Annotated in this window: 376 protein-coding genes, 10 tRNA genes, 1 other RNA gene, 3 pseudogenes and 1 riboswitch (1 of these 391 only partly in view); of the genes and pseudogenes, 249 read left to right on the top strand and 141 right to left on the bottom strand. The window is 70.6% G+C overall.

Going from position 1 to position 461,373, the window contains the following annotated elements; genetic code table 11:
* From BQ7106_RS10800 to BQ7106_RS04110, 3 genes are all read left to right on the top strand, one after another.
* Nucleotides 1-93: the final stretch of a hypothetical protein gene (locus BQ7106_RS10800; RefSeq protein ID WP_129583784.1), read on the top strand. Its footprint begins 102 nt before the window's first position; the window shows 93 of its 195 coding nt (coding positions 103-195); the start codon falls outside the window, past its left edge; the stop codon is at nucleotides 91-93.
* Nucleotides 94-104: 11 nt separating this feature from the next.
* The gene (locus BQ7106_RS04115; RefSeq protein WP_072371665.1) at nucleotides 105-1,001 is read left to right on the top strand and encodes an ROK family protein; all 897 of its coding nucleotides are present in this window, start codon (nucleotides 105-107) and stop codon (nucleotides 999-1,001) included.
* 147 nt (nucleotides 1,002-1,148) lie between these two features.
* On the top strand, nucleotides 1,149-3,656 hold the full coding sequence (locus BQ7106_RS04110; RefSeq protein ID WP_072371663.1) for an excinuclease ABC subunit UvrA: 2,508 nt from the start codon (nucleotides 1,149-1,151) through the stop codon (nucleotides 3,654-3,656).
* A 37-nt stretch (nucleotides 3,657-3,693) separates the two neighbouring features.
* Here BQ7106_RS04110 and BQ7106_RS04105 read toward each other — a convergent pair whose 3' ends face one another.
* Nucleotides 3,694-5,499: an ABC transporter ATP-binding protein gene (locus BQ7106_RS04105; protein WP_072371661.1), complete on the bottom strand. Its 1,806-nt coding sequence runs from the start codon at nucleotides 5,497-5,499 to the stop codon at nucleotides 3,694-3,696.
* A 164-nt stretch (nucleotides 5,500-5,663) separates the two neighbouring features.
* Here BQ7106_RS04105 and argC point away from each other — a divergent pair, with 164 nt between their 5' ends.
* The 5 genes from argC to BQ7106_RS04080 all read left to right on the top strand — a co-directional run bounded on the left by argC (nucleotide 5,664) and on the right by BQ7106_RS04080 (nucleotide 11,993).
* Complete coding sequence (gene argC, locus BQ7106_RS04100) at nucleotides 5,664-6,740, top strand: N-acetyl-gamma-glutamyl-phosphate reductase (protein WP_072371645.1); 1,077 nt, start codon at nucleotides 5,664-5,666, stop codon at nucleotides 6,738-6,740.
* A 26-nt stretch (nucleotides 6,741-6,766) separates the two neighbouring features.
* Nucleotides 6,767-8,059 (top strand): bifunctional glutamate N-acetyltransferase/amino-acid acetyltransferase ArgJ, encoded by a 1,293-nt coding sequence (gene argJ, locus BQ7106_RS04095; protein ID WP_083526885.1) that lies wholly within the window; start codon nucleotides 6,767-6,769, stop codon nucleotides 8,057-8,059.
* A 189-nt stretch (nucleotides 8,060-8,248) separates the two neighbouring features.
* Entirely contained in the window at nucleotides 8,249-9,133 is an 885-nt protein-coding gene (gene argB, locus BQ7106_RS04090; protein WP_072371642.1) for an acetylglutamate kinase, read from the top strand.
* Between the two features lie 10 nt (nucleotides 9,134-9,143).
* The gene (locus BQ7106_RS04085) at nucleotides 9,144-10,412 is read left to right on the top strand and encodes an aminotransferase class III-fold pyridoxal phosphate-dependent enzyme (RefSeq protein WP_072371639.1); all 1,269 of its coding nucleotides are present in this window, start codon (nucleotides 9,144-9,146) and stop codon (nucleotides 10,410-10,412) included.
* 522 nt (nucleotides 10,413-10,934) lie between these two features.
* A complete protein-coding gene (locus tag BQ7106_RS04080; protein WP_129583783.1) occupies nucleotides 10,935-11,993 on the top strand; it encodes a type IV toxin-antitoxin system AbiEi family antitoxin domain-containing protein in 1,059 nt (352 codons plus the stop codon).
* A gap of 202 nt (nucleotides 11,994-12,195) precedes the next feature.
* Here the strand turns inward: BQ7106_RS04080 and BQ7106_RS04075 are convergent, their stop codons facing one another.
* Nucleotides 12,196-13,425 carry an MFS transporter gene (locus BQ7106_RS04075; RefSeq protein ID WP_072371632.1) on the bottom strand — a complete coding sequence of 410 codons (1,230 nt, stop codon included), beginning with the start codon at nucleotides 13,423-13,425 and terminating at the stop codon, nucleotides 12,196-12,198.
* 203 nt (nucleotides 13,426-13,628) lie between these two features.
* On the opposite strand from BQ7106_RS04075, the gene BQ7106_RS04070 reads away from it, so the two are divergent.
* The 53 genes from BQ7106_RS04070 to BQ7106_RS03810 all read left to right on the top strand — a co-directional run bounded on the left by BQ7106_RS04070 (nucleotide 13,629) and on the right by BQ7106_RS03810 (nucleotide 70,659).
* Nucleotides 13,629-14,594: a hypothetical protein gene (locus BQ7106_RS04070; protein ID WP_072371629.1), complete on the top strand. Its 966-nt coding sequence runs from the start codon at nucleotides 13,629-13,631 to the stop codon at nucleotides 14,592-14,594.
* Complete coding sequence (locus BQ7106_RS04065; protein WP_072371626.1) at nucleotides 14,588-15,118, top strand: very short patch repair endonuclease; 531 nt, start codon at nucleotides 14,588-14,590, stop codon at nucleotides 15,116-15,118. Before BQ7106_RS04070 ends, BQ7106_RS04065 begins: the two co-directional genes overlap by 7 nt.
* 106 nt (nucleotides 15,119-15,224) lie before the next feature.
* Nucleotides 15,225-16,001: a metallophosphoesterase family protein gene (locus BQ7106_RS04060; RefSeq protein WP_072372055.1), complete on the top strand. Its 777-nt coding sequence runs from the start codon at nucleotides 15,225-15,227 to the stop codon at nucleotides 15,999-16,001.
* An 88-nt stretch (nucleotides 16,002-16,089) separates the two neighbouring features.
* The gene (locus tag BQ7106_RS04055) at nucleotides 16,090-17,901 is read left to right on the top strand and encodes a GNAT family N-acetyltransferase (RefSeq protein WP_072371623.1); all 1,812 of its coding nucleotides are present in this window, start codon (nucleotides 16,090-16,092) and stop codon (nucleotides 17,899-17,901) included.
* A 203-nt stretch (nucleotides 17,902-18,104) separates the two neighbouring features.
* On the top strand, nucleotides 18,105-19,493 hold the full coding sequence (locus BQ7106_RS04050; protein ID WP_072371620.1) for a hypothetical protein: 1,389 nt from the start codon (nucleotides 18,105-18,107) through the stop codon (nucleotides 19,491-19,493).
* A 19-nt stretch (nucleotides 19,494-19,512) separates the two neighbouring features.
* Nucleotides 19,513-20,748, top strand: coding sequence for a deoxyguanosinetriphosphate triphosphohydrolase family protein (locus BQ7106_RS04045; protein ID WP_072372052.1), 1,236 nt, complete (start codon nucleotides 19,513-19,515; stop codon nucleotides 20,746-20,748).
* A 483-nt stretch (nucleotides 20,749-21,231) separates the two neighbouring features.
* Entirely contained in the window at nucleotides 21,232-22,242 is a 1,011-nt protein-coding gene (locus tag BQ7106_RS04040) for an alpha/beta hydrolase (RefSeq protein ID WP_072371617.1), read from the top strand.
* Between the two features lie 74 nt (nucleotides 22,243-22,316).
* Nucleotides 22,317-23,684, top strand: a complete 1,368-nt coding sequence (locus BQ7106_RS04035) for a replication-associated recombination protein A (RefSeq protein ID WP_072371614.1) — start codon at nucleotides 22,317-22,319, stop codon at nucleotides 23,682-23,684.
* 66 nt (nucleotides 23,685-23,750) lie between these two features.
* The gene (locus BQ7106_RS04030) at nucleotides 23,751-24,335 is read left to right on the top strand and encodes a hypothetical protein (protein ID WP_072371611.1); all 585 of its coding nucleotides are present in this window, start codon (nucleotides 23,751-23,753) and stop codon (nucleotides 24,333-24,335) included.
* On the top strand, nucleotides 24,335-24,703 hold the full coding sequence (locus tag BQ7106_RS04025) for an ATP-binding protein (protein ID WP_072371608.1): 369 nt from the start codon (nucleotides 24,335-24,337) through the stop codon (nucleotides 24,701-24,703). The genes BQ7106_RS04030 and BQ7106_RS04025 overlap by 1 nt, the downstream gene beginning before the upstream one ends.
* Nucleotides 24,693-25,520 (top strand): SigB/SigF/SigG family RNA polymerase sigma factor, encoded by an 828-nt coding sequence (locus BQ7106_RS04020; protein ID WP_072371605.1) that lies wholly within the window; start codon nucleotides 24,693-24,695, stop codon nucleotides 25,518-25,520. Before BQ7106_RS04025 ends, BQ7106_RS04020 begins: the two co-directional genes overlap by 11 nt.
* Nucleotides 25,521-25,593: 73 nt before the next feature.
* Entirely contained in the window at nucleotides 25,594-26,919 is a 1,326-nt protein-coding gene (locus tag BQ7106_RS04015) for an AI-2E family transporter (protein ID WP_072371602.1), read from the top strand.
* A gap of 131 nt (nucleotides 26,920-27,050) precedes the next feature.
* Entirely contained in the window at nucleotides 27,051-29,711 is a 2,661-nt protein-coding gene (gene alaS, locus BQ7106_RS04010; protein ID WP_072371599.1) for an alanine--tRNA ligase, read from the top strand.
* A gap of 6 nt (nucleotides 29,712-29,717) precedes the next feature.
* Nucleotides 29,718-30,131, top strand: a complete 414-nt coding sequence (ruvX, locus tag BQ7106_RS04005) for a Holliday junction resolvase RuvX (RefSeq protein WP_072371596.1) — start codon at nucleotides 29,718-29,720, stop codon at nucleotides 30,129-30,131.
* 9 nt (nucleotides 30,132-30,140) lie between these two features.
* A complete protein-coding gene (mltG, locus tag BQ7106_RS04000; RefSeq protein ID WP_072371593.1) occupies nucleotides 30,141-31,421 on the top strand; it encodes an endolytic transglycosylase MltG in 1,281 nt (426 codons plus the stop codon).
* A 9-nt stretch (nucleotides 31,422-31,430) separates the two neighbouring features.
* Entirely contained in the window at nucleotides 31,431-31,931 is a 501-nt protein-coding gene (locus BQ7106_RS03995) for a YqeG family HAD IIIA-type phosphatase (RefSeq protein WP_072371590.1), read from the top strand.
* 92 nt (nucleotides 31,932-32,023) lie between these two features.
* Nucleotides 32,024-32,572: a shikimate kinase gene (locus BQ7106_RS03990; protein ID WP_072371587.1), complete on the top strand. Its 549-nt coding sequence runs from the start codon at nucleotides 32,024-32,026 to the stop codon at nucleotides 32,570-32,572.
* Complete coding sequence (locus tag BQ7106_RS03985) at nucleotides 32,569-33,678, top strand: hypothetical protein (protein WP_072371584.1); 1,110 nt, start codon at nucleotides 32,569-32,571, stop codon at nucleotides 33,676-33,678. Before BQ7106_RS03990 ends, BQ7106_RS03985 begins: the two co-directional genes overlap by 4 nt.
* Nucleotides 33,679-33,738: 60 nt before the next feature.
* Nucleotides 33,739-34,863: a M24 family metallopeptidase gene (locus tag BQ7106_RS03980; RefSeq protein ID WP_072371581.1), complete on the top strand. Its 1,125-nt coding sequence runs from the start codon at nucleotides 33,739-33,741 to the stop codon at nucleotides 34,861-34,863.
* Nucleotides 34,864-35,138: 275 nt separating this feature from the next.
* The gene (locus BQ7106_RS03975; protein WP_072371578.1) at nucleotides 35,139-36,131 is read left to right on the top strand and encodes a PTS sugar transporter subunit IIB; all 993 of its coding nucleotides are present in this window, start codon (nucleotides 35,139-35,141) and stop codon (nucleotides 36,129-36,131) included.
* A 13-nt stretch (nucleotides 36,132-36,144) separates the two neighbouring features.
* Entirely contained in the window at nucleotides 36,145-36,960 is an 816-nt protein-coding gene (locus BQ7106_RS03970; RefSeq protein WP_072371574.1) for a PTS mannose/fructose/sorbose transporter subunit IIC, read from the top strand.
* 19 nt (nucleotides 36,961-36,979) lie between these two features.
* Nucleotides 36,980-37,918, top strand: coding sequence for a PTS system mannose/fructose/sorbose family transporter subunit IID (locus BQ7106_RS03965; RefSeq protein WP_072371571.1), 939 nt, complete (start codon nucleotides 36,980-36,982; stop codon nucleotides 37,916-37,918).
* Between the two features lie 201 nt (nucleotides 37,919-38,119).
* Nucleotides 38,120-38,506 (top strand): DUF956 family protein, encoded by a 387-nt coding sequence (locus BQ7106_RS03960; RefSeq protein WP_072371568.1) that lies wholly within the window; start codon nucleotides 38,120-38,122, stop codon nucleotides 38,504-38,506.
* A 630-nt stretch (nucleotides 38,507-39,136) separates the two neighbouring features.
* Nucleotides 39,137-39,700, top strand: a complete 564-nt coding sequence (gene efp / locus BQ7106_RS03955; protein ID WP_072371565.1) for an elongation factor P — start codon at nucleotides 39,137-39,139, stop codon at nucleotides 39,698-39,700.
* 142 nt (nucleotides 39,701-39,842) lie between these two features.
* Nucleotides 39,843-40,205, top strand: coding sequence for an Asp23/Gls24 family envelope stress response protein (locus BQ7106_RS03950; RefSeq protein WP_072371562.1), 363 nt, complete (start codon nucleotides 39,843-39,845; stop codon nucleotides 40,203-40,205).
* Between the two features lies 1 nt (nucleotide 40,206).
* Nucleotides 40,207-40,731, top strand: coding sequence for a transcription antitermination factor NusB (nusB, locus tag BQ7106_RS03945; RefSeq protein WP_072371559.1), 525 nt, complete (start codon nucleotides 40,207-40,209; stop codon nucleotides 40,729-40,731).
* Nucleotides 40,731-41,051 carry an exodeoxyribonuclease VII small subunit gene (locus tag BQ7106_RS03940; RefSeq protein ID WP_072371556.1) on the top strand — a complete coding sequence of 107 codons (321 nt, stop codon included), beginning with the start codon at nucleotides 40,731-40,733 and terminating at the stop codon, nucleotides 41,049-41,051. The genes nusB and BQ7106_RS03940 overlap by 1 nt, the downstream gene beginning before the upstream one ends.
* Nucleotides 41,051-41,788 (top strand): TlyA family RNA methyltransferase, encoded by a 738-nt coding sequence (locus BQ7106_RS03935; protein ID WP_072371553.1) that lies wholly within the window; start codon nucleotides 41,051-41,053, stop codon nucleotides 41,786-41,788. Before BQ7106_RS03940 ends, BQ7106_RS03935 begins: the two co-directional genes overlap by 1 nt.
* Before the next feature lie 109 nt (nucleotides 41,789-41,897).
* The gene (locus BQ7106_RS03930) at nucleotides 41,898-42,755 is read left to right on the top strand and encodes an NAD(+)/NADH kinase (protein WP_072371549.1); all 858 of its coding nucleotides are present in this window, start codon (nucleotides 41,898-41,900) and stop codon (nucleotides 42,753-42,755) included.
* On the top strand, nucleotides 42,756-44,387 hold the full coding sequence (gene recN, locus BQ7106_RS03925) for a DNA repair protein RecN (RefSeq protein ID WP_072371546.1): 1,632 nt from the start codon (nucleotides 42,756-42,758) through the stop codon (nucleotides 44,385-44,387).
* Between the two features lie 291 nt (nucleotides 44,388-44,678).
* The gene (locus BQ7106_RS03920; protein WP_072371542.1) at nucleotides 44,679-45,587 is read left to right on the top strand and encodes a TIGR02452 family protein; all 909 of its coding nucleotides are present in this window, start codon (nucleotides 44,679-44,681) and stop codon (nucleotides 45,585-45,587) included.
* A gap of 193 nt (nucleotides 45,588-45,780) precedes the next feature.
* A complete protein-coding gene (locus BQ7106_RS03915) occupies nucleotides 45,781-47,442 on the top strand; it encodes a CTP synthase (protein ID WP_072371539.1) in 1,662 nt (553 codons plus the stop codon).
* Nucleotides 47,443-47,451: 9 nt separating this feature from the next.
* Nucleotides 47,452-48,348 (top strand): site-specific tyrosine recombinase, encoded by an 897-nt coding sequence (locus tag BQ7106_RS03910; RefSeq protein WP_072371536.1) that lies wholly within the window; start codon nucleotides 47,452-47,454, stop codon nucleotides 48,346-48,348.
* A gap of 525 nt (nucleotides 48,349-48,873) precedes the next feature.
* Nucleotides 48,874-49,332 carry a division/cell wall cluster transcriptional repressor MraZ gene (locus BQ7106_RS03905; protein ID WP_072371533.1) on the top strand — a complete coding sequence of 153 codons (459 nt, stop codon included), beginning with the start codon at nucleotides 48,874-48,876 and terminating at the stop codon, nucleotides 49,330-49,332.
* A gap of 17 nt (nucleotides 49,333-49,349) precedes the next feature.
* Complete coding sequence (gene rsmH / locus BQ7106_RS03900) at nucleotides 49,350-50,312, top strand: 16S rRNA (cytosine(1402)-N(4))-methyltransferase RsmH (RefSeq protein ID WP_072371529.1); 963 nt, start codon at nucleotides 49,350-49,352, stop codon at nucleotides 50,310-50,312.
* 240 nt (nucleotides 50,313-50,552) lie between these two features.
* Nucleotides 50,553-51,047 carry a cell division protein FtsL gene (gene ftsL / locus BQ7106_RS03895; RefSeq protein WP_072371526.1) on the top strand — a complete coding sequence of 165 codons (495 nt, stop codon included), beginning with the start codon at nucleotides 50,553-50,555 and terminating at the stop codon, nucleotides 51,045-51,047.
* A gap of 154 nt (nucleotides 51,048-51,201) precedes the next feature.
* Nucleotides 51,202-52,845: a peptidoglycan D,D-transpeptidase FtsI family protein gene (locus BQ7106_RS03890; protein WP_338064443.1), complete on the top strand. Its 1,644-nt coding sequence runs from the start codon at nucleotides 51,202-51,204 to the stop codon at nucleotides 52,843-52,845.
* Between the two features lie 87 nt (nucleotides 52,846-52,932).
* Nucleotides 52,933-54,372 carry a UDP-N-acetylmuramoyl-tripeptide--D-alanyl-D-alanine ligase gene (locus BQ7106_RS03885; protein WP_072371520.1) on the top strand — a complete coding sequence of 480 codons (1,440 nt, stop codon included), beginning with the start codon at nucleotides 52,933-52,935 and terminating at the stop codon, nucleotides 54,370-54,372.
* A complete protein-coding gene (gene mraY, locus BQ7106_RS03880; protein ID WP_072371516.1) occupies nucleotides 54,369-55,400 on the top strand; it encodes a phospho-N-acetylmuramoyl-pentapeptide-transferase in 1,032 nt (343 codons plus the stop codon). The genes BQ7106_RS03885 and mraY overlap by 4 nt, the downstream gene beginning before the upstream one ends.
* Nucleotides 55,401-55,428: 28 nt before the next feature.
* Nucleotides 55,429-56,856: a UDP-N-acetylmuramoyl-L-alanine--D-glutamate ligase gene (murD, locus tag BQ7106_RS03875; RefSeq protein WP_240307422.1), complete on the top strand. Its 1,428-nt coding sequence runs from the start codon at nucleotides 55,429-55,431 to the stop codon at nucleotides 56,854-56,856.
* A gap of 3 nt (nucleotides 56,857-56,859) precedes the next feature.
* On the top strand, nucleotides 56,860-58,407 hold the full coding sequence (gene ftsW, locus BQ7106_RS03870; protein WP_072371513.1) for a putative lipid II flippase FtsW: 1,548 nt from the start codon (nucleotides 56,860-56,862) through the stop codon (nucleotides 58,405-58,407).
* Nucleotides 58,408-58,416: 9 nt separating this feature from the next.
* A complete protein-coding gene (murG, locus tag BQ7106_RS03865; RefSeq protein WP_072371510.1) occupies nucleotides 58,417-59,544 on the top strand; it encodes an undecaprenyldiphospho-muramoylpentapeptide beta-N-acetylglucosaminyltransferase in 1,128 nt (375 codons plus the stop codon).
* A gap of 310 nt (nucleotides 59,545-59,854) precedes the next feature.
* Nucleotides 59,855-61,282: a UDP-N-acetylmuramate--L-alanine ligase gene (gene murC / locus BQ7106_RS03860; protein ID WP_072371507.1), complete on the top strand. Its 1,428-nt coding sequence runs from the start codon at nucleotides 59,855-59,857 to the stop codon at nucleotides 61,280-61,282.
* On the top strand, nucleotides 61,279-62,193 hold the full coding sequence (gene murB / locus BQ7106_RS03855) for a UDP-N-acetylmuramate dehydrogenase (RefSeq protein ID WP_072371504.1): 915 nt from the start codon (nucleotides 61,279-61,281) through the stop codon (nucleotides 62,191-62,193). The genes murC and murB overlap by 4 nt, the downstream gene beginning before the upstream one ends.
* A gap of 10 nt (nucleotides 62,194-62,203) precedes the next feature.
* Nucleotides 62,204-63,442: a cell division protein FtsQ/DivIB gene (locus BQ7106_RS03850; protein WP_072371501.1), complete on the top strand. Its 1,239-nt coding sequence runs from the start codon at nucleotides 62,204-62,206 to the stop codon at nucleotides 63,440-63,442.
* A gap of 280 nt (nucleotides 63,443-63,722) precedes the next feature.
* Nucleotides 63,723-64,847 carry a cell division protein FtsZ gene (ftsZ, locus tag BQ7106_RS03845; protein WP_205407661.1) on the top strand — a complete coding sequence of 375 codons (1,125 nt, stop codon included), beginning with the start codon at nucleotides 63,723-63,725 and terminating at the stop codon, nucleotides 64,845-64,847.
* Nucleotides 64,848-64,882: 35 nt separating this feature from the next.
* The gene (locus BQ7106_RS03840; protein ID WP_338064442.1) at nucleotides 64,883-65,674 is read left to right on the top strand and encodes a purine nucleoside phosphorylase YfiH/LACC1 family protein; all 792 of its coding nucleotides are present in this window, start codon (nucleotides 64,883-64,885) and stop codon (nucleotides 65,672-65,674) included.
* Complete coding sequence (locus tag BQ7106_RS03835; protein WP_072371494.1) at nucleotides 65,671-66,399, top strand: YggS family pyridoxal phosphate-dependent enzyme; 729 nt, start codon at nucleotides 65,671-65,673, stop codon at nucleotides 66,397-66,399. The genes BQ7106_RS03840 and BQ7106_RS03835 overlap by 4 nt, the downstream gene beginning before the upstream one ends.
* A 45-nt stretch (nucleotides 66,400-66,444) precedes the next feature.
* Nucleotides 66,445-67,104: a cell division protein SepF gene (locus BQ7106_RS03830; RefSeq protein WP_072371491.1), complete on the top strand. Its 660-nt coding sequence runs from the start codon at nucleotides 66,445-66,447 to the stop codon at nucleotides 67,102-67,104.
* Between the two features lie 10 nt (nucleotides 67,105-67,114).
* A complete protein-coding gene (gene proC / locus BQ7106_RS03825; protein WP_072371487.1) occupies nucleotides 67,115-67,924 on the top strand; it encodes a pyrroline-5-carboxylate reductase in 810 nt (269 codons plus the stop codon).
* 68 nt (nucleotides 67,925-67,992) lie between these two features.
* Nucleotides 67,993-68,256 carry a YggT family protein gene (locus BQ7106_RS03820; RefSeq protein WP_072371484.1) on the top strand — a complete coding sequence of 88 codons (264 nt, stop codon included), beginning with the start codon at nucleotides 67,993-67,995 and terminating at the stop codon, nucleotides 68,254-68,256.
* A 57-nt stretch (nucleotides 68,257-68,313) separates the two neighbouring features.
* Nucleotides 68,314-68,976: a DivIVA domain-containing protein gene (locus BQ7106_RS03815; protein WP_072371481.1), complete on the top strand. Its 663-nt coding sequence runs from the start codon at nucleotides 68,314-68,316 to the stop codon at nucleotides 68,974-68,976.
* Between the two features lie 573 nt (nucleotides 68,977-69,549).
* Nucleotides 69,550-70,659, top strand: a complete 1,110-nt coding sequence (locus tag BQ7106_RS03810; RefSeq protein ID WP_072371478.1) for a hypothetical protein — start codon at nucleotides 69,550-69,552, stop codon at nucleotides 70,657-70,659.
* 202 nt (nucleotides 70,660-70,861) lie between these two features.
* Here the strand turns inward: BQ7106_RS03810 and BQ7106_RS03805 are convergent, their stop codons facing one another.
* The 3 genes from BQ7106_RS03805 to rnpB all read right to left on the bottom strand — a co-directional run bounded on the left by BQ7106_RS03805 (nucleotide 70,862) and on the right by rnpB (nucleotide 73,725).
* Entirely contained in the window at nucleotides 70,862-71,782 is a 921-nt protein-coding gene (locus BQ7106_RS03805; RefSeq protein ID WP_072371475.1) for a TIGR03915 family putative DNA repair protein, read from the bottom strand.
* Nucleotides 71,783-71,792: 10 nt separating this feature from the next.
* Nucleotides 71,793-73,229, bottom strand: a complete 1,437-nt coding sequence (locus BQ7106_RS03800; RefSeq protein ID WP_072371471.1) for a putative DNA modification/repair radical SAM protein — start codon at nucleotides 73,227-73,229, stop codon at nucleotides 71,793-71,795.
* A gap of 133 nt (nucleotides 73,230-73,362) precedes the next feature.
* An RNA gene (gene rnpB / locus BQ7106_RS03795) (RNase P RNA component class A) lies at nucleotides 73,363-73,725 on the bottom strand.
* Nucleotides 73,726-73,846: 121 nt separating this feature from the next.
* On the opposite strand from rnpB, the gene BQ7106_RS03790 reads away from it, so the two are divergent.
* Both BQ7106_RS03790 and BQ7106_RS03785 read left to right on the top strand, forming a co-directional pair.
* A complete protein-coding gene (locus tag BQ7106_RS03790; RefSeq protein ID WP_072371468.1) occupies nucleotides 73,847-74,380 on the top strand; it encodes a PTS sugar transporter subunit IIA in 534 nt (177 codons plus the stop codon).
* The gene (locus BQ7106_RS03785) at nucleotides 74,377-75,018 is read left to right on the top strand and encodes an IMPACT family protein (protein WP_072371465.1); all 642 of its coding nucleotides are present in this window, start codon (nucleotides 74,377-74,379) and stop codon (nucleotides 75,016-75,018) included. The genes BQ7106_RS03790 and BQ7106_RS03785 overlap by 4 nt, the downstream gene beginning before the upstream one ends.
* A 120-nt stretch (nucleotides 75,019-75,138) precedes the next feature.
* On the opposite strand, the gene BQ7106_RS03780 is transcribed toward BQ7106_RS03785, so the two are convergent.
* Nucleotides 75,139-76,584: a C1 family peptidase gene (locus BQ7106_RS03780; protein ID WP_072371462.1), complete on the bottom strand. Its 1,446-nt coding sequence runs from the start codon at nucleotides 76,582-76,584 to the stop codon at nucleotides 75,139-75,141.
* Nucleotides 76,585-76,593: 9 nt separating this feature from the next.
* On the bottom strand, nucleotides 76,594-77,952 hold the full coding sequence (locus BQ7106_RS03775) for a C1 family peptidase (protein ID WP_072371458.1): 1,359 nt from the start codon (nucleotides 77,950-77,952) through the stop codon (nucleotides 76,594-76,596).
* A gap of 257 nt (nucleotides 77,953-78,209) precedes the next feature.
* Here BQ7106_RS03775 and BQ7106_RS03770 point away from each other — a divergent pair, with 257 nt between their 5' ends.
* The 4 genes from BQ7106_RS03770 (at nucleotide 78,210) to BQ7106_RS03755 (ending at nucleotide 80,009) form a co-directional block, all read left to right on the top strand.
* Nucleotides 78,210-79,601, top strand: coding sequence for a CCA tRNA nucleotidyltransferase (locus tag BQ7106_RS03770; RefSeq protein ID WP_072371454.1), 1,392 nt, complete (start codon nucleotides 78,210-78,212; stop codon nucleotides 79,599-79,601).
* A 152-nt stretch (nucleotides 79,602-79,753) separates the two neighbouring features.
* Nucleotides 79,754-79,827: transfer RNA gene (locus BQ7106_RS03765), tRNA-Gln, on the top strand.
* A 25-nt stretch (nucleotides 79,828-79,852) separates the two neighbouring features.
* Nucleotides 79,853-79,929 (top strand) — tRNA-Glu (locus BQ7106_RS03760).
* Between the two features lie 3 nt (nucleotides 79,930-79,932).
* A tRNA-Glu gene (locus BQ7106_RS03755) sits at nucleotides 79,933-80,009 on the top strand.
* Nucleotides 80,010-80,566: 557 nt separating this feature from the next.
* Here BQ7106_RS03755 and sdaAA read toward each other — a convergent pair.
* Nucleotides 80,567-82,174, bottom strand: coding sequence for an L-serine ammonia-lyase, iron-sulfur-dependent, subunit alpha (sdaAA, locus tag BQ7106_RS03750; RefSeq protein WP_072371450.1), 1,608 nt, complete (start codon nucleotides 82,172-82,174; stop codon nucleotides 80,567-80,569).
* Nucleotides 82,175-82,329: 155 nt separating this feature from the next.
* On the opposite strand from sdaAA, the gene BQ7106_RS03745 reads away from it, so the two are divergent.
* From BQ7106_RS03745 to pcp, 3 genes are all read left to right on the top strand, one after another.
* Complete coding sequence (locus BQ7106_RS03745) at nucleotides 82,330-83,109, top strand: 5-oxoproline transporter, DUF969 family subunit (protein ID WP_072371447.1); 780 nt, start codon at nucleotides 82,330-82,332, stop codon at nucleotides 83,107-83,109.
* The gene (locus tag BQ7106_RS03740; protein WP_205407660.1) at nucleotides 83,106-84,068 is read left to right on the top strand and encodes a DUF979 domain-containing protein; all 963 of its coding nucleotides are present in this window, start codon (nucleotides 83,106-83,108) and stop codon (nucleotides 84,066-84,068) included. Before BQ7106_RS03745 ends, BQ7106_RS03740 begins: the two co-directional genes overlap by 4 nt.
* 67 nt (nucleotides 84,069-84,135) lie before the next feature.
* Nucleotides 84,136-84,780 (top strand): pyroglutamyl-peptidase I, encoded by a 645-nt coding sequence (pcp, locus tag BQ7106_RS03735; protein WP_072371443.1) that lies wholly within the window; start codon nucleotides 84,136-84,138, stop codon nucleotides 84,778-84,780.
* A 282-nt stretch (nucleotides 84,781-85,062) separates the two neighbouring features.
* On the opposite strand, the gene gltX is transcribed toward pcp, so the two are convergent.
* From gltX to BQ7106_RS03720, 3 genes are all read right to left on the bottom strand, one after another.
* Entirely contained in the window at nucleotides 85,063-86,547 is a 1,485-nt protein-coding gene (gene gltX, locus BQ7106_RS03730; protein ID WP_072371440.1) for a glutamate--tRNA ligase, read from the bottom strand.
* A gap of 388 nt (nucleotides 86,548-86,935) precedes the next feature.
* Nucleotides 86,936-89,164 (bottom strand): YhgE/Pip domain-containing protein, encoded by a 2,229-nt coding sequence (locus BQ7106_RS03725; RefSeq protein WP_072371437.1) that lies wholly within the window; start codon nucleotides 89,162-89,164, stop codon nucleotides 86,936-86,938.
* The gene (locus tag BQ7106_RS03720; RefSeq protein ID WP_072371434.1) at nucleotides 89,161-91,755 is read right to left on the bottom strand and encodes a YhgE/Pip domain-containing protein; all 2,595 of its coding nucleotides are present in this window, start codon (nucleotides 91,753-91,755) and stop codon (nucleotides 89,161-89,163) included. The genes BQ7106_RS03725 and BQ7106_RS03720 overlap by 4 nt, the downstream gene beginning before the upstream one ends.
* A 181-nt stretch (nucleotides 91,756-91,936) precedes the next feature.
* Between BQ7106_RS03720 and BQ7106_RS03715 the strand changes: the two genes are divergently transcribed.
* Nucleotides 91,937-92,566 carry a TetR/AcrR family transcriptional regulator gene (locus BQ7106_RS03715; RefSeq protein WP_072371431.1) on the top strand — a complete coding sequence of 210 codons (630 nt, stop codon included), beginning with the start codon at nucleotides 91,937-91,939 and terminating at the stop codon, nucleotides 92,564-92,566.
* On the opposite strand, the gene BQ7106_RS03710 is transcribed toward BQ7106_RS03715, so the two are convergent.
* Nucleotides 92,563-93,585 (bottom strand): LacI family DNA-binding transcriptional regulator, encoded by a 1,023-nt coding sequence (locus BQ7106_RS03710; protein WP_072371428.1) that lies wholly within the window; start codon nucleotides 93,583-93,585, stop codon nucleotides 92,563-92,565. The two genes, BQ7106_RS03715 and BQ7106_RS03710, sit on opposite strands and share 4 nt — an antisense overlap.
* 314 nt (nucleotides 93,586-93,899) lie before the next feature.
* Here BQ7106_RS03710 and BQ7106_RS03705 point away from each other — a divergent pair, with 314 nt between their 5' ends.
* The 14 genes from BQ7106_RS03705 to BQ7106_RS03640 all read left to right on the top strand — a co-directional run bounded on the left by BQ7106_RS03705 (nucleotide 93,900) and on the right by BQ7106_RS03640 (nucleotide 109,581).
* The gene (locus BQ7106_RS03705) at nucleotides 93,900-94,940 is read left to right on the top strand and encodes a Gfo/Idh/MocA family protein (RefSeq protein WP_072371425.1); all 1,041 of its coding nucleotides are present in this window, start codon (nucleotides 93,900-93,902) and stop codon (nucleotides 94,938-94,940) included.
* Between the two features lie 33 nt (nucleotides 94,941-94,973).
* A complete protein-coding gene (locus BQ7106_RS03700) occupies nucleotides 94,974-95,894 on the top strand; it encodes a sugar phosphate isomerase/epimerase family protein (RefSeq protein ID WP_072371422.1) in 921 nt (306 codons plus the stop codon).
* A 137-nt stretch (nucleotides 95,895-96,031) separates the two neighbouring features.
* A complete protein-coding gene (locus BQ7106_RS03695) occupies nucleotides 96,032-97,138 on the top strand; it encodes a substrate-binding domain-containing protein (protein WP_072371419.1) in 1,107 nt (368 codons plus the stop codon).
* Nucleotides 97,139-97,298: 160 nt separating this feature from the next.
* Entirely contained in the window at nucleotides 97,299-98,810 is a 1,512-nt protein-coding gene (locus BQ7106_RS03690; protein ID WP_072371416.1) for a sugar ABC transporter ATP-binding protein, read from the top strand.
* A gap of 11 nt (nucleotides 98,811-98,821) precedes the next feature.
* Nucleotides 98,822-99,865, top strand: coding sequence for an ABC transporter permease (locus BQ7106_RS03685; protein ID WP_072372041.1), 1,044 nt, complete (start codon nucleotides 98,822-98,824; stop codon nucleotides 99,863-99,865).
* 295 nt (nucleotides 99,866-100,160) lie between these two features.
* Nucleotides 100,161-101,444, top strand: a complete 1,284-nt coding sequence (gene metK / locus BQ7106_RS03680; RefSeq protein WP_072371413.1) for a methionine adenosyltransferase — start codon at nucleotides 100,161-100,163, stop codon at nucleotides 101,442-101,444.
* A gap of 526 nt (nucleotides 101,445-101,970) precedes the next feature.
* Nucleotides 101,971-103,068: a glycosyltransferase gene (locus BQ7106_RS03675; RefSeq protein ID WP_072371410.1), complete on the top strand. Its 1,098-nt coding sequence runs from the start codon at nucleotides 101,971-101,973 to the stop codon at nucleotides 103,066-103,068.
* 8 nt (nucleotides 103,069-103,076) lie between these two features.
* Nucleotides 103,077-104,261 carry a glycosyltransferase family 2 protein gene (locus BQ7106_RS03670; protein WP_083526881.1) on the top strand — a complete coding sequence of 395 codons (1,185 nt, stop codon included), beginning with the start codon at nucleotides 103,077-103,079 and terminating at the stop codon, nucleotides 104,259-104,261.
* Complete coding sequence (locus tag BQ7106_RS03665; protein WP_072371404.1) at nucleotides 104,258-105,319, top strand: glycosyltransferase family 2 protein; 1,062 nt, start codon at nucleotides 104,258-104,260, stop codon at nucleotides 105,317-105,319. Before BQ7106_RS03670 ends, BQ7106_RS03665 begins: the two co-directional genes overlap by 4 nt.
* A gap of 167 nt (nucleotides 105,320-105,486) precedes the next feature.
* The gene (locus BQ7106_RS03660; RefSeq protein WP_072371401.1) at nucleotides 105,487-105,690 is read left to right on the top strand and encodes a cold-shock protein; all 204 of its coding nucleotides are present in this window, start codon (nucleotides 105,487-105,489) and stop codon (nucleotides 105,688-105,690) included.
* Nucleotides 105,691-105,801: 111 nt separating this feature from the next.
* The gene (locus BQ7106_RS03655; protein ID WP_072371397.1) at nucleotides 105,802-106,203 is read left to right on the top strand and encodes a GtrA family protein; all 402 of its coding nucleotides are present in this window, start codon (nucleotides 105,802-105,804) and stop codon (nucleotides 106,201-106,203) included.
* A gap of 123 nt (nucleotides 106,204-106,326) precedes the next feature.
* Nucleotides 106,327-107,229 carry a glucose-1-phosphate thymidylyltransferase RfbA gene (rfbA, locus tag BQ7106_RS03650; protein WP_072371394.1) on the top strand — a complete coding sequence of 301 codons (903 nt, stop codon included), beginning with the start codon at nucleotides 106,327-106,329 and terminating at the stop codon, nucleotides 107,227-107,229.
* A gap of 626 nt (nucleotides 107,230-107,855) precedes the next feature.
* Nucleotides 107,856-108,875, top strand: coding sequence for a dTDP-glucose 4,6-dehydratase (gene rfbB / locus BQ7106_RS03645; RefSeq protein ID WP_072371391.1), 1,020 nt, complete (start codon nucleotides 107,856-107,858; stop codon nucleotides 108,873-108,875).
* Between the two features lie 19 nt (nucleotides 108,876-108,894).
* Nucleotides 108,895-109,581, top strand: coding sequence for an SDR family oxidoreductase (locus tag BQ7106_RS03640; RefSeq protein WP_083526880.1), 687 nt, complete (start codon nucleotides 108,895-108,897; stop codon nucleotides 109,579-109,581).
* Here BQ7106_RS03640 and BQ7106_RS03635 read toward each other — a convergent pair.
* Entirely contained in the window at nucleotides 109,472-109,813 is a 342-nt protein-coding gene (locus BQ7106_RS03635; RefSeq protein ID WP_129583782.1) for a sugar nucleotide-binding protein, read from the bottom strand. The two genes, BQ7106_RS03640 and BQ7106_RS03635, sit on opposite strands and share 110 nt — an antisense overlap.
* A gap of 19 nt (nucleotides 109,814-109,832) precedes the next feature.
* On the bottom strand, nucleotides 109,833-110,852 hold the full coding sequence (gene rfbB / locus BQ7106_RS03630; protein WP_072371391.1) for a dTDP-glucose 4,6-dehydratase: 1,020 nt from the start codon (nucleotides 110,850-110,852) through the stop codon (nucleotides 109,833-109,835).
* Between the two features lie 388 nt (nucleotides 110,853-111,240).
* Here rfbB (BQ7106_RS03630) and BQ7106_RS03620 point away from each other — a divergent pair, with 388 nt between their 5' ends.
* Entirely contained in the window at nucleotides 111,241-112,197 is a 957-nt protein-coding gene (locus tag BQ7106_RS03620; RefSeq protein ID WP_072371383.1) for a glycosyltransferase family 2 protein, read from the top strand.
* Nucleotides 112,198-112,235: 38 nt separating this feature from the next.
* On the opposite strand, the gene BQ7106_RS03615 is transcribed toward BQ7106_RS03620, so the two are convergent.
* Nucleotides 112,236-113,381, bottom strand: a complete 1,146-nt coding sequence (locus BQ7106_RS03615; RefSeq protein ID WP_072371380.1) for a sugar-transfer associated ATP-grasp domain-containing protein — start codon at nucleotides 113,379-113,381, stop codon at nucleotides 112,236-112,238.
* Between the two features lie 312 nt (nucleotides 113,382-113,693).
* Between BQ7106_RS03615 and BQ7106_RS03610 the strand changes: the two genes are divergently transcribed.
* Nucleotides 113,694-115,154, top strand: coding sequence for a lipopolysaccharide biosynthesis protein (locus BQ7106_RS03610; protein ID WP_072371376.1), 1,461 nt, complete (start codon nucleotides 113,694-113,696; stop codon nucleotides 115,152-115,154).
* Between the two features lie 115 nt (nucleotides 115,155-115,269).
* On the top strand, nucleotides 115,270-116,382 hold the full coding sequence (locus tag BQ7106_RS03605; protein ID WP_072371374.1) for a DegT/DnrJ/EryC1/StrS family aminotransferase: 1,113 nt from the start codon (nucleotides 115,270-115,272) through the stop codon (nucleotides 116,380-116,382).
* Between the two features lie 796 nt (nucleotides 116,383-117,178).
* Here BQ7106_RS03605 and BQ7106_RS03600 read toward each other — a convergent pair.
* Together BQ7106_RS03600 and BQ7106_RS03595 are read right to left on the bottom strand one after the other, a co-directional pair.
* On the bottom strand, nucleotides 117,179-118,153 hold the full coding sequence (locus tag BQ7106_RS03600; RefSeq protein ID WP_072371370.1) for a glycosyltransferase: 975 nt from the start codon (nucleotides 118,151-118,153) through the stop codon (nucleotides 117,179-117,181).
* Nucleotides 118,154-118,248: 95 nt separating this feature from the next.
* Nucleotides 118,249-119,313 (bottom strand): glycosyltransferase family 2 protein, encoded by a 1,065-nt coding sequence (locus BQ7106_RS03595; RefSeq protein WP_072371367.1) that lies wholly within the window; start codon nucleotides 119,311-119,313, stop codon nucleotides 118,249-118,251.
* An 86-nt stretch (nucleotides 119,314-119,399) separates the two neighbouring features.
* Between BQ7106_RS03595 and BQ7106_RS03590 the strand changes: the two genes are divergently transcribed.
* Nucleotides 119,400-120,362 (top strand): glycosyltransferase, encoded by a 963-nt coding sequence (locus BQ7106_RS03590; protein WP_159431261.1) that lies wholly within the window; start codon nucleotides 119,400-119,402, stop codon nucleotides 120,360-120,362.
* Between the two features lie 436 nt (nucleotides 120,363-120,798).
* Here the strand turns inward: BQ7106_RS03590 and BQ7106_RS03585 are convergent, their stop codons facing one another.
* The 3 genes from BQ7106_RS03585 to BQ7106_RS03575 form a co-directional block, all read right to left on the bottom strand.
* A complete protein-coding gene (locus BQ7106_RS03585; protein ID WP_072371361.1) occupies nucleotides 120,799-121,188 on the bottom strand; it encodes a DUF2304 domain-containing protein in 390 nt (129 codons plus the stop codon).
* 5 nt (nucleotides 121,189-121,193) lie between these two features.
* Nucleotides 121,194-121,877 (bottom strand): glycosyltransferase family 2 protein, encoded by a 684-nt coding sequence (locus tag BQ7106_RS03580; RefSeq protein WP_072371357.1) that lies wholly within the window; start codon nucleotides 121,875-121,877, stop codon nucleotides 121,194-121,196.
* Between the two features lie 96 nt (nucleotides 121,878-121,973).
* A complete protein-coding gene (locus tag BQ7106_RS03575; RefSeq protein WP_072371354.1) occupies nucleotides 121,974-124,061 on the bottom strand; it encodes a DUF6541 family protein in 2,088 nt (695 codons plus the stop codon).
* Nucleotides 124,062-124,216: 155 nt separating this feature from the next.
* On the opposite strand from BQ7106_RS03575, the gene BQ7106_RS03570 reads away from it, so the two are divergent.
* The gene (locus tag BQ7106_RS03570) at nucleotides 124,217-125,725 is read left to right on the top strand and encodes a hypothetical protein (protein ID WP_159431260.1); all 1,509 of its coding nucleotides are present in this window, start codon (nucleotides 124,217-124,219) and stop codon (nucleotides 125,723-125,725) included.
* Between the two features lie 34 nt (nucleotides 125,726-125,759).
* Nucleotides 125,760-128,489: a L,D-transpeptidase gene (locus BQ7106_RS03565; RefSeq protein WP_129583781.1), complete on the top strand. Its 2,730-nt coding sequence runs from the start codon at nucleotides 125,760-125,762 to the stop codon at nucleotides 128,487-128,489.
* Nucleotides 128,490-128,868: 379 nt separating this feature from the next.
* On the opposite strand, the gene BQ7106_RS03560 is transcribed toward BQ7106_RS03565, so the two are convergent.
* Together BQ7106_RS03560 and BQ7106_RS03555 are read right to left on the bottom strand one after the other, a co-directional pair.
* Nucleotides 128,869-129,189, bottom strand: a complete 321-nt coding sequence (locus BQ7106_RS03560) for a hypothetical protein (RefSeq protein ID WP_072371345.1) — start codon at nucleotides 129,187-129,189, stop codon at nucleotides 128,869-128,871.
* 323 nt (nucleotides 129,190-129,512) lie between these two features.
* A complete protein-coding gene (locus tag BQ7106_RS03555; protein WP_072369833.1) occupies nucleotides 129,513-129,941 on the bottom strand; it encodes a transposase in 429 nt (142 codons plus the stop codon).
* Between the two features lie 511 nt (nucleotides 129,942-130,452).
* Here BQ7106_RS03555 and BQ7106_RS03550 point away from each other — a divergent pair.
* The 4 genes from BQ7106_RS03550 (at nucleotide 130,453) to BQ7106_RS03535 (ending at nucleotide 133,919) form a co-directional block, all read left to right on the top strand.
* A complete protein-coding gene (locus BQ7106_RS03550) occupies nucleotides 130,453-130,686 on the top strand; it encodes an acyl carrier protein (protein ID WP_072371342.1) in 234 nt (77 codons plus the stop codon).
* The gene (locus tag BQ7106_RS03545) at nucleotides 130,679-132,259 is read left to right on the top strand and encodes a class I adenylate-forming enzyme family protein (RefSeq protein WP_072371338.1); all 1,581 of its coding nucleotides are present in this window, start codon (nucleotides 130,679-130,681) and stop codon (nucleotides 132,257-132,259) included. Before BQ7106_RS03550 ends, BQ7106_RS03545 begins: the two co-directional genes overlap by 8 nt.
* The gene (locus BQ7106_RS03540; protein WP_072371335.1) at nucleotides 132,256-132,915 is read left to right on the top strand and encodes a NeuD/PglB/VioB family sugar acetyltransferase; all 660 of its coding nucleotides are present in this window, start codon (nucleotides 132,256-132,258) and stop codon (nucleotides 132,913-132,915) included. Before BQ7106_RS03545 ends, BQ7106_RS03540 begins: the two co-directional genes overlap by 4 nt.
* An 89-nt stretch (nucleotides 132,916-133,004) precedes the next feature.
* Nucleotides 133,005-133,919, top strand: a complete 915-nt coding sequence (locus BQ7106_RS03535; protein ID WP_072371329.1) for a malate dehydrogenase — start codon at nucleotides 133,005-133,007, stop codon at nucleotides 133,917-133,919.
* Between the two features lie 384 nt (nucleotides 133,920-134,303).
* On the opposite strand, the gene BQ7106_RS03530 is transcribed toward BQ7106_RS03535, so the two are convergent.
* A complete protein-coding gene (locus BQ7106_RS03530; RefSeq protein WP_072371326.1) occupies nucleotides 134,304-137,072 on the bottom strand; it encodes an RICIN domain-containing protein in 2,769 nt (922 codons plus the stop codon).
* A gap of 334 nt (nucleotides 137,073-137,406) precedes the next feature.
* Here BQ7106_RS03530 and BQ7106_RS03525 point away from each other — a divergent pair, with 334 nt between their 5' ends.
* Nucleotides 137,407-138,897, top strand: coding sequence for a DUF2142 domain-containing protein (locus tag BQ7106_RS03525; RefSeq protein WP_072371323.1), 1,491 nt, complete (start codon nucleotides 137,407-137,409; stop codon nucleotides 138,895-138,897).
* Nucleotides 138,898-139,090: 193 nt separating this feature from the next.
* Here BQ7106_RS03525 and BQ7106_RS03520 read toward each other — a convergent pair whose 3' ends face one another.
* Together BQ7106_RS03520 and BQ7106_RS03515 are read right to left on the bottom strand one after the other, a co-directional pair.
* Entirely contained in the window at nucleotides 139,091-140,845 is a 1,755-nt protein-coding gene (locus BQ7106_RS03520; RefSeq protein ID WP_072371319.1) for a DUF6020 family protein, read from the bottom strand.
* A gap of 601 nt (nucleotides 140,846-141,446) precedes the next feature.
* Complete coding sequence (locus BQ7106_RS03515) at nucleotides 141,447-142,610, bottom strand: IS110 family RNA-guided transposase (protein ID WP_072371316.1); 1,164 nt, start codon at nucleotides 142,608-142,610, stop codon at nucleotides 141,447-141,449.
* Nucleotides 142,611-142,929: 319 nt separating this feature from the next.
* Here BQ7106_RS03515 and BQ7106_RS03510 point away from each other — a divergent pair, with 319 nt between their 5' ends.
* The 9 genes from BQ7106_RS03510 to BQ7106_RS03475 all read left to right on the top strand — a co-directional run bounded on the left by BQ7106_RS03510 (nucleotide 142,930) and on the right by BQ7106_RS03475 (nucleotide 161,065).
* Nucleotides 142,930-143,241: a helix-turn-helix domain-containing protein gene (locus BQ7106_RS03510; protein WP_072371313.1), complete on the top strand. Its 312-nt coding sequence runs from the start codon at nucleotides 142,930-142,932 to the stop codon at nucleotides 143,239-143,241.
* Between the two features lie 73 nt (nucleotides 143,242-143,314).
* Nucleotides 143,315-147,856, top strand: a complete 4,542-nt coding sequence (locus tag BQ7106_RS03505) for an S-layer homology domain-containing protein (RefSeq protein ID WP_072371309.1) — start codon at nucleotides 143,315-143,317, stop codon at nucleotides 147,854-147,856.
* Between the two features lie 89 nt (nucleotides 147,857-147,945).
* A complete protein-coding gene (locus BQ7106_RS10970) occupies nucleotides 147,946-148,107 on the top strand; it encodes a hypothetical protein (protein WP_159431259.1) in 162 nt (53 codons plus the stop codon).
* A gap of 273 nt (nucleotides 148,108-148,380) precedes the next feature.
* Entirely contained in the window at nucleotides 148,381-148,713 is a 333-nt protein-coding gene (locus BQ7106_RS03500) for a helix-turn-helix domain-containing protein (protein WP_072371306.1), read from the top strand.
* Nucleotides 148,714-148,783: 70 nt separating this feature from the next.
* Nucleotides 148,784-152,956 carry an S-layer homology domain-containing protein gene (locus BQ7106_RS10790; protein ID WP_129583778.1) on the top strand — a complete coding sequence of 1,391 codons (4,173 nt, stop codon included), beginning with the start codon at nucleotides 148,784-148,786 and terminating at the stop codon, nucleotides 152,954-152,956.
* Nucleotides 152,957-153,277: 321 nt separating this feature from the next.
* Entirely contained in the window at nucleotides 153,278-155,602 is a 2,325-nt protein-coding gene (locus BQ7106_RS03490; RefSeq protein WP_072371300.1) for a DUF7657 domain-containing protein, read from the top strand.
* 254 nt (nucleotides 155,603-155,856) lie between these two features.
* Complete coding sequence (gene rfbC, locus BQ7106_RS03485; RefSeq protein ID WP_072371297.1) at nucleotides 155,857-156,444, top strand: dTDP-4-dehydrorhamnose 3,5-epimerase; 588 nt, start codon at nucleotides 155,857-155,859, stop codon at nucleotides 156,442-156,444.
* Between the two features lie 33 nt (nucleotides 156,445-156,477).
* The gene (locus tag BQ7106_RS03480; RefSeq protein WP_072371294.1) at nucleotides 156,478-158,475 is read left to right on the top strand and encodes a glycosyltransferase family 2 protein; all 1,998 of its coding nucleotides are present in this window, start codon (nucleotides 156,478-156,480) and stop codon (nucleotides 158,473-158,475) included.
* Nucleotides 158,476-158,620: 145 nt separating this feature from the next.
* Complete coding sequence (locus tag BQ7106_RS03475; protein ID WP_072371292.1) at nucleotides 158,621-161,065, top strand: glycosyltransferase family 2 protein; 2,445 nt, start codon at nucleotides 158,621-158,623, stop codon at nucleotides 161,063-161,065.
* A 535-nt stretch (nucleotides 161,066-161,600) separates the two neighbouring features.
* Here the strand turns inward: BQ7106_RS03475 and BQ7106_RS03470 are convergent.
* Nucleotides 161,601-164,006 carry a glycosyltransferase gene (locus BQ7106_RS03470; protein ID WP_072371290.1) on the bottom strand — a complete coding sequence of 802 codons (2,406 nt, stop codon included), beginning with the start codon at nucleotides 164,004-164,006 and terminating at the stop codon, nucleotides 161,601-161,603.
* A gap of 433 nt (nucleotides 164,007-164,439) precedes the next feature.
* On the opposite strand from BQ7106_RS03470, the gene BQ7106_RS03465 reads away from it, so the two are divergent.
* Nucleotides 164,440-167,448, top strand: coding sequence for an S-layer homology domain-containing protein (locus tag BQ7106_RS03465; RefSeq protein ID WP_072371287.1), 3,009 nt, complete (start codon nucleotides 164,440-164,442; stop codon nucleotides 167,446-167,448).
* Between the two features lie 217 nt (nucleotides 167,449-167,665).
* On the opposite strand, the gene BQ7106_RS10965 is transcribed toward BQ7106_RS03465, so the two are convergent.
* Nucleotides 167,666-167,866, bottom strand: coding sequence for a hypothetical protein (locus tag BQ7106_RS10965; RefSeq protein ID WP_072371283.1), 201 nt, complete (start codon nucleotides 167,864-167,866; stop codon nucleotides 167,666-167,668).
* 73 nt (nucleotides 167,867-167,939) lie between these two features.
* Between BQ7106_RS10965 and BQ7106_RS03455 the strand changes: the two genes are divergently transcribed.
* The 11 genes from BQ7106_RS03455 to BQ7106_RS03395 all read left to right on the top strand — a co-directional run bounded on the left by BQ7106_RS03455 (nucleotide 167,940) and on the right by BQ7106_RS03395 (nucleotide 186,646).
* Nucleotides 167,940-168,239, top strand: a complete 300-nt coding sequence (locus tag BQ7106_RS03455) for an AbrB/MazE/SpoVT family DNA-binding domain-containing protein (protein ID WP_072371281.1) — start codon at nucleotides 167,940-167,942, stop codon at nucleotides 168,237-168,239.
* Nucleotides 168,220-168,654: a type II toxin-antitoxin system VapC family toxin gene (locus tag BQ7106_RS03450; protein WP_072371279.1), complete on the top strand. Its 435-nt coding sequence runs from the start codon at nucleotides 168,220-168,222 to the stop codon at nucleotides 168,652-168,654. Before BQ7106_RS03455 ends, BQ7106_RS03450 begins: the two co-directional genes overlap by 20 nt.
* Before the next feature lie 378 nt (nucleotides 168,655-169,032).
* Nucleotides 169,033-169,848, top strand: a complete 816-nt coding sequence (locus tag BQ7106_RS03445; RefSeq protein ID WP_072371277.1) for a hypothetical protein — start codon at nucleotides 169,033-169,035, stop codon at nucleotides 169,846-169,848.
* Nucleotides 169,826-170,377 carry a helix-turn-helix transcriptional regulator gene (locus tag BQ7106_RS11140; RefSeq protein ID WP_083526876.1) on the top strand — a complete coding sequence of 184 codons (552 nt, stop codon included), beginning with the start codon at nucleotides 169,826-169,828 and terminating at the stop codon, nucleotides 170,375-170,377. Before BQ7106_RS03445 ends, BQ7106_RS11140 begins: the two co-directional genes overlap by 23 nt.
* A gap of 139 nt (nucleotides 170,378-170,516) precedes the next feature.
* Nucleotides 170,517-173,609, top strand: coding sequence for an S-layer homology domain-containing protein (locus tag BQ7106_RS10610; RefSeq protein WP_083526875.1), 3,093 nt, complete (start codon nucleotides 170,517-170,519; stop codon nucleotides 173,607-173,609).
* A 558-nt stretch (nucleotides 173,610-174,167) separates the two neighbouring features.
* Entirely contained in the window at nucleotides 174,168-176,753 is a 2,586-nt protein-coding gene (locus tag BQ7106_RS10605) for an S-layer homology domain-containing protein (RefSeq protein WP_083526874.1), read from the top strand.
* A 937-nt stretch (nucleotides 176,754-177,690) separates the two neighbouring features.
* Nucleotides 177,691-180,405 (top strand): S-layer homology domain-containing protein, encoded by a 2,715-nt coding sequence (locus tag BQ7106_RS10600; protein WP_129583776.1) that lies wholly within the window; start codon nucleotides 177,691-177,693, stop codon nucleotides 180,403-180,405.
* Between the two features lie 281 nt (nucleotides 180,406-180,686).
* Nucleotides 180,687-181,877: an S-layer homology domain-containing protein gene (locus BQ7106_RS03410; RefSeq protein WP_072371270.1), complete on the top strand. Its 1,191-nt coding sequence runs from the start codon at nucleotides 180,687-180,689 to the stop codon at nucleotides 181,875-181,877.
* Nucleotides 181,878-182,347: 470 nt separating this feature from the next.
* Nucleotides 182,348-182,941: a MarR family winged helix-turn-helix transcriptional regulator gene (locus BQ7106_RS03405; protein ID WP_072371268.1), complete on the top strand. Its 594-nt coding sequence runs from the start codon at nucleotides 182,348-182,350 to the stop codon at nucleotides 182,939-182,941.
* The gene (locus BQ7106_RS03400) at nucleotides 182,938-184,761 is read left to right on the top strand and encodes an ABC transporter ATP-binding protein (protein WP_083526869.1); all 1,824 of its coding nucleotides are present in this window, start codon (nucleotides 182,938-182,940) and stop codon (nucleotides 184,759-184,761) included. Before BQ7106_RS03405 ends, BQ7106_RS03400 begins: the two co-directional genes overlap by 4 nt.
* Nucleotides 184,754-186,646, top strand: coding sequence for an ABC transporter ATP-binding protein (locus BQ7106_RS03395; RefSeq protein ID WP_072371266.1), 1,893 nt, complete (start codon nucleotides 184,754-184,756; stop codon nucleotides 186,644-186,646). Before BQ7106_RS03400 ends, BQ7106_RS03395 begins: the two co-directional genes overlap by 8 nt.
* A gap of 216 nt (nucleotides 186,647-186,862) precedes the next feature.
* Here BQ7106_RS03395 and BQ7106_RS03390 read toward each other — a convergent pair whose 3' ends face one another.
* A complete protein-coding gene (locus tag BQ7106_RS03390; RefSeq protein ID WP_072371264.1) occupies nucleotides 186,863-187,918 on the bottom strand; it encodes a hypothetical protein in 1,056 nt (351 codons plus the stop codon).
* Nucleotides 187,919-188,534: 616 nt separating this feature from the next.
* Here BQ7106_RS03390 and BQ7106_RS03385 point away from each other — a divergent pair.
* Complete coding sequence (locus tag BQ7106_RS03385) at nucleotides 188,535-189,938, top strand: L,D-transpeptidase family protein (protein WP_072371262.1); 1,404 nt, start codon at nucleotides 188,535-188,537, stop codon at nucleotides 189,936-189,938.
* A 111-nt stretch (nucleotides 189,939-190,049) separates the two neighbouring features.
* Here BQ7106_RS03385 and BQ7106_RS03380 read toward each other — a convergent pair whose 3' ends face one another.
* Nucleotides 190,050-190,280, bottom strand: a complete 231-nt coding sequence (locus tag BQ7106_RS03380) for an FmdB family zinc ribbon protein (RefSeq protein ID WP_072371260.1) — start codon at nucleotides 190,278-190,280, stop codon at nucleotides 190,050-190,052.
* Between the two features lie 166 nt (nucleotides 190,281-190,446).
* On the opposite strand from BQ7106_RS03380, the gene BQ7106_RS03375 reads away from it, so the two are divergent.
* The 7 genes from BQ7106_RS03375 (at nucleotide 190,447) to BQ7106_RS03345 (ending at nucleotide 198,456) form a co-directional block, all read left to right on the top strand.
* The gene (locus BQ7106_RS03375; RefSeq protein ID WP_072371258.1) at nucleotides 190,447-191,796 is read left to right on the top strand and encodes a thiamine diphosphokinase; all 1,350 of its coding nucleotides are present in this window, start codon (nucleotides 190,447-190,449) and stop codon (nucleotides 191,794-191,796) included.
* Between the two features lie 185 nt (nucleotides 191,797-191,981).
* Nucleotides 191,982-192,170, top strand: coding sequence for a 50S ribosomal protein L28 (gene rpmB / locus BQ7106_RS03370; RefSeq protein ID WP_072371255.1), 189 nt, complete (start codon nucleotides 191,982-191,984; stop codon nucleotides 192,168-192,170).
* 394 nt (nucleotides 192,171-192,564) lie between these two features.
* A complete protein-coding gene (locus tag BQ7106_RS03365; protein WP_240307421.1) occupies nucleotides 192,565-194,184 on the top strand; it encodes an ABC transporter substrate-binding protein in 1,620 nt (539 codons plus the stop codon).
* Nucleotides 194,185-194,295: 111 nt separating this feature from the next.
* Nucleotides 194,296-195,312, top strand: a complete 1,017-nt coding sequence (locus BQ7106_RS03360) for an ABC transporter permease (RefSeq protein WP_072371250.1) — start codon at nucleotides 194,296-194,298, stop codon at nucleotides 195,310-195,312.
* A gap of 5 nt (nucleotides 195,313-195,317) precedes the next feature.
* Nucleotides 195,318-196,235, top strand: coding sequence for a nickel transporter permease (nikC, locus tag BQ7106_RS03355; RefSeq protein ID WP_072371248.1), 918 nt, complete (start codon nucleotides 195,318-195,320; stop codon nucleotides 196,233-196,235).
* Nucleotides 196,236-196,239: 4 nt separating this feature from the next.
* Nucleotides 196,240-197,352, top strand: coding sequence for an ABC transporter ATP-binding protein (locus BQ7106_RS03350; protein WP_072371246.1), 1,113 nt, complete (start codon nucleotides 196,240-196,242; stop codon nucleotides 197,350-197,352).
* On the top strand, nucleotides 197,353-198,456 hold the full coding sequence (locus tag BQ7106_RS03345) for an ABC transporter ATP-binding protein (RefSeq protein ID WP_072371244.1): 1,104 nt from the start codon (nucleotides 197,353-197,355) through the stop codon (nucleotides 198,454-198,456).
* 722 nt (nucleotides 198,457-199,178) lie between these two features.
* On the opposite strand, the gene BQ7106_RS03340 is transcribed toward BQ7106_RS03345, so the two are convergent.
* Nucleotides 199,179-200,330 (bottom strand): amidohydrolase, encoded by a 1,152-nt coding sequence (locus BQ7106_RS03340; protein ID WP_072371242.1) that lies wholly within the window; start codon nucleotides 200,328-200,330, stop codon nucleotides 199,179-199,181.
* 139 nt (nucleotides 200,331-200,469) lie between these two features.
* Nucleotides 200,470-200,640, top strand: a riboswitch (Lysine riboswitch).
* Between the two features lie 5 nt (nucleotides 200,641-200,645).
* Here BQ7106_RS03340 and BQ7106_RS03335 point away from each other — a divergent pair.
* The 18 genes from BQ7106_RS03335 to ffh all read left to right on the top strand — a co-directional run bounded on the left by BQ7106_RS03335 (nucleotide 200,646) and on the right by ffh (nucleotide 220,236).
* Nucleotides 200,646-201,923, top strand: coding sequence for a diaminopimelate decarboxylase (locus tag BQ7106_RS03335; protein WP_072371239.1), 1,278 nt, complete (start codon nucleotides 200,646-200,648; stop codon nucleotides 201,921-201,923).
* A 41-nt stretch (nucleotides 201,924-201,964) separates the two neighbouring features.
* Nucleotides 201,965-202,855 carry a 4-hydroxy-tetrahydrodipicolinate synthase gene (dapA, locus tag BQ7106_RS03330; protein WP_072371236.1) on the top strand — a complete coding sequence of 297 codons (891 nt, stop codon included), beginning with the start codon at nucleotides 201,965-201,967 and terminating at the stop codon, nucleotides 202,853-202,855.
* Nucleotides 202,848-203,585 (top strand): 4-hydroxy-tetrahydrodipicolinate reductase, encoded by a 738-nt coding sequence (gene dapB, locus BQ7106_RS03325; protein ID WP_240307420.1) that lies wholly within the window; start codon nucleotides 202,848-202,850, stop codon nucleotides 203,583-203,585. The genes dapA and dapB overlap by 8 nt, the downstream gene beginning before the upstream one ends.
* Nucleotides 203,586-203,661: 76 nt before the next feature.
* Nucleotides 203,662-204,363, top strand: coding sequence for a 2,3,4,5-tetrahydropyridine-2,6-dicarboxylate N-acetyltransferase (dapD, locus tag BQ7106_RS03320; protein ID WP_072371233.1), 702 nt, complete (start codon nucleotides 203,662-203,664; stop codon nucleotides 204,361-204,363).
* Nucleotides 204,364-204,758: 395 nt separating this feature from the next.
* Nucleotides 204,759-205,106, top strand: coding sequence for an Asp23/Gls24 family envelope stress response protein (locus BQ7106_RS03315; RefSeq protein WP_072371230.1), 348 nt, complete (start codon nucleotides 204,759-204,761; stop codon nucleotides 205,104-205,106).
* 32 nt (nucleotides 205,107-205,138) lie between these two features.
* Complete coding sequence (locus tag BQ7106_RS03310; RefSeq protein ID WP_072371227.1) at nucleotides 205,139-206,809, top strand: DAK2 domain-containing protein; 1,671 nt, start codon at nucleotides 205,139-205,141, stop codon at nucleotides 206,807-206,809.
* A gap of 42 nt (nucleotides 206,810-206,851) precedes the next feature.
* Nucleotides 206,852-208,972 (top strand): ATP-dependent DNA helicase RecG, encoded by a 2,121-nt coding sequence (locus BQ7106_RS03305; protein ID WP_240307419.1) that lies wholly within the window; start codon nucleotides 206,852-206,854, stop codon nucleotides 208,970-208,972.
* Nucleotides 208,969-209,556 carry an RsmD family RNA methyltransferase gene (locus BQ7106_RS03300; RefSeq protein ID WP_072371221.1) on the top strand — a complete coding sequence of 196 codons (588 nt, stop codon included), beginning with the start codon at nucleotides 208,969-208,971 and terminating at the stop codon, nucleotides 209,554-209,556. Before BQ7106_RS03305 ends, BQ7106_RS03300 begins: the two co-directional genes overlap by 4 nt.
* On the top strand, nucleotides 209,553-210,086 hold the full coding sequence (coaD, locus tag BQ7106_RS03295) for a pantetheine-phosphate adenylyltransferase (RefSeq protein WP_072371218.1): 534 nt from the start codon (nucleotides 209,553-209,555) through the stop codon (nucleotides 210,084-210,086). The genes BQ7106_RS03300 and coaD overlap by 4 nt, the downstream gene beginning before the upstream one ends.
* 168 nt (nucleotides 210,087-210,254) lie before the next feature.
* Nucleotides 210,255-210,752 (top strand): ATPase, encoded by a 498-nt coding sequence (locus BQ7106_RS03290; protein ID WP_072371215.1) that lies wholly within the window; start codon nucleotides 210,255-210,257, stop codon nucleotides 210,750-210,752.
* Between the two features lie 2 nt (nucleotides 210,753-210,754).
* Complete coding sequence (locus BQ7106_RS03285) at nucleotides 210,755-211,327, top strand: YceD family protein (RefSeq protein ID WP_072371212.1); 573 nt, start codon at nucleotides 210,755-210,757, stop codon at nucleotides 211,325-211,327.
* Between the two features lie 179 nt (nucleotides 211,328-211,506).
* Nucleotides 211,507-211,686 carry a 50S ribosomal protein L32 gene (rpmF, locus tag BQ7106_RS03280; protein WP_072371208.1) on the top strand — a complete coding sequence of 60 codons (180 nt, stop codon included), beginning with the start codon at nucleotides 211,507-211,509 and terminating at the stop codon, nucleotides 211,684-211,686.
* A gap of 670 nt (nucleotides 211,687-212,356) precedes the next feature.
* A complete protein-coding gene (plsX, locus tag BQ7106_RS03275; protein WP_072371205.1) occupies nucleotides 212,357-213,340 on the top strand; it encodes a phosphate acyltransferase PlsX in 984 nt (327 codons plus the stop codon).
* A gap of 91 nt (nucleotides 213,341-213,431) precedes the next feature.
* Entirely contained in the window at nucleotides 213,432-213,671 is a 240-nt protein-coding gene (locus BQ7106_RS03270) for an acyl carrier protein (protein WP_072371202.1), read from the top strand.
* Between the two features lie 16 nt (nucleotides 213,672-213,687).
* Nucleotides 213,688-214,416, top strand: a complete 729-nt coding sequence (gene rnc / locus BQ7106_RS03265) for a ribonuclease III (protein ID WP_072371199.1) — start codon at nucleotides 213,688-213,690, stop codon at nucleotides 214,414-214,416.
* A 16-nt stretch (nucleotides 214,417-214,432) separates the two neighbouring features.
* Entirely contained in the window at nucleotides 214,433-217,969 is a 3,537-nt protein-coding gene (gene smc, locus BQ7106_RS03260) for a chromosome segregation protein SMC (protein WP_072371196.1), read from the top strand.
* The gene (gene ftsY, locus BQ7106_RS03255; RefSeq protein WP_072371192.1) at nucleotides 217,970-218,872 is read left to right on the top strand and encodes a signal recognition particle-docking protein FtsY; all 903 of its coding nucleotides are present in this window, start codon (nucleotides 217,970-217,972) and stop codon (nucleotides 218,870-218,872) included.
* A 2-nt stretch (nucleotides 218,873-218,874) separates the two neighbouring features.
* Nucleotides 218,875-220,236: a signal recognition particle protein gene (gene ffh, locus BQ7106_RS03250; RefSeq protein WP_072371190.1), complete on the top strand. Its 1,362-nt coding sequence runs from the start codon at nucleotides 218,875-218,877 to the stop codon at nucleotides 220,234-220,236.
* 248 nt (nucleotides 220,237-220,484) lie between these two features.
* Here the strand turns inward: ffh and BQ7106_RS03245 are convergent, their stop codons facing one another.
* A complete protein-coding gene (locus BQ7106_RS03245; RefSeq protein WP_072372025.1) occupies nucleotides 220,485-222,050 on the bottom strand; it encodes a L,D-transpeptidase in 1,566 nt (521 codons plus the stop codon).
* A gap of 121 nt (nucleotides 222,051-222,171) precedes the next feature.
* Here BQ7106_RS03245 and BQ7106_RS03240 point away from each other — a divergent pair, with 121 nt between their 5' ends.
* On the top strand, nucleotides 222,172-222,990 hold the full coding sequence (locus tag BQ7106_RS03240; protein WP_072371187.1) for a TrmH family RNA methyltransferase: 819 nt from the start codon (nucleotides 222,172-222,174) through the stop codon (nucleotides 222,988-222,990).
* Between the two features lie 121 nt (nucleotides 222,991-223,111).
* On the opposite strand, the gene ftsH is transcribed toward BQ7106_RS03240, so the two are convergent.
* Together ftsH and BQ7106_RS03230 are read right to left on the bottom strand one after the other, a co-directional pair.
* Complete coding sequence (ftsH, locus tag BQ7106_RS03235; protein ID WP_072371179.1) at nucleotides 223,112-225,013, bottom strand: ATP-dependent zinc metalloprotease FtsH; 1,902 nt, start codon at nucleotides 225,011-225,013, stop codon at nucleotides 223,112-223,114.
* Nucleotides 225,014-225,178: 165 nt separating this feature from the next.
* Nucleotides 225,179-227,083: a fructose-1,6-bisphosphatase gene (locus tag BQ7106_RS03230; RefSeq protein ID WP_072371176.1), complete on the bottom strand. Its 1,905-nt coding sequence runs from the start codon at nucleotides 227,081-227,083 to the stop codon at nucleotides 225,179-225,181.
* Between the two features lie 1,220 nt (nucleotides 227,084-228,303).
* Here BQ7106_RS03230 and ileS point away from each other — a divergent pair.
* Together ileS and lspA are read left to right on the top strand one after the other, a co-directional pair.
* The gene (gene ileS / locus BQ7106_RS03225; RefSeq protein ID WP_240307436.1) at nucleotides 228,304-231,087 is read left to right on the top strand and encodes an isoleucine--tRNA ligase; all 2,784 of its coding nucleotides are present in this window, start codon (nucleotides 228,304-228,306) and stop codon (nucleotides 231,085-231,087) included.
* Between the two features lie 30 nt (nucleotides 231,088-231,117).
* Nucleotides 231,118-231,750 carry a signal peptidase II gene (gene lspA / locus BQ7106_RS03220; RefSeq protein ID WP_240307418.1) on the top strand — a complete coding sequence of 211 codons (633 nt, stop codon included), beginning with the start codon at nucleotides 231,118-231,120 and terminating at the stop codon, nucleotides 231,748-231,750.
* An 86-nt stretch (nucleotides 231,751-231,836) separates the two neighbouring features.
* Here lspA and BQ7106_RS03215 read toward each other — a convergent pair whose 3' ends face one another.
* Both BQ7106_RS03215 and BQ7106_RS03210 read right to left on the bottom strand, forming a co-directional pair.
* Nucleotides 231,837-232,457 carry a transposase gene (locus tag BQ7106_RS03215; RefSeq protein WP_072371170.1) on the bottom strand — a complete coding sequence of 207 codons (621 nt, stop codon included), beginning with the start codon at nucleotides 232,455-232,457 and terminating at the stop codon, nucleotides 231,837-231,839.
* A gap of 22 nt (nucleotides 232,458-232,479) precedes the next feature.
* Nucleotides 232,480-232,908: a transposase gene (locus BQ7106_RS03210; protein WP_072369833.1), complete on the bottom strand. Its 429-nt coding sequence runs from the start codon at nucleotides 232,906-232,908 to the stop codon at nucleotides 232,480-232,482.
* A 417-nt stretch (nucleotides 232,909-233,325) separates the two neighbouring features.
* Here BQ7106_RS03210 and BQ7106_RS03205 point away from each other — a divergent pair, with 417 nt between their 5' ends.
* The 4 genes from BQ7106_RS03205 to BQ7106_RS03190 all read left to right on the top strand — a co-directional run bounded on the left by BQ7106_RS03205 (nucleotide 233,326) and on the right by BQ7106_RS03190 (nucleotide 239,180).
* Nucleotides 233,326-234,342 (top strand): RluA family pseudouridine synthase, encoded by a 1,017-nt coding sequence (locus BQ7106_RS03205; RefSeq protein ID WP_072371167.1) that lies wholly within the window; start codon nucleotides 233,326-233,328, stop codon nucleotides 234,340-234,342.
* A gap of 27 nt (nucleotides 234,343-234,369) precedes the next feature.
* On the top strand, nucleotides 234,370-235,674 hold the full coding sequence (locus BQ7106_RS03200) for a glycosyltransferase family 2 protein (RefSeq protein ID WP_072371164.1): 1,305 nt from the start codon (nucleotides 234,370-234,372) through the stop codon (nucleotides 235,672-235,674).
* 169 nt (nucleotides 235,675-235,843) lie between these two features.
* Nucleotides 235,844-237,454, top strand: coding sequence for an ATP-binding cassette domain-containing protein (locus BQ7106_RS03195; protein ID WP_072371161.1), 1,611 nt, complete (start codon nucleotides 235,844-235,846; stop codon nucleotides 237,452-237,454).
* Nucleotides 237,455-237,587: 133 nt separating this feature from the next.
* Nucleotides 237,588-239,180 carry an ATP-binding cassette domain-containing protein gene (locus tag BQ7106_RS03190; RefSeq protein WP_072371158.1) on the top strand — a complete coding sequence of 531 codons (1,593 nt, stop codon included), beginning with the start codon at nucleotides 237,588-237,590 and terminating at the stop codon, nucleotides 239,178-239,180.
* A gap of 86 nt (nucleotides 239,181-239,266) precedes the next feature.
* Here the strand turns inward: BQ7106_RS03190 and BQ7106_RS03185 are convergent, their stop codons facing one another.
* On the bottom strand, nucleotides 239,267-240,100 hold the full coding sequence (locus tag BQ7106_RS03185) for a helix-turn-helix transcriptional regulator (protein ID WP_072371155.1): 834 nt from the start codon (nucleotides 240,098-240,100) through the stop codon (nucleotides 239,267-239,269).
* A gap of 426 nt (nucleotides 240,101-240,526) precedes the next feature.
* Here BQ7106_RS03185 and BQ7106_RS03180 point away from each other — a divergent pair, with 426 nt between their 5' ends.
* Together BQ7106_RS03180 and leuS are read left to right on the top strand one after the other, a co-directional pair.
* Nucleotides 240,527-242,038, top strand: a complete 1,512-nt coding sequence (locus BQ7106_RS03180) for an IMP dehydrogenase (protein ID WP_072371152.1) — start codon at nucleotides 240,527-240,529, stop codon at nucleotides 242,036-242,038.
* Between the two features lie 311 nt (nucleotides 242,039-242,349).
* Nucleotides 242,350-244,917, top strand: a complete 2,568-nt coding sequence (leuS, locus tag BQ7106_RS03175; RefSeq protein ID WP_072371149.1) for a leucine--tRNA ligase — start codon at nucleotides 242,350-242,352, stop codon at nucleotides 244,915-244,917.
* A 208-nt stretch (nucleotides 244,918-245,125) separates the two neighbouring features.
* Here leuS and BQ7106_RS03170 read toward each other — a convergent pair whose 3' ends face one another.
* On the bottom strand, nucleotides 245,126-247,126 hold the full coding sequence (locus BQ7106_RS03170) for a protein kinase domain-containing protein (RefSeq protein WP_072371146.1): 2,001 nt from the start codon (nucleotides 247,124-247,126) through the stop codon (nucleotides 245,126-245,128).
* A 107-nt stretch (nucleotides 247,127-247,233) separates the two neighbouring features.
* On the bottom strand, nucleotides 247,234-248,214 hold the full coding sequence (locus tag BQ7106_RS03165; RefSeq protein WP_159431258.1) for an FHA domain-containing protein: 981 nt from the start codon (nucleotides 248,212-248,214) through the stop codon (nucleotides 247,234-247,236).
* A 270-nt stretch (nucleotides 248,215-248,484) separates the two neighbouring features.
* Here BQ7106_RS03165 and BQ7106_RS03160 point away from each other — a divergent pair, with 270 nt between their 5' ends.
* The 10 genes from BQ7106_RS03160 (at nucleotide 248,485) to rpoD (ending at nucleotide 260,246) form a co-directional block, all read left to right on the top strand.
* The gene (locus tag BQ7106_RS03160) at nucleotides 248,485-248,988 is read left to right on the top strand and encodes a ribosome maturation factor RimP (RefSeq protein ID WP_072371140.1); all 504 of its coding nucleotides are present in this window, start codon (nucleotides 248,485-248,487) and stop codon (nucleotides 248,986-248,988) included.
* Between the two features lie 16 nt (nucleotides 248,989-249,004).
* Nucleotides 249,005-250,249, top strand: coding sequence for a transcription termination factor NusA (gene nusA, locus BQ7106_RS03155; protein ID WP_072371137.1), 1,245 nt, complete (start codon nucleotides 249,005-249,007; stop codon nucleotides 250,247-250,249).
* Between the two features lie 108 nt (nucleotides 250,250-250,357).
* The gene (locus tag BQ7106_RS11250; RefSeq protein WP_240307417.1) at nucleotides 250,358-251,008 is read left to right on the top strand and encodes a hypothetical protein; all 651 of its coding nucleotides are present in this window, start codon (nucleotides 250,358-250,360) and stop codon (nucleotides 251,006-251,008) included.
* Between the two features lie 64 nt (nucleotides 251,009-251,072).
* A complete protein-coding gene (infB, locus tag BQ7106_RS03150; protein WP_129583773.1) occupies nucleotides 251,073-253,010 on the top strand; it encodes a translation initiation factor IF-2 in 1,938 nt (645 codons plus the stop codon).
* Nucleotides 253,011-253,050: 40 nt separating this feature from the next.
* Nucleotides 253,051-253,506, top strand: coding sequence for a 30S ribosome-binding factor RbfA (gene rbfA / locus BQ7106_RS03145; RefSeq protein WP_072371135.1), 456 nt, complete (start codon nucleotides 253,051-253,053; stop codon nucleotides 253,504-253,506).
* Between the two features lie 9 nt (nucleotides 253,507-253,515).
* On the top strand, nucleotides 253,516-254,568 hold the full coding sequence (locus BQ7106_RS03140) for a DHH family phosphoesterase (protein ID WP_072371133.1): 1,053 nt from the start codon (nucleotides 253,516-253,518) through the stop codon (nucleotides 254,566-254,568).
* A complete protein-coding gene (gene truB / locus BQ7106_RS03135; protein WP_240307416.1) occupies nucleotides 254,565-255,482 on the top strand; it encodes a tRNA pseudouridine(55) synthase TruB in 918 nt (305 codons plus the stop codon). The genes BQ7106_RS03140 and truB overlap by 4 nt, the downstream gene beginning before the upstream one ends.
* Entirely contained in the window at nucleotides 255,479-256,711 is a 1,233-nt protein-coding gene (locus BQ7106_RS03130; RefSeq protein WP_072371130.1) for a riboflavin kinase, read from the top strand. The genes truB and BQ7106_RS03130 overlap by 4 nt, the downstream gene beginning before the upstream one ends.
* Nucleotides 256,708-258,843 carry a DNA primase gene (dnaG, locus tag BQ7106_RS03125; protein ID WP_072371127.1) on the top strand — a complete coding sequence of 712 codons (2,136 nt, stop codon included), beginning with the start codon at nucleotides 256,708-256,710 and terminating at the stop codon, nucleotides 258,841-258,843. The genes BQ7106_RS03130 and dnaG overlap by 4 nt, the downstream gene beginning before the upstream one ends.
* Before the next feature lie 44 nt (nucleotides 258,844-258,887).
* On the top strand, nucleotides 258,888-260,246 hold the full coding sequence (gene rpoD / locus BQ7106_RS03120; RefSeq protein WP_072371124.1) for an RNA polymerase sigma factor RpoD: 1,359 nt from the start codon (nucleotides 258,888-258,890) through the stop codon (nucleotides 260,244-260,246).
* A 535-nt stretch (nucleotides 260,247-260,781) separates the two neighbouring features.
* Here rpoD and BQ7106_RS03115 read toward each other — a convergent pair.
* Nucleotides 260,782-260,856, bottom strand: a tRNA-Asn gene (locus BQ7106_RS03115).
* Between the two features lie 271 nt (nucleotides 260,857-261,127).
* Between BQ7106_RS03115 and BQ7106_RS03110 the strand changes: the two genes are divergently transcribed.
* The 16 genes and pseudogenes from BQ7106_RS03110 to holA all read left to right on the top strand — a co-directional run bounded on the left by BQ7106_RS03110 (nucleotide 261,128) and on the right by holA (nucleotide 275,945).
* Nucleotides 261,128-261,952 carry an ABC transporter permease gene (locus BQ7106_RS03110; protein WP_338001492.1) on the top strand — a complete coding sequence of 275 codons (825 nt, stop codon included), beginning with the start codon at nucleotides 261,128-261,130 and terminating at the stop codon, nucleotides 261,950-261,952.
* Between the two features lie 65 nt (nucleotides 261,953-262,017).
* Nucleotides 262,018-262,776 (top strand): annotated as a pseudogene (locus BQ7106_RS11245) (ABC transporter ATP-binding protein); the annotation flags it as partial.
* Between the two features lie 156 nt (nucleotides 262,777-262,932).
* Nucleotides 262,933-263,751, top strand: a complete 819-nt coding sequence (locus tag BQ7106_RS11240) for an S-layer homology domain-containing protein (protein ID WP_240307435.1) — start codon at nucleotides 262,933-262,935, stop codon at nucleotides 263,749-263,751.
* 244 nt (nucleotides 263,752-263,995) lie between these two features.
* Nucleotides 263,996-264,547 (top strand): bifunctional pyr operon transcriptional regulator/uracil phosphoribosyltransferase PyrR, encoded by a 552-nt coding sequence (gene pyrR, locus BQ7106_RS03085; protein WP_072371121.1) that lies wholly within the window; start codon nucleotides 263,996-263,998, stop codon nucleotides 264,545-264,547.
* 35 nt (nucleotides 264,548-264,582) lie between these two features.
* Nucleotides 264,583-265,518 (top strand): aspartate carbamoyltransferase catalytic subunit, encoded by a 936-nt coding sequence (locus tag BQ7106_RS03080; protein ID WP_072371118.1) that lies wholly within the window; start codon nucleotides 264,583-264,585, stop codon nucleotides 265,516-265,518.
* Entirely contained in the window at nucleotides 265,502-266,815 is a 1,314-nt protein-coding gene (locus BQ7106_RS03075; protein WP_072371115.1) for a dihydroorotase, read from the top strand. Before BQ7106_RS03080 ends, BQ7106_RS03075 begins: the two co-directional genes overlap by 17 nt.
* Nucleotides 266,812-267,603, top strand: coding sequence for a dihydroorotate dehydrogenase electron transfer subunit (locus tag BQ7106_RS03070; protein ID WP_205407659.1), 792 nt, complete (start codon nucleotides 266,812-266,814; stop codon nucleotides 267,601-267,603). The genes BQ7106_RS03075 and BQ7106_RS03070 overlap by 4 nt, the downstream gene beginning before the upstream one ends.
* A gap of 26 nt (nucleotides 267,604-267,629) precedes the next feature.
* The gene (locus tag BQ7106_RS03065; protein ID WP_072372011.1) at nucleotides 267,630-268,538 is read left to right on the top strand and encodes a dihydroorotate dehydrogenase; all 909 of its coding nucleotides are present in this window, start codon (nucleotides 267,630-267,632) and stop codon (nucleotides 268,536-268,538) included.
* Nucleotides 268,532-269,254, top strand: coding sequence for an orotidine-5'-phosphate decarboxylase (gene pyrF, locus BQ7106_RS03060; protein WP_072371112.1), 723 nt, complete (start codon nucleotides 268,532-268,534; stop codon nucleotides 269,252-269,254). The genes BQ7106_RS03065 and pyrF overlap by 7 nt, the downstream gene beginning before the upstream one ends.
* Before the next feature lie 254 nt (nucleotides 269,255-269,508).
* Entirely contained in the window at nucleotides 269,509-269,817 is a 309-nt protein-coding gene (gene mihF / locus BQ7106_RS03055; protein WP_072371109.1) for an integration host factor, actinobacterial type, read from the top strand.
* A gap of 1 nt (nucleotide 269,818) precedes the next feature.
* The gene (gene gmk / locus BQ7106_RS03050) at nucleotides 269,819-270,424 is read left to right on the top strand and encodes a guanylate kinase (protein WP_072371105.1); all 606 of its coding nucleotides are present in this window, start codon (nucleotides 269,819-269,821) and stop codon (nucleotides 270,422-270,424) included.
* Nucleotides 270,399-270,683 (top strand): DNA-directed RNA polymerase subunit omega, encoded by a 285-nt coding sequence (locus BQ7106_RS03045; RefSeq protein WP_072371092.1) that lies wholly within the window; start codon nucleotides 270,399-270,401, stop codon nucleotides 270,681-270,683. The genes gmk and BQ7106_RS03045 overlap by 26 nt, the downstream gene beginning before the upstream one ends.
* Nucleotides 270,684-270,691: 8 nt before the next feature.
* Nucleotides 270,692-271,912 (top strand): annotated as a pseudogene (thiI, locus tag BQ7106_RS03040) (tRNA uracil 4-sulfurtransferase ThiI); the annotation flags it as partial.
* A gap of 128 nt (nucleotides 271,913-272,040) precedes the next feature.
* Nucleotides 272,041-272,460 carry a ComEA family DNA-binding protein gene (locus tag BQ7106_RS11135; RefSeq protein ID WP_083526860.1) on the top strand — a complete coding sequence of 140 codons (420 nt, stop codon included), beginning with the start codon at nucleotides 272,041-272,043 and terminating at the stop codon, nucleotides 272,458-272,460.
* Nucleotides 272,453-274,819, top strand: a complete 2,367-nt coding sequence (locus BQ7106_RS03030; RefSeq protein ID WP_072371085.1) for a ComEC/Rec2 family competence protein — start codon at nucleotides 272,453-272,455, stop codon at nucleotides 274,817-274,819. The genes BQ7106_RS11135 and BQ7106_RS03030 overlap by 8 nt, the downstream gene beginning before the upstream one ends.
* Nucleotides 274,820-274,982: 163 nt before the next feature.
* Nucleotides 274,983-275,945 (top strand): DNA polymerase III subunit delta, encoded by a 963-nt coding sequence (gene holA / locus BQ7106_RS03025; protein WP_072371082.1) that lies wholly within the window; start codon nucleotides 274,983-274,985, stop codon nucleotides 275,943-275,945.
* 75 nt (nucleotides 275,946-276,020) lie between these two features.
* Here holA and rpsT read toward each other — a convergent pair whose 3' ends face one another.
* A complete protein-coding gene (gene rpsT, locus BQ7106_RS03020) occupies nucleotides 276,021-276,284 on the bottom strand; it encodes a 30S ribosomal protein S20 (protein WP_072371079.1) in 264 nt (87 codons plus the stop codon).
* Nucleotides 276,285-276,393: 109 nt separating this feature from the next.
* On the opposite strand from rpsT, the gene lepA reads away from it, so the two are divergent.
* The 32 genes from lepA to hflX all read left to right on the top strand — a co-directional run bounded on the left by lepA (nucleotide 276,394) and on the right by hflX (nucleotide 311,918).
* The gene (gene lepA / locus BQ7106_RS03015; protein WP_072371075.1) at nucleotides 276,394-278,205 is read left to right on the top strand and encodes a translation elongation factor 4; all 1,812 of its coding nucleotides are present in this window, start codon (nucleotides 276,394-276,396) and stop codon (nucleotides 278,203-278,205) included.
* Nucleotides 278,202-279,221, top strand: a complete 1,020-nt coding sequence (locus BQ7106_RS03010; protein WP_072371072.1) for a tRNA dihydrouridine synthase — start codon at nucleotides 278,202-278,204, stop codon at nucleotides 279,219-279,221. The genes lepA and BQ7106_RS03010 overlap by 4 nt, the downstream gene beginning before the upstream one ends.
* A 252-nt stretch (nucleotides 279,222-279,473) precedes the next feature.
* Nucleotides 279,474-280,679: a radical SAM family heme chaperone HemW gene (gene hemW, locus BQ7106_RS03005; protein WP_240307415.1), complete on the top strand. Its 1,206-nt coding sequence runs from the start codon at nucleotides 279,474-279,476 to the stop codon at nucleotides 280,677-280,679.
* Nucleotides 280,680-280,880: 201 nt separating this feature from the next.
* On the top strand, nucleotides 280,881-281,351 hold the full coding sequence (locus BQ7106_RS03000; protein ID WP_072371066.1) for a deoxycytidylate deaminase: 471 nt from the start codon (nucleotides 280,881-280,883) through the stop codon (nucleotides 281,349-281,351).
* A gap of 155 nt (nucleotides 281,352-281,506) precedes the next feature.
* Nucleotides 281,507-282,622, top strand: a complete 1,116-nt coding sequence (locus BQ7106_RS02995; protein ID WP_072371063.1) for a DnaJ domain-containing protein — start codon at nucleotides 281,507-281,509, stop codon at nucleotides 282,620-282,622.
* A gap of 141 nt (nucleotides 282,623-282,763) precedes the next feature.
* Nucleotides 282,764-283,993, top strand: coding sequence for a molecular chaperone DnaJ (dnaJ, locus tag BQ7106_RS02990; protein ID WP_083526859.1), 1,230 nt, complete (start codon nucleotides 282,764-282,766; stop codon nucleotides 283,991-283,993).
* Nucleotides 283,990-285,321 (top strand): MiaB/RimO family radical SAM methylthiotransferase, encoded by a 1,332-nt coding sequence (locus BQ7106_RS02985; protein WP_072371060.1) that lies wholly within the window; start codon nucleotides 283,990-283,992, stop codon nucleotides 285,319-285,321. Before dnaJ ends, BQ7106_RS02985 begins: the two co-directional genes overlap by 4 nt.
* Before the next feature lie 105 nt (nucleotides 285,322-285,426).
* A complete protein-coding gene (locus BQ7106_RS02980; RefSeq protein WP_072371057.1) occupies nucleotides 285,427-286,398 on the top strand; it encodes a PhoH family protein in 972 nt (323 codons plus the stop codon).
* Nucleotides 286,391-286,900 (top strand): rRNA maturation RNase YbeY, encoded by a 510-nt coding sequence (gene ybeY / locus BQ7106_RS02975; protein WP_072371054.1) that lies wholly within the window; start codon nucleotides 286,391-286,393, stop codon nucleotides 286,898-286,900. The genes BQ7106_RS02980 and ybeY overlap by 8 nt, the downstream gene beginning before the upstream one ends.
* Complete coding sequence (locus BQ7106_RS02970; protein WP_072371050.1) at nucleotides 286,897-287,271, top strand: diacylglycerol kinase family protein; 375 nt, start codon at nucleotides 286,897-286,899, stop codon at nucleotides 287,269-287,271. The genes ybeY and BQ7106_RS02970 overlap by 4 nt, the downstream gene beginning before the upstream one ends.
* A gap of 25 nt (nucleotides 287,272-287,296) precedes the next feature.
* Entirely contained in the window at nucleotides 287,297-288,241 is a 945-nt protein-coding gene (gene era, locus BQ7106_RS02965) for a GTPase Era (RefSeq protein ID WP_072371048.1), read from the top strand.
* 3 nt (nucleotides 288,242-288,244) lie between these two features.
* A complete protein-coding gene (gene recO, locus BQ7106_RS02960) occupies nucleotides 288,245-288,994 on the top strand; it encodes a DNA repair protein RecO (protein ID WP_072371045.1) in 750 nt (249 codons plus the stop codon).
* Between the two features lie 50 nt (nucleotides 288,995-289,044).
* Complete coding sequence (locus BQ7106_RS02955) at nucleotides 289,045-289,386, top strand: type II toxin-antitoxin system RelB/DinJ family antitoxin (RefSeq protein WP_072371040.1); 342 nt, start codon at nucleotides 289,045-289,047, stop codon at nucleotides 289,384-289,386.
* Nucleotides 289,383-289,886, top strand: coding sequence for a type II toxin-antitoxin system VapC family toxin (locus BQ7106_RS02950; protein ID WP_083526858.1), 504 nt, complete (start codon nucleotides 289,383-289,385; stop codon nucleotides 289,884-289,886). The genes BQ7106_RS02955 and BQ7106_RS02950 overlap by 4 nt, the downstream gene beginning before the upstream one ends.
* 96 nt (nucleotides 289,887-289,982) lie before the next feature.
* Nucleotides 289,983-290,702: a gamma-glutamyl-gamma-aminobutyrate hydrolase family protein gene (locus BQ7106_RS02945; RefSeq protein ID WP_072371034.1), complete on the top strand. Its 720-nt coding sequence runs from the start codon at nucleotides 289,983-289,985 to the stop codon at nucleotides 290,700-290,702.
* Between the two features lie 498 nt (nucleotides 290,703-291,200).
* Entirely contained in the window at nucleotides 291,201-291,479 is a 279-nt protein-coding gene (gene rpsO, locus BQ7106_RS02940; RefSeq protein WP_072371031.1) for a 30S ribosomal protein S15, read from the top strand.
* Between the two features lie 186 nt (nucleotides 291,480-291,665).
* Nucleotides 291,666-293,909, top strand: a complete 2,244-nt coding sequence (locus tag BQ7106_RS02935) for a polyribonucleotide nucleotidyltransferase (protein WP_072371028.1) — start codon at nucleotides 291,666-291,668, stop codon at nucleotides 293,907-293,909.
* Nucleotides 293,910-294,170: 261 nt separating this feature from the next.
* Nucleotides 294,171-295,835, top strand: a complete 1,665-nt coding sequence (locus BQ7106_RS02930; protein ID WP_072371024.1) for a ribonuclease J — start codon at nucleotides 294,171-294,173, stop codon at nucleotides 295,833-295,835.
* Nucleotides 295,836-298,379 carry an FtsK/SpoIIIE family DNA translocase gene (locus BQ7106_RS02925; RefSeq protein ID WP_072371021.1) on the top strand — a complete coding sequence of 848 codons (2,544 nt, stop codon included), beginning with the start codon at nucleotides 295,836-295,838 and terminating at the stop codon, nucleotides 298,377-298,379.
* A 1-nt stretch (nucleotide 298,380) separates the two neighbouring features.
* Nucleotides 298,381-300,009: a RodZ domain-containing protein gene (locus BQ7106_RS02920; RefSeq protein ID WP_072371018.1), complete on the top strand. Its 1,629-nt coding sequence runs from the start codon at nucleotides 298,381-298,383 to the stop codon at nucleotides 300,007-300,009.
* A gap of 24 nt (nucleotides 300,010-300,033) precedes the next feature.
* Nucleotides 300,034-300,531: a YajQ family cyclic di-GMP-binding protein gene (locus BQ7106_RS02915; protein WP_072371015.1), complete on the top strand. Its 498-nt coding sequence runs from the start codon at nucleotides 300,034-300,036 to the stop codon at nucleotides 300,529-300,531.
* A gap of 69 nt (nucleotides 300,532-300,600) precedes the next feature.
* Nucleotides 300,601-301,869 (top strand): 30S ribosomal protein S12 methylthiotransferase RimO, encoded by a 1,269-nt coding sequence (gene rimO / locus BQ7106_RS02910; RefSeq protein WP_240307434.1) that lies wholly within the window; start codon nucleotides 300,601-300,603, stop codon nucleotides 301,867-301,869.
* Nucleotide 301,870: 1 nt separating this feature from the next.
* Entirely contained in the window at nucleotides 301,871-302,464 is a 594-nt protein-coding gene (gene pgsA, locus BQ7106_RS02905) for a CDP-diacylglycerol--glycerol-3-phosphate 3-phosphatidyltransferase (RefSeq protein WP_072371009.1), read from the top strand.
* A gap of 2 nt (nucleotides 302,465-302,466) precedes the next feature.
* Complete coding sequence (locus tag BQ7106_RS02900) at nucleotides 302,467-303,012, top strand: CinA family protein (protein WP_072371006.1); 546 nt, start codon at nucleotides 302,467-302,469, stop codon at nucleotides 303,010-303,012.
* 195 nt (nucleotides 303,013-303,207) lie between these two features.
* Complete coding sequence (gene recA, locus BQ7106_RS02895; RefSeq protein ID WP_072371001.1) at nucleotides 303,208-304,302, top strand: recombinase RecA; 1,095 nt, start codon at nucleotides 303,208-303,210, stop codon at nucleotides 304,300-304,302.
* A gap of 4 nt (nucleotides 304,303-304,306) precedes the next feature.
* The gene (locus BQ7106_RS02890) at nucleotides 304,307-304,990 is read left to right on the top strand and encodes a regulatory protein RecX (protein ID WP_072370998.1); all 684 of its coding nucleotides are present in this window, start codon (nucleotides 304,307-304,309) and stop codon (nucleotides 304,988-304,990) included.
* Nucleotides 304,991-305,231: 241 nt separating this feature from the next.
* Nucleotides 305,232-306,785, top strand: a complete 1,554-nt coding sequence (rny, locus tag BQ7106_RS02885; RefSeq protein ID WP_072370994.1) for a ribonuclease Y — start codon at nucleotides 305,232-305,234, stop codon at nucleotides 306,783-306,785.
* A gap of 43 nt (nucleotides 306,786-306,828) precedes the next feature.
* Nucleotides 306,829-307,872, top strand: coding sequence for an ATP-binding protein (locus BQ7106_RS02880; RefSeq protein ID WP_072372005.1), 1,044 nt, complete (start codon nucleotides 306,829-306,831; stop codon nucleotides 307,870-307,872).
* 105 nt (nucleotides 307,873-307,977) lie between these two features.
* Nucleotides 307,978-308,286, top strand: a complete 309-nt coding sequence (locus tag BQ7106_RS02875) for a stage V sporulation protein S (protein WP_072370991.1) — start codon at nucleotides 307,978-307,980, stop codon at nucleotides 308,284-308,286.
* The gene (miaB, locus tag BQ7106_RS02870; RefSeq protein WP_072370988.1) at nucleotides 308,286-309,653 is read left to right on the top strand and encodes a tRNA (N6-isopentenyl adenosine(37)-C2)-methylthiotransferase MiaB; all 1,368 of its coding nucleotides are present in this window, start codon (nucleotides 308,286-308,288) and stop codon (nucleotides 309,651-309,653) included. Before BQ7106_RS02875 ends, miaB begins: the two co-directional genes overlap by 1 nt.
* Entirely contained in the window at nucleotides 309,650-310,588 is a 939-nt protein-coding gene (miaA, locus tag BQ7106_RS02865) for a tRNA (adenosine(37)-N6)-dimethylallyltransferase MiaA (protein WP_072370985.1), read from the top strand. Before miaB ends, miaA begins: the two co-directional genes overlap by 4 nt.
* Nucleotides 310,581-311,918 carry a GTPase HflX gene (gene hflX, locus BQ7106_RS02860; RefSeq protein WP_072372002.1) on the top strand — a complete coding sequence of 446 codons (1,338 nt, stop codon included), beginning with the start codon at nucleotides 310,581-310,583 and terminating at the stop codon, nucleotides 311,916-311,918. Before miaA ends, hflX begins: the two co-directional genes overlap by 8 nt.
* Nucleotides 311,919-311,955: 37 nt before the next feature.
* Here the strand turns inward: hflX and BQ7106_RS02855 are convergent, their stop codons facing one another.
* Complete coding sequence (locus BQ7106_RS02855; RefSeq protein ID WP_072370982.1) at nucleotides 311,956-312,714, bottom strand: heparan-alpha-glucosaminide N-acetyltransferase; 759 nt, start codon at nucleotides 312,712-312,714, stop codon at nucleotides 311,956-311,958.
* A gap of 4 nt (nucleotides 312,715-312,718) precedes the next feature.
* Nucleotides 312,719-313,366, bottom strand: coding sequence for a transcriptional repressor LexA (lexA, locus tag BQ7106_RS02850; protein WP_072370979.1), 648 nt, complete (start codon nucleotides 313,364-313,366; stop codon nucleotides 312,719-312,721).
* A gap of 188 nt (nucleotides 313,367-313,554) precedes the next feature.
* Here lexA and BQ7106_RS02845 point away from each other — a divergent pair, with 188 nt between their 5' ends.
* The 6 genes from BQ7106_RS02845 to BQ7106_RS02820 all read left to right on the top strand — a co-directional run bounded on the left by BQ7106_RS02845 (nucleotide 313,555) and on the right by BQ7106_RS02820 (nucleotide 318,876).
* Entirely contained in the window at nucleotides 313,555-314,013 is a 459-nt protein-coding gene (locus BQ7106_RS02845) for a LysM peptidoglycan-binding domain-containing protein (RefSeq protein WP_083526857.1), read from the top strand.
* A gap of 98 nt (nucleotides 314,014-314,111) precedes the next feature.
* Nucleotides 314,112-314,561 carry a transcriptional regulator NrdR gene (nrdR, locus tag BQ7106_RS02840; protein WP_072370976.1) on the top strand — a complete coding sequence of 150 codons (450 nt, stop codon included), beginning with the start codon at nucleotides 314,112-314,114 and terminating at the stop codon, nucleotides 314,559-314,561.
* Nucleotides 314,554-315,000, top strand: a complete 447-nt coding sequence (gene dut / locus BQ7106_RS02835) for a dUTP diphosphatase (protein WP_072370973.1) — start codon at nucleotides 314,554-314,556, stop codon at nucleotides 314,998-315,000. The genes nrdR and dut overlap by 8 nt, the downstream gene beginning before the upstream one ends.
* An 80-nt stretch (nucleotides 315,001-315,080) precedes the next feature.
* Nucleotides 315,081-316,394, top strand: coding sequence for an NCS2 family permease (locus tag BQ7106_RS02830; RefSeq protein ID WP_072370969.1), 1,314 nt, complete (start codon nucleotides 315,081-315,083; stop codon nucleotides 316,392-316,394).
* Between the two features lie 72 nt (nucleotides 316,395-316,466).
* A complete protein-coding gene (locus BQ7106_RS02825; protein WP_072370965.1) occupies nucleotides 316,467-317,747 on the top strand; it encodes a uracil-xanthine permease family protein in 1,281 nt (426 codons plus the stop codon).
* A gap of 175 nt (nucleotides 317,748-317,922) precedes the next feature.
* On the top strand, nucleotides 317,923-318,876 hold the full coding sequence (locus tag BQ7106_RS02820) for an NAD(P)/FAD-dependent oxidoreductase (RefSeq protein WP_072370962.1): 954 nt from the start codon (nucleotides 317,923-317,925) through the stop codon (nucleotides 318,874-318,876).
* A gap of 509 nt (nucleotides 318,877-319,385) precedes the next feature.
* Here BQ7106_RS02820 and BQ7106_RS02815 read toward each other — a convergent pair.
* Together BQ7106_RS02815 and BQ7106_RS11235 are read right to left on the bottom strand one after the other, a co-directional pair.
* A complete protein-coding gene (locus BQ7106_RS02815) occupies nucleotides 319,386-320,963 on the bottom strand; it encodes a ClC family H(+)/Cl(-) exchange transporter (RefSeq protein WP_072370959.1) in 1,578 nt (525 codons plus the stop codon).
* 13 nt (nucleotides 320,964-320,976) lie between these two features.
* Nucleotides 320,977-321,219 carry an NlpC/P60 family protein gene (locus tag BQ7106_RS11235; RefSeq protein ID WP_240307433.1) on the bottom strand — a complete coding sequence of 81 codons (243 nt, stop codon included), beginning with the start codon at nucleotides 321,217-321,219 and terminating at the stop codon, nucleotides 320,977-320,979.
* 52 nt (nucleotides 321,220-321,271) lie between these two features.
* On the opposite strand from BQ7106_RS11235, the gene BQ7106_RS10755 reads away from it, so the two are divergent.
* Nucleotides 321,272-322,222 carry a hypothetical protein gene (locus tag BQ7106_RS10755; protein ID WP_072370952.1) on the top strand — a complete coding sequence of 317 codons (951 nt, stop codon included), beginning with the start codon at nucleotides 321,272-321,274 and terminating at the stop codon, nucleotides 322,220-322,222.
* A 75-nt stretch (nucleotides 322,223-322,297) separates the two neighbouring features.
* On the opposite strand, the gene BQ7106_RS02800 is transcribed toward BQ7106_RS10755, so the two are convergent.
* From BQ7106_RS02800 to serC, 8 genes are all read right to left on the bottom strand, one after another.
* Nucleotides 322,298-322,837: an adenine phosphoribosyltransferase gene (locus BQ7106_RS02800; RefSeq protein WP_072370949.1), complete on the bottom strand. Its 540-nt coding sequence runs from the start codon at nucleotides 322,835-322,837 to the stop codon at nucleotides 322,298-322,300.
* On the bottom strand, nucleotides 322,830-323,612 hold the full coding sequence (gene ftsR, locus BQ7106_RS02795; protein WP_072370946.1) for a transcriptional regulator FtsR: 783 nt from the start codon (nucleotides 323,610-323,612) through the stop codon (nucleotides 322,830-322,832). The genes BQ7106_RS02800 and ftsR overlap by 8 nt, the downstream gene beginning before the upstream one ends.
* A 5-nt stretch (nucleotides 323,613-323,617) precedes the next feature.
* Nucleotides 323,618-324,037, bottom strand: a complete 420-nt coding sequence (locus BQ7106_RS02790) for an FHA domain-containing protein (RefSeq protein WP_072370944.1) — start codon at nucleotides 324,035-324,037, stop codon at nucleotides 323,618-323,620.
* A gap of 40 nt (nucleotides 324,038-324,077) precedes the next feature.
* Nucleotides 324,078-324,458, bottom strand: coding sequence for a RidA family protein (locus BQ7106_RS02785; protein ID WP_072370942.1), 381 nt, complete (start codon nucleotides 324,456-324,458; stop codon nucleotides 324,078-324,080).
* Nucleotides 324,459-324,541: 83 nt separating this feature from the next.
* Nucleotides 324,542-325,378, bottom strand: a complete 837-nt coding sequence (locus BQ7106_RS02780; RefSeq protein ID WP_072370940.1) for an aminomethyltransferase family protein — start codon at nucleotides 325,376-325,378, stop codon at nucleotides 324,542-324,544.
* A complete protein-coding gene (locus BQ7106_RS02775; protein ID WP_072370938.1) occupies nucleotides 325,375-326,109 on the bottom strand; it encodes a CDP-alcohol phosphatidyltransferase family protein in 735 nt (244 codons plus the stop codon). The genes BQ7106_RS02780 and BQ7106_RS02775 overlap by 4 nt, the downstream gene beginning before the upstream one ends.
* A gap of 121 nt (nucleotides 326,110-326,230) precedes the next feature.
* A complete protein-coding gene (locus BQ7106_RS02770; RefSeq protein ID WP_072370936.1) occupies nucleotides 326,231-327,403 on the bottom strand; it encodes a 3-phosphoglycerate dehydrogenase family protein in 1,173 nt (390 codons plus the stop codon).
* An 86-nt stretch (nucleotides 327,404-327,489) separates the two neighbouring features.
* Complete coding sequence (gene serC, locus BQ7106_RS02765; RefSeq protein WP_072370934.1) at nucleotides 327,490-328,569, bottom strand: 3-phosphoserine/phosphohydroxythreonine transaminase; 1,080 nt, start codon at nucleotides 328,567-328,569, stop codon at nucleotides 327,490-327,492.
* 1,139 nt (nucleotides 328,570-329,708) lie between these two features.
* Here serC and BQ7106_RS02760 point away from each other — a divergent pair.
* Complete coding sequence (locus tag BQ7106_RS02760) at nucleotides 329,709-330,527, top strand: hypothetical protein (RefSeq protein WP_072370932.1); 819 nt, start codon at nucleotides 329,709-329,711, stop codon at nucleotides 330,525-330,527.
* 65 nt (nucleotides 330,528-330,592) lie between these two features.
* Nucleotides 330,593-331,132, top strand: a complete 540-nt coding sequence (locus BQ7106_RS02755; protein ID WP_072370929.1) for an NYN domain-containing protein — start codon at nucleotides 330,593-330,595, stop codon at nucleotides 331,130-331,132.
* 598 nt (nucleotides 331,133-331,730) lie between these two features.
* Here BQ7106_RS02755 and BQ7106_RS02750 read toward each other — a convergent pair.
* The 3 genes from BQ7106_RS02750 to BQ7106_RS02740 all read right to left on the bottom strand — a co-directional run bounded on the left by BQ7106_RS02750 (nucleotide 331,731) and on the right by BQ7106_RS02740 (nucleotide 333,262).
* Nucleotides 331,731-331,807 (bottom strand) — tRNA-Pro (locus BQ7106_RS02750).
* Nucleotides 331,808-332,130: 323 nt separating this feature from the next.
* A complete protein-coding gene (locus BQ7106_RS02745; RefSeq protein ID WP_072370926.1) occupies nucleotides 332,131-332,994 on the bottom strand; it encodes a DUF3737 family protein in 864 nt (287 codons plus the stop codon).
* Between the two features lie 46 nt (nucleotides 332,995-333,040).
* Entirely contained in the window at nucleotides 333,041-333,262 is a 222-nt protein-coding gene (locus BQ7106_RS02740; RefSeq protein ID WP_240307414.1) for a hypothetical protein, read from the bottom strand.
* 114 nt (nucleotides 333,263-333,376) lie between these two features.
* On the opposite strand from BQ7106_RS02740, the gene BQ7106_RS02735 reads away from it, so the two are divergent.
* Both BQ7106_RS02735 and BQ7106_RS02730 read left to right on the top strand, forming a co-directional pair.
* Nucleotides 333,377-334,252 carry a LysR family transcriptional regulator gene (locus BQ7106_RS02735; RefSeq protein WP_072370923.1) on the top strand — a complete coding sequence of 292 codons (876 nt, stop codon included), beginning with the start codon at nucleotides 333,377-333,379 and terminating at the stop codon, nucleotides 334,250-334,252.
* Between the two features lie 49 nt (nucleotides 334,253-334,301).
* Nucleotides 334,302-334,433: pseudogene (locus tag BQ7106_RS02730) on the top strand (SDR family oxidoreductase); the annotation flags it as partial.
* A 60-nt stretch (nucleotides 334,434-334,493) separates the two neighbouring features.
* On the opposite strand, the gene BQ7106_RS02725 reads toward BQ7106_RS02730, so the two are convergent.
* Nucleotides 334,494-335,051 (bottom strand): cysteine hydrolase family protein, encoded by a 558-nt coding sequence (locus BQ7106_RS02725; RefSeq protein WP_129583772.1) that lies wholly within the window; start codon nucleotides 335,049-335,051, stop codon nucleotides 334,494-334,496.
* Nucleotides 335,052-335,129: 78 nt separating this feature from the next.
* On the opposite strand from BQ7106_RS02725, the gene BQ7106_RS02720 reads away from it, so the two are divergent.
* From BQ7106_RS02720 to BQ7106_RS02695, 6 genes are all read left to right on the top strand, one after another.
* Entirely contained in the window at nucleotides 335,130-335,447 is a 318-nt protein-coding gene (locus BQ7106_RS02720) for an MGMT family protein (protein WP_072370912.1), read from the top strand.
* A gap of 325 nt (nucleotides 335,448-335,772) precedes the next feature.
* Nucleotides 335,773-336,333, top strand: coding sequence for a flavodoxin family protein BilS (bilS, locus tag BQ7106_RS02715; protein ID WP_072370909.1), 561 nt, complete (start codon nucleotides 335,773-335,775; stop codon nucleotides 336,331-336,333).
* Nucleotides 336,317-337,345 (top strand): acyl-CoA dehydratase activase-related protein, encoded by a 1,029-nt coding sequence (locus tag BQ7106_RS02710; RefSeq protein WP_083526856.1) that lies wholly within the window; start codon nucleotides 336,317-336,319, stop codon nucleotides 337,343-337,345. The genes bilS and BQ7106_RS02710 overlap by 17 nt, the downstream gene beginning before the upstream one ends.
* Complete coding sequence (locus BQ7106_RS02705; RefSeq protein WP_205407657.1) at nucleotides 337,338-338,516, top strand: hypothetical protein; 1,179 nt, start codon at nucleotides 337,338-337,340, stop codon at nucleotides 338,514-338,516. The genes BQ7106_RS02710 and BQ7106_RS02705 overlap by 8 nt, the downstream gene beginning before the upstream one ends.
* Nucleotides 338,513-339,502, top strand: a complete 990-nt coding sequence (locus BQ7106_RS02700) for an acyl-CoA dehydratase activase (RefSeq protein WP_072370906.1) — start codon at nucleotides 338,513-338,515, stop codon at nucleotides 339,500-339,502. Before BQ7106_RS02705 ends, BQ7106_RS02700 begins: the two co-directional genes overlap by 4 nt.
* 195 nt (nucleotides 339,503-339,697) lie before the next feature.
* Nucleotides 339,698-341,008 carry an ATP-binding protein gene (locus BQ7106_RS02695; RefSeq protein WP_072370902.1) on the top strand — a complete coding sequence of 437 codons (1,311 nt, stop codon included), beginning with the start codon at nucleotides 339,698-339,700 and terminating at the stop codon, nucleotides 341,006-341,008.
* Here the strand turns inward: BQ7106_RS02695 and BQ7106_RS02690 are convergent.
* On the bottom strand, nucleotides 340,989-341,348 hold the full coding sequence (locus tag BQ7106_RS02690) for a type II toxin-antitoxin system YafQ family toxin (RefSeq protein WP_083526855.1): 360 nt from the start codon (nucleotides 341,346-341,348) through the stop codon (nucleotides 340,989-340,991). The genes BQ7106_RS02695 and BQ7106_RS02690 overlap by 20 nt on opposite strands.
* Nucleotides 341,349-341,689: 341 nt before the next feature.
* On the opposite strand from BQ7106_RS02690, the gene BQ7106_RS02680 reads away from it, so the two are divergent.
* The 5 genes from BQ7106_RS02680 to BQ7106_RS02660 all read left to right on the top strand — a co-directional run bounded on the left by BQ7106_RS02680 (nucleotide 341,690) and on the right by BQ7106_RS02660 (nucleotide 351,143).
* Nucleotides 341,690-342,910 (top strand): LuxR C-terminal-related transcriptional regulator, encoded by a 1,221-nt coding sequence (locus BQ7106_RS02680; RefSeq protein ID WP_083526854.1) that lies wholly within the window; start codon nucleotides 341,690-341,692, stop codon nucleotides 342,908-342,910.
* 855 nt (nucleotides 342,911-343,765) lie between these two features.
* Complete coding sequence (locus tag BQ7106_RS02675) at nucleotides 343,766-346,021, top strand: S-layer homology domain-containing protein (protein ID WP_159431257.1); 2,256 nt, start codon at nucleotides 343,766-343,768, stop codon at nucleotides 346,019-346,021.
* A 359-nt stretch (nucleotides 346,022-346,380) separates the two neighbouring features.
* Nucleotides 346,381-346,893 (top strand): AAA family ATPase, encoded by a 513-nt coding sequence (locus BQ7106_RS02670; protein ID WP_129583771.1) that lies wholly within the window; start codon nucleotides 346,381-346,383, stop codon nucleotides 346,891-346,893.
* 162 nt (nucleotides 346,894-347,055) lie between these two features.
* Complete coding sequence (locus tag BQ7106_RS02665) at nucleotides 347,056-349,950, top strand: S-layer homology domain-containing protein (RefSeq protein ID WP_083526852.1); 2,895 nt, start codon at nucleotides 347,056-347,058, stop codon at nucleotides 349,948-349,950.
* Nucleotides 349,951-350,246: 296 nt separating this feature from the next.
* Nucleotides 350,247-351,143: a pyridoxal phosphate-dependent decarboxylase family protein gene (locus BQ7106_RS02660; protein ID WP_072370886.1), complete on the top strand. Its 897-nt coding sequence runs from the start codon at nucleotides 350,247-350,249 to the stop codon at nucleotides 351,141-351,143.
* A 19-nt stretch (nucleotides 351,144-351,162) separates the two neighbouring features.
* Here the strand turns inward: BQ7106_RS02660 and BQ7106_RS02655 are convergent, their stop codons facing one another.
* From BQ7106_RS02655 to BQ7106_RS02540, 24 genes are all read right to left on the bottom strand, one after another.
* Nucleotides 351,163-351,543: a DUF1667 domain-containing protein gene (locus BQ7106_RS02655; RefSeq protein ID WP_072370882.1), complete on the bottom strand. Its 381-nt coding sequence runs from the start codon at nucleotides 351,541-351,543 to the stop codon at nucleotides 351,163-351,165.
* Nucleotides 351,543-352,865, bottom strand: a complete 1,323-nt coding sequence (locus BQ7106_RS02650; RefSeq protein ID WP_072370878.1) for an NAD(P)/FAD-dependent oxidoreductase — start codon at nucleotides 352,863-352,865, stop codon at nucleotides 351,543-351,545. The genes BQ7106_RS02655 and BQ7106_RS02650 overlap by 1 nt, the downstream gene beginning before the upstream one ends.
* Nucleotides 352,862-354,379: an NAD(P)/FAD-dependent oxidoreductase gene (locus BQ7106_RS02645; RefSeq protein ID WP_072370875.1), complete on the bottom strand. Its 1,518-nt coding sequence runs from the start codon at nucleotides 354,377-354,379 to the stop codon at nucleotides 352,862-352,864. The genes BQ7106_RS02650 and BQ7106_RS02645 overlap by 4 nt, the downstream gene beginning before the upstream one ends.
* Nucleotides 354,380-354,491: 112 nt before the next feature.
* Entirely contained in the window at nucleotides 354,492-356,324 is a 1,833-nt protein-coding gene (locus BQ7106_RS02640) for an ABC-F family ATP-binding cassette domain-containing protein (RefSeq protein ID WP_072370872.1), read from the bottom strand.
* 106 nt (nucleotides 356,325-356,430) lie between these two features.
* Entirely contained in the window at nucleotides 356,431-357,300 is an 870-nt protein-coding gene (locus BQ7106_RS02635; protein ID WP_072371990.1) for a deoxyribonuclease IV, read from the bottom strand.
* A gap of 176 nt (nucleotides 357,301-357,476) precedes the next feature.
* Nucleotides 357,477-358,709: a bifunctional phosphopantothenoylcysteine decarboxylase/phosphopantothenate--cysteine ligase CoaBC gene (gene coaBC / locus BQ7106_RS02630; protein ID WP_072370869.1), complete on the bottom strand. Its 1,233-nt coding sequence runs from the start codon at nucleotides 358,707-358,709 to the stop codon at nucleotides 357,477-357,479.
* Complete coding sequence (locus BQ7106_RS02625; RefSeq protein ID WP_072370866.1) at nucleotides 358,706-359,431, bottom strand: zinc ribbon domain-containing protein; 726 nt, start codon at nucleotides 359,429-359,431, stop codon at nucleotides 358,706-358,708. Before BQ7106_RS02625 ends, coaBC begins: the two co-directional genes overlap by 4 nt.
* Before the next feature lie 21 nt (nucleotides 359,432-359,452).
* Nucleotides 359,453-360,622, bottom strand: coding sequence for a cysteine desulfurase family protein (locus BQ7106_RS02620; protein ID WP_072371987.1), 1,170 nt, complete (start codon nucleotides 360,620-360,622; stop codon nucleotides 359,453-359,455).
* 13 nt (nucleotides 360,623-360,635) lie between these two features.
* Nucleotides 360,636-361,310: a ribulose-phosphate 3-epimerase gene (rpe, locus tag BQ7106_RS02615; RefSeq protein WP_072370863.1), complete on the bottom strand. Its 675-nt coding sequence runs from the start codon at nucleotides 361,308-361,310 to the stop codon at nucleotides 360,636-360,638.
* 7 nt (nucleotides 361,311-361,317) lie between these two features.
* Nucleotides 361,318-362,352: an NAD(P)H-dependent glycerol-3-phosphate dehydrogenase gene (locus BQ7106_RS02610; RefSeq protein WP_240307412.1), complete on the bottom strand. Its 1,035-nt coding sequence runs from the start codon at nucleotides 362,350-362,352 to the stop codon at nucleotides 361,318-361,320.
* A complete protein-coding gene (plsY, locus tag BQ7106_RS02605; protein WP_072370860.1) occupies nucleotides 362,349-363,050 on the bottom strand; it encodes a glycerol-3-phosphate 1-O-acyltransferase PlsY in 702 nt (233 codons plus the stop codon). The genes BQ7106_RS02610 and plsY overlap by 4 nt, the downstream gene beginning before the upstream one ends.
* The gene (gene der, locus BQ7106_RS02600) at nucleotides 363,050-364,381 is read right to left on the bottom strand and encodes a ribosome biogenesis GTPase Der (protein WP_072370857.1); all 1,332 of its coding nucleotides are present in this window, start codon (nucleotides 364,379-364,381) and stop codon (nucleotides 363,050-363,052) included. The genes plsY and der overlap by 1 nt, the downstream gene beginning before the upstream one ends.
* A gap of 174 nt (nucleotides 364,382-364,555) precedes the next feature.
* Nucleotides 364,556-366,220: an S-layer homology domain-containing protein gene (locus BQ7106_RS02595; protein WP_072370853.1), complete on the bottom strand. Its 1,665-nt coding sequence runs from the start codon at nucleotides 366,218-366,220 to the stop codon at nucleotides 364,556-364,558.
* A gap of 331 nt (nucleotides 366,221-366,551) precedes the next feature.
* Complete coding sequence (locus BQ7106_RS02590; RefSeq protein ID WP_072370849.1) at nucleotides 366,552-367,934, bottom strand: DUF512 domain-containing protein; 1,383 nt, start codon at nucleotides 367,932-367,934, stop codon at nucleotides 366,552-366,554.
* Nucleotides 367,935-367,993: 59 nt separating this feature from the next.
* On the bottom strand, nucleotides 367,994-368,836 hold the full coding sequence (gene ispH, locus BQ7106_RS02585; protein WP_072370846.1) for a 4-hydroxy-3-methylbut-2-enyl diphosphate reductase: 843 nt from the start codon (nucleotides 368,834-368,836) through the stop codon (nucleotides 367,994-367,996).
* A gap of 2 nt (nucleotides 368,837-368,838) precedes the next feature.
* Complete coding sequence (locus BQ7106_RS02580) at nucleotides 368,839-369,567, bottom strand: lysophospholipid acyltransferase family protein (protein ID WP_083526851.1); 729 nt, start codon at nucleotides 369,565-369,567, stop codon at nucleotides 368,839-368,841.
* Nucleotides 369,564-370,274: a (d)CMP kinase gene (gene cmk, locus BQ7106_RS02575; RefSeq protein WP_072370843.1), complete on the bottom strand. Its 711-nt coding sequence runs from the start codon at nucleotides 370,272-370,274 to the stop codon at nucleotides 369,564-369,566. The genes BQ7106_RS02580 and cmk overlap by 4 nt, the downstream gene beginning before the upstream one ends.
* Nucleotides 370,271-371,134, bottom strand: a complete 864-nt coding sequence (locus tag BQ7106_RS02570; protein ID WP_072370840.1) for a pseudouridine synthase — start codon at nucleotides 371,132-371,134, stop codon at nucleotides 370,271-370,273. The genes cmk and BQ7106_RS02570 overlap by 4 nt, the downstream gene beginning before the upstream one ends.
* Complete coding sequence (gene scpB / locus BQ7106_RS02565) at nucleotides 371,127-371,852, bottom strand: SMC-Scp complex subunit ScpB (protein WP_072370837.1); 726 nt, start codon at nucleotides 371,850-371,852, stop codon at nucleotides 371,127-371,129. The genes BQ7106_RS02570 and scpB overlap by 8 nt, the downstream gene beginning before the upstream one ends.
* Nucleotides 371,849-372,706: a segregation and condensation protein A gene (locus tag BQ7106_RS02560; protein ID WP_072370833.1), complete on the bottom strand. Its 858-nt coding sequence runs from the start codon at nucleotides 372,704-372,706 to the stop codon at nucleotides 371,849-371,851. Before BQ7106_RS02560 ends, scpB begins: the two co-directional genes overlap by 4 nt.
* 3 nt (nucleotides 372,707-372,709) lie before the next feature.
* A complete protein-coding gene (locus tag BQ7106_RS02555) occupies nucleotides 372,710-373,390 on the bottom strand; it encodes a site-2 protease family protein (RefSeq protein ID WP_240307411.1) in 681 nt (226 codons plus the stop codon).
* A 21-nt stretch (nucleotides 373,391-373,411) separates the two neighbouring features.
* Entirely contained in the window at nucleotides 373,412-373,708 is a 297-nt protein-coding gene (locus tag BQ7106_RS02550) for a hypothetical protein (RefSeq protein WP_072370830.1), read from the bottom strand.
* On the bottom strand, nucleotides 373,701-375,695 hold the full coding sequence (gene abc-f, locus BQ7106_RS02545) for a ribosomal protection-like ABC-F family protein (protein WP_072370827.1): 1,995 nt from the start codon (nucleotides 375,693-375,695) through the stop codon (nucleotides 373,701-373,703). Before abc-f ends, BQ7106_RS02550 begins: the two co-directional genes overlap by 8 nt.
* A gap of 45 nt (nucleotides 375,696-375,740) precedes the next feature.
* The gene (locus tag BQ7106_RS02540; protein ID WP_072370824.1) at nucleotides 375,741-376,127 is read right to left on the bottom strand and encodes a VOC family protein; all 387 of its coding nucleotides are present in this window, start codon (nucleotides 376,125-376,127) and stop codon (nucleotides 375,741-375,743) included.
* Between the two features lie 236 nt (nucleotides 376,128-376,363).
* Here BQ7106_RS02540 and BQ7106_RS02535 point away from each other — a divergent pair, with 236 nt between their 5' ends.
* Nucleotides 376,364-378,184, top strand: coding sequence for an acyltransferase family protein (locus BQ7106_RS02535; RefSeq protein WP_072370821.1), 1,821 nt, complete (start codon nucleotides 376,364-376,366; stop codon nucleotides 378,182-378,184).
* A gap of 775 nt (nucleotides 378,185-378,959) precedes the next feature.
* Here BQ7106_RS02535 and BQ7106_RS02530 read toward each other — a convergent pair.
* The 5 genes from BQ7106_RS02530 to BQ7106_RS10580 form a co-directional block, all read right to left on the bottom strand.
* Nucleotides 378,960-379,238, bottom strand: a complete 279-nt coding sequence (locus tag BQ7106_RS02530) for a hypothetical protein (RefSeq protein ID WP_240307410.1) — start codon at nucleotides 379,236-379,238, stop codon at nucleotides 378,960-378,962.
* A gap of 41 nt (nucleotides 379,239-379,279) precedes the next feature.
* On the bottom strand, nucleotides 379,280-379,597 hold the full coding sequence (locus BQ7106_RS02525; RefSeq protein ID WP_072370815.1) for a type II toxin-antitoxin system RelB/DinJ family antitoxin: 318 nt from the start codon (nucleotides 379,595-379,597) through the stop codon (nucleotides 379,280-379,282).
* 269 nt (nucleotides 379,598-379,866) lie between these two features.
* A tRNA-Ala gene (locus BQ7106_RS02520) sits at nucleotides 379,867-379,942 on the bottom strand.
* A gap of 3 nt (nucleotides 379,943-379,945) precedes the next feature.
* Nucleotides 379,946-380,020: transfer RNA gene (locus BQ7106_RS02515), tRNA-Val, on the bottom strand.
* A gap of 200 nt (nucleotides 380,021-380,220) precedes the next feature.
* A complete protein-coding gene (locus tag BQ7106_RS10580; RefSeq protein WP_083526850.1) occupies nucleotides 380,221-381,171 on the bottom strand; it encodes an S-layer homology domain-containing protein in 951 nt (316 codons plus the stop codon).
* Nucleotides 381,172-381,461: 290 nt separating this feature from the next.
* On the opposite strand from BQ7106_RS10580, the gene BQ7106_RS02495 reads away from it, so the two are divergent.
* Complete coding sequence (locus BQ7106_RS02495) at nucleotides 381,462-383,396, top strand: amylosucrase (RefSeq protein ID WP_072370812.1); 1,935 nt, start codon at nucleotides 381,462-381,464, stop codon at nucleotides 383,394-383,396.
* Nucleotides 383,397-383,457: 61 nt separating this feature from the next.
* Here the strand turns inward: BQ7106_RS02495 and BQ7106_RS02490 are convergent, their stop codons facing one another.
* The 3 genes from BQ7106_RS02490 to BQ7106_RS02480 all read right to left on the bottom strand — a co-directional run bounded on the left by BQ7106_RS02490 (nucleotide 383,458) and on the right by BQ7106_RS02480 (nucleotide 384,555).
* On the bottom strand, nucleotides 383,458-384,123 hold the full coding sequence (locus BQ7106_RS02490) for a biosynthetic peptidoglycan transglycosylase (protein ID WP_072370809.1): 666 nt from the start codon (nucleotides 384,121-384,123) through the stop codon (nucleotides 383,458-383,460).
* Nucleotides 384,124-384,360: 237 nt separating this feature from the next.
* Nucleotides 384,361-384,436: transfer RNA gene (locus BQ7106_RS02485), tRNA-Ile, on the bottom strand.
* 43 nt (nucleotides 384,437-384,479) lie between these two features.
* Nucleotides 384,480-384,555 (bottom strand) — tRNA-Ala (locus BQ7106_RS02480).
* A 125-nt stretch (nucleotides 384,556-384,680) separates the two neighbouring features.
* On the opposite strand from BQ7106_RS02480, the gene BQ7106_RS02475 reads away from it, so the two are divergent.
* Nucleotides 384,681-385,313: a class I SAM-dependent methyltransferase gene (locus tag BQ7106_RS02475; RefSeq protein WP_072370806.1), complete on the top strand. Its 633-nt coding sequence runs from the start codon at nucleotides 384,681-384,683 to the stop codon at nucleotides 385,311-385,313.
* A 325-nt stretch (nucleotides 385,314-385,638) separates the two neighbouring features.
* Here the strand turns inward: BQ7106_RS02475 and BQ7106_RS02470 are convergent, their stop codons facing one another.
* The 9 genes from BQ7106_RS02470 to pyrH all read right to left on the bottom strand — a co-directional run bounded on the left by BQ7106_RS02470 (nucleotide 385,639) and on the right by pyrH (nucleotide 395,227).
* The gene (locus BQ7106_RS02470) at nucleotides 385,639-386,664 is read right to left on the bottom strand and encodes an alpha-hydroxy-acid oxidizing protein (protein WP_072370803.1); all 1,026 of its coding nucleotides are present in this window, start codon (nucleotides 386,662-386,664) and stop codon (nucleotides 385,639-385,641) included.
* 70 nt (nucleotides 386,665-386,734) lie between these two features.
* Nucleotides 386,735-388,450, bottom strand: a complete 1,716-nt coding sequence (locus BQ7106_RS02465) for a proline--tRNA ligase (RefSeq protein ID WP_420855281.1) — start codon at nucleotides 388,448-388,450, stop codon at nucleotides 386,735-386,737.
* Between the two features lie 96 nt (nucleotides 388,451-388,546).
* Nucleotides 388,547-389,626, bottom strand: a complete 1,080-nt coding sequence (ispG, locus tag BQ7106_RS02460; protein ID WP_072370800.1) for a flavodoxin-dependent (E)-4-hydroxy-3-methylbut-2-enyl-diphosphate synthase — start codon at nucleotides 389,624-389,626, stop codon at nucleotides 388,547-388,549.
* An 11-nt stretch (nucleotides 389,627-389,637) separates the two neighbouring features.
* Complete coding sequence (locus BQ7106_RS02455) at nucleotides 389,638-391,020, bottom strand: M50 family metallopeptidase (protein WP_072370798.1); 1,383 nt, start codon at nucleotides 391,018-391,020, stop codon at nucleotides 389,638-389,640.
* Nucleotides 391,017-392,216 (bottom strand): 1-deoxy-D-xylulose-5-phosphate reductoisomerase, encoded by a 1,200-nt coding sequence (dxr, locus tag BQ7106_RS02450; protein WP_205407656.1) that lies wholly within the window; start codon nucleotides 392,214-392,216, stop codon nucleotides 391,017-391,019. Before dxr ends, BQ7106_RS02455 begins: the two co-directional genes overlap by 4 nt.
* Nucleotides 392,213-393,163, bottom strand: coding sequence for a phosphatidate cytidylyltransferase (locus BQ7106_RS11130; RefSeq protein WP_072370795.1), 951 nt, complete (start codon nucleotides 393,161-393,163; stop codon nucleotides 392,213-392,215). The genes dxr and BQ7106_RS11130 overlap by 4 nt, the downstream gene beginning before the upstream one ends.
* The gene (locus BQ7106_RS02440) at nucleotides 393,160-393,945 is read right to left on the bottom strand and encodes an isoprenyl transferase (protein ID WP_072370792.1); all 786 of its coding nucleotides are present in this window, start codon (nucleotides 393,943-393,945) and stop codon (nucleotides 393,160-393,162) included. Before BQ7106_RS02440 ends, BQ7106_RS11130 begins: the two co-directional genes overlap by 4 nt.
* A complete protein-coding gene (frr, locus tag BQ7106_RS02435) occupies nucleotides 393,945-394,490 on the bottom strand; it encodes a ribosome recycling factor (protein WP_072370789.1) in 546 nt (181 codons plus the stop codon). Before frr ends, BQ7106_RS02440 begins: the two co-directional genes overlap by 1 nt.
* Nucleotides 394,491-394,492: 2 nt before the next feature.
* Nucleotides 394,493-395,227, bottom strand: a complete 735-nt coding sequence (pyrH, locus tag BQ7106_RS02430) for a UMP kinase (RefSeq protein ID WP_083526849.1) — start codon at nucleotides 395,225-395,227, stop codon at nucleotides 394,493-394,495.
* A 192-nt stretch (nucleotides 395,228-395,419) separates the two neighbouring features.
* On the opposite strand from pyrH, the gene BQ7106_RS11230 reads away from it, so the two are divergent.
* A complete protein-coding gene (locus tag BQ7106_RS11230) occupies nucleotides 395,420-395,929 on the top strand; it encodes a helix-turn-helix domain-containing protein (RefSeq protein WP_072370045.1) in 510 nt (169 codons plus the stop codon).
* Nucleotides 395,878-396,789, top strand: coding sequence for an IS3 family transposase (locus tag BQ7106_RS02420; protein WP_129583766.1), 912 nt, complete (start codon nucleotides 395,878-395,880; stop codon nucleotides 396,787-396,789). Before BQ7106_RS11230 ends, BQ7106_RS02420 begins: the two co-directional genes overlap by 52 nt.
* Before the next feature lie 77 nt (nucleotides 396,790-396,866).
* Here BQ7106_RS02420 and tsf read toward each other — a convergent pair whose 3' ends face one another.
* The 19 genes from tsf to rpsP all read right to left on the bottom strand — a co-directional run bounded on the left by tsf (nucleotide 396,867) and on the right by rpsP (nucleotide 416,024).
* Entirely contained in the window at nucleotides 396,867-397,736 is an 870-nt protein-coding gene (tsf, locus tag BQ7106_RS02415; protein ID WP_072370783.1) for a translation elongation factor Ts, read from the bottom strand.
* A 42-nt stretch (nucleotides 397,737-397,778) separates the two neighbouring features.
* On the bottom strand, nucleotides 397,779-398,531 hold the full coding sequence (gene rpsB / locus BQ7106_RS02410) for a 30S ribosomal protein S2 (protein WP_072370780.1): 753 nt from the start codon (nucleotides 398,529-398,531) through the stop codon (nucleotides 397,779-397,781).
* A gap of 506 nt (nucleotides 398,532-399,037) precedes the next feature.
* Nucleotides 399,038-399,994 (bottom strand): tyrosine recombinase, encoded by a 957-nt coding sequence (locus BQ7106_RS02405; RefSeq protein WP_072370777.1) that lies wholly within the window; start codon nucleotides 399,992-399,994, stop codon nucleotides 399,038-399,040.
* The gene (gene trmFO, locus BQ7106_RS02400; RefSeq protein WP_072370774.1) at nucleotides 399,991-401,322 is read right to left on the bottom strand and encodes a methylenetetrahydrofolate--tRNA-(uracil(54)-C(5))-methyltransferase (FADH(2)-oxidizing) TrmFO; all 1,332 of its coding nucleotides are present in this window, start codon (nucleotides 401,320-401,322) and stop codon (nucleotides 399,991-399,993) included. Before trmFO ends, BQ7106_RS02405 begins: the two co-directional genes overlap by 4 nt.
* 141 nt (nucleotides 401,323-401,463) lie before the next feature.
* Nucleotides 401,464-402,387 carry a DNA-processing protein DprA gene (dprA, locus tag BQ7106_RS02395; RefSeq protein ID WP_072370772.1) on the bottom strand — a complete coding sequence of 308 codons (924 nt, stop codon included), beginning with the start codon at nucleotides 402,385-402,387 and terminating at the stop codon, nucleotides 401,464-401,466.
* A gap of 13 nt (nucleotides 402,388-402,400) precedes the next feature.
* Nucleotides 402,401-403,888 carry a YifB family Mg chelatase-like AAA ATPase gene (locus tag BQ7106_RS02390; protein WP_072370768.1) on the bottom strand — a complete coding sequence of 496 codons (1,488 nt, stop codon included), beginning with the start codon at nucleotides 403,886-403,888 and terminating at the stop codon, nucleotides 402,401-402,403.
* Nucleotides 403,888-404,358 (bottom strand): YraN family protein, encoded by a 471-nt coding sequence (locus tag BQ7106_RS02385; RefSeq protein WP_083526847.1) that lies wholly within the window; start codon nucleotides 404,356-404,358, stop codon nucleotides 403,888-403,890. Before BQ7106_RS02385 ends, BQ7106_RS02390 begins: the two co-directional genes overlap by 1 nt.
* Before the next feature lie 176 nt (nucleotides 404,359-404,534).
* A complete protein-coding gene (locus BQ7106_RS02380) occupies nucleotides 404,535-405,323 on the bottom strand; it encodes a ribonuclease HII (protein WP_072370765.1) in 789 nt (262 codons plus the stop codon).
* A 67-nt stretch (nucleotides 405,324-405,390) separates the two neighbouring features.
* Nucleotides 405,391-405,735: a 50S ribosomal protein L19 gene (gene rplS / locus BQ7106_RS02375; protein ID WP_072371962.1), complete on the bottom strand. Its 345-nt coding sequence runs from the start codon at nucleotides 405,733-405,735 to the stop codon at nucleotides 405,391-405,393.
* Between the two features lie 140 nt (nucleotides 405,736-405,875).
* Nucleotides 405,876-406,928 (bottom strand): deoxyguanosinetriphosphate triphosphohydrolase, encoded by a 1,053-nt coding sequence (locus BQ7106_RS02370; protein ID WP_072370762.1) that lies wholly within the window; start codon nucleotides 406,926-406,928, stop codon nucleotides 405,876-405,878.
* A 133-nt stretch (nucleotides 406,929-407,061) separates the two neighbouring features.
* Nucleotides 407,062-409,821, bottom strand: coding sequence for a pyruvate, phosphate dikinase (gene ppdK, locus BQ7106_RS02365; protein WP_072370759.1), 2,760 nt, complete (start codon nucleotides 409,819-409,821; stop codon nucleotides 407,062-407,064).
* A gap of 230 nt (nucleotides 409,822-410,051) precedes the next feature.
* The gene (locus BQ7106_RS02360; protein WP_072370756.1) at nucleotides 410,052-410,453 is read right to left on the bottom strand and encodes a kinase/pyrophosphorylase; all 402 of its coding nucleotides are present in this window, start codon (nucleotides 410,451-410,453) and stop codon (nucleotides 410,052-410,054) included.
* A 59-nt stretch (nucleotides 410,454-410,512) separates the two neighbouring features.
* The gene (glyS, locus tag BQ7106_RS02355; RefSeq protein WP_072370753.1) at nucleotides 410,513-412,612 is read right to left on the bottom strand and encodes a glycine--tRNA ligase subunit beta; all 2,100 of its coding nucleotides are present in this window, start codon (nucleotides 412,610-412,612) and stop codon (nucleotides 410,513-410,515) included.
* A gap of 1 nt (nucleotide 412,613) precedes the next feature.
* On the bottom strand, nucleotides 412,614-413,525 hold the full coding sequence (locus tag BQ7106_RS02350) for a glycine--tRNA ligase subunit alpha (RefSeq protein ID WP_072370751.1): 912 nt from the start codon (nucleotides 413,523-413,525) through the stop codon (nucleotides 412,614-412,616).
* A gap of 30 nt (nucleotides 413,526-413,555) precedes the next feature.
* Nucleotides 413,556-414,122: a signal peptidase I gene (gene lepB / locus BQ7106_RS02345; protein ID WP_072370748.1), complete on the bottom strand. Its 567-nt coding sequence runs from the start codon at nucleotides 414,120-414,122 to the stop codon at nucleotides 413,556-413,558.
* Complete coding sequence (gene trmD, locus BQ7106_RS02340; RefSeq protein ID WP_072370744.1) at nucleotides 414,119-414,865, bottom strand: tRNA (guanosine(37)-N1)-methyltransferase TrmD; 747 nt, start codon at nucleotides 414,863-414,865, stop codon at nucleotides 414,119-414,121. The genes lepB and trmD overlap by 4 nt, the downstream gene beginning before the upstream one ends.
* Nucleotides 414,862-415,326, bottom strand: a complete 465-nt coding sequence (locus BQ7106_RS02335; protein ID WP_240307409.1) for a ribosome maturation factor RimM — start codon at nucleotides 415,324-415,326, stop codon at nucleotides 414,862-414,864. Before BQ7106_RS02335 ends, trmD begins: the two co-directional genes overlap by 4 nt.
* 69 nt (nucleotides 415,327-415,395) lie before the next feature.
* On the bottom strand, nucleotides 415,396-415,686 hold the full coding sequence (locus BQ7106_RS02330; RefSeq protein ID WP_072370739.1) for a KH domain-containing protein: 291 nt from the start codon (nucleotides 415,684-415,686) through the stop codon (nucleotides 415,396-415,398).
* An 8-nt stretch (nucleotides 415,687-415,694) separates the two neighbouring features.
* Nucleotides 415,695-416,024, bottom strand: a complete 330-nt coding sequence (gene rpsP, locus BQ7106_RS02325; RefSeq protein ID WP_072370737.1) for a 30S ribosomal protein S16 — start codon at nucleotides 416,022-416,024, stop codon at nucleotides 415,695-415,697.
* Nucleotides 416,025-416,264: 240 nt separating this feature from the next.
* On the opposite strand from rpsP, the gene BQ7106_RS02320 reads away from it, so the two are divergent.
* Both BQ7106_RS02320 and BQ7106_RS02315 read left to right on the top strand, forming a co-directional pair.
* Nucleotides 416,265-416,939: a response regulator transcription factor gene (locus BQ7106_RS02320; RefSeq protein ID WP_072370735.1), complete on the top strand. Its 675-nt coding sequence runs from the start codon at nucleotides 416,265-416,267 to the stop codon at nucleotides 416,937-416,939.
* A gap of 4 nt (nucleotides 416,940-416,943) precedes the next feature.
* On the top strand, nucleotides 416,944-418,200 hold the full coding sequence (locus BQ7106_RS02315; protein ID WP_072370733.1) for a sensor histidine kinase: 1,257 nt from the start codon (nucleotides 416,944-416,946) through the stop codon (nucleotides 418,198-418,200).
* Here BQ7106_RS02315 and dinB read toward each other — a convergent pair.
* From dinB to BQ7106_RS02210, 21 genes are all read right to left on the bottom strand, one after another.
* Entirely contained in the window at nucleotides 418,197-419,480 is a 1,284-nt protein-coding gene (gene dinB, locus BQ7106_RS02310) for a DNA polymerase IV (RefSeq protein ID WP_072370731.1), read from the bottom strand. The genes BQ7106_RS02315 and dinB overlap by 4 nt on opposite strands.
* Nucleotides 419,473-419,829: a ribosome silencing factor gene (rsfS, locus tag BQ7106_RS02305; protein WP_072370727.1), complete on the bottom strand. Its 357-nt coding sequence runs from the start codon at nucleotides 419,827-419,829 to the stop codon at nucleotides 419,473-419,475. Before rsfS ends, dinB begins: the two co-directional genes overlap by 8 nt.
* A complete protein-coding gene (yqeK, locus tag BQ7106_RS02300) occupies nucleotides 419,826-420,479 on the bottom strand; it encodes a bis(5'-nucleosyl)-tetraphosphatase (symmetrical) YqeK (RefSeq protein WP_072370724.1) in 654 nt (217 codons plus the stop codon). Before yqeK ends, rsfS begins: the two co-directional genes overlap by 4 nt.
* Entirely contained in the window at nucleotides 420,480-421,187 is a 708-nt protein-coding gene (gene nadD / locus BQ7106_RS02295) for a nicotinate-nucleotide adenylyltransferase (protein ID WP_072370721.1), read from the bottom strand.
* Nucleotides 421,184-422,443: a glutamate-5-semialdehyde dehydrogenase gene (locus tag BQ7106_RS02290; protein WP_072370718.1), complete on the bottom strand. Its 1,260-nt coding sequence runs from the start codon at nucleotides 422,441-422,443 to the stop codon at nucleotides 421,184-421,186. The genes nadD and BQ7106_RS02290 overlap by 4 nt, the downstream gene beginning before the upstream one ends.
* A gap of 15 nt (nucleotides 422,444-422,458) precedes the next feature.
* The gene (gene proB, locus BQ7106_RS02285; protein WP_240307408.1) at nucleotides 422,459-423,571 is read right to left on the bottom strand and encodes a glutamate 5-kinase; all 1,113 of its coding nucleotides are present in this window, start codon (nucleotides 423,569-423,571) and stop codon (nucleotides 422,459-422,461) included.
* Entirely contained in the window at nucleotides 423,572-424,963 is a 1,392-nt protein-coding gene (obgE, locus tag BQ7106_RS02280) for a GTPase ObgE (RefSeq protein ID WP_129583769.1), read from the bottom strand. It abuts the gene before it with no gap.
* Between the two features lie 380 nt (nucleotides 424,964-425,343).
* Nucleotides 425,344-425,592: a 50S ribosomal protein L27 gene (rpmA, locus tag BQ7106_RS02275; protein WP_072370712.1), complete on the bottom strand. Its 249-nt coding sequence runs from the start codon at nucleotides 425,590-425,592 to the stop codon at nucleotides 425,344-425,346.
* Between the two features lie 36 nt (nucleotides 425,593-425,628).
* Entirely contained in the window at nucleotides 425,629-425,937 is a 309-nt protein-coding gene (gene rplU / locus BQ7106_RS02270) for a 50S ribosomal protein L21 (protein WP_072370710.1), read from the bottom strand.
* Nucleotides 425,938-426,084: 147 nt separating this feature from the next.
* A complete protein-coding gene (locus tag BQ7106_RS02265) occupies nucleotides 426,085-426,855 on the bottom strand; it encodes a TIGR03936 family radical SAM-associated protein (protein ID WP_072370707.1) in 771 nt (256 codons plus the stop codon).
* A complete protein-coding gene (locus BQ7106_RS11395) occupies nucleotides 426,852-429,746 on the bottom strand; it encodes a TIGR03960 family B12-binding radical SAM protein (protein ID WP_338064440.1) in 2,895 nt (964 codons plus the stop codon). The genes BQ7106_RS02265 and BQ7106_RS11395 overlap by 4 nt, the downstream gene beginning before the upstream one ends.
* 42 nt (nucleotides 429,747-429,788) lie before the next feature.
* Nucleotides 429,789-431,003 carry an FtsW/RodA/SpoVE family cell cycle protein gene (locus BQ7106_RS02255; protein ID WP_072370704.1) on the bottom strand — a complete coding sequence of 405 codons (1,215 nt, stop codon included), beginning with the start codon at nucleotides 431,001-431,003 and terminating at the stop codon, nucleotides 429,789-429,791.
* Between the two features lie 9 nt (nucleotides 431,004-431,012).
* On the bottom strand, nucleotides 431,013-433,055 hold the full coding sequence (mrdA, locus tag BQ7106_RS02250) for a penicillin-binding protein 2 (protein ID WP_072370700.1): 2,043 nt from the start codon (nucleotides 433,053-433,055) through the stop codon (nucleotides 431,013-431,015).
* 9 nt (nucleotides 433,056-433,064) lie between these two features.
* On the bottom strand, nucleotides 433,065-433,646 hold the full coding sequence (gene mreD / locus BQ7106_RS02245) for a rod shape-determining protein MreD (protein WP_072370696.1): 582 nt from the start codon (nucleotides 433,644-433,646) through the stop codon (nucleotides 433,065-433,067).
* 13 nt (nucleotides 433,647-433,659) lie between these two features.
* Nucleotides 433,660-434,640: a rod shape-determining protein MreC gene (mreC, locus tag BQ7106_RS02240; RefSeq protein WP_240307407.1), complete on the bottom strand. Its 981-nt coding sequence runs from the start codon at nucleotides 434,638-434,640 to the stop codon at nucleotides 433,660-433,662.
* 8 nt (nucleotides 434,641-434,648) lie between these two features.
* Nucleotides 434,649-435,689: a rod shape-determining protein gene (mreB, locus tag BQ7106_RS02235; protein WP_072370690.1), complete on the bottom strand. Its 1,041-nt coding sequence runs from the start codon at nucleotides 435,687-435,689 to the stop codon at nucleotides 434,649-434,651.
* Nucleotides 435,690-435,697: 8 nt separating this feature from the next.
* Nucleotides 435,698-437,005 (bottom strand): tetratricopeptide repeat protein, encoded by a 1,308-nt coding sequence (locus tag BQ7106_RS02230; RefSeq protein ID WP_072370687.1) that lies wholly within the window; start codon nucleotides 437,003-437,005, stop codon nucleotides 435,698-435,700.
* Between the two features lie 9 nt (nucleotides 437,006-437,014).
* Nucleotides 437,015-437,581, bottom strand: a complete 567-nt coding sequence (locus BQ7106_RS02225) for a peptidylprolyl isomerase (RefSeq protein ID WP_072370684.1) — start codon at nucleotides 437,579-437,581, stop codon at nucleotides 437,015-437,017.
* An 89-nt stretch (nucleotides 437,582-437,670) separates the two neighbouring features.
* On the bottom strand, nucleotides 437,671-438,639 hold the full coding sequence (locus BQ7106_RS02220) for a zinc ribbon domain-containing protein (RefSeq protein ID WP_072370680.1): 969 nt from the start codon (nucleotides 438,637-438,639) through the stop codon (nucleotides 437,671-437,673).
* A complete protein-coding gene (gene acnA, locus BQ7106_RS02215) occupies nucleotides 438,636-441,329 on the bottom strand; it encodes an aconitate hydratase AcnA (RefSeq protein ID WP_072370677.1) in 2,694 nt (897 codons plus the stop codon). The genes BQ7106_RS02220 and acnA overlap by 4 nt, the downstream gene beginning before the upstream one ends.
* Nucleotides 441,319-443,709, bottom strand: a complete 2,391-nt coding sequence (locus tag BQ7106_RS02210; protein ID WP_072370674.1) for an HAD-IC family P-type ATPase — start codon at nucleotides 443,707-443,709, stop codon at nucleotides 441,319-441,321. Before BQ7106_RS02210 ends, acnA begins: the two co-directional genes overlap by 11 nt.
* A gap of 182 nt (nucleotides 443,710-443,891) precedes the next feature.
* On the opposite strand from BQ7106_RS02210, the gene BQ7106_RS02205 reads away from it, so the two are divergent.
* The 9 genes from BQ7106_RS02205 to aroQ all read left to right on the top strand — a co-directional run bounded on the left by BQ7106_RS02205 (nucleotide 443,892) and on the right by aroQ (nucleotide 453,849).
* Nucleotides 443,892-443,968, top strand: a tRNA-Arg gene (locus BQ7106_RS02205).
* A gap of 554 nt (nucleotides 443,969-444,522) precedes the next feature.
* Nucleotides 444,523-445,548, top strand: coding sequence for a 3-deoxy-7-phosphoheptulonate synthase (gene aroF, locus BQ7106_RS02200; RefSeq protein ID WP_072370671.1), 1,026 nt, complete (start codon nucleotides 444,523-444,525; stop codon nucleotides 445,546-445,548).
* On the top strand, nucleotides 445,549-446,436 hold the full coding sequence (locus tag BQ7106_RS02195; protein WP_072370668.1) for a prephenate dehydrogenase: 888 nt from the start codon (nucleotides 445,549-445,551) through the stop codon (nucleotides 446,434-446,436). It begins immediately after the preceding gene.
* Nucleotides 446,433-447,536: a 3-dehydroquinate synthase gene (aroB, locus tag BQ7106_RS02190; protein WP_072370664.1), complete on the top strand. Its 1,104-nt coding sequence runs from the start codon at nucleotides 446,433-446,435 to the stop codon at nucleotides 447,534-447,536. The genes BQ7106_RS02195 and aroB overlap by 4 nt, the downstream gene beginning before the upstream one ends.
* A gap of 80 nt (nucleotides 447,537-447,616) precedes the next feature.
* On the top strand, nucleotides 447,617-448,936 hold the full coding sequence (gene aroA / locus BQ7106_RS02185; protein WP_072370661.1) for a 3-phosphoshikimate 1-carboxyvinyltransferase: 1,320 nt from the start codon (nucleotides 447,617-447,619) through the stop codon (nucleotides 448,934-448,936).
* Nucleotides 448,936-450,054, top strand: coding sequence for a chorismate synthase (gene aroC, locus BQ7106_RS02180; protein WP_072370658.1), 1,119 nt, complete (start codon nucleotides 448,936-448,938; stop codon nucleotides 450,052-450,054). Before aroA ends, aroC begins: the two co-directional genes overlap by 1 nt.
* Nucleotides 450,055-450,232: 178 nt before the next feature.
* Nucleotides 450,233-451,384, top strand: a complete 1,152-nt coding sequence (locus BQ7106_RS02175) for a bifunctional chorismate mutase/prephenate dehydratase (RefSeq protein ID WP_072370653.1) — start codon at nucleotides 450,233-450,235, stop codon at nucleotides 451,382-451,384.
* Complete coding sequence (locus tag BQ7106_RS02170; protein WP_072370649.1) at nucleotides 451,384-452,691, top strand: shikimate kinase; 1,308 nt, start codon at nucleotides 451,384-451,386, stop codon at nucleotides 452,689-452,691. The genes BQ7106_RS02175 and BQ7106_RS02170 overlap by 1 nt, the downstream gene beginning before the upstream one ends.
* Nucleotides 452,692-452,874: 183 nt before the next feature.
* Nucleotides 452,875-453,849, top strand: a complete 975-nt coding sequence (aroQ, locus tag BQ7106_RS02165; RefSeq protein WP_072370646.1) for a type II 3-dehydroquinate dehydratase — start codon at nucleotides 452,875-452,877, stop codon at nucleotides 453,847-453,849.
* Between the two features lie 75 nt (nucleotides 453,850-453,924).
* Here aroQ and BQ7106_RS02160 read toward each other — a convergent pair whose 3' ends face one another.
* Nucleotides 453,925-454,527 (bottom strand): 5-formyltetrahydrofolate cyclo-ligase, encoded by a 603-nt coding sequence (locus BQ7106_RS02160; protein ID WP_072370643.1) that lies wholly within the window; start codon nucleotides 454,525-454,527, stop codon nucleotides 453,925-453,927.
* Nucleotides 454,528-454,672: 145 nt separating this feature from the next.
* Here BQ7106_RS02160 and trpS point away from each other — a divergent pair, with 145 nt between their 5' ends.
* Nucleotides 454,673-455,722, top strand: coding sequence for a tryptophan--tRNA ligase (trpS, locus tag BQ7106_RS02155; RefSeq protein WP_072370640.1), 1,050 nt, complete (start codon nucleotides 454,673-454,675; stop codon nucleotides 455,720-455,722).
* A 297-nt stretch (nucleotides 455,723-456,019) separates the two neighbouring features.
* On the opposite strand, the gene BQ7106_RS02150 is transcribed toward trpS, so the two are convergent.
* Entirely contained in the window at nucleotides 456,020-457,120 is a 1,101-nt protein-coding gene (locus BQ7106_RS02150) for a hypothetical protein (protein ID WP_072370637.1), read from the bottom strand.
* Between the two features lie 507 nt (nucleotides 457,121-457,627).
* The gene (gene argF / locus BQ7106_RS02145) at nucleotides 457,628-458,626 is read right to left on the bottom strand and encodes an ornithine carbamoyltransferase (protein ID WP_072370635.1); all 999 of its coding nucleotides are present in this window, start codon (nucleotides 458,624-458,626) and stop codon (nucleotides 457,628-457,630) included.
* Nucleotides 458,627-461,373: the final 2,747 nt, after the last annotated feature.

The raw sequence follows: 461,373 nt of genomic DNA, 5'->3' as shown, positions 1-461,373 counted from the left end.
AGCGCCCCCGTCGCCCACGACGGCGCCACGATCACCGTCGACCCCATCGGTCACTGCAAGTTCGTCTCGGTGTACGTTGAGATCACGGCGTAAGGAGAAGAGCAATGGCTGACGAGAAGGACAGGGGCGCGCTGCTCGGCGCGCTCGAGGCGGGCGGCACCAAGATGGTGCTTGCGACGGGCTACGCCGACGGAACGGTCGTCGAGCGCTTCGAGACGCCCACCACCGCCCCCGAGGACGTGGTGCCCCGCATGGCGGCCTGGTTCAAGGAGCGCGGCGTCGCCGCCGTGGGCGTGGGCGCCTTCGGCCCGACGGGCGTGAACCCGCGCTCCGCGACCTTCGGCCACGTCCTCGACACGCCCAAGCCGGGCTGGAGGGGCTACGACTTCCGCGGCGAGATGATGCGCGGGACCGGCGTCGCGGTGGGCTACGACACCGACGTCAACGTGGCGTGCCTGGGCGAGGTCACCTTTGGCTCCTCGCGCGGCCTCGACGTGGTGGTCTACCTCACCGTGGGCACCGGCGTGGGCGCCGGCGTCATGATCGACGGTCGGCTGCTGCACGGCATGCTGCACCCCGAGGCCGGCCACGTGCTGCTGACACGCCGCGCCGACGACCAGGCGCCGAGCTCCTGCCCGTTCCACGACAACTGCCTCGAGGGCCTCGCCGCCGGCCCCGCGATCCAGAAGCACTGGGGCGCCCCGGCCGTCGAGCTCGCCGACCGTCCGGAGGTCTGGGACCTCGAGAGCGACTACCTCGCGCAGGCGCTCGCCGGCTACGTCATGTGCTACTCGCCGCAGCGCATCATCCTGGGCGGCGGCGTCATGAAGCAGGAGCAGCTCTTCCCGCTCGTGCGCGAGAAGGTCGCCGCGAACATCGCGGGCTACCTCAAGACCGACGAGCTGGCGGACATGGACTCCTACATCGTGCCCGCCTCGCTCGGCGGCGACCAGGGCATCATGGGCTGCCTCGAGCTCGCCCGCCGCGAGCTGGAGGCGTAGCGCGCGACGCGCCTCGTGCGACATGACCCCCCCCTCAGGGCCCGCCTCGCTCCCTCGGGGCGGGCCCTGGCATGGGTCGCGGCCCCGCGTCCTTCTCGCCCGGGAGTATCATCGGTGGGGGAGGGGAGCCGTCGAGAGGAGCCGCTCATGCCGAGGTCCGACCAGCCCACTCACATAGAGGTGCGCGGCGCGCGCGTGCACAACCTCAGGAGCGTCGACGTGGACGTCCCGCTGGGGTGCCTCGTGGGGGTCGCGGGCGTCTCCGGCTCCGGCAAGAGCTCGCTGGCCCTGGGCACGCTCTACGCCGAGGGCAGCCGCCGCTACCTGGACGCGCTCTCCACCTACACGCGCCGCCGCATCTCCCAGTCCGCGCGCGCCACGGTGGACGAGGTGCGCCACGTGCCCGCCGCGCTCGCGCTGCGCCAGCGCCCCGGCATACCCGGCGTGCACTCGACCTTCGGCACCGCCACCGAGCTGCTCAACTACCTGCGCCTGCTCTTCTCGCGCCTCGGCAGCCACCGGTGCCCGCACTGCGGGGCGCACGCCGAGCCGTCCATGGCCGTGGCGCTCATGCAGCCCATCACCTGCCCCGCCTGCGGCCGGGAGTTCTTTGGCCCCGGCGCCGAGGACCTGGCCTTCAACAGCGCCGGCGCCTGCCCCACCTGCGGCGGGACCGGCATCGTGCGCACGGTTGACGAGGCGAGCCTCGTGCCGGACGAGGGCCTCACCATCGACGAGGGCGCCGTCGCGCCCTGGAACACCCTCATGTGGGACCTCATGAAGCAGGTCTGCCGCGAGATGGGCGTCCGCACCGACGTGCCCTTCCGCGACCTCACGCCCGCCGAGCGCGACATCGTCTTCCACGGGCCGGCGGTCAAGAAGCACATCCTCTACCACGCCAAGAAGGGCGACAACTTCGCGGAGCTCGACTTCACCTACTTCAACGCCACCTACACGGTGGAGAACGCGCTCTCAAAGGCCAAGGACGAGAAGGGCCTCGCGCGCGTGGCGCGGTTCCTGCGCGAGGACGTGTGCCCGGACTGCGGCGGCACGCGCCTCTCGGCCGCGGCGCGCGGTCCCGTGGTGGACGGCATCACGCTCGCCGATGCCACGGCGATGACGCTCGACGAGCTGGCGGCGTGGGTGCCGCGCGTGCCGTCCCGCGTCCCCGACGAGCTGCGGCCGATGGCCGAGACCATCTGCGCCGAGATGGCCGAGCCCATGGAGCGGCTCAAGCAGCTCGGCCTGGGCTACCTCTCCCTCGACCGCGCGAGCTCCACGCTCTCCACGGGCGAGCGCCAGCGCGTGCAGCTGGCCCGCGCCGTGCGCAACCGCACCACCGGCGTGCTCTACGTGCTCGACGAGCCCTCCATCGGGCTGCACCCCTCCAACGTGGACGGGCTGCTCGGCGTCGTGGACGACCTCCTGTCCGACGGCAACTCGGTCGTGCTGGTGGACCACGACGTGCGCGTGCTGCGCCACGCGGACTGGCTCGTGGAGATCGGCCCGGGCTCGGGCGCCGACGGCGGCCGCGTCATCGCGCAGGGACCGCTGCCCAGGGTCGAGAAGGACCCGGGCTCGCGGATCGCGCCGTTTCTGACGGGGGAGCGCCGCGTGCGGGTGCGCGAGCGCGCGGCCGCCGCGGACGTCTTCGCGCGCGGCGCGGTGCGCCTCGAGACGGGGGCCGTCCACACGGTGCGCCCGCTCGCGGTCGAGGTCCCGCGCGGGCGGCTCACGGCGGTGACGGGCGTCTCGGGAAGCGGCAAGACCACGCTCGTGCTCGAGAGCCTCATCCCGGGCCTGCGCGCGGCCATCGCGGGCGAGGCGCTGCCGGCCCACGTGCGCTCGGCGGACGCGGCGGGCCTGGCGCGCGTGAACCTCATCGACGCCACGCCCATCGGCGCCAACGTGCGCTCCACGGTCGCCACCTACTCCGGCGTCCTCGACGACCTTCGCCGCGCCTACGCCAAGACCGACGCCGCGCGCGAGCGCGGCCTCAAGGCGGGCGCGTTCTCCTACAACACCGGCAGCCTGCGCTGCCCCACCTGCGACGGAACGGGCCAGATATCGCTCGACGTGCAGTTCCTGCCGGACGTGGACGTGCCCTGCCCGGACTGCGGCGGCACGCGCTTCTCGCCGGCCGCCTCGGAGGTGCGGCTCGCGGGCGACATCAGCCTGCCCGAGCTTCTGGGCTACACCGTGGACCAGGCGCGCGAGGCGCTCGGGCAGACGCGGCTGCGCACGGCGCGCGCCAAGCTCGAGGTGCTGCACGACCTGGGGCTCGGCTACCTCACGCTGGGGGAGGCCACGCCGGCGCTCTCGGGCGGCGAGGCCCAGCGCCTCAAGCTCGCGAGCGAGCTCACGCGCGACCAGGCCGACGCGCTCTTCGTCTTCGACGAGCCCACGATCGGCCTGCACCCGCTCGACGTGGAGGTGCTCCTGGGCGTGCTGGAGCGGCTCATCCGAAACGGCGCCACGGTGGTGGTGATCGAGCACGACCTGGACATGATCGCCAACGCGGACTGGGTGATCGACATGGGGCCCGGAGGAGGCGAGGCCGGCGGGCGCGTGGTCTGCGCGGGCACGCCCGAGGAGCTGGCCGCGTGCGCCGAGAGCGTCACCGGACGCTACCTGGCCGAGGAGCTCGCCGGATAGGGGGAGCCCGGGCCGCGCGGCCCTTCTCGCCGGCGCGCTACTCGCCCTCGAGGAAGGCGCCGGTCTGGCGGTCCCAGAGGCGCTCGTACTCGCCGCCGGCCTCGGAGAGCTCGGCGTGCGTGCCGTCCTCCACGATCTTCCCGTCGGCGAGGACCACGATGCGGTCGAGCGAGGCGACCGTGGAGAGGCGGTGCGCCACCACGATGCTCGTGCGGCCGGCCATGAGGTTCTCGAGCGCCCCCTGCACGAGCGCCTCGGACTCGCTGTCGAGCGCGGAGGTTGCCTCGTCGAGCACGAGGATCGGGGCGTTGGCCAGGATCGCGCGGGCGATGGCCACGCGCTGGCGCTGCCCGCCTGAGAGCTTCACGCCGCGCTCGCCGACCATCGTGTCGAGCCCCGCGGGGAGCCGCTCGATGAACTCGGCGGCGTTGGCCAGCCGCGCCGCGCGCCAGATCTCTTCGTCGGTGGCGTCGGGCCGGCCGTAGGCGATGTTCTCGCGGATGGAGCGGTGGAACAGCAGCGCCTCCTGCGGCACGTAGGCGATGCTGCGGCGCAGGCTCTGCTGGGTGCAGCGGCTCACGTCCTGGCCGTCCACAAAGACGTGGCCGTCCTGCACGTCGTCAAGGCGCAGCAGCAGCTTGGTGAGCGTGGTCTTGCCCGAGCCCGAGCGGCCGACGAGGCCCACGCGCTGTCCGGAGGGGATGTGGAGGGTGAGGTCCTCGAAGACCCGCTCGCCGGGCGCGGCGTCGTGATAGGCGAAGCCGAGGTGGTCGAAGTCGATGGCGCCGTGCGTGACGGAGAGCTCCGCGGCGAGCGGCTCGTCCTCCACGAGGCGCGGCTCGTCGAGGACGCGCGTCATCTCCGCGGCGTCACCGAGGGCGCGGTTGATGCGCTGCATCATGGAGTTGATGTAGTTGAAGCGCATGGAGAGCTGGTAGGTGTAGGTGAACATCATCACGAGCGTGCCCGCCGAGATGCCGAACCACGCGTTGCCGCCCGCCACGAAGACCGAGACCACGAGCATGATGACGGTGATGAGCGTGCTCGTGGCAAAGCCGCGGCGCATGGTGGCGTGCATGCTGCGCGACTCCGCCTCGCGCGCGGCCCGCGCGGCGTCGTCGAAGAGGCCGCGCTCGTAGTCCTCGCGCCCGCAGGTCTTGACGGCCAGGATGTTGGTCACCGCGTCGGAGAGCACGCCGGAGAGGCGGTTCTGCGCGGCGGCCGTCCGCTGCGAGAGCGGCAAGATCTTGTGGTAGAGGTGGGTGGCAACCGCCACGTAGGCCACCAGGAGCACGGTGAGGATGGCCATGTAGCTCGGCACCACGGGCGCGAGCGCCACGAAGGTGCAGACCACCGATGCGACCGTGGGGATGAGCGAGTAGACCACCACGTCCACGAGGGCAGTGTAGCCGCCGGTGAAGCGCGTGGTCTGGCTCACGAGCGACCCGCCGAAGCGACTCGTGTGGAAGGTCATCGACTGGTTGGAGAGCGTGTCGAAGCACAGGCGCGAGAGGTGGTAGTTGCCGTTGATCTCGAGCTTGTAGACGGTGTAGTCCTGGAGCTTGGAGAGCGCTTGGCCCACGGCGTTCACCACGAGGAGGGCGACCACGTAGGGTCCGAAGACCTCGGCCACCCGGTCGGCGGGGACGGGCGACGCCTGCACCCGGTCCACGATGAGGCCCATCACGTACGTGTTGACGTAGGTGAGCAGCGCGACGTAGCCCGCGGACGTGATCACGGCGAGCGCGGCTATGCCGGGTTGCATCCGCGTGACGTCCCAGAAGCGCCTGAGCGTGCGGCGGACGGTGGGGCGCTGGAGCGGCGCGACGTTTCTCTGTGCCATGGGGCCTCCCTCGTTCTTCTCGCCCTGAGAGGGTAGCACGTTGGCGACGCATCGTCACTTCCGCGGGGCGGCGAAGTGTGTCAGGCAGGTGTCGGCTCGTTGACACCCGTCGGACGGGGTCCTACCGTGTGCCAAAAAAGCAACGGGCGAGAGGGACGTGTGAGATGGGGACCATTCGGGCGTGCGTCGTGGGGGCAACGGGCTATGCGGGCGTCGAGGCCTGCCGGCTCATCTTGGGCCACCCGGACCTCGAGCTCGTCATGGCCACGGACCGCAAGGAGGCCGGGACGCGGCTCGACGCCGTCTACCCATCCCTCGCGGGCGCCTGCGACCTCGAGCTCTCCCTGCCCGACCCCGACGCCATCGCCGCCGCTGCCGACGTGGCCTTCCTCGCCGTCCCGCACACCGCGAGCCTCTCGCTCACCCCGGCGCTGCTCGAGCGCGGCGTGACCGTGCTCGACCTCTCCGCGGACTACCGCCTGCGCGACGCCTCCGTGTACGAGGCGTGGTACGCCACGCCGCACACGAGCCCCGAGCTGCTCTCCCAGACGGTCTACGGGCTGCCCGAGCTCAACCGCGCCGGCCTCGCGGGCCTCGCCGCGCGCCGCGCCGCCGGCGAGGCCGTGCTCGTGGCCGTGCCGGGCTGCTACCCCACGGCGACCGCGCTCGCCGCCGCACCCGCGCTCTCCGCGGGCCTCGCGTCCGGCGACCTCGCGATCGCCGACGCCATCTCGGGCGTCTCCGGCGCGGGTCGCGGGTGCAACGCGCGCACGCACTTCTGCCATGCCAACGAGTCCGTTGAGGCGTACGGCGTGGCCAGGCACCGCCACACGCCCGAGATCGAGCAGACCCTCTCCGACGTGGCGGGCCGCGAGATGTCGGTCGTCTTCACGCCGCACCTCGCCCCGCTCACGCGCGGGCTGCTCTCCACCGTCTACCTCGAGGCTGCGCCGGGGGTGACGGCGGACGACGTCCAGGCCGCCTACGAGCGCGCCTATGCCGACGAGCCGCTGGTCACCGTGCTGGGCGCCGGTCAGATGCCCGCGACCGCGTCCGTCTTCGGCACGGCGCGCGCCCAGGTGGGCGTCGCGCTCGACGCGCGGCGACGACGCACGATCGTCGCGTCCTGCGCGATCGACAACCTCGGGAAGGGGGCGGCCGCGCAGGCCGTCCAGTGCGCCAACGTGGTGCTGGGCCTCCCCGAGACCGCGGGGCTCCTCGCCCCGGCGCCCCTCGTCTAGCCCCAAGACCAACGGAGAAGAGCCTCATGAGTGACTTTGCACCGCTCGAGGTCCCGGTCGCGCCCGACGCGCCCGAGGCCTTCGGCTTCATGCCCTGCGACGGCGGCGTCTGCGCCGCGGCGGGCGTCCGCGCCGCCGGCGTCTCGGCCGGCTTCCGGAAGAACCCCACCCGGTTCGACCTGGCCCTCGTCGTGACCGACGAGGCGTGCCCGGTCGCCGGCACCTTCACCACCAACCGCTTCTGCGCGGCGCCCGTGACCGTGAGCCGCGAGCGCGCCGCGCGCCCGGGCGCCCGGGCGCGCGCGGTGGTCCTCAACTCCGGCAACGCCAACGCGGCGACGGGCGAGCCGGGGCTGGAGGTCGCCCGTCGCTCGTCCGAGATCGTGGCGGCCGAGCTGGGCTGCGACTCCGAGGAGGTCCTCGTGGCCTCGACCGGCGTGATCGGCGTGCCGCTGCCGCTCGCCCCCTTCGAGGCGGGCGTCCCGGCGGCCGTGGCGTCCCTCGGCGCCGACGCCGCGCACGCCCACGACGCCGCGTGCGCGGTCATGACCACCGACACCCGCCCCAAGGAGGTCGCCCTCGAGGGGCGCGTGAGCGACGGGCGCGGCGGGGAGGTCACGGTCCACGTGGGCGGCTTCGTCAAGGGCTCCGGCATGATCCAGCCCAACATGGCCACGATGCTCGCCGTGCTCTCGACCGACGCCCCGCTCACCACCGAGGCCGCTCGCGCCGCCCTCTCGCTCGCCGTCCGCGACAGCTTCAACAAGGTGACCGTCGACTCCGACACCTCCACCAACGACACCGCCCTGCTCCTCGCGACGGGCGCGGCGGGGGGCGAGCCGATAGGCGTGGACTCGCCCGCCTTCCCGGCGGTGGCGGCCGCCGTCAAGGGGTGCTGCGTGGAGCTCGCGCGCAAGATCGCCGCCGACGGCGAGGGCTCGACCAAGCTCGTCACCGTGAGCGTCATGGGCGCCTCCAGCCCCTCCGACGCCGACGCCGTCGCCCGCGCGATCGCGAACTCGCCGCTCGTGAAGACGGCCATCTTCGGCCACGACGCCAACTGGGGCCGCGTCGCGGCCGCGGCGGGCAAGTGCGGCGTCGCCTTCGACCAGGCGCGCGTGGACATCGACTTCATGGGCGTGCCCGTGTGCCGCTCGGGCCTCACCGTCCCCATGGACGAGGAGGACATGCTGCGCCGCTTCGAGGCCCCGGAGATCGACATCGCCGTGGACCTGGGGGCGGGGGCGTGCGCGACGCGCGTCTGGACCTGCGACCTCACGCACGACTACGTGACCATCAACGGCGACTACCGGACGTAGCCGGTAGGGCCGGGACGGGGAGGCCCCGCCGCGAGTTCCTGGCGCGTCCTGGGCGCCAAGCTGTTTGAGCGCCGGGACCTCCCCGTCCCCGCCGTCACGTGGGACAGGGGGACGGAGCGCTGACAGCTCCCCCGTCCCCCTGTCCCACGACCCCACCGTTCTTCTCGCCAGCGCACGTAAGGAGCAGACATGAAGCAGCGTGACCGGCAGCAGCGCCAGGCGGCGGCCTCCAAGGTCGACGTCCTGAACGAGGCGCTCCCGTGGATCCACCGCATGGCCGGCAAGACCTTCGTCATCAAGTACGGCGGCTCCGCCATGGAGGACCCCGAGCTCTGCCGCCAGGTGGTGGCCGACATCGAGATGCTCAAGCTGCTGGGAATCCGCATCGTGCTCGTCCACGGCGGCGGCAAGGCCATCAGCGCGCACGTGAGGGCGCTCGGCCTGCCCGTGAGCTTCAGGGGCGGGCTGCGCGTGACCGACGACGCCACGATGGAGGCGGTGCGCGAGGTGCTCGTGGGCAAGGTCAACCAGGACCTCGTCTGGGCGCTCAACGAGTACGGCCACAACGCGGTGGGGATCTCGGGGGCGGACGGCAAGACCCTCAAGGCCGAGCCCGTCGACCCCGAGCTCGGGCGCGTGGGGCGCATCCGCGAGGTGGACCCGAGCCTCATCGAGACGATCCTCGCCGACGGCTACATCCCTGTCGTCGCCACGGTGGGCTGCGCCCCGGACGGCTTCTACAACATCAACGCCGACGTGGCCGCGGGCAAGATCGCGGAGGCGATGGGCGCGGACAAGCTCATCTACCTGACCGACGTCGACGGGCTCTACGAGGACGTCGACGACGAGGACTCCCTCATCCAGTCCCTCTCGCGCGCCGAGACCCACGAGCTGCTCGAGTCGGGGCGCCTCGACGGCGGCATGCTGCCCAAGATCCGCTCGATCTCGGAGGCGCTCGATGCGGGGGTCTCGGAGGTCGTCATCCTCAACGGGACCTTCCCGCACTCCCTGCTTCTTGAGATCTTCACCGACGCCGGCTGCGGTACCATGTTCACACAGGACGAGTTCGAGTGAGAGGATGGCCATGTCTGACGAGAACACCGTGAGTGAGCCCACCGTCTCGACCGTTGACGCGGAGGTCGTCGACGCCGACGCGGCATTCGTCATGCCCACCTATGCGCGCTACCCGGTCGAGTTCGTCTCGGGTCACGACGCCACGCTCGTGGACTCCACGGGCAGGGAGTACATCGACCTGCTGGGCGGCATCGGCTGCGTGAGCCTGGGCCACTGCAACCCCATCGTCGCCGACGCCGTGCGCGACCAGCTCGGCCGCGTGTGGCAGACGAGCAACTACTTCTACGACGCCACGCGCGCCGAGCTCGCCGCCGCGCTCTCGAGCCTGCTCTCGACCACCACCGACGAGGGCGGTCACGTGATGGGCTCCACGGGCACGCGCTGGAAGACCTTCTTCGCCAACTCGGGCGCCGAGGCAAACGAGGGCGCCTTCAAGCTCGCCCGTCGCTGGGGCGAGAAGAACCTCGACGGCGCCAGCGTCATCGTGTCCGCGCGCCAGAGCTTCCACGGCCGCACGCTCGCCACGCTCGCCGCGACCGGTCAGGACCGGTTCCACCGCAGCTTCCGCCCGCTGCCGGAGGGCTTCGTGGCGCTGCCGCTCAACGACATCTACGCCCTGCGGGAGCGCATCGAGCGCGGCGGGGTGTGCGCCGTGATCCTGGAGTGCGTGCAGGGCGAGGGCGGCGTCTGGAACGCAAACTACGACTACATGCGCGACGTCCGCGAGCTCTGCCGCGAGAAGGGCGTCCTCATGATCGTCGACGAGGTGCAGACCGGCTTCTTCCGCTGCGGATCCCCGTTCTGCTTCCAGCGCTGCGGGATCGAGCCCGACGTCGTGAGCATGGCCAAGGGCATTGCCGACGGCTTCCCCATGGGCGCGGTCGCGGCGCGCGCCGACGTGGCGGACCTGCTCGCCCCGGGCGACCACGGGTCGACCTTCGGCGGCAACCAGCTCGCCTGCGCGGCGGGGCTCGCGTGCGTGAACGCCCTCGTCGACCTGGGCATCGGCGAGCACGTGCTGTCCGTCGGGCGCCACCTGCGCCACCGCCTGAGCGCCATGGACCACGTGGTCGAGGTCCGCGGTCACGGCCTCATGCGCGGCGCGGAGCTCGACGTGCCGGTCGCCGCGCGCGCGGTCGAGGCGGGCCTCGCGGAGGGCCTCGTCCTGAACCACATCGGCGACTCGATCCTGCGCTTCCTCCCGCCGCTCGTGATCACGTGCGCCGAGGTCGACGACGCGTGCGACCGCCTCGAGAGGGTCATCGCGCGCCTGGCGTAGCCCCGCGCCGCGCGGGCCTCGCCGTATGGCGTCCCCGCGCCGCGCTTCTCACGTGCGGGTTGTGGACGGAATCGGGACCCGAACCGTCCGCAACCCGCACGTTCCTCGAACGCGTGCGGGTTGTGGTCGGTTTGCGACCTCATTCCGTCCGCAACCCGCACGCATCTCAATCGCGTGCGTGCTGTGGTCGGTTTGCGACCTCATTCCGTCCACAACCCGCACGCATCTCAATCGCGTGCGGGTTGTGGTCGTTCTGCGTTCAGAAATCGTCCGCAACCCGCACGTTCTTCTCGGCGGTCAACTTAGGCGCGGGACGGATGCCGACCACCCCGGAAAACCTACCGCTCGCGGCATTTCTCGACGCTTACCGCTCTCGATCACGAAGCTTCGCACCATGGTCGAGCTGCAAGAACGCAATGCGTTCAGCTCTCATAACAATCAAAAAATAAATAGAAAAGAAATTGTTGCAAGCGCCGCGCGCCGACTTGTCGGACAATTCGCCCCCACGGGGGAGGGGGAGCCATGAGTCGAGCCGTTGAAGCGATGATCGCGGAGCAATTTCGCCGGGCAGCAGAGGAGCGGAGCTGCTACGTGCCGCTGGGCGACGATGCCGCCCGCGTCAGGCGCGCGCTCTCGCGGCGCGTCGCCGGAGGGTCGGTGGTGTCGCCGGCGCGCGGGCTCTTTGCCGACGCGGGGGAGTGGGACGACCTGCGGCCGGGCGAGCGGTCCCTGTGGATCGCGCGCGGGCTCGAGGCGCTCCACCCCGACTGGGTCTTCTGCGGCCCGACGGCGGCGCTCGCGTACGGGATCGACGTCTCGGACGACCTCGTCGGGCGCGTTCACGTGGCCACCGCCCCCGGGCGGCACGGCTCGAACCCTCGGACGCTGGTGCGCCACCCCGTTCTTGACGGGCGCGACCCCCTCGGCGGTGTGGTGGACGTGGACGGGCTCCGGGTGACCTCGCCCGGGCAGACGGTCTTCGACTGCCTGCGCTGGACAGACTTCCCCCGTGGCCTGGGGGTCATCGACTCGGCCCTGCGACAGGGGGTGACGTGCGCCGACGAGCTCGCCGCGCTCGCGCAGACCTATGCGACGCGCAGGCGCAACGTCGAGCGGGTCCTCGCCGCGCTCGACTGGGCGGACCCGCGCAGCGAGAACGGCGGCGAGTCCATCGCACGCGGTCGCATGCTGCTGCTCGGCTACGTCCGCCCCGAGCTGCAGGTCGAGGTCCCTCGCGTCGTCGAGGACGGGCGCCCCTACCGCGCCGACTACTGCTGGGTGCGCGCCGACGGCCTCGTGATCTTGGGGGAGCTCGACGGCAGGGCGAAGTACGTCGAGGAGGAGCTCATGGGCGGGCGCAGCATCGACGAGGTGCTCTCGGACGAGAACATCCGTGGGTCGCGCTTCACCCTCTACGACGTCTCGCTCATGAGGTTCGGGTTTGGCGTGACGGAGCACCCCGCGGAGTTCGCGCGCGTCCTTGACGAGTACGGCGTGCCCCGGCGCGGCACCCCGCTCGCGCTCCCGGACGGCGCTCCGATGATCCCGGACTGGGACTCTCTGCGCCGCAACCCGCGCTGAGGCGCCCAACCGCCCCGCCGCCCGCTCACGTGGGGGCCACTCGAGAAGAACGTGCGGGTTGCGGACGGTTCCGGCTCAGGTTCCGTCCACAACCCGCACGTACTCAGAACGCGTGCGGGTTGCGGACGGAATCGGGACCCGAACCGTCCACAACCCGCACGTCTTGTGTGGGGCCCGGGCGCGTGCCGGCCTCGACCGGCCCCTATGCGCCGGTGCGCTCCGGTACCCGCAGCATCACGCAGAACCCCACCACGAACAGCACCGCGATGGAGAGCACTCCGATGCTGGAGTTGCCCGTGAGCGCGGTGAACGTGCCCACGAGGAACGTGCCGAGGATGGCGGCGTACTTGCCGAAGATGTCGAAGAAGCCGAAGTACTCGTTGGCGCGCTCCTTGGGGCAGAGCTTGCCGAACTCGGAGCGGCTGAGCGCCTGGATGCCGCCCTGGAACATGCCCACGAGGATGGCCAGGAACCAGAACTCGACGGCCGAGCGCAGGAAGAACGCGGCGAACAGCGTGATGCCGAAGTACGCCGCGATGGCGATGAGCAGCATCCGGCGCGTGCCGTACCGGGAGGAGAGGCGGCCGTAGATGATCGCGGAGGGGAAGGCGACGAACTGCGTCACCAGGAGGGCGAGCACGAGCTGGGTGGAGTCGATGCCGAGGTCGGTCCCGTAGCTCGTGGAGAGCTTGATGATGGTGTGGACGCCGTCGATGTAGAAGAAGTACGCGATCATGTAGTAGCGGATGGCCCGGTTGCCCCAGATCTCGCGCAGGGTGCCGGCGAGGCCGCGGACGGCGCGGCTCACGGCGTGCGGCTCGCGCGGCTTGTAGTGGAGCTGCTGGACGTTCCTGAGCAGGGGGATGGTGAAGATGGCCCACCACGCGCCCGTGATGCAGAACGCGATCTGCATGGCGGTCTGCATGGTGATCCCGAGCGCGTCGGCGCCGAGCACCACGCCCAGGCACGCGATGAACGGAACGCAGCTGCCGATGTAGCCCCAGGCGTAGCCCTGGCTCGAGATCTCGTCCATGCGCTCGTCGGTGGTGGTGTCGACGAGCAGGGCGTCATAGAAGACCATCGACGAGTTGAGCGCCACCGAGGAGATCACGTACACCACCAGAAACGCGAGCGCCGCCGTGACGAAGCCGAGCGCGACCGTGGCGACCACGCCCGTGCCCACGCAGCCGACGATGAACTTCTTCTTCATGCCCTGCATGTCGGCGATCGAGCCCAGGATGGGCATGAGCAGCGCGATGATGAGCGAGGCGACGGTCTCGGCGTAGCTCCACGCCACGACGACCCCTCCCTCGGGTGCGAGCGACGAGAAGTAGATGGGGATGACGCTCGTGGCGAGCAGGACGAGCGCCGAGTTGCCCACGTCGTAGACGATCCAGCTCTTCTCGGCCTTGGTCATTTTCTGTTGGGCCATGGGACTTCCTCTCCTTGGGGTCGCAACGTTTCCATGGTAGGCGAGCGTCATCGGCGGGGCGGTAAGAACTCGGTAAATCGCCGAGAAGGACGTGCGCGCAGCGGGCGAGAAGAACGTGGTGCCGGGGGCGCCCTCGGCCTCCGCCCGTCACGCGCGCGGCGCGCCGTGGCATAATCGGGGGAGGAAACGACGAAAGGGCCGCCATGCCTGCGATTCTCACGCACGATCTCTTCGGTCGGGGCGTCCTGGAGGACGTCTCCGAGGTACTGGGCATGCGCTCCGTTGACGAGCGCGACGCGTTCCGCCTGGGCAACCAGGGTCCCGACCCGCTCTTCTACCTCGTGGTCGACCCGCTCATGCACAAGTGGTCGCCGCTCGGGGGCGCCCTCCACGAGTGCAGCCCCGCCGACCTCATGGTCGCCATGCGCGAGGCCGCGCTGCGCCTCGACGGCCGCGAGCGCCAGGTCGCGCGCGCCTACGTGGCGGGCTTCGCGTGCCACTGGCTGCTCGACTCCACGATGCACCCCTTCGTCTACCACTGGCAAAGCGGCCTCACCTCGGCGGGGGTGCCCGGGCTCGACGGGTCCGCGGCGTCGCGGGTCCACGCCGAGGTCGAGCGCGACTTCGACGAGATGGCCCTCCACGCGCTCACGGGCCGCACCGTCGAGCGCTGGCGCCCGCACGAGCGGACGCTCCAGGGGTCGTCCGCCGTGCTCGCCGCAGTCGACAAGGTCTACTTCTACGTGGCGCTCTGGGTCTTCGAGCGCGCCATCGACCCGAGGACCTTCTCCACGGCCGTCCGCGAGTTCCGCCTGGTCCAGCGCGTCTTCGACTCGCCCTCCGGCCGCAAGCGCGCCGCCCTCGCCGCCGTCGAGCGCGCGGTCACGCGCTCGCCCTTCTCGCTCGTGATGTCGATGTCGCACCGCGCGCGTCCCGAGGACGTCTCCGACTTCGACAACCGCGCGCACGCGCCCTGGGAGAACCCCTTCACCCACGAGGTCTCCACCGCGGGGTTCTGGGACCTCTTCGACGCGGCGCGCGCCCGCGTGCTCCCCACCGTGGACGAGCTCTTCTCGGAGGGGTTCGACGTCGCGGCCGCGCGCGAGCTCACGCGCGACGTCAACTTCGAGGGCGACGTCGCCGAGCCCGGCGAGGCGCCCCGGTGGTAGCGCGCGCCGGCGTGCCGGCCGCCTCCTCGGAGGCGACGCGCCACGTCATGCAGGCGAACCGAAGCAAGAACACCAAGCCCGAGCTCAAGGTCCGCGCCGCCCTGCGCGCCGCCGGGCTCACGGGCTACCGCCTGCACTGGAAGAAGGCCCCCGGGCGCCCCGACATCTGCTTCCCGGGCCGTCGCGTGGCCATCTTCGTGCACGGCTGCTTCTGGCATCGCTGCCCGCACTGCTCCCCCTCGCGCCCCAAGACGCACCCCGAGTTCTGGGAGGCGAAGTTCGAGCGCAATCGGGCGCGCGACGCCCGTGACTGCGCGCTTCTGGTCTCGTCGGGCTGGACCGTCGTGGTGGTGTGGGAGTGCCGCCTCGGCCGCGACCGCTTCGACGCGACGATGTCCGAGGTCGTCGACCAGGTCCGCCGCGCCGCCGACGGCCCCCTGCCGCCGCGCGTCGTGGAGGCGGGGTCCATGAGCGCGTGGCGCATGCGCGAGCTGCGCGTCCGTCGCCGCTCGAGGCGCTCCTAGAGGTCCTTCTCGACCGCTCGCCAGCCGGGCGTGGTCGCTGAGCTGCGCAGGTGCTAGGCTTGAGGCAGGGCGGCGGGAGCCGCGTGACAGGATGGGGGACTCGCACATGGCCACATACGTCTTCTCGGACGTGCACGGTCACCGCGCGCCGCTCGAGCGCGCCCTGATGCGCATCTCGCCCTCCGACGACGACCGGTTCTTCTGCCTGGGCGACATGATCGACCGCGGGCCCGACCCGGTCGGGGTGCTCAGGGTCTGCCGCTCGCTGCCCAACGCGTGCGTGCTCATGGGCAACCACGAGGACCTCATGATGGCGTGCCTGAACGACCCGAGCGACCCGCTCGCGACCATGAACTGGGGCATGAACGGCGGCGCGCGGACCTCGGAGGGGCTGGCTGCCCTCGACGAGGACGAGGCAAACGATCTCGTCGACTGGGTGCGCGGGCTGCCGCGCTGGGCCCAGGCGACGGTGGGGGAGCGCCGCTACGTGCTCGTGCACGCGGGCGTGCGCATGGGCAGGGTGCTGCTGCCCTCGGTCTGGAACGACCGCACGACGGCCGCCTACCTGCGCGCGCAGGACCCCGAGGACCTCTCGTGGATCCGCGAGGAGTTCTGGGGCGCGCCGCGCGGCCTGTCCGGCGAGGACGGCACCGGCCCCGTGGTCGTGGCGGGCCACACCCCGACCCCCTACCTCGAGCGCATGGCCTCCGAGGTCGACCGAGAGCCCCTGGGCCCGGACGGCCTCGCGCGCATGGTGCGCGTGGGCGGCGACCGCTGGGACATCGACTGCTGCGCCGCGGGCGGCGCGGGGCTCGGGCAGGTGCTCGTGCTGTGCCTCGACACGGGCGAGGAGGTCTACGAGCCCGTCGGCGAGGGGGAGTAGGGGCGGGGCGCCGGCCCGGGGCGGTCGCCGCGCGCCGAGCATGTACAATGGTCTGCCAGTCCTGCACCCCTGACACAAGAGGGACCACATGAGCCTCGCCACCGTCGCGCGTGCGGCAGACCTGCTGCACGGCGCCCTCGATACCGTAGCCGAGAAGGACGGCTGGGTCCGACCCCAGCGCTTCGCCCCCGCGCAGCTGCGCGCGCTCGGGAGCGTGCGCGCGTGGCACCCGGGGCTCTACCGCGCCATGGCGTCCTGCACGGCGGGCGTGGCGGTCGAGTTCTCGACGGACGCGACGCGCGCCCGCATCGAGGTGCGCATGGACGAGTTCCCGCGCGGGACCGGGGCGGTGCTCGCCGACGTCGCCGCGTGCGAGGGCGGCCCCACGCCGCCCTACGACGGCGTCTCCGTCGAGATCGACGGCAGGCTCCTGCCGCCCATGGTCCCCGACGAGCGCGGCGTCGTGGAGTTTTCGCTCGACGACCCGCTGAGCGCCCCCGAGCCGGGCCTCGTGCGCCTTCCGCTGCCCGGCATGGGCGAGCCGCACCGCGTGCGCGCGTGGCTGCCGTGCCTGACCTCGTGCGCGGTGCGCGAGGTCTCGGCCGACGGCACCTACCTCGAGCCCGTCGCGCCGCGCGGGACGCTGCTCGTGCTCGGTGACTCCGTCGCCCAGGGCTTCGTGTCGTGCGGGGGCGGCGGGTCGTGGACGGCCCTGCTCGCCGCCCACCTCGGCCTCGACCTCCTGAACCAGGGCGTGGGCGGGCAGGTCTTCCAGCCCGGGTCGCTCGCCGGGCTCTCCGAGCTGGTGCGCCCGGACGCCATCGTCGTGGAGTTCGGCGAGAACTACCGCTACGAGCCGTGCCAGGCGTCCCGCGTCGAGCGCGAGGCGCTCGTCTACCTCTACGAGGTCGCCGAGGCGTGGCCGGACGTGCCCACCTGGGTGCTCACGCCGCTGCCGCACCTGGAGGAGCGCTACCCGACCAACCCGCGCAGCTGCGCGGACGCCGTCGAGGGCATCATCTGCGCCGCCGCGGCGCGCCACCCGCAGATGCGCCTCGTGAACGGGTCCGCCCTGCTCGACGCCGACGACCTCGGGGCGCTTCTCGCCGACGGGTCCGACCACCCCTCGCCCGCGGGCCAGCGCATGCTCGCGGAGCGGCTCTCCTTCGTCGTGGACGCCACGTGGGCCACCCCGGAGCAGCGCCGCACCATAGCGCTCGCGGTGTGCGAGCGTGCGGGGTCGGGGGCGCTGCCGGTCGCCGAGGCGCTGCGCCGCGGCATCGGCGAGGTGCTGCTGGCCGACAAGGGCGCGGTGATCGTGGCGGTCCCCGGCGGCTCGACGCTCGTGTGGGCGTCCCGCCGCGGCGTCGTGGGCCGGGCGCTCACGTGCCTGGGCGCGCGCGGCGTCGTCACCGTGTGCGGCGAGCGCCGCCTGGCCCGCGAGGTCGTCCGCGCCGTCGGGGGGACCGCGCGCCCCTGCCACCTCGTCACGTGGGAGGGCGACGCCCCCGCCGCGGACGCCGCGCGCGACGTCCGCGTGCTCACGAGCGCCTATGCCGGCGCGATCCGCGAGCACTACGCGCACCCCGAGTACCTCGCGCCCGGGGAGCTCGAGGCGCTGCTCGACGCCGGGGCGTTCCTCGGCGGCTTCGAGGAGGGGAGGCTCGTGGGGTTCGTCGGCGAGCACGCCGACGGCTCGATGGGCATGCTCGAGGTCTTCGAGCCCGCGCGCCGCCGCGGGTGGGGCACGACGCTCGCCGCGGCGAAGGTTGCCGCCACGGTCGAGGCGGGCAACGTCGCGTGGGCGGCGGTCTGGCCCGACAACGATGCCTCGCTCGCGCTCGAGCGCTCGATGGGGTTCTCCGTCGCGGACGCCGACGGCCTCTGGTACGTGTCGTAGCGCGCGCCCGCGCGCCGCCGGCTCCGGCGGCGCCGGCCCTCCCGCACGCGTGTCCGCCACTGCGGCGGAGCTCTCCACCAAGGATTCACAAATCAACTATTTTCGTCCGGTCATTTGCGCATGGTGTCACTAACACCTACAATGCACGCCGCGCGCGGGGTTTTGGCCGCGCGCCCCCGCACACCGCGCTCAAGGGAGCAACGATGAACAACCTTCAGAGTCTTGCGCTCGAGAACGAGTTCTGCGACATCGCATGCGAGCTGGGTGGTGACGTCGAGGGCAAGGCCGCCGGCAACGCCTACCTCGAGGCCTCCCACCCGATCTACGACCAGTCCGGCACCTCCACCTGGACCCTCACGCCCAAGGTCTTCACCACCTCCGAGGTGGACGTCCTCGCCGACGCCGCCCAGACCATGGGCCGCATCATGGAGAAGGTCACTCAGCGCTACCTCTCCGACCCCGACTTCCGCGCGCTGTTCCGCCTCTCCCCGGAGGTCGAGGAGCTGACCCTCGTCCCCACCGGCTACGAGCAGCTCATCCCCTTCGCCCGCCTCGACGTGCTCTTTGACGAGGAGAGCGGCGACTTCACCTTCACCGGCGTCACCACCGACAGCGCCAAGGGCACCACGGCAGCCGTCGACGTCACCCGCGCCATCCAGCGAACCGAGACCTACCGTCGCTTCGCCGAGCGCCACCGCTCCATCGAGACCTTCGACATCGCCGACGGCGTCATCGCCGCGCTGCGCGAGACCTACACCTCCTGGGCGAACGCCGACGAGGGCAGCCACCACCCCGACCGCCCGGTCGTGGGCATCGTGGACTACCCGGAGAGCGCCACCCCCGCCGAGTTCGAGGACATCATCGAGCGCATGGCCGACGAGGGCGTCTTCGCGCGCTTCGTCGACATCCGCGACCTGCGCATCGAGGAGGCCGCCGGCGTGCGCCGCCTCGTGGACTCCGAGGGCCCCATCGCCTGCGTCTACCGTCGCGTCCTCGTGAGCGAGATGGTCGAGAAGCCCTGCGACGGCGTCGACGCCCTCGTGGAGGCCGCCCGCCGCGGCCTCGCCTGCGTGATCGGCGGCTTCCGCCCCTGGCCCGCCTCGACCAACGAGCTCTTCTCGGTGCTGTGCTCCGACGCGGCGGAGTCCGTGCTCGACGCCCAGGAGCTCGCCTTCGTGCGCGCCCACGTGATCGAGACCCACTCCCTCGCCCCCGACACCGACCTCGCGCCCTACCTGGCCGACAAGGACTCCTGGCTCGCCCGCCCCGCCGGCGCCTACGACATCGCCCAGGCCGTGGCCGGCGTCGACTGCGAGACCACCGACGACTGGTGGCGCGTCCTGCTCGCCTGCGCCGAGGAGGGCGGCGTCGTCCAGGCCTACAAGCCCGCCTTCGAGACGCCCGTGGTGGTCGGCGGCGACGCCGTCGACGGCGGCTTCGACCCCGCCGAGAAGCTCCGCGCCCGCTCCATCGCCGGCCTCTTCCTCTTCCGCGGCCAGTTCGGCGGCATCTACGCCCGCTGCGGCTTCGAGGGCGCCTCGGGCCTCTGGGAGCGCCGCCTCGACATGGGCTGCATCGTCGCCAACGGCTAGGCGCGCCGTGGCGGAGCTCGTGAACAGACTCGCACCGGGCCTCCCCGGGAGGCTCTCGGCCGACGCCGCGCGCGCCGTGTCCGAGCGCCTCTCGTCGGGGGCCCTCTCTCCGTTCGCCTGCCGCGACGCCTCCGCCATCAGGCGCGACCCCTGCGAGCGCGACCGCGACACCGCGGTCCGCCCCGCCTTCGTGCGCGACGCCGAGAAGGTCGTGCACCTGCCCTCCTACAACCGCCTCGCGGGCAAGACCCAGGTCTTCTCGTTCCGCGCGAACGACGACCTCTGCCGCCGCGGCCTGCACGTGCAGCTCGTGGCGCGCGTGGCGCGCGACATCGGGCGCGCGCTCGGGCTCAACCTCGACCTCATCGAGGCCATCGCGCTCGCGCACGACATCGGCCACACGCCGTTCGGGCACGCGGGGGAGCGCTTCCTGAACGACGTCTTCCACGCCCGCACGGGGCGCTGGTTCTTCCATAACGTGCAGAGCGTGCGTGTGGTGGACGTCCTCGCGGGGCGCAACGTCAGCCTGCAGACGCTCGACGGGGCCCTCTGCCACAACGGCGAGTTCGAGCAGCAGGCGTTCGAGACGAGCGGGCTCGCGGAGTTCGACACCTTCGACCGCGTGGTGGCGTCGTGCTGGGAGTGCGGCGACGAGACCATCTCTCACCTGCGCCCGATGACGCTCGAGGGCTGCGTGGTGCGCGTGTCCGACATCATCGCCTACGTGGGCAAGGACCGGCAGGACGCCATCCGCGCCGGGCTCTGCCGCGAGGACACCTTTGACGACGGGCTCGGCGGCGGCTACAACGCGTGGGCGCTCGCCGCCTTCGTGAGCGACGTCATCGAGCACAGCGTGGGGCGCGACCGCATCGAGATGAGCGCCGAGGGGTTCGCCGAGATGCGCCGCGCCAAGCGCGAGAACTACGAGAAGATCTACGGGGCGGGTGAGGTCAACGGCGACTTCTCGCACGAGGTCGCCGAGCTCTTCGGCGCGCTCTACGAGCACGAGCTCGAGGCGCTCGCCGCAGGCGACGAGTCCGCGGCGATCTTCTCCCATCACGTGCGGCCCACCGAGCGGCGGCTCTCCTACTACGGTCGCTCCTACGACTGGGAGTCCGACCCCGACCAGACCGTCGTCGACTTCATCTCCTCGATGACCGACGACTACTTCGTCGCCACCTGCGAGGCCGTGTTCCCGGAGGCCGCGGGCCTCTTCCCGAGCCGCGGGTACTTCTCCGCCGGCACGCTCGCATAGGGGGCCGGGCCCCCGCCCTGCGAGCCCGCCCGCGCCGGCCGGCCGCCCGCGGGCCCGTGCGCGCCAGCTCGCGCCCCGACGGCCGCCCGCGGGCCCGCGCACGCCAACCCGGCGGTTTCGACAAGAACCCTGGGCGATTGGGTAGCATTTTTGATGTAGTTGGGGTCACTGGAGGGCCGCGTCTCTCTTCCTTGCCACAAAACCGCAGGTAGCGAGAAGGACGAGCTCCCGTGTTCGCGTCCGAAGGCCGCGCGTCTCCCCTCGAGCATCAAACGTTATGCCCAACCGCGGCGAGTTTTTGGCAGGACGGGCCGTCTCGGCGACGCCGGCGGGGCGCACTACCCACTTGCCCGCGCTTCTTGTCGGCACGTCCCCGCCTGCGCCCTCCGGCCGGCCGAACAGCGCTAGAATGGCCGTCCAGGAGCAGGGGCGGTCCCGGGGCGGCCCCGCCACGCAACGGCAGCCCGGGGAAGGGGGAGCCTCATGTCGCTGTCGAGAAGAACCACGAGGGTCGTCGCCGTCGTGGCGGCGGCGGTCGTCGCGCTCGCGATCGCGGGCCTGGGCCTGGCGGGCAACTTCCTCGTGGACTTCGCGCTCAACCCGCGCGCCGAGGTGTCGATGGCGCGCTCCATGGCGTCGGGGGAGGCGGAGGTCTCGGCGGACTACGCCGGCGCGCCCAAGCGCGACGCGGCATACGCCGAGGAGGCGGCGTCCTGGTTCGAGGCCGAGGGCCGCAGCGTGTCCCACCGGGCCGAGGACGGCACGGTGCTCCTGGGCTGGGAGCTCGCGGGCGCGGAGGGCGGCGCCTATGACGACGGCCACACCTGGGCGGTGGTCTGCCACGGCTACGCGGGGGAGCCGGCCGACATGGCCAAGTACGCCTACCACTTCGCGCAGATGGGCATGGACGTGCTCGCCCCCGCCGCGCGCGGGCACGAGCGAAACGCGGACACCGGCCTCATCCAGATGGGCTGGGGGGACGCGCAGGACCTCCTGGGCTGGGTCGACGACATCGTGGCGCGCGACCCCGAGGCGCGCGTGATGCTCTTCGGAACCTCCATGGGCGGCGCGGAGGTGATGATGGCCTCGGGCATGGACGGCCTCTCCGAGAACGTGCGCCTGATCGTCGAGGACTGCGGCTACACGAGCGTCTGGGACGAGTTCGAGCTCCAGCTGGGGGAGGTCTTCGGCCTGCCGAGCTTCCCGATCCTCAACGTCGCGGACGCGGCGTGCCTCATGCGCGCGGGCTACACCTTCGAGGCGGCCTCCTCCGTGGAGAGCCTGCGCCGCGCGAGCGTCCCTATGCTCTTCATCCACGGCGACGAGGACGACTTCGTGCCCTTCTCGATGCTCGACGAGTGCTACGAGGCGTGCGCGAGCGAGCACAAGGAGCGCCTCGTCGTGCCCGGGGCGGGCCACGCCCTCTCCGCGAGCACGGACCCCGAGCTCTACTGGGGGACCGTGGACGACTTCGTGGCGGAGCACCTGGGGTAGCGTGCAAAGGGGACAGTCACTTTTGCACGCCGCCGGCGCCCAGCGCGTCCGGTCGATGGCGTACAATCGTTCCCATGGATACCTTGTTCACGCGCGTCGAGACCGCGCGCAAAAACCAGAACGCGCCGCTCGCGGCCCGCATGCGGCCCACCACGCTCGACGGCTACGTCGGCCAGGAGAAGGCCGTCGGGGCGGGGAGCTGGCTGCGCCGCGCCATCGAGCACGACACCCTCTCGTCGGTCATCCTGTACGGTCCCGCCGGCACGGGGAAGACTACGCTCGCGCGCATCATCGCCAACACCACCCACGCGGAGTTCGTCGAGGTGAGCGCCATCACCGGCACGGTGAAGGACCTTCGCAGGGAGATCGACGCGGCCGAGAGCCGCCTGCTCTCGCTCGGGAGGCGCACCATCCTGTTCGTCGACGAGATCCACCGCTTCAACCGAAGCCAGCAGGACGCGCTGCTGCACGCGGTGGAGGACCGCGTCGTGGTGCTCGTCGGCGCCACGACCGAGAACCCCTACTTCGAGGTCAACTCGGCCCTCATCAGCAGGAGCCGCGTCGTCGAGCTCACCGCCCTCGACGACTCGTCCGTCCGCGAGCTCGTCGAGCGCGCGCTCGCGGCCCCCGAGGGCCTCGCCGGCGCCTACGAGCTCGCCCCCGATGCCGAGGACGAGATCGTGACCCTCGCCGGCGGCGACGGCCGCGCCGCGCTCACCTCGCTCGAGCTCGCGAGCCAGATGGTGGACCCGCCGGAGGGGGACGGGGACGCCGCGCCCGCGACCATCACGCGCGAGCACGTCCTCGAGGCCAACCCGCGCCGCGGCCTGCCCTACGACAAGTCGGGCGACATGCACTACGACGTCATCTCCGCGTTCATCAAGTCCATGCGCGGGAGCGACCCCGACGCGGTGCTCTACTGGCTCGCCCGCATGCTCGACGCGGGGGAGGACCCCAAGTTCATCGCGCGGCGCATCATGATCTGCGCCTCGGAGGACGTTGGCAACGCCGACCCCCAGGCCCTGCTCGTGGCGCACGCGGCGTTCCGCGCCACCGAGGTCATCGGGATGCCCGAGTGCCGCATCAACCTGGCGCAGGCGGCCACGTACGTGGCGCTCGCCCCCAAGTCGAACGCGGCGGAGGCCGGCATCGACGCCGCGCTCGAGGAGGTGCGGCGCGGCCCGCGCCGCGAGGTCCCGAGCTACCTGCGCGACCGGCACCGCCCCGGCTCGGACGAGTACGGCGCCTACCTCTACCCGCACAACTACCCGGGCGGATGGGTTGCGCAGCGCTACCTGCCCGAGGGCCTCGAGCGGGGCTGCTTCTACCACGCGAGCCCGCGCGGCTGGGAGGCGTGGCGCCAGGAGGCCATCGGCCGCGACGTCCTCGAGGCGCAGGGGGGAGGGGCCCCCCGGAAACGGCCCCGCCCGCGGGATCGGTGACGCCGCGGTTGGGTAGAATAGAGGTTCGGGGCGCGCGCCCCGGAGAGGACGCCTAAGGAGGGCGCAATGGACTACCTGCAGATCGCCGTGCTCGTGCTCGTCGTCATAGCCGTGTGGGCCGTCGTCGAGATCGCGCTCACCATGCGCTCCGCGCGCAGGGACATCTCCAAGCTCACGGCATCCGCCACCGAGGCAATCTCCACCGTGACCGAGGTCGTCGAGCAGGCTCAGCCCGTCGTCGCCAAGCTCGACGGCATCGCGGACGAGCTCGAGCCCGCCTCCAAGCGTCTCGTGCCGCTCATCGAGGAGGCCGAGGCGGCCGCCGGCTCGGTCGACGACGCCTTCAAGAGCCTGAACGGCGTCCTCGAGGACGTCTCCACCGTCTCTGGCACCGCGTCGAGCGTCACCGACGCCGTCAACCGCGCGGCGGAGAGCGCCGTGTCGGGGGTGGCGAGCGTGGTCTCGCGCCTCAAGGGGGGCCCGTCGCACGAGGCGGCGCGCCTCGAGGGGGCGCCGCGAGCGCAGGACCAGGAGCGCGCGGACGAAGCGCCCGCGCCGCAGCGGGAGGAGAGCGCCCCCACGCGCTATGTCGAGTACACTACCGTGTCCGCCGGCTCCGCCGACGAGGCACGCGTCACCGAGGAGCTGTGATGGCCGAGAAGAACGTCAGTCTGTGCGTCCCCGCGGAGGCGGACTTCGCCCGTTCGGTCCGCATGACCGCCTCGACGCTCGCCGTCTGCTGCGACATGAGCGTCGAGGACGTCGAGGACGTCCGCATGATCGCCGAGGAGGGCTTCGTCTACGCCTGCGCAACCGCTCCCGAGCGGGTCAGCGTGACCTTCTCGCTCGAGGGCAGCACCATGGGGATCGACTTCGAGCTCGGCGAGCGGGAGCCCGCCGACGAGTCGATCGACCTCGTCGAGGTCCTTCTCTCCGCCGTGTGCGACGTGTTCTCCGTGTCCGAGGACGGTCGCGTCCTGCACCTCGTCAAGCGGGCGGGGGACGCCCATGACGAGTAGGGGATCGGCCGAGCGAGCCGCGGAGCGCGCAGCGCGACGCGCCTCCTCCGGCAGGGAGGCGTGGGACAAGGACCGGACACGGGAGCTCTTCCGCCGCTTCAAGCAGGAGGGCGACGCCGACGCGCGCGACCAGCTCATCGTGAGCCACCTCAACCTGGTGCGCTTCCTCGCGTCGAAGTTCAAGAACCGCGGCGAGTCCCTCGAGGACCTCGTGCAGGTGGGCACCATCGGCCTCATCAAGGCCATCGACCGCTTCGACCCCGAGCGCGGCCTCGAGTTCACCACCTACGCGACGCCCACCATCATGGGCGAGATCAAGCGCCACTTCCGCGACAAGGGCTGGTCGGTGCGCGTGCCGCGCCGCCTTCAGGAGCTCTCCGCCAAGGTCAACCAGGCCACCGACGAGCTCACCAACCGGCTGCAGAGGAGCCCCTCGGTGGCCGAGATCGCCGAGCACCTAGGCTCGACGGTCGACGAGGTCCTCGAGGCCATGGAGTCCTCGAGCGCCTACAGCTCCGTTCCCCTCGAGGGGGGCGGGTCCGGCGAGGACGACGAGGCGCCGTCGGTCATCGACCACTACGCCACGGAGGACCCCGAGCTCGCCGCCTCCGACGACCGGATCGTGCTCGAGCAGGCGATCGCCGACTTCTCCCCGCGCGAGCAGGAGGTCGTCAGGATGCGCTTCGACGAGGGCCTCACGCAGGTGGAGATCGCGGAGCGCCTGGGCATCTCGCAGGTCCAGGTCTCGCGCCTGCTGCGGAGGACCCTGCGCCGGATCCAGGACAAGATCGACCCCGAGGGGCTCATGCGCTCGTGACGGGGCGCCCCGCCCGCCCGTGGCGCCGGGGCGCGAGCGCCCCGGCCCGCCCCGTTGCTTCCTAAGGAGGGACATGACGCGTTACGAGAAGTGGCGCATGCGCGCGACCATAGCCTGGGCCATCGTGGGGGTGGCCCTGCTGTTCCTGCTCGCGGTGCGCGGCCTCGCTATCGTGGGGCAGGCTGTCGAGCTGCTGCTCATCGGCATCATCGTGGGCTTCGTCTGCAGCCCCGTCACCAACTGGCTCGAGGACCGGCACGTGCCGCGCGGCCTCGCGGCGCTCCTGGCGCTCGTGACGGTGGTCGCCGCGATCGTCGTCGTGGTGGCGCTGTTCGTGGGCCCCTTCGCCCGCGAGCTCATGGACCTTCTCAGGAGCGTGCCCACCTACGTCTCCCAGATCCAGGACGCGCTCACGACCTTCTGGGACACCTTCGGCACCTCCGGCAACACCAACGTCCAGAACGTGGTCAACGCGCTCGTGGGCATGCTCACCGAGGCGGGGTCCGACATCGCCTCCGACCTCGCGCGCAACCTCTCCACCGGCCTCGTGGCCAACCTCACCGACCTCGCCGGGCACTTCGTGACCTTCTTCCTCGGGCTGATCCTGGCGTACTGGTTCGCGCTCGACTACCCCAAGATCATGCGCGAGCTCGCCGTCATCGCCGGTCCCGAGCACGACGAGGACATGGTCCTCACCTTCGCCGTCCTCAGCCGCTCGATGGGCGGCTACATGCGCGGCACCCTCATCACCTCGCTCGCCAACGGCGCCATGGTCGCCGCCGGCCTGGCGCTGCTCGGCCACCCCTACGCCGGCCTGCTCGGCATCGCCACCTTCGTGCTGCACTTCGTGCCGGTCATCGGGCCGTTCCTCTCGTCGATCTCGGCCGTGCTGCTCGGCCTCTTCGTGAGCCCGGTCGTGGCGTTCTGGACCCTCGTCATCACCGTGGTGGCGCAAAACGTCACCGACAACGTGCTCTCTCCGCTCGTCATGCGCTCCGCCGTCAAGATCCACCCCGCGCTCTCGCTCGTGGGCATCATCACGGGAGGGGCGCTGGGGGGCGCGGTCGGCATGGTGCTCGCCGTGCCGCTCACGGCCGCCATCAAGGGCTTCTTCGTCTACTACTTTGAGTCCCACACCGGACGCCAGCTGGTCTCGCTCGAGGGCGCGCTCTTCGGGAGCACCCCCTTCAACGACGCCTCCGGGCGCCCCCTGCCCACCTTCGACGCCCTCGACGACGACACCTTCATCGAGCGCTCGCGCCTGCTCGCCGGCCTCGCCCGCCTGCACGACCGCGCGCCCGGTGACGCGGGGGAGGGCCCCGCGGGCCCGGCCGACGGCGGCTCGGGCGCCCCCGGCGGCCCAGCCCCGAAGGGGGAGGGCGCGCAGGGACGTCCCTAGCGCGCACCACTCTCTTGGGCGCCCGCCCCTCGCGTCGAGACTCCGACCTCGCGTCGCGCCCCGCAGCACCCCTGCACGCGCTATAATTCCAGATTTGTATGCGCACAAGATCCCGACCGCAGGGGAGACACATGAGCACCGCCGACTACAAGACCATGACCACCGCGGAGATCCGCGAGGACTTCCTCCGATTCTTCGAGAGCAAGGGCTGCAAGCTGTACCCCTCGTCCTCGCTCGTCCCCGACGACCCGTCGCTTCTGCTCACCAACGCGGGCATGAACCAGTTCAAGGAGTACTACCAGGGCAAGAAGACCATGCCCGAGGTCGGCGCCTGCTCCTGCCAGAAGTGCCTGCGCACCAACGACATCGACAACATCGGCGACGCCACGCACCTCTCCTTCTTCGAGATGCTCGGCAACTTCTCCTTTGGCGGCTACTCCAAGGCCGACGCGATCGCGTGGGCCTATGACTTCATCACCAGCCCCGACCACCTGGGACTGCCGCCCGAGCGCCTCTACATGACCGTCTTCGAGAACGACGACGAGGCCATCGAGCTGTGGCACGAGCAGGGCGTCCCCTACGACCACATCTCCCGCCTCGGCGAGAAGGACAACTTCTGGGCGGCCGGCCCCACCGGCCCCTGTGGCCCGTGCTCCGAGATCTACTTCGACCAGGGCGAGGAGTTCGGCTGCGGCGGCGAGCACTGCGGCCCGGGCTGCGATGACTGCGACCGCTACCTCGAGTTCTGGAACCTCGTTTTCACGCAGTACGACCGCCAGGAGGACGGCTCCATGCCGGAGCTGCCGCACCGCAACATCGACACCGGCATGGGCCTCGAGCGCATCACGGCCATCATGCAGCACAAGTCCACCAACTACGACGGCGACCTGCTCCAGGGGCTCATCGGGGTGGGCGAGCGCCTCTCCGGCAAGACCTACGGCGAGGACGCCCAGCGCGACCGAAGCCTGCGCATCGTGGCCGACCACGCCCGCGCCGTGACCTTCATGATCGGCGACGGCATCCTGCCCTCCAACGAGGGCCGCGGCTACGTCCTGCGCCGCCTGCTGCGCCGCGCGGTCTACCACGGGCGCCTCATGGGCATCGAGGGGGCGTTCCTCGGCGCCTACGTCGAGAAGATCTGCGAGCTCATGGGCGACGTCTATCCCGCGATCCGCGAGAGCCGCTCGCTCATCGACGGCATCGTCGCCGCCGAGGAGGAGCGCTTCGGCGCGACGCTCGACGCCGGCGAGCAGAGCCTCGCGTCCGAGCTCGAGGCGCTGGGGGAGGGTGCGCGCCTCTCCGGCGAGGTCGCCTTCAAGCTCCACGACACCTACGGCTTCCCGATCGACCTCACGCGCGAGATCTGCGAGGCGCGCGGCGTGTCCGTCGACATGGAGGCCTTCGACGCCTGCATGACCGAGCAGCGCGAGCGCGCCCGCGCCTCCGCCAACCGCGACGCCTGGGGCACCTTCAACGACGTCTGGACCGCGCTGTCCGACCGCCTGGCGGCCACGGAGTTCGTCGGCTACGACGCCGACGCCGCGGAGGCCACGGTCCTCGCCATCGTCTCCGACGGCGTCGAGACCGACCGCGCCGAGGCGCCCCAGCGCGTCGAGGTCGTGCTCGACCGCACCCCGTTCTACGCCGAGATGGGCGGCCAGGTGGGCGACACCGGCGTCATCTCCTACGAGGGCGCGCGCCTGCGCGTGACGGACACCAAGGCCAGGGGCGCGCTCTACGCGCACGTGGCCACGGTCGAGGAGGGTGCGCTCGAGGTGGGCGCCGTCGTGTCCGCCGCGATCGACGCCGGGCGCCGCGAGCTCATCCGCCGCAACCACACCGCCACGCACCTGCTCGACGCCGCCCTCAAGCGCGTCCTGGGCGACCACGTGAGCCAGGCCGGCTCGCTCGTCGCGCCCGACCGCCTTCGCTTCGACTTCACCCACTTCGAGGCCGTCACGGCCGACGAGCTCGCCCGCATCGAGGGCATGGTCAACGCCGAGATCTTCGCTGCCGAGCCCGTCGTGACCCGCGTGATGGGCCTGGAGGAGGCCAAGGCCTCCGGTGCCGTCGCCCTCTTCGGCGAGAAGTACGGCGACGTCGTCCGCGTCGTCTCCACCGGCGAGTCCGACGAGCCCTTCTCCCGCGAGCTCTGCGGCGGCACGCACGCGCGCAACACCGCCGACCTCGGCCTCTTCAAGATCGTCTCGGAGGGCTCCGTCGGCTCCAACGCGCGCCGCATCGAGGCCGTGACCTCGATGGGCGCCATCGAGTACGTCGACGAGAGACTGCTGTCCCTCGACGGCGTCGCTCGCGAGCTCAAGTGCCGCCCGGACGACGTGGCCGAGCGCGTGGCCGCGCTCCAGGCCGAGCTGCGCGAGACCCGCAAGGCCCTCGAGGCGGCCACGACCGGCGCGGGCGCCGGCAAGGTCGCCGACGCGTTCAGGGGCGCCGTGGAGCTCGACGGCTACAAGGTCGTCGTCGCGCGCCTGGACGGGCTCTCCGGCAAGGAGATGCGCTCCGCGTGGGACGGCATCCGCGACGCCGCCGGCGGCGAGCCCGTGGCCTGCGTGATCGCCTCCGCCACGCCCGACGGCAAGGTTGCCCTGCTCGCCGGCGGCACGGACGGCGCCGTCGCGAGCGGCTTCTCGGCCGGCTCCATCATCAAGGAGATCGCCTCGCTCGTGGGCGGGCGCGGCGGCGGCAAGCCCGCCATGGCCCAGGCGGGGGGCTCCGACCCCTCCGGCATCGACGCGGCGCTCGACGCGGCCCGCGCCGCGCTCGGGATCTAGGCGCCCATGCGGGTCCTCGCGCTCGACATCGGTGAGGTTCGCGTCGGGATCGCGGTGAGCGACCCCGGCGCGCGCGTCGCCTCGCCGGTGTGCGTCCTGCCCGCGGCGGAGGTCCTCGCGCACGCGGCGAGCTTTCGCCGGGTGCTCGAGGACTGGGAGCCCGAGGTCCTTCTCTGCGGGCGCCCCCTCACGATGGCCGGAGAGGCCGGCCCCCAGGCCCAGCGCATCGTTGAGCAGGCCCGCTCGATTGCGCGTGCCTGCGGACTTCCGCTGGAGTTTGCCGACGAGCGGCTCTCGTCCGCCGAGGCGAAGCGTATCCTGAAAGAGCAGGGCCTCTCCGAGCGCGCCATGCGCGGAAAGGTGGACATGGTCGCTGCTTCCCTGTTCCTTCAGTCCTGGCTCGACGCCAGGCAGAGCTGAGAGGTCACGATGGCCACCCCCGACGACAAGACCCCCAAGCGCCGCGGATCGCACTTCGGTACCGGCGCCTCGCACCCCGAGGCCCCGAGCCAGGAGGCGCCCCGCGCCCCGCGCCCCGCCGCCGGCGCCCGCGCGCCGCGCGCCGCCATGCCCTCCGGCCGCGTCTCGAGCCGCACGGCTGCTGCGACCCGGCGGGCGGGGAGCCACACGGTCGCGCGCGACGATAGCGCCCGCAGGCGCAGCCGCGCGCCCTACTTCGCCCTGGGCCTCGTCGCCGTGGCGATGGTGCTTGGCATCGTGCTCGTGCTCGTCCCGGCGCTCGCGGGCAGCGGCTCCAGCGACACGCAGGACGTCGTGGCCGGCAACGTCGTCTCCGTCACCATCCCCGAGGGCTCCGGCGCGTCCGCCGTCGCCGACGCGCTCTTCGACGCCGGCGTCATCCCCAACAAGAGCGAGTTTCTCTCCCAGGTCAGGCGCATGAGCGCGGAGCAGAGCATCAAGAGCGGCTCGTACGAGTTCACCACCGGGGACGACACGGCCAACATCATCAACCTGCTCACGAGCGGGCCCAACGCGGAGGCGACCCTCACCATCCCCGAGGGCTACACCGTCGCGAGCGTGGCGCAGGCCGTCGAGGAGACGCTCGGCATCCCCGCCGACGAGTTCCTCGCCCAGGCCAAGGCCTCCAACTACGTGGCCGACTTCTCCTTCCTCGAGGGTGCCGGCAACGACTCGCTCGAGGGCTTCCTCTTCCCGAAGACCTACAGCTTCGACGCCGAGGGCGTCACCGCCGACGAGGTCATCCGCACCATGCTCGCGCAGTTCCAGACCGAGCTCTCCACGCTCGACCTGAGCTTCGCCGAGTCCGAGGGGCTCTCGGTCGCCCAGATGGTCAACCTCGCGTCCATCGTCGAGAAGGAGTCCACGTCCAACACCCGCGCGATGGTGGCGGCCGTGTTCTACAACCGCCTCGACAACACCGGGGAGCCCAACTACGGCTTCCTCCAGTCCGACGCCACGACCGCCTACTCGGTGGGCCACGACCCCTCCGCCGAGGAGGTCCACGACGAGTCCGACCCCTACAGCACCTACGCCCACCAGGGCCTGCCGCCCACGCCGATCTGCAACCCCGGCCTCGAGTCGCTCCAGGCCGTCTGCTCCCCCGACCAGAGCGGCATCAGCGAGGGCTACTTCTACTTCTTCTTCTGGACCAACGACGCCGGCGAGACCGAGTACGCGTTCAGCAAGACGTACGAGGAGCACCAGCAGGCCATCGCGGCCAACTCGTAGGAGGGGGGCATGGGGCTCTTCAGGGCCACGCGCTACGTGGCGTCGCTGCCGCTCGTGAGCGTCGACGAGCTCGTCGACGCCGGCATCGAGCTGGTGCTTCTGGACCGCGACAACACCTGCGTCCCGCGCGACGCCCGCGAGGCGCCCGCCGAGGTCACGGAGTGGCTCGCCCGCGTGCGGGCGGCAGGCATGACAGCGTGCCTGGTGTCCAACAACTTCCACACCTCCCAGGTGAGCCGCACCGCGCGCGAGCTCGGCGTCGAGTTCGTGGACCACGCCATGAAGCCGCTCCCGTGGGCGCTGCGCCGCGCCATGCGCCGCGCCGGGGCCTCCGCCGATCGGACCGTGATGTTCGGCGACCAGGTCTTCACCGACGTCGCCGCGGGAAACCTCGCGGGCGTGCGCACCGTGCTCGTGCGGCCGCAGTCTCGCTCCGACCTGTGGTACACGCACGTCTTCCGCGTCTTCGAGCGCCTCGCCCTGCGCGGCGTCTCCTTCGAGGGGGAGTAGCCGGGGGCGCGACCCTCTCGCCCGGCTCGAGCCGCCCGCCCCGCGCCCGCCCCTGCTAGAATCGAGTGCGGATTCGTCGCAAGGGAGGTTCTGTGCCGGAGCAGGGTGGGGGATACGTCGTTCACGAGGGGTGCGACCACATCTTCTTCGTGGGCTTTCTCGGGGCCGGGAAGTCGACCCTGGCGCGTAACCTCGGCTCGCTCTTCCACCGCCCCCACGTCGACACCGACCGCCTCGTCGAGCGCGCGCTCGGCAAGACGGTGGCGGAGGCCTTCGCCCAGGACGGGGAGGACGCCTTCCGCGACGCGGAGACCCGCGAGCTCGCGCGCCTCGCCTCGCGCAAGTCGCTGCTCGTGAGCTGCGGCGGCGGCATCGTCGAGCGACCGGAGAACTGCGCGCTCATGCACGAGATGGGCGCCGTGCTCTTCCTCGACGGGGACCTCGAGGACTCGCTCCGCCAGATCCGCTGCCCGGAGCGCAGGCCCGACCTCGGGACGGCCGAGCACGCCGCGCGGGTGTACCACCGGCGCCGCCCCCTCTACGAGGGCGTCGCCGACCTCACGATCGACATCAGGAACAAGACGTTCGAGCAGGTGGCCCACGAGGCCGGCCAGCTGCTCTGGGAAAGGGGCCTGCTATGACCGAAGCGTCCGGGGCCGCCGCGCCGCGCCGCGCGCGCCAGTGGGTCGCCATGCGCAACGTCTCCATGGACGTTCGCGGCGGCTGGGGAATCAGCGGCAGCGCGGCCAAGGAGCTGCGCACCGCCATCGGCAAGCCGCACGTCGCGGCGCTCGTGGGGGAGGGGGGCGTCGATCCGGCGCTCGTCGAGGCGCTGCACCGCGACCTCTCCTCCTCCGGCTTCGAGGTCCGTCGCATCGAGATGCCGGAGGGGGGCTGCGACCTCCCCCGCGTCGAGGCGCTCGACGAGCTCCTCGCCGACGCCGGCGTCGTCGCCGAGGACATCGTCGTCGCCGTGGGCGGCTACGAGGCCCTCTCGGTGGCGTCGTTCGCGTGCGGGACGTGGTGCGGAGGGGTGTCGCTGCTCGAGGTGCCGACCTCCGCGCCCGCCGCGCTGCTCTGCGGTCCGACCCCGAGGGCGCTCGACCTGCCGGGCGCCCCGCGCATGGTCTCCAACGACGGGGCGGCGCGCTTCTGCGTGGTCGACCCGGGCCTCTTCGACTGCGACCCCTCCCACGAGGAGCTCCTCCACGCCTTCGCCCTCATGGTCGCCACGGCGACGTGCGACTCCAACAAGTCGTTCGGCCGCCTGTGGGACGCCGCTGACGCGCTCGCCGCGGCAGACCCCGACGCCCTGCTCGACGAGCTGCTCGAGAGCATCAAGGGCCGCGGGCGCGTCGTCTCCGCGACCTCCGCGTCCACGCGCCAGTCCATCTCGTTCGGGCACGAGCTCGCGTGCGCGCTGCGGCCGCTCGTGGGCCCGGACGTGCCCGAGTCCGCCCTCCTCGCGGACGGCATGCGCTTCGCGGCGCGCCTCGCCGTGGGGCTCGAGCAGCTCTCCGTCGATGACATGTTCACGCTCGACGAGCTCCTCGAGCGCCTGGGCGTGGGGACGGTCGAGGCGCGGGTCGACCCCGACGCGCTCGTCGCGCAGATCAGGTCGGAGCGCTTCCGCCGCTCCAACCGCTTCATGGTCGCCACCCCCCGCGCGCTCGGCCGCGTCCGCCTGAGCATCGTCTCCGACGAGCTTCTCGCCGAGCACGCCGCCGCGTGGTGCGCCGCGCGCTGACGCGCCCCGCGCGCCGGGCCCCGGCGCATCCGTCCCAACCCCTTCGAGAAAGGAACCACCATGGCAGACAGCTTGGCCTGCGCCGGGCGCGTCGCGCGCCTGCGCGCCCTCATGTCCGAGCGCGGCTACGACGCCGTGATCCTGCGCAACAACCCCGACCTGCGCTGGTTCACCGGCTCCGAGCGCACCTTCGACTTCGAGACCGCGCACACCGCCGTCGTGACGGCCGACGGGCTCTGGCTCCACACCGACTCGCGCTACTACAACACCTTCCGCGAGCGCCTCGGCGAGGACTGCCCCTGGCGGATCGACATGGACCCCGTGGACGCCCCCGCCTGGGCCGCCGCGCGCGTGCGCGAGGCGCGCGCCCGGGTGGTCGCCGTCGAGGACACCTGCACCCTCGCCTTCTTCGACGACTTCCGCGCGGCGTGCGCGTCGTCGTCGATCGCCTGCCTCACCCCGCGCCTCCACGGCGACATCTGCGACCTGCGCAGCGTCAAGGACGCCGAGGAGATCGAGCTCATGCGCCGCGCGCAGGAGGTCACCGACGCGGCCTTCGACCACATCTGCGGCTTCATCCGCGCGGGGCAGACCGAGCAGGAGATCCGCGTCGAGCTCGAGAACTACATGCTCTCCCACGGCGCCGACGAGCTCTCCTTCGGCACCATCGTCGCGGCAGGCCCCAACGGTGCGAACCCCCACGCCCAGCCCGGCCCCTACGTGGTCGGGGAGGGCGACCTCATCGTCATGGACTACGGCGCGGGCTTCCGCGACTACCACTCCGACATGACCCGCACCGTCTGCGTGGGCGAGCCGAGCGACGAGCAGCGCGCGGTCTACGACGTCGTCCGCCGCGCGCACGAGGCCTGCGCCGCCGCCGTCCGCGCCGGCGTCGTCGGGCGCGACATCCACCAGGTGGCGGTCGACGTCATCACCGAGGCGGGGTACGGCGACTACTTCGGGCACGGGCTCGGTCACGGCGTGGGCCTCGAGATTCACGAGCGGCCCAACTTCAACCGCTCCTGGGACAGGCCCGTTCCCGCCGGCGCCGTGGTCACCATCGAGCCGGGCGTCTACCTCCCGGGCAGGTTCGGCATCCGCCTGGAGGATTTCGGCGTGGTGACCGAGGACGGATACGAGCCCTTCACCCGCTCCACGCACGACCTCGTCATCGTGGGCCGCTAGGCCGGCGCACGACGAGAAGAGCCTAGGCGCGACCCCCGCGGGGCCTCTTCGGCGCCCCGCGGGGGTCGTCTGCCTCGAGGTCCTTCTCGCCGTTCGCCCGCCCTGTCGGCGACGTTCAGAAATGCGGACGAAACGCCTTCACCATCTGCTCACAACTTGCTAAAATGTGGACGGTGCGTGGAGCAATGGGGGAGAAAGCGTGTACAGGGGGGAACCTGTCGCTGCGCGTACGTTTGGCAAGGTAAGAGTCCGCGTTTTTGAAAAGGAGGTATGCGGTGGTTAGCATTGTTCTAGCCAGTCACGGCTCGTTCGCCGAGGGCATCAAGATGTCCGGCCAGATGATCTTTGGCCCCCAGGAGAACGTCGCCGCCGTGACGCTCACGCCCGACATGGGGCCAGACGACCTCAGGGCCAAGATTCTCGAGGCTGTCTCCGGCTTCGATGACCAGGAGCAGGTCCTGTTCCTGGTCGACCTCCAGGGTGGCACGCCCTGGAACCAGGTCTCGCTCCTGCTGGAGGAGCACCCGACCTGGGTTGCGGTTGGTGGCATGAACCTGCCTATGCTCATCTCCGCCTACGGTGAGCGCATGGGCAGCGACTCCGCCGCCGACGTCGCCAAGGCCATCTACCCCGAGGCCAAGGCCGGCGTGTGCATCAAGCCCGAGGAGCTCGCTCCCGCGGAGGCCGCCCCTGTCGCCGCCGCGCCTGCCGCCGCTCCCGCCGGCGCGATTCCCGAGGGCACCGTCCTCGGTGACGGACACATCAAGTTCGTCATGTGCCGCGTCGACACCCGTCTGCTCCACGGCCAGGTTGCCACCACGTGGACCAAGCAGACCAACCCCGACCGCATCATCGTGGTCTCCGACGGCGTCGCTCACGACGAGCTGCGCAAGACCATGATCCAGCAGGCGGCGCCTCCTGGAGTCAAGGCCCACGTCATCCCGATCAAGAAGATGATCGAGGTCTCCAAGGACCCGCGCTTCGGCGCCACCAAGGCGATGCTGCTCTTCGAGACCCCGCAGGACCTCCTCGCGTGCGTCGAGGGCGGCGTGGACATCAAGGAGGTCAACCTCGGCTCGATGGCCCACTCCGTGGGCAAGGTCGTCGTCACCCAGGCCATCGCCATGGACCAGGACGACTACGACACGATCGAGAAGCTCGCGGCCAAGGGCATCAAGTTCGACGTCCGCAAGGTCCCCGCTGACTCGCCCGAGAACTTCGACTCCATGATGAAGAAGGCCAAGTCCGAGCTGGCCGCACAGGCATAAGAAGGAGGGAAACATGTCGGTATTCACAATCATCCTGATTGTCATCGTTGCCTTCCTCGCCGGCATGGAAGGCGTTCTTGACCAGTGGCAGTTCCACCAGCCGCTCGTCGCGTGCACGCTCATCGGTCTGGTGAGCGGCCACCTCGACGCCGGCATCATCCTCGGCGGCACCCTGCAGATGATGGCCCTCGGCTGGGCCAACGTCGGCGCCGCCGTCGCCCCTGACGCGGCGCTCGCGTCGGTGGCCTCGGCAATCCTGATGGTCCTCGCGCTCAACTCCGGCGCCGACCAGAGCCAGGCCATCTCAACGGCCATCGCCGTGGCCGTGCCCCTCTCCGTGGCCGGCCTCTTCCTGACGATGATCGTCCGTACCCTCGCCATCCCCGTCGTCCACATCCAGGACGCCGCGGCCGCCAAGGGCAACTTCACCTCGATCGAGATCTGGCAGATCATCGCCATCTGCATGCAGGGCGTCCGCATCGCCATCCCGGCTGCCGCCCTCTGCTTCATCCCGTCCGATGCCGTCATGGGCGCCCTCAACATGATGCCCGCGTGGCTCAACGAGGGCATGACCATCGGCGGCGGCATGGTCGCCGCGGTTGGCTATGCCATGGTCATCAACATGATGGCGACCACCGAGGTCTGGCCGTTCTTCGCGCTCGGCTTCTGCCTCGCCGCCATCTCTCAGCTGACCCTCATCGCCCTCGGCGTCATCGGCATCTCCCTGGCCCTCATCTACCTGGGCCTCAAGGAGGTCGCCAAGTCCGGTGCCGGCGCTGCAGGCGGCTCGGGCGACCCGCTCGGCGACATCCTGGACGACTACGAGTAGGAAAGGGGGAGAGTTACACATGGCAGAGAACAAGATCACGCTGTCCAAGAAGGACCGCATCTCCGTTTGGTGGCGTCACCAGTTCCTGCAGGGCTCCTGGAACTACGAGCGCATGCAGAACGGCGGCTGGTGCTACTCCATGATTCCGGCCATCAAGAAGCTCTACACCAACAAGGATGACCAGATCGCGGCGCTCAAGCGTCACATGGAGTTCTACAACACGCACCCGTACGTCTCCTCGCCCGTCATCGGCGTCACGCTCGCCCTCGAGGAGGACCGCGCCAACGGCGCCCCCGTCGACGACACCGCCATCCAGGGCGTCAAGGTCGGCATGATGGGCCCGCTCGCCGGCGTCGGCGACCCGGTCTTCTGGTTCACCGCCCGCCCGCTGCTCGGCGCGCTCGGCGCCTCGCTCGCGATGGGCGGCTCCATCATGGGCCCGATTCTCTTCTTCGTGGTGTGGAACGCCATGCGCCTGCTGTTCATGTGGTACACGCAGGAGTTCGGCTACAAGCTCGGCACCTCCATCACCAAGGACCTCTCCGGCGGCCTGATGGGCAAGATCACCGAGGGCGCCTCCATCCTCGGCATGTTCGTCATCGGCGGCCTGGTCCAGCGCTGGGTGTCCATCTCCTTCGCGCCGACCGTCTCCACCGTCACGCAGTCTGAGGGCGCCTACATCGACTGGAGCGCCATCCAGGCCACGGCCGACTCCTCGGGCGTTGCCCAGGCCATCCACGACGCCCTGAGCAGCTTCTCCTCCCTCGGCGCCACCGGCCTCGAGGTCGAGAAGGTCACCACGCTCCAGGCCAACCTCGACCAGCTCATCCCGGGCCTTGCCGCCGTGTGCGTCACGCTGCTGTGCTGCTGGCTGCTCAAGAAGAAGGTCTCCCCGATCGTCATCATCATCGGCATGTTCGCCGTGGGCATCCTCGGCCACCTCGCCGGCCTGCTCTAGGACCTGACGTCGGGGTCCGGCCCCGACCACGGTCGCGGCCGACCCGTCTTCTCGGGGCCGCGCTCTCGCAGAAGTGTCACAATGGCATTTCGTGCGGGGCGCGGCCCCTTTGCCGTCCGGGGCGCAGCGCGTCCCGAGGCCCCGCCGCGGGCCGGCACGAGGCCCCGCCGACCGTAGAATCACTCAGAGAGGACGGCCGCAATGGCACAGTCTCAGAACACCTCCGTCGAGTACACCGTCCCCGCGAGCATGTTCGTCGGCCTGTCGACCACGGGCACCATGATGGTGGGCGACCGCGCGCTCGAGTACTACAACGAGCGCAACGTCGAGGACTACATCCAGATCCCCTGGGACCAGATCGACCACATCGCGGCATCGGTGCTCTTCGGGGGGCGCATCATCCCGCGCTTCGCCGTCTTCACCAAGGAGAACGGTCACTTCGCCTTCTCGACGCGCAGAAACCACGCCACCCTGCGCGCCATCCGCGCGCACATAGGTGCCGAGAAGATCGTGCGCTCGGAGACGTTCTTCGGCGTGCTGCGCGCGGGGTGCGTCGGGCTCTTCAACCGGATCTTTCGTCGCGGGTAGGGGCACCTTCGCCCGCGCTTCGGCGCCCTAGGCCGGCGTCGGGCAATCCGGGCCGTCCGGGCTGGGCCGGTCACGATTGACGCCCGTCCCGCGCGCGCCTGCCCCAGCGCCGCGCTCGAACCGCGACCCGTGCGTGCTTGCCCCTGCGCCTCGCTCGCACCGCTTCCCCGTGCACGCCTGCTCCTGCGCCGCGCTCGAACCGCGGCCCGTGCGTGCTTGCCCAAAACGGGCTGCCATTGGGCATTCTGCTGCGTGGGCGTCACTCGGACAGGGCTGATTTGCGAGAAAACCCCGATGATTGGGTAGTGCCCCCTCCGGCGAGGCGCTCCCCGAGGGCGTCGCGCCACCCAATCGCTCGGCAAATGCGTCATATCGTGGGCTCTAACGGCCTTGGGCGTGGACGCGTGGGCGGCCAACATAAAAAATGCTACCCAATCGGTGCGGGTTTTTGCGGGAGCGCGCTTCCGTCCCGCCGGCGCGGCGCGGTCCGGCCTGCGGCCAGGCTCCGGCTGCCCCTGTTTCCGCACGCCGCGCGCTCGTCATGGAATCTGCGCGTAGATGGCGCCGTGGTGCTAAAATCGGTACCCGTATGTACGCGCCCCGAGCGGGCATAGAGGGAAAAGAGCACACGTGGCAACCATCAGCACCGCAGACTTCAAGAACGGCATGGGCCTCAAGATCAACGACAAGTACTACACGATCGTCGAGTTCCAGCACGTCAAGCCCGGCAAGGGCGGCGCCTTCGTCCGCTACAAGATCCGCGACCTCAAGAGCGGCCGCGTGATCGACCAGACCTGCAACGCCGGCACCAAGTTCGAGAACGTGCAGCTCATCACCAAGGAGATGCAGTACCTCTACAACGACGGCGGCACCTACTACTTCATGGACAACGAGACCTACGAGCAGGTCGAGCTGCCCGTCGACTTCATCGGCGACAACGCCAAGTGGTTCAAGGAGAACGACAACGCCCAGCTGCTCTACGCCGACACCGAGCTGCTCGGCGTCGAGCCCCCGATGTTCATCGAGGCCGAGATCACCGAGACCGACCCCGGCTTCAAGGGCGACACCGTCCAGGGCGGCACCAAGCCCGCCACCATCGAGACCGGCGCCGTCATCCAGGTCCCGATGTACCTCAACCAGGGCGAGCACATCAAGGTCGACACCCGCACCGGCAAGTTCGTGAGCCGCGTCTAGGTCCCCCAGGCATCGCCTCGTGGCCCGCGGGCGTCCCCCGCGGGCTTTTTTGTCGGCGGCGCGGCCGCGTCGCCAACGGGTATACTGAACAGAGCAGTGCACGCAGCGGGCCACAGGGCCCGGATTCGACAAGGGGGTCTCCATGGCCGAAAGCGAGCTTCACGTCTCTGGCATCGGCATCTCCAAGGATGTCGTCTCCACCATCGTCTCCATTGCCGCCCGCCGCGTCGAGGGCGTCGCCTCCGTGGGCGGCAACGACATCGCCTCGAGCCTGATCTCGGTCTTCACGAGCAGGTCCGTCGCCCCCGAGAAGGCGGTCGAGTCCTTCGTCGAGGACGATCGCCTGCACGTGACCGTGCACCTCGCCGTCTTCTACGGCTACCCCTTCACCAAGCTCGCCGCCGACGTGCGCGACGAGGTGGCCGCCGCCATCACCGAGCAGATCGGGGTCGGCGTCGCCGCCGTCGACGTGTGCATCGACAGCCTCGTCTTCCCCAAGGAGTAACTTGAGCACTCACATTGGCGGGCGCACGCTCGCACGCAGCCAGGCCCTCCAGCTCCTCTTCCAGGCGGAGGCGAACTCCCGGGCCGTCCTCTCCGTGCTCGACGGCGACTACGTGCTCTGGGACGCCGAGCCGCTCGACGACTACGCGCGCCGGCTCGCGCTCGGCGCCGACGAGATGCGCCCCGACCTCGACGCCATCATCTCCGTGCGCTCGACCGGCTGGTCGCTCGGGCGCCTCAACGCCGTCGACCGCAACCTGCTGCGCCTCGCGCTCTACGAGATGCTCTGCGTCGACGACGTCGACCTCGCCGTCACCATCAACGAGTGCGTTGAGCTCGCCAAGGCGTACGGCACCGACGAGTCCTCCCGCTTCGTCAACGGGGTGCTCGGCCGCGTCTCTGACGACATCGAGGCCGGCGTCGACGTGATCGCCGCCGCCCGCGAGGCCGCCCGCGAGCGCTCGGGGGCCGAGGGCGACGCCGAGTCGCCCGACCCCGACGGGTCCGCCGACGACGAGGCAGAGTAATGCCGCGCGTCGACGTCTCGCGATACCAGACCTTCGGGGAGATCACCGAGCGCCTCGATGACATCGTCGCCCAGGTGCGCGACAAGGACGTGTCGCTCGAGCGCTCGCTCGACCTGTTCGACGAGGCAATCGCCCTCGGTTCGAAGGCGGTGAGCCTCGTCGACGCCACGGACTTCTCGCCCGAGGAGGAGGCGCGCCTCGTCGAGGACCACAGGGACTCTGAGGGACAGGACGCGCCCGCCGGCTCCTACGGGGAGGGTCCCCGGCCCGACGACGCCCCCGGGGACGAGTCCGACGCCCCGGTCGCCGAAGGGCGCTGATGGCCCGTCGCAGGCGCCTCGACGCTGAGCTCGTCGAGCAGGGGTTCTTCTCGACCGCCGACGAGGCGATGCGCGCCGTGATGTCGGGCGAAGTCTCGACGAGCGACCGGCGCCTCACATCGCCCGGCGAGCAGGTGCGTCCCGGCATCGAGCTGCACGTCCGCGGGCGGCTGCCCTACGTGAGCCGCGGCGGCCTCAAGCTCGAGCGGGGGCTCGCCGCCTTTGGCGTCGACCCGACGGGGCTCGACTGCCTCGACGTCGGCTGCTCGACGGGTGGCTTCACCGACTGCCTGCTCAAGCGCGGGGCATCCTCCGTCATCTCGGTCGACGTCGGCTACGCCCAGTTCTCATGGGAGCTCAGGGGCGACCCCCGCGTGCGCCTGCTCGAGCGAACCAACATCGTCGACGTCCCCGCGCTCGTGGGGGCGGGCGTGGTCGACCTCGCCGTCTGCGACGTCTCGTTCACCTCGGTCGTCACCGTGCTGCCCGCCGTCCTCGAGCTGCTGCGGCCGGCGGGGACCTTCCTCACGCTCGTGAAGCCGCAGTTCGAGGCTGCGCGGGAGGACGTGGGGGAGGGGGGCGTCGTGCGCGACGAGGCCGTGCGCCGAGCCGCGCTCGGGCGCGTCGCCGCCGCCTTCGAGGACGCCGGCCTCGCGGTCTCGGGGACTTGCGAGAGCCCCATCACCGGCCACAAGGGAAACGTCGAGTACCTGCTCTGCGGGAGGCGGCGCGCCTAGCCGCGCCGCGGGCGGGTAGAATCTGAGCGTGTGGGCGCGCCCGGAGGCTCCGGCGCAGTGATACACTTGTTCTACTTCCGCTCGGAGACTTCTGACAGGAGATGTTCCCGTGAAGGTCCTCATCGTTCCCAACTACTCTCGCCCCGACGCCCTGGAGGGTGCGCGCCACCTCGAGGAGTGGCTCGACGACCGGGGCATCGAGGCGCGGTGGGCGCACAACAAGAAGCTCTTTCCCGACGCCGAGGACTCCGCGCGGGGCTGCGAGCTCGTGGTGTCGCTCGGCGGCGACGGCACCCTGCTGCGCGCCGCGCGGATCGTGGGCTACGAGGGCGTCCCCATCGTGGGCATCTCATACGGGCACCTCGGCTTTCTCACCGCGGCGGGTCCCGAGGACCTCATCGTGACCGTCGAGGACGCGCTCGCGGGCGAGCTCCACGTCTCGCGCCGCGCCACGCTCGACATCGAGTGCACGTTCGAGGCGAAGGACGGGACCCTCTCCACGAGCCACTGCTTCGCGCTCAACGACTTCGCGGTCTCGCGCGGGGGCGCCGGAAACATGGTCGAGTTCGACGTCTCCGTGTCGGGCAAGCACATCGACCGGCTGCGCGGGGACGGCTTCGTGGTCTCGACGGCGACCGGCTCCACGGGCTACGCGCTCGCGGCGGGCGGCCCCATCGTGACGCCCGAGTTCGCGGGCATGGTCTGCGTGCCCATCGCGCCGCACACCATCATGGCGCGCGCCTTCCTCACCTCGCCCTCGGACGTGGTCGAGATCGAGATGAGCCCCGAGCGCCCGGTGATGCGCCACTTCTTCGCCGACGGCCAGCCCGTGCCCTGCGAGAGGGGGGCGCGGGGGGTGCGCGCGTGCGTGCGGCGCGGGAGCGGCGACGTCGTCCTTCTCGACCGCAGCACCCAGAGCTTCTACGACTCCGTGTCCCGCGTCTTCTACGGGCAGGTGGGGAAGTAGATGATCGACGAGCTTCACGTGCGCGACGTCGCGCTGATTCACGACGCCTCGATCGAGCCCGCGCCGGGGCTCACCGTGCTCACCGGCGAGACGGGCGCGGGCAAGACGGCGCTGCTCTCCTCGATCAAGCTCCTGGTGGGCGAGCGCGCCGACGCCGGCATGGTGCGCGAGGGCGCGGCGCGCCTGGAGGTCGAGGGCAGGCTCTTCTGCCGCGGGGACGGCGAGGACGGCACCGTGGTGCGCCGGCGCGTGGGGTCGGACGGCCGCGGGCGCGTGGAGCTCGACGGCCACATGGCGAGCGTGCGCGAGCTCGCCGAGCGCGTGGGGTCCACGGTCGACCTCTGCGGCCAGCACGAGCACCAGCGCCTGCTCGCCCCCCAGGCCCACGTCGCCGTGCTCGACTCGTGGGCGGGCGCGCGGGCGGCCGAGGCGCTCGAGGCGTACCGCGACGCGCTCGCCGCCGCCCGGGAGGCAGCCGCGGAGCTCGAGCGCGTGCGCGACATGGGCCGCGCGACGGGCGAGCGGCTCGAGGAGGCCGCCTTCGTCCTGCGCCGGATCGACGAGGTCGACCCGCGGGAGGGGGAGCTCGAGGAGCTCGAGGCTCAGCTGCCGCGCGTGGAGCACGGCGAGGCCCTGATGGGCGCCGCCTCCGGCGCGCGCGAGCTGCTCTCGGGCGACGGGGGCGCCTGCGACGCGCTCGGGGACGCCGTGCGCGCGCTGCGCGAGGCCTCCCGCTACGACGCCGCGCTCGACTCGTGGGCCCGCTCGCTCGAGAGCTCGCTGATCGACGTCGAGGACGTCGCCTCCGAGCTGAGGGACTACGCCGACGAGGTCGACTTCGACCCCGAGGAGCTCGAGCGCGTGCAGGGCAGGCTCGCCCAGCTCGAGGGCCTCATGAGGTCCTACGGACCGCGCATGGCCGACGTGCTCGCGCGACGCGACGAGGCGCGCGAGGTCGTGTCGGCGGCGAGCGACGGGGGCGAGCTCGAGCGGCGCGCCGCCGAGGAGCTCGAGCGCCGGGAGGCGGAGCTCTCCCTCGCCGCGGACGCCCTCGACGCGGTGCGCTCCGAGGCGGCGCCGCGGCTGGCCGAGGCGGTCTCCGAGCAGATGAGCTTCCTCGAGATGGGCACGGCGGGGCTGGAGGTCGCCTGCGAGCGGCTCCCGCGCGCCGAGTGGACCCGGTCGGGACCCTCTCGCGTCGAGCTGCTCTACCGGCCCGCGGCGGGGCTCACGGCGCGCCCGCTGCGCAAGATCGCCTCCGGCGGCGAGGTGAGCCGCGTGATGCTGGCGGTCAAGGTGGTCCTCGGTGAGGCGGACGACTGCGAGACGCTCGTCTTTGACGAGGTCGACGCCGGCGTGGGAGGTGCGACGGCCGTGGCGCTCGCGAGCGTGCTCGCCCGACTCGCAAAGACCCACCAGGTCATCGTGGTCACGCACCTCGCGCAGGTCGCCGTGGCGGCAGAGAAGCACTACCTGGTTCGCAAGTCGGGCGGCGAGCTGCCCGAGACCACGCTCGCCGAGATCGCGGGCGAGGAGCGCGTGGCCGAGGTCGCGCGCATGCTCTCCGGGGACACGGGCGCGGCGAGCCGCGACCTCGCCCGCGAGATGCTGGCGTCGCGCGCCGCCCGGTAGCGCCCGCCGCTTCCGGGGTCCGGGGGTACGTGCGGGTTCCGGTCGAAATCCAATCAAAAACCGTCCGCAACCTGCACGTGTTTGGAGAACGTGCGGGTTTCGGACGGAATCCGGCCCCAGAGGGTCCACAACCCGCACGCCCGTGCGTTACGTGCGGGTTCCGGTCGGTCTGGCTCCCGATTTCGTCCACAACCCGCACGCGGCCCGCGGGCCCCGCCGCTCGGCGTTCCGCCCGCCCCGCCGCCGCTCGTTGCGCGATAATGTCCGCAGCACACGACGAGGGGAGCGCGCATGGCCGAGAAGAGCGGGCGCACGGGGCGCGGCGCGAGCCGCGCGGAGCAGGCGAGGCGGCACACCGAGGAGATGGAGCGGCGCTTCTCCGCGGAGGTCTCCCGGGCCGTCGCGGACACGCGGGCCTATGACGGGGCGCCCTCGGTCACCGTCGAGGGGGTCGTGCCGGAGGTGAGCGTGGTCGAGGGCGACACCGTGTCCGCGGTGCTCGAGCGCGGGCGCGGCCTGGCGTCCGCCTGCGACCTCGCCGTCCTGGACTTCGCCTCGTTCACGAGGCCCGGCGGCGGGTACGACCGCGGGGCCTGGGGCCAGGAGCAGGCGCTCTGCTCGGAGAGCTTCCTGTTCAACGTGCTCTCGGAGAAGGGCGGCTGGTACGCCGAGAACCGCCGGCGCAACGTCAACTGCGAGCTCTACCGCAACCGCGCGCTCGTGGTGCCGCGCGTCCGCTTCGAGCGCGACTCCTTCCACTCGTACGCCGACGTGATCGTGGCCGCCGCCCCCAACGCCCGGCGCGCCCGCGAGGAGTACCGCGTCTCCGAGGACGCGCTCCTGACGGCGCTTCGCGACCGCGTCCGCATGGTGATGGCAATCGCCGACGAGCTCGGCCACGACAAGCTCGTCCTGGGGGCCTTCGGCTGCGGCGTGTTCGGCTGGGACGCGGCGACGGTGGCCGAGGCCTTCCGCGCCGAGCTCGCGACCGGCGCCCACGTCGCGCGCGAGGTCACCTTTGCCGTCCCGCGCGGGCGCGCCGACGAGAACCTCGAGGTCTTCGAGCACGCCCTCTCGACGTTTCCCGAGGCCAACGCGGCGCCGTACGTGACGCGCGCCGAGCGCGCCGCGGCCGCGGCCGCCGAGCGCGCCGCCGAGGAGCGCGACGAGGACGAGGACGACTGGCGCAAGTACCTGTAGCGGCCCGGCCGCCGCCGGGCGCCTCCCGCTTCCCGCGCCGCCCCGTCTCAGTGTTTCGGCCTCGCGTCGCACTGTTTCGCTCATGCGTCAGAATCGGCGAGCGGCGCCGCTCTTCTCGCCCGAGCGCGCTACTATGGAGACCCGTAGTTGAAACTGAGCGCCCCGACGCGCCCCCTACGGGAAGGTCCCTCACATGGCCACTCACTCCACCAAGCACATCTTCGTCACCGGCGGCGTCGTGTCGTCGCTCGGCAAGGGCATCACCGCTGCCTCGCTCGGGCGGCTGCTCAAGGCGCGCGGCTACCACGTCATGATGCAGAAGGCCGACCCTTACCTCAACGTCGACCCGGGCACGATGAGCCCCTTCCAGCACGGCGAGGTCTTCGTGACCGAGGACGGCTACGAGTCCGACCTCGACCTCGGCCACTACGAGCGCTTCATCGACGAGAACCTCACGCGCGCCTCCAACTTCACCACGGGCGCCATCTACCAGAGCCTCATCAGCCGCGAGCGCGCCGGGGACTTCCTCGGCGGCACCGTGCAGGTCATCCCTCACGTCACCGACGCCATCAAGGAGCGCTTCTACCGCGTGGAGGAGCAGACGGGCGCCGACGTGGTCATCACCGAGCTCGGCGGCACCACCGGCGACATCGAGAGCCAGGCCTTCGTCGAGGCCATCCGCCAGTTCCGCAACGAGAAGGGCAAGCGCGACTGCATCCTCATCCACGTGAGCCTCGTGCCCTACATCGCCGCCGCGCACGAGCTCAAGTCCAAGCCCACGCAGCACTCCGTCCGCGAGCTGCGCTCCTTCGGCCTCCAGCCTGACTTCATCGTCTGTCGCTCGGACCGCGAGGTCGGCTCCGCCATCCGCGCCAAGATCGCGGGCTTCTGCGACGTCGAGCCCGACTGCGTCTTCGAGAACTCCGACCTGCCCTCGATCTACGACGTGCCGCGCCACCTCGCCGAGCAGGGCTTCGACCTCAAGGTCTGCGAGCGGCTGGGGCTCGAGCCGCGCGAGTGCCACATGGAGGGCTGGTACGACTTCACGAGCACGATGCACAAGGCGAACGGCCGCGAGGACGTGACGCGCATCCGCGTGGTGGGCAAGTACACCCAGCTCCCCGACGCCTACCTCTCCGTCATCGAGGCGCTCCACCACTCGGGCGTGCGCTTCGGGCGCCACGTGGACATCCGCCTGGTCAATGGCGAGGCCCTGAGCGAGGAGAGCGTCGAGGAGGTGCTCGGCGACGCCGACGGCATCCTCGTGCCCGGCGGCTTCGGCGTGCGCGGCATCGAGGGCAAGGTCGCGGCCGTTCGCTACGCGCGCACGCACAAGGTCCCCTACCTGGGCGTCTGCCTGGGTCTGCAGGTGGCGGTGTGCGAGTTCGCGCGTGATGTCTGCGGCATGGAGGGGGCGAGCTCGACCGAGTTCGAGCCGACCTGCGCCTACCCGGTGATCGACCTCATGCCGGAGCAGGCCGGCGTCACCGACAAGGGCGCGACCATGCGCCTCGGCGCCTACCCGTGCAAGGTCGCCGAGGGCACGCTCGCCGCCGAGGCCTACGGCGAGCCCCTCGTCTACGAGCGCCACCGCCACCGCTACGAGGTCAGCAACGCCTACCGCGAGGAGCTCGCGGCCGCGGGGCTCGTGGTGTCGGGCACCTCGCCGGACGGTCGCCTCGTCGAGATGGTCGAGCTTCCCGAGGACGTCCACCCCTGGTTCGTGGCGAGCCAGGCCCACCCCGAGTTCAAGAGCCGGCCGGACCGCCCGGCGCCGCTCTTCCGCGAGTTCGTGCGCGCCGCGATCGCCCGCCACGAGGGCGTGGGGCGCCGCGACGTGACCACGCTCCCGTAGGGGCGGGCCGTGGACCTCGAGGCGGCGCGCAGGGAGTACCTGGGGTACCTCGCCGTCGAGCGCGGGAGCTCCGGCAACACCGTCGCCGCGTACGGGCGCGACCTGCGGCGCTACGTGTCCTGGCTCGCCGAGCTCGGCGTGAGCGACCCCGAGGACGTCACGCGCGAGCTCGTGGAGGCGCACGTGGCTGAGCTTACCGAGACCGGCCTCGCGCCGGCCTCGGTCGAGCGCGCCGTCTCGGCGATCAAGGGGCTCCACCGCTTCATGGTGAGCGACGGGATCTGCTCGGCCCATCCGACCTCCGACCTGCCGCTCCCCGCGAAGCCCGCGCGCCTGCCGGACGTGATCTCCGTGGAGGACGCCGGGAGGCTGCTCGACCAGCCGTTCCCACGGACGCCCACGGGCCTGCGCGACCGAGCTGTCCTGGAGGTGCTCTACGGCTGCGGGCTTCGCGCGAGCGAGCTCACGGGGCTCGACCTGCGCGCGGTCCTGCTCGACGAGGAGCTGCTGAGGGTCTTTGGAAAGGGCGAGAAGGAGCGCGTGGTGCCGATCCTCGGCACCGCGGCCGAGGCGCTCGGCGCCTACCTCGAGCGCGGGCGCGGGGCGCTCGAGGGGCGCAGGCCGACCCAGGCGGTCTTCCTCAACGCGCGCGGGGGCCGGCTCACGCGTCAGTCGGTCCATGCAATCGTGGAGAAGTACGGTCGGGTCGTGGGGATTCGCGGCCTCCACCCGCACACGCTGCGCCACAGCTTCGCCACCCACCTTCTCGAGGGCGGGGCGGACCTGCGCGCGGTGCAGGAGCTGCTCGGCCACGCCAACGTGGCGACGACCCAGCTCTACACGCACGTCGACCGAAGCCACATCCGCCGCGTGTACCTCGCGGCGCATCCCCGCGCGCGGTCGTAGCGCGCGGCACCGGCGACCGTCCCCGCAGCCCCGCTCGCCGGTCCCTCCCGTCACGGGCTTCGTCGTCTTGGTGGGGCGCGGTGTGGGGCACAGTGTGGGGCGCGGTGTGGGGCGGCCGAGGGCCCTTGTCCGCCGCGCGTGGGGCGCGGTGGGGGAGCGCCCCGCCCGAGCGCCCCACCGCGCCGTGCCGAGGCGCCCCGCCCGAGCGCCCTTGTGCCCGCTGCTGCCACTCTGAGCAGTACTTTTTCTGTCGCTCGCGCTACATACCACCCGTGAGCTGCACCTTCATCCCAGCGCCACAAATCGTTTGCCGGCGTCCCGAACACCGTGCGCCCTCTTGTGTCCTCCCTGCCCCAACGACGCTACATCTGGGGGCTCGCGCGGTCGGGACGGACCGTCCAAACCCATATTTCAACCGCAGGGTGTGGCAAAGTGTTTTTTGGTGTCGCAAAGTGTCGCCGATGACGTATAGTATTCGCACGCTCCGTTCGGGGCAGGGTCCTTGTCTCTCGAGGGGAGGGTGACATGCTCGCCGGCACGTATCCGATGTCCGTGGATGCCAAGGCGCGCGTCACCCTGCCGGCCGTCTTCCGCAAGCAGCTCGTGGATGGCGACAAGAAGACGATATACCTTGTGCCCCTGAGCGAGAGCGTGAGCGGCTTCACTCCCGAGGGGTTCACGGCCTACGTCGACGCGCTCTTCGATCACGGCGACGATCGCTTTGATCCCCGCAGTCGCAACGACGTCCGTCTCAAGAGGGCGCTCTGGGCCCGTGCGGTCGAGGTCGACATCGACTCGGCCGGCCGCGTGGCGCTCGGAAAGCTCGACGTCTCCAAGGCGGGGACGCGCGAGCGCTACGGCCTCACGGGCGACGTCACGATCGTGGGTGCCGGGGACCACTTCGAGGTGTGGAACACCGAGCAGTGGAACGCGGCGCAGGAGAGCCTCGACGACGAGCTCGACGCGCTCCTCTATCACGACTGACGAAGGGGGTGGGGTCCATGACAGCAGAATATCGGCACGTACCCGTGATGCTCGCCGAGGTCCTCGCCGAGCTCGACCCCCAGCCGGGGGAGGTGGTGTGCGACTGCACCCTCGGTGGTGCGGGACACTCCGTCGAGCTTGCGCGCCGCGTGGCCCCGGACGGCCTGTCGCTTGGGATCGACCAGGACGACATGGCCCTCGCGGCCGCGACGGAGCGCCTCTCCCGCGAGGTGCCCGAGGCGAGCGTCAAGCCCCTCAAGGGGAACTTCGGCGACCTCGACGACCTGCTCGTCGAGGCTGAGGTACCCGGGGTCGACTGCTTCCTGTTCGACCTCGGCGTCTCGTCGCCGCAGCTTGACATCCCGGAGCGCGGGTTCTCGTATCACGAGGACGCCCCGCTCGACATGCGCATGAATTCGGGCAACCACACCCTAACCGCAGCTGAGGTCGTGAACACCTACAACGAAGCAGACCTCGCCCGAATCCTTCGCGTCTACGGGGACGAGCGCTTTGCGTCGCGCATCGCCCGGCGCATCGTCGAGACCCGCGCCAAGGCGCCGATCGAGACGACCCTGCAGCTCGTCGACGTCGTCAAGGCTGCGATCCCCGCAGCGGCGAGAAGGACGGGCGGGCACCCGGCCCGTCGGACCTTCCAGGCGCTGCGCATCGAGGTCAACCACGAGCTCGACGTCCTCGATCGCGGCCTGCGCGCCGCGGCTCGCTGGGCGAACCCGGGCGGGAGGATCTGCGTCATCTCCTACCACTCGCTCGAGGACCGCATCGTGAAGCACGTCTTCTCGGAGCTGTCCCAGGGGTGCACCTGCCCGCCGGACCTCCCGGTGTGCGTCTGCGGTCACGTGCCGGTGCTCAGGGTCAGGACCAGAAAGCCGCTCGTCGCCTCCGAGGAGGAGGTCGCGACCAACCCGCGGTCGCGGAGCGCCCTCATGCGCGTGGCGGTCAAGCTCGACGCCACCGGATGAGCAACAGGGGGTAGCCGGCATCCGCCGTCTACATAGAATCGCACCACCAACGCACGAAGATCGCAGCTCAAACGCACTACCAACGAAGACTAAACGTACCGTCAACCTACTCTGAAGTAACTCTTAAGGACGCTCAAGCTCTACTCGAGGGGAAGTATCAAGTAACCCTCAAGTCCCCAGCGTACCTGCCATGATGTGCTCACCTAGCGGCATGAGTCGCGCGCAACCGAGGAAAGATGCATGAGGTACCAGGGATCTGAGGCATACAGCATGAGGGCGGCCGAGCGGGAGCTGGAGCGCCCGTACGAGCGTCCCGCGACGTCGTTCGAGGTCGTCTCGGGCGGCGGCCTCGACGCCCAGGCGCGCCGGGGCGTCTCCCACGAGTTCCTCGCCCGCGCGCGCACGGTCGCGGCGGTCGCGCTCTTCCTCTTCGTCCTCGGCCTCGCCCGCGTGGCGCTCTCCGCGGCGACCGTCGCCGTGCTCCAGACCAACTCCGACCTCACGACGCAGATCGAGGAGGCCGAGAAGCTGAGCTCGGACCTCCGCATCGAGCGGTCCGTGCTCTCGAGCAACGCGCGCATCAGCCGCATCGCGACCCAGAACTACGGCATGGTGCTGCCGAGCGACCACGTGACGGTCTCGCTCTCCCAGGGCGACGACGCCTCGGCGGCGACGTCAGATGGTGATGCTGCGCAGGGCGCGGAAGAGGCGGGCGCGCAGGCGGACCTCGGCTAGACTTGCTAGCGTGAGAACGAGAGACAGACAGAGCCGCCCCGTGCGGCGCGAGCGACCGGAGGCCTCGTACGACGAGGCCTCTCGTGCGCGGTACCGTGTTCGAGCGTCGCGCCCCGGGGGGTCGGGGGGCGGCGGCTCGGACCGCGGACTGTCCGTGACGCGCAGGGTCTTTCTCGCCCTCTTCGGGATCGTGGCGCTGCGCCTGGGGTGGCTCCAGGTCGTCGACGCCCCGCGGCTCGCCAAGCGCGCCGAGGAGCAGCGCACCAACACGATCCCGCTCCACGCGCGCCGCGGCACCATCTACGACCGCAACGGCAACGTCCTCGCCATGAGCGAGGAGTGCGAGACCATCTACTGCAACCCCGAGGAGGTCTCCGACCCCTCGGGCGTCGCCGACCTGCTCGTCGACGCGCTCGGCGGGGACAAGCAGGACTACATGGACCTGCTCACCACCCCCGACACCACGTTCGTCTACCTCAGGCGCCAGGTCGACCAGGACGTCGCCGACGCGCTCTCCTCCTCGCTCGACGAGGATGAGCTCACGGGGGTCTACTTCCTCGCCGACACCAAGCGCACCTACCCGTACGGGGCGGTGGGCCAGCAGGTGCTCGGCTTCGTGAACGCCGACGGCGTGGGCACCACGGGCCTCGAGTACCAGTACAACGACCTGCTCACGGGCACCGACGGCGAGATGATCGTCGAGACGGGCCTCACCGGCACGCCCATCGCGGGCGGCGCCTCGCAGGTGACCGAGGCCGTCAACGGCACCGACATCGTGATCTCGCTCGACGTGGACCTCCAGCAGGCGTGCGAGTCCATCATCGAGGCCGCGGTCGACACCTACGAGGCCGAATCCGGCTCCGTCATGGTCACCGACCCGACGACGGGCGAGGTCCTCGCGGCGTGCTCGACCCCGCTCGCGGACTTCGACGACCTGAGTGACTCCGCGGCCCTCAACCTCAAGCTCGTGTCGAGCTCCTTCGAGCCCGGCTCGGTCTTCAAGGTCATCACGACCTCGATAGGGCTCGACCGCGGGCTCTACGGCCCCGAGACGAGCTACTCCGTGCCCGCCGCGTACAAGGTCGGCGACGACTACGTGACCGACGACGACGCGCGCGACTACACCATGGACATGACCGTGCGCGAGATGATGCGGCGCTCCTCGAACGCCGCCATGGCCATGCTCGTGAGCGAGGTGATCGGCCCCGAGGCCTTCGCGGAGGGGGTCGATCGCTTCGGCATCGGGCACGTCACCGGCATCGACTACCCGGGGGAGGCGTCGGGCCTCGTCAAGACCCTCGCCGAGTACGACGGGTCCACGGCGGGCTCGATGGCCTTCGGCCAGGCGCTCGCCATCCCCATGGTCCAGATCGTGCGCGCCTACGGCGCCGTCGCAAACGGCGGCGTCCCCACCACGCCCCACTTCCTCGTGACAAGGGGCGGGGAGGAGGTGGACTGGCCCGCGGGGGACAGGATCATCTCCGCCGAGACAGCCGCGCAGGAGGTCGACATCATGAGGACGGTCGTGGCCGAGGGCACGGGGCGCAACGCCCAGATCGAGGGGTACGACATCGCGGGCAAGACCGGCACGGGCGAGCAGGCCTCCGAGGAGGGGGGCTACCTCGAGGGGTCCTTCGTGGCCTCCCTGTGCGGCTTCGCCAACGCGGACGAGCCGGAGGTCCTCGTCTACGTGGGCCTCAACCACATCCCCCACCTCGCGTCGCAGTCCGCGGCCAACGTGTTCCACGACGTCATGTCCCAGGCGGTGACCATCCTCGGCGTCTCGCCGACGTCGTAGGGGGCGCCCAGGGGCCCCGCGGGCGCCCCGGCGCCCCGAGCCGTAACCACCCGGGCGCCCCGGCGCCCAAGAGCGAAAGGTCGGACGATGATTCACATGTCAGTCGACGATGTCGCGCGCGCGACGGGCGCGGAGGTGCTCCTGCCGGGCTCCGTCGACGTCGCCGGCGAGGTCGTCATAGACTCGCGCCTCGCGGCGCCCGGCGGCCTCTTCGTGGCCTTCGCCGGCGAGCGCGTCGACGGCAACGCCTACCTCGGCGCCGCCGCGCGGCTCGGCGCCGCCGCGGTGGTGGCGTCGGCGGAGCCCGCCCCCGAGGCCCTCGCCGAGGCCCGCGAGTGCGGGTGCGCGGTGCTCCGCGCCGAGGGGGACGACTGCGAGGAGTTCCTGCTGCGCCTGGCGCGGGCCTGGCGCGAGGCGCACCCCGACTGGCTCGTCGTCGCGGTGACCGGGTCCGTGGGCAAGACCACGACCAAGGAGATGCTCGCCGCCGCCTTCGGGTCGCAGCGCCGCTGCCACGCCACGCGCGGCAACCTCAACAACCTCATCGGCGGCCCGCTCACGGTGCTCTCGGCGCCGGACGACACCGAGGTGCTCGTCTGCGAGCTCGGCATGAACCACCCGCACGAGATCGAGCGCCTCGCGGCCGCCTGCCAGCCCGCGCTCGCCGCCATCACCAACGTGGGGACGAGCCACATCGGCATCCTCGGGAGCCGCGAGAACATCGCGCGCGCCAAGGCGGAGATCGTCTCGGGCATGCGCGCCCTCGGCGAGCTCCCGCGGACGCTCGCGCTCACGAGCTCGTGCGACTACACGCCCTTCATCGAGGAGGGCTTCGCCCGCCCCGCCGGGGTCGAGGTCGTGCGCGTGGGCGCCGCGCCCGCAGACGCCGTCCGCGCGGAGTCCGTCTCCCTCGACGACGAGGGTCGCCCGACCGCGCGCGTCCTGTGCTCGGACGGCTGGTCGCGCGAGGTCACGCTGAGCGTCCCGGGCCGCGCCGCCGTCGACGACCTGCTGCTCGCCGTGGCGCTCGTCTGGCGCGCCGGGCTCGACCGCGACGCCGCCCTCGACGCCGTCGCCGCCATGACGGCGACGAGCATGCGGCTCGACGTGCGCGAGGCGCCCTGCGGCGCGCGCGTGATCGACGACTCCTACAACGCCGCCCCCGCGTCGATGGCCTCCTCGCTCGACGTGCTCGCCCAGATGGCCTGCCCGGGACGCCGCGTCGCGGTCCTCGGCGAGATGGGCGAGCTCGGGGGGGAGGCGGTGCGCCTGCACGGGTACGTGGGCGCCTACGCCGCCGCCAAGGGCGTCGACCTGCTCGTCCTCATCGGCGGGGAGCTCGCCGACGCCATGGCCGAGGCGGCGCGCACGATGGGCCTCTCGGAGGACCGCGTCGAGCGGCTCGCCACCGTCGAGGACGCGGTGCGCGTCATCGCGCCCGTGCTCGGCGCGGGCGACCTCGTGCTCGTCAAGGCAAGTCGCGCCGCCGGGCTCGACGGCTTCGTGAGGGGAGTGCTCCAGCGATGATCGGAAACCCCGCATATCCCACCTACCAGGTGTTTCTCGCCGTGGGCCTCGCCGCGATCGTGACCGGCCTGCTCACCGCCCCCTTCATCCGCCTCATGCGCCACGAGGGGGTGGGCCAGCAGGTCCGCGCCGACGGGCCGCAGCGCCACCTCGTCAAGCAGGGGACCCCCACCATGGGGGGCATCGTCATGCTCGTGGGCGTCCTCGTGACCACGGCCCTTCTCGCCGAGTGGACGGCCGGGCTCACGGCCGCCGTCGTCGTCACGCTCGTCACCGGCTCGCTCGGCCTGCTCGACGACATCGAGTCCGTGGCGCACGGGCGCTCGCTCGGCCTCACGCCCTCCCAGAAGATGGCGGGCCTCATCCTGATCTCGGTGGCGTTCTGCCTCGTGGCGGTCAACGCCTGCGGCGTGCCCGCCGAGGTGCGCTTCCCCGGCGGCCTCTCTGTCGACCTCGGGGTGCTCACCACGACCCTCGAGCTCGGCGGCGTCACCGTCGAGGTGCCGTGGCTCTACCTCTTCTTCGTCTTCCTGCTCATGGCGGGCCTCTCCAACGCCGTCAACCTCACCGACGGCCTCGACGGCCTCGCGGGCGGCTGCTCGATGGTCGTCATGCTCGCGATGGCGATGGTCGCCTTCCGCTACGAGGAGGTCAACCTCGCGATCTTCGCCGCCTCGATCGCGGGCGCGTGCGTGGGGTTCCTCTGGCACAACTGCTACCCCGCCTCGATCTTCATGGGCGACACCGGCTCGCTCGCGCTCGGCGCCGCCTTCGCGGCGCTCGCCGTCCTCACCAAGACCGAGGTCACCTCGCTCATCATGGGCGGCCTGTTCATCTGCGAGGCCCTCTCGGTCATCATCCAGGTGGCGAGCTTCAAGCTCACCGGGAGGCGCGTCTTCCCCATGACGCCGATCCACCACAGCTTCGAGAAGATCGGCTGGGCCGAGAACAAGGTCGTCATCCGCTTCTGGATCATCTCGGCGGCCTTCGCCGCGCTCGGGTTCGCGCTCTACTTCCAGCTCGGCTAGCCGCACGTCCGCATTGGGGGGAAAGAACATGGCGGGGGAGAAGAACATGTCATCCGCTCGGCTGCTCGGCGACGTCGTCGTCCTCGGCCTCGGGCGCACCGGGGAGGCCGCGGCGCGCTACCTCGCGTCCCTGGCGCCCGGTCGCGTGCGGTCCGTGACGCTCTACGGGGGCGCGTCCTCGGCCGAGGGCGAGCGCACCCGCGCGCTCGAGGCCGCGGGCGTGCGCGTGGTCACCGGGACCGAGGAGGTGAGCGGCTCGTTCGACCTCGCCGTGACGTCGCCGGGCATCCCCCTCGACGCCCCGTTCGCGCGCTCGGCGGCGGCGTGCTCCCGCGAGCTCGTCGGCGAGGTGGAGCTCGCCTTCCGCGAGAGCCCCGAGCGCTGGGTCGCCGTGACGGGCACCAACGGCAAGACCACCACCACCTCGCTCGTCACGCACCTCCTGCGCGAGGGCGGGCTCGAGGCGAGCTCGGTGGGCAACATCGGCACCCCGCCGACCGAGCTCGTCGCCGGTCGCCCCGCGGGGGGCTGGCTCGTGGCCGAGCTCTCGAGCTTCCAGCTCGCCGCGACGACGAGCTTCCACCCGCGCGTCGCCGTCCTGCTCAACGTGACCCCCGACCACCTCGAGTGGCACCACACCATGGAGGCGTACGCCGCCGCCAAGGAGCGCGCCCTCGCCAACCTCGGCGCCGCCGACCTCGCCGTGGTCTCCGTCGACGACGACTGGTGCCGCGCCGCGGCCAGGCGCTGCGAGGAGCGCGGCCTCAGGGTCTGCCGGCTCTCGACGGCCGGCGACCCCGGCTCCCCGTGCGCGGCGTTCCTGCGCGAGGGGACGCTCGTCGTGCGCCTCGACGGCGCGGAGCACGTCCTGCTCGACGCCTCCGAGCTCAAGATCTTCGGCACGCACAACGCCGAGAACGCCCTCGCGGCCGCCGCGTGCGCCCTCGAGCTCGGCGTCGCCGACGAGCTCGTCCGCTCCGGGCTGAGGTCCTTCTCGCCCATCGAGCACCGCATCGAGCCCGCCGGCGAGGTCGGCGGCGTGCGCTACGTGAACGATTCCAAGGCCACCAACACCGACTCCGTGGAGAAGGCCCTCACGGCGTTCCCCGCGGGGACGGTGGTCCTCATGCTGGGCGGGCACGACAAGATGACCGACCTCTCGTCGCTCGCGTCCGCGGTCTGCGCGCGCTGCCGCGTCGCGGTGTGCTTCGGCGAGGCGGGCGAGCGCATCGCCGCGGCGCTCGAGGCCGCGCGCGCCGCCTCGGGCTCCGGGCTCGCCGTCCTGCGCGCCCCCCACCTGCGCGAGGCCTTCGACGCGGCGGTCGCGTCGGCGCGCCCGGGCGAGACGGTCCTTCTCTCCCCGGCGTGCTCCTCCTTCGACGAGTTCTCCAACATGGCCGAGCGCGGCCGCCTCTTCAAGCGGCTCGTGCGCGAGCTGTCCGGCGAGGGGGCCTAGGCCATGGCGTACCGTCAGGCAGCCCAGGCGGTGGCGGGCCGCCCCGCGCGGCGCGACAGGGGGGCGGGCGGCGAGCGCACGGTGCTCGGCGTGCCCGAGCGCTTCATGCGCCCGCGGATCGTCCTTGCGCTCTGTGTGGGGATCCTCGTCGCCTTCGGCGTGCTCATGGTCTACTCGGCCTCGTCGGTGACCGCGCTCGCGGACACGGGTGACGCCGCCTACTACCTCAAGCGCGAGCTCATGTTCCTCGCGGTGGGCCTCGTGGCGGCCCTCGCGCTCGCCGTGCTCGACTACCACATCTGGGTGCAGCGCTTCCTCGTCCCCATCTGGATCGTCACGGCGCTGCTGCTCGCGCTCGTCATCGTGGCGGGCACCGACAACGACATGGGCGCCACCCGCTGGATCAACCTCGGCTTCTTCGACCTGCAGCCGTCGGAGTTCGCCAAGATCACCATCGTCTTCACGGCGGCCAACCTGGCGGAGAGCTACTTCGAGCGCGGCACGCTCGACTGGTGGGGGTTCCTCAAGCTCCTCGCGGCCGGCGTGGGCCTGCCGCTTTTGCTCATCATCATCCAGCCCGACAAGGGCTCGACGCTCGTCTTGGGCCTCACGATCATCGTGATGGGCTACCTCGCGGGCGTGCCGCGCGCCTACCTGGGAATCGTCCTGTTCCTGGGGGTGGCGGCGTTTCTCGCGCTCTCGCTCAAGGACGACTACTCGCGCCAGCGCCTGCTCACGATGCTCGACCCCGAGTCCGACCCCTTCCGCAGCGGCTACCAGATCCTGCAGGGCTTCTACGCCTTCGGGTCGGGCGGGCTGTTCGGCGTTGGGCTGGGCTTCTCGCGCCAGAAGTACTCCTACCTGCCCATGGCGCACAACGACTTCATCTTCGCCGTGATCGGCGAGGAGTGCGGGCTGGTCGGCACGCTCGGGGTGCTCGCGGGGTTCGCGGTCTTCCTCTGGGCGGGCCTGCAGATCGCGCGCTACGCCCCGGACCTCTCGGGGCGGCTGCTCGCGGCCGGGTGCACCTCGCTCGTGGTCATCCAGATGCTGCTCAACGTCAGCGGCGTGCTCGGGATCTTCCCGCTCTCGGGCAAGCCGATCCCCTTCATCAGCTACGGCGGCTCGTCGATCATCGCGAGCCTCATGCTCGTGGGGCTGATCCTCTCGGTCTCGATCCACTCGAGGCTGCCGGAGACCTCGCACGACGGCATGCGCCGCTCGTGGCAGGTCGCGCCGGGCGAGCCGGGCGGCTACGACGCGGGGCTCTCCTTCGTCGGGGAGCCCGTCGCCCGCTCGCAGCGCCCCCGGCGCGACGACGCGGTCGGCCGGCGTGCGGGGAGCGGCGGGCCGGCCGGGTCCCGCGGCGGCGCGAGAGGGGGCCTCACCGTCATGGAGGGCGGCTCCGGGCGCTCCGGTCGCGGCTCGTCAGGCAGGGGCGCGCCCGGTCGCGGCACGACCGGCAGGGGGCAGCGCGGAAGGATCGACCTCGGGCCGAGCGCGTCGGAGCGGCTGCGCGACCGTCGCGGCGGCCCGAGGGGCAGGAGATAGGGGAGGCACATGGACAAGAGGGACCTCGAGGTCGTCATCGCCGCGGGCGGGACGGCCGGGCACATCAACCCCGCGCTCGCGCTCGCGGAGGAGCTGCGCGACCGCGGCCACCACGTGACGTTCTTCGGGCAGACCGCCAAGCTCGAGGGGAGGCTCGTGCCCGAGGCGGGCTTCGAGCTCGTCCCGGTGGTGGTGAGCGGCTTCGACCGCGCGCGGCCCTGGACGCTCGTGAGCTCGCTCGCCCGCATGCGCCGGGCGCAGTCGCAGATCGCGCGCCGCTTCTGCGCCTCGGGGGCGCCCGACGTGGCGGTGGGCTTTGGCGCCTACGTCGAGATGCCGTTGCTCAACTGCTGTCATCGCATGGGCGTGCCGTACCTGCTGCACGAGCAGAACTCCGTGCCGGGCCTCGCCAACAAGGCGCTCGCCCCGCACGCGGAGGAGGTGTGCATCTCGGTGCCGGCGGCGCGCGACGCGTTCGAGCGCGAGCGGCGCCCCGCGCGCGGCGTGGTGCTCACGGGCAACCCCGTGCGCAGGAGCGTGGTCGCGGCGAGCCGCGAGGCCGGGCGCGCCGCGTTCGGCGTGCGCGAGGGGCAGACGATGCTGCTCGTCTTTGGCGGCTCGCTCGGGGCCGCCCACGTGAACGAGGCGGTCTGCCGCCTCAAGGGGGAGCTGCTCTCCCGCGAGGGGCTCGTCGTGGTGCACTCGACGGGGGCCGACGGCTTCGACGACACGGTCGGCGACCTCGCCCTCACGCCCGAGGAGCAGCTGCGCTGGCGCGTCATGCCCTACATCTCGAACATGGGCGAGGCGCTCGCGGCGGCCGACCTCGTGGTCAGCCGCGCCGGGGCGTCGTCGATCGCCGAGATCGCCGCGCTCGCGGTGCCGAGCCTGCTCGTGCCCTACCCGCGCGCCACCGCCGACCACCAGACCACCAACGCCCGCTTCCTCACCGACGCCGGTGCCGCCGCGCTCGTCGCGGACGACCGGCTCGACGAGCCCGTCTTCGCCGAGACCCTGCTCGGGCTGCTCGACGACCCGGCGCGGCGCGACGAGATGCGCGCCGCGGCCCGGGGGCTCGGCGGCAGCGACGCCGCGGCGGCGCTCGCCGACGAGGTCGAGCGCGCGGCGCGGGCCTAGCCGGCCTGCCTGGGGTACGTGCTGGTTCCGGTCGGAATCGGCCCTCGGACCGTCCGCAACCCGCATGTGTCTGGGGTACGTGCGGGTTCCGGTCGGAACCGGCCCGCAGACCGTCCGCAACCCGCACGTGTCTGGGGTACGTGCTGGCTGCGGACGGAATCCGGCCCAGAACCGTCCGCAACCCGCACGTACTTCTCGCCGCGCCCGACGCGGGGCGGCCTCGCTCGCGGGGGTTTTGGGGAGCCGACGCAGGACGCCTGCTTTTGGGATAGAGTAGGGTGTCATGGAAAATCCCGTCGGAGGCGGTTTCATGGTCGACAAGAACGACGACATCAAGAACGTCACGAGCGCCCACTTCATCGGCATCGGCGGCGCCGGCATGAGCGGCATCGCCCTCGTGCTGCACGAGCGCGGCTGCCGCGTCACCGGCAGCGACCTCAAGAGCTCCCACTACGTCCGCGAGCTCGAGGCCGCCGGCATTCCCGTGCGCGTCGGCCACGACGCGGCCACGATCGACGAGGCCATGCCGCAGGTCGTCGTCACCTCCACCGCCATCCCCGAGACCAACCCCGAGGTCGTGCGCGCCCGCGAGCTCGGCATCCCCATCTGGCCGCGCGCCAAGATGCTCTCGTGGCTCTCGGGCACGCAGCGCACCATCGCGGTGGCGGGCACGCACGGCAAGACCACCACGTCCTCAATGGTCGCCACGATGCTCGACAAGATGGGGCTCGACCCCTCCTTCCTCATCGGCGGGGTCGTGGAGGGCTACGGCACCAACGGCCGCAACGGCTCCGGCGAGCACTTCGTCTGCGAGGCGGACGAGTCCGACGGGTCCTTCCTCTACCTCGACCCGAGCGTCGTCGTGGTCACCAACATCGAGGCCGACCACCTCGACCACTATGGGACGCTCGAGAACATCGAGCGGACCTTCTGCACCTTCATGGGCCTCGTCGGCGAGGAGGGCACCGTCGTCGTGAACGGCGACGTGCCCCGCTACGTCGAGCTCGCCCGCTCCACGGGCCGCCACGTGCTCACCTACGGCTTCGACCCCTCCTGCGACTACGTCTGCCTGCCCGAGGACTCCCACCATGCCCTCGCGAGCACCTTCTCCGTGCGCCTCCCCGGCGGCGAGAAGGACGTGCGCGTGACCATCAGCTCCAACCCCGGCCGCCACAACATGGCCAACGCCACCGCGGCGATCGCCGTCGCCGACGCCCTCGGCCTCGACCCCGTCGCGGCCGCCGCCGCCCTGAGCGAGTTCCGCGGCGCGCGCCGGCGCTTCACGCACGTGGGCGACGTCGCGGGCGTGACCGTGGTCGACGACTACGGCCACCACCCCACCGAGATCTCCGTCACGCTCGGCGCCGCCGCCGACCTCGGCTTCAAGCGAATCGTCTGCGTCTTCCAGCCCCATCGCTACAGCCGCACGCAGGCCCTCGCCAAGGAGTTCGGCCGCGCCTTCGACAGCGCGGACGTCCTGCGCGTCATGGACGTCTTCTCCGCCGGCGAGATGCCCATCCCGGGCGTCTCGGGCAAGACCGTCGCCAACGCCGTGCGCGCCGACGGCCACGTCGCCGACGTCGCGTACGTGCCGAGCCGCCGCGAGCTGATCGAGGGGCTCTGCGAGACCTGCCGCCCCGGCGACCTGCTCATCACGCAGGGGGCCGGCGACGTGACCACCGTGGGCCCCGACTTCATCGCTGCCATGCGCGAGCGCGAGGGCGGTCGCGACAAGTGAGCGTATTCAACGCGTACATGACCCTCTCCGGCGCCATCGACGCGGACGTCCTGCGCGACGAGCGCCTCTCGAGGCGGACCACCTATCGCATCGGCGGCCCGGCGGCGCTGTTCGTCGCCTGCCACAGCTACGCTGCGCTCGCGAGGACGATCTCGGTGCTCGCCGCGGAGCGCGTCGAGTGGGTCATCGTGGGGAAAGGCTCCAACCTGCTCGTGTCGGACGCCGGCTACGAGGGCTGCGTCATCGTGCTCGACGGCGAGTTCTCGCGCATCTCGTTCGGCGACGACGGCTCGGTCACGGCCGGTGCGGGCACGATCTTGTCCCGGCTCGTCAACGAGGCCCTCAAGGCGGGGCTCTCCGGCCTCGAGCCGTGCGTCGGCATTCCCGGCACGTTCGGCGGCGCCGTCTCCATGAACGCGGGCACGCGCGACGAGTGGATCGGCCGGCGCGTCCGCGACCTCGTGGTCCTGCGACCCGGGGAGGGGCTGCACCGCTACGGCGGCGCCGACGTGACGTGGGGCTACCGCGCCACCTCGATCCCCACCTCCGAGATCGTGCTCGAGGCCACCCTCGACCTCGAGCCGCGCCCGAGCGCCGAGATCTCCGCCGACATGGAGGCGCGCCTGCGCAGGCGCCGCGAGGTCCAGCCCCTCGGCGCGCCGAGCTGCGGGTCGGTCTTCCGCAACCCGCCCGGGCGCTCCGCGGGGATCCTCATCGAGTCCTGCGGGCTCAAGGGCGCCACCCACGGCGGCGCGCAGATCTCCCCCGAGCACGCCAACTTCATCGTCAACCGCGGCGGCGCCACGGCCGCCGACGTCATCGCGCTCATCTCGCGCGCCCACGACGCGGTGCGCGAGCGCTACGGCATCGACCTCGCGTGCGAGGTCAAGCTGCTCGGCTTCGGGGCGTAGGGGGCCTCGCATGGCACGCGACGACGGCAGGCGCCCCACCAGGCGCCAGAGGACGCCCCTTTCCGCGCCCCCCTCGGGGCCGGCACCGCGCAACCAGGCGAGAAGGACCCTGCGGGCGGCATCCCGCCCGTCCGCGGCCTCGCCCGCCCGCGCCGCCGCGGTGGGCGGCGTCGCCACGGCTGCGGGCTCGATCGGGCGCGTGCTCGGCCGTGCCCGCGGCGGCGCGCCCGCGCGGGACGGACGCGAGCGCCGGCAGCGCCACCAGCGCGGCCAGGCGCTGCGCCTCGTTCTCGTGGTGGCCGGCGCCGTCGCCGCGCTGCTGCTCGTGGCGGCCGTCGCGCTCTTCGCGCTGCGTGACTCGTCGGTCTTCTCCATCGACTCCGTCGAGGTCGAGCCCACCGCCCACGTGACGGAGCAGGACATCCAGAACCTCGTGAAGGTGCCCGCGGGCTCGACGCTGCTCAACGTCGACCTCTCGTCCATCGAGCAGGCGCTCAAGAGGGACCCGTGGGTCGCGGGGGCCGACTTCGAGCGTGTGTTCCCACACACGCTCCGCATGACGATCAGGGAGCAGGCGGTCGACGCCCTCGTGGTCATGAGCTCGGGGTCGATCGCCTGGTACCTGGGCGACGCGGGCGCCTGGATCCAGCCGACCAGCGTCGAGGCGGCGGAGGGCCAGTCCGTCAACGACGCCGCCCTCGCGCAGGCGCTCTCCGACGGGTGCCTGCTCATCACCGACGTTCCCGCCACCGTCTCGCCGGTCGCCGGCTCCGAGGCGACCGACGGGGTGCTCGCCGCGGTCGAGGCCTTCCGCGAGGGGTTCTCCGACGACTTCGCGTCCCAGATTGTGAGCTTCTCCGCCCCGAGCGAGGACGCCATCACCTGCACGCTGCAGAGCGGGGTCGAGGTCCTTCTCGGCGCGCCGACCGACATCTCCACCAAGCAGGCGCTCGTGGAGCGGATCCTTGCGGAGCAGCCCTCGGGGTCGGTCTTCTACATCGACGTGCACGTCCCCACCGAGAAGGGCGCGTCCTTCCGGTCGGTGGGGTCCGAGACGGTCCAGGAGGGCTCGGGCGTGGTGTCCTCCTCCGGCGCCGACGCGACGTCGGAGGGCTCGGACGTGTCGTCGGCGGACGGGTCGTCCGGCTCCGCCGAGGGTGACGCCTCCGGCGACGGCGCCGCCGGCTCGGACGGCGCATCCGCGGACGGGCAGTCCTCGGACGGCTCGGGGACCCCCTCCGAGGGGTGACCCGCCGCGACTCCCGGGGCGCGGCGAGCGCGCTCGGGAGCGGGCCAGACCCTCGACCCTGACCCTTAGGCTGAGGCTTTTTCGGTAAACGGTAGCCCCTCTGAGCTGGGAACTCCACGAATTCGCCAAACTGTTTGACGGCGGACCCTCAAGTGTGCCAATATACGTCGCTTAATCCAAAGCGTTGAGGTTAACCTGAGCTTTAGGGTTTTGACGCCGCGGCGAGCACAGACACAGAAACGTAGGAGCACTGGAGCCAAGGCCCTTCGAGGAGGACACGATGATCAAGGACACCGACACCCTCAACAACTACCTCGCCGTCATCAAGGTCGTGGGCGTGGGCGGAGGCGGCACCAACGCCGTGAACCGCATGATCGAGGAGGGGATTCGCGGTGTCGAGTTCGTGGCCGTCAACACGGACGCCCAGGCGCTCGCCATCTCCGACGCCGACATCAAGGTCCACATCGGCACGGACATCACCAAGGGCCTCGGCGCCGGCGCCAACCCCGAGGTCGGCAAGGAGGCGGCCGAGGACTCGCGCGACGAGCTCAAGGCGGCGCTCGCCGGCTCCGACATGGTCTTCATCACCGCTGGCGAGGGCGGCGGCACCGGCACCGGCGCCGCGCCGGTCGTCGCGGACATCGCCAAGAACGACGTTGGCGCCCTCACCGTGGGCGTCGTCACCAAGCCCTTCGCCTTCGAGGGCCGCAAGCGCTACGGCTCGGCCATGGAGGGCATCAAGAACCTCTCCGAGAACGTCGACACGCTCATCGTGATCCCCAACGACCGCCTGCTCGACCTCTCCGAGAAGAAGACCACCATGCTTGAGGCCTTCCGCATGGCCGACGACGTGCTGTGCCAGGGCACCCAGGGCATCACCGACCTCATCACGGTCCCGGGCCTCATCAACCTCGACTTCGCCGACGTCTGCACCATCATGAAGGGCGCGGGCACGGCCATGATGGGCATCGGCATCGCCTCCGGCGACAACCGCGCCACCGACGCGGCCGAGGAGGCCATCTCCAGCCGCCTGCTCGAGAGCTCCATCGACGGCGCCACCCGCGTGCTGCTCTCCATCGCCGGCAACAAGGACCTCGGCATCCAGGAGATCAACGACGCCGCGGACCTCGTCGCCAAGAACGTCGACCCCGAGGCCAACATCATCTTCGGCACCGTCGTCGACGAGTCCCTGGGCGACCAGGTGCGCGTGACCGTCATCGCCACGGGCTTCAGCGACGCCAACGTCCAGCAGACGCTGCCGTCCATGTCCATGCCCGTCTCGCGCCCGGCTGCCCAGCCGGCCTCGCGCCCGGCCCCGGCCCCCGCTCCGTCCACGAGCCGCTCCTCGTCCTCCAACGACAAGGAGTTCGACATCCCCGACTTCCTGAAGCGCAGCCGCATCTAGCGATGCCCGCCCTCGAGAGACACCAGGTCGGCGGCGTGACCCTGCTCACCGACGCGCGCGTCGGGGGCGGGGTCTCGTTCGCCTTCACCGAGCGCACGGGCGGCGTGTCGAGGGGAGACTTCGCCTCGCTCAACCTTGGCTCCTCGTGCGGGGACGACCCCGCCGCGGTCGCCGAGAACCGCCGCCGCGCCCTCGCCGCGATCGGCGCCGGCGACCTCGCCGGGCGTCTCGTCTGCCCGCGCCAGGTCCACGGCGCGCGCGTGGTCGGCGTGACCTCCTCCGATGACGCGTCCGTCCGCGCCGCCCAGCGCGAGGCCGAGGCCGGCGCGGACGCCGTGGTGTGCACGGCGCGCGACGTGCCGGTGCTGCTGTGCTTCGCGGACTGCGTCCCGGTGGTGCTCGTCGCGCCGGGCGGCTTCGCCGTGGCGCACTCCGGCTGGCGCGGCACGATGGCGAGGATCTCGGCCGCGACCGTCCGCGCGCTTTGCGAGGCCACGGGGGCGGCAGCCGAGGACGTGCGCGCGTACGTGGGCCCCCACGTCCTCGTGGACGACTACGAGGTCTCCGAGGAGCTCGCCGCGAGCTTCGCGTCCGAGTTCGGCCCGCAGGTCGTCCGCGGGCGCCGGCTCGACCTCTCGCGCGCGATCGCTCTGACGCTCGAGGAGGAGGGGGTCGCCCCCGACGCCGTCGCCTGGTGCGCGGCGTCCACGGCGAGCTCGACCGACAGGTTCTTCTCGTACCGCGCCGAGGGCGGGTCCTGCGGCCGGCACGGGGCGCTCGCGTGCATGCGCGCGGGCGACGTCAACGGGGAGGCGAGGGGTCTATGAGCGACGTTTTCTCCTACGAGTCCTTCCTGGGCGAACGGCGCCGGGAGGTCCTCGAGCGGGTGGCGCGCGCGGCGGCTCGCGCGGGCCGCGACGCGAGCGAGGTCGAGGCGATCGCGGTCTCCAAGACCGTCGGGCCGGAGGAGGTCCTGCTCGCGAAGCGGGCGGGCTGGTCGGCGTTCGGCGAGAACCGCCCCCAGGAGCTGGTCCGCAAGCTCGAGGCGCTCTCCGGCGAGCCCGACATGGCGGGGGCGCGCTTCGACATGATCGGCAACCTCCAGAAGAACAAGATCAACCAGGTCATCGGCCGCGCCGCGCTCATCCACTCCGTGTCCTCGGCCCACCTCGCCGAGGCGATCTCTTCGCGCTGCGTGGCGCGCGGGATCGTGGCCGACGTCCTGCTCGAGGTCAACGTCTCCGGCGAGGCGACCAAGTCCGGCCTCTCGCCCGACGAGGCGCGCACCGGTGCCGAGGGCATCGCGGCGCTGCCGGGCATCCGCGTGCTCGGCCTCATGACGATGGCCCCCGCCCGCGACGCGGACGCGGCGCGCCGGACCTTCTCGGGCCTGCGCGAGCTCGCCGCGGAGCTGCGAGGTCGCACGGGGCTCGCCCTGCCGACCCTCTCGTGCGGCATGAGCGACGACTTCGAGGTCGCGGTGGAGGAGGGCTCGACCCTCATCCGCCTGGGACGATGCGTGTTCGACCAGGGCTACGCCCTGAGCAGGTGAGAGTTCGCGCCGCGCGGCGGCGCATGAGAAGAAGGAGAGAAGAACATGGGCTTTCTCGACTCTATCAAGGACCGCCTGCGCGGCGGGTCGGACGACTACTACGACGATGACTACTACGACGAGGGCGACGGCTACGAGGGCGAGGCCGGCGGGTACGCGCACGACGCGCGCCGCCGCGACCCCGGCTCGAGCCCGCGGCTGCTCGGCAACACCCCGCGCCCCGAGGCGGAGAGCGTCTCGGTCTACACGCGCTCCGGTCGCCCGGTGAGCGCGCGCCCGGCGCCCGCGCCGACGCCGCAGCCGAGCTACCACCCCGCGCCCGAGCCCGGTCCCGCCGCCTCCCACGACGCCACCACGGTCATGCGCCCCGTCTCCGCGCCGACCCCCGGCGACCTCGGGCCGCGCACCATCCCGCGCGTGAGCTCCGGCCAGCTGCCGCCCTACGTCCTGAAGCCCGTCTCCTACGACGACGTCCAGACCGTGGTTCGCCGCGTCCGCACGGGCCAGCCGGTCGTGCTCGTCTTCCGGAACACCAACATCGAGACCGCGAAGCGCATCCTCGACTTCTCGTTCGGCCTCTCCTTCGGCATCGGCGGCGAGGTCAGCGAGCTCGGTGACCGCGTCTTCGCGGTGCTCCCGGCCGGCATCGAGCTGACGCGCGCCGACATCGACAAGCTCGTCGCCGACGGCGACCTCGTCCGCTAGGGGGGAGCGCATGGCACAGCTTGACGTCACCGTCGGCGTCGTCGGCGTCGGCGCCATGGGTGGCTCCATCGCCCGCGGCCTCGTCGAGTCCGGCACCATCGAGGCGGCCCGCCTCCTCGCGTGCGACCCCGACCCGTCGCGCGCCGAGGGGCTCGCGGCGCTGGGCGCCCGCATCGTCGCGAGCGCGCGCGAGCTTCTCGCGGAGGGTCCCGACGTGCTCGTCCTCGCGGTGAAGCCGCAGGTCATCGGGAGCGTCATGGAGGAGGTCGCCGACTGCTGCGAGGGCACGCTCGTCGTGTCGATCGCCGCCGGGGTCACCACCGCCGCAATCGCGGCGTCGCTGCCCGCGGCGCGCGTCGTGCGCGTGATGCCCAACCTGCCGGTGCAGGTGCGCTCCGGCGCCTCGACGGTCTGCGCCGGCCCCCGCGCGACCGGTGCCGACGTCGAGCTCGTCCGCGAGCTCTTCGCGGCCCTCGGCACCGCCTGCGTCGTGAGGGAGGACCAGCTCGACGCCGCGGGCGCCGTGGTGGGCACCGCCCCCGCGTTCTTCTCGCTGTTCGTCGACGCGCTCACGCGGGCGGGCGTCCGCGCCGGCATGCCGGCGCAGGCGTGCCGCGAGCTGCTCGAGACCACGATGCTGGGCTGCGCGGAGCAGCTCCTCTCCGAGGGCGTCCACCCGCGCGCCTACATGGAGCGCGTCACCTCGCCGGGTGGCACGACGGTGGCCGCGCTGCGCGAGCTCGAGCCGCTGCTCGTGGAGGGGACCGAGGAGGCCGTCGACGCGGCGCTCGCCAGGACGCGAGAGCTTGCCGGGGCGTGATGCTGGGTACGATGAGGGTGTCGGCGCTTCGCGCCGTCGCGTCCGAACAACGCTCCGAAAGGTAGGGAATGCTCAACTTCGTCGTCCTTATCCAGCGGCTCTGCGACATCTACGGCTGGCTGATCGTCATCTGGTGCATCCTGTCGTGGGTGCCTCGGACGGGCTCGGGCCTGTTCGAGGACGTCCGCGCGGCCATCGCCACGCTCGTGGAGCCCTACCTCAACCTCTTCAGGCGATTCGTCCCGCCGCTCATGGGCATCGACTTCTCGCCCGTTATTGCAATCTTGGTGCTCAGCCTCGTTGAGCGGGTGCTTCTCACCGCGATTCTGTAGACTAGGGTTTGTATTGCGCGGGCGCGCCCGCGCCCTGCGAAGCGAAAGGGAACAAGAATGGCAATCACAGCCGCAGACATCGAACAGCAGACCTTCTCTCCCTCCAAGCACGGCTACGACACCGAGGAGGTCGACGCCTTCCTCGAGCAGCTCGCGACCGAGGTCGACGCCATGTTCAAGAAGATGGCCGACCTGAAGGGCCGCCTGACCTCCACCGAGCAGCAGCTCTCCGCCGCCCAGGCGCAGATCGCCAGCCTCGAGGAGCGCGGCTCCGTGACCGTGGCCGCCCCCGTCGCCCCGGCGCCCTCCGACTCCATCACCGCCTCCGAGCGCCAGATCTCCCAGGTGCTCATCGTCGCCCAGCAGTCCGCCGACAAGCTCGTGGCCGACGCGCGCGACAACGCCGAGAAGATCCGCAACGACGCCGACGCCAAGGCGCGCGAGGTCATCCGCCAGGCGCTCGCCGAGAAGCAGAACGAGCTCGACGAGATCGACCGCCTCAAGGCCTCCCGCGAGGAGTTCCGCGCCGAGTACAAGAAGCTCCTGCAGCACTTCATGGACGACGCCGAGGCCATGTTCCCGGCGCAGGTGTCCTTCTCGAGCGCTCCCAACGGCTCCTCCGGCACCACGCACGCCGACGCGCCGGTGTCCGCCCCCGCGCCCGTGACGCCGCCCGCCGCCTCCGCCGTCAACCTCGGCGACTTCGGCGACCTCGACTAGGAGCCTCGCACTGCGAGTTCGAGCGGCCTCGTGCCTTCCCGGCGCGGGGCCGCCTTCGTGCGCGGCGGGCGCGCCGCGTCGCGTTGGCGGCCTGCGGGTGATCTGGCGAGCGGCCGGGTGGCCGGGTGGCCGGGCTGCCGGGTGGCCGGGTGGTCGGGTGGCCGAGCTGCCGGGTGGCCGAGCATGCCATATCGTCCAGACTGCCATATTGCACAGAACGGGGTCCCGGAGGGGGCGGAACTGTGTCTCTAGGCATGCTCGACTCGCCCGCCGCGTCGCCGCCTGGCCCTTGCCCCTGCCGCGCCACCCGCAATCCCGTGTTCCCCGCTGCCCCGAGACCCTTCCTGCGCAGGTGCCGTTCGCCGAAATCGCACTGACGTCCCAAACTGACGAGCATGCCATATCGCACGCAATTCTCCCTTTGAGAGGGTTGCGGGAGGACTAGGCCGTGCACTTTGGCATGCTCGACTGAGGGGCGTGTTTTCCCCTCGTGCCGCTGGCCGATGACGTGGTCGTCGGCAGCGGCGCCCGTGAGAGAATCTGTGCATTTTCATCTTCGGGGGAGGGGGTACCATGAGCAAGGAAGTCGAGCGGAGGATAGCCCGGGAGCTTGCCCGTGCCGAGGCGGCCGGATCGTGCCTGTGCCCGACGAGCCGCGCCGACCGCGCCGCTCTCGAGCGGCGGCTGGGTCACGTGCGAGACAATCCCGAGCGGCGAATCATCTCCCCGATGCCCGGCCTCTACGTTCGCTGGGCGCACTGGCGCCTCCTCAAGCAGCCGGCACGGTGCCTGCACCTCATGCGCGGGCTCGCCGCCCTCCACCCCGACTGGGTGTTCTGCGGTCCCTCGGCCGCGATGGTCCACGGCCTGTCGGTCTCGTGGTCAGAGCTGCGCAGGGTGCACGTCATCTGCGGGCCGCGCGATGGCCGCCGCCTCTCCGGGCGGATTGTCCGCCATCAGATCGAAGGGGAGGAGCCGCAGGTCGTGGCTGGCCTGCGCGTCACGTCGGCGCTGAGGGCCGCGTTCGACTGCATGTCCGTCATGGACTTTCCGGACGCGCTCGCCATCGCCGACTCGGTGCTGCGCCTGTCGGGCATGCGCAACACGACGCTCATGAGCCTCATGCGGCGCGACTTTCGAGGGCGTCGAGGCATCGCCCGCGTGCTCGCTACCTGCTGCTGGGCGGACCCGCGTCCCGAGAACGGAGGGGAGTCCGTCGCGCGGGCAATCATGATCGAGCGGGGCGTCGCGCTTCCGGCGCTCCAGGTCGAGCTCGTCGACCCGCTCGACGAGCGCCGCAGGTTTCGCGTTGACTTCTCGTGGCTCGGCAAGGACGGAAGGCCCTCGATTGGTGAGCTCGACGGCCTTATCAAGTACACCGGCGAGCTGTTCTCGGACGCCATGACGCTTGATGACGTTCTGCGCGGCGAGCGTCGGCGCGAGGCGCGGGTAACCGCCTACGACGCGCGGGTCGCGCGCTTCTCGCTCGACGAGGTCCGAAATGACGAGAGCTTCTGGAAGATCATCGAGCTCTATCGGATTCCCTACGGGCCCGCGCCGGAGAAGGTCCACGGCATACCCGTCTTCCGAGCGCATGTCGAGGGGTGGCGGCCGGGCCTGGGGGAGGATGACTTCGTGACGCCCGAGGGGATGCACGTCCGCTATCGCGTCGTCGCCGCGTGAGCCTCCGGTTGTCGCGACGCCACGCCCCGTCGCCCGCCTCCTTGGTTGTCGAGCATGCCACGTCGCACAGTCTGCCATATTGCACAGAACGGGGGGAGAGAGGGGGCCAAACCGTGCATTCTGGCACGCTCGAGCCGGTGGAGCTCCTGAGGGATCGATGCCGCGCCCGCTTGGTCCCGCCACAGGCGCCGCCCGCGGCCGCCTAGGCCCCGCCCCCCGTCCCCGCGAGGCGCCCGGCGCCGCCCGCGTAGCGCTCGGGGGCCGCTCCGCCGGGGTCGGCGGAGCGGGGGTCGAACTCGGCCATGCGGCCGCGCAGCCGAGCGGGGACGTGCCGGGACTGCAGGTCGTAGCCGCGCTCCCCGGGACCGCGCCCGGGCAGCGAGACGTGGTCGAAGAAGCGCCTCCACAGGGCGCGGACGTAGCGCTCGTCCTCTGCGAGGCCCTCGGTCTCGAGCTCGAGCAGGCGCTGGCAGAGCGCCTCGTCGAGGCGCACGACCGCGCAGCGCGGGCTGCGCGCCTCGTGGAAGGCGGCCATGTGGTGCCGCGGGTCCACGAGGCAGAAGCGCTCGGTGCCCATGCGCCGCGCGAAGTGGTCGGCGACGAGGGGCACGGTGCTGGCGGCCGGCTCGAACGCCGCGACCCACGAGCCGTCGGCGAGGTGCGAGAAGCGCACGAACTGGCGGGTGCGCTCCACCTCTCCCAGCACGCGGCGCGCGAGGTCGTCGACGGCGAGCACGCGCTTGTCCGTGGCGCGGGCGTGAAGCTCCCAGGGGCGCGAGAAGCCCAGCCTGAGGTAGCGGTGGACCGCCTCCGGCGCGCACCCCTCGTCCGAGGCGCAGGCGAGCACCGCCCGCCGCGCGCACTCGCGCCCCGCCCTGCGGCGAAACCCCACGAGCACGCGTCGCGAGAGCGCGACGACCTCGTCGCTGGAGTCGTCGAGCGGGCCGAGCGCGACCTGCCCCAGCCGGGGCTGGCACCCGTCGGCGCGACAGAGCTCGAGCTGGGCCTCCCGCACGTGCGCGAGGTAGCCCGCGCCCACCGAGGCGACGATTCCCTCGGCCGTGGGCTCGCAGGCGAGCAGGACGCCGTAGCGCCTCGTCGTCTCGGCGAGCGCCGAGACCATGCGCCCCACCTCAGAAGAGGCGGAGCTGACCTCCCTCGAGCTCGCGTCTCCTGCAGTTGTAGGCACCTGACCTGGCATCGCTCGTCACCCTCTCCCGGATGAGCTCCGCGTCGAGCGGGCTCTGGTCGTCTCGTCGCCCCCCGCACGTGAGGAAGTGGCGCGCCCTCCCGAGCGTGACGCGCAGGGCGCGCAGGTCGTCAAAGGTCACGGGGCCGCGCGCCCGGGCGGCCACGATGCGCCGCGCGCCGACCGGGCCCACCCCCGGCACGCGCAGCAGCAGCTCGAGCGGCGCGTCCATGACCTCGACGGGGAAGCGGTCCAGGTTGCGCAGGGCCCACGCGAGCTTGGGGTCGAGATCGAGGTCGAGCCAGGGCTCCTCGGGCGTGACGAGCTCGGAGGGTTCGAAGCCGTAGTAGCGCATGAGCCAGTCCGCCTGGTAGAGCCGGTGCTCGCGACGGAGCGGAACGGGCGAGCCGCGGTCCGGGAGCCGCGCGTCGTCGAGCATGGGCATGTAGGCCGAGAAGAACACGCGCCTCAGGTCGAAGCGGTCATAGAGCGCCTTCGAGAGCGTGAGGACCCGGTTGTCGTCCTCGGGGGTGGCGCCGACGATGAGCTGCGTGGACTGCCCCGCCGGGGCGAACGAGCGCCCGCGCGGGCCCACGGGGCGCCTCCGCAGGGTGAGGCCGAGCGCCGAGCCCGAGCCCGCCGCGAGCAGCGGCATCGGGCCCCGTGCTCGGCGCGCCCCGCCCCTCCCGGCGTGGCCGGGGAGGCCGGGCTGATCCCCGGGGGCGCGACCCGGGAGCCGCCCTCCCGCGCCGCGCCCCCGCTCCTCGAGAAGGCGCCGCTCCTCGTCGGCGCGTCGCGCGCGGATCTGGGCCATGGGTCGCAGGACCTCGTCGCGGCGCTTCTGGGGGCAGAGTGACTCGAGCGAGGCGGCGCTGGGGAGCTCGATGTTCACGGAGAGGCGGTCCGCCAGCACCCCGAGCTCCCCGACGAGCTCCGGCGAGGTCCCGGGGATGACCTTGGCGTGCACGTAGCCGTTGAAGCGCAGGTCGTTGCGCAGGATGCGCAGGCACGCCAGCATGCGCTCGGTGGTGGCGTCTGGGGTCCCGAGCACGCCGGACGAGAGGAAGAGCCCCTCGACGTAGTTGCGCCGGTAGAAGTCGACCGTGAGCTCGGCGAGCTCGCGCGGGGAGAAGGTGGCCCGCGCGCACGAGGCCGAGCTGCGACTCACGCAGTAGGCGCAGTCGTGGCTGCAGGCGTTGGACATGAGGACCTTGAGCAGGGTGACGCAGCGCCCGTCCGGCGTGAACGCGTGGCAGCAGCCTGCCGGCTGCGCGGTCCCGAGCGCGCCCGCGCGCGGGGCGCGCGACGCCCCCGACGAGGTGCACGCGGCGTCGTAGCGCGCCGCCTCGGCGAGGATCGCGAGCTTGTCGAGCGTGTCCATCGTGCCTCCCAGTCCCGAACACCTGTTTGTGAACAGGGTAGCACAGGGACCGGACACATGTTCGAGCCGAGGTTCTTCTCGCCGGCGGCTGCGGTGACAGGGGCCGCGACGGGCCTGCTCGGGGAGGGTGGAGGTGCGAGGTGGGCCGATAAGCCGGGTTCTGTCGTGGGCGGCCATTTATCTAGGACGACCGTCTCCGGTCGCCTCGAGCGCGCAACCCGAGCGCGGTGCGGGCCACACCATGGCGCTCCTATTTGCGTTTGCTCCGGAAGGGGCTTGCCAAGCCGCCGTGTTGCCACGACGCTGGTGGTCTCTTACACCACCGTTTCAGCTTTTCCCTCAACGGGACGTGCCCGCCAGCGGGAGTCTTCTTTTCTGCGGCGCTTTCCGTCGGGTTACCCCGCCCGGCCGTTAGCCGGCTTCCTGCCCTGTGGAGCCCGGACTTTCCTCATGGCGCCCCGTCTCCGGGGAGCCCCGCGGTCGCCTGGCCCACCTCGCGGACAGGATTCTACCATGAAACGCGGCTCGCCCGCCCCGCTCCGCTTGGACTACAATACGTCGTGGAAAAATGCACGCACGCCGTCCCCCCGGCGGCAAGGCGAGGAAAGGTTTGTCACGTGGGCCTGTTCGACAAGCTGAGCCGCACCCTCCCGGGGGCGCGCAGGCAGGTGCCCGACGCGGTGACGGTGGCACAGGACCCCCAGACCGTCTTTGCCCCGGTGGCAGGCAGCGTGGTGGCGCTCGACGCCGTGGCGGACCCGGCCTTCGCGCAGGGGATGCTCGGGCGCGGCGTGGGGATCAAGGCGGAGGGCGACGTCGCGTTCGCCCCGGTGTCGGGCACGGTGGTTGCCGACGTCAAGACGAAGCACGCGCTGCTCATACGCGCCGAGTGCGGCGCCGAGGTCCTGCTGCACGTGGGGCTCGACTCCGTGCGCCTGCGCGGGGCGGGGTTCAGGACCTACGTCCGCAAGGGCGACGACGTGCGCGCCGGCCAGCCGGTGATGAGCTTCGACCGCTCGCTCATGGCGGAGCGCGGGCTCGACGACACGGTGGTCGTGACCGTGACCAACTCCGACGCGTTCGCCGCGGTGGAGCCGGTGTGCGCGGGCGAGGTCTCGGCGGGGTCCGAGCTGCTCAGGTGCGAGCGGTGACGGGGGAGGGCTACCTGACGCTCGCCCGGGGCGCCGAGGCGCGCGGGGAGTTCGAGGACCGGCGCAGTCGCTTCATCGCGCAGCTCGCGCACGTCGGGGGCGAGGCGGAGGCCGAGGCGTTCGTCGCGGAGGTCCGCTCGCGCCACCACGACGCGCGCCACAACGTCCCCGCATGGGTCCTGGCGGACGGGCGCGAGCGCTGCTCGGACGACGGCGAGCCGAGCCGGACGAGCGGGATGCCCGTGCTCGACGTCCTGCGCGGAGCGGGCCTGGCCGACGTCTGCTGCGTGGTGACGCGCTACTTCGGCGGCACGCTCCTGGGGCCGGGCGGCCTGGTGCGCGCGTACACGGCCGCCGCGCAGGCCGCGGTGGCGGCTGCCGAGCGGGACGGCCTGGTCGTCGAGATGACGCTCGTGACGCCCGTGACCGTGCAGCTGCCCTACGCGCTCTACGACTGCGTGACGCGCCTGTGCGCGGACGCGGGGGGCAAGGTGAGCGACTCGCTCTTCGCGCAGGACGTGCAGCTCACCTGCGCGTTTCGCGCCGGCGACGAGGCGCGCTTCGTGTCCTCGGTGCGCGAGCTGGCGAACGGCGAGGAGCTCGCCCGCGCGGGCGAGCCGCGCTTCGCGCAGTTCTAGCGTGCAAAGGGGTGCAAAGGGGACAGGCACTTTTGCACGACCGTGCAAAAGTGCCTGTCCCCTTTGCACGGGCCGCCGCGCGTCGAGAAGAACGCGCGGCGGCCGGGCTGTCCCCCTGTGTCACACGCGCGGGGCCAGGGCGCAGCCGACGTTGGTCCAGGGCTCGACCTCCACGACGGGGGCGCTGTCCCACAGCTCGAGGTACTCGGCCGGCACGAACTCGCGCCTCACCACGACCTCGCCGCCGTAGGTGCGGTACCAGTCAGCGCTCGCCACGAGGTAGCCGTCCTTGCAGCTGTCCTCGCCCCAGCTGTTCTCGATGCGCCAGGCCACGGGGCACCCGTCGTCGCCGAGCTGCACGCCCTGGAAGGTCATCGCGTGGGTGTTGCGCGTCTCGCGGGCGTCGAGCATGTCCTCGCGGCTCATGGAGAGGTCCACGCCGAAGAGGCCCTCGTAGTCCATCGTGTCGCACGCGAGCACGCCGGGGAAGTCCTCGATGCGCCGCGGGAACTGCTGGCCCACGTCGCAGGCCATCTCGCACGGCACGCCCGCGCGCAGCGACGCCACCGCCGCGTCCTCGAGCACCTCGAACGGCACGTTGAGGAAGCGCACCGGCACGCCGCCGGCCATGGTGTCCGAGAAGCGCCGGTGGTACACGGTGCCGAACGGGCGGCTCTCGCCGGGGAGGTGCTCGAGCTGCACGTAGTCGCTCGGGTCAAAGGGCACGTAGCGCTCGGCGAACTCCCGCGGCGTGATGCCGCGGTCGACGAGCAGGCGGCGCGGGCCGTCCTTCTCGTCCGCCTCTGCGCCCTCCTGCACGACGAGGCGCGCCGGGTCCACCTTGCACGCCTTGCCCACGACGACCTCGACGTCGATCGTCAGCGGCGGCTCGCCCAGGCACACGGCGAGCACCTGGTGGCACTGCGCCACCATCGAGTCCTTGGCCGCGCGCACCGCGTCCATGTCGGCGCCGCCCGCCACCAGGCGGCGCAGCTCCATCGCGCTCTTGCGGAACAGGCGCTCGAGCTGGGCGTTCATCTGGTCCGCGTCCTTGGTGCAGGCGCTCTCGGGCATGGCGTCCTTGGGGACGAGCCCCCACTTCCTGATGATGTTCATCGCGGCGGGGTAGTAGTTGCCGTCGCCCATCGAGTGCTCGAGCAGGTCGGCGACCTCGCGCGAGTCGATGGGCAGGCCGGCGGTCTCGATGACGTACTCGAGGCCGACGTTGAACTTCTCGAGCTTGTCGTAGAAGAAGCCGAAGGCCTGCGAGAACTCGAAGTCGTCGACGTCGAGCAGCTCCATCGTGGCCGCGCGGGCCACGTTGAAGGCCGAGAACATCCAGCAGCGCCCGGAGTGGCGCTGGTTGGTGACCTTGCCCGTGCGCTTGCGCGAGACCCCGAAGGTGTCGTGGTAGGTGCGCATGCGCGCCACGTCGCGCGCGGCGGCGTGGACGTTCATCGAGGTCACGGCGTTTCTCGCCACGCGGTTGGCGCGATCAGCCGAGAAGGACGCGGTGAGCTCGTCGACGGACTGCGGCGCGATGGCGCCCGCGGAGTAGTCTCTCATGCCGCCTCCCTAGCGCACGCGGGCGAGCGAGCCCATGGGGTCCCAGGGCGCGAGCACCGTGGGATCCTCGCCCTCGTAGGTGGCCCGCTCGTCGTCGCTCAGGTACTTCTTGTCAACGACGACCTGGTAGACGTACTCGTCGAACCACGGGTCGGAGAGGGTGTCGAAGCCGTTGCGGCCGTGGTCCTTGCCCCAGCTGTTCTCGACCTTCCAGAGCGTCGGGCGGCCGTCGGCGTCGAGGTTCACGCCCTCGAGGACCATGGCGTGGGTCATGAGCGACTCGCCGTAGTCGAGCCGCTCGGCGCGGTCCATGCAGCCCTCGACCTCGAAGCCGAAGAGGCCGTCGACGTCAAGCGCCGCGGTGTCCATGATGCCCTCCTCGCGGATGAAGCTCTGGCCCACGTCGCAGCCGAACCACACGGGCAGGTCGTCGCGCAGCTGCGCGATCGCGGCGTCCTTGAGGCGCTCGATCGGAAGGTTGAGGTAGCGCACGCCGCCGTCCTCGACGACGTTGCCGAGGCGGCTCACGGTGTAGGTGTGGCCGAAGGGCTTGTCGGCGGTGGGGGCCGAGATGAGGCTCACGTAGTCGTCGACGTTCATGCCCACGGCCTCGGAGAAGAACTCGAGCGGGGTGAAGGTGCCGGAGAGCGCCAGGTTGTCGTCCTTGTCGCGCAGACGGACCTCGAAGGACGCGGGCGGCTCGCCGAGGCAGGTGACGAGCAGGCGGTAGACGTCGCCCATCATCTCCTTCTTCATCTCCTCGAGCTCGTCGCGCCCCACGCCCGCCTCGTGGCTCTGGCGCAGGCGCTTGGCCGCGCCGCGCAGGTAGCGCGTGAGGTAGGCGTGCAGCTCGGAGGTGTTGCGCGAGCAGGCGGTCTCGGGCATGGCCTCCTTGGGGCAGACGCCGTACTTCTTGACGAGGCTCTTGAACATGTCCCACTGCCCGCCGTCGCCGACGGGGTCGCTGAGCAGGTAGGCCACGAGGCGGCCGGAGAGCGGCTCGTCGAGCGTGTCGAGGATGTTCTCGAAGAACCAGTTGCTCTTCTCGAGCTTGTCCCAGAAGAGCGGGTAGGCCTGGGAGAGCTCGAAGCTCTTGAGGCCGTACTTCTTGATGACGCGGTAGCGCATGGTGTTCAGGCTCGCGAACATCCAGCAGCGGCCGGAGCGCTGCTGGTCGCAGCGCTCGCCCTGGCTGACCTCGACGTCGAAGGTCATGGCGTTCGCGGCGACGCCCTCGGGCACGCGCGCGGCCGCGCGGACGCCCACCGAGCTCACGGCGTTCTTGGCGACGACGTTGGCGCGCTCGGAGAAGAACTCCTCGCGTGCGCGGGCAAGGTCGTCGGCGGTGACGCTCGTCATATCGTCCATCTCTGTCCTCCCGTTCGTTCGATGATCCGACAGCGCACTAGGGTAGCACGCTGGCCTGCACGGACGCGCCCGAATTTGGCGCCGCGAAGGGGGCGCCGTGCAAAGGGGACACGTGCAAAGGGGACAGGCACTTTTGCACGGCCGAAGGCGGCGTACAAAAGTGCCTGTCCCCTTTGCACGAAGGGGGCGCCGGCGGCGCGCCGCGCTGCTAGAATTGGCGGGAGTGGAAGGGGAGAAGAACGTCGGGAGGGAGGCGCATGGACGCCACCGAGGAGCGCCTCGCGCGCGAGCTGCCGGCCTACGCCCGGCGCGTCGTCGACGCGCTCGAGGCGGCGGGCTTCGAGGCGTGGGTCGTGGGCGGCTGGGTGCGCGACGCCCTGCTCGGACGCCCCGGCCACGACGTCGACGTGACCACCTCCGCGCCGTGGCCCGAGGCCGAGCGCGTGCTGCGCGCCGCGGGCGCGGACGTCCACGAGACCGGCGTCGCGCACGGCACGCTGACCGCCGTCGTGGACGGCAGGCCGGTCGAGACGACCACCTACCGCGTGGAGGGCGCCTACTCGGACCGCCGTCACCCCGACGAGGTCCGCTTCGTCACGGACGTGCGTGAGGACCTGGCCCGCCGCGACTTCACGGTCAACGCGATGGCCTTCCACCCCAAGCGGGGGCTGCTCGACCCCTTCGGCGGGCGGGGGGACCTCGGGGCGCGCGTCATCCGAGCGGTGGGCGACCCCAGGCGGCGCTTCGAGGAGGACGCGCTGCGCGTCCTGCGCGCGGTGCGCTTCGCCTGCCGGCTCGACGCGAGGATCGAGCCCCGCACGCGGGAGGCGCTCGTCGAGCGCGCCGGGGGGCTCGCCGACATCGCCCGGGAGCGCGTGGGGCAGGAGCTCGACGGCATCCTCGCCACGGGGCGCGTCGCCCGGGCGCTGCGCGGCGAGTTCGCCGTCATGGCAGCCGCGGTCCCCGAGCTCGCCCCGATGGAGGGGTTCGAGCAGCGGAGTCCCTATCACGCCCACGACGTCCTCGAGCACACCGCGCGCGTCTGCGCCGGCGTCGAGGAGTTCACGGGCGGCGCGGCGTCGCAGGCGCTGCGCTGGGCGGCGCTGCTGCACGACGTCGCGAAGCCCGCGTGCTGGAGCGAGGACGTCTCGGGCAGGGGTCACTTCTTCGGTCACCCCGCTGCCGGCGCGCGCGTGCTGCGCGAGGTGATGGGGCGCCTGGCCGTCCCGGGCGAGACCGTGCGGGCCGCCCGCGCGCTCGTCCTTCTCCATGACTTCGAGATCCGCCCCACGCGCGCCTCCATGCGCAGGATGCTCGCCGAGCTCGAGCACGCCTGCCCCGGGCGCGCCCGGGAGCTCTCGTTTGCCCTGCTCGACCTCAAGCGCTCCGACGCCGTCGCCAAGGCGAGCGCGTGCATGGGCTACGCCGTCGAGCTCGACGCCATGACGCGGGCCCTGCGCGAGGAGCTCGCCGCCGGAGGGGTCTGGCGCGTCCGCGACCTCGCCGTGGGCGGCGCCGACGTGATTCGCGAGCGCGGCGTCGAGCCGGGGCCGGGCGTGGGGATGGTGCTCGAGCAGCTGCTGGCCGCGGTGATGGCGGGGGAGCTCGAGAACGACCGCGAGGCCGAGCTCGCGTGGCTGCGCTGGTAGGCGCGCGTCCCGCGCCCGCCCGGGGAGCCGCCTTTTGCGGTCGGCGCCGCCGTCCCGCGGGCGCCACAACTTTTCCAAAAATCACGCTTGCATGGCCGTCGCCTTTCCCGTATAGTGTTTTCCCGCGCTGAGAGGCGCACGGATGGCAACATTGGGGTGTCGTCTAGTGGTAGGACAGCGGATTCTGGTTCCGTCAGCGGGAGTTCGACTCTCTCCACCCCAGCCATTTGCCGTCTGACAATCGTATATGTGGCCCGTTCGTCTAGCGGTTCAGGACGCCGCCCTCTCAAGGCGGAGATCACCAGTTCGAATCTGGTACGGGCTACCATTTGGCCCGTTCGTCTAGCGGTTCAGGACGCCGCCCTCTCAAGGCGGAGATCACCAGTTCGAATCTGGTACGGGCTACCAAACGTTCAGGGCCCCGAGAGGGGCCCTTTTTCATGCGCGAGTATATGTTCATTATGGTTTGGACTGTCAGCTCTCGGGCCGGTTGCGACTCGGGCGCGGCCGGCCAGACGAGCGGCGCAAGAACTCGCCCCTGGCTCGGCTGTCGCGGGCCCTGTCGCGGCTGTCGCGGGCCCTGCGCCACATTCTCTGCGTCGTTGGGTATTATGAGGTCCTCGCGTTTTCGGAAGGGGCGAATTTGTCAGGAGACCCCTCCGATTGGGTACTCTCCCGTGCCGAGAGTGCCGCTCGGGAGAGGTGCGACTACCTCACAGAAGCCTCGTCACAAAATAAGAGGACGAGAAGAACATGTAAGAGGTTAGTCCGTGCTGTAACACGGAATCGCCTGCTCCTGGGAACATCAAAGGTTATACCCAATCGCGGGGGCGAGCGGACAGAATCGCCGCAACGAGGTGACGCGGGGGCGAGCGGACAGAATCGCCGCGTCTGGGCGCGGGGCTCGCCGCACGGCCGCGGCGCCCCGCGCGTCGCACCCGCCCGGCGCCCGCGCGGCGCGCCCGCTACCTCCCGCACCCTCCGCAGGTCGCGCAGGCGCTCGTTGCCGCCGGCGTCGCGGCGAGGCCGCCGCGGGCCGTCTCGCGCAGGCGCGAGGGCAGGGCGTGCCCGACCTCGGCCATCGCCGCGACGACCTGGTCAAAGGGCACGAGCCACTCGACGCCCGAGAGGGCGAGCTGAGCCGCGGAGAAGGCGGCCGCCACGCCGATGGCGTTTCTCGCCTGGCAGGGCACCTCGACGAGGCCCCCCACCGGGTCGCAGACGAGCCCCAGCAGGTTGGAGATCGCGAGCGAGCTCGCCGTCAGCGCCTGCTCGGGGGTCCCGCCGAGCAGCTCCACGAGCGCCGCGGCGGCCATCGCCGCCGCCGACCCCACCTCGGCCTGGCAGCCGCCCTCGGCGCCGGCAACGCACGCGTGCGTCTGGATGTTGAGCCCCACCGCCGCCGCGCACCACAGCGCGGAGGCGACCTCGTCGTCGCCCGCGCCGGTCGCGTCCGCCGCGGCGAGCACGCACCCCGGCACCACGCCTGCCGACCCCGCCGTCGGGGCCGCCACGATCACGCCCATCGCCGCCGAGCGCTCGAGCACCGCCATCGCGCGGGCCACGGCGTCGGTCTGGGTCGCGCCCATGAGCGGTTTCGCCCATCGGGCCTTGCCGGCGTCGACGAGGCGCGCCTCGCCGCCGATGAAGCCGCCGAGCGAGCGCGAGGGCTCCCTGACCGGCGCACTCGTCTCGTCGCGCATGACCTCGATGACGCGCCGCATGGCCTCGTCGGCGCGCCCGGCGCCGGAGAGCCCCTCCTCGCGCAGGCGCATGACGGCGCCGATCGACAGTCCGCGCTCGGCGCAGGCGTCGAGCAGCTGCGCGCCGTCGTCGAAGAGCTCCTCGGCCGTCACGCCCGGGGAGACCGCGGAGGCCGAGCCGGGGACCGAGATGAAGGTCGCGAAGCTCACGTCGCGGATGCGGCGGATCATGGGCAGCACGGAGGCGTCGGGCGCGCCGTCGGTCTCGAAGACGGAGTAGGCGCGGCCGCCCTGCTCGGTGCGATAGGTGCGGCAGAAGGCGATGTTGACCTCCGCCATCGCGAGCAGGTGCGTGAGCGAGGCGAGGATGCCCGGGGCGTCCCGGTGCGCCACGAAGAGCGTGGCGTAGGCGCCGGTGATGTCCACGCCCACGCCGTCGATGCGGCTGATGCGCATCTTGCCGCCGCCGAGGCTCTCGCCGCGCACCTGGCAGCGCGCGCCGCCCTCGGCGACCATGTCGATGTCGACGGTGTTGGGGTGCACCGACGCGTCGTCGCCCGCCTCGACGAAGGCGTAGTCGAGGCCGGCCTCGCGCGCGAGGTCGAAGGCGTCGCGGATGCGCTCGTCGTCGGTGTCGAGCCCGAGGATGCCCGCCACGAGCGCGCGGTCCGTCCCGTGCCCGTGGTAGGTGTGCGAGAACGAGTTCCACAGGGTGAAGCGCACGCCGACGACGCGCCCCTCGAGCAGGGAGGCGGCGACGCGCGCGCAGCGCAGGGCCCCGGCCGTGTGGGAGGAGGAGGGCCCCACCATCACGGGGCCGAGCACCTCGAACGCCGAGGTCGTGGCAAGGGTCTGGGGCTTGGACGCCATGGGGGTCCTTTCCGCTCGCGGCGCGGGGCGCCTCGTTCTTCTCGCGGCCGGCTCGGCCGGGGCGGCGCGCATGTTTCGGTTTGGGCACGGCGCGCGCCGAATCTCTGTCCGGTCGCTACGATACCCTAGTCGCAATGTCAAGAAAAGGAGGACCGATGGACCCCGCAGAGCTGCTCAAGCTCCTGGGAATCGTCATCGTCGTGGTCGGGTTTGCCCTCAAGCTCGACTCCATCCTCATCATCATGGTGGCTGCCGTGGCGACCGCCGTGGTGGGCGGGATGGACGCGGTGTCGTTCCTGGACACACTCGGCACGAGCTTCGTGTCTAACCGGAGCATGTGCATCTTCATCATGACGTTCGTGCTCACCGGCACGCTCGAGCGAAACGGCCTGCGGCAGGCCGCCGCGGCGCTCATCCGCAAGCTCAGGAACGCGACGTCGGGCATCATCATCTCGGCCTACGGCGTGGTGCGCGTGCTGTTCGCTGCGTTCAACATCAACTTCGGCGGCGTGGCGGGCTTCGTGCGCCCCGTCATCATGCCCATGGCGCAGGCCGCCGTCGAGCGCGACGGCAAGCGGATCGGCGAGAAGCACCTCGAGGAGCTCAAGGGCATCTCGTCGGGCATGGACAACGTCGCCTGGTTCTTCGGCCAGGTGCTCTTCGTGGGCGGCTCGGGCGGCCTGCTCGTCCAGGGCACCCTCGCCGGCCTCGGCTACGACGTGAGCCTCGTCGACCTCGCCGCCGTGCAGATCCCCGTTGCCGTGGCGGCCATGCTCGTCGCCGTCGTCTACTACAACGTGATCGACCGGCGCCTCATGGCCCGCCGCGAGCGGCTCATCAAGAAGGCCGGTGCCGCGTCCTACGAGCACGGCGCCGCGCAGGCCGCCGAGGCGGCCGAGGCCGCGGACGAGAAGAGGGGCGGTGACGGGGCGTGACGGAGTTCATCCAGTTCTTCCAGAGCGCCGACGTGACGCTCTCCGACAAGCTCCTCGAGGTGGCCTACATCGTCATGGGCCTCATCGCGGTCTACGCGGGCGTGCGCAACGCCGTCGACCGCACCAACCCCAAGCGCGTGGGGACGGCGATCTTCTGGGTGGTGTGCGGCATGCTCTTCATCGTGGGACGCTGGGTCCCGAGCACCGTCACGGGCGCGCTCGTGATCGTCATGGTGATCCCGGCCATCTGCAAGCAGGTGGGCCGGGGGACGGGCGACGAGCCCACCGCCGAGGAGATGCAGGGCAACTACGAGAGGATCGGCATGAAGCTCTTCGTGCCCGCCCTGTCGCTCGGCGTCATGGCGCTCGTCTTCGCGCTCTTCACCAACATCAGCTCGCTCGTCGGCCTGACCTTCGGCGTGGTCGTGGGCGGCCTCATGCTCTTCGCCTTCTCCCACGCCAACACCCCGAGGGTCTTCCTCAACGACACGCGCCGCATGCTCGACGCGGTGGGCCCGCTGTCCATGCTGCCGATCCTGCTGGCGGCCCTCGGCTCCATCTTCACCGCGGCGGGCGTGGGCGACGTCATCTCACATCTCGTCTCTGGGGTCATCCCCCAGGGCAACCTCGTGGTGGGCATCATCGTCTACGCCATCGGCATGGCGGTGTTCACCATGGTCATGGGCAACGCCTACGGCGCCATCACCGTGCTCACGGTGGGCATCGGCGCCCCGTTCGTCCTGTCGCTCGGCGCCGACCCCGCCCTCGTGGGCTCGGTCGCGCTCACCTGCGGCTTCTGCGGGACGCTCATGACGCCCATGGCGGCCAACTTCAACATCCTACCCGTGGCGATCCTCGAGATGAAGGACTCCTACGGCGTCATCAAGAAGCAGGTCCCCATCGCGCTCATCATGCTCGCGGCGCAGATCGTCTACATGATCGTCATGACCGCGCTGTGACGGCGGCGGGGCGCGCCACCGCCCCGTCCCGCATCACGCCCACGACCCAACGAAAGGAAGCACACCCATGAAGGTACTGGTCACCGGGTTCGAGCCCTTCGGCGGCGCCACCATCAACCCCGCGCTCGAGGCCGTGCAGCGCCTGCCGCGCCAGATCGCCGGCGCCGAGGTCGTCACCGTCCAGATTCCCGTGGTCTTTGGCAAGGACAGCGCCGCCGTCGAGGCGGCCATCGACGAGCACGCGCCCGACGTCGTCGTCTGCGTGGGCCAGGCGGGGGGCCGCTCCCACATCACCCCCGAGTTCGTGGGCATCAACTACGCCAACGCGCGCATTCCCGACAACGAGGGCAACCAGCCCGTGGGCAGGCTCGAGGCCGACGGCCCCGACGCCTACTTCGCCACGCTGCCCGTCTTCGCGATGGTCGACGCCTGCCGCGCCGCGGGCGTGCCGGCCGCCGTCTCGTACACCGCGGGAACCTTCTGCTGCAACGAGGTCCTCTACGAGCTGATGCACTGCCTGGCCACGCGCCACCCCGGCGTTCGCGGCGGGTTCGTGCACGTCCCGTACGCCGCAGAGCAGGCGCTCTCGATGGGCGAGGGCACGGCCTCGATGAGCGTCGACATGATGGTCGCCGGCCTCACGGCCATGATCGGGGCGGCGGTGAGCGGCTCGGACGACGAGGTGCGCGCCGGCGAGGGCACCGAGCAGTAGGCGGTTCCTCCCGTCTTCCGACCGCGCGGCGCCGGCCGCCGCGGGCGCGACGGCCCACGGGAGAGTGTGGGCGCCCGCCGACAGTCTTGCTCCCAGAAGTGTCGTTTGGCTCCTACAGGTTGCGACTTGTAGGAGCCAAACGACGTTTTGGGCCCGCAGACTGTCGGCAGGCGCCTACGCGCGCGGCCCGCGGCCGGAACGCAAAAGACGCCCGGGCCCGCAGGCGCACGGCGTGGCTGCGGGCCCGGGCGTCACGCGGGCGAGAAGAGCGCGTCGCCGGCGCTACAGCGCCATGGCGCGGGCGCGCTCGAGGCGCGCGAGGCAGTCCTCGCGACCGACGAGCGCCATGGTCTCCCCGAGCGGCGGGGACACCAGGTTGCCGCACACGGCGACGCGAACCGCCTGGAAGACGAGGCGCTTCTTGAGGTCGAGCCGCTCGGGCAGCGTCTCGAGTGCGGCGTCGATGGCCCCTGCGGACCAGCCGTCCGCGGGCAGGGCGAGAAGGACCTCGCGCGCCGCGTCGACGACCGCGCCCATGCCCTCCTTGACGAGGCCCTTGGCCACGGACTTCTCGTCGTACTCCAGCGTCTGCGCCGTCGCGAAGACGGGCGCGGCCACCCCCACCACGTCGGCGGGGAACTTGGTGCGCGGCTTCACGATGGCCGCGAGCGCGTCGACCCACTCCTCGTCGGCCTCGAAGTCGCCCCCGATGACGCCGGCCTCGTGGAGCTCGGGAAGCATGACCTCGTCCGCAAACTCCTGGTCGCTCATGGCGTGGATGTACTCCGCCTGGATCCAGTCGAGCTTCTTGGGGTCAAAGGTCGCCGGGTTCTTGGACACGTGGTCGAGCGAGAACTCGCGGGCCAGGACATCGCGCGGGATGATCGTGGTCTCGCCGTCGAGCGACCAGCCCAGAAGCGCCAGGTAGTTGACAAACGCATCCGAAAGATAGCCCGCGTCGCGGTACTCCTCCACGTTGGTGGCGCCGTGGCGCTTGGAGAGCTTCTTGCCGTCCGCGCCCAAGATCATGGAGATGTGCGCGAAGGTGGGCACCGGCGCGCCCAGGGCCTCGTAGACGATGACCTGGCGCGGCGTGTTGGAGAGGTGGTCGTCGCCGCGGATGACGTGGGTGATGCCCATGGCGGCGTCGTCAACGACCGTGGCGAAGTTGTAGGTCGGCGTGCCGTCGGTGCGCTGGATGACAAAGTCATCGAGCTCGCGGGCGGCAAAGGTCACGTCGCCGTGGACCGCGTCGCGCACCACCACGTCGCCGCGGTCCTCGGGCACCTTGATGCGCAGGACGTACGGCTCGCCGGCGGCAATACGGGCGCGCGCCTCCTCGGGGTCGAGGTCGCGGCAGCGGCGCTGGTAGCCCTGGAAGGGGTCCTTGCGCGCCTGCGCGGCCTCGCGGTCGGCGGCCAGCTGCTCGGGCGTGCAGAAGCACGGGTAGGCCTTGCCCTCATCCCAGAGGCGCTGCGCGGCGTCGCGATACATCTGGGCGCGCTCGGTCTGCTTGTAGGGGCCAAAGTCGCCGCCCACCTCCGGGCCCTCGTCCCAGTCGAGACCCAGCCAGCGCATGGCGCGCAGGATGATCTGGGTGTTCTCCTCGGTGGAGCGCTCGGGGTCGGTATCGTCGATGCGCAGGATGAAGGTGCCGTGGTTGGCGCGGGCAAACGCCCAGTTGTAGATTGCGGTGCGCGCGCCGCCAACGTGGAGCTTGCCGGTGGGCGAGGGCGCAAAGCGCACGCGAACGGGGGTCTCGGACATGAGGTTCCTCTCCGTGGTTCTTATCGTCACATACGCGCCTAGTATACAGCGCCGGCGAGAAGGGCGGCGACGTCCCGACGATGTCCGCACGGCAACCACGAGCCCGGAATCGCCGGCGACTGCGACGTGCGGCGACGCGTGCTCCGGCGCCGAGCCCGGTTTTGCCCACGACTGCGACGGTGATGCCCGGTCGTGGCCCGTGATGAGCCTGGAATCCGCCGTGGCTGCGACGCGATCGCCCTGATTTCGTCGCAACCGCGGCCGATTTTGGGCTCGCGTCCAGCGAGCCCGTCGCAACCACGGCCGATTCCGGGCTCGCGCCCGGCGAGTCCGTCGCAACCGAGCGGGTTTCTCGGCTCCACCGGCACCGCGCGTCGCCCGCGCGGCCTCACATGAGTCGCGTGCGCTCCAGGCGGTGCTCAAACCACTCGTTCAGGCGGATCACGGGACGGCGCAGCACCAGGCCCAGGAGCAGCGCCGGCACCAGGTAGGCGAGAAGAACGCCAAGCTCGCGCCAGAAGTCTCCGTCCCAGACCCCAAACATCGCCGCCCGCAGCGCCGCCTCGCTGTGCACAAACGGCAGCCACGAGTAGACCGCCTGGAACGGAGCGGGCAGCATCTCGGGCGGGAACGTGCCGCCCGAGCCGGCCACCTGGACCACCATGAGCACCACGGCAACGGCCTTGCCCACGTCGCCAAAGGACGCCGTGAGCGAGAAGATCAAGTTGACGTAGACGAGCGACGACGCCAGGCACGCAAGCAGCATGAGCCACGGGTGCTCGCACTGAACTCCCAGGTAGAAGAGGTCTCCGCCGCAGATGAGCGCCGCCTGGGCCAGCCCCACGGCAACAAAGAGCGCAAGGCGTCCCACGTAGGCCTGCGCGTGCGAGCAGCCCGTCTCCTCGAGCGCGGCCTCGGAGGGCGTCGCGCGCACCAGCGCCGCGAGCACCACCCCGCCAATCCAGATGGCAAGCGTCGTGTAGAAGGGCGCCATCGCCGAGCCGTTGTTCTCAACGGGAAACACAGCCGTGCGCTCGACCGAGACCGGCGCCGCCACAAACTCGGCGAGCCCCTCCGGGCCAGACGCCAGGACCTCCCTCACCTGCCGCGCGTCGCCCGAGTCAAGTGCGGAGCGCAGCCGCTCGTGCAGGCCATCGAGCTTCTCGGCCGCCGCGTCCAGGCTGTCCGCGGTCTCGTCGAGATCGTCGCGCGCCCCGGCGAGCCCGTCGCGCGCGTCCTTTGCCGCGGAGTCCACGGCCGCAAGGGTCCCGGCGAGGTTCCCTTCGATCGCGTCCGCCTGCTCGGCGGCCTCGGCCACCTGCCCCGCAAGGTTCCCGAGGCTGCCGCGCACCTCGTCGTCGTAGAGCTGCCCCGCGCCGCCCACCGCCGTGCGCGCCTCGTCCACGAGGCCCTTGAGCCGCTCGCGCGCCTCCTCGGCGTCCGCTGCCCCGGCGTCGAGGTCGCCCATCGTCTGGCCCAGCCCGTCAGAGAGGTCGCGCAGCTCAACGAGCGCCTGGTCAACGCGGTCGCGCAGACCGCCCACGCCCGCAATCGCGCTGCCGAGCCCCTCGCGCACGGGGCTGCCCTCGGGAAGCGTCCCCTCGAGCTCGCGCATGAGGTCGAGCTGCTCCCCAAGCGCGCCGTCCAGCCGCTCGAGCGCACCGATCTGCTCGCCCACGGCGTCCCGCGCGGCGGAGAGGCCCTTCTGGATCCTTGCCTCCTGCGCGCCCGCGACGTCGAGTGCGTCGTCTATCGCCGCGTCCACGCCGTCGAGCCCCGCGCCCGCGGACTCGAGCGCGCCTGCCACGGACGTCTCCGCGTCGTCTATCGCCGACCCGGCCCCCGCAAGGCCCGACGCCGTCTCGCGCAGCACCTCGCCGGCGTCCGCCGCGGGGGAGAGCGCCGCGTCTGCCACCCCCGCGCCGCTGCCCAGAAGCCCGCGCGTCGACTCGAGCAGGTCCGCGAAGTCCCTTACGGAGCCCGCCGTTTCGGAGAGTGTGTCGGCGGAGTCCGTCACCGCGGCGTCGAGGCGCGCCGCGAGGCCCGTCACCGCGTCGTCGTCGAGCGCGGAGCCCAGCTCCTTGAGGCCGCCCGCGCCAACGGCGCTCACCGCCTCGGCAAATCCGGAGTCGATCTGCGCCATCACGGCCGAGGACGCCTTGTCGGTGACTATGGTGGCGATGGCGTTTGCCTTCTCGTTCTGGTAGAAGCGCACATCGGCACGGACGGGATCGGCGGAGAAGGTGGTCATCATGTCGCGCGAGAAGTCCGGCGGAATCACCACGGCCGCGTAGTACTCGCCCGAGCGCACGCCCTCGACGGCGTCGGCCTCCGAGGTGACCACGTACCCAATGGAGTCGGAACCCTGCAGCTCGGCCACCACGCGCTCGCCCATGTTGACGGTCAGGGGCACCAGCTCCCCGGAGTAGCCCTCGTCCTCGTTGGCAACGGCCACGCGGATGTTGCCCGTGTTGCCGTACGGGTCCCAGCTGCCCGCGATGTTGAACCACGCGTAGAAGGACGGCACGGCGACGATTCCCACAAAGACCACTAGTGCGATGGCGTTGGCCCGCACGTGACGCGCGTCGCGGCGCACAAGCTCCCAGACCCCTCTCATCGCGCCTCGCCTCCCTTCTCGGCCCGCGCGGCGTCCTCGGCCAGCGCGACCAGCTCGTCTCTGTCCATCCGTGCCAGCCCGGCGCGCTCCGCCAGCCGCTCGTGCACGTACTCCAGCCAGATGAGGTACGCGCTCGCGGCAACCAGGGAGACCACCCACAGGCTCAGCAGCAACAGCTTTGCCGGGTGGGCAAAGAGCAGGGCGAGAAGGACCAGCGGCACGGCCAGCAGCGCCACGACCCCGCGCCGCACGCGGCGCGGGTACGCCAGCTCAAAGCGCGCGGCCCGGGCCAGGAACGCCTCGCGGTGGGCGGGGGAGGAGGCGAGCGCGTCCACCAGGAGCGCCAGGCGCCCGGCGTCCTTCTCGCCGTCACGCTCGGTCACAAGGAGGTCCGTCTGGGCCATCTTGCGGTCAAAGAGCGCGTTTGCCCCAAGGAGCCGCCTTCTGGCGACCACGCCCAGAAGCAGCGCGGGAACGGCAAAGAGCGCAAGGACGGCGAGGTCGCGCGCGTAGTTTGCTCCATAGAAGCCCGCCACCGCCTCGCGCATGGCGCCGATCCCGTAGGTGAAGGGGAGCCACGGCCCCAGGGCCCGGAAGAAGGCGGGCTGCATCTGGATGGGGTAGAGGCCGGACGCCCCGGGGATCTGCAGCACCACCAGCAGCACCGCGAGCGCCTTGCCAACGTGCTTGAGCGCCACGGCGAGCGAGTAGACCACGAGCACGTAGACCAGCGACGCCGCCATGCCCGCGAGCACAAACGCAACGGGGGAGACGCACTGGACGCCAAGCGCCAGGTCGCCCATGCAGCACGTCAGGGCCTGCACCTGGCCGAGGAGGGCGAGCAGGAGCCAGCGCCCAAAGAACGCCTGCGTGGGCGTGACCTCGACGTCGCCCAGCCCCTCGCGGTCCACCTCCAGCTTGTAGATGGCCACGAGCACGAAGCCGCCCACCCACAGCGCGAGGTTGGTGTAGAACGGCGCCACCCCGGAGCCGTAGTTGGCAACGGGGAACACCGGCTCGTCGACCATCTTGACCGGCGAGCCCAGCGCCGCGCCCGTGGAGGCGGGGTCGAGGGAGAGGACGTCGTCCACGGCGGGCAGGGCACGGGCGCTCTGCACGGCGGCGAGGTCGTCTGCCAGCGCGCCCATGCGATCGGCGGAGCCCCTCAGGGAGTCGGCGGTGTCCGCCAGGGTGGACTGGCTCTGGGCGAGAAGCGCGTCGAGCTGGGCGAGCCCGGCGTCCGCCTGCTCGATCATCGGCACGAGCGAGCCCGTGCCGCCGGCAAGGCGACCGCCCGCGTCCGCGAGGGCGTCGAGCGCGGAGGAGAGCTCGGGCGCCGCGCCCGTGGCGAGGTCCGTCCGCAGGGCGTCGATCGAGCCAGCGCCCGCCTGGACGGCGTCGTTCACCGAGGTGGCGAGCCCGTCCACGCTCTTGGCCCCGTCGCTCACCTCGTTGCTTATCCCCTGGAGCTCGTCGAGGGCGGAGGCCTGCCCGCTGGCAAGCCCCTCGAGAAGCGCCACCTGTTCGTCGAGCGCGGAGACCACCTGCTGCTGGAGGGCGCGCTGCGCGTCGTCGGCGGGCTCGAGGGAGGCGACCTCGTCGCGCGCCGCCCCGAGCGACTCCGCCATGCCCGCCACGTCGTCGTTTGCCGCCCGCAGGCGCGAGAGCGCCGCGTCGAGGCGCCCCTGCGCCCAGCCCACGTCCCCGGCGATGCGGCCGATGTCCTGGCTCGCCGTCGAGGACAGCCCGGAGATCGCGGAGGCGCCCTCGCCCAGCCTGTCGTCGAGGCCGCGGGCAAAGGAGCGCAGCCCCTCGCGCGCGCCGGCGAGCGACCCGAGCGCGGAGTCCATCGACGAGGCGAGCCCTCCCGCCGCGTCCGCCGTGGCGGAGAGCGTCTCACGCGCACGGCCCACGGCCTCGCGCGCTGCGTCCACGGTCCCGCCCGCGTCCTCGAGGGAGTCCGCCAGGTCGTCGAGGCGCCCCTGCGTGGCGCGGAGGCTCCTCAGCGCGGACGACCTCGCCCCGTCGACGTCCCCCGCGGCGGACCCCACCGCGCCCTGGAGCCTCTGCGTGACGGTCTTACCGGCGAGCGACACAAACTGCCCGGCGATCTGGTCCTCGAGCGTGGTCGCCCCCGTGTCCGTCACCTTGGGCGCCACCGCGTTGGCCTTCTCGTTGACGTAGTAGCCAATGCGGGCCTGCGTGGGGTGGCCGTCCAGCACGCCCGCGAGGGTCGAGGTGAAGTCGGGCGGTATGACAAAGGCGGCGTAGTAGCGGCCGGCGCGGACGCCTTCGAGCGCCTCGTCCTGGTCCACGAAGGTCCAGCCGAGCTGGTGGTTCTCCTCGAGCCTCTCCCTTACCATGTCGCCGGCGTTGACCTCTCCCATGCCGGGGACCTCGGCGCCTTTGTCCTCCACGACCACGGCCACGGGCACGGTGGAGGTGCTCTGGTACGGGTCCCAGTTGGCAAGGATGTTCACCCACGCGTAGAGCGCGGGGACGAGGCAGACCCCAACCGCCACCACCAGGGCGACGGGGCTTGCCGCCAGGCGCTTGAGGTCGCGGCCGAGGATGCGCGCGATGGTTCCCATGAGAGGCTCCCTTGAGCGAGACGTGTTACGCGTTCAATGGCTCAAGAGGTACCCCGCGGGGCGAGTTTTATTCAGGAGTCCAATGATTTTGAGCCAAGTTCAAAACACCTGAACAGATGCTAAGATTGACGCGTTGGCACGACGGCGCCTGGCGGCGCGGCACGAGGGAACGGAGAAGGACATGGCGGCAAGGCCCGGCACGGCAACGCCCAAGAGCGCGGCCACGCGCGAGAAGATCATGGCGACCGCGACCTCCCTCATGGCGGAGCGCGGCTCGGCGGACTTTCAGATGGCGGAGGTCTCTGCCCGCTGCGGCATGTCCAAGGGCTCGCTCTACTACTACTTCTCCGACCGCGCTGAGCTCGTTCGCGCGGTGCTCGACCGCGCGGTGGACGACCTGGTGGCAAGCGTCGAGAGGATCGTCTCCACGGCGCCCTCAGCAGCGGACTCCATCGCCGGCCTGCTCGACGCCCTCGCCGAGGCCACCCGCCCGGGAGGCCCGCTCATGCTGGCCGTTGCCGGGGCGGGTGCCGGCTCCACTCCGGTCGAGGGGCCGCGCCTCGCGCGCATAGTGGACGTGCTGGAGGCCCAGATCGAGCGCGCAAAGGCGGAGGGGCTCGTGCGCCCCGAGGTCAACGCGCGCCTCGCCGCGGCGGCGGTCGCGGGCGCCTTCCTGGTCTTCGAGCGGGTGGACGTGCGGGCGACCGCTGAGGACGTCCTGGGCCTCGCGCTCTGCGGGATCGGGACCAATGCAGGGCGGGAGAGGTTTGCGGGCGCGGGCTCGACCGCGGCGGCAGGCCCTGACGCCTAGGTGACCGCCTCGCCCGCGGTGGACTCGCGAACGATCAGCTCCGTCTCGAGGACCATCGAGCGCGACCCCAGCTCGTTTCCGGCGAGAAGGTCGATGAGAATCCTGCAGGCGGAGTAGCCCATGCGGTAGCGCGGCTGGTTGACCGTGGTGAGCGTGGGCGTGAGCATCGTGGAGAGCTCGGCGTTGTCAAAGCCCACGACCTTGAGGTCGCGCGGGATCTCTATGCCGGTGGTGTGGGCCGCGCGAACAACCGCCGCGCCAAAGGTGTCCGAGACGGCAAAGATGCCGTCGGGGACCTCGCCGGAGTCAAAGAGGTGCGTGAGCGCGGAGTAGGCGAGCGCGTAGCTGTTGTCCGGGATCTGCAGGATCCAGCCGGGAAGCACGCGCACGTCGCTTCTTGCCGTGGTGTCGAGAAACCCCTCGAGGCGCTCGCGCGAGAACTTGAACTCGTTGGAGCCCGCCACGATGGCGAGCCGCTTGCACCCGCAGGAGATGAGGTGCTCCGTCGCCCTGCTCGCCGCCAGGTGGTCGTCGATGGTGACGTAGGGCGCGTCAACGTCCGGGCGGCTCTCCGCGCACTGCACGAGCGGCACCACGGCCTCGACCGCCTGGATGGCCCTCGCCGAGAGGGGAGAGGTGGTGATGACGCCGCTCGCGCCGCAGCGGCGCAGCATCGAGCAAAACGAGCGGGCGGTCTCGTTGGTGATGTTGTCCCAGGAGATGAGCGTGTCGTAGCCGGCGTTGTTCGCGGCCACGCGCACGCCGTGGACGATCTCGCTGTAGAAGGGGTTGTCGAGCCAGGGGAGGTTGACCACCACGAGCCCGCGGCAGTCCGGGGACCCCTCGCGATACTGATCGACCGGGCCGCCGTAGCCAAGGTTGCGGATGCTTGAGTTGATGCGTCCGAGCGTGCGGTCGTTGACGAGCTCGGGATGGTTGAGCGCGCGCGACACCGTGGCGGGGGAGACCCCGGCGCTCTCGGCGATCTGCGCGATGGTGACCCTTCTGTTGACGGCCATGGGGTCCCTTCCACGTGCTCGCGGGCGCTCCCGCCGGTCCTTCTCATCAGTATATTATGAACGGGCCGTGCCGAAGCGTTCCTAAAACAGCCTCAATGAAAGAATCTTTCATAACAGCGGGTGAGTGCGAGCATACGTCGGCAAGCGGTAGCAAATGCAATTTCACCGGTAAAAACCTAACGTTCGGGGAATGTCCGCGACGCGAAGAATGAAAACCTCATAGCATCGGTGCTGAAAGATATGCGGCATTACGAATGAAAACTCGTTTCAGCCAGCGGGACGGGGCGCCCGGCGCCCCAGACGAGGAGGTCGCAATGGTCAGGATCGGCATCATTGGCTGCGGCAAGATCGCCCAGGTCCGCCACATCCCCGAGTACGAGGCAAACCCCAACGCCCAGCTCGTCGGCCTCTTTGACGTGAACGTCGAGCGCGCCCGCGCCCTTGCGGCCGAGCACGGCTGCCGTGCCTACGACACCCTCGAGGATCTTCTCGCCGACCCCAAGATCGACGCCGTGAGTGTCTGCACCTCCAACGCCACGCACGCCGAGAGCACGATCGCCGCGCTCAAGGCCGGCAAGCACGTGCTGTGTGAGAAGCCCATGGCCATCACGATCGAGGAGTGCGAGGCCATGGTCGCCGCCGCGCGCGAGGCCGGCCTCAAGCTCATGATCGACCAGAACCAGCGCTTCGCCCGCGCGCACGTCCGCGCCAAGGAGCTTCTTGACGCCGGCAAGATCGGCGACGTGCTCACCTTCCGCACCACCTTTGGCCACGGAGGGCCCGAGACCTGGAGCGTCGACCCGGGCACCGGGAGCTGGTTCTTTGACCCCAAGCGCGCCGCGATGGGCGCGATGGCCGACCTCGGTGTTCACAAGACCGACCTCGTGCAGTGGCTCATCGGCCAGAGGGTCGTCTCCGCCACGGCCAGGGTTGCCACGCTTGACAAGCGCGACGCCGAGGGCAACCTCGTGGGCGTCGACGACAACGCCCTGGTCATCTACACGATGGACGGCGGCGCCATGGGCACCATGACCGCGAGCTGGACCTACTACGGCCCCGAGGACAACTCCACGGTCCTCTACGGCACCAAGGGCATCATGCGCATCTACGCCGACCCGGCCCACTCGATCGAGGTCGACCTCAAGTGCGGCGAGACCGAGTACTACGACGTCGAGGCCATCCAGACCAACGACAACCAGACCGCCTCGGGCGTGATCGACGCGTTCGTCGACTGCCTCGAGTGCGATGTCGAGCCAGCGGTCTCCGGCGAGAGCGTGCTCGCCGCCATGCGCGCGGTCTTTGCCAGCGTGGAGTCCAGCAAGACGGGAACGACGATTCAGATCACGCAGGACTAGGCCCTGCCGCCGCAAGAGACAAGGAGCAAGACCATGAAGATGGGATTCATCACGTCGCTGCTCGACGGCTGGACCTACGAGGAGATGATCGACGAGGTCGCCCGCATGGGCATCGAGTGCGTCGAGGTGGCCTGCTGGCCCCGGGGCAAGGCGGAGCGCAAGTACGGTGGGGTGACCCACATCGAGACCGAGCGCGTGCTCGAGGACGAGGCCTACGCCCGTCACGTGCTCGACTATGCCGCCGAGAAGAACGTGGAGATCTGCGCCCTCGCCTACTACCCCAACAACCTCGACCCCGACCTCGAGCGTCGCCGGACCTTCAACGACCACCTCGTCGCCACCATCCGCGCCGCGGCCAGGCTCGGCGTGCCCAAGGTCACCACCTTCATCGGCCGCGTGACGGACATGACCCTCGAGGAGAACCTCGAGATCGTCCCGGAGGTCTGGAACCCCATCCTCGAGGTGGCCGAGGCTGAGGGCGTGCTCGTGTGCATCGAGAACTGCCCGATGCTCTTCGACGCGTCCAACTGGCCCGGCGGCCAGAACATCATGACCACGCCCGCCAACTGGGAGCGCGTCTTCGAGGTCCTGCCGAGCAGGAGCCTGGGACTTGCGCTCGACCCGAGCCACTTCGTCTGGCAGATGGTCGACTGCTCCGCCGCCATCAGGGAGTTCGCCGACAGGATCTACCACGTGCACCTCAAGGACATCAAGCTCAAGCCCGAGCAGCTCGCCCGCCGCGGCGTCATGGCCTACCCGCTCGACATCATGGACCCCAAGATCCCGGGCTACGGGGACGTCGACTGGGCGGAGTTCGTCGCGCAGCTCTCCATGGTCGGCTATGACGGCGACTGCTGCCTCGAGATCGAGGACCGCTTCTTCGAGGACAGCCGCGAGCACCTGATCAAGGGCGTCGAGCTCGCCAAGCGCTACATGGAGCAGTTCATCGTCTAGCTCCCGCGCGCCCGCTCGGTCGGGCGCGCCGACGGCCGGGGCGCCCCGCCCCGCGCGCCACAGGGAAAGGCCCCGTCCGGGAGGGAACGGGTGGGGAAGGGATAGCTGCCGCACAGGCACAGGAGAAGGGAACCATCATGAGCACCATCTCGCGTCGTACGTTCCTCGCCGGTTCGAGCGCCACGCTGCTCAGCGTCTTTCTCGCCGGCTGCGACTCCGGCACCCAGGAGCCCGCTGCCGACGACGCCACCACCGAGGCCGGCGGCAAGCACATCTACGTGCTGACCGCGTCGCCCGACCACGGCTGGACGGGCCAGGTCGGCGTCTTCGCCCAGGAGAAGGTCGACGAGGTCAACGAGGCGGGCACCTACACCGCCGAGCTCCAGACCGCCGGCGCGGCCGCCGACCAGATCGCCCAGGTCGAGGACATCCTCGCCGGCGACCTCTCCGACGTCGCGGGCATCGTCATCCAGCCGCTCGACGACACCGTCCAGTCCGCCATCCAGCAGATCGTCGACGCGGGCGTGCCCTACGTCGCGTTCGACCGCATCATCGAGGCCGTCCAGGACTCCGCCGTCGCCAACGTCAAGGGCGACAACGAGGGCATCGGCGCCGGCTCCGCCGCGTACTTCGTCGCCAACGGCATGAAGCCGGGCGACCCCGTCTACATCTACCAGGGCGACACCTCGTCGGTGACCACCCTGCGCGACAACGGCTTCACCGAGTACCTGCTCGGCAACCTCGAGTTCGACGGCGAGACCGTCCCCGAGGAGTCCAAGTGGACCCAGGAGCAGATCGACTCCGCCATCACCAAGTCCGGCGCCATGAACTGGAGCCGCTCCGACACCAAGGCCGCCTTCGAGGCGCTGCTCGGCGACGAGGCGAACGCGCAGATCAAGTGGTGGTACGCCGAGGACGACGAGCTCGCCATGGGCATCCTCGAGGCCCTCAACGGCGGCGGCATCTCCGACTCCGCCAAGGAGGCCTTCTACGCCACCAAGCCGTTCATCACCGGCTGCGGCGGCCTGCAGGAGTACTACGACGTCATCGGCGGCGAGTCCTACCAGGACATCGTCTCCAACCTCGGCGGCGTCATGTCCGTCACCTACTCGCCGTCCATGATCCAGACCGCCATCCAGGACATGGTCGACTACCTCGACGGCGAGGAGGTCACCCAGGACCACGTCATCGCCTGCGAGAACGTCACGTCCGACAACGTTGCCGACTACGTGGGCTTCGAGTGATCGAGTAGGCAGGCAGGGCGCCCGAGCGCCGCAGCACGCGCTCGGGCGCCCCTCCTATGCGCTTGCCAGACCCGTGCTGCGTCTGGCAAGCGCATACGCACCCCGCGCGGCAGGATGCCCGCCGCGCGGCTGGGCCCGACAACGGCACGGAAGGAGCGCTATGGACCTTCTCACCATGAGCGGCATCCGCAAGTCGTTCAGCGGCGTTCCCGTCCTGAGCGGCGTCGACCTCCACGTGGCGCGCGGCGAGGTTCACGCCCTCCTGGGCGAGAACGGCGCCGGCAAGTCCACCCTCATGAACATCCTCACCGGCTCGTACGCGGCCGACGCCGGCACCGTCACCTTCGACGGGCGCGACATCACCGGCGCCTCGATCAAGGCGGTCGAGAGGGCGGGCATCGCCTTCGTCCACCAGGAGCTCAACCTCTTCAACGACCTTCTCGCGTACGAGAACATCTTCCTGGGGCAGGAGGAGACCGGACCGCTCTTCTCGCTCAGGAAGCGGAGCATGATCGAGAAGGCGCGCGACCTCTTCGACCGGCTGGGCGTCGACATCGACCCCACCGCGCTCGTCGCCGACCTCAAGCAGAGCCAGAAGCAGCTCCTCGAGATCAGCCGCGCGCTCTTCTTCAACGCGCGCCTGCTCATCCTCGACGAGCCCACCACGGCGCTCAACACCGCCGAGGTCGAGCACCTGTTCCGGATCGTCCGCGCCCTGCGCGACCAGGGCACCTCGTTCATCTTCATCTCCCACAAGATGCCCGAGGTCTTCGAGCTCTGCGACACGTACACGGTGCTGCGCAACGGCTCGTTCGTGGCCGAGGGAAAGATCGCCGACACCACGCCGCGCGAGGTCACCGGCATGATGGTCGGCGCCGCCATCTCGGAGCGCGGCGCCTGGGAGCCCCGCGAGACGGGGGAGCGCGTGCTCTTGCTCGACCACCTCAGCGGCCCGGGCTTCTCGGACGTCTCCATGGAGGTCAGGCGCGGCCAGGTCATCGGCCTCACGGGCCTCATGGGCTGCGGCAGCACGGAGCTCATGCAGTGCCTCTTCGGGCTGACGCGCCCCACGTCCGGCTCGGTCGAGGTGTTCGGCAGGAGGCTCTCGGGCGGCTCGATCCACGAGGCCATGAAGGCGGGCGTCGCGATGCTGCCGTCCGACCGCAAGGAGAACTCGGTCGTGCCGGACATGTCGCTGCTCGAGAACATGTACCTCTCCGAGCACGTGCTCTCGGCGAGGCGCCCCGTCATCAACGGGGCCGCCGAGCAGGAGCGCTTCGAGCGCTACCAGAGGCTGCTCAGCATCAAGGCCAACTCGAGCTCCGACAGCGTGCTGTCGCTCTCGGGCGGCAACCAGCAGAAGGTCTTCATGGCGCGCTGGCTCAACACCGAGGCCGAGCTGCTGCTCCTCGACAACCCCACGCAGGGCATCGACGTGGGCGCAAAGGCCGAGATCTACCATCTGATCCTCGAGCTCGCGCGCCAGGGCAAGACCGTGGTCATCAACACGCTCGAGATCCCGGAGCTGCGCGAGGTCGCGGACGTCTGCTACGTGCTCTACGAGGGGCGCATCGTGAAGCGCCTGGAGCACGACGAGATCGACGAGCAGACCGTCATGCTCTACTCGACGAATTCCGTAGCCGACGACCTCCCGGTCGAGACGAATGAGTGAGGTGCATAATCGTGAACGATAACGCGACGACAAAGAGGGCGGGCCTCGCGGGCGCGCTCGGGCTCGTGAAGCGGTACAGCTTCGTGCTCGTCTTCCTCGCGATCCTCATCGTGTACGCCATCGCCAACGGCGGGCTCACGCTCAACGCGGCCATGAACGTCCTGCGCCACAGCGCGGTCATCGGCACGATCGCCATCGGCATGGGCATCGTCTGCCTCACCGGCGAGATCGACCTGTCGGTGGGGTCGATGCTCGCGCTCGTGGCGGGCTTCTCGGTCGTGGTGTTCAACGTGACCGGCTCCATCCCGCTCACGCTGCTGTTCGCCCTGGTGTTCGGCGCCGCGTGCGGCCTCGTGAACGGCCTGCTCGTGGGCGTGGTGCAGATGCCCGCGTTCATCGTGACCCTCGCGACGATGCTCATCTACCGCTCGGTCGCGCAGTACGCCTGCCAGCACCTCCCCGGCGAGCTCATCGGCAACGGGAGCTCCGTGTACCGCATGTCCAACGAGCTCGACGCCTACGACGCGCTCTACACCTTCGGCAACGCGCGCGTGGCGGGCGTGCCGATCGTCGGCATCGTCATGGTGCTCGCGGTCGTGGCCTTCGTCTTCCTCTGCACCTCGACCAAGTTCGGAAAGAAGATCTACGCGGTGGGCTCCAACGCCAGGGCGGCGCACCTCGCCGGAATCAGCGTCCCGCTCATGAAGACCCTCGTCTTCACGATCGCCGGCGCGCTCGTGGGCCTCTCCGCGTTCCTGTGGGTCGCGATGAACGCCTCCGCCGACCCCGCGACGACCGGATCGAGCTACGAGATGTACGCCATCGCCTCGGTGGTGCTCGGCGGCATCAGCATGAGCGGCGGGCGCGGGCGCATGGTCGGCGTGCTCTTCGGCGCCCTGTCCTACGACGTCATCGACAAGATCATCATCGCGCTCAAGATGGACTCGCTCATCCAGGACACCATCAAGGGCATCATCCTGATCGTGGTCATCATGATCCAGGTGGCGGGGCCCCAGATCAAGGAGTTCCTCGCGAGCCGTCGCCGCCGCGCGTAGCGCGCCCCGGCCCCGGCGTCGCATCCTCCCGCCCTCCCCCGCGGCAGCGGGGGAGGGCGCCCGTGCGTCCCGACCCGAGGTTCTTCTCGCCCGTCGGGGCCGTCTCCGAGCCCCGTCCCGGGCTTCGCCCGCGGCGTCGTGGCGGGCGTGTGGCGTTGTCGCGGGGGAGGTCTGACGCCCGTTCCCATGGGGTATCATCTATGCGCCCGAGCCTCGCGCCCCCAGCGCGCCGGCCCGGGCGCATCAGGTTCCGGGCGGAATGGTAACGGCCGCCCCGAGAGCGAAAGAAGGAAACATGTCCCAGCTCGATCGTTCCATCGCGTCCCCCCGCAGCTACCTCTTCACCTCGGAGAGCGTGACGGAGGGCCACCCCGACAAGATCTGCGACCAGGTCTCGGACGCCATCTTGGACGCCCTGCTCGCCAAGGAGGCCGAGCTCCAGGCCGCCGGCTACGTCTCGCCCTCCGGCGTGCCCGCCAACGTCGACAACGTGCGCTGCGCCTGCGAGACCTTCGTGACCACGGGCACGGTCGTCGTGGCCGGAGAGGTCCGGACCGAGGCCTACCTCGACGTCCAGACGATCGCCCGCGACGTCATCCGCCGCATCGGCTACGACCGCGCCAAGTACGGCTTCGACGCGGACACCTGCGGCGTCATCAACATGATCCACGAGCAGAGCCCCGACATTGCGGCCGGCGTCGACGAGTCCTTCGACGCCCAGGCCGGTCGCGCCACCGACCCGATCGACCTCGTGGGCGCCGGCGACCAGGGCATGATGTTCGGCTACGCCACCGACGAGACCCCCGTCCTCATGCCGATGCCGCACTACCTGGCGAGCCGCATGGCGGAGCGCCTCGCCGAGGTGCGCAGGAACGGCCAGGTCCCCTACCTGCGCCCGGACGGCAAGACCCAGGTGACCGTGCGCTACGAGGACGACCGCCCCGTCGAGGTCACCGCCATCGTGGTCTCCACGCAGCACGACGCCGCCATCGAGGACATGTCCACCATCAAGGCGGACATGGTCGACTACGTGATCGCCCCCGTCATGGACGCGGTGGGCATCGAGTGGCACGGCGCCGACGTCTACGTGAACCCCACCGGTCGCTTCGTGGTGGGCGGCCCCATGGGCGACACCGGCCTCACCGGCCGCAAGATCATCGTGGACACCTACGGCGGCATGGGGCGTCACGGCGGCGGGTGCTTCTCCGGCAAGGACTGCACCAAGGTCGACCGCTCCGCGGCCTACGCCGCGCGCTGGGTGGCCAAGAACGTGGTGGCCGCCGGCCTGGCGAGGCGCTGCGAGATACAGCTCGCCTACGCCATCGGCGTGAGCCACCCGCTCTCGGTGATGGTGGACACCTTCGGTACCGGCGCGGTGGCGGACGAGAAGATCGTGGAGGCCGTGACGCGCGTCTTCGACCTGCGTCCGGGCGCCATCATCCGCGACCTCGACCTGCGCCGCCCCATCTACGAGAAGACCGCGGCCTACGGCCACTTCGGCCGCGAGCTCCCCGAGTTCACCTGGGAGCGCTGCGACCGCACCGAGGAGCTGCGCGCCGCGGTGGGGGAGCTGGGCTAGCGCCGGGGGCGCCCGCGCGCCGGGCGCGGAGGCGATGGGCTCGAGTGCGCGCCGGTTAGCGCGCACTCGAGCCTATTTGTGTCCGTTCGGACAGGAATCCCGCCGAGTGCGCGCCGGCCACCGCGCGCTCGAGCCCGTTGTCGTCCGCGCGGACAGGAAACCCGCCGAGTGCGCGCAGGCCACCGCGCACTCGAGCCCTTTCGTGTCCGTGCGGACAAGAACCCCGCCGAGTGCGCGCCCCGCCATGGGAAAGAGCGCGCACTCGAGCCCGTTGTCGTCCTCGCGGACAGGAACCCCGCCGAGTGCGCGCAGGCCACCGCGCACTCGAGCCCGTTGTTGTCCACGCGGACAGGAACCCCGCCGAGTGCGCGCGCCGCCATGGGAAACGCCGCGCACTCGACGACCCCGCCCCCGCGCCCGCACCCCCTGCACCCGCGCCCCGGCAATGCGGGTCTTTTTCTGCACGTCCGCGAGAGGCGCTATTATGGGAGCGCCCCATTCGACCCCTACCTCCGGAGGAAGCTGCATGCGTGACGACTCCCAGGCGCTCGTCTCCGTCATCGTGCCCATCTACAACGTCGAGAAGTTCCTCGACCAGTGTCTCGACAGCATCGAGGTGCAGACGCACCGGGACATCGAGGTCCTCTGCATCAACGACGGCTCGACCGACGGGTCGCGCGAGATCATCTGCGCCCACGCCGCCCGCGACCCCCGGGTGCGCCTGGTCGACAAGCCCAACGGGGGCTACGGCCAGGGCTGCAACCTCGGGCTGAGCCTCGCCCAGGGCCGCTGGGTCTCCATCATCGAGCCCGACGACTGGATTGAGCCGGGGATGTACGCCGACATGCTCGAGCTCGCCTCGCGCTTCGACGAGCCCATCGACATCGTGAAGACGCCCTGGACCGACATCGTCCGCTGGGACGACCCCAAGCGCCAGCACCCCCACGCCTCGAGCCTCAAGGGCAAGCTCGCGACCTCCGAGCGCCCCTTCGCGCTCGCCGAGCACCCCGAGCTCATCGAGCACCACCCCTCGATCTGGTCGGCGATCTACCGGCGCGACTTCCTGTCCGAGCACAACGTCCGCTTCCCGGAGTACCCGGGCGCGGGCTGGGCCGACAACCCCTTCCTCGTCGAGACCATGTGCCAGGCGCGCTCAATCCTCTACCTCGACCGCGCGTACTACAACTACCGCTGCGACCTCCCCGGGTCCACGCGCAACCACAAGACCGCGGACGCCGTCACGCGCCCCTTCGAGCGCTGGGAGACCATGCTCGAGATCATGGGCGAGCTCGGGGTCACCGACGAGGGCATCCTCGCGAGCCACTACGTGCGCGGGTTCAACTACGCCGAGGGCGCCATGTACGACGACGGCGCGACCAACCCGCTCGTGGTCGAGCGCATCGAGCGGATGGTCTCCCTCATGGACCCGGGCGTCGTCGAGCGCGCGCCGCGCATCTCCCCGCACCACAAGCGCTTCTTCGCGCACTGGCGCGGGCTGCCCGAGCCCTCGGGCCTGCCGTACCTGCTCTCTGAGCTGCGCTACTCGCTGGCGGCCGAGGGCCCGGCCTTCGTGCTCGAGAGTGCCTTCAACCACGTGACCGGCCGTCACATGCCCGAGGACTAGGGGGGACGATGGCACAGACCAGCCCGGTCCCTCAGGGGCAGGCGGCCGCCGCCCCTCCGCGCCCCTCCGTGCCCGACGGCGCGCGGGGCGTCCCCGAGGTCTCCGTCCTCGTTCCCATCTACAACGTCGAGAAGTACCTCGAGCGGTGCCTGTCCTCCCTCGCGGGGCAGACCTTCGCCGACTTCGAGGCAATCTGCGTGAACGACGGATCGACCGACGCCTCGCGCGCCATCGTCCAGCGCTTCCTCGACGCCGACGCGCGGTTCCGCGTGATCGACAAGCCCAACTCCGGCTACGGCGCCTCCATGAACCGCGGCCTCGACTCCGCGCGCGGTCGCTACGTGGCCATCCTCGAGTCCGACGACTTCCTCGAGCCCGGCGCGCTCGAGCTGCTCCACGCCGAGGCCGAGCGCACGGGGGCCGACGTCGTGAAGGCCGACTTCTACCTCTTCTGGTCGCGCCCGTCCGAGCGCCGCGAGCGCTTCGGCATCGTCGACGACCGGGAGGCCTCCCGCGTCCTCGCCCCCCTCGACGACCTCGCCGTCTTCTTCCGCAAGCCCTCCATCTGGTCGGCGCTCTACCGGCGCGAGTTCCTCGAGCGCTCCGGGGTCCGCTTCCTGGAGACGCCCGGCGCCTCCTACCAGGACTGCGGCTTCAGCTTCAAGGTCTGGGCGTCCGCCCGCAGCGTCGCGTTCCTCTCGGAGCCCGTCCTGAACTACCGCCAGGACAACGAGCAGTCCTCCGTCAACAGCGCCGGCAAGGCCTTCTGCATCTGCGACGAGTACGCCTCGATGGAGGAGTTCGCGCGCGGCCGCGGGGGAGCGGAGGGGGCCGAGCTGCTGCGGATCCTCGCGCGCATGCGGCTCGACAGCTACCTCTGGAACCTCGACCGCCTGGCTCCCGAGCTGCGCGGGCCCTTCGCCGAGCGCGCGGCGGGGGAGTTCCGCCGCATCCGCTCCGAGGGCCTCGTGGACCCCGCGCTCTTCGAGCCCGCCGCTGCCGCCGAGCTCGACGCGCTCGTGGCCGACCCCGCCGCCTACTGCCGCCTGCGCTACGCCGCGCGGCCCGGCGCCCTCGGCACCCTCGCGCGCTACCTGCGCATGGGCGGCGTGCCGCTCGTCGCGCGCATCGCGTGGTTCAGGCTCTTCGGGCGCTCGGTGCGCCGCATCGACGGGCGGGGCGCCGCCGCATGAGCCGCCTCACCGTCGTCGTCCCCGTCTACAACGTCGAGAAGTACCTCGACGAGTGCCTCTCGTCTGTCGCCAGGCAGGACTTCGGCGACTTCGAGGTCGTCTGCGTCAACGACGGCTCCACGGACGGCTCGCGGGAGATCCTCTCGGCATGGGAGCGCCGCGACGCCCGGGTGCGCGTGGTCGACCAGCGAAACGGCGGTCTCTCGAGCGCGCGCAACGCCGGCATCCGCGCCGCGCGCGGCGACTACGTGTGCTTCCTCGACTCCGACGACCGCCTCGCGCCCGGGGCGTGCGGGCGCATCGTCGAGGTGCTCGACCGCACCGGCGCCGACGCGATGGTCTACGGGGCGCGCTGCTTCCCGGACGAGGCGGCCTGCCCCGCGTGGATGCTCGAGTCGCTGAGCCCGCGCGACGTCATCTACGAGGGCTTCTCGATGGACCTGCTGCTCAGGGAGAGCGCCCGCCCGTTCGCGTGGCGCATCGCGCTGCGCCGCGACTTCCTGGAGGCGAGGGGAGTCCTGTTCGACGAGGGCGTGCGCTTCGGCGAGGACCAGGTCTTCTGCTTCGCGGTGTACCCCCGATCCCGTCGCACCGCGCTCGTGTCCGACCGTCTCTACGAGTACCGCGTCGGCCGGGAGGGGTCCCTCATGAGCGCCCTCTCCGCCGACTTCGGCGCCAAGATGCTCGCGCACAACCGGGTCCTCGAGCGCATCCTCGCCGACTGGGACGGCGAGGGCATCCTCGGCGCGCACGCGCCGGAGATGGTGGGGTTCTGCATGGGCTTCTCGCTGTACGACGCCCTCAAGCTCGATGACGGCGCCTACCTTCCCGTGGCGGAGGGCCTGCGCGAGATCCTCTCGAGGTACTGGTCCCGCGACGAGGTGGCGGCCATGCCCCTGCCGCGGGCGACCCGCCGGATGACGCTTTTTGCCTGCTACCGCACCTGCCGCTCGCGCGCGGCGCGCACGGCCATGGCCGCTGCGTGGCGCGTCCAGGAGAAGGGCGCGGGCTCGCTCGTGCGGCGCCTCGCCGAGCGCGCCGGCTGCCCGCGCGGCTAGGCCTCGGCCCGCGCGCCCGGCGCGGACGGGCGGTGCTGTTTTGTCCCCCAGCGGATTGTCGCGGATGGAGGGGCGGTGTCGGGGTATCATATCCCCTGTGGCAACGCCACGGGTATCGCGCGCGAGCGCAGCTTTTGCCCCGCGGGGCAGAGAAAGAAAGGCACGACATGGCACAGGGTACTGTCAAGTGGTTCAACCCGGACAAGGGCTACGGCTTCATCTCTCGTGAGGACGGCGACGACCTGTTCGTCCACTACTCCGAGATCCAGATGGACGGCTTCAAGACGCTGGACGAGGGCCAGGCTGTCGAGTTCGACATCACCACCGGCCAGAACGGCAAGCTCCAGGCTTCCAACGTCCGCAAGCTCTAGTCCGTTTACTCGGGCGACTTGGGAGGGGCTCGCTCACGCGGGCCCCTCTTGCTGTCTGTCGGCGCGGAGACGTCGCCGGCGTCGCGTCGCCCATCGTGAAAGGTGGCGAAGGTGGGGTTCAGGGCGCTCGTTGAGCAGTTCCTCAAGTTCGGCGTCGTGGGCGCGGTGGCGTTCGTCATCGACTACGGCATCCTCATGCTGCTCTCGCAGGTGGTGGGATGGGACCCGCTGCCCTCGTCGGTGGTCTCGTTCGTCGTGTCGCTACTGTTCAACTACGTCGCGTCGATGCACTTCGTCTTCGAGCGACGCGACGACCTCTCGCGCCGCCGCGAGCTCGTCATCTTCGTGGCCCTCTCGGTCATCGGGCTCGGCATCAACTCGGCGGTGATCTGGGCGGGCACGGCCGCCCTCGGGGACGGGGCCGTGGCGGTGACCGTGACCAAGCTCGTCGCCACCGTCGTGGTGGCGGTGTGGAACTTCGTGAGCCGCAAGCGCTGGCTCGAGGCCAGGTAGGTGCCGCGGGGCGGGCCCGTCGGGCGCGGTCGCGCGACCGGGCGCCGTCACCGCCGCCGCTCCCCGGCGCGCTGTCGTATGATGGACGAGACGTTTTTCTCGGCATCTCCTGGGAGGCAACCCATGAAGGGCATCATCCTCGCCGGCGGGTCCGGCACCCGTCTCTACCCGCTGACCACGGTCACGAGCAAGCAGCTGCTGCCCGTCTACGACAAGCCGATGGTCTACTACCCGCTCTCCACCCTCATGCTGGCGGGCATCCGCGACATCCTGATCATCTCGACGCCGGCCGACCTCCCCAACTTCGAGCGCCTGCTCGGTGACGGCTCCGACTTCGGCGTCTCGCTCTCCTACGCGGAGCAGCCCGTGCCCAACGGCCTCGCCCAGGCCTTCGTCATCGGGCGCGAGTTCGTCGGCGGCGACGCCTGCGCCCTGGTGCTCGGCGACAACATCTTCTACGGCAACGGGCTCTCGCGCCACCTGCGCCGCGCCGCCGCGAACGCGGAGCGCGGGCGCGCCACCGTCTTCGGCTACCGCGTGGACGACCCCGAGCGCTTCGGCGTCGTGGAGTTCGACGAGAACTACAACGCCATCTCCATCGAGGAGAAGCCCGCGCACCCCAAGAGCAGCTACGCGGTCACGGGCCTGTACTTCTACGACGAGCGCGTGAGCGACCTCGCCGCCGCCGTCGAGCCCTCCGCCCGCGGCGAGTACGAGATCACCGACCTCAACCGCATGTACCTCGAGGACGGAAGCCTCGACGTGGTGACGCTCGGGCGCGGCTACGCCTGGCTCGACACCGGCACCATGGAGAGCCTCTTCGAGGCCTCTCAGTTCGTCCGCACGGTGGAGACCGCGCAGGACCTGCCCGTCAGCGTGCCCGAGGAGATTGCCTACGAGAACGGCTGGGTCTCCCGCGAGCGCCTGCTCGAGTGCGCCGAGCGCTACGGGAAGTCCAACTACGGCGCGCATCTGCGCACCGTCGCCGAGGGCAAGATCGCGCCCGACCGCCCCTACCGCGACTAGCCCGGGCGGACGCGGGGCTGTCCGGCGCCCGGCTCCCTGCCGGGGCGCGGGGGCGGCCCCGCGTCCTTCTCTCCCGCCCGTTGCGGGCCGCCCTCCGGCGCCGCGCCCCGGTGCTGGCTCCCCGTTGCGGGCCGCCCTCCGGCGCCGCGCCCCGGTGCTGGCTCCCCGTTGCGGGCCGCCCTCCGGGCGATTTTGGTCGACCGACGTCGGGGGAGGGCGCGAGGTGCCAGGAGGGCGCCGCGATTGGGTACTCGCGTCACTCCGAGAGGCCGTTTTTGCGACGAACCCCCTACGATTGGGTGGTGGCCTTCCTCGGCGCGTGACCTCTCCGAGCCCTGGAGTACCCAGTCGGCCGGGAAACGTGGCATTTTCTGGCTTTGCGCGGGTCTCGGGACGAGGCGTCCCGTGTCCTGCCTGTGAATCAATACCCACTCATTGGGGTTTCCTGCGCGAGAGGCCCCCGCGCAAAGCCAGAAAATGCCACGTACCGCCACATGGGGCGGGGGCGCCGCACGCCGCCCGCGCCGCCCCCGCCCCATGTGGCGGTTGCGTGCGAGCGCCCCGCGTAGGCTAGAATATCTACCTTGAACATGAATGCGCAGGCTCCTTCGGAAGGGGAGAATCACATGGCCGAGACCTTCGAGCCCACCAACATCATCGTGACCGGCGGCTGCGGCTTCATCGGGTCCAACTTCGTCCACCACGTCGTGAACAACCACCCCGGGGTCCACGTGACCGTCCTCGACAAGCTCACGTACGCGGGCAACCCCGAGAACATCGCCGGCCTGCCCGCCGACCGCGTCGAGCTCGTCGTGGGCGACATCTGCGACGCCGAGCTCCTCGACCGCATCGTCCCGGGGCACGACGCCATCGTCCACTACGCGGCCGAGTCCCATAACGACAACTCCATCGCCGACCCCGAGCCCTTCGTCCAGACCAACGTCGTGGGCACGTTCCGCCTGCTCGAGGCCGCGCGCAAGTACGACGTGCGCTACCACCACGTCTCGACCGACGAGGTCTACGGGGACCTCGCCCTCGACGACCCGGCGCGCTTCACCGAGGAGACCCCCTACAGGCCGAGCTCGCCGTACTCCTCCTCCAAGGCCAGCTCCGACATGCTCGTGCGCGCCTGGCACCGCACCTACGGCATCCGCGCCACGATCTCCAACTGCTCCAACAACTACGGCCCCTACCAGCACGTGGAGAAGTTCATCCCGCGTCAGATCACCAACATCATCGACGGGATCCGCCCCAAGCTCTACGGCGACGGCAAGAACGTCCGCGACTGGATCCACACCGAGGACCACTCCTCGGCGGTCTGGACCATCCTCACCAAGGGCCGGCTCGGCGAGACCTACCTCATCGGCGCTGACGGCGAGAAGGACAACATCTCGGTGCTCCGCGCGATCCTGCGCGCCATGGGCCAGCCCGAGGACGCCTTCGACTGGGTCCGCGACCGCCCCGGCCACGACCGCCGCTACGCCATCGACTCGACCAAGCTCCGCCGCGAGCTCGGCTGGCAGCCGCAGCACACCGACTTCGAGAGCGGCCTCGAGGCCACGATCGCGTGGTACCGCGACCACGAGGCGTGGTGGCGCCCGGCCAAGGCCGAGACCGAGGCCAAGTACGCCAAGCAGGGCCAGTAGGACCGAGGGGAGAAGGACCATGAGCTCCAGGCGGACCCTCGTCACCGGCTGCTACGGCCAGCTCGGCCGCGCCGTGCGCGCGCTGGCCGAGGCGCGCGGCGTCGCCGGCGACTTCGACTTCTGCGACATCGACACCTTCGACATGGGCGACGCGGCGGCCTACGACGGCGTCGACTGGGACGCGTACGGCACGGTCATCAACTGCGGCGCGTTCACCGCGGTCGACGCGGCGGAGACCCCCGAGGGCCGCGTCAGCTGCTGGCGCGCCAACGCGACCGGCCCGAGCCTGCTCGCCCGCACGTGCGCGGCGCACGACGCCACCCTCGTGCACGTGAGCTCCGACTACGTCTTCGACGGCACGCGCGAGCTGCACGACGAGGAGGAACCCCTCTCGCCGATCTCCGTCTACGGCCAGTCCAAGGCTGCGGGCGACCTCGCCGTCATGGGCTGCCCGCGCCACTACATCCTGCGCAGCTCCTGGGTCATCGGGGACGGCAGGAACTTCGTGAGGACCATGTGGGGCCTCTCCGACCGCGTGGCCTCCGGCGAGCTCGCGCGGGTCACCGTGGTCGACGACCAGGAGGGCCGCCTCACCTTCACCGACCAGATGGCGGCCGCGATCTTCCACCTGCTGGACGCGGACGCCCCCTACGGCCTCTACGACATGACCGGCTCGGGCCGGTCGCGTTGGCGCGCCAGCAGCTGACGCGGCCCTCGGGGGTCTCCGCCGCGTCGACCGCGGTGAACGCGCCGCAGTTGATGACCGTGCCGTACGCGTCCCAGTCGACGCCGTCGTAGGCCGCCGCGTCGCCCATGTCGAAGGTGTCGATGTCGCAGAAGTCGAAGTCGCCGGCGACGCCGCGCGCCGCGGCCAGCGCGCGCACGGCGCGGCCGAGCTGGCCGTAGCAGCCGGTGACGAGGGTCCGCCTGGAGCTCATGGTCCTTCTCCCCTCGGTCCTACTGGCCCTGCTTGGCGTACTTGGCCTCGGTCTCGGCCTTGGCCGGGCGCCACCACGCCTCGTGGTCGCGGTACCACGCGATCGTGGCCTCGAGGCCGCTCTCGAAGTCGGTGTGCTGCGGCTGCCAGCCGAGCTCGCGGCGGAGCTTGGTCGAGTCGATGGCGTAGCGGCGGTCGTGGCCGGGGCGGTCGCGGACCCAGTCGAAGGCGTCCTCGGGCTGGCCCATGGCGCGCAGGATCGCGCGGAGCACCGAGATGTTGTCCTTCTCGCCGTCAGCGCCGATGAGGTAGGTCTCGCCGAGCCGGCCCTTGGTGAGGATGGTCCAGACCGCCGAGGAGTGGTCCTCGGTGTGGATCCAGTCGCGGACGTTCTTGCCGTCGCCGTAGAGCTTGGGGCGGATCCCGTCGATGATGTTGGTGATCTGACGCGGGATGAACTTCTCCACGTGCTGGTAGGGGCCGTAGTTGTTGGAGCAGTTGGAGATCGTGGCGCGGATGCCGTAGGTGCGGTGCCAGGCGCGCACGAGCATGTCGGAGCTGGCCTTGGAGGAGGAGTACGGCGAGCTCGGCCTGTAGGGGGTCTCCTCGGTGAAGCGCGCCGGGTCGTCGAGGGCGAGGTCCCCGTAGACCTCGTCGGTCGAGACGTGGTGGTAGCGCACGTCGTACTTGCGCGCGGCCTCGAGCAGGCGGAACGTGCCCACGACGTTGGTCTGGACGAAGGGCTCGGGGTCGGCGATGGAGTTGTCGTTATGGGACTCGGCCGCGTAGTGGACGATGGCGTCGTGCCCCGGGACGATGCGGTCGAGGAGCTCGGCGTCGCAGATGTCGCCCACGACGAGCTCGACGCGGTCGGCGGGCAGGCCGGCGATGTTCTCGGGGTTGCCCGCGTACGTGAGCTTGTCGAGGACGGTCACGTGGACCCCGGGGTGGTTGTTCACGACGTGGTGGACGAAGTTGGACCCGATGAAGCCGCAGCCGCCGGTCACGATGATGTTGGTGGGCTCGAAGGTCTCGGCCATGTGATTCTCCCCTTCCGAAGGAGCCTGCGCATTCATGTTCAAGGTAGATATTCTAGCCTACGCGGGGCGCTCGCACGCAACCGCCACATGGGGCGGGGGCGGCGCGGGCGGCGTGCGGCGCCCCCGCCCCATGTGGCGGTNCAACGGGGACGCCGTCGTCCCCGTGACCACGGCGGAGTACTACGCGAGCGCCTCCGGGCCGGTTGCCCCGCGTCCCGAGCACTCCGCCCTCGACCTCGCCAAGCTCGAGGCGACGGGCTTCTCGCCGCGCGACTGGGAGGACGAGCTCGCCGAGTACCTCGGGCGCCTGCGCGAGGAGCTCGGGCGCTAGCCCCGCACCCCTCCCGCCCCGCACGCACCCCAGCCGAAAGGATTGGACCCACGCCCCATGGCACCCAAGCAGACCATCGCCGTCCTCGTGCCCTGCTACAACGAGGAGCTCACCATCGCCCGGGTCGTCGACGACTTCCACCGCTGCCTCCCCGAGGCGACGGTCTACGTCTATGACAACAACTCCTCCGACCGCACGTCCGAGATCGCCCGCGCCCACGGCGCCACGGTCGTCTTCGAGCCGCGCCAGGGCAAGGGCAACGTCGCGCGCCAGATGTTCCGCGACATCGACGCCGACTGCTACCTCATGGTCGACGGCGACGACACCTACCCCGCCGACGCGGCGCGCCAGCTCGTGGACCCGATCCTTGCGGGCGAGGCGGACATGACCGTGGGCGACCGCCTCTCAAACGGGACGTACGGCAAGGAGAACAAGCGCGCCTTCCACGGCTTCGGCAACGACCTCGTGCGCCTCATGATCCGCTGGATCTACGGCTACTCGTTCGACGACGTCATGACGGGGTACCGGGCCTTTTCGCGCGCGTTCGTGAAGACCTTCCCCGTGCTCTCCGAGGGCTTCCAGATCGAGACCGAGCTCTCCATCCACGCCGTCGACCGTCGCATGCGCATCGTTGACGTGCCCATCGTCTACCGCGACCGTCCCGAGGGCAGCGTCTCGAAGCTCTCAACGGTCTCCGACGGCCTCAAGGTCATCGCCATGATCGGGACGCTGTTCAAGAACTACCGGCCGATGAAGTTCTTCGGCCTCATCTCCGCGCTGCTCGCCGTGATCGGCCTCGTGCTCGGCGTCCCCGTGATCGCGGAGTTCCTGGACACGGGGCTCGTCCCGCGGCTGCCGACCGCGCTGCTCGCCGTGGCGTTCGTGTTCCTGGCGAGCCTCTCGCTCGCGTGCGGGCTCATCCTCGACTCCGTGGCCAAGGTCGACCGCAAGCAGTGGGAGCTCGCCGCCTACGCCGCCTACGAGGAGCAGGAGCGCCGCCGGCGCGACGCGTAGGGGCGCGCCGGCGGGCGCGTGGGGGCGCGCCGGCGCGCCTACCGCACGATCGTGCTTCTCGCCCGGCGCTCGTCCTCGCTGAGGGAGTCGAGGCGCGCGAGCCTGCGCTCGAAGTAGGGGCCCGCCACCGGGTCGTCGAAGACGGGGCGGAAGAGCTGCAGGTACTTGATGCCCGTGTGCGAGTTGATCTCCATGATCATGGGTCCGCGCTCGGTCATGCAGGCGTCGAACCCCAGGTACTCGCATGCGCCGACCTTGAGGGCGATGCGACGCACCATCTCGAGCAGCTCGTCCCAGCGCGGGACGACGCCCTCGGCGGCGACGCCGCTCACCGGGTGCTCGCGGCACTCCTCCACGCGGTTGGCGTAGACGAGGCGCCCGTCTCCGTAGGCGCCCGTGGCCACGTCCACGTGGACGTTGAACGAGCAGATGTCGGCCGTGGTGGGCTCCACGTAGTTCGCCCCGGTCCCCGACGCGGGGTCGCCCATGCCGAAGCGCAGGTAGGTCATGGCGGGGACGGGGTCGCAGCCGGTCGGGTCGAGCACGAGGGTGCGGATGGTGTGGATGAGGGGGTTCACGCGCGCGAGGCTCGCCTCGGGGCGGATGAACTCGGTGAAGACGTAGTTGGGGTGGCCGGCGACGAAGGCCTCGACGCCCGCCGCTCCCACCTCCTCGCCGTCGACGAGGTAGGAGCCGCCGTCCCACGCGAGGTGGTGGAAGCCCTTGGCGAGCGACCCGTTGCACGGCTTGCAGGCAAACTCCCCGCGCTCGCGCAGCGTTCGGAGCAGGCCCTCGACGCCCGGGCGCCACGCGCTCCCCGCGAGCGGCAGCAGGCGGTCGGGCTCGGTGTAGTAGAAGTAGGCGGGGACGTAGCGCTCGAGGTCGGTGCCCTGCACGAGGGCGTTCAGGGTGAGCTTGTCGTTGATCCAGATGCGCTGCCAGCCGTTGAGCGGCCAGAGGCGCGCGTAGTCGTAGTCCGAGAGGTAGCTGCCGAGCGTATGATCGGTGAGCCCGTAGGCGCAGGCGGACTCCCCGGTGAAGCCGTGGGCGTGGCACCAGGCGAGGTAGTCGGCGTCGAACAGGCCGCTCTCGCGCTCCCGCTCGAGGGTCCGCAGGTAGCCGGTCGCGAACCTTCGGGTGAAGCCCTCGGAGAGCATGCGCTCGAGGTCGTTGTTCTCGCTCATGTGGTCGCTCCTTGGTCGTCCGTGCGGCTGCGGCCCCTGCGGCGCCGCCCTGCTAGCGATGATACACCGCGCCCCCGCCCCTCCCGCGCGGCGGCGTGGTCAATTCGTGCGCGCCCGCGGCGGCGGGCGCCCGCCCGGCCCGCCGCGGGCGCGCATGTCGTACCATAGCAGGCGCCGCGGCCATGGCGCCGCGGCGGTGTCGGGCAGTCGCCCGCCCCGCGGCCGCGACCGGCGGCCCCGCCGCGGCGAGCTCCGGCGGCCCCGCCGCGCCCGGCCCAGTCCCCAGCAGTCGCGACCCGAGAGGGGCGGCCCGTGCGCGCAGGCGAGCTCAAGTCGGTGACCATACGCTCCCTCTTCTGGAAGCTCTTCGAGCAGGGCGGCTCGTCCGTCGTGACCCTGCTCGTGCAGGTGGTCATGGCGCGCCTGCTCGCGCCGAGCGAGTTCGGCGTGCTCGCGATCATGCTCGTCTTCGTGAACGTGGGCAACGTCATCGTGCAGAGCGGCCTCAACACCGCGATCATCCAGGCGCCCGACGCCACCGAGGAGGACTTCTCGACCGTCTTCTGGATGAGCCTCGCGCTCTCCGTCGCCCTCTACGGCGCGCTCTTTCTCGCCGCGCCGGCCATCGCCGCCTTCTACGCCATCCCGAGCGCCGTGGCTCCGCTGCGCGTGCTGCTGCTCGTCTTCGTGGTCAACGCGTACAACGCCGTCCAGGAGGCCATCGTCGCGCGCGAGCTCGACTTCCGCAAGACCTTCCGCGCCACGGTGAGCGCCGTGCTCGTGTCGGGGACCGTCGGCATCGCGGTGGCCCTCGCCGGCGGCGGGCTCTGGGCGCTCGTCGCGCAGCAGCTCGCGCAGCAGCTCTGCAAGTGCCTCGTGCTCGCGCTGCAGGTGCCCTGGAAGCCGCGCGCCGTCTTCCGCCCCGACCGCGCCCGCCATTTCTTCTCCTTCGGCTGGAAGCTCCTCGCCTCCGGCATGCTCGAGCAGGCCTACCAGGGCCTCTCGGACCTGCTCATCGGCAAGGTCTTCACCACCTCCCAGCTCGGCTTCGTGAGCCAGGGCAAGCGCTACCCCAGCGCCCTGGGAACCCTGCTCGACGGCGCCATCCAGCCCGTCATGCTCTCCGCGACCTCGCGCGTCCAGGACGACCGCGCCATGGTCAAGCGCCTCGCGCGCCGCGCCCTCAAGACGGGCACCTTCCTCGTGGCGCCCGCGATGGTGCTCTTCGCTGTGGTCGCCGAGCCGCTCGTGACGGTGCTCCTGGGCGAGGCGTGGGTTCCCTGCGTGCCGTTCCTCCAGATGTACTGCCTCGTCTACGCGCTGCTGCCCATCCAGTCGACCAACCTCCAGGTCCTCAACGGCATGGGCAGGAGCGACCTGTTCCTGCGCCTCGAGCTCATCAAGAAGGCCCTCGGCGTGAGCGTCATCCTGTTCACGACCTTCGTCCTGCGGGACCTCTATGCCATCGTGGGCGGCTACATCGTCGTTGCCGTGCTGAGCACCTTCATCAACGCGTCCCCCAACCGCGAGGTCATCGGCTACCGCTACTCCGAGCAGGTGCGCGACATCTGCCCCGCCTTCCTGCTCGCCGCGCTCGCCGCCGCGGCGGCGTGGGGCGTCTCGGCGCTCGGGCTGGGGGAGCTCCCGCAGATCGCGCTGCAGGTCGTCGTGATGGCGGTCGTCTACCTCGGCGCGGCGCGCCTGCTGCGCGTCGAGGAGTTCGAGTACCTGCTCTCGACCGCGCGCGGCGTGCTCGGCAGGGGGAGGCGATGAGGGCTAGTATGGCTCTGTGGCTCCCCGGCCCGGCTGAGGCCGCGGGGCCGCGCGGCGGGCGGGGGCGCGTGGCGTCCGCGGCCGCACGACAGGACCGACATCGCTAGGAGCCCCCATGCCCACCACTCCCATCCTCGTCACCCGCTCGTCCATGCCCCCGTTCGAGGAGTACGCGGCCGAGATCGCCCCGCTCTGGGAGTCCCACTGGCTCACCAACATGGGCGAGAAGCACCGTCGGCTCGAGGCCGACCTGCGGGAGTTCCTCGGCGTGGACAACATCGCGCTCTTCGTGAACGGCCACAGCGCGCTCGAGTGCGTGCTCGAGGCCATGGGCCTGCGCGGCAAGGTCATCACGACCCCCTACAGCTTTGCCTCGACGACCCACGCCATCGTGCGCAAGGGGCTGACGCCCGTCTTCGCCGACATCCGTCCCGACGACTACACGCTCGACCCCGAGCGCGTCGAGGAGCTCGTGGACGACGAGACCTGCGCGATCATGCCGGTCCACGTGTACGGCAACCTCTGCGACGTCGAGGCGATCGGCGACATCGCGCGACGCCACGGGCTCAAGGTCATCTACGACGCGGCGCACGCCTTCGCGGTCGAGCGCAACGGCGTGTCGGCGGCGTCGTTCGGAGACGCGTCGATGTTCTCGTTCCACGCCACCAAGGTCTTCAACACCATCGAGGGGGGCGCGGTGTGCTTCGCCGACCCCTCTCTCAAGGACCTCCTCGACCAGTGGAAGAACTTCGGCATCACGGGCACGGAGTCGGTCGAGTACGTGGGCGGGAACGCCAAGATGAACGAGTTCTGCGCCGCCATGGGCATCTGCAACCTGCGCCACGTCCGCGAGGAGATCGCCCGTCGCCGCGTGGTTGCCGAGCGCTACTGGGAGCGGCTCGGCGAGCTTCCCGGGGCGAGGCTGAGCCTGCCGCAGCCCGGGGTCACGCCCAACTACGCCTACCTGCCGGTCGTCTTCGAGGAGGACGAGTTCGGCGCCACGCGCGACGAGGTCTACGACGCCCTCATGGCGCGCGACATCCACCCGCGCAAGTACTTCTACCCGCTGATCAGCGACTACGCGTGCTACGCGGGCCGCTTCGACTCGTCCGCGACGCCGGTGGCCCGCCACGTCGCCGACCGCGTGCTCACGCTTCCCATGTACGCGGACCTCGCGCTCGAGGACGTGGACCTCATCTGCGACGTGGTCGCCGGCTGCCGCGGCTAGCCGTCGCGCGGGGGCGCGGGCCCGCTGCCGCCGCGCGGAGGGCTCGGTCCCGTTGCCGCCGCGCACAATCTCGAGATTGTGCGCGACCCTCTCCGGGCGAGCGATTCCGGAACTGTGCGGGCCGAGGTTGCCGAGGGGAACAAGGTGCCAGCTGGAGGTTCTTCTCGCCCCTGAGGCCGCTCTTTGCGGAGCCCCTCCGTCGCACAAATACAGAGCGGATCGCCAGCTGGGCCCGTCGCACAATCTCGAGATTGTGCGACGCCGTGGTGCGGGCGGGGTGCGCGGGCGCTGAGAGAGACGGGTCCCGGCGTGCGGTGTTGTCCGCGCGGACAGAAAGTCGGTTGAGTGCGCTCAGGCCAGCGCGCATTCGAGCCCGTTCTTGTCCGCGCGGACGGAAATCCGGTTGAGTGCGCTCAGGCCAGTGCGCACTCGAGTCCATTCTTGTCCGCGCGGACGGAAATCCCGCCGAGTGCGCGCTAAGCCACGGGAGAGGGCGCGCACTCGAGCCCGTTCTTGTCCGAACGGACGGAAATCCCGCCGAGTGCGCGCAGGCCAGCGCGCATCCGAGCGCATTCTTGTCCGAGCGGGCGGAAATCCCGCCGAGTGCGCGCTGAGCCACGGGAGAGGGCGCGCACTCGAGCCCGTTCTTGTCCGAGCGGACGGAAATCCCGCCGAGTGCGCGCTGAGCCATGGGAAAGAGCGCGCACTCGAGCCCGTTCTTGTCCGAGCGGACAGAAAGCCCGCCGAGTGCGCCCCCCCGCCCCGCGGCCCCGCGCCCCGCGCCCCCCGCCCTGCGCTAGAGCCGGCAGTACAGGCCGTACGCGAGGCGGTGGAGCGGCCGACAGTACGTGTAGAGCCAGAGGTTCGCGCGCGAGGGGAGCGACTCCGCGCGCAGCCGCTCGGGCCAGCGCCGCCTGAGCTCGCGGTAGTCGCGCAGGTCCTTGCACAGCGCGAAGTCCATGCTGTCGATGCCGCGCTCGACGGCCTCGTGGTGCGCGCCGCCCGTGTGGGCGTCGATGGCGCGCAGCAGCTCAACGCGGCCGTCGTGCTTGCTGCGCACGATCTCGTCGTGGCGCGGGCTGAGCATCATCGTCCGGTTGATGGAGTTCTTGGCGAAGAGGCGGTACGCGCTCATCTCGCGGTCGAGGTAGTACATGCCGTCGCCGCGCGAGGCGAAGAAGAGCGTGAGCTTGTGGTCGCCGTCGGCGGCGAGCGGGCGGATGGGGGAGTCCTGGTAGGCGCGCATGGCGTCGGTGCGGATGAAGAGGCTGTTGGTGGCGAAGCACTGCACCTGCTGGAAGAGGTCCTCGATGTCCACGGGGCGGTCCCGGTCGTAGAAGTGCAGCGACGAGAAGCGCTTGCCGCTCGAGGCGACCACGTTCACGCTCGCGTGGACGCAGGCGGACAGGCGCGGGTTCGCCTCCATGACGTCGAACTGCCGCTGCAGCTTGGTGGGGTCGCACCAGAAGTCGTCGCCCTCGCACAGGGCGACGTAGCGCCCGCGCGCGCGGGGCAGGAGGAACGTCCCCCAGGGGTAGACGCCCTTCGAGTACTGGTTCTCGTCGTGCGTGACGAGGGTGACGCGGTCGGGGTGGCGCCGCTCGTACTCGCGGAGCACCTCGGTGGTGCCGTCCGTCGAGCAGTCGTCGTTCACGAGGATCTCGAACGGGAAGTCGGTCTTCTGCGCGAGGAAGCTGTCGAGCGCGTCGGCGACGTAGTCGACCTGGTTGTAGCAGATGCACATGACGCTCACGGCGATGTCTCGGGTCATGGGTGCCTCTCTCGTGTTGTGCTGGGCGGGGTGCGGCGAGAAGGGCGCGTCAGGCGAGAAGGACCTGCTCTCGCGCCCCTCTCGCCCGACGCGCCTCACCACTTGACGTCGGTGCCGGAGCGCTCGAGGAACATCCGGTAGGCGGCGAGGAACGGGCGCATGAGGTGCGCCTTGTAGAAGAGCCGGGCGACGTAGAGCTTGAGGTAGGCCCCGCCGCGGGTGGCGGCGAGCCGGGCGCTGACGAACGGCGAGCGGCGCCAGGTGGGGAAGTTGGCGTCGAGGTAGGCGGTGGTGCGGCGCAGCTCGCCGGCGAGGTCAACCCCCGGGCTGCACGAGAGCCGAAACGACATCGAGACCCCCAGGTGCAGGAAGGCCGTCGCGTCGAGCTCCTCGAGCAGGGCGTCCGGGGCCCCGTCCTCCTCGAAGTCGCGCCGCACCTCGAGCAGGGCCCGGCGCACGCTCTCGACCTGCTCGACCGTCACGGTGTTGATCATGGAGCCCTCGCGGATGAGGTAGTTGTACGGCGCCGTGCCGGTGAAGGCCACCCTCCCGCGCGCGGCGAGGTAGGCGAGCTGGCTCAGCGTGACGTCCTCGAGGATGCGCGGGGGCTCGGCGAGGCGCCGCATCCGCATGAGCAGGTCGCGGCGGAAGCACTTGTTCCAGGCCGCGGGGTTGATCTCGACGAGGCGGTCCGGCTCGTCGTGGGCCACGAAGGGCGGGCGGGGGTCGGCCATCTCGGTGGAGATGGTCGCGCCGTCCTTCTCGCCCACGCGCCTGAACCCGCAGACCACCACGTCCGCGTCCTCGCGCACGGCGGTCTCGTAGAGGTCGCGGGCAAAGTCGGGATCCACGTAGTCGTCGCTGTCGACGTAGGTGACGTAGGCGCCGCGGGCCACGTCCGTGCCCGACCACCGCGCGTTCCAGAGGCCGGCGTTGGGCTGGTCGACCACGCGCACGACGCCGGGGTGGGCGGCCTCGAGCTCGCGCAGCAGCTCGAGCGAGCCGTCCGGGGAGCCGTCGTTGACGAAGACGACCTCGATGCCCTCGAGCGTCTGCGCGAGCAGCGACGCCGCGCAGCGCGGGAGATAGGCCCGCGTGTTGTAGCAGGGCACGACGATGCTGAGCGCGACGCTGTCCGCCGTCGCCGGGGCGTTGCTCATCGGGGCGATCCTCTCTTGCGCTATCCTAGGCTTGCATGCAACTGACTATGGTACCCCTTGGGGGCAGCTCGCAGAGAGGAGGGCGCGTGGGTGCCGCACGCGCGGTGACAGGAGGGGGGACGCGCGCCGCGCCCCCGGTGGCCGCCGGAGGCGCGCGCCCGGTGGTCGCGGTCGCGATGTCGACCTACAACGGCGCCGACCACGTGGTCGCCCAGCTCGAGAGCGCGCTTTCGCAGGACGGCGTCGACGTGCGCGTCTACGTGCGCGACGACGGCTCCACGGACGGCACGCTCGACGTGCTCTCGCCCTACGAGCGCGCGGGCGAGATCGTGCTCGTGCGCGGGCGCAACCTCGGCGTGGTGGGGTCGTTCATGGAGCTGCTGTCCCTGGTGCCGAGCGACGTCCCCTACGTGGCCCTCTGCGACCAGGACGATGTCTGGCACCCCGACAAGCTCGCGCGGGCGCTCGCCGTGGTGGGCGAGAAGGACCCGCGCGTGCCGCGCGCCTACTGCTCCGAGTACGTGTTCTGCGACGCCGACATGGTGCCGCAGGGCCGCTCGCACCTCAACCGCTCGGGCGTCGACTTCGCCCGGATGCTCTACGAGAACGTGACCTCGGGGAACACTATGGTGCTCAACCGCGCGCTCGTCGACTGCGTGACGGCGGCGGGCCGCGAGGGCGTCTACTGCCACGATTGGTGGATCGCCCTGGTGGCGTGCGCGGTGGGGGAGCTGGTCTACGATGACTTCTGCTCGCTCGAGTACCGGCGCACCGGCTCGAACGCGAGCCCGACCGGATCGTCGGGGCTGGCGCTCCTGCGCTACCGGGTGCGGACGTTCCTCGCGGGCGGGGAGCTCGCGCGCGTGACCGAGCAGCTGCGAAAGCTCGACGCGTGCCTCGGCGGGCGGATGGACGACGAGCGGCGCGCGCTGCTGCGGCGCTTCGTCGACGGCGGGCGGCTCGCCAAGGCGCTCGCCCCGGTGCGCCTGCGCCAGACGCTCGCGGCCGAGGCGGCGCTCAGGGCGATGTTCCTCCTGGGGATGCTGTAGCGCCCCGCCCCGGCGCGCGGCGCCGGGCCGCCTCGTGACGCCGGCCCCGCGTTCTTCTCCCCGCGCGACGTCGCGCGGCGCCGGGCTGCTCTGCCAGACTCGGGCGACGATTGGGCATCAGACGTCCTTGGCGCGCGACAAAAAGGCCGTTTTGTCAGCTCCCCCATGCGATTGGGCATAACTTTTTATGTTTGTCGACCCAAGGACGGGCTCACGGCCTCCCCACAGGCGAGAAGTGCCGCGTTTCTTGGACGATTGGGTGGGCTCCTTGCCTCCCCGCGCGCCGCGCCGGCTGGGGCGGTACCCAATCGCCGGGGCTTTGCGCCGGAGCGCGGCCTTCGCCATGCGCGGCGACGCCGGAGTACCCAATCGCGCGGCATTCGTGCGCCCGCGCGTCGCCGGTCCCGGCCGCTGCGGGTCCGGGTGGCCGCGGCGCCTACGCGTCCCGCTCGGCCTCGCGCGCCCGGGCCTTTGCGGCCCCGTCGGCGCCGGCGTCGTCCTTGTGCGCGAGGGCGACCTCCTGCGCGAGCTCGTTCACGCGCGTCTTGAGCCGGCTGATCTCGCCGGAGTTGGTGAAGACCTTCCAGAGCAGGAGCACGATGATCGCGAGGTAGACGAAGTTGCTCGCGCTCATGAAGCCGAGCGCGTGGGCGAGCTCAATCGCGACGCCCGGGAAGACCGCGAGCACGATGAAGATGGCGGCGAGCACGACCCAGAACACGGCGTCCTCGACGAGGATCTTCTGTCGCCTGACCTGGCGCCCCACGACGACGAGCGCGAGCACGGCGCCCGCAACGAGCAGGATGCGGAGATAGAAGGGGAGCATGGCACCTACCTGAGGAATCGGGACATGAGGATGGAGAGGCACGTCCGGCTCATGTACTTGATGACGTTGCCGAGCTTGAGGTAGCTCTCGCCGCCCTGTCGCTCCTGCATGCGCGCCTGGATCTCGACGACGGGGCCGTACCTGCGCGCGACGAGCGCCACCATGTCCGGCTCGGGGGCGCAGTCGAAGCCGGTGGCGAAGAGGTCGATCATGCGGCGGCTGTACATGCGCAGGCCGCTCGTGGGGTCGGTGATCGTGACGCCGGTGGTGGCCTTGATCAGGAACGTGATGAGGCGCGACCCCGCCCCGCGCGCCCCGCTGGGCCGCACGGTGCCGTCGAGGTAGCGCGAGGCGATCACGATGTCGGCGCCGCGCTCCTCGAGGGTCCTCGCCATCACGGGGATGTACTCCGGGAGGTGCTGACCGTCGGCGTCGAACTGCACGACCGCGTCGTAGCCGTGGCGCAGGGCGTACTTCATGCCCGTGCGGAACGCCGAGGTGAGCCCCGTGTTGATGGGGAGGCTCACGCCGTTCAGGCGCTCGTCGCGCATGACGCGGGCGGTGCCGTCGCGCGAGCCGTCGTTCACGACGAGGTAGTCGACGTCCGGGCACGTCGCGGTGAGCGAGGCGATGGTGCCCGAGAGGCACTCCTGCTCGTTGAAGGCCGGTACGACGGCTAGCACTCTCATGTCACTGGGCTCCCTCTTGCTCTTCAGGCACATTTGGGAATTCTAGCACGTATGCGACGTGAGCCCGGGCGCCGGGGCGCCGCCCCGCCCGCGCGGCTACCGCTCGATGCGGTACAGCGCGAGGTCGCCCTCCCGAGCCACGAGCTCGAAGCCCTCCGTCTCGGGCGTGATCGACGTGATGCCCTCGACCATGGCGGCGTCGTAGTTGCCGCGCATGTTGATGAAGCTCGCCTCGGACTCGTCGCCGTTCATCTGGAGCACGTAGCGCGCGTCGACGGCCTCGACCGCCGCGCGCACCTCCGGGCTCGTGGCGTACTCGCTCAGGTGCAGGCGCAGGGTGCGGCTCTCGTCGGTCTCGGTCTCGAAGCCGATGAAGTTGCGGTAGTACAGGCGCAGCCCGTCCGTCCCGTAGGTGAGGAAGCTGCCGTCCATGGGGTTGTTGACGATGAGCTCGTCGTCCCCCACGAGCTCGGCGACCCGGCCCGCGAAGGAGCGCTCCGCCCCGTCGAGCGGCTGGTCGTAGGAGTAGACCTCCCGGGCGAGCTCCCGGTAGTCGCCGAAGGCGGTGTGGAGGTTCCGCGGCCAGTCGCGCGGCTCGGCGACCTGCGCGTACTCGGCCTTCTCCTGCTCGTCGGGGCGGTAGTGCTGGCCGGGGAGGTTGAAGCTCGGCATGAAGTTCGCGAGAAGGAACGCGGCGCCCGTCACGCCGGCGACGAGGCGCGGGTGCCCGGCGCGGCCGAGCGGCGCGTTGTAGGCGTCGACGAGCCTGCGCGCCATGCCGTAGGCCCACGACAGGCCGAGCGCCGCGAGCGGGACGCCCGCGATGGCGCAGTTCGCGGCGAGGCGCATGGGGTCGGTGTACCAGAACCCCGCGACGAGCTGCTTGAGCTCGCCGGTGAGCGTGGCGCTCGCGAAGAGCACGCCGCACGCGAGCGCGTAGGACGCCACGAGCCAGCGGCGGCCGGGCGAGAAGAGCGCGCTCACGGCACCCGCCGCCACGAGCGCGGCGAGGACGCCCTGCGCGGCGATCTCGACGTTGAAGCCGTAGGTGTAGGAGAGCGTGAGGGTGTTCACGACCTGCTGCCAGGCGCGCGCGAAGGGCTGCCACACGTGGGTCACCGTGCTCTGCAGGAAGGGGAGGTGGAAGCAGACCACCCAGAACGCGACGACGACGAGCGCAAATCCCGCCCCCGCGAGCGCCCGCCGCGCCGGGGCGACCCCGCGCGCGGCGCACGCGTCCAGGATGCGGTGCACCACGTAGGGGCTGAGGAGGAGCACGCAGGTGAAGATCGTGTTGGGGTGGCACAGGGCGAGCCCCGCCGCGCCCACGACCACGGCCCCGAACAGGCGCGCCCGGCCCGAGGGCGACGGGGCGTCGTCGAGCGCGCAGACGAACAGCGCCATGGCGGCGGGCATGAGCGAGAAGCCCGCGACGTTGGGCCACACCGGCCCGAAGGCGAGGAGGTTCCAGGGGAACGCCGCGAAGGCGAGGCACACGAGGGCGCCGCAGCCCTGGGCGCGCCGGCTCCCGGGGAAGAGAGCCGCGAGCAGCGCCGAGAACGCGAGCGGGAGGGCGAGGCAGGGGAGGACGAGCATCGACGCGTTGATCGCGACGACCACGCTCGCGCCCGTGGCCATGACCGAGAGGGCGCACAGGGAGTGCCAGGCCGCCGGGTAGAAGCCGGCGAGGCACACCGGCGCGACGGCCGCGTCCGCGGCGCCCAGGTAGGGGCTCACGCCCAGCGAGGTGAGGCGCGCCGAGTCGGCCATGGAGCGGATGACGCCGAGGTGCTGGGTCACGTCGTACGCCTGGAAGAGCGCGTCGGGCGAGCCGAGGCGCCCGACGTAGAGGTTGCAGCCCAGGGCCACTCCGAGCGCCAGGCTCGCGACCGCGGCGACGGGCCAGATCCGCGGCAGCTCGACCTCGGCGGCCCCGCGGCGCCGCACGAGCGCGAGCGCTACGGCAGGGGCGCCGGCGGCGAGGGCGAGCACCGCCACGGGCGTCGCGGGCAGGCCGGCCAGCGTGAGCGCCTGGGCGAAGCCCGCGACGAGCGCGAGGCCCACGAGCGCCCCGCAGCACAGCGACCACATGCGGGGAAGCCCGAGCGCCCTGAGCGCGAGGTAGCCGGGAACGAGGAGCATGGCGACCTGCAGGAGCGCCACGAGGATGAACTGGAGCCACATGAGACCGCCTCCGGGCTTGCGCAAAAAACGGGACAAAGGGGCCGCCCGCCGCTGACGAGCGGTCCGAACGGGTCGCGCCCCAGGCAAGAGAGTATGATAGTGCAACCGTGCCGCGGCACGCCGCGGCGCTCCGCAGACGACGAGGGGGGCTCCGGATGAGGGAACACAATCGCATGCGCATGACGTCTGCCGTGGGGCTCGCGACGCTGGGGGTCTCCGCCGCGCTTCTCGCCTCGCCCGCCGCGGCGCTCGCGGCGACGGCCGCGCCCGCGCAGGCCGCCGAGGCCGTGTCCCTCCACGCGGCGACCCGCGCCGACGCGGGCTGGGTCCGCTCCGGGGACTCGTGGAGCTACCTCGGCGCCGACGGCGAGCCGATCCGCGGCTGGCTCGTGACCGACGTCCTGCCCGGCGAGAGCGACCCCACGGGGCTCCAGCGCTACTGGCTCAAGGACGACGGCACGCTCGCGTCAGGCGAGCTCGTGCAGAGCGGCGAGTCGAGCTGGGCCTACGCGCGCCCCGAGGGCTACGTGGTCCGCGGCGCGTGGGCAGACCCCGCGACCGGCAACGTCTACCTCGCAAACAACGACGGGCTTCTCGCCTCCCCGGGCTGGGTCGTCTCTGACGCCTACGGGCACGGGCTGCAGCGCTACTACGTCGACCCCGACGCCCACGCCTGCGTGCCCGGCGTCTCGGGTCTCGGCTGGCTCCACTACACCACCGCCGACGGCTACGTCCTGCGCGGCACCGCCTCGACCGAGCACGGCACCCTCATCGCCGACAACGACGGCCTGCTCGCCACCGCCGCGGTCGACCCCGCGCTCGTGGACGCCGAGGGGTGGTACGTCGGCGACCTCGGTCAGGGGCTGCAGCGCTACGCCTTCAACGTCGTCGACGGCGCGCTCTACTTCCGCACGGGCCTCTTCGCCGCCACCATCGGCGGCGCGCCCGCGGAGTTCTACGGCGCGCCCGACGGCGGCTACGTGGTGCGCAACGCCACCGCCGCGAGCCCCGTGAGCGTGAACGGCCGCAGCTACTCCTCCGACAACGAGGGCAGGCTCACGGAGCTCTCCTCGGGCGGCGCCGAGCGGCCCGGCATCGACTCCCCGCGCGAGCGCGACCCCTACATCGCCACGGTGACCTGGGGCGACGACGCCGCCTACATCGAGCGCCTCGCCGAGGTCGCCGCCGAGGTGGGCAGCGACACCGACTACTTCATCAGCTTCGACAACGAGCTCTGCCGCGTGATCGTCTTCGAGCGCGCCGGGGCCGGCTGGGTCGCCACCCACCTCTGGAACTGCCACGGCGCCCGCAAGACCTACAGCGCCGCCAACCAGCACCTCTACGGGTGGGGTGGCGTCTACAAGATCTCCGAGCACCAGATCTGCGCCTGGGACGACTCCTACTTTGGGATCGGCTACAACGACTGGGCGTCGTGCTTCATCGAGTACTACGAGACGTCCAACGTGACGGGCCACTCCCGCTACGTCGAGGGCAAGGGCTGGGAGAACTGCGCCTCGATCCACGCCTCGGCCTACGACTACACCGGCAACACCAACTCCGGCTGCTGCGGCCTCGCCTACGACAACGCCAAGTGGGTCCACGACGTCGTGCCGCTGGGGACCACGGTCATCGAGTTCGACTACAGCGACGGGACCTACTTCTAGCTCCCGCCCGGATATCACGGAGGTAATGATTTCCATGAGTGCACAGGGAAGAAACTCTGCGGTCGTGGCCGGTCTCGCCGCGTCGCTCGGAATCGTCGCCGCCCTCTGCGTCGCGCCCGCGGCGGCGCTTGCCGACGAGGCGGCGGTCGGCGTCGCGCCCCAGGAGGAGCTCATGGCCCTTCCGGCCGCCAGCCCCGCGGCGGGCGGCGGCGAGGCCGTCGCCGACGGAGCCCCCGCGGGGGAGAAGGACGGCGAGGCCGAGGCGGTCGCGCCCGATGCGGGGGCGACCCAGGGCGACGTCGCCGCGCTCGTCCCGGGCGAGGCGACCGACACCGGAGCCGCCGACCCGTCCGCGGACGCCCCCGTCACGGGGGAGGGCGCCGGTGACGTCGCAGGCGACGGCACCGCCATCGCCGGGGACGACGCCGAGGGCGCCGAGGGCTCGACCGAGACCCCCGACGAGGGGACGGTCGACGCGGGCGCCGGGCTCGCCGACGAGGGCGCCGACGGGGACGCGGCGGAGGGTGCCGGGATCGCCTCCGACACCGAGGGGGATGCCGCCGAGGAGGCCTCCGACACCGAGGGGGATGCCGCCGAGGAGGCCTCCGACACCGAGCTCATGACCGCCCCGGAGCACGCCAACTCCTGGGTCAGGGCCGACGACGGCACCTACCAGTGGTACGACGCCTCCGGCGCGCGCGTCGAGAGCGGCTGGGTCGTCACGGACCGGAGGATCGACGGCTCCGCCGGCGACCTCCAGCGCTACTGGATTGACGGGGACAGCGGATCGCTCGCCTTCTCCAAGCTCATCAACGTGATCGAGAACGGGCTCAGCTACTGGTCCTACGCAACGGACCAGGGCTACGTGGTCCGCGGCAAGTACGCGACCACCGACGCCGAGGGGAGGCGCCTCGTCTACCTGGCGGACAACGACGGCCGCCTCGCCGGCCCGGGCTGGGTGGTCTCCGACGCCTACGGCGACGGCATGCAGCGCTACTGGGTCGACGACGAGGCGCACGCCGCCGTGGTCGGCCGCTCGAGCGACGGGTGGGAGCACTACACCACCGAGGCCGGCTACGTCCTGCGCGGCAAGCTCGCCGTGCGCGAGGGCGACCGGGACCTCGTCTACCTCGCCAACAACGATGGTCTTCTCGCTTCCGGCGGCTGGGTGGTCTCCGACGCCTACGGCGACGGCATGCAGCGCTACTGGGTCGACGAGGAGGCCCGCGCGGCCGTGGTGGGCTACTCGCCCGAGGGCTGGGAGCACTACACCACCTCCGCGGGCTACGTCCTGCGCGGCGCCCTGACCGAGGCCGACGGCACCCGTCGCTGGGCCAACAACGACGGCCTGCTTGTCAGCGGCTGGGTCGTGACCGGCGACTTCACGGGCGGCGCGCTGCAGCGCTACTGGCAGCAGGGCGGCCAGGTCGTCCGCGACCAGATTATCGACGCGGGCGGCGGCTGGTTTGCCTACGCGAGCTCCACCGGCGAGGTCGCGCGCGGTGCCGTCGCCGCCGACGGCCGCGTCTACCTGGCGGACAACGACGGCCGCCTCGTCACCGGCGAGGGCTGGCTCGTCACCGACGCCTACGGCGACGGCGTGCAGCGCTACTTCCTCGTGGCGTCCGGCGAGGGGTACTCCTACGCCCAGACCGGCTTCTTCGAGTCCACGATCTACCCGGGCGACTCGCGCGCCTACTGGTTCTACGGCGACCTCGACCGCGGCTACGTGGCGCGCGGCAAGACCCCCACGCCCAACGGCCTCGTGCTCTCCAACAACGACGGCATCCTCGCCGAGTCGCTCATGGACGTGCCCGACGGCATGTGGGTGACCGACGAGTTCGACGACCAGCCGCGGCGTTACTTCTTCGAGCGCATCGACGGGCACCTCTACGCCAGGACCGGCGTCTTCACCATCGACGGCAACCACTACTTCGGCCTGCCCGAGGAGGGGTACCTCGCCGTGGGCAGGACGCCCTACGGCCGCGGCATGATCGTCGCCACGGACGAGGGCGTGCTGCTGTGGCAGGACCACGAGGGCTGGCTCGTCACCGACGCCTTTGACGGAGAGCCGCAGCGCTACTACTTCTGGGACCTCGGGGGCGGCGTCATGGGCGCGCGCACCGGTCTCTTCGAGGTCGACGGCAGCCAGTACTACGGCCGTGACGACACCGGCTACGTCGTGCGCGGCTCCGCGGGATACGTGGCGCCCGACGGCAGGGTCTACTACGCCGACAACGACGGCAAGCTCGCCTACCCGTTCCTCACGCAGGCGGGCTGGAACGCCTGGGAGCGCATCAAGGGGCTCTTCAGCTGGACCAAGTACCTCATCGCCGTCGACCCCGAGGCGCACCGCACGGTGGTCTTCCAGGGCAGCTTCATCGACGAGAAGGGCTGCTTCGGCAACTGGTCGCCCATCTACGACTGGAGCTGCGGCACTGGTCGCAAGATCTACAACGGAGGCCAGGGCACGCTGCGCGGAACCTTCACCATCGGCGGTGACAACGCCGACTACAACTGGGCCGAGGGCGGCTACATCCCGGGCGGCTACCGCACCACCTACTGGGTCAAGAACGACGTCCGCTACTTCACCGGCTTCGTCTGCAACCTCGGCTTCCACTCCACGGTGGGCATCGAGGGCGGCTACAGCGACCTGAGCCAGCTCGGTCGCGACATCTCCCACGGGTGCGTCCGCCTGCTCGAGGCCAACGCGCGCTGGATCTACGACAACGCGCTGCCGGGCACCAAGGTCGTCGTCTTCTAGCGGGGGCGGCGCGGCGACGCGGGCGTGACCCGCGCCGCCGAGCCGCCTTGGCATTCGTCGCGCGCTCCGGCCCCCGCGCCGCCGCGCGCCTCGCCCCCGCGCAGTCGTACACCCCCTCGGCCCCCACGCAGCCGCACAATTTCGAATGTGGCCCCTAACGAGCGGCATAGTTAGCCATCCGCTCCTTCGCCGCCTCGGCGATCGCCGCCGCGACCCCCCCCTCGTTCTCGCGGCGCCCCCGCCNAATGCCGCTGCACCTCGACTCCATCGTGATGGGCTAGGGGAGAGCTGACCCCACGATCCGAGTCGAGCCAGGCGAAGCGATGCGGCGGGCGCCACGCGGCGTCCGCCGCATTACATATATATAAAGATGTGGCCCCTAACGAGCGGCATAGTTAGCCATCCGCTCCTTCGCCGCCTCGGCGATCGCCGCCGCGACCCACTCCTCGTTCTCGCGGCGCTCCCGCCCCGCGTTCCTGAACCTCCTGCCCGGGCCCTGCGCCGAGAACGTCGAGGAGAGCAGGTCGGCCCTCGGCACGTGACCGCGCGCGGCCTCCCCCAGCAGCTCCGAGGCGATCCCGGGCCCTCCCGGGGCGCGGTGCGAGTACCTCCAGCAGAACTCGTCTACGAAGCCCTGCGTCCGCGTCCTCGAGAGCCCGTGGTAGGTCCCCTGGGCGTAAGCGCGCAGGTTGGAGATCACCTTGTGCGCCAGGCGCAGCCACGTCCCCGGCGCCCCGCCCGAGGGCGACCTGCCGGCCTCGGCTGCGCGGCCACGACGCGACCGCGCAGCCTATGGGCAGGAAGCCGTCGAAGCGCACGCGGGCGAGCACGCTGACGCGGGCGCGGAGGAACTCCCGGTAGGAGCCCGCCGTCACGTCGGAGGCGACCCTGGCCGAGCAGCGGCCCGGGCCGCGCGGGCCGGGGGCCTCGACGGCGACGAGCAGGGGCACCTTCTCGCAGCCGCGGCCCACCCTCCCGGCGACCGTCGCCCCGAGGTACATCTCGTCGACCTCGACGGTGCCGTCAAGCCGCTTGAACGGACTCCGATCTGGCCATGGCGCCGCGGAGGCGCAGCAGCACGTAGCCGGCGGTGCGCTCGGAGACCCCGAGGTGCCTCGCGAGCTCGATCGCGGAGACCCCGCGCTTGGAGTGCGTCATCAGGTAGGCGGCGAGGAACCACTTGACCAGCGGCAGCTTGGTGCCCCTCATCGCGGTGCCCGCCGTGACGGAGAACTGCCTGGAGCAGCGCGTGCACTGCCACTTGCGCGCCCGGCCCCTGACCCGGGCGCACCTGGCGTGCCCGCAGGAGGGGCAGCGGAACCCCTCCGGGAACATCCTGCGCAGCAGCTCCTCCTCGCAGGCCTCCTCGGTGCCGAAGCGCGCCATCCAGTCGACCAGCGTCCCGTCCCCGCCGTTCGCCGCCGCCACGTCCCTGCCCGTCATGCTCGCCATCGCGACCTCCCCACGCCGTCGTGCCCTGCGCCGCGAGCGTACTCCGGCGACCGGACAGAAACCCTGGGACTATGCTTCTCGTTAGGGGCCACAANCGCCGCCACGTCCCTGCCCGTCATGCTCGCCATCGCGACCTCCCCACGCCGTCGTGCCCTGCGCCGCGAGCGTACTCCGGCGACCGGACAGAAACCCTGGGACTATGCTTCTCGTTAGGGGCCACAATTTCGAAATTGTGCGGCGGCGCGGGGGCCGAGCGCGACAAAGTGCCTGGTGGCGGTTCTTCTCGCGGTCAAGAAATCCGCCCACTGCGCGTTGCCGCCGCACAATACCGAGATTGTGCGGTGTCGCGAGGCGGCACGGCGGCGCGGCGCGGCGATGCGCCCCCGCGGGCCGGCCCCGCACCCTGCACCGCGTCCGCCGTCTGGGGGGCGCATCCCCTTTGCGCTAAGATGATGGTTCGGGAGACAGTGAGCTGCCGCGCGGCGTCGCGGCATCGTCCGAGGAGTGTCACATGAAGCTTGAGAGCCTGATCGCGTCGACGCTCGGCATCCCGGCCGAGCGCGTGAGCGACGACCTGACGATCGACGACTGCGACGAGTGGACGTCCATGAAGCAGGTCGCCCTCATCTCGGCGCTCGAGGGGGCCTACGCCACCGAGTTCGACATCATGGAGTCCATCGAGATGGACTCGGTCGGTGCCATCCGCGAGGTCCTCGAGTCCAAGGGGATCGATCCCAATGCCTAGCGCCCCCGCGCCGACCGACGCCCCCGCCGGCTCGGTCGTCGAGGCGGTCGCGCGCTGGGCTGCGGAGCGGCCCGACGCCACGGCGCTCGTCGCGGGCGGCGAGGAGGTCTCCTACGCGAGGCTCTGGGCGTGCGCGAGGTCCTTCTCGGCGCTTCTCGGCTCGCGTGGCGTGTCCGCCGGCGACCGTGTCGCCCTGCACGCGACGCACACCCTCTCCTACGTCGCCGCCTACCTGGGGACGACGCTCGCCGGGGCGGTCGCCGTCCCCTACGAGGAGGGCATGCCCGAGGAGGGCGTCGCCGAGCTCGTGCGGCGCGTCGGCGCGGCCTGCGTCGTGGGCCCGCTCGCGCCGGACGTCGCCGCGCTCGCGCTCGCGCCGGACGTCGCCTCGTCCGGCTCGGAGGACGTCGCTCCCGACGGCCCCGCAGCGCCCCTGTTCCCCGCTCCGGGGGACCTCGCCGAGCTGCTGCTCACCACGGGCACCACCGGCCGCTCCAAGGTCGTCGAGCTCACGCACGGCGCCGTGATGGCGGTCATCCGCAACATCTCCGAGGCGACGGGCATCCAGGGCGACAACGTGTCGCTCGTCCCCATGCCGCTCAACCACGTCTTCGCCCTCCGGCGCCTCCAGACGGGCCTCGTCGCGGGCGCAACGGTGGTGCTCGTGAACGGCGTGGCGTCGCTCAAGCGCGTCTTCGGCGCCATCCGCGACCGCCACGTGACCTCGCTCGCCCTGGTGCCCTCCGCGCTCGCGTACATCGAGCGCACCACGAGGGACTTCCTCGGGTCCTTCGACGGGCAGATCCGCTTCGTGGAGTCGAGCTCCGCGCCGCTGCCCGCCGCGACGCGCGCCTGGCTGCGCTCCGTGCTGCCCTCCGCGCGCCTCTACAACTCCTACGGCTGCACCGAGTCCACGGCCTGCTGCATGCTCGAGTACAGCCACCGCGACGACGACGGCGCCTGCGTGGGCGCGCCCTGCGCCACGGCGCGCATCAAGATCCTCGACCCGGCGACGGGCGCCGAGCTCGCTGCCGACGGCGAGGCCGGCCGCGTCGCCATCGGCGGCGGGGCGGTCATGCGCGGCTACTGGGGCGACGCCGAGGCCACGGCGGCGACGCTGCGCGACGGCTACGTCTACACCAACGACCTCGGCTTCATGCGCGACGGCGAGCTCTACGTGCGCGGCCGCATCGACGACGTCGCGATCATCGGCGGGCACAACGTCTCGCCGGTGGAGGTCGAGGACGTCATCGCGCGCTGCCCGCTCGTGGAGGAGTGCGCCTGCGTCAAGGACGCGGACCCCATCACCGGCGACGCGCTCGCGCTCTTCGTGGTCTGGTCGGGCGAGAAGGACGGTCGGGCCGACGACGCGCGGGAGGGGCTGACGCGCTTCATGCGCGAGCACCTCGAGCCGTTCAAGATCCCGGCGACCGTGCGCTCGCTCGACGCGATCCCGCGCACCTACAACGGCAAGGTCGACCGCAAGCCGCTCGTCGCGGCGCTCGCCGGCGACGGGGCGGGGGAGCGCGCCGGCGCGGCCCCCGCGCAGGCCCTTGGGGGAGGCGCGCGATGAGGCTCGCGATCTACGGGACGGGCGGCACCGGTCGCGAGGTGCACGAGATCGTCTCCGCCATGGACCCGGCCCACGAGCGCTGGGAGGGCATCGTCTTCGTCGACGACGTCACGGACGCCCGCGAGCTCTACGGATCGCCGGTCATGAGCTTCGAGGAGCTCGCCGGGCGACTCGGGCCCGACGACGTCGAGTTCGTCGTGGCGGTCGGCGAGCCGACCTCGCGCGAGCTGCTCTTCGACCGCGCGACCGCGCGCGGCTACGACTTCGCGACCATCGTCCACCCGAGCGCCTTCGTCTCGCCGAGCGCGCGGCTCGGGAGGGGCGTCGTCATCAAGATGCAGAGCATCGTCTCCGCGGAGGCGGTGCTCGAGGACAACGTCTTCGTGCAGGCGGACGCCATCATCGGGCACGACGCCCGCATCGGGAGCCACACGCAGGTCTCGGCGTTCTCGCACGTTGCGGGCCATGCGGAGCTCGGGCGGCGCTGCTACCTCGGCGTCCGCGCGTCGGTCCGCGAGGAGTGCCGCATGGGGGACGACGTCGTGCTCGCCATGGGCGCCGTCGTCATGGAGAAGCGCGTGCCCTCGCGGGTGCTCGCGATGGGAAACCCCGCCAGGTACGTCCGCAGGAAGGCCGGGAGCAGGGTCTTCTCGTAGGGGAGGCGCGCCGCCCGACGCGGCGCCGACGCAGGGTCGTGTGACGCCGCGCGCCCCCGGCAGGGGCGCCGCGAGCAAGGAGGAGCCATATGGAGAGGGTCGTCATCGTCGGTGCCGGCAACGTCGGGTCGTGCGTGGCGCAGACCGTAGCGCTGCGGGGGCTCGCCGACGAGGCGGTGCTCGTGGACAAGCGCCCCGCACGCGCCCGCGCCGAGGCCGCGGACCTTATGTGCGCGCTGCCGCGCCTCGGCTCGCGCTGCGTCGTGAGGGCCGGGGCCTACGAGGACTGCGCCGACGCCGGAACGGTCGTGGTCTGCGCCGCGGCGCCGGCGCGCCTCGGGCAGACGCGAAACGACATGTTCCTCAAGAACGCCGCCATCGTCCGCGACGTCGCCGCGGCGGCGGAGGGCGCCGGCTTCGCGGGGCTCTACCTCGTGGTGAGCAACCCCGTCGACCTTCTCGCCCGCCTGCTCACGGCAGAGCTCGGGATCGCGCCCGAGCGCGTAGCGGGGACGGGGACCCTGCTCGACACCCTGCGGCTCGAGGACTGCCTGCGCGCCCGCCCGGGGGCGCAGGGCGGCGCCGAGGCGCGCGCGCTCGCGCTCGGGGAGCACGGCGAGGGCCTCGTGGTCGCGTGGGAGCGCACCACGGTCGGCGGCGAGCCGGTCCCCGAGGCCGACCGCGAGCCGTCTCGCCGCGCCGCGATCGAGGCGGCCTACGACATCATGAAGGGCAAGGGGAGCACGAGCCACGGCATCGCGCTCGCGGCGAGCGAGGCCCTCGCCGCGCGACGGGCGCGCGACGGGAGGGTGCTGCCGCTGTCCGTGGCCGCCGACGGCGCGTACGGCATCGAGGGCATGACGCTCTCGCTGCCCGTCTCCTTCGACGACGGGGGCTGGCCGCGCGTGGCGCCGGTCGAGCTCGCCCCCGAGACCGCGGGCGCCCTGCGCGCCGTCGCGGAGCGGATGCGCGCCGTCGAGGCGGAGCTCTCCGACCGGGGCTAGCGGGCGCCCGGTCGCCGTCCCTCCGCGACGCCCCTTGCCTCGGCGCCTCGCCTCGGGCCCTCGCGCCGTGAGGAGGCCCGCCGCGGGACCTGTGCCACTTCCGCCGAGGTCTGGGTGCCGACCCGTCCGATGTCCCCCTGAGCGGGCCGGCCGCCCGGGAGCCGAGCTGCTCCTTTGCTTCGGGCGAGGCCGCCGAAGGGCCGTCGAGGGGCGGGCGCCCGCCCAGAACCGGCAAAAAGCGGTACAGCTCGGCCGCCGCGCCGCCCCGAGGGAGCGCGAGCCCCGCGCCCGCTCCGAGCCTTCCCGCGCGGGGCCGCAAAAACGACGGGAGGGGCCCGCGCTCCGCGGGCCCCTCCCGTCCCGTGCGCGGCGTCGCGCGACCGGTTACGCCACGGGCTCGATGACCCAGCCCTGCGCGGCGGTTCCGTTGTCGCCGAAGCCGATCACGGCCTGCCCGTTCGCGGCAGAGCCCCCCAGCACGTCGAGCATGAGGCCCGAGGCGACGTTCTGCAGCTCGTAGGTGCCGTCCTCGCGCGCGCGGATCGCCCACTGCTGCGCTGCGGGGGTCTCGCCCTCGGCGCCGCGCTGCTCGATGCCCATGCCCGGCAGGACGCTGCCGTGCGCGACCTGCAGCGCGAGCCCGGAGTGCACGTTGGTGACGCGGTAGAAGCCGCTCTCCAGGCGCTCGATCTCGAACTGCTGGTTGGGCGTCGCCGCGTAGTCCCACAGCTGGATCGCGGCCGCCTTCTGGGTGCTCCAGTCGCGCACGTCGAGCGCCTTGCCCGCGTCGAGCGACGTGGAGATGACGTAGGTGCCGTCCTCGACGTCGGCCTGGCCCTCGGCCGAGACGCCCGCGTCGACGGCGTAGAAGCGGAAGCGCTGCGCGAGCGAGCCGTTGTCTGCGTAGACCTGCAGGTTCGCGCCGCTCTGTGTCGAGCCGCCCGCCACGTCGAGCACGATGCCCTCGTCGAGCGCCGACGCGATGCGGAACGTGCCGTCGCCGGCGTCCGAGATGCGCCACTTCTGCGAGAGCGTGCCGCTCGGCGCGTACTGCCACACGTTGGCGCCGCTCACCGCCGCGGCGTACTGGATGTCGAGCGCGCCGCCCGTGCCCACGTTCGTGATGGTGGCGAGCCCGGCGTCGTCGTAGACGATCTCCCAGCGCTGGGCGTCGGTGCCGTTGTCGGCGTAGGACCACACGTTGGTTCCGTCCTCGCGCGAGCCCCCCGCGACGTCGACGACCCGGTCGCCCGCCACGGCCGACTGGATGACGTAGGTGCCCTGCGGCACGGCGAAGCCGTCGGCGACGCCCTCCTGCTCGCCGACCTTGACGTAGGCGTCGCCCCGCTGGTCGTAGTAGGTGATGAGCGCGGCCGAGGCGTCCCAGACCGCGACGTCGTAGCCCTCGCGCGCGCGGATGGCGTCGGAGAACTCGACGAGGTAGCAGTTGTGGCCGTCCTGGCAGAGCGCGCGCACGGCCTCGGGGCTCTCGGCGGTCACGCGGCTCGACCAGTAGTCCATGTTGGCGTAGAGCGGGTCGGCGAGCCCCTGCTCGCGCGTCATCTCGAACATGCCCTTCGCCATGCCCTCGGGCACGCTCGCGTACGTGCTCGAGCCGTAGCCCGAGAGGTAGATCTCGGGGTTGAAGAAGAGGATGAGCTCGGCAGCGACGGACGAGTCGATGTCGGTCACGCCGAGGCGGTCGAGCTGGGCCTGCTTGTCGGGGTTGAGCTCGGTGGGGGTGCCGGGGTGACCCTTGTAGTAGTAGAGGTAGTCGTTGCCGTAGTAGCTCATCGCGAAGCGCGCGTAGTCGGCGAAGCCCACCTCGCCGGTGACGCGCGTGCCCAGGAAGAGCATGACGTCCCTGCCCTGCTCCTCGGCGGCGCTGAAGTAGCTGTCGTTGAAGTTGTAGAGCGCCTTGAACTCCTCGGTGGCGCGCTCGCTCGGCTGGATGTTGTCGGTGAGCAGGCTCGCGATGTTGACCTGCACGACCTTCTCGCTCGCCTGGACGGCCTGCCCGAAGGCGTTGCCGTCGGCCTCGGTCGCGAGCAGGTCCTTGCGGGCGACCCACCACTGGGCGGCGCCCTCCGCGTCGACGGCCGCCCACAGGCAGCGGTTGGCGTGGCTCCAGTCGAGGTAGTCCTCGCGGACGGCGCCGTGCTCGTAGGCGTAGGCCTTCGCGGCGTTCCAGTCGGCGACGAGCGCGGCGTGGGTCGCCTCGTTGTCGGCCCCGGCGTAGACGTCGGCGAGGTGGGCGTAGGACCACGAGCCGTCCGACATGATCGTGAGGGTGTAGCTGCCCTCGGGGATGCGGTTGGCGTAGATGATGCGCTGGACGAGCCCCACGTAGAAGTCGACGCAGTAGAGGTTCACGTGCGAGGTGGGGTCGAGCTCCATGAGGTCGCGCACGTAGGCGGCCATGGCATCGGTGCGCTCACGGAAGAGGTAGGATGCCTGGTCGAAGTCGGGGTCCTGGTAGGCGATGTCGTCGCGCGTGAGGTAGGGGAGGCCGTAGGCGCCGTACATGCCGTCGCCGGCGGCGGGCAGGGCGTCCCAGTTGTAGGCGTCGGGGCGCTCCATGAGCAGGATGACCGGCCCGTCGGCGCGCATCGAGCCCTCTCCCCACAGGTTGAGCGAGAAGAACGTGGTGGGCAGCGTCGCCGACACGGGCGCGATGTTGTAGGTGTCCGCCGTGACGCCGACGGTCTCGGCGGGGTTCGCGCGGACCTCCTCGCCGTCCTTGAGGAACGACACCGTGACCGAGAACTTTCCGAAGTCCCCGAGGTCGACGGTCGCGGGGCCGCCCGCGAGCTCCGACAGCGCGACGTCGCACGTGACGTCGCGCGTGACCTGGCCGGCGTAGGACATCGTGGCGTGCACGCGCGCGGTGTCGGCGGCCCCCTCGGCGACCAGCTCGGCGGCGCCGGGGACCTCGAGGGTGGCGGTGGTGGTGTTGCGCACGCCGGTGACGGTGGCGGACCAGGTCTCGTCGGTGACGGCGGCGGGCGCCGCGTCGGCCGCGGCGGGCTCGGGCTCGTCGGCGAGCGCGGGCGCGGGCGCCAGCGCGGGTGCCGCGGCGAGCGCGAGCGCGCACGCGAGCGCGGCCACGACGGCGTGCCGCGGGCGTCGCGCGAGCGTGTCTTCGCGGGTCATGGTACTCCCTTCGATCTGACTGAAAACGTGCCGTGAACCAGTGTAGCGTGGCCCCCGCCGCCCGCGCCGGCCCCATCGGCAGGCGGGTTGCTGACAAAGGTGCCGGGGGAAAGTGTCAGGTCCGCGGCGCGGCGCACGGTGCGTGCGGGTTGCGGACGCTCTGGGGCAGGATTCCGTCCATAACCCGCACGTGTTCGAAGTACGTGCGGGCTGCGGACGGTTTCCGGGCGCGGACCGTCCATAACCCGCACGTACCCGGAGGCCCCCGACGCCCCTTCCTTGGGGCGCGGGGGCCTTTGCTACACTGGTGGGGAAGACGTCGAGGGAGGCATGGATGGGCAGGCACAGCAAGGTCCCGGCACCGGGCGAGAAGAACCTCGGGCCGGCAGGCCCCGACGCCGCGCCGCGCGCCCGTCGCCTCGCGCCCACGCTCGCGGCGCTGCGCGAGGCCCGCTGGGCCCTCGTCGTCTTTCTCGTCGTCGCCGTCGTGCAGGGCGCGTACTACATCAACAACATCGGCGCGCTCACGATGCCCGATCCCCTCATGCACAGCCTCGGCTCCTACGCGCTGGCCACAGGCCAGGCGCTCAACCCGTGCGTCGAGGTCACCGACACCGAGGGCAATCCGCGTCGCGTCCAGACGCTCGCGGGGGACTCGCGCTACCTTCTCACCAAGGAGACGCGAAACGACATGATCTCCGCGATCATCGCCGGCCCGTTCCCGACCGACCCCGCCCGCGACGCGCAGATCGCCGCGTGCGCGGAGGAGGGCTTCGGGATGGTGCTCCCGCCGACCGAGGAGGTCGAGCGGGACACGGGCATCACCGTCTTCCACGGCCGCTCCAATCAGTACTTCCCGCTCGCGTGGCTGCCGCAGGCGCTCGGGATCCGCGTGGGCATCTCCCTGGGGTGGCAGCCCTACGACGTGTGGCAGGCGGGCCGCGTCTCGAGCCTCGTGTGCTACCTCGCGCTCTACGGGGCCGCCATCGCGATCGCGCCGCGGATGCGCTGGGTGCTCGTGGCGCTCGGCCTGATACCGACCACGCTCTTCGCGGCGAGCAGCCTCATGTGCGACGCGTTCCTGGTCTCGCTCTGCACGCTCTCGGTGGCGCTGACGCTGCGCCTCGTGTCGCGCGGGCGTCGGGTCCGCACGGGGGAGGCGCTCGCGCTGGGGTGCGTCGCGGCGCTCGCCCTGCTCGGCAAGGTGGTCTACGCGCCCGCGTGCCTGGGCTTCCTCGTGCTGCCCCGCCGGCAGCTCGACGTGCGCGGAAAGGTCGTCGCGGCGGCCCCCGTCGCGCTCGCGCTCGTGGCGTACCTCGCGTGGAGCGCCACGATCGGGGACATGGCCGCCATCGTGAACCTGCGCGACAACATCGCCTACGCGGTTGCGCACCTCGGGACGGTCGCCGCGCGAATCGGCTACATGGTGCTCAACCTGCCGGCGATCCTGCTGAACGGCGACGGCGTCTACCTGGGCTTCGCGCTCGTGGTCGCGGCGCTGCTCGCCTGGGAGGCGCTCAGGGCGCGCCGCGGCGAGAAGGACGGTGCGCTCGCGGGCGCCGACCCGTCTGACGCGGCCCTCGCCCCCGCCGCCCCCACCTGGCGCGACTGGCTCTCTGGCCACCGCTACGTGGTCGGCGCGGTCGTCGCGGGCGCGGCGTCGGTGGCGGGCATCCTGCTCTTCCTGCTGCTTACCTGGAACGACCTCGCCGCCGGCCCCGACATCGCCTACGTCGAGGGGTTCCAGGGCCGCTACCTGCTGCCGCTGTGGCCGCTGCTGCTGTACGCGTCCACGGTGCTGCCCGCCCCCGCCACGCGACGCTAGCGCGTCCCGGCGCACGCATCGCCTCAGCTCGCCGCGACCTCCGGCCGCGGCCGCAATTCCCGTGCCGTCACCGAGACGGAGCATCTGACAAAAATCGCCCCTGCGGAGGCCTCGGTTTCGTCAGATGCTCCGTTTCGGCGCCGGTGCCAGCGCGTCCCCAGCGGTGCCGGCGCCAGTGCGCCCCCAGCGCCCCCTAGCGCGTCTCGCCCGCGCCGCCTCCCCGCTCGTGCCCTCCCGCGAGCGACACCCACACCGTGACCGGCGCGCACAGGTACAGGAACCAGTAGTAGCGGGGGAGGACCGTCGGTCCCAGCAGCAGGGTCGCGCTGAGCAGCGCCAGCAGCCCGGCCGCAGCCACGCCGCGCGCGTTTCTCCGCGCCGCGGCGTACGCCAGGCATGCGAGCGTCAGCCACATGAGCGACGCCGGCGAGCCGAGCGCCGCCAGCCACGGCCTCCCGCCGTAGTCCGCGTCGCGCGAAATGCTCCACAGCAGGTCGTAGAGCGCCGGGAGCTTGCTGTCGGTGTGGGCGGGGTCCTCGGCAAGGCACGCGAAGACCGACGTCTGGGTCTCGCCGTAGGAGGGGTAGCCGGGGAAGTTGTACGACGTGCTCTCGACGGTGGGGTCCCAAGCCGGCTGCGTGAGGATGAGCGCGGAGTCGAGCGCGAGCCCCGGGTGCGCGGCGACGCAGTCGAGCCAGTACAGGACGAACTCGCCCGTCGCGCCCGCCTCGAGCAGCGGGGTGGCGACGTTGCGGTAGTTGTCGGTGTTCTGTCGGCAGAGCTCCCAGCCGTCGGCCATCGCCTGGAGGTCGAGCTCGGAGAGGCCCTCCGGCAGCGGCTCCGCCTCGCCGAGGCTCGCCATGTAGGCAACGTTCGCGGCCGGGACGGAGATCATCTCGCCCACGGAGCTCGGCCTCACGACCCCCAGTTCCGCGGCGACCGGGCCCGTCCACGCGAGGTAGCACGCGAGCCCGACCGTCGTTCCGGCTGCGAGCGCGACCGCGCGCCCGTGCCGCGCCACGGCGACGACCGCCAGCGCCACGAGCGCGACCGCGAGCACGTAGGGGGCGTTGTTGCGGTACGCTCCCATCAGGAACACGAGGACCGCGCACCGAGCTGCCGCGAGGACACCGTCGCGCTTGCGACCGGCCGCCGCGGCACCGTCGCCCCCCTTGCCGCCCGCGCCGCCGCGCAGCCCGGCGAGCTCCATCACGAGCAGCAGCGTCCACACGGCGAAGAGCGTGTCCTTGGTCGAGCACAGCCCGAACATCACGATGAACGGGTTCAGCGAGAAGTACGCGATGCCGCAGACCAGAAACGGCAGGGGCGCCCCCGCGCGCTCGAGCCTGACGAGCGCCCACGCGGCGGACCCCGCGACGACGGCCCCCTGCACGAGCGTGTAGACGGCGACCGCGGCGTTCCAGCTGCCGAGGAGCGCGTGGGCTCCCTGCAGGACCGTGGTCACGAGCAGCGTGTGCAGCACGCTCTGCTGCGCGTTGAGGCGCCCGGTCTCGAGCCGGGAGTTGAACGCCCACGTGTCGTAGCAGAAGAACCCCGGCCACGCCGCCAGCCAGACCACGAGCCAGCAGAGCGCCATGACGACGACCCCCGCCACGAGGACGCGCCGCCGGAGCAGGCGGTCCCGGTCGCCGACGGGGCGGGCCATGATCGGCGAGACCCTGCGGTCAAGAAGCCGGAAGAGCAGCGTCAGCAAGACGGAGGCGACGGCCGCCACGCCGAGCATCGCGCACCACGTGAGCGGGGAGCGCCAGTCGACGGCGTCGTACGCGTGGAGCTGCGCCCCGCACACCGCAAAGAAGCCCACCAGCAGGGCGAGAAGAACGGCGGGGACGGGGGAGGGGTCGCGACGCGCCTGCCCTCCCCGGGTGGGAGCGTCGCCCAGCGCCCCTCGGGCGCCCCGCGTGTCCTGAGCAAAGTGTCGTGCCATGTGACCTCGTGACTCGCGCGTTGTCCTAGGACCCATTATTGCCCGACGCCCGCCCGGGGGCAAACGGGGGTCGCCGCCGTCGGCCCCGGGCCACGGCGCAGTCGTCTACGTCGGTCCCATGCCCCGGCGCTGCCGTCGCCGGTCCCGCTCTGTGCGCCGCCCGCCCGTCTCGCGCCTCCGCGTTTTTTGCGCAAAGTTGCTCACGCCCCCTCCACCGCTTGTTGAAAACATCAGGGGAGTGAAGCTAAATAATCGGCGAACTACCTGCGGTATTGACATTTTCAAAGAGCTGAAATATGGTACCCCCCACATACTATGGCCTATCACAAACGATAGGCTGACAAAAAGTTTTCTGAACGTCAGCCGAGCGCGTCGTGGCGGCGCTCGGCCCGAGGGCAGAGCGACACGGGGGTGCGTCATGGGGATTCCTGACACCGAGCTCAGCGCCGTCGTCCCGACGGGTGACGCCGTGCCCGCCCTCGCGGCTCGGAGGGGCGCGAGCGGGGGGTGTCTCTATGGTTTTGTCAACCCCTCGAGGAGATTTCGGCATGCCGCGGCGCGCCCGGCGGGCGGGCGCTTTTCCAGGTGGTCCTGAGGGGTCCTAGGCCGCCTGGTAGGGGACCCGGTCGCGCATGATGGCGTAGATCACCTTCAGGCGCTTGCGGGCGACCGCCTTGAGCGCCTTGTTGTGCCGCATGCCGCGCCCCCGGCACTCCTCGTAGTACCTGCCGAACTCGTTCTTCGTCCCGACGAGGGAGTTGCACGAGAATACCAGCAGGTTCTTGAGGGGCTTGCTCCCGCCCCGCTTCGGCCTCGTCGACCTGGCGCTCGTGCCCGACTGGCTGTCGGCGGGCGCGATGCCGCAGTAGCTGGCGAGCTCGTCGTGGCTGCGGAACATCGTCACGTCGACCGAGGCCACGAGCGCGGCGGCTGTCCTGGGGCCGACTCCGGGCACCGTGAGCAGGGCCTCGTAGGTCGCGTCCCCCTCGAGCAGCTCCCCGATGGCCGCGTCGAGGGCGGCGACCTCGGCGTCGCGGGCGAGGACCTGGCCCGCGAGCATGGAGGCGAGCGCCCCCTCGGCGCGGACCTCCGGGCGCGACGCCGCGGAGGCGGAGAGCGCCTCCCAGAACGCGTCCTCCCTGCCGCCGCGCGCGCCGGCGAGCTCGCGGTAGCGCTCCACGCCCGCCGCCGCGCAGCCGTGGGCCGACCCGAGGGCGGCGAGCACCTCGAGCTGCCAGCGCCTGGACGGGTCGAGCGCCGCCTCGAGGGCCGGGTCGGCCTCGAGGAGCACGGCCCGGAGCCTGTTGAGCGACTCGGTGCGCCCCTTCACGCAGAACGCGCGCTGCGACGAGAGCATCCTGAGCGACGCGCGCCTCTCGTCCTCCTCGGGGACCTCGCGCAGCGCCCAGGGCATCCCGAGCGCCGTCCGCGCGATCACCTCCGCGTCCAGCTCGTCGGTCTTGGCCGTCGCCGGGAACATCTCGCGGGCCTGCTTCTCCGCCCTCCCGGGCAGGTAGGCGACGCGCATACCCGCGGCGCGCGCCCTGGCGAGCACGAGCGCGCCGATGTTGCGCCGCTGGTCGACGACGACGAGGGCGCCGGCGCCCGCCTCGGCGAGCACGCGGTCGATCGCCGCGGGCCGGTTGTCGACCCGCTCGCTGAGGACGGCCTCGCCGCCGGCGCCGACGCCGAAGGCCCAGTGGAACGACTTGCCGACGTCGAAGCCGACCACGGCGGCGGGGGCCCTCTTCCTGCGTCTTCCCATGGTGTATCCTCCAATCAGGTCGGCCGGCCCGACTCCGCCGCGGGGTCGACAGCCACATTACCCGGCCGTGGCGCCGCGCGCCCGGCACTTCTCTATCAGTCGTCTCCCGCGGCCCCTCCGCCCCGGTGGCAGCACCCCCCGGGCCCTCGCAGGGCAGGGGAAAAGGGCCATCCGGGGCGGTGGGCCGGCGGCCCCGAGGGGCCTGGCACCATGGTATTTCCCAGATCGGAGAGTGAAAAAAGGAGCCGCCCTCGGGACGGCTCAAACTGTAATGGGGGTTGCTCATAGAGCGACCCTTCGCCCGGGGCGCCGTGACGGTATGACGTGCCAGGAGGCCACCCGCGAGCCCGGCCGGGCGGATGAGCGCCGCGGCCCCAAGAAGCGGGAGTTCACCAAGACCCAGGAGCAGCTGCTGCGCGCGATCGGCGCGGAGACCGCCGTGTCGGGCGGGCTCACGTGCACCAAGCGAGAGCTCGCCGAGAGCCTCGGCAGGAGCGTCCAGACCATAGACCGCCTGGTCGCCGACCTGCGCAGCCGAGGCTACATCGAGGTGGAGATGCGCTTCGACGAGCGCGGCGGGCAGCTCGCGAGCGTGTACCGCGCCTCGTCGTGCCGGCGCTCCCCCGACTGAGGGACCGGGCTTCGACGGAGGAATCCATTCCACGTGCAGAGAATGACAGCTTATCGGGGAAAGGAGACTGTCTATGAGAGGGAAGGCGATAAGAACCAGGAAGGTGAGGTGGCTCGCCGCGCTGCTCGGCGCGTTCGTGCTCGCGCTGAGCATCATGCCGGTGACGGCGTGGGCGGCTCCACAGGCGAATTCGCTCGACGCAGTATATGTCTCTGCGGACGGCGATGACGTTAACGGTAGTGGCACGCAGGACAGTCCGCTTGCCACGCTCGCCAAAGCCGTTGAGGTGGCCATTCCGGGAACGGAGGATAATCCGACCGAGATTTACGTGATGAGCGACCTTGAGATGACGGCTCCAGCGCGCTATTGGAACAAGCACATCTCCATCTCCTCGCAGGGGGAGGGCGCTCCTTTTACAGTCGCGCGTGGTAACTCCATGGCGGATGCTGGGGACCCTGCTCGTTTGGGATACAACTCCGCCATGATCGAGGTGAACGGCTCGACTGATCAGGGCGTCGTGTCGACCCTTCTGCTCACAGATATCATCTTTGATGATGGCGGAATCAGTCAGGGTAAGTACTTCATCCAGGCGTCGACCCGCGGCAGCGGAACGACGGATTTTGGTGACCTGAGCGGCGATGAAGCAATTTCGAACAGCGATATCGTTCAGGATTCGATGATTGCCGTATATAACGGTGTTGGCCGGATCACGCTTGGTAACGGTGCTGTACTCAAGAACTACGGTGGCATGTCTGCGGTGCGCCTTTCCAGCGGCGAGCTCGTTATGCAGTCAGGAAGCGTCATTACCGACAACACGGTAATCAACAGGACGCAGGGAGAGGTCATTCCAGGAAAGGACATCTCCGATCTCTATGGCCCCGCCGGAGCAATCTGGATGCAGGGCGGAACGCTCGTCATGGAAAAGGGCTCTGAGATCACCGGTATAGTTGGTCGCTCGATTTTCAACGAGGGTGGGACTGCAACGATTAATGGAACAATCAGCAGTATGGTTGCGGACCCAAAGTCCTCTGGTAATGGTAATAGCGACTTCTGGCATGGCAACAACGGAGCTGCCATCTACCTTCGCTCCGAGGCCTCTGCCACCTTGGGTCCGACGGGCGTTATTGACGGAGAGGATGAGAATCCAGGATGGTCTACCATCTGTGTTTCGGGCTACATTGACGAAAATGGTGCAGTCAGGCACTGCACGTTTGCTGCTGATAAAGGCTCCACAATCAGGAATATCATCGGCGGTTCTTCGGTGATCGACGTGGGCGGAACCGCGTATCTCAATGGTGAGATTACCGGCCTAAAGCGCGATGGAGATGTGGCTGGCCACGCCATCGTTGCCCAAAGCTCGTCGAAACACTACATCCGCATCGGGGAGACCGCTAACATCCACGATAACGTCTGCGCCTATGGCGTTATCTATACCCAGGGCTCTAACGGCGTCATTGACATCTACGGCAAGATCAACGACAACGTCTCAACCGACCGAGGCGGGGCTCTTGTTCTAGCGAACAATGGTACTCATGTTGAAGCCAACATGTATGAAGGCGCTGAGATGTGCAACAACGTGAGCTACCAGACCGGCGGTGCGGTCATGGTCTCCTGCGGCAAGTTCACCATGTATGGGGGAAAGATATCTGGAAACATCTCCGGCGCCGGAACCACGAATGAGGCCGATCAGGTCGGTGGCGGCGTCTACGTCCGTCGCGGCGGTCAGTTCATTATGAATGGCGGAGAGATAACGGATAACTCCGCTTCCGGTCTCGGAGGTAGTCTGGCGATTAATCTTGAAGACTACCGTGGATCGACTCCTTTCGTTGAGCTGAATGGCGGCGAGGTTTCGGGCGGCAACATGGATGTCAACATAACGAGCTCCGAAGAGGGGTATGTGACGTCCAGTGGTGTGGAAAACGACATCACCATCACCCCTTTGCTTGATGATTACGGCAACGAGCTCACATTTGGTAAAACTAATCGGTATTTGAAGATTGACAGTGGCTTTACGCTTGGAAACAAAGACGTTCTCTTCTCAAAGCATAACCTTACACTCGACGGCATTCCGTACGACGTGAAGTTTGGCAATGCTTCGACTGCTGCAGAGACTAAAATCACTCAGGGTCTCGAGAAGTACGAGCTCACTGAGGTGGTCGGCTCCTTCTGGTTCGAGTCCGATCTCACCATGCAGAGCTTTACTGTTTCTGGGCTTACCTATGACGAAGACAAGCCGCTCTTCGCCGCCATGATAAAGACGGACGCCGGCGGATTGCCTGTCGAGGGGGCAGAGGTACTGCTTCAGGCGGTGACGCCAACGGCTGACGGGGTTCGTGTGCTGGTCGACGAGTACAGCGAGACGGGCTACGTCGTTTCCTTCGTGCAACAAAATGATGAAAGCGGTGACATAGTCACGGTTACTCCCGCAGACATGACCGTATACATGGGCGGAGACGAGGGCTACGAAGGTGTCGGCGAAGAAGGGTCCGAGTCCAGCTCCCTGCCACGCCCCGTGTTTCTCGTATATGCGCCCGCAGATGTTGACCTGTCAAAGCTGACCTTTACTAATAAAGACAGCAATCATTCATGGACGCTCAAAGAGGTGGAGGTAGCCAGCGACACCGAAGGCACAGCGTACTATCGCTTCGAACCGGTGGCCCCAACGACGGATCCGGTTCGTGTCGAGTACAACGACGGAACGAAGGCGGTGTCGGAGGACAATTTCAGCATCTCCGAGGTCGAGGACCTGTACAAGGAGTTCTCGATCGGTATCTATGCCGGGGAAACCTCGGGTATGGTCGAGGCAACTGAACCCATTGACACGAGCACGGACACGCCTACCTATAGAAACTACAACGTAATTTCCGGTACCGGGCTCCTCACCGTGCGCGCGGTGAGTAATTCAGCGGACGAGTCCATCATCACTTCCGTACGAGACGCTGCTCCCGGGGCGGATGAAACCGCACCTGCGGTCGCGGTTGTTGAAGGCGGCACCACATACACGCTGAACGACACGGGCATAAAGCTCCCGTCTGATGCCACCCCGTCTCTCCTCTTCGATGAGATCATCACCTCTGACGGAGTTCCTCGAGACCAGGCTCTCAAGGATGCTGTTGACGGGGAGCTTGGTGAGGTTGACGACAACCATATCCGCAACTACGACCTCCGTTACCTCGACCTTGTTGACGCCAAAAACGGCAACGCCTGGATCACGTCCTCCAAAGGGGTGGACATCTACTGGGCATATCCCGATGGAACCGACGGGGGCACGGAGTTCACGCTCCTGCATTTCAAGGGCCTGCATCGTGATGGTGACAACTCGGGCTTTGATGTGAACGATGTCGAAAACGTAGATTCCGAAGAGATGACGATCGTTGAGAAGACGGAGTACGGCATCAAGTTCCATGTGGGCGCGGGTGGCTTCAGCCCCTTTGCGCTCGTATGGAACACCGAGGCCCGAATCATTGAAGCCTCGGCGGGCAACGGCGGAAGCATCTCTCCGTCCGGGAGGGTCAAGGTGCCGCTTGGCGCCGACCAGACCTTCGCCATCACCGCCAACCAGGGCTACGAGGTCGCCGACGTCACGGTCGACGGTACGAGCGTGGGCGCCGTCACCACCTACACGTTCAGCGACGTGAAAGAGGCTCACACCATCAAGGCCACCTTCAGGACGACCGGCGGCTCCGTTATCCCGTCCGAGCGCTACACCATCACCGCGACGGCCGGCGAGGGCGGCTCCATCAGCCCGTCCGGCACGCACAGCTACGCCGCGGGCTCCGACGTGTCCTTCTCGATAACTCCTGACGAGGGCTACACGGTCGGCAGCGTCACCGTCGACGGCGTCGACGTCGGCCAGCGTTCCTCCTACACCTTCGCCGACCTCGATGACGACCACACGATCTCGGTCACCTTCATGCCCGGCAGCGCGCCGGCCGACCCCGACGACACCGGCGTCTCCGACTGGCTCCAGACCGACGAGCACGTGGCCTACCTCCACGGCTACGGCGACGGCTCCGGGAAGTTCGGCCCGGAGAACCCGATGACCCGCGCCGAGGTCGCGCAGATGTTCTACAACCTGCTGCTCGACAAGGGCATGGGCGACAGGCCCGTGGCCTTCGAGGACGTCCCCGAGGGCGCCTACTACGCCGAGGCGGTGAGGGTGCTCGCCTCCCGCGGCATCCTCAACGGGACCGGCCCGGCGACCTACGAGCCCGACCGCGCCATCACCCGCGCCGAGTTCGTCGCCATCGCCATGCGCTTCTCGAACGGCGAGTTCGAGGGCGAGAACGCCTTCGTCGACGTGCCCGAGGACGCGTGGTACCGCGACTACGTGGTCGGCGCCACCTCCTTCGGCTGGATCTACGGCTACCAGGACGGCTCCGGCCGCTTCGGCCCGGACGACACGATCACCCGCGGCCAGGCCACCATGGTGACCAACCGCATGCTCGGCCGCGTGGCCGACGGCGCCTGGATCGTGGGGCACCTCGACGACGTCAGGACGTTTGCCGACCTGCCGCAGGGCCACTACGCCTTCTTCGACGTGGTGGAGGCCACCAACGCGCACGGCTACGAGCGCGACGGCCGCTACGAGGACTGGACCGGGCTGGCGGAGTAGCCTCCGCTCACGCGCGCGCCAGACAGGGGAGGGGTCCCGCGAGGGGCCCCTCCCTTCATGCGCGGGCGACCTGAGGTCCTTCTCGCCGCGTGCCGCTCTTCGAGGGTGCCGGGGTCTGGGAGGCCTTGGAGCAGATTGCCGAGAAGGGCTATGACGCCGGCGACCTCCCCGCCGACGTGAAGGGTCGCGTGCGCTGGGGAGTCGCCTTCTGCGGCAGGCGCGCTGCCGTGGCATGCGAGCGCGTGGGATAGGCCCCCCTCGCTGCGCTTTTTTGCGCAACCCCGTGATCAATTAATGTCCCCCCGGATTTCGCCCGGGGGGGCAAGAGGGATAGACTACGCCTTGTCAGCTGGCTGAGAGCCGGCTGGAAGCCGGGTGGCGGCCAACCGCGCGCGCCGAGGAGCGGCGCGCCCTCAGCGGGACCCGGCCGTGACCGAGAGGGGGCGTGCGATGAGCCGACAGAACGCTGACGCGAGGCGTTTTGCGAGCGCTTCCCCCATGGCGATTTCCCCCGAAAAACGTGAGTGGGGGGGGGTCTTCCCCCGGAGCGCGCGAGCTCTGACCCGCTGACGGGCGGCGACCCGCCCCCGCGCAGGCGCGGGCGGAAGAAGCGCGAGTTCACAGAGACGCAGGAGCAGCTGATCCGCTACATCGCCGGCGAGACGGCGGTGTCCGGCTGCGCGTGCTGCACGAAGAGGCAGCTCGCCGAGATGCTCGGGAGGAGCGTCAAGACGGTCGACCGCTGCATCTCGGACCTCAGGGAGCGCGGCGTCATCGAGGTCGAGATGCGCTTCGACGAGCGCGGCGGCCAGATGGCGAGCGCGTACAGGATGGGTGCCGGTCGCGGCTCCAGATGACGTCACGGGGCGCCCGCCCCGCGGCGCCCCTCGACATGGCATGCGTTATCGAGAGGGAAAGGAGACGCAGATGACGCGAAGAGAGACGAGAAGGACGAGGAGGGTTGGATGGCTCGCCGCGCTGCTCGGCGCGTTCGTGCTCGCGCTGAGCGTCATGCCGGTGACGGCGTGGGCGGATGAGATTGAGGTTGGAGAGGGAGGCTCCCTCCACGACGTTGTGATGGAGGACGCAAAAACCGGCGACACGATCAAGCTGACGAGCGACATCACGCTCACCGAGTACGTGTTCGTTGACGCGAAGGACATCACCATCGACGGCGGTGGTTACACCATCACGCGCGGTGAAGACTTTACGCCGTGGACTGATGGTCGCGGCGGGTACAACCCCGCGATGATCGAGGTCGCTAATGGTGCTGAGCTCAAGCTGGTGAACATCACACTCGATGACGACATGATTTCTGCTGCAGAGCGCTTTGTGGAGCAAGGAACCGAGGAGGGCGAGAAGGACAACGAGAGCAAGGTCCAGGACGCGATAATCGCTGCCTATGCGGCGGCGAAAGGCGGGAACGGCAGCACCATCGTCCTCGGGAACAACGTTACCCTGAAGAACTTCGGCGGCATGTCCGCCGTGCGCGTCGGCGGCCAGGGAAAGGATGCTCAGGTCACCAGTAAGCTCATCATGGAGTCGGGCAGCAAGATTATCGACGACCCGGATACTCGCCGCGCTGGCGGTGTCGCCGCGGTCTGGAGCCAGGGCGGCATGGTCGAGGTGAAGGCCGGGGCCAAGATCTCGGGCATCGACGGGCGAGCCATCTACCTAGAAGACGGCGGCTATGCCTCCGTTGCCGGCGAAATCAGTGACATCACTGCCAATAACGTGATGATGCCTTATCCAGACAGGGAGGGCGTGGAGCTCGGCGGAGGCAAAACGGGCGCTTTCTCGGGAATCGCCGTTGCCGCCATGGGCAACTCCACGATTGTTCTGACGGGGAGTCAGCAAGATGACGGGTCGTATACTGGCGGCAGCATAAAGTCAATTTGCACCGATACCCCGGGGAATGCGGCAGACAGCGCTATCTGGCTGACGGGTGGCTCAACGTTCTCCATGACGCGCGGCTCGATGATGTCCGATATCGAAAGGATCGGTCTCGTTGACAACAACGAGGGACATATCTCAGTCAACGGTGTAGTGACGAACTGTCATACGGATAATGTCCCCTTCCGCCTGCGTGGATCAGTGAACTGGTTCTCGCTCGGGCAATTCGGTGTCATCAAGGATTGCTCAACGACAGACGCCAGTTTGATTTACATGAACGGTGGCAAGCCGACGATCGAGCTCGCGGGGACCATTGACGACTTCAACACGACGGCGCTATTTGTCTCGCCCAACGGGTCGCGGGAGGATGGCAGCGTCAGGCTGACCAAGACTGGGGTGATTACCAATGTCGGTGGACACGCAATCTTGGCGGGCGACCCTTCCAAGGTAACAGTCGAGGGGACCATCACCGACTGTGCGGGTTACGCGGTCCTGTACGCGGCGAAGAATGAGGGCTCGCTTCTGACCATTGACGACTCGGCGACGATTTCCGGCAACCATGGCGGTGGCGCCCAAGTGTCGATTACGCGCGGGGAGGATGGCCAGGGCAAACTTGTCACGTTTGCCACGGATGCAGCAAGGCATGCCGAGATTGCCCCGGGCGCCATCGAGGGCAACACCACGATAGACCTTCCGCCGTTTGACGTGACGCTTGATGAGGACTACGCCTCTGTCAAACTTGGGAGTGCCAGCGACAAAGCTGTGGAGAAGATAAGGGAATACGTTGTCGGTGAGGACTCCAGATGGGAGGTCGTTGGTTCTGACGCCGTCTGGCTGGAGCCCTCCGGTGACTCTGTCCACTTCGTCGCGAGTGGGCTCAGCCCCGCTCCGAAGAACACGGGGCTCTACGTGGCGTTTGTGGAGCTCGCTGAAGATGGCTCCGTCGCTACTGGGGTGGATCCAGTCCTCCAGCCGGTCGAGAACTCCGACCAGATTGACGTCACTCTGACGGGCCTGAAGGCCGACACGGCCTACGCCGTCATGTTCGTCAACAACGCCGAGTACACGCTCGCCCCCGACGACGTCACCGTCTACACCGGCGGCGGCCAGGGCGACGAGAAATACGACGACGGCGGGTTCCCGGCGCTCACCATCGCCGACAGCGTCGACCCGATCGAGTCCCTCGTGATCGACGGCGGAGAACCGCTTGCCGGGGATAAAGCGATGCAGGAGCTCCTTGGTCGCCTGACGGTTACCTACTACGACGGCAACACGCCGATCGAGAACGACAGCGTCGCCGGCGAGCACCGCGCCGTGCTCTCCTGGAAGTACGGTCAGAAGCCCGGCGACATCACCATCAACGGCAACGAGGTCTCGGACGAGCTCGACGAGGGCAAGCTCGTCGTCCGCTACGTCGAGGACGTCGACGAGGCCCAGGACGGCGCGAGTACGCACGGGCTCCTGACCAGTGAGCCGGTCAAGGCCGTCGAACACGCCGAGGCGATCGCCAAGAAGGGCGGCGCGTCCGGCGCCGGTGAGCCCGAGTTCTACACCAACGGCGACGAGGGCCGCGCGGCCGACCCCGACGGCGTCCAGCTCCTCGACGACGGCCTGCTCGCCGACGAGGACGGCACCGACCGGCAGGCCCTGCTCGAGAAGAGGGCCGAGGAGACCGTGCTCCAAGACCCCGGCGAGGGCCAGGCGTGGCGCTACGAGTTCCGCTACCTCGACCTCGTCGACGCCCACAACGGCAACGCGTGGGTGAGCGCGAGCTACGGCACGACGGTCTACCTGCCCTACCCCGACGGTGTTACCAAGGACAACGCCGAGGACCTCGGCGTCAAGGTCGTGCACTTCCCGGGCCTCCACCGCGAGTACGGCTTCTCGGGCCGTGACGAGGTCGAGGGGGCCATCGCGGAGTGCGCCCCCGAGGCCGTGGACGACCTCCAGTTCACTGACGCGGGCATCAGGTTCGACGTCGACCGCTCGGGCTTCTCGCCCTTCGCCGTCGCGTGGAGGACCGCTGCCCGCACCATCACCGCGACCGCGGACGGAGGCAGCACCGTGACCCCGAGCGGCACCTTCACCGTCCCCGTCGACGAGGGGATGACCTTCGCCGTCGCGGCGAGGGCCGGCTACGCCATCGAGGACGTCACGCTCGACGGGGCCTCGGTGCTCGACCAGGTCAGTAACGGCAGGGTCACGGTCCCCGCCAGCGACGCTGACCAGGCGCTCCGCGTCACGTCCCGCTCCACCTCCGGTGGCGGCTCCGTCACCCCGTCCGAGCGCTACACCATCACCGCCTCCGCCGGCGAGGGCGGCTCCATCAGCCCGTCCGGCACGCACAGCTACGCCGCGGGCTCCGACGTGACGTTCACGATCGCGCCTGACGAGGGCTGGACCGTCGGCGACGTCACCGTCGACGGCGTCAGCTACCGCCAGGTCGGCTCCTACACCTTCGAGGACCTCGATGACGACCACACCATCTCCGTCACGTTCATGAGGGGCTCCGACCCGGCGAGCCCCGACGAGACCGGCGTCTCCGACTGGCTGAACGCCTTGGACCACGTGGCCTACCTCCACGGCTACGGCGACGGCTCGTTCACCTTCGGCCCGGAGAACCCGATGACCCGCGCCGAGGTGGCGCAGATGTTCTACAACCTGCTGCTCGACAAGGGCATGGGCGACAGGGCCGTGAGCTTCGAGGACGTCCCGGATGGCGCCTACTACGCCGAGCCGGTGAGGGTGCTCGCCTCCCGCGGGATCCTCAACGGCACGAGCCCCGAGACCTTCGAGCCCGACCGCGCCATCACCCGCGCCGAGTTCGTCGCCATCGCCATGCGCTTCTCCGACGGAGAGTTCGAGGGCGAGAACCCCTACGTCGACGTGCCCGAGGACGCCTGGTACCGCGACTACGTCGTGGGCGCCACGAGCTTCGGCTGGATCTACGGCTACCAGGACGGCAGCCACCGCTTCGGCCCGGACGACACGATCACGCGCGGCCAGGCCACCATGGTGACCAACCGCATGCTGTGGCGCTCCTGCGACACCGCGTGGGCCATGGGGCACATGGACCAGATCAAGACGTTCGTCGACCTGCCCCAGGGCCACTACGCCTTCTTCGACGTGGTGGAGGCCACCAACGCGCACGACTACGAGCGCGTCGGGGGCACCCGCTTCGAGGGCTGGACCGGCCTGAGGGAGTAGTCTCCGCCCCCAGGGGAGGTTCCGCCGGGAGGGGCCCCGCGAGGGGCCCCTCCCTTCGTGTACCGGTCGGCGCGGCTCGAGGTCCTTCTCGCCTCCCCGCGCCGAAACGGAGCGACTTGCAAAAATCGCCCCCGAGAGGGCCCCGTTTTTGCAAATCGCTCCGTTTCGGTGCCGGCGTCGCCCCGGCCGCCGGCGTCGCCCCGGCCGCCTGCGTCGCCCTGGCTCTCGGTCGTCGGCCTCGCCCCTGCGCTCCCCGCGAGCGACTCACGTGGCGCAGTGGCATACTTGCTCTTCAGAGTCGATTCAGCGAGAGGGGCGGCGTTGCCGGAGATCATGCGTGATGGTGGGGTCGGCGACGACGTGCGTCGCGCTCGCGAGACCGGCAGCGCGACACGGGAGCCCGGCGCCGGGCCCGCGCCATCCCGCGGCGCCCGAATCGCGCGCGCGGCGTGCGTCGCGCTCGCCTCGTACCTGTCGGCGCTCTGGGCGGTGATGTTCGCCCGGCTCACCGCACAGGTTCGCGGGGGCGGGGGAGACGTGCTCGCCGCGCTCGACCCGGCGGACCCCCTCGTCGCAGCCGTCGTTACGGTTCCGCTGTGCGCGCTGCTCCTCGCGTTCTTCTCGCGCCGCGCCGCCCCGCTTCGCAGGCTGCTCTTTCGGCTGCGCGTGCCCATCGGGCTGCTCGCCGTCGTCGCGCTCACCGCGCTCGAGATCAGCGGGTCGTCCATAGCCCAGTGGTCCACGCTCATCGGGGGCGATGCCGACCAGGGCACGCTCCTGGGCTTCTCCCGCTCGATTCGCGGCGACGAGTTCATGGTGCTCACGCCGTTCGCGTTCTCGCAGGAGCACACCGATTACGCCGCCGTCTCGGAGCTTATCCGCGGGACCGCCACGGACGTGACGATGGTCTACGCGCAGCCCTGCTGGGCCCTTCCCACCCTCTTCAGGCCGTTCCTGTGGGGCTACCTCGTCCTGGGAAGCGCGCGCGGGCTCGCGTTCTTCTGGAGCGCGCGCCTGGTCGCGCTGCTTCTGGTGTCCTTTGAGCTGGGGCGCCTCGTCACCCGCGACAGGCGCTGCGTCTCGGCCGCCTATGCCGTCATGCTCGCGTTCTGCCCGCTCGTCCAGTGGTGGTTCGCCATCAACGGCATCGCCGAGCTCCTCATCTTCGGGCAGGCCCTCGTGCTGGCCCTGCACCGGTGCCTGCGGGAGGGGCGCCCGCTCGTCCGGGCGGGGCTCGCCCTCCTCATGGCGTGGCTCGCGCTCGGCTACCTCTTCGTCGTCTACCCGGCGTGGCAGGTGCCGCTCTTCTGGATGTTTCTCGCCCTCGGCGCGGGGGACGCGGTGGGGTACCTGCGCGAGCTCGGCCCCTCCGAGCGCCGACAGGTAGCCCTGCGCCGCCTCGCCCTGCCGCTGTGCGGCATGCTTCTCGTCGTTGCCGTCTTGGGCGCGGCGTGCCTGCTCCCGGTGACGGACGTCATCGCGCTCGAGACGGGGACGGTCTACCCCGGGCAGCGCAGCGACCTGGGCGGAGGGGGCCTCGAGTACTTTCTCTACGAGGCGGCCTCGCCCTTCAACGCGCTCCGGGCCTCGGAGGCGCCCCTCAACGCCAGCGAGTCGGCGGGCGTGTTCGCGCTCTTCCCCCTGGGGCTCGTCTTCGCCGCGCTGTGCCAGGTCCGCAGGGCGAGAAGGGCCGTCTCGCTCGATGCGCCCACCGTCCTCCTCGGCGCGGTCGAGGTCCTTCTTGCCGCGTACTGCCTCGTGGGGCTTCCCGAGCCCCTGGCCGCGGCGACGCTGCTCTCCCACAGTCTCAACGTGCGCGTCGCGCAGGTGCTGGGCCTGGCGGACCTCCTGCTCATGGTGAGGTCGGTGGCCCTGTGGGACGTCGCCCCGGCGACCGGCGGCGCGCACCTCGCCGTGCGCGGCTGCGGGAGGCCTTGGCCGCGGGCCCTGCCGTGGGCCGCCGCGCTCGCCGCCGACGCGCTCGCGGGCGTCGCGCTCGCGCTGGTCGCGCACGGGTCGGCGGGCCTCGCCCCGCTCTTCTCCGCGCTCCTCGGGCTCTTTGCGGCGACGCTTTTGGCTTCGGCGCAGCTCGCCGCCGCGGGCGCCGACGCGGGGGCGGCTCTCGTCGCGGCTTCGCTCGTGGTGCTGGTCTCGGGCGCGAGCGTGAACCCGGTGCAGCGGGGCGCCGACGCGCTGCTGGCCAGCCCCGCCCGCGCCGCCGTGGCGCAGCTCGCCGCCGACGACCCGGGCGCGCTCTGGGCGGGGGAGTACAGCTTCCTCGGCCAGCTCTGCATCACCGCGGGCGCACCGTGCGTCAACTCGGTCAACACCTATCCCGCGCTCGACCGCTGGCGCCTGCTCGACCCCGACGGCTCCGACGAGCGCGCCTACAACCGCTACGCGCACATCACCGTGGTGCCCGTTGAGGGCCCCTCGAGCTTCGTGCGCGACGAGTGGGACCCGCAGGACACCTTTACCGTGCGCCTGGGCCTCGATGACATGGAGCGCCTGGGCATCGACTACTACGTGTCGCTCACCCAGGATCTGCCCGAGGTGATGGGCGGGGAGGGCCTTCGCCTCGAGCTCGTGTCACGCGCGGGCGGCGTCTCGATCTGGCGGCTGGCGGGGGAGCGGGGCGTCCGGTAGGGCGCGCCGCGACGGTGCCTGCGCCGAGGTTCTTCTCGCCTTCGCGCCCCTGCGCCGAGGTTCTTCTCACTCTTGCCCCCGCGCCGAGACGGAGCGTCTTGCGAAAATCGGCGCCGAGAAGGACCTGTTTTCGCAAATCGCTCCGTTTCGGTCTATGATAGCGCGCCCCCGCCTCCCACGCACGCCCCGTCACGGCGCGCTATCATAGACTCGTTTGCAGCCAGCAAAGCAACCAGCTCGCGGGGAGGACGCGCATGGCCACCATCACTTCCGGCAACTTCACCTTCACCGACACCTCGATCGAGGGCGTCAAGATCGTCGACGTCAAGAGCTACGGTGACCGTCGCGGCTACTTCATGGAGACCTACAAGCGCCCCGACTTCGTGGCCGGCGGCATCGACGCCGACTTCGTCCAGGACAACCAGTCCTCCAGCACGCGCGGCGTCCTGCGCGGCCTGCACTTCCAGATCAACCACCCGCAGGCCAAGCTCGTGCGCGTGGTCCGCGGCACCGTCTTCGACGTCGCCGTCGACCTGCGCCCGGGCAGCCCCACCTGGGGCAGGTGGGAGGGCGTCACCCTCTCCGCCGAGAACCGCCGCCAGTTCTTCGTCCCGCGCGGCTTCGCGCACGGCTTCCTCGTCCTCTCCGACGAGGCCGAGTTCTGCTACAAGTGCGACGACACCTACCACCCCGGCGACGAGGGCGGCCTCATGTGGAATGACCCCCAGATCGCCGTCGCGTGGCCGGCGCTCGAGGGCGACGACGCCTTCGACCCCTCCAAGCTGGTCCTCTCCGACAAGGACCAGGCGCACCCCGGCCTCGACTCCCTGCGCGCGCGGTAGCGCCCGCGAGCCCGGACGGGGAGCCTGCCCGACATGGGGGACCGCAGCCTCAGCGACTACTTCGACGCCGAGCCGCTCGCCGCGGACGAGCTGCGCCGCGGCCGCGCGCTGCGCATGCCGTGCTGCCTGCGCAGCGCGGAGGGCGACTTCGCCGACGGCCCGGTCTCGCACCTCTGGGTCGCCCTCTCGTGCGAGCGCGGCGACGCGCGACCCCCGGCGGTGCGCTGCCTAGCGCTCGTCGGCGGGCGGCTCGTCCGCGGGGTGCGCGCGCCCCGCGCCGCCCTTCTCGCCCGGCACTTCGTCGAGCTCGAGCCGGGCCGGCTCTGGACGGTGGACGAGTACTCCGTCTGCGTGCCCGACGAGTGCGGCCGCTTCGTCGTGGCCGCGGGGGCCCGGCGCATCGCTGCCGGTCAGGCGACCCGTCGCGAGCTCCGCAGGGCCTACGGGGAGCGCATCTCCAACGCGTCGGTCGACCCGCGCTACCCCGCGTGGCTCGACCTCGACCGCGCCGCCTGCCGCAGGCTCCCCGTGCCCGAGCCCGGCCCGCTCATGAGCATCGTCACGCCCGCCTTCCGCACGCCCGAGCGCCTCCTGCGCGAGATGCTCGCCAGCGTGCTCGCGCAGACCTACCCGCGCTGGGAGCTCGTGCTCGTGAACGCGAGCCCCGACGACGAGGGGATGCGCTCGGTGCTCGACGCCTGCGACGACCCGCGCGTCCGCGTGGTGGACGTGGAGAAGAACCTCGGCATCGTGGGCAACACCAACGTCGGCATCGCGCACGCGACGGGCGACTACGTGAGCTTCCTCGACCACGACGACCTGGTCGAGCCGCACGCCCTGGCGGAGCTCGTGCGCGCGGTCGCCGACGGCGCGCGCCCCGGGCTGCTCTACTGCGACGAGGACAACGTCGACGAGGAGGGCGCGCCCTCGCTGCCGCTCATCAAGCCGGACGCCAACCCCGACCTCCTGCTCTCCAACGACTACGTCCTGCACTGGCTCACCGTGCGCCGCGACCTGCTCGAGTCGGTGGGCCGCTCCGGGCGGGACGTGGAGGGCGCCCAGGACTACGACCTGACGCTGCGCGTCTTCGAGACGGGCGAGCGCGTCGTGCGCGTGCCCCACGTGCTCTACCACTGGAGGATCTGCTCCGGCTCGTCCGCGCTCGACCCCGGGGTCAAGGACTACGCGCAGGACGCGGGCGCCGTCGCCATCAACGCGCACCTCGCGCGCACGGGGCGCTCGGGCGCCGCGCGGCGCGCCGACGCCTACTTCACGTACCGCACGACCTTTGCGGTGGGCGACCGGGCGCCGTCGATCGCGGTCGCGTGCGCGGGCGAGCTCGCGCCGTCGCTGCGCGCCGCGCTCTCGCGCTACTCCTCCGAGCGGGGCGCCGAGGTCCGCCGCGTCACCGTCGGCGAGCGGCCCGACCTCCTCGCGCTCGCGCGGCACGCGGGTGCGGACCTCGTGCTCCTGACGACGCCCGCGCACGACCTTGACGCGGCGGCGCTCGAGACCCTGGTGGGCTACGCCTCGCGCCCCGGCACGCTCTGCGCCTCCCCGCGCGTGGTGCGCGCCGACGGCCTGCTCGACTACGCGGGCATGGTCGCGCGGCCTGACGGGTCGCTCGGCCACCTGCTGCGCTACCTCCCGCACGACGACGGCGGCTACGTGGGCCGCGCGCTGCGCCCCTACGACGCCGCGGTCGTGAACGCCGAGTGCTGCCTCGTGAGCGCGCGCGAGCTCGCCGCCCTGCCGCTCGAGGGGGGCTTCTCGACGCTCGACCACGCGCTCGCCGAGGCGACGCTGCTCGGGCGCGCGTCCGGCCTCGCGAGCGTCTACCTCCCGCACGCGACCGCGCGCCTCGTCTCGCCGAGGTCGCTCGTGCCCGACGCCCCGTGCGAGGCCGAGCTCGCGGACTGCGCGCGCCTGCTCGCGCTCTTCCCGCAGATCGCGGACGGCGACCCGTCGCAGAGCCCCAACTTCGACCCGTGGTCGGGCTACTACTGCCTGCGCTGGCCGGCCGGGGCGTAGCGACGGCGCGCGCCGGGCGTGCCTGTCGCCCCCGCCGCGGCCCGGCGGCCGCCCGGCGGTCGCGTCGGGCGAGTGCGCTACACTGGGGAGGCAAGCCGCGGGCCGAGGTCCCTCTCGCCCGCCCGCCAGTGAAAGGGCCATCCGTATGCACATCAAGATCGCGGGCATCTGCCGCGGGTCCGAGAAGGTCTTCGTCCTCTGCTCCGTCCCCCGGCTCGGCGACGCCGCGCGCCTCGTCGCCTCGGCGACCGTGGCCGACGGCCGCGCCGTCCCCTGCACGCTCAGCCCGTACGAGCCCGTCGACGCCGACGCGAGCGTCACGCAGTTCGTCTGCTGCGTGCCCATCGTCCAGACGCCGCACTACAAGATCCGTGTCAGCGCGGGGTCGGACTCCGGCGAGCTAACCGTCTCCTCGTCGCGCGCCACGTGGGAGTCGCGCCTCAACTACCGCATGCGCCCCGCCCTCTGCGACAACATCCGCGACTACGACAAGGAGGCCTCCTCGCGCGCCGCGCGCATCGAGTTCCACCAGTGCGTGACCGGTGCCGGGGCAAACGTCCTGCGCGGCAGCGTCACCCTGCCCCTGCGCGACGACAACGACCTCGAGGTGACCTGCTTCACGCAGGCGCTCGAGCCGGTGCCGTTCGACTACGTGGTCATGGGCAGCTCGGTCGCGCGCGCGGGCGCCTCGGTCCCGCGCGCGGGCGGGACCTCGGAGGTCTACGAGGACAGCCGCGTCGTCCAGTGGTCGGCGCGCTTCCCCCAGCAGGTCCAGAGCTACCTCTTCGTGCTGCGCGACCGCAACCACCCCGAGTTCGACAGCTTCGAGGTGCTCTTCTCGGGCTGGTACGGCAGCCTCGTCGAGGCCACGTCCGAGGTCATGCGCAACGCCCAGGTCGACCCCGCCTACCCGCAGTGGTTCGAGGCGCACCGCGACTCCGAGGGCGCCCTGCTCGAGCAGGCGTCCTTCTCGTTCGCGGAGCGCCCCACCTTCAGCATCGTGGTGCCGCTCTTCAACACGCCGGCCGACTTCTACACCGAGATGGTCGACTCCGTGCGCCGGCAGTCCTACCCCGGCTGGCAGCTCGTCCTCGTGAACGCCAGCCCCGAGAACGCCGAGCTTTGCGCCCTCGTCGAGGCGTCGGCGCGCGCCGACGAGCGCATCACCGTGGTCACCGTCGAGAAGAACCTCGGCATCTCCGAGAACACCAACGCCGGCATCGCGCGCGCGACGGGCGACTTCGTGTGCTTCTTCGACCACGACGACGTGCTCGAGCGCTCGATCCTGTTCGAGTACGCCTCGGCCGTGAACGCCCGGCCCGACACCGACGTCATGTACTGCGACGAGGACAAGCTCCTGCCCGACGGGACGCTCGCCCAGCCGTTCTTCAAGCCGGACTTCTCGATCGACCTGCTGCGCAACAACAACTACGTGTGCCACATGCTCACGATCCGGCGCAGCCTCCTCGAGTCGCTCGAGCCCAACACGCGCGAGTACGACGGCGCTCAGGACCACAACCTCACGCTGCGCGCCGTAGAGCGCGCCCGCCACGTCCACCACGTGCCGCGCGTGCTCTACCACTGGCGCATCAGCCCCACCTCGACCGCGGGCAACGCCGGGACCAAGTCCTACGCCTCCGAGGCCGGCCTGCGCGCGGTTCGCGAGCATCTCGCGCGCGTGGGGCTCCCGGCGAGCGTGTCGCTGGCGGACCGCCCGTTCACGTACCGCGTGATCTACGACGTCCCGGCCGAGCGGCCGCTCGTCTCGATCATCATCCCCAACAAGGACCACGTCGAGCTGCTGTCGCGCTGCGTCGACTCGATCCTGGCGCGCAGCACGTATGAGAACTACGAGATCGTGATCGTGGAGAACAACAGCGTCGAGCCGGGGACCTTCGCCTACTACGACGAGCTCGAGGCCGCGCACCCGGGCGTCGTGCGGGTGGCGCGCTGGGGCGCGGAGTTCAACTTCTCCAAGCTCATGAACTTCGGCCGCGACCGGGCGCGCGGCGACTACCTGCTGCTGCTCAACAACGACACCGAGGTCATCACGCCCAACTGGATCGAGGTCATGCTCGGCATCGCCGCGCGCGAGGACGTGGGCGCGGTCGGCGTCCGGCTGTACTACCCCGACGACACGATCCAGCACGCGGGCGTCTGCGTGACCGGCGGCGTCGCGGGCCACCTCAACAAGGACCTCCCGCGCGGGAGCTGGGGCTACTTCGCGCTCGCCGACGCGCAGCAGGACCTGAGCGCGGTGACGGCGGCGTGCCTCATGTCGAGCCGGAGGGCCTTCGACGCGGTGGGCGGCTTCAACGAGGAGCTCCAGGTCGCCTTCAACGACGTGGACTACTGCCTCAAGCTGCGCGAGAAGGGCCTGCAGGTCGTCTACACGCCCGAGGTCGAGCTCTACCACTACGAGTCCGTCTCGCGCGGGGCCGAGGACTCGGTGGAGAAGAAGATCCGCTTCCACCGCGAGTTCGCGTACATGAACTACCGCTGGGCGGCCTACTACGTGAAGGGCGACCCGTTCATGAGCCCCAACATCGCGCGCACCGAGCCGAGGAACGCGTACTACCACCTGCCGTAGGGCGGGGAGAGGGGCGGCGGGGCGCGGCTGCGCGCGGCTGCGGGCCGCGCCCCGCAGCCCTTCTCGCCCGGCCCCTCGCCGGCTGCACCGTTCTTCTCGCCCGACCCCTCGCCGGCTGAGCGGCCCTTATGCCGACAATGCACGGGAATCCCTCTGCCCTGGCGGAAACCTTGGGCGATTGGGTATCAACTTTGATGTTGGCCCCTCTTCGGGGGCCCGGATGGCACCCAATCGTTCCGTAATCTTGGCAAATTGGGGCTCTGTGGGCTCCTGAGCTGCCCCCACTGGATGCTGAACATCAAAAGTTATACCCAACCACAGGGGCGAACTGACGAAATCGGCTCTCTGGGGTGCACGAAAAGAGGGGAGTACCCACTCGCCGCATTTCTGTGGCATGAACGCCGGCTGCCACGCCGGCTGCCACGCCGCCGCACGCCGCCACGCCGGCCGCGCCGCACGCCGCACGCCGGCCACGCCGGCCACGCCGCACGCCGCCGCACCTCGCGCGCCGCCGCGCCACGTCGCGGCGGCGCGCCTACCTCCCCAGCAGGGCGTCGAGGAAGCGGAAGTGCCCCGTCGAGGCCTCCGCGAGCGGCGCCACGTCGATCGGGTCGGTCCGCAGCAGCGCGTCGACGCAGCGCTCCGGGTCCGCGTCGGCCAGCTCGTCGAGCTCCACGCCGCCCTCGAACGCCAGGTCGTCGAGCACCTTGCGCGTCTTCTGGTCGTAGACGACCGGCATCACGCGGCAGCCGTGCGCGAACCCGAGCACCATCGCGTGGAAGCGGGTGGCCACCACGCACTCCGCGCCCTCGAACTCGCGGACGACCTCGTCGGGCGCGGTCCGGTAGAATGCGGTCCGCACGGCCCCGCGCCACTCGGGCTCGAGGTCCTCGAGGATGCGCGCGACCTCGTCCTCGTCGCCCTGGCCCTGGCAGAACGAGACGAGCGACACCTCGTAGCCGCGCGCGGCGAGCGCGCGGACCATGCCGAGCATGAGGCGGTGGTACGCTCCGCCGTACTGCTCGATGCCGTTCTTGCCGGTGCGCCCGACGAAGGAGATAGGGGAGACGACGACCCTACGGCGGCGCTCGGCGCGGCGCGCGGGGTAGCCGAAGATGATGTCCGGCGCGTAGGCGACGTTGGGGTAGCCGGCGAAGAGGTCGGCGGAGTAGCGGTCGCGGAAGGTGACGCCGTCGTAGCGACGGAAGAGCTCGCGGTACGCATCGAGGTAGGCGGGATCGGAGTAGGGGCCGAAGTTCCCGCCGATGAAGAACAGGTGGCGCGCGTTGTCCGCGAGGAAGGTGTCGGCGGCGAGGAAGTCCGAGAAGTCATCCGCGTGCTGGACGAAGCAGCACCCCCCGATGTGCGCGACCGCGTCCGAGGAGCGCACGAGGTCGCTGAAGTCGGACGGGTCGTGCACCGTCAGGTTGCCGACGTCGGCGAAGCGCCCCGCGTAGCCCTCCGGGGCCACCACGCTAAAGCTGACGTCGGGGTAGCGCGCGCAGAGCATGCGGACGAAGAGGTCGTCGCCGAGGTTGCCGGCGAGAAACGCATGGGCAAAGACGCGGGGCCCCGACGGCGCGTGCCCGGCTTCGACGGCGGTCGCGACGGCGCCCGGGGCGTCGGTCCCGTGGCCGTCCGCCGCGCGCCCCGCGTCGGCGCGCCGCCCGCCGCGCGCGAGCGAACCGAGGGCGCGCAGCGGGCGCGTGAGCCTCCAGCTCGTGGAGCCCTCGAGCTCGCCGATGCGCCCGCGCAGGCCCGCGAGCTCGACGTCCTTCTCTCCCACGAGCGCCTCGAGGTCGCGGACGTGCCCGCGGAGGGTCTCGATCTCGCCGTTCAGCGTGTCGATGGCTGCGTAGAGGGCGTCCTTCTCCATGGAGAAGCGCGTGCGGAGCAGCGGGTCGTTGTAGAGGTGGGCGGTGGTGAGCGCGTAGAAGCGCTGGACGGGGAAGTCGTAGCGCTCCTCGAGCAGCCGGCGCGTGCGCTCCTGGGCGAGAAGGGCCTTGAGCGCGCGAAGCCCCGCCGGCGCGACGGGCACGTCCCACTCGAGCTGCGGGCGGCAGAGCAAAAGCGCCCTCTCGCAGGCGAGCTCGTCGGGGGTGCGAGAGTCGCCCCGCACGAAGTCCTCGCCGAAGGCGTCAACGAAGACCTGGTCGGGGAGGTCGTCGAAGAGGTGCGCCCGGATGTCGAGGTATTCGTTGAACGTGCGGGTGACGTTGTCCTCGCTCTCCTCGCTCGCGTTCCTGCCCTGGTCCCGCGCGCCCACGAACCTGCGCATGGCGATGAGGCGCTCGGGCACCACGAGGAGGTTGCGACGCTTGGCGATGCGCACCCAGTAGTCGAAGTCGTGGAGCTGGCGGTACGTGAGCTCGAAGCCGCCCGTCTCCCTCATGACGGCGGAGCGCATGAGGACCGACGAGTGGAGCAGGCAGTTGCCGTGGTAGTAGAAGCGCCGCAGCCACTCGCGCTGCGTGGAGAAGGTGACGTCGGTGAGGGACATGAGGTCGCCCGCGAGGTCGTTGATGAGCTCGCCGCGCTCGTCGATCCAGTCCGCCCAGCTGAAGCAGACGTCGATGCCCGGGTGCTCGCGCAGGGCTGCCATCTGGCGCTCGAGGCGGGTGGGGTACCAGAGGTCGTCGGAGTCGATGCGCGCGAGCCACTCCCCGCGGACCTTGGAGAAGCCGAGGTTGGTGGCGCGGCAGATGTGGACGTTGCGCTCGAGCCGGTGGAGCTCCACGCGCGGGTCGCGCGCGGCGATCGCCTCGACGACGCGGCACGAGTCATCGGTGGAGCCGTCGTCGACGACGATGACCTGCAGGTCCGTGACCGTCTGGGCGAGGACGCTCTCGAGCGCCTGGCCTATGGTGTCGGCATGGTTGCAGTTGACCATCAGGACGCTGACGAGGGGCTCGCGCTGGCTGGTGCTCAGGGTTGCGCTCAAGGTGCGCTCCGTTCTTTGGCGTGTGACGTTCGCCCCCATTATAGGTGTCTGACATAGGTGTCTTCTGACATTGGTGCCGGGGGAAAGTGTCACATGACATTGGTGCCGGGGGAAAGTGTCAGGGTCAAGTGTCAACCCCGCGGCCGTCGGGGCGGGGCCGCCTGCGGCTCCGGGGCCCGCCCGGCCGAGCGCCGGCCATCGCCAAATCAACACACGCGCCCCAAGGCGGAGGGGGTGCAATTATTCCTTAACCACGCGCGTTCCCCAAGCATGCGTTTCAGCTGGCTTCCAGTAAACAAAGCGCAGGTAAAAGTACCTGAAATGAGCAAACGACGACCGACGAGCGTTGACGCGGGAGGGGGCATGTCGTAACGTCACACGGACACATTCGACCCCCCGGCCGACGCCGGGACGCGAGAAGGGAAACGGTTACATGCCGAACAATGGGAACGGAAGGGTCGCGCGCGTCGCGGCCGCTGCGGGCCTGGGCCTGACGCTGGCGCTCGGCGCCGCGCCGGTTGCGGCGCTGGCGACCGAGGGCGCGACGGTGGCGGGCGACGCCGTCACCGGGGCGGACTCCGCCCAGGAGCATGCGTTTGAGATCAATGACGAGAATGACTTCGAGACCGCGCTGGCAGAGCACCGAGAGAATGCCGTCTGGAACCTGTCCGCTGACATCAAGCTCAGCCACATGCTCGACCTCTCGGGCCTCAAGAACGTGACGATCAACGGCAACGGTCACACCATCACGGCGGGCTCCGGCTTCGCCTGGAACGCGGGCAACCAGAACGCCTGCCACCTCGTCCAGGTGCTCAGCTCCACCGGCGTGACCCTCGAGAACGTGAACCTCGTCGCGACCAACGCGAACAAGCACGTGCTCAACGTGTATACGAGCTCCGATGTCACGCTCAGCAACGTGACCCTCGACCACAGCGCCGCTCAGAACGGCGGCGCCCCGCTCGTGGTCAACGCCTCGAACGTCACCGCCGACGGCCCCCTCACGCTCGTCACCGGCACGAGCTCCTGGTACGCGGCGAACGTCGACTCCAGGTACGGCGCGGCGTCCTTCTCCGTCAGCCCCTCCGCGAGCGCCGACCTCGCCATGGTCGGCCCCGCGGCGTCGGGCGGCGTCGTCGCAGAGAACACGAGCGGCACCGCCAACAGCAACGCGGCGACGGTGGACCTCGGCGACGGCAAGCCGGTCACCGCTACCGACGCGAACCAGAAGCCCGCGAAGCTCGTCGTGGCGACGGTCGGCGACGAGTCCTTCTCCACCATCCGGGAGGCCGTTGACGTCGCCGAGTCCAAGGACGGCACCCAGACGGTCACCGTCCAGCGGAGCGTCCCCATCGAGAGCACGATCTCCGTCGACGGCGACATCACCGTCACCGCGGCGGAGGGCGTCACGCTCAGGGCGCTGAGCAACGGCAAGAGCTCGTTCGTCCTGAGCAACGGCGCCAAGCTCGAGGGGCTCAAGGTGACGGTCGACGACGTGAGCGCCAACACTGACATCGTCCAGATGAACGCCGGCACGTCGGTCGCGAACTGCGAGTTCGTCGGCTCCTTCAACGTCTCGGCCAACGATACACAGACCGTCCGCGCCATCGTGGGGGTGGCCGGCGCAACGGGCATCAGCATCACCGGCAACACGTTCACGAACCTCCGCCAGCCCGGATACATCAACGACTGTGCCGGAACGATCTCGGGCAACACGGTGACCGGCACGCGCGGGTGGGTCGTCTGCGGCAACTCGAACATGGAGATCACCGGGGAGAAGTTCTCCGGCAACGCGGTCGACATCGCGATCATTGATGACAGCGCGGAAGACCCGTCGAACGTCAACAACTACGCCAAGAAGGCCGCGCAGCTCAGCTCCGCCAACAGCGGCGCCTACGTGCAGGACCAGCTCGCTTCCGTCGAGGCCGAGGACGGCGCCATCGTCGTCGGCAGGCAGGCTGACAGCGCCACGTACACCCTCCAGGCCGCGCTCGACGGCGCCGCGGAGGGCGACACCGTCAGGCTGCTCTCCGACGTTACGGTCGATGGCGCCGTCAGCGTGCCCGCGGGCGTGACGCTCGACGGCAACGGCCGCTCCCTCACGCTGAGCGTCAACCTCGAGCGTGGCGCCTTCGTCACCGCGGGCAAGGACGCAAACAACGTCACCATCAAGAACCTCACCGTCAACACCAACGGCAACGCCAAGCACGGCGTGCAGTTCTACTGCAACGAGGGCGGCGAGCTCCAGGGCGTCACCGTCAACGGCGGCAGCTGGACTGCGGTCCAGGTCAACGGCGCCACGGGCGTGACCATCACCGGCTGCGACCTCAACCCGGCCGCGAGCGCCTACGCCAACATCGAGTACGGCATGGGCAGCGGCGTGACGACCATCCCGTCCGTCACGGTCGACGACGTCTCCTTCGCGGACGGCGTCACCCAGCTCTGGGCGGACAAGGGCACGGTGAGCGCGATTCAGAACGCGATTGGCAACGGTGCCTCCGAGCAGGATGCCATTAACAAGATCGCCCAGAGTGTCACCAACAAGGGCGAGTCCGACGTCACCGTCTCCGTCGGGACCTCCGACGGCGGGAGCCAGCAGGTCGTCGTCGAGGGCGATACGGCGCCGGTCGTCCCGCCCGCGCAGTCCGGCGAGAAGGTCAGCGTCGCCGAGACCGACGGCGGCACCGTCAAGGTGAGCCCGGAGCGCGCGAAGAAGGGCGAGACCGTGACCGTCACCGTGACCCCCGACGAGGGCCAGGAGGTCCGCTCCGTGAGCGTCGTCGACGCCGACGGCAAGGCCGTCGAGGTCAAGGCCGGCGAGAAGGACGGCGAGTTCGTGTTCGAGATGCCGGGCTCCGCGGTGACCGTTACCGTGACCTTCGGCTGCGACGGCGGCGAGCTCTGCCCGACCCACGGCTTCAATGACGTGGACCAGGGCGCCTGGTACCACGACGCCGTCGACTGGGCCGTGGAGAACGGCGTCCTCAACGGCTACGGCGAGGGTGGGACCTCGCTCGGCCCGGTGGCCGACGTCACCCGCGCCGAGATGGCGCAGATGCTCTGGAACCGGGCCGGCAGGCCGGGGGCGGAGGCCGACCTGTCCGCGTTCACGGACGTCGCGTCCGACGGCTGGTACGCCCCGGCGCTCGAGTGGTGCGTCTCCGAGGGCATCTTCTCCGGCTACGGCGACACCTTCGGCACGGAGCGCACGATCTCGCGCGAGGAGGCGGCCACGGTGCTCTGGCGCCTGTCCGGCTCCCCCGAGGCCGACGTCGACCTCTCCGGCTACGGCGACGCGTCTAAGGTCTCCGACTACGCCACCGGCGCGGTCGAGTGGGCGGTCGCCAACGGCGTGCTCACCGGCAAGGGCGGCGTCGCCCTCGACCCGCAGGCGGGCTGCACCCGCGGCGAGGTCGCCGCGATGATGATGCGCATGGCGCAGTAGCCGCCGTCGCGCGCAACAGGCGAGCCGCATCCGGGCCCGCGCCCCAGCCGACCAGGCCGGGGCGCGGGCCCTCGTTCTTCTCTGCCGCCCGTCCCGGCGGATGCGGAGCGCCGCCCTCGGCGAGGTCCGCCAGCCCCATGCGTGAAATGCGCGCACAGACCACGCGTCGAGGCCGATCCCTGGCGTGGTTCCGACGCTGGGCCCCCGCTCGTCCTTGTCAATACTGCCCCACGAACATCCGGCCAGATCCGGGCATGGACCTAACGAGCTGGTCGAACTCGCCCGTCGCCGGTCCGATCTGGCTCTGCTCCGCACGTTGGCGCGCGGGCCCCATGAGTCGGGCAAGCGTCCGCTGCGTGACGCTCATGACGTTGATGTGGGCGACGGCGTCAATCTGCCGATGCCGCTCCTCCGTCACCTCTCTCGAATTGCGTTGACCATCGCTCACATGGATATTCTCAAAGTAATGACTCGTCATGACAGGAGGACTCATGTACACCTCAACGCTTACTAGGTCGGGCAACTCGGAGTCCGTTGCGATTCCAAAGCCGCTGAGGGAGCGTCTTGGCGTGAGCGCGTCGGAGCCCGTCGAGCTTGACTCCCCGCGCGAGAACGTCGTCGTCCTCTACTTCAGGCGCGAGCGCGCCTCCGACCGACTCGAGCGTCTCGAGCGTGCCAACCGGAGCAATGCGGCTCTCTCCGCGGGCAAGGAGTGGCCGAGGGGGGAGACCGCCGAGAGCTTGATTGACGGGACGAGAGGCGAGCGAGTCCATGGCGACTACGCTCTTTGACGCGAGCGCGCTCGTCTACTGGCTCTTTGTGGAGTCGCCGTGCCACGACGAGGTCAATGACGCCCTGCGCTGGGTAATCGGGCGGGGCGATGACGCCTTGGCGTGCGCCTCGTCGCTCAACGAGACGTACTACACGCTCGTTCACCATTGCGGGTTCTCGGAGGCGGAGGCGAGGCAGGCCTTGAGAAACGTCGTTGACGTGTTCTCGATAGCCCCGACGAGCGAGAAGGTCGTGTGGCGTGCGCTCGAATCTGACGAGACCGACTACGAGGATGCCGTCGTGCACGCATGCGCCGAGCTCAACCAGGTCGACGCGATCCTGAGCTATGACAGGCGCGCGTTTCTTGGCTCGGAGATTCCCAAGGTCGACGCGCGTGGCCTCATGGCGGGGGGCGCTTGGCGTACGGAGGGCTGATGCCGCGGGTGGCGGTGATGCGACTCGAGGCGGCGCGGCCCTCGACCCGCAGGGTGAGCGCCTCCGCGGCGAGGTCGCCTCGATGCTGCGCATGGCGAAGTGGCGCATCCAGGCGAGCTGCATCCGGGTCCGCGCACTGTCCCCGGCCCCCCGTCCTTATCGTCCTCCTGCCCCGAGACGGAGCGTCTCGCGAAAACCGCCTCCGAGAGGGCCCCGCTTTCGCAAATCGCTCCGTTTCGGCGTCGGCGCTGCTCCCGCTCGTCCTCCGCGTGCGGCTGACACTGAACGCTATGACCTGACGCCAGCGTCAAGCGTCAACTGCCGCTTTCTCCGAACGATATGATATATATCTCATATTGACGCAGGAGGGAGGTGCGCATGGCGCGGCACGATCTCGTGACGAGGGTCCAGAACCTCACGTCGCTCTCGTGGAGCGAGAGGGCGTCCTCGTCGGGCACCGCGGGGACCTATCTCAAGGCGCGCACCGGGACGGGCTCCCGCGCGCTCTACTACAAGCTCTCGCGCTTCAACGGGCTCGAGGTGGACGGCTACGAGTGCGTCTACGAGCTCGTCGCGAGCCGGCTCATGGAGGTTCTCGGCATCGAGCACGCGGCGTACCGGCTGGTTCACGCCCGCGTCGTGATAGACAGCGTCGAGCACGTCACGTGGGTCAACACGTCGCGCAGCTTCCGGCTGCCGGGCGAGCGCAAGCTGGCGCTCGGCGCCTTCTTCGAGCTCTATCGCAACGACGGCGAGACGCCGTACGAGCTCTGCCGGCGATTCGGGTGGGAGGACGACGCCCGGCGCACGATGCTCGTCGACTATCTCGTGGCCAACCGCGACCGGCACTCGTCCAACATCGAGGTGCTCGTTGCCCGCGACGGGACGCGGCGCCTCTCCCCGGTCTTCGACACGGGCTTCTCCCTGCTCGCGCCCCTGGCCGGCGACGAGGAGTGCATCCGCTCCTTCGAACCGCTCGCCGACGTCGCGACCACCAACTTCGTCGGGTCGCGCTCGCTCGAGAAGAACCTGGAGCTCGTCGGCCGCGTCCCTCTCGCGCGAGACCTCGTCGCGGGCGATCGCGAGCTTATCATGTCCGGGCTCGACCGGGCCCTGCCCCCGCACCACCTCGAGAAGGTGTGGGAGATCGTCTGGAGGAGGTGGGAGCGCTATGCGGACGTTCGAGATTCTTGACGCGCTGCGGCCGGAGCTCCCCGCGTGCGCGACGCTCGCGTGCGACCAGGCCTCGGGAACCTTCACGGCGGAAGTCGCGCCTTGGGCGGGGCCCAACGACGTGCCGGTCCAGTTCTCGCCCTTCGTCGAGCGGGGGGAGCGGAGGGTGCCCGAGCGCTGGGCGACGGAGTGGGTCGAGGAGCGCGTGGCCCCGCCGAGCAGGCACAACATCGGGGAGGTCCTGCGCGCCCACGGGCTCGACCGCTACGACGCCTGCGAGCTGCTCGCTTCTTCGGGCGGGCGCAGCCCCCAGGACGACTTCTACCTCCGCGAGGTGACGGAGGGCTTCACCGGAGCCGCGCTCCTGGGCCGCGAGCTCGCGCGGGAGCGCGCCCGCGCGGGGCTCACGCAGCGCGAGCTGGCCGAGGCGAGCGGCGTGAGGCAGGAGACGATCAGCCGCCTGGAGCGCGGCCGCGCGAACCCCGCGCTGGGGACCGTCGAGCGGCTTGCGCGCGCCCTCGGGCTGACGGTGAGCGTGCGGATCGAGTAGGCGCCGCCGCACGCGTGCTTGCCAAGTCCTTACGTCCCGCTGCCGGAAAAGAATTGACAGGGGGGGGGTTAGCAATATCGTCCTTTGCATCTGGAGGTTTTCCGGGCGCGCGGCGCCCGGGGTCGAGAAGGGACGTGCGATGTCGAAGTTCGAGTGCGGGAGCGTCGCGAGGTTCGCGGCGGCCGCCGGCCTGGGCCTCACGCTGGCGCTCGGCGCCGCGCCGGTCGTGGCGGTGGCGGAGGGGGCTGGCGGATCCACTTACGAGCCGCACGTCTCCCCAAAGGGTCAAGAGCCATCCGGTGAGGGCATTGACAACGATGCCGGTGTGACGCCGAGTAGCGAGACTGCGGTGGTAACCGATGCGGTGGCCACGGTGACCGCAGTGGATGGCACGGTGACGGGGTACGAGACTCTTTCGAAGGCCCTCTCTAATGCGCCGGCGGGCAGCGCGGTTACTCTTCAGGAGGACGTGGAGCTCACGTCCACCGTTAAGACGGTGAACTTCGGTGTGACCGTTGACCTGAACGGGCACAACGTGAGCTCCTCCGCTACGTCGGCGGTCATTCAGCTCAACACGAACTACGGCAACAAGCCCGTCGAGGGCCTCCCCACCACGATGAGCCTAATTAACAGCGTGCCGGGAAAGGGCGGCGTAGTGAGCGGGCAGCTCCCCCTGAGCGCAAAGCCAGGAGATAGCACCTATTCGCTCGGCGTTGAGATCGGGGAGGGCGTCACCCTGAGCCCGACCGACTCAAACGCCAACGCAATCAAGCTCGAAAGCTCCGCGTATCTTCTCTATAGCGAGCAGACGGCTAGCTACTTCAAGAACGGTGGCTTCAGGGTTGCTGCAGAGGGCGGAGACAGAATATACGGCTCCTACGCCAACGCCGCCGGAGTGCCGGTCGACGGGGTTGTGACCCTGCTCAACGACTACACTGGAAACGAGCAGATTAAGTCGGGAGGCCACAGCTCCACGCTTGACCTTGCCGGACACACGTATACCTATACGGGTACGTCGTCTATTGTGGACATCAACTATGATGGTGCCGCCCTCACCATCACCGACGGTGCGCTCAAGGCGAGCAACGCGTGTGATGGTATTACGATGGTTTACCCCGGGTCTTCCGTTACGCTCGACGGGGTCAGCGTTGAGGTTCCTGGCGGAAGCTACGGCATCGTCACGAACGGCACCAATGTCAACAACGCAATCACTCTGAGGAATTCCTCTCTCGCCGTTGCAAATGGCGCGGGAATCTACTTCCCGAGCACCGGGCATGTCCTCATCGATAATTCGAGCATTACCGCGAAGTATACGGGTGTTCAGATCTGCGCCGGAAGCCTCAAGGTCCAAGGCGACCAAACGTCGATTACCGTGACGGGGACGCCCGTGAACAAGGAAGAAGACGATGGCGTCATTGCCGATGGCGCCGCGGTTTCCGTTGTTGACCGCGCCGGCTATCAGGAGCTCGGCACCGTGAGCATCGTGGGCGGCACGTTCAAGTCAGCGGAGGGGGTCGATGCCATCAAGGCGTACTCCTTCAGCAATGACAACAAGTACGAGGCTGATTGGCCGGGGGCGGGGACTGTCGTTGCTGTCTCCGGGGGCAGCTTCAGCTCTGCCGTCCCCGAGGACCTCTGCGCCGACGGTCTTGAGCCCGTTGACGATGGCAACGGCGGCCATACCGTGGGCATTGCTGAGAAGAACGTGGCGACCGTCTCCGATTCGGAGGGGAACATCGTCGCCGCCTACGAGTCAATCCAGGATGCGCTTGCCTCGGCTGTCGAGGGGCAAGTCGTCACGCTTCTTGGAGATGTTGACGTTGACTCTCAGATTCGCGTTGTCACGCAGGGGGTTACGATCGATGGCGATGGGCACAAGGTGACGTATGTCGGCGACGAGCCCAGCGACGGAACGTATGCCTTCGAAGGCGGCCTTCTCGATGTGGCTGCGGATGACGTGACTATCTCCAATCTCACAATTGTCACGAGGGACAATGTGAAGCACGGCGTCCAGTTCTACGAGAGCGAGGGCGGAGCTCTCAGCGGCTGCACGGTTGACGGCGGAAGGTACACCTCCGTCATCGTCAACGGGTCCAAGGTGACGATTTCCGATTGCACCCTCAACCCCTCTGACGGTGCGTACGCGAACATCGAGTACGCAATGGGTCAGAATGTGACAACAATTCCCGAGATAACCGTAAACAACCTGACCCTTGGTCGAGCAACCCATGAGATCTGGGTGGACGGGGATACGGTTACGAGAGTTCAGTCCGCGATTGGTGGCGGTGCAACGGCTGATGACGTCATGAATAAGGTTGACGAGAGCTTCGTCAACCTCGGAAAGGCGGACGTCAGGATTGACGTTGCTGTTGATAATGGATTCAAGACCATCGTTGTGGAAGGCGTGAGGGAGGACATTCCGTCGACCCCGTCTGGTGATAAGGTCACCGTTGCGGAGACTGAGGGCGGCAAGGTCGTCGTCTCGCCTAGCCGCGCCGACAAGGGTGACACCGTGACCATCACCGCCACGCCCGAAGAGGGCCAGGAGGTCCGCGAGGTCGAGGTTGTTGACGAGGACGGCAACGAGGTCCAGGTCAAGGACGGCGAGAAGGACGGCGAGTTCGTGTTCACCATGCCCGACGGCGCCGTGACCGTGACCGTCACGTTCGGCTGCGACGGCGGCGAGCTCTGCCCGACGCACGGCTTCGGCGACGTGGACCAGGGCGCTTGGTACCACGACGCGGTCGACTGGGCGGTGGAGAACGGCGTCCTCAACGGCTACGGCGAGGGAGGCACCTCCCTCGGCCCGGTGGCCGACGTCACCCGCGCCGAGATGGCGCAGATGCTGTGGAACCGGGCCGGGCGCCCGGAGGCCGAGGCCGACCTGTCCGCGTTTACGGACGTCGCGGCCGACGGCTGGTACGCCCCGGCGCTCGAGTGGTGCGTCTCCGAGGGCATCTTCTCCGGCTACGGCGACACCTTCGGCACGGAGCGCACGATCTCCCGCGAGGAGGCCGCCACGGTGCTCTGGCGCGTTGCCGGCTCCCCCGAGGCCGACGCCGACCTCTCCGGCTACGGCGACGCGTCTAAGGTCTCCGACTACGCCACCGGCGCGATCGAGTGGGCCGTCTCCGAGGGCGTCCTCACCGGCAAGGGCGACGTGGCCCTCGACCCGCAGGCGGGCTGCACCCGCGGCGAGGTGGCCGCGATGATGATGCGCATGGCGCAGTAGCCGCGCGCTTTGCCTTGACACTGGCGTCAGGTCATAGCGTCAACTTGACGCTATGACCTGACGAGATCGTCAACCGACGAGATTGTCAACTTGGGCCGACGGCGCGAGGCAGACGCGCCGTCGGCCCTTTCGTTCTTCTCGTCATGTCCGTCTCTGCTTGGCCAAAACGAAGCGCCATACAAAACACGCCGTAAATCATCCCCCATCGTTGGACGACCCGTCATGGCAGAACCGATGTGGTCGGACGGCGGCGCTGCTCCCATGACCCTCTTCTACGTGCGTCAACCAGTGGGATCCGCAAGAGAACGGGTCGTTTCACGAGGCAGAGAAAGGGATGTCAAGGCGACCGATTGAACGGGGGTGCGCATATCCCTGTTCGCGCATTGGCGCCCCCCGATCATGCCCTTTCTTCTGTTGCGGTGCCCGCGTGCGATGCCTGACGTTCCGCTTACCCATAATTCTATTGACGGGGGGGGGGGTATGTCCTAGCCTGACGCGTAACTGAAAGTTCCTCGCCGCTCCTCCGTGTGCGTCGGGGAGACGAGAAGGGACGCAGTCATGGGAAGAAAGAACCTCTATGGGCGCGCGCGTCTCGCGACGGCGGCGGGACTTGGTCTTGCGCTCGCGCTCGGTGCTGCTCCGGTCGTGGCGGTGGCCGACGACACGGGGACGATTATGGACGAGTTTGGAGCTGGGGGCATTCAGGTCGACACGGACAACAATGAGGATTCGGGGTCCACGGAAGCCCCCGAAAACGGTAATGGGCTGATCTCTGACGATAGAGGGAAGACATACGACAGCGTTTCCGCTGCGCTCAATGATGGCGCGCGGAGCCTGACGCTCCTCAATGATGTGACAGAAAATAGCGCGATCACCATTCCCCTTGGTGCGAGCGTTGTAATCAACCTCGACGGGCACACGCTCTCGATGTCCCACACGGAGAATTATACCGACGCTTCGATAACTGATGAAAAGTACAAGGAGTTCTCGTACGCGATTATCAATCATGGAACCCTTGATCTCTTCGGGGGGACGGTTGAGCAGCAAGCCACGAGCGGTTCATTGATTTTGAATCTGGGCGAGCTGCATCTGGACTCCTCGCTTACGGTTACGGGTTCCGCAAACGGCTACCTCATTACCAACCTTGGCGGAGAAATCAATTCGTTTGCCTCCATCATTCGCTCCGGGCTGGGGGGCGGTGCTCTTGTGACGTATGGCGGTGCCGTGAACATCAACGGAGGCCAGATTAAAGCAGTGAGCGAGTGGACGAACTACAACGATGCCCTCGCGGGCGTTGTTGCGTTCAACCGGACATACAACAACAACGGCGAGGGAGCACAAGTTTACATTTCGGATGGAGTCATCGTTTCCGATATCTACGCCGTCACCACCAACAACGTTCTGTCTGGGGGCAGCGATCCTTGCGACGTAACCATTTCGGGGGGATCGCTGCGCACCGTGTCTGGTAGCGCAATCTACTGGCCGAGCGCGGGAACCCTGACCGTTGGCCAGGCTGGTTGGGGAGACGAGTCCGTTTCAATCATCGCGGACAAGGGCTCTGCCATCGAGATGTGCAGCGGCGCCCTCGTCGTGAACTCTGGAACGCTTAGGGGCTCAGCGGAAGCGTGTGAAACCGACCAATACCTTGTGGATGGATATAGAGCAAACTCTGGCAGCGCGGGTCCCGGTGACGCGGTCACCCTCGTCACGCGCCGCGGAGGCGGGTATGTGAACTCGTCTATCAGCGTCACCATCAACGGGGGGCTTCTCGAGAGTGACAGAAACTATGGCCTCCGGTACTTCGACTGCAACCGGTCGACTGGAGCTACAAAGCTAGATCAAGAAGTTGACGTCAGCGTTTCAGGCGGAACGTTTGTGGGCGGCCTCGGAGCCGTCGACGCCTCGTTCATTCAGGATGACGGCTATCACTTCGTGAGCGGCGGGAGCTTCTCCAGCCCCGTCAGCGCGGATGTCCTCTCGAACGACTTGACCGCCCAGCTGAAGACCTCCGATACTAGTGCCCCTTACAGATACTTTAAGACCATGGGCGAGGCGGCGTCTTCGGCATTGCCCGGGGATGAGGTGTCTTCAGTTGGGATTAAAGAGGACGAACAGGCCATCGTCTTGATGCTCGACTACGGCTACGACAATGCCAAGACGGAGCTGAAATTCGGTGCGCCCGGAGACCAGTTTATTGAACTTCCATCCGCAACTCGAGCTGGCTACACCTTCCGGGGCTGGTCCGATGGAACACGGACCTATCAAGCGGGGGAGAAGTACACTGTCAACAGTGATGCAACCCTTATCGCGCTCTGGCGAAGCAACTACGTCCCACCCGTGGTGACCGGGGACCGCGTCAACGTCGCCGAGACCGACGGCGGCAAGGTCTCCGTCACCCCGACCCGCGCCGACGAGGGCGACGAGGTCACAATCGCCGCGACTCCCGACGAGGGCCAGGAGGTCCGCGAGGTCACCGTCACCGACGAGGACGGCGAGTCCGTCACCGTCAAGGCCGGCAAGAAGGACGGCGAGTACGTCTTCGAGATGCCGGGCTCCGCGGTCACCGTCACCGTGACCTTCGGCTGCGACGGCGGGGAGCTCTGCCCGACCCACGGCTTCAATGACGTGGACCAGGACGCCTGGTACCACGACGCCGTGGACTGGGCCGTCACCGAGGGTGTCCTGAACGGCTACGGCGACGGCGGCACCTCGCTCGGTCCCGTGGCGAACGTCACCCGCGCCGAGATGGCCCAGATGCTGTGGAACCAGGCCGGCAGGCCCGAGGCCGACGCGGACCTCTCCGGGTTCACTGACGTCTCCGCTGACGGCTGGTACGCCGACGCCCTGGCGTGGTGCCTCGACGAGGGCCTGTTCTCCGGCTACGGAGACACCTTCGGAACCGAGAGGGTGATCTCCCGCGAGGAGGCCGCGACCGTCCTCTGGCGCCTCTCCGGCAGCCCCGAGGCCGACGCCGACCTCTCCGGCTACGGCGACGCCTCCAGCGTGTCCGACTACGCGACCGGCGCGATCGAGTGGGCCGTCTCGACCGGAGTGCTCACCGGCAAGGGCGACGTGGCCCTCGACCCGCAGGCGGGCTGCACCCGCGGCGAGGTCGCCGCGATGATGATGCGCATGGCGAAGTAGCCGTCTGCGCACAACAGGCGAGCCGAACCCGGGCCCGCGCCCCCGGCCAGACGCGCTGGGGGCGCGGGCCCTCGTCGTGCGCGCCGTCCCCGGCCCCGCCGCCCTTCTCGCCCCCGCGCCGAGACGGAGCGTCGTGCGAAAACCGCCGCCGATCGGGCCGCATTTTCGCAATCCGCTCCGTTTCGGCGCCGACGCTGTTTCCGTTCGTTCTCCGCATGGGACTGACGCTGGACACTGCAGCCTGACTCTGCTGCCAGCCACTTACAGATACCTTACGTATCGCTGAAGCAAAAACGTTGACAGGGGGGGGGTATGCCCTATCGTCCGAGCTGACTGGAGATTCTCGCCCAGCGCGGCGGGACGATAGGAAGGGGTTGATCTCATGCCGAAGAACGAGGTCGGGAGCGCGGCGTGGCTCGCTGCCGCGGCGGGTCTGGGACTCACGCTCGCACTTGGCTCAGCGCCGGTCGTGGCGATGGCTGAAAATGCAACCGCGACGATGGGTGACGTGACCGAAGATGCGTCCAATCCTGTGGATGCAACAGAGGAGAACTTCCCCGTCTATATTGGAAAGGTTGGATATAAGTCCCTTCAGGCGGCTGTGAATGCCTCCGAAGATGGTGCCGAAATTGAGGTGATGGATAACCTTACGAACCAGCCAGGTTTCAGTCTTAGCAACAGATCAATTAGCATTGAGCTGAACGGACATAGAGTCGAATTCACGTTCGGCAGATCAATTACGGTACGGCCTGGCGGTTCCCTCAATATCACCGATAGCAGTGTGACCAGCACCGGAGCCCTCGTAGGCAGCTACGCCACTAACTTCATTGACTGCTCAGGGGAACTTACCGTAGCCGGAGGGGCTATATCCAACACTGTTGCATCTGGAAATACCAACAGCTCGGTGCGTCTGCACGGTTCAAGCGCATCCCTCACTATGACCGGCGGCTCGATCAAGAGCAACCTCAAGGCTGTAATCGCGACCAGCGGGGCTCATGCTTACATTTCCGGCGGCAGGATCGAGAGCCTGGAGCAGAGCTCGACGGCGCTGGAGCTGACCGGCGCCCATGCGGAGATTTCCGGAGACGCGGCGCTCAGCGGAGCCTTTGGCGTTGTGCTGCTCAATTCGAATGACAATAACGAGGGGAGCGATCCCTCTACCCTGACCATGACCGGCGGAACAATTGGGGCGAAGTACTTCGGCATCTCGGGTAACAACACCAGGTCCGCAGGAACCGAGGTGAACATCTCCGGTGGCACCATCGATACGGGCGACACGAGCATCTACTGGCCGATGGAGGGCAAGCTCTCCATCTCTGACGACTCAACCTCAACCTCAACCTCAATCTCCGGCTCCACCGCCCTCGAGGCGAAGATGGGGACGATTACCATCACGGGCGGTTCGTTCAGCGCGAATGGCGAATTTGACTCGATCTATTCCGGCGACGGGTCGTACGATGATGGCTCCGCCCTTAAGTTCGTTGGCCAGCTATATGGCACCAGCGAGGGACAGTATATTGACGATCCCGATTTGGAGGTTTCCATCTCGGGCGCTACGGTGACGAGCAAGAACGGGAACGCCATCTCTGTCTATAACGCAGCCGAGGACGGCTCCGGGGAGGACAGCATTCCGTCCAGCAAGATCGAGGTTTCCGCAGACGTCTCCATGACGCCCGCCTCCGGGAAGGATCCCGTGCGAGTTACCTCGTTCGACGAGTTCAGCGTCTCTGGCGACTCGGTCACTTCCGGTAAGGCCATCGTTATCAATGCCGCACTGGCTGACGCCGCTGCCCAGGCGCAGAATAAGGTGACCAAAGGCTCGAGTACGGACCAGTCTCAGAGCGCCTATAAAACCATGTACGCGCTCTACTCGACGCTCGGTGCAGCCCTCGAGAACGCCTCTACCGCGGAAGGCGGGCAGGCTGAAGTTACGCTCCTCCGCAACGTCACCGAGGACGTCTCTGTCCCTGTGGGCTCCAACGTCTCGCTCAACCTCAACGACAACACGCTGACGGGCGGCATCGAGAACAGCGGCGAGCTCGAGCTCACTGGCTCGGGAGAGATTGTCGGGCAGATTACGGGCAACGCTGCCACGACCGATGGGGAGTCGTCCGTCGCCACCTACGTTGCCACTGTCGACGGAAATAAGTTCTCTGACCTCCAAGCGGCCTTGAATGCCGCGGCCAGCGCGGACGACAAGACCGTCGAGCTCCTTGCTGATTATGAGTGCGCCGCCTTTACCGTCCCCGCGGGCGTGACACTCGACGGCAACGATCACACCATCGCATGCAATGCGACCTACTCCACCGGCGCATTCATCACGGTCGGGGAGGGAGCCGACGACGTCACCATCAAGAACGTCGTGGTGAGCGTTCCGGTGGCCGTGGATGCGAACAAGCACGCCACCCAGTTCTATAAGAACGACGGCGGCACGCTTGATGGGGTCACGGTCAACGGCGGCAACTTTACCTCTGTGATCGTGAACGGCGCCACGAATGTTACCGTCAAGGACAGCGCGCTCAACCCGAATGATGGCGCCTATGCCAACATCGAGTACGCCATGGGCGGCGGCGTGACGACGGTCCCCTCTCTCACGGTCGATGGCGTTAAGTTCAAGGATGGCGTAACCCAGGTTTGGGCTGATGACGCCACGGTGTCCGCCGTTCGCGGCGCGCTCCCGGGCGTTCAGACGAACGATGACGTCGTCGAGAAGATTGCTGGCAGCGTCACCAACAGGAACGACGGGCCGATTCAGGTTGCTGTGCGTCTTGAAAAGGGCGACGGCTCGATCGTTACCGAGACCGTGCAGAGCGTCACGAACCCGCCCTCCAACCCCGGCGGCTCCGTGAGCTCCGGCGAGCAGGTCAAGGTCTCCGAGACCGACGGCGGCACCGTGAAGGTCGACCCGACCCGCGCCGACGAGGGCGACGAGGTCACCGTCACCGCCACGCCCGACGAGGGCCAGGAGGTCCGCGAGGTCACCGTCACCGACGAGGACGGCGAGTCCGTCACCGTCAAGGCCGGCAAGAAGGACGGCGAGTACGTCTTCGAGATGCCGGGCTCCGCGGTCACCGTCACCGTGACCTTCGGCTGCGACGGCGGGGAGCTCTGCCCGACCCACGGCTTCAATGACGTGGACCAGGACGCCTGGTACCACGACGCCGTGGACTGGGCCGTCACCGAGGGTGTCCTCAACGGCTACGGCGAGGGCGGCGAGTCCCTCGGCCCCGTGGCCGACGTCACCCGCGCCGAGATGGCGCAGATGCTCTGGAACCGCGCCGGGCGCCCCGAGGCGACCGCTGACCTCTCCGCCTTCACGGACGTCGACGCGGGCGGCTGGTACGCCCCCGCGCTCGAGTGGTGCGTCTCCGAGGGCATCTTCTCCGGCTACGGAGACACCTTCGGAACCGAGAGGGTGATCTCCCGCGAGGAGGCCGCGACCGTCCTCTGGCGCCTCTCCGGCAGCCCCGAGGCCGACGCCGACCTCTCCGGCTACGGCGACGCCTCCAGCGTGTCCGACTACGCGACCGGCGCGATCGAGTGGGCCGTCTCGACCGGAGTGCTCACCGGCAAGGGCGACGTGGCCCTCGACCCGCAGGCGGGCTGCACCCGCGGCGAGGTCGCCGCGATGATGATGCGCATGGCGAAGTAGCCGTCTGCGCACAACGCTTGACACCAGCGTCAGGTTATAGCGTCAAGTTAAGTTGACGCTATAACCTGACGAGATCGTCAACCTGACGCCCCGGCGCAAAGCACAGCGCCGGGGCGTCGTCGTTCTTCTCGATGCCTCGTCTTCCACGTCGAACTGGGCTGCGAGCTCGAGCTCCCCACGTTTGCCGACCGCTGGATCTCGCTGCGCCACCTATCATTCAGATTGCTGAGCGTTCGCTGGTATCTTTGCGACAGAGTTCGTTCGCGCGGAAAGGAGCGAGGATGATTGCTGTGCTAAAGAGGGTCCTGGTCGGAACTGTTGCGACACTTGCCGTGGCGGTGGGATGCGTCGCGGCGCCGGCGGCGATTCCCGCGCGGGCGGACGCGATCGACGACTGGGAGGATGAGTTCTTCCGCGAGGGGACGGTCCGGATACTTACTGTTGACCCGTTTGACACCTTCTGGACCGAGCATCGCCTAGAGCCCGGCACACAGTTCGAGCTCGGCTTTGTGGAGCGTGAGGGGTATCGATTCCTTGGGTGGAGGGCCGAGGACGGGACCCTTCTGGGGTCATCCAGCCTGACAACGATTCCCGATCACAGCACGATGTACGTCGCCCAGTGGGAGGCCCTCGACGGCAGCCCGACGTATCCGGTGACGCTTGACGTGGTCGGCGAAGGCAGGGTTCTCATCAGCGTCGAGGATGCCTACGAGGGCTCCTGGGTCAAGGTGTGGACGTTTCCCGAGGACGGCGGACGCGTCGTCTCGGTCGATGCGGTCGACGCGAGCGGGAACGAGCCGGAGTACTTTTGGTCTGTGTCAAGTGACTCGGCAGACGGCACCGAGAAGATCGAGGACCAGTGGGACTTCATGATGCCCCCGTGTCCGGTTCATGTCACGGTGACGTTTGGCTGCGACGGCGGGGAGTCCTGCCCGAGCGCGGGGTTCTCTGACGTGGGGCTTGATGCCTGGTATCACGAGGCTGTCGACTGGGTGGTGTCAAACGGCGTGATGAGGGGCTATGGCGACGGATCGTCGTTTGGGCCCGACGGGAAGATCACGCGCGCGGAGATGGCGCAGACGCTCTGGAACAGGGCGGGGCGGCCGTCCGCCGACCTCGGCGCTGTCGCCACGTTTGCCGATGTGAGCGCGGACGCGTGGTATGCCGAGCCCGTCGCGTGGTGCGTCGAGCAGGGGATCTTTGGTGGCTACGGTGATGACTTCGGCGTGAGCCGTGTGATCAGCCGTGAGGAGACCGCGACCGTGCTGTGGCGCGCGGCGGGGCAGCCGTCGGCGTCCGGGTCCCTCGGCGGGTTCGTTGACGGCGGGAGCGTGTCGTCGTACGCGGTCGAGCCGATGAGCTGGGCCGTGAGCGCAGGCGTGCTCACCGGCAAGGGCGGCGTGGCCCTCGACCCGCAGGGGCAGTGCACCCGCGGCGAGGTCGCCGCGATGATGATGCGCATGGCGCGGTAGGCGTTCGCGCGACGAGCGACGCAGCGAGTCGCACCCGGGCCCGCGTCCCAGCCGATCAGGCCGGGCGCGGGCCCTCGGCGTTCTCTGTCCCGAGTTATCTACCACTAGATTGGCAACAACTGGGGCTCCAGAGCCGTGGGAACGGTTCCAGAGCCCTGTTGTTGCCGATTCTGTGGTAGATAAATCCAGCTGCCGACGGTCTTGGGTCTTCTCGGCCCCGCAACGAAACGGAGCATCTTGCGAAAACCGCCGCAGAGAGGGCCTCGTTTTCGCAAATCGCTCCGTTTCGGCACCTGCCCCGCGCACCGGCCCCGCGGCACCGGCCCCGCGACCCGCAAAACCTGACACTTTCCCCTGGCACCAGTGTCAACACCAGTGTCAACACCAGTGTCAACCCCGCGGGTTGACATACATCCGAAATCGGATTAACTTGAGAGGCCCGCTCGGCGCACCGAGGAGGAGAGGAGGACATGGAAGCACAGGAAACCAGCCTTGACCAGCGGCGGATTGGCAACGCGCGGGAGATCGACATCCTGTACCGCGAGAGCGACAAGCTCTACTACGAGTTCGCGCGGGGCTGCGGGCTCTCGGAGACCGCCTACTGGATTCTCTACGCCGTGGAGGTCTCGGGCGGCGCCGTCACCCAGAGCGAGATCGCGGACGCGTACTCGTACTCCCGGCAGACGGTCAACTCCGCGATCAAGGCCCTCGAGGCCAAGGGCCTCGTCGAGCTCGCCCCCGTCGCCGGCGCCCGCCGCTCCAAGATCATCTCGCTCACGGAGTCCGGCCGCGCCTTCGCCGACGAGCGCATCCGCCCCGCGATCGAGGCCGAGGACCGCGCGTTCGCGAGCCTCGCCCCCGAGGAGCGTGCCGAGCTGCTGCGTCTCGTGCGCGCCTACACGCGCGCCATCGACCGCGAGCTCGCGCGCGTGTCCGTGCCGCCTCTCGGCGCCGCCCCCGTCGGCCTGGGCGACGCCGCGTCCCCGCGACCGCTCCGCGACACCGCATCAGACAACGCCATCGGCGCGAACAAGCCCAGCGCCAGGAAGGAGGAGACCCGTTGAGCGAGAAGAACCACGACCGGCACGCCGCCGCCCGCCGCACCCGCGCCCGCACGCCGCGCGACTACAGCAAGCGCACCTCCGCGCGCCTGCTCGTGAGCCTCGTCGCACCGTACAAGGCCCTGCTCGTCGCCATCCTGCTCTCGTCGATCTGCGACATGACGGGCATGCTCTACATCCCCACGCAGCTCTCGGCCATGGTCAACGTCGCCGTGAACTCGCGTGACATGAGCGCCCTCATGGGGCATGGCGTCGCCATGCTCATCGCCGCCCTCGTGGGCTCGGGCGGCTACATCACCTCGGTGTTCCTCACGTCGCGCCTCTGCGCCAAGGTCGGCCGCGACCTGCGCATGCGCGTCTACGAGGCGTCGCTGGCCTTATCCGGCTCGGACTTCAACGCCTTCGGCACCGGCTCCATGATCACGCGCACGCTCTCGGACGCCAACGTCATCCAGCAGACGCTGCTCATGTCGATCCTCATGATCTTCCCCGTGCCCCTCATGTGCGCGATCTCCATCTGGCTCGCGTTCTCGACCGACGCGGTCATGGGCTGGGTGCTCCTGGCCGTCACGCTCGCGATCGTGGCGATCTCGGTCGCCGCGGTGGCGAAGTCCGCGCCCATCTTCACGCGCCTCCAGGGCTTCATCGACAACATGAACACCCGCCTGCGCGAGTCCATCACCGGCGTGCGCGTGATCCGCGCCTTCGGCAAGGAGGCCCACGAGCGGGGCCGCCTCGACGAGACCTTCAACGACTTCGCGAGCAACGCGATCCGCGTGAACCTCGTCTTCGCGGTCACCGACTCCATGACGTTCTTCCTCATGAACGTCGTCGAGGCCACGATCATGTGGGTCGGGGCGGACCGCGTGGGCGCCCACGCCATGCAGATCGGCTCCATCAGCGCCCTCGTGGAGTACGCGATGCTCATCATGATGTTCATGATGATGGCGCAGTTCGCGATCCTGCAGGTGCCGCGCGCCCTCGCGTGCCTCACGCGCGCCGCGCAGGTGCTCGACGTCGAGCCCGAGATCGCCGACGCGGACGCCCCCGCCGCGCTCGCCGCGGCCGACGGCGCCGGGGACGAGGTCGCCCGCTTCGACCACGTGAGCCTGCGCTTCTCGGACGCCGACGAGGATACGCTGCACGACATCTCGTTCGCGCTGCGCCGCGGGCAGACCACCGCCATCATCGGCAACACCGGCTCCGGCAAGTCCACGATCGCCAAGATGCTGCTGCGCTTCAACGACGTCACGGGCGGCAGCCTCACCTTCGGCGGCGTCGACGTGCGCCGCCTCTCCCAGGAGGAGCTGCGCTCCCGCATCGCGTACGTCCCGCAGAAGGCGTGGCTCTTCTCGGGCACCATCGCCGAGAACCTGCGCCACGGCGACGCGGACGCCACCGACGAGCGCCTCTGGCACGCCCTCGACGTCGCCCAGGGCGGCTTCGTGCGCGAGCTCGCGCACGGCCTGGGGACCCGCGTCGCACAGGGCGGCACCAACTTCTCGGGCGGGCAGCGCCAGCGCCTCGCCATCGCCCGCGCCCTCGTGCGCAGGGCCGACCTCTACGTCTTCGACGACTCGTTCTCGGCGCTCGACTACAAGACCGACGCCGCGCTGCGCCACGCGCTCGCGGGCGAGCTTTCGGACGCGGCCACGCTCATCATCGCCCAGCGCGTGAGCACCATCCACGACGCCGACCAGATCGTCGTCCTGCGCGACGGCGAGGTCGTGGGCCTGGGGACCCACGACGAGCTCATGGAGGGCTGCCCCACGTACCGCGCCATCGCCGACTCCCAGACGAGAGGGGGACAGACCAATGCCTAGCGAGAAGAACCTCGAGCTCGACGAGCTGGAGCGCCTCGAGCGCGCCCGCGACGACGCCGACGGCGACGCGCGCCCCGGCGCCCCCGAGCCCGCGCCCGACGAGGAGCTCGACGTCCCGTCCGACGCGCTCGGCACCGCCGCGCGCCTGTGGTCCGCCGCCTCCGGACAGCGCTGGAGGCTCGTGGTCGCGGCGGTCTGCTCGGTCGCCTACGTGGCGGGCAGCCTCGGGGCGACCGCCTACAGCGCCGGCCTCATTGACCACCTCTGGGCGAACATCCAGGCGAGCTTCGCCGCCGGGGAGCCCTTCGTGGTCTCGCTCGACAACGCCGGCATCGAGATCCTCACGTTCCTCGGCATCTGGACGTCCGCATGGGCGGCCTACACCGTGCAGGGGCTCGTCATGGCGAGCTTCGCCGAGCGCCTGAACCTGCGTCTGCGCTCCCAGATCGCCGACAAGCTCGCGCGCCTGCCCCTGTCCTACTACGACGCGCACCAGCCGGGCGACACCATCAGCCGCGCCACCAACGACCTCGACAAGATCTCCGAGGTGCTGCAGCGCGGCCTGCTCCAGCTCCTGATGGCGTTTGCCATGGTCGGCGGCGCGATCATCCTCATGTCCACCTACGACCTCGCGCTCACCGCGATCTTCGTCGCGTTTGCGCTGGTGGCCGGCGTGGTGACCAAGCTCGTGACGTCCTACACGCTCAAGGTCGCGGCGGCGAGGCAGGAGGCGCTCGGCACGCTGACCGGCCGCGTCGAGGAGGCGTACAGCGGCCGCGCGGTCATCAAGGCCTTCGGCTGCGAGGAGGCGAGCGAGGCCGACATCGCCGAGGCCGCCGAGCGCCTGGCCGAAACCTCCGCGAGCGCCGACTTCGTCACCAACGCCATCGCCCCGGCCATCCGTCTGCTCATGAGGCTGTGCCAGGTGACGGTCGGCCTGCTCGCCGGGGGCATGCTCGTCATGGGGCAGATCTCCGTCGGCGTGTTCCAGGCGTTCTTCCAGTACGTGATGCAGGCGTCCGAGCCGCTCACGCAGCTCTCGCTCACGGTGAACATGCTCCAGGGCGCGCTCGCCGCGGCGGAGCGCGTCTTCGCCCTGCTCGACGAGGGCGAGGTCGTGCCCGACCCCGAGCGCCCCGCCGCGCTTCCCGACCCCGTCGAGGGCCGCGTCGCGTTCGAGCACGTGCGCTTTGGCTACGCCCCCGACCGCCCGCTCATGCGCGACGTCTCCCTCGTGGCCGAGCCGGGGCAGAAGGTCGCCATCGTCGGCGCCACGGGTGCCGGCAAGACCACCCTCATCAACCTGCTCATGCGCTTCTACGAGGTCGACGGCGGGCGCGTCACGCTCGACGGCGTGGACACCCGCGAGCTCACGCGCTCCGGCCTGCGCCGCCAGTTCGGCATGGTGCTGCAGGACGCGTGGCTCTTCGAGGGCACCATCGCCGACAACATCGCCTACGGCAAGTCCGGGGCCACCCGCGAGGAGGTCGAGGCCGCCGCGCGCGCCGCGCACGTCGACTTCTTCGTGCGCACGCTGCCGCACGGCTACGACACGATGCTGTCCAACGACGCGGAGAACATCTCCCAGGGCCAGCGCCAGCTGCTCACCATCGCGCGGGCCATGCTCACCGACCCCGCGATCCTCATCCTCGACGAGGCGACCTCGAGCGTGGACACCCGCACCGAGCAGGCGATCGTTCGGGCGATGGAGGCCATCATGGAGAACCGCACGAGCTTCGTGATCGCGCACCGCCTCTCCACGATCGTCGACGCCGACCTCATCCTCGTGATGGAGAAGGGCACGATCATCGAGCAGGGCACGCACGAGCAGCTCCTCGCCGCGGGCGGCGCCTACGCCGAGCTCTACCGCAGCCAGTTCGCGTAGCGGGCGCGGGGGCTCGCCGGGCCGCGGCGCGAGGTCCTTCTCGCCCGCGGCCGGGCCGCGCCCGGCGCGGCCGCCCCTCCCCACGCCGAAACGGAGCGTCTGACGAAAAACGCCCCGAAAAACGGCCGATTTTCGCAAATCGCTCCGTTTCGACGTGGCACCGCGGCGTCGGCGCCCGGCCGCGGGGGCCGCGCGTCACCGCGGCGAGAGGAGCGACTACGCCAGCACCTCCTCGGTTACGAGCGTCCACTGCCCGTCGGAGAGCACGAGCTCCGCGCGGATCGTGCGCGTGGCGCGCGGCAGCGACGGCTCGCGGGTGCGCTTGGGCACCCCGTAGCGCTCGAGCAGCGCCCCGAGCCGCTCTGGGTCGCGCGCCGTGTCGTAGTCAAACCGCACGATTGCCGGGTGCAGCGCGGTGAGGTGCGACTCGCGCAGCCGCTCGTCCTGCATCACGCGGATCGCGCTGCGCCCGCCCATGAGCTCCGGCCTCTCTGACTTCTGGCGTCCGTCGAGCTCCCCGATGACGATGCTCCCGTCGGGCAGCACCCAGAGGAAGTCCACGCGGAACCACTTTTTCGGCTCGACGGGGTCCTTGATCCACACCTGCAGCTCCGGCTCGACGAAGCCCAGCTCATGCATCGTGTGGCGCGCGATGGACTCGCCGCCGCTCTCCGCGCGCCCGTCCACGAGCGCCGCCGTCCCAAGCGCCCGCCGGACACCGCGGCGCCCGCGGTGGGCGGTGCGCACGTACTCGCAGACCTGCCGCGCGGACGACCCGCTCAGCCGCGCGGCCCGGTCGGCGACGGCCAGCGCGTCCGCGGGCGGCATCGTCGCGAGGCAGTCGAAGACGGTGCGCCAGAGCGGGGTGAGGCGCAGTCCGCCCACGCTCGTCACGTCGCCGTCGCTGATGCTCCTGCGCCAGACGCCGCTGACCCCCTTCTTCCGCGAGCCTGACGGGCCGAGCACGAACACGTGCGTGAGAAGCCCCCATGTGACGGGGAGGCCGTATGCCACGGCGGCCGACGCCCCGCAGAACCGCCACGTGGGATGGGTCTCTCCGAGCGCCCGCATGAGCCACATCGTGCGCTCGGCCGGATTGAGCGCGCGCCAGGTCTCCCGACGGACGAACAGCCCGGCGATCGGCTCGACGACCCATTGCCTGCGGTATCGCAGCGCGCGCCTGAGCTCGTCGTCCCCGGGCACGAGGCAGCGACAGCTGCGCTCTGCCGCGTCGAGGTGCCGGCAAACGTCCTTCTCTACGCGAGCGCTCATGAGGGCTCCCTCCGATGTTCGCGGCGCTGCTGCGGTTCCGCTCCGTTTTGGGGGAGAGCGTAGCGTCGATCTTCCGGCGTTGTCTGACAGCCGGCTTCCAGCTGCCTTCGCGCGCAGGTCGCAGGGGTCGCGCGCCCGGATCGCGCGGCGGCTTTCTCGGCGAGCGGCGCCGTAGGTCGGGCCGAGCGCAGCGTGGCCGGGGCCGCGCTCTTGGGCGCGGACTCGCGGACTCGCCGACACGCGCACTCGCCGGCCCGGGCTCGCGCGCCCGCGCCCAAACGGAGCGATTTGCGAAAAACGGCCGATTTTCGGGGCGTTTTTCGTCAGACGCTCCGTTTCGGCGTTGGGGCCCGCGGAGGCCTCGGCGTTGGGGCCCGCGGAGGCCTCGGCGTTGGGGCCCGCGGAGGCCTCGGCGTTGGGGCCCGTGGAGGCCTCGGCGTTGGGACCCGCGGAGGGGGTCCGCGCCGTTGGGGCCCGCGGAGGCCTCGGCGTTGGGGCCCGCGCCGCCGCGCGCCGCCGCATAGCGCTCGTCCGGGCCCCGCTACGGCGCGTCTGTCCCCGCGGAGTGGTACCTTCACAGGCAAGCTGCGCCCAGCCCGAAAGGCGGTGCTGAATCATGAAGGCTCGAGAAGGACTACTTGCCGCGCTGGTCGTCGTCGCGCTCGCCCTCTGCCCGGCGCGGGCGGGGGCGACGCCCGCGGGGGACGCGCCCGCCGCAACGCCCCCCGCGACGCCATCCGCGACCCCCGCCGCGACGTCCGACGCCCCGGCGGGCATCAGCGTCTACCGGCTCTACAACCCCTCCACCGGGGAGCACTTCTACACCCAGAGCCCCGACGAGCACGACTCGCTCTGCCTCGTCGGCTGGCGCTCCGAGGGCGTGGGCTGGACGGCCCCCTCGACGGGCGACCCGGTCTACCGCCTCTACAACTCCCACGTCGTCGGCGGGGACCACCACTACACCACGAGCGCGGACGAGCGCGACGCGCTCGTGGCGGCGGGATGGAGCTACGAGGGCGTCGGATGGTACTCCGACCGCGAGCAGGGCGCCCCGCTCCTGCGCCAGTACAACCCCAACGCCGCGACGGGCACGCACAACTTCACGCTGAGCGTCGAGGAGAACCTCAACCTCGTCTCCCACGGGTGGCGGCACGAGGGGGTCGCCTGGTACGCGCTCGACACCAGGTCCGAGGCGCCGGCCGACGGCTTCTCGGGCTGGGCTGAGGTGGGGTCGGATCGGTTCTTTGGCTACGGGGACGGCACGTACGCGACCGGCTGGGCGAGCGTGGGCGGCGCCCGCCTGCACTTCGACGCCAGGGGCCGGCTCGACACGGGCCTCTCGCTCATCGACGGGACGTACTACCTGCTCGGCTCGGACGGCGCCCCCGTCGGGGGATGGTCGCAGCTCATGGACTTCCGGTACTACTTCGACCCCGGAACGGGCGAGCTGCGCCGCGACGGGTGGTTCGAGGACGGGGGCAGCACCTACTACCTCGACCCGACGTCCGGCGCCATGGCGACCGGGCTGCGCACCATCGACGGGACGCCCTACCTCTTCAACGAGGACGGCTCGCTCAACGAGACCCCCGGCCTGGGCGCCATGATGTCCAGGGCGCAGGGCTGCGCCAGCTCCACCAGCTGGCTCATCATGGTTGACACCACCAACAACTACCTGGGAATCTTCTCGGGCGGGAGGGGAGGCTGGAACCTCAGGAGCTACTGGCTGTGCACGACCGGCGCCCCCTCGTCGCCCACCGTCCTCGGCGAGTACACGGTTACGGGCAAGGGCTACTCGTTCAACGGCGCCCTGTCCCTGCCGGCGTACACCTGCTACTACTACACGCAGTTCTACGGCGACTACCTGATCCACTCCGTCGAGTACTACCAGAACACGTTCGACGTCCTCGACGGGCGGCTCGGGCTGAACCTCTCGCACGGCTGCGTCCGCCTGCCCATCGACCAGGCGAAGTGGATCTACGACAACATCCCCTACGGGACGAAGGTCGTGACCTATCGGTAGGGCCCGCGCACCCGGCCCGCCGGCCACGCGCCCGAGCGACTCGACGCAGCGAAAGAGGGGCGGCCTTCGTGGCCGCCCCTCCGTGGTCGAGACGCTGTTTTCCGCGCGAGGCTAGTCGCAGGCGCCGCAGCTCTCGCACTTCTCGCTCTTGGGCGCCGCGCCCTTGCCGCGCTGGTCGGTGTTGTAGAACCCCGACCCCTTGAAGACGATGCCCGACGGGTCGAAGACGCGCTCCGCGACGTGCCCGCAGCTCGGGCAGCTGACGGTGGGATGCGCGCTCATGGGGTGCTCGACCTCAAAGGTGACGCCGCAGTCGGGGCAGTGATAGTCGTAACGTGCCATGGTCCCTCCGAATAACGCGAGAAAAACGTGAAGCTTTCGATCAGCCGCAGGATACTTTACCCAACGTGCGCGTCGGCGAGCGCGAGGTTTTTCTCGCCGGGCGCGTATATCATCATATCTGCGCGCCACCGCGGCGCGAGCGGGCGAGAAGGACGATGGGGGAGCGATGGAAGTTTCGGGCGCGATCTTTGACTGCGACGGCACGCTCGTCGACTCGATGGGCATGTGGACGCACGCCTACGACTGGCTCTGCGGGCGCTACGGCGTGGAGGGCGTCCCGATGGAGCGGCTCGAGTCGCTCTCGCTGCGCGACACCTGCGACTTCTTCCACGACGAGCTCGGCATCCCGGCGAGCCCGGGCGAGCTCTACGAGGAGGTCTGCGCGCACGTCCGCGACGCCTACGAGCGCGAGGTGGCCCTCATGCCCGGCGCCCGTGACTTCCTCGACGAGCTCTCGGCGGCGGGCGTCCCCATGGTCGTGGCCTCGTCGACGCCCCTGCGCGAGCTGCGGTTCGCGCTCGAGGTCCACGACCTCGCGCGCTACTTCTCCGACGTCGTGAGCACCGAGGACGTCGGCGGGCGCGACAAGGAGTTCCCCGACGTCTACCTCGAGGCCGCGCGCCGCCTGGGGACCCCGCGCGAGACGACCTGGGTCTTCGAGGACGCCCCGTTCGGCGTGCGGACGTCGCGCCGCGCCGGCTTTGCCGTGGTCGGCCTCATGAACGACCACGACGGGCGCCGCGAGGAGGACGTGCGCCCGCACTGCGACGTCTTCGTCCACGGCTTCGGCGAGCTCTCCCTCGCGCTGCTGCGCGACTACGAGCGCCCGGCCGCCGCCGAGGGCGCCCCGCTGCGCGCGCTCGTGGTCGCCGGATCGCCCGACCCGAGCTCCCCGGCGCTCGTCCGCGAGCTCGCGGACGCGGCGGACTACGTGGTGTGCGCCGACGGCGGCGCCGACGCCTGCCGCGCGGCGGGGGTCGTGCCCGACGTCTTCTGCGGGGACTGCGACTCGGCGACGTCCGCCGCGGCCGACTGGGCCCGCGCGGCCGCGGCGACCTGCGTGGGCTTCCCCTCCGAGAAGTACGCGACCGACCTTTCGCTCGCGCTCGACTGCGCCCGGCACGAGGCGTCGCGGCGCCGCGCGCCCCTGGCGCTCACGCTCACGTGCGCCTCGGGCGGCCGGCCCGACCACGCGCTGGCCGTCGTGGGGCAGCTGGCGTCGTGCGCCGAGTCCGGGGCGACGGCGCGCGTCGTCGAGGACGGCTACGAGATGAGGGTGCTCGCGTCGGGCGGCGAGCGCAGCTGGCGGCTGGGGGAGCGCGCGGCCGGCCGGACGTTCTCCGCGATCGCGCTCGCCCCCGGGACCCGGATCGACGAGCGCGGCATGCGGTGGGAGCTGAGCGACCACCCGATGGAGCTGCTCGGCGACCTCGGCGTGTCCAACGTGATCGAGGGCGGCGATGCCGAGGTCACCTGCCGCTCCGGCGCCGTCGCCGCGTTCCTGCTGCGCGCGTAGCGCGTGGCGGCCCTGGGCGGCGACTCCGCAAACCCCAACAGGTGGCGACGCACAACAGAAACGCCACAATTCTTGGGGGTTTGGGGAGGGTTCTGGCTTGCAGGCGTTGCCGCGTGTGCTATAGTTGGCGAGCTGTGAAAGATGCGGGCGCGAAAGAGCGCCGCGCCCCCGAGGAGGTACGAGTCATGTCCAAGGTTTGTGAGTTCTGCGGCAAGCACGCCGTTGCCGGTCATTCCATCAGCCACTCCCACCGTGTGGTCAACCGCACGTTCAAGCCCAATATCCAGCGCGTCACCGTTGTGGTCGACGGGCACCGCCGCAAGGCCAACGTGTGCTCCCGCTGCCTCAAGTCCGGCAAGATCGCCCGCAGCTAGCAAAAGCTCAATCGCACCCATGGGGGAGGCCCGAGCGGCCTCCTCTTTTTTGTGCCGCGCCGCGGACGGCGGGCGTGCCGCGCGCGGACGGCGGGCGTTCCGCGCCGCAGCGGACCCCTACGCTGTCAGAATACCTCTATAATTCTCTAGCTATTTTTTTTTGTAAGCAAAAGAGGGCATACGAGATGTAGAGAGGTCTCGTGGGCCCGGAATTGTGTAAAAGAGACCGCCCCGCAGCCGTCCCCGCCCCGGCCGCAATGTTCCAGCGCTGTTTCAGCTTCAAAGCCGCGGGGTTTCCGCTTGGCGCACTTTTGTTTCTTTTGTGACGTTCGTCCGCTCCCCGGGGCTACAGTAGCTCGTGCATTGACCCCACGGGAGGGAGAACACCATGACCATGGCAGACATCTCAAGGCGCCGCTTCGTCCAGGCGATGGGCGCGGTCTCCGCGACCAGCGTCTTCGCGCTCGCGGGCTGCAACAGCCAGCGCGCCAGCGAGGCCGGCGGCGACGACGCCTCCGGCAGCTCCGAGAGCGGCACCGCCGACACCATCACCTTCGCCCAGGGCGCCGACCCGCGCGGCCTCGACCCCGCCTACGTCGACGACGGCGAGTCCGCGAAGATCATGTGCAACATCTACGACACGCTGCTCGCCTACGACACCGAGACCTGCGACGTCGTCGCCGGCCTCGCCGAGATGCCCGAGATCTCCGACGACGGCCTCACCTACACCTTCAAGCTGCACGAGGGCGTCAAGTTCCACGACGGCACCGACTGCAACGCCGAGGCCGTGAAGAAGAACATCGAGCGCCAGCTCGAGCCCAACCGCACGGCCGACATGCCCTACGCCTCCTTCGTCTTCGGCGCCGAGGACTCCAACAGCGGCGTCGCCTCTGTCGAGGCCACCGACGACACCACGCTCGTCATCACGCTGCGCTCCGCCTCCACCGCCTTCATCAAGAACATGGCCATGGCCCTCGCCGCGCCGGTCGTCGCCCCTTCCGCCTACGAGGACGGCGCCAACTCCATCGAGAACCCCATCGGCTCCGGCCCCTACAAGTTCGTCTCGTGGGAGAAGGGCCAGAACGTCGTCCTTGAGGCCAACGAGGACTACTGGGACTCCGAGAACATGCCCCAGACCAAGAACATCATCTTCCGCTTCATCGCCGAGAACTCCAGCCGCGTGACCGCCCTCACCAACGGCGAGGTCGACATCATCGACGGCATTGACGCCTCCGTGGTGCCCACCATCACCGATGCCGGCTACTCCCTCTTCGAGGAGGACGGCATGAACATCAACTACTTGGCGTTCCGCAACGACTCCGGCCAGTTCACCAGCGTCGAGGCCCGTCGCGCGTTCTGCCAGGCCGTCAACGTCGAGGAGATGGTCCAGAGCCTCTACGGCGACTACGCCGGCGTCGCGACCTCCGTCATGCCGCTGTGGATGGCGCCCTACGACGAGGCCGTCACCCAGACCGCCTACGACCCCGAGGCGGCCCGCGCCGCCTTCGAGGAGCTCGGCATCACCGAGGTCTCCCTCTACACCTACTCCAACGTGCGCCCGTACAACTCCATCGGCGGCACCGCGCTCGCCGAGGCCATCCAGGGCTACCTGCAGGAGGTCGGCGTCACCGTCAACATCTCCCAGTTCGACTGGACGACCTACCAGACCAAGGTCGAGACCGACTCCTTCGACTGCTGCCTGTACGGCTGGGTGGGCGACAACGGCGACCCGGACAACTTCATGAACCTCCTCGCCGACGAGAACGTCTCCATGAACGTCGGCCGCTACAGCAACGACGAGTACAAGGCGCTCATCCAGCAGGGCCTTGCCACCGAGGAGGGCGAGGAGCGCGACAACATCTACCTCCAGTGCGAGCAGATGGTCGCCGAGCAGATGCCGTGGATGGTCATCTCCCACGCCAAGAACCTCGCGGGCTACAACCCCAACGTCCAGGGCTTCTACTATCACCCCACGGGCGTCGTGCACCTGCAGGGCGTCACCAAGAGCGCCTAGCGACAAGGGCGCGCTCTTGATGGTCTGACCGTCAGGGAACGGGTCGGCGTCGCTGGCCCGTTCCCCCATTATGTTCCGTTCGTCCCGCCCTGCGCAGGAAAGGGGGAAAGCGTGCTCAAGTACGTGCTCAAGCGCATCCTGATGGCAATTCCCGTGCTGCTTGGCGTCTCGATCATCGTCTTTCTGATCATGCGCGTGTTCTCTGCCGACCCGGCGCCCGTCGTCCTCGGCCAGCACGCGACGGCCGAGGCCATGGAGGCCTGGCGCCAGGAGAACGGCCTCAACGACCCCATCGTCATCCAGTACTTCAACTTCCTCACCGGCGCGCTCACCGGCGACCTCGGCGAGAGCTACTACACGCACGCCCCCGTGGCGCAGGAGCTGCTCTCGCGCTTCCCGGCCACCGTCGAGCTCGCGCTCGTCGCCATCGTCATCGCCGGCGTGGTGGGCGTCGCCCTCGGCGTGGTGTCCGCCACCCACAAGAACTCGCCGATCGACGGCCTCGCCACGATCCTCGCGCTCGTGGGCGTCTCGATGCCGATCTTCTGGCTCGGCGTCCTTCTCATCATCCTGTTCGCCGGCGTGCTCCACGTGCTGCCGAGCTCCGGGCGCATCGACCCGCTGCTCCAGCCGGTGGGCGGGACGGGGCTCTACCTCATCGACACGTTGTTCTCGGGTGACCTCGAGGCCTTCGCCGACGCGCTCTCGCACATCATCCTGCCGGCGCTCGCGCTCTCCATGTACTCGATGGCGGTCATCACCCGCATGACCCGCTCGAGCATGCTCGAGACCCTCAACGAGGACTACGTGCGCACGGCCCGCGCCAAGGGCCTCAAGCGCGGCCGCGTCAACAAGCACCACGCCCTGCGCAACGCCATGCTGCCCGTGACCACGGTCATCGGCCTGCAGCTGGGGAGCCTCCTCGGCGGCGCCATGCTCACCGAGACGGTCTTCGCCTGGCCCGGCATCGGCAAGTACGTGGTCGACTGCATCCTCAAGTCCGACTACCCGGTGGTCCAGGGCGCCGTCCTGCTCATCGGCGTGATCTTCATCGTCATCAACCTCGTGGTGGACGTCATCTACGCCTACCTCGACCCGCGCATCACCTACGGCAAGGAAGAGGGGTGATCGGCATGGCAGAGGCAACGACCGCCCGCACGCAGGGCCCGGGGGAGAAGGACCGGGGTGCCGAGAAGGCCGAGTCGCTGTGGAAGGACGTCTGGTACTCGCTGCGCAAGAACGTCCCCGCCATGGTGAGCCTCGGCGTCATCGCCCTTCTCGCCGTCGTGGCGATCGTCACGTTCGTGGCGCCGCAGGTGCTCCCGTACGACCCCTACCAGCAGGACCTCTCGGTGTCCTTCCAGGGCCCGAGCCCCGAGCACTGGTTCGGCACCGACCAGCAGGGCCGCGACATCTTCTGCCGCATCCTGGTGGGCAGCCAGATCTCGCTCACGGTGGGCCTGCTCTCGGTGGCGATCTCGCTCACCATCGGCGTCACGCTCGGCGCCGTCGCCGGCTACAAGGGCGGCGTGGTTGACACGATCATCATGCGCGTCATGGACATGATGCTCGCGATCCCCTCGATCCTTCTGGCCATCGCCTTCATGGCGGCGCTCGGGCAGGGTATCGACAAGGCCATCGTGGCCATCGGCCTCGTCTCCATCCCGGAGTACGCGCGCATCGTGCGCAGCCAGGTGCTCGCCGTCAAGCAGTCCGACTACGTCGCCGCCGCCCGCGTCATCGGCGACTCCGACGCCACCATCATCTTCCGTCACGTGCTGCCCAACGTCATGCCGTCGATCATCGTGCGCGCCACGCTCGGCATCTCGAGCGCCATCCTCGACGCCGCCGCCCTGGGGTTCCTTGGCCTCGGCGTCCAGCCGCCGGCGGCGGAGTGGGGCGACATGCTCGGCCGCGGCCGCAACTACATCTTCTCGGCGCCGCACGCCATGATCTTCCCGGGCCTCGCCATCACCGTCACGGTGCTCGCGTTCAACCTGCTCGGCGACGGCATCCGCGACGCCTTCGACCCCAAGAGCAGGAACAGGTGATGATATGGCACTGCTAGAGGTACACGATCTCGTCACCGAGTTCCCCACGCGCAAGGGCGTCGTGCGCGCCGTCAACGGCGTGACCTTCGACCTGGACCGCGGCGAGATCCTCGCCGTGGTGGGGGAGTCGGGCTCGGGCAAGTCCGTGACGTCGCTCTCGATCATGGGGCTGCTCCAGGAGCCGGGGCACGTCGCCGGCGGCTCGATCACCTTCGACGGCAAGGACCTCCTCGCCGCCTCCGAGTCCGAGATGGAGCAGGTCCGCGGCGGGCAGATCTCGATGATCTTCCAGGAGCCCATGACCTCGCTGAACCCCGTCTACCGCGTCGGCGACCAGATCGTCGAGGCCATCCGCACGCACTCCGACATGTCGAAGAAGGACGCCTGGGCGCGCGCGGTGGAGATGCTGCGCGTGGTGGGCATCCCGAGCCCCGAGGAGCGCGCCCGCGACTTCCCGCACCAGATGTCCGGCGGCATGCGCCAGCGCGTGATGATCGCCATGGCGCTGTCCTGCGACCCCAAGGTCCTTATCGCCGACGAGCCCACGACGGCCCTCGACGTGACCATCCAGGCGCAGATCCTCGACCTCATCTACAAGCTGCGCGACGAGTTCAACATGGCCGTGCTCCTCATCACCCACGACCTCGGCGTCGTGTCCGAGGTGGCCGACCGCGTGGTCGTCATGTACTGCGGCCAGGTGGTCGAGGAGGGCGAGAAGTTCGAGCTGTTCGAGCGGCCCCTGCACCCCTACACGCTCGGCTTGCTCAACTCCATCCCGCGCCTCGAGGAGGAGTCTTCCGAGCGCCTGTACATGATCCGCGGCTCGGTCCCCAACCCGCTCGACATGCCGGCGGGGTGCCCGTTCTCGGACCGCTGCGAGCGCTGCATGGAGCGCTGCCGCTCCGAGCGTCCCGAGCTCACGACGGTCCCGGGCACCACGCGCCGCGTGCGCTGCTTCCTCTACGACGACGAGGCGGAGGTCGAGCGCGCGGTCGAGGCGACCGTGGCCGCCCACCAGCTCAAGGCCGCGCTCGAGGCGCAGGAGCGCGCCAGGATCGAGCAGGCCGCGGCCGCGGCCCGACGCGGGCGCACCGAGACGGCAAGGGAGGCGCGCTAGATGGCAGCCAGCAACACCGAGAACCTCATCGAGGTCCAGCACCTCACCAAGAGCTTCGTGGCCGACACCAACTTCTTCGGCAAGCCGACGTCGTTCGTGCAGGCCGTCGACGACGTGAGCTTCACCATCCGCCGCGGCGAGGCCTTCGGCCTCGTGGGCGAGTCCGGGTGCGGCAAGACCACCATCGGCAAGATGCTCGTCGGCCTGCTCAAGCCCACGAGCGGCAGGATCGTCTTCGAGGGGCGCGACGTCACCGCGATGCCGGCCAGGGAGCGCCGCGCGCTCTGCCGCGACATCCAGCTCATCTTCCAGGACCCCTACGCGAGCCTGAACCCCCGCATGACGATCGCCCAGATCGTGGCGGAGCCCATCCGCACCAACAAGCTGCTGCCCGAGGACCAGGTCGAGGCGCGCGTGGACGAGCTGCTCGAGTGCGTGGGCCTGGCGTCCTACATGAAGAACCGCTACCCGCACGAGTTCTCGGGCGGGCAGCGCCAGCGCGTGGGCATCGCCCGGGCGCTCGCGGTCAACCCCAAGCTCATCGTCTGCGACGAGCCGGTCTCGGCCCTCGACGTGTCCATCCAGGCGCAGGTCCTGAACCTGCTCGACGACCTCAAGGAGCAGTTCGGCCTGACCTACCTGTTCATCGCGCACGGCCTCAACGTGGTCAAGCACATCTCCGACCGCGTGGGCGTCATGTACCTGGGCCGCCTCATGGAGATCGCCCCCAAGAACAGCCTCTACAGCGAGCCGCTGTGCCCCTACACCCAAGCGCTGCTCTCCGCGATCCCGAGCCCGGACCCCAAGCTCCAGCGCCGCCGCATCATCCTCGAGGGCGACGTCCCGAGCCCCATCGACCCGCCGGCGGGGTGCCGCTTCGCGAGCCGCTGCTTCGCCAAGGTCGGCGCCTGCGACGTGGCTGCCCCCAAGCTGCGCGAGGTCCTGCCCGACCACGCGTGCGCGTGCCACCGCTACGACAACGTCGACGCGGCCGACGTGCTCGACCTCGCGGTGTCGATGCAGCACGAGGCGGCGCGCCCGAGCTACGGGCGCGGCTCCGACCTCGTCAACGCCGACCCGGTCGTGGCGCCCGAGGCGGAGTAGGCCCGTCCCCAGGCGCCCGCCCGACCGCGTGCCCTCCCGTCGCCCCCGGCCTCGCGCCGGGGGCGTCTTTGTGCCGGGGTTGGCGCGGGGAGGCGCCAGGCCCCGCGGCCCGTCCCGGTTGCCGGGCCCCGGGGAGCCGTCCGTGCCGCGCGCGGCAGGTCCAGCAAGCACTCTGCCGGTGCCCGCAGCACGAGGTGGTCGACGCTCCTGCTGCGCCGCCCGTGCGCACAGGAATTCTCGGCCGTTGCAGAAGAGGCCTCCTCCGTGCATAGAAAATCGCGCCCGTATGACGATCGAGGGGGGCGCGGCGCCCTCTGGGCGCGCTCCCCGCCGCCTCCGGGGCTCCCGTACGCCCCCGAGCGCATGGTTTTTCTCGGCCGTTGCGGAGAGGGTCGTCCTTGCGCACAGAAATTCGCGCCCGTTTGCGGCGGTCTTGTCGCGCGCGAGCTCTTCTCGGCAGGGGCGTCGCATACGAGCTGCGATTCCTGTGCAGCACGGGGGCGGCTTCGAAGACGGCCGAGAAAAGCTAAGCAGGCCGAGGGGACGCCGCGTTCCGGGGCGCGCTCCGCGGCGCCGCCCCCGCAAACGGGCGACAATTCCTAAGCGCCGAGTCGCACCCGGTTGCAACGGCAGAGAAAAGCTAAGCACCGAGAAGGACCTAGCACCGAGAAGGACGGGGTGCCCGCGATCCGACCGCGGGCCGCGGGCCGCTCCGCCCCCGCCTACGCCATGAGCAGCAGGCGCCGGTACGCGTCCGCCCCCGCCAGCAGCACCCGCTCGTCGAAGTCGAACGTGTCGGCGTGCAGGGGCGTCCCCGTCCCCGTCCCCAGCAGCATGAAGACGCCGGGCAGGCTCCGCTGGTAGAACGAGAAGTCCTCGGCGATGAGCAGGGGCTCGTCGAGCTCGCGCAGGCCCGGCAGCGCCCGGCGCGCGGCCGAGAGCAGCTCGGGGTCGTTGGTCACGGGCGGGTAGCCCTCCGAGAGGCTGAGCTCGACCGTGCAGCCCTCGGTCCGCGCCGCGTTCTGTGCCAGCGTGCCCACCGCCTCGCGGGCGCGGTCGAGCATCGCGTCCGAGAAGACCCTCAGGCTGCCCTCCGCCCGCGCCGAGCCGGCGATGGCGTTTCTCACCGTCCCCGCCTCGAGCCGGCCGAAGCGCAGCAGGCACGGCTCGCCCCCCTCGCGCGCGAGCCTTCCGCACATCGCCTCCGCAGACGGCACGAACCGCGCCGCCGCGGCGAGCGCGTCGCGGCCCTCCTGCCAGCGCGCGATGTGGCTCGCGCGCCCCGAGAACTCCACGGTGACCTCGCTCGAGCGCGCCATGAGCGCGCCCGGGCGCGAGGCGAGCGTCCCCGCCGGCAGGTCCGGCCAGAGGTGCATGCCAAAGATCCGGTCGACGCCGCAGCGCTCGAGGACGCCGCTCCCGCACACGCGCGCCGCGCCGCCGGTCGTCTCCTCGGCGGGCTGGAACACGATGACCACGTCGCGCGGGAGGTCGTCCGCGCTCAGCCCGCCCGCGCGGTCGGCGACGACGTCGTCGACCCACGTCGCCGCGGCGAGCGCCATGGCCATGTGGCCGTCGTGCCCGCAGGCGTGCATGCGGCCCGGGTGCGCGCTCGCGTACGGTGCCCCGGTGCGCTCCGCCACGGGCAGCGCGTCCATGTCGGTGCGCAGCGCCGTCGCGCGCCCGCGCCCGAGGTCGAACCGGGCGACGAGGCAGCTCTCGCAGGGCTCGACCACCTTGCAGGAGAGCGCGTCGAGCGCGGCGCGCACGTAGGCGAGGGTCTCGGGCAGGTCGACGTCGAGCTCGGGAATGCGGTGCAGGTCGCGCCGCCACCGGCGGAGCCGCTCGAGCTCGCGGTCCTTATCGTCTGGCATGGGTCCTCCTGGGGAAGTGGGACGCGGGGACGGAGGAGCGGTGACAGTCCCCCCGTCCCCGTGTCACGTTCTTTGTTGCCAGTGTATCAACCGGGCGCCGCGTGGTCCCGCGTCGACGCGCTCGCGTGATACAGTGTCGCCACACGATAGAGGCGCGGGCGAGAAGATCCGCGGGGCAGCCGGCAGGCGTCACGACCCCGCGGGGAGGCGGACCCGCCGAACTCTGCGCCCGGGCGCGGTCGCGGGGTGGGCCCTCGGGGAAGACCCGCGGGACTGTCTGCAACGAATCTGCAGGAGCGCTATCAGGGAGCTTGCATGAAGCGGCCGTTCGTCTCCAAGGAGCAGCTCGTCGACATCGCCGAGCGCTACCCGACCCCCTTCCACCTCTACGACGAGGCCGGCATCCGCGCGAACGCGGAGGCCGTGCTCGACGCCTTCTCGTGGAACCCCGGGTTTCGCGAGTACTTCGCCGTGAAGGCCAACCCCAACCCCACGATCGTGAGGATCCTGGCCGAGCACGGCTGCGGCTGCGACTGCTCGAGCCTCACGGAGCTCATGATCGCGCGGCGGCTGGGCCTGACCGGTGAGAGGATCATGTTCTCGTCAAACGACACGCCGGCCGAGGACTTTCGCCTGGCGCGCGAGCTCGGCGCCATCGTGAACTTCGACGACCTCTCCCACATACCCTTCTTCGAGGAGGTGGCGGGCCCCGTTCCGCCCGTCGTGAGCTGCCGCTTCAACCCGGGCGGGCTCTTCCGCCTGGCCAACGGCATCATGGACAACCCCGGCGACTCCAAGTACGGCATGACCGAGGCGCAGCTCTTCGAGGCGTTCCGGGCGCTTCGCGACCGCGGGGCGAGGGAGTTCGGGCTCCACGCGTTTCTCGCCTCCAACACGCACGGCAACGACTACTACCCGGCCCTCGCGCGCATCCTCTTTGGCCTCGCGACGCGCCTCTCGCGCGAGTGCGGCGTGCACGTGGGCTTCGTGAACCTCTCGGGCGGCGTGGGCATCCCGTACCGACCCGACGAGGCCCCCTGCGACATCCGGGCCATCGCCGAGGGCGTGCGCCGCGCCTTCGAGGAGGTGCTCGTGCCGGCCGGCATGGGCGACGTCGCCGTCTTCGCCGAGATGGGGCGCTTCATGACGGGGCCCTTCGGCTGCCTGGTCACGCGGGTCATCCACGAGAAGCGCATCCACAAGGACTACCTGGGCGTCGACGCGAGCGCGGTGGACCTCATCCGGCCGGCCATGTACGGCGCCTACCACCACATAACGGTGATGGGGCAGGCGGGCGGCCCGGACAAGTCCCGCCGGCCCGCCGCGCGCACCTACGACGTCACGGGGTGCCTCTGCGAGAACAACGACAAGTTCGCGGTCGACCGCGAGCTCCCCGAGGTCGAGCTCGGCGACCTGCTCGTCATCCACGACACCGGGGCGCACGGATACTCGATGGGCTACAACTACAACGGCCGGCTCAGGTCCGCGGAGGTGCTGCTGCGCGAGGATGGCTCCACCGAGCTCATCCGTCGCGCCGAGAAGCCGAGCGACTACTTCGCCACCCTCGACGTCAACCCCGACTGGAACCGCTGATCCAAGAGACCCCCTTTGGCCATCTCGAGAAAGGCAGCGCCATGGACATGACCAACCTCACCGGATCGATCGTCGCGCTCGTCACGCCGTTTGCCGAGGACGGCTCGATCGACTTCGCCGCGCTCGAGCGCCTCGTCGACTTCCACCTCGAGAGCGGCACCGACGGCATCCTCGTGCTCGGCACCACCGGCGAGTCGTCGACGATGACCGACGACGAGGACCTCGAGGTGGCGCGCTGCGTGGTGGAGCGCGTCGCCGGCCGCGTCCCCGTGATCGGCGGCGCCGGCTCCAACGCCACCTTCGAGTCGGAGCGCAAGGCGGCCGGCCTCGTGAGGATCGGCGTCGACGGCCTGCTGCTCATCACGCCCTACTACAACAAGTCCAACGAGGAGGGCATCTACCGGCACTTCACCGCCGTGCTCGACAAGGTTGACGTGCCCTGCGTCCTCTACAACATCCCCGGCCGCACCGGGTGCTCCATCAGCGAGAAGAACCTCGCGCGCCTGGCCGAGCACCCCAACGCCTGGGCCATCAAGGAGGCGTCGGGCTCCATCGAGTACGCGACCATGGTCGCGCGCTACCTCTCGGACGACTTCCGCATGTTCTCGGGCAACGACGACATCGTGGTCCCGCTCATGAGCCTGGGCGCCTCGGGCGTCATCTCGGTGTGGGCGGACGTCGCCCCGGCGACCGTCCACGAGATGTGCGCGCGGTTCCTCGCCGGCGACGTCGCGGGCGCCCGTCAGCTCCAGCTCGACAACCTCGAGCTCGTCCACGCGCTCTTCTGCGAGGTCAACCCCATCCCGGTCAAGTGCGCCCTCGCCGAGATGGGCCTCATCGGCGAGAACTACCGCCTGCCGCTCTGGAAGATCTCGGACGCCGGCCGCGAGCGGCTCCTCGCCGCCATGAGGGGAGCTGGTCTCCTTGGCTAGCGCGGGCGGCGTGACGAGCGCGGTCGTGGTGGGCGGCAGCGGCCGCATGGGCAGGCTCGTGCGCGAGGAGCTCGCGGCGCGCGGCTTCGCCGTCTCGGGATCCTACGACGTCGACAACGTCGACGAGCTCGACGAGGGCGCCCCGGCCGCAGACCTCGTCGTGGACTTCTCGGCGCCGGCGGCGCTGCCGCACGTGCTCGCCTACGCGCGGCGCACGGGGGCCGCGCTCGTGAGCGGGGCGACCGGGTACGCGCCCGAGCAGCTTGCCGAGCTGCGCGCGCTGGGCGAGACGAACCGCGTCACCTGGTCCTCGAACTACTCGCTCGGCGTGGCGGCGCTGCGCCGGGCAACCGCGATGGTCGCCGAGGCGCTCGGCGGCTGGGACGTCGAGATCGTGGAGACGCACCACGGCAGGAAGGTCGACGCCCCGAGCGGCACCGCCAAGGCGCTGCTCGCCGCCGTCGACCCCGCGGGCTCCCGGCCCGTCGTGGACGGCCGCTCGGGCATCGCGGGGCCGCGTCGCCCCGGCGAGATCGGCGTGCACGCGCTGCGGGGCGGCACCGTCGCGGGGACGCACGAGGTCCACTTCTTCGGGACCGACGAGGAGGTCTGCCTCACGCACCGCGCCGCGAGCCGCCAGATCTTCGTCGCGGGCGCCGTCGCCGCGGCGGGGCGCCTGCTCTCCCGGCCCGTCGGCTTCTACGACTTCGACGACCTCATGTTCGCCTAGTGGGACAGGGGGACGGGGGGTGTCACCGCTCCGTCCCCCTGTCCCACTCCGTCCCGACCAAGAGATTGGAGCCACCATGGACGCCCAGGAGATCATCGACTTCATCGCAAACGCCCCCAAGGCCACGCCGGTCAAGCTCTACGTCCACGAGCGGTGCGGCATGCGCGTGGACTGGGGGTCCGCGCGCGTCTACGGCGGGCGCGACGGCAAGATCGTCTTTGGCGCGTGGGGCGAGCTCTCCCGGATCCTGGAGAGCAACGCCGACGCCATCGAGTACTTCGACGTCGAGTGCGACCGGCGCAACTCCGCCGTGCCGCTGCTCGACCTCACGGGCGTGAACGCCCGCATCGAGCCGGGCGCGGTCATCCGCGACCGCGTCGAGATCGGCGACGGAGCCGTCATCATGATGGGCGCCGTGATCAACATCGGCGCCGTGGTGGGTCCGGGCACCATGATCGACATGAACGCCGTGCTCGGCGGACGCGCCACTGTGGGGGCGAACTGCCACGTCGGCGCCGGCGCGGTGCTCGCGGGTGTGGTCGAGCCGGCGAGCGCGACGCCCGTGGTCGTGGAGGACGGCGTGATGATCGGCGCAAACGCCGTCGTGCTCGAGGGCGTGCGCGTGGGGGAGGGCGCCGTGGTGGCCGCGGGCGCCGTCTGCGTGGAGGACGTGCCGGCAGGCGCCGTCGTCGCTGGCGTGCCCGCGCGCGCGATCAAGATGCGCGACGGTCGGACCGACGCCAAGACGGGGCTCGTCGAGGAGCTTCGCCGGCTGTAGCTGCGGCGCGTCCGGTTGAATGCGCGCTGGGCGGCGCGCACTCGGGCCCGTTCCTGTCCGGGCGGACGCAAATCCCGTCGAGTGCGCGCTGGGCGGCGCGCACTCGGGCCCGTTCCTGTCCGGGCGGACGCAAATCCGGTCGAGTGCGCGCTGGGCGGCGCGCACTCGGGCCCGTTCCTGTCCGGGCGGACACAAATCCCGTCGAGTGCGCGCCCCGCCACGGGAAAGAGCGCGCACTCGACGAGGCCCGCGCGCATTCGCCGCGACCCCGCGCGCCACCCGCGCCGTATAGCGCAGCGGGGCGGGCGCGCGCCCCGCCGGCCCGCGCCCGCCCCGCTGCGCTATACTTGACCGGATAGGTGTCAGCGACTCTTTCGCCAGCGAGAGGAGACCACATGTCCGGTGTCGTTCCAGGAACGCTGAGGGTGTCCAATGACTGCATCACCGACCTCGCCGGCTACGCCGCGCTCGAGTGCTACGGCGTGGTCGGCATGGCGGAGATCGACGAGCAGGCCGGCGTCGCTCGGCTGCTGCCGTCCTTCCGCCTGAGGAAGGGCATCGACGTGGCCTCCGCGGGCGGCCGCGTGACCGTCGACCTGCACGTCATCGTGGAGCAGGGCGTCAACATGTCCTCCGTCGTGGGTAACCTCACGAGCTCGGTGAAGTTCCTGCTCAAGCAGATCGCCGAGCTTGACGACGTCGACGTCAAGGTGCACATCGAGGGCCTGCGCAACGCGCGCTAGGCACCTCCGAACGAGAACCGAGGTACCCAGAGATGATTTCCACCGTTGTCCGCACCTGCTTCCCCGCGGCCGCGAAGGTCGTCGCCGACCGCGCGGAGGAGATTAACAAGCTCAACGTCTTCCCCGTGCCCGACGGAGACACCGGCACCAACATGTCACTCACGCTCAACACCGTCGTCGGCGAGGTGCAGGCCCTGCCCGCGGACGCCACGATGGACCAGATCGCCAAGGCGATCACGCACGGCTCGCTGATGGGCGCGCGCGGCAACTCGGGCGTCATCACGAGCCAGATCCTGCGCGGCATCGCCGAGGGCCTCGTCGAGGCCAAGAATCAGGAGCACCCCACGCCCTCCGACGTCGCCCACGCCTGGCGACGCGGCGTGAAGGTCGCCTTCAAGGCGGTCCGCAAGCCGGTCGAGGGCACCATCCTCACCGTCCTGCGCGACGTCTCGGCCAAGGCCGACCAGCTCGAGCGCACCAAGATCTCCACGCGCGACATGCTCGACGCCCTCGTGGTCGAGGCGTACGAGTCGGTGGCGCGCACGCCCGACCTGCTCCCCGTCCTCAAGGAGAACGGCGTCGTCGACTCCGGCGCCTTCGGCTTCGCCACCTTCCTCGAGGCCTTCGTCAACGCCGCCAACGGCAAGGCCGGCGAGCTCACCGACTTCAAGACCACCGTCGACGCCAAGGCCGACGTCTCGGCCAAGGTCCAGATCGAGCTCAACGACGACTGGGAGGGCTCGGAGTTCCGCTACTGCAACGAGTTCCTCTTCAAGGCCGAGAAGCCCTTCGACGTCGACGCCTCCCTCGCGCACCTCGCCACCCTCGGCGACTGCGAGCTCATCGTGGGCGCCTACCCCGACTTCAAGGTGCACGTCCACTCCAACGAGCCCAACCGCGTGCTCGAGTACATGCTGCAGTTCGGCCAGGTCTACGAGGTCTTCATCCACAACATGGACATGGAGTCCCACGACCGCACCGCCAAGATCGCCGCGGACCAGGCCGCGGCGGAGGGCGAGAAGGACGATGAGCCCCGCAAGCCCCTCGGCTTCGTCGCGGTCGCGGCGGGCTCCGGGCAGGAGGAGATCCTGCGCTCCCTCGGCGTCGACGTGGTCGTCTCCGGCGGCCAGACCATGAACCCCTCCACGGCCGACATTCTCTCGGCCATCGAGCGCGCGAACGCCGACCAGGTCATCGTCCTGCCCGGCAACGGCAACATCCGCATGGCCGCCGAGGCCGCGGCGAGCGCCTGCGAGGACGCCGAGGTCGCCGTCGTCCCCACCAAGACCGTGCTCCAGGGCTTCTCGGCGATGTTCGCCGTCGACCCCGAGGCGTCGCTCGAGGACAACGTCGCGGCCATGACCGAGGCCATCGCCGACGTCCGCGGCGGCGAGGTCACCACCGCCGTGCGCGACTCCCAGGCCGCCGACGGGTCGCCCATCCACGCGGGCGACGTCATGGGCATCCAGGACGACTCCATCGACGTCGTCGGCTCCGACGTGGCCCAGGTCACCCTCGACCTCATCGCCAGGATGCAGGACGAGGAGGAGGGCGACTCCCTCACGATCCTCGCCGGCCAGGACATGGACGACGAGGCCTTCGAGCGCCTCGTGGCCGCCATCGAGGAGGCCCAGCCCGACCTCGAGGTCGACCCGCACCGCGGCGAGCAGCCCCTCTACCCCGTGATCTTCTCGATCGAGTAGGCGTTGGGTCGCCTCCCGACCATACCGTCCGCAGCAGAGAGGGTGCAGCGAACCTGCGCCCTCTCTGACTCTGTGTCGCGCCTGCGCTACGTCTCGGGCGCGCGCCAGGCGGCGCTCGAGCGCCTCGGCGTCCGACGCGTGCGCGACCTGCTGCTCCACGTGCCCCACCGCTACCTCGACTTCACGCGCGTGACCAAGATCGCCTACGCCGACGTCGGCCAGGAGGTCACCGTGGTCGCGCGCGTGGACCGCGTGAGCCTCAAGCGCCCGAGGCCGCGCATGCAGATCGTGGAGCTCTCCGTCATCGACGACACGGGCGTGCTCGTCGCGTCGTTTTTCCGCCAGCCCTGGATCGCCGAGCAGGTGAAGGCCGGCGACACGGTGGCCCTCTCGGGCAGGGTCGAGTTCTCCTACGGCTTCAAGCGCATGAAGTCCCCGTTCCACGAGGTCGTGTCCTCGGGAGGGGGCGCCGCCTACGCGCGCGTGCTGCCGGTGCACCCGGTGGGGGAGGGGCTCAGCGTGCCGTGGATGCGCCGCATCGTATCGGCGGCGCTCTGCGACGTGGGCGACGTCTGCGACTGGCTGCCCGCGAGCCTCTCGAGCGGGCGCGGCCTCATGACGCTCGCGCGCGCCCTGCGCGAGGTGCACTTCCCGGCGTCGGTCGCCTCGGCCGAGCGCGCGCGGCGGCGCCTCGCCTACGACGAGCTGCTCTGCCTGCAGCTCGCCCTGCTCACGCGTCGCAGCGTCGAGCTCGCGGGCGTCGAGCCCTCCACGCACGTCACGGACGGCCCGCACATGGAGGCCCTTCTCCGTGCCCTGCCCTTCTCGCTCACCGACGAGCAGCGCACGGCCGCCGACGAGATCCTCGCCGACATGGCCGCGCCGCACGTCATGAACCGGCTGCTGCTGGGCGACGTCGGAACGGGCAAGACCGCCGTGGCGGCCGTCGCCCTCGCGGCCGTGGCCGACACCGGCACCCAGGCCGCCGTCATGGCCCCCACCTCCGTCCTTGCCCGCCAGTACGCCGAGAAGCTCGGCCCCGTGCTCGACGCCGCGCGCGTGAGCTGGGCCCTCGTCACCGGGGCCACGCCCACCGACGAGCGGGCGCTCACGGCGCTGGCCTGCGAGCGCGGCGAGCTCTGCGTGCTGTTCGGCACCACGGCGCTGCTCTCCGAGGACATCGCGTTCTCGGCGCTCTCGCTCGTGGTCATCGACGAGCAGCACCGCTTCGGCGTCGACCAGCGCGCGGCCCTGCGGCGCAAGGGGGCGGGGGCGGACCTGCTGGCCATGACCGCGACGCCCATCCCGCGCACGCTCGCGCTCTCGATCTACGGCGACGTCTCGCTCTCGACGATCCGCCGGCGCCCGCGCGCGGGGGCCGGCGTCACCACGCGCGTCATCACGCCCGACAGCCTCGACCTCGCCTGGGGCGCCGTGCGCGACGCCGTTGCCGCGGGCCACCAGGCCTACGTCATCTGCCCGCTCGTCGACTCGGACGACGACGGCTCGGCGCTCGACGACGTCCCGGAGGCCCTGCGCTCGACGGGGGGCCGGCCGCGCTCCGCGGTGGCCACGCTCGACGAGCTCAGGGGCCAGATCATCCCCGACATCCCCTGCGACCTGCTCACCGGTCGCATGACGGCGGGCGAGAAGGACCTCGCGATGGAGCGCTTCCGCTCCGGCGCCACCAAGGTGCTCGTGGCGACGACCGTCGTCGAGGTGGGCGTTGACGTCCCCAACGCAACGGCGATGGTGGTGCTCGACGCCGACCGCTTCGGCCTCGCGACGCTGCACCAGCTGCGCGGCCGCGTCGGCCGCGGCGACGCGCCGGGCACCGTGCTCCTGAGCTGCGCCGCCAAGCGCGACAGCCGCGCCCGCCAGCGCCTCGCCGCGCTCGAGGCGACCTCGGACGGCTTCGAGCTCGCCGAGCTCGACCTGCGCCTGCGACACGAGGGCGAGGTTCTGGGGTATCGTCAGAGCGGCGGCGTGAGCCTCGAGATCTCCGACCTCGAGGCCGACGCCGACCTCGTCGAGCTCGCGCACGCCGACGCGCGCGCCATCGCGGCCGACGACCCGCGCCTCGCCGCGCCCGCGCACCGCGCGATGGCGATCGAGGTGCGCGACAGGTTTGGCGCCTACTTCGAGGAGCTGGAGCGAGCATGAGGATCGTAGGGGGAAGGTGGCGCGGCCGCCAGATCGAGGCGCCGCGCGGGCGGGGCGTCACGCGCCCCACCACGGACAGGACGCGCGAGCAGGTTGCCTCGATGGTGCTGTCGGCGCGCGGCCTCGACCTTACGGGCGACTCCGTGCTCGACGCCTTCGCCGGGTCGGGCGCCATGGGCCTCGAGCTGCTCTCGCGCGGCGCGGCGCACGCGACCCTCACGGACGCCGACCGCGGCGCCGTCGCGCGCATCCGCCGCAGCGCCGCGGCGCTCGGCGCGCGACCGGACGAGCTCTCGGCCCTCGCCGGCGACGTCTTCGCGCTCGCGGCGCGCGGGCTTCCCGGCGCGCCCTTCGACGTCGTGTTCCTCGATCCCCCCTACGCGCTCGACGCCGGGCGCGTGTCCGCCCTCGTGGACGGCCTCGCCGCCTCCGGCCAGCTCTCGGACGGCGCCGTGGTCGTCTACGAGCACGCCGCCGACGCCCCCGGCCTCGCGTGCGCCTGCCTCGAGCCCGTGCGCTCCAGGCGCCACGGCATCTCCTGCGTCGACCTCCTGACCGCCCGCGTCGAAAGGGACGCCTCATGACCTCGCACGACCCCGCGCGCCCCGTCGGCGCGACCATCAGCCACGTCGTCGTCCCGGGGACCTTCGACCCCGTGACCCTCGGCCACATCGACGTCATCAGGCGCGCGCGGCGCCTCTTCCCGCGCGTGACCGTCGCGGTCGCCGCCTCCGTCAACAAGAACGGCCGCGGCACCACGTTCACGCTCGACGAGCGGGTCCAGATGATCCGGGAGGCCATCGCGCTCGAGGGCCTGCCCCCCGACGTTGAGGTCGCCCCCTTCACGGGGCTTCTCGTCAACTTCTGCAAGGAGATCGGCGCGGGCGGCGTGGTCAAGGGCCTGCGCGCGATGACCGACTTCGAGTACGAGCTGCAGCAGGCCGACCTCAACAGCCACATGGCGCCCGACCTCGAGAGCGTCTTCGTCATGTCGAGCCCGCAGTACGGCTACGTCTCGTCCTCGATCGTGCGCGAGATCGCGGCGATGGGGTCGGACGTGCGCATCCTCGTGCCGGCGAACGTCGCCGAGCGCCTCAGCGAGCGCTACGCCTGAGGGCGCGCGTCCGCTCGCGGCGCCGCGGCCCCGCGTCCTTCTCCGCGCCCCTCGCGCCGCGGCGTCACGACACCGTCACGCGTTGCCGCAGACAATCTGCTAACATGTCCCCTAAATGGGTCGATTCGCGCAGCCATGCGTCGATGAATCACGTGAAAGGAACCATAGATGCAGCCAGGTGAGGAAATCGAGAGCTTGGTGGATGAGCTCGAGCAGATCGTGAGCGAGGCCAAGTCCCCGCTCATGGACAGCGGCCAGAAGAAGATCGTGGACGCCCAGGACATCTACGAGATCCTCGACGAGATGCGCCGCGTCTTTCCGCAGGAGTTCCAGGACGCCCGCCGCATCCTCAAGGAGGAGCAGGAGACGCTCGACCGCGCCCAGCAGCAGGCGAACTCCATCATCGCCGATGCCCAGCAGCAGGCCATGATCCTCGCGGGCGACCAGGAGATCGTGCGCCTCGCCCAGCAGCAGGCCGAGGGGATCCGCGACCAGGCCGCCCAGTACGAGCGCGACACCCGCTACAACGCGGAGGAGTACGCCGACACGGTCCTCGCGCACCTCGAGGAGAACCTCAAGAGCCTCACGAGCTCCGTCTCGCGCGTGCGCCAGACGCTCGACGAGAACTCCGGCCCGCGCAACACCACCAACAACGTGCCCTGGTAGCCATGGACGCGCTGATCTTCGCGCTCGACGAGCGGCTCGCCAACCCCGGTGACACCTGGTCGGTGGGCGGGCACCTCGACGAGACCGGCTACGAGCTCGGCGACCACGAGTTCGCGCTGCCCCAGGGCATCGACTACGACGTCGTGCTCACCAACGCCGGCGAGGGGATCCTCGCGACGGGGCTCGTCCGCGCCCACGTGGTGGGCACCTGCGACCGCTGCCTCGAGGACGCCGAGTTCGACGTCGCCGGCGAGGTCGACGGCTACTACCTCTTCGAGGAGCCCGAGCGGCTCGCCGAGGACGAGGACGAGGCGGACTACGAGCTCGTGCTGCCCGACCGCACGATCGACCTCTCGGGGGCGCTGCTCGCCGCGCTCGTGATGGAGACGCCCTTCGTGGTGCTCTGCCGCGAGGACTGCCTCGGGCTCTGCCCGGTGTGCGGCGCCAACCTCAACGAGGGGGACTGCGGACACGTGGCGCAGCTCGAGGAGCGGCGCGAGCGCGAGCGGCTCGAGTCCTCGCCGTTCGCCGCGCTCGCGGGGCTCGACTTCGGCGAGGGCGACCAGGAGGGGTGACGCCTCCGCGCGCTCGCCCGAGGCGTCGTCGCGGGGTCCCGATGTGCTTCCGCGTGAAGAATTGCTGATGAGCCGTTTCGCGCGGGGGACAGTCGTGGTATAGTGTCTCCTCGCATGACTCAGACACGCCTGCCGCTGCGCGAGCGGAGGGGCAGAGGTTTTGGACAGGAGAGTTTGACATGGCAGTACCCAAGCAAAAGAAGGGCCGCGGCGCCACCCACACCCGTCGTTCGGCCAACAGCAAGGTCTCGGCCGCGGCTCGTTCCGTGTGCCCGCAGTGCGGCGCCCCCAAGCTTCCGCACCACGTGTGCCCCAACTGCGGTCACTACAAGGACCGCGAGGTCATCGTCACCGAGTAGTCCGCCGCGCGGCATGACGCACCTTCGAGGCCGGCCCAGCAATGGGTCGGCCTCTTTGCGTGGCGTCGATCAGGTCGCCCCGTGCGGGGTCCGCCGGGGCGCGGGGGCCGCGTTGCCCGCGCGGGGGTCGCGTTGCCCGCGCGTCCGCCCCGCCCGCGCGCGCACGCCCCGCCCGCGCGTCCATGCCACGTTTCCTGCGCGTGTGCCCGCTCCGCTCGCGTGTGCCCGACCGCGCCCGTGCCCGCCCCGGTCGCGCGCGTGCCCGACCGCCCGCGCGTCTATGCCACGTTTCCCGCACCATTGGGTGTTTTGGGGCTCCCGCGCTCACGGGAGGGCCAGTTTTGTCAGGAGACCGCCCTGATTGGGTACTCCCTCGGGTCGAAATGCTCGGTCGGGGGAGGTTCGATCACCCTCGTGGAACCTCAACACACAATAAGAGGGCGAGAAGAACATGCAAGAGATTAATCTGTTCCACAACGCGTGACCGCCCGGTCGCGGGAACATCAAAGGTTATACCCAATCGCATGGGTGAGCTGACAAACTCGCCTCCTCGCCGTCCCGCACCTCCTCGCTGCCCGCGACCTGCCGACTCTCCCGCGCCCCGCACCCCGCCGCCCGCGATGCGTCATAATAGAGCGGTTGAACCGCGAGCCAGAGCCAAGGAGGCAGCATGACCACCATCTGCGTTGACGTCATGGGTGCGGACAAGGAGCCCGCCGTCCTGCTCGAGGGCGTCGCCATGGCGCTTGCCGACGACCCCGACCTCGAGGTCCTCGTCGCCGGGTCGGCCGACGTCGTCGAGCCGTTCTGCGCGTCGCACGCGCGCGCCCGCGCGCTCGTCACCACCGAGGTCATCGCCATGTCCGAGCACCCCGCACAGGCCGTGCGCAAGAAGAAGGACGCGAGCATCGTGCGCGCCGCCGCGGCGGTGCACGCCGGCGAGGCGGACGGCCTCTTCTCCGCCGGCTCCACGGGCGCGGTGCTGACCGCCGCCACCTTCGGCGTGGGTCGCATCAGGGGCGTCAAGCGCCCCGCGCTCTCGCTGCCCTTCCCGGGCATCTCGGGAAGGAGCACCGTCTTTTTGGACATGGGCGCCAACGCGGACGTCAAGCCCGACGTGATGGTGCAGTTCGCCCACATGGGGCGCGCCTACGCCCACGCCGTCCTCGGCGTCGAGAACGCGCGCGTCGGCCTGCTCTGCAACGGCTCCGAGGACACCAAGGGCTCCGAGATGGCGCTCGCCTACCACGAGGCGCTCGCCGCCGGCAACTGCGGCTTCGCGGGCAACGCCGAGGGCACCGACCTGCTCGCGGGCACCTTCGACGTCATCGTGGCGGACGGCTTCACCGGAAACGTCGCCCTCAAGTCCATCGAGGGCACCGGCAAGTTCGTCGTCAAGCGGCTCAAGGCCGCGATGGGGGAGTCGCTCGGCAACAAGATCGGCATGGCGCTGCTCGCCAGGTCGCTCAAGTCCCTCGCCGCCGAGATGTCCGGCGACGAGTACGGCGGCGCGATCCTGCTGGGGCTGCGCGCGCCGGTCGTGAAGGGGCACGGCGCGACGAGCGCCCAGGCCGTCCGCAAGGGCACGCTCGCGGCCGCCGCGGCGGTTCGGGCCGGCCTGGTGGAGAAGATCGCCGCGGCCTGCGAGCTGTAGCGGCGACGCGCGGCGCGCCCGCGGCCCGGCGACGGTCGCATCGGGGCGGGCGCGGGGTAGAATAGGGCAAGCCCAGAAGCTAGGAGGAACCATGGATCGCGACGCAATTCTCGCAAAGGTCATCGAGGTCGTCGACGACACGCTCTCGCTCGGAGACGACGTCACCCTCGACGAGTCCACCAACCTCAAGGAGCTCGGTGCGGACTCCTTCGACCTGCTCGAGCTCGTCACCGCGCTCGAGGACGAGTTCTCCATGACGTTCGCCGACGACGCCGTCGGCTCCATCGCCACCGTCGGCCAGGTCGTCGACGCCATCGCAGGCGCCCAGTGAGCGGGGGGCACGTTCGTTGAAGATGCACCAGCGGGTGGCCGAGGCCGAGCGGGTCTGCGGCCACCACTTTGAGAGGCGCGAGCTCATCGAGTCCGCGCTCACGCACCCCTCGGCCGCCGAGGGGATGCCCGTGTCCGCCTCCTACGAGCGGCTGGAGTTTCTCGGCGACTCGATCCTGGGCGCCATCGTGGCCAGGGACCTCTTCGAGCGCTTCCCCGACATGGACGAGGGGGCCCTCACCCAGGCCAAGATCAGCCTCGTCTCGGGCAAGATGCTCTCGAGCGTGGCCGAGCGCCTCGGCGTCGCCGAGCTCATCGTCATGGGGGAGTCCGAGAAGGGCACGGGGGCGCGCGGCATGCACTCGGCGCTCGAGAACGTCTACGAGGCCATCGTCGGCGCGCTCTACCTCGACGCCGGCTACACCGCCACGCACGAGTTCGTGATGCGGACCCTCGGCCCCGAGGTCTCGCCCGCGCTCGCGCGCAAGCCCATCAGCCCCAAGTCGCGCCTGCAGGAGGTCACGCAGCGCGAGCTGCACTGCGGTCCCGAGTACCGCCTCGTCGCCGAGGAGGGGCCCGCCCACGACCCCACCTTCACGTCCGTGGTGATGGTCGAGGGGCGTCGCGTCGGCCGCGGCACGGGCTCCTCGAAGAAGTCCTCCGAGAGCGCCGCCGCCATCGACGCGCTCGTCTCCCTCGGCTACGCCGAGCGGGACGACTTCGAGGGCGCCGGCACCACCAACTAGCGCAGGGGGACGCCGCGTGTACCTGAAGTCGCTGACACTCAAGGGGTTCAAGTCCTTCGCCGACCGGACGCAGATGGTGTTCGACCCCGGCCTCACGGTCGTGGTCGGGCCCAACGGCTCCGGCAAGTCAAACGTCTCCGACGCGATCCTGTGGGTCCTCGGCGAGCAGAGCGCCAAGCAGCTGCGCGGCCAGGCCATGGAGGACGTCATCTTCTCGGGCTCGTCCGCGCGCGGCGCGGTCGGCGTGGCCGAGGTCACGCTCGTGCTCGACAACTCCGACCACACGCTGCCCATCGACTTCACCGAGGTGGGCGTCACGCGGCGGATGTACCGCTCGGGCGAGTCGGAGTACCTCATCAACGGGGCCCCCTCGCGCCTCATGGACGTCCAGGACATCCTGCACGACTCGGGCCTCGGCAAGGACACACACTCGATCATCTCGCAGGGCAAGCTCGACTCGATCCTCTCGAGCCGCCCCGAGGAGCGGCGCGCCCTCATCGAGGAGGCCGCCGACATCTCGAAGCACCGCCGCCGCAAGGAGCGCAGCCAGCGCAAGCTCGTCTCCATGGACGAGAACCTCACCCGGGCCAAGCTCCTCTCGCGCGAGCTCGCGCGGCAGCTGAGGCCGCTCGAGCGCCAGGTCGACAAGGCCCAGCGCGCCCGCGCGCTCGAGGACGAGCTCAGGGAGCTCACCACGCAGCTCGCCGTCGACGACCTGCGGAGGCTCCAGGGCGCCTACGACCGGCTCGTCGCCCGCGGCCGCGAGGCCGACGCGGCCATCGAGCTCGCCCAGTACCGCTGCGACGAGAAGAACCGCGAGCTCGAGAAGCTCCAGTCCCTGCTCGAGCAGAAGGGCCTGTTCGTCGGCGACCTCGGCGAGCAGCGCCGGCGCCTCCAGGCGCAGCTCGCTCAGATGGACTCCGACATGCGCCTGCTCGAGGAGAAGGGCAAGAACATGGTCGGGCGCCTGTCCGACATGCGCATGCAGCTCTCCGCCATGCAGAAGCAGCGCGCCGACGCCCGCGAGGAGCACGAGCGCGTCGCCGGCGAGCTCTCGGACGCGCGCGTGCGCGAGCGCGACCTGCGCGCGTCGCTCGACGAGCTCTCGCGCGCCTCGCACGAGGCGGTCGCGAGGCGCCGCGCCCTCGACGACGAGCTCAGCCGCCTCTCCTCCGCCGAGCGCGCGGCCCGCACCGAGGCCGACCGCGAGACGCTCGCCTACGCCAAGCTCGAGGACCAGGTGGGCAACGCCGAGGTCGAGGACCAGATGTTCGCCTCGCGCCTCGAGCAGCTCGAGGAGACCGCCCGCACCACCTCCGAGGCCATCGCCGAGCGCTCCGACCGCAGCGCCGACCTCGCCATCGAGCTCGACGAGGCCCGCGGCCGCGCGGATGCCCTCTCCGCCGAGATATCCCGCCGCTCCTCCGAGCTCGACGCCGCCCGCGCCGAGGAGCGCGACGCCCGCGCCGCGCTCTCGTCCGCGCGGGCCACCCTCGACGCGCTGCGCTCCGTCGACGCCGACGTCGAGAAGGCGAGCCCGCTCGCGGCGAGCCTCGCGGAGCGCGCCGGGGAGGGGGTGAGGTGCCGCCTCGCCGACCTCATCGACGCCGACGAGGAGGTCGAGGGCCTCGTCGAGCAGCTGCTCGGGGATGACCTCGCCGCGCTCGTCGTGGCGGACTCCGACGCCGCCGCCCGCCTCGCGGACGAGGCGCTCTCGCTCTCCGGCACCGAGGGCCGCGCCACCATCTCCTGGCTGCGCGCCGCCGGCCGCGAGGCGGCGCCGGGCGCGCCGGGGACGCCGCTTTTGAGCCGGCTGCGCGTGGGGGACGAGGCGCGCGCCCTGATCGAGGTCCTTCTCGGCGACGTCCGCCTCGTGGGGGACGCGACCGAGGCGGTGCGCGCCCACGAGGCGGCCCCGCAGCTCACCTACGTCACGATGGACGGCGTGGCGGTGCTGCCGGACGGCAGGCTGCACGTGGGGAGCGCCCCCACGAGCGAGGCGGGCGCCCTCGAGCGCAAGCGTCGCATCCGCGCGCTCGACGAGGGGATGCCCGCGCTCGAGGAGGCGCTCGCGGCCGCCGAGGAGCGCGTCTCGGAGGGGGAGGACGGCCTCTCGGCCGCCCGCGAGCGGCTCGCGGCCGCCAAGGGGGAGCTCGCGCGCCTGAGCGCCGAGCTGAGCTCCGCCACCGCCGAGCGCGGCAGGCTCGAGGCCCAGCTCGCGAGCGCCACCTCGGAGCGCTCCCAGGTCGAGAAGCGCCGCGCCGCCGCCGCCGCGCGCGCCGCGGAGGCCCGCGGGCAGATCGACGCCCACCGCAGCGCCGCCCGCGCCGCCCGCGAGCGCGCCGACGCCCTCGCGACCGAGCTCTCCGAGCGCTCCGACGAGCACCAGGACGCCGTCGCGCAGCAGGGGAGGGCGAGCCGCGAGCTCTCCGACGCGCGCCTCGAGCTCGCCATGACGAGCGAGCGCCGCGCCAACCTCGAGACCCGCGAGCGCGACCTCGCGCGCCGCGCCGACGACCTCGCCGCGCGCATCGTGGCGACCGAGCGCAGCTCGCGCTCCCTCGAGGTCGTCCGCCTGCGCGTCGACCCGCTGCACGACCGCTACGACGCCGTGCGCACGCGCGCCCTCGAGTGGGCGGCGCGCCTCAAGGACCGCGCCTCGCTCGCCGAGGCCGACTCCGACTCGCTCAAGCGCACCATCGGCTCCGCCCGCGAGGCCGCCGCGGCCGCGTCGGAGGAGCTCGACGCCGCCCGCGAGGCCGCGTCGGAGGTCAAGGTCGACCTCGGGCGGCTCGAGGTGCAGGTCGAGGGCGCCATCAACGCCATCACGGCGACCGGCGCCGTTCTCGACGAGGCACTTCTGGTCCCCGAGCCCGAGGACCGGGACGCCGCCGAGCGCCGCGTCGCCGAGCTGCGGCGCCAGATCGAGTCGATCGGGCCGGTCAACGCCGTCGCCATGGACGAGTACCAGCGCCTCAAGGAGCGCGCGGACTACATCGGCGAGCAGGTCGCCGACCTCGAGGCGGCGCGGGCGTCCCTGAAGAAGATCACGGCCGCCATCGACCGCAAGATGCGCACGCGCTTCCTCGCGGTCTTCGACCGGGTGAACGAGAACTTCTCGGAGATCTTCTCGCTGCTGTTCCCGGGCGGCCAGGCCCACATCGAGATGACCGACCCGGACAACCCCTCCGAGACCGGCATCGAGATCGTGGCGCAGCCGCGCGGCAAGCGCATCGCCAAGATGATGCTCATGAGCGGCGGCGAGAAGTCCCTCACGGCGCTCGCGCTGCTCTTCGCGGTCTACAAGGTGCGCACCGTGCCGTTCTACGTGTTCGACGAGGTTGAGGCCGCGCTCGACGACTCCAACCTCTCCAAGCTGCTCGACGCCATCGAGCGGCTCAAGGAAACCACGCAGCTCATCGTCATCTCGCACCAGAGGCGGACGATGGAGCAGGCGGACGTCCTCTACGGCGTGTCGATGCAGGCGGACGGCGTGAGCCGCGTCGTCTCGCAGCGCCTCGACCACGCCACCGGAAAGGTGGTTGATGCGTAAATGGGATTTCTCGACAGCCTCAAGGCGGGCCTGCAGCGATCGCGCGAGGCCCTCAACGAGATCTTCTACATGGGCGGCGAGGTCGACGAGGACTTCTGGGAGGACCTCGAGGACACGCTCGTCATGGGCGACATGGGCGCCGAGGTCGCCATGCGCGTGACCGACGACCTGCGCGAGCAGGCCGCGCGCGAGAACCTCACCCGCGCCGAGCAGCTTCGCGACGCCCTGGCGCGCCGCCTCGCCCAGGAGTTCCCCGCGGCCGCGCGCGACCCCTTCACCGACCTGCCCTCGTGCGTGCTCTTCGTGGGCATCAACGGCGCCGGCAAGACCACCACGGTGGGCAAGCTCGCCGGGCGCGCCCGCGAGGCGGGCGTCGAGTGCCTGATCGGCGGGGCGGACACGTTCCGCGCGGCGGCGATCGAGCAGCTCGAGGTCTGGGGCCGGCGCGCGGGCGTCGAGGTGGTCACGCGCGAGCGCGGCGCGGACCCCGCGAGCGTGTGCTACGACGTGGTGGACGAGGCCGAGCGCCGCGGGAGCCGCCTTGTGCTCATCGACACCGCCGGGCGCCTGCACACCTCCTCCGACCTCATGCGCGAGCTCGCCAAGGTGGTGGGGGTCACCCGCAAGCGCTGCCAGTCCATGCCCGTCTCGGTGGTGCTCGTGATCGACGCCACCACCGGCCAGAACGGCCTCAACCAGGCGCGCGAGTTCAACGACGCCCTCGAGCTCGACGGCATCATCGTCACCAAGCTCGACGGGACCGCCAAGGGCGGCATCGCGCTCGCCATCTCCAGCCAGCTGGGCCTGCCCATCTACCGCATCGGCGTGGGCGAGACCCTCGACGACCTCCAGGCCTTCGACGCGCTCGAGTTCTGCCGCGCGCTCGTGGGCGAAGGGATGTAGCCATGTTCAACTCTCTCTCCGACCGCCTCCAGGACACCTTCGAGAAGCTGCGCGGCAAGGGCCGCCTCACGGAGGACGACATCAACGTCGCCATGCGCGAGATCCGCATGGCCCTGCTCGAGGCGGACGTCAACTACCGCGTGGTCAAGAGCTTCGTGGGGCGCTGCAAGGAGAAGTGCCTCACGGCCGAGGTCATGGAGTCGCTCACGCCGGCGCAAAACGTCGTGAAGATCGTCCTCGACGAGCTCACCGTCCTTCTCGGCTCCACGGACTCGCGGCTCACGCTCGCGCAGAACCGCACGCCCAACGTCATCATGCTCGTCGGCCTCCAGGGCTCGGGCAAGACGACGGCCGCGGCGAAGCTCGCCTACCTGCTCAAGAGCCAGGGCCACAGCCCGTTGCTGGCGGCGTGCGACACGCACCGTCCCGCCGCGGCCGACCAGCTCGCCACCCTTGGCGGCGAGATCGGCGTGTCGGTCTACCGGGGCGACGGGCGCGACGCCGTCGCGGTGGCGCAGGGATCCATCCGCGAGGCCGTCGACCACCTCAACGACATCGTGATCGTGGACACGGCGGGGCGCCTGCAGATCGACGAGGAGATGATGGAGGAGGCCGTCGCGATCAAGCGCGCGGTGCGCCCCGACCAGATTCTCATGGTCGTCGACGCCATGACCGGACAGGACATCGTGAACGTGGTTACCGAGTTCGCCAACCGGGTGGACTTCGACGGCGTCATCATGTCCAAGCTCGACGGCGACGCCCGCGGCGGCGGCGCGCTGTCCGTGCGCGAGGTCACCGGCAAGCCGATCAAGTTCGTATCGATGGGCGAGAAGCCCGATTCGCTCGAGGTGTTCCACCCCGACCGCATGGCCAAGCGCATCCTCGGCATGGGCGACGTCGTCGGCATCATCGAGCAGGCCCAGAAGGTCGCCGACGAGCAGCAGATGGCCGACGCGGAGCGCATGCTGCGCGAGGGCTTCACGATGGACGACCTGCTCAAGCAGATGCAGCAGATCCGCAAGATGGGCGGCCTCGCCAAGATCATGGGCATGATCCCGGGCATGGAGCGCGCCATGGCGCAGGCCCCGCAGGCCGTCGACGACTCGCAGATGACGCGCATCGAGGCGATCATCCACTCGATGACGCGCGAGGAGCGGGCGCGCCCCAAGATCATCAACGGGCAGCGCCGCAAGCGCATCGCCGCCGGCTCGGGGCGCACGGTCCAGGAGGTCAACCAGCTCATCAAGCAGTGGGACGAGATGAACAAGATGATGGGCAAGATGAAGGGCCTCATGAGCCAGGGGGGCGGCAAGAAGGGCCGTCGCGCCATGCAGCAGATGATGCGCGACATGAACCTGCGCTAGCGGGGCGCCGCGCGGGCCGGGGGCCCGCGTTCGAGGCGCGCGCCGAAACGGAGCGATATGCAAAAACAGCGCCTCGATCGCGCCAGATTTTGCATTTCGCTCCGTTTCGCTGGTCGAGCCGCGCCTCCCGTGCCGCCCCGCCCGAGCCGCGCCGCCCGCAGCGTCGTCGCGCACGCGACGGCCCCCGCGGCTCGGTTGCGCCGCGGGGGCCGAGGTCCTTCTCGCCGTCTCTTCCCGACGGGCCCGCGCTACTTGTGGATGACGACCACGTCGCCCACGCGCGCGGCGTTGTAGAGCGCCTGCGCGCTCGCGTAGCTCATGCGGATGCAGCCGTGGCTGCCGTAGTACGTGTAGATGTTGCCGCCGAACGTGGACTGCCACGGGGCGTTGTGGAACCCCACGAGGTTGCCCACGACGCCGAGCCAGAAGTCGACGTGGCTGTCCCACTCCGGCTCGCCGGTCTCGGGGTCGATGGGGCCCTTGAGGTTGATGTCGCCGTCCGTGGCGCGCGACTTGCGGTTGGTGATGGTCCAGACGCCGACGGGGGTCTCCTGCCCGAGGTTGGGCTGGCCCGTGGTGATGGCCGCCTCCCAGATGACCGAGCCGTTGTCGTACATGACGGCGTGCTGCGCGGTGAGGTCGACGTCGATGTAGCGGTCAGGCCAGTCCTGCCCGCCGGGGTTGACCCTCGCAGCGGTGTAGAAGCAGGGGATGTCGACGGTCCCGGGCTGGCCGGAGCGGATGCTCTCCGCGATGAGCGTCGCCGTCGAGCCGCCGTCGATGCTCCACCCGTAGGTGCTCGCGCCGTAGCTCGGGTCGGTGCCCAGCACCGTGATGGTGCGGCCGTCGGGACGCGTGTAGGTGCGGTCCTTGCCGAGCGTGTCGAGGTAGTCCGAGAGGGCGCCGCGGCACCAGCTCTCGATCGCGGCGTCGTCGAGGCCCACCGAGAGGTCGTCGCCGATGGTGACCCAGCCCGCGATCATGTCGGGCGTGACCTCGACGACGTTGGTCCCGCTGAGGGTGAGCGTCACCGTGGCGCCCACGAGCGCGTTGGCGGCGTCGACGGCGTCCTGCAGCGCGGTCTCGGTCTCGACGCACTCGTCGCCGATGGTGAGCTCGGCCTCGCCCGCCTCGAGGGCGGCCACGATCGCGTCGGTCACGAGGTCGGAGCTCAGGCGGCTCGCCACGGCCGCCTCGTCGAGCACGAAGGCGCCCGCGTCGGCGCTGAAGGAGATGCCGTGGCCCTCGACGGTCGAGGAGGCCGCGAGCGCCTCGACGGCGGGCTCGACCACGGCGGCGACCTTGTCGCGGTCGACGCTCACGACGGGCTCGGCGGTGAGGTCGCGCTCCCCGGAGGCGAGCGCGAGCGGCCACGCCCACGGGTTCTCCTGCGCGAGGGCGTCGCGAACGTAGGCCTCGCCGTCGAGCGCGAGGCCCGCCTGCTCCGCCGTGACGGTGAGGTCGAGTCCCTTGCCGCTCGCGTGTACCTGCGTCCCGTCGAGCGACGCGCTCTTCTCCGCCGCGACCTCCTCGACGCGGCGCAGGGAGACGTCCTGGCCGTTGAGCGCGGTCCCGGGCATGAAGGTCGTCTGGAAGTAGAGGGCCCCGCCGACGTAGGCCCCGCCGAGAAGGACGAGCAGGCTCGCGGCGACGATCAGGGCGACGCGCCCGCGCCCCCGCGCCCCGCCGCCGGCCGCCCCGCCGCCGGCGGCCGCGGGCCCGGCCTTGGGCTGGACCGTCGTCTTCGAGGGGGAGGGCGCCGCCTTGGACCCCCTCGACGCTCCGGGGCCCTTCGCGGACGATGCTGGTTTCATGTGGGATGCCATGGGCTGACCCCCGTGAATCTGGTGTGTTTATGCTGTCTGCGAGTTGCTATCGTACCCTAGGACGGCGCCGCCGTCGCGACGTTTCTCGGACCTTTCCAAAGGAGGACACATGTCCCGCATAACACGGCTCGAGAGCCTGTCCGACGAGCGGCTCGACGTCTACGCGCGCCTCACGGACCACCAGCTCAGGGCGCGCGTCGAGGCGCAGCGCGGCGTGCTCGTCGCGGAGTCTCGCCTCGTGGTGGACGTGGCGCTCGACGCCGGCGTGCGGCCCGTGTCGTTTCTTGTGGACGAGCGCCAGGCGTCGAGCTGCGCGGGCCTGCTCGACCGCGCCGGCGACGACGTCCCCGCCTTCGTCCTGCCGCACGACCAGATGAAGCTCCTGACCGGCTACAACGTCACGCGCGGGTTCCTGTGCGCCATGGAGCGCCCGGCGCCGCGCTCGGTCGAGGAGGTCACGGCCGGCGCGCGGCGCGTGACGCTCGTGGAGGACCTCGTGGACGTGACCAACGTGGGCGCGCTGTTCCGCTCCGCCGCGGCGCTCGGCGCCGACGCGGTGGTGCTCTCGCCGCGCTGCGCCGACCCGCTGGTGCGGCGCGCCGTCAGGACCTCGATGGGCACCGTCTTCCAGGTGCCGTGGGCGCGCGCCGAGCGCGCGGACTGGCCGCGCGCCACGATAGGCGGCCTGCGCGAGCGCGGCTTCGCGGTCTATGCCATGGCGCTCGAGCCCGGCGCCGTCGCGCTGGACGACCCGTCGCTGCTGGCGTCCGAGCGCCGCGCGCTCGTCTTCGGCAGCGAGGGGCCCGGCCTCGCGCGCGAGACGGTCGAGGCGTGCGACCGCCCCGTCGTCATCCCGATGTCCCACGACGTCGACTCCCTCAACGTCGCCGCGTGCTCGGCCGTGGCGTTCTGGCAGCTCTTCCGGTAGGGGCCCGGGGCGACGCGCGCGGGGCGGGGCGCCGCACGGGAAGGGCCCCCGGTCGGGGGCCCTCACGTGACGCTGCGACCTGACGCCTGCGCCAGGTCGACGCTATGGCCTGACGTCAGCGTCAGCTCTCGGGCTTGGGCATCTTGGGGGCGAAGCCGTCGTCGCGGGTGAGGATGTTCATGAACTCGTCGCCCGTGATGGTCTCCTTCTTCTGGAGGTAGTGCGCGATCTCGTGCAGCTTGAAGCGGTTCTCGCGCAGGGTGCGCAGCGCGGCCTGGTGACCCTCCTCGACGAGCGCCTGGACCTCGGCGTCGATCTCCTGCGCCGTGCCCTCCGAGCAGGTGAGCTGCTGGCCCCCGCCGAGGTAGCGGCTCGCGGGCTGGCCCAGCTGCACCATGCCGAACCTGTCGGACATGCCGTACTGCGTCACCATGGCGCGCGCGAGCTGCGTCGCCTTCTCGATGTCGTTGGAGGCGCCGGTGGTCATCTCGTTGAAGATGAGCTCCTCGGCGGCGCGCCCGCCGCACAGCACGGCGATCTTGTCCTTGGCCTCCTGGCGCGTGGTGAGGAAGTGCTCGTCCTCCTCGACCTGCATCGTGAAGCCGAGCGCGCCCGAGGTGCGCGGCACGATCGTGATCTTGGAGACCGGCGCAGAGCCCTTCTGCATGGCCGCCACGATGGCGTGGCCCGTCTCGTGGTAGGAGACGACCTCCTTCTCGTGCTGGGACAGCACGGTGGACTTCTTCTTCTCGCCGGCGATGACCACGTCGACGGACTCGAGCAGGTCCTCCTGCGTCACGCGGCGCCGCCCGAGCCGCACGGCGCGCAGCGCGGCCTCGTTGATGATGTTGGCCAGGTCGGCGCCGGACGCGCCCGGCGTGGAGCGCGCCACGACGCCCAGGTCGATGCCGCTCTCCATCTTGACGTCGTCGGCGTGGATCTTGAGGATGGCCTCGCGGCCGGCGAGGTCGGGCAGCTCGACCGGGATGCGGCGGTCGAAGCGGCCGGGGCGCAGCAGCGCCTGGTCGAGCGTCTCGGGACGGTTGGTGGCGGCGAGCACCACGATGCCCTTGTGGTTGTCAAAGCCGTCCATCTCGGAGAGGAGCTGGTTGAGCGTCTGCTCGCGCTCGTCGTTGGAGCTGAGCGAGGAGTCGCGCCGCTTGCCCACGGCGTCGATCTCGTCGATGAAGATGATGCAGGGGGCCTTCTCGTTGGCCTGCTTGAAGAGGTCGCGCACCTTGGCGGCGCCGCGGCCCACGAACATCTCGACGAACGCCGAGCCCGCGATCTGGAAGAAGGTCACGCCCGCCTCGCCGGCGACGGCCTTGGCGAGCAGCGTCTTGCCCGTGCCCGGAGGGCCCACGAGCAGCGCGCCGCGCGGGCAGCGCGCACCGATCTCGTTGTACTTCTCGGGGTTCTTGAGGAAGCTCACGATCTCCTGGAGCGACTCCTTGGCCTCGTCCTGGCCCGCGACGTCCTTGAAGGTGACGCCGGTGTCCTCGCCCTTGATCTCCTTGGCGTTGGACTTGCCGAGGCCGCCGCCCATGCCGAAGCCGCCCCCGCCGAAGTTCATCGATGGCCCGTCGTCGCCCATGGCCTTCTTCATGCGGCGGTTGAGCCACCAGCCGATGCCCAGGAAAAGCAGGATCGGCAGGCCGTAGGAGATGAGCAGCATGAGCCACAGGTCGCCCGAGGTGTCGGGGATGTTGGCGTCGGCGTTGACCCCGTGCTCGTCGAGGCGGCTGATCAGCGAGTCGTCCCCGGGCCACATCGTGGTCTCGTAGACCTTCTGGCTGTCGCCCTCGCCGGTGGTGAAGGTGAGCGTGTTGTCGCCGGTGTTGAGGTCGACGTTGGTGACCTGGTCGCTGTCGACCATGTCGAGGAACTGCGAGTAGGTCACGTCCTCGACCGTCCTGGTCGTGAGGTTGGTGCCGAGCGCCTGGCTGATGGCGAGGTACGCGATGATCGCGATCAGCACGTAGAGCATCATCGACCGGCGCCGCTTGTTCTCGTTCATGTCCATCTGTTGCGGTTACCCTTCATGCGATGCGGTACTTGGGTTCATAGATACCCAGATTATGGGGGACGCACACCGTTTCGTCGGCGAGGCCAGAAAAACCGCGCGGCGAGAAGGACCCGGCTCCGCGGCCCCTCTCCCGGCGAGGGGGCCCGGCCCCCGTCCTTCTCCCTAGGCCTTCCGCTCGGGCAGCTCGCCGGCGCGGTAGGCGGCGAGCAGCGCGCGCAGGTCGGCGATCTGCTCGCGGATCTCGTCGCCGGTGTCGGTGTCGCCCACGGTGAGCGGGCGCGGCTCGAGCTCGAAGCGGTCGTCGTCGCTCATGATGTCGGCGTTGAGGTCGAGCACGTCGGCGATCGAGGCGAAGGACCGGTGCGCCTTGATGCGCATGCCGCGCGGGTCGGCGATGAGCGTGTAGCCGGCGATGCCGGTGGTCTTGTGGTAGGCCTGGCAGAAGCCGCCGTCGATGACCACGAGCCTCCCGCCCGCCCGGACGGGCCTCTCGCCCTCCGAGGCGTGGACCGGCGTGTGCCCGTTGATCACGTGGCCGCGCTCGGGGTCGCAGCCGAACTCCTCGAGGACGCGCCCGCACGCCGCCGGGTCCGCCATGAGGCGGTAGTAGGGGTCGCGCGGCTCGTCCCAGGTGGAGCGGTCGGTGAAGTAGGTGCGCTCGAAGGTCTTCATCACGCGGCCCGAGAGCGGGGAGTAGCGGCCGCACCACAGGTACCACATCCAGTCGAGCGAGACCTGGTCGCCCTCGAGCCAGGCGCGCCGCGCGAGGCGGTCGGCGTAGTCGTAGTAGGCCCGACCCGCCAGGAGCCTCCCCTGGTGGTTCACGGGGTGGAACGTCCCGTCCTCGTCCATGGGGACGCACGCGTGGAACAGGACGTTGTCGTTGCGCACGAGGTAGGCGCTGCCGCGCTCGTAGAGGAAGTTCACGTGCGCGCGCAGCTTGTCCGAGGTTCGGACGGCCTCGAGCAGGTTGTCCATGACGCCGCGCTCCTCGTCGGTGAGCGCGTAGGGGTCGTCGGCCCTCAGGGTGGGGAAGTCGCGCGTGCGCAGCTCCCAGGCGCGCCCGCCCACCTCGCAGGTACCCTGCGCCGCGTCGACGCGGCCCAGCAGCAGGCGGTCGCCCATCCCCCAGTTGGGGTGGCGCAGGACGGTCTGCCCCTCGAGCTTGAAGAGGATGACCGAGATGGCCTTCTCGACCGGGCTCATGCCGTCGTCGGCGCGGTAGGTCGCCTCGGCGAACAGGGCGAGCTCGCGCAGGGGGATGCCGTAGGCGCTCTCGAGGATCTTGAGCGAGTCGTAGTGGACGTTGTTGCGGATGACCGCGGCGAGGCACGCCGCCGAGCCCGCCGCGGCGCCCATCCAGACGATGTCGTGGTTGCCCCACTGCAGGTCGACGGAGTGGTAGCCCATGAGGCGGTCCATGATCTTGTCGGCGTGCTCCCCGCGGTCGAAGACGTCGCCGACCACGTGGAGGTGGTCCACCGCCAGGCGCTTGACGAGCGACGCGAGCGAGACGACGAAGTCGTCGGCTGCCCCGGTGTCGACGATCGTGTCGATGATGCGCCGGTGGTAGCCCTGGCGGCCGTCCGACTCCCCGGGGGAGGCGTGGAGCAGCTCGTCGATGATGTAGGCGTACTCGTCGGGCATGGCCTTGCGCACCTTGGAGCGGGTGTAGGAGTCCGAGAGGTAGCGGGCGAGCCGCACGAGGCGCATGAGCGTGATGGCGTACCACTCGTCGCTCGCGACGCCCTCGTCGCGCAGCCGCCGCAGCTTGCGGTGCGGGTAGTAGATCAGCGTGCAGAGGTCCGCCTGCTCGGCGCCCGTGAGCTCGAGGCGGAAGGTGTCGGCGACGCGCTCGCGGATGACGCCCGAGCAGTTGCTGAGGATGTGCTTGAAGGCGTCGTACTCGCCGTGCACGTCCGAGACGAAGTGCTCGGTCCCCTTGGGCAGGTTGAGGATGGCCTCGAGGTTGATGATCTCGGTCACGGCTGAGCGGACCGTGGGGAACTTCTCCGAGAGCAGCGCGAGGTACTTTCGGTCGGCGGCGGAAGCGGTCTTGCCTGCCATGGTGGTCCTTCCTCGGGTTCTTCTCTCCCTCATTCTCTCACGGCAGTGTGACGGGGCGGTTTCGCGTGCAAAGGTGTCCGTGCAAAAGGGACAGGCACCTTTGCACGCATTGCACGCATCGCGCCGCGTGCCGCCCCCGTTGGCGACCGGACCGGAATCGCGTCGAGTGCGCGCTGACCATCGCGCACTCGTGCCCTTTCTTGTCCGTTCGGACAGGAATCCCGCCGAGTGCGCGCCCGCCCCTCGGGAAGAGCGCGCACTCGACGAGGTTTCGTGCGGTCGATCGGCATAAAGTTTCTGTTGGTTTAAGTCTGGGGCGGGCCTCCCTTACCCTTCGGATTGGCTGATTCGGAGGAGAGGAAGGCCCACAAGTGAATCTTGGCATCGTGCCGGGGGTGGTCGCCGCCCTCGAGGCCCATGACCGCGAGCTGCTGGCGTCGTCGAGGCCGGCCGGCGCGCGCGTGCACTCGGGGCGCACACGCACCCTCGCCACCACGCTCGGCGACGTCACGTTCCGCAGGACTGTCCTGCTGGACGGGGCCAGGAACACGCTCTGCCCGCTCGATGCGCCGCGCCGCGCGCCGGGACGCGCGGCTCGCGAGGTTCGTCTCCTCCCAGCCCGGGACGAGGGTGGAATCCGAGGGGAGGGGGTGGGAGTGCCCCGTCTGCGCCTCCCTCGCCGGGCTCGCGTCGGACGTCAGGTACCGGGCGAGCTGAGGGGGTGCCGCCAACAACAACTTTACGCCGACGGGACCGCTCCGCGCGTGACCCGCCCGCCCGGACGTGCTACCATCCTCACCACAGGCGTTGACGGGGAGAGTACCCGGGGGCGCGCGGCCAAGAGAGAGCGGGGACGGTGGGAGCCCGCGGTCGCGTCCCGGCGAAGATCACCCCCGAGCCGCGGCCCCAAAGCCGGCGAGGGCAGGTCCTTCTCGCCGCGCGAGTAGGCGTCGCCGGAGTGGCCGCCGACACAGGCCAGCCGAGTACGGCGGATATCCGCTCGCTGGGTGGTTTACAAGCGAAGTGCTCCTTACGAAGCGCTTCGTCCCAGCAGGAGGGACGGGGCGCGTTTTTTCGTGCCCGAGGGCGACGTGCAAAGGGGACAGTCCCTTTTGCACAGGAAGCGTGCAAAAGGGACTGTCCCCTTTGCACGGAAGGAGGAGAGCGTGGCGAAAAACGAGTACAAGAAGACGACCAACCTGCCGAGCACGGGCTTTCCGATGCGCGCCAGCCTGGCGCAGAACGAGCCCAAGCGCCTCGCGATGTGGGAGGAGAACCACGTCTACGAGCAGATGATCGCCAAGAACGAGGGTCACGACAAGTTCGTCCTGCACGACGGCCCCCCGTACGCCAACGGCCCCATCCACCTCGGCCACGCCCAGAACAAGATCTCCAAGGACATCATCAACCGCTACTGGTCCATGCGCGGCTACCAGACGCCCTACGTCCCCGGCTGGGACTGCCACGGCCAGCCCATCGAGCACAAGGTCGAGACCATGCTCGGCACGGAGAAGTTCAACCAGCTCCCCACCGAGAAGATCCGCGAGCTGTGCCGCAAGATGGCCGTCGAGCAGGTCGACACCCAGCGCCAGGGCTTCAAGCGCCTGGGCGTGCTGGGGGAGTGGGACAACCCCTACCTCACTTACGTCAACGACTACGACGCCACCGACATCGAGATCTTCAAGGCCATCTTCGACGCCGGCGCCATCACGCAGGGCTCCAAGCCCGTGCACTGGTGCTCCCACTGCCACACCGCCCTCGCCGAGGCCGAGATCGAGTACGGCGACGAGGTCTCGCCCGCCATCTTCGTGCGCTTCGAGATGACCACGGTCCCCGAGGGGCTTGAGGAGTGGGCCGGGCGCCTGTTCGTGGACATCTGGACCACCACGCCCTGGACCCTGCCGGCAGACGACGCCGTCATCCTGCACCCCGAGGCCACCTACGTCGCGCTCGTGCACGACGGTCACGCCGAGATCGTGGCCGAGGCCCTGGCGGAGCGCCTCGTGGCGAAGTTCGGCTACGGCGAGCTCGAGCTCGTGCGCGGAGCGGACGGCGAGCCCTGGCGCGCCACGGGCGAGGCCCTCGCGCACAACCGCTACAAGCAGCCCATCTTTGCCGACCAGGGCGAGACGGGCGAGTTCATCTACGCCGACTACGTGACCCTCGACGACGGCACCGGCATCGTCCACTGCGCGCCCGGCCACGGTGTGGACGACTACCTCGCCGGCCAGAAGTTCGGCATCCCCACGGTCATGCCGGTCGACGACGACGGCCGCTTCTTCGTGGGCGACAAGATGGGCACGGGCGGCCCGTGGTCCGGCATGGAGGTCAACGAGGCCAACCCCAAGATCATCGAGTGGCTGCGCGAGCGCGGCACGCTGATCCTGCACGAGGACATCAACCACAGCTACCCGCACTGCTGGCGCTGCAAGGAGCCCGTCATCTTCCGCGCCACGAGCCAGTGGTTCGTCTCGATGGACAAGCCGCTCGCGGGCGGCCGCAGCCTCCGCGAGCAGGCGCTCGAGGAGCTCTCGAAGGTCCGCTTCTACCCGGGCCACGCCATCAAGCGCATCGGCTCGATGGTCGAGGGTCGCCCCGACTGGTGCATCAGCCGACAGCGCAACTGGGGCGTGCCGATCCCGGCCTACACCTGCGCCGACTGCGGCGAGACCGTCATGAACGACGACACGCTCGACGCCGTGATCGCGCTCTTCAGGGAGAAGGGCTCCGACGCCTGGTTCACCGACGACCCGGCGAGCTACCTCGGCGACGCCTGCGTCTGCCCCAAGTGCGGCTCCCATCACCTCAAGGCCAACTCCGACATCCTCGACGTGTGGTGGGACTCCGGCGTCTCCCACACCGCCGTCTGCCGCCACCGCGACAACCTCAAGTTCCCGGCCGACATGTACCTCGAGGGCTCCGACCAGCACCGCGGCTGGTTCATGAGCTCGCTCATGACGTCGGTGGGCGCCTACGGCGTCGCGCCGTACAAGTCGGTGGTCTCCCAGGGGTTCACCCTCGACGGCCAGGGCCGCAAGATGTCCAAGTCGCTCGGCAACGTCATCGATCCCAACGCCGAGTGCGACACCCGCGGCGCCGACATCCTGCGCCTGTGGGTCACCTCGGTCGACACGTCCAACGACATCCCCTGCGACGACGCGATCCTCGACCACGTGGGCGAGGCCTACCGCCGCTTCCGCAACACCCTGCGGTTCCTCCTCGGCGAGATCGAGGGCCAGTTCGACCCGGCGACCGACGCGGTGCCCTACGACGAGCTCACGCCCTACGACAAGCTCACGCTCGCGCGCCTGTGCCAGGTCCACGACCAGGTGAGCGCCGCCTACGAGGGCTACCGCTTCAACCAGGTCTACCGCACGCTCTACGACTACGTGATCACCGAGCTCTCCAACGGCTACCTCAACGCCACCAAGGACCGCGTGTACTGCGGCGAGAAGGACTCCTACGAGCGCCGCTCCGCGCTCACCGTCTGGGCGCAGATCCTCTCGATGCTTGTGCACGACCTGCAGCCGATCCTCGTCTACACCACCGACGAGGCCATGGCCTACCTGCCCGCGTCCCTGCGCGACGGCCAGGAGTTCGCCGCCCTTCTCGACTGGTACCAGGCGCCCTGGACCGCCGAGGTCTACGAGCGCTACCTGCCCGCCTACGACGCCGTCGTGGAGGCCCGTGCCGCGTTCACCAAGGCCTACGAGACCGCGGTGGCCGACGGCACGCTCGCCGAGAAGACCACGCAGGCCGCGCGCGTCACGCTCGTGGCGCCGGCGGAGGCCTACGGGCTGCTCTCCGGCGAGCTCGGCTGCGACCTCGCCGAGCCCTTCGTGTGCTCCGAGGTCGAGCTCGTTGAGGGCGAGGAGCTGACGTGCTCCGTCGAGCCCGCGGCGGGCGAGAAGTGCCCGCGCTGCTGGAACTTCCGCGAGCTCGGCGAGGACGGCCTGTGCCCGCGCTGCCACGACGCCGTGGCGGCACACGGGGACGCGGAGTAGCGCGTGGCCGGCTGCCAAGGTGACAGGGACGTGCGGGTTCCGGACGGTTTTGGCGACGATTCCGTCCGGAACCAGCACGAGTCCGACGCGGCGGAGAAGAACGTGCGGGGTTCGGACGGTTTCGGCCCGGGAAGCGTCCTAAACCCGCACGCTTCCTCGGGGTCGCGCCCGCGCCCGTCCGCGCGCAGGCTCGCGCTGTTCGCCCTGGTCGCGGCGGCGGTCGTCGCCCTCGACCAGCTGAGCAAGGCCGCCGCGCGCGCGGCGCTCGTGCCCGGCGAGCCCGTCACGCTGATTCCGGGCGTGATGGACCTCAGCCTCGTGTTCAACACGGGGGCGGCCTTCTCGCTCGGCGAGGGCGCGGGCCCCGTCTTCGTCCTCATCGCCGCGGCGATCCTTGCGCTCGGCGTCTGGGTCGCGGCGTTCCGTACGGAGGTGCCGCTCCCCATCGCCCTCGTGCTGGGGGCGGTGGCCGGCGGGGGAGTGGGCAACGCGATCGACCGGGTCGCGCTCGGGGCGGTCACCGACTTCTTCAAGACCACGTTCGTCGACTTCGCGATCTTCAACGTTGCCGACATCTTCGTGACCTGCGGCGTCGTCGTGGCCCTCGTGCTCTTCTGGCGCTGGGACGCGGAGCGCGAGCGCGCGGCGGGGGAGGGGCGCTGACCCCGGGCGGGTCGAAGCTCCAGCCGCGCCCCGCCCCGCCCGGCCGGCCGCCTGGCGGCCCGGCCGCACAATTTCGAATGTGGCCCCTAACGAGCGGCATAGTTAGCCATCCGCTCCTTCGCCGCCTCGGCGATCGCCGCCGCGACCCACCCCTCGTTCTCGCGGCGCTCCCGCCCCGCGTTCCTGAACCTCCTGCCCGGGCCCTGCGCCGAGAACGTCGAGGAGAGCAGGTCGGCCCTCGGCACGTGACCGCGCGCGGCCTCCCCCAGCAGCTCCGAGGCGATCCCGGGCCCTCCCGGGGCGCGGTGCGAGTACCTCCAGCAGAACTCGTCCACGAAGCCCTGCGTCCGCGTCCTCGAGAGCCCGTGGTAGGTCCCCTGGGCGTAAGCGCGCAGGTTGGAGATCACCTTGTGCGCCAGGCGCAGCCACGTCCCCGGCGCCCCGCCCGAGGGCGACCTGCCGGCCTCGGCGCGCGGCCACGACGCGACCGCGCAGCCTATGGGCAGGAAGCCGTCGAAGCGCACGCGGGCGAGCACGCTGACGCGGGCGCGGAGGAACTCCCGGTAGGAGCCCGCCGTCACGTCGGAGGCGACCCTGGCCGAGCAGCGGCCCGGGCCGCGCGGGCCGGGGGCCTCGACGGCGACGAGCAGGGGCACCTTCTCGCAGCCGCGGCCCACCCTCCCGGCGACCGTCGCCCCGAGGTACATCTCGTCGACCTCGACGGTGCCGTCAAGCCGCTTGAACGGACTCCGATCTGGCCATGGCGCCGCGGAGGCGCAGCAGCACGTAGCCGGCGGTGCGCTCGGAGACCCCGAGGTGCCTCGCGAGCTCGATCGCGGAGACCCCGCGCTTGGAGTGCGTCATCAGGTAGGCGGCGAGGAACCACTTGACCAGCGGCAGCTTGGTGCCCCTCATCGCGGTGCCCGCCGTGACGGAGAACTGCCTGGAGCAGCGCGTGCACTGCCACTTGCGCGCCCGGCCCCTGACCCGGGCGCACCTGGCGTGCCCGCAGGAGGGGCAGCGGAACCCCTCCGGGAACATCCTGCGCAGCAGCTCCTCCTCGCAGGCCTCCTCGGTGCCGAAGCGCGCCATCCAGTCGACCAGCGTCCCGTCCCCGCCGTTCGCCGCCGCCACGTCCCTGCCCGTCATGCTCGCCATCGCGACCTCCCCACGCCGTCGTGCCCTGCGCCGCGAGCGTACTCCGGCGACCGGACAGAAACCCTGGGACTATGCTTCTCGTTAGGGGCCACAATTTCGAAACTGTGCGGCATCGCGATGCCCTCGTCTCCGGTCGACGCCGTGTCAACAGGGGTTTTCCCCTGCCCGAGGTTCTTCTCGCCCACGAATCCGCTCCACTGCGACCTCGCGGTCGCACAAACTCGGAATTGTGCGAACCCGCGCCCTGTCAAGGTAACGCCTATCGAGGCGAGAAGAGCCTCCAGCCGGCCCCTCTGCCTCGCCCCGGCCCCGATCCCGCGGCCGCGTCGCCCGTGCTACGATAGCCTGCCGAGAGCAGCCGCGCCGGCCCGCGCCGCGCGGCGACCGCAGCCCGCCGCCGGAAAGGAGCCCGACCCCATGCCCCAGCGCCTCGTCAACCTGCTCGTGGGGCCCGAGTCGGACGGCATGCGCCTCGACGCCTTCCTCGCCGCGGCCGACGACATGCCGAGCCGCTCCGCCTGCGCCCGCCTGGTGGAGGGGGGCGGCGTCACCATCAACGAGACGCCCGCGACGAGCAAGTCCGAGCGGGTCCTCCTCGGCGACCGCGTCCGCGCCCTCGTGGACGAGCCCGAGCCTGCGGGCGGCCTGCTCGCGCCCAACCCCTACATCGCGCTCGACATCCGCTACGAGGACGACTACCTCATCGTCCTCTCCAAGCAGGCGGGCCTCGTGTGCCACCCGAGTCCGGGCCACGTCGACGACACGCTCGCCAACGCGCTCGTGGCCCACTGCGGCTACGACCACCTCGGCATGCTCCAGGGCGAGGAGCGGCCCGGCATCGTGCACCGCCTCGACATGGACACCACGGGCCTCATGCTCGCCGCCAAGGACGACGCCACGCAGAGGGCCCTGCAGGACCTCATCCGCCTGCGCGTGCTCGACCGTCGCTACGTGACGCTCGTCCACGGCTACGTGGCGCACGACGAGGGGACCATCGAGACGGGCATCGCCCGCTCCACGCGCGACCGCATCCGCATGGCGGTCTCGGACGCGCCCGGCGCGCGCGAGGCCATCACGACCTTCCGCGTGCTCGAGCGCTTCGAGGCGGGGCGGCGCGACGAGGGCTACACCCTCATGGAGTGCCACCTCTACACCGGCCGCACCCACCAGATCCGCGTCCACATGCGCCACATCGGTCACCCCCTCGTGGGCGACCAGCTCTACGGGCGCGGCGACGAGCGCGTCAACCGCGGCCTCTCGCGCCAGTTCCTCCACTCGTGGCGCGTGCGCTTCGACCACCCCGAGACCGGAGAGGTCGTAGAGGTCGCCGACCGGCTGCCGGACGACCTGCTCGATGTACTAGAATCACTGAAGGAAAGCTCGATGGGGCGCACCGGGGCGGGCGAGGAGATCTGTCCTGCGCTCGGCGCCTAGCAGGCTACGACGGAGGGGTTCGCTGACATGCCCATGCTTGAGTTCAACCGGCTCGGACTGACGCCGCTCGTGATATTTAACATGGTCATCTGGCTCTTCTTCACGCTGGCGTACTTCTACCAGATCGTCTACATCATCCGCGTGCTCCTCAAGGGGACGGTGCGCCTGCCGGAGGCAAAGCGGCAGCACCGCTACGCGTTCTTCATCTCCGCCCACAACGAGGAGCTCGTCATCGGCAACCTCGTGCGCTCGATCTTCGACCAGGACTACCCGCGCGAGCTCATGGACGTCTTCGTGGTGTGCGACGCCTGCACCGACAACACGCACGCCGCGGCCGAGGAGGCCGGCGCCATCGTCTGGGACCGCAACGACCTCGCGCGTCGCGGCAAGAGCTGGGCGATGGACTACGGCTTCGACCGCATCCTCAACGAGTACGGCGACCGCTACGAGGCGTTCATCGTCTTTGACGCCGACAACCTCGTCTCCCGCGACTACCTCAAGGTCATGAACCAGGCCTTTGACGCGGGCTACCTCGTCTGCACGGGCTATCGCAACTCCAAGAACTTCGACTCCAGCTGGATCAGCTCGGCCTACGCCCTCTGGTTCATGCGCGAGGCGAAGTTCCTCAACAACGCCCGCATGATGATGGGGACGAGCTGCGCCATCTCGGGCTCGGGCTGGATGGTCTCCGAGCGCATCGTGCGCGGCATGCACGGCTGGGGCTTCCACACGCTCACCGAGGACATCCAGTTCTCGACGTTCTGCTGCGCCAACAACGTGCAGATCGGCTACGCGCCCGCGGAGTTCTTCGACGAGCAGCCCGTCACCCTCAAGGCCTCCTGGGTGCAGCGCATGCGCTGGACCAAGGGCTTCTACCAGGTGTTCTTCAGCTACGGTCGCGACCTTGTGAAGGGTATCTCCAAGGGCCGCTTCGCGAGCTACGACATGCTCATGACGGTCGCCCCGGGCATGATCTTGACGCTGCTGTCGTTTTTCGTGAACGCCACCTACCTGATCGTCGGCTCGCTCAGCCACGGGTTCATCGCCACGCAGAGCGAGCTCGACATGTGCGTGGGCTCGCTCATCATGACCTTTGCCTCGATGTACGTCGTGTTTCTCATCCTGGCGATCATCACCACGGTCTCCGAGCGCAGCCACATCCACGCCAAGAAGAAGTGGCGCGTCATCACCAACCTCTTCACGTTCCCGCTGTTCATGATGACCTACATCCCCATCACGGTGGTCGCCCTGTTCAAGAAGGTCGAGTGGGTGCCCACCAAGCACGACGTCGTGGTCAACGTCGACGACGTCGTGGGCGGGGACGCCGCGTAGGCGCGCCCGCAACACGCGCAACGCAACCCGAAGGTCCGGCGCACTCCCATAAGGGCGGTGCGCCGGATCTTCGGGTGTCTGAGGACGCGGTTTCGGACGCGGCGCTGTCCTGACCTGCGCTGTTCTTCTTGCCCCTACGATGACGTCAGTCTCGTGGAAGGAGAAGAACATGACAAAGGGAACCTCGCGCGGGAAGGCGTACCCGCTCTTTGCGCCCACGCCGCGCCGCGTGGCTCTCGCGCTCGGCGTGGCGTCCGGGACCGTGCTCTCGGCGGGCGCGGCCTACGTGCTGGGAGGCCTCGTCGACGGCATCGCGTCGGGCGCGCTGGCGCCGGGCGAGACCGTAGCGCGGCTCGCGGCCTACCTCGCCGTCACGCTGGCGGCTGCGCTCGCGAAGTTTCTGCTCGACGACTGGCTGCCGATGAGGGAGAACCTGTGGGCTGAGCTCGACGCGTCGAAGGATGCGGTGGACAAGGTGCTCGCCCTGTCGCAGCGCGCGTTCGAGCGCCACGACGCCGGTCACCTCCTCACCGCCGTGAACGAGGCGGCGTTTGGCTACGGATCGATGCTGGTCTACCTCACCGTGAACGTGGTGGGGTGCCTGATCGCGTCCGTCGCGCTGCTGGCGTGCGCTGCGGCGATTGACGTGGTGCTCGTGCCGGTGTTTCTTGTGGGGTTCGCGCTCTACTTCGTCGTCAACTGGGCGCCGGCGCGCGAGGCGAGTCGCCTGCTCGTGGAGATGGTGCCTGCGCGCGACGCCTGGAAGGAGGAGATCCGCAGGGTCGTGGAGGAGAAGCGCGCGGCCAACGCCTCCGGCGCCGAGGGGTTCTATGCAGAGCGCTTTGCGGGATGCGCGCGGGAGTACCAGGCGCGTCGCTGCCGGCAGGGCGTGGCCGACTGCGTCCAGACGGCGCTGCCGACGGCGATCTCGCCGGCGCTGCAGGTGGTGGTGCTCGCCGTGTGCGCCGCGCTCTGGTCGACGGGTGCGGTCACGCTGGGCGCGGCGGTTGCGGCCTGGCAGCTCTTCTCGCTCGTGCAGGCGCCGATGGCGGAGTGCTGCTCGCTCGTGAGCTTCTGCGTGGCCATGCGCGGCAACCTCGACCTGCTGCGCGAACTGGCGGCCGAGGCTGCGGAGCCCTCCGGCTTCGAGGCGCTCGCGGCGGGCGAGAAGGACCTGGTGGCGCGCGTGGACGGGACGCTCTGGGCCACGCCGGAGCGCGGCGAGGACGGAAAGCGGCTCTGGGCGGGGAGCTTCGACGTGCGCCCCGGCGAGCTCGTCGTGGTCCGCGGGGCCAACGGCACGGGCAAGTCCCGTCTGCTCGACTTCCTGCGCGGCCTCTCCGACCCGGCCGACCTCGACGGCGAGGCGCAGCTCTCGTCCCAGGCGCTCGGCGCGGCCTACCTCACCTACCCGGTGCCGGTCGTGCCCGGCACGCTCGGGGATAACCTGCTCGGCCAGGCGGCCGGCCCCGAGGTCGCGCGCGTGCTCGACCTGGGCGACCTCCCCGAGCGTGCCATCACGGACCAGCCGCTCAACCTCTCGCTCGGCGAGCGCCAGAAGCTGGGATTGCTGCGCGCGCTCTCGCGCCCGGAGCCGGTGGTGCTTCTCGACGAGCCGCTCGCCAACCTCGACGAGGGCGCGCGCTCGCGTCTGTGCTCCTACCTCGCCGGCCTGCGCGGCAGCCGCACTATGGTCGCGATTATGCACTCGGACGACCTCGACGCTGCGGCGGACCGTATCTACGAGGTCCGCGACGGGCGGCTGGAACGCGTGAGATAGCCCCTGCCTCTCCGCTCACCTCGCACGTCGCGCGTTTTGATGGTCGAATCGCCCCTCAAAGGCGGCGTCGTGCGAGGTGGGGCACGATACATCTCTGCGAGGACGGCGCACAAAGCGCCAGATTGGACAGATCATGAAAGAGAAGACGTCATATCCGCTGCTCGACCCCACCCCGTCAAACTGCCTTCGCTCCCTGGGCACGGCCGCGGCGACGCTGCTCGCGGCTGCGACGAGCGTCGTCGTGGGCGGCATCGTCGACAAGCTCGCCGCCGGCGGGGCGGACGTCGCCGCGCCGCTCGTCGCCGCGCTCGCCCTCGCGCTGTCCGCCGCCGCGGCCACGGTCGCGCTCGGCGAGTGCGTGCCCACCTGGGTGGGTTTGCGCCGCGGCTTCGCCGCCGCCGTGCGGTGCGTCCGCGGGCTGCTGTCCGCGTCGCAGCGCGCCTTTGAGCGCCACGACAAGGGCTATCACGTCAACCTCCTCTCGAGCTCGGCGGACATCTACGGAACCCTCTACGCGGCCGTCAACGTGCGCGTGCCCGGGGCGGCGCTCGCCCTCTTCGGCATCATGGCGCTCGCAGCGGCAATCGACCCGCTGATGGCCGCGCTCATGGTGGCGTACGTGCCCGTCTTCTGGCTCGCGTTGCGGCTCCCCGCGCGCTCGCTCGCCGCGCTCCAGCGCGACATCCTCCCCGCGCAGGACGCCTGGCTCGGCGAGTCCAAGCGCATCGTCGAGTCCAAGCGCGCCATAAACGCCTCAGGGGCCGACACATACTTCTCGGCTCGCTACCGCGAGCGTTCGGACGCCTACGTGGGCACGATTCTGCGCTACCGCTTTCTCGAGACGCTCATCTCGAACGCGCCCACGCTGCTTGCCTGCGTGCTTGCGGCGGCGATGATGGGGGTCGCCGCCTGGCGCTGCGCTGCGGGCGCGGCGGGCGTGGGGCAGGTGCTCGTGGCGTACTCGCTCGCGCAGCTCGTGCAGGCGCCGCTCACCGCCATCGTGCAGCATGTGGCTCAGGTGCGCGGCAACCTGCCGCACGTCGAGCGCCTGCGCGGCGCGGCGGCCGAGGCCTCGGAGCCCTCTGGCTTCGAGGCGCTCGCGACGAAGGGCTCCGACGGTTCCGCGGCGCACGTGGAGGGGACGCTCTGGGCCACCCCCGAGCGCGGCGCGGATGGCAAGCGGCTCTTCGCGGGGGAGCTCGAGGTGCGCCCCGGCGAGCTCGTGGTGGTGCGCGGCGCCAACGGCACGGGCAAGTCCCGCCTTCTCGACTTCCTGCGCGCTCTCTCGGACCCGGCCGACCTCGACGGCGAGGCCGTGCTCGCGCCGGAGCTCCTGGACGCAGCGTACCTCACGTATCCCGTCCCCGTGTTCACTGGGGACCTCACCTACAACCTCCTCGGCGGTGCGGCCGACCAGGAAGTCGCTCGCGCGCTCGACCTGGGCGACCTCCCCGAGCGTGCCATCACCGACCAACCGCTCAACCTCTCGCTCGGCGAGCGCCAGAAGCTGGGCCTGCTGCGCGCCCTCTCGCGCACGGAGCCGGCGGTTCTGCTCGACGAGCCGCTCACAAACCTCGACGCCGCCACGAGCGCGCGGCTTTGCGACTACCTCGCGGGGCTCAAGGGGTGCAAGACCGTCGTGGCCATCATGCACTCGAATGACCTCGATGCCGCGGCGGACCGCATCTACGAGGTCCGCGACGGGCGGCTGGAGCGCGTGAAGTAGGGGAGGTGCCTCAGCCGACCGCGCACACCCCCGCTTTTCAGGGCCCAAGCTCCCTGAAAAACCGGGGGTGTGCGCGGTCGGCCGATCTATTCCCGTCGGCTGTCCGCGTTCCGCCACTCGGCCGGCCCGCACCCGTACTGCGCCCGGAACGCGCGGTAGAAGTTGCTCGTCCCGGCGTAGCCCACCTGGCGGGCCACCTCGCGCACCGGAAGGCTCGTCGCGCGCAGCAGCATCGCCGCGCGCTCCATGCGCTGCCTGGTCACGAGCTCGGTGAACGTCATGCCGCAGCGCTCGTGGATGAGCTCGGAGAGGTAGGTGGTGCTGTAGGAGTAGCGCCGCGCCAGGTCCGCGAGGCTCGCGCTCTCCGGGCTCGCGGCGATGTCCTGCAAGATCACGGCGAGCACCTCGTCGGCGCTTCTGGTCCCCTCCTCGGGGACGACGGGGGAGACCAGGGCCGTGATGGCGACGCCGAGCGCCTCGACTACCTGCTCCCAGCCGTCGCGCCGCTCCGCGTACGTCACCGCCGCGGCGGCAAAGAGGTCGGACATGAGCTCGCTGTCGGGGTCGGGCGTGCTGACGCGGCGCACGGGGTGGCTCTTCGTGACGGTGGCGGTGAGCATGCGAAAGAGCGGTGACCCCTCGTCCGCGATGGGCATGAGGCTCTGCACGAACCGCTTGGTCCTAAAGTAGAGGGCGAGAACCACCTTCCGGCAGTCATCCGCCTCCTCGCGCTCCCCGACGATCTTGGGGAGCGGCACGCTCGCCGAGATGATGTCGAAGTCTCCGGGGTTGGGCGGCAGCCCGTCCAGCTCGTCCTCAAACCACGCGAGCATGAGGACGTGGCGCCCTGCCCGCGGCTCGCGCCTGCCCGTCTCGTCCATGATCTGCCGTACTGCCGCGGCAACGCGCGCACCGTCCACGGGACCCCCTCTCATCGAGACTCGCGGTGAAACGTCTCTAGAATATCTCGTCGAGCGAGGACGTCAGCCGGGGATGCAATAGCGGGCGACTGTGTCACTTTTTGCGAGGTCTGGGTGCCCAGACAGCCATAGAATCCAGTCCCATCCGGCCTTCGGGAGGAACGCCCTGATGGGAGCCAGCCAAATGTGGCCGCAAGGAGACGATAGAGCCTGCCCAATACCCAGACCTCGGAAATAGTGACACAGGTCGGCCTCTGTGCCGCCCCGCGCTGGAGCGTCCCTCTTCGCCGCCTCTCGTCGTGTCCTTATCGTGAGCTGGTACTTCTCGGCAAACGGTCACTGAAAAACCCGTGAGCGGATGCTACAATGACTCAAATTTAGTTACGGGGTTGTTTCCGCCGTGCGCGGGGAGAGGAGCCACGACACATGGCAACGTTCTTCGAGGGGGAGTCCCACACCTTTTCCGAGTACCTGCTCGTTCCGGGGTACTCCTCGGCGGAGAACATCCCCGCCAACGTGTCCCTCAAGACCCCGCTCGTGAAGTTCCGCCGCGGCGAGGAGCCGGCCATCAGCCTCAACATTCCGATGGTCTCCGCGATCATGCAGTCGGTCTCCGGCGTTGACATGGGCGTGGCGCTGGCCATGGAGGGCGGCATGGCCTTCATCTACGGCAACCAGACGCCCGAGTCCGAGGCCGCCATGGTCAAGGCCGTCAAGGACTTCAAGGCCGGCTTCGTGCAGTCCGACTCCACGCTCACGCCCGAGATGACCATGGAGCAGGTCATGGACCTCAAGGCCAGGACCGGCCACTCGACCATGCCCGTCACCGACGACGGCACCCCGCGCGGCAAGCTCCTCGGCATCGTGACCAGCCGCGACTACCGCCCCACGCGTGACGACCACCAGAAGAAGGTCGCCGAGTTCATGACCCCGCGCGAGAAGCTCATCGTGGGCGACAAGGACATCACGCTCAAGAGCGCCAACGACGTGATCTGGGAGCACAAGCTCAACGCCCTGCCCGTCGTCGACGAGAACGACCACCTCATGGGCATCGTCTTCCGCAAGGACTACGACCAGCACAAGTCCAACCCCGACGAGCTGCTCGACGCCAACAAGCGCTACATGGTGGGCGCGGGCATCAACACCCGCGACTACGCCGAGCGCGTGCCGCTGCTCGTGGAGGCCGGCGCCGACGTGCTGTGCATCGACTCCTCCGAGGGCTTCTCCGAGTGGCAGAAGCGCACCATCGAGTGGATCCGCGCCAACTACGGCGACACCGTGCGCGTGGGCGCCGGCAACGTGGTCGACGAGGACGGCTTCCGCTTCCTCGCGGACTGCGGCGCGGACTTTGTGAAGGTCGGCATCGGCGGCGGCTCGATCTGCATCACGCGCGAGACCAAGGGCATCGGCCGCGGCCAGGCCTCCGCGGTCATCGACGTGTGCCGCGCGCGCGACAAGTACTTCGAGGAGACCGGCGTCTACGTGCCCGTGTGCTCCGACGGCGGCATCGTCTACGACTACCACATGACGCTCGCGCTGGCCATGGGCGCCGACTTCATGATGCTCGGCCGCTACTTCGCCCGCTTCGACGAGTCTCCCACCGAGCGCGTCAACGTCAACGGCCAGTACATGAAGGAGTACTGGGGCGAGGGCTCCGCGCGCGCCCGCAACTGGCAGCGCTACGACCAGGGCGGCGCCTCCAAGCTCGGCTTCGTCGAGGGCGTCGACTCCTACGTGCCGTACGCCGGCTCGCTCAAGGAGGGCGTGCGCAACACGCTCTACAAGATCAAGTCCACGATGTGCAACTGCGGCGCCAAGACCATCAAGGAGCTGCAGGAGAAGGCTCGCCTCACGCTCGTGAGCTCCACCTCCATCGTCGAGGGCGGCGCGCACGACGTCGTGGTCAAGGACTCCCAGCACTCGGTGAGCTACCGCTAGGCACCTCGCCGGGCGAGAAGAACGGTCGGCTCGCGGCCCTGACGCCCCTGCGGCGTCGGGGCCGCTTCTCGTTCGCGACCTCGCGCTTCCGCGCTGGCCCGAGCCCGGCGCACGCTCAGCCGCCACAAACCGTGCGCGAGGCTCGGAGTATCGCGGCAGGCGCCCCATGGCCCGAGCCAAACGCACGCTCAGCCGCCACAAACCGTGCGCGGGACTCGGGGCATCGTGGGAGGCGCCAGGTTCTTCTCGCCGCTTGCGCTCGTGCTGCTACAATGACACGGTTGGAGTACCGCAACGAAGGAGCAGCGCAGATGTGCGACGACGCTAAGAAGACCGACTTCGAGGTCCCGGCCTACGACGCCGAGGCCATCGAGACCAAGTGGCAGGCGGCCTGGGACGCCGAGGAGCTCTACAAGACCGAGGAGAGCCCCGACAAGCCCAAGAAGTACGTGCTCGAGATGTTCCCGTACCCCTCGGGCGACCTGCACATGGGCCACGCGCGCAACTACACGATCGGCGACGCCATGGCCCGCCAGGCCCGCATGCGCGGCTTCGACGTGCTGCACCCCATGGGCTTCGACGCCTTCGGCCTGCCCGCCGAGAACGCCGCCATCAAGCACAACACCCAGGCCGGCGTCTGGACGCACAAGAACATCGAGCAGGCCGTCAAGACCATGCGCCGCATGGGCTTCTCCTACGACTACGACCGCATGTTCAACACCTGCGACCCCGAGTACTACAAGTGGGGCCAGTGGATCTTCCTCAAGATGTGGGAGAAGGGCCTGGTGTACCGCGACACCTCGCCGGTCAACTGGTGCCCCGGCTGCCAGACCGTGCTCGCCAACGAGCAGGTCGTCGACGGCAAGTGCTGGCGCTGCGGCTCGATCCCCGAGAAGCGCCCGCTCTCCCAGTGGTACTTCAAGATCACCGACTACGCGCAGGAGCTGCTCGACGACCTCAAGCTCCTCGAGGGCAAGTGGCCCGAGCGCGTCCGAGCGATGCAGGCCAACTGGATCGGCCGCTCCGAGGGCGCCGAGATCGACTTCGCCCTGGCCGACGTCGACGGCGTGACGCCCACGGACACCAAGATCACCGTCTTCACCACGCGCCCTGACACGCTCTTCGGCGTGAGCTTCTTCCTGCTGCCGCCCGAGAGCCCCCTCGCCGCCGAGCTCGTCGCCGGCACCGAGCACGAGGCCGCCTTCCTCGAGCTCAAGGCCGCCGCGGAGAAGGTCTCCTCGGTCGACCGCCAGGGCTCCGAGCGCGAGAAGCACGGCTTCTTCACCGGACGCTACGTCATCAACCCGGTCAACGGCCGCCCGGCCCCGATCTGGGTCGCCGACTACGTCCTCATGGACTACGGCACCGGCGCTGTCATGGGCGTGCCCTGCGGCGACCAGCGCGACTTCGACTTCGCCAGGAAGTACGGCCTGGAGATCGCGCCGATCATCTGCGAGAAGGACGACCCGCTCTACGAGCGCCTGAAGGACGAGCGCGAGCTCGTCGTGACCTCCGTCGACTGGGACCACGCCATGGAGGCCGAGGGCTACCTCGTGCAGTCCGGGCAGTTCACCGGCATGAAGGGCGGCAAGCACTCCGAGGCCGTCGACGCCATCATCGAGTGGCTCGGCGAGCAGGGCCTCGGCCGCAAGACGGTGCAGTTCCGCCTGCGCGACTGGCTCATCAGCCGCCAGCGCTACTGGGGCAACCCCATCCCGATGATCCACTGCGACTGCTGCGGCGACGTGCCGGTGCCCTACGAGGACCTGCCCGTCACGCTGCCCGAGAACCTCGACCTCGGCGCCGGCGAGACGCTCGCCGAGTACGCGCCGTTCTACGAGACCACCTGCCCGAAGTGCGGCAGGCCGGCCAGGCGCATCACGGACACGATGGACACCTTCACGTGCTCGAGCTGGTACTACCTGCGCTACTGCGACCCCCACAACGAGGAGCTGCCCTTCTCCAAGGAGGCCGTGGACCGCTGGATGCCGGTGGACAACTACATCGGCGGCATCGAGCACGCCATCCTGCACCTGCTCTACAGCCGCTTCTTCACCAAGGTCCTGCGCGACCTCGGCATGATCGACTGCGACGAGCCGTTCGAGAACCTGCTGTGCCAGGGCATGGTCAAGGACGCGAACGGCGACACCATGTCCAAGTCCAAGGGCAACGTCGTGCCGCCCTCGAGCGTCATCGAGCCCTTCGGTGCGGACACCATGCGCCTCGCCATCCTCTTCATCGCCCCGCCCGAGAAGGACTTCAACTGGGACGAGGAGGCCGTCGCCGGCGCCAACCGCTTCATCAAGCGCGCCTGGCGCGTGGTCTGGCTGCTCTCCCAGGGCGCCGCGGCCGGCTCCGTGAGCGCCGCCTCGCTCGACAAGGCGGGCAAGGAGCTGTGGCGCACGCTCAACGGCATGGGCCTCAAGTGCACCGCCGACTTCGACCGCGGCCAGTTCAATACCGCCATCTCCGCGGTCATGGAGATCACCAACGCCGCGTCGAAGTACGTGAACGACGTGCCGGTCGAGAGGCGCGACGCCGCGCTCTGCTTCGCCGTGGCGCACGCGATCGTGACCATGCTCGCGCCGATCTGCCCGCACTGGGCCGAGGAGCTCTGGCACGAGGCGCTGCACCAGGACGGCTCGGTCTACGACGCCGCCTGGCCCGAGTTCGACGAGGCGGCCGCCAAGGCCGACGAGGTCGAGATCGCCGTCCAGATCAAGGGCAAGGTGCGCGGCCGCGTGACCGTTGCGGCGGATGCCTCCGACGAGGAGCTCGAGGCCGCTGCCAAGGCTGCCGTGGCGGAGCAGCTCGCCGGCAAAGAGATCAAGAAGGTCATCGTGATCCGCGGCCGCCTGGTGAACATTGTTGCCGTGTAGGTAGCCCTCGTCCCGCGCGCCCGGGAGGACGTCGCGGGCCAGGCCCCCTTGGCGGGGGTCGCCACGAATCGGGCCACCCTGGCAGATCGTCGTCTGCCAGGGTGGCCCGTTTGATGGCACTGGCGATAAGAGCCCCAGGCTGCGCGTTTCTCGCCGTGCCAATGCCCTCGTTGTGCGCGCGGCGCCCTCGCGACGGGACGCCGAGTCCCTACACGCAGAACCCGAACAGCACGCCGGAGGCGTCGGTGCACGCGGTGGCGTAGTGGAACGGGTCTCCGTTGGGCGCCGTGCGGTTGAAGTACGCCATGCCCTCGCTGAGCGAGACGTCCGGGCTCGCCGAGCGCAGCCACCAGTAGTCCGCGACGCCCCTGCGCTCGCGGACGAGCGGCTCGTAGTCCCCGCGCGCGAGCAGCCCCTGGTCGCGGAAGAGCTTGTACTGTGACCCCTCCGCGTTGAGGACGTCGGCGAGGTACTGGTAGTTCTCGCTGAACGAGGTCCGGTCGCGCGCGCCCACCAGCTCGCAGTACGAGGGCAGCCACAGCAGGTCCTCCGTGACCGTGACGTCTCCCGCGTCCTGGGCGGGGCCGACGTTGTTGGTGAGCTTGGCCGCGGCCACGAGGTTGCGGGCCAGCTCCTCGGGAAGCTGGTCGAGGAGGTCCCCGGCCATCCACGAGCGCATGCCCGAGGTCTCCCACCCGCCCTGGTACGCCTCGTCTGCCATCGCGCGCTGCTCGGGCATCACGCTCGTGAGCAGGAAGGTGAGCCCGATGAGGGAGCCGTCGGCGCGCACGTCGTGGGCGATGCCCGCCACCTGGGCCGCGAGCTCGGCGCCCGCGACCATGAGCGGCTTTACGAGCGAGCGGTCGATGAGGCCGTCCTCGTCGCAGATGCCGTGGCGCCGGGCCACCTCGATCGCGGCCTCCTCGCCCCCCGCGTCGGCGATCTCGGCCGAGACCTCGGCGAGGTCGTCCCAGGTCAGGTCGGGAAACCTCCGCGAGCCCGACCCGACGAGCCCGAAGCCCCCCGTCGCCGCCGCGACGACGCCGACCGCGGCAACGGCCCCCGCGCCGGCGAGGAGCGCGCGACGGCTCACGGCGCGCCTCTTCCCGGGGGCGTCGCCGGACGCGCCGTCCTTCTCGCCGCTCGCCCCGTTCTCGGCGCCCTCGGGGGGCGTCCCGCCGAAGGGGGCGAGAAGGGCCTCAGCCCCGGCGTCGCCCGAGACCCATGCCTCGAGCGCCGCGCGCAGGCTCGCGACCGTCGGGCGCCCCTCGGGGTCGCGCGCGAGGCCCGCCATGACGATTGCGCAGAGCCCCTCGTCGCGGGAGGAGCGGGCGCGCAGCGGGGCGGGGGACGTGTCCATCTTGAGCCGGTAGGGGGAGGCCTCCGGGTGCTCGGACACCCGGAACGGGGCGAAGCCGGCGTAGAGCTCGTAGAGCACGCTGCAGAGCGCGTAGACGTCGACGGCGGGGGAGTGGCGCAGCTCGTCGATGCCGGTCACGTCGCGCGTGAGCATCTCGGGCGGCGCGTAGTCGGGCGTGCCGTTGCGCCACACGTCGGCGAGCATCGTGAACGACCCGTCCGCGTCGCTCAGGGCGACGGAGCTCCCCATGTCCACGAGGCACACGTCGAACTCGCCGGTCTCGAGCTGGTCGGTCACGCTCGTCGAGGAGGTGCGCAGGACGATGTTCCTGGGCGAGAGGTCGCGATGGACGAACCCGCGGTCGAGCGCGGAGGTGCTGTCGAGGATCGCGGCGACGGCGGCCCCCAGGCGCGCGACGCGCCCGCCGTCCCACGGGACGCCGGCGTCGCGCTCCACCTGGTGAAGCGACGCGCACTCGACCCACTCCATGAGGATGGCGGGCCGACCGCCCGCGCGCCCGAAGCCGAAGACCTCGGGGAATCCGTGCAGGCCCGAGACCACGAGCTGGTTGCGGTACTCCTCGTAGAAGGCGTCCTCGCGGGCGGCCATGAGGGCGGGGCTCGCCCCCTCGCGCGCGGGGCGCAGCACCTTGAGGGCAAAGGCCTCCCCGGCGGCGTTCTCGACCCGGGAGACGGTGCTCGTGGCGCCCGTGCGCACAGACGCGCCGTCGTCGGCGAGCAGGCGGGGGAAGCGCCGCTCCGGTCCGTCCCCGCCCGGCCGCGCGGGCGCGGCGGCGACGAACGACGTGAGCTCGACCAGCCTTCGCGAGGAGCTGCTCTCGGCGGTCATGGTGCCCCCCTCCGTATTCCCGTCTTTTCAGGTTATCGCGACTCGGGGCAAGAAATTTGCGCAAAAAGTCGAGCGAGGGGCGGGACGGTGGCGCCCCTTGGGTGCCGCTACGCGCCTTCGGGCGCGAGGCGGACCACGAGGAAGCGCGTGGTCGCGCCGAGCAGCAGGACGTCGCCGTGGCGGATGCGCCTCCGGGCGGGAGCCACGCCGTCGGCGCGACGCGACCGGGGCTCCTCGAGCGGCTCGGGCGTATCGGAGCCCGGCGCCAGGATCGCCGTCCCGTTGGTCGAGCCGAGTCCCTCGGCGTACCAGCGGCCGTTCTCGCACACGATGCGCAGGTGGCGGCGCGAGACGTCGGCGTCGACGTCCGTGATCGAGCCCGGCTCGCACGCGAGCGACCCGACGACGGTGCCGCCCTCCGCCTCGGAGAGCCGGTAGACCACGGCGCGCAGCGACCCGTCGGGGAACAGGCGCATGAGCCCGAGCCCGGTCCCCCCGGCGCCGCTCGCCGCGCGGTCGTCTTGGCCCCGCCCCCCGGGCGAGGTCTCCGCGGTCCGGGCCCCGCTCAGCAGGTTCCGGCTCACGAAGTCCTCCGTGCGCGCGACGGCCTCGCCAGGGTCGCTCCGGCAGCCCATCACGAGGAAGAGCGTGAGCAGCAGGGCCGTCCGCTGCGCCCCGGCGAGGTCTTCGCGCGCGCTGACGCGCGCGACGAGGTTCCGGTAGACGTTCGCGTCGATGCCGTGGTCCCTGAGCGCCCGGCACATCGCCTCGGGCGCCTCCCCGGCGTAGTGCCGCTCGATGGCGGCGCGGCTCTCCGCCCCCTGGGGGCGACGCGAGAGCATGAGCGAGACGAGCGACTGAGCGGCGCGCCCCGCGTCCTCGAAGAAGTCGGGCGGCAGCTCGCCGGGGGCGGCGTTGACGACGCGACGCGACAGGAAGGTGCGGTCCTCGATGCGGTCCCGCGGGGAGAGGCGCTCGCCGTCCCGGCACTCGCCCGAGAGCAGCAGGCGCGCCGCCTCGTAGTTGGAGACTCGCCCAAACCGCTTGAGGTCGGCGTACATCACGTAGCTCGGTGTGTTCTCAGCCATGATGACCCCCAGTTCGCGTGACATGGGGTCAAGTATAGGCCGACGGTCGCGCGGTCGGCGATGGCGCCCCGGCGGGCGGCGGGCCCCGTCGCCTCGCCGCCCCGTCCGCTCGCCGACGCGCTTGTGGCCATCTCGTGGAGGCTTAGTTGACGCACGCCCCGATTCACCGTAAAATACCAGCGTATTCGAAGCTGTAATCGTAGGAAGTGGGGTGGATCTTCTCGCCCCGCTTCCTTTCTGTATGCAGGTGAGGAGAGGTGAGGAGGGTTCATGCCCAAGCAAGGCCTTGAGCGGGAGATCATCGACGCGCTGGAGCCCCGCGCCGCCGAGCGCGGCATCGACGTCGTGGACGTCGAGGTGGTCGGCGCGAGCAAGGCGCCGTGCGTCCGCGTTCGCATCGACCACGCGGACGAGGACGCGCCCACGATCTCGCTCGACGAGGTGACGGTCGAGACCGGGTGGATCTCCGACGTCCTCGACGAGCTCGACCCCATCCCCTCGAGCTTCACGCTCGAGGTGTCCTCCCCGGGCATGGCCCGCCCGCTGCGCAAGCCGCGCGACTTCGCGCGATTCGCGGGTCAGGTCGTCCAGGTCTCGCTGACCCCGGGCGAGGGGCGCCGCCGCTTCACGGGGACCCTCCTCGGCATCGAGGGCGAGGCCGGCGGCGAGACGGTTGCCCTCGAGTGCGACGGGCAGCGCGTCGAGCTCGCCCTCGAAGACATCAGGAAGTGCACGATCAAGCCCGACTTCTCCGCGTCGGGCGCGTCTAGGTAAGCGGGAAAGGATAACCATGGCCTCTGAGATGATGGAAGCCCTCGAGCTCCTCTGCCAGGAGAAGCACATCGACCAGCTCTACCTGATCGACCGCCTCGAGCAGTCGCTCGCCAAGAGCTACACGGACGTGCTGCACCTGCCCTTCGGCGCGCGCGTCACCATCGACCGCCAGACCGGTCGCGTCTACGTCTACGAGCTCGTCCCGCGCGGCGAGGAGGACCCCGAGACCGGGGAGTACTCCGAGTTCGACGAGGTCGACGTGACCCCGCCCGACACGAGCCGCATCGCCGCGCAGCACGCCAAGGCCGAGATCAAGGCCATCGTGCGCAACGCTGCGCGCGTCCAGATCTACGAGGAGTTCTCGCAGCGCGTGGGCGACATCATCACCGGCACGGTGCTCCAGACCACGCCCGACTTCACGATCATCAAGATCCGCGAGGGCGTCGAGGCGGAGCTGCCTCACTTCGACCAGCGCCGCTTCCCCGAGGAGCGCAACGAGCGCCCCGCCGGCGAGCGCTACAGCCACAACCAGCGCATCCGCGCCATCATCATCGACGTTCGCGACCCCAACGCCACCCAGCCCGCCGTGCGCGGCGAGCGCCAGCGCCCGCCCATCGTGGTGTCGCGCACCCACCCCGACCTGCTGCGCCGTCTCTTCGAGCTCGAGGTCCCCGAGGTCTATGACGGGATCGTCGAGGTCAGGAGCATCGCCCGCGAGCCCGGCGTCCGCTCCAAGGTCGCCGTCTCCTCCAACGACTCGCACCTCGACCCGGTGGGCGCCTGCGTCGGCCCCAAGGGCAGCCGCGTGCGCACCGTCGTCTCCGAGCTGCGCGGCGAGCGCGTCGACGTGGTCCTGTGGAGCGACGACCCGGCCCGTCGCGTCGCCGCGGCGCTCTCCCCGGCCCGCGTCTCGCGCGTCATCATCGACGACGAGAACAGCTACGCCACCGTCATCGTGCCCGACGACCAGCTCTCCCTCGCCATCGGCAAGGAGGGCCAGAACGCGCGCCTGGCCGCGCGCCTCACGGGCCTGCACATCGACATCAAGAACGAGTCGCTCGCCGCTGGCGTCCTGCGCGACCTCTCCCATGTCGTCGCCGAGGACGACCTCGCCGACGACGGCGAGTCGCACCGCTGCGAGTACGTGGGCGACAACGGCATCCAGTGCCGCAACATGGCCCGCCCGGGCTCTCGCTTCTGCGGCGTCCACGAGCAGATGGCAGACGTCGAGGTCTCCTCCGACCCCGACTCCCTCATCTAGGTCGCACGGGGCAAGCAAGCATGAGATTTCGCGGGCCCCGCGCCCGCCGCAGGGAAGGTAGGTCACATGGCAAAGACGCGCGTTCATGACCTCGCTAAGGAATACGGAATGTCCAGCAAGGAGATGCTCGGGCACCTCCAGGACATGAAGATTCCGGCCAAGTCCGCGTCCTCGACCCTCGAGGACGCCTACGTCTCCATGGTTCGCAAGAAGCTCAAGCCCATCCTCGAGGCCCGCGCCGCCGAGATCGAGGCCGCGCGCCGCGCCGAGGAGCAGGCCAAGGCCGAGGAGGCGCGCATCGCCGCCGAGAAGGCGGAGCAGGAGCGCATCGCCGCCGAGCAGCGCCGCGAGCGCGAGCGCGCCGAGGAGGAGCGCCGCCGCGCCGCGGCCGAGGCCGAGCGCAAGGCCCGCGAGGAGGCCAAGGCAGAGGCCGAGCGCAAGGCCCGCGAGGAGGCGGAGAGGAACCGCGTGCGCGACAACGCGCCCAAGTCCATCCCGTCCTTCTCGTCGCTGCTCGACCAGATCGCGCAGCAGGAGGAGGTGCTCAAGCGCCAGGCCGAGGAGGCCGCCCAGAAGAAGGCCGAGAGCCACGGCCGCGGCCGCCGCCCCGAGGCCCCCGCGCGCCGCGCCGAGGAGCAGGCCAAGGCCGAGGAGGCGCGCATCGCCGCCGAGAAGGCGGAGCAGGAGCGCATCGCCGCCGAGCAGCGCCGCAAGGCCCGCGCCCTCGTCGCCCGCCCCGCAGGGCGCCGGCGACGGTGACGGGCGTCGTCGCGGCAAGAAGGGGCGTCGCGGCGGCGAGGGCGGCGAGGACCGCTACAGCCGCATGGCGCGCGAGGCCGAGGCCTACAACCGCAGCCGCGTCCTCGAGGAGGCCCGCGTGGCCGTCGAGGAGGCGTCGCGCGAGTCCACCGGCCGCCGCAAGCGCCGCAAGGAGCGCCGCCAGAAGCAGGCCGCCGAGGCGGCGATGGAGCACCGCATCGAGGAGGCGCTCGCCAACGACCAGGACCTCTCCCAGCTCGACACCGTGAAGGTGCCGCAGGGCTCCACGGTCGGCGAGCTCGCCGAGCTGCTCGGCGTGCCGGCAAACGACATCATCAAGCGCCTCTTCCTCCTGGGCACCCCGCTCACGCTCACCGAGTCGATGTCCGACGAGCTCATCGAGCTCGTCGCCGACGACCTCGGGCGCGACGTCAAGGTCATGACCAAGGAGGAGGAGAACTCCTTCACCTTCTACGACGACCCGGCCACCCTCAAGGGCCGCCCGCCGGTGGTCACGGTCATGGGCCACGTCGACCACGGCAAGACCTCGCTGCTCGACGCCATCCGCCACACCGGCGTCGCCGAGGGCGAGGCCGGCGGCATCACGCAGGCGATCGGCGCCTCGCAGGTCATGGTTGGCGACCGCAAGATCACCTTCATCGACACCCCGGGCCACGAGACCTTCACCGCCATGCGCGCCCGCGGCGCCAAGGTGACCGACATCGTCATCCTGATCGTGGCGGCCGACGACGGCGTCATGCCCCAGACCGTGGAGTCCATCAACCACGCGAAGGCGGCGGGCGTGCCGATCATCGTTGCCGTCAACAAGATCGACAAGCCGGGCGCCAACCCCGACAAGGTGCGCCAGGAGCTCACCGAGTACGGCATCATCCCCGAGGAGTGGGGCGGGCAGAACATGTTCGTCAACATCTCCGCAAAGAAGAAGATCGGCATCGACGAGCTGCTCGACACCGTCCTTCTCCAGGCCGACGTCCTCGAGCTCAAGGCCAACCCGGACACCTTCGCCTCCGGCAACGTCCTCGAGGCCAAGCTCGACCGCGGCCGCGGCTCGGTTGCCACCGTGCTCGTGACGCGCGGCACGCTGCGCATCGGCGACGCGCTCGTGGCGGGCCTCTCCTACGGCCGCGTGCGCGCGATGCTCGACCCCAAGGGCAACAACGTCACCGAGGCCGGGCCCTCCGACGCCGTCGAGATCCTCGGCCTGCAGAGCGTGCCGTCGCCCGGCGACGAGTTCCGCGTCTTCCAGGACGAGCGCGACGCCCGCGACCTCGCCGACCAGCGAGCGCTCAAGGCGCGCATCGAGGAGCAGAACCGCGTCAAGCACGTCACGCTCGAGAACCTCTTCGACACCATGGCCGACGCCGAGGTCAAGGAGCTCAACCTCATCATCAAGGCCGACGTCCAGGGCTCGATCGAGGCGCTCCAGGACTCCCTCAACAAGATGGACCAGTCCGAGGTGCGCATCAACACGATCCACTCCGCAGTGGGCGCCATCACCGAGACCGACGTCGTCCTCGCGGACGCCTCCAACGCCATCATCATCGGCTTCGGCGTGCGCCCGGAGGCCAAGGCCCGCGCCGCGGCCGAGCGCGACGGCGTCGAGATCCGCACCTACAGCGTCATCTACAAGGCGATCGAGGACATCGACGCCGCCCGCATCGGCATGCTCAAGCCCACCGAGGTCGAGGTCCAGACGGGCACGGCCGAGGTCCGCGACACCTTCAAGGTGCCCAAGGTCGGCATCGCCGCGGGCTGCATGGTCCAGGAGGGCGAGATCTCCCGCGACGACCAGGTGCGCCTCGTGCGCGACGGCATCGTCGTCTACGAGGGCAGGATCGCGTCGCTGCGCCGCTACAAGGACGACGTCAAGAGCGTCAAGGCGGGCTTCGAGTGCGGCATCGGCCTCGAGAACTTCCAGGACGTCCACCCCGGCGACCAGATCGAGGGCTTCCGCATCGACCAGGTCGCGCGCACGGAGTAGGCGCGCGGGGCACGCTCAGGACACGAACGGATAGGCAGAGATGAAGCAGAACCAGCACTCCAGGCGGACCAACGAGCAGGCGCGCGTCAAGCTCGCGAGCATCCTGCTCTTCGAGGTCTCGGACCCCGACCTGGCGCTCGTGACCGTCACGGGCGTCGAGGTCTCGGTCGACAAGTCCTACCTGCGCGCCTACGTGAGCTGCGACTCGGCGCGCTACGACGAGGTCAGCGCCGCGCTCGCGCGCGCCAAGGGCCGCATCCGCTCGCTGCTCGGGCGCTCGCTCGGGTGGCGCGTGACCCCCGAGCTGGACTTCCGCATCGACACCACCACCGACGAGGCCGAGCGCATCTCGCGCGCCCTCGAGGAGGTTCCGCCCACCCTCGCCGTCGAGAAGGACGAGTTCGGCTACCCGCTCGAGGCCGCCGCCGACGGCGCCGCGGCCGCGGGCGAGAAGGACGGCGACGCCGCGGCGGCGCCCGCCGCCGACGGGGAGTAGGGGGCTCGCATGGGGGAGGCATCCGACCGCATGGGCCAGGGCGAGCGCTTCGACGCGATCGCCCGCCTCGTCGAGGGCGCCCGCACGATCGCGATCTGCGCGCACACCTCGCCCGACGGCGACGCGCTCGGCTCCGGCCTCGCGCTCGCCGAGATCATCGAGCGCAGCTGGCCGGGGCGCGAGGTCACGTGCCTGCTGGCGGACAACGACGTGGTCCCCAGGACCTATGCGTTTCTCCCCGGCGCGGAGCGCTACGTGCGCGCCCGCGAGTTCGAGGGCGCGCCCGACCTCTTCATCTGCGTCGACCTCTCGCAGCCGAGCCGCCTCGCCGACGCCCGCGCGGTGCTCGAGCGCTCCGCGCGGGTCGCCGTGCTCGACCACCATCCCTGCGACGAGCCCTGCTGGGACGCCGGCGTGGTGCGGCCCGACGCTGCGGCGGCCGGCGTCATCGTGGCCGAGTTCGCCCGCCACGTGGGCTGCGCCCTCACGCCCTCCATCGCGCAGAACCTGCTCTGCGCCCTCATGACCGACACGGGCTGCTTCCAGTACCAGAACGCCAACGGCGAGGCGTTCCGCGTCGCGAGCTCGCTCGTGGAGGCCGGCGCCTCGCCCTCCGAGGTGTCCCTGCACGTCTATCAGAGCGACCGTCTCGCGTACCTGCACCTCTCCGCCACCGTCATGGGGCGCATCGTCACCTTCGAGCAGGGCAGGATCGCCTACAGCTACGCGACCTCGGCCGACCTCGCCGCCACGGGCGTCCCCGTCGCGGAGTGCGACGGCCTCGTCGACCTCGTGCGCCGCGTCGACGGCTGCGAGGTGGCGCTGTTCCTCAAGGAGGTGCCCGGCGGGCTCGTGCGCGGCAACCTGCGCGCCAAGTCCGACCGCGACATCTCGGTCATCGCGCGCGAGATGGGCGGCGGCGGGCACCCGGCGGCGGCCGGGTTCACCGTCGAGGGGGACATCGACCAGGCCCTCTCCACCGTGCTTCCCAAGCTCCGGGCCCTCTACGCGACCGGAGGGGCCCAGACGGGCGCGCCCCGCTGCGGGGAGGGCGCCCGTTGAGCCGGCGTCCGAGCGCCTTCTCGGCGCTCATCGCCGTCGACAAGCCCGCCGGCATGACGAGCCACGACGTCGTCTCCCGCGTCCGCCGCGCGGTGGGGGAGCGGCGCGTGGGCCACGCCGGCACCCTCGACCCCGCCGCCACCGGCGTGCTCGTGGTGGGCATCGGCCAGGCGACCAAGCTCCTCGGCATGCTCACCCTCGATCGGAAGGGGTATCGGGCGACCATCAGCCTCGGCGCGGAGACCACGACCGACGACGCCGAGGGCGAGGTCGTCGCGAGCGCGGAGGTGGGGCCCGAGCTGCTCGACGCCGGGCGCGCCGGGCGCGAGGTCGCCGCGCTCGTGGGCGAGCACGACCAGGTGCCGCCAGCGTACTCGGCCGTCTCGGTGGGCGGGCGGCGCGCCTACGACGCCGCGCGCTCCGGCGAGGCGCTCGAGCTCGCCCCGCGCCGCGTGCGCGTCCACGGGGCCGACCTCGTCGCGGTGCTCCCCGAGCAGCGCGCCTGGGTGGTCGACCTCGACGTCTCAAAGGGGACCTACGTTCGCAGCATCGCCCGGGACCTCGGGCGGGCGCTCGGCTGCCGCGCGCACGTCGGGTCGCTGCGCCGCGTCTTCTCCGGGCCGGTGAGCCTCGTCGACTGCCTCTCGCTCGACGAGCTCGAGGCCGGCGGGGCCGACCTCGTGCGCGAGCGCTGCCTCGACCCGGTCGCCGTCCTCGGCCTGCCCGCGCGCGAGCTCGCCGTGACCGAGATCGCCGACGTGTCGTGCGGGCGGCGCCTCGACGCGCGCGACGAGGCGCCCGGGCGCGTGGCGCTCACCTTTGGCGGCGGCCTCGCGGGCATCTGGCGCCGGGAGGGCCGCTTCCTCGTCTGCGAGACGAACTTCCCGCAGGCCATCGAGGGGGTGCGCCCATGAGCCGCGCGGGTGCGGGGGACCTCCGCTCCGCGCTCCTCGCCCTCGCCCCCGACCGCCCGCTCGGCGCCGTCGGCGCGCGCGAGCTGGTGCGCGCCTCGCTCGTCGCCGTGGACTGCACATGGGCCGCGCGCGAGCTCGAGCTGCTCGGCGGCGCCGTGACCGGCCGCGTCTTCCGCGACGCGTCGGGGGGCGCGACCTTCCCGCTGCGCCGCGCTCCCTGGGGCGAGCCCCTCGCGCGCCCGCGCGCCGTCTGCGCCGTCGGGGCCTTCGACGGGGCGCACCGCGGGCACGCCGCGCTGCTCGGCCGTGCGAGGTACGAGGCCGACGCCCGCGGCGCCGAGCTCGCGGTCGTGACCTTCTCTCCCGACCCCGCCGACGTCCTCGCCCCGGGGCGCCCCGGTGACGCGCTGCTCCCGCCAGCCGTCCGCCAGCACGCCGTCATGGAGCTCTCCGGCGCCGACGCCCTCGTGGTCCTCGACTTCACGCCCGAGCTCGCGGCGCTCCCGTACGAGCGCTTCGTGCGCGGCGCCCTCGACGCGCTCGTCGACCTCGAGTGTCCACGGCGACGAGCGAGGCGCGCGCGAGCTGGTGCGCGCCTCGCTCGTCGCCGTGGACTGCACATGGGGCGCGCGCGAGCTCGAGCTGCTCGGCGGCGCCGTGACCGGCCGCGTCTTCCGCGACGCGTCGGGGCGCGCGAGGGGTTCGACGTCATCGGGATGGAGCTCGCCGACGAGGGGGGCGCCCCGATCAGCGCGACGCGCGTGCGCTCCCTCGTGCGCGCGGGCCGCGTCGAGGACGCGGCGGGCCTGCTCGGGCGCTGCCACTACGTGAGCGGACGGGTGGAGCACGGCCGCGGCGAGGGGACGGGGTTCGGCTTCCCCACGGCCAACGTCGCCGTGGACGAGTCCCTCTGCCTTCCGGCCGAGGGTGTCTACGCCGGCTTCGTCGCGGTCGGGGCCATGGCCTGGCCGGCCGCGATCAACGTCGGCAAGCCGAGGTCCTTCTCGCCCGGGGAGCGCGACGCGGCCTTCCTGGAGGCCACCCTCCTGGGGTTCGAGGGCAGCCTGTACGGAGAGGAGGTCAGCGTGGTCTTCGCTCGCTGGCTGCGCGAGCCGCGCAGCTTTGCGTCGCTCGAGGAGCTCGAGCGCACGGTCCTCGGCAACGTCGGCTGGGTGCGCGCGACGCTCGGCGAGCGCGGGGTCTCGCTGCTGGGGGAGGGGGACTCGTGATCTCCGAGGAGGACAAGGAGCGCGTCCGCCAGGCCACCGACTTCGTGCAGCTCGTCGGCGAGACCGTGGAGCTGCGGCAGCGCGGGCAGGAGTTCTGGGGGTGCTGCCCCTTCCACGGCGAGAAGACCCCCTCGTTCAAGGTCAACCCCGCCACGGGCCTCTGGCACTGCTTCGGCTGCGGGGAGGGCGGCGACGTCTTCTCCTACGTCCAGCGGCGCGAGGGCCTCGAGTTCCCCGATGCCATCCGCTACCTGGCCGACCGCGCGGGCATCGAGCTCGCCGAGGAGCGCGGGGCCGGGCGCGGGCCGCGCAAGACCCGCCTCATGGAGGCGCTCGGCGAGGCCGAGTCCTTCTACCACCTCATGCTCATGCGCGGCCGCGGCGAGGGCCCGGACGCCGCGCGCCGCTACCTCTCGGGGCGCGGCTTCGGCTCGGACGTGTGCCGCAGGTGGGGCCTCGGCTACGCTCCGGGTCGCGGGCAGCTCGTGGCGCGGCTTCGCTCCAAGGGCTTCGGGCAGGCGGAGATGATCGCCGCCGACCTCGCCTACGACCGATCCGGCCGGGTGACGGACCGCTTCTACGACCGCGTGATGTTCCCCATCCACGACGAGCTCGGGCGCACCATCGCCTTCGGCGGGCGCGTCCTGGGGGCCAAGCGCGACGGGGTCGCCAAGTACGTGAACACGCGCGACACCCCCGCGTTCAACAAGGGCAAGCACCTCTTCGCCTACGACCGCGCCAAGGAGACGATGGCGGCCACGGGGGTGGCCATCGTCTGCGAGGGCTACACCGACGTCATCGCCATGCACGAGGCCGGCTTCACCAACGCCGTCGCCGCCCTCGGCACCGCGTTTCGCCTCGACCACGTCCGCCTCATGGAGCGCCAGCGCGTGAGCAAGATCATCTGCATGTTCGACGGCGACGCGGCGGGGCAGCGCGCGGCGGAGCGCGCGGTGCGCTACCTCGACAAGACCTCCGCCGCGCTCCTGTGCGTGGTGCTGCCGGACAACCAGGACCCGATGGAGTTCCTCGCGGTCCGGGGGGCGGACGCCCTGCGCCCCGTCCTCGACGCCGCGCGCCCGCTCATGGACTTCGTCTTCGAGAAGCGCCTCGCCGCGCACGACCTCTCGGCTCCGGGCCGGCGCGTCCGCGCGCTCGAGGACATGGCCTCGCTGCTCGCGCCGCTCAAGCACTCGGTGCTGCTCGACGAGTACGCCACGCGCCTCGCCGACACGCTCGGCATGGACGTGAGCGAGACCAAGCGCGCCATCCGCGACGCCAAGGTGGTCGAGCTCGACGAGGACCGTCCGCAGCGCGCGGCCTCTCGTCCCGGCGGCGGCGCCGACCGGGGCTCCGCGCGCCATGCGGGCCGGGGGGCCGGGGGGTCCTCGCGCGACGCCGGCGCCTGGGCCGCGGGCCCCGGCTCCGACGAGCTCGGCCCCGACGACTACGTGCCCGCCGAGGCGTACGAGGACGGCGCGCCGGCGCCCGAGGCGCCCGCCCGCCCGGCCCCCGCGCGCGAGGCGCCGCTCTCCGCGCTCTCCGCCAGCTCGACGAGGACCGTCCGCAGCGCGCGGCCTCTCGTCCCGGCGCCGGCGTCGCGCGAGGACCCCCCGGCCCCCCGGCCCGCATGGCGCGCGGAGCCCCGGTCGGCGCCGCTCTCCGCGCTCTCCGCCGACGAGCGCATGCAGGTCACGGCGGAGCGCGAGCTGCTCAGCGCGCTCGCCCAGCGCCCGGACGCCCTGAGGCCCTACGAGGAGCGCATCGCGTCGCTCTTCTGGGCAGACGCGCGTCACGAGGCCATGGCGTGGGCCATGCTCTCGACGCCCGAGGGCACGAGCCCGGCCGAGGTCGTCGCCGCGGCGAGCGCGGTGGTGCCCGAGGCCCCGCGGATCCTCTCGGGAGGGCGGGTGATGAGCGACGGCGAGCTCAGCGACAGCGAGAAGCTCGACCTCATCGTCGACACCGCCGAGCTCTGCTCGTGCAGGCGGCGCGTGCGCCAGATCCGCGCGCAGCTCTCGGGCTCGGGCACGCCCGACGAGGACTCCGAGCGGCTCTTCCGCGAGGCGACCGTCCTCCAGCGCCGCGTCGCCGAGCTCTCTCGCGAGATTTCCTCAGTTTCCGAGGAATAGTTTTGGGTATACTTTTGAGCGTTCATGCGTCGAAGGGGATTTACGTGGCTGGTACCAAGAAGACGAAGGCAGATGTCAAGCTCTCCGACGAGCTCTCCAGGGTCGTGGACGAGATCGCCCGCTCGGTGCGCTCGGGCAGCGTGAGCGAGGACGACGTCCAGCTCGCCCTGCGCGACGTCGACGTCGACGCCGAGGAGCTCTCTGACCTCATGGACGCGCTGCGCGCCCGCGGCGTCGAGGTGGGCGGCGGCTCGGAGCCGGCGGGGGACTTCTCCGTCGACGACGACGCTGACGACGACTTCGACGACGACGACGCCGTCGACGACGGCTTCTCCGACGACGAGGAGGGCGAGTCCGAGAGCGCGGCCGAGGCCAAGGCCGTCAAGGAGGCCCTCCGCTCGGTCCCCAAGGCCAAGGCAGCCAAGCCCAAGCGCTCCAGCCGGGCACGCGCGCGGCGCCAGGACACCTCCACCGTCATGCTCACGGGTGACCCGGTGCGCATGTACCTCAAGGAGATCGGCAAGGTCGACCTGCTGACCGCCTCCGAGGAGGTCCACCTCGCCATGAAGATCGAGGCCGGCACCGACGCCACGGCAAAGCTCGAGGCCGCCGAGAACGGCGAGATCGAGCTCACCCGCGCGGAGCAGCGCCGCCTCATGCGCATCGAGCAGGTGGGCCTTGACGCGAAGCAGCAGCTCATCAGCGCCAACCTGCGCCTCGTCGTCTCCATTGCCAAGCGCTACGTGGGCCGCGGGATGCTCTTCCTCGACCTCATCCAGGAGGGCAACCTCGGCCTCATCCGCGCCGTCGAGAAGTTCGACTACACCAAGGGCTTCAAGTTCTCCACCTACGCCACGTGGTGGATTCGCCAGGCCATCACCCGCGCCATCGCTGACCAGGCGCGCACCATCCGCATCCCGGTGCACATGGTCGAGACCATCAACAAGCTCATCCGCGTGCAGCGCCAGCTGCTCCAGGACCTCGGGCGCGACCCCACTCCCGAGGAGATCGGCGCCGAGATGGGCATGAGCCCGGACCGCGTGCGCGAGATCCAGAAGATCAGCCAGGAGCCGGTCTCCCTCGAGACGCCCATCGGCGAGGAGGAGGACTCCCAGCTCGGCGACTTCATCGAGGACTCCACCGCCGTGGCCCCGCCCGAGGCCGCGTCCGACTCGATGCTGCGCGAGCAGCTCGACCAGGTGCTCGACGGCCTGGCTGACCGCGAGCGCAAGGTCATCAAGTTCCGCTTTGGCCTCGAGGACGGGCACCCGCGCACCCTCGAGGAGGTCGGCCGCGAGTTTGGCGTGACGCGCGAGCGCATCCGTCAGATCGAGTCCAAGACCCTCGCCAAGCTGCGCCACCCGAGCCGCTCCGGGCGCCTCAAGGACTACATGGAGGACTAGCGTCCCCACACACCTGTCTCAGCTGCGGCCCCGCACCCTGCGGGGCCGCACTGCGTGAGCCCGCGCGCGGGACCGCGCCGCGGCCGGTCGGGCTCGCGCCGAGCCTCCCCGGCGCGCCTGCGTGCCTCAATCGCCCTCTCGGGCGAGATCTCGATGCGATTGGGTATAAAGTTTGATGCAGGGCATCGCCCCAGGGCTCCGAGGGTGGCCCCGGCGCCCCCGTCCGCCGCGTTTCCCACCCAACTGGGTGCCTTTCTTGGCTGAGGATGACGGAGGGGGAGAGAAGGACCCTCGGGTCGACACCCAATCATGGGGTCTTCTTCGCAAAAACCGCCCTCGCGGCAGACGCGCCTCCCTCGGATTACCCACTCGCCCGCATGTCTGGTCAACGCCGCGGAGGCGGGTGCGGTTCTCGCGGGCGGGTGCGGTTCTCGCGGGCGGGTGCTGTTCTCGCGGGCGGCGGTGGCGGGCCCCGCGACCGGTGCGACAACAAAACAGGTCGGAGACAATCAATGCCTCCGACCTGCGACTTTGCTGGCTCCCCGGGTAGGATTCGAACCTACGACACGCTGATTAACAGTCAGCTGCGCTACCACTGCGCCACCGGGGAATTGGTGGGGTGCGTTTGCACAAGAGAAGAGTATACAGATGCGCCCGCAGGATGCAAGCGAGATTTTGAGATTTCTTTCGCACGCCGCTTGCGCGCGTCTTTGACGCGCCCTTTGACCTGCGGGCTCGACCCCCATCGCGGGACACGAGGCCGCCCAAGCACCCCGGCGCCCTCGCGCCTGGCCCCACTCTGCCGTTTCTATGACCCCCGACGCGCTGTGATAGGATTTCCAACGTCAGCGAAACCACGACGCACGCACGCGGGAGGCACCTTGACCCACGACTCCATGGCCCCGGCGGGGGCCGCGCACACCAACGGGACGCGGGCAAAGGACCGCTTCATCCTCCAGCAGCTCGTGACGAAGGACTTCAAGCTCCGCTACCGTCGCTCGGTGCTCGGCGTCATCTGGAGCGTGCTCAACCCGCTGCTCATGATGATCATCATGAGCTTCGTGTTTTCCTACTTCCTGCGCGGGTCCAACGTCGAGAACTACCCGCTCTACCTCATCGTGGGCAACATCACCTTCTCGCTGATGAGCGAGGCCACCAACGGCGGCCTGCGCTCGATCATCGACGCGGCCCCGCTGCTCAAGAAGGTCAAGGTCGACCGCTGGGTCTTCCCGGTCCAGAAGGTCTTCTCCGCGATCATGAACTTCGGGTTCTCGCTCATCGCCGTGGTCATCGTCATGCTGTTCTTCCGCGTGGTCCCCACCTGGCACGTCGTCTGGATGGTCCCCGCCCTCGCGCTGCTGACGGTCTTCTGCGTGGGCATCAGCCTGCTCATCGGTGCCGCCGCCGTCTTCTTCCGCGACATGATTCACCTCTGGAGCGTCGCGATCACCGCGTGGAACTACCTCACGCCGGTCTTCTGGGACCTGTCGCTGCTCACCAACGCCGGCGCGCCGCAGCTCGTGGTGTGGGTTGTCAAGGCGAACCCCATGTACAACTTCATCGACATGATGCGCTGCGCGATCGTCTACCAGACCTCCCCCGAGCCGATCGTGGTCCTTCTCGCCGTCGCGTGGGCCGCGCTGGCACTCGCGGTGGGCGTGGCCGTGTTCCGTCGCACCGAGCACAAGTTCATCCTGTTCATCTAGCGCCCGGCCGCCCGTCCGGCCCCCGCCCGTTCCTGTTCACCCAGCGCACACCGAGGACGTGACCCATGCAAGACACCTCCGCCTCCGCCGCCAAGGACTACGCCATCGAGGTCGACGACGTCTCGATGATCTTCAACATAGCCAGCGAGCAGCTCAACAACCTCAAGGAGTACTTCATCAAGCTCATGAGGCACGAGCTGTTCTTCAAGGAGTTCCGTGCGCTCGACCACGTGAGCTTCAAGGTGCGCCGCGGCGAGGTCGTGGGCCTCGTGGGGACCAACGGGTCGGGAAAGTCCACCATGCTCAAGTGCATCGCGGGCGTGCTCGAGCCCTCCGAGGGCACGATCGACGTGCGCGGCAACATCGCGCCGCTCATCGAGCTCGGCGCCGGCTTCGACCTCGAGCTCACCGCGCGCGAGAACATCTACCTCAACGGGGCGCTGCTCGGCTACTCCCGCGAGTTCATCGACGAGCACCTCCAGGAGATCATCGACTTCGCCGAGCTCGCGGACTTCATGGACATGCCCCTCAAGAACTACTCGTCGGGCATGGTGGCGCGCATCGCGTTCGCCATCGCGACGGTGACCGAGCCCGACGTGCTCATCGTCGACGAGACGCTCTCGGTGGGCGACGTCTTCTTCCAGCAGAAGTGCGAGGATCGCATCAGGAGCTTCATCGACTCCGGCAACGTCACGGTGCTGTTCGTGTCCCACTCCATGGCGCAGGTCGCGCGCATCTGCGACCGCGTCATCTGGATCGAGAAGGGCGTCATGCGCATGGACGGCCCCTCGCGCGAGGTGCTCGAGGCGTACCGCGCCCAGTTCGACCCGGCCCCCGCGGTGACCGGCGAGCGCATCGTGATCGACCGGCTGGTCGCCGACACGGCCGACGCGCTGCTCCCCGCCGACCCCACGACCGGGCAGATCCCCGAGAAGGGCCCCGATGGCGAGAAGAACCAGCAGCTCGTGGTCTACACGGGGATGCCGCTCGGCGTGCCCGCGGTGCGCTACGAGGTCCGCAAGGGGGACGCCTACTTCTACGCCACCCTCGACCCCTCGCTCTACTCCGTGGTCTCGCTCAGGCGCGACGACGGCACGATCGTGCGCGAGGCCATCGGCGAGGGCACCTACACCGTCGAGATCGACCTCGCCGACCACGCCCGCGGGCGCTACGAGCTGCTCGCGACCACGTTCAGCTTCACCGTGCGCCGCTACGGCCACTACGCCGACGTCAACTCGGCGGCCTGGTACTCGCTGCCGATCGAGCGCGCGTACAACCTGGGCTACCTCGCCGACCTCCCCGACGACCTCTTCCACCCGGGGGAGGCGATCTGCCGCGCGGACGCGGTGACGCTGCTCTCGCGCGTCGACGCGGCGGCGGGGGAGGGCGAGGCGGTGGGCGCCGCCGCCGGGCCGTCCCGAGGCGTCTTCGCCGACGTGTCGGGGGACGAGCCCTACGCGAGCGCCGTCGACTGGGCGCTCGCGCGCGGGGTGGTGACCCCCTCCGGGGATGAGCCCCGCTTCCGCCCTGACTCGGCCACGAGCCGCGAGGAGTTCGCGGTGATGCTCGCGCGCCTTGCCCGCGCCCGCGGCGAGTACGCGGAGCCCGCCGAGGACGCGCTCGCAGAGGTCATCGACGCGGACGACATCTCGCCGTGGGCGCGCGACGCCGTGGCCTGGGCAGTCTCGCGCCGGGTCATCGGGGGCGGCGGCTACGTCAACGCGCCCGCGGCGCTCACCCGCGCCGAGGCCGCGACGATGGCCGTCAACTTCCAGCCGCGCCCGCGGCGCCTCGACTAGCCCGGCCGGCCCGACCCGCCCCCCGTCTCGCGTCGGCCGCGGGTCCGCCGGGCTCGGCGCCGCGCAGATTCGCGACGCCGCGCGCCCCGCGCGCCCGCATGGTGTACACTAAAAAAGATTTTTAAGCCGGTGCGAGACGCCAGCAAGGTCAGGCCCCCGGGCGCGCCCAGGGACGCTTCTCATAGCCTTAACGTGACGCTCGTGCCGGGTACGGCAGGGCGTCTTTTTGTGAGAAGGGAGTCCCATGGAACAGCCTCAGCTCAAGGCCCAGATCATGGACGAGCAGGCCATGAGCCGCGCGCTCACCCGCATTGCCCACGAGATCATCGAGCGCAACGAGGGCGCCGACGGCGTCGCCCTCGTCGGCATCGTCCGCCGCGGGGCGGCGCTCGCGCCGATGCTCGCCGACGAGATCGCCAAGATCGAGGGCACCCGCCCGCCCGTGGGCTCGCTCGACGTGAGCTTCTACCGCGATGACGTGAGCCGCCGGATCGCCCCGGTCGAGTTCGGCACCGACATCAAGTTCGACGTCGACGGCCGCGACATCGTGCTCGTCGACGACGTCCTCTACACGGGCCGCACCATCCGCGCCGCCCTCGACGCCCTCATCGACCTCGGGCGCCCCAAGACCGTTCAGCTTGCCGTGATGGTCGACCGCGGCCACCGCGAGCTGCCCATCCGCGCCGACTACGTGGGTAAGAACGTCCCCTCCTCCCACGAGGAGGACGTCCGCGTGTCCATCCGGCCCTACGACGAGTCCAACTCCGTCGAGATCTGGACCCGACCCGTCGCGTAGCCGCCCCAACGCAGAGCACAGGAGGTGCCACCTAGATGCTGTCCGTCAAACACCTGATCGACACGACGAGCCTCACCGCAGACGACATCACCCAGATCCTCGACACGGCCCGCTCGTTCTCGGAGGTCAACAAGCGCGCCATCAAGAAGGTCCCCGCGCTTCGCGGCCGCACGATCGTCAACCTGTTCCTCGAGCCGTCGACGCGCACCAAGAGCTCCTTCGAGCTCGCCGAGAAGCGCCTCTCGGCCGACTCCCTCTCCATGGGCGGGGCCACCAGCTCCGTGGTCAAGGGCGAGAGCCTCGCAGACACCATCGAGACCATCGACGCCATGAACGTCGACATGTTCATCTGCCGCGCCAGGCTCGCCGGCACCCCGCAGAAGATCACCGAGCACACCGACGCCATCGTCATCAACGCCGGCGACGGCAAGCACCAGCACCCCACGCAGGCCATGCTCGACCTCTACACCATCCGCGAGAACTTCGGCCACCTCGACGGCCTCAAGGTCGCCATCGTCGGCGACCTCTCGCACAGCCGCGTGTGCGGCAGCCTCGTGCCCGCCCTCAAGACCATGGGCGCCGACGTCACGCTCGTGGGGCCGCCCACCTTCCAGGTCGACGACCCCGACTACTACGGCGTCCCGCAGACCGCCGACCTCGACGCCGTCATCCCCGAGATGGATGTCGTCTACATGCTGCGCGTCCAGCTCGAGCGCATGGAGGGCGCGGCCATCCCGTCCAGGCGCGAGTACAACCGCCTCTGGGGCCTCGACATGGCGCGCGTGAACCGCATGAAGCCCGAGGCCATCATCTGCCACCCCGGCCCCATGAACCGCGGCATGGAGATCAACGCCGACGTGGCCGACTGCGCGCGCTCGCGCATCCTGGACCAGGTCAACGCCGGTGTCCTGACCCGCATGGCCGAGATGTACCTGCTTCTGGGAGGAGAGAACAATGGCGTATCTGCTTAAGCGTGCCCACGTCGTCGACCCGCAGGTGGGCCTCGACGACGTTCGCGACGTCCTCATCGACGGCGAGAAGGTCGCCGCGGTCGCCGAGTCCCTCGACGCGCCCGAGGGCGCGGAGGTCATCGACGCCTCCGGGAAGTACCTCGTGCCCGGCCTCGTCGACATGCACGTCCACTTCCGCGACCCCGGCTTCGAGTACAAGGAGACCATCGAGACCGGCGCCCGCGCCGCGACCCACGGCGGCTTCACCGACGTCGCGACGATGCCCAACACCGACCCGGTGACCGACAACGGCGCCGAGGTCCGCTACCAGATCGACCGCTCCCGCCACGCCGGGCTCTGCCACGTGCGCCCCATCGGCGCGCTCACGGTGGGCGAGAAGGGCCAGACGCTCGCGGAGATCGGCGACATGGTCATGGAGGGCGCGGTCGCCTTCTCCGACGACGGGCACGGCGTCCAGAGCGCCGGCATGATGCGCACCTGCATGGAGTACGTCTCGCAGTTCGACAAGGTCGTCTCCGCCCACTGCGAGGTCGAGTCGCTCACCACGCACGGCGTCATCAACGAGGGCCGCGCCTCCACGCGCCTCGGCATGTTCGGCTGGCCGGCGCTCGGCGAGGAGCTCGAGATCTACCGCGACATCGAGCTCTGCCGCATGACCGGCTGCGCGCTGCACATCGCCCACATCTCCACCGAGAAGGGCCTCGAGCTCGTGCGCGCCGCCAAGGCCGAGGGGCTGCCGGTGACCTGCGAGGTCACCCCGCACCACCTCTTCCTCAGCGAGGAGGACATCACCGACGCCTACGACACCAACCTCAAGATGAACCCTCCGCTGCGCACCGCCGCCGACGCGGCGGCCCTCGTCGAGGGCATCCTCGACGGCTCGATCGACTGCGTCGTGACCGACCACGCCCCGCACGCCCCGCACGAGAAGGACTGCGAGTGGGAGATCGCCTTCTTCGGCATCGTGGGCCTCGAGACGTCGCTCCCGCTCATGCTCACCAACCTCGTGCTGCCCGGCAAGATGAGCTGGTCGCGCCTCGTCGAGGTCATGGCGGTCAACCCCAGGCGCTGCCTGCGCCTGCCCGAGGTGCGCGTGGAGGCCGGCAGCACCGCCGACCTCACGCTGATCGACCCCGCCGCCGAGGTCACGGTGACCGAGGACTGGCTGCAGAGCCGCTCCAAGAACTCCGCGTGGCTCGGCGCGACGCTCGCCGGCGCCGCCTGCGACGTCTTCGTCGCCGGCCGCCACACCCTCACCGACGGCGTGGTGACCCCCGTCAGGCGGGTCCTGCGATGAGCGCGCCCGCAGTCGGCCTGCACGAGTTCTCCGTCGTCTCCAACGAGCCGGCGGCCGAGGGGCTCATGCGCGTCGTCCTCTCGGCCCCCGCCCTCGCGCGCGAGCTCTCGGCGGGGCAGTTCGTGAACGTCGCGGTGCCGGGGGACGCCAGCCAGGTGCTGAGGGTCCCGCTCTCGTTCAGCCGCGCCGACGGCGAGGCGGGCACCGTCGAGATCGTCTACGCCGTGGTGGGCGACGGCACGCGTCGCCTCGCGGCCATGGCGGCGGGGGAGACCTCGACCGCGGTCGGCCCCTGCGGCAACCCCTGGCCCCTGCCCGCGGGCGCCCGCCGGGCGTGCGTGGTCGCCGGCGGGGTGGGCATCACCCCGGTCGTCGCCTGCGCGCGCATGCTCGCGGGGGCCGGCGTGGCCTTCGACGCCGTCGTGGGCGCCCAGACGGCCGGGAGGCTCTGGGGGGCCGACGTCCTCGAGGGCCTCGGCGCCGGCCGCGTCGTCGTCACCACCGACGACGGCAGCGCCGGGCGGGCGGGGTTCACCACCGCCGCCCTCGCCGACCTCCTCGCCGAGGGCGGCTACGACGTGGTCTACACGTGCGGGCCCGAGGTCATGATGGCCGGCGTGGCTCGCCTGTGCCGCGAGGCCGGCGTCGCGTGCCGGGTCTCCATGGAGCGCATGATGGGCTGCGGCTTCGGCGCGTGCAACACCTGCAACGTCGCCATGGCCGACGGCACCTACCGTTCCTGCTGCAAGGACGGTCCCGTCTTCGACGCCGAGGAGGTGGCGTGGTGAGCGAGAAGAACCCGGGCTCGGTGAGCATGTCCGTCGATCTCGGCGGCGTCCGCATGGCCAACCCCGTGAGCACCGCCTCGGGGACCTTTGGCTTCGGCGAGCAGTTCGAGGGCTTCTTCGACGTGGCGCGCCTCGGTGCGATCACGACCAAGGGCTGCTCCGCCGTGCCGTGGGACGGCAACCCCGCGCCGCGCATGTGCGAGGTCCCGAGCGGCATGATGAACACCGTCGGCCTCGCCAACCCCGGCGTGGCCGGCATGGTCGAGCAGTACGGCGCGTACCTCGCCGGGCTCGAGGAGCGCGGCTGCCGCGTGATCGTGCAGGCGGCGGGGCACTCCGTCGACGAGTACGTCGCCGCCGTGGAGCTCATCGAGGAGCTCTGCCCCTGGGCGAGCGGCGTGGAGATGAACATCTCCTGCCCCAACATCGCCCGCGGCGGCGCGCTCGTGGGGGGCACGCCCGAGAGCGCGGCCGAGGTCGTGCGCGCGGTGCGGCCGCGCGTGCGCCGGCCGCTGCTCGTCAAGATGGCGCCGGTCCGCGTCGACGAGATCGCCCGCGCCTGCGAGGCGGAGGGCGCCGACGCGCTGTCGCTCATCAACACCCTCAACGGCATGTCGATCGACGTGCGCACGAGGAGGAGCCGCCTCTCCAAGCCCACCGGCGGCGTCTCCGGGCCCGCCGTCCACGCGATCGCCGTGCGCATGGTCTGGGAGGCGGCGCAGGCCGTCAAGATCCCGATCAACGGCATGGGAGGGGTCGCCACCTGGCGCGACGCCGCGGAGATGATCCTCGCGGGCGCCACGAGCGTCAGCGTGGGCACGGCGAGCTTCTACGACCCCACGGCCGCCTCCGACATCGTGGACGGCCTCGCCGCATGGGCGGCCGAGCAGGGTGCAACCGACATCAACGAGTTGATTGGAGCTGTGGAATGCTGACGTACGAACAGGCGAGCGACAAGGTCATCATCGCCCTGGACTGCTCCCGCGAGCGGGCCTTCGAGCTCGCCGACATGCTCTCCGGCAAGGCCACCTGGGTCAAGGTGGGCATGACGCTCTTCTACGCCGAGGGACCGGCCATCGTGGAGGCCATGCGCGAGCGCGGCCTGCGCGTCTTCCTCGACCTCAAGGTCCACGACATCCCCTTCCAGGTGCAGGGCGCGGTGCGCGCGGCGTCGCTCACCGGGGCCGACATCCTCTCCATCCACGGCCTGGGGTCCTCCGCGATGGTCGCTGCCGCCCGCTCCGGCGCCGAGGAGGCGGCCGAGGCCCGTGGCGGCGAGCGCACGCGGCTCGTGGCCATCTCCGTCCTCACGAGCATGGACCAGGACGCCCTGGCCGAGATCGGCGTGACGTCCCCGGTCGCGGAGGAGGTCGCGCGCCTGGCCTCGCTCTCCTACGGCGCGGGCGCCGACGGCATCGTGTGCTCGCCGCAGGAGGCCGCGCAGATGCGCGAGCTGCTCGGGCCCGACGCCCTCATCGTGACCCCGGGCGTGCGCCCCGCCGGCGCCGAGGTCGGCGACCAGAAGCGCATCGCCACCCCCGCCGCCGCCATCGAGGCCGGCGCCTCCAAGCTGGTCATCGGTCGCCCGATCACGGGCGCCGAGGACCCGGTGGCCGCCTTCGACGCCATCTGCGCCGAGCTCATGGCGTAGCGCCCCTCTCGACGCGCCCCGGCCGCCCTGGCCCCCGGGGCGGCCGGCTTGCGCCGCGGCGCCGCCGTCCCTCTCGCCCCCCTGCCCCGCTCGGTCACGGGAGGGCCCCGATTTTGCGCCCACCCTGTGAATGATTGCCTCTGAGCTGCACCTTTGGTGGAGAGGTATTGCAAAACGTGAGCTAAATGGGCAAACTGATTTCTTGCGAGGCCGGCAGGACAGCTCCGCCGGCCCATGATTGAAGGAGGAAACACATGGCTCTACCCCAGCTTACCGACGAGCAGCGCAAGGCCGCCCTCGAGAAGGCCGCCCAGGCCCGCCACGAGCGCGCCGAGCTGCGCGAGAAGATCAAGAGCGGCAAGGTCACCCTCGAGGACGTCCTCGACTCCGACGACCCCATCGCCAGCCGCATGAAGGTCTCCACCCTCATCGAGTCCCTCCCCGGCTACGGCAAGGCCAAGGCCGCCAAGATCATGGACGAGCTGGGTATCTCCGCCACCCGTCGCGTCAAGGGCCTCGGCGCCCGCCAGCGCGAGCAGCTCGTCGAGGCTCTCTCCAAGTAAGTTGGCGAGGGAGGCTCGGCTCTTCGTCGTCTCGGGGCCGTCAGGCGTGGGCAAGGGCACGCTCGTCGCGATGCTGCGCGAGCGTCTCCCGCGCCTGGGCCTGACGGTCTCTGCCACGACGAGGGAGCCCCGTCCCGGGGAGCGGGACGGCGTCGCGTACTACTTCCTCTCGGAGGACGAGTTCGACCGCCGCGCGGAGGCAGGCGAGTTCCTCGAGTGGGCGTGGGTCCACGGCCACCGCTACGGGACGCTGCGCCAGGAGGTCGAGCGCGTGCGGGCGCAGGGTCGCTCCGTCGTGCTCGAGATCGACGTCCAGGGCGGCCTCAACGTGCGCCGCTCCGTCCCCGACGCCGTGCTCGTCTTCATCGAGCCGCCGAGCGCCGAGGAGCTCGAGCGCCGGCTGCGCGGGCGCGGCACCGAGGACGAGGCGTCCATCGAGCGACGCCTCGCGGGAGCGCGCGGCGAGCTCGAGCAGGCGGGGAGCTACGACGTGCGCGTCGTCAACGACGACCTCGAGCGCGCCTGCTCCGAGCTGCAAGAAGTGATCGAAACCTACGAGAACAACGGAGGTCACACGGAAGATGTCTGTGATCAAGCCCGAGATTGACACCCTGCTCGACAAGACCGAGCACAACCCCTTCCTGCTCTGCTCGATCGCGTCGAAGCGCGCCTGCGACATCAACAACATGGTGCGCGGCCAGCACCTGCGCGTGACGGCAATCCAGGACTTCGACGACATCACCACCGTTGTGTCCGGCAAGGACCCGGTGTCCATCGCCATGCAGGAGATCGAGGACGACACCCTGGGCTTCGTCAAGGAGGACTTCGACGAGGAGATCCGGGGCGCCAACGCGATCGTCCTGTAAGGGTGCCCATGACCGAGAGACTCTGCCTCGTCCACTACCACGAGATCGGCCTCAAGGGCAAGAACCGCTCCACGTTCGAGAACCAGCTCGTCACCAACCTGCACCGGGCGCTGCGCCCCTTCCCGGTGTCGAGCATCGCGCGCATCTCCGGCCACATCGCCGTCGAGACGGAGGACCGGCGCGCGACCGAGGAGCTCGCCGCCGCCATCCGGCGCGTGCCCGGCGTGGCGCGCGTGTCGCTCGCCTACAAGTGCGGGCTCGACGAGGGGGAGTACTGCGCGGCCGCCGTCCGCGCGCTCGGCGAGGCCGGCGACTTCGCGACCTTCAAGGTGCACGCGCGCCGCTCGTCGACCACCTACGAGCGTCACAGCCTCGAGATGAACCGCATCGTGGGCGCCGCCCTCTGCGAGGCCTTCCCCGAGAAGAAGGTCGACGTCCACACCCCCGACGTCACCGTCATCGTCCACGTGGTGCAGGGCAGCACCTTCGTCTACGCCGCCTCCGCGCCCGGCGTGGGGGGCCTTCCCGTCGGCACCGCCGGCAAGGTCGTGACGCTGCTCTCGAGCGGCTTCGACTCTCCCGTCGCCACCTGGATGGTGGGGCGCCGCGGCGCCACCTGCGTGCCCGTGCACTTCTCGGGGCGCCCCATGACCTCGGACACGAGCGAGTGGCTCTGCCAGGACCTCGTGGACGCCCTCGCCCCGGCGGGCGTCGTCGGGCGCCTCTACGTCGTACCGTTCGGCGAGCGCCAGCGCGAGATCTCGCTCGCGGTGCCGCAGAGCCTGCGCATCATCATGTACCGGCGCGTCATGCTGCAGGTCGCCGAGCGCATCGCGCGGCTCGAGGGCGCCAAGGCGCTCGTCACCGGCGAGTCGCTCGGGCAGGTCGCCTCGCAGACGCTCGACAACATCGCCGCCGTCAACGAGGCGGTGACCATGCCGGTGCTGCGTCCGCTCATCGGCTCGGACAAGCAGGAGATCATCGCGCGCGCCCACAGCATCGGCACGTATGACATCTGCTGCCAGACGGCGCCCGACTGCTGCACGCTCTTCATGCCGCGCCGCCCCGAGACCCACGCGCGCATCGCCGACGTGCTCGAGGCCTGGGAGAGCTTCGACCACGCCGCCATGGTCGACGAGCTCGTCGACCATGGCGGCGTGGTCGAAGCTCTCCCACGTCCCCCTCGCCCCTCTCGCCGGCCCCGGACGAGGGGGCCGGCGAGAGGGGCGAGGGGGACGCGGGCGAGGGCGGCGGGGGCTCTCCGGACGAGGGGGACGGCGCCGCCGAGAGCGACGGGGAGGGCGCGCCCGGCGACGGGACCGCCCCGGGGACCGTCGTCGTCCACGTGGACGGCGCGGTGGCGGCGCCGGGGGTCTACGCCCTGCCCGCGGGCGCCCGGGCCAACGACGCGATCCTCGCCGCCGGCGGGCTCTCCGAGGGCGCCGACACCACGGGCGTGAACCTCGCGGCGCCGCTCGTCGACGGCGAGAAGCTCCACGTCCCGCGCGAGGGCGAGCGGGCGTCGGCCGCGGCCGGCGACGTCGCGGGCGACGCCGCTGGGGGAGGCGCCGACTCGACCCCCGCGGCCCCGGTCAACCTCAACACCGCGGGCGTCGAGGAGCTCGACGCGCTGCCCGGGGTGGGCGAGGCCACGGCTCGCGCCATCATCGAGGACCGCGAGCGCAACGGGCCCTTCTCGACGCCCGAGGACCTCATGCGCGTCTCGGGCATCGGGGAGAAGAAGTTCGCCAAGCTCGAGGCGATGGTCTGTGTCTGAGCCCGAGCGCCCCGAGCGCCCCATGCTCCCGCCCCTGCTCTGGGCGCTCGTCGCGGCAGTCGCGCTCGAGCGGGCGTCGCTCGCGCTCGCGCCCGAACCGCGCGCCCTCGCGTCGTCCGCGGCCGCCCTCGCCCTCGTCTCTGGCGCGGCGCTGGCCGTCCTCGCGCTCGCCCGCGTGCGACGGGCGGTGGCGCGCCCAGGTGCCGGGGCGGCGGGGCGCCCGCTCCTTTCCGTCGCGCTCGTCTGCGCGGCCTCGGTCGCGGCGGCGCTCGCGTCGGCGGGCGAGCTCGCGCGGCAGGCCGAGCTCTCGTCGCGGCTCGGCTCGAGCCCCGTGTCCGCCTGGGAGCTGCGCGTCGAGACGGACATGTCCGAGGGGGCCTCGGGCTGGCGCGGGCGCGCCGAGGTGCTCGGCGGCGGCCGGGCGCTCGGCGGGGGGTGGCTGCTCGCCGACGAGCCGGAGGAGCTCGGGGCGACCCTGCGCTGCGTCGGGCGCTTCTCGCCCAACGCCGACGACGAGTGGGGCGCGAGCTCGCGCTCCCAGGGCCTCGTCGGCACGGTTCGCGTCGTGCGCACGCTCTCCCGCGTCGACGCCGCGGGCCCGCGCGGGGCGGTGCTGCGGCTGAGGCGCGCCGTCCTCGCGAGCCTCGACGCGTCGTCGTCCGACGCGCGGGCGCTGCTCGCGGGGACCGTCTGCGGCTCCACGTCGGCCATGTCGCGGCGCGGCCTCGGCGACGTCTTCGCCGCGTGCGGGGTCTCCCACCTGGTCGCCGTCTCGGGCGGCCACCTCGTGCTCGTGTGCGCCCTCGCCGCGCGCCTGCTGCGACGCGCCGCCCTGCCGCCCGTCGCGCGCGCCCTCGCCCTGCTCGCGCTCACGGGGGCGTTCGTCGTCTTCTGCGGCGCGCCGGCCTCCGCGGTGCGCGCCTGGGCCATGTCGGTCGTCTCCGAGGCCGCGGGGCTCCTCGGGCGCAGGTCGTACCCGCTGAGCTCCGCCTCCGCGGCGGGGCTGGCCATGGCGCTCGCCGACCCCGGGGTGACGGGCCAGCTCGGCTTCGTGCTCTCGGTCGCCTGCGTCTGCGGGATCTGCGCGCTCGGCCCGTACGCCGGCTACGTGGTCGGCGCGGTCATGCCGGCGCCGCCCCGCCCGCGCGGCGCCCTTGGTCGGGCGCTCGCCCGCGCGCGCTCGGACGCCGAGGGCGCCCTCTCGCTCACGCTCGTCTCGCAGGTGGTGACGATGCCGCTCACCTGCGCCGCCTTCGCGCAGCTCTCGCTCGTGGCGCCGCTCGCCAACGTGGTGCTCGCGCCGCTCTTCTCGGCACTGCTTTCGCTCGGGCTGGCCGCGGCGTGCCTCGTCTGGGCGCCGCCTGCCCAGGCGGTCGCGCTCGCCTGCTGCGACGCCGTGGGGTCCTGCCTCATGGTCGCCCTTCGCGCCCTCGCGTCCCTGCCGCTCGCCTGCGTGCCGGTCAGCGTTGAGGAGGGGCCCGCGCTCGCGGCGCTCGTCGTCATTCTCGCCGTCTGGCTCGCGTGGTGGCCGCGAGTCTCGCGCCGGGCCGTGCTCGCGTCGTGCGGGGCGCTCGCCGCCTGCGGCCTTGCGTGGGCGCTTCGCTGGCGCCTCCTCGCGCCCGCCCGGGTGTGCGTGCTCGACGTGGGGCAGGGGGACGCCATCCTCGTCACGGACGGCGCCGCGTCCGCGCTCGTGGACACCGGGCCCGGGGACGCGGTGGCGGAGGCGCTCGCCCGCGCGCACGTCACCCACCTCGACGCGGTGGTCCTCACCCACCTGCACGCCGACCACGCGGGCGGGCTCGAGGCGGTGCTCGGCGCCGTGGGCGTCGGAGGGGTGGTGGTTCCGGAGGGCGCGGCCGCCCCCGAGTGCGCGCGCGACCTCCCCGTCGCCGAGGTCGGCCACGGCGACGCGCTGCGCGTGGGCCGCTTCGAGCTCAGGGTCGTCTCGCCGCTCGAGCCGGCCGGGGGCGAGGGCAACGAGGGGTCCCTCGTGCTCCTGCTCACCTTCGACGACGGCGACCGCTCGCTCACCGCGCTGCTCGCCGCCGACGCGGAGCGCGAGGAGACCGGTGCCGCCATCGAGCGCGGGGAGGTCGGGGACGTCGACCTGCTCAAGGTCGGCCACCACGGCTCCGCCGCCTCGGTCACGCCCGAGATCGCCGCGGCGCTCGACCCCGAGGTGAGCGTCGCGAGCGCGGGGGCGGGGAACCGCTACGGTCACCCCGACCCCGCCTGCGTCGCCGCGCTCGAGGGGGTCGGTTCGACCTTCCTGTGCACGATCGAGGCGGGGGACGTCACCGTGGAGCCCGGCGTCGAGGGGCCGCGGGTCAGCTGCCGGAGGGGCCCACCGCCCTGACGTCGCTCCCGCGGCGGGGTGGGGGCGCGGGTGGCGTGTGCTACACTGGGTGGCCACGGTCGCGGCTCGGGCCTCGGTCGCCGCCGGGCACGGCGCGACGCCGCCCGCCGCGCGCGGGGCGTGACGAGGCGCGGCCGCCGGTGCCGCGAGAGGGGAGGCTCACATGGCTGACAGGCCAGCGCTGCTTCCGGCGTACCTCATCGTGGGGCCGGACGAGCTCAAGCGCAAGCAGGCCCTCGCCCGGCTCAGGGCGCGCGTGGACGGGCCCTTCTCCGCCTTCAACCTCGAGGAGCTCACCGCGTCGGGGGACATGGACGACGTCTCGGTGCTCGCCTCGTTGAACACGCTCCCCATGGGCGGGGACCGCCGCGTCGTGGTGATCGAGTCGGCCGAGAAGCTGCCCAAGGCCGTCTCCGAGGCCATCGTCGGCTACCTCGCCAACCCCAACGAGAGCTGCACGCTCGCGCTCGTGGCGACGACGCTCGCGAAGACCACGCGCCTCTACAAGGCCGTCGCAAAGGTCGGCCCGCGAACCGTGATCGAGTGCGCCGCCAAGAAGGGGCGGGACCTGCCGCCCTACGTGCAGAAGCTCGCCTCGGCCCACGGCGTGCAGATCGCCGCGGACGCCGCGCGCGAGCTCGTGGCGCGCGTGGGGGAGTCGACCACGATGCTCGACACCCAGCTCGCGACGCTCGCCGCGCTCCTCGGCGGGGCGGGCACGATCACGCGCCCCTTCGTCGAGGCCAACGTCGCTCGCGTGGCCGAGGTCAAGCCGTGGGAGTTCCTCGACCGGCTCTCCGAGCGCGACGCGCACCGGGCGCTCGCGCTCCACCGGCTGCTCGACGGCTCCGCGCTCGGGCTCCTCTCGCTCGTGACGGGGCGCCTGCGCGAGCTCGTCTGCGCGCGCTCGCTCGACGCGCGCGGGCAGGCCCAGGCGGTGGCGAGCGAGCTCAAGAAGCAGGACTGGCAGGTGAGAAACTACGTGCGGTGGTCGCGGGGGTTTGCCCCGGGCGAGCTCGAGCGACTGCTGGGGGAGTGCGCCGCCGCCGAGCGGGCCCTCAAGTCGGGCGCCGACGAGGGCTCCGTGATGGTGCGCCTCATCTCGCACGTCTGCGGCGTCGCGTAGCGCGGGCCGGCATGAAAAAAGCGGGCCCGGGCAGCACCCCGGGTCCGCTCTCGAGTCAAAGGGAGAGGCGCGGAACTACTTGATGGTGTTCACGAGCTTCTGGACGCCGCTCTTGCGCTGAGCGGCCTGGTTCTTGTGGATGATGCCCTTGGAAGCGGCCTTGTCGAGCAGGCGGCTCGCCTTGTTGGCGGCGTCCTGGGCAGCTGCGGCGTCGCCGGCCTCGACGGCGACGCGAACCTTCTTGACGGCGGTCTTGAGCTCGGAGCGGACCGCGCGGTTGCGCTGACGCGCCTTCTCAGCGGTGATGATGCGCTTCTTCTGAGACTTGATGTTAGCCACGTGCTGTTCCTTTCGGTTCCCATTCAATGTGAGGCCTCTGTGCTGAGACACGGCGAGGTCAACCACGCGAGTATAGCACGCGCGCCGCATCTTCGCTATCATTCACCACATGGCTACCAACGATACCTCACATATCCGCAACTTCTCGATCGTTGCGCACATCGACCACGGCAAGTCGACCATCTCGGACCGCATCCTCGAGCTCACCCACACGGTAGAGGAGCGCGACATGGAGGCCCAGCTGCTCGACACGATGGACATCGAGCGGGAGCGCGGCATCACCATCAAGTCCAACGCCGTCCGCGTCACCTACGACGCCGACGACGGTCAGAGCTACCAGTTCAACCTCATCGACACGCCGGGTCACGTCGACTTCACCTACGAGGTCAGCCGCAGCCTCGCCGCGTGCGAGGGCGCCGTGCTCGTGGTCGACGCCACGCAGGGCGTCGAGGCGCAGACGGTCTCCAACGCCAACCTCGCGATGAACGCCAACCTCGACATCGTGCCCGCGATCAACAAGATCGACCTGCCGAGCGCGCACCCCGACGAGGTCAAGGAGGAGATCGAGGAGGACCTCGCCATCCCCGCCGAGGACGCGGTGTGCGTCTCGGGCAAGACGGGCGAGGGCATCCACGACCTGCTCGAGGCCATCGTCATGCTCGTCTCGCCCCCCTCGGGCGACTACGGCGCGCCGCTCAAGGCTCTCATCCTCGACTCCTACTTCGACGAGTACCGCGGCGTCGTCGCCACGGTGCGCGTCTTCGACGGCCACGTGTCCAAGGGCGACCAGCTCACCATGATGCAGTCGGGCGAGGACTTCCTCGTGGACGGCGTCGGCGTGCGGCGCCCGGCCGAGACGCCCGTGGGCGAGCTCGGCGTGGGCGAGGTCGGCTACGTGGTCACGGGCCTCAAGGACCCGGCGGCCGTGCGCGTGGGCGACACCCTCACGTACCGCGACCGCCCCTGCGCCGAGGCGCTGCCGGGCTACCGCGAGGCGAAGCCCATGGTCTACACGGGCCTGTTCCCCATCGACAACAAGGACTACGAGAACCTGCGCGACGCCCTCGAGAAGCTGCGCGTCAACGACCCGTCGCTCACCTGGAGCCCCGAGACCTCGGTGGCCCTGGGCTTCGGGTTCCGCGTGGGCTTCCTGGGGCTTCTCCACATGGAGGTCGTCAAGGAGCGCCTCGAGCGCGAGTTCTCGCTCTCCCTGATCGCGACCTCGCCCTCGGTCGACTACCACGTCTACAGGACCGACGGAACCATGCTCGAGGTGCGCAGCCCCCAGGACCTCCCCGACGTCACGCGCATCGACCACATCGAGGAGCCCTTCCTCAAGGCCAAGGTCATCGTGCCGCCCGAGTACACCGGCGCGGTCATGCAGCTCGCCATCGAGCACCGCGGCATCACGCAGGACATGATCTACCTCACCGAGAAGTCGGTCGAGATGCACTTCGACATTCCGCTCGCCGAGCTCATCCTCGACTTCTTCGACCAGCTCAAGAGCCGCACCAAGGGATACGCGAGCCTCGACTACGAGTTCAGCGACTACCGCGCGAGCGACCTCGTGAAGCTCGACATCCTGCTCTCCGGCGACGAGGTGGACGCCCTCAGCTTCATCGTGCACCGCGACAAGGCCTACCAGCTCGCGCGCGGACTCTGCGACAAGCTCAAGGAGATCATCCCGCGCCAGCAGTTCGAGGTCCCCATCCAGGGCGCCATCGGCAACAAGATCATCTCGCGCAGCACCGTCAAGGCGGTGCGCAAGGACGTCCTCGCCAAGTGCTACGGCGGCGACATCTCCCGCAAGCGCAAGCTCCTCGAGAAGCAGAAGGAGGGCAAGAAGCGCATGAAGCAGATCGGCTCGGTCGAGGTGCCGCAGGAGGCGTTTCTCGCCGTCCTCAAGGTGGACGACCAGTGACGCCCTCCCAGGTGCTGGCCTCCTACGGGCCGGCCGCGGGACTCGCCCCCGTCGCGGCCCCGTTCGCCGGCGACGAGAGGGACCGCCCGCTCGCCGAGCGCCTCGCCGCGCACCCGCTGCTCATGGCTCCCATGGCCGGCGTCTCCGACGCGGCGTACCGCATGATGGCGCGCGCCGGCGGGGCGGACCTTGCCTACTCCGAGATGGTCTCGTGCGCCGGGCTCCACTACGGCGAGAAGAGCTGGGAGCTCGTCGACCCCGCTGACGGGGAGCCGGACCTCGCCGTGCAGCTGTTCGGCAGCAGGCCGGAGCTCTTCCGCGAGTCGGCGGGCCGCGTGGCCGAGCGCCTGGGCGGGCGCCTCGCGCTCATCGACGTCAACATGGCGTGCCCCGTGCCCAAGGTCACGCGCAAGGGGGAGGGCTCCGCGCTGCTCGAGGACCCCGCGCTCGCCTCCGAGATCGTGGCCGCGTGCCGCGAGGGCGCGCCGGGCGTCGACGTGACGGTCAAGATCCGCCGCGGGCGCTACGCCGGACGGGAGGTCGCGCCCGAGTTCGCCCGCGCGATGGAGCAGGCGGGCGCCGCGGCGGTGGCGGTGCACGGGCGCTTCGCGACGCAGATGTACCACGGCGAGGCGGACTGGGGCGTCATCGACCGCGTCGCGGACGCCGTGTCGGTCCCCGTGATCGCCTCGGGCGACGTGCTCTCGCACGACGCCGCGATGCGCGCGCTCGCGCAGACCGGCGCGACGGCCGTGATGGTGGCCCGCGGCACCTACGGCAACCCGTGGGTCTTCTCGGGCCACGCGCCCTGCGTCGCCGAGCGCCTCGCCGCGTTCGAGTGCCACGTGCGGCTGCTCGAGGCGACCGGGGCCCACCTCAAGCGCGCGAGGAGCCTCGCGGGCTGGTACTTCAAGGGCATGCCCGATGCCGCCCGGTGGAGAAACGCCGCCATGAGCTGCGTCACCGCCGGGGACTTCCTCGCCGTGGCGAGCGAGGTGCGAGCCGCGGCGTGCTAGCGCGTCTCGCGGCGCCCGTCGAGACCCCCCGTCCTTCTCGCCCCCGCCGCGGCGGCCGCCAAACCCCGGAAACCCGCCGCAGAGGCCCCAAGCCTCGCACCTTCTCTCTTGAATTACTTTTATGATGATAAGTACATCTAGAATATTAATTTCACCAATTAGAGAAATTCGAGGTGCGAGGTTTGGGAACTCAACGGCCCGAGCTGCGAGGTTTGGGAAGCCAACGGCCCGAGGTGCGAGGATTATAGGAAGATGACGGCCCACGTCGGGAGGCGATCCATGGTCTCCGCGCTCTACCTGCACATACCGTTCTGCCACGCGAGGTGCGCGTACTGCGACTTCGACTCGCGGGCGCTGCGCGGAGCGGCGCTCGACGCCGCGGCGGACCGCTACCTCGAGGCGCTGCTCGCCCGCGTCGACGCGCTCGGCGACGCCGGGGCGCTCGCCGACGTGCGGACGGCCTACGTGGGCGGTGGCACGCCCACGGTGCTGGGGGACCGCCTGCCCGAGCTCGTGCACCGCGTGCGCGCCTGGTGCTCGCCCTCTGAGCTCACGTGCGAGGCGAACCCGGAGTCGCTCTCGGCCGAGCTCGCCGCGGCGCTCGCTGAGTCGGGCGCCACGCGCGTCTCGCTCGGCGTGCAGAGCCTGGAGGACGCCGAGCTCGCGGCGATCGGGCGCCTTCACACGGCCGAGGGGGCGCTCGAGGCCGTGGCGCGGGCGCGGGCGGCGGGCCTGGACGTCTCGTGCGACCTCATGTGCGGCCTGCCCGGCCAGACGGGGGAGAGCTGGCGGCGCACGCTCGCGGGCGCTGTGGCGGCGGGGCCGGACCACGTCTCGGTCTACCCGCTCACGCTCGAGGAGGGCACGCCGCTCGCCCGGCGCGCCGAGGCCGACCCCGCGCTCGAGCCCGACGAGGACCTCCAGGCCTGGTGCATGGCCGAGGCGCGCCGGGAGCTCGTCGCGGCGGGGTACGCGCCCTACGAGGTCGCGAGCTACGCGCGGCCCGGCCATGAGTGCGCGCACAACGTCGCCTACTGGACGGGGGAGAGCTACCTCGGGGTCGGCCGCTCCGCGGCGGGGATGCTCTCGGCGCCGGAGTGGGACGGCCTCTCGGCGCTTCTGGGCGGCGAGTCGGCGGGCCCGGGCGTGGCGCGCGTGCGCTACGTGCAGCGCGACGACGAGGCCGCGAGCTTCGAGGTCGAGCGCCTCTCCCGGCGCGAGGCCATCGCGGAGGACCTCATGCTCGGCATGCGCATGACCCGCGGCGTCGGCCCGGAGCTGCTCGCCCGCGCTCGGGAGGCGTCGGGCGAGAAGAGCGTGGGCGCCGCGGTCGACGAGGCGCTGACGCGGGGCCTCGTCGCATGGGCGCCCGACGGCCGCCTCGCGCCCACGGAGCGCGGGTGGCTGCTCGGCAACGAGCTCTACGGCCTCATGTGGGGGCTCGCCGCGGACGACTGACGGACGCCGCCGCGCTCGTCCGAACTATCGACGACCCTCAAGCTAAGTCTCGACCTGAGCGTTAGGGTTTGCGCGTGTCGACGAGGGATGGCTCCTCGTCGAGGGGCCCGCCCGCCGCCGACGGCGCCCTCCTCCCACCCCTTGCGCGCGTCGCGCAATTGCGCCATGCTAGCTGCACGGACGCCGTCGGGAGGGGGAGTCATGCCGGGCAAGCGCACTGACGTCATCAGCTGGGACGAGTTCTTCATGAGGGCCGCCGTCGCCGCGAGCCTGCGCAGCAAGGACCCCAACACGCAGGTGGGCGCCTGCATCGCCGACACCAACCACCGCATCCTCAGCGTCGGGTACAACGGCACGCCGCGCGGGCTCAACGACGACGAGTTCCCCTGGGGCATCGCCGACGACCCGCTCTACGACAAGCACAACTACGTCATCCACGCCGAGGCCAACGCCATCCTCAACTACCGCGGCACCCTCAGGGACATGACGGGCGCCACCGTCTACGTGACGCTCTTCCCGTGCCACGAGTGCGCCAAGACGCTCGTGCAGGCGGGCATCGGCGAGGTGGTCTACCTCGACGACAAGTACGACGGCACGGAGGACAACCGCATCTCCAAGAACATCCTCGACCGCTGCGGCGTGAGCTGGCGCAAGATGGAGCTCTCGGACTAGGCTGCGCCCACGCCCACGCCCACGCCCACGCCCTCGCCCTCGCCCCCGCTCGAGCCCGCGAACTGCGCGGATTCCGTGCCCGGGGGTTGCCCGGGGCGCCGCGCGGGTATACTTCTCCCCATCTGTGACGTATCGCCAGCAGGGAGACATGCCACATGGCATCCATGAACGACAAGGACTACTACGCGATTCTCGGCGTCGAGAAGGACGCGTCCACCGAGGAGATCCGCAAGGCCTTCCAGACCAAGGCCCGCAAGCTCCACCCCGACGTCAACAAGGCGCCCGACGCCGAGGAGCGCTTCAAGGAGGTCTCCGAGGCCTACGCCGTGCTCTCGGACCCCGACAAGCGCAAGCGCTACGACGCCATGCGGTCCGGCAGCCCGTTCGCCGGGGCCGGCGCGCCCTACGGGTCGCCCGCGGGGGGCGGCTACGCGGACCCGTTCGGGGGGAGCCCCTTCGGCTGGGGACCCTTCGGCGGCGGCTTCTCGGGGTCGTCGCGCTCTCGCCAGCGCCGCTCGCGCTCCTACAACCCGCGCGCGGGCGCCGACGTCGTCTACGAGCTCACGCTCGACGCGCAGGCCGCCGCCGCGGGCACGCGCCGCGGCATCACCTACCAGCGATACGCGACGTGCGACGTCTGCCACGGCTCGGGCTCGGTCCAGGCGGAGCACCCCGAGACCTGCCCCACCTGCGGAGGGTCGGGCCACATCACCGTGGACACGGGCCTGTTCGGCGTGATGATGATGACGTGCCCGGAGTGCGAGGGCACCGGCAAGGTCGTCGCGGACCCGTGCCACAGCTGCGGCGGCTCGGGGCGCACCATCAGCGCGAGCGAGGTCGTCGTCGACGTCCCCGCGGGCAGCCACGACGGCGACGAGGTGCGCGTGGGCGGCATGGGCAACGCGGGCACGAACGGCTCGACCGCGGGCGACTTCGTCTGCCGCGTCTGCGTGCCCGAGGAGCGCCTCACCCGCTCGCAGGCCAGCGGCTTCAACTTCATCGGCTTCGCGCTGCCGTTTCTGGTGGTGGGGCTGCTCACGAGGACGCTCGCGTCGCTCGCGCTGCTCGTCGCGCTCCCGGTCGTCGTCGGCATCTTCCTCGTGGTCCGCGACGGCGTGAAGGCGCGCCCGCGCTGGTGGAGGAACGCGGGCATCGCGGTGGCGAACGGCGCGTCGAACGGCCTCATGATCGCGCTCGTGTTCGCGATGATGTTCTCGTGCACCTCCGGCATGGGGCGCGTGGGGTACATGGGGTACCCGTACTACTTCTAGTGGCGGCGCGGCCCGCGGGCCCCTCTCGCCCGCGGGCCGCCGCCTCTTAAGAAAAGTGATAGCTTTGTGGGAGGCGGGGGCGGTCCCCGCCTTTTTTAGGGTATAAGGCCCTGGGCAGTCAGTACGCACGGACTCTGGAGTATGCACGTGGAACCGAAGAAGGACTACTACGAGGTGCTCGAGGTGCCTCGCGACGCCGATGCAAAGACGATCAAGCGCGCGTTCCTGAAGAAGGCGCGCAAGCTCCACCCCGACGTCTCGGACGCTCCGGACGCCGAGGAGCGCTTCAAGGAGGTCAACGAGGCCTACTCCGTCCTCTCCGACGACCAGAAGCGCGCCAACTACGACCGCTACGGCGACCCCGCGGGCCCCGCGGGCTTCGGGTCCGACTACGTCGACGTGTCCGACATCTTCGGCGGCGGGGGCTTCGGCTTCGGCGACATCTTCGACTCCTTCTTCGGCGGCGGGGCGCGCGGCGCCGCCTCGGCCGCGCGCACCCGCGGCCGCGACATGGGCATCCGCCTCTCGATCACCCTCGAGGAGGCGGCGGCCGGCTGCAAGAAGACCGTCGCCTACACGCGCCTCGCGCCCTGCGAGGACTGCGGGGGCACCGGGGCCGCCGAGGGCGGCCGGATGCGCCCGTGCGAGCGCTGCCACGGCACCGGTCGCGTGGTCGAGGTCCAGCGCACGATCTTCGGCCAGATGCAGACCCAGGCCACCTGCCCCGTCTGCCACGGCCAGGGTCAGGTCATCGACCACCCCTGCGAGACCTGCGAGGGCCAGGGCCGCACGCCCTCCCGCGAGAAGGTCGAGGTCCAGGTGCCCGCCGGCGTCCACTCGGGGCAGACCATCACCGTGCCCGGCAAGGGCGAGGCGGGCGTGCGCGGGGACGCGTCGGGCGACCTCGTCGTGAGCGTGGAGGTCGCGGACTCCGACCGCTTCGAGCGCCGCGGCGACGACCTCTACTGCACCGTCCAGGTCGACGCGCTCCAGGCGATCGTGGGCACCACCGTGTCGCTCGACGGCATCATGGAGGGCGAGCGCGTCACCGTCGAGGTGCCCGCTGGCTGCCAGTTCGGGCAGCAGGTCGTCGTGGAGCGCAAGGGCATGCCGCGCATGGGCATGATCGCCCGCGGCAACCTCGTTGCCGTGGTGCACGTGGAGACCCCGCGCGACCTCACCAAGAAGCAGCTGCTCGACGTGGCCGCGCTCGTCGCGGAGCGCGCGCTCGACGAGTCGTCCCCGGAGGGCGGCGAGGCAGAGGGCGGCCCCGAGCGCGAGGGCTTCTCCGCCGCGGCCGAGAACGCCGCCGAGCACTTCGCCAAGGAGCGCTGGCACGCCCCCAAGAACCCGTTCAGGGGCCGCAGGTGACGCCCGCCCCGCCGACGACGTCCGGCCCCGCCCCGGCGCGGCGCCCCGGCGTCGCGCTCGTGAACCTCGGCTGCCGCGTCAACCGCGTCGAGCTCGACCTCATGGCGTCCGAGCTCGAGCGCGCGGGCGCCGAGGTGGTGGGGGAGCGCGAGGCGGCTGCAGTCGTCGTGAACACCTGCGCCGTCACCGGCGAGGCCGAGGCGAAGACGAGAAAGGCCGTCCGCCGCGTGGCGACGCTGCCCCAGCGGCCGCTCGTGGTGGCGACGGGCTGCGTCGCCAACCTCTTCTCCGACGAGCTCGAGGCGCTCGCGCCGGGCGTCGTGGTCGAGCGCGACAAGGCGCGCGTCGCCGCCCGCGTCATCGAGGGGCTCGGCCTCGCCCCCCAGGCGCCGGCTCCCGCCGGGGACGACCCCGCCGAGGCCTGCGCCGCGCCCGCGCACCGCGACGCCCCCACGCCCACCGGGCGCACGCGCCCCGGCATCAAGATCCAGGACGGGTGCGACAACCGCTGCACCTACTGCATCGTCTGGCGCGCCCGCGGGCGCGCCCGCTCGCTGGCGGCCGACGAGGTCCTTCTCGCCGTGCGCGAGGCCCGGGCCCGCGGGGCCCGCGAGGTCGTGCTCACCGGCATCAACCTCGGGAGCTACCGCGACGCGGCCGCCGGCGACCTCGCGCTGCCGGGGCTGCTCGACCTGCTGCTCGAGCGCACCGACGTCGAGCGCATCCGCCTCTCGTCCATCGAGCCTCCCGACGTCACGCCCGAGCTCTGCGCGGTGATGGCCGCGGCGGGGGAGCGCGTGGCGCCCTTCCTGCACGTGTGCCTGCAGTCCGGCTGCGACGAGACGCTGCGCCGCATGGCGCGCGTCTACCGCACCGACCTCTTCCGGCGCGTCGCGGCGACCGCCCGCGAGGCGGTGCCCGGGATCGCGCTCGGCACCGACCTCATCGTGGGCTTCCCCGGCGAGACGGACGCGGAGTTCGAGGCGTCGCTCGCCTTCTGCCGCGAGATGCGCTTCGCCAGGATGCACGTCTTCCGCTACTCGAGGCGCCCGGGCACGCCTGCCGCCACGATGCCGGGGCAGGTCCCGGCCCCCGTCGCGGCCGAGCGCGGCCGCCGGGCGCGCGAGCTCGCCGACGAGATGCGGCTCGCGCAGGCACGCTCCCTGGTGGGCGAGAAGGACCTCGTGGTGGTCCAGTCCCCCGGCCGCGGCGTTTCGGGGGGCCTGTTCGACGCGGCCGTCGACCCCGCGCTGCCGGTCGACTCGCTCGTGCGGGTGCGCGTCACCGGCGTGCGCGGCGACGCCACGCTCGAGACCGAGCCCCTGTAGGCGCCCCGCGCCCCGTGGGCCCGCCCCCGCCGCGCCGCGTTCGGGTATCATCGTCGTAGGGACGCCCGTCGCGACGCCCGCCGGCCACGTCGTCACAGGAGGAGCATGGAGCCAACGCAGGTTCGCCTCACCATCCCGGACTCCGTCGACCCGACGGTCCTCATGGGCCCCGCCGACGTCTTGCTGCGCCGCGTCGAGGCCAGCTTCGACGCGATGATCTCGGTGCGCGGCAACCAGGTGAGCGTCTCGGGCCCCACCGAGGTCGTCGACCAGGTCACCTCGGTCTTCTCGCGCCTCATCCGCCTCGTCGAGGCGGGCGAGACCCCCGCGCCCAGCGACGTCGAGCTCGTGGTCGACCAGGTCCGGCACGGCGCCGAGCGGCTCGACCTCAGCGGTGACGACATCCTGCTCACCTATCACGGGCGCGCCATCCGGCCCAAGACCGCCGGCCAGAAGCGCTACGTCGAGTCGATCCGCCGCAACACGGTCACCTTTGGCATCGGCCCCGCCGGCACCGGCAAGACCTACCTCGCCATGGCGATGGCGGTCGCCGCCCTCAAGCGCCGCGAGGTGGGGCGCATCGTGCTCACGCGCCCGGTCGTCGAGGCGGGGGAGTCGCTCGGCTACCTCCCCGGGACGCTCGAGGAGAAGCTCGACCCCTACGTCCGCCCGCTCTACGACGCGCTCTTCGACATGACCGACATGGGCAAGGGCAACGCCCTCATCGAGCAGGGCGTCATCGAGATCGCCCCGCTCGCGTTCATGCGCGGGCGCACCTTCAACAACGCCTTCGTCATCCTCGACGAGGCGCAGAACACCACGCCCGAGCAGATGAAGATGTTCCTCACCCGCCTGGGGTTCTCGTCAAAGTTCGTCGTGACCGGCGACGCCTCGCAGCGCGACCTCGCGGGCGTGGGCGGCCTCGAGTCGGCCCGGCGCGTGCTCGCCGACGTCGACGACGTGTCCTTCGTCGACCTCGACCGCAACGACATCGTGCGGCACACGCTCGTGGCGCGCATCGTCGACGCCTATGCGGCGGACGCCGCGGCAAAGGCAAAGGAGCAGAGCCATGGATAACGAGTACGACCTCTCGTGCGAGGAGGGCGTGCGCGCCCCCATCCCCGACGACGAGATTCGCTCGGACTGCGACCTCGTGCTGCGCGAGGAGGGGGTCGAGCGGCCCTGCATGGTCTCGATCTCCGTGGTGAGCGAGGGGCGCATCCGCACGCTCAACGACGCCTGGCGCGACGTCGACCGCGCCACCGACGTCATCTCGCTCGAGTGCGAGCGCCCCGACGACCCGTCGCTCGCTCCCGGGGAGCCCTGCGAGCTCGGCGACATCGTCCTGGCGCCCGCCTACATCGCGCGCCAGGCGGCCGACTTCGGCACCACGGAGGCCGACGAGTTCAGGCTGCTGCTCACCCACGGCCTGCTGCACCTGCTCGGCTACGACCACCTCGACGAGGAGGAGGCCGCCGGCATGGAGGCGCGCGAGGAGGAGCTCCTGGCCCTCATGCCGTGCGACGCGCCGATCGACCACGTCGTGCTGACGCGCCACCGTGGGGACGACGAGGCATGATCCCCGGCTCCAAGAGCGACCACCCCGACTTCAGGAGGAGCTTCCTCTTCGCGATCCAGGGGTTCAGGACCGCCGTCACCACAGAGCGCAACATCAAGGTCATGCTCGCCGTGGGCGCGCTCGCCGTGGTCGCGGGCGTGGTGCTGCAGATCGACCTCCTGAGCTGGGCCATCGTCCTTCTCTGCTGCGCGGTGGTCATCATGGCCGAGCTCTTCAACACCGCCGTCGAGACGGTGGTCGACCTCGTCTCGCCCGAGTTCCACCCGCTCGCGGGCCGCGCCAAGGACATCGCCGCCGCCGCGGTGTGGTTCCTCTCGTTCGTCGTGGCCGTGGTGGGGGTGCTCGTCTACGCAAACGCAATCGTCAACTAGTGGGGCACGCCCCGGGAGGACACGCATGAGCGACAAGTACGCCGACAGGAGCGCCGCGCCCGCGGAGGCCCCGACCTTCAGGAGCGGGTTCGTGGCGCTCGTGGGACGCCCCAACGCGGGCAAGTCCACCCTGCTCAACGCCTGCATGGGGGAGAAGGTCGCCATCACGAGCCCGGTGGCGCAGACCACGCGCCGCCGCATGCGGGCCGTCATCAACACGCCGCTCTCGCAGCTCGTCATCATCGACACGCCGGGCCTGCACAAGCCCAAGGACGCCCTGGGCAGCGAGCTCAACCGCGCCGCCCTCGCCGAGCTCGCCGACGCCGACGCGGTCGCCTTCCTCGTGGACGCGACCAAGCCCGTGGGCCGCGGCGACGAGTGGGTGGCCCGCCACGTCGATCGGGCGGACGCGGACTACAAGCTGCTCGTGCTCACCAAGGCCGACATCGCCGGCCCCGAGCAGGTCGCCGCCCAGCTCGAGGCGGCCCGCGCCCTGGCGCGCTTCGACGACGAGCTCGTGGTCTCGGCGACCGAGGGCTTCAACGTGGACGCCTTCGTGGGCCTCGTCTCGGAGCACCTGCCCGAGGGGCCCAAGTGGTTCCCGGACGACATGGACGTCGACGCCACGCCCGAGGACCTCGTCGCCGAGTTCGTGCGCGAGAAGCTCTTCCTGCACCTGCGCCAGGAGCTGCCGCACTCCGTGGGCGTGCTCTGCGAGGAGCTCGAGTACGCCGACGACGGCCACGCCTCGATCAGCGCCACGATCCTCGTGGAGCGCGACGGGCAGAAGGGCATCGTGCTCGGCCGCGGCGGCCAGATGATCAAGCGCGTGGGCATCGAGGCCCGCCGCGACATCGAGCGGCTCCTCGGCTGCAAGGTGTTCCTGGACCTCACGGTGCGCGTGGCGCCGCAGTGGCGCCGCGACCAGCGCGAGATCCGCCGCCTGGGCTACGGGCTGGACGAGGGCTAGCGCATGGCGGGGAGGCGCACCTACCGCACCCGTGCCATCGTGCTCGACCGGACCAAGCTCGGCGAGGCGGACCTCATCCTCACGCTGCTCGGCCAGGACGGCTCGCAGCTGCGCGCGGTTGCCAAGGGCGCGCGCAAGCCCGGCGGGCGCCTCGCCGCGCGCGTGGAGCTCTTCTGCGAGACGGACTTCCTTCTCGCCGCCGGGCGCTCGCTCGACGTGGTGAGCGAGGCCTCGCTCGTGGAGCCGCACGCCGGGCTGCGCGGCGACTACGAGCGCGTCGCGGCGGCGAGCGCCGTGGCAGAGGTCGCGCGGCTCACCTGCTTCGAGGACGCCCCGGACCCCTTCCTCCGCCCGATCTGCTCGCGCGCCCTCGGGGCCTGCGAGGAGGCTCCCGACCGCGCGCACCTCGACCTCGTGGTCGCCGCATATGCGTGGAAGGTGCTCGCGCACGGCGGCTGGCGGCCGGAGCTCGCGGCGTGCTGCGCCTGCGGGGACGCCGACGTCGCGTTCTTCTCGCCCGCGGCCGGCGGCGCGCTGTGCGGGAGCTGCGCGCGCGAGGTGGCCGGCGCCGAGGCGCTCTCTGCCGGCGAGCTGGCGTGGCTGCGCGCGACGCTCGCCTGCACCTTTGACGAGCTGCTCGCCGCCGAGGTGGACGGCCAGACTGCGGCGCTGCTGCTCGCGCTCTCGCACTCCTGGGCCGTCACGCACCTCGACGCCCGCCTGCGCGCGATGGAGTTTCTCGCCGGCGCGTGACGCACGGATGCTATACTTGTTCTGATGACGCGTATAGCGAGGAGGGGGCCATGGAGGCGGCCCAGATGAACGTGCGCCTTGACCGCGCGCTCAAGCGCTCGGGTGACGCCGTGCTCGCGGCGCGCGGGCGCACTCCCTCGCAGGCGGTGCGTGCGCTCTGGGAGTATCTGAGTGTCCACGACGAGCTGCCTGCCGCTCTTGAGCGGGTTCTGCGGCATGAGGACCTTGAGGACGGGCCAGCCTCGCCAGACTCTGTCGCCGACGAGGGGGCGCGCATCGTGGCGGAATTCTACGAGCGGGTGGGGATCGAGCAGCCCGAGGTTCCCGTGGACTACGAGAGGCTGCGCGAGGACGCCGCGCTCGACCGGCTCCGTGAGTGGGGGTTTGCGTGACGCCGCTCAAGCTGCTCGTGGACACCAACGTGTGGATGGACTACTTCCTCGTGCGCCAGGAGCCGCACCGCGAGGCGGTCGAGCTCGTGAGGCTTGCCTTCGGGTCCGAGGACGTCGTCCTCTACGCCGCGTCGCTCTCGCTCAAGGATCTCGCCTATCTTCTTGAGAACGTGTTTCGTCGCGATGCTCGCGCGGTCACGGGCGATGTCTCGTCCCAAGCGGCCGCAGCGGCGCGCGAGACCGCCTGGGGGTGCGTCCGCGCCGTGGTCGACAGGGCGCTCGTTGTCCCGGTGGGTCACGCCGAGGTGCTCCAGGCGTTCACGCTGCGGTCAGCGCACGACGACTTCGAGGATGACCTCCTGTTGGGTGCCGCCTATCGGGCCGACGCGGACTACGTGGTCACGGCCGACGCTGCGCTCACGCGCCGCTCTCCGGTCCCCTGCGTGAACGCGTCGCGCGCCGTGGAGCTCATCAGGGAGCGCCGAGGCGCCACGACGTGACCTCCGCTGACGCGCCGCGGCCGGGCCCCTCCCTCGCCGCCGGGGCGGGTTTGCGGCATAATGGGCGGCCGAGAAAAGCCGTCAGGAGGAGAGCCCATGCCCAATCGTCCCGTCATCGGCGTCGTGCCGCTCGTCGACCACAAGCTCGAGAGCCTGTGGATGCTGCCCGGATACTTCGACGCCGTGTCCGAGGCCGGCGGCGTGCCCGTGATGCTGCCGCTGACCGCCGACGCCGGGGCGCTCTCCCGCGCGCTCGACGTGGTGGACGGCGTGGTGGTGACCGGCGGCCAGGACGTGGGCCCGGCCCTCTACGGCGAGAAGGGCCCCGAGGCCGTCGCCCTCTGCGGCGAGCTCTGCGGCGAGCGCGACGCCATGGAGGCCCTGCTCGTGCCCGAGCTCGTGGCGCGCGACGTGCCCACGCTCGGCATCTGCCGCGGCATCCAGGTGATCAACGCCGTGCTCGGAGGCACGCTCTGGCAGGACCTCCCCCGGCAGCGCCCCTCCGCGGTCGAGCACCACGGCCAGCCGCCCTACGACCAGCCGGTCCACACGGTCGAGGTGCTTTCGGGCACGCCGCTCGCCGCGTGCGTCGGCGCCGGCGAGCTGCCCGTGAACAGCTACCACCACCAGGCGCTGCGCGACGTGGCCCCGGGGCTCGAGGTCATGGCGGAGGCCCCCGACGGCGTGGTCGAGGCGGTGTGGCGCCCCGCGTCGCGCTTCCTCTGGGCGGTGCAGTGGCACCCCGAGTTCGCGCACCTCGTCGACGAGCCGAGCCGAAAGATCTTCTCTGCCCTCGTGGACGCGGCCCGGGGGTAGCGGGCGGCGCGCGGGGCCGTGCGCCGAGGCGCGGACACGAAGCCCGTCGAGTGCGCGCCGACCACCGCGCACTCGGCGCCGTTCCTGTCCGCGCGGACGAGAAGCCCGTCGAGTGCGCTCCGACCACCGCGCACTCGGCGCCGTTCCTGTCCGCGCGGACGAGAAGCCCGTCGAGTGCGCTCCGCCCACCGCGCACTCGGCCCAGTTCCTGTCCGCGCGGACACGAAACCTGTCGAGTGCGCTCCCAGGCGGGGGAGGGAGCGCGCACTCGACGGGGATGCGCGCAATCGCGTCGAGTGCGCGCCAGCCCAGCTCCGCACGCCCCGCCGCACGCCCCGCCCCGCCCCACCCCGCGCGTTCGTGGATTTTCCGCCGAGAAGGACCTCGCGCCCGGCATGTGCTACACTACCGCAGGTCCATACCCCGTACCTGGAGGCGCGCCAACTGCCTGACGGCCTTCCCAGTTCGGGGCGAATCTATGTGAAAGGTGGTTTTGACATGGCAGTCACCAAGGAGCGCAAGGCCGAGCTCGTCGCCCAGTACGGCGCCAACGACAAGGACTCCGGTTCCGCCGACGTCCAGGTCGCCCTGCTCACCGAGCGCATCAAGGGCCTGACCGAGCACATGAAGCAGCACCCGAAGGACTTCCACACCCGTCGCGGCCTGCTGATGCTCGTCGGCAAGCGTCGTCGCCTGCTGTCCTACATCAAGGCGCGCGACATCGAGGCCTACCGCACCCTCATCAAGAGCCTCGGCATCCGCGACAACATCCAGTAAGCGGTCATTCGGAGGGGGCGCCTGCGGGTGCCCCCTTCTTTGATATGGCCCGCGCGAGCGGGCGGCGGGGGAGCAGGGCCCCGCGACGCATACGGCCCGCGCGAGCGGGCGGCGGGGCGGCCGAGGGGCCGATCCCCGCGAAGACGGCCCGCCTGCAACGGGGCAGGCGGAGATAAGGGAAAAGATATGGCAAAGGTTACGCACGAGTTTGACCTCTACGGCAAGCACTACGCGCTCGAGACCGGCGAGCTCGCCAAGCAGGCCACCGGCGCCTGCCTCGTGAAGGCGGGCGACTCCACGGTCCTTCTCACCGCGGTGGTCTCCAAGGAGCGCAAGGACTACGACTTCTTCCCGCTCACGGTCGACTTCATCGAGAAGATGTACGCCGTGGGCCGCATCCCCGGCGGCTACCTCAAGCGCGAGGCGCGCCCGTCCGAGAAGGCCACCCTCACGGCCCGCATGATCGACCGCCCGCTGCGCCCGAGCTTCCCGGCCGGGTTCAGGAACGAGGTCCAGGTGGTCGCGACCACGCTCGTGGCCGATCAGGTCAACCCGGTGGACACCATCTGCGTCATGGCGGCCTCCGCGGCCCTCACCGTGGGCGGCGTGCCCTTCGAGGGCCCGCTCGCGTGCGTGCGCATCGGCCGCGACCGCGACACCCACGAGTTCATCGTGAACCCGACCTACGAGGAGCGCGACAACTCCGACCTCGACCTCGAGCTCGGCGGCTCCGCGGACTTCATCTCCATGCTCGAGGCCGGCGCCGAGGAGATCTCCGAGGAGGACATGCTCGCCGCCATGGCCTTCGGCCAGGAGGCGATCGCCGCGTTCTGCGCCGAGCAGGAGCGCTTCTTCGAGAAGGTCCGCGAGGCCAACGGCGAGTTCCCGCAGCGCGCCTACGTCCTCGACGAGCCCGTCGCCGAGGTCCACGACCGCGTCTTCGCGCACTACGGCGAGATGGAGGCCGCCCTCAAGGACGCCGACAAGCTCGCCCGCCAGGACAAGGTCGCCGCGCTCAAGGAGGCCATCCGCGCCGAGTTCAGCGAGGAGGAGCAGGCCCAGTGGAGCCGCGCCATCCCCGTCGAGCTCAAGGCCCTCGAGAAGCACGCCATGCGCCTCATGGTCGTCGAGACCGGCGAGCGCGTCGACGGCCGCACCCCCACCGAGGTGCGCCCGCTCATGGTCAAGGGCGACTACCTGCCCCGCGTCCATGGCTCGGGCCTCTTCCAGCGCGGCCAGACCCAGGTGCTCTCCGTCTGCACGCTCGGCATGCTCAACGAGTGGCAGCGCCTCGACACCATCGAGCCGGTCGACGGCAAGCGCTACATCCACCACTACAACTTCCCGCCGTTCTGCACCGGCGAGACCGGCCGCATGGGCAGCCCCAAGCGCCGCGAGATCGGCCACGGCAACCTCGCCGAGCGCGCCCTGCTGCCCGTGATCCCGTCCGAGGACGAGTTCCCCTACACCATCCGCGTGGTCTCCGAGGTCATGGAGTCCAACGGCTCCTCCTCGATGGCCTCGACCTGCGGCTCCACGCTCGCCCTCATGGACGCCGGCGTGCCGCTCAAGCGCCCGGTCTCCGGCGTCGCCATGGGCCTCATCCAGGAGGAGGGCAAGACCGTCGTCCTCACCGATATCCAGGGCCTCGAGGACTTCCTCGGCGACATGGACTTCAAGGTGACGGGCACGACCAAGGGCATCACGGCCATGCAGATGGACAACAAGGCCACCGGCCTCACGCCCGAGATCCTGCGCTCCGCGCTCATGCAGGCGCACGAGGGCCGCATGTTCATCCTCGACGCCATGCTCGACGCCGTGCCGGGCGTGCGCGAGAAGACCAAGGAGTCCGCGCCGCAGATCATCAGCCTCACCATCCCCACCGACAAGATCCGCGACGTCATCGGCTCCGGCGGCAAGGTCATCCGCGGCATCCAGGAGGACACCGGCGCCACCATCGACATCCAGGAGGACGGCACCGTCTTCATCGCGGGCGTCGGCGGCGCGGGCGACGCGGCGGCCGAGCGCATCAGGGCCATCGTCAAGGTTCCCGAGGTCGGCGAGGAGTACACCGGGCGCGTCGTGGGCATCCAGCCCTTCGGCGCCTTCGTCGAGCTGCTGCCCGGCAAGGACGGCCTGCTGCACATCTCCCGCGTGGCGCAGGGCCGCGTGGACAAGGTCGAGGACGTCCTCAACATCGGCGACGAGGTGCGCGTGCGCGTCCTCGAGGTCGACGAGAAGGGCAAGATCAGCCTCGACCGCATCGACAAGCCGGAGGCCCCGGCGACCGCGCCGCGCCAGCACGGCGGCGAGAGGGACGGCGAGAAGGACCGTCCGCGCCGCGAGCACCGCGCCCCGCGCCGTCGCCCCGGCGACAACGGCGGCGACAAGGGCGACCGCCCGAGGCCGCGCCGCCACCACGGCGCGTAGGCCCCTCGGCACACGTCCTGCTGCGGCCCGGCTGCCCGCGTGGCGGCCGGGCCGCTGTCGTCTCCGCGGCGGGCAGGGCCGTCGGCTGGGTGACGGCGGCGCCCGCCCGGGGCGGCGCGCGTGAAACTATCGTGGGGCGTGATGGAGCCGCGTTCTTCTCGGGTACACTAACCCAGTATGCGAATTGCGCGGCCGGCGGGTCAGCTCCGCCCGAGCCGTCTCATAGACGTCCCGTCGTCCCACGAAAGGAACCGCCCAGGAATGCCAAAAAAGGACATAACGCTCAAGATCATCCCGCTCGGAGGCCTCGACGGCATCGGGAAGAACATGACCGCCTTCGAGTGCGGCGATGACATGGTGCTCGTCGACGCCGGCCTGATGTTTCCCGACGAGGCGCAGCCCGGCATCGACCTCATCCTGCCGGACTACACCTACGTCCTGGAGAACGAGGACAAGCTCCGCGGCATCATCATCACGCACGGGCACGAGGACCACACCGGCGCCCTGCCGTACCTGCTCGCCGACCTCACCCGCAAGGTGCCCATCTACTCGAGCAAGCTCACGCTGGGCATCATCCAGGGCAAGATGGCCGAGCACAACATCAAGAGCCCCAAGTTCCGCGAGGTCAACGACGGCTCCACGATCACGCTCGGCGCCTTCAACATCACGTTCTTCTCGATGACGCACTCCATCCCGGCTGCGTTCGGCGTGTTCATGTCGACGCCGGCCGGCACGGTCATGCACACCGGCGACTTCAAGTTCGACCAGACGCCCATCGACGGGCGCCGGCCCAACTTCCAGGCCATCAACAAGTTCGGCGCGTCCGGCGTCGACCTGCTGCTCTCCGACTCGACCAACGCCTGCCGCCCGGGCTTCACGCCCTCCGAGGCCGCGGTCGGCCGCGACCTGCGCCACGTCATCAAGAACGCGCCCGGCCGCGTCTTCGTCGCCGCCTTCTCGAGCCACATCCACCGCCTGCAGCAGATCTGCGACGCGAGCGTGGCCGTGGGCCGCAAGGTCGTGGTCACGGGCCGCTCCATGGTGACCAACACCAAGGTCGCCCGCGACCTCGGCTACCTCAAGATCTCGGACGAGGACATCATCGACGCCTACGACGTCGACCGCATCCCGGACGAGAAGATCGTGGTGCTGTGCACGGGGTCGCAGGGCGAGCCGCTCTCGGCCCTGGCGCGGATGGCGACCGGCGAGCACAAGTCGCTCTCGATCCACGAGACCGACACCGTGATCATCTCGGCCACGCCCATTCCCGGCAACGAGAAGAGCGTCCAGTCCATCGTCAACTCGCTCTCCAAGATCGGGTGCGAGATCTACGACAAGTCGAAGGGCCTCGTGCACGTCTCCGGCCACGCGAGCCAGGAGGAGCTCAAGCTCATGCTCGCCATGGCCAAGCCGCGCTACTTCATGCCCGTCCACGGCGAGGCCCAGCACCTGCGCGCCCACGCCGAGCTCGCCCAGCAGATGGGCGTGCCCGCGAGCCACGTCTTCGTGCTCGACAACGGCGACTCGCTCGAGCTCTGCAAGCACAAGGTCCGCCGCGGCCGGGCCGTCGAGTCGGGCGTGGTCTACGTCGACGGTGGCACCGTCACCGAGGCCAACCCCGTGGTCCTGCGCGACCGCCAGAAGCTCGCCCAGGACGGCGTGGTGACCTGCACCGTCATCCTCTCCAAGCGCAGCTCGGGCGTCGCGGCCGTCGAGGTCGCGTCGCGCGGCGTGGCCACCTCCACCGACGATTTGCTGCTCGGCGAGGCGCAGAGCCTCGTGCGCGCCCAGGTCGAGAAGCTCGCCGGCTCAGGGGGGGCGAGCATCGACGCGCTGCGCCGCGGCGTGCGCAACTCCCTCTCCAACCTGCTCTGGAACAAGACGCACACGCGGCCGATGATCATCCCGGTCGTGATGGAGGTCTAGATGCCTTCCAAACGCAGCAAAAACGCAGCAAAGGGGCGCTCCCGCTCCGGCGGCGCCCGCCAGCAGGGGCGCGCCCAGGCGCAGGGCCAGGCGCTCGCGCTCGGCTCCGCCCAGTCGGACATCCTCGGCGTCGTGCTCGCCGTGGTGGCCGTGGCCATGCTCGTCTCGGTGGTCGCGCCCTCCTCGGCGGTCGTGACGCGCGCGGTCCACGACTTCCTGGCGCTCTCGTTCGGCGCCGGGGCGCTGCTCGTGCCCGTGGCGCTCTTCGCCTTCGCCATGACCTTCTTCCTGCGGGAGGGCGAGTCGGTCTCGGGCCGCGTGGCCGTGGGGCTCGCGCTCGTGACCCTCGCCGTGCTCTCCATGCTCTCGATCAACCTCCCCGGCGCGGGGGCCGACCCCGCGCTCGCGCTCGAGCCCGCCCGGGCGGAGCTCGCCGGCGGCTACGTGGGCGGAGCGGTGGCCTACGCGCTGCTGACGCTCGTGGGCCCGGTCGTGGGCAACGTCGTGCTCGTGGGCACCGTGCTCGCCGGCGTGGTCGTGTGCGGCTTCTCGATTTCCGGCGCCGTCACCTCGGCGCGCGAGCGCGTGCACGCCGTGGCCGCCGACCGCCGCGCGCGCTCCGAGGAGCGCCGCGCCCAGGCCATTATCGACGCCGCCGCCGACGAGGCGCCCGACGCCGCGCCGCTGGCCGCGCGCCAGCAGGGCTCGCTCTTCGACGAGACGGGCTCCGCGGCCACGACCTTCATCGGCGACCGCAAAACCTCCGTGCTCAAGCGCGGCCGCGCCAAGCTCCTCTCCGAGGAGCCGGCCACCACGCTGCTCGAGCGTCCCGAGGACGGCGCCGACGAGGCGAGCGCGCCCCGGCGCCCGTCGCGGCGCCGCCGCGCCGACGCGGACGCCCCCGCGGTGCCGGCGTTTTTGCGCGCGGGCAAGGATGGCGGGGAGGGGGCCGACGAGGCCGCCGAGAAGGGCGTCGACGCCCAGGCCCCGCGCCGCGCGCGCCGCGGGGGAGGCGCCGCGCGCGCCCAGGCCCCGGCCCCCGAGGCCATCACGCGCCCGGGCGACGGCGACGAGTCCTACAAGCTCCCGCCGCTCTCGATCCTGCGCGTCAACGACGAGTTCGACGGGACGTACGCCAACGACGCCGAGCTCTCCGCCACCGCCGAGCGCCTCCAGGGCACCCTCGAGGAGTTCGGCCTCAGCTCGCGCGTGGAGGGCTGGATCGCCGGCCCCTCCGTCACGACGTTCAAGATCTCGATGGGCGAGGGGGAGCGCGTCAGCAAGATCGTCAACCTCGAGGACGACATCGCGCTGTCGCTCGCCGCAAAGTCGGTGCGCATCTTCGCGCCCATCCCCGGGACCTCGCTCGTGGGCATCGAGATCCCCAACGACAAGCCCCAGCCGGTCTTCCTCTCCGACGTGCTGCCCTACGCCAAGGGCGGCCCGCTCGACTGCGCCTTCGGCCGCGACTCCGAGGGCAACCCCATCGTGGTCGACCTTGCGGGCCTGCCGCACCTGCTCGTCGCGGGAACGACGGGCTCGGGCAAGTCGGTCCTTCTCAACGCCATCATCATGTCCATGCTCATGCGCGCCACGCCCGAGCAGGTGCGCCTGATCATGATCGACCCCAAGCGCGTGGAGTTCACGGGCTACGCGGGCCTGCCGCACCTCTACGTCCCGGTGGTCACCGAGCCGCGCCAGGCGGCGAGCGCCCTGCAGTGGGGCGTGACCGAGATGGAGCGGCGCCTCAAGGTCTTCGAGCACTACAAGGTCCGCGACATCAAGACCTACAACGGTAACGTCGACGGCGGCAAGTACGAGGAGATGGAGAACCCTCCCAAGCACATGCCCTACTTCGTCATCGTGATCGACGAGCTCGCCGACCTCATGATGGTTGCCGGCAAGGACGTGGAGTCCTCGATCGTGCGCATCGCGCAGCTCGGCCGCGCCGCCGGCATCCACCTCATCGTGGCGACACAGCGCCCCTCCGCCGACGTCGTCACGGGCCTCATCCGCGCCAACATCGACAACCGCGTGGCGCTCTCGGTCGACAACTCCATCAACTCGCGCATCATCCTCGACCAGAAGGGCGCCGAGCAGCTGCTCGGCAAGGGCGACATGCTCGTGAAGCTGCGCGGCAAGAAGCCCCGTCGCGCCCAGGGCTGCTGGGTCTCCGACGAGGAGATCGAGCAGACGGTCAGGTTCGTCCGCGAGCAGGTCGTCGCGGACTACCACGAGGACATCCTCACCGCCGTGGTCCCCAACACCCCCGGCGCCCCCGGGGAGCCCGGCGGCGCCAAGGACGACGACCCGCTCGTCTGGGAGGCCGCCCGCATCGTGGTTGAGTCGCAGCTGGGCTCGACCTCGAGCCTGCAGCGCGCCCTCTCGGTGGGCTACGCCCGCGCCGGCCGCATCATGGACATGCTCGAGGCGAAGGGCGTCGTCGGGCCGGCCAACGGCTCCAAGCCCCGCGACGTCCTGCTCGACAAAGACGGCCTCGAGGAGCTGAGGGTCCAGGAGGCCGCCTACAGGGAGGTGGAGTGACGTGGCGCTGCCGCGCTTCAGCGAGGCGCTCGTGACGCGCAGGCACGAGCTCGGGCTCTCCGTGGCCCAGGCCTCCAAGATCCTCAAGCTGCGCGAGGACGTCCTCGTCGCGTTCGAGGAGGGCGACTACGACCACCTGCCCCAGAGCGGCTACGCCCAGGGCATGCTCTCGAGCTACGCGCGCTACCTCGGCCTCAACGCCCGCGAGATCGTCGACCTCTTCCAGGAGGACCTCTACGTCCATCGCACGGGCACCGCGTCGCACGAGCTCAGGCGCCGCACGCGCGACACGCAGGCGGGGCGCGGCATCTCGGGCTACGACGTCGTGAACGAGGCCGGCTCGCGCCCCAAGGCCTACGTCGAGTACCGCCCGCTGCTGCCCACCTCGGGCGGCCCGGCGGGCGACATGGGCTACTTCGCCACGACGGCCCCGGCGCGCTCGCGCTCCTCGGTGCCGCTCGTGGGCTCCGGCGCCCCGGCGCCCGGCACGCGCTCGGCCTGGTCGTCGTCGGCCTCCGACCCGGTGGGCGCCGCCGCGGGCGGGTACGCCGACGCGCGGCGCCGCCCCTACAACAGCGCCCCCGAGCGGGGGCGCGCGCAGGCCCCGGGGCGCCGCCGCCCGGCGCAGCGCCGTCGCGAGCCCGACCAGGCGAGCCGCCTGCTGAGCGAGGGCCAGAGGGGCCCTGAGCGCGGCTACGACCGGCGCTCCCAGGTGCGCTCGGGGCGGCTCTACCGCGCCGACGACGTGAGCACCCGCCGCGTCCGCCCGAGCGACTACACCGACGACATGCGCTACGACGACCACGCGAGCCCCTACGCGCCCGCCTCGACCATCTCGGGCCGGCGCTCCTCGCGCAACATCGCGAGCGTCGAGCGGCCCAACGTGCGCCGCAGGCCGTCCGGCTCGCAGCGCGGCGGCCGCGGCCGCGGGAGGGCGCCGCGCAGGGGAGGCGTCATCGGCGCGCTCGAGGGGTTCTTCTCCGACTCGCCCCGCGCGCTCGTGGCCATCTTCCTGCTGCTGACCGTGGCGCTCACGGCCATCCTGATCTTCTCGGTGAACTCGTGCGTGCGCGGGCCGCAGGCGTCGTCGGACCGCGGCGGCCAGACCGTCGTCGTGAACAACGCCGAGCAGGACTCCGGCGGCTCCTCCGGCGGCGCCTCGTCGACCGACGAGGGCGACGGGGATGCGCAGGGCACGGGCGAGTCCGACGCCTCGGGCGAGGCTGACGCCGACGCCGACGCCGAGGGCGACGGGTCCTCGGGTGCCGACGGCGCTGCGGCCGACGACGCGGCGGCCACGGTCGAGCCCACCGTCGTCGAGGTGACCCTGGAGGACGGCGGCTACTCGTGGCTCGAGATCGTCTGCGACGGCCAGAGCGTCATCGCGGAGGGCACGACGGGCCCCTGGAGCCAGTCGTTCACCGTGCAGGACCAGATAACCATCCAGGTCGGCGACACCTCCGTCGTCACCGTCACCAAGAACGGCAAGCGCGTCGACTTCACCTCGTCGGCGGGCGGCGTGAACAGCGTGACGATCAAGGGGACGCCGCTGCCCGAGGAGGACGCAGAGGGCGAGGGGGCCGCGGGCGACGCGGCCTCGACAGGGGGGACCGCGACCGGCTCGCAGTAGCCGCGCGGCAGAGAGGAGGACATCATGGCAAAGGAATCCAGCTTCGACGTCGTCTCCGTCGTCGACATGCAGGAGGTCGACAACGCCTGCCAGCAGGCCGCGCGCGAGCTCTCGCAGCGCTACGACCTCAAGGGCACGGGGGCCACGCTCGAGCTCTCCAAGAAGGACGGGGTCTTCAAGGTCTCCGCGCCGTCCGAGTTCGTGGCGTCGCAGGTGCGCGACGTCCTGGGGTCCAAGCTCGTCAAGCGCGGCGTCGACCTCACGGCGGTGCGCTGGTCCGACCCGGTGGCGGCGTCGGGCATGAGCGTGCGCCAGACGGGCACCGTCATCCAGGGCATCGACCAGGACACCGCCAAGCGGATCGCCAAGGACATCCGCGACCTGAAGCTCAAGGCCAAGGCCACCGTCGAGGGCGACAAGCTCCGCGTGAGCTCCGCCTCCAGGGACGTCCTGCAGTCCGTCATCGCCGAGCTCAGGCAGCGCGACTACGGTCAGCCGCTCCAGTTCGTCAACTACCGCTAGCGAGGGGGTCACGTGCGCTTTCTCATCGTCACGCTCGGCTGCGCGAAGAACGAGGTCGACTCCGACCGCATGCGGGCGCTCCTGCTCGCGGACGGCTTCGAGGAGACCGCCGAGACGTCCGACGCCGACGTCGCCATCGTCAACACGTGCTCGTTTCTCGCCTCCGCCACGCAGGAGTCGGTCGAGGCCACGCTCGCGCTCGCCGAGGAGCGCGCCGAGGGCGTCCGCTCCTGCCCCATCGTGATGTGCGGCTGCGTGCCGTCGCGCTACGGCGACGCGCTGCGCCCCGAGCTGCCCGAGGTGGCCGCGTTCGTGCGCGCCGAGGACGAGGACGGCATCGTCGGCGTGGTGCGCGACGTGCTCGCCCTCGCCCCCTCCGCGCCCGAGGGCGAGCCCCCCGCCACGCTGCGCACCGTCGAGGGCGCGAGCGCCTTCGTCAAGATCTCCGAGGGGTGCGACCGCTTCTGCACCTTCTGCGCGATCCCCTACATCCGCGGCCGCTACCACTCGCGCCCCGCGGGCGACATCGTCGCCGAGGTGCGCTCGCTCATGGACGGCGGCGTGCGCGAGGTCGTCCTCATCGGCCAGGACACGGGCGTGTGGGGCTGCGACCTGGGGGAGGGCGACACCCTCGCGTCGCTTTTGCGTCGCGTCGCCGAGGCCGTGCGGCCCTACGGCGGCTGGGTGCGCGTGCTCTACCTGCAGCCCGAGGGCATGACCGACGAGCTCGTCGCCACGATCCGCGACGTGCCCGAGGTGCTCCCCTACATCGACATCCCCATCCAGCACTGCTCCGAGCGCGTCCTGCGCGCCATGGGCCGCCCCGGCTCCGCCGACGCCCTGCGTGAGCTCTTCGCGCGCCTGCGCGCCGAGATCCCCGGCATGGTGCTCAGGACCACCGGCATGGCGGGCTTCCCCGGCGAGACCGACGAGGAGTTCGAGGAGCTCTACGACTTCATCGCCGAGCAGGAGTTCGACTACTGCTCCGTGTTCGCCTACTCCCAGGAGGACGGCACCGCGGCCGCGCGCATGGGCGACCAGGTCGACGAGGCCGTGAAGCTCGAGCGCACCCAGCGGCTCGTCGACCTCACCGAGCAGCTCGGCTTCGCCGCGACGGCCTCCCACGTCGGCGAGCGCGTGCGGGTGATCGTCGACGGCGTCGAGGAGGGCGAGGACGGCCCCGAGCTCATCGGCCACGCCTGGTTCCAGGCCCCCGACTCCGACGGGGCCGTCCACATCGCCTGTGGCGAGGCGGCCGTCGGCGACGTCGTGACCGTCGACCTCGTTGACTCGTTCTGCTACGAGATGGTCGGCGAGATCGTCGGGGAGGGGGACTGACATGGCGGGCGAGAAGGACGTGTGGACCCCGGCGAACGTCGTCACCTGCGTGAGGATCGCGCTCATCCCCGTGTTCATGGTCGTCGCCTCGATGGCCGACGGCGCCGCCGACGCCCCGCTCGCGGTGGCGGCGTTCGTCATCTACGCGGCGCTCTCGCTCACCGACAAGCTCGACGGCTACCTCGCGCGCTCCCGCGGCGAGGTGACCGACTTCGGAAAGTTCCTCGACCCCATCGCCGACAAGCTCCTGGTCTTCTCGGCCCTGCTGCTCCTGCTCGACCGCGGCGAGGTCTCGGTGTGGGTCGTCTTCGTCATCCTGGTGCGCGAGTTTCTGGTGAGCGCGCTGCGCATGGTCGCCGCGAGCAGCGGCGAGGTCATCGCCGCCGACGGCCTCGGCAAGGCCAAGACCGCCGTGACGATGGTCTCCCTGTGCGCCTACTACCTCTACTACGCGCTCGCCGCGCTGGGCAACGCCGACCTCGTGGGCATGGTGTGGCTCATCGGGTGGGCCTGCATGATGGCCGCCGTCGTGCTCACCGTGATCTCGGGCGTCCAGTACTTCTGGAACGCGCGCCACGTCGTCTTCGGGAGGTAGCGATGGGGGAGAAGGACCTGCTCTCGGACGACGACGCGCTCTTCGACGCCTGCGCGGAGCTCGTTGCGCTCGCGACCGCGCGCGGCGTGAGCGTCGGCACCGCCGAGTCGTGCACGGGGGGCCTCGTGTGCGGGTGCCTCACCGCCGTGCCCGGCTCCTCGGCCGCCGTCCGCGGGGGCGTGGTGAGCTATGCCGTCGCCGTGAAGCGAGCGGTCCTCGGCGTGAGCGGCGAGGTGCTCGACGACCCGGCGCTCGGAGCCGTCTCCGCCGAGTGCGCGGAGCAGATGGCCCAGGGCGCGCGCCGCACCCTGGGCTGCGACGTGGCCGTCTCCGTGACCGGCATCGCGGGGCCGGGAGGGGAGGAGCCCGGCAAGCCCGTGGGGACCGTCTGGTTCGGCCTCGCGACGCCCGCGGGCGCGCGCGCCCTGAGGCGCCTGCTCCCGGGGGACCGCGCCGAGGTGCGCCTCGGCGCCGTGCGCCAGGCGGTCGCGCTGCTCCGTGAGGGCGTCATGGAGACGGGGTTCTCCGCCGGACGTCCGCGCCCCTAGCGTCCCGGCGCCCCCGCGCGCCCGAGCTGGCCTCCGCCGCCCGCGAGCGGCCCCGGTGCGAGCTGGTCGCGAGTCCGGCGCACGCGCGCCGCGAGCGAGGCGCGAGGGGCCCCTGCTACGCTGCCGTCGTGAGGCTTGACTAAGAACGGATGTTCGTATACCATCACGGCGACACGTCACGGCAGAGGGGACAACATGGCCAAGAGCAAGGGCATCACCAAGGAGATTCACCCCCGCACCACGGGGGAGGAGCGCGAGCAGGTCCTCAAGTCCACCACGGAGGAGATCGAGAAGCGCTTCGGCAAGGGCGCCATCATGAAGTTCGGCGACGGCGGCCCGAGCCTCGAGGTCGAGGCCATCCCGACGGGCTCGATCGCGCTCGACGCCGCGCTCGGCATCGGCGGCGTCCCCCGCGGCCGCATCGTCGAGATCTACGGGCCCGAGTCCTCGGGCAAGACCACGCTCTCGCTCGAGATCCTCGCAGAGGCGCAGGCCATGGGCGGCGTCGTCGCCTTCATCGACGCCGAGCACGCGCTCGACCCCGGCTACGCCGCGCGCATCGGGGTCGACATCGACGAGGTCCTCATCTCCCAGCCCGACACCGGCGAGCAGGCGCTCGAGATCTGCGACATGCTCGTCCGCTCCGGTGCCATCGACGTCGTCGTCGTTGACTCGGTGGCGGCGCTCACCCCGCGCGCCGAGATCGAGGGTGAGATCGGTGACTCCACGGTCGGCCTCCAGGCGCGCCTCATGAGCCAGGCGCTGCGCAAGCTCGCCGGCTCGCTCTCCAAGTCAAACACCACCTGCATCTTCATCAACCAGCTGCGCGAGAAGATCGGCGTCATGTTCGGCAACCCCGAGACCACGCCCGGCGGGCGCGCGCTCAAGTTCTTCGCCTCGGTGCGCATGGACATCCGCCGCATCGACTCCATCAAGTTCAACGGCGAGGTCGTGGGCAACCGCGTCCGCGTCAAGGTCGTCAAGAACAAGGTGGCGCCGCCCTTCAAGCAGGCGGAGTTCGACATCATGTACGGCAAGGGCATCTCCAAGGAGGGCTCGATCCTCGACATGGCGGTCGAGTACGACATCGTGAGCAAGTCGGGCGCCTGGTTCACCTACGAGAAGGAGCGCCTCGGCCAGGGGCGAGAGGCGGCCAAGGAGTTCCTCGCCTCCAACCCCGACCTCATGGACGAGATCGACCATCGCGTCCGCGTCGCGTGCGGCCTCGAGCTCGGCGACGAGCGCGTGGGCGAGGTCGTCGGGCTCGGCGACGAGGGCGAGGGGGCGTAGGCGCGTGGGCCCGCTCGACTGGGAGGCGTCCGCACCCTCCCGCGGCTCGGCGTCCCGCTCCGGCTCGCGGCCCCGCGGCGTCCTGCGCGTGTCCTCTGACGAGTGCGGCGAGGAGGAGCTCGCCCTGCCCGTCGCGGTCGCCCGCCGGCTCGCGGCGCTGCGCGAGCGGGGCGCCGCGCTGCCGGAGGACCGCGCCGCGCTCCTCGACCTCGTGGGCTCCCTGTGCGACGAGTGCGGGCGAGAGCGCGTCGAGGCGCTCCTCGGCCGCCGCGACTACTCCGCGCGCGAGCTTCGCGAGCGCCTCGTGGCCGACGGCTACCCCGCCCGCTCCGCCGACCGTCTCGTCGAGCGGGCACGGGGGTGCGGGCTCGTTGACGACGCGCGCTACGGCGCCGCCTTCGCGCGCTCCAAGGCGCTCGCCGGCTGGGGGCGCCTGCGCGTCGAGCGCGAGCTCGAGCGCCGCGGCGTCAGTGCCGACGACGTCCCGGGCTGGCCCGAGGAGTTCTTCGGCGACGAGCTCTCCCGCGCCCGCGAGCTCGTCTCGCGCCGCCGGCCAACGGGTCGCGGGGACTACGCGCGCACCGTGCGCTTCCTGTGCGGGAGGGGCTTCTCCTACGACGCGGCCTCCGAGGTCGCGCGCGAGTTCGCCCGCCGGGCGGGCGAGACCGCCGAGCGCGGGCGTATTTGACAGGGAGCTTACGCAGAGGCTACGATATGTAGGCTGTTAGAGCGCATTACCGCGCCGGGACCCCGGCGATGCCCATACTCTCGGATCAGTCACGTTTCGGATCAGTCACGCAAGCTTTCCGCATACGCGATATATCTCGGCTATGGTGCCGTGTCTGCGCCTCTGATGGCTCCGCCCGCGGCGCCTCTGTGCCGCGGTCCCCCGAACCACGAGCAAACATCGCAACATCTGAGGAGCAGGCATGGAATTCATCATCGCAGGGGTCGTCGGCCTGGTGGTCGGCGCCGCAGTCGTCTACTTCATCCTAGCCGGCAAGAGCGGCTCGCGCCTCAAGGACGCCGAGGCCCGCCTGGCCGGGGCCCACGACGAGGCCCAGCGCATCGCCGAGGAGGCGCGCCGCCAGGCGGAGAGCGCCAAGAAGGAGGCCATCCTCGAGGCCAAGGAGCAGATCCTCACGCTGAAGCAGGCCTCCGAGGCGGAGGAGAAGAAGCGCAAGCAGGAGCTCCAGGGCCTCGAGAACCGCATCATGCAGCGCGAGGAGTCCCTCGACCACAGAAACGACGCGCTCGACCGCCGGGAGCACCAGCTCTCGAGCCTCCAGGGCCAGCTCGACCGCCGCAAGAGCGACATCGACGAGATGGTCGCCCGCCAGACCACCGAGCTCGAGCGCATCGCCGGCCTCTCCACCGACGAGGCCCACGACGAGCTGCTCGCCCGCGTCCGCGCCGACTCCGTCCGCGAGGAGGCCCAGATCCTGCGCGAGGCCGAGCAGAGCGTCCGCGCCAAGGCCGACAAGACCGCCCGCGAGATCATCTCCACCGCGATCCAGCGCTGCGCCGCCGACCAGGCCGGCGAGATCACGGTCACCTCGGTCCACATTCCCTCCGACGACCTCAAGGGCCGCATCATCGGCCGCGAGGGCCGCAACATCCGCACCTTCGAGCAGGTCTCCGGCGTCTCGCTCGTGATCGACGACACCCCCGAGACCGTCGTCCTCTCGAGCTTCGACCCCGTGCGCCGCGAGACCGCCCGCGTGGCCCTCGAGAACCTCATCGCCGACGGGCGCATCCACCCGGCCCGCATCGAGGAGCTCTACAAGAAGGCCGAGGCGCTCGTCGCCGAGCGCGTCCGCGAGGCCGGCGAGCAGGCCGCCTTCGACGCGGGCATCCACGACCTGCACCCCGAGCTGGTCAAGACCCTCGGCGCGCTGCGCTACCGCACCTCCTTCGGCCAGAACGTGCTCTCGCACTCCGTCCAGGTCTCCGCGCTCTGCGGCATCATGGCCTCCGAGCTCGGCCTCGACGAGGCGCCCGCGAAGCGCGCCGGCCTGCTGCACGACCTCGGCAAGGCCATCGACCACGAGGTCGAGGGCCCGCACGCGGTGATCGGCGCGGACCTCGCCCGTCGCTACGGCGAGCGCCCCGAGATCGTCCACGCCATCGAGGCGCACCACGCCGACGTCGACCCCGACACCGTCCTCGACGTCCTCGTCCAGGCCGCCGACGCCATCTCCGCCGCGCGCCCCGGCGCCCGCCGCGAGTCGGCCGAGAACTACATCAAGCGCCTCGAGAAGCTCGAGGAGATCTCCAACGCCCACGACGGCGTGGAGCGCACCTACGCCATGCAGGCGGGTCGCGAGCTCCACGTCATGGTCGAGCCCGGCAAGGTCTCCGACGCCCAGGCGACGGTGCTCGCGCACGACATCGCCAAGCAGATCGAGGACGAGATGGAGTACCCCGGCCAGGTCCGCGTCGTGGTGATCCGCGAGTCCCGCGCCGTCGACGTCGCGAAGTAGCTGAGCGCGCGTGCCGGGCGACCTCGCTGACTTCGTGTCCGCCATGGGCGGCGAGCGGGCGCTGCGCGTCGAGGAGAACCTCGGCGAGGGCTACGTCCGCCTCCGCGTCGCCGAGGCGGAGCGCAGGCAGGCAAAGCACGACGTCCGCTGCGTCGAGGACGCGGTGATCGAGATGCTGCGCAACGCGCGCGACGCGGGCGCGCGCCACATCTACGTGGCGACGAGCCGCGAGGGCGACCTGCGCACGGTCACGATGCTCGACGACGGCTCGGGCATCCCGGGGGACATGCACGCGCGCGTCTTCGAGGCGCGCGTCACCTCCAAGCTCGACAGCGTTCGCATGGACCGCTGGGGCGTCCACGGCCGCGGCATGGCGCTCTTCTCCATCCGAGAGAACGCGGTGAGCGCCGAGGTCATGTCCTCGGCGCCCGGGAAGGGCGCGGCCATCCGCGTGGTGACCGATGCCCGCGAGCTGCCCGAGCGCGCCGACCAGTCAACCTGGCCGACCGTCGAGGCGGGGGAGGACGGCGCGCTCGCCTGCGTGCGCGGCCCGCACAACATCGTGCGGACCTGCTGCGAGTTCGCGCTCGAGGAGCGCGCCGCGTGCGAGGTCTACCTCGGGTCGCCCGCCGAGGTGGCTGCCACCGCCCGCGCCCGCGCCGCCTCCACCGTGGACGGATCGGAGCTGCTCTTCCTCGACTCGCTCGACTCGCTGCCCGTCCTGGAGCGCCTCCGCGCCGCGGCCGACGCCGCGGACCTGCGCGCCCAGGCGGCCGCGCTCGGCCTCGAGATGTCGGAGCGCACCGCTCACCGCATCGTGTCGGGGCAGATTCGCCCGCTGCGCGGCGTCGTCGCGCGCCTCACGCACCGCTCCGCCCCGTCGAGCGGGCCCCGCGAGGTCGACCTCGTGCGCGACCGCCGCGGCCTCAAGATCTCCCGGGAGGACGTCGAGGAGTTCTCGCGCACCATGGAGCGCGACTTCGCCGTCCTCGCGCAGCGCTACTACCTCTCCCTCTCGTCCGACCCCAAGGTCCGGGTCGGGCGCCGCAAGATCACCGTCACCTTCGACCTCGAGGAGAGCGACTAGCCCCGCCCGCACTTCTCAAACCAGGCACCAACCTATAGAATTCTTCAGGAACTCATGGACCACATACGCAGCAGCTCATGGGAGCCTCGCAGCAGGAGACAAGACATGGACTATCTCAAGGTGTCGAGCAAGTCGTCGCCGGCCTCGGTCGCCGGCGCCATAGCCGGCCTCGTCAAGGACGAGGTCCCCGTGAACATCCAGTGCGTCGGCGCGGGCGCGGTCAACCAGGCGATCAAGGCCGTCGCGATCGCGCGCGGCTTCCTCATCCCCACGGGCGTCGACATCTCCTGCGCGCCGACCTTCTCGGACATCGAGATAGGCGGGGAGAGCAGGACCGCCATCCGCATCGCCGTCTACGTCCACCGGCTCGTCGCGCCCGCCGCGACGAGCGCCGCGCCGGGGCAGGTGTCGTGATGCAGACGCCCCCCGTCCTCGTCGGCAAGACCTACTGCGTCAGGACCTTCGGCTGCCAGATGAACCTCCACGACTCCGAGCGCGTCGCCGGCCTGCTCGACTCGTGCGGCTGCATCTGCGTGGACGACCCCGACGGAGCCGACATCGTCGTCTTCATGACGTGCTGCGTGCGCGAGAACGCCGACCAGCGCCTCTACGGCCAGGCGTCTGCCATGGTCTCCGCGCCCACGCCGCCCTCCGGCAGGCGCGTCGTCGCCATCGGCGGCTGCATCGCCCAGCGCGACGGCGAGCGCATCCGCGAGCACATCGCCTGCGCCGACGTCGTCTTCGGCACGAGCGCCCTCGCGAGCCTCCCCGGCCTCCTCGCCGAGGCCTTCGCGGACGACGGGCGCGCGGTCGAGGTCGACACGGTCGAGGAGGGGAGGCCCTTCTCCACCGACCTCCCGAGCCGCCGCGCGAGCGCGTTCCACGCCTGGGTGCCCATCATGACGGGGTGCAACAACTTCTGCACCTACTGCATCGTCCCCTACGTCCGGGGGCGCGAGAAGAGCCGCACCATGGAGAGCGTGGTCGCCGAGGTGGGCGCCCTCGTCGCCGACGGCGTGCGCGAGGTGACGCTGCTCGGCCAGAACGTCAACTCCTACGGGCGCAGCATCTACGGGGAGCCCCGCTTCGCCGAGCTGCTGCGACGCGTCGCCGACACGGGGGTGGAGCGCATCCGCTTCACCTCCTCGAACCCCAAGGACCTCTCCGACGAGACCATCGCCGCCATGGCCGAGCTCCCCTCGGTCATGCCGCACCTGCACCTCGCGGTCCAGAGCGGCTCCACGCGCGTCCTTCGCGCCATGAACCGCAGCTACACCCGCGAGGAGTACCTCGGGCTCGTGTCTCGCCTGCGCGCCGCCGTGCCCGGCCTCGCGCTCTCGACCGACATCATCGTCGGGTTCCCCGGCGAGACCGAGGAGGACTTCCTCGAGACGCTCTCCCTCGTGCGCGAGGCCGCCTTCTCGTCCGCCTACACCTTCATCTACTCGCCGCGCCCCGGCACCCCGGCCGCCAAGATGGTCGACGACACGCCCCACGAGGTCATCCAGGAGCGCTTCGACCGCCTCGCGGCGCTCGTCGCCGAGCAGGCCCACGACGCCAACCAGGCCGACCTCGGCTCGCTCGCGAGCGTCCTGGTGGAGGGCTCGTCCAAGCGCGACGAGGGCGTGATGGTGGGCCACTCCGAGAAGAACCAGACGGTGCACTTCGGCGTGCCCGAGGGTCTCTCCGCCGCGGACCTCGTCGGCAGGATCGTCGACGTGCGCGTCGAGGAGGCGCGGACGTGGTACCTGCGCGGCACCGTCGAGGGCGACGCCCGATGAACCTTCCCCGCGTCGCCTGCATCGTGGGGCCGACCGCCTCGGGCAAGAGCGCCGTTGCCGAGCTCGTGGCGCTCGCGCTCGGCTCGTCCGTCGTCTCCGTCGACGCGATGCAGGTGTACCGGGGGATGGACGTGGGCACCGCCAAGACCCCGGCCGCCGAGCGGCGCTGCCCGCTGCTCATGGTCGACGTTGCCGACCCGCTCGAGGACTACTCGGCGCAGCGCTTCCAGGCCGAGGCGCGCGCCTGCGTCGACCGGCTGCTCTCCGAGGGCCGCGTCCCCGTGCTCGCGGGCGGGACCGGCCTCTACCTCAATGCCGTGATCGACGAGATGAGCTTTCCCGCGGGCGAGAAGGACGGCGAGCTCCGCCGGCGCTACGAGGCGCTCGCCCGGGAGGAGGGGCCGCTCGCCCTGCACGGCCTCCTCGCCTCGCGCGACCCCGCGAGCGCGGCGCTCATCCACCCCAACAACGTCCGGCGCGTCGTGCGCGCTCTCGAGATGCTCGACGAGGGCACCTCCTACGCCGCCCACCACGAGGGGCTGCACGAGCGCGACGCGCACTACGATGCCCTCGTCTGGGGACTCTCGATGTCGCGGGAGCGCCTCTACGCGCGCATCGACGGCCGCGTCGACCAGATGGTCGCGGCGGGCCTCGTCGACGAGGTGCGCGCCCTCGCGGCCCGCGGACTCTCCCCCGAGCTCACCGCCGGCCAGGCCATCGGCTACAAGGAGGTCCTCGAGGCGCTCTCGGGCTCCTGCACGCTCGACGAGGCGGTCGAGCGGGTCAAGCTTCGCACTCGGCGCTACGCCAAGCGCCAGCTCTCGTGGTTCCGCCACGACCCCCGCGTGCGCTGGATCGACCTCGACGAGGTCGACTGCGAGGAGGCCGCGCGCCGCATCGTCGCGGAGCTGGGGGAGGGCGGTGCACGTGGGTAGGTTCGTCCCGCGCTCGACGGCCCCGGTCCCCGAGCGCGCCATCCTCGTCGGCGTGGACCTCGGGCGCTCGGAGTGGACCTGCGAGGAGTCGCTCGCCGAGCTCGCGCGCCTGGCGCAGACCGACGGCGCCGAGGTCGTGATGACGATGTCGCAGCGCCTCGACGCTCCCGTGCCCAAGACCTTCATCGGGAAGGGAAAGGTCGAGGAGCTCTGCCACCACGTCCGCTCCCTCGAGGCCGACGTGGTCATCTTCGATGACGAGCTCACCCCTTCCCAGCAGGCCAACCTCGAGAAGATCGTGGGCGAGCCCGTCAAGATCATCGACCGCACGGCGCTCATCCTCGACATCTTCGGGGTGCACGCCAAGACCCACGAGGGCCGCCTCCAGGTGCAGCTCGCACAGCTCCAGTACGTGCTCCCGCGCCTGCGGGGCATGTGGAGCCACCTCGTCGGCGAGCAGACGCGCGGCGGCATCGGCAGCCGCTTCGGCCAGGGCGAGAGCCAGCTCGAGGTCGACCGCCGGCTCGTCCGCGCCCGCATCTCAACGCTCAGGCGCGAGCTCGAGCGGCTCGAGCGCCGGCGCGGGGTGCAGAGCAAGGCGCGGTGGGACTCCGGGGTGTACCGCGTCGCCCTCGTGGGCTACACGAACGCCGGCAAGTCCACCCTGCTCAACCGGCTCACGGGCGCCGACGTGTACGTCCGCGACGAGCTCTTCGCCACGCTCGACCCCACCACGCGCTCGCTCGACCTCGAGGAGGGGCGCAAGATCACCATCACCGATACGGTCGGCTTCATCCAGAAGCTCCCGACGATGCTCGTGGAGTCCTTCAAGTCGACGCTCGCCGAGGTGCGCGCGGCCGACCTCGTGCTGCTCGTCGTGGACGCGTCAGACCCGCACCGCGAGCTCGAGGTCGAGGCGGTGCGCTCCGTGCTCCGCGAGATCGGCGCCGACGGCATCAGGAGCGTGACGGTGCTTAACAAGAGCGACCTGCTCGACGATGACGCCCTGCGCGAGGCGCAGCGCTCCCACCCGGACGCGCAGGTCATCTCGGCGCTCGACGGCGACGGCATCCGCGGCCTGCTCTACCGCATCGCCAAGGAGGCGTCGGAGGGGAGCGTCACCATGACGGTGCTCGTGCCCTACGAGAAGGGCCTCCTCATGAAGATGGTCCACGAGCGCTGCCAGGTCATGCGCGAGAGCTACGTCCAGGGCGGCCTGCTCGCGACCGTGAGGGCGGACGAGCGCATGGCGCGCACCCTCGCGCCCTACGTCGCGGCGGACGACGAGGGCGGCGCCGGGGCCGAGGGGGGAGAGCCCTCCGACGCCTAGCCGCGTCCCGCGTCGGCCGCCGGCTCCTTGGGGCGGGTCAGGCGAGGAGGGTCGTCGCGAGCAGCAGCGCCGGCTGGTGGACGACGTAGACAGCGAGGGCGTGGCGGCCGAGGAAGGTCAGTGGCGCGCAGCGTGCCTCGCACGCCCACCGCGGGTAGCCGCGCCGGGCCCAGAGGCCCCCCATCGCCGCGCCGGCGAGGTAGAGCATGAGGTAGGGGAGCAGCGGGTAGTAGTCGCCCGAGGCGAAGCCGGGTCCGGGGAAGCCGAGCCACGCGAGCCACGTGGTCTCATAGGGCCAGGAGGGGAGGTCGACGGCGAGCGCCCCGATCCCAACCTGGCCGTGGGGGACCTCCCTCAGCAGGAAAAACGCGACGACGAGCAGCGCCGCGGCGACGCGGCCGCGGGGCATGATGCCGAGCGCGTCGAGCCCCGCGGCGACGAGCGTGCACGCTGCCATGCAGTAGATGATGCCAAACGAGATGGGCGTGTCGACCGCCGCAAGGGACGTGACCGCCCAGATCGCCAGGGCGACCGCGCCGTACTGCGCGCCGCGTCGAAGGTTGGAGCGCGAGAGCGGGCACATGCAGCCCGCAACGAACAGGAACGTCCATGAGATGCTCGCGCGCCACACGTCCTCGAGGGGCGGACGGAACCAGGGGAGGTCGACCCTCGAGAGCTGCGTGAGGTCGTAGCAGAGGTGGAACAGCACCATCGAGGCGACCGAGAGGCCCCTCACGACGTCGAACACGCCCACGCGCGCCCGCGGCGCGGCGACCTGCGCTCCCGACTCCTCCATGAGCCTACGAGATGGACCTGATCAGCGCGGTGACCCTGCCCAGGATGACGGGGTTCTCGACGTAGATGGGGTCCATCGCGTCGTTCTCCGGCTGGAGGCGGATGCGGTCCCGCTCGCGATAGAACGTCTTGACCGTCGCCGAGTCGTCGATGAGGGCGACCACGATCTCTCCGTCGCGGGCCTCGCGCTGCTCCTTGACCACGATGTAGTCGCCGTCGAAGATGCCCGCGTTGATCATGGACTCCCCGCGGACGCGCAGCACGAAGGAGCTCGCGTCGCTCACGATGGAGGTGGGGAGGCTCAGGCTGTCCTCGATGTTCTGCTCGGCGAGGATGGGCGTGCCGGCGGCGACGCGTCCCACGAGCGGCAGCGTGATGACGTCACGGTCGACGTCCTGGGTGACGCTCGCCAGGGGCTGGCCGTCGGCGGAGGGGCGCTCCATGACCTCGATGGTGCGCGGCTTCTTGGAGTCGCGCTTGATGAGTCCGTGCTCCTCGAGGACCTTGAGGTGCATGTGGACCGTCGAGGGGGAGGCCAGCCCGACGGCCGCCCCGATCTCGCGGACCGAGGGCGGGTAGCCGTGCTCCTCGGAGTAGGTCTTGATGAAGTCGTAGATGGCGAGCTGACGCTTGCCGAGCTTTCCCCGTGCCATGGCCTTCCCTTCTCTCTGCCCCTATCTTAGCGCCTCGGGCGCGAATCTGCAAACATCTGTTCGTTTTCTCTTGACACGAACAACTGTACCACCATAATAGGGTACACACGTTCTGATTGCACGCACGAATTCTGTCCGGCGCGGAAGATATAACCGTCTCGAGAGAAGAGACGAGAGGAGACGCACCCATGAGCACCCGCACGAGCACGCACGCCACGCTTCCCGCATTCGACGGCACCGCCGCGCTCAGTACGGGCCCCGCGCGCCTCGTGCTGCTCGAGGGCGGCCTCGGACGCGCGGGACGCGACGCCGGGCGGCCGCCCCGCGCACCGCGCACCCGCCCCCTCACGCGCGCCCAGGAGGTCGCGCTCGTCGGGTGCGCGGCCCTCGTCGTCTTCGCCCTCGTCCTCGCCTCGTCGGTCGCCGACACGCTGCTCGCCACGGGCGTCTCGGACAGGCTCTCCGAGCTCCCCACGAGCACCGTCGTGGTCGGCCAAGGGGACACCCTCTGGGAGATCGCCGAGAAGAGCGCGCCCGGCGAGGACGCGCGCGCCGTCGTCGCCTGGATCCAGGAGGCAAACGGGCTCGAGGGGGGCCTTCTCGTCCCGGGGCAGGAGCTCGTTGTGCCCGGCGGAGCGCTTTCCTAGCCCCCGCGCCTTTCAACTCTGTTTCCCGTCCGCCCGCCGATTTCGATTTTTGAACGTTTTGTGATACCTTCTCCTGTGCGTATACACGAGGAGGTTAGATGCGCTGTCCGAAATGCGGGTGCGAGGAGTCCAAGGTCGTCGACTCACGACCGTCCGAGAGCAACGACGCCATCAGGAGGCGTCGCGAGTGCACGAGGTGCGGCTTCCGCTTCACCACCTACGAGCGCTGCGAGGAGCTCCCCCTCGTCGTCATCAAGCGCGACGGGCGCAAGGAGCCGTTCGATCGCCAGAAGCTCATGAGGGGCCTCGTCACCGCCACGGTGAAGCGCGACGTCGCGCTCCCCGCGCTCTCGTCGCTCATTGACGACATCGAGTCCGAGCTCCGTGACGGCGGCGTGACGGAGATTTCCTCCGTCGACCTCGGCAGCATGGTGCTCAAGCGCCTCGTTTCCGTCGACAAGGTCGCCTACGTGCGCTTTGCCTCCGTCTATCGCGACTTCAAGGACGTCGACGAGTTCAGCGAGGAGCTGAGGAGCCTGAATGACTGAGGAAACGATCAACCTCCCCATCAAGCGGCTCGACCCCACGGTCGAGCTCCCCACCTACGCCTACGCCGGTGACGCCGGGCTCGACCTCAGGGCCAACGAGGACGTCACCCTCGCCCCGCACGAGCGCCGCCTCGTATCCACGGGGCTCGCCGTCGCGATTCCGGAGGGCTACGCGGGCTTCGTGCAGCCCAGGAGCGGGCTGGCGCTGCGCGAGGGCCTCTCGATGGCCAACACCCCCGGCCTCGTCGACTCCCACTACCGCGGCGAGCTCAAGGTCTGCGCCGTCAACCTCGACGACGAGCGCCCCATCACCATCAACCGCGGCGAGCGCATCGCGCAGCTCGTCATCCAGCGCGTTCCCGTCGTGTCCCTCGTCGAGGTCGACGAGCTCGACGAGACCGACCGCGGCACCGGCGGCTTCGGCTCGAGCGGCGCCTAGCGCACACGCTTTCCCGCCGCGCTCTCGCGGCTCGAATGGAAAGGCCCCTGACAACCCTCGACAGAAAGGGATGGCACTACATGGAACAGTTCTTCAAGGCCCAGGAGCGGGGGTCGAGCGTCGGCCGCGAGGTGCGCGCCGGCCTCACCACGTTCCTCGCGATGGCCTACATCATCGCGGTGAACCCCTCGCTGCTCGTCGCCGCCGGCATCCCGGCAACGGCCGCCGTCACGTCCACCTGCGTGGGCGCCGGCATCATGACGATCCTCATGGGCCTCTTCTCCAACCGCCCGCTCGCCTGCGCCTCCGGCATGGGCATCAACGCCATCTTCGCCTTCAGCCTGACCGCCGTGGCCGGCGGCGACTGGCACGCCGCGAGCGCCGTCGTCTTCGTCGAGGGCATCGCGATCCTGCTGCTCGTCCTGTGCGGCCTGCGCGAGGCCATCATGGACGCCATCCCCGTGTCGCTGCGCCACGCCATCTCCGTCGGCCTCGGCCTCTTCATCGCCATGATCGGCCTCAAGGACGGCGGCATCATCGTGGCCGACGAGTCCACCATGGTCGCCCTCGGCGACGTCGCGAGCCCCACGTTCATCGTCGGCCTCGTCTCCATCGTCGCGACCATCGTGCTCTACGCCCTCAACGTCAAGGGCTCCCTGCTGCTCGGCATCATCATCGCCGTCGTGGCGGGTATCCCCCTCGGCGTGACCCAGCTCCCCGCCGGCATCGTCTCCGGCCTCGACTTCACCTCCTTCGGCGCGCCCTTCCAGGTCGACGAGTCCGGCGTCATGGGCATCGCCAAGGTCGTGACCAACCCGACGCTGCTCGTGCTCGCGTTCTCCCTCATGATGTCCGACTTCTTCGACACCATGGGCACCGCCATGGCGGTCGCCAAGCAGGGCGAGTTCCTCGAGCCCGACGGTCGCGTCAAGAACATTCGCGAGATCCTCGTCGTCGACTCCGCCGCCGCCGCGGTGGGCGGCCTCGTCGGCGCCTCCTCGATCACCACGTTCGTCGAGTCCGCCTCCGGTGCCGCCGACGGCGGCCGCACGGGCCTGACGTCCGTCGTCGCCGGCCTGCTCTTCATCCTCGCTGCGTTCTTCTCGCCGCTCATCTCCGTGGTGAGCTCCGCCGCGACCTGCGGTGCCCTCGTGTTCGTCGGCTTCCTCATGATGAGCGAGGTCGCCGAGATCGACTGGTCCGACCTGCTCGAGGGCCTGCCCGCCTTCCTGATCGTCGCGGGCGTGCCGATGACCTACTCCATCTCCAACGGCATCGGCTTCGGCTTCCTCTGCTACGTGGTCGTCGCCGCCGTCACCGGCCAGCTCAAGAAGGTCAAGCCGCTCATGTGGGTCGCGGCGCTCGCCTTCCTCATCTACTTCCTCGTCGTCTAGCGCACGATCGCGGGGCCCGGGCGCTCGCCCGGGCCCTTTTCGTTGCGCGCTCCAAAGAGAGAGGGGTGACCCATGAGCTCACACGAGCGCGAGGTCATCGGCGTCGACGACCGCGTCTCCGTCGGTCGCGCCATTCCGCTGGGCATCCAGCACATGATGAGCATGTTCGGGTCGACGGTCCTCGTTCCCGTCCTGACCGGGCTCGACCCCAACGTCGCCATCATGTGCTCGGGCATCGGCACCATCTGCTACCTGCTCGTCACCGGCAACAAGATTCCGAGCTACCTCGGGAGCTCTTTCGCCTTCATCAGCCCGATCCTGGCCGTGGGCGCAACCAAGGGCCTCGCCGCCGCCATGTCGGGCGTCATCGTGGCTGGCCTCGTCTTCCTTGCCGTCGCCGGCATCATCCGACTCGTCGGAACGGGGTGGCTCGACCGGCTCCTGCCCCCCGTGCTCGTCGCCTCGGTCATGGTCGTCATCGGCGTGGGGCTCGCCGCCACTGCGGCGGACATGGCCTTCATGACCGAGGCGGCCGACGGCACGAGCGTCTTCTACGGCACCGGTGCCATCGTCGCCGCCGTGACCCTCGCGGCGGCGGTCGTGTTCTCCGGCATGGGCGGCATCGTCGGCACCGTGCCCGTCCTTCTCGCCATCATCGTCGGCTACCTGCTCTCGCTCGCCCTCGGGCTCGTCGACTTCGCACCCGTCGCCGCGGCGGCCTGGGTCGGCCTCCCGCACGTGTCGATGCCCCAGTTCGATCCCGGCGCCATCGCCCTCGTCGCGCCCGTCGCCGTGGTCGTGGTCATCGAGCACATCGGGCACCTGCTCGCCGTCGGCGAGATCGTGGGCAAGGACTACCGCGAGATGCTGCCGCGCTCGCTTGCCGGCGACGGCATCTCCACGATGATCTCCGGCTTCCTCGGCGGCCCCCCGACCACCACCTACGCCGAGAACATCGGCGTCATGAGCGTGACGCGCGTCTACTCGACGCAGATCTTCTGGTACGCCGCCGGCTTCGCCCTCGTGGTGGGCGGCTTCTGCCCCAAGCTCGCCGCGCTCATCCAGTCCATCCCGAGCCCCGTCATGGGCGGCGTGAGCCTGCTGCTCTTCGGCCTCATCGCCTCCAACGGCCTGCGGATGCTCGTCTCCAACCGCGTCGACTTCGATGTCAACCGCAACCTCATGATCGCCTCCGTGGTGATCATCCTCGGCGTGGGCATGGAGACCTCCGGCATCTCGATTCCCATCGGCGACTACACGCTGCCCGGCATGGCCACGTCCACGCTCGTCGGCATCATCATGAACCTCGTCCTGCCCAGGCCGTCCGAGGACTCGTCCCCTGACGCATCCTGACGGGCGCGACAGGTCTCGTTCCCACGGCCGCGGCGCCGCCTCCGGGAGGCGCCGCGGCCGCGCTGCGTCTCGTGCGCGGGCGTCGGATGCAATGCTACCGCTTGAGTGTCATTTGACGTTACGATGGGGGAGCGCGGGGTATACCACCTACAAGCCAACGAAGAGGGGAGCCAGCATGTCAGACGGCACCATCAGCAAGGACCTCGTCATCGTCGGGGGCGGCCCCGCGGGCCTCTCCGCGGCCATCTACGCCTCGCGCTCGCTGCTCGACGCGGTCACGCTCGAGCGCGAGGCGCTCGGCGGCCAGGTCATCCTGACGAGCGAGATCGACAACTATCCCGGCGTCCCGCACGCCGACGGGTTCTCGCTCGTCGACGCGATGCGAGCCCAGGCCGAGGACCTCGGGGCGACGATCGTCATGGACCCCGTCGACTCGGTCGAGCGCGACGAGGCAACGGGGCGCTTTCGCGTGAGCGCCGCGTCGGCGAGCTACGACGCCGCCGCGGTCATCGTCGCCGCGGGAGCAACGCCGCGCCACGCCGGCTTCGAGGGCGAGGAGCGCTTCGCCGGCCACGGGGTCTCGTACTGCGCCACGTGCGACGGCATGTTCTATAGGGGCAAACATGTGTTCGTGGTCGGGGGAGGGAACTCTGCCGCGGAGGAGGCGCTCTTCCTGGCGCGCCTGGCGAGCCGCGTGACGATGGTCGTGCGCAAGGACCACCTGCGCGCGCAGGCGGCCATCGTGCGCGAGCTCGAGGAGAACGAGAGGGTCGAGATCCTGCTCAGCACGAGCGTCGTCGCGCTCGACGGCGGCGAGCTCCCGTCGCGCGTCACGCTGCGCGACAACGTCACGGGCGAGACGCGCACGCTCGACTACGACGAGGGCTCGTTCGGCGTCTTCGTGCTCGTGGGTCGCGTCCCCGAGACCGGCCTCGTCGCGGGCCTCGTGGAGACCGACGATGCCGGCTACGTCGTCACGGACGACCGCATGGCGACCGCGACGCCGGGGCTCTTCGTCGCGGGCGACGTCAGGAGCAAGGCGCTCAGGCAGATCGTGACCGCCGCCGCGGACGGTGCCGTCGCCGCCACGAGCGCGGCGTCGTACCTCGGCCTGCCCGTCGAGGGGTAGCGCGGCAGGCGTGTCTTGGTGCGGGCCGGGAGGGGTCGTTGGTCGGGCCCCTCTCGGCCGTGCTCATATAAAACCGTGATAATATATCTTATGTAAAGTAGAGGGTATCGAGGATAGGTCTGGGTTCCACAGAAGCCCCCCCTGCCGCACGGCGCCTCGGAACCTCGGTTGTGCCTTCGCGGCCGCATGGGCCATCGGTGTTGCGCGCCATCGCGGCCTCGCGACCATCGGTCTTGCGCCTCATCTCGGTATCACGACCACCGGTGTTGCGCCTCATCGCGGCCTCACGACCCGAGGCGTCGCACAATCTCGGAATTGTGCGACGGCGAGCGCGCACTCGGCGGGTTTCTTGACCGCGAGAAGAACCTCATCTGGGGTTTCGTCCCCGTTCCTCCGGTGCTCGCCGCACAATTCCGAGATTGTGCGGCGGTGCGGCGACCACGGGCCGCGGCGGTCACGGGTCGCAGCAATCACGGGCCGCAGCGACCACAGGCCCGCGCGCCGCGGCTTCAGCTCCCGACGCGCTGGGCGGCCATCACCCGGAGCTTGAGCAGCGCGTCGTCCGCGGCGTCCGACCCCACGATGACGAGCAGGTCGTCGAGCGCCTCGAGCCGCGTGTCGCCGCTCGGAAGCAGCTCCTCGCCCGCGCGCTCCACCGTGACCACGCGCATGCCGTCCGGCCACGGGACGTCGCGCACGAGCATGCCCTCGAGGCGGCTCCCCGCCCCCACGCGCACGCTCTCGAGCGCCTTGCGACCGCCGAGTCCGCTCACGTCGGGGTCGGCGGTCGTGGTGTCCAGCAGGTTGGCGAGCAGGTGCTCGTAGAACGCGTCGGTGCGCGTGAGGCTCGACGTCACGTACGCGACGATCGACACGATGGAGACCGACAGCAGCGCGTCGAGCGATCCCGTGAGCTCGAAGACGAGGACCACGGCCGTCACCGGGGCGCGCACGACGCCCGAGAACAGGCCCGCGACCCCCAGCGCCACGAAGTTCGAGAAGTACCACTGCCTGAGGCCCACGAGCTCGGTGCAGCCCGCCGCAAAGGCCCCGCCCACGAGCGCGCCCATGACGACGAGCGGAAAGAGCGTGCCCCCGGGCGCTCCCGAGCCGAAGCACACCGACGTGAAGACGTACTTGCCCGCGAGCAGCGTGAGCAGGGCGACGATCCCCGGGCGGCTCGTTGCGAGGACCTCCTCGAGCACGGCGTCGCCGCCGCACATGAGCTCGGGCCACGTGAACGCGACGATGCCGGCGAGGGCGAACGGGACGGCGAGGCGCGCGTACGGCAGGTGCGAGCGGATGCGCCCGAAGAGGTCCTGGAGGGCGAACATCCCGCGGTTGTGCGCCGCGCCGAGCAGCCCGCACAGGACGCCCAGCACGACGACGAGCGCGTAGTCGGGGTGCGGCAGGTCGCGCGAGAACGCGAGGGCCATGACGGGCTGGACCCCGAGCACCTGCGAGACGAGCAGATCCGAGGCGATGGCAGAGCTCATGACGGAGATGATGAGCGGCGCGGTGAACTCCTTGTGGATCTCCTCGAGCGCGAAGAGGACGCCGGTGAAGGGCGCGTGGAACGCGGCGGACATGCCCGCGGCCGCTCCGCAGGTCACGAGGAGGCGCTCCTCTCCCCTCTTGCGCCCGAGCGCGCGCGAGACCGCCTTGCCCGACATGCCGCCGAGCTGCACCGACGGACCCTCGCGACCGAGCGAGAGGCCCGAGAGCGCGAGCAGCGTGCCCTCGACGAACTTGGCGGGGATGACGCGATGCCACGGCGCGTCCATGCGGTCGACGACCTCGGCGTCGACCTGCGGGATGCCCGACCCCGAGGTCGCGGGCTCCCACGAGACGAGCCTGCCGACCACGAGCATCATCGCGGCGAGGGCGACGAGCCAGCAGAGGGGCCCGACCCAGCCGCCTGAGAGCGCGCCGGTCACGGAGCGAAGGAGCCCCTCGGCGTATGAGAGCGCGATGCGGTACAGGGTGACGACGGCCCCGCCGGCAAGGCCGACGAGGACGCCCTCGCCCACGAGCGTCACCTGGAAGCGCCGCGAGAGGCGCCGCGCCACCTCATGGTCCTGCCGCACGGAGCATCAGCGCCTAGTAGTAGGAGCCGCCGCCGTAGAAGCTGTAGAGCTGGCCGATGATGACGCCGGAGCCCGGGTTCGCGGCGTGGAGGTACGTGCCGTTGCCGAGGTAGATGCCGACGTGGCCGGAGTGCGGGAAGACGAGGTCGCCCACGGCGAGCTCGTCCATGCTCGTCTTCCAGTCGCCGCTCGCCTGCAGCGAGGAGATCATGGCGTAGGTGGTGCGCCCGCGCGCGTAGCCGTAGCTGTAGCAGATCAGGCCGGAGCAGTCGAACGCGTCCGGGCCCGCCGCCCCGTAGACGTAGGGCTTGCCGAGCTGCGCGTACGCGGTCGCGAGGCCGCCGCCCGCGGGGACGGAGGGCCCGGACGCGTTCGACTGCTCCGGCCTGATCTGCTACAGCTACGGCTACGCGAAGAGGGTCCTGGTGGCCTGGGAGATGTGTATAAGAGCCGGGCCCCGGGGCGGCGGGCAGCCCCAGCGCCCCTCCGAAGGCACCGCCGCCGTTGTCGCCGCCGGTGCCTTCGGAGGGCTGCTGGGTCTGCCCGCCGCCCTGGGACTGCCCGTTCTCGATGGTGTCGATGGCGTTGGAGACGTTCTCGTTCTCGGCGGCCTGCTCGGCGAGCTGCGCCTGCACCTCGGCGTCGAGCGCCTCGTAGTAGCTCGTCGCCTCGGCGACGCGGCTCTGGTACGCATCGACCTGGCTCTGGAGGTCGTCGACCTGCTGCTGCTGCGTCTGCTGCTTGGACTGCAGGTCGCTCATCTCCTGGGAGAGCTGCTCGGCGAGGGTGCGGACCTCCTCGATGGCCGCGGCCTTCTGCTCGGAGATCTTGTCGAGGTAGTAGACGCGGTTGGCGAGGTCCTCGGCGGAGGTGGAGCCGAGGATGAAGTCGAGCAGCCCCTCGCTGCCGGTCTTGTAGGTGCTCTTCATGCTCTCGCCGAGGGCTGCCTGCTTCTCGGAGAGCTGCTGGCTGGTGGACTCGACCTGCGCCTGGGTCTCGGCGATGGCGTAGTCGGTGGCCTCGAGCTCGGTCGTTGCGGTGGCGAGGCGCTCCTGGTAGCCGGCGAGCTCGGCGCCGAGGGCGTCGAGCTGGGCCGCGGCTGCGGCGAGGTCGGATGCGGGGTCGGCGTAGGCCACGGTTGCGGGAAGCGACGTCAGCGAGACGGCCCCGCAGAGGGCGAGCGCGATGCCCGCGGTGACCGCCCTGTGTCTAAGCTTCATGAACGAGAATCCTTTCGTAGACCAACTAGTACATCTTAGCTGTGTTGCGTGGCTCATCGGTTCGTTCATACGATGGGCATGAATCCAAGGGTCGCCGCCGCGGCACCGTCTCGCCTAGCGCACCGTGACGAGCGAGAAGACCTCCTGGTCGTAGTCGCGGGCGATGACCTCGCGCGGGCTCAGGAAGCCGAGCTCGAGGATGAAGGCGAACCCGACCACCTCCGCCCCGGTCTGCTCGGCCAGGCGCGCCTGCGCCACGGCCGTGCCGCCCGTGGCGACGAGGTCGTCGACCACGAGCACGCGGTCGCCCGGCCCCATGGAGTCGCGGTGCACCTGCAGCTCGTCGGTGCCGTACTCGAGCTCGTAGCTCTGGCGGTAGACGGCGCGCGGGAGCTTGCCGGGCTTGCGGGCGGGAACGAAGCCGCAGCCCAGGCGGTACGCCACCGGGGCGCCGATGAGAAAGCCGCGCGCCTCGGCGCCGAGCACCTTGGTGACGCCGCGGCCCTCGAAGCGCCCCGCGATGGCGTCCACGGCGGCCCGCAGGCCCTCGGGGTCGTCGAAGAGCGGGGTCACGTCCTTGAAGACGACGCCAGGCTCGGGGTAGTCCGGGATGTCGACGATGCGGCTCTCGAAGTCAAAGGTCTGCTCAGACACGCGTGGTCCCTCTTCCCGTGTTCTTCTCGCCCGACGCGTCGCGCCCGGCGTCCTTCTCTGCGAACGGCTCCTTGATGCGCCGCGCGATGAGCTCGTCGCGCACGGCGTTGGTGAGCCCGAGCATGCGCGAGAACGCCTGCTCGAAGCGCTCCCGGGCCTCGTCGGAGGGCGGGAGCTCCACGCCGCCGCCCTTGCGGGCGTACACCACGAGCGCCTGCTCGAACATGGCGGACTCGCGGTTGGCGGCGATGACGTACTGGCGGAGGTTGCGCGGCAGGATGCCGAAGTGGCGCAGCTCGTCGCACACGCGGATGAGCGGGAAGTCCCGCCCGTCCACGAGGTCGCGCCCGTGGGGCGAGCGCGTGAGCTGGATGACGCCGGCCTCGGAGAGCTGCCGCACGAAGCTCACCGAGGCGCCCACGAGCTCGGGCATGCGGTCGATGGGGTGGAGCTTGCCGGCGGTCTCCTCGTCGTCGGGCGGCAGCGTGACCGCCTCGAGGCCCACGCCCGCCGAGCCCGCCTGCCCCGCGTCCATGCGCTCGAGCTCCTCGCGGATGACCGAGAGCGGCAGGAAGCGGTTCTTCTGCAGGTAGAGGATCGTCTCGAGGCGATGGACGTCGCGCTGCGAGTAGAGGCGGTAGCCGCTCGGCGTGCGCGAGGGGTTGAGGAGCCCCTCGTCCTGCAGGTAGCGCACCTTCGAGACCGAGAGGTCGGGATACTGCTGCTGCAGCTTCTTGACGACCTTGCCGATTGTCAGGTATCCGGCGTCGGCCATGGGCGCTACGCCTCGGTGTCGATCCTGCGCGGGCGCGCGCTCGTGTGGAAGACCATCCGGAAGGTGCCGATCTGGATGGTCGAGCCGTCCTTGAGGCCCGCCTTGCTCACGATGGCGCCGTCGACCCACGTGCCGTTGAGCGAGCCGAGGTCCTCGATCGTGGCCATCCCGAGCGAGATGTTGCCGAGGTCCATGCGCGCGTGGTGGCGCGAGACGGTCATGTCGTTCAGGAAGACGCTGTTCTTGGGGTCGCGCCCGAGGGTGATCTCCGGCGCGTCGAGCTCGAAGGTCTCGCCGATCTGCGGGCCCTTGACGATGGTGAGGGTCGGGTGGGACGGCTTGGAGCCGCCCATGAGGTCGGGTACGGTGGAGTCGGCGGCGGGCATCCGGAAGATCTCGGTCGCGCCGGGATTGGTGTTGGGCATGTCACACTCCCCTTTCGGTGTCACTCCTATGATAGCGCGCTTACCTGCACGCGATGCAGTCCATCTCGACGAGCGAGCCGAGCGGCAGCTCGGAGACGCCGACGACGGCGCGCGCCGGCGCAGGGGAGCCGAAGCGGCGGGCGTAGACCTCGTTCATCGCCTCGAGGTCCGACAGGCTCGCGAGGTAGACCGTGGTCTGCGCGACGTCGGAGAGCGTGCAGCCGACCTCGCCGAGGATCGACTCGATGATGTCGATCACCCGGTCGGTCTGCTCGGTGATCCCTCCGTCGACGAGGGCGCGCGGGTCCTCGTGCGAGATGGGGAGCTGCCCCGAGGCGAAGACGAGCCTGCCGGCGGTGGTCCCCTGGGAGTACGGGCCGAAGGCCTCGGGAGCGCCCTGGGCGTTGATGGCGTACTTCATGCGAGCCCCCTTCCGGGCCGCGGCCCTTGAGGTCAGCGAGCGTGCAGTGCAAAGCGCGGCGAGAAGAACGTGCGGGCGGCGGGCTAGTCGCCGAGCGCGCGCTCCCCCACGAAGCCGCCGTCCGCGCGGACGAGGCCGAGGCGCGCGAGCTCGGCTCGGGGCGCCGGGACGCGCGGCGGGCCCGCGGGGAGCGGCCGCGCGCGGGCCCAGAGCTCGCGGGCCGCGCGCGTGCCCACGGGCTCGACCTCGGTGAACGAGAGGAGGCTGCGCCACAGCACGCGCGCGGAGCGCGCGGGGACGAGCAGCAGCCAGGCCTCGGGGCCGCGGGCGGGCACGCGCGCCACGAGCGCGGGGATGGCGTCGAGGTGAAGCGACGCGACGCGCCCGGGCCCGGGCAGCGACTCGCCCGCGGTGCGCACGTAGTCGGAGAGCACCGCGCGTGAGCGCTCCCCGGCGAGCAGGATGGGCACGAGCATGCGGCTCGCGTCCTCGAGCGCGCTCCCCTCGTACGGGGCGTACCCGTCGCGCTCGACGCCCGAGAGGAAGCCGACCCAGGCGACCGCGGCGGCGCCCTCGGGCCCGGGGTCGCACAGGACGTACTCGTGGTCACCCGTGCGCAGCGCGAGCGGCGCCGCGACGAGGCGGCCCTCCCCGGTGAGCACGGCCTCGAAGGCGGCCTCGCCCACGGCGAGGCGCCTGCCCGCGAGCGCGGCCTCCGCGAGCTCGGGCGCGCTCGGGCCCGAGAGCAGCTGGTAGGTCGTGCCCGTCAGGTCCGAGACGACGGCCCCCCCGAGCGACGGGCCGAGGTCCTTCTCGCCCGCGTACGAGCTCACGGCGAGCGCCCCCGCGAGGGGGCCCTCCTCGAAGCTCGCGCCGAGGATCACGTGCTCCTCGTAGAGCGCCCCCATGCGCGCGCTCATCGCTTTCCCCCGCGCCCGCGGGTCGCCTGGCGCCTGATGTCGGCGCCCTCCTTGGTGTAGATGACCGCGGCGGCGGCGGAGAAGAGCACGCCGAGGTAGACGAAGAAGATGCCGAGCGTGGCCGGCTCGGCGCCGAGGCCGGGCAGCCAGGGCGACTCGACGATGCCGAGGCCGCCCACCTTGGGCAGGCCGAGCAAGAGGTCGCAGAAGCCGAGCATGAGCAGCGCCGTGGCGGCCTTGCCGACGTAGGACACGTCGACCGGGCGGCGGCGGTAGCGCTGCAGCACCATCCCGCCGAGGGCGAGGTAGACGTCGCGCCCGATGACGAAGACGGGCACCCACACCGGGAGCTCGCCGACGATCAGCAGGCCGATCACGCCGGTGAACAGCAGCACGCGGTCCATGATCGGGTCCATGATCTTGCCGAGCCAGCTCACCGTCTGCGTGCGGCGCGCCACCTGGCCGTCGAGGAAGTCGGTCGAGGCGGCCACCACGTAGCACACGAGCGCCAGCGGGCGGTCGTGCCCGTCGCCGGCGAACAGGACCAGGAAGACGATGGTGAGGGCGAGCCGGCAGAACGTGATGACGTTGGCCAGCGTGAGTATCTGGGTCGACGGGTTGCCCGACGTGCCCACCGGGACGTCGGTGCGCCCGGTGCGCTGGCGCTCTGCGGCGTCGGAGTCCGCAACTGCCTTGATCTCCGCGGTGATGCGGTCGGTTCTCTCTGACACGTTTTGCTGCCCCTTGGGTCTTGGATGTGCCTACCCATTCAGGTTACCCATCTTAGCGCAATTCAAGACGCCGCCCGTCACCCCCTCGGGGGCGGCGGGCGGCGGGGCCGGCCCCCGCGCCCTAGGGGCGCTCGATGAGGCGCACGCGCCGCACGCCGGGCATGCCCGCGAGGCGCGCGCACGTCTCCTGCGTCAGGTCGCCGGAGACCTCGATGAGCGTGTAGGCGTTGCTGCCGCGGCTCTTGTTGGTCATGTTCTCGATGTTGAGGCCGGACGCCGCGATCTCGGCGGAGATGAGCCCGATGACGCCCTGGACGTTCTCGTGGAAGAGGGCGACGCGCTCGTTGCCCTCGGCGAGCTCCCCGAGGTCGACCTGGCCGTAGTTGACGGAGTTCCTGATGTTGCCGTTCTCGAGGTAGTCGCGCAGCTCGTCGGCGGCCATGACGGCGCAGTTGTCCTCGGCCTCGCCGGTCGAGGCCCCGAGGTGCGGCAGGACGATGGCGTTTCTCATGTTCGAGCTCGCGGGGTTGGCGAAGTCGGTGACGTAGCGGCCCACGCGGCCGTCGTCGAGCGCCTCAGCGAGCGCCTGCTCGTCGACGAGCGCGTCGCGGGCGAAGTTGAGCAGCACGGCGCCGCGCGGCATGCGGGCGATCTGGTCCGCGCCGACCATGTGGCGCGTGGCGTCGGTCGCGGGCACGTGCAGCGTCACGAAGTCGCAGCGGGCGAGGAGCTCCCCGAGGTCGGTGACGTGCTCGATGCGCCTGTCGAGGCTCCACGCGGCGTTGATCGAGAGGTAGGGGTCGTAGCCCATGACCTCGCAGCCGAGGTCGATGAGGGCGTTGGCGACCGCAGCGCCGATGGCGCCGAGGCCCACCACGCCCACGCGCTTGCCCGCGAGCTCGAACCCGCCGAACTGCTTCTTGGCCTTCTCGGCACGCTTGGCGATCTCGGGGTCGTCGCTGTTCTCGGCGACCCACGCGGCCCCGCCGATGACGTCGCGGCAGGCGAGCAGCATGCCGCAGATGACGAGCTCCTTCACGGCGTTGGCGTTCGCCCCGGGGGTGTTGAAGACCACGACGCCGCTCTCGGCGCAGCGCTCCACGGGGATGTTGTTCACGCCCGCGCCGGCTCGGGCGATGGCGAGCAGGCCGCCCCCGAGCTCGAGCTCGTGGAGGTTGGCGCTGCGGACGAGCAGGGCGTCGGCGCCCTCGGGCTCGGCGACGAACTCGTAGCCCGGGCCGAGGCGGTCGGTGCCGACCTTGGCGATGTTGTTGAGGCAGCAGATCCTGTACATGGCGTACCCTCCTGGGTTCGACCGGCGTCGGCCCGTGGCGCCCCCCCCGCGCGGGGTTGACGCCGTGACCCGGCGCCTGTCAAGTGTCAACGGTGCGCGAGCTCGAAGTCCCTCATGAACGCGACGAGCGCCTCGACGCCGGCGCGCGGCATGGCGTTGTAGATCGAGGCGCGCATGCCGCCCACCGAGCGGTGGCCCTTGAGGTTGACGAGGCCCGCGCGCGCGGCCTCGGCCACGAACTCCTTGTCGAGCTCGGCATCGCCGGTGACGAACGGCACGTTCATGAGCGAGCGGTCGCGCGCCTCGACGGTGGACGAGAAGAGCTCGGAGGAGTCGAGGAAGTCGTAGAGGACGGCCGCCTTCTCGGCGTTGCGCTCCCCCATGGCAGCGAGCCCGCCGTTCTTCTTGATCCACGCGAAGACCTTGCCGCAGACGTAGATTCCCCAGCAGTTGGGGGTGTTGTAGAGCGACCCGGCGTCAGCCTGGGTCTTGAGGCGCAGCATCGTGGGCACGCCGGGGAGGTCGTCGGGGATGAGGTCCTCGCGCACGATCACGATCTGCACGCCCGCGGGCCCCACGTTCTTCTGGACCCCGGCGTGGATGAGCCCGTACCTGCTGACGTCGACGGGCCCGGAGAGGAACATCGAGCTCTGGTCGGAGACGAGCACGTGGCCCTTGGTGTCGGGCAGCTCCCAGAAGCGGGTGCCGTAGATGGTGTTGTTCTCGCAGATGTAGAGGTAGCTCGCGTCCTCGCGGATGGGCAGGTCGGAGCAGTCGGGGATGTAGGAGAAGTTGCGGTCGGCGGAGGACGCCACGGCCACGGCGTCGCCGAGGATCTGCGCCTCCTGGAAGGCCTTCTTGGCCCAGTTGCCGGTGATGACGTAGTCCGCCTTGCCGTTGGTCGCCAGGTTCATGAAGACCGTGGAGAACAGCAGCGAGTCGCCGCCCTGGGTGAAGATGACCCTGTAGGAGTCGGGGATGCCCATGAGGTCGCGGAGCGTCGCCTCGGCGTCGTCGATGATCTTCTGGAAGACGGAAGATCGATGGCTCATCTCCATGACGCTCATGCCGCAGCCGGCATAGTCGAGCATCTCGTCCGCGCATTCCCCGAGTACCTCCTCGGGAAGCACGGCGGGGCCTGCGGAGAAGTTGTACACGCGCGCCATGTCGTCCTCCTGTGTCCGGGTGCAGTGTTCGACCATCATAGGGTCGCTGCGCACGCGCCCGCTGCGGGGCGGGCCGCGCGGCCACACGGCGTTTGCCGGACTGAAACGCGGACGAAACGGCGCGCGGGGGCGGGGGGCGCGTGTGCCCCCGTGTGGCGCACGTGGCGCACGGCCCCGGAGCTCCCGCGCGCCCCGCGCGCCGCACAATTCCGAGATTGTGCGGCCAGGAGGCGGGCGCGGGGAGCAAGCCGCCTGCTGAGGGCGCCCCGGTGGACGGGAGTCGCCTCGAGTGCGCGCCGCGCGCCGCACAATTCCGAGATTGTGCGGTAAAGGGGGAGCACTGTGAAGAATCAAAAATAGAGGTCACGGGCATTGTTCCGTGATCTCGAAATCTCGGATCGAGTGAACTGGGTTCGAATCAGCAATCCCTTGAACACCAGTCAGAAAGTATATTTAACAACTACATCTATCTACAATAATATGAGCACTTATTGATAAGAGGAGTTTGTCAAGTAACACGAAATGATTTCGTTCACATCCGGTTGAATAATTACCCCCCCCCCTTGTCCAGCTCGGAAACACCAGGCATGTACGCGAAGGCAAGCAGTGCAACCTGAGTGACAAAAGCATAGTGGTCATCGCGTTTCCCTCCTCCCGTGCTACCAGCCGAGGATGAAGCAGCATACGATTAGTGCGATGAAGACCCACCAATCCATCAGCTGCTCTCTTCACCTGGCTCGTAACGGATTACGAGCTTATGATTACGATTTGCAAATACTTTTGAATTACAGTGGGCCCGGTCACTTATCTGCCCCTCTGCGTCTCTAAAGTGTTTTATAAGCACTTAGAAACTTAATTCTAGTAACAAGTAAATGTGTTACTATGGACATAATAGACGTAAGGTTGAGGAATTATGACTGCCAAACTTTCTAAGATGCGCTCGAGATACGGGAAGACCCAGGAGGAGATAGTTGCCACCGCCGAGGTGTCCCCGAAGGCCGAGTTGAACTGGGGCAGGGTGAGATGTTTCCCAATGCCGAGCAGATTTGCCCCATCTGCGAGTTCTTCAGAATTGAGAGATGGGGCACGATGAGACTCATCGGCGTTATGGTCTGGTTTCAAGTGGAGAAGGAGGAGGCATGAGCGATAGCTACGTAGAGCTCTTCCGCATCGACGCGACACCGGTTGGTGACTCGCGCTATCCCATGGGGACAGAGGCAAAGGTATTCTCTGCCGATGGCGAACTCGTCGCCAAGGTCAACGGAGAGGTGGTGGCAAGACTTCCGAAGTCGTACGAGAGTCAAATCCGCTCGGAGAAGGACAAGCGGATTGAGCTTGGAGCGCGAATCGGCGATACCATCAGCGTGTCAGTCATGGTCCCGGCATCCAGGGCGTACGCTGCGGACTTCGTGACAAGTGCTCCACTGAGTGAGTCTGAGAAAAGGAGCCTCAGGAAGCACGGACTCGCCTTCGAGGACATGTCCGATGTCGATCTCAGCCGTAGCAACGTAAGGGACATTCGTGACATGGACTCGAAGATGGCTGGGTCCGGGCTCTACTCGCTCGGAAGCCTTCTGTCGGGAAACGCTGATACCTCTTTCATGATTGACCTCATGAAGGCACAGATTCGTCAGCAATGGGTGATCGTTCGTCAGAACGAGCAAATCATCAGGTTGCTTCGCGACATCGCAGGGGACGGCGCTCACTCGACGTCGAGGTCAGGCGGCTCCGATGACATCATGACAAAGATGTCTGCAAAGGCGAGCGGGGGAACGTTCGTCTCCATCGGTGACGATCTTACGTTCAGGGGAACGTTCCTCATGAAGGGTGGCTCCGTCGCGTCAAAGCTTACACCGGAGCAGCGAGACACTGTGATAAAGGCGATAGAGGCAGGGGGCTCAAGAATCTTCGTCCTAAACGTCGACGGAGATGACCTGACGATAGCGGTCTCAAGATAAAAGAGCCCTGCCTTGCATGTCCGGCAAGACAGTGCGCGAGGCGGGAACAAGAGGAAAGGAGGGGCGTGGACGCGACAAGAAGCAACTTCGCCTACATTGACAACCAGAACCTGTATATGGCCACCAGGAACTCAGACGAGCCGTGGGACGTGGACATGAGGAGGTTCCGCGTCTATCTCCGCGAGAAGTATGGCGTTTCGCAGGCCTACCTGTTCATGGGAGCCTTCGACTACCAGCGGCAGGACATGTACCGCCTGTTCCAGCAGTTTGGCTACGTGCTGGTCTTTCGCGAGCACGGACTCGAGCTGAAGGGGCGAAAAAAGGGCAACGTGGACGTTGACGTGGTCTTTGAGATGATGCGCGACTCATATGCGTCAAGACTCATGGATAAGGCCGTCCTCGTCTCGGGCGACGGTGACTACTTCCGCACCGTCGACCACCTTATCAACATAGGGAAATTCGAGAAGCTCCTGCTGCCGTCGAGGAAGAACGCGTCATCGCTCTACAAGCGGCTTCCAGAGTCCGTGAAGGCATGGCTCGACGGAAGCTCGATGCGAAGGAAGATTGGGAGGGTGAATGGGCATGAAAATGGGGGTTTCGCTTAGGTATCTCTCCGTTCGCGTCCCCCCCGTGATCACATGATAATCGTAGCATCGGGGGATGCGAGGGGTCAACGCCCCGACGCGCAAACCACACAAATCCGTCCATGTGCGTCCGCCAAGACAAGGCGCGTAGGCGAGGCCAACCAACAGCCACCGACCGTTTTCCAATGATGCCCGCACTCGCATAATCAAGGAGCTTTCGCTTGCTGATATGAGCCCACGCAGCAGCTTCAGTGGCGTTGAGCGGCTTTGCATACACGCATGGTGATTTCTGCATGATCCCACGAGCCTCTCTGCCTGAGATTGCCTTCCTCCGCCTCATCCTTTCGAAAATATGACCTTGATGATTCCAGACGGCATAGAACACAGAGAAGGGGCTAACCGTCGTTCACGAAGATGAAGAAGTTGTGGATACAGACAGCTCCCAAAAGCATTAGATTATTCAAGAAATGACGAGCATTTCAGTCGGACAATAGAAGTCAGTCAGCCGTTTTTGGCATGCAATTAGTATGCGGTTGGTTTGGTGGCGGTATGCAACGCGATAGTAGAGCTTGCTATAGCAAAAGAGACCAAGGTGTAGACCTTGGTCTCAAGAATACTCTGGTCGGGTGGACTGGATTCGAACCAGCGACCCCTTGACCCCCAGTCAAGTGCGCTACCAAACTGCGCCACCACCCGGTCGTTGTGCGAGGAAGTACTATAGCAGCCTCAAGGGCGCCGCGCAAGCGAGAATTTCGTCCGCCTGCGGGGTTGACGCTGGCGTCAGGTTGTAGCGTCAAGTTTTGACGTCATGACCTGACGATGCCCGCTTCCCATTGGCGCCGCCGCCCCGCATTTGGGCCCGCGTCCTGACGCTCCTCTTTGCCCCCGCGCCGAAACGGAGCATCTTGCGAGAACAGCCGCCGAGAGAGGCCCGTTTTCGCAAATCGCTCCGTCTCGGTGCCGGCGTCGCCCCCAGCTGCCCGCCCGCGGGCGGGGTTGACACCAGTGTCAACCCCGCTCTACGCGCACGCGCGCACGCACCCCGACGTCTCCTCAACCACGCCGGTGGCGCCCTCGATGTCCCGGATCACCTCGCCCACGGACGGCAGGACGATCCTGCTGCCGGCGAGCGGGTTCTTGACGCTGTCGACGTGCGTGGTGAGCGTCGCCTGGACGTGGCTGCGCTCGAAGGCGAGGTCGCAGTCGACCATCTGGCAGTTCACGAGCCTGAGCCCCGTGCAGTAGCACAGCGGCTGCGTGCCCTGGATGAGGCAGTTCTCGAAGGTGAGGTTCTCGCTGTACCAGCCCAGGTACTCGCCGCGCACGAGGGAGTTGCGCACCACGACGTTCTTCGCGTGCCAGAAGGCGTCCTTGGTGTCGAGCTCGCTGTCCTCGATCACGGCGTCCTCGACGTACTGGAACGAGTACTTGCCCTGGAAGTGCACGTCGCGCAGGCGCAGGCCCGTCGAGCGCATCATGAAGTACTCGCTCTCGGCGCTGGTCGCCTCCATCTCGATCCCGCGCGTGGACCAGCCGAACTCCGGCGAGACGACGTCGCAGCCGCGCATGCGCACGTCGGCGCACTCGCGCAGCGCCTTGATGCCGTGCAGGCGGCCGCCCTCGATGGTCACCCCCTCCGAGTACCACAGCGCCGCGCGGCACAGCTCGGTCATCTCCACGTCGCGCAGCACGAGCCCGCGGTCGTGCCAGAAGGGGTAGCGCAGGTTCATGAACGCGCCCTCCACGGTGAGGCCCTCGCACTCCTTGAAGGCGCTCTCGCCGTCGGCGGGGCCGTCGAAGCGGCAGTTCCGCACGACGAGGTCGCGCGTCCCGTAGAGCGCGCGCTCCTCGTCGAAGGTCCGGTTCTCGATGACGGTTCTCATGGCTGTTCTCCGTTCAGATGCGCGCGGGGCCGCCCCGCGCCCTTCCCTACATCTCGCTGGCGACGCGGGCGAGCAGGTGGTCGATGGCGTCGATGCCGCGCTGCGACGCGTGCAGCTCCTCGAGCAGGCGCCGCCGCTCGTCGAGCAGGACGCGCTTGGTCTCGCGCACGCGCCCCTCCTCGCACGAGCACCGCGCCCGCTCGGCCGTGGGCCCGTCGCAGGCGCAGTCGGCGAGGCAGCGCTCGATGTCGTCCGTGAGGTCCCCCATGCCATCCCCTCTCCCGCGTGGTCGACTCCAGTTTAGCGACGTGGCGTCATCATGTATAATTCCTATATCGCATAGGTGACTATGCGGCTCGGGCATGGATGAGGGGAGAAGAACGTGGAGCTCAGGCACCTGCGCTACTTCCTCATGGTGGCCCGCGAGGGCACGATCTCCGGCGCCGCTGCGGCGCTGCACGTCTCGCAGCCCTCGCTCTCGCGGCAGATGCAGGAGCTCGAGCGAGACCTCGGCGTGCGCCTCTTCGACCGCGGGAGCCGGCGCGTCTCGCTCACCGAGCCCGGGATGCGGCTGCGCAGGCGCGCCGAGGAGATCGTCGACCTCGTCGGCCGCACCGAGGACGAGTTTCGCCTCACGGCGGACACCCTCGCGGGCGAGGTGCGCGTCGGCGGCGGCGAGACGCCGGCGATGGGGCTCGTCGCCGACGCCATGGCGGCCTTCGTGGACGCCTACCCGCTCGTGCGGTTCTCGCTCTTCAGCGGCAACGCCGAGAGCGTGGGCGAGCGCCTCGACAGCGGGCGGCTCGACTTCGGCGTGTTCGTCGGGCACGCGGACCTCTCGCGCTACGAGTTCCTGCAGCTCCCGGCGCGCGACCGCTGGGGCGTCTTCATGCGGGAGGGCGACCCGCTCGCCGCGCGCGACGCCGTGACCCCGGAGGACCTCGCCGGGCGCTCGCTGATACTCTCGGAGCAGGCGAGCCGCGAGATGGGCGCGTGGTTTCGCCGCGACCTCGCCGACCTCGACGTGGTGGCAACCTACAACCTGCTCTACAACGCCGCCCTGCTCGCGCGGCGCGGCATGGGGGTCGTCGTGAGCCTCGAGGGCATCGTGGACACGTCCCCGGGGTCGGGGCTCGCCTTCCGCCCGCTCGAGCCGGCCATCTCCGCGGAGGTCTTCGTGGCGTGGAAGCGCTACCAGGCGTTCTCCCCCGCCGCCGAGGCGTTCCTCGGCGCCGTCCGCGCCCGCTGGGGCGCGTGAGGGCGGCCTAGAGAACGCCCGCGGCGAGGGACATCCTCATCAGCAGGCGCGCCACGTCGCCGGCACTTGCATGGGACACCCCGAGGAGATGGACGGCCTGGTCACGCTGCTCGTGTCCGACGCGGCGTCCTACATCACCGGGCAGACCATCGCCATCGACGGCGGGAAGACGGCGATCTAGCGAGCCGCGCCCCGCCGGCGCCCCGTCGGGTCGCGCGCCGTCGGGCGGCGACCGCCTCCCCTACGCGAGCGCCGCCTCCAGCTCGGCGACCGTGCAGAGCTCGGAGCCGTAGCACTTGACGCAGTGCTCGAGCGCGCCCTCCTGCGTGCCGCACAGGAAGGTCATCGTGGCGTCCGTCACCACCACGGAGTCGTAGCCCAGGAAGTAGGCGTCGGCCAGGGTGTGCAGCACGCAGATGTTGGTGTCGGCGCCCACGGCGATCACCTTGCTCACGCCGAGCTCGCGCAGGGTGAGGTCGAGGTCGGTCTGGAAGAAGCCCGAGTAGCGGCGCTTGGGGACCACGATGTCGCGCTCCCCCACCCCGACCTCGGGAAAGACGCGCGTCTCGCCGGCCACGCCATGCTCGCCCCAGAGCTCGAGCTCGCGGTCGTAGCCGCGGACGTGCGCGTCGTTGCAGAAGATCACCGGGACCCCCGCCGCGCGGCACGCGCCCGCGGCGCGGGCGACGGCGGAGCGGTAGGTGGCGGTGGCGGCGTCGGGGTCGTAGAGGGAGTCCGCCCCGACGGCCTCGATCGCGTCGATGACGAGCAGTGCGGCGGCGCTCTTGCGAATCTCCATGGGGACCTCCCGGACGCTGGTTGGTGGTAGCCTGAGCATAGCGGTTTTTCACGCGGCGAGCTCCCGGAGGTGGCGCCCATGGGCGAGAGCGGTTTCTTCGAGCGCGCGCACGACGTCGTGCGCCAGGTCCCCGCCGGGCGCGTGGCGAGCTACGGCCAGGTCGCCCGCCTGATGGGGGCGCCGCGCTGCGCCAGGCAGGTCGGCTACGCCATGCACGCGAGCCCGGGCGCGGCGGGGGGCGTGCCGTGCCACCGGGTGGTCTTCGCCGACGGCTCCCTGGCGCCCGGCTTCGCCTTCGGAGGCCCGGGCGAGCAGCGGCGCATGCTCGAGACGGAGGGCGTGGGGTTTCTCCCGGACGGGCGCGTCGACATGGCCCGCTTCGCCTGGGAGGCGTGAGTCCGCGCGTGGCCGTGCGCCCTGGTGCTTCCCCAAACCTCGCACCTAGTGGTACGTACCACAAATTACAAATTAACTTCAAACAAAATGCCGATAAGAGATTTTCTGAGACATAGACAAGGTGTGAGGTTTGCGCCCCGTCCGGTGCCCCGCCCCGCGCCCGCCCGAACCCCTCCCGCCCCGCCCGCGCGAGTGCGCGGCCGCCCAAAGGGGTATACCCGGTCCCCCCCCCCGCGCCCGCCCGACCCCCTCCCGCCCCGCCCGCGCGAGTGCGCGGCCGCCCAAAGGGGTATAAGTCCCCAGAGAAAAGGCGAGAGGAGACCACATGAGGTACGCGATCATCTGCTGCTCGAGGACCGGAAACACCGCCCGGCTCGCCGAGCGCGCCCGCCGGGCGCTCGACGCCGCCGGCGCCGAGGAGGCGTCGTCGCCCGCCGACGCCGACGTCACGCTGCTCGGCTCCTGGACCGACAAGGGCGGGCTCGACCCGTCGCTGGCCGACGCGCTCCCCGCCCTCGCGGGGAGGCGCGTCTTCCTCTTCGGCACCTGCGGCTTCGGCGGCGACCCGGCCTACTACGACCGCGTGCTCGACCGCTTCGCCTCCGCGCTGCCCGCGGGCGCCGAGGTGGTCGGCCGCTACATGTGCCAGGGCCAGATGCCGCCCGCGGTCCGCGAGCGCTACGTCACGATGGCGGAGAAGGACCCCGCGCGCTTCGAGCCCATGATAGAGAACTGCGACCGCGCCCTCGGCCACCCGGACGACGCCGACCTCGCCGGCCTCGTCGACGCCCTCGCCGCCGCGGGCCTCGTCGCGCCCGCGCCGGCCGCCTCCCCCGCGCAGGCCGCCTCCCCCGCCGAGGGGGCGAGCGATGCCGTCCGCGCGTAGGGTCCGCCGGGCGCTCGCCGCGGCCGCCGCGCCGGCGCCCTTCGCCGACGCCCGCGTGATCGGCCTGCCCCGCGCCCTCATGGCCTACCGCCTCGGCGCCAAGTGGCGCGCCTTCTTCGAGGAGCTCGGCCGCGAGGTGCGCGTGAGCGAGCCCTCGGACCGCGGCGTCTTCGAGCGCGGGCAGGCGCTCTCCGTCGACGAGTGCTGCCTCGCCTCCAAGCTCTTCCTCGGCCACGTCGACGCGCTCGCGGGCGAGGTCGACGCCGTCTTCGTGCCCAGCCTCTCGGGCTCGGACGCCCTGCACACCTACTGCACCAAGTTCCAGGCCCTCCCCGACCTCGTGAGGAGCGCCTTCGCCCTGGCGGGCCGCGAGGTCCGCGTGCTCGACGCGCTCCTCGCCGAGGGCGGCGCCGAGAAGGACGAGCGCGCCTCCTACGTCGAGCTCGCCGCCCGGCTGGGCGCCACCCGCCGCGAGGGCGAGCGCGCCTGGAGGGCCGCCTGCCGGGCGCAGCGCGACCGCGACGCGAGCCTCGCCCGCGCCCAGGCCGAGCTCGTCGCGGCCTCCTCGCGCCTGCCCCGCGCAGAGCGCCCGCTCGCCATCCTCGTGGCGGCGCACCCCTACGTGGCGCACGACCCCTTCGTCGCCGGCCCCGTGACCGACGCCCTGCGCGCGGCGGGCGCGACGGTGCTCTTCGCCGACGAGTTCGACCACGCCCGCGCCACGCGCCGCTCCCACGACTTCTCGGCGACCCTGCCCTGGATCGTGAACCGCGAGCTCGTGGGCGCGGTCCTCGAGCTCCACGACGCCGTCGACGGCATCGTGCTCGTGAGCGCCTTCCCGTGCGGCCCCGACTCCATGACCGATGACGCCATCGCCCTCTGCGTCAAGGGCAGGCCCGTCCTCACCCTCACCGTCGACGCCCAGAGCGGCACCGCCGGCGTGGAGACGCGCGTCGAGAGCTTCGTCGACATCCTCACCTACCAGCGAAGGGGAGGCTACCTCAATGGCTGAGAAGAACCTGGGCGCGGAGCCGCGCGCCACGGTCTCGCTCCGCGAGGGCGAGAGCCGCCCCACGCTCCTGCGCCGGCGGCGCGCACGGCCCGACCGCCACTCCCGCAAGAGGGTCGCCTTCATGCACTACGGCTACTACGACGTCGCCTTCCAGTACTTCACCGAGCACGTGCTCGACGCCGACTACGTGCGCATGCCCGCGCCCACGCGCCGCACGCTCGAGATCGGATCCGAGCACAGCAACGACTACGTCTGCGCCCCCTTCAAGCACATCCTCGGTGACTACGTCGAGGCCCTCGAGGCCGGCGCCAACGTGCTCGTGCAGTTCACGGGCTACTGCCGGCTCACCTACTACGGCGAGCTCCAGGAGATGATCCTGCGCGACATGGGATACGACGACTTCGAGATGCTCAACTTCTCGTTCGTCTCGGGCCGGCCGTTCAAGGACTACGTCGCCTACTGCAAGAAGGTCGTGAACCCCAACCTGTCGGTCGCGGCGGGCGTGGCCAACATGCTCGTGCTCCTGCGCATGGTCAAGCACCTCGACGCCTACAACGACTACTACCTCGCCAACGCCGGCTTCGAGGTCGAGCCGCGCTCCTTCGAGCGCGCCCGCGAGGCGTTCTTCGAGGACATGCGCTGCTGCTCCACGATGGCCGACGTCGACCAGGCGTTCCGCCGCGGCATGGACGCCCTGCGCGCGCTCCCCACGAGCAAGCCCGAGCGCCCCGTGCGCGTGGGCATCGTGGGCGAGTCCTTCACCGCCGCCGACCCCGCCAGCAACCTCGAGATAGAGCGCAAGCTGCTCTCCATGCGCGTCGAGCTCGCGCGCACGCTCAACATCACCAACTTCATCCTGCGCTACAGCGAGGAGAACGCGCGCCGGTCGGCGGCGCCCTACGTGACCTACGACATGGGCCCCACCTCGAGCCTCACCATCTCGGCCGCCAAGCGCTACATCGAGGAGGGCTTCGACGGCGTGGTGCACGTCAAGTCGTCGGGCTGCACGCCCGAGATCGACTGCATGCCGCCCCTGCAGCGGCTCGCGCGCGACTACCGCGCGCCGATCCTGTTTCTGACCTACGACTCCCAGACGAGCGACACCGGGCTGGACACGCGCCTCGAGGCGTTCTACGACATGCTCGCCATGAGAAAGGAAAGGACGATATGACGAGAAGTACGGGCGCGCCCGAGCGGGCGTTCCTCGGGGTGGACACCGGGTCGATCTCGACGAAGGGCGTCGTCACGGACGCGCGCGGCACGATCCTGGCGCGCTCCTACCTCTGGACGGAGGGCGCCCCCACCGACGCCGCCCGTCGCGTGGTGGACGAGCTCGCCGCGCAGCTCGACCGCGAGCGCTACGAGGTCGTGGCGGTGGGGACCACCGGCTCGGCGCGGCGGCTCGTGGGCGCGATGCTCGGCGCCCAGGTGGTGAAGAACGAGATCACCGCGCACGCGGTGGGCACGACGTTTCTGCACCCGGACGTGCGCACCATCCTCGAGATCGGCGGCCAGGACTCCAAGATCATCTGCGTGGAGGGCGGCGTGGCGGTCGACTACGCCATGAACACGCTGTGCGCGGCGGGGACGGGGTCGTTCCTCTCGAGCCAGGCGCACCGCCTGGGCGTCGAGGTCGAGGAGTTCGGCGACATCGCGGCGACCTCGGAGCACCCTGCCAACATCGCCGCGCGCTGCACGGTCTTCGCCGAGAGCGACCTCGTGCACAAGCTCCAGGTGGGCTACGAGAAGCGCGACGTCATCGCGGGCCTGTGCCGCGCCGTCGCCACCAACTACCTCAACAACGTCGCCAAGGGCAAGCGCGTCGAGGCCCCGGTCGTCTTCCAGGGAGGCGTCTCGAAGAACTCCGGGGTGGTGCGCGCCTTCGAGGATGAGCTCGGTATGGAGGTCCTCGTCGACGCCGACGGGCACCTCATGGGTGCGTTCGGCGCGGCGCTGCTCGCCGCCGACGCCCCCGAGTCGCAGCGGCGCCCCTTCGCCTGGGATGTCGACGACTTCGAGTTCCGCACGCGCGAGGTCGTCTGCGGCCGGTGCGCCAACCACTGCGAGGTCGTGTGCGTCTACCGAGACGACGAGCTCATCGACTCCTGGGGCAACCGCTGCGACCGCGGGGCGGTGCGGCCCAGGGCGCGCGCGTAGCGGGCTCTCCGATTCGGGTCCCTGACGTCTTGCGATGTCCGGCGCTCTCCGAAGGTCCTGCGAGCATCGGGCGGAAGACCACGGCTCAACACATCGGAAAAACCGTGCCAAGAAGTTCGGAAAAACCGGAATTGAAATGTCGGAAAAACCGGGACGATGCTACACTCCTCCCAACGGGGCAGGAGAGGAGCCGCAATGGCAACAGGTAGCATCGCGCCGGAGGGGTACCTTCCGCGCGTCGTGGACGAGCAGGTCGAACGTTATCTCAGCATCTTTGGGGCAATCGAGATCGCGGGGACCAAGTGGTGCGGCAAGACGTGGTGCGCGCTCCGCCATGGGGCGAGCGTGAGCTACGTTGACGATGACATCGACCTCGCCCGCGCGGACCCCTCCCTCATGACGCTCGGCGAAGCGCCGCACGTCATCGATGAGTGGCAGCTCGTCCCGCGCATCTGGGACGCGGTGCGTCGCAGCGTCGACAAGGGGAGGCGCGTTCGCGGGGGCTGGATCCTCACGGGTTCCTCGACGCCGCTGTCGCGCGGACGCGGGGCGGGCGACGCGCCGAGCCACAGCGGCGCCGGCCGGATCGGGCGGATTCGCATGCACCCGATGAGCCTGGTCGAGAGCGGTGACTCCACCGGCGCGATCTCGCTCGCGGGCCTCTTTCGCGGGGAGTTCGAGCCGTGCGCCGTACCGTCCGACACGCGCGAGCTCGTCGAGCTCGCCTGTCGAGGGGGCTGGCCCGAGGCGGTTGGGATGGACGTCTCATCGGCTCAGACCCTGGCTCGCGAGTACCTGCGCCTCTTCTTCACCGAGAGCGCTCCGGCCGCAGGCAGGGACGGTGAGACCACCTCGAGGCTGGTCGCGTCGCTCGCGCGCAATCTCGGACAGGCGACCACGTACAAAACGATCGTCCGAGACATGTACGGCGACGAGGAGGATCCGCGCTCCCTTATCTCCGAGGAGACCGTGGCTTCCTATCTGGCCCTGCTCAAGGCCAGCTACCTCGTGGAGGAGGTTCCCGGCTGGGTCCCCCCGGCGCGCTCGAGGAAGCGCCTCGCCACCAAGCCCAAGCGCTACCTCGCCGACCCCTCGCTCGCTGCGGCTCAGCTCGGCATGGGGCCCGAGGCCCTGCTCAGGGACTGGCAGACGTTTGGCCTGCTCTTCGAGGGTATGTGCATGCGCGACCTCATGGTGTACGCACGCGCGCTGTCCGATGTGGGGTTCGAGCCCGTCCGGTACTACCGCGACGACGCCGGCCTCGAGGCGGATGCCGTGGTCGAGCTCGCCGACGGAAGATGGGCGGCATTCGAGTTCAAGGCGAGCGAGGACGGCGTCGACGCGGGTCTCGCAAGCCTCGCGCGCATGCGCAGGAAGCTCTGCGAGAACCCCCGCGCCCGCGTGCGCGAGCCGGAGTTCATGGCGGTGCTGGTGGGCGTCTCGCGCTACGCGCGCGAGGCCTCGCCCGGAACGTACGTCATCCCGATCAGGTGCCTGGGGGCATGACGGAGCCCGGGCGCGTGTTGAGCGCCGCTTCGCCGCGGCGGCAGGACAGTCCAGCAGCGTGGCTTCCAGTTCTCTCGAAGAAGGCGACCCTATCGTTGGAGGGCCAGATAACGAGCCAGTCTCCCGCGTTGGCGACGTGGCACTCCTTGCGTCCGGACCAGCTGCCCGTCAGTGCGTGCATGTCGTGCCGAGTTCTCAGGGTCTCCAGGGACTCGGGAGAGTTCTCGACCACAAGGTCGATGACTTTCTCCAGTTCGGATATGCCCCATCCTCTCCTGCGAGCCTTTCTCTTGAGGTCGCGCCTGAAGGCCGAAGAGAAGTCGGCGGCGAGCCTGGCCATTAGGCCGTCGCCGCCTCCATCAGGTCGTGACCGTTCGCAAATCGCCCGCTCTGGCCGGACGCAAGGAAGGCGTCCCCCTCAGCGATTGCGGCGAGGCTCTCCTCGTTGGGCTCCTCCGGGGAAACGTAGGCGGGATGCGCCGAGTGTTGACCATCTGCTTGTAGGACGCGCGGGTCGCGGACGAGAGGCCGAGCCCGTAGCAATCTGCAGCCTCCGCGCCGCCCGCCTGCGACCGTGCCGAAAAATACTTCCCAAATTTCCCGCCCAAGTCTTCGCACGAGCGAAGGAACGTCCCGGTGCGGCTCTGGTAAGCTATCGGTGTATGTGAATGGGGGTGCCGCATGGAGTTCATCTCGGCCGCGGAGGCGGCGCGCCGCTGGCACGTGACGCCGCGCGCCGTGCAGCTCATGTGCGCCCAGGGCCGCGTCCCGGGGGCCGAGCGCGCGGGCCGCGCCTGGCGCGTGCCGGAGGGCGCCGTCAAGCCCGCCGACCTGCGGCGCTCCCGCAACGAGGCGGCCCCCGGTGACGAGAGGCCCCCGGTCCCCCGGCGCCGGCAGGGGTCGTGCGACACCCTCATGCCCCTCATGAACGCGCCCTTCGCCCCCGGCCACGCCCGCGAGTACGCCGAGTCGCTCCCCGAGGGCCCGCGCCGCGACGTGGCGCTGGCCGAGCTCGCCTACTTCACCGGCGACGCCGCGCGGGCTGCCGCCCTCGCGCGCCCGCTCCTTGCGAGCGAGGACGCAGGAGCGCGCCTCTCGGCCTGCCTCATCTGCGCGTACGCGAGCCTCGCCCTCGACCGCATCAACGACGCCCGCTCCGCCCTCGCGCGGGCCCGCGCCGGCGTCGAGAAGCCCATCGGGGGGGGGTTCTCCCCTGAGGCGGCCGCCGCGGCGTCCTTCGTGGCGCGCACGGCGAGCGTGCTCCTGCACATCCCCGAGCCCGAGGGCCTGCCGCCCGCGGGCGAGGCGCTGCCCCTCCTGCCGCCGGGTCTGAGGCTCTTCGCCTGCTACGTGCAGGCGCACCGCCTCTATCTGGAGGGCGAGCACCAGACGAGCCTGGGCCTGGTGCTGGGCGCCTTCGCCATGCAGGAGGACTCCTGTCCCATCCCCGCCATCTACCTGCACCTCGTTGCCGTCATGGACCTCATGGCGCGGCGCCGCCCCGATGAGGCGCGCGCCCACCTGCTCGCCGCCTGGGACCTCGCCCGCCCCGACGGCCTCATCGAGCCGCTGGGCGAGCACCACGGGCTTCTCGGCGGCATGCTCGAGGCGGCGATCAAGCCCGCCTGGCCCGAGGACTTCCGCCGCATCATCGACGTCACCTACCGGTTCTCCGCGGGATGGCGCCGAGTGCACAACCCCGCCACCGGCGACGACGTGGCCGACAACCTCACAACGACGGAGTTCGCCGCCTGCATGCTGGCGGCGCGCGGGTGGAGCAACGCCGAGATCGCGGCGCACATGGGCATCTCGGTCAACCGCGTGAAGGAGTGCATCTCCAAGTCCCTGAAGAAGCTCGGCGTGAGCAGCCGCAAGGAGCTCGGCCGCTTTCTGCTCTCGTAGGGCGCGACCCTCCCCAAACCCACCGTCTCGCCGGGTAGGGGCCCTCCCCTGCTCCTAAACAACAATGGGGAGGTCAGGCTGCGTTTCGCGCCCGCATTGCGGCGCAGGCGGAAGGGACGGTGTCGTATGGCGAGAAGAACGTGGTGGAAGGTCGGCGCGCTACTGGCGGCGATGATGGTGTTCCTGACGATGCTGCCCGCCACGGCGCTGGCGGTTGCGCCGAACGGACAGGTGATCTATGTAGGCAACGAAAATGTGACAAGGGGCGGCTACTGGACGACCGACAGCGATGGAAACGTCACCGCATTCACAGGCGAAGGCACACCGGCGGACAACTTTATCTATTATGACGCAAGTCGCAATACCCTGACCCTGCACAACGCCACCATTAGAATGAGCGTATCCATTGATACCAATACTTTACTCGCAGGCGCAGCCATTGGTGTGCTCAATCAGTACGGCGACGGCAACGCAGAATTGACCATCACATTGGAGGGCACCAATACAATCGCAGAGGTCGGCAAGGGGATCTATGTGTTGGCCAGTTCTACTGGCGAAGCCACCCTGACCATCACAAGCGAAAGCGGCGGCAGTCTGGATGCCAGCGCCAGTCAGACTGGAATCTGGGTTCAAAGCAACAGCGGCAATGCCACCCTGACCATCCATAACGCCGATGTTGAAGCAACGGGGACCAGTCGTGGTGTCAATGTGCAATCCCACGAAAGTTCGACCGCCTCTCTGACTGTGGACGGCGGCAGCCTGACTGCCAGCGGGTCTCCAGGGATTCTATATGATTCTATCGGCAGTGGTACCGTTCCTGAAACTACGGCCTTAACCATCAGCAACAGTGCCATCGTGGACGCAAGAGGCGGTGGAATCGGTGCCGGATGGCTACTAGATCTCAAGGAAGTTTCCCCTGTTGATGGCAGTGTTGGTATCGTCTTTGGTCTTGATCTTTCCAACAGTAATGCAGGCACCGTGTACGACGATGTGACCTTGCAGGAGGATTTGACCATCGGTGAGGGCGAGAGCCTGGATATTCCCAGCGGGGCGAGCCTGACAATCGGCAACGACGCAACGCTGACTAATGAGGGCACCGTGACCACCGATGACGGCACCCTGACCAACAACGGCACCATCAACAACTCCGGCACCTTGCCCGACAACATCGGTGGAAACGGCGCCGTCAATCATGCTCCCACCATCACAACCGAGAGCCTGCCAGGTGGCCCCGTGGGCACATCGTACAGCCAAACGCTGACGGCAACCGGCACCACGCCGATTACATGGAGCGTCACCAGCGGTTCCCTGCCTGCTGGTCTAACTTTGAATGGGAGCACCGGCGAGATTGCCGGCACGCCCACCACGGCGGAGACGAGCACTTTCACTGTGAAGGCTGAAAACGACTACGGCAACGACAGCACGCAGTTTACGCTGACGATTGAAACGGCAGCTTATGTCCCAGTTAATAGTGTGTCGCTTAGTCCAAGCACATTGAACTTGGTGGAGAACGAAACAGGCACCCTCACCGCTACGGTGGAGCCGAGCAACGCCACCAACAAAGATGTGACGTGGGAAAGTAGCAACACAAGCGTTGCCACCGTGGACGCAAGCGGCCTCGTCACCGCTGTGAGCGCGGGCATCACCAACATTACTGCCACTGCCGATGGCAACAAGACCGCCACCTGCACGGTGACCGTGGTCGCAAAGACCTATGGCATCTCCGCGTCCCCGGCTTCGCTCGACTTTGGCGGCGTCTACACCGGCTACGCGCAGCCCACCGCGCAGACCGTGACCGTCACCAACACGGGCAACCAGAGCGTTAAGCTGGCGCAGCCTGCCTCCACCAGCTTCTTGGTCGGCGCGCTTTCCGCCACCGAGCTCGCTCCGGGCAAGTCCGTCACCTTCTCCGTGCAGCCCAAGCCAGGCCTTGCCGCGGGGACGCACTCCGAGCAGCTCACAATCGCCGGGGCCGCTGCGGAGGGCGAGTCGGCGACCTGCGCCGTCGCCCTGTCCTTCTCGGTGCGCACTCCGTACGTCCCGCCGCGCCCGACCGGGCCCGACTGGGGCGACGTGGCAAACGACATCGCGGGCGCCCGTCCCGGCTCCACGGTCAAGGTGGACATGGACGGCAAGACGGTGCTGCCCGGCGAGGTGCTGGACGAGCTCGCCGGACGCGACGTGACGCTCGCGCTCGACATGGGCGACGGGCTGTTCTGGGAGATCTACGGCGGGGACGTGCCCGCGGATGCGGAGCACGGCGACGTCGACCTGGGCGTTGCCCTCGGCGGTGACTCCATCCCCGCGGACGTCGTGAACCTCGTCACCGGCGAGTCCGGCTCCGTGCAGGTGTCGCTCGAGCATGACGGCTCCTTCGGCTTTGAGCTTACGCTCGTGGCGCCGCTCGGCGAGGACGCCGCGGGGCTCGTCGCCAACCTCTACCGCTACAACGACGAGACGGGGTCGCTGGGGTACGAGGCGACCGCTCAGGTCGACGGCGAGGGCGTGGCGCGCCTGCCCTTCGACCACGCGTCGTCCTGGCTCGTCGCGCTCGACTCCCGCGGCCACGCGCTGCCCTTCTCCGATGCAAATGATGGCGAGTGGTACTCCGAGGCCGTCCGCTGGGCGTGGCTGGGCGGCGTCATGACCGGCTACGGCGACGGCTCGGGGCTCTTCGGGACGTCGTCGGCGCTCACCCGCGCCGAGGCCGCCGTGGCGCTCTGGCGCCTCGCCGGGGAGCCCGAGGGCGCCTCCGGCCTCCCGGCGGACTGCGACCCGAGCGGCTTCTACGCCGAGGCGGCGTCCTGGGCGCTCGGCGCGGGCGTGTTCTCCGGCTACTCCGGTGACGCCTTCGGCCCCGCTGACCCGATCACCCGCGAGCAGCTGGCGACCGTGCTGTGGCGCGCGGCTGGCTCGCCGGAGGCTGGGGGCGACCTCTCGTCCTTCTCGGACGCGGCAGACGTCTCGGGCTTTGCCGACGTCGCCATGAGGTGGGCGGTCTCCGCCGGCGTCCTCCGCGGCCAGGGCGACGGCGACGCCCTCGACCCGCAGGGCGCCTGCACGCGCGCGCAGCTGGCGACCATGCTCCATCGCTTGGCCGCGGCGGAGTAGGGCCGCCCGGGGTCAGCGCGAGGCCTCTCCCCTTCCCTGCCGTTTAGCGTGTTGCTTACGTGGCCGTCTACCTGCGGATGTGCAATGACCCACAGGTAGACGGCCTGTTTTGTCTCCCAGGGGTCGCGTTGCGCGCGGGTCGGCTCCGCCCGAGGCTCGTCGCCCGACGTTCGACTTTCCCTACCACCGACTGGTTCATCTCCATACTCTCCATTTCGTGTGGATTTGTCCCGTCTTTTACTCCCCATTTCGTGTGTATCTCGCTGACCCTTACTCTCCATATCGTGTAGAGTCGGGGCTGTTCATACTTTCCAAGATATGCAGCTTCACAGCAACGGCGTTGATTGGCGGGTCTCGACGTGTATAAGAGGAAGGTCTACGATGCGCTCCTCAGCTGGAAGCGCGAGTCGAAAGGCGCACTCGCCCTGCTGCTCGAGGGGGCGCGGCGCACGGGAAAGAGCACCCTTGCGCGCGCATTCGCCGAGAATAAATACGACAGCCATCTGATCATCGACTTCTCCGTCGCCTCCGAGGACATCAAGGACCTCTTTCGCATGTATCGGTCGGACGTCGACACCTTCTTCATGTACCTCCAGGCATTTACGGGCGTCAACCTGATCCTCCGGGACCCCAGCGGCAGGGCTCACCCTATCACCGCCCACGCGGATGGTGCCATATTTGATAACAACATCTATGACCAGCGCCTGTCCGTCCAGGGGGACGGGGTACCCCAGGAGCAGGTGGCCCAGGGCTGTACGGCCCGGCCTGCCTCGGAACTGGTGGCGGCACTGTCAGAACTGGACAGCCGCTATACCACTCGCCCCGACGGGGCGCTGACCATTCGGAATTTGGAGAATGGAGGCGGAATATGATGCGAACCACGGAAGAACGGGTTGCCGCAGTCAAGCGGCGCATTGGAGAGATCAACCGGCGGAATCGGCGGTGGGCCATTTTCGCTGCCATCGGCGCGGTCCTTGCAGCGGCCGCGGCCATCGCCGCCTTAATCCCTGTGAGAGCCAAGGAGGAAGTGTGAGATGAAAAAACGATTTTTGAGCCTGTTTTGCGTCCTGGCCCTCTGCCTGGGCCTGATGCCCGCCACGGCGCTGGCGGCGGACGAAATTGACCTGTATGTAGCCGGTCAGCGAATTACAGAAAGCGGCTGCTATGCAAACCAAAATGGAACTTGGACAAAAGTTGATGGTACAGAACCTGACAGCGGTCAGTTTTACTATGACGCCGCCACCTTCACCCTTACGCTGAATCAGGCGGAGATTACTAACAATCAAACTGTGAATGTTGCAGAAGGTTACACCTACGAAGGTAGCGTGATTGCCTTTAGTCAAACTGCCGATGTTTCTCTCAAAATAGTAGTATCCCAAGGAACGAGTACCATAACGGGAACCGGCGGGATTCGTGTAGAGTCCACGGCTGGAAATGCCTCCTTGTCTATTGCGGGTCCTGGCAGCTTAGATGTCAAACCGATCGGGAGTAATTCAGGAATTACGCTTAGTAGTTCAAAGAATAGGAACCTGGTTATCGACGGTGCGGATGTTACAGCTTCATCTCCTGCCCAGCATGGAGTTTATCTAATCTCTAGTACCGACGCATCATCCACTTCTGCTATTACGGTAAATAATGGCAGCCTGACCACCGGTGGCGATGGTAATGTCGGAATTTACTATTATTGGTCTGGCACGAGCAATGCTGGCACTTCCAGCCTGACCGTCAGCGGCAACGCAGTGGTGGATACAAGAAACAGTAAAATACTGACTAACAATGAGGAAACGGGTGTTCAGGTTGGTGCAGGCGGCGATGGCAACGGAGGTATCGTCTTTAACGGCAAGAGCGGCACTGTGTACGGTAAGGTGGAATTGCAGGACGACCTCACCATCAACGAGGGCGAAACCCTGACCGTCGGAAAGGACGCCAGCCTGACCGTCCCGGGTGGAAAGACTTTGACCAACGAAGGCACCGTGACCACCGAAGAAGGCGGCACCCTGACGGGAAGCATTACTAATGCGCCGCCCAAGATCACCACCACAACCCCTCTGCCTGACGGCACAGTGGGTACGGTTTACAATCAGCAACTTGCGGCTGAAAACACTCCTACTCAATGGAGCGTCACCCACGGTACCCTGCCCAATGGGTTAACGCTGGAAAATGGCACGATCTTCGGTATCCCGACTGCGGCGGACACTTCGACCTTTACCGTAAAGGCTGAAAACACCGCTGGCAGCGACAGCAAGGAACTTACACTGACGATCAATCCCGCCCCGGTGCTTGTTACCAGCGTAGCACTGAACAAGTCCGGACTTTCTCTTTACACAGGCCAAAGCGAAATCTTGACCGCCACGGTGCAGCCTGAAGATGCCACCAACAAAAATGTGACCTGGAGCAGCGATAGGCCCGAAGTGGCCACCGTAGAGAACGGCGAAGTTACCGCCAAGGCCGCAGGCACCGCCACCATCACCGCAACTGCGGCGGACGGCAGCGGTAAATCCGCCAACTGCAAGGTGACTGTGAACCCATCTACATACAGTATTTCCGCCGACACCACGGCTCTCGACTTTGGCAGCGTCTACACCGGCTATACCCAGCCCGCCGCCCAGACCGTGACCATCACCAATACCGGCAACCAGCCCTTGACCTTGACCCAGCCCGCCTCCACCAGCAGCTTTGATGTGGGCACTCTCTCCACTACGGAGCTGGCCGCAGGCGAGAAAGCCGCCTTCACGGTACAGCCCAAGGCAGGACTGGCCGTGGGTACATACAGTGAGAACATCACTATTTCCGGCACTCACGATGTTAACGAGACTATCTCTGCTACCTTCACCGTGAAACAGTACAGCAGCGGCGGCGGTACCCCCACCAAGACCCCCAGCCAGCAGGCCGTGGACAAGATCGAGAGCGCCAAGGAAGGCAGCACCGTTGAGATCACCCTCCGCACCGGCCAGACCAAGCTGGACAAAGAGGTGTTCGAGGAGCTGGCGGGCCGGGATGTGACCCTGGAGATCAGCCTGACGGGTGGCGTCACCTGGACCGTCAACGGCCAGGACATCCCGGAGAACGCCGACCTGACCGACCTTGACATGGGTGTGAGCCTGAATACCAGCACCATCCCGGTAAACCTCATCAATTCCGTCACAGGCGAGGCAGGAACGGTGCAGCTCACTCTCAAGCACAATGGTGAGTTTGGCTTTACCATGACCCTGACCGCCCCCGTGGGCGTGATAAACGCCGGTCTGTGGGCTAACCTCTACCGCTACGACGACGAGGCGGGGTCGCTGGGGTACGAGGCGACCGCTCAGGTCGACGGCGAGGGCGTGGCGCGCCTGCCCTTCGACCACGCGTCGTCCTGGCTCGTCGCGCTCGACTCCCGCGGCCACGCGCTGCCCTTCTCCGATGCAAATGATGGCGAGTGGTACTCCGAGGCCGTCCGCTGGGCGTGGCTGGGCGGCGTCATGACCGGCTACGGCGACGGCTCGGGGCTCTTCGGGACGTCGTCGGCGCTCACCCGCGCCGAGGCCGCCGTGGCGCTCTGGCGCCTCGCCGGGGAGCCCGAGGGCGCCTCCGGCCTCCCGGCGGACTGCGACCCGAGCGGCTTCTACGCCGAGGCGGCGTCCTGGGCGCTCGGCGCGGGCGTGTTCTCCGGCTACTCCGGTGACGCCTTCGGCCCCGCTGACCCGATCACCCGCGAGCAGCTGGCGACCGTGCTGTGGCGCGCGGCTGGCTCGCCGGAGGCTGGGGGCGACCTCTCGTCCTTCTCGGACGCGGCAGACGTCTCGGGCTTTGCCGACGTCGCCATGAGGTGGGCGGTCTCCGCCGGCGTCCTCCGCGGCCAGGGCGACGGCGACGCCCTCGACCCGCAGGGCGCCTGCACGCGCGCGCAGCTGGCGACCATGCTCCATCGCTTGGCCGCGGCGGAGTAGGGCCGCCCGGGGTCAGCGCGAGGCCTCTCCCCTTCCCTGCCGTTTAGCGTGTTGCTTACGTGGCCGTCTACCTGCGGATGTGCAATGACCCACAGGTAGACGGCCTGTTTTGTCTCCCAGGGGTCGCGTTGCGCGCGGGTCGGCTCCGCCCGAGGCTCGTCGCCCGACGTTCGACTTTCCCTACCACCGACTGGTTCATCTCCATACTCTCCATTTCGTGTGGATTTGTCCCGTCTTTTACTCCCCATTTCGTGTGTATCTCGCTGACCCTTACTCTCCATATCGTGTAGAACTACGTGAGCGAGCAGACGCACAGCTCCGTGGCAAAGGGGCTGCACGTCATCGGCGTCCCGCGCGACCACGTGAGGGTCGTGCCGTGCGACGACGCCTTCCGCATGGACGCCGCCGCCCTCGAGCGCGCGGTGGCGGCCGACGAGGCCGCGGGGCTGCGCCCGTTCGTGGCGGCGGCGACCGCCGGCACCACCAACACCGGCTCGGTCGACCCGCTGCGGGAGGTCGCGCGCGTCTGCCGCGCCCACGGCCTCTGGATGCACGTCGACGGGGCCTTCGGGGCGAGCGTCCTTCTCACCCGCCACCGCGGGATGCTCGACGGCGTCGAGCTGGCGGACTCCCTCTCGTGGGACGCGCACAAGTGGCTATTCCAGACCTACTCCTGCGGGATGGTGCTCGTGAGGGACCGGGGGAACCTCGTCTCGACCTACGCTGCGCACCCCGAGTACCTGCGCGACCTCGAGGAGGGCGGCGTCACCAACCCGTGGGACCTCGGGCCCGAGGTCACGCGGCCCGCGCGCGGGCTCAAGCTCTGGTTCACGCTCCAGACCATGGGGTCGGAGGGGCTCGCCGCCGCGGTGGAGCACGGCTTCGACCTCGCGCGGTGGGCGCAGGACGAGGCGGAGCGCACCCGCGACGTCGAGGTCGTCTCGCCCGCGCAGATGGCGATGGTGAGCCTCCGCTTTGCCCCGGCGGGGCTCTCGCCCGAGGGGTGCGACGCCCTCAACGCCGAGGTGTCCCGCAGGATGTGCGAGAGCGGCTACGCAGCGGTCTTCACCACCGAGCTGCGCGGCAGGAGGTGCCTGCGCATCTGCGCCATCCACCCCGAGGCCACGGAGGCAGACATGCGCGGGGTCGTGCGCGGGCTCCGCGCGATCTGCGACGAGGCGCTCGCGCTCTGACGGGCCCGCGCGGCGCGGCTCAGGCGCGGGCGGTGGCGACGACGTCGACGCCGGTCCCCGCGACGTCCTCCGCGACGACGTCGCCGATCTCGACCGGCGCGGCCGCCCGCACGCCCGCGAGCGCGCGCACCACGTCGAGCACGCGCTCGCGGGGCACCTCGCGCTCCGTCCTCACGGGGAGGCGCCGCAGCCGCGCGCTGCCGTCCACGGGCACGGTCGTCGTCACCGAGCGCACCGGGTGCGCGACCTCGGCGCGCGCGTAGGACGCGCCCCGCGCGCACGCGTTGCCGCGAACGCCGGCGACCTCCCCGGCCTCTCCCAGCTCCACCGTGAGGCGGCAGCCCCGCGGGCAGCGGATGCACGTCAGGGCCCTCGCGTCCCTCTCCCCCGTCCTTCCCATCACGCCTCCAGACCGATCGTGACCCGCCCGATCCCGCCGCGGGCGAGAAGCGCGTCGCGCCGCAGCGTGACCTGCTCCATCTCGCCGGGCACGAGGATGTCCCGCCGCCGCCGCGCGACCTCGCGCCCGTCTGCGCGCGCCACGACGGAGCGCCGCTCGTAGACGCCGTCGACGCGCAGGCGGACCACGAGCTCGTCCGGCATGCGCTCGGGGTCGACGCGCTGCGGCACCGCGTAGCGCACGCCGCGGCCGGGCTCCACGGGCACCCCGCCGCCCCGCGCGCGGGTCGCTCTCCCGCGCGCCCACGCGGCCGCCGCGGCGCCGGCGCGCGCCGCCTCCAGGCTCGCGTGGTCGGCGAGGTCGTGCACGTGCAGGACGTTGCCGCAGGCGAAGACGCCCGGGACGCTCGTCATGAGGGAGTCGTCGACCACCGCGCCGCGCGTGAGGGGCGACAGCTCGACGCCCGCCGCGCGCGAGAGCTCGTTCTCGGGCAGCAGGCCCACGGAGAGCAGCAGCGTGTCGCAGGCAACGATGCGCCCCGTCCCGGCGACGGGGTGCGCGGAGGCGTCGACGCGCGAGATCTCGACGGCCTCGACGCGGCGGCGGCCGAGGACGCGCGTCACGGTGTGCGAGAGCAGCAGCGGTATCCCGAAGTCCTCGAGGCACTGGACGACGTTGCGCTTGAGGCCGCTCGAGTAGGGCATGAGCTCGGCCACGCAGGCCACGTGCGCCCCCTCGAGCGTGAGGCGCCGGGCCATGATGAGGCCGATGTCGCCGGAACCCAGGACGACGACCTCGCGGCCGGGGAGGAGCCCCTCGCAGTTGACGAGGCGCTGGGCGCACCCGGCGGTGAGGACGCCCGCGGGACGGAAGCCCGGGATGCCGATCGCGCCCGCCGGCCGCTCGCGGCAGCCCATCGCGAGCACGACGGCGCCGGCCGCCACGCGCTCGAGGCCGCGCGCGGGGCTCACGAGGGTGACCTCGAGCTCGCCGGCGCCCGGGCGCCGCCCCGGTCGGGCGCAGGGGCCGCCCGCGGCGCCCTCCCCCGCCGGGCGGACGCCGAGGACCGTGGCGTCGGTCCGGAGGGTCGCGCCCGCGGCGCGCGCGGCGTCCTCGAGGCGCGCGGCGTACTCGGGCCCGGTGAGCTCCTCGCCGAGGGTCGCCAGGCCGAAGCCCCCGTGCACGCACTGGTTGAGGATCCCGCCGAGCCGCTCGTCGCGCTCGAGCACGAGGACCTCCCCCGCACCGGTGGCACGGGCCGCCGCGGCGGCGGAGAGCCCGGCCGGGCCGCCCCCTATGACGACGACGTCGCAGCGCCTCATGACGCGCCTCCCCTGAGCGTGTCCTTGACCGTGCCCGCGACGACCTCGGAGCCCGGCCCCGCCAGCGTGACCTCGCGCGGGTCGCGCCCCAGCTCGCGCGCCAGGACCTCGAGCACGCGCGGGGCGCAGAAGCCGCCCTGGCAGCGCCCCATCCCCGCCTCCACGCGTCGCTTCACGCCGTCGAGCGAGCGCGCGCCGACGGGGCGGCGGATCGCGTCGACGACCTGCCCCTCGGTGACGGTGCGGCAGCGGCAGACCACGCGCCCGTACTCGGGGCGCGCGGCGACGAGTGCCGACCACTCCTCCGGCGCCATGCGCGCGACGTCGGGGACCGGCGCGGGCCGCGGCGCCAGCCGGTCCCTCTCGGCGGGCCCGCCGAGGGCGTCGCGCACGATGCCGGCGACCATGCGGGCGATGGCGGGGGCCGCGGAGAGCCCCGGGGACTCGATGGCCGCGCAGTCGACGAAGCCCGGGGCTCCGGGGACCTCGCCGATCACGAAGTCGTGCCCCGGCTGGTGGGCGCGCAGGCCCGCGAAGGTGCGGATGCGCTCCCGGAGGGGGACGCCCCGCACCGTGAGCGACGCCCTGCGCTCGACCTCGGCGAGGCCGTCCGCGGTGGTGTCGACGCCGTCCTTGTCGCCGACGTCCTCGGCGGTGGGGCCCACGAGCAGGTTGCCGCCGGTCGTGGGGGTCACGAGGACGCCCTTGCCGAGGCGCGTGGGCAGCGCGAAGACGGTGTGGCGCACGTGCTGCCCCGCTGTGACGTCGAGGACGTGGTACTGCCCGCGGCGCGCCGTGATGGCGAGCTCGTCACCAGGCGCGCAGACGAGGTTGTGCAGCTCGTCCGCGCGCACGCCGGCCGCGTTGACCACCACGCGCGCGACGAGCGGCCCGCCCGGCACGTCGAGCTCCCAGGCGCCGCCCGCGCGCCGGGCGACGCCGGTCACGGGCGAGCGGAACCTGAACTCGACGCCGTTGACAGCCGCCTGCTCGGCGAGGGCCACGGTGAGCTGGAAGGGGTTCACGATGGCTCCAGTGGGCGCCCAGAGCGCGGCGACGGCGGCGTCGGAGACGTTGGGCTCGAGCTCCCGCAGCTCGTCCGCCTCGATGATGCGGAGGCCCTCGACGCCGTTCTCGCGGCCGCAGGCGAGAAGGGCGTCGAAGCCGCCGCGCTCGGCGGGGTCGGTGCACACCACGAGCGAGCCGACGCGCTCGTAGTCCACGCCGAGCTCGGCACACAGGGGCCCCATGAGGCGCGAGCCCTCCACGTTGAGGCGCGCCATGAGGCTGCCCGTGGCGGCGTCGAAGCCCGCGTGGACGATGGCGGAGTTGGCCTTGGAGGTGCCGCAGCAGACGTCCTCCTCGGCCTCGAGCACGCAGGTCGAGACGCGGAGGCGCGCGAGCTCGCGCGCGATGGCGCAGCCCGAGACCCCCGCGCCGACGATCGCGACGTCGCAGCGCGCCGCGCCGCGGCCCGCCGCCTCGATCCCGTCGTGGGCGCAACCCGTACCCATGGCCCTCCCGTCGCCGGCTGCCGTTAGGGAGATGGTTCCCAGGAGGGCCGCGCCCGATTCGCGAGAGCCGCGGCGAGCGGCGCGCGGGCGCGCCCGGGCGGCCGCCGGGGCGTCAGGCGTCGATGCCGAGGCGCTCGGCGAGCTCGAGCCACTCGTCCTCGAGCGAGGCGCGCTCCTCGAGGCACGCGTCGAGCGCGGCCTGCGCGGCCATGAGGGCGGCGTAGTCGCTCGCGTCGACGGCGGCCATCTCCGCGCGCAGGCGCTCTGGGTCGGCCGCGGTCTTCTCGAGGCGGCGCGCCACGGCGTCGAAGCGCTTCTTGAGCTCGCGGCGCTCCTGGTTGGTGAGCCCGGGCTGCGCCTGGGGCGCGCCCGGGGCGGCGTCGCGCGGGGACGACCCGGGCGCGGGGGCCGGCGCGGCGGGCTGCCCCGCGTCCTTCTCGCCCGAGGCGAGCAGGCGCAGGTACTCGTCGACGCCGCCGGGGACGTGTCGCACGTGGCCACCGATGAGCGCGAACTGGTCGTCGGTCACGCGCTCCATGAGGTAGCGGTCGTGGGAGACCACGATGAGCGTGCCGGGCCAGCTGTCGAGCAGGTCCTCCATCACGGCGAGCATGTCGGTGTCGAGGTCGTTGCCGGGCTCGTCGAGCACGAGCACGTTGGGCTCCTCCAGGATCACGCACAGCAGCGCCAGGCGGCGGCGCTGGCCGCCGGAGAGGTCGCGGATGAAGTTCTGGAGCTCGCGCTGCTCGAAGCCCAGGCGCTCGATGAGCTGCGTGGGGCTCTGCATCTTGCCACCCACGAGGTAGCTGCGCTTGTAGCGCCCGAGCACCTCGAGCACGCGCCAGCCGTCCCTCTCGGCCAGCGCGTCGAGGTGCTGGCTCATGAAGCCGAAGCGCACCGAGGCGCCGATCTTCACCGTGCCGGACGTCGGCTTGAGCGCGCCGGTCATGAGCGCCAGCAGCGTCGACTTGCCCGCGCCGTTGGCGCCGAGGATGCCGTAGCGGTCACCGGGGCCGATGAGCCACGAGACGTCCTCGATCACGCTGGGCCCGCCGGGGTAGGCGAAGCTCACGTCAGACATCTCGATGACCTGCTTGCCCAGGCGGGAGACGGCCAGGCGCTTGAGCTCGAGCGGGTTTCTGAGCGGCGGGTCGTTGGCGATGAGGGCGCGGGCGGCCTCGATGCGGAACTTCGGCTTGCTCGTGCGCGCCTTGGCGCCGTGCGCGAGCCAGTTGAGCTCCTTGCGCAGCGTGTTCTGTCGGCGCTCCTCCATGACGGCCGCCTGGCGCTCGCGCTCCACGCGCTGCTGGATGTAGGCGGAGTAGCCGCCCTCGAAGGGCTCGATGCGGCGGTCGTGGACCTCCCACATGTGCTCGCAGACCTCGTCGAGGAACCACCGGTCGTGCGTGACCACGAGAAGCGCGCCCTCCCCCGCCGGCCAGCGGCGGCGCAGGTGCTCTGCCAGCCACTCGATGGCCGCGAGGTCCAGGTGGTTGGTGGGCTCGTCCATGCAGATGACGTCCCAGGTGTTGCACAGGACGCGGCAGAGGTCGACCCGGCGGCGCTGCCCGCCCGAGAGCTCGCCCACGGGACCGTCGAGGTCGAGCTCGCCCACGAGCTCGTCGAGGATCGCCCGGATCCGGGCGTCGGAGGCCCAGGTGAACTCGGGGACGTCGCCGAAGATGGCACGGCGGACGGGGTCGGCGTCGTCGAGCCGGTCCGCCTGGCCGAGGTAGCCCACCTGGATGCCGCGGCGCCAGGTGACCGTGCCCGAGTCGGGCTCGAGCGCGTGGGCCACGATCTCGAGGAGCGTCGACTTGCCGTCGCCGTTGCGGCCCACGATGCCGATGCGCTCGCCCTCGTTGATGCCGATGGTCTGGTCCTCGAGCACGCGCTTGCCGGGCCACTCGTGGCCGATGTGCTCCAGTCCGATGAGGATGCCCATGGGCGGCTCCCTTCCTGACAATGGTGACAGGGTATTTTGTCACAAACGCCCGCGGCCCGGGCCGGGCGCGCCGCGGGCGCGCCGTCCTTCTCGCCGTCCCTTTGCGCTACTCCCCCGTGGCGAGCGAGCGCAGCAGCGCGATCTCGGCCGCCCAGCCGTCGAGGCCCGCCTGCGGCGTCTCGAGCACCATGGGCAGGCCAGCCAGGCGCGGGCTGGTGACCACCGCGCGGAACGTCTCGAGCCCGAGCGAGCCCTCGCCGATGCGCTCGTGGCGGTCCTTGTGGCTGCCCAGCGGGTTCTTGGAGTCGTTGAGGTGGAGGGCCCTCAGGCGCTCGAGCCCGATGACGCGGTCGAACTCGTCGAGAACCCCGTCGAGGTCGGAGACGATGTCATAGCCGGCGTCGGCCACGTGGCAGGTGTCCAGGCACACGCCGAGCAGCTCGCCGTGGCGCGTGCCCTCGATGATGCGCGCGAGCTCCTCGAAGCTGCGGCCGACCTCGGTGCCCTTGCCGGCCATGGTCTCGAGCAGCACCGTCGTGCGCTGGCCGGGCTCGAGCACCTCGTCGAGGCCCTCGCAGATGAGGCGGACCCCCTCGTCGACGCCCTGCTTGACGTGGCTGCCGGGGTGGAAGTTGTAGAGGTTGCCGGGCAGGCGCTCCATGCGACCCAGGTCCTCGCGCATCGCGCGGCGCGCGAACTCCACGGTCTCGGGCTTGGCGGAGCAGAGGTTGTAGGTGTAGGGCGCGTGCGCCACGAGCGGGCCGATCCCGTGGCCCGCGCACGTGGCGAGGAACGCGGCGAGGTCGGCGTCGTCGAGCTCGCGCGCGTTGCCCCCGCGCGGGTTGCGCGTGAAGAACGCGAAGGTGGTGGCGCCTATGGAGACGGCGTCGGCGGCCATGGCGGCGTAGCCGGCCGACGTGGAGAGGTGGCAGCCCAAAAGCGGGCCGCGGGCGGGCGGCTCGCCGCTTGCGGCCATCGTGCAGGCGTTCTTCTCGTCCATTGGGTCCCTCCCGGGTCGTGGTCTTACCTTGGCCTCATGTCTGGAGAGGCTCCTGCGGAATCTGTCTGTGCTGGCGGGCGGTTGGCGCGTGGGCGGGCGGCGCGCATTCGGGCGGAATGATGTCCGGCCCTACAGCCCGCCCCCCACGCCCGCTACCGCGCCGCGCCCAGGTCGCGCACGGCGTCGAGGACCGCGTCGGCCACGGCGCGCAGCGGCATGGTCTCGAGCTGGCGCACGCCGGCTGCCGTGACGAGCGCCACGCGGTTGGTGTCCGCGCCGAAGGTGGACTCGGGGCGGCTCACGTCGTTGGCCACGATGAGGTCGGCCCCCTTGCGGCGCAGCTTCTCCGTGGCGTGCGCGAGAAGGTCGTCGGTCTCGGCGGCGAAGCCCGCCACGACGCGCTCTCCCTTGGCGGCGCAGAGCTCGGCCAGGATGTCGGCCGTCTCGACGAGCTCGATGGCGTCCAGGTGCTCGCGCGACTTCTTGAGCTTGTGGTCCGCGGGGCGCGCCGGCGTGTAGTCGGCCACGGCGGCGCAGCAGATCGCCGCGTCGGCGTCCTCGAAGGCGGCGAGCGTCGCGTCGCGCATCTGGGCCGCGGACACCACGTCCACGCGCCGCGCGCCGGCCGGGCAGCCGAGCGCCGTCGGCCCGGAGACGAGCGTGACCTCGGCTCCTCGCGCGACGGCGGCCTCGGCGAGCGCGTAGCCCATCTTGCCGGTCGAGCGGTTGGCGATGAAGCGCACGGGGTCGATGGCCTCGTGGGTGGGGCCCGCCGTGACCACGAGGCGCAGCCCGGCGAGGTCGCCCGCCCCGAGCGCCGCTCGCGCCGCAGCGACGATCTGGTCCACCGGCGCGAGCTTCCCCTCGCCCACGTCGCCGCAGGCGAGGCGGCCGCAGTCGGGCCCCACGAGGTGCACGCCGCGGGAGCGCAGCGTCTCGGCGTTGGCCTGCGTCGCGGGGCTCTGCCACATGTGCACGTTCATGCCGGGCGCCACCAGGACGGGGCAGCACCCGTGGCAGGCGAGCAGCGTCGTCGTGAGGCAGTCGTCGGCGATGCCGCAGGCCATCTTCGCCATCACGTTGGCCGTCGCGGGCACCACCAGGGCGACGTCGGCCCACTCGGCGAGCTCGATGTGCGGGATCGCCGAGCCGGGGTGGCCGTAGAGCGACGTGGCCACCGGCGCCCCGGAGAGCGCCTCGAAGGTCGCGGCGCCCACGAACCGCAGCGCGTCCTCGGTCATGGTCACGCGCACGTCGCAGCCGGCCCTCTGAAGGCCCCGCAGCACCTCGCAGGCCTTGTACGCGGCTATGCCCCCGCACACGGCGAGAAGGACGCGCGGCGCGCGGCCGTCTGCGCCCTCCGGGCCGAGGTTCTTCTCGCTCACTCGCCCTCGACCTCCTCGGAGGTGATGAGGATGCGGTGGCAGTACGGGCACTCGGTGATCTCGTCGCCGTGGGCGAGGTCGTGGAACTGGCTCGGCTGGAGCTTCACGCGGCACACGGAGGGAACGTTGCCGCGGAGCCGCTCGACGGCGAGGCCCTTGAAGCGCCTGCGCGCGACCTCGTAGGCGGCGAGGTGCTCGGCGCTCACGTCGCGGGCCGCGTCCTCCCGGCGCCGGGTGAGCTCGACGATCTTCGCGCGCAGCGTCGCCGAGCCCTCGTCGAGTGACGCCTGGGCCGCCTCGCGCTCCTGCTCGAGTCGCTCGAGCGTGAGGCGCGCGTTGCGCTCGGCGCGCTCGAGCCGGCCCAGGCGCTCGCGCGCGGGGCCGAGGGCGAACTCGCACTTCTCGATGCGCTTTGCGAGCGAGGTGAGCGACTGCTCGAAGTCGCGGATCTCGCGGTGCGTGTGGCCGCCCGCGTCCGCCTCGGCCTGGACCTCGGCCGTCTTCTGGTTGTAGTGCTCGAGGTCGGCCTCGGTGTCGGCGATCTCGAGCTCGGCGTCCTTGCGCTGCCCGACGATGCCCGTGAGCTCGCTGGCGACCTTCCTCCGCGCGAGCTCGATCGTCTTGAGGCGCTGCTGCTGGGGCATCGAGGCGAGCGCGGAGGCGTGCTTGAGCAGCTCGAGGTCGATCTCCTGGAGCGTGGTGAGGGCGGTGGCTTCAGTCATGGCTTCCATTCTCTTCTTCCGCTAGCGCCGCGCGCGGGACCGACCGCGCTCGGCGACGATTCTGACGAGTGCCTGGGCGAGCCGCGCGAGGACGTCGTCACCCACGCGCTCGTCGAAGGAGATGCGCAGCGAGCCGAGCGCCTCCTCGCGGGGGATGCCCATGGCGAGAAGGACGTGGCTGGCGTCGAGGGAGCCCGAGGAGCAGGCGGAGCCCGCGGAGACCTCGAACCCCTCCTGGTCGAGGGCCAAGATCATGGTCTCGGAGTCGAGCCCGGGCGCCATGACGTTCACGATGCCGGGCAGTCGGCGCTCGGCGTCGGTCGTGGCGACGATGCCGGTCCCGGGCGCGCAGAGCGCCCCCGCGAGGCGACGGGCCCTCCCGGCGACCTCGGCGGCCGTCCGGTCGAGCGTGGCCGCGCAGGCGCGCGCGGCGGCGGCGAAGGCGAGGGCCCCGCGGACGTCCTGCGTGCCGGCTCGCCTCCCCTGCTCCTGCCCGCCCCCGAAGCTGATGGGCCTGAGCGGGGCGCGGCCGCGCACGGCGAGCGCGCCCACGCCGACCGGCCCGCCGAGCTTGTGGGCGGCCACGCTCACGGCGTCCGCGTCGGCGACGTCGAGCGGAACGTGCCCGAGCGCCTGGACCGCGTCGGTGTGGAAGAGCGCGCCGGCGGCGTGCGCGGCGCGCGCGAGCTCGCCGGTGGGCTGCAGGACGCCGGTCTCGTTGTTTGCGGCCATGACCGAGACGAGCGCGCACGAGGCGTCCACGAGCCCCTCGAGGGCCCGCGGGCCCACCACGCCCGAGCGGTCGGGGCGGGCGAGCTCGACCTCGAAGCCGCGGTCGCGCAGCGGCCCCACGAGGTCGAGGACGGAGTCGTGCTCGATGGCCGAGAGGACCACGCGCCTGCGGCGGGCGTCGCGGGCGCGCGCGCCCTCGGCGAGCCCTATGACCGCGAGGTTGTTGGACTCGGTGCCCCCGGAGGTGAACGTCACGTCGGAGGGGCGGAAGGCGCCGCCGAGGCAGGCGGCGAGCTCGCGCCGGGCGCGGTCGAGCTCGCGCGCCGCCGCGCGCCCCATGCTGTGGAGCGAGTTGGGGTTGGCGCCGGCCACCGGGCTCGCGTCGTAGGAGCGCTCGGCCTCGAGCGCCTCGGGGCGCAGGGGGGCGGAGGCGGCGTAGTCGAGGTAGGCGTACGTCACGGCGGGCCCCACGCTACGCGGTCTTGGATGCGCCGGCGAGTCCGGCACGACGGATGTCGGCGATGGCGGCGGCGCGGTCGGCGGTGCCGAAGACGGCGCTGCCCGCCACGAGGACGCGCGCGCCGGCCGACGTGACGGCAGCGGCGGTGGCCGACGAGATGCCTCCGTCGACCTCGATGAGCGGGTGCACGCCGTGCTCGTCGCACATGCGGCGCAGGCGGCGGACCTTGCGCGGGGAGCTCTCGATGAAGCTCTGCCCGCCGAAGCCCGGGTTCACCGTCATGACGAGCACCATGTCGAGGTCCTCGAGGATGGGCTCGAGCAGGCAGACGGGCGTGGCGGGGTTGATGGCCACCGAGGCCCTGGCGCCGCGGTCGCGGATGAGCGAGACGAGCCGGTGGGCGTGCGCGGTCGCCTCGTAGTGGAACGACACGACATCTGCCCCCGCGTCGAGGTACTTCTCGACCATCTCGTCGGGGTTGGAGATCATGAGGTGGACGTCGACCGGGAGGTCGGTCGCGGACTTGACGGCGCGCAGCACGTCGAGGCCGAACGTGAGGTTGGGGACGAAGTGCCCGTCCATGACGTCGAAGTGGACGAGGTCGGCCGAGGACACGTCGCCGAGCTCGTCGGCGAGGCGGGTGAAGTCGGCCGAGAGGACCGAGGGCGCAACCAGGATCTCTTCCATCGTCTGTCTACTCCTTCTGGTCGTTTGCGATTCCGTAGAACTCCTCGCCCGGGCGGCGCCCGAGCAGCACCTCGGTCGCCCGGCTCACGTCGGTCGCCCCCGTAAGGACGGCGTGGACGGCGCTCGTGATGGGGACCTCGACGCCGTGCGCCCGCGCGAGCTCGAGCACGCTGCCGGCGGCGCGCGCCCCCTCGACCACGGTGTGGGTGCGCGCCTCGAACGCGGCGAGCGTCTCGCCGCGGGCGAGCGCCTCGCCGAAGGTGCGGTTTCGCGAGTGGCGCGACGTGCAGGTGGCCACGAGGTCTCCCATGCCCGCGAGGCCCATGGGGGTGAGCGGGTCCGCCCCGAGCGCGGCGGCGACGCGCCCGATCTCGGCGAGGCCGCGGGTCATGATGACGGCGAGGGTGTTGTCGCCGGCCCCGAGCCCCACGGCGACGCCGCAGGCGATGGCGACGACGTTCTTGACCGCGCCGCAGATCTCGACGCCCGCCACGTCGCGGGAGACGTACACCCTGAAGGACGGGCTGACGAGAAGCCCCTGGAGCCTCAGCGCGACCTCCTGGCTCTGGGCGGCGAGCACCGCGGCGGAGAGCTTCCCGAGGCAGACCTCCTCGGCGTGGTTGGGGCCCGAGAGCACGGCCACGCGAGCGGCGCCGCCGACCTCGTCGGCCACGACGTCGGCCATGAGCGCGCCGGTGCCGGGCTCGACGCCCTTGGTGAGCACGAGGACCGGCGCGCCGGCGGGCACGAGCGGCGCGAGGTCGGCGCAGGTCGCGCGCAGGTACGCGGAGGGGACCGCCATGACGACGACCTCGGTGCCGTCGAGCGCCCCCGAGCGGCTCGCGGTTGCGCGCACGTTGGCGGGCAGCTCGTAGTCGCTGAGGTGGCGCGGGTTCCTGCGCGTGCGCCCGATCTCATCGGCGAGCGCGGCGTCGCGGCACCACAGGCGCACCTCGGCGGCGCGCGGGGCGAGCAGGCCCGCCATGGCGGTGCCCCACGAGCCCGAGCCCACGACCGCTATTCGGTTGACCGCGGCGCTCACGACCCCGACACCTCCGCGCCGTCGCCCTCGCGCTCGTCGCGGCCGCCCTTGTGGAACGAGAAGCGACGCTCCTCGCCGCGGACGAGGCGCCGGACGTTCTCGCGGTGCGACCAGATGACGACGACCGCGGCCACCGCGATCGGCGCGACGGAGATTGCCGGGAAGCCAAAGAGGACGCACCACAGCGGCAGCGACGCGGCGGCGGCGACCGACCCCAGCGAGACGTAGCGCGTGGGAATCACGAGCACGAGGAACAGGGCGAGGAGGCCCACGCCGATGGGCCAGTAGAGCCCGAGCGCGGCCCCGAAGCCCACCGCGATGCCCTTGCCGCCGTGGAGGCGCAGGTAGGGGCTGAAGACGTGCCCGAGGATGCAGCCCAGGAACACCACGGAGAGCGAGGCGCCGAAGGCGGTGGTGTGGTCGAGCGAGGCGAAGTCCCCCCCGAAGAGGGCGAGCGCGAGCACCAGGCGCGAGACCAGCATGCAGACGAGCCCCTTGCCGAGGTCGAGCAGGAGCGTGAGCGCCGCGGCGCCCTTGCCCACCGAGCGCGCGACGTTGGTGGTGCCGATGTTGCCCGAGCCCGTGGTGCGCACGTCGATGTGGCCCATCGCCCGAGCGACCACGAGTCCGAAGGGAATCCCGCACACGAGGTACGCGAGCAGGGTGAGCAGCGCGGTCAGCGCCTCGAGGGAGAGCATCAGCGATCGCCCCCCTCGGACTTCTTGCGGAACTTCAGGCGCACGGGCGTGCCCGTGAGGTCGAAGCGCTCGCGCAGGCGGTTCTCGAGGAAGCGCTCGAAGTTGTCGTCCACGAGGTCGGGGGCGTTGCACCAGAAGCAGATGACGGGCGGCTTGGAGCCGGTCTGCGTGGCGTACTGGATCTTGAGGCGACGCCCGCGCTCGCTGCGCGTGAAGCCTCCCTCGCGGATCTGGGAGAGAAGGTCGTTGAGCTCGGAGGTCCTGAGCTGGGACGCGTGCGCCTCGGCGGCGCGCACGGCGAGGGCGAGCACCTTGTCCGTGGCGCGGCCGGTGAGCGCGGAGACGTTGACCGCGGGGATCCACGGGCAGAACGCGAGGCGCTTGTCGATGGATGCCGCGATCTCGTCGCGCTGCTGCTCGGTCTCGACGAGGTCCCACTTGTTGAGCACGAGCACAAGGCCGCAGCCGCGGTCGATGGCCATGCCGGCGACCTTCTGGTCCTGCTCGGTCACGCCCACCGTGGCGTCCACGACGAGCAGGCACACGTCGGCGCGGTCGATGGCCTGGAGGCCGCGCACGAGGCTGTAGTACTCGACGTCCTCGTGGACCTGGGTCTTCTTGCGCATGCCGGCCGTGTCGACGAGGCGGATGGGCATGCCCTTCCACTCGATCACGGTGTCGATGGCGTCGCGCGTGGTGCCGGCGACGTCCGAGACGATGGAGCGCTTCTTGTTGGCGAGGCGGTTGGCGAGGCTCGACTTGCCCACGTTGGGGCGGCCGACGATGGCGAGCGAGAGCATGTCCTCCTCGGCCTCGTCGTCCGACGGCTCGGGGAAGCACCCCACGATCTCGTCGAGCAGGTCGCCCGTGCCGTGCCCGTGGCCGGCCGAGATGGGGCGCGGCTCGCCGACGCCGAGGGCGTAGAAGTCCCAGAGGCCGTCCTGCTCGGTCGACGGGTCGTCGCGCTTGTTGACCACGAGCAGGACCGGCTTCTCCTGCCGCCGCAGGACGCGGGCGACCTCCTCGTCCTCGTCGGTGACGCCGGTCGTGCCGTCCACCACGAAGACGATGACGTCGGCCTCCTCGCAGGCCATGAGCGCCTGCTCGCGGATGCGCGGGGCGAAGACGTCCTTGGACTTGACGGACTCGATGCCACCGGTGTCGATGAGGGTGAAGTCCCTCCCGTTCCAGTCGGCGTCGTGGTACGAGCGGTCGCGCGTGACGCCGCGCGACTCGTGGACGATGGCGTCGCGGCTCACCGCAATGCGGTTGACGAGCGTGGACTTGCCGACGTTGGGGCGGCCGACCACGGCGACTACGGGCTTTGGCATCTTGTCTCCTTGCTATTCCATTGGTGCAGCAAGGGTACCACGAACGGCCACGAGCGGTCGGTTTTCGGCCGCGAGCGCGCCAAATCACCACGACGGGGCGCGCGGCGGCGCAGGAGGAGGGCGAGAAGGGCCCGCGGCGGCAGGTCCTTCTCGCCCGGGTCGCCCCGGACGGGCCTAGGCCCCCTCCTGCCAGCGCTGGAGCATCGAGGCCGCGGCGCCGCGCGTGAGCTGGCCGGCGGGGTCGATGCGCGTCTGGCCCTCGCCGGTGCCGCGCACGATCTGCTGGCCCACGGCCCAGACCATGGCGCCGACGTAGGGCTCGCCCACCGCCGCGCCGTCCTCGAAGGTCGTGAGGTCGCCGGCGGGCGCGGGGCGCCCGGCGAGGCGCCAGAGCACGAGGACGAACTGCTCGCGCGTGATGGGGTCGGAGGCGCCGAAGGTGTGCTCGTCGTAGCCGTTCATGATGCCCTGCTCGGAGGCCCAGCCGACCGCCTCGTCGTACCACGCTCCCTCGGCGCAGTCGTCGAAGCGCTCGTGCGCGTCGGACTCCGCCTCGGGCTGGCCCTCGAGGTTCCAGAGGACCATCGCCATCTGGGCGCGGTCGAGCCTGTCCTCGGGCCCGAAGAGGCCGGACCCGTCGCCGTAGCCCTGCATGGCCCCCTGCTCGACGATCCAGCACACGCCGTCGAAGTACCACGCGAGCGGGTCGGCGACGTCCGAGAAGCGGGGCGCGAAGGTCGCGGCGACGGTGACGTCGGCCTCGGGCATGACGAAGGTGCGGGTGTCGCCCGAGCCGCTCAGCGCGACGCTCGCGCCGTCGGAGGTCGTCACCGTGACCTCATCGAGGACGAAGCCGTCGTCGGCGGAGGCGCTCACGGTGACGGTGGCGCCCGCCGTGGCGTAGGAGTCGCTCACGCGCAGGGTCCCGTTGCTCGGCGACACGGCGGAGATGCGGTACTCGAGCGGGTCCTCGGGCAGCAGCGCGAGGCAGTCGGCGCGCTCGCTCTCGTAGCGGCGGATCCAGGCGTCGTGGTACTGGGGCTGCGAGGGGTAGCGCTCGGCGACGTTGTCGACGATGGCGTCGACGAGGGCGTTGACGAACTGGCGGTCGGTCATGTCGTTGGTGAGCCCCGCCTCGTCGAGGAAGAACTGCACGCCGGCGGTCCCGAAGAGGTTGGTGGCGCTCCAGACGAGGCCCTTCACGCAGTCGGCGCGGCCCGCCATCGAGATCCCCCGGGACGCGAGGTAGCTCTCGGACCGGGCGTAGTACCCCTCGTAGGCGTAGTTGTCCTGCAGGAGGCTGAACTCCTTGGGGTCGGCGTCGTAGGCGGCGTGCCACGCGCCCTCGACGAGGGTGCCGAGCTCGGTGAGCTCGCCGTCCTCGTCGACCATCGGCGAGCGCTCGAGCGCCTCGCCGCTCTCGTCGGTCGTCGCCGCCACCTCGTCGGCGCGCTCGACGACGGGCTCGAACATCGCGTACTTCTCGCCGTCGTAGCTCAGGCAGTAGCGCAGGAACGAGACGAGGCTGTAGCGCCGGTCGAACTGGTAGTAGCCGAGCGCGTTGTAGCCGTCCCCGGACGAGAACCCGAGGTCGTAGTTGCCGTGGCTCTCGTACTTGGTGAAGTACTTCATCTCGTCCGAGATCTGCACGAGCCGGGCCCCGGACGCGAGCAGCAGGGCGCCCGGCTCGTCGGGCGCGGGCTCGTAGAAGTCGGCGCGGTCGTAGGCGGCCTCGGGCGCCCCCTGCGCCGCCGAGCCGGCTGCCAGCGCGGTCGCGGGGCAGGCGAGGAGCGCGAGCGCGATGCCTGCGGTGAGCGCTGCGGTGCGGGCGTGTGACATGGTCCCTCCCTCGACGCGGTTGCTCAGGACATTGTACGCGAACGCGCGCGGGCGGCGCGGTGGGCACGAGCAGAGAAGAACGTGCGGGCTGCGGTCGGTTTCGGGGCGGATTCCGTCCGTATCCCGCACGTACCCAAAACACGTGCTGGCTGCGGTCGGTCTGCGGCCGGATTCCGTCCATAACCCGCACGCACCCCAAGCGCGTGCGGGCTGCGGTCGGTTTCGGGCCGGATTCCGTCTGCAACATGCACGTACCCCAAACGCGTGCGGGTTGCGGTCGGTCTGCGGCCGGATTCCGTCTGTATCCCGCACGCACCCCGGGCGCGCCGCGCTACCCCCGCACGAGCTCGAGCAGGCAGTCGAGGTAGGCGCCGGGACTCGGCACGCTCACGCCCACGCGCGCGCCGCGGCGCTCGAGCTCCGCGATGACGTGCTCCTGCGTGTCGCCGTCGAGCGTGAGCCGGTCGAAGTTGAACATGACCTCGGGGAGCACCACGAGGGTGTCGCCCAGGTCGTCCGGGAGCTGCGCGAGCAGGTCCTCGGAGACGATGAGTCCCGTGACGTTGACGTCGCCGCCGAAGTAGTCGTTGCGGACCGCGCGCGTGCGAGCGCGCCCCGACGGCGAGAGCAGCGCGCAGAAGGCGCCGATCGTCTCCTCGGCGGCCTCGCCGCAGACGAGCCGCGCCTCGAGGCCGCGCGCGGCGAGCGCGGCGTCCGCCTCGGACATCTCGCCCGCGCGCTCCCGCGCCACGAGCGCGGCCTCGTCGAGGAAGCTGCGCAGCATGCCGATGCCGTCGTAGAACTGCGGGTAGCCGTCGTAGGTCTCGGCGGGCGGGACGTCCAGGCGGGCTGCGACGTAGAACTCGTCGGAGAGCTGGAAGCGCGTGATGCCGAGGGTCTCGCGGGCGCGGCGCTGGTAGGGCTCGAGCGCGCGGACGACCTCGCGCGCCGCCGCGGGGTCGTCGGAGTAGGAGCGCTGGAAGCGCCGGCTGTGCTTGGTGTAGCCGAGCGGCACGATGGCGAGCGAGGTGATGCCGGTGCGCGCCTCGACCCAGTCGAGGGTGGCGGCGAGCTCGTCGCCGTCGTTGATCCCGGGGCACAGCACAATCTGCGCGTGGACCTCGACGCCGCCCGCGAGCAGCCGCTCGAGCACCTCGACGCCGCGGTCGGCGCGCCGACCGATCAGCGACCGGCGCACCTCGGGGGTGATGGCGTGGATGGAGACGTTCATCGGGCTGAGGCCGCACTCGACGATGCGGTCGGCCTCCTCGTCGGTGACGTTGGTGAGCGTGACGAAGTTGCCCTGGAGGAAGGACAGGCGGTAGTCGTCGTCGCGCAGCGTGAGCGTGGCGCGCGCCTCGGGCGGCAGCATCGCCATGAAGCAGAACTGGCACGCGTTCACGCAGGTTCGGATCCCGTCGAAGAGCACGTCGGTGAAGTCGACGCCCCAGTCCTGCCCCGGCTCGCGCCACAGCTCGCAGGGGGTCACGGTCCCGTCGCGCGGGTCGAGGACCTCGAGCTCGCAGAACGCGCCGTCCGCCTCCCATCGCCAGTCGATGAGGTCGCGCGGCTCGACGCCGTTCACGGTGACGATGCGCATGCCGGGCTCGATGCCCGCCTCCCAGGCGGGGCTGCCCTCCTCGACCGCGGCGACCCACGCTCCCGTCGCCTGCGGCCTCGTCGACGCGTAGTCCGCGCGCCCCTGCTCAGACATCGCTCCCCTCCCGACTCCGTCCCCGCGGCGCAGCGGCGCCGACCCGGGGTTCTTCTCGCCTACGCCCCGACGATCTGCGCGATCCGCTCGCGGACCGCCTCGATCTGGCTCGACGGGGTGCTCGCCCCGGCGGTGATGCCGATGAGGCCGGCGCCCTCAAACCACTCCGCGCGCAGCTCGTCCGCGCCCTCGACGTGGTGCGTGCGCGGGCAGCGCGCCGCGGAGATCTCCGCGAGCCGCGTCGTGTTGGCCGAGATGCGCCCCCCGATGACCACCATCACGTCGGCCTCGCGCGCGAGCTCGTCGGCCGCGGCCTGGTGGCCCGCCGTGGCCTCGCAGATCGTGTTGACCACGCGCACCTCCTCCGCCGTCCCGAGCAGCGCGCCCACGACCTCGGCGAGCAGCGCCCGGCGCGCGGTGGTCTGCACCACCACACCGACCCTGCGCGCGTGCGGCAGCGCGAGGGCCTCCTCGGGAGATCCCACCACCACGGCGCCCGGCGCGTGCGGCAGCGTTGCCTCGACCTCGGGGTGCCCGGCCTCCCCCACCACGACGACCTGGTAGCCCTCGGCGCTCAGGCGCTCCGCGGCGAGGTGGACCTTCTTGACGAACGGGCACGTCGCGTCGAGCACGCGCGCGCAGAGCTCGCGGGCCCGGCGCTCCTCGTCCGGCGCGGTCCCGTGGGTGCGCAGCAGCAGCGCGTCGCCCGCGGCCTCCTCGGGGGAGCCCACCACGGTGACGCCGCGCGCCTCGAGGTCGGCGACCACCCGCGGGTTGTGGATGAGCGGCCCGAGCGTGTGGACCGCGCAGGAGCGCTCCTCTGCCGCCGACTCGACCATGGCGAGCGCGCGCTCGACGCCGTAGCAGGCGCCCGCCTCCCTCGCGACCCTGATCTCGGCCACGGCTACTCCACCCCCGGGTGCTCGCGGCGCAGGCGGTCGCGCAGCTCGTAGACGCACTCCATGCCCGTGCGCTCCATCTCGGCGAGCTGCTCCTTGCGCTTCGTCGCCGTGAGCTCGCCCCACTCGATCGGCTCCCCCACGTCCATGTAGACGCGTCCCCTGAGGCGCAGGTCGCGCGCCCCGATGATGGCGATGGGCTGCACGGGCGCCTTGGCGAGCTGCGCCATGATCGCGTAGCCCCCGTGGGAGCGCTGATCCGCGTCGTCGCGCACGCGCGTGCCCTCGGGGTAGATGAGCACGCACTCGCCGCGCATGAGCATGGCGCGGGCCCGGCGGACCGTCTTCATGTCGGCGGTCCCGCGCTCGACCGGGAAGCCGCCCGCGCGCGAGAAGAGCCACGTGGCCGGGCCGATCTTGTCGAACTCGCTCTTGTAGACGATGCGCACCGGCACGTGCGCGCGCCACAGCGTGACCACCACGGCGACCGGGTCGAGCATGGACTCGTGGTTCATGATGAGCACGCGCCCGCGGGGGTCGCCGGTCAGCCGCTCGACGTGCTCGATGCGCCACGGCCACAGCAGGCGCGTCAGCACGTTGAGGATCGCCACGACGGCGCCGATGAACAGGCGGCCGGGCAGCGGGTGCTCGCGCAGGTCGTGGTCGTAGTAGTCGTCGTAGGAGTTCCCGGCGAAGGCGCGCATGCGCCCGCCGGCCTCGGTCCCCTCGGTCATGAGCGTCCTTTCTGCGCGCGGGCGGCGAGCTCGGGTGACAGTGAGACGACGGCGTCCACGACCTCCTCGAAGCCGAGGTCGGACGAGTCGATGCGGCACGCGTCGTCGGCCGGCCGCAGCGGCGAGGCCTCGCGGGTCGAGTCGTACGCGTCGCGGCGGACGAGGTCGTCGAGGATCGTGCGCTCGGCCTCCGCGTCGACCTCGACGACGTCGCCGGTCGCGAGGTTGCCGCCGAGGCGCTGCACGGCACGGCGCCGCGCGCGGGCCTCGGGCGAGGCGCAGAGAAAGACCTTCACGTCCGCGGCGGGGAAGACGACCGTGCCGATGTCGCGCCCCTCGGCGACGACGTCGCCCGCGGCGCCGGCGGCGCGCTGGAGGGCGACCATGACCTCGCGCACGGCGGGGTTGGCGGACACGGGCGAGACGGCGCGCTCCACCTCGGGCGTGCGGATCTGCGCGGTGACGTCCTCGCCGTTGGCGATGACCCGCTGCCCCTCGCCGTCGGGCACGAACTCGATCCTCGCCTCGCGCGCCACGCGCTCGGTCGCCTCGTCGTCGGCGGGGTCCACCCCGCGCTCGAGGCAGAGGTAGGCGACGGAGCGGTACATCGCCCCGGTGTCGAGGTACGTGAGGCCGCAGCGGCGCGCGACCTCGCGCGCGACTGACGACTTCCCCGAGCCCGAGGGCCCGTCGATGGCTACGATCATGGCTGTGAGCCTCCCCTTCCCCCGCGGCCGCGGCCGGCGGGTCCCGTCGTGTCGTGCGCGCAGAGCGCCTCGAGGGCGGCGACCTCGCGCTCGTCGAGGTCGCGCCACGCGCCCGGCGCCACGCACTCGAGCCTGAGCGGCCCGAAGGCGTCCCGGTGAAGCCGCAGGACCCGATGGCCCACGGCCTGCATCATCTTCTTGACCTGGTGCTTCCTGCCCTCGTGGATGGTGAGGCCCACCACGGCGTTGGGCTCGCCGCCACCGGTGTGACCGGGGCCCGTCGGGGCCACGACGCCAAAGAGCGGGCTGCGCGGCGAGAGCAGCTCGGCGCGCGCGGGCGCCGCCCTCCCGTCCTCGAGCATGACGCCCGCCTCGAGCCGCGCGAGGTCGCGCTCGTCCGGGGTCCCCGTGACGAGCGCAACGTAGTGCTTCGTCACGTGGCGCGAGGGGTGCAGCAGGGCCTGGCCCATCGACCCGTTGGTGGTGAAGAGCAGAAGCCCCGTCGTGTCGAGGTCGAGCCTGCCCACCGGGTAGAGCCCCGGCGCCTCGTCAACGGGGACGAGCTCGGCCACCGTGGGGCGGCCGTGGGGGTCGCTCATGGTGGTGAGGTAGCCGGCGGGCTTGTAGAGCATGAGGTAGCGCGGCCGCTCCGCGATGCTCACGGTGACGCCGTCGACGGTGACGACGTCGCGCGCCGGGTCGACCTTGCTGCCGAGCTCGGTCACGACCGCGCCGTTCACGCGCACGCGCCCCTCGGTCATGAGGCGCTCCGAGCCGCGCCTGCTCGCCGCGCCCGCGCGCGCGAGGAAGCGCTGGAGGCGCATGGGGTAGAGCCCGTCCTCCCGGATGAGGTCACTCATCGCGCTCCCCCTCGCCCGCGGCGCTGTCCGCGCCCCCGTCCGCGGCGTCGGCCCCCTCGTCCTTCTCGCCGTAGTCGTCGAGCAGCTCGCGCTCGTCGTCCATGTCGCGGGCCGCCTCCTCGGGGGTCGAGGAGATGGAGCGCCCCGAGAGGCGCTCGCGGATGAAGCGGCGCGACTCCTCGTCGGGGGCGAAGTCCTCGAGCGGCGGGAGCTCGCGCAGGCTCCTGAGGCCGAAGTGCTCGAGGAAGAGCCGCGTGGTGCCCCAGAGCTGGGCCTGGCCGCGGTCCGCCTCGCGCCCGACCTCGCGCACGAGGCCCTTCTCGCGCAGCGACGATATCACGCCGTCGGAGTTGACGCCGCGGATGGCGCGCACCCCCTCGCGGGTGACGGGCTGGTGGTAGGCGATGACCGCGAGCGTCTCGAGCGCCGCCTGCGAGAGCCGGCGGGTGTCCCACGACAGGACGTAGTCGGCGACCTGGTCGTGGTAGGCCGGGTGGGTGAAGAGCCGCCAGCCCCCCGCGACCTCGCGCAGCTGGAAGCCCCGGTTGGCGTCGGCGTACTCCGCCGAGAGCTCGGCGAGCGCGGACGCGACCTCGCCCGGCTGCGCGCCGGCCGCCCGCGCGAGGTCGGTCGCCGGCACGGAGTCGGACGACACGAGCAGGAGCGCCTCGAGCAGGCCCTTGAGCGAGCCCGAGTCCATGCGGTCGAGGTCCCTCACAGTCCCTCCCCTCCTTCCGCGAGGGCGGCCGCCTCGTCGCCGAGGTCCTCGGCGAGCTCGGCCAGGACCGAGTCGTCGAGCTCGTAGGGGGCCGCCCCCTCAACGTGGGTGATCTCGATGTCGCCGAAGAGCTCGTCCTGGCGCACGTCCACGAGGCCGCGCTTGAAGAGCTCGAGGATCGCGAGGAAGTTGGCGACGACCTCCTCGGGGTCGTCCCGGCCGTCGAGCAGCTCGCCGAAGCTCGCGCGCCCGCGCGAGCGGACGAGGCGGTCGACCGAGGCGATGGTGAGCGCGACCGGGAGGCGCCGGGGGGCGACGTGCTCCGCCTCGAGCAGGAAGGTCTCCCGGCGGCTGTCGATGTCGGCGCAGATGACGGCGAGGCTGCGCAGCGTGATGCCCTCGAGGTAGTCGGGCATGAGGCCGAGGAAGTCGGGGTCGGGGCCCGCCGTGCGCGGGTGCATGCGCGCCTCCGCGTCGGCGCGCGCCGCGAGGGCGGAGGCCGCGCCGCGGAACTGCTTGTAGGCGATGAGGCGTGCGATGAGCACCTCGCGCGCCTCGTCGGGCGAGAGGCCCTCGAGCTCGTCGTCCTCCTCGTCGTCGGCGCCGCGCCCGCGGACGGTCGGCTCGTCGGGGACGAGCGAGGCGGCCTTGATGTCGAGCAGCGTCGACGCCACGAGCACGAAGTCGCTCGCCACGTCGAGGTCGAGGTCGGCCATGCGCTCGACCTCCTCGAGGTACTGGCTGGCCACCTCCGAGATCGAGATGGACCCGATGGTGACCTTCTGCCTGCTCACCAGCTGGAGCAGCAGGTCGAAGGGCCCCGAGTAGGCCTGCGTCCTGACGCGGTAGGACATCGCTCAGAGCACCGCCCCGATGAGCGCGCCGAAGAGCCGGCCCGCCGTGGCGTCGAGGTAGGCGCCGAGCGGGTCCACGCGCAGGAGCCCCGGCAGCAGGTAGAGCGCGGCGAGCAGGATCGCCATGGAGTAGTTCTGGAGCTCGTAGTAGCGCGCACGCGCGCGGCCGCTCAGGAAGAAGAGGACGACCTTGGAGCCGTCGAGCGGCGGCAGCGGGATGAGGTTGAAGAAGCAGAGCACGAGGTTCACCGACACGTAGGTGAGAAGGACGTCGAGCAGCGCGAGGGCCGCGTCGGGCGCCGCCGCGAGCGCGGCGGGGCTGAGCAGCGCCGCGACGAGCGCGGTGCCGACGAGCGCCTGCAGCAGGTTGGAGGCCGGGCCCGCCAGCGCCACGATCAGCTCGTCGCGCCGGGGGTGGCGCAGGCGCGCCGGGTTGTAGGGCACCGGACGCGCGAAGGCGAAGACCGGGCCGCCCATGAGCGCCATCGCGAGCGGCAGGACGACCGAGCCGATGGGGTCGAGGTGCGCGCGCGGGTCGAGCGTGAGGCGCCCCGCCTCCTTGGCGGTGTCGTCGCCGCACAGGTGCGCGGCGAGGCCGTGCGCGACCTCGTGCACCATCGCCGAGAACATGACGAGGGCGACGGTCACGACCATGGAGACGAGGCCTTCGAGTGTGACGGGCACGCTTCCTCCCCTCTCGCGGCGCTAGCGCAGCGAGGCAGACGCGCGACAGCAGATCCAGTCGAGCACGAGCAACACTATAGCAACCACGGCGAAGTCGCCGCGGAAGGCGCCGCCGAGGGGCGTCTGGAGCACGAAGAGCCCGGAGAGCGCCCCCGGGACGAGGCGGGAGAGCGCGCCGTTGACGCCGAGCAGCCAGGTGCGCGCGCCGGCGGGCAGCACGGCGTCGGCCACGACGAGAAGGACGATCGCCCACGCGGCCACGCGCAGGGCCACGGCGAGCGCGAAGAGCGCGCGGGGCGCGAGGCTCGGCTCACGCATCCGCGGCCCCCTCGATCTTCTCGGTGAGCTCGAGCCACTCCTGCTCGAGCGCGGGCACCTTCTTCGAGAGCGCCGTGTACTCGGTCATGCACTCGTCGAAGCGCCTCGCGTCGTTGTAGAGCTCCTGGTCGGCCATGAGGGTCTCGAGCTCGGCGAGGCGCGCCTGCGCGGGCTCGAGGGCGGCCTCGACCTGCCGGAGGCGGTCGCGCTCAGCCTTGAGCGCGCGGTTGCGGCGGTTGCGCTCCTCCGCCTCGGCGCGGCGCTGCTCGCGGGTCTTGACGTTGCGGCCCGCGGGCGCGGCCTCGCTCGGCGCGGACTGCGCCCGCGCCTGGGCGCGGGGCGCCTCCGGGGCCGCCTCGCCCGCCGCGCGAGCCTCGAGCTCGGCGCGCTTGAACAGGTAGTAGTCGTAGTCGCCGTCGTAGACCGTGACCTGGTGGTCGCGCACGTCCACGACCTTGTTGGCCACGGCGCGCACGAGGTGCTCGTCGTGGGAGATGAGCACGATCGTGCCCGCGAACCCCACGAGCGCGTGCTCGAGCACGTCGACCGAGTCGATGTCGAGGTGGTTGGTCGGCTCGTCGAGCAAAAGCAGCGGGTCCGGCGCCACGAGCATCTTGGCGAGCGCCAGGCGCGCCCGCTCCCCGCCCGAGAGCACGCTCACGCGCTTCTCTACGTCGTCGCCGTGGAAGAGGAAGGCGCCGAGCAGGCGGCGCTCCTCGGAGGTGGTCCAGCCGGGCGCGACCGAGTCCATCTCGCCGAGCACCGTGTTGGCCTCGTTCAGCTGCTCGAGCTGGTGCTGGGCGTAGTAGGCCATCGTCACGTCCTTGCCGAGCGCGACCTCGCCCTCGTCGGGGGCGAGCCGGCCGTTCATGAGCTTCATGAGGGTGGACTTGCCCGCGCCGTTGGGGCCCACGAGCACGACGTGGTCGCCGCGGTAGAGCTTCAGGTCGACCCCCGAGTAGACGTGGTTCTCGCCGAAGGACTTCGAGACGCCCTCGAGCCTCACGACCTCGTCGCCGGTCCGGGGCGGCTCGGGGAACGAGAAGTGCACCTTCTTGGTGCCCTCGGGCAAGATCACGAGCTCCTTCTTGATCTGCTCGATCTTCTTCATGCGCTCCTGGGCCTGGGCGGCCTTGGTGGGCTTGTAGCGGAACTTGTCGACGAAGACCTGCATGTGGGCGATCTCGCGCTCCTGCGCGGCGCGCTTGGCCCGCATCTGCTCGAGGTTGTCCTCGCGCTGGCGCAGGTAGCTCGAGTAGTTGCCGGTGTAGGTGGTGATGCGGCGGTTCTCCACGGCGGCCACGTGGGAGACGCAGGCGTCCATGAAGGCGCGGTCGTGGCTGACGAGAAGGACGGCGCCGTCGTAGCCCGCGAGGAACTGCTCGAGCCACTTGACGCTCTCGAGGTCGAGGTGGTTGGTGGGCTCGTCGAGCAGGAGCAGGTCGGGGTGGCGGAGCAGCAGCTTGGAGAGGGCGATCCTCATCTGCCAGCCGCCGGAGAACTCGCGCGCGGGCTTGTCGAAGTCCTCGACGGGAAAGCCGAGGCCGGCGAGGATGGCCCGGGCGCGACTCTCGAGCTCGTAGCCGCCCAGGCGCTCGAAGCGGTCCTGCGCGTGGCCGTAGCGCTCGAGCAGGGAGTCGAGCTCGGGTCCGGGCGCGGCCTCGGAGATCTGCCGCTCGAGCTCGGCCACCAGGCGCTCGACGTCCTTGACCTCGTGCGCCGAGTCGACGACCTCGGCGAGCGCGCTCTTCTCGCCCGCGAGGTGGGTCTCCTGCTCGAGGTAGCCCACGGTGGTGTCGCGCGCGAAGCTCACCGTCCCCTCGTCGGCGGACTCCTCCCCCATGATGATCTTGAGCAGCGTGGTCTTGCCCGCGCCGTTGGGCCCGACGAGGGCCCAGCGCTCGTGGGCGTTGAGCTGCAGGGTGGCGCCCGCGTACAGGACGCGGCCGCCGAAGGACTTGGTGATCTTGTCTGCGAGTGCTATCACGTGCGTCTTCCTGGTTCCTCGGGCCGGCTCGTCACTCCCGCCGCGCTAGTCCGCGACGGTGAGGTGGATCGCGAAGCCGGCGACCTCGCGCTCGAAGTAGATGAGATAGGTCCTGCCGGAGCCCGCCGGGTCGAGCCTGCGGGAGGACTCGTCGAAGCGCTCCCCGCGCGCCTCGTACCAGGCGACCGCGGCGTCGACGTCGTCGACGTGCAGGCCGATGTGCCCGCGCTCCCCGCGCCCGCCGTTGCCCATGACCTCCACGAGGCTGCCCGAGAACGCCGAGACCGGGAACGGCTCCTCCCCGCGGGGGACGCCGAGCAGGGCGCAGAACGCGTCGGCGGTCCTCTCCGCCTCCTCGCGGGTCGACTCGTTGACGCCCACGTGGGCGACCCTCAGGCCGAACAGCTCGACCGGGCTCTCGCTGGCTGCCATGGCGGCTCCTCTCGTCGTGCTCGATGCAACCCTATCAGTATAGGCGAGGCCGGTCGGGGGCGCTCGGTGCGCACGCTTCTCTACAGGCTCAACAGGGAAGGCACGCGCGATGCGTCCGGCGCTCGGGCTAGAATGGGGTCGGGCACGCCGGTCGCGGCTCGCCCGGCGGCCGCGGCGCGGTCGTTAGTCGAAGGACGCGTCGCCCCCCGGGGCGACGAACAAGGAAAGCGAGTTTCATGCCGAGCACGAGAAAGGTGGCCGCCCTCGACAGCCTGAGGGTCCTCGCCATCGCCGCCGTCGTCGCGTACCACGCCGACCCCATGCTGCTCCCGGGCGGCTACTTCGGGGTCACGGTGTTCTTCGTCCTGACGGGCTACCTCACCACGCTCTCGCTCGAGCGCCGCATCGCGCGCGACGGGGGCTCCGGGTACGGGCGCACCCTGCTGCGGAGGGTGGGCAGGATGCTCCCCTCGATGCTCGTGGTGGTGGGGGCCACGGCGGTCCTCTGCGCGCTCTTCGCGCCGTCGCTGCTTGGCAAGGTCAAGAGCGACGCGGTGCCCGCGCTGCTCTTCGTCGAGAACCTCGCCTACATCGTGCGCAACGTCTCCTACTTCGCGGCGGCGGGGCTCCCCTCCCCGCTCACGCACCTGTGGTTCGTGGGCGTGACCATGCAGTTCTATGTGGTGTGGCCGCTCGTGCTGCTCGCGCTCTCCCGCGTCGCGCGGAGCCGTCGGGCCGCGGTCGCCGTCACGCTCGGGCTCGCCGTCGCCTCCGCGGTGGCCATGGCGGTCCTCTACGACCCCACCGGGGACACCAACCGCATCTACTACGGGCCGGACACGCGCGCCGCGGAGCTGCTCGTGGGCGCCGCGCTCGCGCTCGCCACGCGCGGGCGCGGCCTGCGCGTGACGCTGCCCGTTCGCGGGGGCGAGGGCGGCGGCGAGCGGCGCGAGGCGCCCGCGTGGGCCTACGACGCCGCCGCGCTGCTCGCGCTCGGGGGGCTCGCCGTCATGGCGGTGACGCTCAACGGCTACTCCGACTTCGCGTACCGCGGCGGCATCTTCCTCGCCGCCCTGCTCACTGCCGTGGTCATCGGCGTCGTCTGCCGGCCGGGGGGCGGGGCCGTGTCCTCCGCGCTCTCCCTGCGGCCGCTCGCGACGGCCGGCCGGCGCGCGTTCGCGGTCTACCTCTGGCACTACCCCCTGCTGCTCGTGATGAACCCCGCGACGCGCACCACCGAGCTCCCGTGGTGGGGCTGGGCGCTCGAGCTCGCGGTCATCCTCGCCGTGTCCGAGGCCTCCTACCGCGTGCTCGAGCGCGGCGTCGGCGAGCCGGTGGCGCTCGGCCAGGCGCGGCCCGCGCTCGTCGCCGAGGCCGTCGCGCTCGTGGCGGTCGCCGTGGTGTCGATCGCCCCCGCGCCCGAGCCCCAGGGCGCTCCGACCGACGCCGAGACGCAGGTGCAGGCCTTCAACCCCGACGTCGAGGGCTACGACCTCTCGGGGACCTACCTCGCGGGGACCTCGTTCGCCGCGGCCGTCGACACGATCAACAGCCTGAGCTACCAGGTCAACGCCGAGACGGGGGCAACGGACGCCTCGGTGCTCGTGGTGGGCGACTCGGTGTCGCTCGGCGCGGCGGATCAGTTCGCGCGCGTCTTCCCCAACGGCTGGATCGACGCCGCGATCGGCCGGCAGCTCGGCGCGGGGCTCGACGCCTACCAGGGCTGCGTCGACGCCGGGCACGGCGCCGACGTCGTGGTCTTCGCGCTCGGGAACAACGGCGTGGCTCGCGAGGAGCAGGTCCGCGCGCTCATCGACGCCGCCGGGGCCGACAAGGAGGTCTACCTCGTGACCTGCCGCGTCCCGCAGGCCTACCAGGACATGAACAACCAGCTCTTCCGCGACGTGGCGGCCACCTACGACAACGTGCAGATCATCGACTGGTACGCCGAGAGCGCCGGGCACGACGACTACTTCTGGGACGACGGGACGCACCTGCGCCCCGAGGGCGCCGAGGCCTACGTCATGATGCTGCGCCGCGCGATCACCGGGCGGTAGCGCGCGGCTCGCGGGGTCGCGGTTCTTCTCGCTGGCGCCTCCCTGTCCCTCGCGCGCCGGGACGTTGGCGAGCGAGGCGCGCTCACGCGGCCCGAATGCCCCGTTTGTCAGGAAACCCCCGCGATTGGGTGGTCGCTCTCCCCCGAATGCCTCGTTTTGTCAGGAGGCCCCCGCGATTGGGTAGTCGCTCTCTCCCAAATGCCTCGTTTTGTCAGGAGGCCCCCGCGATTGGGTGGTCGTCCTCCCGGAGGAATGCGCTCCGCGGCGACGATGGCACCCAATCGTCCGGCAAACGTGTCAATCGGGGCCTCGTGGCAGGTCGCCGGGCCCGGGTCCCGGGTCGCCGCGTCGGACTTTCCCGGAACTCGGTACCCAACGATGGCCACTTTGCGGCGGTGGAGGCCGTTGCTGGAACGCGCTACCCAACGTCAGGGGTTTTGTGCCGGGCTCGCTGCCTGTCGGAGCGGCACGTCCCGTCAAGCGCTGGCTCGCCCCGACCCGAGGGGCTGTTTCGAAACGAGGCGCGCGAGGAGAGGCGACCAACGGGAGTCGCTGGCGAGCGCGCGGTGTCGGAAGGCGCGCCCCGGCCGCCCGCAAGGGCGGCGGGCCTCCAGGCACCGTGTCCGACGAGGCCGGAGCTCCGGCGTGCGCCGCCAGAAGCGCCAGTACGCCTCGCACGTGTCCATCCTCGGGGAGAGCTTCGCCCGGAGCATGCAGCGCAGGGGCTACCGCATCGGCAACAGAATCGCTGAGCAGTTCCTCAGCTCACGTGCTGTCAGGACCGAGAGCCGGGAATCGAGCGATGCGTGTACGCGCCAACCATGCGTATGACGCGCCTTCTCTCGCGCCTGAAGTAGACGACCAGCACATCATCATCGTGGATGTGGAACTCGAAGTGGCACCCGTCGTCGAACGGCGCTCTGCGGAGCGCGTGCTCACCCCAGCCGCTCTCCTCAATCCTGCCCTTCTCCGCAAGCTCCTCGATGGCCTCTCGGATAGTCCTCACGATGGCGACGTACTCCCCGCGGTCGTAGAACTCCCTGAGACGCGACACGCTTGCCCAGAAGTCGTCCGTGGCTCGTACCGTCCACCCGCTCACAGCGCGGCCTCGTCCTCGGTGAGCCCGAGGATCTCGAGCGCACTCTCGGGCAGCTCCCGAGCGTCGTAGGACTCGTCGGGAACGATGCCGTATTCCATCGCTTCGGCACGGAGCATGTCGAGGTGCGCCCGCTCCGCGAGTTCCGCAGACATGCGACCACTGGAGAAGAGGTCGTCGAAGGGGCTTCTCCCCTCGCGGGCGACCTGCGTTACCATCACGCGGACGGCCATGGCGGTCGTGAGTCCGGACCTAGCGAAGACCGCGTCCGCGTCACGCTTGACATCGTCGTCCACTGTTGTCTGTATGATGGCCATGCGATCACCGTCCTTGGGAACGCCTTGGAATTACAAGGGATAGTATACCCGTATTGCCAACCATGCTCCGCGCTCGCGCATGGGGAGAGGTCCGCCAGGTATTCGGAGACGAAGCGAACTGCCAATGGTCTTGCATACACGGATCCCTATCGGTCACAACTGGATCCGAGCCTGCGGCCCAAAGGATCATGAGCCCTCTGCACAAATAGTTTGCGCCCTGAGCCCCATACAAGAAAAGGCGGCGACCGAAGTCGCCGCCCACGAATTCATGGTGGAGATAAGGGGGTTCGAACCCCTGACCTCGTGACTGCCAGTCACGCGCTCTCCCAACTGAGCTATATCCCCGTATGGTGGGCGATGCTGGATTCGAACCAGCGACCCCTTCCGTGTGAAGGAAGTGCTCTACCCCTGAGCCAATCGCCCGCGCTTTTGCGCAAGGGGTATATTAGCAAATCCGACTCGAGTTGGCACGAGAAAAATCGCAAACCCGAACATGCTGTGGAGAAGCGGAGAACAGCGCAGCTACTGAGAGGTCTTCGCCGTCCCGACGGCGCGCGGGGCGGCCGGTCGACTCGCGCCGACGGGCCGCCCCTCGGGTTTCGACCCGCTTGGGTCACTCGTGGCTAATCGTCCCAGCGGTCGTCGTCATCGTCGTCGCGGTCGTCGTCCCAGTCGTCGTCATCGTCGCGATCGTCGTCCCAGTCGTCGTCGAACCGGTCGTCATCATCGTCGTCGAACCGGTCGTCATCATCGTCGTCAAACCGGTCGTCATCATCGTCGTCCCAGTCATCATCGTCAAACCGGTCATCATCGTCGTCGTCCCAGTCGTCATCGAACCGGTCGTCGTCCCAGGCCTGCGCCCAGCGATCGTCGTCGTCCCAGTCGTCGTCGCGGTCGTGGAAGTCGCCCTCCCAGTAGTCGTCGTCAAAGTGGACGCGGTCGTCGGTCGACTTGAGCATCGCCACGAACTCGACCCGCGAGCAGGTGCCGTTGCCGTTGAGCGAGCCCCCGTTGCCCATGACGCCGCTGCCCACGGCCCACGCGACCGAGCCCGACGCCCAGGAGGAGACGGACGATTTGTCCGCGTAGCCGCTGAGCACACTCGGGTTGACCGAGCGGGACTGCGCGACGACGCGCAGGACCTTGGCCGCCTGCTCGCGGGTGAGCGGGCTCCAGGGGTCAAAGGTGACGCTGCCGTCGGGGTTCCCGTAGCCCTTGAATATGCCCGTCTCGCACGCCCACGCGGCGGCGTTCGCCGCCCAGCCGAGCTCGTCGGCGTCCGCGAAGGTGGTACCGCCGCTCACGCGCGGCCTCCCGGCGAGCTTGTAGAGAATCTCGGCCGCGGTCCCGCGGTCCACGGGCCTGTCGGGGCCCCAGGTGTCGCCGTAGCCGTCGACCGCGCCCGTGCGCTCCGCCCAGTCGATGACCCCGCTTTTGACCGCCCAGTGGCTCGCGGACAGGTCCCTGTAGCCGGCATAGTCGGCGCGCGCCGTTACGGGTGCGATTGCGGCGGCAAAGGTCGCGGCGGCGAGGCCAGCGGCGATGGCGGATCGTACCCTGCTGAGTCTGCGCATGATCTTGTCTCCCTTTCGTACTCGTTGCGGACCATGGCGCTGAGTCTATCGGGAGCGACGCACGCGGGACGGCTCGTCGCGTAAGGTTTCTGTAAGCCATTTCAGGGTGTTGACGCATGGGGAGGAGCGCGCGCGGAACCGGTCGCTCGGGCGAGCCGGAACGGGATGAGGGAACGTTCCCACCCAATGTTCGCCCGCTCGCGGGGTTGCTCGTCTGCGCGAGGCGGCAGAAATCCTAGAATCATGCCGAAATGTGCAGATAATCTCGTGAACGGGAAGGAAATGTGCCGATGACCGATAAGAACGACAGGGCGGGGGTCCCCGCGAGCGGCGCGCGCGCCCGGCGCTCCCCCAGCCGCCAGCCCCTCGCCCGCTCGGCCGAGCGGGCCCGCGCCGACGCGATCTTCCTCGGTCGCCTTCGGCGCCACCACGACGAGCTCCGCTGGCTCTACATGGAGCTCTACGACAACGCCGACATGTTCGGCGAGCTCGTCGACCAGCTCAGGCGCTTCTACGACGAGCGCCCCGCGGCCCTGCGCGCCCTCGACGAGCGGCGCGAGCGCGCCGGGGCGTGGTACCGCGAGCGCGGACAGCTCGGCATGCAGATGTACATCGACAACTTCGCCGGAACCATCGCGGGCGTGGAGGGCCGCCTCGACTACCTCGAGCGCTGCGGCGTCACCTACGTCCACCTCATGCCGTTCCTCGACACGCCCACCGACCGCAGCCGCTCCGACGGCGGCTACGCGGTCTCGGACTTCCGCCGCGTCAAGCCGGGCCTCGGGACCATGGAGGACCTCGCCCGCCTCGCCGAGAGGTGCCACGAGCGCGGGATCAGCCTCTGCATGGACTTCGTCATGAACCACACCTCCGACGAGCACGAGTGGGCCCGCAGGGCGCGCGCCGGCGAGGGCGAGTACATGAGCCGCTACTTCTTCGAGTCCAGGCAGGACGTCATCGACCGCTACACCCGCGACGTCCCGCAGGTCTTCCCCACCACCGCTCCGGGGCACTTCACGTACCTGCCGGAGCTGGGCCAGCACGTCATGACGCAGTTCTACCCCTACCAGTGGGACCTCAACTACCGCAACCCCCGCGTGTTCAACGAGATGATGTACAACTTCCTGTTCCTGGCAAACCAGGGCATCGACGTCATGAGGCTCGACGCGGTCCCCTACATCTGGAAGCAGCTCGGCACCAACTGCCGCAACCTCCCGCAGGTGCACACCATCGTCCGCATGATGCGCATGATCTCCGAGGTCGTCTGCCCGGGCGTCGTGCTCCTGGGCGAGGTCGTCATGGCCCCCGTCGAGGTCGTTCCGTACTTCGGCACGGTCGAGAAGCCCGAGTGCCACATGCTCTACAACGTCACGACCATGGCGACCACGTGGAGCACCGTCGCCTGCCGCGACACGCGCCTGCTCCGCTCCCAGCTCGAGGCCGTCTGCGCCCTGCCGCGCGCCTACACCTTCCTCAACTACCTTCGCTGCCACGACGACATCGGATGGGGCCTCGACTACGCGACGCTCTCCGGCTGGGGCATGGAGGAGGTGCCGCACAAGCGCTACCTCAACGACTACTTCCAGGGCCTCGTGCCCGGGAGCACGAGCCGCGGCGAGCTCTACAACGCCGACCCGGTCACGGGCGACGCGCGCTTCTGCGCGACGACGGCGTCGATGTGCGGCGTCGAGGCGGCGGCGCTCGCGGGCGACGGCGCCGCCATGGACGTTGCGCTGCGCAAGGACGTCATGCTCCACGCCTACCTGCTCGCTCAGTCCGGGCTGCCGATCATCTACAGCGGCGACGAGCTCGCCCAGGTCAACGACTACTCCTACCGGGACGACCCCGAACGCGCGGACGACTCGCGCTACGTCCACCGCGGCCGCTTCGACTGGTCGCTCGTCGGGCGGGCCGACGACCCCGGGAGCGCCCAGGGCCGCATCTTCGGCGCGCTCGAGGAGCTCGAGGGCATCCGTCGCGACGAGGCCGTCTTCGATGCCGACGCCTCCGTGGAGATCGTGAACTACAGCGACCCGGCGATCCTCTGGATCCGCCGCAGCGCGGGCGGCAGGACGCTCGAGGCGGTCTTCAACTTCTCGGACGACGAGAAGAACCTCTGGATGCCGGCGCGCGCCCGCTTCACCGACCTCGTGTCGGGCGACGAGGGCGAGTTCGAGACCTTCTCCCTCCCCGCGTGGGACTTCCGCTGGTACCTGCGCGCGTAGGGCGTGCGACCCGCGGCCGTCGGGTGTTCCGGCGGCCGCCCGCGCCCCGCCTCTCAGCCCCTCAGCCCAGCCCGTACTTCTCCATCTGCCCCAGCACGAGCAGCGCGCGCTCGCGCGCGAGCTCGGGGTCGGCCGAGAGCACGCCGGGGGCGTTGGGGAGCCCTGCCATGAGGGCGCACTCGTCGCGGGTCATGTCGATCGGCTCCTTGCCGAGGTAGCCCCGGGCGGCCGGGCCGATGCCCGTGAGCCCGTCACCGAAGTAGGACGTGTTCACGTAGAGCTCGAGGATCTCCTCCTTCGAGTAGCGCCCCTCGAGGTCGACCGCCATGAACACCTCGGCGACCTTGCGCGAGAAGTCCTTGTCCTGCGAGAAGAACAGGTTCTTGGCGAGCTGCTGCGTGATGGTCGACCCGCCCTGCTCGAGGGAGAGCGTCGTGAGGTCGTGCCACGCGGCCCGGCAGATCGCGATGACGTCGAAGCCTGGGTGGTCGTAGAAGCGGTGGTCCTCGATGGCGACCACGGCGTCGAGGTAGGTCTGCGGCAGCTCCGCGAGCGTCACGTACCCCTCGCCCGCCCGCACCGCCTCGACGGTCTGCTCGATGGGCGCGCGCCCGAGCGCCTCGTGGTAGAGGCCGTAGCCCCTCAGCGTCACGATGCCCGCCGCGAGGGCGCCGACGGCAAGAAGGACGAGCAGGAGGCGCCTCAGCGCCCTCAGAACGACCCTCATGGCCCCTCGCCCCCTCTCCTCCTGCCGGGCGCGGCCGCCCGGCGACGGCGGTGCGTCGCTTTGTCTCATTGTACGGGGACCTCCGGCCGCGTGCCATGGGGCGCCCTTGTGGCGAGGTGACGTTTTCATAAGGTGCCGCTGCGGGGGCGCGCGACTATGTTTAGCGGAGCCCAGCGGGTGGCCACATAAAACGAAAGCAGGTCAGAGACGTTTATAGCCTCTGACCTGCGTCTTTTGTGGTGGGCCCTGAGGGATTCGAACCCCCAACCCAGGGATTATGAGTCCCCTGCGCTAACCGTTGCGCCAAGAGCCCGCTATGAAAAAGGCGGCGACCGAAGCCGCCGCCAGTGGTTACATGGTGGAGATAAGGGGGTTCGAACCCCTGACCTCGTGACTGCCAGTCACGCGCTCTCCCAACTGAGCTATATCCCCGTGAGTTGGTGCGAAGAGAATATTACCAGAGTGCGCGGAGCGGTCAACCCCCAATTTGAAAAAGTCTCCGCGATGCGGCGGGCTCGGGGCCGTACAATGCTGCAAGATTGACGGACGGAGGGCGCATGCTGGGCGAGAGAGACTTTGACGACTGGGCCGACCGCTACGACCAGAGCGTCGCGGCGTCCGACGCGGCGGGGGCGTACCCCTTCGCCGGCTACGAGCGCGTCATGGACAGCATCTTCTCGCGCGTGACGGCCCGTCGAGGCGCCCGCGTGCTCGACCTGGGCTTTGGGACGGCCATGCTCGCCTCTCGGCTCTATGACGCGGGCTGCGAGGTATCGGGCCAGGACTTCTCGACCCGCATGGTGGGCATCGCGCGCGAGAAGATGCCCCGGGCGCGCCTCGTGAGGGGCGACCTCGCCGACGGGCTCGCGCCGGAGCTCGCCGACGGCCCCTATGACGCCGTCGTGGCGACCTACTCCCTGCATCACCTCGACGACGCTCGCAAGTTCGCGCTGATTCGCGCGCTGCTCGGGCTGCTCTCCGAGGACGGGGTCGTGCTCGTGGGGGACGTGGCGTTCCGCACGCGCGCGGAGCTCGAGTCATGCCGCGCCGCCGCGGGCGACGCCTGGGACGAGGACGAGATCTACTTCGTGTTCGACGAGCTGAGCCGCGAGTTCCCTGCGGCGACCTTCGAGCGCGTGTCGCCCTGCGCCGGCATCATCGCGATCCCGCGGGGCCAGGCGCGCGCCTGACCTGCCGCTGCGCAGGGTTCGGGGGCGCCGCGCGGCGCGGGACGCGGCAGCAACTCGCCCGCGGGGGATACTCCCGAGAGGACTCCCCTCCCTCGGTGCTCCTCCTCGAGAGGACGCCCTCTCCCGCGGCATTAGCTACCGAGGACGCCCCCCTCCCGCACAATTTCGAAATTGTGCGGGAGGGGGGCGCCGGCGGACGAAGAAAGGCCAGATAAACGCCTCTCTCCGGACAAAGAATGCCTCCAATGCGCGCCGTCGGCCGCACAATTCCGGAATTGTGCGGCCCGCCGCCGTGCGCCCGGCGCCGCGCCCCCGGGCGCCCCCGCTAGCCCCAGATCATGTCGCGGGTGATGTCGCGCACCGTGGGCGCTCCGCACATCTCCATGGCGTCGGCGAGCCCGGAGCGGATCTCGTCGAGCAGGGCGCGCACGCCCTCCGCTCCCCCGCCGAAGGCGGCCACCACGAAGGGCCGGCACACCAGGCACGCGTCGGCGCCCAGCGCGAGCGCGCGGAAGACGTCGAGCCCGCTGCGGATGCCGCCGTCAACGAGCACGCAGACGTCGCCACCGACCGCGGCGGCGACCTCGGGCAGCACCTCGGCGGTGGCGGGCGTCCCGTCGAGCACGCGCCCGCCGTGGTTGGAGACCACGACCGCGTCGACGCCCACCCGGGCGGCGCGCTCGGCGGCGCGGGCGGTCATGACGCCCTTGAGCACGAACGGGACGCCCGCGTCGTGGCACCGCGCGGCGACCTCGCCCACCTGGGCCGCGGACTTGGCTCCCGCGGGGGGCTGCTGCCCGCGCAGGAAGGGCAGCCCCGCCGCGTCGATGTCCATGGCCACGGCCACCGGGCCGCAGGCGAGCGCCTCGTCGAGCTTGCGGGCGAGGGTCCGCTCGTCCCAGGGCTTCACCGTCGTCACGCCCGCGCCGCCGAGCTCCGCGATGACGTCGCACGCCTGGGTCATGATCGAGCCGTCGAGCCCGTCGCCGGTGAGCGCGATCGTGCCGGCGGAGGCGGCGGCCGAGAGCACGCACCGGTTGTACGAGACCGTGTCGTACTTCTCGCCGTAGTGGCGCTGGACGTCGCCGACGGGGCCCACCATCACCGGGAGCGAGAGGTCGCGCCCGAGCACCGTGGCCGAGGTGTCGGCCTCGAACGGGTCGTGCAGCGTGTCCATGCACACCCGCACGCCCTGCCAGGCCTCCCAGTTGCGCCGCGCGACGTGCCCCACGCCCTTGTCGCCCGGGCCGGGCATGACGCCCGAGCAGGCGCGCCCGTCGCAGACGGGGCAGGCGCGGCAGAAGGGACCGATCTGGCCGCGCGCGGCGGCGGCGAGCTCTGAGTAGGTCATGGTGCTCCTCTCGGTGGTGCCTCTTGATAGAAAGGTGCCCCGGGGCAGACGCCGCCGGGGCAGGGGCTGACTAGGCGCGCGCGGGCACCACGCGCTCGGCGAGCCAGGACGCGACCTCGTCCATCGGCACGTCAAGGCGCTCGCCCGTCTCGCGGACCTTGACCTCGGCCATGCCGGCAGCCACGCCGCGCTTGCCCAGGATGACCTGGTACGGGATGCCGATGAGGTCGGCGTCGGCGAACTTGACGCCGGGGCGCTCCTTGCGGTCGTCGAGAAGGACCTCGAGGTCCGCGGCGCCGAGCTCCTCTACCAGGCGCTCGGCAACGGGGGCGACCACGTCGTCGCCCACGGCAAGCGGCACGACCTCGACCTCGTAGGGGGCCACGCACACGGGCCAGCTGATGCCGTGCTCGTCGCTGTGCTGCTCCACCACGGCCGCCAGGGTGCGCGAGACGCCGATGCCGTAGCAGCCCATGAGGAACGGGCGCTCCGTGCCGTCCTCGTCGGCGAAGGTCGCCCCCATGGACTCGGAGTACTTGGTGCCGAGCTGGAAGACCTGGGAGATCTCGATGCCCCGGGCGCTCTTGAGGGCGGCGCCGCAGTGCGGGCAGGGGTCGCCGGCCTTCACGCTCACGAGGTCGGCCCACTCGTCCACCGTGAAGTCGCGGCCGGGGCGCGCGCCGGTGTAGTGGTAGTCGACCTCGTTGGCGCCGCAGGTCCAGCTCACGCTCTCGCGCAGGGACTCGTCGCAGACCAGGCGCACGCCCTGCGGGAGGCCGACGGGCCCGATGAAGCCCTTGAAGAGGCCCGCCTCCTCGAGCTCCTCGTCGCTCATGAGGTGATAGGCGCCGAAGAGGTGCTCGGCCTTGATCTCGTTGAGCTCGTGGTCGCCGGGCACGATGGCCACGACGCGCGTGCCGTCCTCGGCGACGAGCGCGAGCGACTTGCGGGTGCCGTTCTCGGGGAAGCCGAAGAACCCCGCGACGGCCTCGATCGACCCGAGGCCGGGCGTGTGGACCTTGGCGAGCTCGCCGTCGCCCGGCCCCTCGCTCACGGGGACGCGCGTCGCGGCGGCCTCGACGTCGGCCGCGAAGCCGCAGTCGCAGTAGACGAGCTCGGCCTCGCCGGACTCGGCGAGCGCCATGAACTCGACGGAGGTGTCGCCGCCGATCTGGCCGGAGTCGGCGACGACGGGGAGGGCGTAGATGCCGCAGCGCTCGGCGATCCTCGCGTAGGCGGCCTTCTCCTGCTCGTAGCACTCCTGGAGCGACTCCTGCGTCGCCGAGAAGCTGTAGGCGTCCTTCATGATGAACTCGCGTCCGCGCATGAGGCCGAAGCGCGGGCGCATCTCGTCGCGGAACTTGTCCTGGATCTGGTAGAGGGTGACCGGCAGCTGCTTGTAGGAGCGCAGCTCGTTCTTGACGAGGTCGGTGAAGGTCTCCTCGTGCGTGGGGCCGAGTGCGAACTCGCGCCCGTGGCGGTCGGCGATGCGCATGAGCTCGGGGCCGTAGGCGTCCCAGCGGCCCGACTCGTGCCAGAGCTCGGCGGGCGTGAGGATGGGGACCATCATCTCCTGGGCCCCGATGGCCTCCATCTCGTCGCGGATGACGGCCTCGATCTTGCGGATCGACCTCCATGCGAGCGGCAGGTAGCTGTAGAGGCCGGCGGCGGTCTTGCGGATCATGCCGGCGCGCAGGAGCAGCCGGTGGCTCGCGAGCTCGGCCTCGGCGGGGTCCTCCTTGAGCGTGGGGGCGTAGAGCTGGGACATCTTCTGGTAGCGCTTCACGTGCGTCTTCCTTCCGGTGGGATCGGTGCGACGCACACGATTCTACGCCAAGCCGGCGAGAAGGACGCGCGAGGCGCAGGCCCCCGCCCCTCGCGGCTACGAGAAGCGCCGGTCGATCTCGGCGAAGAGCTCGTCGACCGCGTCGGCCTCGTCGACGGTCCGGAGGCGCTCGCCGGCGGCGAACAGCACCGCCCTGCCGCGCCCGCCCGCGAGGCCGATGTCGGCGCCCCTGGCCTCGCCGGGGCCGTTCACCACGCAGCCCATGACGGCGACGGTGATGGGGGCCCGCACGCCGGCGAGCCGGCGCTCGACCTCGGCGGCGACGCCCATGAGGTCCCACTGGCAGCGCCCGCAGGTGGGGCAGCTCACGAGCTCGGGGCGCAGGCGCCTGAGGCCCACGGCCGAGAGCAGGTCCCACGCGACGTTGACCTCCTCGACCGGGTCGGCCGTGAGCGACAGGCGCATCGTGTCGCCGATGCCCTCCATGAGCAGGGTCCCGATCGCGGCGGCGTTCTTGACGGTCCCCTGCCGGGCCGTCCCGGCCTCGGTCACGCCGACGTGCAGCGGCACGTCGGGCAGCTCGCGCGAGAGCGCGCGGTTCACCTCAACGGTGGTGGGGACGCCGTGCGCCTTGGCGGAGAGCACGACGTCGAAAAAGCCGCGGTCGCGGAAGTGCTCGACGAAGGCCGTCGCCGAGCCCACGAGCTTCTCGACGTGGGTGAGGTCCTCCCGCTCGGCGAAGGCGGGGTCGAGCGAGCCGGCGTTGACGCCGATCCGGATGGGGACGCCCGCGGCGCCCGCCTCGTCGATGACCGCGTCGACGCGCGCCCAGTCCCCGATGTTGCCGGGGTTCACGCGCAGCGCCGCGGCTCCGCGGCGGCACGCCTCGATGGCGAGGCGGTGGTCGAAGTGGATGTCCGCCACGACGGGCAGGGGCGAGGCCTCGCAGACGGCCCCGAACCCGTCGAGCGCCGCGGCGTCGGGCACCGCGACGCGCACGATCTCGCAGCCCGCCTCGGCGAGGGAGCGGATCTGCGCGAGCGTCGAGGCGGCGTCGGCCGTGTCGGTCGTGCACATGGACTGCACCGAGACCGGGGCGCCGCCCCCCACCACGACGTCCCCGACGCGCACGGGACGGGTCAGCTCGCGCGGCGCCCGCGCGTTCTTCTCGCTCATGTGGCCCCCTCTCAGAACACGAATCGGACGATGTCGTTTCTCAGGACGACGACGAACACGAAGAGGATGAACGCGAGCCCGAGGTAGTTGAGCGCGGTCTGGGCGCGCTCCCCGAGCGGTCGCCTGATGACGAGCTGGATGACCTCGATCAAGATCTTTCCGCCGTCGAAGGGCGGGATGGGCAGCAGGTTCATGAAGCCGAGCGACATCGAGACGGCGGCGACGACCACCATGAGCGAGAAGGGGCCGTCGGAGGCGGCCTGCGAGGCCATGGCCGAGATGCCCACGATCGAGCTCGACTGGTCGAGCACCTCCATGGTGTGCGCCGGCTGGATGAGCTGCGACACGTAGGTCGCCGCCCGGACGGTGTAGGAGACGGTGGCCCGCACGGCCTGGGGAAGCGTGAGGTGGTAGGAGACCACGACCGGGAGCAGCCCGGCGTCCTCGGTCGCCTCTCCGTCGGGAAGGTCGAGAAGGACGGTGCGCTCGGCGCCTTCGCGCTCGCAGGTGAGCTCGACGTCGGTCCCGGACGAGAGGTGGGGCGCGAGTGCCTCGGCGAGCTCGTCCCAGGTCTCGACCGACGTGTCCCCGACGCGCGTGATCGTGTCCCCCTCCTCGACCCCCGCCGCCGCGGCGACCGAGCCCTGCGCCACCGACCCGACGGTGCTCACGTTGGGCGAGTAGCGGTACTCCTGCACGAGGTACGCCGCGGTGACGAGCACGAAGGCGAGCGCGACGTTGACGAGCGGGCCGGCGACGAGCATGGCGACGCGCCTGAGGAACCCGACGCCGAGGTAGGTGTGGGAGCGCTCGAGCTCGAGGAACTCCCCGGCGCTCATGCCGAGCGGGTGCGGCTGCCCGGCGGCGGTCGAGCCGGGCGTCGAGAAGTCGTGGCCGCGGTCGTACTCGGTGCGATGGGCCCCGTCGCGGGCGAGGGTCTCGAAGGCCGCCGGGTAGGTGCCCTGGTCGGGGCGCTCGCCGAGCTCGGGGTCGTAGTAGGGTCGTATGGAGGCCCAGTCGCTCAGGGTCGCGAGCAGCCGGTAGGTGCGGTCCCCGCCCACGTTGAGCTCGCGACCGACGTCGGCCGCGCTGACGCGCCCCTCTCGCATGACGATGGCGAGGGCGTCGGAGAGCAGCTCGTCGCTCGCGCCCTCCATGCCGCAGATGCGCGTGTAGCCGCCGAGCAGGATCGGGGTGACCCCGAACTCCGTGCCGACCGAGCGGCTCCTGCGGGAGAGCCTGAGGCGGCAGGGCAGCCCGAGGAAGAACTCCGTCGCGCGCACGTTGAAGGCACGGGCGGCGAGGTAGTGGCCCCCCTCGTGGAGAAAGACGAGGAGCGACAGGACGATGACGCCCCAGAACAGGGCGGAGAGGATGCCGAGGGCGGTGCTCAACGAACGACCTCCATGAGAGTGGCGCGGGCGAGCTCGCGGGCGCGCGCGTCGACCTCGTCGAGCTGTGCCACAGAATCTACCCGCTCGACGGCGGTGCGCTCCATGACGCGCGCGACGACGCGCTCGATGTCAAGAAAGCCGCACAACCCTTGGCGGAACGCCTCGTTGGCGACCTCGTTGGCGGCGTTCATGGCGCAGGGGAGCGTGCCGCCCGCCCTCCCCGCCTCGCGCGCGAGCGCGAGGCACCCGAAGGTCCCCTCGTCGGCCTCGCCGAAGGTGAGGGGGTCCTCAGCGCACCAGTCCACGCGGCGGGCGCTCGCCTCCCAGCGCTCGGGGTAGCTCAGCGCGTACTGGATGGGGCCGCGCATGTCGGAGCTCCCGAGCTGAGCCTTGACGGTCCCGTCGACGAACTCGACCATGGAGTGGATCTTGCTCTGCGGGTGCACGAGGACCCGGATGTCGTCGACGGGGCGCTGGAAGAGGTGGTGGGCCTCGATGACCTCGAGGCCCTTGTTCATGAGCGTGGCGCTGTCGATGGTGATCTTGGCCCCCATGGACCAGGTGGGGTGCGCGAGGGCCCGCTCGGCGCTGACGTCGGCGAGCTCGTCGCGGCGGCGACCGTAGAAGGGCCCGCCCGAGCAGGTGAGCCAGATGCGCGCGACGTCCTCGGGCCGCTCCCCCACGAGGCACTGGTAGATGGCGCTGTGCTCGGAGTCGACGGGCAGCAGGCGCCCGGGCCGCGCGAGCGGCATCATGAGGTCGCCGCCGCAGACGATGGACTCCTTGTTGGCGTACGCGAGCGACTTGCCGGCGGCGAGCGCCGCGAAGCCCGCGTGGATGCCGGCGAAGCCGACGAGGGCGTTGACCACCATGTCGACGTCGTCGAGCTCGGCGAGCCCGGTGACGGCCTCGGGGCCGAACGCGAGCTCGCAGCCGTCGGGCAGCTCGGAGAGAACGGGGTCCGAGGAGCGGGTCGCGTCGGCGACGGCGACGTGCGCGGGGCGGAACTCGCGCGCCGCGTCGACGAGGGCGCGCGTGGACGCGTTCACCGAGAGCGCGACCACGCGGACCTTGTCGGCGTGGCGCCGGCAGACGTCGAGCGTCTGCCGGCCGATGGAGCCCGAGCAGCCGAGAACGGCCACGCGCAGCGGCCGCTGCGCGGCGCGACGCGGGGCGAGGTCTTCGAATATCGTCACAGGATGCCCCCAAAGCGAAGAAGGAAGAAGGCCGCCATGCCCCCGAAGAGCATGGAGTCGCTGCGGTCGAGCAGCCCGCCGTGCCCGGGGATGAGGTTCCCCGAGTCCTTGACCCCGGCGCCGCGCTTGATGCGCGACTCGAAGAGGTCGCCGAAGACCGACGCGACGCCGACGACGAGCCCGCACGCCACGGCGAGCGCCATGTCGAGCTCCGGGACGAGGAAGGCGGAGACGAGCGCCCAGACGGCGACCGAGCCGGCGATGCCGCCCACGAAGCCCTCGACGCTCTTGCTCGGCGAGATCCGCGGGGCGAGCTTGTGGGCGCCGATGGCGGAGCCGACGAAGTACGCCATGGCGTCGTTGCCCCAGATCGAGAGCATGACGCCGAGGGCGAGGAGCGCCCCGGCGGGGCCGTGGTCGTACATGCGGATGAGGACGATGCTCGAGAACGCGAGCGAGGTGTAGAGCGGCCCGAAGGCGGTGACCGCAACGTCCGCGATGCTCGCGCGCGGCGTGAGGACGTACCAGACGGCGCATGCCATGAGCAGCACGAAGATGACGAGCGTCAGGGCGAGGAGGCCGTTTGCGTAAGCCGCGAGCGGGAACAGGAGCGCGGCGGCGAGGCCGAACGCGTCGTTGGGGGTTCGGCCCCCCATCCGGCAGATGCGGAAGAACTCGGAGCAGCACAGCCACGCCTCGGCGGCGATGAGCACGGTCGTGGTGAGCGGGCCGATGAACAGGCACGCGAGCGTGACCACGGCGTAGATGGCGCCCGAGGTGCTTCTCGTCAGGAGCTTCTCGGCGGAGCTGCGCGCCCGCTGGCCCTTGAGGTCGCCCGCGGCCCTCGCGTCCTCCTTGGAGGCTCGACGGTCCTCGAGCCGGTCGATCTGGCGGTCGAGCCCCGAGGGCCTGTCGTCGCGCCCCTGCGCGCGCCTGCGCCCACTCATGAGCCGACCACTCCCCCGAAGCGCCTCGAGCGGCCCTGGAAGGCCGCGACGGCGCGGAGGAACTCCCAGCGGTCGAAGTCGGGCCAGAGGGTGTCCGTCACGTAGAACTCGGTGTAGGCGAGCTGCCAGAGCAGGTAGTTGGAGAGCCTGAGCTCGCCGGAGGTCCGGATGAGGAGGTCGGGGTCGGGCAGGCCCGCGGTGTAGAGCCGCGCGCCGATGGCGCCCTCGTCCACGTCATCGGGCGCGAGGCGGCCGGCGGCGACGTCACGGGCGAGCTCGCGGGCGGCCCGCGCGATCTCGGCCCTCGAGCCGTAGTTGACGGCGAGGGCGAAGGTCATGCCGGTGTGGTCGGCGGTCTCGTCGAGCCCCTGGTGGAAGACGCGCGCCGTGCGGTCGGGCAGGGCGTCGATGTCGCCGAGGAAGCGCAGGCGCACGTTCTCCTGGTGGAAGAGCGGCAGCTCCTTGACGAGCGTCGTCGCGAAGAGGTGCATGAGGAGGTCGACCTCGCGCTGGGGCCTGCGCCAGTTCTCGGTCGAGAACGCGTAGACGGAGAGGACGTCGAGGCCGAGGCGCACGCTCGTCGTCACGGCCTCCCTGAGGGAGTCGACGCCGGCCACGTGACCGCGCGAGCGATCGAGCCCGCGCGCCGTGGCCCAGCGGCCGTTGCCGTCCATGATGATCGAGACGTGCGACGGGATGCGCCCGAGGTCGACGTCGTCGAGCGAGATGTCCTGCGGTGGGTCCGCGTAGTAGGCGCGGAGCTTCTGTGGGTCGAGGCGCACTAGATCTCCATCACCTCGGCGGTCTTTGCCTTGAGCAGCTCGTCGACCTTGGCGACGTAGGTGTCGGTCAGCTTCTGGATGCGCTTCTTCTCGCGGGTCTGCTCGTCCTCGGAGAGCTCCTCGTCGCGCTCGATGCGCGCGTTGGCGTCGCGGCGCGCGTTGCGGACGGCGACGCGGGAGTCCTCGGCCATCTGGCTGCACTCCTTGGCGAGCTCGCGCCTGCGCTCCTCCGTGGGGCGCGGGAACGGCAGGCGGATGCAGACGCCGTCGTTGGAGGGGGTGATGCCGAGGTCGGAGCTCTCGATGGCCTTCTCGATGGCGCGCAGGGAGGACTTGTCCCACGGCTCGACGACGAGCATGGAGGCCTCGGGCACCTTCACGCCGGCGAGCTGGGTGACGGGCGTCGGCTGGCCGTAGTAGTCGACCTTGATGGAGTCGAGGACGTGCGGGTTGGCACGGCCCGTGCGCACGCGCGCGAAGTTGGCCTTCAGCGCCTCGATGCACTTGTCCATGGACTTCTCTGCGCGGTCGGTGTGCTGGCTCATGTCTAGTCCTCCTCGACGACGGTGGTTCCTACGTGCTCCCCGCAGACGGCGCGCATGAAGACGCCCGGCTGCTTGATGTCAAAGACCATGATCGGCATGTGGTTGTCGTGGCAGAGCGCCGTCGCGGTGGCGTCCATGACCTTGAGGTCGCGGCTCAGCACCTCGCGATAGCTGACGGTGTCGAAGCGAGTCGCCGTGGGGCAGGTCCTCGGGTCGGCGTCGTAGATGCCGTCGACGTTGGTGGCCTTCATGAGGACCTCGGCGTTGATCTCGCACGCGCGCAGCGCGGCGGCGGTGTCGGTGGTGAAGTAGGGGTTGCCGGTGCCGGCGGCGTAGATGGTGATCCGGCCCTTCTCGAGGTGCCTGATCGCGCGGCGGCGGATGTAGGGCTCGGCGATCTGGCGCATCTCGATGGCGCTCATGACGCGGCAGTCCATGCCGTTGCGTTCGAAGCAGTCCTGGAGCGAGAGCGAGTTGATGACCGTGGCGAGCATGCCCATGTTGTCGCCCTGGGCCCGGTCCATGCCCGCGGCGGCGCCGGAGAGCCCGCGGAAGATGTTCCCGCCGCCCACGACGATCGCCACCTGGACGCCCGCCTCCCAGACGGGCTTGATCTCCTCGGCGAGCCTCTGGGGCACGGCGGGGTCGATGCCGTAGTCCTGCTCCCCCATCAGGGCCTCGCCCGAGAGCTTGAGCAGGACGCGTTTGTAGGTGATGGTGCTGTTTGTGTCAGACAAGCCGACCTCCGCTCCTCGGTGTTCGCTCACGTGATTCTATCAGACGGCGGGCACGGGGGCGCGCCGGTTTGCGCGAGCGGCACGCGTCCGCCACGAGCGGGCGCGAGACAGAAGCGGCCCCGCCACTCGCATGTGAACTGCCTCCCATTTCTTGGACTGAAAAGTAAAGTCCGAGGGATGGGAGGCTTTCTCATGTCGACCGACCAGCGCTTGAGGCACGACACGTCGCTCAGGGGGCGCGCCGCGGACCTCTTCGCGAGGGGGCTGGGGAGGGCGGCCGTTGCCGGCCTCCTCGGCGTCCCCGAGGAGGCCGTGAGAAAATGGCAGTACACCTACCGGGCCGCGGGAAGGGACGGGCTGCTGAGGATGGGCGCGGGCAAGGCGAGGTACGACTACGAGACGAAGGTCGCCGCGGCGAGCGCCGTGGTCGACGGCGGGATGTCCAAGCCCGAGGCGATGGAGCGCTTCGGGGTGGCGAGCCTGTCGCCGCTGAAGGAGTGGTGCCGGCTCTACCGCGCGGGCGGCGCGGAGGCCCTGCGGCCCAGGCCCAGGGGCAGGCCGCGCAAGGCTCCCGGCGCCCCGGCGACGCGCGAGGAGGAGCTCGAGCGCGAGGTCCGCAGGCTCGAGGCGCAGGTGGCGTACCTAAAAAAATCGATAGCCCTGAAGGCGGAGCTGCGCTCCCGAGGCGGGAGAAGGCCCTAGCGGTCGCCGAGCTTTCAGGGCTGGGGCACGACCTGGCCGACCTGCTGGGGGCCGCCGGCCTCGCCAGGTCCACATACTATTACGCGCTCGCGCACCCCAAGGGCCCGACCAGGCCCGAGCTCCGGCCGCGCGTCGCCGAGATCTTCGGGAGGCTCCCGAACGGCGTCGGGCACCGCCAGGTCGCCATGGAGCTGCGCGCCGTGGACGGCGCCCGCATAGCCGACAAGACCGTCCTCAAGATGATGCGCGAGATGGGCCTGCGCTGCGGCATCCGCCGCGAGACCGACTACCACAGGTACAACTCCTACAGGGGCGTCGTCGGCGAGGTGTTCGAGAACGTGCTCGGGCGCGACTTCGAGGCGGACGGCCCGTGGCAGAAGATGGGGACGGACGTCACCGAGTTCAGGCTCTCCTTCGGCAAGGCCTACCTCGCGCCGGTGTACGACTTCGGGAGCAAGGAGATCGTGGCGCACTCGATCTCGGAGCACCCCGACCTCGAGCAGCAGCGCGAGATGCTCTCCATGCTCGCGGAGGCCAAGCCCGCGTGGGCCAGCCCGGTCATGCAGACGGACATGGGCTGGCAGTACCAGCACGCCGAGTTCGTCGCCGCGCTCGAGGGGATGGGGATCGTCCAGAGCATGTCGCGCAAGGGCAACTGCATCGACAACGGCGCCACCGAGCAGGTGTTCGGACACATCAAGGACGAGTTCCTCCGCGGGCGCGACTGGGACACGTTCGAGGGGTTCAAGGCGGACCTCGAGGCCTACATCCATCACTGGAACCACGTGAGGCGCCAGGTCAGGCTGAAGGGCCTGACCCCGGTGGAGTTCCGGGAGCAGGCCCTTCGCGACGCCGCATAGCGGCTATTATTTATGCGTCCAAGTTTTGGGGCGCAGTTCAATGAGTGACGGGGCCGCGCGATGACGATCTATGAGCGCTACTCGCCGAAGGCGAAGCGGATGAAGCTCATGACCTCGACTTCGTCGCCGAGGGACTTGCCCACGTTCTTGGCGAGCTGGCCGATGGTGAGGGAGCTGTCCTTGACGAACTCCTGCTCGGTGAGGACGGCCTCCTTGAAGTACTTCTCGAGGCGGCCCTGGGCCATCTTCTCCTGGATGGCCTCAGGCTTGCCGGACTCGGCGGCCTGAGCCTTGTAGATGGCGAGCTCGTGCTCGATGACGTCGGCGGGGACGTCATCGCGGCGGGCGGCGACCGGCGCGGCGGCGGCGACCTGCATGGCCACGTCGTGGGCGAAGGTCTTGAACTCGTCCGCGGAGGCGGTCTCGGCCTTGCCGAGCTTGAAGGTCACGATGTCGGCGAGCTTGCCGCCCAGGTGGACGTAGCTGCCGAGGGCGCCGTCGTCGGCAGTGACGCGCTGGAAGCGGGCGATCTTCATGTTCTCGCCGATGACGTGGATCATCTCGGTGAGCTCGGCCTCGACGGTGGACTCGCCCATCGGGCAGGCCTTGAGGGCGTCGACGTCGGCCGGGTCGTTCTCGGCGACGACCTTGGCGAGCTCGAGGGCGAAGCCGGTGAACTTGGGGTTGGTGCCCACGAAGTCGGTCTCGCAGGTGAGCTCGAGGATGGCGCCGAGCTTGGAGTCCTCGGAGACGTAGGTGGCGATGGTGCCCTCGTTGGTGTCGCGGCCGGCGCGCTTGACGGCCTTGGCGACGCCCATGGTGCGCAGGATGTCGACGGCCTTCTCGATGTCGCCGTCAGCCTCGACGAGGGCCTTCTTGCACTCCATCATCGGGGAGTCGGTCATCTCGCGGAGCTGCTTGACCAGAGCGGCGGTAACCTGAGCCATGTGTGTTCTCCTCTGTCCTTGGACGATTGTCTGATGCGGATGCTACTCGGCAGCGGGGGCCTCGACGACGGCCTCGGTGGAGCCGGCCTCCATCTCGGCGGCCGTGATCTGCTCCTTGCCGGAGCCGGCGAGCACGGCGTCGGCGGCGAGCTCGCACATGAGCGAGACGGAGCGGATGGCGTCATCGTTGGCGGGGATGCCGTAGTCGATGACGTCGGGGTCGGAGTTGGTGTCGAGCAGGCTCACGACGGGGATGTGCAGGCGGTTGGCCTCGCGGACCGCGATCTCCTCGCGCTTGGAGTCGACGACGAAGATGGCCTGCGGGAGGGCGGTCATGGTGCGGGCGCCGCCGAGGTTGGCCTGGAGCTTGCCGAGCTCCTTGGTCAGCACGGCCTGCTCCTTCTTGGGGAGCAGCGACATGCGGCCGTCCTCGACCATGGCCTCGAGCTCCTCCATGCGCTGGATGCGGGAGCGGATGGTCACGAAGTTGGTGAGCATGCCGCCGAGCCAGCGCTGGTTGATGTAGGGCATGCCGCAGCGCTCGGCCTGGGCGGCGATGGGCTCCTGGGCCTGCTTCTTGGTGCCGACGAACAGGACCGTGCCGCCCTTGGCAGCGGTCTCCTTGAGGAAGGTGTAGGCCTTGTCGGCGCCGAGCATGGTCTGCTTGAGGTCGAGGATGTAGATGCCGTTGCGCTCGCCGAAGATGTAGGACTTCATCTTGGGGTTCCAGCGGCGCGTCTGGTGGCCGTAGTGGCAGCCGGCATCGAGCAGGGTCTGGATGGTAATCTTAGCCATGGTAACCTCCTGTGGTTGTTCCTCCGCGCGATGTCATCCCCGAGACGCCACCCGGGACCTGGCTTGGAGCCCCGGGCACCACGGCGGGCGGGTCGTCGCGCGTGCGAGATGGTGCCGCGCTGGTACGCGACATGCCGTGCCTCTGCACAGCAGGTTTGCAGTATAGACGCTCCGCCGCCCCTTGTCGAGTGGTTCACGAGGGGTTCACGAGGCGCCCCCTCCCCTCGCGCGCGGGTGCGCCCGGGTCATCTGTCGAGAAGTACTAGTCCAGACACGTGCTGGTTGCGGACGGTTGGGGGCTGAGAAACGACCGGAACCAGCACGTGGCCCAACTGCGTGCGGGTTGCGGACGGTTGGGGGCTGAGAAACGACCGGAACCAGCACGTGGCCCAACTGCGTGCGGGTTGCGGACGGTTGGGGGCTGAATAGTGACCGGAACCAGCACGTAGTCCAGACGCGTGCGGGTTGCAGACGCGGCGGGGCCGGGCGGAGGAGTCGGCGCCCTCTCACGCCCGGGGGTGCGCCCGCTCGGCCGCCTCGCGGAGGCGCTCGACGCTGAGATGGGTGTAGACCTGGGTGGTCGAGAGGCTCTCGTGCCCTAGCAGCTCCTGCACGCTGCGGAGGTCGGCGCCGCCGCCGAGCAGCTCGGTCGCGTAGGTGTGGCGCATCGCGTGGGGGGTGAGCTGGGGGTCGAGGCCCGCGAGGCGCACGTGCCGCTCGAAGGCGTCTCGCAGCGCGTCGGCCGACATGGGGTTTCCCCTCGTGGAGAGGAGGAGCTCGTCACGGGCCCGGCCGCCGCGGGCCGCGAGGGCGGGCCGCGCCTCCTCGAGGTAGCGGCGTGCCCATGCGCACGCGACCTCGTAGACCGGGACGATGCGCTCCTTTGACCCCTTGCCGAAGAGCCTCGCCTGGCCCTGGCGCAGGTCGAGGTCGCGCACGCGCAGCGCGGCCATCTCTGAGACGCGCGCCCCCGTCGCGTAGAGCAGCTCGAGGAAGGCGCGGTCCCTGAGCCCCGCCGGCTCGGCGGTGTCGCAGGTGGCAAGGAGCCTCTCGACCTCGGCGTCGCTCATCGTCTTGGGGAGGGCGCGAGAGACCTTGGGGCTCGCGAGGGCCGCGGCCGCAGAGCCGTCGCAGAGCCCCTCGCGGCTCATCCAGCGGTAGAGGCCCCGCAGCGCGGAGAGGCGGCGGTTGAGGGTGCGCGCCGAGTAGCCCGCGCGAGCGAGCTCGGTGAGGTAGGCGCGCAGCTCGCGATGGGTTGCCCGCAGCGGCTCGACGCCCTCGCGAGCCGCCCAGTCGCGGAAGGCGGCGAGGTCGCAGCGATACGCTCGCACCGTGTTGGGGGACAGGCCGCGCACCTTGGCGAGGTGCGCGCAGAACCCGTCGATGGCGAGCTCCAGGCGCTCGAGCCCATCGCGGCGCGCGGACGCCTCGGGGGTGAGGGCGTCCCCTCGCCCGTCCGTCACCGGGCTGCCCCGGCAAACAGGTCGGGCCTCGAGCCAACGTAGGCGGCGAGGTCGGCGCGCCCTCGCTCCGCGAGCGCCGCGCGGCGCTCGGCCTTGTTGCGCGGTGGGTTCTCGAGCGGCGGGAAGAGCCCAAAGTTCACGTGCATGGGCTGGTAGCCGGTCGTCTGGGGGTCGGTCGCGTAGGCGACCAGCGACCCGAGGGCGCCCGTCGCCGGAAGCCGCACGGGCTCGCAGCCCGCGAGCTCGGCCGCCATGTTGAGCGCGGCGAGCAGCCCCGAGGCAATGGCCTCGACGTAGCCCTCGGTGCCCGTTATCTGGCCTGCGAGCCGCGCGCGCGTACCCGGGATGGCAAAGGTCGCGTCGAGCGTGTGGGGCGTGTCGACGAAGGAGTTGCGGTGCATGACGCCGTAGCGCAGGAACTCGGCCTCCCCGAGGCCCGGGATCATGCGGAAGACGCGACGCTGCTCCGGCCACGTGAGGTTGGTCTGAAAGCCCACGAGGTTGTACGCCGCCCGCGAGGCGCTCTCGGCGCGGAGCTGCACGGCCGCCCAGGGGCGCCGCCCTGTCCGCGGGTCGACGAGCCCCACCGGCTTCATCGCTCCAAAGCGCAGCGAGTCGTGGCCGGTGCGCGCGACCTCCTCAACAGGCTGGCACGCGCAGAAGAGGTCCGCCTGCTCGAAGTCGCGCGCGATGACGCGCTCCGCGGAGAGCAGGGCCTCCATGAACGCGTCGTACTCCTCGCGCCCCATGGGGCAGTTGAGGTAGTCTCCCGCCCCCTCCCCCCCGTAGCGGGACTGCTCAAAGACCACGGAGCGGTCGAGCGAGTCGGCGTCGACGATGGGCGCGGCCGCATCGTAGAAGCTCATCCGCTCGCCGCCGACCCGCTCGGCGATGGCCGAGAAGAGCGCGTCGGAGCACAGCGGTCCCGCCGCGATGACGCAGGGGCCCTCCGGGATCGAGGTGACCTCCTCGCGGACGACCTCGATCAGCGGGCTCGACTCGACGCGCTCCGTCACGGCTGCGGAGAACCGGTCGCGGTCGACCGCGAGCGCCCCGCCCGCCGGGACCGCGCACGTGCGCGCGACCTCCAGAAGCTCGCTGCCCATGAGGCCGAGCTCCCACTTGAGCAGCCCGGCCGCGCTGTCTGGCTTGGTTGACTTCAGGGAGTTCGAGCAGACGAGCTCGGCGAGCAGCGCGCCGTGATGCGCCGGGGACGCCTTGGCGGGGCGCTGCTCGCAGAGCCTCACACCAAGGCCCCTGCGCGCGAGCTGCAGCGCGCACTCGCTGCCCGCAAGCCCCCCGCCTACGACCGTCACGACCTGACCCATGCCTCTCCCTCCAGCTTCTGAAAGCGTTTCCCGCCTCCATTGTGCCCCAAGGGGCCGCGCCGAGAAAGCGCGGCGTCCTGCCCGGGCGCCGCTGGACCCCCCCCGCGGCGGCGCTCGCGCCCCGTTCCGGCGCGGACCCGCTCACGCTCGCCCCAGCCCAGCTCGCTGCTCGGGCTCGCCGGCGAGGTAGGCCCGCGAGGGCGCGTACCTGCCGTCCGGCAGGCGCTCGACCAACCCGCTCGCCTCGTAGTCGGTGAGGGTCCTGAGCACGGTCAGCACGCTGTCCCCCAGCCGCGTCGCCAGGTCGTCGGGGCGCAGGGGCGAGGCGAGAAGCGCCCTCATCACCGGGCCCGGGTCGGGGCGCGCGGACTCGGCCTCGAGCGCCGGCGCGCCGTAGTCGAGCGAGAGCGCAAGGACGAGGGATCGCTCGTCGGGAATGACCCGGGCCCCCTCGGATATCAGTCGGTTGGTGCCCATCGAGCTGGGCGAGAAGATCGACCCGGGGATCGCGTAGACCGTCCGCCCCAGCTCGACGGCCGCCTCGGCGGTCGAGAGGGTCCCCGATCGCACCCCCGCCTCGGTGACCACGAGCACCCGGGAGAGGGCGGCGATGAGCACGTTCCTGCGCGGGAAGGCCCAGCGCCTCGGCCCGACGCCCCAGCGCTGCTCGGAGACCACGGCCCCGCCCGCGGCGACGGCCCCCTCGTAGACGTCTCGCGAGCTGCTCGGGTAGACGACGTCCGCCCCGCATCCCGACACCACGACGGTGCGTCCCCCCGCCCTGAGCGCCGCCATCCCCGCGGCGTGGTCGCACCCGAGCGCCCCGCCCGAGACCACCGTGATGCCGCGCTGCGCCGCGGCGCGCGCTGCCATCTCGGCGATCGCGATCCCGTAGGGCGTGGCACGCCGCGACCCGACGATTGAGACGCAGGGCCCCATGAGGGCCTCCGGGTCTCCCCTGCCGTAGATCACCTCGGGAGGCCGCTCCAGGTCCCGCAGCGAGGCGGGGTAGTCCCCCTCCTGTGCGCGAAGCTCCCAGCCGCTCCCCGTCAGTCGCGCCGTCATGACATCCCTCCCCTCACCCGAGCGCCCGCGACCTGAACCCGAGCGCCTCGACGACGTCGTCGGCCGAGACCCTCTCGCGGCGCTCCATGTCCGCTATGGTCCGCGCGACCCGAGCGACCCGCACGATCGCGCGCCCGCCGAGCGCGAGACGCTCGGCGAGGTCCTCGAAGGTCGCCTGCGCCCGCACGTCGAGCGCCGCCGCGGCGACGGGGTCGCGGGCGACCTCGTCGCGGGACTCGCGCCACGACCCGAACTCGCGCGCCGCCGCGACGAGCGCGGACATCTCCTTAGAGTCCATGCCCTCCCTCCCCTGGATCACGCTCGAGGAGCGCGGCCGCGCGACGTCGACGACCACGTCGATTCGGTCCATGAGCGGACCCCCGATGCGCGCCTGGTAGGCGGCGATCTTCGCCGCGGGGCACCGGCACTCGTGCCCCGGGTCCCCGAGGTGCCCGCACGGGCAGGGGTTTGCCGCGGCGACGAGCTGGAAGTCGCAGGGGAAGGTGTAGACGCCGTCCACCCTTACGAGGCGGATCTGGCGGTCCTCGAGGGGCTGCCTGAGCGCCTGGAGGGCGTTGTGCGCGACCTCCGGCAGCTCATCGAGGAACAGGACCCCCTTGTGGGCGAGCGAGATCTCCCCGGGCGTGACGGGCCGCCCCCCTCCGATGAGCCCCCCGATCGAGGTCGAGTGGTGCGGCGCGCGGAAGGGGCGCCGCCCGCTCGCGAGCCCCTCGGCCGGCTGCCCTGCGACGGAGTGGATCACGAGCGCCTCCGCCCGCTCGTCCTCGGTCAGGGGCGGCAGGATCGTGGGGAGCCTCCGGGCGAGCATGGTCTTTCCCGCCCCAGGAGGGCCCACCATCAGAATGCCGTGGCGCCCCGCCGCGGCGATGGCCATCGCGCGCTTTGCGAGCTCCTGGTCGACGACGTCAGAGAAGTCCAGGGCCTCGCCCGCCCCCTCCCTGGGGCACGCGGGCCCGGACCCGAGGGGGCCGAGCGCCTCCGGGCCCTCCCGAAGCTGGCCGAGCCTGGTCACGCCGCGCGCGTCGAGCCCCCATCCGCCCGCCAGGTCGCTCTGCGCAGAGGTGAGCAGCGTGAGTCCCAGCTCCCGGGCGAGAAGGGCGTAGGCCATCTCGCCCCTCACCGGGCAGACGGTGCCGTCGAGGGCCAGCTCGCCGACGAAGAGGGCCCCCTCCGCGACCCGGCGCGGGAGCTGTTTGGTGGCGATGAGGATCGCGACGGCGATAGGCAGGTCGAGGGCGGTACCCGTCTTGCGGATGTAGCTCGGGGCGAGGTTGATGGTCACGTGCGCCCTCGGCAGGTCGAAGCCGCTGGAGCGCAGGGCGCAGCGCACGCGCGAGCGCGCCTCGAGGACCGACGCGTCGGGCATGCCCACGATGTCGATGCCCGGGATGCCGCCCGACGTGCTGACCTCCACCTCGACCTGGAGCGCCTCGACGCCGCGGAGTGCCGCTCCCCTCACGGCGCCGGTCTCGGCGCCCATCAGCCGTCCACGGAGTAGGCGCCCATGAGGTGGCGCATGCCCGCGATGCCCTCGCCCTTCACCGTGAGCGCGATGACGTCGAAGCGCACCCCCTTGAACTGGCCGTGGGACCCCAGGTAGCTGAGCGCGATCGCGCGGTAGCGCGCCTGCTTCCCCGCGTCCACGGCGAGCTCGGGCACCACCTCTGAGTCCCCGCCGAGCGCGAGCCGCGTCTTGACCTCCACGAGGACGACCGTCTCGTCACCCTCCTGCTCGAGCGCGACGATGTCGGCCTCCCCCTGGGCGCAGCGGTAGTTGCGCTCGAGGATCACCCACCCGCGGCTGACGAGGTTGCGCGCGGCGGTCTCCTCCCCGCGCATCCCGAGCTCCCTGGCCGAGAGGTCGCGCACCGAGCGCGCCTCCCCCGCGGGTCCGCCCCTCCCGGGTCGCCCCTCGCGCAGCCGCGTGTCATCGTGCGTGGTCTCGAGCATCTCTGCCTCCCTCGTCCGGCGTGATGCCGCGATGGTGGCAGCTCGTGCGAGCGCGGGGCGTCCGCGCTCCGGACGCGGCGCTTGCGCCGCGCGGACGCGCGTCCGCGGGGGCCGGGATGTGCGCAGCTCGCGGCGCCGTGAAGCGCCGGGAGGGTCGCGTCACGGCGCGCCGCGCCCTAGAAGAGGCGAGGGCGATCCAAGAAGTTTCCACAGAACGAGACGCGATGGATGGGGGTGAGGCCCCGCTCGCGGATGGCGGCGACGTGCTCCGCGGAGCCGTAGCCCTTTGACGCCGCGAGGTGGTAGCCGGGGTACTCGTCCTCGTAGGCGACCATGATCGCGTCCCTGGTGACCTTCGCTACGATCGAGGCGGCGGCGATGGACGCCACGCGCGCGTCCCCCTTGACGATGCAGCGCTCCGCCGGGTGGGCGTGGACGGGGTTGCCGTCGATGAGCACGGCATCGGGCTCGACGCCGGCGTCGCGAACGGCGGCGGCCATGGCCTCCCGGAGCGAGGCCCCCATGCCCACGGCGTCGATCGACGCGGGCTCCACGTGCGCGATGCCGATGGCGACGGCGACGTCGGCGATGCGCGCGGCGAGCAGCTCCCGGCGTGCCGGGGGAACCTGCTTCGAGTCGTTGAGCCCCCAGATGACGGGCTCGTCGGGCAGGCAGACCGCGGCGACGGTGAGCGGGCCCGCGAGCGCCCCGCGCCCGACCTCGTCGACCCCGACCACGAGTCCCGATCCCCCGAGCTCGCGCTGGAGCTCGTACATGCCGAGCACGCGCGCCCGCTCGGCCGTCTCCCGCTCGATGCGCCTCCTCGCGGAGCGCACGGCGGCCTGGACCTGCTTGCGCGGGTCGTCCGCGTAGCGCTCGACGAGCGCCGCCGCCTCGTCGAGGGGCGCGTCCGAGAGCAGCGCCGCGACCTCGCGGGCGCTCGTCGGCCTGGGCGTCGATGTCATGCGGTGCCTCCCCATACAAACAAAGCCGCCCCCGGAGGGGCGGCTCGCGTGCGTCAGTGCCTGAGTGCTAGTCGCGCTTCTCGCGGATGCGGGCGGCCTTGCCCACGCGGTCGCGGAGATAGTAGAGCTTCGCGCGACGGACGTCACCGTGACGGACGACCTCGAGCTTGGCAATCTTCGGGCTGTGCAGCGGGAAGGTGCGCTCGACGCCCACGGAGAAGCTGATCTTGCGGACGGTGAAGGTCTCGCGGGAGCCCTCGCCGCTCATGCGGATGACGTCGCCCTCGAAGACCTGCTCACGGGTGCGGTCGCCCTCGACGATGCGGTAGTGCACCTTCACGTGGTCGCCAACGCGGACGGCGGGGATGTCCTCGCGAATCTGCTGACGCTCGATGGCGCGGATGTAGTCCATGCTCATACCTCATTCTTTCCTAGAGGTGCCGACGCTCCTGCGAACGACACATAGCTCAACACACAGCGGTTGATTATAGGGCCGGCGACGAGGTTTGACAAGAACCACACAACAAATCACGCGACCCGGCGGCGAGGGCGCTAGCCGCGGCGGCGCCTCCAGGAGCGGGGGATCTTGAGCTGCTCGTAGACGTGGACGGCGTAGCGGTCGGTCATGCCGGAGACGAAGTCGGCGACCTGCACCTCGGGCCGATCCGCGTCATGCACGCGGTACTCCTCGGGGACCTCGTCGGGGTGAGCCATGAAGTGGTCGAAGAGCTCCTCGATCATCACGTACGCCTTGGGCTCCTCCCACTTGGCGTCGCCGCGCGAGTACAGGTTCTCGAAGAGGAACGCGCGCAGCTCCATCATGGCACGCCACACGGTCGGCGACATCCTCACGTCGCCGGTCCCCGCGCTCTGGCGGACCGTGTCGTGGACCATCGTCTCGATGCGCTCCGACGATCCGTCGCCGAGGACGGAGCGCGGCCCCTCGGGAAGGCCCCGCTCCGAGAGCAGCCCTGCGCGCTCGGCGTCGTCGATGTCGTGGCAGACGTAGGCGATTCGGTCGGCGAGCGCGACGACGCGACCCTCGGGGGTCGAGGCGCGGCCCTCGCCGCTGTGGAGCCTGATGCCGTCGACGACCTCGCGCGTGAGGTTGAGCCCGGCCCCGTCGCGCTCGAGCAGCTCGACGATGCGCGCGCCCTGCTCCCCGTGCACGAAGAGCCGGCGCGACGACGCGACGTCCGGGTCGAGGCCGCGCCAGCGGGCGATGGCATGGCTGAGCGCGCGCTCGCCCACGTGCCCGAAGGGGGTGTGCCCGAGGTCGTGGCCGAGCGCGATCGCCTCGGTAAGGTCCTCGTTGAGCCCGAGCGGCCGCGCGATCGAGCGCGCGACCTGGCAGACCTCGAGGGTGTGGATGAGGCGCGTGCGGTAGTGGTCGCCCTCGGGGGCGAGAAAGACCTGGGTCTTGTGAGCGAGGCGCCGGAAGCTCTTGCTGTGCAGGATGCGGTCGCGGTCGCACTGGAAGCAGGTCCTGAGCGGGTCGGGTTCCTCCGCCCGCGCGCGACCGAGCGACGCGTCAGAGAAGGTGGCGTCCGGCGACAGCGCGCGCCGCTCGGCGCGCTCGAGGTCCTCTCGCGTCGAAACCCTCACGTCACCTCCCGCTCCGCACGTTGAGCTCGCGTCAATTGTAGCAGCAGTGACGGGCGCCCCGCGCCATGAGAAGGGGGGAGGGGGCGCTGCCCCCTCCCCCGCTGGCTAGAGCCGTGGGACCGATCGGTCGAGACTACTTCTCGACCTTCTTGGCGCCACCGTTGGACTCGATCTTGGCCTGGGCAGCCGCGAGGCGGGCGATGGGCACGCGGTACGGCGAGCAGGACACGTAGTCGAGGCCGAGGTCGTAGTACATGTGGATGGACTCGGGGTCGCCGCCGGTCTCGCCGCAGACGCCGCAGACGATGTCGGGGTTGCCCTTGTGGCCGCCCTCGACGCCCATCTGGACGAGCTTGGCGACGCCCTTGTCGAGCGTGGCGAACGGGTTGGTCTTGACGATCTTCTTGTCGAGGTAGAGCGGCATGAATGCGGCCTCGACGTCGTCGCGCGAGAACCCGAGGCCCATCTGGGTCAGGTCGTTGGTGCCGAAGGAGAAGAAGTCGGCGTGCTTGGCGATGTCCTCGGAGGTGATCGCCGCGCGCGGGATCTCGATCATGGTGCCGACCGGGATGTCGAGCTCGACGCCGTACTCGTCGGCCGTGGCCTTGATGTTCTCCTCGGCGACCTCGCGGACGAGGGCGAGCTCCTCCTCGAAGGCCACGAGCGGAATCATGATCTCGGGCTTGGGATCGAGGCCCTGCTTCTTGAGCTCGGCCGTGGCGGAGGCGATGGCCTTCACCTGCATGACGTTGAGCTCGGGGTAGACCAGGCCGAGGCGGCAGCCGCGCAGGCCGAGCATCGGGTTGGCCTCCTGGAAGGAGTCGAGCTTGGCGAGAAGGGCCTTCTTCTCGGAGACGTCCTTGCCGGCGGCCTCGTCCTTGGCGATCTCGACGTCGAGGGCGCGCGGGTCCTCGAGGAACTCGTGCAGGGGCGGGTCGAGCAGGCGCACGATGACGGGCATGCCGTCCATGGCCTTGAACATCTCGAGGAAGTCGCCCTTCTGGGCGGCGCCGAGCTTCTCGAGGGCGTCGGCCTTGACGGCGTCGTCGTCCGCGAGGATGAAGTTCTGGATGAGCTGCTTGCGCTCGCCGAGGAACATGTGCTCGGTGCGGCACAGGCCGATGCCGGAGGCGCCGTTGTCCTTGGAGAGCTGCGCGTCGGCCGGGTTGTCGGCGTTGGCGCGCACGCCGATCACGCGGCCGCGCTCGGCGTCGGTGCGGACCTCGTCGGCCCACTCGAGGATGGTCTGGAGGTCGCCACCGAGCTCCGGGCGGACGAGCTTGACCTCGCCCAGGATGACGTCGCCGGTGGTGCCGTCGATGGAGATGACGTCGCCCTCGTGCAGGGTGATGTCGGTGCCGGCGACGGTGCAGACCTTGTTGACCGCGTCGATCTGGAGGGCGTCGACGCCGCAGACGCACGGCGCGCCCATGCCACGGGCGATGACGGCCGCGTGGGAGGTCTTGCCGCCGTGGGAGGTCAGGATGCCCTCAGCGGCGACCATGCCGTGCAGGTCGTCGGGCGTGGTCTCCCAGCGCACGAGGATGCAGGGCTTGCCGGCCTCGGCGTAGGCCTCGGCGTCGGCCGAGGAGAAGACGACGGCGCCCACGGCCGCGCCCGGGGAGGCGTTGAGGCCCTTGGCGATGACCTCGTAGTCGGCCTTGGGGTCGAACTGCGGGTGGAGGAGCTGGTCGAGCTGCTCGGGGGCCACGCGCATGACGGCCTCCTCCTTGCTGATGCGACCCTCCTCGTACATCTGGATGGCGACCTTGAGGGCGGAGAGCGCCGTGCGCTTGCCCACGCGGGTCTGGAGCATCCAGAGCTTGCCCTGCTCGATGGTGAACTCGAGGTCCATCATGTCGGCGTAGTGGTCCTCGAGGATCTCGAAGACGTGGAAGAGCTCCTTGCCCGCCTCCTCGAGGCCGGGGACCTTGGGCAGGTCGGCGATCGGCTCGGTGTTGCGGATGCCGGCGACGACGTCCTCGCCCTGGGCGTTGACCAGGAAGTCGCCGTAGCGCTCGTTGGTGCCGTCGGCGGGGTTGCGCGTGAAGGCGACGCCGGTGGCGGAGGTGTTGCCCTTGTTGCCGAAGGCCATCACCTGGACGTTGACGGCGGTGCCGAGCTCGTCGGGGATCTTGTTCTGCTTGCGGTACAGGATGGCGCGGTCGGTGTTCCAGGAGCCGAAGACGGCCTGCTCCGCGAGGCGCAGCTGCACGAGCGGGTCGTGCGGGAACTCGATCTTGCCGTCGACGAGCACCTCGGGGTACTTCTCGGCGTCGACGTTGTCGGCGAAGATCTGCTTGAAGGTGGCGACGAGGTCCTTGAGGTCGTCGGCGTCGAGCTCGGTGTCGAGCTTCACGCCCTTCTCGGCCTTCTTGGCGGCGATGGCGTCCTCGAAGAGCTGGCCGGAGACGCCCATGACCACGTCGGAGAACATCTGCACGAAGCGGCGGTAGGAGTCGTAGGCGAAGCGCGGGTTCTCGGTCTGCTTGATGAGGCCCTGGACGGAGTCGTCGTTGAGGCCGAGGTTGAGGACCGTGTCCATCATGCCGGGCATGGAGAACGGGGCGCCGGAGCGCACGGAGACGAGCAGCGGGTCCTCGGAGTCGCCGAGCTTCTTGCCCATGCGCTCCTCGAGGTCCTTGCGGTACTCGTCGATCTCGTCAAGAACGCCCTCGGGCCACACGTTGCCGGCGCTGGAGTACGCGACGCAGGTCTGGCAGGTGATCGTGAATCCGGGAGGGACGGGGAGGCCGATGTTGGCCATCTCGGCAAGGTTGGCGCCCTTGCCACCCGTGATCCACTTGGCCTCGGCAACGGACTCGCCCGCGACCTCGGTCACGTTGTTGCCGTTGGCGTCGAAGCCGAAGCGGTAGACGTGCTTTTCTGCCATGTTTACCCCTTGCTTTCTGGGTCCGGACGCGCCGCTTGCGTGGCGCGCACTTACAACAGCGCGCGATGACTCCGCGCGACCATTGGTCATGGTAGCAACGCGGGACTCCCCGCCCACGATCAATCGGACGTCCGGTAAGTGTTGCTAGGTAAGCGGCGAGCGGCACGAAAAACTGGGGCCGAGCCGTGCGACTCGACCCCAGTGGTAGTAACATGTGATGCGATTTGGCCTTACTTGGCCGCCGCATCCCCCTTGTACACGGCACCGATCTCGCGCGTGGGCTCCTCGCCCGTGAGCGTGGAGATGACCGTCACGGCCGGGCCGAGAAGGTCGATCGAGGGGATGCCGCGGCGGTCGAGCTCGCGGCGGATCTCGCGGCGCAGCGTGGCGTTGGCGAAGGTGTGGAACACCGCGCACGGGCGATCGGGGTCGAAGTGCTCGTCGAGCAGGGCGCGCACCGCGTCGACGTCCTTGACGTTGGAGAGGCGCTTGATCTCCACGCAGTCGTCGCCGAACTGGGCGGCGGCGGCCATGACGACGGTGTTGGCGGTCTCGCCGCGCGCGTCGGACAGTACGAAGATGAGGGGGACGACCTGACCGAAGATGTCGTCATCCAGATCGAGCTTAGCCATCACAAGTCCTCCTGTACCTCTTCAGGCGTGTAGGGGCGGTCGCCCCGTCTGCCCCTATCCTACCGCTTTCTGGAGAGCGCGCCGATGTTGGCGACACCAGCGAACACGGAAACGAAACGGTTGAGCAGACGGAGTCGGTTCTCTCTTACCGCAGTATCCTCGTCCATGACAAGGACGTCGTCGAAGAATCGGTCGATGGGCGCCTTGAGTTCGGCAAGGGCACCGATCGCCGCGCCGAAGTCGCGGGCGCCGAGCGCGGCACCCACGCGCTCGGACCCGGCGTCGCAGGCCTCGAGCAGGGCGCGCTCGGCCTCGCCGAGGGCGGCGGCGTCGACGTCGGTGCCGAGCGAGGCGTCCGCGAGGTGCGAGGCGCGGGCGTAGGCCTGCGCGAGCGCGTCGAAGGTGGCGGGGTCGTCGCGCCGCGCGGCCTCGAGGGCGTGGGCGCGGGCGAGGAACTCCCCGGGGTCGATGACGTCGGTCTCGCCGACGGCCTCGACGGTGTCGGGCGAGACCGCCTCGTCGCGGGCGATGGAGGCGAGGCGGCCGGCGAAGTAGGCGCGCACGGCGGCCTCGGTGGCGTCGCGGTCGAACTCGAGGCCCTGCGCGGCGTAGGCGTCGAGCGAGCAGGAGACGAGCTCGGCGAGCGCCCCGCGCGGGGCGTCGCGCAGCATCGCGAGCACGCCGATGGCGCTGCGGCGCACGGCGAAGGGGTCCGAGGAGCCGGTCGGGGGCTGCTCGATGGCGAACATGCCGCAGATAGTGTCGAGCTTGTCGGCGACGGCGACGCAGGTGCCGACCGGGCCCGCGGGGAGGTCGTCGCCGGCGAAGCGCGGGCGGTACTGGTCGCGGATCGCCTCGGCGACCTCGGCGGGCTCGCCGGAGGCGGCCGCGTAGTAGCCGCCCATGACGCCCTGCTGGCTCGTGAACTCGACGACGGCCTGGGTCACGAGGTCCGCCTTGGCAAGGCGTCCCGCGCGACCGGCCATGGCGGCGAGGCGCTCGTCGAGCGCGAGCGAGCGGCGGGCGACCTCGGGGGCGAGGCGCTCCATGCGCTCGGACTTCTGCAGGACGGTGCCGAGCCTCTCCTGGAAGGTGACCTCCCCCAGGCGCGGCAGGTAGGCCTCGAGGGGCTGGCGCAGGTCCTCCTCATAGAAGAACTTCGCGTCGTCGAGGCGGGCACGCACGACGCACTCGTTGCCCTCGATGACGCGCGCGGCGTTCTCCGGGCGGGTGTTCATGACGATGACGAACTCGCGCGTGAGCTCGCCGCTCGCGTCGTAGATCGGGAAGTAGCGCTGGTTGGAGAGCATCGACTCGCAGATGATCTCGTGCGGCACGCGCAGGAACTCCTCGTCGAAGGTCCCCACGACCACCGTGGGCCACTCGCAGAGGTTCACGACCTCGTCGAGGATGCGCTTGGGCGTGTCGACGCGGGCGCCGCCGCGCTCGGCCTCGATGCGGGCGATGCCCTCGGCGATGACCTCGCGGCGACGGTCCTCGAGCAGCACGCCCGCGGCCTCGAGGACCGACTCGTAGGCGCTCGGCTCGGCAACGACGTGCTCGCCGGGCCCGAGCACGCGGTGGCCCCTGGTGGTGTTGCCGCTCGTGACGTCGGCGTAGCGCACCGGGACGACCTCGGAGCCCAGCAGGGCGCAGATCCAGCGGATCGGGCGCACGAAGGTCTGGTGCTCGCTCCCCCAGCGCTGGCTGCGGTAGTTCGGCCACTCGAGCGAGGCGATCGTGCGCTCGGAGAGCTCGCTCAGAATCGGCAGCGCCGGGGCCGAGGGGACGCTGCGCTCGGCGAAGACGTACTCCCGGCCGTCGTCGTCGACGCGGCGCACGAGCTCGGAGGCGTCGACGCCGCACTTGCGCGCGAAACCCGCGGCCGCCTTGGTCGGCACGCCGGACTCGTCGAAGGCGATGCTCGCGGCGGGGCCGCGCCTGACCTCGTGGACCGCCTCGGTCTCGCAGGCGACGTCGCTCACGATGACGGCGAGACGGCGCGGCGTCGAGGCCACGCGCACGGCGCCGTGCGCGAGCCCCGAGGCGTCGAGCTCGCGGGTCACGAGCGGCCCGAGCTGGCGGACGGCGTTGATGAGGGGCGCGGAGGGCATCTCCTCCGTGCCGATCTCGAGCAGGAAGTCGCGGGTCTCGGCCATCTTAGGCCACCTCCCCCTTCTGGTTCTTCTCGTCTGCGCGGGCGGCGACCTCGGCGAGGTAGGACTCGCAGCAGGCCTTGGCGACGGCGCGGACGCGCAGGATGTAGTTGGCGCGCTCGACGGCGGAGAGGGCCCCGCGCGCGTCGAGCAGGTTGAAGGCGTGGCTGCACTTCATCACGCAGTCGTAGGCGGGAAGCGGCAGGTGCGCGTCGAGGCAGGAGTGGCACTCGCGCTCGTAGTCGTCGAACTTCTGGCGCATCATCTCGACGTTGGCCACCTCGAAGTTGTAGGCCGAGAACTCGCGCTCGTTCTCGAGGAAGACGTCGCCGTAGGTCATCGGGGTGCCGTCGGGCAGGTAGCTCCACACGACGTCGTAGACGGAGGTCACGCCCTGGATGTACATGGCGATGCGCTCGAGGCCGTAGGTGATCTCGACCGGCACGGGGTCGACCTCGATGCCGCCCACCTGCTGGAAGTAGGTGAACTGCGTGACCTCCTGGCCGTCGAGCCAGACCTCCCAGCCGAGGCCCCAGGCGCCGAGCGTGGGGCTCTCCCAGTCGTCCTCGACGAAGCGGACGTCGTGGTCCGCGGGGTCGAGGCCGATGGCCTTGAGCGAGTCGAGGTAGAGCTCCTGGGAGTCGGCGGGCGACGGCTTGATGAGCACCTGGAACTGGTAGTAGTGCTGCATGCGGTTGGGGTTCTCGCCGTAGCGGCCGTCCGCGGGGCGGCGGCAGGGCTGCGGGTAGCAGGTGCGCCAGGAGCCGGGCCCGAGCGAGCGCAGCGTGGTCGCGGTGTGGAACGTCCCGGCGCCGACCTCGGAGTCGTAGGGCTGCATGACCGTGCAGCCCTGGGACGCCCAGTAGCGCTCGAGCGCGAGGATCATGTCCTGGAACGTAAGAGCGTTTTCCCTCATTTCCGTCCTTCTCCCTTGGGTGTCGCGGGGCTAGAGCGCCCCGACGTGCGATAGCGGCCAGTAGATGAAGAGCGCCTTCGATGTTACGGCATCGAGGCTCACGGGGCCAAAGTAGCGCGAGTCCTTCGAGTCGGTGCGGTTGTCGCCCATGACCCAGACGGTGCCCTCGGGCACGACGTAGGGGTAGCTGATCTGGGCGGACCCCGCGAGGTCGCTCAGCGAGTAGCTGGGCCTGCCGTCGACGTAGGGCTCGTCGAGGGGCTCGCCGTCGACGTAGACCGCGCCGTCGACGAGGTCGACCGTCTGCCCGCCCACCGCGATGACGCGCTTGATGAGGGTCTCGCCGTCGATCGGGCTCTCAAAGGTGACGATGTCGCCCTGGACGGGGTCGTCGAAGGCGAGCGTGACCTTCTCGCCGATGAGCATGTCGCCCTCGACGATGGTGTCGCGCATCGACCCGGTGGGGACCACGTAGGGCATCGCGACGAAGGCCCTCACCGCAAGCCCCGCAGCGATGGCGACGACGAGGCAGATGGCGAACCACGCCGCGCCCGAGAGCCCCCTGCGCTCGGCCTCCCTGCTGTGCGCACCGCTCATAGCGTCCCCCTCTCGCGCTCGCGCGCGAGCTCGAGGGCCCGCGCGCGCTCCTCGTCGGTGATGTCCGCGGCGTCGAGGAGGTCGGGCCTCCAGCGCGCCGTCCGCTCGATGGCGCTCTCGCGCCGCCACGCCGCGACGCGGGCGTGGTCCCCGGAGAGCAGGACCTCCGGGACGCCCATCCCCCTGAAGCTCGCGGGGCGCGTGTACTGGGCGTACTCGAGCAGCCCCGAGGGCGAGAAGGACTCGTCCACGGCGCTCATCTCGTCGCCGAGCGCCCCGGGCAGAAGGCGCGCCACGGCGTCGATGACCGTGAGCGCCGCGAGCTCGCCCCCCGTGAGGACGTAGTCGCCGAGCGAGAGGACCTCGTCGGCGAGCGCGTAGCAGCGCTCGTCCATGCCCTCGTAGCGCCCGCACACGAGCAGGACCCGGCGCTCGCGCGCGAGCCGCTCGGCGCAGCGCTGGTCGAAGCGCCTCCCGCAGGGCGAGAAGAACACGACGTGCGGCCGCTCCCCCGACGACGAGATCGCCTCGACCGCCTCGAAGATGGGCTCGGGCTTCATGAGCATGCCCTGTCCGCCGCCGAACGGGGCGTCGTCGACGGTGCGGTGGCGGTCGTGGGTCCAGTCGCGCAGGTCGTGCGCCACGAAGTCGAAGACGCCCGCCCTCCGCGCCCGGCCGAGGACCGAGACGCCGAGGTAGGGCTCGAAGACCTCGGGGAAGACCGAGAGGGTCTCGAAGGTCATCGCGCGCCACCCCCCGGCTCGAGGCCGGCGGGCACGCGCACGGCGACGGGACCCTCGTCGGGGACCTCGCTCACGACGGCATCGACGACGGGCAGCAGGCACTCCCCCATCGGGCCGCGGACGACCCACACGTCGTTGGCGGGCCCGCGCAGCACCTCGGCGATCGAGCCGAGCGCGCCGAGGCGCGTGTCGGCGACCTCGCGGCCCACGAGCCGCCCCGCGTCGTGCAGGGCGAGGTCTTCGGGCAGGTCCGCCTCGCGGGCGAGCAGGAGCTTCCCGACGAGGCGCTCCGCCCCGTCGAGGTCGGCGACGCCCCCCAGCGCGACGAGCTGCCCCTCGCGGCCGTCCGACGAGCACGACGCGACGGTGCGCCAGCGCGGCCCCGTGAGCTCGGGCGGCACGGGGGCGACCTCGAGGCCCTCGCGCACAAGTGAGGGAAGGCCGTGCACGGAAACCGTCACGACCTCCCCTCTTCTCCCGTGGGTCTTCTCCACACGGGCTATGGTTCTGTAGCGCTCACGCATGAGACGTCAGCCCACGACCTCGACCTCGACCATCGTGCCGACGCGCTGCCCGAGCGCGCGCGCGAGGGTCCTGATGGCCTTGATGGTGCGTCCCTTGCGACCGATCACGCGACCCGCGTCCTCCTCGGAGCAGCTCACCTCGATGAGGGAGGAGCCCTCGCTGTCGGTCACGTCGAGCGAGACGGCGTCCTCGTCGTCGACGAGGCCGCACACGATGTACTCGACGAGGTCCGCGACGCGGTCCGAGGGGAGCTCGCGCTCCTCGTCTTCGACGAGCGCGCTGTCCGTGGCCTCCATGGGGACGCCTACTCGGCGTCCGCCTCGGCCTCGGCCGCAGCGGCGGCCTTGGCGGCGGCCTTCTTGGAGAGCTTGGCCTTCTTCTCGACGGCGGGCTCGCCGCTCCTGGCGACGTCGATCAGGTGCGCGACGGCGTTGGTGGGCTGGGCGCCCTTGGCGATCCACTCGTCGACCTTCTCGAGGTTGATGTCGATGACCTTGGGGCTGGTCAGCGGGTTGTAGCGGCCGACGAGCTCGATGTAGCGGCCGTCGCGCGGCATGCGGCCGTCGGCGACGACGACGCGATAGTACGGACGCTTCTTGGCACCGTGGCGGGCCAGGCGAATCTTAACTGCCAATGAAAACTCCTCCGATCGAGCGGTGCGCGTGGTTGGTAGGTTGGCCGCACCGCGAAGCCACATAGCGGTTATGTATCTTACGACTCTTGGCGTGGTCCGCAAGGTGCAGTTTTTGTGAACCCGGGCCCGGGCGGGCAGGGCGCGCGCCCCAGTTCAGATGAATTTCAGGGCTGCTGGGTAGGATAGCAGGGGTGCGGCGACTCCGCACAGACGCTTTCGAGCTCCGAAGGGGGTCACTTCATGAACATTCTGGTTGTCGAGGACGAGAGGAACCTCGCCGACGCCATCGCCCGCATTCTCCGCGGCGCGTCCTACAACGCCGACGTGTGCTACGACGGGCGCGCCGGGCTTCGCGCGGGCCTCTCCGGGTCCTATGACGCCGCGATCCTCGACGTCATGCTCCCGGGCATGGACGGCACCGAGCTCGTCCACGAGCTGCGCCGCCACGACGTCTCGACGCCGGTGCTGCTGCTCACCGCTCGGACGTCGACCGAGGACAAGGTCAGGGGCCTCGACGCGGGCGCGGACGACTACATGACCAAGCCCTTCGAGGCGCAGGAGCTGCTCGCCCGCCTGCGGGCGCTCACGCGGCGCCGCGGGGAGGTGCTGATCGACGAGGTCGACTTCGCGGACCTCACGCTCGACCTCACCACCCACGACCTCTCCTGCGGCGCGTCGTCGGTGCACCTCTCCGGAAAGGAGTTCGAGGTCATGCGCATCCTCATGGCGTCGAGCTCGCGCGTCGTCTCCAAGCAGGACCTGCTCTCGCGCGTGTGGGGCGGCTCCGAGGCGTCCGAGAACTCGGTGGAGGCCTACGTCTCGTTCCTGCGAAAGAAGCTCGGCCACATCGGGTCAAAGGTGCAGATAACCACGCTCAGGATGCTCGGCTACCGTCTCGAGGTCTTCGAGGGGTAGCGCCGTGCTCGCCCGCCTGCGCAGAAAGCTGATCGCCATCACGATGCTCCTCGTCGGACTCGTGCTCGCGGGCGTGCTCGGCTCGTCGCTCTTCTCGAGCGCCCTCATGCAGCGCGGCATCGTGACCGACATCCTCGAGCGCGCCCTGAGCGACGGCGCCGCGGCGGTCACGGTGGGCGACTCCTCGGACAAGAGCACGGCCGAGCTCATGCTCGCCGTCGTCGTCGACGTCACCGACGACGGCGTCATCTTCGACCGCACGAGCTTCGTCGACAACGTCGAGGACGCCGTCGTGAGCGACGTCGTGCGCGAGGCGCTCGACAGCCCCGACGACTCCGGCAGGGCGACGGGCTACCCCGTCGCCTGGATGAAGGCGCGCGCCGCGTGGGGCTGGCGCATCGCCTTCGTCGACACCTACCTTCGCGGGGCGACCCTGCGGGCGCAGGCCCTCTCGACCCTCACGATCTTCCTCGTCTCGATGGGCGCCGTGTTCGCCATCTCCTACGTGCTCTCGGGCTGGGCGCTCCGCCCGGTGCAGCGCGCCTGGGAGCAGCAGCGACGCTTCGTCTCGGACGCCTCCCACGAGCTCAAGACGCCGCTCGCCGTCATCCTCGCCAACGTGCAGATCCTCGAGTCGGAGGACGACCTCGGCGAGGAGGCGCGCGGGTGGGTCGAGCGGACCGCCGACGAGGCGCGTCACATGCGCGGGCTCGTGGAGGACCTGCTCACCCTCGCTCGCGCCGACGAGCAGGAGGCGACCGGGCCGACCCAGGGCAGCCTGGCGAGCGTCGACGTCACCGAGCTCGTGTCGGGCTGCGCGCTCGAGTTCGACGCGGTCGCCTTCGAGCGCGGCTGCGAGATCTCCTGCGACCTCGAGCCCCGCGTCAGCGCGAGCGCGGATCCCGAGCGCCTCGGCCGCGTGGTCAGGACCCTGCTCGACAACGCCACCAAGTACGCCGACGCGGGCAGCGCGGTGAGCGTGCGCGTGGCGCGCGACGGCCGCCGGGCCGTCCTCAGCGTCTCCAACCACGGAGAGACCATCGCGCCCGAGGACCTCGAGCACCTCTTCGACCGCTTCTACCGCACCGACGACGCGCGGGAGCGCCAGGAGCGGGGCGGCTTCGGCCTGGGCCTCGCCATCGCCAAGGCGCTCGTCGAGGGCATGGGCGGAAAGATCGGCGCGACGTCGTCGACCGACGGGCTCACCACCTTCACCGTGACGCTCCAGGCGAGGTCGGCGAGCGGGGGGCCCGCGCGCTAGAGGTCCTTGTGCATGGGGGCGGTGTCCGACGTTGACCCGCTGAAGCGCAGGTCGCGCCCGTAGCCCACGGCGCCGTCCCCGAACCGCTCGCGGAGGGCGTCGCAGGCGCGCCCGAGCGCCGAGCGGTCGCGGTCCCCCGCGCCCTCCCCCTCCCCCGCGAAGAGGCTCATCTGCACCTCGCGCCCGTCGTCGAAGCCCGAGACGCCCACGCCGAGCAGGCGCACCCGCATCCCGGGACTCCAGAGCTCGTCGAGCAGCGACTGAGCGACCCGCCCGAAGACGCGCTCGTCGTCCGTGGGGGCGCCGAGCGAGCGCTGCGCGGTCCGCGCGTGCGCGGCGTCGTACTTGACCTTGAGGGTGACGGTGTGCCCCCTGAGCCCCTTGCGGCGCAGGCGCCGACCCACCATCTCCGACACGTGCGCGATGCCGGCGCGGATCTGGTCCGCCTCGGTGAGGTCCTCGGAGAACGTGCGCTCGTTCGAGACGGACTTGACCTCCTCGGGCGCGGCCGCCTCCATAACGGCGCTGCGCTCGAGCCCCGCGGCCCGCAGCGCCATGCGCGGCCCGAGCACGCCGAACACGCGCTCGAGCTCGAGCGCGTCGGCGCGGGAGAGCTCGCCGAGGGTCCTGATGCCCATCCTCCTCAGGCGCTCCTGCGTGGCAGGCCCCACCCCGCTCATCGCCGCGACGGGCAGCGGCGCCAGGAAGGCCCGCTCCGTGCCGGGCAGGACCGCGGTGAGCCCGCGGGGCTTCTCGCGCTCCGAGGCGATCTTCGCGACGGTCTTGTTGACCCCGACGCCGATGGAGCAGGTCACGCCGAGCTCAGCGACCCGCTCCTGCACGCGCCGGCAGATGGAAAGCGGGCTCTCCCGCGAGAAGCGCCCGGGGGTGACGTCGAAGAACGCCTCGTCGATCGAGACCTGCTCGACGAGGGGCGTCTCGTCGCCGAGGATGCCCATGACGCGCGCGCTCATCTCGCGGTAGCGGGCGAAGTTGCCCCGGGTCCAGATGGCGTCGGGGCAGAGCCGGCGCGCGGTGGCCGAGGGCATGGCGGAGTGCACGCCGTAGCGGCGCGCCTCGTACGACGCGGTGGACACCACGCCCCTGCGGTCGGGGGAGCCGCCCACGATGACGGGACGACCGCGCCACTCGGGGTGGTCGAGCTGCTCGACGGAGGCGAAGAAGGCGTCAAGGTCGAGCAGGCCGACCGCAGGCCCCTCCCAGGCGAGGGGATCGGCGCCGGCCCCGCCGCCCCGCGGGGAGAGGGTCTCGTCAGGCAAGGTCGAGCTCGACGCGCGGGGCGTCGCCCCAGAGGCGCTCGAGGCGGTAGAAGTCGCGCGTCTCGGGCTTGAACACGTGCACGACGACCGAGCCGTAGTCGACGAGCACCCACGAGAGGCCCTCGCGGCCCTCGCACGAGATCGGGGAGACGCCGCAGTTGGCGCTCACCTTCTCGCGGACCTCGTCGACGATGGCGTCGACCTGCCGGGGGTTCTCCCCGGTGCAGATGAGGAAGTAGTCGCAGACGTCGGTCTGGGCCGAGAGGTCCAGAAGCACGACGTCGCGGGCCTTCTTGGAGTCAGCCGCGAGGGCGGCCACCCTGGCGAGCTCGAGCGGGGTCACGGTCATGCGTTCTCCTTGCCTTTCCTGCCGGCGGCGCGGCGCGCCGCCAGCTCGTTGTACACGTCGATGGTCCCGGGGTAGAGATAGCGCCCGCCCTTGAGGACGTAGGCGATGCCCCCGACGAACGACTCCCAGAACACGTCCTCGAGGGGCGCCTCCCCCACGAGCAAGCGCGTGCGCTCGATCCCCGGGGTGTCGGGGCGCAGGGGCTCGATGCCGTCAGCCACGAAGAGCACCATGTCGAGCGGCGCCATGTCGGCGGCCGCGGAGGTGTGCACGGCGATGGCGTGCCAGACCGAGGGGGGCAGCTCCGGGTAGCGCTCGGGAAGCTCCCGCGCCGCAATCATGCCGTGCAGGAGCGAGTGGACGAGCTCGAGGTCGACGCCGAGGTCGATCCCGAGCTCGCGCGCGCGGTTGAGCTGCTCGGCGACGGAGCGCGCCTTCTCCCAGTCGTGAAGGATGCCCGCCGCGCACGCGAGGAAGGGGTCCACGCCGTAGAGGAGCGCGAGGCGCTCCGCTGTCCTCGCCACCGAGAGCGAGTGCGCGAGGCGCTTCGGCTTGCGCTCGAGCTGCACGGCGAGGTCCTCGCGGAGCCGGGCGAGAAGGGCCTCCTGCTCGCGGGCGTAGCGGACCTTGAGCTTCTTTTTCTTCACCATCTAGCCCACGGCCTCCTCGGTCTGTCCGTAGCGGTTCCTCCGCGCCCCGTAGAGCCCGTGCTTGTGCAGGTACCCGGTGACGGCGTCCGGGGTCAGGTAGCGCAGGCTCTGCCCCGCCCCCACGCGGTCGCGCAGGTAGCTCGAGGAAATGGCGAGCGCGGGCACCGAGAGGTAGGTCACGTCGAAGTCGAGCCCCGAGGCAGCTATCGCGTCCCACGCCTGGTCGAGGTCGTAGCCGGGCCGGGTGGCGCCCACGAGGCGGGCAAGCCGGGCGATGTCCTCGGCGTCGCGCCACGAGACAATCTCGGTGATGGCGTCCGCGCCGGTGATGAAGTAGAACTCGACGTTGCTGGGATAGAGCTCGCGCAGCAGCCGCAGCGTGTCGGCCGTGTAGGTGACGCCGTCGCGGTCGATCTCGAAGCGCGAGGCGACGAAGTGCGGGTTGTCGGCGGTCGCGAGCAGCGTCATGGCGAAGCGCTCCTCGCCGGAGGTCACGCTCTTGTCGAGCTTGAACGCAGGGCGCCCGGCGGGCATGAACACAACGAGGTCGAGGCCGAGGTCGTCGAAGGCCTGCTCGGCCGCGACGAGGTGGCCGTTGTGGATGGGGTCGAAGGTCCCGCCCATGATGCCGAGCCGGTAGGTGCGACCCTCGTCAGTCCCGAGCACCGGAAGGTCGGCCGCGCGCAGCGCCGCCACGTCCACGCTCATCGGACCTGGCCCTCCCCCCTCACGAGGTACTTCGTCGTGGTGAGCGCCGTCGCGCCCATGGGGCCGCGCGCGTGGAGCTTCTGCGTCGAGATGCCGATCTCGCCCCCGAGCCCGAAGACGCCGCCGTCGGTGAAGCGCGTCGAGGCGTTCGCGTACACCGCCGCGGCGTCGACGCCCGCGAGGAACGCCTCGCAGGCGGCGTAGGACTCGCTGACGATGGCCTCGGAGTGCCCGGTCCCGTAGCGGTTCACGTGCGCCACGGCCTCCTCGACGCCGTCCACGCACCTGACGCTCATCTTGAGGTCGAGGTACTCCGTCCCCCAGTCGAGCTCGGTCGCGGCGGCCATATTGACACCGGAGCGGAGCGCGACCTCGCGCGCGAGGTCGTCGCCCACGAGCGCCACGCCGCGCTCGGCGAGCGCGCGCAGGACCGGCGGCAGGAGGCGCTCCGCGGCGCAGGCGTCGACGAGCAGCGACTCCGCGGCGTTGCACACGCCGGGTCGCGAGCACTTCGCGTTGACGACGATCGACACCGCGCGCCCGACGTCGGCGTCACGGTGGAGGTAGACGTGGCAGTTGCCCGTGCCGGTCTCGATGACGGGGACCGTGGCCCCCTCGACGCAGGAGCGAATGAGCTCGGCGCCGCCGCGCGGGACGAGGACGTCGACGAGCCCGCGCGCCCGCAGCAGCTCCCCGGTCTCGGAGTGAGAGGCGTCGTCGGCGACGTACTGTACCCCCTCGGGGGACAGCCCGGCCGACCCGAGCGCCTCGCGGCAGCAGGCGACGATCGCCTCGCACGACGCGCTCGCGGCGGAGCCGCCCTTGAGGACGCACGCGTTGCCGGAGCGCAGGCACAGGGCGAACGCGTCGGCGGTCACGTTGGGGCGCGCCTCGTAGATGACGGCGACGACGCCGAGCGGGACGCGCACCTGCTCAACGCGGACACCCGACTCGAGCGTCCTGCCGCCCACGACCTGGCCGACGGGGTCGTCCTGGCGGGCGATCTCGCGAAGCGACGCGGCGATGGCGCGCAGGCGCCCCTCGTCGAGCAGCAGCCGGTCCACGAGGGGCTCGGCCATGCCGCGCGCCCGCGCGCGCGCCACGTCGGCCTCGTTCGCCTCGCAGATCGTCGCGACGCGCCCCTCGATGAGCGACGCGGCGGCGAAGATTGCCTCGGAACGCGCGCGGGAGGGCGCCTGGGCGAGCTCCCGCGACGCCTCGCGGGCGAGCGCCGCCTTCCTTCGAGCCTCGGACATGCCTGCTCCCCTCTCCTAGAAGACGAGAAGATCGTCTCGGTGCACGGCGGGCTGCGCGCTCCCCTCCCCGAGGAAGCGCGAGATCACGTCGAGCCTGACCCCGCGGACGCGCGCCATGTCCTCCGAGGAGTAGCGCGCGACGCCGCGGCCTATGACGTCGCCGGTGTCGGACGTGACGTTGACCACGTCGCCCGCGGCGTAGGTCCCGCTCGTGGACACCACGCCGACCGGCAGGATCGAGGCGCCGCGCTCGAGAACCGCGCGCGTGGCGCCCGCGTCGAGCCCGATGGTCCCGCGCGGGACCTCGGCGAGGCCGATCCAGAGCTTGCGGCCGCCCTCGTGGGGTGCGCCGGCGCGCGCCTCGAAGCGCGTCCCCACGTGCGCGCCACCCGCGACCTCGGCGAGGACATTCGGGCGGCGGCCGCGGCAGATGACGGTGGGAATCCCCGCCGCGAGCATCGCGCGCGCGGCGCGCAGCTTCGAGGACATCCCGCCCGTCCCGAAGGAGGTGCCCGCCCCGCCCGCCATCTCGCTCAGGCGGTGGTCGACCTCCTCGACGCGCTCGATGAGGGTGGCGTCGGGGTGCTCCTGCGGGTTGGCGGTGTAGAGGCCGTCCACGTCGGAGCATATGACGTAGAGGTCCGCCCCCACGAGCGCGGCGACGAGAGCGCCGAGCATGTCGTTGTCGCCGAAGGCGAACTCGGCGGTCGAGACAGTGTCGTTCTCGTTCACCACGGGGACGGCGCCGAGCTCGAGCAGGCGCGTCAGGGTGGTACGCGCGTTCAGGAAGCCGTCGCGGTCCATGACGTCGCGCCGCGTGAGCAGGACCTGGCCGCACGGGATGGACCGCTCGCGCAGGACCTCCGCGTAGGCCTCGGTGAGGCGCGCCTGTCCGGCGGAGGCGCACGCCTGGAGGGTCGCGAGGTCGCTCGGGCGCTCCTGGAACCCGAGGACGTCGCGCCCCGCGGCGGCGGCGCCGGACGAGACCACGACCACGCGGGTCCCGCGGGCGACGAGCTCGGCGACCTGGTCGCAGAGCGAGCGGATGAAGTCCCGGTCGAGCGCGCCCGCGCCGTCCACGAGCGTCGACGAGCCGACCTTGACGACCATGAGCCTCACGTCGACCACCTACGCCCCGTCCCGCTCGCCCACGAGCTCGCCGTCGTCGTCGGGCAGCTCGTCGAAGTCGGGCGCGCCGTCCTTGCCCTCGTAGGTGAAGGCCATCTCGAGGATGCGGATCTCGTCGCCCGTGACGGCGCCGGCGCGGGCGAGCGCGTCGTCGAGGCCGCAGCGCTCGAAGCGGTGCTGCAGGTAGGCGACGGCCTCGTCGTTGTCCCAGTCGGTCTGGATGACCATGCGCTCGACCTGCGATCCGCTGACGCGCCAGGCGTGGCGCTCCTCGCGCGCGACGCGGATCTGCCGGTCGCGGCGCTGCCGCTCGCGCTCCCAGCGCTCGGTGAGGTCGAGGTCGGGGTCGGCCGTCGCGGCGGCGGAGCGCAGGGCGGCGACCTCGGCGGCGCAGGTGCTGACCAGCGCGTCGAGCCCCGCACCCGTGGCGGCCGAGACGGCGAAGAACTCGTGCCCGTCGGCCTCGGCGACCTCGGCGAGGCGGCGCGCCGCCTCCTCGGTGCCGGGGAGGTCGACCTTGTTGGCGACGACGATCTGCGGGCGGTCGGCAAGCTCCGAGGCGTAGGCTGCGAGCTCGGCGTTGATGGTGCGGTAGTCCTCCACCGCGTCGCGGCCCTCGTAGCCCCCCGTCACGTCGACCACGTGCAGGATGAGCGCCGTGCGCTCGATGTGGCGCAGGAACTGGTGGCCGAGCCCCCTGCCCTCGCTCGCGCCCTCGATGAGGCCCGGGACGTCGGCGACGACGAAGGACTGGCCGCTCGCGGCGCGCGCGACGCCGAGGTTGGGGACGAGCGTGGTGAAGGGGTAGTCGGCGATCTTGGGTCGCGCCGCGCTGATGCGCGCGATGATGGAGCTCTTCCCCACCGAGGGCATGCCCACGAGGGCGGCGTCGGCCATGAGCTTCATCTCGAGCTCGATCCAGTGCTCGCGGGCCGGCTCGCCCTTCTCGGCGAAGGCCGGGGCGCGACGCACGGACGTCACGAAGTGGATGTTGCCGCGGCCGCCCGCGCCGCCGGGCGCCACGACCACGCGCTCGCCGGGCTGCGTGAGGTCGGCGATGTCGTAGGCGGGCGTCTGGGTCTCGGGGTCGAGCTCGCGCACCACCGTGCCCACCGGCACGCGGAGCACGAGGTCGTCGCCGTCGCGCCCGTGCCGACGGGCCCCCTGCCCGTGCGTCCCTCGCTCGGCGCGGAAGTGGTGCTTGTAGCGGAAGTCGATGAGCGACGAGAGCTGGGGGTCCGCGACGATCACGACGTCGCCGCCCCGGCCGCCGTCGCCGCCGTCGGGGCCGCCCTTGGGCACGAAGGCCTCGCGCCTGAAGGACATGCAGCCCGCGCCGCCGTCGCCGCCGCGCACGTTGATGTGGGAAAGGTCGGTGAACGTGTTCTCCACGTGATACTCCTTTGGTCGTGCTCCCATGGTACGGCAACGGCGGCGGGCCGTCGAGCGGCGGGGCCGCCCGGCCGCACGACCGACTGCCGCAGGCGCGGGGGGCGGCCCGAGCATGCCTAGGGGCACGGTTCGGGCCGCTCCGGGCCCCCGTTCTGTGCAATATCGCATTCTGGGCAATATGGCATGCTCGGCCGGCAGGCAGCCCGCCTGACCGCCCGCAGCGGGGGCGCGACGAGGCGATGTCCACGGCCGGCCGGCGCCCCACCGCCGTTCGAGGCCACCGCGCCCGGGCCGGCTCTGCCGCCCAACATTGACCGGCCCATAGAAAAAGGGGCCCCAGCCAAGACTGGGACCCCAGCGGTGCGATGGTGCCGAGGACGCTACGCCTCGCGGACGTGCACGCGGTGCTTGACGCCCTTGGTGAACTCGACGGTGCCGGCGGTGAGGGCGAACAGGGTGTCGTCCTTGCCGATGCCGACGTTGTCGCCGGGGTGGATGTGGGTGCCGCGCTGACGGACCAGAATCTCGCCAGCCTTCACGAACTGACCGCCGTAGCGCTTCGTGCCGAGGCGCTGCGCCTGAGAATCACGGCCGTTGCGAGACGAGCCGAGACCTTTCTTGTGTGCCATGGTGGTACCTGCCTTCTAATAGCCGAGTGAGAAGAACTACGCGGGGAGCTCGATGACCTTGATCTTCGTCAGGTTCTGACGGTGACCGTTGGCACGGTGATAGCGCTTGCGCTTCTTGAGCTTGAAGACGAGGACCTTCTCGCCCTTGAACTGCTCGACGACCTCGGCGGTGACGGTCTTGTCCTGAAGCGGGGCAGAGCCAACGATGGTCTTGTCGCCGTCGTTCAGAAGAAGGACGGGGAGCTCGACCTTGTCGCCAGGCTGCGCGTCGAGCTTCTCGACGTCGATGACGTCGCCCTTGGCAACCTTATACTGCTTGCCACCAGTTGCTACGATTGCGTACATGTGCGAAACCCTTCATTGCTGGCGTGAATGCAACAGTTGCGTATATTACTAGCAGCGCCTCAGCTCGTCAACAGAAGTTGCCGTGACCTGCGCCTCCGTAAGGGAAAAGACGGAAGCCCATGCCTCGCCGCGACGATGCGACCTGACTCAGGATAAGGGTGCGGGGGCCTCGTTTCCAAACGGTCCGAAAGGTTCCACAAGACGCCCACTTTCCTCGTGGAGCTGCGCCGTGCGGCGCACCCGGACCCCCGTCGCCGGCGGCACCCCGAGCGCCGAGAGCGCGGCGTCGAGAAGGACCTGGGGGCGCAGCGACGCCGTTGCGCCGACCCTCGTCTCGACGCGCGCGCGAACGACGCCGCCCTCCTCCCGAGCCTCGAAGCCCACGAGCGTGCTCGCGAGGTCGACGCGCTTCTCGCGCTCGCCCCGCAGGTACGTGAGCTCGCCGGCCGCGCGGACGCGCCGGACGCCCTCCTCGAGGTCCTCGGCCCCCACGGCGAGGCGCGGGCACGCGAGCTCCCAGCTCGAGCGGTCGAGCCACGCCTCGAGCGCAGGGAGCCTGCCGGGCACGTACTCGGCGCGGAGCGGCGCGAGGGCCTCCGGGGTCGCCGCGCGCAGGGAGCGGAGCGCCTCCCGCGCGTCGACGCGCTCGGTGAGGCGGACGTCGAAGTATTCGCACGAGGAGCTCGCCCCCACGGGCAGCGCGCTCGAGAACTGGATCCTCACGCGTCGCGCGTAGCCGTTGCCGATCGAGAAGGGCAGGCGCGCGCGGCGTATGCAGCGCTCGACCGTGGCGATCAGGTCGAGGTGCCCGAGGTAGGCGAGCCGCTCGGCCTTGCCGTACTCCACGCGCAGGCGCGCGAGGTCGGCCTTGACCGGCAGGTCCTGGGGACGCCCCGAGAAGGGCTGCGCGGAGCTCATGACCTCACCCCCTGGATGACGTTTCGGACGCCCAGCGTCGGGCAGACTCCGCAGCCCGCGCAGGTCGCGCGGGTGCAGTCGGGCGTGGTGACCCCCTCGACGGCGCGGCGCCACTCCCGCTGGAGGAAGCCCGCGTCGACGCCCGGGGAGGTGTGGTCCCACGGGAGGCGCGCGGTGAGCGGGAAGTCCTCGCACGCCACGTCGGCGAGGTCGAGCCCGCAGTCGGCCGCGGCGCGCTCCCAGCGCGACACGTCGAACTCGCTCGTCCACGCGTCGAAGGTGCAGCCGAGCTCCCAGGCGCGCCTCACGAGCGGGAAGCCGGCACGGCCCATGCGCGAGAGGGCGCCCTCGACGAGCGAGACGTCGGCGTCGTGGTAGGAGACGCGGATCGCGCGGTCGCGAATCTCGGAGAGCAGCAGTCGCTGGCGGCGGCGCACCTCGTCGGGAGCGAGCTGCCCGCACCACTGGAAGGGCGTGTAGGCCTTGGGGACGAGCACCGCCACCGAGATCGAGACGGACACGCCGCTTCTCACCCCGCGGCCCACGACCTCGCGGCCGATCTCGAGGACGCGCTCCGCCATGCGCGCGATGCCGACCACGTCCTCGTCCGTCTCGGTGGGCAGCCCGATCATGAAGTAGAGCTTCATCCGGCGCCAGCCGCCCTCGAAGGCGTTTCTCGCCGCGCGCTCGAGGTCCTCCTCGGTGACGTTCTTGTTGATGACGTCGCGCAGCCGCTGGCTGCCCGCCTCGGGGGCGAAGGTAAGGCCCCCTCGCTTGCCCCCCGCCACGGCGGCCGCCATCTCGACGCCGAAGGCGTCGAGGCGCTGCGAGGGGATCGAAACGCGTATGCCCTTGCCCTCGAGCGCGGCGTTCATCTCGTTCAGGATGCGCGCGCACTGCGAGTGGTCCGTCGTCGAGAGCGACGTGAGCGAGATCTCGTTGTGGCCGCTCGCGAGGAGCCCCTCGACGCCCCCCGAGACGACCTGCTCGGCGGGTCGCTCGCGCACGGGGCGGTAGGTCATGCCCGCCTGGCAGAAGCGGCACCCCCGCGCGCAGCCGCGCAGCACCTCGAGGGAGAGGCGGTCCTGCACGATGCCCACGTAGGGCACGATCCGCTGCGCCACCGCGGGCGTGGCCGCGAAGTCGTTGACGCAGCGCTTGAGCACGACCGCGGGGACGTCCTCCCCCGGCAGCGGGGCGGCGTAGCCCCAGCGCGTCGAGGTCTCGTCGACGCGCACCTCGTAGAGGGAGGGGACGTAGGTGCCCGGGACGCGCGCCAGGCGCCGCAGCACGTCGGCGCGCGAGAGCCCCTCGGCGCGCGCGTCGCGGATGCAGGCGCAGGCGTCGACGATGGACTCCTCCCCGTCCCCGAGCAGCACGGCGTCGAAGACGTCGGCGATGGGCTCGCAGTTCCAGGCGGAGGGCCCGCCGGCGAGGATGATGGGGTCGTCCTCGTCGCGCTCGGCCGAGGTCAGGGCGATCCCGGCGAGGTCGAGCGCCTCGAGCACGTTCGTGGCGATGAGCTCGTGGGCGAGCGTGAAGCCGACGGCGTCGAAGGACGCGAGCGGAGAGGCCGACTCGAGGGAGAGCAGCGGCACCCCCTCCTCGCGCATGAGGGCGGCCATGTCCTTCCAGGGGAGGTAGCAGCGCTCGCAGCTCATTCCCTCCTGGGCGTTGACCTGGTTGTACAGGATGGCGACGCCGAGGTTGGGCTGCCCGACCTCGTACACGTCGGCGTAGACCATGCACAGGTGGAACGGCCCGTCCTGCTCAGAGACGGAGCCCCACTCGTGGTCGAGGTAGCGCCCGGGGTGCTCCACGCGCGCGAGCAGCGGCTCGAGCCGGTCGAAGAGGCACTCGCGGCGGGCCCTCATGACGCGCCTCCCCCGATGGTGACGTACCCCTCGTCCTCGCGGGGCACGGGCAGCGTCAGATGTGTATAAGAGACAGTACGGCGGGGCGGGGGGCACCCCGGGGGCCCGCGCGGCGGGGGGGGGGGGGGGGGCCTCTCCGGGGGCGGGGAGGCGGGCCGCCGGGGCACGCTGGCCACCGGGGCCGGCCGCGGGCGCGGGGGCGGCGTCGGCGCTCACGTGCAGGCGAACAGCGGCCCCGGTGGCCAGCGTCCCGCCGTAGGCGACCCCGGCCTTCAGAAGGGCCCCGACGCCGGGCACGAGCGAGACGAGGCGACGCGCGAGGGCGCGCCAGACAAGGCCCGCGCCCACCACCCCGACGAGGTCGAGCGCGCGCTCGGGCCTGACCTCGAGCCCGTGCGCGGCGGCGAGCTCGAGCGCGAGCTTGGCCTGGTTGACGCACATGACGGGCAGGTCCGAGCCCGGAATGAGGCTGATGGCGCCGACGGCGGCGTTCTCGAGGGCGCAGCGCGCGACGAGCGCGTCGCTCACCGCGCGACGGCAGAACGCGAAGTTCGCCGCGAGCGCGAGGTCCTTGTCGCACGACGCCGCGAGCCACTCGGCGAGCTTGTCGAGGAGGGCCTCGGGGCTCGACGCGGCGACGGTCCCCACGAGCGCGGCGGCCTGCTCGGGGAGCTCGAGGCGCGGCGCGTCGAGCGCGCCCTCGACCACCATCGCGACCGGGACGCCCGCGCGGGCGTAGGATCCCACGAGCTCCGCGCAGGGGCCGTCCCCCACGAGCACGAGCGCGACGTCCGGGGCGTCCGCGCCCACCGGCGGCGCGGCGAGCGGGAGGACCTCGACGTCACCGGTGCCGCGCTCGGGGACGAGCGCGTCGCGCACGCAGCGGGCGAGCCCGCGCGGGCAGGTCGCGTCGACGTGGACGCGCACGAGCACGCGCTCGTCGCGCCCGGCGAGCGCGCGGCTCCCCGATGACAGCACCTCGAGGATGCGCCCGGCGGTCAGCTTTCTGGCAGCCATCACTGCCCTCCCCCCTTCGCGCGGCGAGTCGCGCCGCGCGCCTCAGGCCACCTTCTGGCGGTGGCGCCACACCGACTGTACCATCCCCACGGCCATGAGCTGCGTGACCATCGAGGACGAGCCGTAGGTCATGAACGGCAGCGGGATGCCGGTGATGGGCATGATGCCGATGCACATGCCGACGCTTTCGAGCACCTGGAAGGTCCAGAGCGCCGCGCAGCCCACGAGCAGGAGCTTGCTGAACGTCGACTCGACCTTCATCGCGAGCAGGATCGTGGCCAGGATCATCCACGCGAAGAGGGCGAGAAGGACCACGGACCCCACGAAGCCGAACTGCTCGGCGAAGGTGGCGAAGATGAAGTCGGTCTCGGCCTCGGGAAGGAACCCCGAGAGCGCCTGGGAGGCGTTGCCGAACCCCTTGCCGAACAGGCCGCCCGAGCCGATGGCGATCATGGCCTGCTGGAGGTTGTAGCCGTCGTCAGTCGCGGTCCCCTCGGGGTCGAGGAAGACGGTGAGGCGCGCGAGCTGGTACTCCTGGAGGACGTGCGGTATCCCGTCAATCTGGGACGTGATGATGACGAGCGCGGCGACGCCCACGATCAGGGCGATGGTCGCGAGCACCCAGCTCCTCGGAGCGCCGCTGCAGATGATGATCGTCGCGCCCGTGAAGAAGATCATGAGGCCGGTGCCGAGGTCGGTGACCATGATGAGCACGAGCGGCACGAGCAGGGTCCCGCACAGGCGCGCGTAGTCCCTGAAGCTGTCGATCTTGCCGTTGTACTGGGCGCACGCGGACGCCATGAGCGCGATCACGACGAGCTTGCCGGGCTCGGAGGGCTGGAAGCGCAGCGGGCCGATCCTCACCCACCCCAGGCCTCCCAGGCCGCCCTCGACGCCGAGGCCCGGGATGAGCGGCATGACCATGAGGACGCAGGCGAGCACGAACAGCGCCGTGGTGAGGTTGGCGAGGTTGCGGTAGTCGTAGCGCCACACCACCACGGCCGCGGCGATGCCGAGGGCCATGCCGGCGAGGTGGTTGGTGAAGTTGACCTCGTCGAGCGCGAGCGAGCACGACCACATGGTGACGACGCTCAGGATGAGGATCAGGAGGGTCGGGATGAGCTGCGTGAGGTAGAGCCCCTCGAGCGGGCCGTGCTGCCCGACGTGGCCCTTCGACGACGAGCCCCCCGCGACGCGCTGGGCGAGCGAGGAGAGCGCCCCCCGGCTCGTGCCGGGACCGGTGATGTCGCGTGCCATGTGACCCCCCTAGTCAGCCGTGCCGGTCGTGCCGGTCGCCGTGTCGGGCTGCCCGTAGATGGCGCCGAAGACGTCGCGCACCACCAGCAGCGAGGAGGAGCCGCCCGCGTTGACGCCGTCCATGTTGGCGACCACCACGTACTGCGGGTCCTCGGCGGGCCCGTAGGCGCCGAACCAGCCGATGGCTCGGTCGGCGCTGATCTGCTCGCCGGTGCCGGTCTTGCCGTGGACGGTCACGTCGAGGTTGGTCCAGTGCGCGGTCTGCACCGGGTCCTCCTCGTAGACGACGCCCCACATGCCCCGGGCCACGAGCTCGCGGTAGGCGTCGTCCTCGTCGACGTCCATGATCTGCTCGCAGCGGTACTCTGAGACGAACCCGTCTCCCACGCGCGAGCGCACGCCGCGCATGACGTGCGGGCGATACACCGGGCCCTTGTTGGCGAGGCTGCAGTAGGCGCAGGCCATCTGCAGGCAGGTCACGAGCAGGTCGCCCTGGCCGATCGCGAGGTTGCAGTTCTCGCCGCCCTGCCAGGTCGCGTCCTCATCCGAGTAGCCGAGGCCCTTGAAGTACTCCCACTTCCACGCCGCGTCCGGCACGCGCCCGATCTCCTCGCCGGGCAGGTCGACGCCCGTGGCCGACCCGAGGCCGTAGCGGCGGAAGGTCTCCTGCATGCCCTCGGAGGACTCGTTGTAGAACCCCTTACCGATCTCGTAGAAGACGACGTCGCAGGAGTAGGTGATGCCCGCGACGAGGTCCACGCTGCCGTGGCCTCCCTCCCACCAGCACTTCATGCCGTTGGGGTCGGAGGCGTTGCCCGACCACGTCCACCAGCCGGTGCAGTTCCACCACGAGCCCGCCGTCGCGATGCCGTAGTCGAGCGCCGCGAGCGTGGTGAGGGGCTTGATGATCGAGCCGGACGGGTACTGCCCCGCGATGGCGCGGTTGAGCATGGGGTAGTTGGCGTCGGCGGCCTGGAGGGCCTCCCAGTCGGAGGTCGAGATCCCGCCGACGAAGGAGCTCGGGGTGAACGTGGGGTAGCTCGCCATGGCGATGACCTCGCCGGTCTTGCAGTCGAGCGCCACCACCGAGCCGCCCACGGCCTCCTTTCCGATGTCGCGCTGCTGCCCGATGACCTTGACGAGCGACTCCTCCGCGGCGCGCTGCACGTCGATGTCGAGGGTGAGCACGAGGTCTGAGCCGCTCTGCGGGTCGAAGCCCTCGGACTTCTGGCCGGTGACGTTGCCCTGCGCGTCGACGTAGACGACGCGCTCGCCGCGCACCCCCTGCAGCACGCTCTCGTACTGGGCCTCGACGCCGGTCTGGCCCACGACGTCGCCCGAGCGGTAGCGCACGCTGCCGTCCGCGGCCTCCTCGCTCGCGGCGAGCTGCTCCTGCGTCACGGTGCCGGTGTAGCCGACCACGTGGGCGGCGAGCGACCCGTGCGGGTAGGAGCGCTGGGCGCGCTCCTCCACGCTCACCATCGGGAACACCTCGGGGTGCTCCCCGATGTAGGCGACCACGCGCCGCGACACGTCGACCGAGATCGTGCGCAGGCTCTGGTATCCCTGCGTGGTGTCCTGCAGCTTGCGGCGGACCGCCTGGTAGGGCATGCCGATGAGGTTCGCGAGCAGCGTCACCTCGATGTCGTCGTCGAGCACGTCGGCCGAGGCCGTCACCGTGAGGCTGCCGCGGTTGGTCACGATCTCGTTGCCGTTGCGGTCGAGGATGCGTCCGCGCGGGGCCTGGGTGTAGACGGTGCTCGTGCGGTTTGACTCCGCCTGCTCGGCGTACTCGTCGGACGAGACGAGCTGCATGGTCCACAGCCGGGCGAGAAGGACGGAGAACACGCCGCCCACCGCCACCGCGAAGCCCACGAGCCGCGACGAGAGGCCCTTCTCGGGGGAGGTGTCCGACCCGCCCGAGGCACGCGGCGAGGCGCCGCCGATGTCGAGCGTGAAGGCGCCCTCGGAGCGACCGAAGACGAGGAACACGGCGATGAGCGCAATCGCGAGGACCACGCAGACGATGATGATGACGAGGGAGAGGTCCACGGGCGCCCCCTAGAGGCCCCGCTTGCCGAGGTGGCTCGCCCCGCGCGACCCGCCGAGGCGACCCGCACGGATCGAGCCCGCGCCGAGCCCGCCCGAGGCGGCGCGCACGCGCGAGAAGTAGTAGGCGAAGGGCACGAAGAAGACCGCGGTGAGCAGCGCCGTGGGCAGCGCGCGCAGGAAGAGGGCGTCGACGATTGAGCTCGTCTGCCCCACGAGCAGCATGGCGAGGTGGTAGACGACGGAGACGCCGAGCGCGGAGGCGCAGAAGAGCGCCATCGTCGCGCCGAGGTCGCCCGCCATGCGGTTGCGCTGCTCCATGCCGAGCAGGTAGGACGAGACCGAGAGGCAGAAGGCCATGAGCCCGATGGGGCCGGTCGAGGAGAGGTCGAAGAGCAGCCCCGCCACGAAGCCCGCGATGACGCCGGAGGTGCCCCCGACCTGCAGCGCCACGCACGAGGCGAAGATGAGCGCGAAGTTGGCGCGACCGTTGCCGAGCCCGACGTTGGGGGCGAGCGCGAGCTGGAGCACGAGGCACAGCACCGCGAGCACGACGGCGCCGCGCACGTTGCGGTTCTTGTCGGATACCTGCATCTCTCCCCCTCCCCTACTGCGTGCTCTCGCCGTCGCCCTGGCCCTCGCTCGTCGACGACGTCGTGCCGGCTGTACCCTGCTGGTCCTGGGCGTCGGCGGCGGCGATGTCGTCCGCCGTCGCGCGCTGCTCCTCGGTGAGCGAGGTCACCACGAGCACCTCCTCGTAGTTCTCGGTGCGCGAGAAGGGCTCGACGATGATGTCGAGGTAGAGGCTCCCGGGCGAGTTCTCGACGCTCGTGACCTCGCCGAGCGGAAGCCCCTTGGGGAAGGCGCCGCCGAGGCCGCTCGTCACGATCACGTCGCCGACCTGCACGCTCTGGTCGGTTCCCACGAGGGTGAGGCGCAGCTCCCCGGTGACCGAGCCGTTGAGCATGCCCTGGACGCGGCTCGACTGGACCATGGCCGAGATCGAGGAGTTCTCGTCGGTGAGCAGGCGCACGGTCGAGGTGGTCGCCGCGCTCTCGATGACCTGCCCGATGACGCCCCCGGAGGAGGTGACCGGCATGCCGGGCGCCACGCCCGAGGTCGTGCCCTTGTCGATGGTGACCGTGGTGGTCCAGGAGTCGGAGGAGCCGGAGATGATGCGTGCCGCGGTGGACTGGAGGTTGTTGGCGTCGCGCAGGTCGAGCAGGCCCTGGAGGCGCTCGGCGGTCTGCTCGGCCTCCTCGAGCTCGACGTTGCGCGCGCGGAGCGCCTCGTTCTCGGCCTGGAGCTCGGAGAGCGTCGCCTGGTCGGCGGTGAGGTTGGTGACCACGTTGCCGAGGCCCTGGAAGGGCAGCGAGACCGTGGCGCCGAGGTAGCGCACGGGACTCGTCACGGTCTGGAACGCGCCGCGGACGACGCCGAACGGCCCCTCGTCACCCATGCGGCTGCTCAGGGTGAACAGGACGAGCGAGACGGCGACGCACGCGACGAGCGCCCTCCCGCCACTCGACTGACCTCTGCTGTTTGCGATGGTCGGACCAGCCTGCCGGCCCCTTGAGGAAAGCGGCACGCCTGCTCCTAGCTGGCGCTCTGGACGAAGCCGCCGGAGAGGGCGTTTGCCTCGAGGACCTTGGCGCAGCCGTTGACGACGTTCTCGAGCGCGGTGGGGCTCACGTTGACGGGAACCCCGGTCTCCTCGCGCAGGCGATGGTCGAGCCCGCGGAGCAGGCCGCCGCCGCCGGTGAGCAGGATGCCGTAGTACATGAGGTCGGAGGCGAGGTCGGGCGGCGTCACGTCGAGCGCGTCCTTGACGGCCTTGGTCACCTCGTCGAGCGGGCGGTCGAGGGCGCGGCGGATCTCCTCGCTCTCGATGCGGACCGACTTGGGCAGGCCGCTCATCACGTCACGACCGTTGACCTCGACGTCGAGCTCCTCGGCGAGCGGCGCCGCGGAGCCGACCTTGATCTTGATGTCCTCTGCCGTGCGCTCGCCGATGGAGAGGTTGTAGGCGTCGCGGACGTGCTGCAGGATCGTCTGGTCGAACTCGTCGCCGGCGGTCCTGATGGACTGCGAGACGACGATGCCGCCCATCGAGATGACGGCGACCTCGGTGGTGCCGCCGCCGATGTCGACGACCATAGAGCCGGTGGGGTCCTCGATCGGCAGGTCCGCGCCGATAGCGGCGGCCATGGGCTCCTCGATGAGGTAGGCCTGGCGCGCGCCGGCCGAGATGGTCGCCTCGAAGACCGCGCGCTTCTCGACGGAGGTGACGCCGGAGGGAACGCACACGACGACCCTCGGCCGCGGGGACCAGGGGTAGTGGCGGCCGCGCGCCTTCTCGATGAAGTAGCGCAGCATGACCTCGGTGACGTCGAAGTCGGCGATGACGCCGTCCTTGAGCGGTCGCTCGGCGATGATCGAGCCGGGGGTGCGGCCGATCATGCGCTTGGCGTCGGCGCCGACCGCGAGCACGCGGCTCTCCGACTTGTCGATGGCGACGACGGAGGGCTCGTTGATCACGATTCCCTGGCCGCGCACGGCAACGAGCGTGTTGGCGGTGCCGAGGTCGATGGCGAGGTCTCCGCCGTACTCGCCGAACAGTGAGTCAAGAAGTGACATGGTGCACCCTAGTCCGTAGAGGTGGTACCGGCATCGTCCTGGGAGCTGTAGACGGGCGTGACGCCGCTGACCTTCCAGCCCACGCCGTCTCGACGCATCTGAATCTCGAAGTCCTGCTCGCCGCCGGAGGAGAGGCTGGCGGTGAGGAAGACGGTGGAGTCGGTCATGGAGCGGTCGCAGCCCTTGACCTCGATCGTGGCGTCGACGGGAAGGACGTCGGACCACTCCTGGATCTGCGAGGTCGAGGTGCCGCTCGTCACGTACTGGGCGATGTCGACGCCCGAGGACTTGGCGTCGAAGAGCTGCTCGGCGACCGCCTCCTGGGAGGGGATGCCGTAGCCGCGCACGTACGCGAAGACCGCGGCGCCGACCGCGAGGACGAGCAGGACCAGAAAGACGATGAGGACCTTGAGGCCGGTGTGGCGGTGCTTGCGCCGGACCTTGCGCTCGCGCTTGTCGGCCTCCATGAGGTCCTCCTCGTTGACCGAGAAGAAGCCGGTGTCCTCCGGGGAGGGCATGAGCTCGCCCGAGGCGCCCGTGGGGTCGAGCGGGTCGTAGCCGACGCCGTAGCCGGCGGCCTGGAGCAGCGCGTCGGTCTCGGAGGGACGGCGCTCGGCGAGGGCGGCGAGGGCCTTGCGCGCCGCGTCATAGGAGGCCTGCGCCTCCGGCGAGAGCGTGAAGGTGCCGTCCGCGGTCGCGTGCGCGAAGGAGTCGACCGCCTCGGACATGCGGTTGGCGGCGACGTAGGCGAGGCCGAGGTCGCACCAGATCCTGTTCTGGCTCTCGAGCGGCGTGGTGAAGTCGAGCGCGGTGCGGTAGGCCTCGACGGCGTCGACGGCGCGCCCGAGCCTCATGAAGCAGCTCCCCAGGTTGGAGAGGGCCACGGAGGGGGCGGGGTTGGCCTCGTCGATGGCGGCGCTGCGGTAGGCCATGCCGGCGTTGCGGACGTCGCCGAGCTGCTCGTAGGCGGAGCCGAGCGCCATGTAGGCCTTGTAGGGCGTGGCGTAGCCCTGGTCGGCGACGGCGTCGGTGAGGGCGGCGACGGCGTCCTGGGCCCTGCCCGCGGCGAGCAGCGCGCGCCCGCGGTTGCACTGGAGCGCGCCCCGGCGCCCGTAGGCCGCGTCGGCAAGGGCGGACTCGTAGGCGCGCGCCGCGGCGTCGAACTGGCCGAGCTTCATGTACGCGTTGCCGCGCAGGTGGTCAACCTCGCCCGCGACCTCGCCGGGGGCGGTCGCGTCCGCGAGGCGCGTGAGCGCACCGAGCCAGTCTGAGTTCTGGTAGGCGAGCTTGCCCGATTCGTATGCCTGCTGATTCACAGTGCCCTCCTAGGAGCGGGTGTTCCGCTCGTCGCCCGCGTGCTCGATTCTGACGGAGTTGATGACGTCGCCGGCGCGCAGGCTCGAGATGACGTCGAGGCCCTCGACCGCCTGGCCGAAGACCGTGTAGCCCGAGTCGAGCCCGTGCTGGGCGCCGAGGCAGAAGTAGAACTGGGAGCCGGCGGAGTCGGGGTCTGCGGAGCGGGCCATCGCAAGCGCCCCGTCCTCGTGAGAGTTGCGAGGGTTGGTGGAGAACTCCTGGCGGATGCGGTAGCCGGGGCCGCCCGTGCCGGGGCGGCCGGTCGGACCGGGCCTCCCGGAGGCGACCTCCTCGGGCGTCATGTCGCGCGTGTTGGGGCAGCCGCCCTGGATGACGAACCCGGGCACGTAGCGGTGGAACTTGAGCCCGTCGTAGAAGCCCGAGGTCGCGAGCTCGCAGAAGTTGGCGACGTGGACGGGCGCGCCGGCGCCGTCGAGCCGGGCGCGGACGGTGCCCTTCGAGGTGTCGAAGACGGCGATCTCGTCACCGGTCAGGTCGTAGGTCGGCGTGTAGAGCGGGTCGCTGATGAAGCCCATGAGCCCTCCTGTCTCTTCCAACTAGATGATTCTATCAGTATGCGCCATGGTTCACATTTTCGGCAGAGACGAGCGGCGCGCGGGGCACGTCATGCGGCCGGTGCCCAGTCGTCGTAGTTCTCCGAGAAGAACGAGGCGTACTCCGCCGAGGCGCTCACGTCCGCAAGGATGGAGTCGCGCTCGTCGGCGGGCCGGTCCGCCTCCGCGGAGCGCGACCAGCCGTCCTCGAGCGCGTCGCAGCGGTTCCGCAGCCAGTTGCCGAGCGTGAGGAGGTGCTGGACCTCGTCCGCGTTGTCGCTCGACTCGAGGCCGCCGATCGACTCGATGAGGTTGGAGACCTCGATCGAGAGCGCCCTCACGTCCTCGAGGCCCTGCGCGCGCTCCTCGGCGCTGCCGGTCAGCCCGACGTCGCCGAGCGACTCCTCGCTGGCGTCGGCGCGCTCGGAGAGGTCGCCGAGCTCCCCGTGGTACTGCACGAGGAGCTCGGCGGACGACTGGGTCTCGGAGCCCTGGCCCGTCTGCTTGTCCTGGCCCGTGAGGGACTCGAGCAGCCCGGGGAAGCCCTGCATCGAGGTGTCGGCCGGCGTGGTGGCCGAGATCCGGTTGGCCTCGGGGTCCCAGGGGTGCGTGATGAGCAGCGCCGCCCCGCCCACCACCACGAGGGCGAGCAGCCCCGCGAGGGCGAGGGCGCGCGTGCGCGGCATCCGGTCGACCCGTCGCGTGGGAAGCGACGCGTCGTCCACCGGCGGGATGGCGCTCTCGATGCGCGTCATGACGCCGGTGCGCCCCTCCTCGGAAAGCGCGTCCATCACGCCCGTGTTGCCGATCTCGGGGAGGTCGAGGTCGCGCACCGAGCGCGCGGAGAGCGGCTCGTCGGCGACGAGCGAGGCCCCGCACTTGGGGCACTCGCTCGCGCCGGGGGCGACCAGCGCCCCGCAGCTCGGGCACCACGTGGCGTCGGATATCGAGATCTTGCGCGTCACGTCGAGCGAGGAGCGGCAGCTCGGGCACGTCAGCGCACCGTCGGGCACCTGCGCGCCGCAGGAGGGACATCTCATCGGCGCGACTCGTCTCCCCCCTGCTCGGCGATGCGGCCGAGGACGTAGGGAAGGATGCCGCCGCTCGAGAGGAAGGCCCCCTCCATCGGGGTGTCGACGCGCACGACGCACTCGAAGCGCGTCTCGGTCCCGTCGGCGCGCCGCGCCGTCACCACGGTGGTCCTTCTCGCCGGAAGGCCGCCCGACAGGTCGACCGGGGCGACGTCGAAGGTCTCGTCCCCGCGAAGGCCGAGGCTCTCGGCTCCCTGGCCGTCGAGGAACTGCAGCGGCAGGACGCCCATCTGCACGAGGTTGGAGCGATGGATTCGCTCGAAGCTCTCGGCGATGACGGCGCGCACGCCCAGCAGCAGCGGGCCCTTGCCCGCCCAGTCGCGGCTCGAGCCCGAGCCGTAGAGCTTGCCGGCGACCACCACGAGCGGCACGCCCGCATCCCCGTAGGCGCGCGCCGCGTCGAAGATGGGCACGACCTCCCCGGTGAGGAGGTTCTTGGTCCAGCCCCCCACGCGACCGTCGGCGAGGGCGTTCTTGAGCCTGACGTTGGCGAAGGTGCCCCGCGCCATGACCTCGTGGTTGCCACGGCGCGCGCCGTAGGTGTTGAAGTCCTCGCGCTCGACGCCGCGCTCCTCGAGGTAGCGGGCCGCGGGAGAGTCGGCGGCTATCGAGCCCGCCGGGGATATGTGGTCCGTCGTCACGAAGTCGCCGAGCATCGCGAGGGCGCGGGCGCCCTCGACGGAGACGACGCGCCGCTCGCGGGCGATCTCGAAGTACGGCGCGCGGCGGACGTAGGTCGAGGACTCGTCCCAGGGGAACGTCGCGGACTCCCCCGCCTCGATCGAGCGCCAGGTCGAGGACCCCTCGAGCAGCCCGCGCGCGCCCTCCTCGAACAGCGACGCGTCGAGGCTGCCGGCGAGCGCGGCGGCGACCTCCTCGTCGGTGGGCATGATGTCGGAGAGCATGACGGGCGCGCCGCCCTCGCCCAGGCCGATAGGCTCGACGGAGAGGTCGACGTCGACGGTGCCCGCGAGCGAGTAGGCCACCACGAGGGCGGGCTGGCAGAGGTAGTTCTGGCTCACGTCGGGCGAGATCCTGCCCTCGAAGTTGCGGTTGCCGGAGAGCACGCTCGTGAGCTCCATGTCGGCCGCGCGCGCCCTGAGGCAGTCCTTTATCTCGCCGGAGTTGCCGATGCAGCTCATGCACCCGAACCCGCACGTGTAGAAGCCGAGCTCGCGGAGGGGCTCGATCAGGCCGCAGCGCTCGAGCAGGAGCTCGGTGGCGTGGCTGCCGGGCGCGAGGACCTTCTTGACCCAGGGGCGCGGCCGCAGGCCGCGCTCGACGGCGTGGCGCGCGGCGAGGCCCGCGGCGACCATCATCGCGGGGTCGGTCGCGGTGGTGCAGCTCGTGATCGCGGCGATGGCGATGGCGCCGTGCGCGAGCTCGCCGACGCCCTCGACCTCGAAGCGCTCGGAGAGGTCGCGGCCCGCCGCGCGCGCCGACGACTCGAAGCGCTCCCTGAGCCCCGAGACGCCCACGCGGTCGTGCGGGCGCGAGGGGCCGGCGAGGGAGGGCTCGACCGAAGAGAGGTCGAGCTCGAGCGTGCGCGCGTAGGTGCGCCGGTCGGCGCCCTCGTCTCCCCAGACGCCCTGGGCCTCGAGGTAGGCGCGGGCGAAGGCGAGCTCCGCTGGGTCGCGCCCGGCGAGCTCGAGGTAGTCGAGGGTGGCGTCGTCGACCGGGAAGAGCGTGGCGGTGGCGCCGTACTCGGGCGTCATGTTGGCGACGCAGGCGCGCTGGGTGGCGGTGAGCGACGAGACGCCCTCGCCCGTCACCTCGACGATCGAGCCGACGACGCCCGCGGAGCGCAGGAGCTGCGCCACCGTGAGCGCCACGTCCATGCCCGAGGACCCGGGGCGCAGGGCCCCGACGAGCCGCAGCTCGGTGACGGGCGGGACGAGCATGGAGACCGGCTGGCCGAGCGCCGCGGCCTCCGCCTCGATGCCGCCGACGCCCCAGCCGAGCACGCCGACGCCGTTGGCCGTCGTGGTGTGGGAGTCGGTCCCCACGAGCGTGTCGAAGCACGCGTGGTCGCCGCCGTCGGAGAGGGCGTCGGTGGTCACGACGCTGCAGAGGCGCTCGATGTTGAGCTGGTGGCAGATGCCGCCGCCGGGCGGGACGATCTCGACGTTGCGAAACGACCTGCTCGCCCACTTGAGGAAGGCGAAGCGCTCGCGGTTGCGGCGCGCCTCGAGGCGCTGGTTGGCCTCGACGGCGCCCGGGCACTCGGCCTCGTCGGCGATCACGGAGTGGTCGACCACGAGCGTGCACGGGACGAGCGGGTTGACGCGCAGCGGGTCGCCGCCGCGCTCGACCATGGCGTCGCGCATGGCGGCGAAGTCGACGAAGACCGGGACGCCGGTGAAGTCCTGGAAGAGCACGCGCGCGGGCATGAACTCGATCTCGTCGCCGGCCTCCCCGGCGCACCCGGCGCGCACGACGGCCTCGGCCATGCGGACGGCGTCGTCGTCCGTCGCCGCCCGTCGCACGACGTTCTCGAGCAGCGTGACGAGCGCGCGCGGGAGGCGCTCGGCCCCCGGGACGCCGGATACCACGGTTGCCGGGCGCGCGATGCCTGACGCCTCGACGCGCGCGGGACGGCGGGCGGCGAGGACCGCCGCGCGGAAGTCGCTAGTTGCCATGCTTTCCCTCAACCTTTCTCACGAGACGGGAGAAGCGTTCGCTCTTCTCGTACCCACCGAGCGAGCGGTCGTACATCACGTTGAAGAGCGCGACGGAAAGCGCACCCGCGACGATGGCGACGACACCCATGCTACCCGTAAGGTCGACGAATTCGAAGAAGGGGGCGAAGACCGTACACCCAAGCGCAACAATGGCGACGACCACCGCCAGCAGCGCGGCGCGCATCGGCGTCATAGGCTGCGAGATCCGCCAGATGAGCGCGACGCCCACGAAGGCGACGAGCATCGTGCACACCGTCGAGACCTCGCCGAAGGAGTGCGACAGCACCCGCCCGACGACGATCTCCGCCACGAGCGCGACGACGATCGCCGCGGAGGCCGGCAGCGAGCGGGCCAGAACGTTGGCGAGGAAGCTCCCGCGGACGAGCTCGTGGTTGGGCTCGAGCGCGAGGACGAACGAGGGGATGCCGATGATCGCGGTGGAGAGCAGCGACATCTGGATGGGGATGAACGGGTAGGGCGGCATCACCACGCACACGAGGGCGAGAAGCGCGGTGAACACGGTCTTCACGAGGAAGAGCGAGGCGGAGCGCTGGAGGTTGTTGATCGAGCGCCGCCCCTCGGCGACGACCTCGGGCATGTGGGCGAAGTCGTTGTCGGCGAGCACGATCTCCGAGACGTTGCGCGCGGCGGCGGAGCCGGAGGCCATCGCCACGGAGCAGTCGGCCTCGCGCAGGGCGAGCACGTCGTTGACGCCGTCCCCGGTCATGGCCACCACGCGCCCGCGTCGATGGAGCGCCTGCACGAGCTCGCGCTTCTGCTGCGGCGTCACGCGCCCGAAGACGCGCGCGCCGTCCACGGCGGCGTCGAGCTCCGCGTCGGAGGAGAGGGAGCTCGCGTCCACGCACCTCTCGGCGAGCGGGACGCCGGCGCGCGCGGCGATCGCGGACACCGTCCGGGGGTCGTCGCCCGAGATGACCCTGAGCTCGACGCCCTGCTCGACGAAGAAGCGCATGGTCTGCTCGGCGGTCGGCCTGATCTCGTCGCGTATGGCCACGCATCCCAGCAGCGAGACCTCGCCGAGGATGCCCCCCTCGCCGTCGAAGCCCCGGGCCTCGCCCACCACGAGCACGCGCTCCGTCGCGTCGAAGGCACGCGCGAGCTCGTCGGCCTCCGCGGCGCGCGCGGGACCGAGCACGAACGCGGCGGCGCCCATGACGAGCGCCCGTCCCGACGAGGTGACGCAGCCGGAGTACTTGCGCGCCGAGCTGAAGGGCACCACGCGCACGACCGGCTCGACCGCGACGTCGCAGAGCGAGGCGTGGCGCAGGATGGCCCGCGCCGTCTCGTTGGCGTCGGCCTCGTTGGCCGCGACGATGGTCGCCAGGGCGCGCTCGACCTCGGCCGTCGCGGCGCCCGGGGCCGCCACGACGCTCGCCACCTCCATCTCGCCGGTGGTGATCGTGCCCGTCTTGTCGAGGCAGAGCGTGTCCACGCGCGCGAGCGTCTCGACGCAGTAGGCCTGCTGCACGAGGACCATTCGCCTGCCGAGCCTGAAGGTCGCGATGGCGAGGACCGACGAGGTGAGAAGGACGAGCCCCTGCGGGATCATCCCGATGACCGCCGCCACCGAGGTGAGGATGGCGTCGCCCAGGCTGCCGCCGTCCATGAGGAGGCTGCGCAGGAACAGCGCGAGGCCGAGCGGCACGAGCACCACGGTGCCGAGGCGGATGATGGCGTTCAGGGTGTCGCGGATCTCCGAGCGCACCGCCTTGACGTACTTTGCCTCGGCGTTGATGCGCGCCGCGTAGCCCTCGGCCCCGACGCGCGTCACCCGCGCGACGAGGCTTCCGGCGTCGACGAAGCTGCCCGAGAGCAGCTCGTCGCCGGGGCCCTTGGAGACCGGCTTGGACTCGCCCGTGAGCAGGCTCTCGTTCATCGAGACGTGCCCGGAGACGATGACGGCGTCCGCAGGCACCTGGTCCCCGTGGGAGAGCCGCACGAGGTCGTCGGCGACGAGCTCGGAGGGCGGGAGCGTGACCTCGCCCGCGGCGCGGACGACCACGACCTCCTTCTGGGTGAGGATGGTGAGGCGGTCCACCATGCGCTTGGCGCGGACCTCCTGCGCGACGCCGATGAGCAGGTTGGCGGCGACGACGAGCATGAAGAGCATGTTGCGGTACTGCCCGGTCAGCAGCACGAGCAGGGCGAGCGCGAGGTTGACCGCATTGAACAGCGTCAGGGCGTGCTCGGCAACGATCTGGCCCACCGACTTGGTGCGCACGTCGGTGTTTGCGTTGGTCCGGCCGTCGGCCACGCGCTCGGCGACCTCCTCGTCGGTGAGGCCCGCGAGCTCGGCGCCCCTCTCGTCGTCGGTCATCTCTCCCCTCCCGCCTGCGGACATACGCCAGCCATTGTGCCACGCGGCGGCGGCGCGGCCCCAAACCTTACAAAAAGGAGAGACTCCCCGGTCGTGCCGGCGCGGCGCGGCGACCTCCCGCCGCCTTTTTTGCCAACCCGGTCGCGGGGTGGCGGCAAGTGCGCTATACTGTCCAGTCGCACGCGCCCATAGCTCAGTGGATGAGAGCGTCTGCCTCCGGAGCAGAAGGTCGTGGGTTCGAATCCCCCTGGGCGCACCACGATTGCCGGGCCCGGCCCCACCATGGGGTCGGGCCTTTTCTAATCTGAGCTCAACATTGTCAAGGGGCAAAACCGGCCCGGCCGCCCGCGGAGCCTCCGCGGCCGACCGGGCCGCCGGCTTGCCGAGCATGCCATATCGCCCAGAATGCCACATAGCACAGAGAGGGGCCCTGGAGGGGGCCGAACCGTGCACCCAGGCATGCTCGGGCCGCCCGTCGGCGAGGCGCCGGTCAGTCTTGCCCCGCCCGTCGGCGACGCGTCGGCCGGTCATGCGCCCCCCGGTCGGCGGCGCGGCCGCCGTCGCCCGACCCATGGAGCCGCGGCGCTGGGAGGGCCCAACGATCGGCTCAAATCGCCTCCGCCCCGCCACGGCGGCCCCGACGGGGCCGCACGACCCGTCCACGAACCCAAGACCCGTAACCCAGCGGATACGACGCCGTGGTACGATGGCACGCATTTCCGCGCAACGGGGCCCGTGCCCGGTCCCGGCGCGGGGCGCGGGCGCAGCGCGCGACCGCGCGAAGAGCGGACCGCAGACCGGAGGGAGGCCCACATGATCGCAGTAGTCAAGAGCACCGCCACGACCCAGCAGCTCGACCAGCTCGTCGCCTGGATCGAGGGGCGCGGCTTCAAGACCAACGTCTCGCAGGGAGACAACGAGACCCTCGTCGGCATCATCGGCGACACGACCCAGATCGACCCGTTCATCCTCGAGAGCATGGACCTCGTCGAGCGCGTCCAGCGCGTCTCCGAGCCGTTCAAGCTCGCCAACCGCAAGTTCCACCCCGAGGACACCGTCGTCGACTGCGGTCACGGCGTGCTCGTGGGCGGTGGCAGCTTCCAGGTCATCGCCGGCCCCTGCTCGGTCGAGGGCGACAACCTCATCGAGATCGCGCGCGCCGTGCGCGCCGCCGGCGCCACCATGCTGCGCGGGGGCGCCTACAAGCCCCGCACCTCCCCCTACGCCTACCAGGGCATGGGCGAGCGCGGCCTCGACCTGCTCATGGAGGCGGGCGGAGAGCTCGACATGCCCGTCGTGACCGAGGTGATGGACCCGCGCGACGTCGAGCTGTTCGTCTCCAAGGGCGTCGACGTCATGCAGGTCGGCGCGCGCAACGCGCAGAACTTCACCCTGCTCAAGGAGCTCGGGCGCACGAGCACGCCCGTCCTTCTCAAGCGCGGCATGTCGCAGACCATCGACGAGCTCGTCATGAGCGCCGAGTACGTCATGAGCGAGGGCAACCCCAACGTGATGCTGTGCGAGCGGGGCATCCGCACCTTCGAGACCAGGACGCGCAACACCTTCGACGTCAACGCCATCCCGGTCCTTCACCACCTCACGCACCTCCCCGTCGTGGGCGACCCGAGCCACGCCACCGGCTACACCCGCTACGTGCGCTCCGCCGCCTACGCCGCGACGGCCGCCGGCGCCGACGCGCTCGAGATCGAGGTCCACGACTGCCCGTCCAAGGCCTGGTCCGACGGCGCCCAGGCGCTCACGCCCGAGCAGTTCGCCGACGCCATGCGCCGCATCGCCCTCATCCGCGAGGCCGTCTGCGCACCGATCGAGGAGGCGTAGATGTCCGACGAGAAGAGCCTCGGCCCCGCGCCGACCTTCGTGCCCGGGCGCGTGGGCGTCGTGAGCCTCGGCCTCATGGGGGGCTCGTTCGCGAAGGCCTTCGCCGCCGCCGGGGTCGAGGTGTACGCGTGGAACCGCACGCGCTCGACCCTCGAGCTCGCCATGATCGAGACCGTGAGCGGCGAGCTCGACGAGTCGACGATCCCCACCTGCGAGCTCATCGTGCTCGCGGGCTACCCCGCCTCGGCCGTCGAGTGGCTCGAGCGCAGCGCGGGGCTCGTCTCCCCCGGCGCCATCGTCATCGACACCGTGGGCGTCAAGCGCGTCATCTGCCAGCGCTGCGGCGACGCGTGCGCCGGGCGCCCCTTCACCTTCGTCGGCTGCCACCCCATGGCCGGCACGCAGTACTCCGGCTTCGCCCACGCGCGCGCGACCATGTTCAAGGGGGCGCCGATGGTCGTGGTCCCGCCCGAGACCGCCGGCGACATCGAGCGCGCGGAGGTCCTCGAGCGCCTGAAGGGGCTGCTCGCCCCCTGCGCCTTCGGCAGCTTCACCCTGGCGACGGCGGCCGAGCACGACCGCATGATCGCCTACACCTCGCAGCTCGCCCACGTCGTCTCGAACGCCTACGTCAAGAGCCCCACCGCCCGCGGGCACCGCGGCTTCTCCGCCGGCTCCTACCGCGACCTCACGCGCGTCGCGCGCCTGAACGCCCCCATGTGGACCGAGCTCTTCCTCGACAACGCAGACAACCTCTCCGCTGAGCTCGGCAGGATCATCGACAGCCTCGCGGCGTACAAGGACGCCATCGACGCGGGCGACGCGGAGCGGCTCGAGGCCCTTCTCGCCGAGGGCGACGCGATCAAGCGGGAGGTCGACAGGAGATGATCGAGAAGGGCCGCGAGGGCGCTGAGCGCCTCGTGCACGTGAGCGCCGCCTCCGCAGACTACGACGTCACCGTGGGGGCGGGCACGCTCCTTGAGCTCGGGCGCATCGCCCGCGAGGCGGCGGGCGGGTCGCGCTGCTGCGTGGTGAGCGAGACCAACGTCGCCCCCCTCTACGCAGACGCGGCCGAGGCGTCGCTGGCGCGGGCCGGCTACGACGTGGCGCGCCGCATCGTCTTCTCCGCCGGCGAGCAGAGCAAGCGAATCGGCACCCTCGGGGAGATCCTCGAGGCGCTGGCCGAGCGCGAGCTCACCCGGGGCGACACGGTGGTCGCGCTCGGCGGCGGCGTGACGGGGGACATGGCGGGCCTTGCCGCGGCACTCTACCTGCGCGGCGTCGACGTGGTGCAGGTGCCGACCTCGCTTCTCGCCATGGTCGACTCCTCCGTGGGCGGCAAGACCGCGGTGGACCTCTCCGCCGGCAAGAACCTCGCGGGCGCGTTCTGGCAGCCCGCCGCCGTGGTCGCCGACGTGCGCTGCCTCGCGAGCGTCCCCGCGGACCTCTTCCGCGACTCCTGCGGCGAGGTGGTCAAGCACGCGGTCCTTGCGGACGCGGCGCTGCTCGACGAGCTGACCGCGCGCCCGCTCACCGCGGACCAGCTCGACGAGCGCAGGCTCGTCGACGTGGTGGCCCGCAACGTCGCCATCAAGCGCGACGTCGTGAACGCGGACGAGCGAGAGAGCGGCGTGCGCCAGACGCTCAACCTCGGCCACACGATCGGCCACGCCATCGAGGCCGCGAGCGACTTCGCCCGGGGGCACGGCTCGTGCGTCGCCGCCGGCCTCTGCATGATGGCGCGCGCCTGCGCGCGGCGCGGCTGGTGCGGGGGCGAGACGGCCGCGCGCATCGAGGCCTGCGTGGCCGCGCACGGCCTTCCCACCGGCTGCGAGGTGCCCGTCGACGAGCTCATGCGCTACATGGCCCACGACAAGAAGCGCCGCGGAGGCGGGGTCAACATCGTGGTGCCGGTCGAGGTCGGCGGCTGCGAGGTGCGCCGCGTCAGCCTCGAGGAGCTCCGCGAGCTGGTCGAGCTCGGGTGCTAGGCCCCGCCCCGCAGCCGCCGGGCGCGCCCCGCGCGCCGACACCGAAGCAGGAACAGCCACGACCGCCTGGAGACCATCACGTGAACGTCACCGTACAGCCCGGACAGCTCACCGGCGAGGTGGAGGCGCCGTCCTCGAAGTCCGAGGCGCACCGCCTGCTGATCTGCGCCGCCTTCGCGCCCGGCACCACCGACATCGACTGCACCACGTCCTCTGACGACATCGACGCCACCGTCTCCTGCCTCGAGGCGCTCGGCGCGCGCGTCACGCGCACCCGCCGCGGGTTCCGCGTGCGCCCGGTCCCTGGGACCTCCGCCTCGGACAACCTCCCCGAGGCGGCCCGGGGCGCCGTGCTCGACTGCGGCGAGTCGGGCTCGACCCTGCGCTTCCTCCTGCCGGTCGTCGCGGCCCTCGGGTGCGGGGCGCGCCTCGTGGGCCACGGGCGCCTGCCCGAGCGACCGCTCTCGCCGCTCTACGAGGAGCTCGTGGCCCACGGGGCGGAGCTCTCCCGCCAGGGGGAGGTCCCGCTCGTCGTGGGCGGGCGCCTGCGCGCCGGGCGCTTCTCCCTCCCCGGCAACGTCTCCTCGCAGTTCGTGAGCGGACTCATGATGGCGGCGCCGATCCTTCGCGCGCCCGTCGAGATCGACGTGGCGGAGCCCGTCGAGTCGCGCCCCTACATCGACCTCACCGCGCGGGCGCTCGAGCGCTTCGGGGCGCAGGTGTCCGAGGAGCGCGTCCGCACCGAGGCGGGTGCGGCGCGCGCCCTCGTCGTCAGCGCCCCCAGCGGACTCTCCTCGCCCGGCACCGTGTCGGTGGGGGGCGACTGGTCGGGGGCCGCGTTCTGGCTCGCGGCGGGCGCGCTCGGGGGCGCCGGGGTCGCCGTGCGCGGGCTCGACCCCGCGAGCGCCCAGGGCGACCGCCAGGTGCTCGCGGCGCTCGCCCTGCTCGGGGCCCGCGTGCTGCGCCGCGCGGACGGGGCCGCATGCGCCCCCGACGCCCTCGCGGGCCGCGACCTGTCGGTCGAGAGCTGTCCCGACCTCGTGCCCCCGCTCGCGGCCGTGGCGGCCTGCGCCGAGGGGCGCACGCGCATCCGCGGCGCCGCGCGCCTGCGCCTCAAGGAGTCCGACCGGCTCGCCACCGTCTCCGCCGTCGTCAACGACCTCGGCGGGCACGCCGAGGTCACCGCGGACGGCCTGGTCATCGAGGGCTCGCGCGCCCTGCGCGGCGGCACGGTCGACGCGGCCGGCGACCACCGGATCGCGATGATGGCCGCCGTCCTCGCGGCGCGCTGCGAGGCGCCCGTCACGATCCGCGGGGCCGAGTGCGTCTCCAAGTCCTACCCGGCCTTCTTCGAGGACCTCGCCTCCCTCGGGGGCGTCGTCGAAAGCGAGGAGATCTGATGCCCTCATCCATTGGCACCGCCCTCAGGGTCACCGTGTTCGGCCAGTCCCACTCCCCCGCCGTCGGCTGCGTGGTCGAGGGGCTCCCCGCGGGGATGCCCGTCGACCTCGAGGAGCTCTCGGCCTTCGTCGAGCGTCGCGCCCCGGGGCGCGACCCGTGGTCGACGCCGCGGCGCGAGCCCGACGCGGTGCGCGTCGTCTCGGGCCTCAACCCCGAGGGCCGCACCTGCGGGGCGCCGCTCGCCGCGCTGATAGAGAACACCAACACCCGCTCCGCCGACTACGGCAACATCCTCGAGGTGCCGCGGCCCGGACACGCCGACTTCACCGCGTGGGCGAAGTGGCACGGCGAGCAGGACGTCCCCGGCGGGGGGCACTTCTCCGGGCGCCTCACCGGGCCCCTGTGCGTGGCGGGCGGCATCGCCCTCCAGTGGCTCCGCACGAGGGGGGTCACCGTGCGCGCGCACGTGGCGGAGCTCGCGGGCATCGAGGACGAGCCGCTCGCGGCGCTCGACAACTCGCCCGAGGCCTCCCGCGCCCTCGCCGCGCAGCTTGCGGCGCTCGCCGACGGCAGGCGCGTCCCCGTCGTCGACGAGGCTGCCGGGGCGCGCATGGTCGACGCCGTCATGGCGGCGCGCTCGGAGCGGGACACCGTGGGCGGCATCGTCGAGTGCGTGGCGTGCGGCCTCCCCGCCGGCGTCGGGTCGCCGATGTTCGACGGCATGGAGAACGTGATCGCCCGCGCGCTCTTCGGCGTCCCCTCGGTGAAGGGGGTCGAGTTCGGCAGGGGCTTCGCCGCCGCGCGCCTGCGCGGCACCCAGAACAACGACCCCTACGAGGTCAGAGACGGCTCGTGCGTCCCCGTGACCAACAACGCCGGCGGCATCCTGGGCGGCATCACCACCGGCGCCCCGCTGCTCGTGCGCTGCGCCCTCAAGCCCATCTCGAGCGTGATGGTCGACCAGCGCTCCGTCGACCTCTCGACCATGGAGCCCGCGACGCTGCGCGTCCACGGTCGCCACGACACCACCGCCGTGATCCGCGCCGTCCCCGTGGTCGAGGCCGTCTGCGCGCTCGCCGTGGCCGACGCGCTTCTCGCCTGGCCGCCGCAGGAGTGAGCCGTCGGGCTCCGGGCGGGCCAAGGCCCGGGTCGAAAGACGACTCGCGTGCGTCCCGGTCGTGAGGCCCGCCGCGAGTTCTTGCCGAGCGCTTTTCTCGGCAAGCTGTCCGAGCGCCGGGTCTCACGACCGGGACGCCCGGCGACGCGCAGGTACGTAGCAAAGAGGAAGGAACGACATGGCTGAGCTCTCCGAGCTGAGACAGCAGATAGACGAGATCGACGCGGAGATCTTCCGCCTCTTCGCCGAGCGCGGGCGCGTCTCGGAGGGGGTCGCCGCCTACAAGCGCGAGCACGGCATGCGCGTCTTCGACCCCGCGCGCGAGCGAGCGAAGGTCGCCGACGCGGCCCGGCGCGCGCCGGAGGACCTTGCCACCTACGCCCAGGTGCTGATGGAGCTCCTCATGGAGGCGTCCCGCTCGCGGCAGCACGCCCTTCTCGGCGACGACGCCCCCGACGGGCTCCGCGGCGCCGTCGCGGCCGCGCGCGCCGCGACGCCCGAGCTCTTCCCCCGGTCGGCCCACGTCGCCTGCCAGGGAACCGAGGGCGCCTACTCGCAGATCGCCGCCGAGCGGATCTTCCGCAGGCCCACCATCAGCTTCGCGCCCACCTTCGACGCCGTCTTCCGCTCCGTTGAGCAGGGTGCCGCGGACTACGGCGTGCTCCCGCTCGAGAACTCGACGGCGGGCTCGGTCAACCAGGTCTTCGACCTCATGCGCGAGCACTCGTTCTACGTCGTCCGCACCACGCGCGTCAAGGTCGACCACAGCCTGCTCGCCGCGCCGGGCGCGCGCCTCGAGACCGTCCGCGAGATCTACAGCCACGAGCAGGCCATCAACCAGTGCGCAGAGTTCCTCTCGGGCCTGCCCGACGTCACGGTGCACGTCTGCGAGAACACGGCCGTCGCCGCGCGCAGCGTCGCCGAGTCGGGCCGCCGGGACGTCGCCGCGCTCGCCTCGAGCGCCTGCGCGGGGCTCTACGGCCTCGCGACGCTCTCGTCCTCGGTCCAGGACCGCGACAACAACTACACGCGGTTCGCCTGCATCTCCCGCGACCTCGAGATCTACCCCGGGGCGGACCGGGCGTCGCTCATGATCGTGCTCCCGCACGAGCCCGGCACGCTCTACAAGCTGCTCGCCAAGTTCTACGCGCTCGACATCAACCTCCTCAAGCTCGAGAGCCGCCCCATACCCGAGCGCGACTTCGAGTTCATGTTCTACTTCGACGTCGCCTGCCCGGCTGCCTCGCCCGAGCTCGCGTCGCTGCTCGGGAGCATCGGCGGGGTCTGCCAGGACGTCCGGCTCCTCGGCTGCTACTCGGAGGTGCTGTGATGACGGCGCGGGAGCGGGGCAGGGCGGGGCTGAGCGGCGGCGCCGAGTTCGGCCTGCTCGGGCGCAAGCTCGGGCACAGCTGGTCGCGGCAGATCCACGAGCGCCTCGGCTCGGCGCCCTACGACCTCGTCGAGCTCGAGCCTGACGAGGTCGCTCCCCTCGTTCGCGACGGGGCCTGGCGCGGGCTCAACGTGACCATCCCCTACAAGCGCGACGCCGCGATGCTCGCCGACGTGCGCTCGGCCGCGGTGGAGCGGCTCGGCGCGGCCAACACGCTCGTGCGCGCCGAGGACGGTTCCGTCGTCGCCGAGAACACCGACGTGCTCGGGTTCACCTGGATGCTCGCGCGCTTCTGCCGCGAGCGCCTGGGCGGCTCGCCGCGCGAGCTCCTCGACGGACGCGAGGCGGTCGTGCTCGGCACGGGCGGTGCCGCCCAGGCCGTCGCCTACGCGCTCGAGGAGCACGCGGGCGCGCGCGTGAGCCTCATCTCCCGGACCGGGGACGACACCTACACCACCCTCGCGCAGCGCCACGCCGGCGCCGTCCTTCTCGTCAACGCGACGCCGGTGGGCATGTACCCCGCCTGCCCGGCGACGCCGGTCGACGAGGGGTGCCTCGTCTCGCTGCGCGCCCTGCTCGGCGTCCTCGACATCGTCTACAACCCCCGCCGCACGGGGCTCGTGCTCCTGGCGGAGCGCCTGGGGATCCCGGCCGAGTCCGGTCTCGCCATGCTCGTGGCGCAGGCCCTCTACGCGAGCGAGCTCTTCCAGGGACGCGAGCTCGACGACGCGCTCGTGCCCAAGATCGAGGCCGCGATCACCGCGCAGACGCAGAGCGTCGCGCTCATCGGCATGCCGGGCGCGGGCAAGACGAGCTGCGGGCGGCGCCTCGCGCGTCTGCTCGGCCGCCCCTTCGTCGACATCGACGAGGCGGTGCGCACCGAGACCGGCCGAAGCGCGGCCGAGATCATCGAGCGTGACGGCGAGGACAGCTTCCGCAGGGTTGAGACGGAGCTCACGGGCCGCTACGCCGCGAGGTCGGGCCTCGTCATCGCGTGCGGCGGCGGCGTCGTCACCCGTGAGGAGAACCGCGACCTGCTCCGCCAGAACGCGACGATAGTCTTTCTCGACCGGCCGACCTCCGAGCTCAGCAGCGAGGGGCGCCCCGTCTCACAGCGCCGGGGCATCGAGGAGCTCGCCCGCGAGCGGCTCCCGCTCTACCGCGCGTGGGCGGACGTCACGGTCGAGTGCACGGGATCTGCCGCGGGGGACGCCGAGAAGATCGCGGGGCTTCTCGGCGCGCTCTGACGCGCGCGTCCGGGCGCGCGTGCGTGTCCGGACGCCGCCCACGACGCCGCTCGCGGAGTGGGACGTGCCGAGGAGGGGCACCCCGTATACTGTCACATCAGACAGCAACGACGGGTCGAGCATGCGTTGAGTGCGGAGACGGGGCTCCCACGCTCGCGATTCGACGACAGGAAGGGTCGCGACGTGGACAGAGATCAGATTGCCGAGGAGGTCCTCGCGGCGGTGGGCGGCCGGGACAACGTGACGGCCAACGACATCTGCATGACCCGCCTGCGCATCCTCACCCAGGACCCCGCCCTCGTCGACACCGACCAGCTCTCCGCCGCCCGCGGCGTCCTGGGCTTCGTAAAGCGCGGCTCCAACGGCATCGAGGTCGTGTTCGGCCCGGGCAAGGTCGAGGCGGTGCACGAGGCGCTCGTGAGGCTCACCGGCATCGAGGGGGCGGACGACGCGTTCGACGACCTCGGCAGCGGGGCCAACGCGCCCATCCACGTCCACATCACGCAGAACGCTCTGCGCGACGCCGCGCTCGCGCAGAGCCGCACCGACGAGGCCCCGGCCCATGCGGGCGACTCCGTCGACGAGCTCGTGAGCCTGCTCGACGTCATCGCCGACTCCGACGACGGGGGCGACCCGGTCGCCCCGCTCGACGAGGACGACGAGACCGCCGTCGCGCCCGCGGCGGCCGACGGGGGCGGGGCGGCGGGCGGCGCGGCGCCGGCGCGGGTGCTCGTCATCAACGGCCCCAACATCAACATGCTCGGCATTCGGGAGCCCGACATCTACGGCACCGACACCTATCAGGCCATGCTGCGCGTCTGCCACGACGCGGCGCGCGAGGCGGGGTTCTCCGACTGCACGTGCTTCCAGTCAAACCACGAGGGAGACCTCATCGACGCGATCCAGGACGCCTACGGCTCCTACGCCGGGATCATCATCAACCCCGGTGCCTACACGCACACGTCCATCGCCATCCTCGACGCGGCGAAGGCCGTCGGCCTGCCCATGATCGAGGTCCACATCTCCAACGTCGCCGAGCGCGAGGAGTTCCGCCAGGTCTCCTACATCCGCGCGGCGTGCTTCGAGACCATCATCGGCCTCGGCGTCGAGGGGTACCGCAAGGCCATGCACGACATGGCGGCGCACCTCGGGCTGTAGCCTCGTCGGGGCCCCGCCGCAGGGCGGCGCGCGCCGCGAGTCTGCGCGAAGCGTCGAGGTCCTTCTCGCCGGGTCCTACAGGTTGGGGTGGCAGCCCCAGACGGACCCCTCGCTCACGAGGAAGTCCATGGGCATGTCGTGCTCCCCCACCGGCAGGGGGTTCGACGAGAGCTGCGTCACGCGCGCCAGCCCGATCTTGTTGCCGGGGTAGAAGGCGAGGAACCGGTCGTAGTACCCCCCGCCGTAGCCCACGCGATGGCCCGACCCGTCGAAGACGAGGCCGGGGACGAGGCACGCCGAGCGCACCATCTCGGGCACGGTGAGCCGGGGCGCGTCGGGGGCGGGCTCGAGGATGCCCATCGTCCCCGGCGCGAGCTCCCCGAGCGAGAAGATCTCGCGGAAGCTCATGGAGCGTTCGACGCGGTCGACCAGCGGCACGGCGACGCGGCGGCCCTCCTCGAGCAGGTCCTCGATGAGGACGCGCGTGTCGACCTCCGCGCCGAACGAGACGTAGGTGAGCACGACGGGCGCGTCGGCGAAGACGCCGAAGGAGCGCAGCGTCGAGCGGATGGCATCGTCCGACGAGATCCTGAGGCGGGCGGGGATGGTCCGGCGAACGCGCAGGTAGTTGCTCCTGAGGGAGCTCTTGTCGGCGTCCGTGCCGTATGAGCTTGCCAAGGCTCCCCCTCTCGTCGACGTATCCCCACCAGTTTAACAGGGTTTGGCGCCCGCTCGGTGCACAAGCGGACCGATTGCCGTACCATAGGGAACCGTTGACACAACCACGAGGCTTCGCGCACGCGTGCGCACGCAAGGAGGACCCATGCCCAACGAGGGAAGCTACGAGGCCGCCAAGCGCAGGAGCGACGAGGTCCACGCCGACCTTCTCGTCAACCCCGGCGCGTACACCATGCTCACGGGCGACCGCCCGACGGGGCGCCTGCACCTCGGCCACTACTTCGGGACGCTCGTGGACCGCGTCCGCCTGCAGGAGATGGGCGTTCGCACCAACATCATCATCGCGGACTACCAGGTCATCACCGACCGGGACACCACCGAGCACATCCGCGACAACGTCTACAACATGGTCATCGACTACCTGGCGTGCGGCGTCGACCCGGCCAGGACCATGATCTTCACGCACTCGGCGGTGCCCGAGCTCAACCAGCTCATGCTGCCCTTCCTCTCGCTCGTGACCGAGGCAGAGATGGAGCGCAACCCCACCGTCAAGGCGGAGCAGGAGGCGAGCGGCCACGCCCTCACGGGGCTCCTGCTCACCTATCCCGTGCACCAGGCCTGCGACATCCTCTTCTGCAAGGGCAACATCGTGCCCGTGGGCCGCGACCAGCTGCCCCACATCGAGATCACCTCCAAGATCGCGCGGCGCTTCAACGAGCGCTACGGCCGCGTCTTCCCGGAGGTCACGGGCCTTCTCACCTCCACGCCCCTGCTCCCGGGCCTCGACGGGCGCAAGATGAGCAAGTCCTACGGCAACGCCATCGCCATCTCCATGACCGCCGAGGAGACGGCGCGCCTCATCAAGAAGTCCAAGAGCGACTCGGAGCGCATGATCACCTTTGACCCCGAGAGCCGCCCCGAGGTCTCCGGCCTGCTCACCACCGCCGGCATCTGCACCGGGCGAGACCCGCGCGAGATCGCCGAGGAGATCGGCATGGGCGGCGCCGGGCAGCTCAAGAAGTACGTCACCGAGGCCGTGAACGGCTACTTCGCCCCCATCCGAGAGCGTCGCGCAGAGATCGAGAAGGACATGGGCTACGTTGCCGACGTCCTGCACGAGGGCAACCGGCGCGCGCGCGAGATCGCCGCGGCGACCCTCGACGAGGTCCGCGAGGCAATGGGGATGGTGTACTAGCGCGGACCTGCGGTCACGGGCTAGCGGCGGCCACGGCTGGCGGCGGCCACGGCTGGCGGCGGTCACGGGCCGGCGGTCACTATGTGCGCCGAGTGCGCGCCCAGCCCAGCCAGGGGGCGCGCACTCGGCGCGCTTTCTGTCCGCGCGGACGGTAATCGCGTCGAGTGCGCGCTCGCCCCGGCCAAATGGCGCGCACTCGGGGCGCTTCTTGTCCGCGCGGACACGATACGCGTCGAGTGCGCGCCGCGCAGCGCGCACTCGACGCAATCTTTGTCGCCCCACGCGCGCCGCCACGCCTCACGGGCACGTCACCGGTGGAAGGAGATGACCCATGAGCACCCTGCGGGAACCGCGGACCTTTGGGTCGTTGAGGACCCGGCGCGCCCTTCTCGGGAAGCTCTCCCCCTCGTAGGGACCGATCACCTCGAAGAGCTGGGCGAGAAGCGCCCTCACGGCCCCTTCGTTGCGCGCGTCCTCCTTGGTGAGCGGCAGGTAGTGCATGTGGCAGAGCTCGTAGTCGCGCGCGCGACGGCTGTCCTCCGCAAGCGCCCGCTCGCTCGTGTGGTCGCCGCCCTGGTGCTCGCAGGCGGTCCGGTACCGGGGCCAGTGGAAGTCGGGACGCATGCGCTCGTGCGACACCACGTCGACGACGTCGGTGGGCCACTCAAGAGCAACGTTCTGGAGCGGGCGCGGAAGGTGAGCGCCGCCGAGGCGGGGCGGGAGGCAGAAGATGCCGTACCAGAAGGTCTCCATGGCAGAGCCCGAGCCGTCGTTTGCCAGCTGGAGCGCGCGACGGGCCAGCGCGACGCCGCGCCTTCGTCCCAGCGAACCAAGGAGCTCGATCGCCTCGCTGACGGTCCCTATGGGAGCAAGGTCGTGGGCGACATCGCCGGAAAGCGGCCTGAGCGGGTCTCGCGCGTAGATTCCGCAGAGCTCCATGGCAAGGCTGACCAGCTTGATCTGCGCCTCATCCTCCGAGAGGCGATCACCTGCGACCGCGGCGGCCAGCGCGGAGGCGGCGCTCGCCATCATCATCCCGCCGGACTCCACGAAGACGTGCGCGCAGCCTCCCCCTCCCTCGCCGAGGGGGTCCCCCGAGGAGCGCAGCACCTCGAGGTAGCAGTCGGCGGGAAGGACGCCCAGACCGGAGTGCGCCTGCACAAGCGAGCAGCGGCTTCGCGACCCGGCGTCATCGAAGCGCAGGTGAACGGGGTGAAGATCAGGCTGAAAGACCTCTCTCGGCAGCGTCTCGAGCAGCTCGTCGCGCGAGACGGAGTCGTCGGCGCCGCGAAGCGCCCGCTCGTCCGCGGGAACGAGCGCGAGCCCCGCGGTCCTCCTCGCCAGCCTCAGCATCTTCAGAGAGTCGCGAGCCGCCAGGCAGATCCTGCTCTCCCTCATGACACCACCTCCATGAGAGGAGGCTAGCGGGTCACGCGCGCACCTCGCCGCCAGGGGGCTCGCGGCCCGCTCGCGGCGACCTCCGCGAAGACGCGCTCACGCCTCGTGCGCCGAGGAAGCGGCGCCGGTGCCCGGGGTTGCGAACCCGGCCTCGAGTCGCCTCGACGCGTCCGCCTTCGCAAAATGAACACGGGCCAGCCACGACGCGGCCGGCCGCGTCAAGGGCGGGAGGTACTTCTCGCCGCCCACGATACGCGTCGAGTGCGCGCCGCGCAGCGCGCATTGGGCGCGATTTCCGTCCGCGCGGACGCAATGTGCGCCGAGTGCGCGCTCCCGGACCGGGCCGGGCGCGCACTCGAAGCGCTTCCTGTCCGCGCGGACACGATACGGGTCGACTGCGCGCTCGCCCCGGCCAAGGGGCGCGCACTCGAAGCGCTTCCTGTCCGCGCGGACACGATACGCGTCGACTGCGCGCCCACCAGCGCGCAGTCGACGTCCCGCACGTCCCTACCGCAGCGTAGCGAGCATCACGGCCTTGATCGAGTGGAGGCGGTTCTCGGCCTCCTCGAAGACGCGGCTGCGCGGCCCCTCGAAGACCTCGTCGGTCACCTCGAGCTCGGCCAGACCGAACTGCTGGTAGACCTCCTCGCCGATGGTGGTCTTGCGGTCGTGGAAGCTCGGCAGGCAGTGCATGAAGATGGCGTCGTCCGCGGCGAGCGCCATGAGCTCGGCGTTGACCTGGTACGGGGACAGCAGGCGGATGCGCTCGCCCCAGAGCTCGGAGGGCTCGCCCATGGAGACCCAGATGTCGGTGTAGATGACGCTCGCCCCGCGCGCGCCCTCCTCGACGTCGGGCGTGAGCGTGATCGTGGCGCCGGACCCCGCCGCCACGGCGCGGCACTCCTCCACGAGCGCGGCGTCCGGCATCTGCTCCGCCGGCCCGCAGGCGCAAAAGTCGATCCCCAGCTTGGCGCAGACCACCATGAGCGAGTTGCCGACGTTGTTGCCGGCGTCGCCCATGAAGGTCACCTTGCGCCCGGCCATGCCGCCGCGACCGAACTCCTCCTCCATCGTGAGCACGTCGGCGAGCATCTGCGTGGGGTGGAACTCGGTGGTGAGGCCGTTCCACACCGGCACCCCCGCGAACGCAGCGAGCTCCTCGACGCGCTCCTGCCCGAACCCTCGGTACTCGATGCCGTCGAACATGCGGCCGAGCACGCGGGCGGTGTCGGGGATGGACTCCTTCTTGCCGATCTGGCTGGCGCTCGGGTCGAGGTAGACCGCGTGCATGCCGAGGTCGGCCGCGCCGACCTCGAAGGCGCAGCGGGTGCGCGTGGAGGTCTTCTCGAAGATGAGGGCGACGTTCTTGCCCTCGAGGTAGCGGTGCGGCTCCCCCGCGCGCTTCTTGGCCTTGAGGTCCGCCGAGAGGTCGAGCAGGTAGCGAATCTCCTCCGGCGTGAAGTCGAGGAGCTTGAGGAAGTTGCGTCCGGTGAGGCTGACGGCCATGGCTCTCCTTTCGTGGGCGTTGCGCGCGGCCACGGCGCGGCGTCGCGGCGAGCGTGAGAGCTGCATCGTAGCACGCCCCGCGGAGCGCAGGCTCGGCCGTCGCGCCCGCTGGCCCGGCTCTTTTCACAACCTTAACCTTGAGGGGCGGCCGGGGCGCCGGGGCGCTGCTAGAATCATACGGACAGATCGTGCGACGGGTCCGCGCGCGCCACGCCGCGCCCCGGCGCAAGCAACGCACACATCGAAAGGCATCAGCGATGAGCAAGGACAAGAGCAAGGACGTCGCGCAGTCCCCGGCGCGCGACGGGGGCGACGCCAAGGCGGCAGCCAAGGAGCAGGCGCTCAAGAAGGCCGCGAGCAAGTACGCGGGCGAGAAGGACGACGGCTCCAAGCGCCACCAGCGCGACTTCTCGTACACGCAGAACCGCGAGCTGAGCTGGCTGCGCTTCGACGACCGCATCCTCGACGAGGCCTACGATCCCGAGGTGCCCGCCTTCGAGCGCCTCAAGTTCTGCGAGATCGTCGAGTCCAACCTCGACGAGTGGTTCATGATCCGCGTGGGCGGCCTCTCCGACCTTGCCTCCCTCAAGAACCAGCCCAAGGACAACAAGTCCAACATGACCCCCACCGAGCAGCTCGCCGCCATCTTCGACGCGCTGCCCGCCCTCGTCGAGCGCCACGAGCGCGGCCTCGCCGAGGTCGAGGCCCTGCTCGCGGAGCACGGCCTCGTGCGCGTGTCGCCCGCCGACTACACCGACGCCGACCGCGCCGCGGTCCAGCGCCACTTCGAGCGCCGCCTCGCGCCGATCATCTCCCCGCTCATCGTCGACCCGCGCCACCCGTTCCCCAACCTGCGCAACGGCCGCCTCTTCGTGGCCTGCTCGCTCGACGGCGCCGACGAGGCCGGGGTGCTCGGCATCATCGAGGTCCCGCGCACCGAGGCGCGCGTCGTGGCGCTGCCCGCGACCGCCAAGGCCTGGCGCTACACCCTGCTCGAGGACGTCCTCGAGACCTGCCTCGACCAGTGCTTCGGCGACTACGCCCCCAAGCGCTCCGCGGTGCTGCGCGTGACGCGCAACGCCGACATCGACCCCGACGGAGAGGGCGTCGAGGAGGAGGAGGACTACCGCCAGCACATGAAGAAGGTCCTCAAGCTCCGCCAGCGCCTCCAGCCCGTGCGCCTCGAGATCCGCGGGAAGCTGGGGAAGTCCCTCGAGTCGTTCATCGCCGACGAGCTCTCCCTCGAGCCGCGTCGCATCTTCAGGCTCGAGCGCCCCATCGACCTGGGCTACGTCTACGGCCTCGAGTCCCACATCCCCGACCACGAGCACGCCGCGTGCGTGTTCCGCCGCTTCGAGCCCCAGATCTCGCCGATGGTCGACCTCTCCCAGCCCATGCGCGGCCAGGTCGAGGACCACGACGTCCTTCTCACCTACCCCTACGAGTCCATGACGCCGCTGCTGCGCCTCGTGCGCGAGGCGTCCGCGGACGACGCGTGCATCTCGATCAAGATCACGCTCTACCGCGTCGCCAAGTCGAGCCACCTCTGCGAGAGCCTCATCAGCGCCGCCGAGGCGGGCAAGGACGTCACCGTCCTCATGGAGCTGCGCGCCCGCTTCGACGAGGCCAACAACATCGCCTGGGCCGAGCGCCTCGAGGACGCCGGGTGCACGGTCATCTACGGGTCCGAGGGCTTCAAGTGCCACTCGAAGATCTGCCAGATCACCTACCACGACCACGACGGCATCCGCCGCATCACGTGCCTCGGCACCGGCAACTTCAACGAGAAGACGGCGACCCTCTACTCCGACTTCATGCTCCTCACGGCCGACGAGGGCATCGGCGCCGACGGCAACACCTTCTTCCGCAACCTCTCGCTCGGCAACCTGCGCGGGACCTACCGCCAGCTCGGCGTTGCCCCCGTGGGCCTGAAGCCGCTCGTCATGCGCGGGCTCGACCGCGAGATCTCCCGCGCCCGCGAGGGCGCCCCGGCGCGCGTCTTCTTCAAGATGAACTCCCTCACCGACCGCGACGTCATCGACAAGATCTCCGAGGCGTGCGAGGCGGGCGTCAAGGTCGTCATGATCGTCCGCGGCATCTGCTGCATCAAGGCGGGCGTCCCCGGCAAGACCGACGGGCTCGTGGTGCGCCAGATCGCCGGCCGCTTCCTCGAGCACGCGCGCATCTACGCGTTCGGCGAGTACGCAGACACGATCTACCTCTCGAGCGCCGACATGATGACGCGCAACACCGAGCGTCGCGTCGAGATCGCCTACCCGGTCCGCGACCCCGCGTGCTGCGAGATCGTCCGCCACTTCATCGACCTGCAGCTCTCCGACAACGTCAAGGCGCGCCAGCTCACCTCCGAGGGGACCTGGGCGCGCGTCGAGAGCGCGCCGGACGACCCGCGCGTCAACTGCCAGGAGGAGCTCCTCCGCGAGGCCTACGAGCGCGCCCGCGCCGCCCTCGAGGAGCGCGCAGCCGCCGCCAAGGCCCCGCGCGTCGAGCCGGTCCCCGACGCGGTGCCCGAGCTCGTCACCGAGGACGCCCCGGAGGAGCAGGAGGAGCGCAACGGCGAGAAGGACGAGGTGACGAGGGAGGGCTACGTCGAGGTTCCCGTCGCCCCCGAGCCCACGAGACCTCTCTACATCTCGTATGCCGTCTTCTGCTTGAAAAAAAAAAACATCCCCCCTGCCTACCTTATTTTTATCTTTCGCAATCACATCACCTTGCATTCCACATGCAGC

This window comes from Thermophilibacter mediterraneus, from assembly GCF_900119385.1.
In the GTDB taxonomy this organism is placed as follows: domain Bacteria; phylum Actinomycetota; class Coriobacteriia; order Coriobacteriales; family Atopobiaceae; genus Thermophilibacter; species Thermophilibacter mediterraneus.
This window is presented reverse-complemented; position numbering and strand designations above follow the sequence as displayed.

Excerpts from the sequence above, each read along its gene's own strand:
- BQ7106_RS03935 (WP_072371553.1), top strand. The coding sequence starts at position 41,051 with ATGGCCCGTCGCAGGCGCCTCGACGCTGAGCTCGTCGAGCAGGGGTTC.
- BQ7106_RS02580 (WP_083526851.1), bottom strand. The coding sequence starts at position 369,567 with ATGACCGAGGGGACCGAGGCCGGCGGGCGCATGCGCGCCTTCGCCGGG.
- murC (WP_072371507.1), top strand. The coding sequence starts at position 59,855 with ATGGTCGACAAGAACGACGACATCAAGAACGTCACGAGCGCCCACTTC.
- BQ7106_RS03335 (WP_072371239.1), top strand. The coding sequence starts at position 200,646 with ATGAAGCGGCCGTTCGTCTCCAAGGAGCAGCTCGTCGACATCGCCGAG.
- BQ7106_RS03365 (WP_240307421.1), top strand. The coding sequence starts at position 192,565 with ATGGCAGACATCTCAAGGCGCCGCTTCGTCCAGGCGATGGGCGCGGTC.
- rpsO (WP_072371031.1), top strand. The coding sequence starts at position 291,201 with ATGGCAGTCACCAAGGAGCGCAAGGCCGAGCTCGTCGCCCAGTACGGC.
- BQ7106_RS03445 (WP_072371277.1), top strand. The coding sequence starts at position 169,033 with ATGGCGCGGCACGATCTCGTGACGAGGGTCCAGAACCTCACGTCGCTC.
- trpS (WP_072370640.1), top strand. The coding sequence starts at position 454,673 with ATGCCCAACGAGGGAAGCTACGAGGCCGCCAAGCGCAGGAGCGACGAG.
- BQ7106_RS02645 (WP_072370875.1), bottom strand. The coding sequence starts at position 354,379 with ATGGGTACGGGTTGCGCCCACGACGGGATCGAGGCGGCGGGCCGCGGC.
- BQ7106_RS03770 (WP_072371454.1), top strand. The coding sequence starts at position 78,210 with ATGGACGCCACCGAGGAGCGCCTCGCGCGCGAGCTGCCGGCCTACGCC.
- BQ7106_RS03450 (WP_072371279.1), top strand. The coding sequence starts at position 168,220 with ATGGCGACTACGCTCTTTGACGCGAGCGCGCTCGTCTACTGGCTCTTT.
- BQ7106_RS03200 (WP_072371164.1), top strand. The coding sequence starts at position 234,370 with ATGCCCATGCTTGAGTTCAACCGGCTCGGACTGACGCCGCTCGTGATA.
- BQ7106_RS04060 (WP_072372055.1), top strand. The coding sequence starts at position 15,225 with ATGGCCACATACGTCTTCTCGGACGTGCACGGTCACCGCGCGCCGCTC.
- ftsH (WP_072371179.1), bottom strand. The coding sequence starts at position 225,013 with ATGGACATGAACGAGAACAAGCGGCGCCGGTCGATGATGCTCTACGTG.
- gltX (WP_072371440.1), bottom strand. The coding sequence starts at position 86,547 with ATGTCCGAGACCCCCGTTCGCGTGCGCTTTGCGCCCTCGCCCACCGGC.
- BQ7106_RS04035 (WP_072371614.1), top strand. The coding sequence starts at position 22,317 with ATGGATACCTTGTTCACGCGCGTCGAGACCGCGCGCAAAAACCAGAAC.
- BQ7106_RS03565 (WP_129583781.1), top strand. The coding sequence starts at position 125,760 with ATGAGTGCACAGGGAAGAAACTCTGCGGTCGTGGCCGGTCTCGCCGCG.
- BQ7106_RS03130 (WP_072371130.1), top strand. The coding sequence starts at position 255,479 with ATGAGCCGCGCGGGTGCGGGGGACCTCCGCTCCGCGCTCCTCGCCCTC.
- BQ7106_RS03835 (WP_072371494.1), top strand. The coding sequence starts at position 65,671 with ATGAGCGACGTTTTCTCCTACGAGTCCTTCCTGGGCGAACGGCGCCGG.
- BQ7106_RS03455 (WP_072371281.1), top strand. The coding sequence starts at position 167,940 with ATGTACACCTCAACGCTTACTAGGTCGGGCAACTCGGAGTCCGTTGCG.
- frr (WP_072370789.1), bottom strand. The coding sequence starts at position 394,490 with ATGAGCCAGCACACCGACCGCGCAGAGAAGTCCATGGACAAGTGCATC.
- ruvX (WP_072371596.1), top strand. The coding sequence starts at position 29,718 with ATGCGGGTCCTCGCGCTCGACATCGGTGAGGTTCGCGTCGGGATCGCG.
- nikC (WP_072371248.1), top strand. The coding sequence starts at position 195,318 with ATGGCAGAGGCAACGACCGCCCGCACGCAGGGCCCGGGGGAGAAGGAC.
- BQ7106_RS11395 (WP_338064440.1), bottom strand. The coding sequence starts at position 429,746 with ATGGCTGCCAGAAAGCTGACCGCCGGGCGCATCCTCGAGGTGCTGTCA.
- BQ7106_RS03715 (WP_072371431.1), top strand. The coding sequence starts at position 91,937 with ATGGCGGCAAGGCCCGGCACGGCAACGCCCAAGAGCGCGGCCACGCGC.
- BQ7106_RS03505 (WP_072371309.1), top strand. The coding sequence starts at position 143,315 with ATGAGAGGGAAGGCGATAAGAACCAGGAAGGTGAGGTGGCTCGCCGCG.
- leuS (WP_072371149.1), top strand. The coding sequence starts at position 242,350 with ATGTGCGACGACGCTAAGAAGACCGACTTCGAGGTCCCGGCCTACGAC.
- rfbB (WP_072371391.1), top strand. The coding sequence starts at position 107,856 with ATGGCCGAGACCTTCGAGCCCACCAACATCATCGTGACCGGCGGCTGC.
- lexA (WP_072370979.1), bottom strand. The coding sequence starts at position 313,366 with ATGGCACGGGGAAAGCTCGGCAAGCGTCAGCTCGCCATCTACGACTTC.
- rsfS (WP_072370727.1), bottom strand. The coding sequence starts at position 419,829 with ATGACCGTGACCCCGCTCGAGCTCGCCAGGGTGGCCGCCCTCGCGGCT.
- BQ7106_RS02550 (WP_072370830.1), bottom strand. The coding sequence starts at position 373,708 with ATGCGTGAGCCGAGCCTCGCGCCCCGCGCGCTCTTCGCGCTCGCCGTG.
- dprA (WP_072370772.1), bottom strand. The coding sequence starts at position 402,387 with ATGACGGCGCGACTGACGGGGAGCGGCTGGGAGCTTCGCGCACAGGAG.
- nrdR (WP_072370976.1), top strand. The coding sequence starts at position 314,112 with ATGCGCTGTCCGAAATGCGGGTGCGAGGAGTCCAAGGTCGTCGACTCA.
- BQ7106_RS02705 (WP_205407657.1), top strand. The coding sequence starts at position 337,338 with ATGGCTGAGAAGAACCTGGGCGCGGAGCCGCGCGCCACGGTCTCGCTC.
- BQ7106_RS02495 (WP_072370812.1), top strand. The coding sequence starts at position 381,462 with ATGACCGATAAGAACGACAGGGCGGGGGTCCCCGCGAGCGGCGCGCGC.
- BQ7106_RS02350 (WP_072370751.1), bottom strand. The coding sequence starts at position 413,525 with ATGAGGGAAAACGCTCTTACGTTCCAGGACATGATCCTCGCGCTCGAG.
- rpsB (WP_072370780.1), bottom strand. The coding sequence starts at position 398,531 with ATGGCTAAGATTACCATCCAGACCCTGCTCGATGCCGGCTGCCACTAC.
- BQ7106_RS03615 (WP_072371380.1), bottom strand. The coding sequence starts at position 113,381 with ATGAGCGAGAACAACGACCTCGAGCGCATGCTCTCCGAGGGCTTCACC.
- ftsW (WP_072371513.1), top strand. The coding sequence starts at position 56,860 with ATGGCGTACCGTCAGGCAGCCCAGGCGGTGGCGGGCCGCCCCGCGCGG.
- BQ7106_RS03705 (WP_072371425.1), top strand. The coding sequence starts at position 93,900 with ATGGTCAGGATCGGCATCATTGGCTGCGGCAAGATCGCCCAGGTCCGC.
- BQ7106_RS03140 (WP_072371133.1), top strand. The coding sequence starts at position 253,516 with ATGGGGGAGGCATCCGACCGCATGGGCCAGGGCGAGCGCTTCGACGCG.
- BQ7106_RS03385 (WP_072371262.1), top strand. The coding sequence starts at position 188,535 with ATGAAGGCTCGAGAAGGACTACTTGCCGCGCTGGTCGTCGTCGCGCTC.
- BQ7106_RS02725 (WP_129583772.1), bottom strand. The coding sequence starts at position 335,051 with ATGGAGATTCGCAAGAGCGCCGCCGCACTGCTCGTCATCGACGCGATC.
- BQ7106_RS11250 (WP_240307417.1), top strand. The coding sequence starts at position 250,358 with ATGTCCAGCAAGGAGATGCTCGGGCACCTCCAGGACATGAAGATTCCG.
- BQ7106_RS02635 (WP_072371990.1), bottom strand. The coding sequence starts at position 357,300 with ATGGCCGCAAGCGGCGAGCCGCCCGCCCGCGGCCCGCTTTTGGGCTGC.
- BQ7106_RS10580 (WP_083526850.1), bottom strand. The coding sequence starts at position 381,171 with ATGCGCAGACTCAGCAGGGTACGATCCGCCATCGCCGCTGGCCTCGCC.
- coaD (WP_072371218.1), top strand. The coding sequence starts at position 209,553 with ATGACCTCGCACGACCCCGCGCGCCCCGTCGGCGCGACCATCAGCCAC.
- hemW (WP_240307415.1), top strand. The coding sequence starts at position 279,474 with ATGACGGCCCACGTCGGGAGGCGATCCATGGTCTCCGCGCTCTACCTG.
- BQ7106_RS02475 (WP_072370806.1), top strand. The coding sequence starts at position 384,681 with ATGCTGGGCGAGAGAGACTTTGACGACTGGGCCGACCGCTACGACCAG.
- aroF (WP_072370671.1), top strand. The coding sequence starts at position 444,523 with ATGATCGCAGTAGTCAAGAGCACCGCCACGACCCAGCAGCTCGACCAG.
- BQ7106_RS04110 (WP_072371663.1), top strand. The coding sequence starts at position 1,149 with ATGCCGAGGTCCGACCAGCCCACTCACATAGAGGTGCGCGGCGCGCGC.
- BQ7106_RS02590 (WP_072370849.1), bottom strand. The coding sequence starts at position 367,934 with ATGTCTGAGCAGGGGCGCGCGGACTACGCGTCGACGAGGCCGCAGGCG.
- serC (WP_072370934.1), bottom strand. The coding sequence starts at position 328,569 with ATGGCGCGCGTGTACAACTTCTCCGCAGGCCCCGCCGTGCTTCCCGAG.
- rpe (WP_072370863.1), bottom strand. The coding sequence starts at position 361,310 with ATGGAAGAGATCCTGGTTGCGCCCTCGGTCCTCTCGGCCGACTTCACC.
- BQ7106_RS03920 (WP_072371542.1), top strand. The coding sequence starts at position 44,679 with ATGGCCGAGAAGAGCGGGCGCACGGGGCGCGGCGCGAGCCGCGCGGAG.
- BQ7106_RS03985 (WP_072371584.1), top strand. The coding sequence starts at position 32,569 with ATGACCGAAGCGTCCGGGGCCGCCGCGCCGCGCCGCGCGCGCCAGTGG.
- ispG (WP_072370800.1), bottom strand. The coding sequence starts at position 389,626 with ATGAGCGAGAAGAACGCGCGGGCGCCGCGCGAGCTGACCCGTCCCGTG.
- ftsL (WP_072371526.1), top strand. The coding sequence starts at position 50,553 with ATGAGGTACCAGGGATCTGAGGCATACAGCATGAGGGCGGCCGAGCGG.
- rfbB (WP_072371391.1), bottom strand. The coding sequence starts at position 110,852 with ATGGCCGAGACCTTCGAGCCCACCAACATCATCGTGACCGGCGGCTGC.
- era (WP_072371048.1), top strand. The coding sequence starts at position 287,297 with ATGAGCGACAAGTACGCCGACAGGAGCGCCGCGCCCGCGGAGGCCCCG.
- BQ7106_RS02360 (WP_072370756.1), bottom strand. The coding sequence starts at position 410,453 with ATGGCTAAGCTCGATCTGGATGACGACATCTTCGGTCAGGTCGTCCCC.
- BQ7106_RS03180 (WP_072371152.1), top strand. The coding sequence starts at position 240,527 with ATGGCAACGTTCTTCGAGGGGGAGTCCCACACCTTTTCCGAGTACCTG.
- BQ7106_RS02665 (WP_083526852.1), top strand. The coding sequence starts at position 347,056 with ATGAAAAAACGATTTTTGAGCCTGTTTTGCGTCCTGGCCCTCTGCCTG.
- rpmF (WP_072371208.1), top strand. The coding sequence starts at position 211,507 with ATGGCAGTACCCAAGCAAAAGAAGGGCCGCGGCGCCACCCACACCCGT.
- BQ7106_RS03915 (WP_072371539.1), top strand. The coding sequence starts at position 45,781 with ATGGCCACTCACTCCACCAAGCACATCTTCGTCACCGGCGGCGTCGTG.
- BQ7106_RS03350 (WP_072371246.1), top strand. The coding sequence starts at position 196,240 with ATGGCACTGCTAGAGGTACACGATCTCGTCACCGAGTTCCCCACGCGC.
- nadD (WP_072370721.1), bottom strand. The coding sequence starts at position 421,187 with ATGAGCGTGGACGTGGCGGCGCTGCGCGCGGCCGACCTTCCGGTGCTC.
- BQ7106_RS04115 (WP_072371665.1), top strand. The coding sequence starts at position 105 with ATGGCTGACGAGAAGGACAGGGGCGCGCTGCTCGGCGCGCTCGAGGCG.
- BQ7106_RS02255 (WP_072370704.1), bottom strand. The coding sequence starts at position 431,003 with ATGGCACGCGACATCACCGGTCCCGGCACGAGCCGGGGGGCGCTCTCC.
- BQ7106_RS03960 (WP_072371568.1), top strand. The coding sequence starts at position 38,120 with ATGGCACAGTCTCAGAACACCTCCGTCGAGTACACCGTCCCCGCGAGC.
- BQ7106_RS10600 (WP_129583776.1), top strand. The coding sequence starts at position 177,691 with ATGACCGGCGGCTCGATCAAGAGCAACCTCAAGGCTGTAATCGCGACC.
- pyrR (WP_072371121.1), top strand. The coding sequence starts at position 263,996 with ATGGAACAGCCTCAGCTCAAGGCCCAGATCATGGACGAGCAGGCCATG.
- BQ7106_RS02225 (WP_072370684.1), bottom strand. The coding sequence starts at position 437,581 with ATGGGCTTCATCAGCGACCCGCTCTACACGCCGACCTACGACCTGACC.
- BQ7106_RS02570 (WP_072370840.1), bottom strand. The coding sequence starts at position 371,134 with ATGAGTGACCTCATCCGGGAGGACGGGCTCTACCCCATGCGCCTCCAG.
- BQ7106_RS03580 (WP_072371357.1), bottom strand. The coding sequence starts at position 121,877 with ATGAGAGTGCTAGCCGTCGTACCGGCCTTCAACGAGCAGGAGTGCCTC.
- cmk (WP_072370843.1), bottom strand. The coding sequence starts at position 370,274 with ATGATCGTAGCCATCGACGGGCCCTCGGGCTCGGGGAAGTCGTCAGTC.
- lepB (WP_072370748.1), bottom strand. The coding sequence starts at position 414,122 with ATGAGCGGTGCGCACAGCAGGGAGGCCGAGCGCAGGGGGCTCTCGGGC.
- BQ7106_RS03775 (WP_072371458.1), bottom strand. The coding sequence starts at position 77,952 with ATGGACGATATGACGAGCGTCACCGCCGACGACCTTGCCCGCGCACGC.
- BQ7106_RS03710 (WP_072371428.1), bottom strand. The coding sequence starts at position 93,585 with ATGGCCGTCAACAGAAGGGTCACCATCGCGCAGATCGCCGAGAGCGCC.
- BQ7106_RS11140 (WP_083526876.1), top strand. The coding sequence starts at position 169,826 with ATGCGGACGTTCGAGATTCTTGACGCGCTGCGGCCGGAGCTCCCCGCG.
- BQ7106_RS03550 (WP_072371342.1), top strand. The coding sequence starts at position 130,453 with ATGAAGCTTGAGAGCCTGATCGCGTCGACGCTCGGCATCCCGGCCGAG.
- rplU (WP_072370710.1), bottom strand. The coding sequence starts at position 425,937 with ATGTACGCAATCGTAGCAACTGGTGGCAAGCAGTATAAGGTTGCCAAG.
- BQ7106_RS02995 (WP_072371063.1), top strand. The coding sequence starts at position 281,507 with ATGGCATCCATGAACGACAAGGACTACTACGCGATTCTCGGCGTCGAG.
- BQ7106_RS03525 (WP_072371323.1), top strand. The coding sequence starts at position 137,407 with ATGGGCAGGCACAGCAAGGTCCCGGCACCGGGCGAGAAGAACCTCGGG.
- rny (WP_072370994.1), top strand. The coding sequence starts at position 305,232 with ATGGAATTCATCATCGCAGGGGTCGTCGGCCTGGTGGTCGGCGCCGCA.
- BQ7106_RS10610 (WP_083526875.1), top strand. The coding sequence starts at position 170,517 with ATGTCGAAGTTCGAGTGCGGGAGCGTCGCGAGGTTCGCGGCGGCCGCC.
- BQ7106_RS02875 (WP_072370991.1), top strand. The coding sequence starts at position 307,978 with ATGGACTATCTCAAGGTGTCGAGCAAGTCGTCGCCGGCCTCGGTCGCC.
- BQ7106_RS02980 (WP_072371057.1), top strand. The coding sequence starts at position 285,427 with ATGGAGCCAACGCAGGTTCGCCTCACCATCCCGGACTCCGTCGACCCG.
- BQ7106_RS03290 (WP_072371215.1), top strand. The coding sequence starts at position 210,255 with ATGCAGCCAGGTGAGGAAATCGAGAGCTTGGTGGATGAGCTCGAGCAG.
- BQ7106_RS03850 (WP_072371501.1), top strand. The coding sequence starts at position 62,204 with ATGGCACGCGACGACGGCAGGCGCCCCACCAGGCGCCAGAGGACGCCC.
- BQ7106_RS03980 (WP_072371581.1), top strand. The coding sequence starts at position 33,739 with ATGGCAGACAGCTTGGCCTGCGCCGGGCGCGTCGCGCGCCTGCGCGCC.
- BQ7106_RS02640 (WP_072370872.1), bottom strand. The coding sequence starts at position 356,324 with ATGGGCATCCTCATCGGACTGGAGCACATCGGCCACGAGTGGCCCGGC.
- BQ7106_RS03190 (WP_072371158.1), top strand. The coding sequence starts at position 237,588 with ATGAAAGAGAAGACGTCATATCCGCTGCTCGACCCCACCCCGTCAAAC.
- infB (WP_129583773.1), top strand. The coding sequence starts at position 251,073 with ATGGCGCGCGAGGCCGAGGCCTACAACCGCAGCCGCGTCCTCGAGGAG.
- ffh (WP_072371190.1), top strand. The coding sequence starts at position 218,875 with ATGTTCAACTCTCTCTCCGACCGCCTCCAGGACACCTTCGAGAAGCTG.
- BQ7106_RS03780 (WP_072371462.1), bottom strand. The coding sequence starts at position 76,584 with ATGAGAGACTACTCCGCGGGCGCCATCGCGCCGCAGTCCGTCGACGAG.
- BQ7106_RS03465 (WP_072371287.1), top strand. The coding sequence starts at position 164,440 with ATGCCGAACAATGGGAACGGAAGGGTCGCGCGCGTCGCGGCCGCTGCG.
- BQ7106_RS04040 (WP_072371617.1), top strand. The coding sequence starts at position 21,232 with ATGTCGCTGTCGAGAAGAACCACGAGGGTCGTCGCCGTCGTGGCGGCG.
- murG (WP_072371510.1), top strand. The coding sequence starts at position 58,417 with ATGGACAAGAGGGACCTCGAGGTCGTCATCGCCGCGGGCGGGACGGCC.
- BQ7106_RS03510 (WP_072371313.1), top strand. The coding sequence starts at position 142,930 with ATGACGTGCCAGGAGGCCACCCGCGAGCCCGGCCGGGCGGATGAGCGC.
- BQ7106_RS03390 (WP_072371264.1), bottom strand. The coding sequence starts at position 187,918 with ATGAGCGCTCGCGTAGAGAAGGACGTTTGCCGGCACCTCGACGCGGCA.
- BQ7106_RS03245 (WP_072372025.1), bottom strand. The coding sequence starts at position 222,050 with ATGAAACCAGCATCGTCCGCGAAGGGCCCCGGAGCGTCGAGGGGGTCC.
- BQ7106_RS03545 (WP_072371338.1), top strand. The coding sequence starts at position 130,679 with ATGCCTAGCGCCCCCGCGCCGACCGACGCCCCCGCCGGCTCGGTCGTC.
- BQ7106_RS03600 (WP_072371370.1), bottom strand. The coding sequence starts at position 118,153 with ATGACCCGAGACATCGCCGTGAGCGTCATGTGCATCTGCTACAACCAG.
- mreD (WP_072370696.1), bottom strand. The coding sequence starts at position 433,646 with ATGCAGGTATCCGACAAGAACCGCAACGTGCGCGGCGCCGTCGTGCTC.
- BQ7106_RS03745 (WP_072371447.1), top strand. The coding sequence starts at position 82,330 with ATGGACCCCGCAGAGCTGCTCAAGCTCCTGGGAATCGTCATCGTCGTG.
- proC (WP_072371487.1), top strand. The coding sequence starts at position 67,115 with ATGGCACAGCTTGACGTCACCGTCGGCGTCGTCGGCGTCGGCGCCATG.
- metK (WP_072371413.1), top strand. The coding sequence starts at position 100,161 with ATGTCCCAGCTCGATCGTTCCATCGCGTCCCCCCGCAGCTACCTCTTC.
- BQ7106_RS03660 (WP_072371401.1), top strand. The coding sequence starts at position 105,487 with ATGGCACAGGGTACTGTCAAGTGGTTCAACCCGGACAAGGGCTACGGC.
- mihF (WP_072371109.1), top strand. The coding sequence starts at position 269,509 with ATGGCTCTACCCCAGCTTACCGACGAGCAGCGCAAGGCCGCCCTCGAG.
- BQ7106_RS02760 (WP_072370932.1), top strand. The coding sequence starts at position 329,709 with ATGAGCGATAGCTACGTAGAGCTCTTCCGCATCGACGCGACACCGGTT.
- BQ7106_RS03665 (WP_072371404.1), top strand. The coding sequence starts at position 104,258 with ATGAGCCGCCTCACCGTCGTCGTCCCCGTCTACAACGTCGAGAAGTAC.
- BQ7106_RS03725 (WP_072371437.1), bottom strand. The coding sequence starts at position 89,164 with ATGAGAGGGGTCTGGGAGCTTGTGCGCCGCGACGCGCGTCACGTGCGG.
- BQ7106_RS03690 (WP_072371416.1), top strand. The coding sequence starts at position 97,299 with ATGGACCTTCTCACCATGAGCGGCATCCGCAAGTCGTTCAGCGGCGTT.
- BQ7106_RS02935 (WP_072371028.1), top strand. The coding sequence starts at position 291,666 with ATGGCAAAGGTTACGCACGAGTTTGACCTCTACGGCAAGCACTACGCG.
- BQ7106_RS03995 (WP_072371590.1), top strand. The coding sequence starts at position 31,431 with ATGGGGCTCTTCAGGGCCACGCGCTACGTGGCGTCGCTGCCGCTCGTG.
- BQ7106_RS02220 (WP_072370680.1), bottom strand. The coding sequence starts at position 438,639 with ATGAGATGTCCCTCCTGCGGCGCGCAGGTGCCCGACGGTGCGCTGACG.
- BQ7106_RS02880 (WP_072372005.1), top strand. The coding sequence starts at position 306,829 with ATGGGCGGCGAGCGGGCGCTGCGCGTCGAGGAGAACCTCGGCGAGGGC.
- BQ7106_RS11230 (WP_072370045.1), top strand. The coding sequence starts at position 395,420 with ATGTCGACCGACCAGCGCTTGAGGCACGACACGTCGCTCAGGGGGCGC.
- BQ7106_RS02945 (WP_072371034.1), top strand. The coding sequence starts at position 289,983 with ATGCCCAATCGTCCCGTCATCGGCGTCGTGCCGCTCGTCGACCACAAG.
- BQ7106_RS02820 (WP_072370962.1), top strand. The coding sequence starts at position 317,923 with ATGTCAGACGGCACCATCAGCAAGGACCTCGTCATCGTCGGGGGCGGC.
- BQ7106_RS02385 (WP_083526847.1), bottom strand. The coding sequence starts at position 404,358 with ATGCTCGAGACCACGCACGATGACACGCGGCTGCGCGAGGGGCGACCC.
- BQ7106_RS03805 (WP_072371475.1), bottom strand. The coding sequence starts at position 71,782 with ATGGTCTCGGCGCTCGCCGAGACGACGAGGCGCTACGGCGTCCTGCTC.
- BQ7106_RS02170 (WP_072370649.1), top strand. The coding sequence starts at position 451,384 with ATGACGGCGCGGGAGCGGGGCAGGGCGGGGCTGAGCGGCGGCGCCGAG.
- BQ7106_RS02900 (WP_072371006.1), top strand. The coding sequence starts at position 302,467 with ATGGGGGAGAAGGACCTGCTCTCGGACGACGACGCGCTCTTCGACGCC.
- BQ7106_RS02710 (WP_083526856.1), top strand. The coding sequence starts at position 336,317 with ATGCCGTCCGCGCGTAGGGTCCGCCGGGCGCTCGCCGCGGCCGCCGCG.
- BQ7106_RS02290 (WP_072370718.1), bottom strand. The coding sequence starts at position 422,443 with ATGTCCGAGGCTCGAAGGAAGGCGGCGCTCGCCCGCGAGGCGTCGCGG.
- BQ7106_RS03885 (WP_072371520.1), top strand. The coding sequence starts at position 52,933 with ATGATTCACATGTCAGTCGACGATGTCGCGCGCGCGACGGGCGCGGAG.
- BQ7106_RS02830 (WP_072370969.1), top strand. The coding sequence starts at position 315,081 with ATGGAACAGTTCTTCAAGGCCCAGGAGCGGGGGTCGAGCGTCGGCCGC.
- pcp (WP_072371443.1), top strand. The coding sequence starts at position 84,136 with ATGAAGGTACTGGTCACCGGGTTCGAGCCCTTCGGCGGCGCCACCATC.
- ileS (WP_240307436.1), top strand. The coding sequence starts at position 228,304 with ATGCGCGCCAGCCTGGCGCAGAACGAGCCCAAGCGCCTCGCGATGTGG.
- BQ7106_RS02785 (WP_072370942.1), bottom strand. The coding sequence starts at position 324,458 with ATGAAGTACGCCATCAACGCCCAGGGCGCTCCCGAGGCCTTCGGCCCG.
- BQ7106_RS03075 (WP_072371115.1), top strand. The coding sequence starts at position 265,502 with ATGGCGTATCTGCTTAAGCGTGCCCACGTCGTCGACCCGCAGGTGGGC.
- recA (WP_072371001.1), top strand. The coding sequence starts at position 303,208 with ATGGCCAAGAGCAAGGGCATCACCAAGGAGATTCACCCCCGCACCACG.
- BQ7106_RS04105 (WP_072371661.1), bottom strand. The coding sequence starts at position 5,499 with ATGGCACAGAGAAACGTCGCGCCGCTCCAGCGCCCCACCGTCCGCCGC.
- BQ7106_RS03670 (WP_083526881.1), top strand. The coding sequence starts at position 103,077 with ATGGCACAGACCAGCCCGGTCCCTCAGGGGCAGGCGGCCGCCGCCCCT.
- BQ7106_RS11240 (WP_240307435.1), top strand. The coding sequence starts at position 262,933 with ATGCCGCTCGGCGTGCCCGCGGTGCGCTACGAGGTCCGCAAGGGGGAC.
- BQ7106_RS04015 (WP_072371602.1), top strand. The coding sequence starts at position 25,594 with ATGACGCGTTACGAGAAGTGGCGCATGCGCGCGACCATAGCCTGGGCC.
- pgsA (WP_072371009.1), top strand. The coding sequence starts at position 301,871 with ATGGCGGGCGAGAAGGACGTGTGGACCCCGGCGAACGTCGTCACCTGC.
- BQ7106_RS03595 (WP_072371367.1), bottom strand. The coding sequence starts at position 119,313 with ATGAGCAACGCCCCGGCGACGGCGGACAGCGTCGCGCTCAGCATCGTC.
- BQ7106_RS03635 (WP_129583782.1), bottom strand. The coding sequence starts at position 109,813 with ATGAGCTCCAGGCGGACCCTCGTCACCGGCTGCTACGGCCAGCTCGGC.
- BQ7106_RS02320 (WP_072370735.1), top strand. The coding sequence starts at position 416,265 with ATGAACATTCTGGTTGTCGAGGACGAGAGGAACCTCGCCGACGCCATC.
- BQ7106_RS03285 (WP_072371212.1), top strand. The coding sequence starts at position 210,755 with ATGGACGCGCTGATCTTCGCGCTCGACGAGCGGCTCGCCAACCCCGGT.
- yqeK (WP_072370724.1), bottom strand. The coding sequence starts at position 420,479 with ATGGTGAAGAAAAAGAAGCTCAAGGTCCGCTACGCCCGCGAGCAGGAG.
- BQ7106_RS03555 (WP_072369833.1), bottom strand. The coding sequence starts at position 129,941 with ATGGCGAGCATGACGGGCAGGGACGTGGCGGCGGCGAACGGCGGGGAC.
- BQ7106_RS03380 (WP_072371260.1), bottom strand. The coding sequence starts at position 190,280 with ATGGCACGTTACGACTATCACTGCCCCGACTGCGGCGTCACCTTTGAG.
- rfbC (WP_072371297.1), top strand. The coding sequence starts at position 155,857 with ATGGCCACCATCACTTCCGGCAACTTCACCTTCACCGACACCTCGATC.
- BQ7106_RS03700 (WP_072371422.1), top strand. The coding sequence starts at position 94,974 with ATGAAGATGGGATTCATCACGTCGCTGCTCGACGGCTGGACCTACGAG.
- BQ7106_RS02745 (WP_072370926.1), bottom strand. The coding sequence starts at position 332,994 with ATGAGAACCGTCATCGAGAACCGGACCTTCGACGAGGAGCGCGCGCTC.
- trmD (WP_072370744.1), bottom strand. The coding sequence starts at position 414,865 with ATGACCTTCGAGACCCTCTCGGTCTTCCCCGAGGTCTTCGAGCCCTAC.
- BQ7106_RS04070 (WP_072371629.1), top strand. The coding sequence starts at position 13,629 with ATGCCTGCGATTCTCACGCACGATCTCTTCGGTCGGGGCGTCCTGGAG.
- BQ7106_RS02150 (WP_072370637.1), bottom strand. The coding sequence starts at position 457,120 with ATGAGGGAGAGCAGGATCTGCCTGGCGGCTCGCGACTCTCTGAAGATG.
- BQ7106_RS02380 (WP_072370765.1), bottom strand. The coding sequence starts at position 405,323 with ATGACATCGACGCCCAGGCCGACGAGCGCCCGCGAGGTCGCGGCGCTG.
- rfbA (WP_072371394.1), top strand. The coding sequence starts at position 106,327 with ATGAAGGGCATCATCCTCGCCGGCGGGTCCGGCACCCGTCTCTACCCG.
- BQ7106_RS02845 (WP_083526857.1), top strand. The coding sequence starts at position 313,555 with ATGAGCACCCGCACGAGCACGCACGCCACGCTTCCCGCATTCGACGGC.
- BQ7106_RS03605 (WP_072371374.1), top strand. The coding sequence starts at position 115,270 with ATGCCCACCACTCCCATCCTCGTCACCCGCTCGTCCATGCCCCCGTTC.
- BQ7106_RS03515 (WP_072371316.1), bottom strand. The coding sequence starts at position 142,610 with ATGGGAAGACGCAGGAAGAGGGCCCCCGCCGCCGTGGTCGGCTTCGAC.
- BQ7106_RS02955 (WP_072371040.1), top strand. The coding sequence starts at position 289,045 with ATGGAGGCGGCCCAGATGAACGTGCGCCTTGACCGCGCGCTCAAGCGC.
- BQ7106_RS03965 (WP_072371571.1), top strand. The coding sequence starts at position 36,980 with ATGGCAGAGAACAAGATCACGCTGTCCAAGAAGGACCGCATCTCCGTT.
- BQ7106_RS03540 (WP_072371335.1), top strand. The coding sequence starts at position 132,256 with ATGAGGCTCGCGATCTACGGGACGGGCGGCACCGGTCGCGAGGTGCAC.
- BQ7106_RS02265 (WP_072370707.1), bottom strand. The coding sequence starts at position 426,855 with ATGAGCTCCGCGCAGCCCTTCTCGGGGCGTCCCCAGGACCTGCCGGTC.
- BQ7106_RS03310 (WP_072371227.1), top strand. The coding sequence starts at position 205,139 with ATGATTTCCACCGTTGTCCGCACCTGCTTCCCCGCGGCCGCGAAGGTC.
- BQ7106_RS02925 (WP_072371021.1), top strand. The coding sequence starts at position 295,836 with ATGCCTTCCAAACGCAGCAAAAACGCAGCAAAGGGGCGCTCCCGCTCC.
- BQ7106_RS03160 (WP_072371140.1), top strand. The coding sequence starts at position 248,485 with ATGCCCAAGCAAGGCCTTGAGCGGGAGATCATCGACGCGCTGGAGCCC.
- BQ7106_RS03535 (WP_072371329.1), top strand. The coding sequence starts at position 133,005 with ATGGAGAGGGTCGTCATCGTCGGTGCCGGCAACGTCGGGTCGTGCGTG.
- BQ7106_RS02525 (WP_072370815.1), bottom strand. The coding sequence starts at position 379,597 with ATGGCCATCATACAGACAACAGTGGACGACGATGTCAAGCGTGACGCG.
- BQ7106_RS03695 (WP_072371419.1), top strand. The coding sequence starts at position 96,032 with ATGAGCACCATCTCGCGTCGTACGTTCCTCGCCGGTTCGAGCGCCACG.
- BQ7106_RS03065 (WP_072372011.1), top strand. The coding sequence starts at position 267,630 with ATGTCCGTCGATCTCGGCGGCGTCCGCATGGCCAACCCCGTGAGCACC.
- BQ7106_RS11130 (WP_072370795.1), bottom strand. The coding sequence starts at position 393,163 with ATGAGTGGGCGCAGGCGCGCGCAGGGGCGCGACGACAGGCCCTCGGGG.
- dnaJ (WP_083526859.1), top strand. The coding sequence starts at position 282,764 with ATGCACGTGGAACCGAAGAAGGACTACTACGAGGTGCTCGAGGTGCCT.
- BQ7106_RS04080 (WP_129583783.1), top strand. The coding sequence starts at position 10,935 with ATGAGTCGAGCCGTTGAAGCGATGATCGCGGAGCAATTTCGCCGGGCA.
- BQ7106_RS02690 (WP_083526855.1), bottom strand. The coding sequence starts at position 341,348 with ATGGCCAGGCTCGCCGCCGACTTCTCTTCGGCCTTCAGGCGCGACCTC.
- BQ7106_RS02740 (WP_240307414.1), bottom strand. The coding sequence starts at position 333,262 with ATGGGGGACCTCACGGACGACATCGAGCGCTGCCTCGCCGACTGCGCC.
- pyrF (WP_072371112.1), top strand. The coding sequence starts at position 268,532 with ATGCTGACGTACGAACAGGCGAGCGACAAGGTCATCATCGCCCTGGAC.
- BQ7106_RS02390 (WP_072370768.1), bottom strand. The coding sequence starts at position 403,888 with ATGGGCGCCGAGACCGGCGCCGTGAGGGGAGCGGCACTCCGCGGCGTC.
- BQ7106_RS02680 (WP_083526854.1), top strand. The coding sequence starts at position 341,690 with ATGGAGTTCATCTCGGCCGCGGAGGCGGCGCGCCGCTGGCACGTGACG.
- BQ7106_RS03215 (WP_072371170.1), bottom strand. The coding sequence starts at position 232,457 with ATGTACCTCGGGGCGACGGTCGCCGGGAGGGTGGGCCGCGGCTGCGAG.
- BQ7106_RS03170 (WP_072371146.1), bottom strand. The coding sequence starts at position 247,126 with ATGACCGCCGAGAGCAGCTCCTCGCGAAGGCTGGTCGAGCTCACGTCG.
- BQ7106_RS03345 (WP_072371244.1), top strand. The coding sequence starts at position 197,353 with ATGGCAGCCAGCAACACCGAGAACCTCATCGAGGTCCAGCACCTCACC.
- BQ7106_RS03205 (WP_072371167.1), top strand. The coding sequence starts at position 233,326 with ATGCCCCAGCGCCTCGTCAACCTGCTCGTGGGGCCCGAGTCGGACGGC.
- ppdK (WP_072370759.1), bottom strand. The coding sequence starts at position 409,821 with ATGGCAGAAAAGCACGTCTACCGCTTCGGCTTCGACGCCAACGGCAAC.
- BQ7106_RS02540 (WP_072370824.1), bottom strand. The coding sequence starts at position 376,127 with ATGGCAGCCAGCGAGAGCCCGGTCGAGCTGTTCGGCCTGAGGGTCGCC.
- BQ7106_RS02490 (WP_072370809.1), bottom strand. The coding sequence starts at position 384,123 with ATGAGGGTCGTTCTGAGGGCGCTGAGGCGCCTCCTGCTCGTCCTTCTT.
- murD (WP_240307422.1), top strand. The coding sequence starts at position 55,429 with ATGGCGGGGGAGAAGAACATGTCATCCGCTCGGCTGCTCGGCGACGTC.
- tsf (WP_072370783.1), bottom strand. The coding sequence starts at position 397,736 with ATGGCTCAGGTTACCGCCGCTCTGGTCAAGCAGCTCCGCGAGATGACC.
- BQ7106_RS02655 (WP_072370882.1), bottom strand. The coding sequence starts at position 351,543 with ATGGGAAGGACGGGGGAGAGGGACGCGAGGGCCCTGACGTGCATCCGC.
- BQ7106_RS04050 (WP_072371620.1), top strand. The coding sequence starts at position 18,105 with ATGAACAACCTTCAGAGTCTTGCGCTCGAGAACGAGTTCTGCGACATC.
- mreB (WP_072370690.1), bottom strand. The coding sequence starts at position 435,689 with ATGTCACTTCTTGACTCACTGTTCGGCGAGTACGGCGGAGACCTCGCC.
- glyS (WP_072370753.1), bottom strand. The coding sequence starts at position 412,612 with ATGGCCGAGACCCGCGACTTCCTGCTCGAGATCGGCACGGAGGAGATG.
- BQ7106_RS02825 (WP_072370965.1), top strand. The coding sequence starts at position 316,467 with ATGAGCTCACACGAGCGCGAGGTCATCGGCGTCGACGACCGCGTCTCC.
- bilS (WP_072370909.1), top strand. The coding sequence starts at position 335,773 with ATGAGGTACGCGATCATCTGCTGCTCGAGGACCGGAAACACCGCCCGG.
- mraY (WP_072371516.1), top strand. The coding sequence starts at position 54,369 with ATGATCGGAAACCCCGCATATCCCACCTACCAGGTGTTTCTCGCCGTG.
- BQ7106_RS03905 (WP_072371533.1), top strand. The coding sequence starts at position 48,874 with ATGCTCGCCGGCACGTATCCGATGTCCGTGGATGCCAAGGCGCGCGTC.
- BQ7106_RS03410 (WP_072371270.1), top strand. The coding sequence starts at position 180,687 with ATGATTGCTGTGCTAAAGAGGGTCCTGGTCGGAACTGTTGCGACACTT.
- mltG (WP_072371593.1), top strand. The coding sequence starts at position 30,141 with ATGGCCACCCCCGACGACAAGACCCCCAAGCGCCGCGGATCGCACTTC.
- BQ7106_RS03270 (WP_072371202.1), top strand. The coding sequence starts at position 213,432 with ATGGATCGCGACGCAATTCTCGCAAAGGTCATCGAGGTCGTCGACGAC.
- BQ7106_RS03000 (WP_072371066.1), top strand. The coding sequence starts at position 280,881 with ATGCCGGGCAAGCGCACTGACGTCATCAGCTGGGACGAGTTCTTCATG.
- BQ7106_RS02855 (WP_072370982.1), bottom strand. The coding sequence starts at position 312,714 with ATGGAGGAGTCGGGAGCGCAGGTCGCCGCGCCGCGGGCGCGCGTGGGC.
- rbfA (WP_072371135.1), top strand. The coding sequence starts at position 253,051 with ATGAAGCAGAACCAGCACTCCAGGCGGACCAACGAGCAGGCGCGCGTC.
- BQ7106_RS04020 (WP_072371605.1), top strand. The coding sequence starts at position 24,693 with ATGACGAGTAGGGGATCGGCCGAGCGAGCCGCGGAGCGCGCAGCGCGA.
- BQ7106_RS03575 (WP_072371354.1), bottom strand. The coding sequence starts at position 124,061 with ATGTGGCTCCAGTTCATCCTCGTGGCGCTCCTGCAGGTCGCCATGCTC.
- acnA (WP_072370677.1), bottom strand. The coding sequence starts at position 441,329 with ATGGCAACTAGCGACTTCCGCGCGGCGGTCCTCGCCGCCCGCCGTCCC.
- BQ7106_RS03585 (WP_072371361.1), bottom strand. The coding sequence starts at position 121,188 with ATGCTCCCCTTCTATCTCCGCATCCTGCTCGTTGCGGGCGCCGTGCTC.
- recN (WP_072371546.1), top strand. The coding sequence starts at position 42,756 with ATGATCGACGAGCTTCACGTGCGCGACGTCGCGCTGATTCACGACGCC.
- nusA (WP_072371137.1), top strand. The coding sequence starts at position 249,005 with ATGGCCTCTGAGATGATGGAAGCCCTCGAGCTCCTCTGCCAGGAGAAG.
- BQ7106_RS03210 (WP_072369833.1), bottom strand. The coding sequence starts at position 232,908 with ATGGCGAGCATGACGGGCAGGGACGTGGCGGCGGCGAACGGCGGGGAC.
- argB (WP_072371642.1), top strand. The coding sequence starts at position 8,249 with ATGAAGCAGCGTGACCGGCAGCAGCGCCAGGCGGCGGCCTCCAAGGTC.
- BQ7106_RS02595 (WP_072370853.1), bottom strand. The coding sequence starts at position 366,220 with ATGTCACACGCCCGCACCGCAGCGCTCACCGCAGGCATCGCGCTCGCG.
- BQ7106_RS04030 (WP_072371611.1), top strand. The coding sequence starts at position 23,751 with ATGGACTACCTGCAGATCGCCGTGCTCGTGCTCGTCGTCATAGCCGTG.
- BQ7106_RS03520 (WP_072371319.1), bottom strand. The coding sequence starts at position 140,845 with ATGGCACGACACTTTGCTCAGGACACGCGGGGCGCCCGAGGGGCGCTG.
- argC (WP_072371645.1), top strand. The coding sequence starts at position 5,664 with ATGGGGACCATTCGGGCGTGCGTCGTGGGGGCAACGGGCTATGCGGGC.
- argJ (WP_083526885.1), top strand. The coding sequence starts at position 6,767 with ATGAGTGACTTTGCACCGCTCGAGGTCCCGGTCGCGCCCGACGCGCCC.
- BQ7106_RS03375 (WP_072371258.1), top strand. The coding sequence starts at position 190,447 with ATGGAAGTTTCGGGCGCGATCTTTGACTGCGACGGCACGCTCGTCGAC.
- BQ7106_RS03640 (WP_083526880.1), top strand. The coding sequence starts at position 108,895 with ATGAGCTCCAGGCGGACCCTCGTCACCGGCTGCTACGGCCAGCTCGGC.
- BQ7106_RS02930 (WP_072371024.1), top strand. The coding sequence starts at position 294,171 with ATGCCAAAAAAGGACATAACGCTCAAGATCATCCCGCTCGGAGGCCTC.
- aroB (WP_072370664.1), top strand. The coding sequence starts at position 446,433 with ATGATCGAGAAGGGCCGCGAGGGCGCTGAGCGCCTCGTGCACGTGAGC.
- BQ7106_RS02970 (WP_072371050.1), top strand. The coding sequence starts at position 286,897 with ATGATCCCCGGCTCCAAGAGCGACCACCCCGACTTCAGGAGGAGCTTC.
- dapA (WP_072371236.1), top strand. The coding sequence starts at position 201,965 with ATGGACATGACCAACCTCACCGGATCGATCGTCGCGCTCGTCACGCCG.
- BQ7106_RS02175 (WP_072370653.1), top strand. The coding sequence starts at position 450,233 with ATGGCTGAGCTCTCCGAGCTGAGACAGCAGATAGACGAGATCGACGCG.
- BQ7106_RS03815 (WP_072371481.1), top strand. The coding sequence starts at position 68,314 with ATGGCAATCACAGCCGCAGACATCGAACAGCAGACCTTCTCTCCCTCC.
- BQ7106_RS02700 (WP_072370906.1), top strand. The coding sequence starts at position 338,513 with ATGACGAGAAGTACGGGCGCGCCCGAGCGGGCGTTCCTCGGGGTGGAC.
- BQ7106_RS03230 (WP_072371176.1), bottom strand. The coding sequence starts at position 227,083 with ATGGCAGGCAAGACCGCTTCCGCCGCCGACCGAAAGTACCTCGCGCTG.
- BQ7106_RS03240 (WP_072371187.1), top strand. The coding sequence starts at position 222,172 with ATGTCCCGCATAACACGGCTCGAGAGCCTGTCCGACGAGCGGCTCGAC.
- BQ7106_RS03165 (WP_159431258.1), bottom strand. The coding sequence starts at position 248,214 with ATGGCTGAGAACACACCGAGCTACGTGATGTACGCCGACCTCAAGCGG.
- BQ7106_RS03475 (WP_072371292.1), top strand. The coding sequence starts at position 158,621 with ATGCACATCAAGATCGCGGGCATCTGCCGCGGGTCCGAGAAGGTCTTC.
- BQ7106_RS04055 (WP_072371623.1), top strand. The coding sequence starts at position 16,090 with ATGAGCCTCGCCACCGTCGCGCGTGCGGCAGACCTGCTGCACGGCGCC.
- BQ7106_RS03950 (WP_072371562.1), top strand. The coding sequence starts at position 39,843 with ATGGCCGAAAGCGAGCTTCACGTCTCTGGCATCGGCATCTCCAAGGAT.
- BQ7106_RS02770 (WP_072370936.1), bottom strand. The coding sequence starts at position 327,403 with ATGTACAGGATCTGCTGCCTCAACAACATCGCCAAGGTCGGCACCGAC.
- BQ7106_RS03070 (WP_205407659.1), top strand. The coding sequence starts at position 266,812 with ATGAGCGCGCCCGCAGTCGGCCTGCACGAGTTCTCCGTCGTCTCCAAC.
- argF (WP_072370635.1), bottom strand. The coding sequence starts at position 458,626 with ATGGCCGTCAGCCTCACCGGACGCAACTTCCTCAAGCTCCTCGACTTC.
- aroC (WP_072370658.1), top strand. The coding sequence starts at position 448,936 with ATGCCCTCATCCATTGGCACCGCCCTCAGGGTCACCGTGTTCGGCCAG.
- BQ7106_RS02790 (WP_072370944.1), bottom strand. The coding sequence starts at position 324,037 with ATGCCCAACACCAATCCCGGCGCGACCGAGATCTTCCGGATGCCCGCC.
- BQ7106_RS02780 (WP_072370940.1), bottom strand. The coding sequence starts at position 325,378 with ATGAGCGCGCGCATGGGGGCGCTCTACGAGGAGCACGTGATCCTCGGC.
- ybeY (WP_072371054.1), top strand. The coding sequence starts at position 286,391 with ATGGATAACGAGTACGACCTCTCGTGCGAGGAGGGCGTGCGCGCCCCC.
- BQ7106_RS03970 (WP_072371574.1), top strand. The coding sequence starts at position 36,145 with ATGTCGGTATTCACAATCATCCTGATTGTCATCGTTGCCTTCCTCGCC.
- BQ7106_RS03480 (WP_072371294.1), top strand. The coding sequence starts at position 156,478 with ATGGGGGACCGCAGCCTCAGCGACTACTTCGACGCCGAGCCGCTCGCC.
- lepA (WP_072371075.1), top strand. The coding sequence starts at position 276,394 with ATGGCTACCAACGATACCTCACATATCCGCAACTTCTCGATCGTTGCG.
- der (WP_072370857.1), bottom strand. The coding sequence starts at position 364,381 with ATGCCAAAGCCCGTAGTCGCCGTGGTCGGCCGCCCCAACGTCGGCAAG.
- recO (WP_072371045.1), top strand. The coding sequence starts at position 288,245 with ATGGCGGGGAGGCGCACCTACCGCACCCGTGCCATCGTGCTCGACCGG.
- holA (WP_072371082.1), top strand. The coding sequence starts at position 274,983 with ATGGCTGACAGGCCAGCGCTGCTTCCGGCGTACCTCATCGTGGGGCCG.
- BQ7106_RS04085 (WP_072371639.1), top strand. The coding sequence starts at position 9,144 with ATGTCTGACGAGAACACCGTGAGTGAGCCCACCGTCTCGACCGTTGAC.
- dut (WP_072370973.1), top strand. The coding sequence starts at position 314,554 with ATGACTGAGGAAACGATCAACCTCCCCATCAAGCGGCTCGACCCCACG.
- alaS (WP_072371599.1), top strand. The coding sequence starts at position 27,051 with ATGAGCACCGCCGACTACAAGACCATGACCACCGCGGAGATCCGCGAG.
- BQ7106_RS03315 (WP_072371230.1), top strand. The coding sequence starts at position 204,759 with ATGTCCGGTGTCGTTCCAGGAACGCTGAGGGTGTCCAATGACTGCATC.
- ftsY (WP_072371192.1), top strand. The coding sequence starts at position 217,970 with ATGGGATTTCTCGACAGCCTCAAGGCGGGCCTGCAGCGATCGCGCGAG.
- BQ7106_RS03570 (WP_159431260.1), top strand. The coding sequence starts at position 124,217 with ATGAGGGAACACAATCGCATGCGCATGACGTCTGCCGTGGGGCTCGCG.
- BQ7106_RS02915 (WP_072371015.1), top strand. The coding sequence starts at position 300,034 with ATGGCAAAGGAATCCAGCTTCGACGTCGTCTCCGTCGTCGACATGCAG.
- BQ7106_RS03195 (WP_072371161.1), top strand. The coding sequence starts at position 235,844 with ATGACAAAGGGAACCTCGCGCGGGAAGGCGTACCCGCTCTTTGCGCCC.
- BQ7106_RS03405 (WP_072371268.1), top strand. The coding sequence starts at position 182,348 with ATGGAAGCACAGGAAACCAGCCTTGACCAGCGGCGGATTGGCAACGCG.
- BQ7106_RS03810 (WP_072371478.1), top strand. The coding sequence starts at position 69,550 with ATGAGCAAGGAAGTCGAGCGGAGGATAGCCCGGGAGCTTGCCCGTGCC.
- BQ7106_RS02195 (WP_072370668.1), top strand. The coding sequence starts at position 445,549 with ATGTCCGACGAGAAGAGCCTCGGCCCCGCGCCGACCTTCGTGCCCGGG.
- BQ7106_RS03080 (WP_072371118.1), top strand. The coding sequence starts at position 264,583 with ATGCTGTCCGTCAAACACCTGATCGACACGACGAGCCTCACCGCAGAC.
- BQ7106_RS03675 (WP_072371410.1), top strand. The coding sequence starts at position 101,971 with ATGCGTGACGACTCCCAGGCGCTCGTCTCCGTCATCGTGCCCATCTAC.
- miaA (WP_072370985.1), top strand. The coding sequence starts at position 309,650 with ATGAACCTTCCCCGCGTCGCCTGCATCGTGGGGCCGACCGCCTCGGGC.
- BQ7106_RS03300 (WP_072371221.1), top strand. The coding sequence starts at position 208,969 with ATGAGGATCGTAGGGGGAAGGTGGCGCGGCCGCCAGATCGAGGCGCCG.
- plsY (WP_072370860.1), bottom strand. The coding sequence starts at position 363,050 with ATGCTCTCCCTCGAGGCGCTGACCGCGCTGCTCACCCTGCTCGCGTAC.
- BQ7106_RS03045 (WP_072371092.1), top strand. The coding sequence starts at position 270,399 with ATGTCTGTGATCAAGCCCGAGATTGACACCCTGCTCGACAAGACCGAG.
- BQ7106_RS03820 (WP_072371484.1), top strand. The coding sequence starts at position 67,993 with ATGCTCAACTTCGTCGTCCTTATCCAGCGGCTCTGCGACATCTACGGC.
- rsmH (WP_072371529.1), top strand. The coding sequence starts at position 49,350 with ATGACAGCAGAATATCGGCACGTACCCGTGATGCTCGCCGAGGTCCTC.
- rplS (WP_072371962.1), bottom strand. The coding sequence starts at position 405,735 with ATGGACTACATCCGCGCCATCGAGCGTCAGCAGATTCGCGAGGACATC.
- trmFO (WP_072370774.1), bottom strand. The coding sequence starts at position 401,322 with ATGGGTCAGGTCGTGACGGTCGTAGGCGGGGGGCTTGCGGGCAGCGAG.
- BQ7106_RS10790 (WP_129583778.1), top strand. The coding sequence starts at position 148,784 with ATGACGCGAAGAGAGACGAGAAGGACGAGGAGGGTTGGATGGCTCGCC.
- BQ7106_RS02210 (WP_072370674.1), bottom strand. The coding sequence starts at position 443,709 with ATGACCGACGACGAGAGGGGCGCCGAGCTCGCGGGCCTCACCGACGAG.
- BQ7106_RS02650 (WP_072370878.1), bottom strand. The coding sequence starts at position 352,865 with ATGAGGCGCTGCGACGTCGTCGTCATAGGGGGCGGCCCGGCCGGGCTC.
- BQ7106_RS02535 (WP_072370821.1), top strand. The coding sequence starts at position 376,364 with ATGCCGAGCACGAGAAAGGTGGCCGCCCTCGACAGCCTGAGGGTCCTC.
- BQ7106_RS03340 (WP_072371242.1), bottom strand. The coding sequence starts at position 200,330 with ATGCCAGACGATAAGGACCGCGAGCTCGAGCGGCTCCGCCGGTGGCGG.
- BQ7106_RS03940 (WP_072371556.1), top strand. The coding sequence starts at position 40,731 with ATGCCGCGCGTCGACGTCTCGCGATACCAGACCTTCGGGGAGATCACC.
- ftsZ (WP_205407661.1), top strand. The coding sequence starts at position 63,723 with ATGATCAAGGACACCGACACCCTCAACAACTACCTCGCCGTCATCAAG.
- rimO (WP_240307434.1), top strand. The coding sequence starts at position 300,601 with ATGCGGGCGCTCCTGCTCGCGGACGGCTTCGAGGAGACCGCCGAGACG.
- BQ7106_RS03720 (WP_072371434.1), bottom strand. The coding sequence starts at position 91,755 with ATGGGAACCATCGCGCGCATCCTCGGCCGCGACCTCAAGCGCCTGGCG.
- rpmA (WP_072370712.1), bottom strand. The coding sequence starts at position 425,592 with ATGGCACACAAGAAAGGTCTCGGCTCGTCTCGCAACGGCCGTGATTCT.
- sdaAA (WP_072371450.1), bottom strand. The coding sequence starts at position 82,174 with ATGGCGTCCAAGCCCCAGACCCTTGCCACGACCTCGGCGTTCGAGGTG.
- BQ7106_RS02720 (WP_072370912.1), top strand. The coding sequence starts at position 335,130 with ATGGGCGAGAGCGGTTTCTTCGAGCGCGCGCACGACGTCGTGCGCCAG.
- BQ7106_RS03620 (WP_072371383.1), top strand. The coding sequence starts at position 111,241 with ATGGCACCCAAGCAGACCATCGCCGTCCTCGTGCCCTGCTACAACGAG.
- BQ7106_RS04075 (WP_072371632.1), bottom strand. The coding sequence starts at position 13,425 with ATGGCCCAACAGAAAATGACCAAGGCCGAGAAGAGCTGGATCGTCTAC.
- BQ7106_RS04025 (WP_072371608.1), top strand. The coding sequence starts at position 24,335 with ATGGCCGAGAAGAACGTCAGTCTGTGCGTCCCCGCGGAGGCGGACTTC.
- ftsR (WP_072370946.1), bottom strand. The coding sequence starts at position 323,612 with ATGGCCGACGCCGGATACCTGACAATCGGCAAGGTCGTCAAGAAGCTG.
- BQ7106_RS02470 (WP_072370803.1), bottom strand. The coding sequence starts at position 386,664 with ATGACCTACTCAGAGCTCGCCGCCGCCGCGCGCGGCCAGATCGGTCCC.
- miaB (WP_072370988.1), top strand. The coding sequence starts at position 308,286 with ATGCAGACGCCCCCCGTCCTCGTCGGCAAGACCTACTGCGTCAGGACC.
- plsX (WP_072371205.1), top strand. The coding sequence starts at position 212,357 with ATGACCACCATCTGCGTTGACGTCATGGGTGCGGACAAGGAGCCCGCC.
- BQ7106_RS03530 (WP_072371326.1), bottom strand. The coding sequence starts at position 137,072 with ATGACCCGCGAAGACACGCTCGCGCGACGCCCGCGGCACGCCGTCGTG.
- BQ7106_RS02560 (WP_072370833.1), bottom strand. The coding sequence starts at position 372,706 with ATGTCCTACCGCGTCAGGACGCAGGCCTACTCGGGGCCCTTCGACCTG.
- BQ7106_RS10605 (WP_083526874.1), top strand. The coding sequence starts at position 174,168 with ATGGGAAGAAAGAACCTCTATGGGCGCGCGCGTCTCGCGACGGCGGCG.
- BQ7106_RS02625 (WP_072370866.1), bottom strand. The coding sequence starts at position 359,431 with ATGACTGAAGCCACCGCCCTCACCACGCTCCAGGAGATCGACCTCGAG.
- BQ7106_RS03395 (WP_072371266.1), top strand. The coding sequence starts at position 184,754 with ATGCCTAGCGAGAAGAACCTCGAGCTCGACGAGCTGGAGCGCCTCGAG.
- BQ7106_RS02695 (WP_072370902.1), top strand. The coding sequence starts at position 339,698 with ATGGCAACAGGTAGCATCGCGCCGGAGGGGTACCTTCCGCGCGTCGTG.
- BQ7106_RS02330 (WP_072370739.1), bottom strand. The coding sequence starts at position 415,686 with ATGGAGGCCACGGACAGCGCGCTCGTCGAAGACGAGGAGCGCGAGCTC.
- BQ7106_RS03800 (WP_072371471.1), bottom strand. The coding sequence starts at position 73,229 with ATGGACACGCTCGACAAGCTCGCGATCCTCGCCGAGGCGGCGCGCTAC.
- rpmB (WP_072371255.1), top strand. The coding sequence starts at position 191,982 with ATGTCCAAGGTTTGTGAGTTCTGCGGCAAGCACGCCGTTGCCGGTCAT.
- BQ7106_RS03830 (WP_072371491.1), top strand. The coding sequence starts at position 66,445 with ATGGGCTTTCTCGACTCTATCAAGGACCGCCTGCGCGGCGGGTCGGAC.
- dapD (WP_072371233.1), top strand. The coding sequence starts at position 203,662 with ATGGACGCCCAGGAGATCATCGACTTCATCGCAAACGCCCCCAAGGCC.